Genomic DNA, 461,373 nt, shown 5'->3' with positions numbered 1-461,373 from the left:
AGGCGTGTGGTAAATCTTCAGCAGTTGCACTGGAACGCACTGCATAAGCATGTTCATCGCCAAACTGGGAGAGATAGTGAGCAACAGCCTTCACTACATCGGAAGGAATCTCTACTTCCATAATGATTTTCCGAATCTTCCTGCTGATTTCACCAATTTGATCTCGATCCTCTACTTTTAGCAGTGTTAGTTGATCCAACAATGCGTAGAATGCTTCATTTTGTTCGAGGGCTTTTTGATAAGCTTCTGTCGTAACACAAAATCCTTCTGGCACTTGTATTCCATGAATCTTCGATAGTTCCCCTAAATTAGACCCTTTTCCTCCGGCGAGCAAAAGTTGCGTTTTATCGATCTCCCGAAACTCTAGTACATATGGTTTCATTTCTTTCCCTCCCATTTATCTCTCAATACCAAGACGAATCATATTACAAAAATTGTTCATCTGATCAACCAATTACGCTGTCCACTCGTTCCTACTCCTGGCGAAGTTCCATGTTCCCTTAAAAAAATAAAAATAGTGGTTGACTGAAAAGGATTTTATGATGTATAATTAAAATAGGGATACTTTATACAAAAATATACAATTGATGTATCTACATAAATTTACCACAGTTCCTCATTTTTATCAATGTATTTACACGACATAATTGTTGCAAATTCAAAGGAAGAAAAACCCCATTTTACAAGACAAATGACTCACAAATAATTTTGAATTTAGGTCGTGATTTTCATTTGATAACTACGACTTTTTTTTGTTTTCCTGTGTTGCAAATATACAATACACGCAAACCTCCAAGAAATTCACCAATTACTTTTATGACTGTAGCTTTGAAACAAAGTTGATCAAATTAATAGAAGAAACCTAAATGAATAAATAGAAAGGGCATGTTTTGAAAAAAGATTAATCAAAACATGCCCTTATACTATTTAATTGGATCAATCTTTTATAAAAAAGATTGATCATTTTTGAGATCCTTAATGAACTAACGCACCTGTTAGTTCATTAAGAAAAGTGATTCTTATTAAAGAATCGCGCCCTTTAATTGAATAACTAAAATCTGACTTCACTTATAAAATCACTTAATTCTTACTACAGATTCGTACCTGCTAATAATACGATATTAAACTGTAAGGCTCTAAAAACAAAAGCACTGACTACACACTGCTTTTGTTTACGTATGATATATCTTGTTCTTATGAGTATTTCTTGAAAGATTCTATTATTAGTAATTCGCATAAATCTTCATAACTTATTTGATTAGCATGGGCTTCTTTAGGTAATAAACTAGTTTGCGTCATACCAGGTAGAGAATTTGCTTCAATACAATAAATTACATTATCCTGATCAACAATAAAGTCAATTCTAGAATAGACTTTTAATCCTAATAAATTATGTACTTTTAACGCCGTGTTTTGTAATTCTTCAGCTAGACTATTTGGAATATTTGCAGGAGATATTTCTTCACTTGCACCTTCTTGATACTTACTTTGGTAATCGAAGAAACCTTTCTTAGGAATAATTTCTATAACAGGTATAGCATCATTTCCAATTATGCCCACAGAAAACTCTCTACCATCTATTTTTTCTTCAATTAGAATAGTATTTGAAATATCCTTTATTTCTTCTAATGCTTTATGAAGTTCATCAGAATTATTAAGAATTATCACTCCAATACTAGAACCGTTGTCATTTGGCTTGAAAACTACTGGATAATTAATTTCTGGTAATTCTTTATCGAAATCATAAATATCCCATTTTGGCGTTTTTATCCCATTAAAAGCCATTAATTCTTTTGAAATTATTTTATTCATCGCTAATAGACTGCCCTCATAGGGACTACCAGTATATTGAATACCGTATATATCGAATAAGGCCTGTAATTGTCCATTTTCACCAATTCCACCATGAAGAGCAAGGAAGCAAATATCGGCATCTTGACAAATTTCTAACACATTAGGACCAATTAAAGACTTTTGATTATTTTGCTGTTTTCGTAATACTTCCAAATTAGGTTTTTCTTTAGGCACATTATAAGTATATGTTTCTTTTCTATATTTTTTATAAGCTGATTCAAAATCAGAAACATCTTGTAAACCTTTATAAATATCTAGTAATAATACATCATGATTTTTTGAAACTAAAGCATTAGAAATTTGAGCACCAGAAGCAAGAGAAACATCCCTTTCATCACTTAATCCGCCAGCTAATACAACTATTCTCATTTTTTACCTCCTATGACGATTATTTACTATTAATTAAATAGTTTCACCTCATTCATTATATATTAAGAATGGAAATGGAAAAAGTTTCATAAACACTTATGTCTTATTTCGGATAAACTTTGCACCAGTCCTTCACTAAACTGCTAGTTACTTTAAGTACAATTCTTCACAACCCCTATATACTTTAACATAATTATCCATTTATTTTAAAAGTGAGTTACTCAACTAAATGGCCCTTTAATGGAATAACATGAATGACGTTTTTAAACAACTTTATTGTAAATTAAACAACTTTAATGTCACTTAACAGTATTCCTTATGGAATTATCCTGCCCCGTTAGTTGCATAAAAAAAGAGCTGTATAAACAAACAGCTCAAAGATTTTCTACTAAAGCACCCGGTAGTTGAAGAACGATTTTTTAGAAATCAATAGAATTAGCTATTTGAACTAGTATTTCGGGTGTTACCTTATCAGAAACTTCTTTATCAATACCGAACATATATACCCAATCATCTCTTTCAAACACTAACAGATTAAAACCCTTAAATGGTTTTTCCATATACTTTGCAACACTTCCGTTATCTAGCTTGAAGGTTTTTGAAACATACTTGTCACTAAATCTTATTTGATGCATAATTGGTCGAACATCAATTTTCATTTGTTCCAAAAAATAAAATACCTATATAGTTCCTTATGTTGCCGAATTTGTTTGAGATAACATGATTGTTTAGGTGACTGTCATCCTTTTTACTCTTCTTCCACCTTAAATTTAAAATCCTGGTCTACTAGCTGATCGAGAAGAGCTTGGAAAATACAGCGCCTATCTCCGTCTTGAAAACGTTCTTTTCGTTTGACTTGGTAGCCGCGCTATTGACAAGGCCATCAAAGTGGAAGTCATTTGAGTTTTATTATGAAAAAATGATGGAGTAAATGAAAAAACTAATCCCGGATTTCAGGACTAGTCTTTGGAGTAATTTATTTATTCTTCATTTGTTGCGATTACACGTGGTTCCGTCGTACTATTTGATGCATCAGTATCAATAACTGCATTTCGTTCTTTGCCTTTATTTGTTGTGATTACATGTGGTTCCGTCGTACTATTTGATGCATCAGTATCAATAACTGGATTTCGCTCTTTGCCTTTATTTGTTGTGATTACATGTGGTTCTGTCATACTATTTGATGCATCAGTATCAATAACTGGATTTCGCTCTTTGCCTTTATTTGTTGCGATTACATGTGGTTCTGTCGTACTATTTGATGCATCAGTAACAATAACTGCATTTCGTTCTTTGCCTTCTTTCAGTGTTGGTGGCTCTTGGCCAGTTGCCGCAAAGACGGTCATCCCTCCAATGACTAATGTACATGCAAATACTGTTCCTAAAACCGACTTTTTCTTTAAGGTCATAATGGACACTATCCTTTCTTCAATCCCGTTTTTACTAAAATGGTTACAAAGCGGCGTAACCGTATAGGTTTCATCTGCCATATTGATGAGAGATAGTGCATATGCTGACTTTGCCTTATCTCCAAACTGTCTAATAACCCTTTCGTCGCAAGACAATTCAATGTCTCTGTTTACTAAAAAATACATAAGCCAAACTAATGGATTAAACCAATGCAAAGCTACCATAATCGTTAAAATTACTTTCCACAAAACGTCAAAGCGTTTAATATGAATTAATTCATGCGTGAGAATAAACTGAATATTTGCAGCGTCTTCCCAATTTGTTGATTTCGGCAATAAGATGACTGGTTTAAAGATTCCATATGTTAACGGGGTTGTAATTCTATCTGATACTGCAATTTGAATCGTTCTTTTTAACTTATGATCGTTTAGCCATTGATCGAGATACTCATTATTCTTCACTGGAATGGCTGTTTGAAATTCTTTATATAATCTAACATAGGCCACTATAAAGAATAGCAAAACCCCGATACCCCCACATGCCCAAAGGTACTGAACGAAATCGCTTGTCATCACAAGCAAAAGCTGATCATAGAACGTGCTTGATGTTTGTGCAATTTCGATTGTATTATGCATACTTTCCGAATCATTTGAGTGAGTGAGCGTAACAAATAAGTTTTTCAGCATAGGCTGTATGCTCAACTTTGAATAAAAAGAGTAGGGGATGAGTAGTTTAAATGCAACGATTCCCCAAAGAATTAAAAATGTTTGCTTTGGCACTTTATTTCTTACTAACATCCTCATCAATAGCACAATGATGAGGAGGAGAGATGCGTCTACACCCATGTTGAGAATACTCATATCATAATTCCTCACTCAAAATCTTTAACAATTTGCTTTAATTTATCGATCTCACTCGCGGACATTTTTTTCTTGTCTAGTAAGGATGCGAATAGTAAAGATTTAGAACCATTAAATATTTTATCAATCAATTCCGTCGTTTCTTGTTCTTGTATCTGTTCTTTTCTGATGATTGGATGACAGATAAAGTTAGGTTCAATTCTTTCAATGGCCTCTTTTTTTATACATTTTTTTATGACTGTATAGGTGGTATTTTTATTCCAACCTATTCGTTCGTTTAACATTTGTGTGAGCTGTTTAGCTGTCAAATCGCCTTCTTCCCATAAAATATTCATGACTTGTAATTCCGAATCAAACAATTTAACTTGCATACGCGCATGCTCCTTTTCTTAAGTGGACTATTGCAATAGTTTGCCACATACCAATACTACCGCGATAGTCTGTAGTTGTCAAGACTATTGAGATAGTCCGTTGGAGAGAATCCATTTTAAGGGCATAATTATACGGATAAATTAACCTTTGGATACTGTGTCTAAATCCATTTAAAATTCAATAAAAGCTTAGTAAAGTCTTCTTCGATGATGACTCTTTTAATTTGCCTCGGCTTCACTTCACAGGTGACATCAATCTGAATTTTAAGTGCAGGTTCTAAAGCAAATCTGAATTCAATGAGAACCTAACACTCCATGATTCTACACCTTGCTGACCACTAATAATAACCCATTCTAACCCTTCATCAATAAGTGTACGTAGACGGTCTTCAAGCGCTTTTTTCACGATAACGCCAGGATGCTTGTCATTGATAATCCCTAGTTCGTGTGGTTTATAGCCAGTGATAATAATTCGCTGTAGCAACAAAACGCCCCATAAGCTGTATATTATGTAGTACTAATATACAGTTAGGGGCAGGTGAAAACGAATTCCAATAGGTTGTATAGTTGTACCCAAGTAAGGTTAAATGTTAATTAAAATGCAAATAGTGTTAAGACTACAGCTACAGCAGCACATAGGCCTAAAAACCACCATGTATCTGTAAAGTCCTCTTTGGAGTCACTATTCATGTAAAGTACTTCCGTTCTGTTTTATCTTAATCTGTCCGTTCCAAGACCAATTTGTCCAAATTCGAAGTATCGTTTCAAATGGTCCTCGATTCTTTAAATAAGCAAGGCTGAAAATACATTGCAAACTGTAAAGAATTATTAGATAAATCTCATAAACAAGTTGCTTTTAAATTCCAGTCAAGCGACACTACCTCAACATCTTTAAGTGAGCCGATTATAGATAAATCTTCTACTCTCATTTCATATATATACAGCATTTTCGGATTGACTAGTTTCAATATAGTATTGATTTCATTTTGGTTTACTGTGTAAATCCACAGTTTTATCAATTTCGAAAAAGATTTTAGCTTTTCAATATTCTTTGTTTTCCCTTGGATTAACAATTCAGTAGAAGAGTCATCTACGTCGGATAAATCATCTACAAACTGAGGTTGTTCTCCCATACGAAAAATAAAATGGGGGTGTTCTTTTAAAAATAACATTTTATACCTCAGCATAATCGTTTAAAAATATTCTACCATTTCGAATACTATTGAACTAAACTGCCCCGTTAGTTGCATAAAGAAAAAGCTGTTTTAAGACAGCTCCGATCTTCAGCTAACGCACCCGATAGTTTAAGTGTATTGTTTCACAATTTATACTTTCATGTCTGAATATCATTAACCATATCTCACCAGTACATGCCACAATAGCTTTAATTCCTGAAGCATATCTTTAACAGTTCCATAATCAGACCAATTATCAGGATTAAAGTATAAGTCTTTTACGGCAGAGCCAATTATTCTTGCATCAATATAATCGCTTTGTGCAATACGTTTTGCTAAAAAAGGCATTGTTGGTCCTCTAAAATCAGAAGGAATATCCTGCACTTTAAGTTTAAAACCCCTTCGCCAATATAATCTAATTGAATACTTTAGGCATATTTGTTCTAGGGCTTTCCCAATATCAGTTCCTCTAAAAGAACTGTCTGCAACAAGAACTTCAACGTCATCTTTAAGTGATATATCTCCATGAATTTGAGCTTCTATGTAGTGATTAAGATTTCGATTAGGTTTCTTGTTGTTGAGGTATATTTCTGATTTAGGAAGATTAGTTAATAAATGATTGATTAGTTTTGGAGGTCGTAGTTCACTTTCTCCAAGTACATATTCTCTTGAGAATGACTCTTCCAAAAGTATTGCTAAAATTAAATCAAATTCTTTATAGGTCCCCTTTTCCTTTAAATCTTGGTGAGAATCTAAATATGTAAATGTAGAACGACATGAGGCTTCTGGATAAAGTAGGAGATAGCATGAGCCAAAGCGAGGGGCTGGTCCATCTGAATGTAACATCAAATTAAGTGCACCATATTTGGGACGTTCTTTATTTGTTGTACCCTCAAGTTGGTATGTTCCTCCAAACATTCTTTTCTCCCAAAGGTCTCGTTCACCACCTGGAAGAGCAGATACACTTCCATTTGAGATAAGCGTTTCGAATTGATTTTTATAAACCCCTTGCATTAATAATGATTCGGCAACGCTTGTCATATTGGAATCGGGTCTATCTGGATGAAAATGCAAACCAATTCTTGCGTAAACTTTAATTGCATTAACTGCTTTTTCAAATGTATCTGTTGATATGTTTGACATTTCTAACACATGATTAATATTTAATTTAGCTTCATTTTTATGATTTCTTGCATAATTTTCAATATATTCAATAGCTAATCGTTGTGAATTTGATAAATGCATGTTTATTAATTGCTCCTCTCTCCTCTTATAATCACTTTTAAACATATTCTTATGTAACAAAATTTATAAATACTATATCATTTCTTATTGAGCTAAACTGCCCCGATAGTTGCATAAGAAAAAACTGCCTTAAAGACAGCTCTGATCTTCAGCTAACGCCAAAAAAGCGATTCTCAAGAAGAACGTCAACCAAAAGTTCATTTTCAATAGATGGCTTTTCTGTTCCGATATATGGTGTAGTGATAATAAGATAAGAATTGTCTATCTGGTCAGCAATTCTTATTGCTCCATATTTACCATTTGGTAAATTCACAGCAAAAACATCTCCATTTGTTACTATGTTTTTAGCCTTTTCTTTAGCCATTTTGAATCCTCCTATGGAATAGATACAACCTTAATATTTAATTATAATAGACGATTTTCATCTTCAACTAAACTTCCCCTTTAGTGCCATAAGAAAAGGAGTCGCTGATCAGCTCCTGGTAATGAAGTAAAGTACCTGTTAGTTCTATAAAAAAAGCGATTCTTATTAAAGAATCGCACCCTTTTCTTGAATAAATAATTTAGTTTTTTGTAGATTCATAAGGGTAACTTGAAAATTTAATAAATTTCAAGTAAACCATCCTTATGACGACAAAAGAAAGAACCCCTTTTAGTATTGAATAGATTCATAAATTAATCGAAAATTGGAGAACAATCTAACATAATAAAGGGAGACCTTTTCAAGACTCAATACCCATAACTTCTCATGTTCTACATTTTTACCGTCACCTTAAATAGTGAATTTCACGTTTATTAAAGGATAATTATATGTTCCTGTTGCATCCTCCATTTCATCTGTGTTGATCAACAAGAATGGGATTACCATCAGGATCTTCAATTGTAAAGCTTGCAGGCCCTTCGGTTGTTTCATCTGCTTCAGACAGTATTTTAATTCCATTTTCTTTAAGCTGATTTTGAATGTCTCGAATGTCCGTAAACGAATTGAGATTTTCGGCATTTTCATTCCATCCTGGATTAAAAGTTAGAATGTTCTTTTCAAACATTCCTTGGAATAGTCCAATTATGCAACTTTCATTTTTCATAATGAGCCAATTTTGGGTAATATCCCCTCCGAAGACTTGAAATCCTAAATTTTCGTAAAATGATTTTGATTTGTTAATGTCTTTTACACTTAAACTTACAGAGAATGCGCCTAGTTTCATAATTCCTCCATTTAAAAAATTAATAATTCAGAAAGTTCGCTGCGTAAATTAAGTATACATCATTACTTTGAAGAACACATTTCAGTTTGTCCAATTTTTATAAAGTAAAACCAAAGCCCAGTTAATATTCCATTAAATGGACCAATTGTTGAACAAAGGTCAAACAGCACTCTTCAACTAATCTGCCCCTTTAGTGAAATCCACTTTTATTCCCCCTAAAATAAAAATAGTGCCAACTTCTCATTAATAGAAATCGGCACTTCGTTTATTCGCTATACATTATCGTGTCGCTTTAGGCGGTTGGCACACGTCACATTTACGTTGGTTATTATTTTTAAATTTCGTAAATGTTTTTTCAAAGTTGCTACCACATGTACATTTAAATAGTAACTTTTGAGAAAAACCGTGATATTCAGTCGTTAGCAACTTACTTTCCGAATTGTTCTCAACAAAGTCTTTAATTTTACCAATCGTCCATTGTTTATTCATTCTCTTACACCTCCATATTTTATCGCTATGCGGAGGCTTTTCTTGGCATCCGTTCAATTATAGGTAAAAATAGTAATTATCTTAAGTTATCCATTATAACATGAGCTGGCACTCAATTAAACAGATGGAAGATATCTTATTAAACTCCCTCCTAATAAGTCCAAGTAGATTTATAATTTTTTCTTTATGTTTATTACATATAAAAAAACAGATCATCTACTTAGAATTGATCTGTTGGACAAGTTAAGGAGTATCCGAATGAAAATTCATATCGAGGTTCAATTATTTGCAAATTAGGGAAAATAATTATTTAAATAATAAAATACTGCGATAAAAAATGTTACAATCAATTTGTTAATAATAGGAAAAACACATTAGACTGCTCAGGAGGTTTTTTTTGAAATTTTCATTAGGAAAGAATAAGGTTCTAGCCATGCTTCTAGCTTTATCTGTAGTTATTATTGGATGTTCTAATAGTGAGGTTACAGTGACAGAAGATATGGATCAATTCATTACAGATACAATAATAGAAGAAGGTAAAGCTTCTGTCAGTTCGACTGATAAACAATTCGAAGCTCACAATATTTTTGGGACCGAGGAAAAAGATGGTTTAACCAACATTTATCTTCACACTGTTTATGAGGGATATGATAAAGCAACTGGAGGCGAAATTAAAGCAGGGTTTTCTTATCCTGTACTGATTAAATTAGCAAAAGAGAAAAATGTATACGTAGTAAAAGAGTACAGGATTCCAGAAGATGGAGCAGAATATACAAAATCAATTGAAGAGATGTTTCCTAAAAAATATGCAAAAAAAGCAATCAACAACAAACAAGGTACTGTTCATAAATTGGAAAAAGAGATCCAAAAAGAGGTTGATAATTGGCTAAATAGTACAAAGTGACGAAATTAATATTTTTCTCATATAACTCCTCCTAATTTTTAATACAAAGTTAATTATACATACATTAATTTCAAAAAATATATAAAAAAGTTAAATATTGATTAAATGTACAATACTTTGTAAAGCTTTGTTGTAACACAATAGTTTTTGGGCTTTTTCTGATTTCGAATCAAGGTTCGGCAGCTGAAAAACAAAGGGATGATTATACCTTTGGAGAAGTAGAAAATATTATAGTTGAGCATTTGAAAGCAAACGGGTGCTCATTTCCCTCGTTGGAGATAAGGATTATCACCCGCTAAATCTTGCATGCTAGTAAGCCGTAGCCCACCGCTATGGCTTTTTTTTGGTCGTACTTTCTGACTTTCTCATCACCCATTACAAACAAAGTACATGCATAATAAATTCCCGTTTGGTATGCCCGTACTGCCACTCAAACGTAGTCTCCTCTATCCTCGTCGTAGTATCTTTTTATATACTCGATGGAGTCTTTCCTTGTATGTTTAGCTACATAATCCGGCTCCTGAAGGATTTCAGGTCAAAGAGGTATTCATTAGACACGAAATAAAACATATACTGAATGATACTTATGATCAGATTAGAAAGGAGAAATCAGCTTTGACAAAATATCGGATCATGACCTTTGATGGAGGCGGCACCTTAGGGGCTTTAAGTTTACAACTTTTGAACAGACTGGCTCAGCAAAACCCAAAATTAATTAGTCGAACCAATGTTTTTTCGGGAAATTCAATCGGTTCATTCACTGCCCTTGCGTTAGCAAGTGGAAGATCGCCGAAGGAGACACTCCAGTTTTTTAAGGATAAAATCCTGCCGGCATTCAGCGTTTCCCGACCAGGTGGACCTGTTTACAACCAACAATTACCATATTCTGGTTTCATTAAAGCGGTACAAACATTTTTCCCACCAGATCTTCTCCTCAAAGACTTAAAAAGACGAATTGTTGTCCCTGCATTTCATTTATTCTCACCGGAGCTGAATCGTTGGACTCCTGTGTTATTCCACAACTTTCCTGGCTCTCCCTATTTACATGAGAAAGCGAGTGATGTAATACTACGGAGCAGTGGTGCTCCCGCGACGCAACGAGCCTATCAAAACTACGTGGATGGGTATACAGTAGCAACTAACCCCAGTACAGCCAGTATCGCGTTTGCAGTGGGGAAAGCCAAACAGCCGTTGGATCAAATTGCGGTATTATCCATTGGAACAGGTGAAGAGCCGACTCAATTAAGAAGAGATACAAAGGGGTGGGGGATGGTGAGTGCAGATAACATACGCCCCGAAAATATGAAGAACCTTCCCCCAAATTGGGGAGTTCTTTTGGACCGATCGCCCAATGAACCCTTACTGCCATTTCTTCAAATAATCGCTAGTGGATCCGGTTACTATGAATCCATGGTCAGTTCTCAGCTTCTAGGAAATCGTTTTTTTCGGTTAAATCCACGGATCCCTAATTTATCCAAAACGGACCCTTCTGTGGTTCCCACTGTCATTTCAATTGCTAACAAAACAAATTTACAACCTGCAATTCAATTTATAGAGAAAAACTGGAATTAATAAAATTATCCCATAAATTTGATTGAATTTTTTTCATTTTAAGAATTTGGATTTTTTATAAAAAACAGCCAGAACCTGGCTGTTTTTATTTATTTATTTATTTATTCAGTTCTTCTTCAACTAATCTGCCCTGTTAGTGCCATAAGAAAAAGGTCGCCTCAGCAACCTTCCTTAGGTGCCCCCTGTATATCTGATCATTACATTAAAATATATATTTTTCCTTAATATTCTGCATTGAGTTATGAAGTCCTTCTTGAATAAACCTGCCCTTTAGCTCCATAAGAAAAGAGCTGATCGTGAACTGCACCCCAATTGTTAGACAACATCTAACAATTGGGGTGCAGTTTTTTTGACTAAATATACGATAGACGAAAAATTACATGCAGTTTTAGAGTACTTGGAAGGGAAAAAATCCTATAAATCCATCGCACAAGAAAGAAATGTAGGTTTATCCCCTCTGAAGAGATGGGTCGCTCGCTATCTAGAACATGGGATGGAAGGAATTGCTTCATCCTATACAAATTACACTCTGCCCTTTAAACTAGAGGTACTTAATTATATGAACGAATATGGGGCATCGATCAGCGAGACCGCTGTACACTATAATCTTCCTTCCGATTCTACACTTTTGAAATGGTCAAATCAGTTGAAGGAAGGAGGTATAGACGCCCTTAAACCAAAGAAAAAGGGGCGTCTATCCATGAAAAAAGAAACCAAAAAAACATCACCAGCTAAAGGCTCTCAAGAAGCACTTCTTGCCGAATTAGAATACTTACGTGCAGAGAATGCCTATCTAAAAAAGTTGAATGCCTTAGTTCAAGAAAAGGAAGCCCTACAAAGAAAGACAAAGCGAAAGTAGTCCATGAACTAAGGAAACAATTTGATTTAAATCTGCTTCTATCCATTTCTAACATGGCACGGAGTACATACTATTATTGGGTAAACGCCTTCGGGCGTGAGGATAAATACACAGAAATGAAATCCCTTATCGAAGAGATTTTCCATACGCATAAAGGGCGCTATGGGTATCGGCGTATCACCCTAGAATTACGTAACAGAGGTGCTCGCATCAATCATAAAACAGTTCTCCGATTGATGAATGAACTAGGATTGAAGTCTTTAGTTCGCATGAAGAAATACCGTTCGTACAAAGGGAAAATCGGCAAGATTGCACCCAACATTCTAGCACGTGATTTCAAGGCAACAAACTCAAATGAAAAATGGGTGACAGACGTCACAGAATTCCATCTAGCTGGGGAGAAACTATACTTATCGGCCATTCTTGATCTGTTTAATGGAGAAATCATCGCCTATAATGTCGAATCTCGGCCTGTTTATCCCCTCGTTTCCAAAATGCTGGAGAAAGCCTTTGACCGCTTGGAATCGAAAGATTCACCCATTCTTCATTCAGATCAGGGCTGGCATTACCAGATGAAACAATATTCGCATGATTTGAAAAGACATAACATTACACAAAGCATGTCCCGTAAAGGAAATTGTCTCGATAATGCGGTCATAGAAAACTTCTTTGGCCTATTAAAATCAGAGTTACTTTATCTTCAAGAATTTGAAAGCATGGAGCATTTCAAACAAGAATTAGAAGAATATATCCATTACTACAATCATCAACGAATCAAGGTAAAATTAAAAGGCATGAGCCCGGTAGAATTCCGGGTTCATGCCCTCAAGGCTGCCTAATTAAATAAAGTGTCTAACTTTTTGGGTTCACTTCATCGTCACAGCTCTTTAAAGAACAAACGCACCAGTTAGTTTAACAAGAAAAAGTTAGGCACTTCTATTTCACGTAATGTTTTTTGAAATCTAGTTTAAGTATAAACCCTCACAATCTAATAGAGTAATGTAGGACCCCTAGTGTACGAATAACAATGACATCCTTTTAAAGTAGATTACTTTAAATAGGGTGATTTTTTATGCAAATGTGAATAAGGTATGCAATTTTACATGTTTTTGGAACTTAATTGTGGTCTCAAGTACAAATTTCTTCTCATTTGATAAAGGATTTCTTAAGGCTTGTGTCACCACAAAAGAAGGTCGTTTACTAATTATGAGAAAATGGCATATTTTTTGCTTTGTTTTATTTGTAGAAACTAAAACAGAAATAAAGGGGGTTGTTATATGTCAGATTCAAAAGGGATGAAGAGGTCGTTAACGCTTATTCCTGTCGTTCTATTTGGTTTTTCATTTATGGCGTTGGCCACTGTGTTTAGTACATATGGAATCGCGGCTCAATTATCTCATGGTATGGTTCCAGGATCCTACTTACTCGCTTTAGGTGTGATGTTCTTTACGGCATACAGTTATGGACAGATGGCAAAGGTTATACCTTCAGCAGGTTCTGCTTATGCGTACACCCAAAAATCAATCAATTCTTATGCTGGTTTTCTCGTAGGTTGGTCGATTTTAATGGATTATTTATTCATTCCAATGGTCAACTACTTATTATTTAGCATTTTCTTCTCGGCAGCTTTTCCATCTATACCGGCATATGTTTGGGTATTAAGTTTACTGTTGATTGTGACAGTGATTAATGTGATAGGTGTAAAAATAGCGACAAAAGCAAATGCTCTCCTTACAATTTTAGCCATTCTTTTCATCGCTATATTTATCGGATTATCCATCCGTGAAATTACCGGTGGCACAGGAACGGGTACACTTTGGAGTTTTGATTCTTTTTATAATACGAATGAGCACTTTTCTTTCATAGTCGCAGGAGCAGCACTTCTTTGTTTCTCATTTCTTGGGTTTGATTCTGCTACAGCATTTGCTGAAGAGACGATTCAACCTGAAAAAACCATTCCCCGCGCAATCTATATCATCATGTTTACAGGAGGAATTCTATTTATAGCCGTTTCATATTTTGCACATAACGTATGGCCTTTATATGATACGTTCAGTAATGCGGATGCAGCAGCTAATGAAATTATTACATTAGTTGGCGGAAAAACATTTGCTACTCTCTTCTTAGCTGTCTATGGGTTCACCGCCTTTGGATCTGCAATGTCTTCTCAAGCAAGTGCATCACGTGTCCTCTATGCAATGGGGCGTGATGGACAATTACCGAAGCGATTCTTCGGAACTCTTCATAAAAAATATAACACTCCTGTTAATAACATTCTTGTAATTAGTGGGTTTTCACTACTTGCATTAGTTTTAAGTTTGACATTAGTTGCTTCATTTATAAATTTCGGAGCCTTCCTTGCCTTCACTTGTGTTAATCTCTCTGTAATTTTTTATTACTTTATCAAGAACAAACAGCGATCTTTCAAAGGAACCATTCTATATTTAATCATCCCACTTATTGGAGCCGTTCTTGATTTATGGTTACTTGTGAACTTAGATATTCACTCAAAAGTACTTGGAGGGATTTGGTTTGTGCTTGGGTTTGTGTACATGCTGGTATTAACAAAAGGATTTAAAGAGTCACCACCAGAAATAAACCTATCAGGTGAACATACTTAAAAATAAAGGGGAAATTATCATGATAAAAGAAGATACAATAATCAAAAGTAATAGCATTTTTATAGGATTAGGTGAACAGCCAGAGTTAATTTGGCATAGAACTTGCACTTTTTAAATAAAACAAGTGGCATGCGAAAATAAGATTTTACTCTATAAGGAGAGGTTACAATGCCGATCATAGCAGATATTGTTATTAGTGGGAATGCAGTTTTAACTGGGTCAACAGACTCTCCCGTTCCAGCGTCTATATTAATCAAGGAAAATAAAATTATAGATGTTTTAGAATTAGGTTGTTTTGCTGAATATGTAGATAGTCAGACGAAGATTTACCATTTTGGTGATCAACTGATTATGCCGGGTTTCCATGACTTCCATATCCATTTGTTGTTAGGAGGTTTATTGAATGATAGCGTTCGGCTCAATTCAGCGAAATCGGCAAAAGATGCCGCTGAGATGGTTAAAGCATACGCAGACACCAAAATAGATGACCCCTTTGTCATAGGGTGTAGCTGGGAACAAAGCCTTTGGGAGGATGGGCAGCCGCATCGATCCTTCTTGGACGAAGTAATTTCGGACAGACCTGTACTGTTATATCAGGCTGAATTTCATAGTGCATGGGTGAATTCCAAAGCGTTGGAATTGGCAGGAATCGATAAAAATACGAAAAATCCTCCATACGGCGAGATTGTTAGGGATGAAAATGGGGAGCCTACAGGATTATTACTTGAGCACGCTGTAGGTTTTGTCACGAAAGCATTACCTATTAATCTTGAAATGCAAGAGAAGTTACTCAATAATTTTTTACGTGAAGCAGCTAAATACGGAGTTACTTCTGTTCATGATTTATTAAGGATCCCAGAAATGGGTGTGGAAGAAGCTGAATTGTATGGTGAATATGAAAAACAAGGTAAGTTAACTGCAAGAATTCATTTTGTTGCTCCCTTAAACGGAGATTTGGGACTGGCAAAAAGTTTACGTGAGAAATATACATCCAATTTGGTTCAATTCTGTGGCTTCAAGCAGTTTGTCGATGGAGTCACCACCAGTCATACTGCCTATTTGCTAGATGAATATGCAAACAATCCAACGACAAAGGGGAATACAGTTTTTCCTGAGGAGACGATTAAAAATTGGACAGTAGAAGCTGATGAAGAAGGATTTCGGGTTCGCTTCCATTGTATTGGGGATGGAGCGGTTAAATTAGCTTTGGATTCTTTTGAAGCAGCACAGCGGAAAAATGGGGTGAGAGATTCCCGTCATGTAATAGAGCATGTAGAAATGATTCATCCTGATGACATTGAAAGGTTTAACAAACTAGGAGTACTTGCCTCTGTTCAGCCAGAACATATCAACGTTTCACAAAGGGAGGTGTACGAGGACTTAATCGGGCAAGAGCGAATGAAATATACCTTTTTACTAAAAACGATGATAGATAATGGCACAAATGTTGTATTTGGCACCGACTATCCAGTTGTAAAGTTGGAACCGTTGTCAGGGATTTATCGTGCTGTTACAAGGCTAGATGATGAAGGTGTAACATGGGATGAAAAGGAACGAATTTCATTAAAGGATGCGCTACTTGCTTATACTGCGGCTCCGGCATATGGGTCTTTCCGTGAAAAAGAACTAGGAACAATTGAGGCTGGAAAACTTGCAGATATTATTGTCCTTGACCGTAACTTATTTGATGTCCCATATGAGGAAATCAAAAATGCAAATGTTGTTTTTACCATGGTAGACGGTAGGGTTGTCCATGAAATTGTTGGGGAGGTATCCATATGAGCAAAGTGAAGATAGGATTAATTCAATTGACTTGTGATGAACGAATTGAAGTGAATGTAGAAAAAACAAAAGTGAAGGTCAGAGAAGCTGCAGCTCAAGGAGCAAAGGTTATTTGTTTACAGGAACTCTATCATTCTGAATACTTTGCTCAAACAGTTTCTGTAGAGAATTATCAATTAGCAATCCCTTTAGACCACGTAGCTATAAAGGAGATGCAGGAACTTTCCAAAGAGCTAGGAATCGTGTTAATCGTTCCTTTCTATGAATGGGTAGCAAAAGGGATTTATTTTAATAGTGCGGCAGTTTTTGATGAAAATGGACAACATTTAGGCACAACACGGAAAAACCATATCCCAGACGGGCCTCAATACCATGAAAAATATTACTTTACGCAAGGAAATACAGGGTATCCAGTGTACGATACGAAATTTGGGAAGATTGGAATCGGCATCTGCTGGGACGAGTGGTTTCCGGAGGTAGCCCGTATTTTGACATTGAAGGGAGCAGATATACTATTCTATCCCTCCGCAATTGGTTCGGAGCCGGATCATCCAGAGCTATCCACTAGAAGAACCTGGACCAAAGCCATCTCTTCACACGGCATTCACAATGGAGTATTTGTAGCTGCGGTTAACCGAGTCGGCCAAGAAAAAGATATGAGATTCTATGGTGGAAGTTTCATAAGCAATCCAATGGGGGATATTGTCCAATCATTAGATGAAGAGGAAGGAATCCTGGTCCAGGAAATTAATATAAAAGAAATCGAGTTTGCAAGAAATCTCCTACAATTTTTAAGGGATCGACGAACGGATACATACGGGCCGATTTTGGAACAATGTTAGGGGTACCTGTCCTATGTATAAGTACGTACTAATCATTTATAATTTTCTATTAGAAAATGTTGAATCCAATAAAACACTAATTGGTAACTCTTTTGAAGTTAGCTCAAATAAACCGAATAAACGTTATGTAGATACAAGAGCATAATGCAACTCTTGCTATATTTCGTTCGGATTATGTATATGAGGAAACAAATAATAATCACGGATTGGGGTCCTACCAATTTATTGAATTAAAAAAATAACATAATAAACTGAAGGGACTGCCTTATTTTATATAAGACAGTCCCTCTTCCTTTAAGTCAATCTTTCGTCATCCTTGCTTTTGATAATGACTTCATATGGATCGTCCTTCACCTTTTCTCAAATTTCATCTGTCATGATAAACTCTTCAATCATCGTGTTTAGTTTGCCTGCCAATTCAGTGGCTTTTGGTATGGCGCTAGGAAGTTTTATTCACGCCTTCCCAATTAGCTGTATAAGAAAATTACTCTGCATTTCACTTTTTTGTACAATAGACGCACTTTTTCGAAGTAAAGTCCGGACTCACTATTTAGGTTATAATTGCGGGACGATACCTAGCAATTTTTTAGCCTTTAGCCATATCGTCAATGCAGTTGTCCAAAGGATTAGTGCGGAGCCGAAGCCGATTATCGATAACGGTGCAATGATTTGATGCTCAAACAGCGTGACACTCTCAGGCACAACCAGTAATGTAATAATCGCAAGTAAACAGAGGAGTAATCCGGTAACATAGTAGATTCTTAATTGAAAAAGATGCGCCAAAGGTAAAAAATGAATACCCACAATTAAGGCGATAATTGCCGGTATTAGATCAGTAAAATTAGTTGCGTTACAGATGGCAATTGCAATCCCGATTGCCAAACCTTCCGCAATGAAGGTTATGTTAAACCAAAACCTTATACGCTTCCAGCGCCTGGCCTCTTCTTGTGAGACCTGATTAGATAATCGTTTTGATGCTCGTATTAATGAAATCCCACCAATAATCAACGTAATACCTACGAAAACAGCAACTAACTCCACGTAAGGAAATCCCCAACCTTGCAATCCCATTACACCTGTGCCTGCCCAAAGCGTACCGAAAAACGCCATGAATAGTAAACCACTTGCAGATCCGCGAACAGCAGCTCTAGAAATGATTCTTGAAGTTTGTACCATGAATAAAGGTTTCCTTTCATCTTAAGTATTTGATCATTACACCTTTCATTGGCGAAAAAAAACTATATCCCTTTTTCATTATATTCGGGCGTGTAAATTACTGAACTATTCACCCACATTTGCTCTTCAAGAAAAAAGCGACACTTCGTTATTGAAGTATCGCAACAGTTCGTTTAAGAAGAATTAGTTTAGAATAAATTCAGTTATCTTTTCCTGCGAAGCACCTTTATTATAAGTCCAAATAAAACTATACCAGATAAAGAACCCACAGTGTATGACCAAGAGGAGTAATCAAAGATATTATAAAACATGTGTTTCTTGTTTATCAATCCTGCCTTGCATACAAAAAAAGTTGCCTTAGCAACCTCCCTTATTTAGTAAAGCACCCGTTAGTGAAACAAGAAAAAGGCGAAGTAATTTACTCTTCTGATTTTATTTTTACAAAAAAAAGCTTCCCTAGAAACTGACACGGCAGTATTAAGGGTAGCTTTTTAAGGAGCATATCTATATTCTATTCCATCCACTTTTTGTAGAGGTCGTCAAATTTTCCCTGGAGCTTCATTTCATCCATCCACATTTCCAAGTAGCTTGCATAAATGAAATCACCTCGTGGGATCATATAACCTTTTTCACTGTTTGTGAAAGGCTTGTCAGTTAGAGCCGCATACAGTCTGGGATCAGCTTTAGCATACAGCATTGCTTCTACTGTGTCTGTGATCATAACATCATACGTACCTTCTGCAACAAGATGAGGGATATCAAGATTGTTTTCTACAACAGTTACGTTAGCATTGCTTAGATACTGACGAACAAATGCTTCGTTTGTTCCGCCTGGATTTACGCCAATGCGTACAGAAGGCTTGTTGATATCTTCAATGGTAAGATAATTGTCTTTATCTTTCTTGCGAATCAAAGGCACCTTACCGAATGAAAGGTAACCTTGGGATACATAAGCGCTTTTTTGTCTGGCTGTGTTGCGAGTCACACCGCCCACAGCGATATCAAATTTGTCCGCTTGTAGGTCTTTCATCATCGTTGGCCATGTGGTAGCGACAAATTCTACCTCCACACCGAGGTCTTTGCCAAGCTCTTTGGCAGCGTCCACGTCAAAGCCTTCATACTCATTTGTTTCTGGGTTCAAATAGGTAAAAGGTTTGTAGTCCCCGGTCATTCCTACCCGAATGTATCCTCGTTCGATTATTTCATCAAGCTGGGAAGTCTCAACATTTTTCAAATGCCCTGGTGCATTTTCTGATGCGGGTTTAGCCGATACGATTTGCGAGGAGATCAGGTCGTGACCGACGTACCCTGTACCTAGCAAGGATAAGCTGATCACTCCAGCCATTAGTGTTTTTTTCCAATCTTTAAACATGTGATTCCCCCTCCATTTTTTGCTATATTTTTAGAAATAATCTACCAATTATTAAAATACGACAACATCAATGAATCACCTTCAAAACAAATAAAAATGCCACTTTTTTATATTTAGGTTAGATTAGCGTAACAGTTGATATTAAAAGGACTACACATATTAGACATATCTAAAATGTGTAGTCCTAATTTAATTTCTTGTTGAACTAACGCACCCGTTAGTTTAAGTTCAAAGTTTCACAAAAACTTAATAAAGAAAGGTCCTTCAAGATAATTCTCATAGGACTCCTTAAGAACAAACTTTTTAAAAGAATTTTTTCATACTTTCCAACTAATTTTAAAAAGCATCCATGGAATTTCGATAAACCACCCCTGGTTGACAATAGTTCGATGGTTGGAGGAAATAATTCTTCCCCACTGCAACCTCATAGAAAATTAATTGGTCAGATAGAACTCTAAATGTTTTTTTATATAAGTTGGTAACAGCCTCATCACTTAGGTAAGTTTCTATCAATTCTTTTTCGCCATTAATCGCTTCCCCTCTTGCTTTTATAACAGCTTGTGTAATCTCAGTTGCATGGTCGTAAATTGTCTTGTACATAGTAATCACCTCCACAACTATATGGATAAGCAAATCTACTCTTATCTACCTGTTTTTTGGATAGTAGGAAAACCCGGGATATTTCACAACTGGCCATTTCTCCTTGCGTAGAAAATCGAGCAATTCTGATCCAACATTTAAGTTGCTTTGAACTAATTCTTTAGGAGTCAGTGCCATCCATTGATTCAGCGACACATCTTCAAAGCGGTCGCTTTTGAACATCTCTAAAAACCATAATGTTTCTGTACCCGTGTTTTGAATATAGTGTCCAGTAGCAAAGGGTACATATCCGACATCACCAGCTCTATAATCAAATGTACGTGCTGCACCGTTTCCAGTAAATACAGTCATTCGCCCTTGTCCGGTAAGGTAATACTGCCACTCGTCGTTATTGGGATGCCAATGAAGTTCTCTCATTGCACCCGGTTCAATCTCAACGAGTGCTGCTGCGATTGTTTTTGAAATTGGAAAGTTGGAAGAATCCACAATTCGTACACTACCACCAGGCGTTTTGATTGGTGTTTGTTTCAACAGCTCGTGCTTAAAGGTAAAAGGGACTTCACCGTAGGGTGACTGGACTTCTTGACTTTCCAGTGAACCTGGTTCCTCCCCCTGATAGATATATACCTGTTCAGAAGGAATGGAGTTAAACACACTCTCTGGTACTCCAAAATTGGCCGACAAAACATCTTTTGGAGTATGTGCAAACCAGTCGGAGATGGATAAGGTTGAAAGATCGGAAAAGTTTCCGTCATCGAAGACGAGCAGAAATTCGCAATGTTCCAACCCTTGAATCGAATGTGGGATACCTGGGGGAAAGTACCAAAGGTCACCAGGCCCCACGTCGGCAATAAAATTTCGTCCATGTTGGTCAACCGAGGTTATACGTGCCCGTCCCAACAGCATATAAGACCATTCTGCCTGTTTATGCCAATGGAGTTCACGTACTCCGCCGGCCGTTAAGCTCATATTTACTCCAGCAAGAGTAGTCGCTATCGGAAGTTCCCTGGCGGTGATCTCCCGTGACCATCCCCCGTGATTTAATGTCATAGAAGTGTCTGAGAATGAGAATTTCAAGTTAGGAACTAAGCCTGCATCTGTAATAGGTGGGACGAGCATATTCGGATTTTGAATATCTCGCATAATATTACGCGGGCCAGAGTCAATCCCTCCAGCTCCATCACTTCGGATAGGTTGAGGCACGTTCCCACCCAATTGATTAATAGTTCGTTTATCCATCATTACACTCCTCGTTTATGGGATTATTAAGGGAAAATTCTTTTTCATAGTGTATGACTTGGGCTTCAAATGGTTACTGTGCCTATTAATAAAAAATACAGGGGCATCCCTTAATGAAGAAATGCTCCCTTAGTTTAAAATTAATATTAGAAACCACTTCTAAAATTTTTGTTGTTCAACTAAACTGCTAGTTACTTGAATAAGAAAAGGGCTCTACTTCTAATTAAAGTAAAGCACCCGTTCATTTAAGAAGAAAACTAAAAGAACAATTGCCCCAGTAACCCTATAAACAAGATTGATAATATAAAAGTTGGTATTGAAATTAATATCTTATTTCGCAACCTAATATTCTCGAATTGTCTATATATCTTACTTACTACTCGGTAAACGATGATTATGATAGGTAAGCTTATACATATTGCTATTAAATCAACAGAAGTAAATGGTTTACCTATGTATTTATCAAGAGGAATGTTGATAACAGAAAGTGCTGAAAATAAGATGAATTGATAAATACAAAATCTTACATAATTCAAAGTTGATTACCCCTATTCGATGGCTATTAATATATCCTTTAAAGGATACTTTTACATTTAGTATATTTAATCAGGAAATTTTTTTCTCCCCCTTATTCAACTAAACTGCCCCGATATTTGCATAAAGAAAAAGTCGCCTTAAAGACAGCTCCGATCTTAAGCTAACGCACCCGTTAGTTCATTAAGAAAAGCGATCCTTATTAAAGAATCGCGCCCGATTATTGAAGATTGATAGTGATGTAAAGCACCCTTTAGCCGAAGAAACAAAACTATTATTTAACAATTTTTTCAAAAAAATTTAAAAAATAAAATGTATATATTTTTAAAGCATGCTACATTCAAAATGTATCAAACAAATATAAACAAAGAAAGGAAGAAAGAATTTATGAAATTTAAAGTCAAAACACTTCCAAACTATCGTATCGCTTATGTGCAACGAGTTGGTCCATATGGTCCTGAAAATATTGAAGTAATGGAGAAGTTAAAAGTATGGGCTAGGGAGAAAAATCTTCTTAAATCGGCAATCCTACTTGCAATTCCACAAGATAACCCTGAGACAACACTTCCTGAAAACTGTAGGTTTGATGCTTGTATTGTGATTTCAAAGGATTCTCAAATGGATGATTCAATTTGCGAAAGTGAACTTTCTGGTGGAAAATACCTTATTTACGAAATCAAACATACAGCAGAAGATATTCAAAAAGCATATGCTGAAATTTTTCCATCTATACAAAGCTCTGGATATCAAATTGATAACAAACCCATCTTGGAAAGATACACTGGTGATATGATTAATAACCCTTATTGCGAAATATGCGTACCAGTAAAACCTTAATAGTTGATTAGCTTTTTTCTAGTTTGATAACTTTATCAATGGATAATTTCCCAATTAATAAAGGGTAACCCTGCTACTTAATCAAGAACGTCTCTCCTTTTTCATCAAATGCATGCTTAAAATCAAATGCAAAAGGAGTGGGACCATGCTGAATATAATAGTTATATCTCTTGAATGCCTCCTCCCATGAGACATCCGTCTCCTTTTCTGTCCACCAAACTACATAAGAAAGGTGTTTCTCTGGATATGGCTCGATCCATCTGCTTCTATCTCGTAATGCTTGCATATGCTGTCCTGAATAGGTAAAGCGATATAAGGATTGAAGGCTTCTCCATACAGTTAGTGTGAGAATAGGAGAACCCTTTCCCTTTACGGTTTCGTCTGGGAAAGGGACTCCTTCAGGTGAAAACGCCTCTATAAGTCCTGATTTAGTTGCCTGACGATATACTTCATTTCCCACTTGAAAAAATTCACGAGAGGCAGGGTGGTCATAGGGGTGGTTTAGCCTACCAACAGTATAGATTGAAACTAATGCCATAAATAGCCCTCCATCTATAGTCTTTTCCTAGATATATTCAAGTGAAAATGTGAAAATTCCTTCTTCAGCTAACCTACCCCTTTAGTTGCATAAGAAAGAGGTCACCTCAGCAACCTCCCTTATTGTAGTAATGCACCCGTTAGTAGAAGAACAATTGAGCTACACTTATTGGAATAGATGATGAAGCAACCGATCTTTATCTTCAAAAAACTGTTTCATTAATAAATAGTGATTGGACTCCTCTAAAGTTACTTCACTCAATCCACCCTCTTTTATTTCAATAATTTTAGCATCTGGATAGGCCATAATTATCGGAGAATGGGTGGAAATGATAAACTGGGACCCCTGATTAACAAGTTCATTTATTCTGGCTAACATCGATATTTGTCTCAGTGGTGACAAAGCTGCTTCAGGCTCATCGAGGATGTACAGACCATTGCCTTGAAATCGTTCTATAAAGGCTGAAAAAAAAGATTCACCATGAGATTGTTGGTGAAGTGATTTTCCTCCAAAGGAATCTATAATTTTTCGACCACTCGATGGCGCCTTGTCTAATTCCTCTATATTTGTAGCTAAATTATAAAAGGTTTCCGCCCTAAAGAAAAAACTATCCTTCGGCTTATATACCCCCTTTTTTAAACGGAGATATTGCTCTAAATTTGAGTGTGAATCATAACTGGAAAAGTTAAAATTTAGAGTTCCACCTTCTGGGTTAAATCCAAATGCAATAGCAATCCCTTCAAGCAAGGTTGACTTCCCCATTCCATTTTCACCTATAATATAAGTAACATTGGGATGAAAAGTTAATTCTTGCATGTGCTTAATTACAGGTAGATTAAGTGGGAAATTTTCATATGAGGAAATTTGATCTCTTTTAAGGTAGGTACCCCTGATAAACTGTGAATCATGATAAAGCTTCATTATTAATCACCTCGTGTCAAATACAATTCTTTAGCTATAACCATATAAACTTCTAGGAACCTTTACGACAAATAAAGCGAGCTTCATATGTATCATTATAATAAAGTATAGCAGATCTATTTACACTATATTCCCTTAATATAAAGTGTAATCTCCCGTTTCTCAGAATTTTATAGAGGTTTAATTTAGCTAGTTATCTTCTATTCTTTAGAGTTATTCTGCTTACTAAGACATGTGCTTCACCATTCCCAGAAACAGATTCTAAATTAGGTTCTTTGAATTAATTAGTTGTCACCTAGTCATATTTTACATAAATTCACATAGACATGTTTCTCTGTTTAAGAAGTTTCCTAATAGATTCGGCAATTTTTTGTACACCAATACTGATAGAATCATCTTCAATTTGAGAAACACTAAGTCGAATAACATTTTCTTTTTTACATTCTGGCATGTACATTTTTCCAACATCGTCCACATACACACTTTCCATCATTAAATGTTCAATGAGATGTTTAGCTTTTAGAGGATAAGGTAATTCAATGGTTGAATAAAAACCCGATAATGAACCGGAAAAAGAAGCAGAAGAAGGCAGATGATCTCTATAGGCTGTTTGTAATAGCCTTCCTTTGTTTCTATACATCTCCCTCATTTTTTTTATATGTGCATGAAACATTCCATTTTTGAAGTAAATTTCTAGAGCACCCTGTGTAAGAACAGGGGTATGTAAATCTGCAGCAAATTTGGCCTGCAAAAATACTTCTTTCATCGAGTCAGGTATGACTGTCAGGCCCAGCCTCAAACCAGGAAGTAATATCTTAGAAAAGCTTTTTGTATAGATAACCCTTCCTGATGTATCATAGGCAAACATCGGGTCCTGCTTCAAATTGAAATCAAGATCTCCCATATAATCATCTTCAACGATATAGACATCATATTGTTGTGCCAATTCCACAATCTTCTTTTTTTCAGCATTCGAATAACTGTAACCAGTTGGGTTATGAAACCTTGAAGTTATGTAAAAGAACTTGATGCTATTCTTTTTAAATATTTGTTCCAAATCATGCAAATCTATCCCAGTTTTCGTTACCTCTATTCCATAAACAACAGCATTCTGATGTTTTAGAGACTCAATGAATCCAGAATGTGTTGGCTGTTCAATGCAAATATTATTCTTTCCATTGGGAAATGGAAGTGGGACAAAAAGATGAAGGGCTTGTTGAGATCCAGTTACAACAAATATTCTTTCGGGTACGGTAAAAACCTGGAGGTCCTGTAAATGCTTCGCTAGCTCTAAACGAAGCGAACGCAATCCTTGAATCTCTGAATAGGAAAACATTTCTTCTTTATATAAATCAATCGCCTGGTTGATGCAATGTTTAAAGTCAAGATATGGCATTGAATGTTTATCGGGACCTGCAGACAAAAAATCTATTTTCTCATTCTCTATGTGACCCTTTTGGCGAAGAGAGTAGTCCTCGACAACATAATAACCACTCTTGGGAACAGAATAGATTAAATGTCTATTCTCCATTTCCTGGTACGCCTTGATCACACTGTTTTTACTGCAAGAGAGCTCGTCCGATAAAGCCCTGATAGAAGGCAGCTTGCTCCCTGTCCCCAATGAACCTTGAGCTAGGCGATGATTAATGACCTCGATAATCTCCTCGTATATCCTCACCATTTTTCCCTTCCCTTCTAATCTGTATGGGCACAGCATAAGAAAAACATCGTTTAGTTTCTCAACGGAAATAAGTATACTTTAGCTATCAAATCTTGTTAACTATTTTTGATTGCAGTAATGAAGGCCTGCATTGCTGCTGATCCATCAATCCATGACTTTAAGGAGAGTGTGAAATGAAAACCCTAAAGGTATTTCTAATGCTTATTGTACTCCAATTTAGTGGTTCAATGAGCAGCATTCAAGTAAGTGCAAACAACCAGAAGGTGAAAGTACTGCAAGTTGGGGAATCGTTCGATGGGGTACAAGGGACAACCGTAATACAAAACATTAAAACTGATAAGGTATATATCTATAACAAAAAGAGAAGTAAAGTGCGCTTTACTCCAGAATCGACTTTTAAAGTGCCAAATGCATTAATCGGCTTACAGACAAAAGCCGTACATGATGAATATGAAGTGAAGCGCTGGGATGGTGTACTTAGGGAATTTGAGGATTGGAACAGGGATCATACCCTGGCTTCAGGCATGAGACATTCAGTGATCTGGTATTATCAAGAAATGGCCCGAGATATTGGTGCAGAGGATATGCAGAAATACGTGAATCGAATCAATTATGGTAACAGGGATATATCCGGTGGGATTGATCATTTCTGGCTTGACAGCAGCATAAAAATATCTGCCCAAGAACAAGCTCGTTTTATGGAGAACCTCGTAGAAGAAAAACTACCCTTTGATAAACAGCATATGAGAACAGTAAAGAGAATCATGATTAATGAAGAAGCAGACTCATATGTTCTCCACGGAAAAACAGGTACACGCCTTTCCGATCTGGGATTAGGCTGGTATGTAGGTTACATCGAAACAGACAAAGGGAAATGGGTCTTTGCAACGAACATTAACGGAAGCGGAAGCAAAGCAAAGACGATTACAGTAGATGTTCTGAAAGAGTTGAAAATTATTAACGAATAAACCTTCACGTATGCTTCTAATTAGATTTTACAATATGAGGAAAAATTAAAAGGAACCGATTGATTCAGGTTCCTTTTAATTTCCTTTATGTTCTGCCTTCTCTTAGACTGATATTCCAACCAAAACAGAAACCTTTTTCATATTACCTAAGCTACAACAATTTTACATAAGTGTATGTATGGCAATGAATGACACATTAAGCAAAGTGTTGGTCAGCATACTTGCGGTTTTTTGAAGGATTTCGACCCGTGACTCTTCTCCTTCAGTCATAAAAAAAACAAAAACTCCTTTCCACAATAGAAAAAGAGTTCAAAAAGAATTTTTAATCTATTACAACATAAATCTCACAAGTAGATTCCTGAGAAGTTGTTTATTTTTGGGTGAAGTTAATAATTTCTAACCGGTTGGTAATTTCATTTTATCTTTGATTGTTGATAAATATTTTCTTACAGTCCCAATTGTGTTACCTTGCTGATTAGAGGGTTCAATTGTGGTTTGAGCATCGGCCAACAGTCCTAACACTCCCATATCCTGTTCATTATTGTTGGAAGCATGATCTATAAGTTCGGGGGAGTAAATTCGCTTTCCATCCATTATACTGCGAATCGAACAGGCTAACTCGTCGCTTGGGCTGTCCTTCAATAAATATCCTCTTACATTAGCTTTTAACGCACGTTGAAAATAACCATTTTTCCTGAAAGTTGTTAAAATAATTACTTTGAAATCAAATGGCTTTAAAGCTTCTGCTGCCTCAAGTCCACTCTTTTCAGGCATTTCTATATCCATGATACAAACATCCGGCTGTAATTGGTGCACAAGTGTAAGTGCCTCTTCTCCATTACGCGCTTGCCCGACAACTTCAATATCATCTTCAAAATTAAGTAGGGAACTCATTGCCTCTAACAGCATTTCCTGATCCTCTGCAATTACAATTCGAATCATTTAAGTTCTCTCCTTACCGGGCAGTTTTATATTAATCAAAGACTCCCCCTATAATCAAGGGGAGTCTGTCCATAAATGGTGCAGTTAAATCTCAGATTTCACTTTAGCAGAAACACTTTTTTCCGCTACATATCTTAAATCTTTGAAGCCAATAAAATTCTTATTTTCCTCATCCCACAGGCGGAAACGGATTGACCGTAAACTTGTAGCAAGAGTAATCGTTGGTACGTTCTTTAAAGGAAGGGTATTATTATGTGCCTCTTCTAGTTTATAGTTAGGTACCCTTGGACTTAAATGGTGCACATGATGGTATCCGATATTACCAGTAAGGAATTGCATCAGTTTTGGAAGCTTATAAAAAGAACTTCCTTCCACTGCTGCTTTTACATATTCCCATTCCTTATCTTCTTCAAAATAAGAATCCTCAAATGTGTGCTGTACGTAAAACAGCCAAATGCCTACTGAACCTGATATTAAGAATATGGAACCTTGTACTAAAAGAACCGACTGCCAACCAACTGCCAAGCAAAGTAATCCTACTAAAACAACGATTAGTACATTCGTCAAATAGGTATTCATTTTTTCCTTCTTTCGAGCACCTTTTCGGTTAAATCTATTTTTAAGAAGGAAAACATAAATTGGACCTATTCCGAACATTACCAATGGATTGCGATAAAAACGATAGGCTAAACGTAGTTTAAGTGGTGCTGCCAAATATTCATCCACCGTAAGTGTCCAAATATCTCCCGTACCTCGCTTATCTAAATTACCACTTGTAGCGTGATGAACAGAATGCTCATGCCCCCACTGATCAAACGGGAATAACGTTAAAACACCCATAGCTGTCCCCACTATTCTATTGATACGGCGGCTTTTAAAAAATGAATGATGGGTACAATCATGAAAAATAATGAAAATTCGTGTCAAGAAGCCAGCAGCTATCACGGCTGGAACTAATGCTAGCCAATAAGAAACGGAAAGGCTTATATATGTTAAGTACCATAAGATAATAAATGGCCCCAACGTATTGATAATCTGCCATATACTTTCCTTTGTGGTTGATTGTTCAAAAGGAGCAACTTGTTTTCTCAAGTTTTTAGTATTTTGTATGGTCATTATTCAAATGCACTTCCTTTTGTTTTTGTTGTTACTTCATATTATAAAGGAAGGAAAATGACATTGTTAGTACCTGGTGTCATGACTAGCATATGACATTTGTCATGTACAAGTTAAATTTATACTACACTTGCCTATGATATTTCCCTAAATTTCTGAACAAAGGACGTAATATCAGAAACATCCTAGTTTCCTTAGCCTTTAATTCTAGGAGTAGTCAATGCGTTTCTATGGGGTCTTGGTAGAATGCTGCCCCCAAAATAGCTTCTAAATCTAAAAAAAGTTAGCCTTCACTAAAGGCTAACTCAAAAGTTCAAATTAAGAATAAAAAAATCAAGAACTATGCCTTTAACCTTTAGGGCATAATAGGCATAGTTCTTCCAATAAAAATTCTATATATTAAAGTTATTCTCGATCGAAAAGAGAAGCACCTGCAATACCAGGCTTTGTCATCTCATAAGGGTTTAGAATTAAATCTAATTCTTCTTCTGTTAACACATCATACTGTAAGCAAAGTTCGCGAACTGATTTGCCTTTTAAAATCGCTTCACGTGCAATACGTGAAACCACTTCGTAACCAAGGTGCGGGTTGACTGCTGTAATCACTCCAACACTTTGTTCGACATAATCTTTTAAATGTTGCTCATTCGCTTCAATACCTTCTAAACAATAATCTGTAAAGACATTGAATGCATTATTCATAATGCTAATTGATTGCAATAAATTGAATACAAGTACAGGCTCCATTACGTTTAATTCTAATTGTCCTGCTTCTGATGCTAAGCAAATCGTATTATCATTCCCAATTACTTGGAAAGCAACTTGATTAATTAATTCTGGCATTACTGGATTTACTTTTCCTGGCATTATTGATGAACCTGGTTGACGTGCCGGAAGCGAGATTTCACCTAACCCAGCTCTTGGCCCTGATGCCATCAAACGTAAATCATTAGCAATTTTAGACATATTCATCATACATACTTTCAATGCAGCTGACACTTCAGTATAGGCATCCGTATTTTGTGTTGCATCTACTAAATGTTCTGCACCTACAAGTGGCAATTCACTAATTTCAGCTAAATAAGTAACAACATTTTCGATATAACGTGGATCTGCATTTAATCCAGTTCCAACAGCTGTTGCTCCCATATTCACTTCATATAAATGCTGACGTGATTGACTAATTCTTTTTATATCTCGCTCTAGCACGCGACTATATGCTTCAAATTCTTGGCCGAGACGAATTGGCACTGCATCTTGAAGATGTGTACGGCCCATTTTGATAACATGATCAAATTGTTTTGCTTTTGCCTTTAAAACTGACGCCATCTTTGTCATTGTTTTTATTAACTGCTCTAATAGTCGTAGTGTTGATAAATGAATAGCAGTTGGAAATACGTCATTGGTTGACTGCGACATGTTAACGTGGCTGTTTGGACTAACTTTTGCATAGTCACCTTTTTCGTGCCCCATTAATTCTAACGCTCTGTTCGCAACGATTTCATTGATATTCATATTCATCGATGTACCCGCGCCACCTTGAATTGGATCAACGATGAAATATTCATGCCATTTTCCATCAATCACTTCATCTGAAGCTTTAACGATAACGCTTCCAATTCCTTCATACAAACGTTTTGTGTCCATATTTGCTAAAGCGGCTGCTTTTTTTATCATGGCTAGTGCACGAATCATTTCTTCATTGACTTTGTAACCGGTAATCGGAAAATTTTCTACAGCGCGCATAGTTTGTATTCCATAATAAACATCTGCTGGTATTTCCTTTTCACCTAGAAAGTCTTTCTCAATTCGGCATGTTCTCTCGTCTATCATCATTTCCCCTGCTCCCCCATGTTTCAAAATGTAATATCTTCTGCAATTGGTGTTTCCATCATTTCCTTCACCTTTTGTGGATCCTGTGTCTTGCCTAATACCCACATCAATTTAGGAACGATGGCTTCTGTATTCATATTTCTGGAACGAATGATTACATTCTGATTTACTTTACGCCCCACTTCGTATATATCCATATCCTCCCCTTCCTCTAAACATTGAGTAGTAATGACAACAGATATTCCACACTCTGCCAATTCATTCAATTTCTCCAAAATGTTTCTTCCGTGAAATGGAATACCGCCGCTTCCATAACTTTCTATTACAATCCCCTGATATTCGTTTTTCAGAAAATCAAAGAATTCTGGCTTAATTCCAGGATGTAACTTTACCAAAGCAACATCTGTACAAAGGGAAGTATCTAATTTAACTTCCTTATTCTTTGATAAATGAACAGACTTATTATACTCTATTTTATCTTTATATATAGTAGCAACATAAGGGTAATTAATACTTTCAAACGAGTCATAGCTTTTCGTTCTCAATTTAATGGCCCTTGTTCCCTGAATGACTCTACCATCAAAAACTACATATACTCCTCCGATCCCTTCACAAGCAAACCGAATTGCGTCCGAGATATTTCTTTTGGCATCTGTTTTTTTAAAGGCAATTGGGATTTGAGACCCTGTAACCACAATTGGTTTCTCTACATCTTGTAACATATATGAGAGCGCAGCTGAAGTGTAGGCCATTGTATCTGTCCCATGGGTGATTACAAAGCCATCGTAATCATGGTAGTGTTCATGGATGGATTTTGCCATTTCAGACCAATATTCCGGTTGCATATTTGTACTATCAATATTCATCAAAGGCTTACTATCAATCTGACAGAGTAAATCTAAACCCGGTAGATGACCTAAAATTTCATCAGCTTTCATCTCTGGAACCAGTCCATTTTTCCCTTCTAACGAAGCAATTGTACCACCAGTCGTGAGAAGCATCAACCTCTTCATAATTATACCTCCTCTATAACTTACCTATACCGGTATTTACAATTACTATAAGTATAACGACAGAAATAAATGCATTTTTCATTAAAATTCGCGTTCCGCGAATGCTATTTGTATTATAATTTTATAAAAGAGGGAAATCAAGCAAAATATTATTCGCTTCGCGTACATTTTATATTATTATAATGGTATAAGAATAAGAAAAAGAAGGAGTACTGGAAAATGATATTAAACAGAATTATCTCATTAAGAAAGAAAAAAAGATGGTCATTGCAATACACCGCTGATCGACTCGGGATTGCCAAGAGTACATATGCAGGTTACGAGTCCGGATATCGTCGTCCATCATTAGAATCTATTAAGTCAATGGCTGATTTATTTGATACTTCGATTGACTACATTCTAGGTAGAGTTGAACATTCAACTTTTCTGCCTAAAGAGATTTCCACAGAGTCCGTTCAATTCATGGAATTAACGGATCCCTTAAATTTGGAGCTGGCTGTCGATGGAATATCTCTTTCTGAAGAGGAAATGATACAATTTATTGCTTTTATTAGAGCTAAGCGAGAATTGGAAAGAAACTGCTATAAACAATATGTGACAAGAGATTCATTGGGCTAAGGCCGTAATGGATTCTTAATCAACCTCAAATTTTTTCAACAAAATAAATAGATATAACCAAAATACAGAATATTCTAATCATAGAAATTCAACTTTAAGTATGATTATATAATCCCATTAACTGAGATTATTTTGTTTTTGCTATCTGTTTATTTTCGCTCCAGAACCACAAAATAATTATTTCCCTAAAAGTTTATCATCAGGAACAGTAGGTGGTTTATTTGAATATTTCAAGCTGAACCACCGTAAACAGTGGTTTTGCTTGAAGAAGCCCCTTTTTGTTGGTTATATTATCAAAAAGATTAGAAAATCTTTGGAATCAAATAGAAATGGTTGCAATCGATGAGCATGATCCTTAAGATCACTTGGTGAGATGCTGCCTTTTGCAAAGGATTCTTTTTGACAAGTTTCTTCTATTGTATGATGATTTTTTAAAGATTCCTTGTCATATTCCCTAGCCAACTTATAAATAGTCTGATCATTTAATGAATTAAGTTATCCACTCTCTATAACAGAACATTACAATTTCTGAATTTCGATTTTCTCCATTTCTTTCTTCCTCTTCTTTGAAACACGTTCACTGCCTGATATCCAAATCCCCATCAAGATTACTGTCCAAATAAACCTAGAAAAATTGCCCCCTTATCATCAAACAGAAAGAACCCATTTTGAAATAGAGCTAATCAAAATAGGTTCTGTACTTACATATAAGATTGTGATTTTTATCCATCTTCTTTTAGAAGTCCCATGAGTCAAACGCGGAAAAGATACCTGGACTTCATTGGTGAAAAAATTTTAAATAATCGTTCGTGTAAACTTCATAAGCTGGCAATTTTATGGAAACTGAGAATCTATGTTTCTAGGGAGTAGATTTTGCACCAGAACCAAAATACTTTTAATTATCTTGAGATAAACCAATTGGAATACAAAGTGGCGTTTGATCAACAGGGTTCTCAATAATACAACAATCTAGTCCAAAGACATCCTTAATCATATCTTTTGTAAACACTGTTTCAGGATGTCCCTCTTTATAGATTTTTCCCTTAACAATGCTAATTAGATGATCAGCATACTGTGCGGCTTGATTTAGATCATGTAAAACCATGACAATCGTACGCCCATAAGTTACATTTAAATCTCGTAGTAATTCTAATATTTCAATTTGGTGTGCTAAATCTAGATACGTTGTCGGTTCATCTAACAGTAAAAGATCCGTATCTTGTACCAAAGCCATTGAAATCCACGCTCTTTGCCTTTGTCCTCCAGATAGTGCATCCAATGTACGATCAGCAAAATCAGTCATTTTTGTTGCAGATAACGCACGGTCTACAATAGCATGATCTTCTGGAGTTTGTCTGGAAAATAAGCCTTTATGTGGATGCCTCCCATAATAGCATAGCTCTTTAACAGTTATATCTTCAGGAGCTTCCGGAGCTTGGGGTAAAATAGCCAATTTCTTTGCAACTTCCTTGGAAGATTGATGATGAATAGCTTTTCCATCTAAATAGATCGTACCTTGTTGCGGTATTAATAATCTAGCTAGAGACCGTAAAATAGTAGATTTGCCACAACCATTAGAACCAATGATAATACTGATCTTACCTTCAGGAATTTCTAAATCGATATTATCCAGGATTTGAGTTGTTCCATAAGAGAGAGAAAGATTCTCTGCCGATAATGTTGTCATAATCTCCCGCCTTCCTTATGCTTTTTTTCGTTCACGACGTAATAGATATAAAAAATATGGCACCCCAATCACAGCTGTGATTATTCCGGCGGGTATTTCTACTGGAGGAAACAGTCCTCTTCCTAGGCTATCAGCAACGAGTAGAAAGATAGAACCAAAGAGAGCTGAAGCAGGAAGTAAAACCTTAAATTTAGATCCTACTACTCTTCGAGCAATATGAGGGGCAATTAAACCAATAAACCCGATGGAACCAACTGCAGCAACACATACTCCAATTAAAATTACAGAAACACTTAGTAATATAAATCGTAGAATTTTTGATCTTTCACCGAGACCTGTAGCTATATCGTCTCCAAGGCTCAGTACATCCAATTTAGAAGTTAATCCAATTAATACCGGGACAAGAATAAGACATGGAAGCAATATAAATACTTGATCCCATCCTCTTCCCCATAGACTACCTGTCAACCACAAGAGTGTCGTATTCACATCATCTGGGAACTTGACCATAAAATACTCAATGCCCGCTTGACATATTGCCCCTAGAGCAATTCCCACCAAAGCTATTGTATTTGGTTGAGCTCCTTTTTTATAAACAAATATCATCAAAATTGCCGCCATGATAGCCGCTCCGATAAAAGCTGAAAGGGGTAGAATGATAATTGGCGATTTTGGAAATAAAACAATTACTATAACCGCTGCCAATCCTGCCCCTTTTGTTACCCCAATCACATCAGGAGAAGCCAATGGATTTCGAAGAACACCTTGCAGAATAGCTCCAGCTGTTGCCAATCCCGCACCTACTATCACAGCAATCAAAATACGAGGTATTCGGTAGTTGTGCAGAATAAACGTCTGACTTTGAATGCCATCTCCTAATAAATTTTGTATAATTTCTAAAGGTGAAATATAAATGGCCCCTAACCCTAGACTCACCATTGATAAAATTAGCGTCGTTACCATCAGCAGAAGGAGAATTGAATAAGGGTACACATTTGGTTTCAACACAAACCTTTGTTTTAGTTTCATTGTTTAATATTCCTGCCTCTCTTCGCTAAGTAAAGGAAGAATGGCGCACCGATTATAGCTGTTACAATTCCTACCGGCGACTCAAAAGGATAGGCGATAAACCGAGCGAGAATATCTGCATAAACTAAGAGTAAAGCGCCGAATAATGCAGAAAAAGGGATGATTCTTCGATAATCTCCCCCCACTAGTCTCCTAACAATATGAGGAATAATCAATCCAATAAAGCCCACTGGGCCTGCGACTGCCACAGAAGATCCTGCCAAGATAATTACCAATATCCCTGCTAAAATGCGGATTCGATACACCCGTTGCCCAAGTCCTTGCGCCATATTTTCTCCTAATACAAGGATAGAAACAGATCGAGAGAACAATACAGCAACAAATAGCCCGGAAAGAGACCATGGAAGAATCATGTTAACATGCGTCCATGTTTTTCCATTAATAGATCCTACTAACCAATAGAGCACATCTTTCGCTTGTTCATTAAAGATAATCATACCTTGCGTTAAAGAAGATAAAAAAAAGTGAACAGCCATTCCGGCCAATGCCAGCTTTACTTGTGTCATTCCTCCTCCCGAAGCAAAAGAATAGACTGCCATTCCTCCCACTGCTGCACCAATAAATGCAATGCAAACTAGAGAGACAGAAGAGAGGTTAGGAAAAAAAACAAAAGATGTCACAATAAAAAATGAGGCACCGGCATTAACACCAAATACTTGTGGAGAAGCTAATGAATTCCGGGTAATAGCCTGCATAAGAGCACCCGCCACCGCTAAATTAGCACCGACTAATGCTCCAACTAAAGCTCGAGGTAAACGAAGAGTCCTTATAATAGTCTGTTCTTTAGACGAGTCCACCTCAAAAAAGGACTTCAAAACCATTGCTACATCTATATCAGCTGCTCCCACAGAAATACTTGTTATAACTCCTAAAATTAACAAAACTATTCCAGCTATAGCCGTACAATACACTTTCATTTTACTTCTAACTACAGTATCCATTGACTATACAACACACTTCCTAACAAAATTTATAACTAATAGAAAGAGAAGTAAGAATTAGATCTCTTACTTCGCTTTTGTTCCTTTATTTTTCATCTAGCATTTTTAAAGTGTCTTTAGCAATAGCCTCCGCGGATACAACACCACGGTATCTCGTCCATAAATCTCGATCAACACTATAAACTTGTCCGTTTTTTACAGCCTTTAGGTCTTTCCAAAGAGGATTGTCCTTCCACTCATCAGTAAGTAACTTACCCTCATTGTTCGCTAAAAGTAGCACATCTGGATTAATCTCGACAAGCTGCTCTAGATTCATCTCAGCATGTGGTTGTTCTTGCTGAATAGCATTTTTCAATCCCAGACGTTCAAGCAATTCTCCATCATAAGAAGAAGAAGTATGAGCTTGGAATGAAGTATCTCGAACAACTGCAGGTAAAACCGTCATATTTGAATTAACATTAAGCTTTGATTTAAGTTCCTTAATCGTTTTTTCATGCTCACTTAACCTTTTTTCTGCGGCCTCTTCCTGATTTACTGCTTTTGCAATCGTTTTAAAAGAATCCAAGTTTTCTTGATATGTAGATTCCCGACTTTTTAAGATAACGGTAGGAGCAATCTTCTGTAAATCTTTATAAATACCTTTATGTCGCTCAGCATCTGCAATAATTAAATCCGGCTGTAAAGAACTAATAACCTCTAAATTAGGCTGTTCACGTGTTCCTACAGAAGTATAATCTATTTCTTTACCTACAAGTTTTGTAATCATATCTTTTTTGTTGTCATCTGAAATTCCAATAGGGTTTATTCCTAGAGCATTTAAAGAATCAACGAAAGATAACTCAAGTGTAACGATTTTTGTAGGAGTATTTTGAATTTCTGTTTCTCCCATTTCATGCTTAATTGTTCTTATTTCTTGATTTTTTGTTTCGGCAGAATTCTGTTTCTTCTCTGCTTCTGTCGTTTTTTGAGAGGTATTACATCCTGTTAACAACATCATAATAGTAAATAACAGGATTAATATTCCCCCTCCAAATGTTCTTACTTTATTAAATCCTCGCATTTTTTGCACCCCTTGTGTCTTCTATACCTATTTAACTAATTCTCCAACGAGATAATCATAATTGAAAATGATTATCATTACTGTTGTTATGATAAAGTCAGGGATTGATACCGTCAATATTAAAAAAGTTTTGTGATTAAAAATCATTATGACCATTAAGACAACCTGCATGCATTTTATCGTTTACAGTTTTAACCACTGATTCGTGACGTAAACCGGTTAGATTATAAAAGAAAGGATTAGGCAAGGCTTGAAGTAGACCTAGAAATTCCGTAAAAAACCCTAACTAAAAGAGATAGTTAGGGTTTTTAAAGTTTACATAAGTCAGATTGATTGACACATAGAATAGATGAACGTTATGGGTACTTCCTCTACAGCAAGGGGTTCTTTCTTAAGGTAATTGAAACATTTTCTTCAAAAAGCGATACAAGCCATCTTCTCTATAAGAATACTCTGTCACTTCATCGGCTTGTTCTTTGACAAGGTCAGTGGCATTTTTCATGGCCGTACAATGCCCAGCGAGTTTAAATAGAGGGAGGTCATTTTCTCCATCGCCTACTGCCAGGATATTTTCCGGTGCTAGCTGGAAATGCTTCAGTAATATTTGAACGCCTGTTGCTTTTGAGACACCTTCCACAGTCACTTCCACGTTGTGATGCGTAGAAGAAGCAGTCGTAAAAGCATTATACTGCTTGATCTTTTCCAAATCTGCTTTCCATTTCCGAATGACATTCATTTCATTGCTGAAAAAGTAGATTTTGGCGACACTTTTTATATCTAATTGTTCTGACCAGTGGATTTTCCCATCCATTGCATCCTGTCTTGATAGCCATTCATTTTCTTCGACTGTTGCAGGCTTGGGCCCCAAACCCTGTTTAACCATAAAGACTTTATCTTTAAGTAATGCCATCCGTGATCCGTCGTTCGGATGAACTTCGTAATAAATCTCTCCCTCTCCTGCTTTGGCGACCAATTCTTCCACAAGTTCAGGCGACAGAGTGTGTTCGACAATCTGCTTCTTTCCAATAAATGCAGACATTCCATTCGCAGTTACCATTCCATCCACTTTCAAATCAGCCGGCAAAACGTCTCTTACTTCTTTTAACGTTCTTCCCGTTGCAATAAAAATCAACTTTCCACTTTCTCTAAGTTCGATTAAGTAATTTTTCAGTGTCTCATTCACCGTATTCATTTCATTCAGTGTCGTGCCATCCAAATCTAGTACAATTACTTTATAATCCATACCATCACCTCTTGAACTACCCACCACTTATCGACCTTATGGTCTGATTGAAGTGGGGGATTCCTAAGAACATTAGCCTATCGGCCAATTTTTAATTAGGCTACTCCCGTAGTTCCTACGGTTAGAAGCCTTATGGCTTCATTCATTAGATTGAGTCCTGCGTTAATATCTCGATCGTGGTGAGTAGAACAAAAAGGACAATCCCATTCACGAAGATTCAGATGTTTAACGTCTTTATTTTGGTAACCGCAGCTAGAACACAATTGGCTAGAAGCAAACGTTTTAGATACGGTCACGATTTGTTTACCATACCATTTTGCTTTGTATTCCAACATTTTTTTGAATTGGTACCAAGATACTTCACTAATAGCTTTAGCTAGTTTGTGACTTTTCATTATATTCGACACTTGAAAGTTTTCCATTCCAATAACATCGTGGTTTTTGATGATTTCGGTAGAAACTTTATGTAAGTAATCCATTCGGGCATTTGAAATTTTTTCGTGTAGGATAGCCACTTTTCGTTTTTGTTTTTGATAGTTTTTGGCTTCAGTCAATGGTTTATTTTGATTCAAGGCTATTTCTTGTCGCCTTGAAAGAATCCGTTGTGCTTTGGCCAATTTTTTTTCGACCGTCCGGAAGAATTTTGGGTTTTGATAGACCGTACCATCTGAAAGAATAGCAAAGTTCTTCAAACCAACATCTACACCGCACGAACGATTCGTTTTAGGAAGTACTTGTACATTGGTTTCGGCTAAAACGGAAATGAAATATTTACCCGAAGGGTTCCGCCTGATTGTGGCATTGATGATTCGCCCTTCGACTTCGCGGCTTTTAGCAAAACGAACTAGACCGAGTTTTGGCAATTTGATTTTGTTTCCAATTATTCCGATATTTCCATTCGTATGTTTAGTCGTGTAGGACTGGATAGGATTCTTTTTCGATTTGAAGCGTGGTGACCTGTTTTGCTTTTTATAATATCGACTATAGGAATCTGCTAGATTTTCCACCGATTTCTGTAAGGCAATACTGTCTACTTCTTTCAGGAAAGAATACTCTTTCTTTAAAGCTGGAAGTTCTTTGATTGTTGCGTATTTATTCAGAAAAGAACCTTTCCATTCATTAGAGGGTAATTGGCCGTTCTGCTTCATTTCTTCACAGATATACCAGTAGGCATCTTTCTCCTTTTGTTTGCCTAAAAAGAAGTTATAGACAAAACGGGAGCAGCCGATCGTTTTATTGATTAGAACTAATTGTTCTTTAGTTGGATAGATTCGAAATTTATAAGCTTTGTTTACGACCATTGGTTTCACCCCCTTATAGTTATTATTAACCAAGGAACATACGTTTGTCAAAAGATTACTTTGGCTTATGCCAACCGGCCATTCATCTCCCCCTTACCGTTGGGCTCTCGCCCTTCACACGCTTGAAGAGGGAGTCTTCTGGCGGGAAATGATAAATTTCTATTATGTAATAAAAATACCAACAGCCTACTATCTATAAGATCTTAGGCTGTTGGCAGATATATGATTTTTTCCTTATTCAATATCAGATTAAGATAATCCTAATAGTTTCATAATACTTAGAATTAAGAGACCAACCACACCGAAGTCTGAATCACCAAATGTGGTACCTTCAAACCCTACATCTCCTAAGAAGACCAAGAGAACCGCCGGCAGAAAACTAATAATGATTCCGTTGGCAAATGATCCTAGCATCGCTCCACGTCGGCCACCCGTAGCATTTCCAAATACACCGGCAGCTGCCCCGGTAAAGAAATGTGGTACGAGCCCTGGAACGATAACTTTTAATCCTATTGCCGGAAGAAGGAACATGGATAATAGTCCAGCTAAAAAACTGAATAAGAACCCGATGATCACTGCGTTTGGAGCAAATGGAAAGATGGTTGGACAATCTAACGCTGGCTTTGTATCAGGTGCCACTTTATCCGCAATCCCTTTGAAGGCAGGAACGATTTCAGCAATTAACATCCGTACCCCCGCAAGAATGATGTACACACCGGCCGCAAATGTAATGGCCTGGATGAATGAAAATACGATGAAGTTAGAACCACCGGATAGTTTCGTTTCAATATAGTCTTGACCCGCAAACAACGCAACAATCACAAAGAACAATGTCATCGTTAATGATACAGCGACTGAAGTGTCCCTTAAAAATCCTAAAGATTTAGGAACCTTAATCTGCTCCGTCGTCTTTTCCTTATTTCCAAACCATTTTCCAACAGTAGCGGAAACAAAATACCCGATCGTTCCAAAGTGGCCGATGGCAAAATCATCGCTTCCGGTAATCTTCCGTACGTATGGTTGAAGGATAGCAGGGAACAACACCATGCATACCCCTAATATAATAGAACCGACCAGGATAAGCGGAACACCGTTAAGCCCTCCGACCGACAGGGTCACCGCAATTAAACAAGCCATAAATAATGTATGATGGCCAGTTAAAAATATATATTTAAATGGCGTGAAACGAGCTAGTAAAACATTGACAACCATACCAAATACCATAATAAGTGCAGTCGAAGTACCAAAATCACTTTGTGCTGCTGCGACAATGGCCTCGTTATTTGGTATGACGCCTTGAACATTGAACGCATGATCGAACATTTGACTGAATATATCAAGGGCGCCAACAAGTACTGTCGCTCCCGCTCCAATGATAATGAAGCCCATAACTGTTTTTAGCGTTCCGGATACAACATCAGCACTGGACTTTCGCTGTAACAGCAAGCCAATGAGAGCAAACAGCCCTACTAGTATGGAAGGTGTACCTAAGATGTCATTCATGATCAGTTCCAGCATTGCCTCTCCCCCTCTTCATTCTGTTTTAAATTACAGATGTGACGCTAATTTCGATGTAATTTCAGGAATGCTCATCATGTTTTCCAGGGTAACAATCGTACGAGTCCCATCATCAAGCTGACCTACAATATCCGCTGCTCCAAGGAAAATATCCGCCTGTACCGTTTTTGCGGATGTTAGATCTGTATGATCTACCTCCGCCGTTTTTCCCATTTCCGTTAATGCCTTTTTCACATTCATCTCCATAATGAAACTGCTGCCTAATCCGTTCCCGCACACTACCATGATTTTCTTCATATCAATCTCTCCTTTTTTTATCCTAAATGCGACTCTAATTTAGATTTGATTTCAGGAATGCTCATCATATTTTCAAGCGTAACGATTGTTCGGGTTCCATCATCTAGCTGGCCTACAATATCCGCTGCTCCAAGGAAAATATCCGCTTGCACTGTTTTTGCAGATGTAAGGTCTGTATGATCTACCTCCGCTGTTTTTCCCATTTCCGTTAATGCTTTTTTCACATTCATTTCCATTATGAAACTGCTGCCTAATCCGTTTCCGCACACTACCATGATTTTCATTCCGCTTCCTCCTTTGAATATTTATGAACATACTCCATAAGTACAGATTTATCTGCAGTCTGTAAAATCTCCTCAATATTAGCTGGTTCATTCAATAATTGAGTGAGCTGAATTAATGCCCGCAAATGCGAATCGTTATCTACAGCTGCCAAAACAATAATCAGCCGGACCGGTTTATTTGGTGCGAAGTCCACAGGTTCGTCCAATTTCAATAGACTCATGGATAAAGAGCGAACTCCCTGCTCCGGACGCGCATGAGGTATAGCCACTCCAGGCGTGATGACCACATATGGGCCATTCGTTTCGATAGCCTCAATCATGGCTTCCACATATCGCTCTTCGACAGTTCCTAAATCCACGAGAGGCTTGGCCGCGACTTGAATGGCTTCTTTCCAATCTGAAACATGCGACTTTAATTGAATCGTTTGTATGTTGAGTAATTCTTCTAACACAGGCTTCTCTGCCTCCTTTAAAGAAAATTGGGTTACTTTTGGTGTGTGATTATACACATTTGATTGAAGTGCCTTTTCAAGCTGATCCGGTTCATGAATGGTTGCATACTTGGAAATGACTTTTAATAATGCTGCAACATCTACATTGTCCGTCGTATACCCATACAATTCCTGCATGACTTGCTGACGCAGCTTATGTTTGTCCTGCATTTCTAAAATAGGCGGTACAACAAATAAAGTTGCTTTTGTTCTCATATGCACCGTTGAAAAAACAAGATCGTACGACAGTTGATACTCAGCGGCATTTCGAACAGACAAAACATCCAGAAACAAAATATCCGGAAACAATTCTCTCAATGTATAAATGAGAATATTGCTGATTCCTATACCATTCGGGCATACAACAATCGCTCTTTTTCGATCATCCAATGTTGTCCCTTGCTTGCGCAGCCATCCGCCAAAATAAATAGTAAAGTATGCTATTTCTTCTTCAGATACTGAACGGCCAATCTCTTTTTCTAATAACCATAGAGATTTTTTGGTCAGATGATGCAGTTCAGGATAGACCTTCTGCACCCGTTCTGTCATCAGATTCATTTGTGGGAGCCCATATTTTAGACGATGATAAGCCGGTTTAAAATGAACGTACAATTGTTGGCATAGCTGTTCTTTATCATGTAAATGAACAAAAGCCAATCTCTCAAACTCTTCCACAATCTCCTGCAAAAGATGTTGAATGACTTCATCATCCTTAAGAGGGGAAATATCCTTCGTTCTATTCATACTTAGTAAATGTAAGGTTGCGTATAAATTTTCCGTTTCGCTCCATATTGATTGAAAAGCATCGGTTTTGGTCATTTCCTCAACCATTTTATATTCTTCAGTTGTAACAAAAGGCGCCCAGCTCTGATCAGATTGTAATTCTTCTCCTTTTCCAATGAGCTGATCTGTACATAAAAACAAATATGTCAGTTCATAAAGCCGCTCATCCGTAAAGGTAATGCCCAATTTACGCTCGATTCTTTCAAGCTGTAACCGGATTGAGCTTATTTGTTTTTCTTGATTTCCCCATATGCACTCCAAGATCAATTCACTATTTGGGCTGTTCAGTACATCATGTACGAGATGTTCGATGATATATCTCTTTAATCGACTTTCACCCTTCATCACGTAACCATCTTGTTTGGAATACTGGATCTTAAGCGCTATGTTCTTGTTTTTCTCCTTAAGCCGCTTTAAATCTTTCAACACAGTATTTCGAGAAAGCCCTGTGATCGATTGGAAATGATAGACCGATAATTCTTCCTGGCTTAGTAAAATCATGAGGTAAAATACTTTTTCTCTATCTGTCTCTGAAAATATATAATTGCGTTTTGTCAGTTTTACGTTCAATTCTTCATCTCTGATGTTTCCAGAAAAGGAATAGCCTGTTTCACGATTATATTGAATGGGCTGATATCCTTGAAATTGGAGCCAGTCATTCGCTTTATTCAGGCCATATTGTATTTGCCTTCTTGTCAGACCGGTTTGTGCTTCAAGTTCTTTCATTTTTGAAATGGGCGAATGCTGTAATAGTTTTAGTAAATTGGCGCTTCTTTCATCTAAAAACATTCTCTTATCCCTCTCCCTGCTTCTACGATATCTTACTTCTTATTGAAAATGAATCGTTTCTAAGTCCGATTGTTGTCACATGGACTGCACAACAATATACTCTATAAACATTTGTGCACATTACGGCATTCACTTGTTTAAGATTTTTTCGTTCATGTACGTATGTAGGTTTAATAAATAAGACGTATATTTTTTACTTCCCTTCACTAGACTACTATAGGATTATTCTATGGAATTCATTTAGCCTGTTACCATTACTTTTTATAATGATGTTTTTCCAGAAGATATAAACGGGTTCTTTGTTTACCTGGACCTTATAAATAAAAGAATTACATGTAAGCTTGAAGATCATACATTTCTTAATATTAAATTTACCAAGCATACCACGATATGCGTAAATATTTGAATCCAAATTGACAATATGTATACGATTGTATACAATAATAAACATAACGATATGTATACAATCGTATACACAGGAAGGGGTTTTATAATGAAAAATGAAAAATTCAAGGATTTCAAGAGAGAGGGACATCACCGTGGTGAGCATCACAAAGGAAAAGAGCATGGTTCACACCATCGTGGTCCAAAAACGTTTCGCCGCGGAAGGGCAATTGCTTTTTTAGAAATGATGAATCTTAAACGTTCAACCATCAAGGAGCAATTAGATAAACCAGAGTTTCAATCCATAAACCAAATCTTAGTCGGTGAATTGAAAGCCATTGATATGTTAATCAACGAATTTATTCAATTATTTGAAATACAAGAAAGTGAGGCAGCCGATAAGAAAAGTGAAGAAAAGGAAGCTTCCAATAATGATGAGAAAGGAATTGAAATGAATGAAACAAATTAACAGTTATATCGATTCATTGTTTTATACCCAAGATGCTCTTTTGGAAGAAGTCATTACGACCATACAAGAAAATGGAATGCCGTCCATATCGGTATCTCCCTCATCTGGAAAACTTCTTACCATGCTTATATCCATTTCAGGAGCTAAAAATGTTTTGGAAATAGGAGCTCTTGGGGGCTATAGCGGAATTTGCCTTGCCAGGGGATTCGGCAGCGAAGGAAAATTAACCTCCCTTGAATTAAAAGAGTCATACGCAAAGTTAGCTTATGCCAATCTATCCAAAGCTGGCTTTGGCGATCAAGTATCATATATGACCGGAGCAGCTTTGCAAAGCCTTGAAAAACTCGTTGGTGATAACAAGCGATTTGATTTTTTCTTTATAGATGCTGACAAGGACAATTATGAAAATTACCTGCAATATTGCATTAGACTGGCGGAACCGGGTGCTTTAATCGTCATGGATAACGTACTTGTGGGAGGCAGTGTGGCGGATCAGGATGCTGAACCTAAACATTATACTGCATTTATGAAGACATTCAATGAAACTGTGGCCAATCATCCTCAATTAGAATCCCTGCTTATTCCAATCGGTGATGGGCTGACCATTTCAAAAGTAATCGATCAAACTCACGAGTAAAACTGCTAAATTTACGAGTAAATTGCTCAAACTCACGAGTAAAACTGCTATATTCACGAGTAAAGTGCGAATTCACGAGTGAAACAGCCAAACTCACGAGTAAACAGCTCAAACTCACGAGTAAACAGCTCAAACTCACGAGTAAACAGCTCAAACTCACGAGTAAAACTGCTAAACTCACGAGTAAACAGCTCAAACTCACAAGTAAACAGCTCAAACTCACGAGTAAAACTGCTAAATTCACGAGTAAATTGCTCAAACTCACGAGTAAAACTGCTAAATTCACGAGTAAAGTGCGAACTCTGAGCAAAACGGCCAAACTCACAAGTAAACAGCTCAAACTCACGAGTAAAACTGCTAAATTCACGAGTAAATTGCTCAAACTCACGAGTAAAACTGCTAAATTCACGAGTAAAGTGCGAACTCTGAGCAAAACGGCCAAATTCACGAGTAAACAGCTCAAACTCACGAGTAAAACTGCTAAATTCACGAGTAAACAGCTCAAACTCTCGAATTTATCGCCCAAACTCGAGGATATCGCTCAATCTCTCTAATATTTCGATCAATCTCACGAGGTCATGCAGAAAAAATAAAATGAATTTCTATAATCTTGAATGAAAATGATAATTGTTATCAATAATATAAATAAAGAAGGGTAACCAGTATGATGGTTACCCCCGATGATTTAAATTTCTGGATCAAATGTTTTGCAATCAGTTTCTTCGCTATTAGATGCTTGTTTCCCTTTATTACTAACTACATAAATAGCATCAGCACTACATTTGTTTCCAGAATCCCAAAATTTACAATTATTCACTTCACATAGAACATCTTTTGCCATAGTATCACACCTCCTCATTTGTTATCATTAACAAAGTTGGGGTTATTGATACTTTCCTTTTTCAGGCTCAAGTTCCTTTACTTTAAAATAAATGTCATGAATCGGGAAATAAAAGCTTTTTAACCGATATACTGTTTAGATATTTTAGACATTAGGTCGTTTTTTTTCTGTTCACAATATTCTTTTGAAGTTGATTGGATATAAATGAATCTAAAAAACCCGGGCAACTTTCGCCCGGATTCTTTAACATTATGCTGACTTTTCCAAAAGTTCGGCTTGTGGGATCTTCCAAAGCTCCCGCCATTTTTTCAAGGCTGAAATAAGAATGACTAATCCTAGGCATAACATGGTGATAGATAATACACCATTTAAGATACTAAATCCTGCAGATTCTGGATTTAAGTATACGTTTCTTACCATCCAGTACCCCGCTACATTAACCGTTACATATAAGTAGGCAAGAGGTACGAGGCATGTCCATATATACCAACGTTTGTCTGCAATTTTTAAGACGACAGTCGCACCGATGATGAGTCCAATCGAGGCCATAAGCTGATTTGATACACCAAAGAGTGCCCAAATTGAACCAATGTCACCAGAGTAGAGAAGATAGCCCCAAATAAAGCAGGCTAACGCACTGGCGAAGATGTTACCCGGTAACCAGTCGACTTTCTTTAATGGTTTATAAAACTCTCCGAAGAAGTCCTGGATTAAGTAACGGGCAACACGTGTCCCAGAGTCGATTGCGGTTAGTATAAAGACCGCCTCGAACATGATGACGAATTGGAAGAAAAATGAAGCCAACTTGTCAAAGAAGGGAATTTCGGTAAAAATATAGGTCATCCCAACAGCAAGTGTAACTGCCCCACCTGTTCTTCCCTCAAGATTAATGCCAATTTCCTCACTAAGTTCGTTAAGATGTACGGTTTCCATGCCTAATGTTTGAAATACTTCAGGTGAGGAGTTAATGGCAAAATAATCGCCTGGTTGCAGGGAAACTGCAGCAATCAATGCCATAATGGCAACTACACATTCTACAAGCATCGCACCGAAACCAACGGATTTTATATCACTCCAGCGATTTAACATTTTTGGAGTTGTGCCTGATCCAACAAATGCATGGAATCCTGAAATGGCACCACAGGCAATGGTTATTGAAATAAATGGCCAAACCGGACCGGCAACAATCGGACCTCCGCCATTAATGAATTCCGTAACCGCAGGAAATTGTATCTCTGGATTTACCACGAAAACGCCGATTATCAATGCGGCAAACACACCAATTTTCATAAATGTACTCAAGTAATCACGCGGTGCGAGCAGCAGCCAAACCGGTAATGCGGCTGCGAAGAAAGCATAGATTGGTAGAATAATAGCAAGTGTGCTTGCTTCTAGTGTCAATAATTCCCCAAGTGCTGTACCTTGAATGTTAGGCCCAAGTAAAATCCCGGCCATAATGAGCCCGAACCCGACAATGGTGGCACCTTTTAGATTGCCAGTTTTTTTATGGTAAATCCCAACACCCATTGCGATAGGAATTGTAATCCCAACAGCAAAGGTCCCCCATGGGTTATTTTCTAAAGCATGCAGAACGACCATTGAAAGTCCTGCCATCGTAATAGTAATGATAAAAAGCATCGCTAGTCCTGTACAGAAGCCTGCTGCAGGTCCAAGTTCTTCTTTCGCTACTTCCGATAGGGATTTACCGTCTTTACGCATGGACGCAAAAAGCACCACGGCATCATGGACGGCTCCCCCGATTACAGCTCCGATTAAAAGCCATAATAAACTTGGCAAATAGCCGAATTGTGCAGCCAAGATGGGGCCCACAAGTGGACCAGCAGCTGCAATGGCTGCAAAATGGTGGCCAAATGCCACCCATTTATTTGTTGGTACATAATCTTTTCCATCTTCTAATTTATGAGCCGGAGTCGGCTTAGAATCATCGAGCTTTAACACTTTGAGTGCTATGAATGTCCCGTATAAACGGTAGGCAATCATTAAAATACAAATGGAGCCTATGACGATTGGAACCGCATTCATTTTTGAACCCCCTCTATTTCTTACATCGTAAAATGATGATATCACAATGAAAGCGGATTCAAATGGTTTTCAAGTTATAATGCAAATAATGAGGGATGGGTTGCAAAATAAAGAAGTTAAAATGCAGAATTGTTAAAATATTAAAAACCAATAAGCTGCTTTAGCTCTTTCACATATGTGCGACTTACTGGAATGTTTGATCCATCACTCATAATGAGGTTATAAGTCGAGTTGAACCAAGGTTGTATTTCTAATATATGGACAATATTTACAATGAAACTGCGATGCACGCGTAAAAAAGAGCGATTGTCGAGCTTCCTTTCAAGCACAATGAGAGGGTCACCTATTTTATATTCATTATCCTCGGTTTTAATGATTGTCTTTCCTTCTATGAATCCTAAAAATATAATGTTGTCCCTATCAATCAAGACAATCCGATCATCTATTACAACAGCCAATTTACTTGTTTGTTCAACCGCGGTTCGATTATCAGGAGATTTTATCCTAGATTCGTCTTCCCCGATCTTATGGAGTTTCATAATTTTATCCAAAGTTTGACGAATTCTTTTTTCATTAAATGGCTTTAATAGATAATCAAAAGCATATAATTCAAAGGCTTGAAGGGCAAACTCGTCATAAGCCGTCGCAAAAATAATCGAAGGCGCAGGGTCTAGTTCTACTAATTGTTTAGCCAATAGTAAACCATTTCCCTCCGCAAGCTCAATATCCAAAAAGACAAGATCAGGATTCAATCGAGGGATATCCCTCATGGCTTCTTCTATCCCATCAGCCTCGCCCACAACTTCAACCTGTCTGCTTCTCTTCAGAAGATATTTCAATTCATCTCTTGCCAGTGGTTCATCTTCTACGATAAATGCTTTCATCATCGTTGACATATACTCCTTTTTCGTTAAGTGGGATTGATATTTTCACTTGTGTTCCATGACCAGTTTCACTTTCAATAGAGAGGCTGGCATGACCATTATATATACCTTCTAGCCGTTCACTGATATTATAAAGGGCGGTTCCTGTTCCTTTATTAGATTTTACAGCATGTTTACCTAATTCATCTAATTTCTCGCTTGAAATCCCTTTCCCGTTATCTTCTACAACAATACACATCATTTCGTTTTTAAAATATACATGAATGATAATTTCAACATTGCTCTTCACATGTGGAAAGGCATGGTGTATCGCATTTTCAACAAGTGGCTGTAACGTAAATGGAGGCAACAGAACTTCTTTAAGACTTGGCTCAATTCGATACACGATATGATATTTATTTGGAAATCGGGCCTGCTCTAGTGATAAATAAGCGTTGACATGCTCTAATTCTTTTTCAAGCGGAATTAGTATTTGACGAGCACCTTGTAAATTGCTACGAAAAAAGGCACTTAGCTCCAACAATAAATTTCTTGCTTTCTCTACATCAGTCCGGCATAAAACAGATATCGTGTTGATCGCATTAAACAAGAAATGAGGGTGGACTTGGGCCTGTAAAGCCTTGATTTCAGCATCTTTTAATAATTTCGTTTGCATTTCCGCTTCGGCTAGTTCCAATTGTGTGGAAAATAGTTTCGCCAATCCCTCAGCTAACTCTTGTTCTACTTGGCTTAATTTATCGGGATGCTTGAAATACATCTTCAAAGTTCCGACCGTTTTCTGTTGGACTTGCAATGGCAGGACTACGGCAGCTTGCAATGGACAAAGTTCATGGAAACAATAAATATCCTTTCTTGTTTTAGCTATAATAATTTTGCCTTGTTCAAGGGCTTTTCTTGTTAAGCCTGTAGCTATTCCCTCCTTTGGGACATGGTGATCAGAAGCAGCACCCACATGAGCAAGGACACTGTGTTCATTGGTTATGGCCACAGCGTCGGCTTCAGTCAGCCCCAAAATGATTTGTGCTATTTTCTTACAGGAAGTTTGATTTAATCCTTGTCGGAAATAAGGCAATGTCTGATCAGCAATCAAAAACGCAAGGTTCGTTTGTACAGCCCGCGTCCGTGCTTCATCCCTCATAGTGGATTGAATGATGAGCATAAATAGCAAAGTGCCAAACCCGTTGATAATAATCATAGGGAGTCCGATTACTTCTACGAGCTCCCACGCCCTTTCAAATGGTTTAGCGGTTAATAGTATAATGACCATTTGAATCGCTTCTAAGGCCATACAAATAGGAAGAGCAAACCAGGGAGTGATCATCCCATACTTTCGGCGCCTATTACCTAAAAACCCCGATAAGACTCCAGCCAAAATTGCTGCTATCGCACAAGCCCCCGCTGTAAAACCTCCAAGAGAATAACGGTGCAACCCTGCAATCAAACCGACACCTAAACCAACAAATGGTCCCCCTAGCAAACCACCGATTGCTACTCCCATGATCCGCGTATTCGCAATAGCGTTATCGGGAGCTATCTCAGTATGCCAAACACTTTCTGGTATTACATGATTCCCAATTTCGACTCCTGTATAGTTACTTATAATTCCGAATGCCCCAAAAAGTGCTATGAGCATGATTTTCTTTGACATTTGATGTTCATGACCAATCATTTGCCGAAAGGGTTTCATATAAGAAAGCAGGAATGCAGCAATCACGATGATCCCTACTTTTTCAATCAACGACGGTAATAATAGAACCAAATCATTCACCCCTTTTCTGGCTTTTTCATTCATCTTACAACAGCAAAGAAATCATTGTCGAATCTGGTTTTACGTTAGCTACTTAATAGTCATAGGGACTCCCCCATGAACCTGAGACCAGTTATTCCTTGGGCACACGCGTTTCCTAACTTCCTAACTACTTGTATACATAAAACTCCTGCTAGTATTTTTGGAATGGAAAAGACGATTTTACCTAATCCAAGGGGAAAATCGTCTGTTTGCTATTATTTCTTGCATGTTCGGGACAGGCCCAAGTTTCAGCGATCCTTAATCATTCTATGTAAAGAGATATGATTTCATATTGGCTCAGGAATGGTTCCAAGCTTTTGATTAAATCTGTTTAACCGTACATTCATGATGAGCTTCAATTGTTTGTAAGAAGCTTTGCATGGAGTTTGTCAAATAAGCATCTTTACGGTGAATGAAGACAGTCGAAATATTGCCGTACTCTTCTGGAATTGCATGAACATGCACATTTTCATTGGCTGCAAGGTGATTTACCGCTGATTGTGGTACGAGGGTTATGCCAAGGCCGAGTGTTACGCTGGTTAAGATGGTCTCTAATACATTGAACTCCATAATCCTTTTAGGCATCACTTCTTCTTCTTTCAACCATTGTTCTAGTTTAGAGCGATATCCACACCCCTGACTGAATACTAAAATTGGTTCTGTTAAAAATTCTTCAAGGTTTAATGTTTCATTTCTTGTAACTAAAACAAGTTTTTCTGTACACACATCGTATTGCTGAATGAGTGGATGTTTAATCGGTCCTGTAACAAATGCGCCATCTAGCCTATGATCAATAACATCTTTAATTAAATCCTCTGTTAACCCAGCCTTTATGGATAAATCGACATTTGGATACTGTTTATGATAAGAGGCTAGAATCTTAGGAAGACCGCTGACCGTTTCAACTGTACCGATGTTCAATATCCCTGTAGGTGTTTCACTATCCAGGAATACTTGCTTGAGTTCTTCCATATCAAGCAAAATCTTGTTTACATACTCCAGCATTTTTCGTGCCTCTGCAGTTAAAGACATACCACGTTTATGCCTATTGAATAAAGGCGTCCGTAACTCATGCTCCAGATGCTTAATCCTCGCCGTTACATTGGATTGGACGTAATTTAACTCAACAGCTGCCTTACTTATGCTTCCATATTTAGCGACACACTGGAATATTTGCAAATCCCTCATTTCCATATAAGTGACCCCCCTTTCCAAAATATCATTAATAATGATGGTTATATTCATTTTAAGTCATTTTACATGATAATGACTTTATCATAAGGTGTGTATAGGAATTTAATCAATCATTATTTTTTTGAGGGGAAGCTTTTAATGAAGAAAAATCAAGTTTTAATCGGTGCACTTTTATGTTTGACAGCCAGTATTTCTTGGGGAGCCATGTTTCCAGTTGCAGAAAGGGCACTAAGATATATTGATCCTATTTATTTCTCTTTTCTGCGATATTTAGCTGTTAGCATAATTTTAGGGATATTGCTTTTAATTAAAGAGGGAAAGAAGTCTTTTTGCTTGGAAGGTAAAGGAAAGAATTTATTGTTTTTTGGAACGATGGCGTTTACAGTATACAATTTTCTCATTTTCTCAGGTCAAGACTTACTGGGCCATAACGGGGTAATTGTTGCTTCCATCATGGAATCATTAATGCCTATGATTTCAATTATGATAATGTGGGTTTTCAAAAATGCAAGACCCATGAAATATACCATCGCCAGTATGCTCCTTGCCTTAATAGGGGCCATTCTTGTTATTACCAATGGAAACTTATCATTCCTATTTTTATTGAAAGACAGCATCATTCCTATCCTTTTCATTCTTATTGGGGTTATAGGATGGGTTATATATACGATGGGCGGCAACCAGTTTAGTGGATGGTCAACACTCCGCTATTCGACTTTAACGTGCATTTTAGGAACATCTGTATCAGGAATCATAACATTCTTTGCAACTGTACTGGGCCTGTCCGTCCCTACAGCAGAGGTTATTGAATCCATTTATGGTGAGATGATTTTTATGATTATTTTCCCCGGTGCCATAGCACTATTAAGCTGGAATTTAGGTATTAAACTTTTAACTCCCATTAATGGAATTCTATTTATCAATGTAGTTCCGATAACCACGTTAGTCATTGTTTTTATCCAAGGGGGATCACTTACATCATTCGAATTACTGGGAACTTTTTTAGTGATATATGCATTGATTCAAAACAATTATTATCAAAGAAAAAACTTGCCTTCCCAAGTTGAAGAATTGAATCCAAGGAAAGTAAAAAGAATCGCTTAATTATAAAGGTACAAAACATCAATTGGGAGGACAACAATGGATTACTTATCGCTTATGATAATCTTTGGATTAGCTGTACTATGGGAATTGGCAACGATTAATAAGAATGTGAAAAAAATGAATAAGCAAAATGCAGAATTAATTAATCTATATAATGATAGTGTAAAAGAAATCAGTAATAATCAAAAATAGACTTTTGGCAGTGCCTGTAAGCAAAAGTACACGAATAATATGCAAAAAAGCCTATCATTTAGAGGCTTTTTTGCACTTTGGTTTGATATAAAATGGTTTATCTACTGTCTCATGACCGTACTATTCACCAAGTTTCTTCCGTATATCCGCTGCTACATTCTTCAACGCCTTTTTGGATCCTCTTTCAAGGTCCCGCTTCAATTTCCTTTCTTTGTAACTGACAAATAAAGAATTCAGGTCATAGCCTTCAGGATATAAATCGCTGGCTTTTATTTCAAGCTCCATTCTATTAACGTGAACCTCTATGAATGTATCTTCGAAAAGCACAACTACATTATTGTAAGAATCCATTTTTTTATATACAATGCCATAACCATTCAGTTCAGTTAACTTTACCTTGTCTCCAACTTCAAATTCATACAATGCTTCCTTTGGAACTGCCGCTACTTTCGGTTTTTTGATTTTACCTTCTTGGATACGGTTCAAGTCATAGTCTTTATTCTCGATATAAAGCGTTGCCTTTTGCAAAACCTTTTCGCGCACATCCATTTTTTTTGCTATCCAAAGGGCGTTACTTTCCCCGGATTGACCGATCAAAAGCTTATACTTTGGCTCTAGTGTTTCACTATTGAACTGCATGGCAGCATTCATAAAATCACTGTGTATTTCCGAATAGCGTTTAATTTCACCATAATGGGTTGTTGCAACTGTTATGCAGCCCATTTGATAAAATTCCTCGAGTATTGCAATAGCTAGAGCTGCGCCTTCATTCGGTTCCGTCCCGCTCCCTATTTCATCGAATAACAGCAATGAATTATTGGTTAATGCTCCCATGATTTCTGAGATGTTTTTCATATGTGATGAAAAAGTACTGAGTGCATTTTCAATACTTTGATTATCGCCGATATCGACAAATACTTGATCAAAGACTGCAAGTTCCGTCCCCACGTTTCCTGCAACATGAAGCCCTGACATAACAGCCAATGTAAGGATACCGATTGTTTTCAGGACCACTGTTTTACCGCCGGCATTAGGACCTGTAATAATCAAGCTGCGATAGTCCTTACCAATCTCAAAATCCAAAGGTACGCTATTTTGGGGTAAAAGAGGATGTTTACAACCTTTTAACTGAATATAACCATGATTATTTATTTTCGGTTCAATGGCATCCATGCTTTTACTGAACTTTGCTTTTGCGAAAATCATGTCGTATTGACTGATTAGTTCTATATTTATTTTTATTGGTTTCAGTTCCTCGTAAATCGTGCCGGTTAGAGTTGCTAAAAGTTGATACACTTCCATCGATTCTTCAGCTTTTAAACTTGCTAATTCTACATTTAATTTGGTCACAGATGCTGGTTCAATGAACACTGTTGCCCCTTTAGATGATACTTCCACGATTGTTCCAGCCACTTGATTTTTATAAGAAGCTTTAATCGGGATCGTAAAGCGATCATCTTTTTTACTGATAAAAAACTCCTGAATGAACTCTTTGTTCGCCCCACTCTTTAAAAATTTATTTAAGCGTTCCTCTATTTTACTTTCTGTCTTAACTATTTGGTTTCGAATGCGCTTCAAATCCTTACTCGCTTCGGAAACAACCATATTTCCTTTTATAACGAATTGAATATCTTCTTCAATACTCCTGAATTCAGTCATGGAGTGAGCATAGGCATGCAATGTGGGTGCGAAGAATTCTTTATCTTTCATAAATTTCTTAATATTCCTGCAGCCTCTTAAAAAATCTGCTATTGCAACTAACTCTGATGGTTCTAAAATCATTCCTTTTTCTAGCTTTTCAATTTGGTATCCAACATTAGATATGCCTTTTAAGGGAATATGGTTTTCAGCATTCAGTAAATTCCTCGCCTCAGTCGTCTCGTTTAAACGAATTTTAACCACATTCAACTGAGTACTTGGCTGAAGCCGATCCAACAACGCTTTTCCTAAACCACTTATGCAATGTTTTTTTACCATTTCTTTCAGTTCTATATATTGTAATTTTTCATATGTCATCTTATTCATTATGATTGCCTCCTTGAATGAGTGAGAGATTAAAAATCCTTGATTCCAAAAAAATGCCCGCAAAAGTCCTCCTACCTTTACAAATGAACAGGCTGCATTGACAGCCATTCATTTGAGTAGAAAGCTCCTGCGGGCATCGGCCTTATAGATAATAAGGACCTTTATCGATAACAAAATCGGCAGGTCAAATAGACCTACTTACAACGAAAAAGCATGGCAGGACAAATCCCACCATGCTTTTCGTCGTAACACCTTTATGTTACACGATTATGGAAAAGGAAGCAGTCTTAAGGTAGGTATTTACAGTGCATATTTACACTGTAAAAAAAGGCACACTTAATGCACTGATAAACCAGTGATTAAAAAACCTTATTCAACTAAATTAGTTGATACCTACTCCCGACATAAAACACCACACCTTTTCTTAGATTGGAAAAATTATACCATATCAGTAAAAAAGAGTCAATGAAATTCAATAACCATTCAGATAAAATATTTATCAGCTTAAATTGGCAGCTGGATAGGAAAGCCAAATATTCAGGCCAAAAAACTGATGCAGTGCAAAAATTATCAAAAATACAATACTGGATTAAAAAGAGAAAAAACTGAGCCAACCCCACTTTACATGGTTTTTGGTATCAGTTTTTTCCCTGATTTAATGTAGAAAGGATTTATATACTAAACTAATCCTCATCACTTACTATAAGAGGGACAATTTTCCCTTCATTTACGTTGATTAATCCATGGTCAGTTATTTTTAGAGCCGGGCTGACAGGAAGCGATAAAGTGCTCAATGACATAATTACATTGTAATGTTCATATCCTAACGACTTAAGAGCATTAGTTAGATGCTGAACCTGTTCCGATACAATGTCTAATGGCTCTTCCGAAAGAATTCCTCCTACCGGGAGAGGAATCATGGAAAGGACTTTACCATCTTCTACGCAACAGACTCCGCCTTGCTTCCTTATTACTTCGTTTGCGGCAATCAGCATATCCTGCTTATTGCGACCAATCACCAATAGATTATGGTTATCATGGGAATAGGTGGTGGCGACTGCTCCCCGCTTTAAAACATCCCCTGTGATTAACCCATGCGCACGATTACCGTTTTTTCCGTATCGTTCAAATGTTGCGATTAAACCGTAAGAGCTTTCTTCCCAGCATAACTTACCATCTCTTATATCAAGCATATCATGTGTCTCACTTGTAAAAGTTGAACCATTCTGCACGTTTATAATGCGGCATTTGCAGCGGTCATGCTTGTGTGAAAGTGGGACATCAAAATCGTCTTCTGTAAGTGCTTCAAGCTTCACACTTTGATAAAACGCTTCAGGGAATTGTCTCTCCTTTACTACCTGCACATATGGCTGTGAAGATTCATAAACAAGCTCACCTTTTTTGTATACCTGTTCAATGTCAAAGGTTTCCAAGTTTGATACAAGCAGAAAATCAGCCACTTTCCCTGGTGCAATGGTACCCCGGTCATACATTCTCATCCGCTGTGCAGGTGTGTAAGTGCACGCATAAATAGCTTTTTCCGGGGACAAGCCCATTTGTATCGCTTTCTTTAATAGGACATTGAGATGTCCTATTTTTTGAAGAGAGTCAGTCATAACATCATCGGTGACAAAGCAGAAATGTTCATCTACTTGTTTTTCCTTTAAGTAATCGATAACTTCTTTAGTCATTGATTTTTCTTGAATCTCAAGAAACATTCCAGCAGCAATCCTAGCATCCATTCCTTCCACTGTTTGGTGGGTGTGATCTGAATTTACTCCGGCATATGCTATCTTTTGTAAGTCTAAATCGAGCAGTTTTGGAACATGCCCCTCTATTATTAAATCGGGATAACGAGAACGGATATGAGACAAAATCTGATTCGTTTTACAATCCGGGTCGGAAATAATCTCATAGTAGTTCATGATTTCACCCAGACATTTAATGTCTTCTGTTTGGATCAATTCATCTATGTCGCTAATTTCAATAGAACCGCCTGTTGTTTCCATCGACGTCGCAGGAACAGAACTCGGGATTGCATAAAACATATCTGCTACGCAATCTTTACTCGCTTTAATCATTTCCTTAACACCTGAAATTCCGAATATATTGGCCATTTCATGTGGTTCCGGCACGATCGTTGTCACGCCATTCTTGATTAACCCGTAGGAAAACGTGGACGGCGTTACCATCGTACTTTCAATGTGTAAATGGATATCAATCAGACCTGGAACCATATACTTACCATGCCCATCAATAATCTGATCCGGCTGGAAGGTATCTATTTCCCGATCTCCAATATAATAAAACTTCCCGTCTTTGATAGCTGCATTTCCTTTAATAAATCTTTTAAAATAGCTGTTAAAAACGTAGATATCTCTTACCAGCATATCTATTTGCATAACTTACCCTCCTAAGCTAATCAACAAGCACCATCTGGTTTCTCGGAATTTCAAGGACAATTTCCTGACCAGCACGATAAGATTCTGTCATTTCCTTGTTCACAGTGAAATCTCCTATTGGAGTTTCAACAACATATTGAAAGCTTCTTCCCAGATACGTGCTAACTTTAACTCGGCCAGATATACTATTTTCCGAAATAACTTCAGAGATATCTTTTGCCCGAATTAAAAGATCGTCCGGTCTGATAGCCCCTATTTTTCCAGATAAATTGGTCATTTGTGCGTCCTTTTGTATCACAAAGACATAACCCGACTTACTAAGTTCAATTTTATCCTCGTGATCCACGCGCTTATCAAAATCAATGAAGTTTTTAAAACCGATAAAGTCAGCGACAAATTTGGTTTCAGGATATTTGTAGATAGACGCAGGATCGCTGAGCTGCTCAATGACACCTTTATTCATAATCGCTACCTGATCAGAGATGGAGAAACATTCTTCCTGATCATGCGAAACATACACCGTTGTAATCCCCAGCTCTTGTTGGATACGGCGAATCTCAACTCTCATATTCACCCTCAAATTTGCATCAAGATTACTCAAAGGCTCGTCAAATAATAGGATATCAGGTTCAATGACGAGTGCCCTTGCAATCGCAACTCGCTGCTTTTGTCCTCCAGAAAGCTCTTGTGGATATCTCTTTTCAAATCCTTTTAGATTAACAATTTCTAGCACATTCATAACACGCTTTTCAATTTCACTTTTAGAAATCTTTCTAAGCCGAAGACCGAATGCAATATTATCGAAAATGGACAAATGCGGAAATAATGCATAGTTTTGAAACACAAAGCCAAAGTTCCGCTTGTTAACAGGTACTTTCGTATAATCCTTATCTTTAAATAAAAACTTCCCTTCGTTTGCCTGTAAAAATCCAGCAATTAAACGCAAAGTTGTTGTTTTTCCACAGCCGCTAGGGCCAAGAAGAGAAACTAGCTTTCCTTTTTCAATCTCAAGATTGAAGTCTTTTAAAATATTTTGTTTATTATAAGCTACAGAAATATCTTGTAATGTAAATAAAGCCATCCATTATTACCTCCTTATCGTTTTGTGAAATAGGACAAGCCCATTAGCCGTTCAACTATAAACATGAAGAAAGCCGTAATGATCATGAGTAATACCGAAATAGCTGAAATGGTAGGATCAAAGTAGTTCTCTACATATGTCAGCATCTGAATCGGAAACGTGCTTACCCCAGGACCTGTCATATACACTGAAATGTCTACATTATTGAAGGATTCTAAAAAGGCAATCATGACAGCTGCTAAGATTCCTGATTTTATATTCGGGAGGACCACTGTAAAAAAGGTACCCACCTTACTCGCTCCTAGACTCTCAGCCGCTTCTTCAATTGAAAAGTCAAAATTTGATAAGCTTGAAGAAATCACACGTATAATGAAAGGAAGCATTATGACTGTATGTCCAACAAACAGTGCCGCATAAATCGGTAGCTGATACGTCCCCACAATGTATCGTAAAAACGCAAAGCCCAGCACAATTCCCGGAACTAATATAGGAGAAACAAAAAATGCATTTATGATTGTTTTCCCTCTAAAATCAAATCGGCTTAATGCATAGGCAGCTGGCACTCCTAGTAAAAGAGCCAAAAGGTTGCCTGCAAGTGAAACTAGAATGGACGTTTTAAACGAAATTAAAAACATTTCCACATTAAAAATATTTTCATACCATCTTAAAGAAAATTCTTCTGGCGGGAATTTTAAAATATTGCCGCCTTCAAATGACGTAACGGATATGATAAGTAAAGGCCCTAGTAAAAAGAGAAACACCAGGAAGGTAAACAGGGCCAATCCTCGATTTTTTTCCTGCATACACCTCTACCCCTTCGGATTTAATTTTTTAGCCAAACCATTCATTATTGATATGATAAGAACAGTTACTGCGATCATTATCGTAGCGACAATTGATGCCACTTGCCATTCATTCAATGTAATGGCATTTTGATAAAGAAACGTCGAAATAACACGCTGTTTTCCACCAAGTAATGCTGGCGTTGTATACGCAGTAAAGCTCCCTACAAAAACTAGAATACTACCAATGACCAAACCTGGAACTGAAAGCGGAATAATCACTTTTGAAAATACCGCCAATCTTGAAGCACCTAAACTCTCCGCTGCTTTTAATAGATCAGTTTCGATATTTTCCATCACTCCTACCAGTGTTACAATAATCAATGGCAAAAATAAATGGACTAATCCGATAATAATAGCCGTTGGCGTGTACAAGATGTCGAGTGGTTTGTCGATCAAGCCTATACTCAGCAGCAATTTATTTATTACGCCGTTTTTACCGATAATCACCATCCAGCTAAATGATCGAACAACCGGACTTGTTAATAGTGGGAAAATTGTCAACAATAGCATGATAGCCTTTGTTCTTTTTCCTAGCTTAGAAATATAATAAGCTGCTGGAAATCCTAACAGAATACAAATAATAGTCGTGAACAGACTCACTCTAAGTGTCGTGAGCAGAATTTCAATGAAGTATCGATCTTTGAAAAAATCGAGGTACCCTTGGATAGTAAAGCCACTTTCATTAAAAAATGTCGTACCAATCGTTAAGAAGATTGGAACAATCATAAAAATCGTTAAAAAAAGAACACCTGGCAACAGCAACAGGTATAGATAACGTTTTTTCACCTCGTAACCCCCTGTTCATATTATTTATGAATTGATTATGCGAATAAACAGGTTGAAAAACGCCTCCGCATTGACGTCTAGACAAACATTTGCATTTGCTGGCTTCATCAGCCGGTTTTGAAAGTCGCAAACCATCTGCCCGTCACAAATCTCACTTCTTGTTTCTACATCCACATAGTATTCTTCACTAGTGACAAGATCTTTTTGCAAAGCAATACCTACAGCTAATGGATCATGCATAGCACACGCCCAAATATTATTACGTTCAAAATACCTTTTCCGATATTCAGACGTACTGTCTCTTATATAGTCAGCAAGTGTACTGTTTTGAATCAATTGTATATGCTCTTCTGTTAGAAGAACCTTTCTCGTGACATCAAGACCAACTTGTGTAATAGATTCGAACCCCGCTTGTAATACAATTTTGGCTGCCTCAGGGTCGACAAACGTGTTATACTCCGAGGTTGGTGTGACATTGCCAACCCCTTGTACAACTCCTCCCATAAAGATAACTTCTTTCACAAGCTTGGTAATTTGCGGACATTTTTTAACTGCCAGGGCCAAATTTGTAAGAGGTCCCGTCATGACAAGTGTTACTTCATTAGTGAAATTTAAAATGGAATTAATAATAAAGTCAGAAGCAAAGCCATCATCAGGCTGCTTGTTAACTTCAACATTCTTTAAGGCACCTCCAAGACCGTCTTCCCCATGAACTCGATGTTCAAAAAAGGAATTCCTGATAATTGGAGTATCTGCCCCCTTAATGACTGAAATTTCTTGTTCACCCAACAGATCTAGTATTTTGCATGTATTCCGTGTGGCAGTATCAAGTGATACATTCCCGTTTACTGTTGTAATGCCTAATATGTCAAATTGACGGCTTTTAACAGCAAGAATGATCCCGATTGCATCATCTATTCCTGTATCCACATCGAGAATCAATTTTTTTTTCATCGATCAAACCTCTTTTTCTTAGTGTGCAAGTTCACGATTCCAACGATCAATCCATTGTTTAGAGTTTTCATTAACAACCTTCATATCTAGTACAAATAATCTGTTAACAACATCTTCTCCATACGTTAAGCCTTTTGCTTCTGTTTTAGATAGCTTAACTTCTGTGTTAACTGGAGAGTCGATCTTCGCTTTCGCAGATTTTTCCTGAACTTCATTACTTAAGATGTAATTAATAAATTCTTCAGATAATTCTTTTTGATCGCTTCCTTTTACGATATTCATCGTATTCATGACTGCGTATCCGCCTTCTTTAGGGGAAACGAACTTAGCATTAGGAACGGCTTCCTGTAAATCGCCAAAGTACATTTCCATTATTGGACCTGCAGCAATTTCTCCTTGCGAGAACATGTTGACAAACTCAGATGTTTGTCCATATTCTTTAACAACATTTGGCAATACTTTTTTCATTTGACCAAAGGCTTTATCTTCATTAAACTCATTACTTCCACTGACTTTTGAAGCAGCATCTAAAAACATTGGTCCAGTTGTTGAAGTAATTGATGGAATTGTAATTTCACCTAAATCCTTACTCCAAAGATCTTTCCAAGAGGAAATTGGTTTACTCACTTCATCAGGGTTATACGCAATTCCAAATTGCGCAATTGTATAGGCTGGTCCATACTCATCGCCATTTGGAGCTTTTGCTTTGTCATAAATTTTATCAATATTCGAAATCTTGCTATGATCAATTTTTTCAAACAAACCATCATCGATTCCCTGTTGTGCATAGTAGTCGGATAGATAGATAACATCCACATCGGTGTTTTCTTGACGCACTTTGTTCAATCGATCTGCATTGTTTCCTGAATCTATTACAATTTCAACATTGTGCTCCTTTTCAAATGGTTCGTAAACTTCAGGTCGAAAGAAATCCTCAGCAAATCCCCAAGTTGAAATGACTAATTTTGTTGGCTTTTTCCCATCAGAAGTATTTTCATTTGAAGAGCATGCAGCTAAAACTATTGCAAAAACCGATAACATCATAAATGAGCTAATTATTTTTTTCATCAATTAAACCTCCGTTTTTTATATGGTTAAAGTTGCCTTTCTTAATAATATAAATGTAAAAAAAGACAATCTTAAATAGAATATAAATTCTACCCAAGATTGTCTTTTCTTTGTAAACAAAGATAAAACCTATCATTTGGTTCTTTTGTGGCGTTCCCTCCAGATAAATCCGAAGTGGAAATCCATTTATATTATTTATATTATTTTTCTTTCAATACAATATTGGTAAATGCCCGTTGCGTCGCTGAGTCATAATCTCTTAGGACGGCTTCAATATCCCAATCCGTTTGCGTTTCTAACTTTTTTCTTAATTTCTTTTTATAAAGCAGTGACATATGAAAATCAACCTCCTGCTTTAGGCTAGGAACTTCTCCCTCTAAAGCTTCAGAGCGTGGGGCACGTCGATGTTTGGCCTGAAATGTAATCACATTCAGCTCAACAGTAACCTTTAGCAACGTCGTACCAAAGCCGAACAATTCCTTCGATACCTCATTATACATATGAGAAAGCAATTTCTTCGTTTCGTTAGAGTTTATCGGTAAGATGACTATCACCTGCCAAACCTGTTGTTTGAGGTAATTATATATACTTTTTGTGAATTACACAAGATAATATTCGGATTTTCAATAAAAAAAATGTTTTTTCTTCAGAAAAATAACATTTACCCACCAATACCCGAATTATACTAAAAATCATTTGGATATTTTTGTGATTTTATTTACAACTATATATCAGTATAATCACCCAAAATGTGGATTTCAGCCTTAATCATAGCGAATCCCCCTATAACATCCATACAACTACAGCTTTAAAAATTGCAGAAAACAGGGCAATTGTAGTTGTTAGTGATATGTATCATAGGGCTGTAAGTTTTCAGCATGTTTTTGTTAGCTAAACCTGACAGAAGGTCATCGATACTATTCATAATACTGGAGTTGACTCCGTTCCTTCTAAATAAGCAAAAACAGCTTTTAATTTTAAAAAAATGAATACTTTGTCATAAAAAAACTACACCTCCAATTGTTAGACGGTGTCTAACAATTGGGGTGCAGTTCCTTTTAAACTATATCCCTTATTACTGGCATAGAACGTTCTTGGAGGCTATCGGAAAGCAGACTATACGCAATTAATTTCTTCTTGTACTGTTTGACTACATCCACGTGGTCGTTGTAAATGTACACAAATAATCTAACATCCGTTTTGCCTCTTTTAGTATCAATGATTAATGGAGTCCCACCGTTCTCTGGATGCAAAAATAATTGCTCGTTCCCTGGAAATATATGATTTTTTTTCAAAAATATCGCTTTGTTAAAATAATTAATAACTTGAATCTTGTCTTCACCTTCCAAGCGTTTTCCGTCAATGGTTACGATGGCATTCGCGTCACTAAGTTCTGAATGCAGCTTAAATTTGCTGATAATCCAATTCACTGCATCGGTTGGAAGACAAGTAACTAATATTTTTAACAAGGCTAAGAGAATTGTTAAAATCAAAATAGGCAATGTCATATTTCATCATCTCCGCTACGTTATAAATTAATTGTTATATCCAAGGAGCGGACAGTTTTTCTTAGAAATGACCGCTCTATTAACGTTTCACTTTTGGTGAAACGTTGTACTTAAACTAGAGACCAGTAAGTTAAGTTCACAATTTTGTCACATTTGTGAACTAATTCACAAATACTCACAAATAGTTAGTGTCATGTACATCACTCGAACAAACATGCCCTTTATACAATTAAGCCTATATTTTTCTCCCGTCTTTTCATCTCCATTCTGTCAATAATCAGCAACAGTAAGTTGGTTTTAAGTTGATAATTCTATCATAATAAAATTGGATGAAATTAAACCATCCACTTGGGTGGTATTTTGACCATCCACTTTATTTTTTTAGAAAAAATACAAATTAGTTAACCTCTGCTTCATGCTATTAATCCAAATCTTAGCCATAAATGAATTATAAACCTCAAGATTTGATTATTTTTATGATTACTTTAGAAATGCTTTAAACATTTATAAAGATACTTATTTATGGTATACCTTAAACAATAATTCAAGCTAATTTTATTATGAAGTAGAAGATGCCTACAGTTAATACTAGTGCAAGACCAATATAAATATAACTAAGATTCAACAAATTCCCTTTTGTAGCTGAAGAATAATTACTATCACTCTTCCCCATTAATGAAATGGTACTAACTAAGGCAACTAAACTAATGGCTACTACTAATATTACACTAATCATCATCATCATACGCCTCCAATATTATTAGTATTTATATCCTTTAACCATTTAACATTATTCTGATTCTCATTATTGATGTGTAACGTAAATATATCAGGTCTGCTGTAATGACCAACTGGATCAAAGTCAAATTGGCTGTATGCTCTTTGTTTAAGGTTCAAATCACTAATTAGTATTGCTTCTTCACCATACACTGGTTCAGAGACATATTCACCAAAAGGATTAATAATTGCGCTTCCTCCCCGGCACATTTCAATAGGGGAAGTCTCTAATTCATCATAGCAGGCCAAGTCCTTGGGATACATATCCTTTGTTACGTATTGATTACATGACAAAACAAAGCACCTTCCTTCCATAGCAATATGACGAATAGTAGATTGCCAGGAGTCCCTTGAATCGGCTGTTGGAGCAATATAAAGTTGTATGCCCTGTGCATACATGGCGCTCCTTGCTAATGGCATATAATTTTCCCAACAAATAAGCGCCCCAATCTTTCCATATGGAGTATCAAAAACAGGTAAAGTGCTACCATCTCCTTCGCCCCATACAATTCTTTCTGAGGCCGTAGGTTTAAGTTTACGATGTTTTCCTAAAATCAATCCGTCCGGCCCAATAAAAAACACTGTGCAATAGAGAGTTCCACCGCTATTCTCAGAATCCCTTTCTATTACTCCAATAACAAGATAAATATTAGCTTTACGAGCAGCTGAACATAATAAATTCGTTTCTTCCCCTGGTACAAGTATAGAATTATCCCAATAACGATACCAATCCTCTCTTCCTGATTGAGAACGGCTGCCAATTTTTGTTCCGAATGAAAGCCCTCTTGGATACGCAGGGATGAACGCTTCCGGGAAAACGACTATATTGGCTCCTTTACTTGCAGCCTCGTGAATAAGATCAATGGCTTTTTTCACACTTGCCTTTTTATCCATTATGACGGAAGCAGCCTGAACAACAGCTACTCGGACATTCTCTTTGTTCTCCATCCTTGTACCTCCTCTTCTAAAGTGCAACAATACCTTTTTTTATTTTCTTTAAAATTTGAGCCTTTAAAAATAACACAAAACATTCAGTGTATATGAATATGAAATAATTTACATACCAAAATTAAATTGTCTAGGTAGACTACTCTTAGTTTTTACGGTGTAAATGTATTAGAATGAGCCCTACTTCTCTATAATAAAAGAACGACCGATTTTATGACCATCCAATCTTGTAATATTTCCACCCTCCACTTGTTGAACTCTTTTATTAATATACATAAAAAGGGAAAAGAACCTTTGAAGGAACGGCTAAGATACCACGTCTTGTGGCACCTCTAACCTAACTCGCTTCTTTGAAAAGACAAAAAAAAGAATCATGACTTTGTCATGATTCACTCGAGAATATTTGAGCATACAGCTATAAGCTCCTTACAGCATCTGCAAATCTTTTGATCCCTTCTTGAATGGACTCCTCGTTTTCTCTCGCAAAGGTAAATCGAATATATTCCTTGTTTGTTCCCAATGTTGAACCGGGAACGTAAATGACTCCTCTTTTGATAGACTCCTCTAGTAATTGTATTTCGTTTAATTGTACTTTCAACTTACACCACAAATGAATACCACCGTTTGGCGAATAATAATCAACTTTGTTTTTTAGAAATTGTTGGAGGCTCGATACTATTGCATCCCTTCTTTTTTCTAGCTGTTCTCTTAAGTAGGTAATATGAGTTGGGAAATGATCTGAATCAAGAAAATCGTTTGCTATCCATTGAGTGAATGAGCCATGACCGAAGTCAACCTGTTGCTTAGCATCAGACAGTCTCTCTATTACTGGTTTCGGTCCTATTATCCAGCCAATTCTTAAACCAGAAGCAACAATTTTTGACAAAGAGCTTATATATAAAACATTTCCGTTGTTGTCCATCGATTTAAGAGTAGAGATTTCCTCCCCAGAAAAGGAAGTTAAACTATAAGGATCATCTTCTATAACCGGTATTCCATATTCGGATGAAATCTCTAGAATCCTTTTACGACGGTTGATATGAAGTACAGTTCCTGTTGGGTTTTGAAAAACAGGGTTCAAAAAAATCATCCTGATTCGATGTTTTTTGTGGAGTGCTAGTAAATCCTCTGGGTTGATGCCATCCTTATCAACTGGTAATAGAAAAGTTCTTAGTCCTGCGGATTGAAAAATGGGAAGGTTGTAACTGTATGAAGGATTTTCCAATACAACGGCATCTCCTGGCTTTAACAAGCATTGGATAACGAGATATATAGCTTGTTGTGCACCAGAAGTAATTAGTATGGAGGATGGATTCGTGTCAATTCTCCTATACTGTTTAACATGATTGGTAATGGTGTCCCTTAAAACCGCATTGCCCTGAGGATGATCATAACCTAAGCTACCAATAAAAGACCTATTCGAAATGATCTCACGTAAGGATTGGACTGGAAATAAGTCTTCTGATAACTCCCCACTAGCTAAGTTTATAAGGTTATGCCCTTCCGTCTCTTTACGTATTCTTTGGGTTACCGGCAAATTGGGTAAAAATGAACCAGCTTCGATATATCTATTCCAACTAGGCATACGTTTTCTGTTGATTCCCCATATATCCTTGCTGATCATTGTTCCGCTTCCTTTTTTTCGTTCAACTAACCCATTTGCTTCCAATTCATCATAAGCTGCTACAACTGTACTTCTGTTAACCCCAAGTTCATGTGCCAAGAAGCGCTCAGAAGGTAACGGCTTATCTAGTAAAAATGTTCCATCAGCAATACCACTCTCAATATAACCGGCTATTTGTTTATATAAAGGCTCCTTGGATTTTCTATCCGTTCTCCATTCCATAAGCTACACCCTTTAAAATCGTTTAGTTAAAAGCGTACTAAATCCTTATTTATTCCCTTAAGTGGAAAAACCATTTATGTCAGTATAATCCTCTATCAAGATTATTGCACGATTGGGATAGAGGTTCACAACATTTGGTGAGTTTCATCCATTTTTTCAAACTCATTGGAATTCTCTGCTAAAATAAAAACGGCCTCTATTCCTTATAGGGGAATGGAGGCTTTAGCTTATTAAGAATGATACATTCTATTAACTACGCAAACTTCCTTTCAGCCATGGGCGCTGTCGATAGGGACCGATTGGAATTTGGATGAGGCTTGTTTTTCCTAGGTGATTTTCCATCTTGTAAATTTCATCACACACGTTCACATCAAATCCGAGTAGGGGGTGACCATTCATCCCGAGTGCTGAAGCCGCTATAAGTAATCGTTGTACGAGCATACCTGCTTCCATTTGCTGGATTCGATATCCTCTATAGCCTAGTTCCGGTTTGTAGTGATCCTTATTACCCGCTACATGAAGGCAGAGCGGTATTTGCTGCAAATTCACATTATCCAGCGACATTCCGTATTGCAACGGAATCCGATGATCTCCGGGCTGTATCTGACGTAACACATGATCCATGCTGTCATATTGATAAGCTCCATCAGGTATGTCTTCTATATTATATAAACAGCCATACAAGGAAACACGCGGATTTTGCTTTGTATCTGTTTCATCCAAATCATTTCGATAGGAAAAGGAAGCCGTCGCCTCCTGAAGAAGTGTGGCTAGTTGTGTTTGACTTACCTTTCCCAAAACGAAATCCATTTCCGGTGAAAATCGCTTTCGGCTAACCGAAGCCAAATCATACGACAATCGCTTCGTAGAGGACAGAGCGATCTCGATTCCCTCACAATTCCTACCTTTCATTGCTTTCATTGGTCGAAACGACTCTGATGACTCCATCATGGATGCTGCATTCATTTTGGTTAACATCGGATACTCTTTAATCGTCAGTGACCGAACATAGTGATTACACTGAATCGTTGTCAATTCCCTGTATAATTCTTTTGAAGAGACAAGCCCGCCTGTGTTGCCTACATTTGCAAACGAGTGAATCGGTTCCACAGATAAAGGAATCACCGCATACGTGCTCTCTTCTTCTTCGGATAACCCAAGCAAATGATTGATGGCACGATCTAAAAATTGGAAGTATACCATGGATGTAAAGCCAAACCGTTTTGCCACTTCTAGCAACTGTCCAATCAGCACTCCAGCATCCAATCCTTGCAGACGGTATGAAAAATTATTGTATTTATAGAAATTTTTCCAAAACATGGTCGACACAAAAACAGTGCCAAAACAGGATGAGATGTCACACCGATTCCCAAGAGCCTGTTCTAAATATTCATCAAAATTTCCTTCGCGCAACAACACCAATCGATGATGTGCCACATCATAATGGTACACACCTGCAGGCAACTCCTCCATCTTCAAATACACGTATAATTCGTTTGGATACAACGCTCCTCCTGAAGGAGCAAAACGCCGAAAGGATTGCATGAGATCCGCCTGATCTGCAGAACCCAAAGTCTGACTTACTTGTGTAAGTCCGAATACATACCAGAGAAAATGACCGATTCTATCGCAATCAGGGTTCGAAGGCGTTGCCCCTTCTTCAAGCGTCAGCGGCATCTCCATGGATAAAGGAAACACCGGTCTATCACGGTAGAGCTTATACGTAAGCGGTGCATCATTCCAATCCACCACCCAATCTGGTGGACTTGCCTTCTCAACGTCAAAATGTAGATTGTGAAGAAATGTGTCTAGACTCATCCTCCTGCCTCCTAGTCACCGCTTATGGAAACGGGTGCGGATGTGGGTTGAGCTGTTCAAGTTTCAGCGGTTGTTTTGCATATCCGAGTTCCATTGGAACCTTCAATACCCTCTCCAGCCCAGTTGTACGGGTAAGATGATGTCCGAATGTCATCGGCAGCATTCCTGGAATCAGCACCTTTACGCAATGTAATCCGTTTCGTTTGATTTCCGGAGTCGTCTGATCTACCACAATCACCTCAAGTTTCAATCGGCGAAATTCTTGAAGAATATCTTGCAAATCATCAGTCAAATCTGAATGCTTCGCCTTTTGCTTGAATTCCTCATCAAATGTTCTCAATGGACGATTATCATCCAATAAGAACTGCAAGCGTTCTTCAGCTTGTGGCAAGCCATACAGCATGCCATGATCATCCATCTTCTGCACCAGCGAGGAATCATGCAGCATTTTTTCAATCTCCTCTTGGTCCTCCTCCATTTTCTCGTCAAGAGTCAGCATCATGCCAGCCAACTCGAAAACTGCGCTTTTCACCGCCCTTATCGGATCAAGATGAGCTCCGGCCGCACATATGATATTCAAGCCTTTTTGCTTCCTGTTTTTCGCCATCGCCCATACGCTTGGAATGCCGTGTTCCATTGTCGAATTATACAAATAAATATCATATCCCGCCGCAGCCCTTGCCCGGTCAATCATCAACTCCAGTTCTTTGTCATTTGCAGAATAAGGGTCAAGACGCGGGAGAGACAACTGCGCGTACCAAGTCAACAGAAACGAATCACGCTCCACCACTTCCATAATGCCGTAGAAAATGGCCTCCTCCAAACTTCCACCTAAAGCGCAGCCATTGGAGGTTTCATAAACAAATCCTTCCCCGCAGCCTAAGCTGTAATAAGAAAGTAACTCCGGAACAAGGATCGGACGCTCCTGCAGAAATGAATGGCCCCATACCCAATCTATTGAGCGATCAGGATTAAACGGTGGAAACGGAAAATCAGACTTTGCATATTGTTCCTTGGCGTGTACGCCTACCTTGGTAGGATTAAGTGCATGATCTTTCAAATTACGATAGCTGTCATGGATTACTGTCCGTTTGCCACGGGGATCCATTCCACAATACCTTTCCAAGCCCTCCAATATAGCCGTCATCTCACTTACGGCGTATGAGAGAGTCCGCCCTGCAGCTCCCTCATCTCCAATGAACAAAGGCAGATTAACACTTACATCAGCAAATGGAGGCACAAGATCATACATTTTATTATTCAAAAATCCCATGCGGTGGTCCAAATAATCTTTGGCTAATACTTTACTCAAATCCTCCATAGAACGACAGCGGTAACTGTCGGGACTGATTTTCGGACTTGATTGTAATGAAATACGGGCCAGTTCCGGCGAGTCTTCAGGCAATTCGCTGCAAACTGCACACAGCGGATCAGGTAAAAAAGAATGCCATGAACTATTCAGTGTTATCAGGTTGATTAATGCAACCCTTCCTTCCGAATGAGGGTGATCACCTTTCATTACCCTCCCTACCTCGGCGCCTATCAGGTGAGCCATCTGCATAAGTCCTGTACGTGATGCCGCCACATCACGCTGTATTCCTCCTTTTTCTTGTAACTGCTTGCGAATTTCCCACATCTCTTTACGATCACGTCCTGCCATGAGATGCCTTAAATCTGCACACTGAGAACACCCCTGAGTGTCCGGGCGTACCAGCGGACCAATTATTCCTTCTCCAAATGAAACGAAGCCCCGCAGCCAAGGAATGCCCGTTGGCCGTAACATCTCTTCTGCCTTTTGATGGGCAATAGGATTCCAAGCATCTAGTAACACCAGAACCATAGCAGTCGTTTGCGGTATTCCTGCCTCGAAATCGGTTTGGTGAGTGACCTGGTATTGGCCGGACAGGTCTCCATAAACATGGTCAGCCAACACTCCTTCTCCGACAACCAATACGTCAGCTTTCACCCTGATTCCTCCTCTCGCAACAACACTCCAAACACCCCTGCCAGTTCTTCTTTCAGAAACGATTCCAACTCTAGTTCGAAAACACAGATTCGCTTTTTATTCCTTTCCAAAACTTGCATGGCAGACTGAAAAACCTCAGAATGCGCTGTCACCTCGTACGCAGGAATCACAAGCTTTAGCGGCGCTTTGCCTTCCTGAAGCAAGCGTGAACCTTCTACCTCTTCCGTTGTGGGGCAAACTGTTTGATTTTGGGCTTTCGTAACGGCCTGCTGTAACGCATTTCGCAATGCCATTGTTATATTCAAACCGACAGAACCAGACCAGTCATCACCCGAAAAGACCCATACCACAGGGAAACCGGATACTTCCTCTCCTAAGCCAATGATTGGTTCACCTTGCAGCGTTGTCAGTGCCTGCAAGAAATACCGGCAGCGTTCATCTTCTACCGCGTCCAACTGCACCTTGGCAACGATATTCTCTTGATTGAATGGCTGCTTGTTTAACTCATCATCTAAACACCTTTGCAATCCTCGGCACATGCATTCCGCGAACGTTTCCCCTGCACCAATACCGACAAACCCCTGCACTTTCTCAACTCCCTGGAACGGCGATAAAGTCGTTACAAGCTGTTTGACTGTTGGGGACACATACGCTTCAATCCCTACAAGGCCCGCTTCCCTCCTTGCTTCTTCATGCGTCAAATCGGAACAGATTATTTCTGGCTGCAGCTCGCATGGTCCCTCTGACAATGGATCAGCCACCTGAACTTGGCATTGAGCCAGCGGCAGCTGCTTAAGATCTCCCTCATCCCAACGATGGAAAATTCCTGACTGTACCGATGTCAATCTGCTGAAACCCAAAAATAATTTCCCCTGCTCATCGCTTCCCAATTTCTGTTCGAGACGCTGACCGAAATCCTGAACCCATTTTGCTGCCATATTTCCAATCACCAGCGGGTGAGGCATGAACGAATGCCAGCTTCCCTCCAATGTTTCCATATTAAGCAGGTAGAATTGATTATTTTGCCTCGATTCGTTCACTTCTGTCGTTTCTTTAAAAAATTCAAATACCATCACATTGGCCAACATCGCTCCTGCTGTGGATGAAAAGGCGGAGACATGCTGATTTTTACTCAGTACAGACTCGTGTATTCGACGCCATGAAGACTCCCAACACGCAATAGAATCCGGATTCACCAGCGGGCCTGCCAATCCTACTTGATTTAGACTTATTGCAGGGAGAAACATTTTTTTCTCTTGCCTACAAACCGAATGAAGTTCTTGTAATTCCTCTACAGCACCTTCTTGTGACACATACAATATCGAATCAAACGGCTGTATAATCTCTTGCCAAGAAGAACCGCCCTCTCTCTCCTGCTGGACCTCATCTACGGCTACATCGGAGTCTGTCTTCCGTGCATGTGCCACGAGCTCCTTCAACCGCTGTCTATCAGTTGGTACCGAGTCTGTAATGAAAACATGGAATGTGGGTAATCCAGATTCCATTAATGCGGAAACCAACGAAATAAAAAAGGGACCAGAACCAATAGCCAATACTTTTTCTTGGCGAAAGCCTTGAAAACGGTATTTGCCCGAACCCCCAAAACTGTCCAAAAACTCTATTTGAGAATCATACTTTTTAAGAACCTGTTCCGACAGTTCATGCGGTCGATCTTGACTTACATCCCGAACAAACCCGTTTTTATATAAAACCTCTGCAATTTCGAACACTCGATTTCGGTACGGACCTGGCAATCCTTCAGTCAATTCACTCAATGTATGGTCCCCATTGAACATCGGTAATAGCTTTTCAATCCACGGAACAATCGTACTGCCCTCCATACGGAACGAACTTATGTTATTCCTGAAATACACACCTCTGTTTGGTTCAGGGAGAAAAAACGTGTCCCTTTTCACTTTCAGACGCATAGAAGGGGTCATATTTTCCATTCCGGTCCTCCTAACCCGAAGCTTTTCTAGTTCTGCTTCAGCACTTCACTTTAATCCTATGTATGACAATTTGTCTCTTATGTCTAATCTTATAAAGAAAAGTCCCTGCAACATTAATGCAGGGACATCTCCTTCTCTTTAGAAAACCTGAACTCTTAACGACCGCAACGACCGCAACCTCCGCAGCGACCACAACCTCCGCAACGACCAAAACCTCCACAACCTCCACAACGACCGAACCCTCCACAGCCCCCAATAAAGCAACCAAGACATCCAAAACAACCAAAACCGAAACCAATGAGTCGAGAATCATCCGTAGAATACGGTTGCTGGAACTGGTTTTGATCCCAAAGAATTGGCTGGCTTACCTGAAAATCGTCAACATTCAACATTTGAAGTTGATTTTGAAACTCATACATTTATATAACCTCCGTTTATTATATTAATAAGTTAGTGCTTAATAACAGGAAAGAATATCGGACCGAGATAGTCTGGGAATCCACGTCGTGTACTCCCTCCAACAAAATATGTAAGGGGAATGGGGATTGTTACTGATTCAAAAGCCTATTTTTATTGAATCTTTATAAAACGGTTCAAGAGGAAACAGGGATAATCACTTTATTAATATGTGGCTTAGTACAAATGAAAACTTAGAGACAAAGCTAAAAAAACTGGGACTAAGTTAGCAAGCCTAGAGTAGGGACTTAGCTTATCAACTCAAAAACCGCTCTGGTGCAAGTTAGAAACATAGAATCTCAATATCCTTTTCATCTATGAATAATGATGGTACTCAAAACAATTTATGTATGAAAACAATTTCGCTTCGGACCAAAATAAAGCCCTTGCACTAACTTATGCAAGGACTTTATTTAATCATTTTGAATTTTCTTTTGGTAAATCTAATGTTGGAGTACGATCAAAGAAATTCCACGGTTTTAACATGGCGTGTACCCATTCTGTTGGCATCATTGGCCGTTGGGCTCTCGCCCTTCACACGCTTGAAGAGGGAGTCTTCTGGCGGGAAATGATAAAATTGTTAAACCTTAAACTTAAACACAATCAAAAAAAAACCAGAAGGTTCCCCAACACCCTTCTGGTTTTCATGCATATGTAATTCTTTAATTATTTGTCTTACAAGTATTCCAATTAGTTCTGTAGTTGTTCATAACGCTTCCAGTTTACCGATTTTTCTAACACTATCGATATTAATACTCCCATTATGAGCCCATTTGTTAAAAAGGGCTGTAAAAGCATGGGAACGTTCGCAAATGCGTTGGGCAAGATGTTCATCAAACTCACTCCAATCAATACAGGTACTGCAAGCCTAAATATCGTGTCTGAAGTAAAATGCTGACCCTTGACGCTATTAAAAGCCGTTCCAAACAGTTGAAGGTAAGCAACAAACAATACAGCGTTCCCGACGGTTATTGGCATGGTGGCCAGGAAAGAGATAAAAGGAGGAATGAGTCCAATTATGGTCAACAACATGCCTCCAATTAGAAAAGGCCTCCGCTCATAGATTTGAGTACTTTGCAAAAATCCGATGGATGAGGTAAAAGGCGTATACGGAACAAGGCCCAGTACCGGAGCGAAAATGGTAAAACCACCAGTCATAAATAAAGAATTTCTATATTGCTTGTGGCTAGCATCATCTCCCATTAGCTCGGATGCGGCTTGAATGGAAGCAAATGTGTTACACAAATTCAGTAATCCTGCAAAAAAAGAAATCGCTATTATACCGAATTCCAGGTTTGGAACACCTAAAGGGAAAAATGAAAAAGAGACACTTGTTGATCCCATTTCAGAACCAGCATTTGGAAATAGTAACGAGTAAAAAATCCAACCCACGATAATTCCGATCAAAATAGAGAAATTGCTAATATTTCTGGATCCTTTTAACTTTAATATACTTACTAAAATGACAATTCCTAATGATAGGAAACTGACCGGGATGTTAATTTCCCCTTCCTCTGTAATTCCCAGCATCCCTTTAAAAAAGACGAAAATGAGCTGAAATGTCAGAAGGAATAAGTAAACGGTCATGACCATGGGGGTGAAAATCTTCTGGACATAAGAAATCAGGTTAAAGGCAGAAATAATTAGGGTCACGACACCAGCTGCAATTAGTCCTGTAGCTATACCGCCTCCTATTTCGGCATAACCGAGCCCTAGTGATGGTGCAGATAATCCCAAATTCAACATCACTCCCCACAATAGACCAGAGTGCCCTTCCATAATTGGATACTTATGTCCCTTCCAACCCTGTATAACACAAGCAACCCCTGTGAAAATAAGCGAGCTTCTCATGGTCATTTCCGTAACATCAGAGGGAAGATGAAAGGCAGCTCCGATTGAAATGGGCACTACTACGGTATTTGCAAAAATAAAAAACAGCCATTGAAAAGAAGAAAATAGAGTCACAGTTGATCTCAAGCTTTGCATTGTTTCCATCTCCTTTGAACTTTGAACACGATACTTTCTAAGCTTCTTGCGAATATCTGGCTTCCTCCATAACTCTTTTCCCCTTAAAGGCAGTTGAAAGGACAACACCAATGATTATTAATAGCGCACCGAATAGTTGTGATGGTGTGACGCTATTTTTCAGCACGACCAACCCGACCAACATGGCAACAAAGGGCTCTAAGTTAAGAAACATCGATGCTTTAGATGCTCCTACAATCTGAATTTGATTATTCCAGATTAAAGTGCAAATTCCATGCATAATGATAGCGGTTGCTATTAAAAGGACCCAAGGCCACGGCTCCCTGCTCATTTGTTGGGGCGACTCGGATAATAGAGCAATGGGCAACAGACCGCCAAATCCAATTAAGTTGGAATAAAGAGTTATAGTAATGGAATGGTTTCTCTCAGTAAGCTTCCTAATCATGATAATGGATATGGAAAAAGAAAGCATCGTAAGAAATATCCAAATTAGGCCAATTGAAAGATGGAGCGTTCCACCACTTGCAATAACTAAAAAAACACCTGCCAATGCAACGATTGATCCTAATAAAAATCTCTTTGTTAATCTTTCCCTCAGAAAAACTGCAGCCAAAAGGGCTGTAGTAATAGGGGCGAGGGCAAGTATTAATGCCGAAGTTGTCGGATGAGCTGTTTCTAGAGCTGCATAAAAGGACCATTGATTGATAAACGTTCCAATGAATCCTAGTAGAATCATTGTTAACCAGTCCTTTTTTTGAATCGAATTCCATTTCTTCTTCTTTAGTGCGTATAAGGCAATAAAGATAAGGATAAATAATAACCTTGTTGCTGAAAGCAGCATAGGAGGGAAGTCCTTGACTAGTATAGCCCCAAAAACAAAATTACTTCCCCAGCATATTACACAAATAAGCAATAGTAAATAAGACCGGATCATGTTAAGCAGCCTGCTTTCTTTGTCTTTCATTAACCAAAACGAAAAAGGAAATCCGGACGTGTCCAGAGATCCTTTTTTTGGGTTAGCATTACACGTTAATTGATTGATTTTGTAGATATAGTGAACCGGAAACTATATTTCCCTTGTAAAATACCGCTTTACGCTCAGAGCGCCTTGCAACTGCTTCAGCAGAACAGCTGGCATCAATTAACACCAAGCTAGCAGCATCCCCTACTTTTGGCCATACCTGGTTACCATCTTTATCTAACGGGGTTTTGCCGCCAGTTATATACCTGAGTGTTTGGGATAGCGAGACTTCATCAACCCACTTGAAACGTTCTGCTAGCCGTCCAGCTCTTTCTAGAATATCACCATTTCCTAGAGGTGACCATAAATCAAAGATATTATCGTTCCCTACTGATACCTCAACCCCTCTTTCATGTAACAAATCAACCGGAGGCATTTGTCTGTTAATAGGTACACTTGTAACGATGGAAATCCCTGCATCCCTTAAAATATCAGCAAGCTCATAGGCTTCTTCTTTCGAAACATCTCCTATACCGAATGCATGGCTTACAGCTACTCTGCCTTCCCAGCCCGCTTCCTTAGTAAGAGCCGCTAGCCGTTTCATAGTAAACGTTCCCAGGTGACCAGGGTCATGTAAATGCAGATCAACATCAGCATTTGCTTCCACTGCTAAATCTATTAATTGTACTAATGAGGCTTCAATATTGTTATCGATTGTGGCTGGATCGACTGCCCCTACTATTCCTGCTCCATTTCGCAATGCCTCTCTGACAAGCTTTGTAGAACCTGATCGCAACAATCCGTGCTGCGCAAATGCGACTATTTCTGAACTGAGTCTATTAGAATAGGTTTCTAGTGCCTGTTGCACTTGCTCTAGGTTTTGCAATCTTACTTCTGGGTAAATATCAACATGAGTCCGTACATGAGTAGAGCCAGAAGCTAAAAGTATTTCCAGTAAAGATTCAGCACGATTACGTGTGCTGGTTGCAATAGTAGGAAGCACTTTTTTTTCATTTTCAAAGCGTTCAGTGACACTTGAAGAAGGGGTACATGCTCTCCATACATCTCCCATCAGGGTCTTATCAAGATGTACATGCTTTTCAATAAAGGAAGGAAGCACTAGCAATCCTTTTGCATCTTCCACCGGTACATCATTAGAAATGGGCTCCCCATCTTTGACAATCTTCGTGATCCTTCCATCCTCTATTAACAGATGAAATAGCCCAGTTATTGTGCCTGTAACTCTTTCATTCTCTTTTTGGTAACCACATTCTAAACGTGCATTCTTTAACCAAAAGATTGTATTCATGCCATTCATCCCTTCTTGTAATAGACATTCAATTTGCCTTCAAAGCAGATTCACAGTTGAATCCACCGTAAACCAAATTTCCATTGACGATAACCGCAGCACGCCTTGATCTTCTAGCAACTGCCTCGGCAGAGCATGATGCATCTACTAATACCATACTTGCATCATCTCCAACATTCGGCCATAAACGATTTCCTTCATCGTCTAGTGTCTTAACCCCGCCCGTAATGAATTGGAGGGATTGAGTCAATGCATACTCATCCTTCCAGTTGTACCTCTCAGCTAATCTACCTGCCTTTTCAAGCATATCTCCTGTACCGAATGGAGACCATGAGTCATAAAAACCATCACATCCAAGAGCTACGTGTACACCCTTTTCATGAAGTAAATCAATGGGGGGAATTACCCGGTTTATCGGAACAGTAGACATGATGGCTATTCCTAAGTTTGATAAAATACTAGCCAGATCATTTGATTCTTCAATTGGGACATCCCCAATTGCAAATGCATGACTAACAGCCACTCTGTTTTTCCACCCTGCTTCTTCGATTAAAGAAGCCAGTTTCTTGATTGTATAAAATCCAAGATGACCTGGATCATGTATATGGATATCAATATCTGCATCAAACTCAACAGCTAAATCCACCATTTCATATAGTGAAGCTTCTATATTATTATCAACTCCACCAGGATCTAAGCCTCCCACTAAGGACGCTCCTTCTTTCATCGCCTGTCTCATTAATGCAGTTGAATTTGTTCTTAGCAGCCCATGTTGGGGAAAAGCCACTATCTCGTGTGTCATTTTCCCATTAAAACTCTCTAGTGCTTTCTGAATTTCTTCTAAATTCTTCAAACCAATGTATGGGTCAATATTAACATGAGTTCTGACATGTGTGGCGCCACCTTTTAACAGAAGATGAAGCATCTGCTCAGCTCGGTGTTGTCCTGTTTCGGCGAGTTCAGCGAGCTCCACCGCTTCTAAGTTTAAGCGCTCCATTAAATTCGGAACCGGAATGCATGATTTCCATGGCAGTCCTAAATAGGTCTTGTCAAGATGGTTATGCATTTCTTTAAAAGCAGGAAGTGCAAGTAAATTTCTTGCGTCTTGAACTGGTAAATGAGTTTGCAAAGGAACATTAGCCAATTGAATTTCCTTAATGATCCCGTCATTTATAAAGATATTGTATAGGGCAGTCTTTGTTCCATCAATTCTTTCATTCTCAAATACATATCCGCTATCAAGTGTAACGTTAGTAAGCCAGTACGCTTTATACATTAAATCACTCTCTTTAATAGAAGATTAGACACCTGTCTTCTCAAAAGATGAAATAGATCCACTTACAACATTACCTCTAAAGATGACAGCGGCACGTTTTGACCTTCTAGCCACCGCTTCTGCTGAACAGCTGGCTTCAACCAGAACTATATTCGCTTCATCCCCAATATTAGGCCATGTCTTGACTCCTTCTTGGTTTAATGGAGTCTTTCCTCCTGTAATGAATTGTAGGCTACTAGCTAAAGATCTTTCGTCAATCATGCGAAATCTCTCTGCAAGGCGACCGACCTTTTCAAGATTGTCCCCGATACCAAAAGGTGTCCAATGATCAGTAATGCTATCATTACCCAATTCAACTTTTACGCCTTTTTCATGTAACAGAGGGATTGGGATCGTTCTGAAAATAGGCACTGTGGATGTAATGGATATTCCTAATTCCGAAAACCTTTCGGCTATACTCGTTGCCTCTGAAACTGAAAGATCGGCCAAACCGCTGGCGTGGCTCACAGCTACTCTTCCTTGCCATCCTGCGTCTTCCGTTATGGAAGCAAGGCGTTGCATAGTAAAGAGTCCAAGCTGATCTGGATCATGTAAATGAACATCAATATCGGAATTCGATTCAACAGCAATATCCATGATTGTTTCAAGAGACCGTTCTATATTTTCATCAATGGAGGCAGGGTCCACTCCACCTACAAGATTCGCCCCATTCTTCATGGCCTCCCTAATTAGCCCTACGGAGTTGCTGCGTAATAGTCCATGCTGTGGAAATGCGACTATTTCATGAGTTAATTTATCTTTATATCCTTCTAACGCTTGTAATGTAGCCTCTAAATTTTTCAAGCCTATAACGGGGTCTACATTACAATGGGTGCGTATATGAGTAGATCCGAAGTCCAATAATAAATCCAACATTTTTTCTGCTCTTTCTTTGACAGTAGGTAATAATTTAGGAAGTAATACCTGTTCTTCTTCTATCCGGGTTTTCACACCATTAATTGCTGGCATACAAGCCTTCCAAGGACCACCATAGTAAGTTTTATCAATATGAATATGCATTTCTTTAAACGAAGGGACCATCAGAAGGCCACGAACATCATATTGTGGGTTTTGATCTGTTATAGATTCCTTTGCTAAAATAATAGAAGAAATTTTTCCGCTTTCAATCCTAACGTGGTAATTTCCGGTTGCGGTACCAGTAATCGTTTCATTTTCATTATAAGTAAATCCATTTTCCAAACGTACATTCGTTAACCAATACGATTGTGACATTAAACTCACCCTTCCACTCCAGATTGAACATGCATCTATTTCATTATAATTCTAAAGGACATTTTATAAATTCAGGATTTTTACTCATTTTTATGTTATTTTTACTTTTTCATCTCCAACGAAAAAGCTCATCCTGGACTGGATGAACTTTTTCTTCATATATTATTATCACTTTAATGTTATGTCATTAATCTCTAGATAGCCTGAAGGACTGATTGAAAACCCTTTTACTTCTTTCGAGACTGCGGCAACATTTTCAATGACCCTTACAGGAATATATGGGGTATCACTCAGCTCAATCTCTTGTGCCTCTGCGTATAGATCTTTGCGTTTTTCCTCCTCTTTTTCTTTACGGGCAGCATCTATTAAATTATCAACCTTTGGATTGCTGTAAAAGAAGGTATTTCCAGCCGCGCCCTGTGAATCCGTATGAAAAAGATTATATTGATTATAATCAGCATCTCCCGTTGCATTTCTCCAACTGATTATAAACATTTCCGATTGCCCTTTATTTACTTGTTCAACGAACGAACCGTACTCCATGACCTGAACCTTCAAATGAATCCCGATACCTTTTAACTGAGATTGAAGTACTTCTGCCAAATTAACTCTTTCTTTACTATCCATTGTTAGAATAGTTGCATCAAGACCTTTAGAATAACCAGCATCAGCCATCAATTTCTTGGCTTCTTTAAGATTGTAATCATAGGTTTTTAGATCAGTGTCGTACCCGAATACCTTAGATCCCATTAAGGAATTTGCCTTTACACCAACATTATTAAAGACACCCTTAATAATGGAATCCATTTCAATGGCATGGGCTATAGCTTTACGGACACGGACATCATTAAACGGTTCTTTATTGACATTAAATCCTATATATTCGGTACCATACCCTTCATTGCGGTAAACATCCATAGCCGCTGAGGATTCTACCTGGTCCATGACAGCTACAGGAAGAGGTTCTGCAATATGCGCTTCTCCCGTTTCTATCATGGATATTCTTGTAGAGTCTTCTGGGACAACCTTGAAGATAACTTTGTCCACCTTTGGCTTGTCTCCCCAATAATTTTTGTTTTTCGTCAATGTAATTTCTTGGCCTGGTGACCATGAATCAAAAACAAAAGGACCGGTCCCATTCGGTTCTTGGATAATTTTCTTTCCATACTTTTCAATAGTTTTTGGACTTATAATCCCTCCTTCATGATTCGCTAAGATAGAAAGCAGTGGGGAAAAAGGTTCCTTTAGAATGAATTGCACGGTATATTCATCAACTGGTTTCACTTCTTTTACCATATCGAATACTACGGCTCTAGGAGAAGCAACATTCGGATCTAATAGTCTGTCAAACGTCTTTTTTACTGCATCCGCATTAAATGGTGTGCCATCATGAAACTTCACATCATGTCTAAGCTTAAATTCCCAGGTTGTGTCATTTATCTGGTTCCATTTTTCTGCTAGCATAGGCTGTATCTCACTATTTTTATCTCGTTGCACAAGCCCTTCATAGATTTTATGGTGAGTAACACTAGCGGCATTAATCGTGGACATAAATTGCTGATCCAAATTCTCAGCATCTGATAAACGAGCAATAACTAAGGTTCCCCCTTCCTTTGATGCTTTGTTCGGATCACTTGCTTTTGTGCTTACGTCATGATTAGAAGAACAGCCAGTAATTACGATAGCCACAATTATGACTAGAAAAAAATTCCTTATACCTCGTTTTAACCCCATGGACTTCGACCTCCTGCTTTTATTTTGTTTCCGTGACCATTTATCTAATTATAGGAAATATTCAGAAAATTTATTTTGAAAATCTTTACTATATTTTTCATTTTCTTTACTTGTTTTTAATAAAATAATGTTCATGCTTCTGTATGATCTATCGATTCTACAACCTTAAACGACGGCTGAAACAATTCCTTCTCTGAAAGCTGCTGATAATCTCTTTCCATATATCCTCTTCTCATCTTGTTAAAATATTTTTGTCCCTTGTCTTTGATTACTTCCATATCAAGATTAGGTATATTTTGATTTTCCATGACTATCCTGCCATTAATGATAGATAATTTAACGTCTCTTCCAGATCCACTAACGAACATGGTTCGAATGGGATCATCTATTACACCCATATGAAAACTGTCTAAGTCAATCGCAATAATATCTGCTTTTGCACCTACAGCAATACGGCCGAGATCGTTCCTCCCAAGGAAAGCAGCCGCACCAAGAGTGGCTGACCGAAAGAGATCGGCATACGTAGAGCCTTCAACCTCTTTTTCCACCAGCCGTGAGAGCATACTCCCTGTCCTAACATTCTGAAACATATCTGGAGGGAAGGTATCCGTTCCAAGCGCTATATTTATTCCTGACCTTTTATATTTTGCAAAGGATTCTAAAGCTGAACCATGCCTCCCGATAATTAGAGGGCAATGAATCACTGTTGTATTTGTTTCTTTTAGAAGCGCTAAGTCATCACCCTTGCCGTATCTCGCTTCACTATATCCTGACACAAAATGGGCATGCGGTATCCCTGTTCTTGGACCCAGAAAACCAAGATCGTACAAATACCTAATAGGTGTTACACCATGTTCTTCCAATATGGTGTTGAACTCAAAACTTCCTTGTGCAGCATGAAGCTTTATGGGAACCCCTAATTTTTCACTGTAATACTTTGTCTGAAGCAAATTATCTTCAGTTTGAGACTCGATACGTTCTGGGGCAAGCATCCCTCTAACCAATCCTTCAAAGGCTCCATCAAGTTTTTCTACAAACTCTACAGCTCTCTGTAATCCAGCTTCCCCCGCTTTTTCATCCCAGTGTAGTTTTATATTTCCATCAGGCTGGACGACTCTAATCCCAGATTGATAACTGGGTCCTAGGTAAATTCTTAACCCTAAGCTAGCCGCATGTTTCGCTGCAGATGCTAATTCTTCATAGGTTTCAGCCCAGCCTTTATAAAAAACAGAAGTTATAGGCATGGCTGTTGTTACCCCATGAAGAATGAGCTGTGAATAAGCATATAAAGATTTAAAGGACTCTTCTTCCTCGGTCATTAATTCATGATGTCCCCTTTCTATATATTGCTCTGACCAGAGAAGGTTTTTCTGTCTATTAGAACCAGCTTCTAAATGTAAAATATCATGGTCAATGTCCCCTAATGCATTTAAATCTATAAACCCAGGACTAATGATAGCATTACCAGCGTCTATCACCTCATCTACTTCTTCAGTATAATTTTTTCCAACATACACAATCGTGTCTTTTTCATAAACAATCTCCGCATTTTCCAAAATGACATGGTCGCACCCATCATAACCAATTACGTATCTTCCTTTAAGTTTGATTTTCATCTTATTCTCCTTTCCACATAGCAGCAGTGTTTTCTCATTCGTCATATCTCTTTTCATCTACATATGCACGGGCATTTCCCCAGAAATATTTCGTCGGCTGCATATATTTTTCGAGTCCAGCACGCTTTATCGTTGAAAACGCCTCTTCATTTGCCTCATTTAGTACTGTACTTTCATGAACTGTTCGTACATTTCGCCCTTCCATAATTAATTTGCCGTCGACAATGACATGCTCCACATCATTCGCCACTGCTTGAAATACAAGTCTATGAACATGCATGAATTCTGGAGTCAGATGCGGCTGATGCAGATTGACTGTGATGACATCCGCTTTTTTCCCAATCTCGAGGGAGCCTATTTCATCATCCCAGCCAATGCATTTCGCTGCATCTATCGTAATCATTTCTAATAGCTTGCCAGGGGGTAAATAATAATAGTCTCTAAGTGCTGCTTGGTGAACAAACTGTGTTTTCCTCATTGCCTGAAACATATCAAAACTTGTAGAAGGGGAAGTCCCATCTGTAGAGATTGCTACAGTTGCACCCATTTCTAATAATTCAGTTATAGGGGTACGTGCATGAACCTGCCCAAATCCAGGAGATGCACTAACATTAGTACCTGTTTCTGCAAGTATCCTTGCCTCATCAAAGGAAATACCGCGACAATGCTGTAAATGGACATCGGGACCCAACAAGGCATTTTCCTTATCCTGTATCGCTAAATGAATCATCCCACCAAAGGCATCAGAGTGTATCCTTGTGTCATATTTCCTGGCAATTTCTCTAATTTTTTTCGCTTGATAAAGATCATGATTATTTAACCCATAAAGCCTGTCAGGAGATGTGGGATTGGAGGGATCAACGGACGTAACAATGACAAATGGTGTAATAAACGCTCTCGTGCGGTCTTCATTTGCATGATTCAGCGCTTCAATTACAGCTTCTGCCCCCATTAATACTTCTTCATAGGAAACTTCCTTTACAATTCTTTTTCCGTCAATCCATCGGCTGAATGAATGAGGCCATGGAGGGTTGCAAGGACCCGTGCAGACAACCTCTCTAACACCTACTTCAGCGTACGCTTTCGCATGATTTATTGCGAAAATTGGATCATCGGATCGTGGCATGGAGCCTAAAACACTTACACCTGTTGTCACGCCAGCCTTTAATCTCTCTAGAGAGGAGAGTTTTCCTTCGTAGTACCAAAAGTCATCTGTTACAAAATGTTTATACGTGTTTGTCATAATAGGCATCCAAAAATCAATATTCTCCATAGCAATTGTTTTAAACATAGAATGTCCTCCATGACCATGAACATCTATTAATCCAGGCAATATACATTGATGGCTACAATCAATAACTTTTTTTGCCTCATACTTCGATTTCAGTTTTTCTGTTAAATCAACGTCTAAAATTCTTCCTTGGTTTATGGCGATGGCACCATCTTGAAGAATTCGTCTATTTTGATCCATAGTTATCACAGTCCCATGAATGAGCAGCAAATCAATCATATTTTCCCTCCTAATTGAGAAGACAGCATAACGGCCGTATGCTGTCTGCCCTTTTTGATAAATTCTCTACTGCACAGTTATGTCATCAAGCATTAAATAATTTGCTGGATTCAGCCAAAGTCCTTTAACAGTTTCTCCATAAACGGCTAGATGTTCATAGTTACGGATTGGAACATATGGTACTTCTTCTCTTTCAATTTCTTGTGCTTTCGAATATAGTTCCTTACGTTTATCTCCATCTGATTCTTTACGTGCTGTTTCAATCAATTTATCCACTTCAGGATTACTGTAGAATGAACTATTTCCAGCAGCACCTTGGGATTTGCTATCAAAAAGATTGAATTGATTATAATCTCCATCTCCCGTAGCATTGCCCCAACCACCTATTGAAACCTGATGTTCACCTTTAGCAGTCGCGTCAATATAAGCCCCATATTCAAGAACTTGAATTTTGACCTTAATTCCAATTCCTTTTAACTGGGATTGAATTACCTCTGCCATATTTATTCTTTCCTTACGATCACTCGTTGTTAATGTAATCTCCAAGCCATCCTTAATTCCGGCTTCCTTCAACAGCTTTTTCGATTCATTTATATCATAGTCGTATCCTTTTATATCTGGATCATAGCCAAAAACCTTCGGGCTCATTGTGGAATTTGCCTTCGTACCAACATCGTTATAAACGCCTTTAATAATAGAGTCAACCTCAATCGCATGCGCGACCGCTTTACGAACACGTACATCATCGAATGGCTTATTCTTAACATTAAAGCTTAGGTATTCAACAGCAAGTCCATCTGTGCGATATAAATCCATTGTGTCTGATGCTTCAATCCTATCAATCTCAGTCACGGGTACTTGATCAGTCACATGTGCTTCACCTGTTTCAACCATCGCAATTCTCGTAGCATCTTCAGGAACAACCTTGAATACTACCCCATCAATCTTAGGTTTATCTCCCCAATAGTCCTTATTTTTTGATAGTGCAATCTCTTCTCCTGACTTCCAAGATTTAAAAACAAATGGTCCTGTTCCAACAGGATTTTGGCCTAGCTTGTCACTATTTTCTGTAATGGCTTTGGGACTTAAAATGCTCCCTTCATTACTTACTAATATGGATAATAGTGGAGCATAAGGGTATTTCAGTTTAAATTGTACAGTCGTTTCATCAACTACTTTGATTTCTTTGATCATTTCCAATTTACCCGCTTGAGGAGAAGATGTTTTTGGATCTAGTAATCTGTCAAAGTTAGTTTTTACCGCTTCAGCATTGAATGGTGCTCCATCATGGAATTTCACTCCCTCACGCAGTTTAAACTCCCACGTTACATCATCGAGCTGTTTCCATTCTTTTGCGAGCAGAGGTTGTGGTTCCATGTTTTTGTCGGGAACAACCAATGTTTCATAAACCTTTTCATATACAACATTTGCTGAAGGAATGTCTGTAATGAAATGAGGGTCTAGGGTAGTCGCGTCAGATAGCCGGGCGACGACTAGTGTTCCCCCTTCTTTCGCTTCTCTTTCTGGTTCCTTGCTGCTGGTTTGATCTGATGTACATCCAGATAAAACCGATGAAATACCTAATAACGATGCAAATAGTAATCCAACCATACCTTTTCTCATTATTTTTCCTCCCTTTCATACTTGCTTTTGTTTTCCAAGCAACTTTTTTCTATTAGTACATTGGGCATATTCAAATTATAAAAAAAAACAAAATTTTATATTTTCAGAATCTTTACTCATTTTTTTATTATCTTTACTGCTTTTCCGCATCATATTTACTTCAATACCTATTTTGAATAAATTTAATGAAAGAAAAGGAGGAGTTGCCATGAAGCCAGAGGTCGTTATAAATAATACCGAATTAAATCTAAACAACAAAAAATCTTCAAAACTAAAACACTGGAAAGCCTTTTATAAAAAGTTTAAGAGAAATAAATTGGCATTGATAGGCGGGTACATCGTACTTTTTTATATTTTATTAGCCATTTTTGCACCTTTAATTTCACCACAGGATCCCTATGAAATTGATTTAGTCAACAAACTCCAGACACCCTCAGCAGATCATTGGATGGGAACAGATGATAAGGGAAGAGATATTTTAAGCAGATTATTATATGGAACCCGTCTTTCATTATCTGTTGGATTTGTCTCTGTGTTCTTCGGGGCGTTTATTGGCATACTCTTAGGATTAACAGCAGGCTATTATGGAAAATGGATTGATACCGTCATTATGAGGATTGTTGATGTTCTACTTGCTTTCCCAGGAATATTGCTTGCCCTTGCAATTATAAGTGCTCTAGGGCCAAGTTTAATTAACGTAATGGTAGCAGTTGGTGTCTTTTCAATTCCTATGTTTGCACGTATTGTACGGGGTTCCACACTTTCAGTCAGGAAGCTTGAATATATTGATGCCATTCGTGCATTAGGTGCCACTGACTTCACGATTATTTTCAAACACATTTTCCCTAATATTCTTTCACCTGTCATCGTTCAAGCTACATTACGTCTAGCTACAGCCATTCTATCGGCAGCCGGCTTGTCATTCCTAGGACTAGGAGCTCAGCCTCCTTCACCAGAATGGGGAGCCATGTTAAGCAGCGGACGAGATTATTTGTTCAGTGCCCCTCACATCGCTTTGTTTCCAGGAATCGCCATATCAACACTTGTACTCGGATTCAACGTCTTCGGTGATGGACTAAGAGATGCCCTAGACCCAAGAATGAAAAAATAAGGAGGAGAGAAAATGTTTGTATTTATTGTCCGGCGAATTTTGCAAACCATACCGGTATTACTAGGAGTAAGTCTTGTGGTTTTTCTCATCATGCAGATGGTTCCCGGAGACCCGGCAACCCTGCTTGCAGGTGAAGGAGCAACTAAAGAAACGATAGAAATGATTCGACATCAGCTTGGCTTGGATCGTCCAATCCTCTATCAGTACTTTGACTATGTAATCCATGCTGTACAAGGTGATTTTGGAGAATCACTTCGTAGTAGCCGCCCTGTTTTGGACGAGATTTTGGTCCGCTTGCCAATCACCCTAGAACTTGCCCTTGCAAGTATTTTTATAACCGTTGTCCTTGGAATGGTGGCGGGAATTATCTCAGCCACTAAGCAATACTCAGCAGCTGACATTTCTATCATGATCGTTGCTTTATTAGGAATCTCTTTACCTAGTTTTTGGTTAGGTCTGATGCTTATCTACTTTTTTTCCGTTAATCTTCAGTGGTTTCCTGTTTCAGGTTGGGGAACTATTAATCACATGATTCTCCCAGCTATTACCCTTGGGGCGGGAGGAGCTGCAATTGTAGCTAGAATGACAAGGTCAAGTATGCTCGAAGTTGTTCGTCAAGACTATATTCGTACAGCAAAAGCCAAGGGATTAAAAGAGCATGTCATTATATATAAGCACGGTCTAAAAAATGCGCTTATCCCTGTTATTACAGTCGTTGGTCTTCAGTTCGGTGCGCTCCTTGGCGGTACCGTATTAACAGAGTCCGTATTTGCCATCAATGGACTTGGTAGGTTAATAGTTGATGCCATTAGAACGAGAGATTTACCAATGGTACAAGGCGGGGTCCTTATTGCATCTGTTATCTTTGTATTTATGAATCTAGCTGTAGATGTCCTCTATCGATACTTTAACAAGCGAATAGACTTAAATTAGGGAGGTACTAAGATGAAACAGTTTGAAGAAAAAATACTGGAAGTTAAAAATCTGCAGACCTACTTTTTTACTGATGAAGGAACGAGTAAAGCAGTTAATGGAATTAGTTTCACCCTAAACAAAGGGGAAACTCTTGGAATTGTAGGGGAATCTGGGAGTGGTAAAAGTATTACTTCCTTATCACTATTAAGGTTAATCCAATCCCCTCCCGGAAAAATTACCGGGGGCAGCATCCTTTTTAAAGGTGAGGATCTACTTACAAAGACTGAAAAACAGATGCGATCCATACGTGGTAATGAGATTTCTATGATTTTTCAGGAACCAATGACATCATTAAATCCCGTTTATTCAGCGGGTGAACAAATTGCAGAAGCTATAAGACTTCATCAAAAGCTAGGAAAAAAAGAAGCTTGGAACAAAGCAGTTGACATGCTTCGGCTTGTCGGAATCCCCTCTCCTGAAAAAAGGGCAAAACAGGAGCCGCATGAACTAAGCGGCGGAATGAGACAAAGGGTCATGATTGCAATGGCACTTGCATGCCACCCTGAGGTATTAATAGCGGATGAACCTACAACAGCCCTTGATGTGACGATTCAAGCCCAAATTTTAGAGCTAATAAAAACCCTGCAAAAGGATTTCGGTACGGCTGTCATTTTGATTACTCATGATTTAGGGGTCGTATATGAAACATGCGACCGAGTAGCTGTCATGTACGCAGGAAAAATTGTTGAATACACACTGGCAAAAGAGATATTCACAAATCCTAAACATCCATACACGATTGGTTTATTGAACTCCCTACCACGTCTCGACATGGACCAGGAAGAATTGACTACCATACCTGGGACTGTTCCAAGTCCATACAATATGCCCAAAGGCTGCAGCTTTGCACCCCGTTGTACACATGCAAAGAAAATTTGTGAACAGGCCGTACCAGATCTTCAAACAACCGGCCCAAGTACCCAGGTCAGCTGTTGGATGTTTACCCCCCAATGGGAGAAAGAATATGACGCTCAAGAGAAAGTAGGGGTTTAATAATGGTATTACCAGTTGTAGAGAAAAAGGTTCTGCTAAAAGTAAATCAATTGAAACAATATTTCCCAATTAAGGGTGGGTTTTTCGGGAGAACTATTAATCATGTAAAAGCTGTTGACGACATTAGCTTTAATATCTATCAGGGAGAAACCTTGAGTATAGTTGGTGAATCTGGCTGTGGTAAATCGACAACTGGACGGGCCATTCTTCGATTAGATGAACCTACAAGTGGGAGTATACACTTTCAGGATAAGGATTTACTAAGTTTAGGAAAAAAAGAAATGAGGAGTACAAGGAAGGATTTGCAAGTTATTTTTCAGGATCCATTTGCCTCCCTTAATCCTAGACAGACTGTAGGACAAATTCTCGGAGAAGCCTTATCCATACAAAATGTAGTGCCTAAAGAAAACCGAAAGAGCAGAATTGAAGAATTATTAGGCCATGTCGGCTTGAGACCAGAATCTATGGAAAGATACCCACACGAATTTAGCGGGGGCCAACGGCAGAGAATCGGTATTGCACGGGCACTTGCAGTAGATCCAAAATTGATCATTTGTGACGAAGCTGTATCTGCACTTGATGTCTCTATTCAAGCGCAAGTACTAAATTTATTAAAATCATTACAACGACAATTCGATCTTACCTTTCTTTTTATTTCACATGATTTAGGTGTGGTTAGACATATCTCGGATCGTGTAATGGTCATGTACCTAGGAAAGATAGTCGAAATTGCTGACAAAAAGTCCATTTTTGAACAGCCGCAGCACCCATATACACGGGCATTACTATCTGCTATCCCAGTTCCAAATCCAGTGCAAGAAAGAGAACGAATTCTATTAACGGGTGATGTCCCCTCACCTATTGATCCTCCAAGCGGCTGCCGCTTTCATACACGGTGTCCTTTTGCTATAGATATCTGCAAATCACAGCTACCTGAATTAAAGATTTCTGCCCAAAATCATCAAGTCGCTTGTCACATCGTGTCATAAATTGTAATAGATTTCCGAAGGAGTCTTTAGTAAGATACTAATAAGCAGAATTATTAAAGTTATATAAAAATATTATCATTAGAGGTTCATAATGCTTAGTTACGAGGGATTTACATTATTAATCATGCTTTTTATTTTAGCTCCTATCATGGGAGCTATTGCTCTTTTATTTCTGTTTGTATTTGAGAAGAGAATTGATCTTCTTGAAAATAAAAACAAAGAGATACGGCTGGAACAAGCACTCCAAGAAGCCCAATATAATAAATTAAACCAGCAAATTCAGCCTCACTTTTTGTTTAATACACTAAATGTCATATTAAGCTTGGCACGTTTAAACAGAACGACAGAATTGATACGTGCCCTAGAGGCATTTTCGCAATTCTTAAAATTCAAGTATAAAGCATCTGAACCATTAATTCCCCTAGCTCAAGAAATTCAGTATACTCAGCATTATCTAGATATTCAAAGTCTTCGCTTTGGTGATCGGCTTAAGATAGATATGGAGTGCCCCGACCAATTATTAATTGCACTAGTTCCACCCTTCATTCTGCAGACTTTAGTTGAGAATTCGTTTAAACACGGTTTAGAAAAAAAAGTGGGAGAAGCACTTCTTAGTATCCGATTCTATCAGGATTCCCAGACGATATATTTAGAAGTAATAGATAATGGTTTAATGGTAAAAGCCACTTCCTTTACAGAGAAAGGCGGTCATGGCTTAGACAATATCCAAAAACGTTTAGATTTGTACTTTAGTAACCGTGCACAAATAATTATTTCTTCTAATGAGTCAGGAACAAGGGTAAAGGTAGTTTGGCCACTGGTTTATGATAAGAGAGTTGAGGAGGGAGCTTCGGAATGAATGTTTTATTAGTTGATGACGAACCATTAGAACTTGAACAAATGGAATATATGATTCAGTCTATATACCCTTTTTGGAAGTTTCACAAAGCCGCTGATGCCTGTCAAGCACTTACCATCAACCAAAATTTCAAAATAAACCTCGCTTTTTTAGATATTAATCTACCTGGGCGATCCGGTCTTGAATTTGGTGAAGACCTGAGGGCGGTAAACAAAGAAGTAGAAATAATAATGGTTACAGCACATCAAAGTTTCGATTATGCCCAACAATCCATAAGAATAGGAGTGGTTGATTATTTAACGAAACCTGTAATTGAAAGTGATTTGCATAAAGTTCTATCTAAGTATAAAAAACAAGACTCATCTCATGATTATTCAAGCCTAATTCATCATTCGCTTTCATTTATTCATGACAATTTTGCTGAAAAAATCTCTCTTTCCGACATTGCTCGTGAAGTACATACAAACCCGACCTATTTGAGTAGGAAATTTCACGAAGAAGTCGGCGCTTCTTTTACAGAATATTTAATACATTATAGAATACAAGCCGCTAAACGATTTTTAACCAATAACACGAGTTGGAACATATCAGACGTTGCTGAAAACTCAGGTTTTAATAGTCAACATTATTTCAGCACTATATTCCGTAAGACAGAAGGAATAACGCCAAAAGAGTTCCGTGAGAAAGGAAAATAAACATTGCGTCCTCGTTCATTTCAAGAATACGTACAAGGCCCTATTCAAATTGGGATGGGCTTAGGAATTATCTCCCTCCTGGCACGTTGGGTGACAGGAACCACGATATTATCCTCTCCTGAGTCCATGGTAAAGTATGGAGTTTTCGGAGGAATTGGCTATGCTCTAATGGGAGCTATTGCTCTATTTATGTTCAGTTTTATAGGGCGGAGAGTTCGACAGGATTTCCCTGTGGGATTGACTATGGGAGACTATTTAAAAACCAGACTTCATCCCCTTGGATATTGGATATTGATAGTGATTCTGGTATTAACTAGTTTACACACTTTATTCATTCAGGGAATGGCAGCGTCTACCCTTTGTCAATTTCTTTTTGATACGCCACTTTATGTAGGGTTGTTCTTCTTTTTCTGTTTTTGTGTTCTTTTTGCTGGATTCGGCGGGTTAAAATTTATTCACGGAATCGCATCTTTTCAAGTCATTTCTATGTTTGCCGCCGCTATCTTAATTCCATTATACTTTTTCGTCAAGGAAGGGATTCAACCTGTTTATGATGGGATCCGTCTATATCACCCATATATGCTAGTAATCAATAAGTATGATTTATGGAATTTTATTTTTGCAGGGCTTCTAGTAGGGTTCGGTCAGTTTTTCTTTGACCTCACATCATGGCATCGTCTATTTATGATAGAAATAAAAAAAGTCCCCTTAACATTTTCCTTATCTGGTCTTATATGGATTACATTCCCATTATCCTTTTCATCTCTTTTTATCATGGTTATCTTTACAGGTGGGTTCACTGATATACATTCTATTTTAGTTGGATTAGCTAACAAGATTACGACACCTTTCATTTTTATTCTTTTCATATTATGTGCATTTAGTGCAATCACCTCCACATTTGGTGCCTGTCTACATTCATTAATAAGCTTAATTGTGGCCAATATTTTAGAACCTTTCCAAACTAAAAAAAGTGACCAGCAAAAAATAAGAATGGCCTATCTTCTATCAATCTTGATTGGAGGAATGGTTTTTGTTGCTACACTCTTCAATTCTCCAACCTTATTAGAGCTTTTATTTTATTCTGGAAATATATATTCAGCATTGCTAGCACCATTTCTGGCAATAGTATTTAGTAAAGGGCAAGTTGCGAATTTCATTCCAATAAGCGCAGTATTAGCTATAGTTATCTCATACATTATTCAACCTTACATAAGTGATTTTCAAAGCATTTGGTTTAGTGGGTTAGCTTCATTTACCATTATAGTGATTTGTACGATTCTTTCGTTCATTAAGACTAAATGGAGATTTTTTAAAACTAAACTGAACTAATTACGGAGTAAGATTTATCGGATTTAGTGCAATATTTAAAGAACGTCTAAATACTACCAACCCCATTCATGTACATTACGCTGTTCCGTACATGAATGGGGTTTCTCTATTAATCTCGTAAAAAGTAACGAAAACGATTATCTTAGCTTTCCAACTTTTTGAAATACCGATATACCTTATCTAGTTTTTTTGTTTGTTTTCCATTTGAACTTTCCATATTACCAAATTCAAAAAACTTAGCTTTTTTGATACCCACAAAATTAAATAAGGCTTTTTTCATCAATATTTTATGCGCATTATTCAACCAGAGAAGTGGATATTTTGTGGGTCCCTTCATAGTGGAAACACATACAACTGACTTTCCTTTTAAAAGTCCTTCTGGTAGAAGTCCCTTCTTATCCCTGTAGGCAAAATTTGCAGCAAATAATTGATCAATATATCCCATAAGCATTGCGGGAGGTCTCCCCCACCAGATTGGATAGACAAAGACAATCTGGTCAGCCCAAGTAATTTGATTTCTATATTTTTCAAGGTGAGGATCACGGTGCATATCACGCCTTCGTTTATGCTCATTGAACACTAGGAGTGGATTAAAGCCCTCTTCATATAAATCTAAGACCTGCAACTCCTTTATGTTAGGGTTCTCATTACTACCTTTGATGATTTTCTGTAAAAACGCATAACTTAAACTTTTGTGATTAGGATATGTGTAAATGACTAGCATGTTCATGACGCACCCCCTATTTACTTATCATTTGATAATAAAATTATAACACTCACAGATTTTTATTGTCAAATGATAATTGTATTATGATAATATTTTTGTTATCTTCTCAGTAAGAGGTGAAAGTTATGGACAAAAAAGCTCTTTTTGATAAATGGGTGTCATTTACAACTTCTGCTCATCAGGTGACACACGAATTAACACAAAATGCTAAATCTGATTCCATCACGCCAGTTCAATATAACATTCTTGAATATATAACTGTAAGTCAGCCTGTCACTCCAAGTGAAATCAGTGACTGTCAGCATATATCAATGCCAAACACGAGTCGTGAGCTGAAAAAATTAAGCGAAAAGAATTTAATCGAAAAATTAAGTGATTCCGAAGATCGACGAAAACAATATATTCGTCTCTCGAAAGAGGGGGAAACCATGATGAACGAAGCCTTTGCAATCGTAGAATCTCGTTTCCAAAGTCGATTGCAAAATGCTTCGAAAGAAGATTTAGAGGATATTGAGCGTGCCATGGATATTCTTCAAACAAAACTATTTTACTAATGGTCATGTAGTACAGAAAAATGGCTCCCTCGATTGAAAGATAATCGTTTACAACTGATCATCTTTCAATCGAGAGAGCTCCTTTATGATCTCCAAACACTAGGCGGTTTTTATTCCAAAATCCATTTCATCCTCATTCACGCTTAATGAGGAGAATGTTCTAGGATCCTTCTTTTGTCTTTCAGCCTCACAAATTGACTTCTCTAATCCTTATAAATCAGGTACCGCAAAAGGTCCGGTAAGGTGTTGTCGACTCAGGCAGTGTGGAGTATTCAGCCTGTTCGGCGGAGTGCGCGTAAGGGTTTGAAAGAACATCTAAAAGCCGCTCCATCACGCTGTAGTCTCCTTTTTCCACTGCTGCTTCCAGTGCCTCTTCTACCCGGTGGTTTCGAGGGATAACCGCAGGATTGCTGTTTTGCATCAACTGATTCGAGGATGCTTTCGATTCCTTCTGCCTGCCTAGTCTCGCCTGCCAGAGCTCATGCCACTGAGCGAATTCAGGCGTCCCAAATAGGACAGTATCCTTCGGTGTATCAAAAGTTAATGTGCGGAAGGTATTGGTATAGTCTGCACCATGCTTCTTCATCATATTGAGGAGGTCATCAATAAGCGCTTCATCCTGTGACTCTTCGTTAAATAGCCCCAGTTTTGCTCTCATTCCCGCTAGCCAATTAGATTGATACAACTCATTAAAAACTGAAATCTTATCCTGGGCCAGTTTAACAGCCTGCTCCTGATCATCATGCAACAGCGGCAATAATGCTTCAGCAAATCGTGCAAGATTCCACCCGGCAATATAGGGCTGATTGCCATAAGCATAGCGGCCTTGGGTATCAATGGAACTGAAAACCGTTGCCGGATCATAGGCATCCATGAAGGCGCAAGGACCATAGTCGATGGTTTCTCCGCTAATCGTCATGTTGTCAGTATTCATTACCCCATGAATGAAGCCGACCAGCTGCCATTGTGCAATAAGCTCAGCCTGTCGCTTGATCACTTCCTGAAATAGCGAAAGATAGCGGTTCTCATCTGCTTCAACGTCTGGATAATGACGCTTTATTGTATAGTCGGCAAGGGCCCGTAGTTCCTCAACCGTTCCCCATTTTGCAGCGAATTGAAAGGTTCCTACACGCAGATGACTTGCAGCCACACGGGTCATAATTGCACCAGGCAGCCCGGTTTCGCGGATTACTGATTCACCGGTTGTCACCACCGCCAGACTTCGGGTGGTAGGAATGCCGAGTCCATGCATCGCTTCGCTGATGATGTATTCGCGCAGCATCGGTCCAAGTGCAGCCCGGCCATCACCCCCGCGGGAGTATGGCGTTCTTCCAGGACCCTTCAGCTGGATATCGACTCTCCCGCCTTGAGGCAAGATCTGCTCGCCAAGAAGCACCGCCCGTCCGTCCCCTAACATGTTAAAATGCCCGAATTGATGCCCCGCGTATGCTTGAGCAAGAGGCGAAGCACCTTCTGGAATCCGATTTCCAGCAAACACCGCTACGCCATCTTCGCTTTGCAAGGCCTGAACGTCCAAACCAAGGGATGCTGCCAACTGTTCATTGAGAATGATCAACTCCGGTGAACTTACAGGAGTCGGGTTGGTACTGGTGAAAAATTTTTCCGGAAGACGGGAATAACTATTGTCTAAATTCCATCCTGTTTCATTACTTTTTGTCATAGTTTCTCCTTTTCTTCTTTTGTCTTTTTGTATAATGGTTCCTTCTCTCATAATTCAGTTATATACACGCCATTAAAATCAAATGCAGTCCATTTTAATGTCTACTTCTGCCCATTTATTATACCGTTTCCACATAAAAATGGCTCTCTTTAAATATAGTTGATTGCCTGCCGCTGCTTGGGATTTTACGAAAACATCGGCATACTCTCACCATTATCTCTTCACACTGCTCCTAGAATTGAATTGAAGCAGGTACCCTTAATGGGTTCCTGCTTCTTCTCTTAAGAATATCTTAGTTGATTATAATTTCTACTTTTTTGTTTACCATCACATGTGATACGGTTCTCCGTATTGTGTCTAAATGAGGTTTTGGAAGCACTCATAATTAATTTACTTTAACTAAACATACTTTACTCTTGTTTCCAGATTTATCCTTTGCGAATACTGTTAAAGTAGCACCTTTCTTTTGCTTCGCAATTGTGATGCGAATATTGCCCTTTGTATCAACAGTACCTTTTTTCACATACTTGTTGCCATTATAAATATAGACTGTTGCGCCTTTTTCTGCTTTACCTGTCAGTATTTTTGTATTCGCTGTAACTTTATTTATCTTTGGCGTCGTTGGTGCAGTTTTATCGATGACTGTAACAGTCTTTGTTTTACTTATATTGTTTAATGGATCTTTTGCGTATACCGCAATTTTTATACCCGCTTTTTGTTTTGAAATTTTGATACTGTAGTTTCCTTTAATAGAAGCCTTCGCCGAGTTGATGATTGTTTGGCCCTTTTTCACATAAACTGTCGTATTCGGTGTCGCTTTTCCTTTAATTACTGTATGCGAATCCCAAATGGTACTCACTGTTGGTGTCGCTGGTTTGCCTTTAAAAATATTATTGATAGTAATTGATTTTGTTGCCAAATTACCAGCTGTATCTTCTACTGTGAATTTATATTCACCTGATTTACTCACGACAAAGATGGTACTTGCGCCATTTAAAATCGTGCCGTCAGGTAATTGGATGTTTTTGATGCGCATGTTATCTGCTGTTTTCGCTACAATCGTTACATCTTTTTTCGTAGGTTCAGTTGTATTCGTGGATAATGTGATTGTTGGTTTGACTTTATCGATATTGCTAATTTTGATTGACTTTTTAATAACATTACCTAACACGTCTTCAATCTCGAATGTATAGGTTCCGTTGCCACTAACCGTATACACCGCTTTGTCTTTATAGACAATATCGTTATGTGGCAGTGTAATTGAGCGAATACCTAAATTATCATTCGCGTGAATTGTAATATCAATATTCCCATTCGTTAGTGATTTCGTGCTGGGTATTAATGTCGCAGTTGGTAGCTCTTCATCTACTACCGTTACTTCCATGCTATATTCTTTATCTGCTACCGCAGTGGATTCTTTACTTTTCGCAAGTACTTTCATCGTATATGTTCCTTGATGGCTTGGGCGCCATATAAGATTTGACGATGAACTAAATTTTTGAAGCACCCGTCCTTGCTTTGAGTTTCCTTCATACACTTCGAATTGATACAATGGCTCACGACCGCCAAATGCATTTGCTGTGAACGTATACGCTAATGGTGTTTTATTGCTATTCATTGCCATCGATAACTCCGCTACTGGTGCTACAGCTGTTGTAAATTGAATCGTATGATTTGTCGTAAGTGATTTCCCTGAATAATCAGCCAATGCATCTTTACCAATCGTTAACGTATATGTTGTATGATCTAGTAAATATTCTGGAGTAATCGTTAATTGATCCTTATTTAGCGCCACCCTCACATTGACATCCCCATTAGGGCTTTGTAGCGTAATTTTTTCTTTATCTTTTAGTATCATATTATGATTAAACAAAAGCTTAAACTCGCTATATGTCGGTATGTTTTTTGATTGATTTGTTAAATCTTTCAATATTAATTTTTCGCCTTTATCATATGTAGTAAAAGATTGCTGATCAACAGTAAACTGACCAGCGCCATAATCTTTAATAAACTCTAAGAAATGATTCCCTTGAACATCTGTATAAATAGCTATTAAACCATTTTTAAACAATAGCTTATCCGCAATAATATTACGCTTCAACGTATATACATATTCATTCGTATCATATGTATACACATGAATACCGCCATTGCGACTTGCCGCAAATGTGACATTGTCTTTCAGGCTAAACTCAAAATCGTTATATACTTCATCAAATGTAAATTTATTAAATAAATCTTGTGTTTTCTCTTTCGCTAAACTAAACACCGATGAAGCACTATATATTCTTTCGTCATCAGGAGAAATTTTCGCCTCCTTATTTAGTCGGAAATCTCCATGATAAGGTGAGTCATATATACTCGATATCACACCTTGATTGACATCGTGCGCTTCAATGTCTCTTGGAGATGAAGCCGAAGTAATCGTATATATTTTTGAAAGCGTGGGATTATAAGTAATTGTGGAACTTTGATAGCTGCTCGCACGAGAATTATTCTCTACTTCTTTTTTGTCCGCTAAAGAATAGACCTTAATATAAGAATGTTGACCCGAGCCAGATGTAACATACAAATAGCCATCCTTATCAACAATCACATCATAGGGATCTATCGTCACAGGCAACATCTCTTGAAATGAAAAATCATTTGCATCGACAATTGCCACACTACCATTATACGGACCGAAATTTGTCATACTATGCTTAAACTTCAGCTGTGTAACATAAAGTTTGTCATTATATACAGTTAATCTTTCTGCTATGTAAGGCAATTGCAACGTCTTTATTACACCAGTTTCATAGTTAACTGCATAAATCAATCTACTACCATTCTGCGTCATGTACACGACAGGTTCATTCGGATCTAACACTGTATCTAAAGGTTCAAATCCAAGATTGATTGCATCACTTGCTGCGTTTGCATGGTCTCTAAAATTTACAGTAATTAAAATGCAAAAAACTACAAAATAAAATAAAATTATACGTATACTAGTCTTCAAAAAAACCCTCCTCATGCTGTATCTCAAATATTATATCATTTTCCAATATTAATAATCATTTCCTCATCAATTATATTTGCGTTCATATTATGTAAATGAAAAAACTGCACCTATTTATGGTACAGTTCTCCGTAACTATCTAAAATGCAATTTTCTCTATTCATTTTCCCCATATCGATTTTGCTTTCCCATCCAATCATTTGCTTCTCTCCACTTTAGCTTTTTTGCTGCAATCCAACTCACACCATTTTCAATTCCTTTTTCAGGCTGAAAATTATAGTCATCTGCCCAATAAAAATTGTCGTCACTTTTTAAAATAATGGCATCTCGGATAATTGAGTCATAATTTTCTGGCGTCGGGATAATATGAATACCCGTTACACTTTCAAAAAGCAATTCAATTACAGATGGATTGCTATACTGACGTTGAAATAACATTTTTATATTCGTATCTAATTCTCCAGGAACAGTCATGGAAAAATCTTCATTTACATAAGTTCCTGTCCACATATGATTTCCCTCAAGCATCCATCATGAAAATAACCTAATCGCTCTAGCAAATCCTTGATATCCGATTCCTCTTTCAATTCAATCCAATTCATCTCTGTTGTCCTCCAATAAATTTTATCTTCTTATAATAATTCGTCATTAAAAGAAACCTCTCCTTTTTATACAACAATTAAAAACCACCTGAAACGCTTTACTTCAAACGTTTTAGGTGGTTCTTTTATAAACCTCACTTACTTATGGTACGGTTCACTACGTTTCATTCTAAACAAAAAAACCTACCTATGATTCGGCAGGCCATGAATGGATTTTTACATTCTATTATCTTCCCAAACAAGTGAACAAAAACTTGGAACTCGAGTGGAGGCTTCATGATTTCAGATATGCCGCCTTCACCTTTTTATAGTCCTCTCTTTTTCCTACTTTGGCTCCCACGTCCCCTCTCCACTCCAGGCTATACTCAATTCAGTATAGTCAGGCTGATAAAGGCAATGCCAAATATGCAGTACAGGCCGAGGGTAAGAGGCTGAGGAATAATAATGTATACCATCATGCTTACAATCACTAGCAGGATGCTAAAAGCATTTATTCTATCTCTCCACATACTCACCTTTGGTCAACTCCTTTTCTATTGCTTTTCAGTAGCAAGATAATCATTCAGAAACTCTTTTTTGTATAATCATATTCTTCCAGTTTCTCTTCAGAAATAAGGTGTAGCATCTCATCATAGTTCTGCTCGGAGAATCGTTTTACATATTCATCGAATACTTCTTAAGTGTTGTCTGATCGTTTTTAAGGAAATGCCACAAAAACACTCCTCCTAAGGTCAAAGCGGATATCAGCAAGAATAGTAGTCCTTTCTTCATCCTTCATGCCTCACTTAAAATGCTTGTGTACCTAATTTGTATTTTTTTCATTTTTCGTTAGTATGTCAGCGTCTGATAATTTATAATTATATGATTGAACTCACTAAACAGCCATGTAATGAAAATGATAAACCTATGAAAACAATCTAAATATTTAGACTTTTAAGGAGATAAGAAGTGAATGAGCATCAAAACTTTTAAGGTTGTATTGAGAACCATGCACAAAGGCCAACCTGAGGAATTCGCCTATGTCTTTGAAGGAAAAAGCCTCCTGATTGGCCGTGCCAGCCAACACTCCAAAGCTGATTTCAAGCTTTACAATGATTTCGTTTCCAGGGAACATTGCCAGATTTATATGAAGGAAGGAAAGCTTCTTATTGAGGATTTATCGAGCAAACATGGCACCTCAGTGAACCAGATGCCACTTGTGCCGGGGCAGCCTTACCTAATTGAACCGGGGGATACCATTACTTTGATTAATGGAATGATTGAATTCATGATTTCCATCGACAACGATTTAACACAGGATTTCACTCCGTTGAACATCACTTTTCAACAAAACGTGGTTATTAAAGAGCATCTTCAGACTGTGATCATCAATGAAAAAGCTCCCATTAAAATGCCTTTAAAAGAATTTACTTGCTTTAAGTTGCTTTATGAGAATTTGGAGAACCTTATTTCAAAGGAAGAGATTGTCCGACATGTATGGCCCGAGAGAATTGGGGACCCCCAGCAAATTGTGTCGGCAGAAGAAATCGCTTCACTTCTGTACCGGGTACGAAAACGGGTAAATGGCCATTTCGCAATAAAAGCTGTAGTTCAAAAGGGATATTATATGGAATCCACCCTTTCAATCAACCTATCGGACCTGTAATGAACAATCATTCGAAACTCTAATAACAGGCATGAAAAAAAGCATTGCGAATAACAATGCTTTTTTTTCATGCTTTTATTTCTTTGGTAAGTCTAAATTAGTGAATTGATCGACTGGAACAACCTCTTCGTCCATATCCATCACTTTCAGCACAACCCGGTCTCCTACATTCGTCAATACAATATCAGAGAGTGCACTGACTCCAGGATCCACTGAGAATCTTTTGGCATTGCCTTCTACAATTAAATAGAACACGTAGCCATTTGAGAGATTGGCATCGTTGATCCTTGTTACTTTCCCTTTGATTTCTTTCAGTTCAAATCCTTTTTGAGGTGTAACACCGCTGACTTTTCCTAATGAAGCTATTAGCTTTTTATAGTTCCGGAATGCTTCATCTTTTGTTTTCCCAAAAACCACTTGGGGATTATCGCTATTGGCATACACGATTGCTACCCCTTGAAACTTACTGCCCTTTGTAACGGGAATTACATAAGTGGGTGCACCGTATATCGTATAGAAAATTCCATTAGTGGCTTTCCACCCTGGATATTTAGACAAGAACTCGCTCGCATTGGCGTTGGATTTTGCTTCTTTTCCAGTTAGAACGGACGTAACGCCTTTATAGTATGTCATCTCACCGGTTTTAGCATTGAATACTCCGTAACCTACTAGAGTTTTGGAGTTTCCTTTTGATTTTGCTCTTGTAAAATCAACTACATATATTAATTCGCCTTTTTCGTTAAAAGTAACTTGCATATTATCCTCATTAGGAATCAAAACATCTTTCTTCGCTCCAATTAAGGACTGATTTCTCCACCCGTGAACATATTTCCCCCAGTATGTCCAATATTCCAGGGCTGTTTCTAAGGTAAATGTTCTATCAACCCATTTAGGTTCTTTTCCTAAAGGATAGTATTTTGTGTCGCCCGTTTCCGGATTCACTAATACCACTCCGTCCACAACAGACCCACTGCGGTATTTCAAATAATGTCCTACTGAAGCTACAAAGAAGGGCTTTCCATCTTCGTTTGGTTCTAGGTATGAATCATGTATGATTTTTTTCGGATATTCCTTACGAATCGTTCTTTCTAAATCATAATCAAGATACTGTGATGGAGCATACAACATTTTTCCTTTTACAGTACTTGCGCCTTTATCTGTCGAAATGGCGGAAATTAGATTATAACCTGGCGTGTATTCGGCTTTCCCAGCTTTAAAAAATCCGTCCATTTCAATGGGTGAAGTATATGTTAATTCACCATTTATATTGGTTAGACGGTACTCGCCTTCAGTGAAATACGATGCGTTTGATATTTTATTAATAGCTGCATCGCCTTTTGCGTCTGCCATTTTTACTGTTACAAGCGGCATGGTTTTAATGTCTTGAACTTCTTCTAGCTTATTTTTCTTATCAACTTTTGCTAAATCATGAAGTTTCTCGGCAAATGTTAGGGGATAAAACAACATGATAACCCAAGCTGCGATCAAAGCGATTCCCAGCAAACTGTTGAAATGTACATTCCAAGGTGTTCTTGTTGAATGTTTCGCCCCCTCATTATTCCGATTGCGGCGGGGTATTGAGGACTCTTTTGCACTGTACATGTACATTCTTGAATCAAAAATAAGAATAAGTCCAAAAATAACGGCAAAATTTGAAAAGAATGCAGTCGCAGTAAGATCTAGTAAAATAATATCAATAACAAAAAATAATACGATAGCAGAAAGTAAAAGTCTCAGCACTTGCTCAATGGAAAAGAGTATATCCTTTTCCTTGATTGCGTTAGTCCATCTTTGTGGAATTAGGGAAAGTCCCAATACTGCAAATGGTATTTTCGTTAAAACCCCTTTTAAGATAAAAGCTATTAGTGAAAGTATCATGGTTTTAAAAATCTCCCCTTATAGTATATGTTTCTATTTATTTACTATTTTATCACTTTTTGACCAACTAATTTACTATCTTCTTCATCTCGTCTAAATATATCGATATAGCATTTTCTCCTAAAATATAAGATTCCTAAATTTTTTTTTCTACGATGCTACTTTCTCATATCTAAAGTTTATATAGACAGTGAAGATTGTTCCTTTCGATACATCTATCCCAGACACTCGGAAAGTTCAATCCAGAACTTTTAGGAGGAATAGAAATGGAATTGGAAACGTTATTAGATCAGAATTATAGCTTAGGGTTCAACCCTTATTTAGCAGAAACAATCGGCATACCAAAGGCGCTGATGCTGGCATTTCTTCACTCAACAATAGAAGCGTATGGAATGGAAAGAGACGGAAGGGACTGGATTTACTCTACATATGATCAATTGCACACGCAGCTGCCGTTTTGGTCAAAAGGGACCATCAAGCGGATAATCCTTAGTCTCGAAAAGGAAGGGTTTATGGTCTCCTGCAACTATAACAATTCGAAAATGGACAAAACGAAATGGTACAGCATCTGTTATGAAAAGTACATCGACATGTGTGAAGACCCAGACGGATTTTTGCTGGATTACTAAGAATAAAATGCCCCCTGCCTCATAGAAAAAGGCGGATAATAAAGGAGACGAAACCGTATGATTTATGAAGAAACCTACCACTATTTATTAAGAAATGTATCTTCTACTGAATTTGATACGTGTTTGTACTCCTTGCTTCATAGTGATTGGGATGGGGTTATTCAGAGCCCGCTTCATATGATGGCGAGCGGCGTGGGTACGACAGAAAAATACTTAAAGCAGATCATCAAGAAATTCACGTCACCTCAAGGATGTCTCCAAAAAGTTTTCGTACCTGTTGGTCAAGGCGGAGATGTTTTATATAAGTTCAATCTTGGACCTACTAGTAATCTTGGCTTTAACAGTAAGACCGACCGTTATTGCAAGAAATACCGTTTCTTTTACAGTGAGGCTTTCAAAAACTTAACCATACATGCAAAGCGGCTGTTGCTGATGGGTGCTTTTCGAATGTCGGTTACGAAGTCCGAAGAAGTATTATTTGATTATAGTGAAATCGTTCCCGATTCCAGCTCACTTTTCACGAGGCAGCGTTTATTAGATGCAATAGATACAGTCCATAAGACTTTAGGTAATTTAGTGACAATTTCTTTCGCAAGCAAGGCTTTTTCAAAAAAAGAGGCTGTTGTGTTTACCTTCAATGAAGGAATGCTGGAGCAGTATATGGAAAATCGAGCAGAACGAGCATTTTTACGCAGAACGATTTTCAACACGGGCTTTCTTGGACATATCAGTGATTCCGTATGTATGGAATTGGAACGAGTCGGCAGATACATTTTTCGTTCGTTTCTTCAAGATGCGAAAAAATCAGGCATTTCTATGGATATACAACATGAACTGCTGAAGCTAGCACGGTTCGTCTATACCTATTCTCTTAAAAAACTCGGTCTTGCTCTTCCTGCCAATAAACACCTTCTTGCGGCTCCTAAACAGGCATCCGCTTATTTAAGTACAATTATTTACAATGAAACGTTAGAGCAGATGGCAAAGTATTCTCACCGAGCAGAATCGATCAAAAGCCTTCTTGACCGTGACCACTTTCATAAAAGCATCTCCGAGAAGGCTCTAGGCCGGGAAGTGAATTATCTGGAAGTAGATCAACATATCGAACCCATTCGCGTCAAGCTCAAGCAAGCCGATTTCATCCACAATGTGCTGAACAACTGGTGCGAGGAGTGGCTCATTTCCCGCGTGAAGACAGTGACAGAAGAAAGCGAAGCAGAAGGAATAAGGAAAAAGACCAGTGATAATAAACGTACCGCATCCGAATTTATTACGGACCTTAGAAACGATACATATGATAAGTTGGACATGCTGATGACACTAATCCGCAAGTTCGGCAATCATGCGGTTCCTCCATCCAGTCAAAATTCTTCCCTCACAAAGAAAAAGGCAACCATTCAATCCTACTTTGCTATTCAAAAGGAGCGTCTCTACATGCTCTCTGTATCACCTTCCTAACATTCACACTGAATGTATTCGTTCAGTGTGTTTTCCCCTGCCCTTTTTTATTAATGGTTCTATCACTTTTATAAAATCACCATGAGAGCTGACCAGTTCTCTTTTTTTTGCCCTCATCGGGTTCTGTGGATAATAAATGCAGTCTGTGAATTGCAGATTTCCATTTGTAGATTGTGAATAACTTACTGTGGGTTTTACCTTTCAGTATGTAGGTTGCAAGTTCGCCTTGTTAATAGCGGTTATAGTCGGCAGTTTGTTTTTAAAGTAGGGGACCAGCCCTGTGATAGCAAGGGTTCCCATAAATAAGTTATCTAAGGGTCTAAAGAAATGGTCTGTAAAAAGGAACTGAAAAAGATTCTGAATATCATTATAAATAAGGAGATGAATCGCCGAGCCCTTTACGAATTAATAAAGAATGAATGGAAGCAACCTAAAAAGAAGTATTCGAGGACTACCTATAAATAAGATAGCCCTCGAATACTTTATGGTATTAATAATATTTTCCCAGTACTTTTACGGCTTTCTAGAAGTCTATGTGCGTCTGCCCCGTCCTCTAAGGAAAAGAGAGTTGGTTCTTCGATTAGGATCTTCTTAGACATGATCCATTCAAACAACTCTGCTGCTCTTTTTTTCCGTTCATCATGAGAAGTTAATACATTCCAAAGATCTCCTCCTATTAATGCTTTTGAAGTATCCATTAACATTCTAGGATCGATTTTCTCTGGATCCCCACCTGCCATTCCAAAGAATACGACAGTCCCTCTAATCTTAGTTGCTTCGAAACTGTCTAGCAAAGTTTTCCCAACTGATTCATAAACAAGATCAACACCTTGTCCATTCGTTACATCCTTAATGGATTTCACCCATTCTGATTCATAAAGAAAAACATGATCCGCACCAGCTTGTTTTGCTACAGTTGCTTTGTCATTTGATGAGGTTAAGCCAATAACTTGACCACCCTTCATCTTGATTATTTGTGTTAGTAATTGCCCGACTCCACCTGCAGCAGCATGAACAAGGACGGTCTCTCCTTCTTTAACTGAATAACTGTCTTGAGTTAAATATTGGGCAGTTAATCCTTGAAGTAAAACTGAAGCGGCAGTTTCAAAAGAAATGCCATCAGGAAGCGGTAACAGCTTATCAGCAGAAACAGAAACTAGTTCAGCGTTGGCATGGGGAACATCAGCAAACCCGACACGATCGCCAACTTTCACACAATGAACATCTTCTCCAACATATTCAATGACTCCTGCACCTTCATAACCTAGAATAAATGGCGGATTACCAACTAAGTGATAATTCCCTTTTCTTCTATATACATCAGCAAAATTCAAGCCGATTGCTTTCATTCGAACAATTACTTCTGATTTTGAATGTTTAGGTTCCTCAATTTCTCTTATAGATAGGACTTCTGGTCCACCAAAATTATCAAAGACAAGTGCCTTCATTTTCATTTCTCCCTTCAAACGTTGTTCCTTCTTTACGATATCGAATGAAGCCTCTGATAGCAAGAAAGTCACTACCTTGAAAGAGAACTTTCAATTAGTTCTTTTACTAGACTAACCACATGGTACCTTTTTAATCATTACAAAAAATACCGCTATGCCCTAAAGGCATAACGGTTGTAGGAAAATGTAAGAAAGGATAGAGAGAAACTCTCCTCTATCATTCAGTATTGGAACCAGGACCATTTTTTCGTTTTTTCGGAGAAAATTCTTCACCGTGTGCTTCTTGTTCGGCTATAATGGCTTCTTCAGGAATATGATTATTTTTTTTCGGTGCATTGACGCGGTTACGGTTTTTTTTACCCATCATTAATCTCCCCTTTATTATTTGGGTTGAACTTCTGCGACTTATATTTAACCTATTGTGGAAAGGCTAATGATAGCTTGTCCGAAAGCCCGCAAAAATACCTGCAAAATGAACATTTCAAAAAAAAGGAAATACCTTCGCTTTGAACGATCTAATAGAACATTAATATTTGTTATCTAATCTACTCCACATTTTTCTAATGTTCTTCCATATTAAAAATTATTTCTTCATTATTATTTTGCTCGTATTCTTTTCTTGCTAATTTACTTATTTCTTCTTCATTATTTAAATCAATATCATGTAAATTATCTTGCTTATTGTCCATTATTAATATCATTTCATCCGTAATTACCTTCACTGTTGGATTCACTTGAATAAAATCTTCTATAGGCTTTGTTTCATTTTTATAGGGCTTTATGAATAAAAAATATCCGACAAATAGTATAAATATTGAAGTTAAAATACCTAATTTTTTTTTCATTTATTCATCCCTTTCTATTTTCCCAAAACTCTAATTATACTTATTTTATCACAAAAGGATATTTTTACCTTAAAAAAACTTTCATTCCTAGTTAATGGAACACAATAAAAAAAGGTCACTGCAACAGCCCTCATTATTTAAGAAAAACATCCTTTAGTTTAAGAAAACCATACCTTTTATTGTGTTAAATTAGGTTATAATAATTATATAACCTATTAATTAGTTTTTTTATGGTTAGAATAAAAGGTGAAATGAGAGATAAACGTAATGACTAAAACAAATAAATTTCCACTTATATCAGGAAATCTTTCTCTTGATTTAGTGAACACAGAACTAGTAAAACGTGGACAGCGGCACGATTTATTGCTCTTGGAAAGAGATGTGCTGGAGTGGCTTCATGTAATAAAAGCGGAAAACGCATTTTGGGATGATCGGTTATTCTTAAAGATAGAAGAAAGAATCGGACAAGTATTTTTATGTATTCTAGAAATGCGTGCTGTTTTAAGAGAGCGATTTGAATTAATAGCAGATGGACAATCAATTCCAGATGAATTTATCTCTTTTTTAGAAAATAAGATTGAAAAAGCGCCATTCATCTATAAATTAATAAATCAAAAACTGATACCCTCACCTATTGGAGAGATAGAGGATGTCCTTTTGTCTCTAATTGCCTTTGACGCTTTAACGTTAATTGAAACAAACAAACTTTCCTCCCTCAAGAGATGCTCTAATCCGGACTGCGTACTTTTATTTATTGATGAAAGTGGAAGACGTAAATGGTGTTCAATGAAAATATGTGGCAACAGAAAAAAGGTAGCCCGCTTTCAACACCGGAAGTCTGATGATGAATGAAGAACCAACTTATTTCAGAGTTGGTTCTTTTTTTTAGGCACTCTAACTAACCATTAAAAATACTTTGACGGGTTAGTTAATTTCATGTAAAGTGAAATATGAATAAAAGGAGGGTGAATGTTGGACAGTACAAAAATAGCAAGCCGAGAAGAAAAACACCTATTTAATGTACGATATTTATCTAAAATGAAAGGAAAAGGGAGAAGTCCATTACAGGTTAATGCAAAGGACTCAGTAACAGGCTTGATTGGTGGATTTTTAACCATTTTCGTTCTAGTTTATTTAACAAATATGACATCTGCCGCGTGGTTAATGGCTCCATTTGGTGCAAGCTGTGTCCTGGCATTTAGTGTTTGGAACGCGCCATTATCACAGCCACGAAATATTATTGGTGGCCATTTTGTTTCAACATTTGTGGGCTTAGCTATATATCATCTTTTTGGTGATGAACCTTGGGCAATTGGCTTAGCTGTAGGCTTAGCAATTGCGGTGATGATGCTAACAAAAACGACGCATCCACCAGCAGGAGCAGACCCTCTCGTTGTTATGCTGGGCGCATACAGTTGGAGTTATTTAATTACGCCTGTTTTAATTGGCTCTATCCTGATCGTTTTCTTTGCACTAATCATCAATAATTTGCGTAGCAACCGAGAATATCCAACGTTTTGGATTTGACTTTTATTATTGGGGAGGAAAAAGTATGAAAAACTACATCTTCAAACAATTAAAGTTTGTTCGGGAAAACACTATTAGGTACGTGGCAAATATGAATGAAGAGAAATCACTTTTCATTCCAGTAGGATTCAATAATAATATCAAATGGAACCTAGGACATATATATGTTGTACAAGAAAGGTTCTCCTTTGATATTATTGGAGAAAAAATGACAATGCCGAATCACTTTACGGAATTATTCTCTACTGGTACTAAACCAAGTGAATGGGGAGAACAAAAATCACCCGCGATCTATGACTTAATCCAATTGCTCGATAATCAAGTCAACCGGGTTGAGCAAGCATTGGAATTTCGGTTGAACACAACGTTAGAACAACCATACACAACATCTACAGGTCTTACTTTATCATCAGTAGAAGAATTACTACCCTTTTGCTTATACCATGAGGGAATGCATTTTGGTGCGATTAAATCGATCTCACGAATGTTTCAAGATGGAGAGAGAAAATGAAGTATTTTACTAAGAACTGAAATATTTTAGTTCTGCCTTTTTATACAATAAGTTTTATAGTATTTTCAAATCTGTTTTTTAAAACCATTCAGCCACATATCAAACGAAATATGGTTAGCAGCTTTAAATAAAGTCTCCAGAATAACTAAGAAAAATAAAATTCATTTACAAACGTTCAAATTTTATTTTAATTGATCAGTCTATTAAATAATGAACATGCAACCAATTGGATGGTCATCGCAAAAAGGGCTCTGAAGCAAAAATTACAATGAATGCAATCTTTGCTCCAGAACCCGTATATTATTAAACCTTAGTATTTATTCCAAGTTATTAAAGTATCAAGTGGTAAACGTACTTTTTCAAATCCTGCTTTCATTCCTTTTCCAATGGAGATTAACATGACAGGTTTGAAGTTTTCCGGTACATTGAATGCATCCACAAATTTGTTTTCATCGAACCCTCCCATAGGGACTGTATCGTATCCTTTTGCTTTTGCAGCTAACATGATCTGCATGGAAACTAAGCCACCGTCAATCATTGCTACACTTAAAGCTTTTTCAGCAGAAAAGTTACCATAATTATGCATAATTGAAGCTACATATGGCTCTTTGATTTCATTCTTCATAATTCCTTTATTAACTAATTCACCATAAATTCGTTCAGCATTTTTGTAACCTTCAATATCAGCTAAAACTGCAATGACAGCAGAGGCATCAACAATTTGTTGTTGGTTATGTGCGATGGGTAGCAATTCTTGTTGGATTTGCTTATCTTGTATTACAAGGAATCTCCATGGTTGTAAATTAGAAGAAGACGGTGCTTGAATCGCAATATCCAGGATTTCATGAATTTCTTCTTCAGTCATCACGTATTCTGCATCATATTGGCGAACTGATCTTCGTTCTTTCGCTATCGTAATAAAGTCTGTATCAGTAAGTACCTTTGGTTTTTCAAGTGATGTATTTATTTCATTTGATTTAGTTAGGTACTCTTCTTTACTCATTGTATTTTTTGTCATTTATAATGACCTCCATTTAACTGTGTTTATTACAGGAACAGTATATATCAGATACTGTTCTTATGTCAAATACAGTTTATAAAAGACGAAACCCTATTAGTTTCGTTTTTCACATTATGATTTTGATAGTAAGTCAGCAATCGTCTTTTGTTCAAGACCTTGTATAATCCAACTCTCCATCTCATTTTTCAAACCGCATAAAGCATCACGAGAAGATGGTTGAAAGCATTTTTTATCATTCACATCAAGGAAGCCTTTTGAAAAAGGTTCAGATTTTATTGCAGAGTAAATATCGGCAAGTATGATTTGATCAGGATCTTTGGCAAGTGAATATCCACCATCCCTACCTTCCTTAGCTTGAATCAGCCCTGCTTTTACTAAATTACTTAATATTTTTCTAAGAAAACCAGACTCCGAGTTAAGCTTTGTTGCCAACTTACTGCTGTTACATAATCCCTCATGATCTGCAAGAACAAGTAGAGCTTGTAATGCAAGACTGAACCACATTATACTTGAAACCTTTTCGGTCATTTCTTTCACCTCTCCTCTACTTTAAACTATTTTAATGCATATACAACGAGGTATCAAAGAATTCTGCCGGAAAAAAAGCCACTCTTTTTCAGATCTATCTGGATACGAATTTCTAACCATATTGCATTGTATATAACCACCGCAGTACTAGTCTATCAACAATGAGGTTATTTTATTATCCTCGTTGAAAGAACCATTACCCTATTAGAGGGAATATGTGTTTATTTATCATTCCATTTTTCTTTGTATTCTTCGTAAGCTGCTGTCCAGTGATACGGTTGTACTTCTGATAATGTTTTAAAAGTTAGGTCTCGTCCGGGTAAAGTAACAGCTACTTTAACTGTTGGCCCCCAATAAAATAGTCTTTCTTGGCAAATTCCACAGGGAGAAAGCACTTTAAACTCTGACTTCTCATCATCACGAACTACACATATCGAATGCGTAATTTTTTTATTCAATTTATGCGCCTCTAAAATAGCTCCTGTTTCTATACACAGATTTGTCGAATCGTTTATTATATCAGGAGCGACACTTGTGAGTATTGAACCGTCTTCTAAAGCCATTGCTGCTGCTCCGCCCCAACCTTCGGGGTATCTTTTTTCTATTAAGTTAGTAACTGCATCAAATAATTTTTGCTCGGTATTCAAGTCATTACCTCCTTTGTCATTAGTTAAATTCTAACAACCAATCTATTCTAGGTATAGTTTTTTAAAAGCGAAACTGCCCCTTTAGTTGCATTTGAAAAGAGGCTGCCTCAGCAACCTCCTTTACCGAAATAAAGCAACCGTTTGTTCATTTTGATCAGTTTAAGTTCGTTAAAATCTTACTTCCCTTCCAATATGGTATCAGATATCCGGTAAATAAAACTTTTAATAAACTGAACATCATGGTAATTACAGGTTTTTTTTATTTTATCGTGAAAGGGTACCCTGCAATCGATTCACTTCGGCAATTACTTTTTCTTCATCAATCGTTAAGCTGCAGCCGTCTTTTACAACCATCTTACCATCAATGTATACATCACATACATCATTTCCGCGTGCCGCATAAAGCAAATGCGAATATGCTTCACTAAGCGGTTGTAGATGCTCTTTATTATAAGGATAAATAGAAATGAAATCTGCTTTTTTATCTACTTCCAAAGAACCCGTATGGCCCATGCCAATCGCTTCGGCTCCCATTCTTGTTGCCATGGCCAGTGCCGTTTGAGCAGGGAATTTGGTGGCATCTTTATAAATGCCTTTTTGAAGCAATGCAGCCGTTCTCATTTCCTCGAACATATCGAAGTTGTTATTGGAAGCTACGCCATCTGTTGCAACCCCCACTTTAATCCCGGCATCCAAAAGACTGACAATATCTGCAATCCCAGATCCCAGCTTCAAATTACTAATTGGATTATGGGCAACCCTTACATCATGCTGTTTTAATATCGCTCGCTCTTCATCGTTGAGAACCACTCCATGGGCCATCACGGTTGGTTGATCGAAGAGACCTAAACGGCGAAGGTGCTCGACAGGACGAAATCCGTATCGCTTTTCAATGTCCAGAATCTCAAAATCCGTTTCCGAAACGTGAATGTGCACCATCAAATCATTCTCTTTAGCAATCCGTGCACTCTCAACAATCGCCTCAGGCGTACAAGCATACGGGCTATGTGGCGCGACCATGGTAGTCAGGCGGCCATCGGCAAACGTTTTATAGTTTTTAGAAAACTGCTCAGCCCCCGCGAGATTCGCCTTTTGTTCTTTTTCCGTACCTAAGCTAAAAATCGTGTAGGAAAAGGCTCCGCGCATTCCTGTTTCGCCTATCGTCTCCATAACAGCACCCGCATCTATTCCATTAGGATTAAACATATCCGAAAATGTAGTTGTTCCTGATTTTAACATTTCCAAAATGCCAAGCTGAGTACTTACAGAGGCGATTTCTGTTGTAAACTGGCTCTCAATCGGCCATATTTTCGTTTCCAACCAGGGCTTCAGCAACATGTCGTCTCCGATCCCTCGTAAAAGGGTCATCACAATATGCGAATGAGCATTCACAAGGCCTGGCATAATCCATTTTCCGCCAAGGTTGACCACTTGATCTGCATCTGCCAATTGCTCTTCAGAATGCGGTCCGATGTAGGATATGAGTTGATCTTGCACAATCATCATGCCGTTTTCAAAGATTTGATTTTCCTTGTCCATAGTAAAAAAGGTACCGTTAATAAAAATCGTCTTCATTTGTATTTCCTCCAAAATTATTACGTATCATTAGAAAAACTTGTTTCTATTCAGCTTTATTAAAAAGCTACTTTGATAATCCTCTGTATGCCTTCCAAGCTATGATTTGCCAAGTCTATTGCAGATAACATTAGCAAATGTTCTTTTCTACCACACTTATTATTCTCTCCATATAATTAGTAAACGACAGATAACTGTCTATACGAATATCCTCACCCATATAGTTATAATTACTACTTATTCTACAATTAAATATTTTCTAGGCTGTGACCTTTCCACAATTGATATCTGCCACATCATCCGGATCCATCAGATTCTTCGTCTGTTCTAGAGTAAAAATTCTGTTCCAAAATTCGCTAAGATGTACTTTTACGAACGGTTTAGAAACTCACTTGAAACTTCCAAATCCACATGGAACTTTCAAAAAAAACACTTCAAACAACAAAAAAAGCTATCACAATGACAGCTCCGATTTTAAAGTAAAGCATCCGTTAGTTCAAGAACAATATGTTTTTTCCATAAATACCCTTCAAATAAAAACTTTCTTCAAGTTGCCGTAGGCTGCGATAACTTCATTTGCGACCTCTATTAAATTGATTTTAACAAAGAGTAAACGTTCGTACCTTCTTTATTGAAAAATTGTCCCATTAGTTGAATTAAAGCTTCATTTTTAGACCCTCATGAGTCGCTTTAAATCCTAAACGTTCATAAAAATGCAGCGCTTCTTCTCGCTTTTTATCAGTTGTTAGCTGAATAATATGACAGCCACGCTCTTTTGCACGCTCGATTGCCCATAGGATTAATTGGGTTCCTATCCCTTTTCCCCGTTCTGTAGATGCCGTTCGAACCCCTTCAATAGTAGCTCTCCAACCACCTTGATGTGTAATATATGGAGTAAAAGTAATCTGTTGAACACCAACAATTTCTTCACCAAGGCACGCAACAATCAATTCATTATTCAGGTCTGAATCAATTGATTCAAATGCTTTTAGATAGCTTTCAGGAAGAGGATTTTCGTAACGTTCTCTCGTCCTCCCCAATTCATCATCCGCAAGCATTTGTACAATTTCATTTAGGTCTTTTGCTGTGGCCATTCTAAATTTAACCATACTACCCCTCCAAGATTTAAGATAAGGTACTTTAGTACCAATCATCATACCTAACGATTAGATAATGATGAAATTTTAATAAATTATTTACATTGATGACTTTTCCTTAATCAACTATACATACTTTACATACTGCCAATGCTAGAACCAAAACTTCATTCCCAATAAGAAAGTACCGAAATTAGAGTACTTGTACCTTATTGGGAATGTGTGCTTAACCGTAAGAAGCATACTAAGCACAGCTGTAGAAGTGAGGATAGGTCGATTGGAAATTAGAACTTTGAGTTGGTGTTTATACTAAGATTAATCATCAAGTATATATAATTACATGATTTTTTTATAAATGAAAAGGTTAATTAAACTAATTTTACGATTTGATTAACCTTTTATAGTACTATCATTTCTGTGAAGTTTTACTCAATAGTAAATAGAATAAATATTGCAGGTATAACCTTAATAAGAAGAATATCCAGTACACCAAAAATGGTATAAAAAAGTGATATTGCTACTTTACTTTCATCTTATAAAACCCCTTTCTATTAAAGGAAGTTTCCAATTTAGACTTTTAAAATTAGTTTCGGCATTCGATGTTATACACTGTTCCTATCTTGCTTTGTCCATTTTCGTATATAGTTTAAATATTATACTTAAAGTCGCAAATAGCATGAGAGTATTTAGTACAAGTAAACCTAATTTAATCTGTGTGTGTTTAAAAATCTTATACTGAAATATTTGTAGAATATTTGTGACCTCTCCATCACCTTTATAGATTATCCAATTCAAAGGTATCCCGTATCCATTGCCGATTTGTGGTAACACGAATGCTGCAACAATAGTCACAGCCAAACTAATTAAGAACAATTTCTTGTAAAACATTTTTTACCACCTATTGTATTTAATTACATATTTTGTTTATTTTTCGAAATTATGTTAATATTATTATAGTTTCATACTATCATATTTTATTAGTGGGTAATAAAAGTTTTCAAGCATCATATGTGTTTTTACTTTATTTATGCTCGGGATAGCTAATCCTATTCAAACTTTCGCAGAATCATCATCTACTCAACAGGACATTAATGCTGAAATCAACCAATTAGAAAAAACTTATGGTTTCGAAACAGTTGACTTGAATGATTCAACAGAAACTATTAATCCAACAGAATTAGAGTTTGATACAACAGAAGAATTTGAAGAATTCGTAAAAGGTCTTCAAGAAGAAGATGAAGTTGAAGTTAATGAAGAAATTTTAATTTCTGAAGATGAAGAATACACCGGTAGAATGCAAACTTTTGCTACTACAAAGAATGGCTCAAAACTTCTCAGTTGGTGGGCACCAATTCAAAACGGGAAAATTATACTAGGTTCATACAAGAATATTCGAATTAAATATAAATATAAATATAAATTGGTTAATAAAAAACCTCAGTTTGTATCAGTTTCTGAATACGATTCTTACTTGACTGGTATTAATTTAGAAGTTGACTGGTTACATAAAGATGGGAAGAAATCCTTCAGTAAAAAGAACAGTACAAAAGATACTGCTAACATAACTGTTGAAGACATATATGTGCTAGGTGTTATAGTTGCCGGACACCCTATTGGATTTAAATGGAATGGTTCATGGAAACGCTCTTTAACATTAAAGAAATAAAAGTGATTAGATGTTCAATAATATGAATGTAGAGGTTTATCAGTCTGTATCACTGATAAACCCTTTTTAATTAGCATCATAAACTTCGCAATCTTCGCCACTACCAAGCCTTATTATTAATCTTTATCCATTTACCAGCCCTGTAGCTCTCAATAAGAAAAAGGCTGCCGCAGCAACCTTCATTATTGAAGTAAAGCACCAGTTAGCGAAATAAGGGAGCAATCGTTATCATTAACATTGAAAAGCAAATTAAGAAAATACTTATTTTATTTGAGAGTTTTTCTTTTCCTTTACCTTTATAAAACCCTGAAAATTGAAGACGATTTCTATAGAATACAAAAAGTATAATTAAGATTGCTACACCAACAAACCATCCACCAGTAGTATTATCTACGTTTATTTCCATACCCGCATAGATTAAGTTAACTAAAGCTCCCATTAAACTTCCAAGAATAAAAATGATAGCTACGATGCGAAGTAATTCTAAGATTACCCTAAACATAATTCATCTCCTTATTCAAAAGTTATACCTGCTTTTGCAACTCACTATAATGACTGTGTGGTGACTATCTTCAATTGCACTCTAATCATACAGTGTCTGCCCTACTCTTCTACATAACCTTGTTTTCGGATTCTGTAAGGGTTTTAGGAGCCTTAAGTACATAAAACAATCCGCTGAAAATTAATAAAATTCCAAGGCATTGAAGCAAATCTGGATGAAATCCAGTAATCAAGATATCTAAAAGTATAGCAACAAACGGGTCTACAAAAATCATAAAAGAGACTATGTTTGTAGGCAGGTGACGAATACTATTAAAAAACAAAAGGTACACAACTCCTGTATGAACGATACCAGTGAAAATGGCATAAAACCACTCCGCTGAATGTAGGACTGTGTAGGTTGAAAAATCAATAAACGGAACTAGTAATAGAATACCTATAAACATTTGAAGAGAAGTGGTGGCATACACACTTGTCTTTGTAATGCTCTTTCCTAAAATCATTGTTGCTGCATAGAAAAGGGCCGCAAGCACTCCATATATAATTCCTTCCCATTCAGGAGATGATGACCGGAACCCATCTGTTCCCATAATAAATAATGTTCCAATGAAACATAGAAAGATTGCTACGATAGAGAACAATGTCAATTTCTCTCTAAAGATGAAGCTCCCTATAATAAGAACAATCATAGGAGCTAAATGATAAAGTGAAATAGCAATCGTCACGGATATCAATTCAAACGATTTAAAGAGGAATATCCAGTTTAATAAGTTGGTTCCCCCACAGAGAATGATCAAAGGTGTCTCTTTGAAATTCCATATCTCTTTCTTATAATTCCCTGTCATTACCCAAGCAGTACATAAGAATACTGCAGCACAAATGCAACGAACAAAAACCAGTTCCATTGCCGGAAGGCCTGTGAGTTCAGAGAAAAAACCGACAGTTCCAAATATGGTCATAGCCAAAGAGAGTTGGAATAGTGCATTTCTATTCATTTTTAATTTTCCTTTCTTCATTTCAATAGTAAGCTGGTCATACTATCTTTCTCAGGCATGCCATCGCGCGTGACAATATTGGCCCACATTTGTTCTAGAATTACTAATCTATCCAGGTTATTGCGAGGCAAGACTGTCACAATATCATCTTCCATACCTTTCATTAATTATTTAGCCTAGGCGGGTTCTATCAATAATTTCCTACAAAGTGCCGAGGCTTTTTGTTCTAAATCCAGTCATTCGGTTATGTATATTATATCTGGGGCTTAATTCTAAAATAGAATTAAGTGTTGGCCCATTTTTATTGTATTTAACAATTCTCATTATATACTCTTGAAGTAGGTTAACGGATGTAGTTTCTCCTTTATCAACTAAAGCTGCCAACTGAACAATGGTTAATTTTCACAGCTTGGATTTGCTCAGTACCCAAACTGTTCCCTTCCTTGCAGTACACAGTGCAATACATTATGTGTTATACCTCCTTCCTATTTATATCTAATTACTTCAGTTCGACAAAAGCAATAAAGAACCTCCCTTTATATTCCATATTACCTACAAAAAAAAGTCACCACTACATGGCGACCTTTAACTGTTACGATTTAACTCACAACCATATAATCCCTTAAGGCCTGCTGTAGCGTCCCCTTTATCTCTGCTTTATTATCGAAACAAAGCCCTGCACGAATCATTTTTGTAACAATTTCTGGGCGTAATCCAGTAATCACAGCTTTACACCCCATCATCGAGGTCCCATCGAGAATCTTCATTAATTGATTAATGATCTCAACCTCCATTTCAAGAATACCAGATAAATCCAGGATCAAGATTTGAATCTTCAGTTTACCTATTTCCATCAATACCTTTTCCTCGATTATACGCATACGCGATTCATCGATCGATCCAATTAACGGAAGAACGCAGGTAGAGGGAGTGATTGGAATGATAGGAACAGATAGATTTTCTACCAAGTTTTGCTGAGCTAGAATCAATTTGTCTTTATAATCAGAATAACTGATAAAAAAAGATTTAAGGAAAACATCAACCTTTTCGTTCACTTTTTTCTCTAAATCGAAAAAGACTTTCGAATCGTTAAACACATCTTTTAATTTCTCAAATTCATAAAGAAAATTCCACAGCGTTCTTCGGATAGCTTGGATCCATTCCAATTTGAACGAGAGAGTTAAGGAATAAGTTGCCCAGACTACTCCTTCTTTTTCGGCAAAGGCAATCATATCATCCTCATTCTGCTCCACGATATAACGGATCAGCCTATGTGCATTATTCAAAAGGTCTACATTTCCAATCAACAAGATTTCTTCAATTTTCTCTCTGACATTAACTGCTTCCGACAAAAGCTGTTCCTCAACTTCACTTTTGTTTTGCACAAGGAATTCCATTATTTTATCTTCCTCATTTAAAGAAAAACTCACTATTCTCCACTCCCTTTTTGGCACATTTCCCCTGTGATTTTTGTTACTAATACATTCTCTATTGGCGAAGTTTTATCCTTCTTAAATAGAAAGTTCCCCTTAAAGCTAAAAAAAGGTTCCGAATCTAATCGGAACCTCTCATTTACAAGTCATAATAATTTTTCTTAGCTTGGTAGTGTCAGCTTATTTCCAATAAGCTAGTGTACGGGTTTTCATAGATTCACGGAATTGTTTTGTTGATTCTGGCAGTACTTTATTAGTTGCATAATCTATGATGACTCCATGTTGACGAATGACATCCAGGTTATCCAGCTCACCATTCGCGAATTTCTCTTCAACAACTTGAACGTTCTCTTCAAGCCATTGTTTACGATTGTTTCTTATATATGATCTAGCTAGATCTGTTGCTTCATAATCTATTTCAAACAAATCCAGATCTTTATCGATTTCATTAATAACCACACCGTAATCTTTTTTGGCTCTCTCGATTGAAACATACTCATCAATAACATCTTCCATAACATCTTCTGGACTTCTTTCAAGCGGGTCCCCTAAACCACCGCCCCCTGCTGATGGGCGTACAAAGGAATCCCCTTGTTGCACTTTTACATTTGAAAAAATCGCCCCTAAATATTGTTCGTTCTCCTTGCCCGGATTAAGCCATGCTCCATGTGGAGAAGAAGGCAGTCCTCCAAAAATACCCCATGTTATCGAACGAGAACGGTCACAGCAATAGGACATTACCGTGTTTTTGACATTTGTGAGAGTTCCGCCTTTTTCTACACCGCACCCGCCGCGGTATTTCCCAGGACCAGCTGAATCTGTAATAATTTCATGTTTCATCGTAACAACAGGTGACAATCTTTCTTGACCTTCACAAGGCTGAACGCTGAGTCCCAAACCGAATGTTGGTGAAGTGGCGTTCACACCGTCTCGATCGGAACGGCCTCCATGCCCGCCAGCCATCCAGTCATACCACATAAAATATTTATCTTGTTCCTGACGTTGGTCCCACCCGCCGATCAGTAAATACTCGAGGTTAAACGAGCAAGCAATGGCTCTCTCTGGCATAATGTTAGACCAAAGTTCAAAACAAGCACTCATGATTTTTTCATATGCCCCTGAACAAAATCCTGTTACAGCCACCGGTGCAGGAGCATTGACGACTGAGTTTTCAGGCAGTTCAACCTTTACCACTCTATAAAAACCAGAATTCAAAGGAATCTCAGGGAAAAATGTCTTGGTACCTGAATACGTAGCCGATAATGAAGCCCCGAAACCTGCATTTAAAAAGCAGCCAATATAAGAGTGGGAACCAGAAAGATCATAAAGAATTTCATCATCTGTGATGGTCATCTTCACCTTAATCGGGATTAATCCATCTCCTACTTCAGGATCCATATCAATATAATCAACGGTCTCCCATGTACCGTTTGGCAAAGCCGCAACCTTGGCTCTTGCTAACCGTTCTACATAATTCTGCACTTCGGCAAAAGCGGACAAAGTTGTATCGATTCCATACTTTTCGATGATAGCAAACAGCTGACGCTCGCCTACTTTCGCGGCTTCCACTTGAGCTCGCAGGTCCCCTACCCGTTCTTCTGGAACGCGCATGTTCGAAACGAGAACATTAACCACATCTTTTAAAAACGTTCCTTTACTATAAATTCTAAGAGGTGGAATTCTTACACCCTCACCGAAATGTTCTTTGGCGTTAATATCAAAGGATCCTGGTGTTGATCCTCCCATGTCTGCCCAGTGACCATTTGTTTGCATGAACGCAATAAGCTTTTCACCATGAAAGACAGGCAATAGCACCCGAGTGTCATTGAAATGAGTACCACCACGATACGGATCATTGACTAAGAAAACGTCTCCAGGGTGGATATCACCTTCGAAGTCTTCCAGTACCGCTTTTGCAGTAAGATGCAGTGTTCCAACATGGACGGAAATATCCTGTGTTCCTTGCATAACTGTATTTCCTTCTGCATCACAAAGAGCACAGCTGAAGTCTCGGTTATAAATAACAAAGGAGTAGCATGTCCGAAGAATCTGCTCAGCCATCTGATCTACAAGGTTAACGAAGCCATTTTTTATCACTTCAAATGTCACGGGATCTAACCCGGTTCCAACTCCAGATTGGTCAATTAACTGTTTATTCGACAATAGAATCCACCTCTTTTTATTTATTTAGTGAAAGAATTAAGTTCCTATATTTATCAACTTTGGCCGTGAAGTTTGGAGGAATAACAGTCGTTGTATCGAGCTGATCTACTATGGCTGGCCCTTGAATTTCAGAGAAAGCCGGAATTAGTTCTCGGTTATACACGTTTGTATTTACATAACCTTCTTCTTCAAAATAAACATCACGCGTTTCTTTCCAAGCATCCTCAAGCGTGCCACCAGGTTCATAGGTAGGAAATTCAGGTTTTGGCACAGTTCCAATAGCCGTAACGAGCAGCCCGTATATTTCCACAGTTTGTTCTTTATCAGAGAAAGAAAATTCCCGTTCATGTTCTTGATGGAAACGGTTCAGAGTCTCTTCTAATGAAGAGATTGGACAGTCAACTTCTATTGCCAATGAACGCCATTGCCCCATATACCTCATGTCAATATATCGCATCAAGGTAGAAGCATCTTTAGAAACTCCTTCTTCTTGCAATAATTCCTCGGCCTCTTTTTCCATTCCAACAAACTCTTTCTCTAAATCCTCTAACGACACATCCTTAACATTCTTAACATATGTTTTGGAGATATCATGACGAACGTCAACAAGCAGGCATCCCATTGCCGCGGCAACACCTGGGTGTGGAGGAATGATAACAGTTGGGATTTCCATTTCCTTTGCTAGGTATGCTCCATGTAAAGGACCAGCCCCACCAAAAGCTACAAGTGCAAAATCACGTGGATCATATCCGCGTCTTACTGAAATTAACCGTAGCGCATCACACATATTGGCATTGGCCACCCGTGTAATGGCATTCGCCGCCTCTTCAATTGTATAATTGAACTTCTTAGCGATTTTATCCACAACTTCCATCGCTTTTTCTTTATCCAATTCCATTTGTCCGTCTAATAGTTTTGTGCCAAGGCGTCCTAATACTATATTTGCATCTGAATTAGTCGGTTCTACTCCGCCTCTGCTATAGCAAGCAGGTCCAGGAACAGCCCCTGCACTTTGAGGTCCGTTTCGTAAAGAACCACCTTCATCTACCCAGGCTAAGCTGCCGCCGCCTGCACCTATCGTCAGAATTTCGATGCTTGGAAATCCAATCGGATATCCATACTCTATGTACCAATCTTTTGTAATCCGTAAATCACCTTCATGCATCAAGGAAATATCGGTACTCGTTCCTCCCATATCCAGCCCAATCGCATTATTAAACCCGCATAGTTGAGCAATATGTTTACTAGCGATGGCACCTGCAGCAATACCGGAGCTAGCCAATCTTGCAGCATAACGTGGAACAGTTTGTGACGTCATTACTCCGCCACCAGAATGAAGAACTAAAATATCATCTTTATATCCTCTTTTATTCATTTCTCCTTCTAGCGTTTTGATATAGTTACTTACAGTCGGTCCTAAAACCGCGTTGACAATCGTCGTACTCATGCGCTCATGTTCAAAAATTTCAGGGAGGACTTCACTCGAAATGCATATGTAGACATCCGACAGTTCCTCTTGAATGATTTGTTTCACTTTAGCTTCGTTGCTTCCATTCACATACGAGTTAATGAAGCAAACTGCGATGGACTCAGTACCGCGTTTCTTTAATTTCCTAGCCAGTAACCGTACTTCCTCTTCATTGATTTCTGTCAGAACGTTCCCTGAATAGTCGGTGCGTTCTTCCACTTCAAAACGGTCTCTTCTTTGAATATACGGTTTGGCTACATCATCATATGTATCCCATAACTCGAGTTTGGTTCCACGGCGAATTTCTGAAACATCTCGGAACCCTTTAGAGGTGATCAATGCTGTCTTTGGCAATTTTCTTTCAATCAAGGCATTGGTACCCACTGTCGTACCATGGGAAAACACTTTAATATTTTCACAATCTATTTCCGCTTTTGCGATTCCATCTAATATACCAATCTCAGGATTTAATGGAGTAGACGATGTTTTGGTTATTGAAATTTCCTTCGTACTTTCATCAAAAACAAAAACATCCGTAAATGTTCCACCTACATCTATTGCGAGTCTAGTTTGCTTCGTACCTATCATATAATTCCCACCCCTGCTTCAAGATTTAAAATACTTTATACCATTTGAACATTGCTTTCTGCTTATCTCCTCCGGTGGATCTTTACATGTTTTAATGGAACTGTTTAAAAAATAGATATCGAATGGAGGTCAATCAGCAGTTGAATTTTATCGACTTAGGAAGAAACAGTAAAAAAGTGAATGATAAAATAAAAAAAACCAGTTATATCAATAAGAAATAATTGATATAACTGGTTTTGATCTAAGGTTAGCTTCGTTGCTAAACGAAGTCTATTAGATTTGACAGTTATTTTTCATATTCATCTTTTCATCTAAGTCAATTTTGAGACATTGAATACAATGTAGATCAGATAACTTCGGCAATCTACCTGTATACACTATTACTATATACATTATATCACTTCAATTCCTAATAAAGTCAAGTTAATTTTTAGAATATTGAAATAACTATCCATTCTGGATTTCGGAGGATTCCATACAAAGAAGAACAAAATTAAGTAAGCATAACTATATAGCTATGCTTACTTACAATCATTATTTATTAGGTGTTTCTTTTTCATCATCATCATCCATATTAGTGAGATATGCTTCTTGAATTCCATTCATCCCGTTCATAAGTTGTTCTGTTGTATATTCAAGACTTCCGACTTTACTACTCTGCTTATTTTTATTATTCTGTTCGACCTTTTTAGAATCTGAATTATCCAAGTTTTTCACCTCCAATGTTTAGGATGTCTAAACATGGAAGAAGTATGTATGATGGCTGGCCCTCAATGAAGGGGCTAGCCTTCACTCTACTCTACATTACTATGCTTGGAATAAGTTAATTCATGGCTTATAGACTGGCTTAATGAATAATTTAGGCATACTGCATCACACAAAACATGTACACACTGATCAAACAATGAACTTAAAGGCTGGACACTTTTCGTTTCATGGTTTAAACGATTTTTCGTTGCAGCCGGAATCACCAGAACCTCATTAGAAACATTCGCTAAATCCGATTGATTATTCGTAGTAATGGAAATCACCTTGCATCCGATGTCTCTACCTTTTGCAGCAACGGAAATCACACTATTCGTAGAACCACTCCCGCTAATGGCTATGATTAGATCTCCTTTCGCAAGAGAAGGTGTAATCGTTTCCCCGACTACAAAAACGTTTAAGCCAAGATGCATCAATCGCATCGCAAAGGCTTTAGCCATAAACCCCGATCGTCCTTCACCTACAATAAAAACTCTAGTAGCAGGCTGTAGCTGCTGCAGGAGCAATTCCGTTGCTCCTACATCCATTTTGTTAAAAACACCGTTCACTTCTTCTAAAATAATCGAGATTTCCTTTTTCAAGCTTCATTCACACCTTTCACCATATTTATCGTTTCCTTAAACAGACGAGCAGCTTCTGCTGGATCTTTTGCTTTTGTAATCGCCGAGCCAATAATAATAACATCTGGACCCTGCCTGATCATTTCTGGCAAGGTTGCAAGTGTAATCCCCCCTGCTACTGCTCTTATTAATCCAGCCTGCTTTCTCATTTTGGCAACGGCATGATCAGCGATCTCCTGGCTATCCTTACTTACATGCTCACAAAACACTGCCTGATTGTATATCTGTAATTGTTCAAACCGGGAATCAGGTACATTCAATAAATCTATCATGATCTGACCTTTGTATTCACGCGCTTTTTCCAGGCATTTTTGTATGGTTACATCGGGTGCAGCTCCCATCACCGTAGCAACATCTGCACCCTCCTCAAAACATAAATCCATTTCGTAAGCCGCATTGTCCATCGTCTTCATGTCTGCAACGATTTTTTTATCCGGAAATTGATTTTTCATTTTTTTAATACTAGTCGTTCCAAACTCTTTAATAAGAGAAGTTCCTACTTCTATCCAATCAATAGAGGATTCCACGGTTCGAGCCATTTCAATGGCTTCCTTCATGTTCATGCGGTCCAGTGCTAGCTGAATGATCATGACGAAACTACCTCACTTTGCTCGACTGATGCAACTACTGGCTTTTTAACCGTCAATGTGAGCAGAGCTGAAATTAATAAGGAACCGGCCATAAAAATATAGGATGCTCCTGGCCCTCCAGTTAAGCCGTTCAAATATCCAACAAAATAGGCACCTACAAATGAACCAAGCGCCCCCATACTATTAATTAGGGCCATTGCTCCTCCAGCCACATTCCGCGGAAGAATTTCAGGAATGATGGCAAAGAAAGGGCCATAAGGGGCATACATAGCACCGCCAGCAATGACCAACAGAGCATATGAAAGCCAGAAATTCGATGTACCGATCATGAAGGATCCGAAAAATGCGACCGCCCCTACAAGCAGCGATGTCCAAACAAACGTTTTTCGATTTAATGTTTTATCTGAAAAATAGGATAATGTCAGCATCGAAATAACAGCTAACAAGTAAGGCCCGGATGATAACCAGCCCGTTGCTACAATATCCATATGGGATGCCTTTTTAATAATAGATGGCAGCCACATAACAAACCCATATACTCCAATGCTCCACGTAAAGTATTGGATGCTGAGTACGATGACCTGCTTTGATTTAAAAGCTTCACGATAATCTTTTACAGGCTTTAATGCAGCCTGTTCTTCTTGAAGGACAGACTCCATATTTTTCTTTTCTTGATCCGTAAGCCATTTAGCATCTTTTGGACGGTCATTAACAAGCTTATACCAGATAAACGCCCACAGGACAGCCGGAAGTCCTTCAATTATGAACAGCCATCTCCAGTCAAATGCCTTCAATAAATAACCGGAAAGTATCGACATCCATAATACAGTAACTGGATTTCCTAAAATCAAAAAGGTATTGGCACGAGAGCGTTCTTCTTTTAAAAACCAGTGGCTTAAGAAAACGAGCATCGCAGGCATAACAGCGCTTTCAACTACTCCCAGCATGAAGCGAATGGGATATAACCACTCCACACTTGTCGCCATTCCCGTTAATGTGGCTAGTCCTCCCCAGAGAATCAAACTCCAGAAAATAAGTTTCTTTGCACTTTTCTTTTCCGCGTAATGTGCGCCAGGAACTTGGAAAAAGAAATAACCAAGGAAAAATAAGGCGGCCAGAAAGGAAGATACTCCTGCTGTAATATTGAGGTCTTCCCCCATCCCTCCTGCTACACCAAATCCATAGTTGGCACGGTCGAGATAGGCGAGACTGTATGTGATGAACACCAAAGGGATTAATCTCATCCACCTTTTCCTCGAAGCTACCTGTAATTGAGCAGATTTCATGATTGAAGCACTCCTTTTTTCATAAAGTGTTCTAGCTCTACCATATTAGGAAACCCCTCATGATCTCCAGAAGACATCACGGCTTTTGCTCCTATCGCATTTCCTCGTACAACAGCTTCTTCATATGACAACCCTTCCAATAATGCGCTGATTACCCCGACAGCAAACCCGTCTCCCGCCCCAACTGTATCAACCACTTTCGTGACAGTAAAACCGGGCACCTGTTTCCTTTCATTTTCTGTAGCAAGATAGGCTCCTTCTTCCCCCAGTTTAATCACCACAAGCTTAACCCCTCGTTCTAGATAATAACTGGCGATATCCTCTTTATTGCCATATCCTGTTAGAATTTCTCCCTCCTGAATTCCGGGAAGCAGCCAATCCGCCTTTTCTGCAAACTGATTGACGACGTTAATCATCTCCCTCTCATTCGACCAGAGGGTAGGACGAAGATTTGGATCGAATGATATGGTTACATCCTTTTGTTTCAGATGATTCAACACTTGCCACGACAAATCTCTGAAACTACCTGAAATGGCAGGCGGTATCCCTGTTAAATGCAGGTGCTGAGTTAAAGGGAGCTGTTCTAATGGAAAATCCTCTAGGGAAATCTTACTGGCGCTTGAATTCTTCCTAAAGTATTCAACGACCGGATCTCCTTTTTCGACTTTCGATTTCAGCTGGAACCCTGTTGGATTTAGCTCATCCACTAAAATATTCGAGACATCTACTCCTTCAGTTGTGAGCGTTTTCATAATCATTCGCCCGAATGAATCATTTCCGACCTTGCTCATCCATGCAGTCCTGATTCCTAACCTTGACAAGCCAATGGCTACATTGGTTTCCGCCCCCGCCACAGATCGTTTATAACTTAAGCAGTCTTCAAGGCTCCCCGGCTCATCCGCTATGAACATCGCCATTGCCTCTCCCATCGTTAATACTTTAAGCTCGCTCATGGTTAACCCCCTGTTCCATTTTCATATGTGAAATATAGGTTGCTACATTTTCCAAGGTTACTGGGAATTCTATCGCTCTCGGATAGGTACCACTTAACCTTACTAATAACTCATTCACATCAGACTGCAGTGGCAATGAAATCGGCTCAGTTATCCATTCCTCTTTCTCCCTCTTCACCTGTTTCAAATGAACATAGACAACATATCTCCCTAACTCTTGTGCAGCCTTCATTGGAACCTCATCTGTGTACAGCCAGTTGCCCATATCAAAAGTCAATCGAATCGGAATGTCCAACTTCTCAGAACGGTTCAGAAAATGAGCGATTCGATTTAAATTTCCACCTTCAAGCGTTTGGTCGTTTTCGATGGTAATCTTTAATCCACTGTGGCTTTGCATCTCTTCTACTAAAACCTTATTTACTTGAGTCATATCAGTTTCCGTGAAATGATAGTGTCCTAGAGGCAGCTTTAGCAATTCAGCTCCCAGTTCATCCGCTTCCCTAGCCAGTTGCTTAAAACGTTGCTCATCCATTTGATAGTGAGGGCCGATCAGACATTCAGGAGCAGAATAATAAATGTCTAAGTTAAGCTCTCTGCATAAGGCACCTAATTCTTTCAATGAATCATCTGGGCCCAATAGCTCTCTTCTGATTTCGATTCCATCTGCTCCAGCGGCTGAGATTGATTTTATGATTTCAAGGTGCCCGAGTGTTTGAAGTATTTCTAATGGTATTGAATTCATGCATACAAAGACTTTCATATTATTCCTCCTAATGAATGCGTTTTCATCAAAATGGTATCGGTACCATTTTGTGATGAAATAAGACTTCCTTTCTTAGAAGACTTATTTCTGGATATAAGGCGTTGTTTGTCTTATGTTCAGTTTCGCTTGATACGCCATTGTTTGGGCTGGAGACTCGTGCCCGTCAATACGACGCAATATCATTTCCATAGCAGCCACCCCGATTTGATACGTAGGCTGTTCAATTGTTGTAATTCCTGAATAAACAATCGTACTCCACTCTGGATTATCAAAGCCAATTATTGCTAAATCTTTTGGAACCGACAGTTTCTTTTCTTGTAAAAGCAAAATTAATTTTAATAGCACCACACTATTTGCGGTTAATATAACTCGTGCCTTGCCTTCTGAGTCATCTAAAAAGTGCTGAAGCTTGGAATCTACATCATTTAAATCGTCGACATTTACCTCATAAACATCTTTTGAACTCGGATGACCGTGGCTCAATAACGTTTGCTGAAAGGATAGCCGCCGTTCATACCGGGTACTTACTTTGCTTGCTGGTTCGCTGAAAAACGCTATTCGTTCATAGTTTTGGTTGACCAAATAATTGACCGCTTGCGAAGTGGCCTGAAAATTATCCAAGCCTACAGTATCAATTTCAAGATCAGGTACTTTCCGATCCAGCAAGATAATCGGCGTCTTCTGGTCTTGCATCTGTTTTAACATGTCGTGATTTCCGCCGGTTGTATGAATAATAAGCCCATCAATACGATGGGATAGAAGCATTTCAAAATATCCTCTTTCCTTAACCGGATTATTATCCGAGTTGCAAATCATCAGATTATAACCGTTCTGGCTGCATATATCTTCAGCCCCACGAAGGATAGCCGTCGTGTATGGATTGTTAATGTCTGCAACTATAATTCCAATCAAATAACTCTTATTGCTTTTAAGCCCCCTGGCCATGGTACTGGGGCGGTACTCCATTTTGTTGATTGCCAGCTCGATTTTCTTGCGGGTTTTGTCAGAGAGCTCATCATATCTCCCCCCTAAATAGCGGGAAACCGAGGTTTTTGAGACACCAGCTTCTCTAGCGACGTCGTAAATTGTAACTTTTGAATTTTCTCGTTTAACCATTTCATTCATCCATTCGCGAATTTCGGTACCGGTTCCATTTTTATAAATATTAACACATTACCAATGAATGTCAATCTATTTTCAATCTAAAAAGAACATTACATTAAATCACTTGTATTCTTTAGTTTTCCTTTTTAAAAAGTTTATTTTCAGGTAGTTGCACAAACAAAAAAAGCGGCCAGAGGGCAGCCGGATCTTCAATGAAAGCAAGTTTTCAACCTAAAAAAGCCGATTAGTGTACGTTAAAGTATCGACTTCCTTAATTTGTTTAGTTAAACTAACACCACCATTAGCTTAAAAATAAGTTATCCGCAGATTAATAGTTAAATATGATAAGAAGCATTCATGTGGCGGACTTTCCAAAAAAATTGTAAATATTAAAATCTGTCATAGGAGCATCGGTTAAACCAATATTGCGTCCAATAGTTATAATTTGCCCTCGATGATAGGTACTGTGATTCATTACATGGAGAATATATTCAAATCTTGGACGGGTTTCATTAAACCATGGAGTTTCCACATGGCAATCTTTTGTTATTGAACTTTCGGTAAGTGAATTCACATATAGGGCCAGTTCTTTGGAATTGTCCACAATCATTTTAAACACCTCTTCGACAGTCTTATATGATCGATCACTGAAAACCCCTATATCCGGTGTTGACTCCTGCTTTAACACTTCCAACCAAAATTTCTCACCATCAGAAACATGCTTGAGTGTCCATTTGATACTCGGAAAACTCGAAGGTATTTTCTGTTCTATTATTTCAGATGGCTTTGTTTTCAGCCAATCTATCAATTGGGCATTTGCCCAGAGGTTGTAGTTCGCATAGTCTTTCATGAGCGATGTTAAATTCATTTCTTTTGTTTCTGGTTGTTTTTCTTTCATGTTTAACTCTCCTTTGTTTTAAGATTTTTTTCTACCCTTTTCTTACGTTGTTACCTTAAATAATATTCTTCCATATCCCCCTTTGATACCATGTTGAAAGAGTGTAAAACTAAACGGCCACGTTAGCACAATAAGAAAAGAGTTGCCGCAGCAACCCCTACTTTAAACTTAAGCCCCCGTTCATTAAATAAGAGGTCATATTCAAGTCTATCGTTTAATAGTCATCTATCTCATCACTTTGAAGAACTGGACATTTGAAAAAAACCTTAATAGGGTCCTAGTGAACCCCCTGGTATTTTAGGAACCATCCATATCTAATCTTAGTTCTATGTTTTCTTAACTTGGAAGCATTTCAATTACAACATGTATATTTTAGAAATTTGGAACAAATATTATTACAGTTGCAAATCCAAAGGAGGTGGCTAAAATGAACGCACAACGAGCAGAAGAAATTGCTTCTTCGCCAATTATGGCTAATGTGACCTATAATGGGGAAAGTATCTACATTGAGCATGTGGATGAACAGAATGGAATAGCTACAATCCATTCCCTTGATGAACCAAATAATAAACAAAGTGTTTCTGTAACCATCTTAGAAGAACAGTAATTTGTCGTGTATTTCCTCGATACAATAAGAAACCTTCACCTTCGGGTGGTGGTTTCATTTTAGATTAAGTTCAGTTGCCATCTTCTTCTTTAACAATCCATCTCCTTAATTAGAGCCTTTTCAATAAACTGCCACGTTACTTGAAGTAAAACTACCCCTTCCGTTATATCATTATTAAATAAAGAACTTATATACTTTATTAACTTAAGAAAAGTCCCTTTATTTATAAATATGTAGTCATCCTCTTGAACTCCGATACCAAGATAAGGCTTTTCGTTCAATTTCCAATAATAACTTTTCTTTTCCTTTGATGTACGAATCCATATCGTAAGGAAATATATATGACAATTCCTCTTTAAGATCACCATATTTTTCTGTAGCAGAAGGATTTTCTCGTAAGTAATTTCGAAAAGCAAGATGACGTTCAATTCCGGGATTGCCTAATTGATAAATATGAACGTGATGAGTTCGGTTATCTCCTCCTTTTTGAAAGAACCTACGTCCATATAATCCGTTTTCTCCTTTCGGCTCATAACCAATCCCTAACATATTCTTGTTAAACTCATCTATTAGATGGATTTTTCTTACCACAGGCATTATGTCAATAACAGGCTTTGCCTTTAGTCCGTAAACAGAAGTACTTCCTATATGATGAATTTCAATTATTTCAGGCCCAAAAATCTTATGTATTACATTAGCCTCTTCCTTATACATAGAAGTCCATTGGTTATTATATTCAGTTACTTCAACTTTTCTTATTTTTAATCCCTCCTCATATATTTCCCATTTTTTATTTTACAATATATTAGCTTGGCTGATCTTATCTATCTTCATACAGATACCGTCTATATTGAAGACCAACAAAGATCTAAAGGGTTTTGGGCAGAAAAAGTGGATTTTGAAGTGCGCAGACCATCCAATGGGTCCAAAAGAGAAAGCTTATGTAGTTCCGATTTTTCAATAAGCTTAGCTTCGAGCATTAACATAAAAAAACCTCCTATCATTTTCTTAATAGGAGGTTTTATAAGGTAAGTCTATAATACTCATTAATCTAGACTTTTTTGCTATAAGAGTATACCTTCAGGATCCTTCGTTCTTCTTAACGAATAGTGTTCTTGAAATAGGATTATTTAATGCCATAGACATAAATAAAAAAATGAGAGCAAAATATATTATCTTTTATCAATATGAACCACACCTATTCATTTACTATTATTCAGAACACTTCTTACAACAGGTTTTATTATCTTGTCACAACACAGCGTAAATTTTCCAACTAATCTTACCACTTAGTTCAATAAAAACCCCTGTATAGAAACAAAGAAAGCATATAAAGAAACAATAATGCTCATATACCCCCAAAATCTTTTTCTATCTTTTTGAAGCTCGGCTAATCCTGTCACTAACATTAACGCTCCTAAGAAAAAAATCATATATGAAGATAGCTTGAAATTTCCAGTGATTAAACCATATCCTGATAAAGTAAGAACTATTATAGAAAAAACGATTCTTAATATTTTTAACAAGGTACCCCACCGACCTTCCATATTAACCCGTTATACTAGAATAAAAAAGCTATCCTATATAATAAAAGGGCCTAAGCTACTACCATAACTAATTAGAAAATTTTACCGAACTAATCCCCATTATACTTCCCCCACCAATTCCAATCACTATGCCAAAAAGTGTCCATTGGGATATATAAATTCCTAATAGAAACAACGATAACCCTACTGCCTCATTAACAAACCAATTTTTTTATACCTAGGAGCCCCTTTCATAATCTTCTAATAGAAATTTACGGATATAATTGGATAAAATTCAAATTATATTAATTTCTAATTAACCTTTTAGCTTAATAAAGAACTATTATTCAACTAACGTCGCCCAGTTAGAATAGAAAAAGGCTTTACTTCTCATTGAAATAAAGCACCCATTATAAAATAAGACTGCTAATAAATTTTAAGGTGTAAATACATTCCAGTTATGTTACGATACACTGAATGGGTAATTTTAACATTTTATAAACCCATAAAATGAAAACATTAAAGGAAGTGAAATATTATGAGAAAAAGAAAGGGAATTATTTTTATGACTATGCTTTCAGCAGTCCTTTTTTGTGTTTTATTGATTACAATCTCACTATCCCCGCTTGCAGATTTAGGACCGAATGCTAATCAATTCGGGTCTTCAGGAATGTGGATATCAATAGGAATGATACTTGTTTTTTATCTATTGCCCTTAATAATATATTGGATAGGTATAGATATAATGAGATTCGTTTTAGCCTTGTTTTGTTGCGGCGGTCTACTGATAAATTCCACAATAATTGTAGCAGTTCTAGTAATAGCAAAATTTAAAGACATTAGCGCTATATATATTGCTAGTATCATAGGTCTTTGTCTTACTGCAATAATTGTAAATATTTTATGGTTCTTCATAGCTTTTCGTTCACCTTCAGCTAAGAATAATCCAAATCAAACCGTATTACCTTAAAAGCAAAAAGCCTACAATAAATGCTCTTCATAATGGAGAGCTTTTTATATGCTTATATTTATTCTTAATTATCCTGCTCCGTTAACTGCATAAGAAAAGGCGATCCTTATTAATGAAGAATCGCACCTGTTAGATTAATAACTATTTAGAGATTTTCTGTGTGGAATGGGAAATCGATTATTCAAGATGTCTTCAGCGGGTATTAATTTAATTTTTTTCCCTTGTTGCTATAAATATTGATCTCATATTGATCGTTTTTAATTATATTCTTTACTTTCTCTGAGTTAAGATAATCTTGAACTGTTTCTTCAATGGCTTCAACATTCTTTTCTGATTCTGAATCAGAAGATGACAAAGTTGTCTCTATAGAAATCGGTAAATAATCAAATTTATCCTGGCCTATCAGCTCAACAAGAAAAAGTTACCCCGAAAATTGAAATGATAAAATAATGTATATAACCGCAAATCCGTAATTTAATAGATAGACCCGCTTATCTTCTTTTTGAAAATAACTTTCAATCCCATCTATTACTGAATTGACCCCTAATAAGGTAAAGAACATAACAAAATAGAAATCAAAATTATTGATAAAGCCCATTACCAACACGAACAATATTGCTAGGCTCATTAAGATTTTTATTATAATAAATGATTTTGTACTTTTCTTTGCCCTTTTTTCAAAAAATAACCCCAATCTAAAACACCATCCTCATTCATTACATTCCTTTTTCTTCAAGCATAATATAAAACGAAATGAATTTGGTATAAATTCTCAATGTTCTTGTTTTATTAACGCCCTTTGTCTTAATAAGAAAAACCGAAATCAAAGATCGATTTCGGTTCATTCTATTTATAAATGGAAAAATCTTAGTTTGAAATATCCTTCTTTTGAAAGAAGAAAAAGGTTAATGCTAAGAAGATAAGGTAATAGATTGCTAGTACACTTATAGAAAATCCAAGAGTTGCTCCCTCAAACATTGAGAACGATTCAGAAATGTAACCTCTTAAATTGAGATGAGGGAATAAGACGAACTTTAACCACTCATTTTTTTCAATAAGTGACTGTATAACTAAATTTAAAGGAGTTGAAGCAAATAAAATAGATATTGAAACGCCTACTGCAAGTGCTTGGCTTTTAAATAATGTGCTTAACATAAAAGCAATGGTTGTGATAACTAAAAATCCTGGTATCCAATAAACCATCATATCAACAAAATAATCGCCTACTATTACAGGACTAAAACCAAAAGATGCAGGATCTAGAATTTTATCTGAATACGACCCATTTCCAAAGAATAAAATTCCTACTATATAACTGAATATAAATAGACTCACAAGTAATAACGCTGCAAATAGTAGTGATGTTATATATTTAGAAAGGAGAATTTTCCAACGTTTATAAGGCCTGATTAACAATTGCTTAATGGTGCCATCTGAAAATTCAGATGAAACTAAGGAGCTGCAAACAATCACAACAAATAGAGTAACAAATGATGTTAATGATGTAGTCCAGTTTGCCATATACGTCCAGTTCGTACGCAAGTCAGGGTTTATATTAGCGTCTAAAAGTTGTTTATTTAAATCGATTTCTTCCATTATCGCGGACTTTTCATCTTCACTAATTTTAGAAGTTTTTAAATCATTCTGCTGTTCTTGTATTTCTGCTTGTAACTCTTGCTTCCAATCTTTACTTGATTCGACTGGATTTAGTTTATAATCAATCAACGCTGTTCCTACAGCTGCCAATAAAAGAAAAACGATAAACAAATATGTAGATCCTTTTGAAAAGATTTTCATCCATTCATTTCTTATCAAGGACATCATACAGACTCCCTCATTTCCTGCTCAGTTATTTCAAAGAATTTATCTTCTAGTGATTTTCTAGTAATGCCTATTTCATAAACATCTAATTGATTACCATTAAAACTTCTGTTTATACTAGCCGTTTGTTCACGTGTGGCTGATACAGAAATTGAATTCGCCTCATATTTAAGAATAGGTATATTACCAAACTGTTCTTGAAGGATTTTTTTAGCTAGCCCTCCATCACTGACAGTAAAAAGAACTTCACTAATTGTTTCAGTTTTTTCATCTACAATATGTTCTTTCGTATGTATGAGTTTTCCCTTTTCAATAACGGCAAAGCTATCACACATTAATTGCATTTCTGATAGTAAATGCGATGAAATTAAAATACCCACGCCCTCACTTGCCAGTACCTTCAAATAATCACGAAACTCGCGAATCCCTTGTGGATCTAAGCCATTAGTTGGTTCATCAAAAATCAGTAAAGACGGTTTATGCAAAATTGCTTGTGCTACACCAAGGCGCTGACGCATTCCTAATGAATATGTTTTAACCTTTTTATCTATGGCATGATCTAATTTAACAAGCTTTATTACTTCTTCAATTCGCTCATTAGATATTTTATTAGGTGACATACGAGCATAGTGAAGGATATTTTTTCTGCCTGTCATGTATTTATAGAATTCTGGATTTTCAACAATGGCACCTAATTGATTCATGGCACCTTCAAAATCTTTATCGAGGTCATATCCATTAATCATGACTGTACCGCCCGTACGATTAATAAGACCTGTAATCATACGAATAATAGTGGTTTTACCAGCTCCATTGGGACCGAGCAAACCAAATATTTCCTTGCTTTTTATTTCAAAGCTAACATTATCTACAATGGTGGCTTTTCCAATTTTTTTAGTTAAGGATTGGACCTTAAGAACTGTTTCATTCATATAATACCTTCCTTTTTGTATATTTACCAAAATCACACAAATGTAATATTACCATATTATGCATATTATTGCTATGCTGATATTTTTCCATATTGTCTATAACATAGTCTCTTAGGTGAATGAACATAGAAAAAATAGATGTAGTGAAGATAATCTATTATAAAAGTATTATCTTATTCAAATGTTTCTATTTATTTGCCATAGAGGTACATGGGATATAATATTCAAAACTCGAATTGTTGCTTAATATGGAAATTATTAAGCAACATCCAGATATTCCAGATGAATTGATTGAAATAATGAAACAAGGATAGAATTAAAAATGCAGGAGCAGCAATGGTTTGAACATCAATTTTTAATAGCAAGAAAAGAATAATTCATAAAAAAAACCTGCATTTACCTGACGCTGCCCCAGATAGTAGTTATAAAGAAAGGGATATTTATTTGCTCGTTTTACTTAACCAATTTTCAACCTTTTTCTGTAGTTGTTCACCTAAATCAGCACCATCTTCTGTATCTTTCAATACCTGTTTTGAATATTTACTAGGAAACATATCTTCAAGTGAGTCTATGAATTCTTCTCCCTCTTCTGTTTCTTTATATTCTTTTACTACATATCCCTTTTCATCTTTCGCTAACCTAATACGTACAGGATATGAATGTCCAGATTGAACTTCTGTCCCAGTCGATTTGTTGTACCCTTCATATAAGGCGTATAAATAGATGCTAATCACGCCATCCTTTTCATCTGCACCATATATTTTATGTGCCTCAAATTGCTTTTCTGTTGAGGATAATGCATCTTTATTCTGTTCCATTATGGTATCTGAAACGATTTGATCCATTTCTTTAGTAATCGTTACTTCACCACTACTGGAATTAGAACATCCTATAAGAAGTATAGAGAAAGTTAAAAAAACGCTCAAAATCAAATACCTATTAAATAAAAATATCAATTGAAAACCTCCTGATACCCTAATAATTAACAAATTGATTATAACATTTTTTTACATATATTATGATAATATGAAGTTTTTATTTTTTTAGAATAGGTTTATTGGTTTTACGTAACCAATTGATTGTGTGGAGGTTCTTCCAAATACGAAAGGATGTATGTTGTCTCTAAAGAAAAATTAAGAGGAAGAACCCTATGTAAATTCTTCCTCTCAAAACTAAATTATCATTCCAATGGTATTTCAATTATTTGATTACTAAATGAAGTTATTGTATATCCTTCAATTTCTATACCAACTGGGACAAAATGCTCCTTTTTATCATCCCTTGACAATTCAATATGATGCTCAGTAGAGAAGAACCTAGGCTGTTCAAGGTCATTTAAACGGTAAAAATTTTCGAATCCTTTGTACTTCTTACCGTCTTTATCAATGTAATATCCATCCACACTGTCACTTGATGATCCTTGACCGTCTTTGTCATAAAAATGATAATCAAGCATTTCGTAGGTCCTCTTTGGATTCAGCTCTTCAGTCATCACAATTTTTGTCGGTTCACCGATTCCAATTTGATCAATAGAAATTTCATTTCCTAAATACTTAAATGTCTGCGGCAGCTCTTTGGAGGCATCGATTGCAAAAGGCGCTTGATCCTTAATTGAAAATGTGGCAGAACCCATGTGAAGACGTACATTCTTAGGCTTTTCAAAATATAGTGATTCAAATGTTGCTTCCGACGAATTCCAGCCCCCTTCACTCCACCCGCTGCCATTATAACCACCAAATATTTGATTGTCATAAATACGCTTCCCCTTACTTTCGAGACTGTCAAAATTAATGTATTCCATATTTTTGTCCGAATTTTCATTCGTATAGCGATAAGATACTATCGTTATCGTCGGTGCAATCGTCACTTTATCAAAAATAACAGGATTACCTTCAATTTTAGTCTCAACTTTTATATCATGTACGATTGATGGGTATTTCTTTACAGGAATGTCAAAACGCCAATCTCCCTCAATAAATTCATCATTTCCACTAGGTACACTGCTTTGGGAACCTTCTGTATCTACAGGGGTACTTTTCAATTTTTCAAGTTTACTAAGTTTCAATTTAATGGTTCCCTCTTCAATGGACATTGGCGAAACACCGAGTCTGCCTTTAAAAATATAGTCACTTTCGGAATAAAGGCTAAGAGAATTCGTGACAGGCGAGTACGAAGAATCATCCTCACTAATCCAATTTTGATCTTGATTTGCGATTTTCAGACCATCACTGATATTGATCATATATTTATTTTCCTTCTTTTGATCCTCAATTTCATAATATATCAGAGTCTGTATGTCATCTGCGACTACATTCGTGATGGTCACCTTCACTCCATTACTTTCTGCTTCTAAGTTCAGCCGCTCACCTATGCCATGATCGATATAACCTTGCATCTCCTCGTTTTGCTTGTTGCTTAAATCTTTCCACCAATCCTTTACACTTGCAAAACTGTTAGTTGCAACAGCCGTACCCACAAATAATGTTAGGAAAAGCGTGGCAACCAATCCCATCGTAACTCGATGTTTATTAACCTTCCGTCTGCTTTCTTGAGTTTTAGAAACTTTACGACTAACCTTGTTCATAAAACCATCCGGAACCTGAATCAAATCACTTTCTGACTCAATCCCAGCAACTATCTGCTGAAGCTCCTTCATTTCTTCTTTGCAACTTTCACATTCTATTACGTGATTTTCAATCTCTTTTCTTTTTGTCTCGCCCATATCCCCTTCCAAATAATCAATAAAATATTCTTGAATATCATTACACTTCAATGTCCTCACCACCTTCTATTATTTTTCTAAGCGTTAAAAGTCCCCTATACAATCGGGATTTCACAGTCCCTACTGGCAATTTAAGAATGATAGCAATTTCCTTTTGGGAATAACCTTGAAGATACTTTAAAATAATAATTTCCTTATATATCTGATCAAGTTGATCCAAGTCTTCAAGTATTTCTAATTTGTTTTGAAATTGGCTAATATCCAGAGAATCTTCCGGATTTTCCATTTCCTTCAGTTTCCTTTTTCTGTATATAGACCTACACTCATTGATAAATATTGAGGTCACCCACGATTCGAAATAACTGTCTTCCTTTAACTGACCAATTTTGTCATGCACCTTAATAATTGTATTGTGAAAAACATCCTCTACATCTTGATGGCTTTTCAGATAGGCCCAACCGATTTTATAATACTTTGATTGTCTTGTGTTAAACCAATCCATCACAGCACTCATATCTTGTTTTTTTATTTTTTTCAATATCTTATAATCTGAAATCGATGTAATCACAAATGCCAGTCTCTCCTTTCCAAGTCTTCTTTTACAATTAGAGTTTCTAAATATATTAAAAGTTCCCTTACAATTAAATTTTTTTTCCTATGCCCAATTTGCTCTTCAACATCTGGAACATTTCCATTTCTTTTTTGACCCCAATTAGAAAAAAACAATAAGAAAAACCGAAATCAAAAATAAATTTCGGTCCATCATTTTATAAACGGTAAAACCTTTTCATAATCCCATTCAATCAGTAGAGTCTAGTAGTATCTTCGATTTTCATTTGAATTTCCCCGTTCTTATTAATAGATTCTAAAGTGATTTTTCCCCCACCTGAATATCCTTTTTCAAAATATCCGATTACATATTCTGTATGCTGTTTTCCTTTACTATCTTTATATTGTAGTTTCATCGAATTCTCTCCAAAATCTTCAGTTGGCGTTACATTTAACTTAGTTTCTTCGCCTGGCTGGATTGAGGGAATTTTAATATCAGAGTTTATATGATTATAGGTCAAATATAAACCTGTAATTTCTTTATTCGTTTGATTTTTTACCGTGAATTCAAATCCTTCTTGCTTTAATAATAGAAAATAACTTCCCAATCCAATAATTCCTAATACCAATATTACGCCTATAACTTTTTTCATCTAGCCAACCACAGCTCCTAAAATCTTGTCGCATTTGATACGTCTCTGAATGTTAATTCGTCCTTCAGGAAGATAATTCGTCCGTTGTGCAAAATAATTCGACCTTCAAGAAGATAATTCGTCCGTGTGTCAAACTAATCCGTCCTTCAGGAAGATAATCCGTCTTAAAATTAGAATTATCGAAAATATCTTAACCCCCATTATATGCCACCCATTTAATTTAATATTTCAACAAAGAATCTTTGAACACTGTAAGTTTAAAGATTTCCCGAAAACTCATATCTAGAATTTAGTTGATTCAAGCTTCAAAATATATTCTTCAACCTCTTCGCCTCGTGCATTTGAATATCCTTTGTCCTCATCGGTAATTGCAAACCCGCATTTTTTCAATACTCGAATAGATGCGATATTATCCTTAGCCGCTCGGGCATAAAGAGGTCGAACATTTATTTCATGGAGGAATTTACTCAGTGCATCAGTGGCAATCCCCTTGCCCCAATATTGCTTTCCAATCCAGTAACTGACTTCTTGATTGCCAAACTGTTCAAAGTTTAGAATGCTGCCCACCACACACCCGTTATAAAGTATGGTCTTTTTCAAGATATTCTGGTTCGCTAAAATATTCATCCAGTGTTTCAAAAAAGCCTCTCTGTCAGCAGGATCTTTAGATGTGAAAGCAGCCATATTGTTTGCAGTAGAATCTAATTGATGCTCGAAAAAGATGGATAGATCACTCTCTCTGACATCTTGCAGTTGGACTTCTTCGTCATTTTTAAGGAATCCCATAAAATTCACACTCACTCCCTGACAGATTTAGTGTCTATCTTTTACATTAGCATTAGGAAAAGATTTCTCAGCAATCAACCTCATTGAAATAAATCAGACCCCATAGTTCAATTAGAACTATTTCTTTTCGGTAATTGCTTAGTCAATAAGGTTCGTACTTCATCTACTCCCCTATTTCAGTAAAGAGTATACGTTCGTATCAAATGGAACATCATTTTGATACATATAATTCTTTAAAACCCCTTCCTTCTCAAAGCCCAATTTTATTAATAACTCATTAGATGCTTTGTTTTCTACAAACACAATAGCTCCAATACGCTTTAGATTAAGTTCTTTAAAACCATATGATATGACTTCTAAAACAGCCTCAGTGGCAAGACCTTTGCCCCAATTCTCTGGAAAAAGTGCATAACCTATTTCAGCCCTCTTATGTTCAGAAGACCAATCGTGAAATCCAATTGTTCCGATAATGCCTTCCTTTTCTTTACTTTCAATTCCCCATTTAATGCCGCGTTTTTCATTGTAGTTATTAGCAAAATTCACAACAATATTTTTCACCTGATCTAAACTGGTTAACGGTTTTTGTCCATAATAACGTAATACATCAGGATTTGAAAAACAGTTTAATATATCCTGGGCATCATCTACAGTAAGTTCTCTCAAGATAAGCCGTTCTGTTTCTAATTTAGGAAACATTCTCCCACCCCTTTTTTCATAGTCTTTCACGTTAATCAAACAACAAGCTAGGTAGACCTAATTTTCCAACTGGTTATTTACTATTTTTTCTAAAAGGGCCTTAATTTCTTCATTCTGCTTTGTATGTTTGTGTAAGTCCTTTGCGATTAAAGGTAAGTAGTAAAGGAGAAAAACAGTAATTGCAATAAAAAAGATTATGGATAAAAATTGCATGAGTTCACTCCTAATGGTCATTTACAACAATGAAAAAATAACATTAATACAATCAAACTGCCTCGTTGAATAAAAAAGAACTGTCATATAGACAGCCCTGATCCACTACTTGACTAGCAGTTAGACAAGTTTGTCGTTATCTTTTTTTCCTAATATAAATGTAAAGTAAGTTAGTATAAGTGTTAGTATTCCAGTGCCAAATAAGACACTTCCAATTATTATAAAATTATTTTTATGAGTCTCAACCACCATATTGTATTGGTCAGTATCATAGATTCCATCTTCCTGATTATCAAGCCAAGAATCCCCTAGTGAAATGCCAAAATTAATACTTAAAAACATCAGTGCTAGCCCTGTTATTGCTAGTAAAGATGAAATAATCAATAAGTTATTACTATGTTTAGTTAACATGTAGTTTTCCTCATCTCTAAATCTATTTCCACAATAAATAAATATTACCATATTTTTCTTCAAAATTGAGAGTTAATACATGACAGCACCTTAATAAATCAAAGGGTTTGTTTTACAATGAATTGATGGATTCCACCATTAATACTTATCGGTTGTAGCACCAAGGATAGAGGCGCGGATAAAATCAAGGTTTTGGAAACGTTTGAGTTCCTTCGGCGCACCTGTCACGACTGCTCCATTTAATCAACCTCAATCAAATTATTTTTATCCAAACCAGCACTTGATGTCCTTCTGCATGGATGGGCCACTGGTAAAATCGATTTCTTCTACTTTTTTTGATTCATTGATTATACGGAGAGCTAGAATTGAAAGGGATGAAGAGTTTATTATATTTAGTATTATTTTCCTAAGTGGTTGTGTAAATTAAGAAAAAATCTTTCTTTTAAGTACGAATGTCCGATAACTGCGTATATGCCACCTCTTCTTCTTCTTCTTCAAAAATGAAATACGCTATTACAACTAAGGATATTGGCATCATATATCCTCCCTATTCGTTTCTCTGTTTGTTACATGTATTAACAATTCTTTAGTGCCTTCGAGGTGTTTTTCCTTAACTGCGCCTGAAAAAGTGATAGTTTAGCGAATTGTTTAAGGCAAGAAACAACGAGGAGGACAAACATGAAAAAAATATTATTTACGATCATAACGGCTTCTATATTCATTATTGGAATTTGTATGCCAACTAGAGGTGAAGCTGCCGTTGGAGATCGCACACTTTCGTATGGAACGAGTCATAGTGATGTAAAGGAGCTACAGGAATTATTAATGACAAAAGGGGTCTTCCCCTATCATGAAGCAACAGGCTACTTCGGTCCGATTACAAAAGAGTCTGTAAAGAAGTTTCAGGAAAAATCAAGACTAAAAGTTGATGGAATAGCAGGTTCACAAACGAACCAGAAAATAAAAGTCCTTCGCAGTGGGGATATTGGCAAGCCTGTAGCTGAACTACAAAGGCTATTGAAGGTATGGGGTGTTTACACTTCAACGGTCGATGGCATATATGGCACTGGTACAAAGCAGGCCGTTTCAAATTTTCAAAAGCAAAAGAGTTTATCGGTTGATGGAATTGCAGGGGCAAGGACTTTAGGCAAATTAGAGGAGAAAGCCAATTTAGTAAGCCAAAATGTTAAGGAGCTGACCGTTGCAAGCACAGCTTATACGGCAAGCTGTTCTGGATGCTCCGGCACGACGAGAATGGGTGTTGATTTAAAAAAGTATGATGATGCAAAAGTGATAGCAGTCGACCCGAATGTGATTCCTTTAGGTTCTAACGTAGAGGTTGAGGGTTATGGACAAGCCATCGCGGTAGATACGGGTGGAGCGATCAAAGGTAATAGAATTGATGTTTTCATTCCAAAAGAAGCGGATGCTTTAACGTGGGGAAGAAAAGAAGTGAAAGTAAAAATAATAGAGTGATTGAATACGGCTCCAGCGTTTCAATCTGAATCTGCTAAATAAATAGAGAGAAAGAGCATGTATTGAAAACTTAAAATACATAAACAATTATTAGAAATATCAAATTAAAAAGAGCATCAAGTGTTGATGCTCTTTAATTTCTTATACTACATATAATATCTCTAGGAAACTTCAGATTAACCTATTTCTAATTCCATTTAAATATTCGTTAATCCTTCAAGAATGTACCTTGCCGATACTCTAGGTAAGCTTGATCAATTTCCTCTTCTGTATTCATGACAAATGGTCCACGGGCAACAACTGGTTCCATCAAAGGTTCTCCCGCATATAAAACAATTCGCAATGGTTCAATTGCTGTTATATCCACTTCACTTTCCTCTGATTCTTTCCCTGCACCCAGCCACAACACTTGACCCTTTGAAGCTTTCATTTCGTTTTTACCGAATACTCCACTTCCTTCAATTAGATAGATCATTCCGTTGTAGCTACCCGGCAAATTCTGTGTGACCGAAGCTCCAGGCTCTAGAAGCATTTCCACCATCGTAACAGAAACATGGTTTTTCGTCGCAGAGATAACATCCTTTGATGAACCAGAAAAGACGCGGATGATAGCTCCTTCTTCTTTTCTCACTGGCATATCTTTTCCCATTAAATTTTGATATCGCGGTGTTGTCATTTTTTTATCGCGGGGAAGATTGACCCAGAGTTGAAGCGAATGGGCGGTAACACCTTCAGAAGGCACCTCATTATGCACAACGCCGCTTCCGGCTGTCATCCATTGGACATCACCCGGTCCGATTATTCCACCATCCCCGGTATGACTGTCATAGTGCTCAATCGTTCCATCAATAACAAATGTGACTGTTTCAATCCCTCTATGTGGGTGAATATCAAATGAACCTTTTTGAAATTTATCCTCCATCATTAAAAGAAAGGGATCACTCTTCTCCCAATTTCCTGGTTCAATGACTGGTCCCGCAGTATGAATCGGACTATATTTTTGAAGTTTCACATCTCTTACTTCAGCAATATCACGTTTGAAGATATTTTTACTTTCCATTCCTCTATTCATCCTCCTTGAAGTTACTAGTAACCTGATAAAGTGCCATTACTATATTTCTTCCTTTTTAGCTACTCAATAACTTTCCTAATGCTTTGAAAACAAGTTTCGCTCCAATCACATACCTGATTTAGGATTCCTCCTGTATGGGATTAGGCACTTCCATTTGAAAACTATATCTATGAACCTTTATCATCATCTCATGCAGGTTCTTCTTTTCTGTGTCATCCAATACATCAAATAATGAAGCTTGAAAATCTGATTGAATTGGCATTACTTTTTCCATTAAATCTTTCCCTTTTTCAGTTAATGAAATATATTTAACTTTCCATTGTTGATCCCGAACAATCAGATTATCCTTTTCTAACCTTGTTAACATATGTGATACGCCTCCACGACTGATCGTAAGGTGCTCCGCCAATTCCAGTTGTGAAACAGGTTGATGAATAAGCACTTGTGCCAACATATCAAATTGCGCAACAGTGACGCCAAAATGTTGTAAATGATCATTCGAAAGCTGGTTACTTCTTTGATAAAAACGAACCATTCGCAACCAAATCAACAAACTCAATTTATTATCATCGGTAAACCCTCGTCTATCCATGTTTGACCATCACCTCTCCTCTTGGTTCACCATCAGTTTACTAGTAATTTGATAAGTAGTCAAATGGCATTAGTCTATCATACAAATTCCCTCATATAGTATAGCCATCCTGTTTCTAATATAAGAGATATTCTCTCATTCCTTAATGATTATTCATCGTAATCCAATGGCGGTATTCGCCAGTACAAGTCGACTCTATTATAGAATGGAAGAATATTGATTTACTTGTAAATATAAATACACCTATAATATATTCAATCTTTGCCATTCCTTGTTAGTCAGGTACGTTCACCCTTTTTATTTTATTGGATATCCCTGACTTATTAGGCGATATTCTGAGATGCTCTCATTCTCTATTCTAGATAATCAAAGAGTTAAGTTTCCTTCGAATATTGTCACTGCATTTCCAGAAAGTTTAACTATATCTTCTACTACTTCAACCTTTATTACGCCCCCTCTTTCTGACGCTTGATAAGCTTGAAATATATTTTTGTTCAGCTTACTTTTCCAATATGGCCCTAAACAACAATGTGCAGATCCTGTTACATAATCTTCGTTAAGGCCTTGGGCAGGAGAAAAGAAACGAGAAACAAAATCATATTCACTCGAATCTGATTGACTCGTTACAATGATGCCGCGAATCGGTAACTGAGCAATTAAGTCTATATCGGGATTTAAGTTTCTTACGATTTCTTCTGATTGAACTTCAATTAGGTAATCCCATTTGTTTTGACCAACATAAGTAGGATCAACGCCTAAAGCCTTAATTAGTAAGTCAGGAGCAATAGCCTCCTTCTCCATTAATGACGGAAATTCCAACTGTACCATTCCATCTACCAATTTTGATTTAAGAACTCCACTTTTCGTTTGATAGACAATCGGTTTATTCTTTTGTATGTATCCTTTTCCCCATAAAAAGAAAGAACTTGCTAGTGTTCCGTGACCGCAAATAGGTATTTCAATAGAAGGAGTAAACCATCGTAAATTACATTCATTTTTATGAAGATTAATAATAAATGCAGTAACAGGTAAATTAGTCTCTTTAGCTACCTTTTGCATCCACTCCGGATCCTTTTCCTCGCTAAGCAAACAAACAGCAGCTGGGTTCCCTCTAAACGGTTGGTCTGTAAAGGTATTGATAATAGTTAATTCCATCAAGTAAGCCTCCGGTAAAAAGTATTGTTAGCTACATATTTCTACTCCAAAGATCACAATCCCTTTGTAAACCTTACTCAAAATTTTGGTTAGTTGTACTAGGATGCTTAAACACCTTCTCCAACTTCGTTAACACATTACCACTTTCATCTTTTCACAAAAAATCCTTCTACCAGTGGTATAAGCATAAGCTGCTCGTTATTGACTACTTTATTAAAATAATAGAAACACTTATTAGGCAATTCAGCTTCAAAAGGCAAAAACAAAAAAATAACATTTTTTTCAAACCGTTTTGAGGTTTGTCTCGTTACCTATAGTACAAAGAATTTTCCCTGAAAGGAGAGAAGAAAGACGTGAAGAAAATTTTTTTTGTTGTTGGTTTGATATCAATAATGATTGTCGTGTTAGGATTTTCAACCGAAACGGATTCTAAACAGGGTCTAGCTGTCAACGATGTTGTAAAAGCATACGGCCCAGGTGGACCTCTTGGACCAATCAAGGAATTGGCGGATCAGTTTACTAACGAAACGGGAATAAAAGTTGAAGTAACTGCAGGACCCGAAGCAAAATGGATTGATCAAGCCAAACAGGATGCCGACATTATTTACGGAGGGTCCGAGTATATGCTGACTGATTTTATGCTTAATCATCCGGGTATCATTAATGAAAAAACCCGTACAGAATTGTATGCACGTGCAGCCGGAATTTTGGTTAGAAAGGGAAACCCCAAGAATATACAGTCTTTAGAGGATTTAACGAAGAGAGGCGTAAAGATTATAGATGTTAATGGAGCTGGACAACTGGGACTATGGGAGGATTTAGCAGGAAGAAAAGGGCTTATTCCTGGAATTAGTAGCAATATTGTTATTTCAGTAAAATCTAGCGCAGAAGCAATCGATTTATGGAAGGCAAATTCTAAATACGACGCCTGGATTACGTATGAATCCTGGCATTACCGTCTGTCAGACGTGACAGAACTGGTTCAGCTTCCTGAAGAAGATAAGCTCTATAGAGGAACTCCAGTAAGTATAACAAGCAAGACCAACAACAAAAAAGAAGCAAAACAATTTATTAATTATCTAAAATCTGATACATCCCATAAAGTGTTTCAAAAGTGGGGATGGAAATAAATAAGTGAGGAGTGGGATTATATGAAAAAATGGATGTTTATTTTAATGACTTTTACAATGGTGTTGGTTTTAGGAGCATGTGGAAATGACGCTAAAGATTCTATTAAGAAGGATCAAGTGGTGAATAGCACAGCTGATGATACCGCCGATAGCCTGAAATCATTGGAGAGTGGAACTACGAGCGGGTACCTGGCTGATTCCAAAGGAATGACACTGTATTATTTCAAAAAGGATGAATCCGGAAAAAGCAATTGTGCTGGTGAATGTTTAGAAAATTGGCCGCCGTTCATGGCAAAGGATTTCAATGTGCCAAAGGGCTTTGACAAAAAAGATTTTGGAATAATTAAAAGAGAAGACACTGGGACAGAGCAAGTAACTTACAAAGGATTTCCGCTTTACTATTTTGTAAAGGATAAACAAGTGGGAGATGTCAATGGTGAAGGTGTGAAAGATGTTTGGTATATTGTAAATAATGAAACAGTTTTTCCAAAATAAGAAAATATAGGGAACGATCAAATAAAAGTGATCGTTCCTGTTGTTTGTTTTCCAAATTTACTTGGTGAGGAGTTGCAGGTGCGATTGGAAGAAAAACTTGATAAAGAATTAATGGCATTAGTAAAGAATAAGTATCGTCCTGCTCTGGAAGAACTTTATGACCGGTATATTAAATTAATCTATGGCTTTATTTTTAAATTCACAAATGGAAATGAAGAAAAAACAAAAGAGATTGTGCAGTTAGTTTTTTTAAAGCTTTGGACGACAAAAAGCAGTTATAACCCCGAAAAGGGAAACTTTGTGAATTGGCTTTTGACTGTTACACGGAATGTATGCGTGGATTATGTTCGTAAAGACAGTATTCATATTCGGAATAACAAACAAATGGATTTGAGCAAGCCCATTGATATAGAAGATCCGAATAATGATATAGAAAATGGACTTATAAACAGTGAAATTGCCAAAGCAAAAAATAAGTTAAGCAAGCCGCAAAAAAGACTAATAGATTTACTATATTGGAAAGGCTATTCGCTAACGGAAATTGCCAAAATTGAAAATGAACCGATTGGGACCATCAAGAGCAGACTACATCAGTCTCTCAAGCAGTTGAAAAAGTATTTGGAAGTAGGTGATTTGTAAATGAGTATAGAATGCGATAACCTGCTTTCATTTTTATCAGATGAGCTGGAAGAAAAAGAAAAAAAGGCATTCGCGGAACACTTAATCCACTGCCCCGAATGCACCAGGGAGTATGATCAAATGACGGAAGCCTGGAATTCATTGAAGTGGGATTTCGAGGAATTTGCCCCCCCTTCTTCCCTAAAATCGGAAGTTATGAATTTTGTATTTGAGAGTAATCCTGAAATTCCTGTGCGAAAGGTGAAGAAATGGAGCAGTTTTTTCCGGAAACAGTTTACGCCTATTACTTCAGGGCTCTTGCTGGCCACTCTAGTTTTGGTGATCGTTCTGTTAAATTCCAATGTGCAACTAAAAAAAGAACTCTCAGCTATCAATCTGCCTGTAGAGGTTGAAACGACACTTTCTTTACAGCCTGCTGATAAGACGGCTGTAAATATGAATACTGACGGAGTTGCATATGTTTTGCAACAAGGTGAAGAAAGAAGATTAGTCGTACAGATTCAGAATTTGCCTACTCTTAAAGAGTCAGAGGTTTATCAAGTATGGCTGCTGAATAAAGGCAAACGGGCTAATGCAGGAACTTTCAAGCCTGATGAAGCTGGCACAGGATTGTTGACATACAAGCTTATATTAAATGATCAATTCAATCAAATCGGCATCACAAAAGAACCAGACCCAAATGGTACACAGCCGAGAGGTAAAAAGATAGTTGGATCTTCATGACAATGAGAGACTTGCCTACATGGGGAGTCTCTTTTTTGGGATATTTTTCAGACCATACCTAAAGGAGTTTAATCATCCAATTGGCAGTTTCGATATTGTTCGATAAAATCGCAAATGCTAAAGAAAGTACATATCAGATATGTACTTTCTTTTTTTATACTATTGAACTAAGCTGACGAACACCATAGAAGAATGGCTATTCATCTACTACGTTGTTCCTTTCATACAAAGAAACAGCTGCTTAAAGGTCCTTCATCCTTTTTAAAGTATAAACTAAATACTCCCAGTTATTTATTGCTGAAGGGATACTTAGGTGTTCATCAGGTGTATGTACGGCAAACATATCCGGCCCGATTGAAACAGCATCTAATCCTGGTATCTTATCTATGAAAACCCCACACTCGATCCCTGCATGCACAGCAATGATTTCAATCTCGTTATTATACTTTTCATTATATGTTTGTTCAAATAATTTCTTGAGCTTCGATTCAGGATTATATGGCCATTCCGGATAATCCGCATCTATTAATAGTTCACATCCAAGCATTTCCGCTAACACTTTTGCCTGAGTAACCATATTGTATTTCATGCTTTTGACCGAACTTCTGATTTCACTTTCGAATTTCATTTCTGTATCCGTTGTTGTTACGACCCCTAAATTCGTCGAGCTCTCAACCAATCCTTCTATTCCCATATTCATCCCCTGAACACCATGTGGGATTAACAGTAAGGATGTAATGGCTTTACGCACCGTTTCTTTGGACAAAACTTTTGTAGAGGCGCTATCGCTTTTTTCAAATCCAATCCATACTTCTGGGTCGGAAGATTGTAGTTCATTTTTAAACGTTTCATCCCACTGCTGGATTTTCTCAGCAATCTTCTGAACATCGTCTAAATGAATCAGAACACTTGCCTCTGCTTCGCGAGGAATCGCATTTCCTTTTAGACCTCCACTAATTTGCTGTACAGAGCAAGGGAATTCTGTTGTTAAATCCTGTAACAATCTACCCAATAGTTTATTGGAATTCCCTCTTTCCTTATTGATTGATATACCAGAGTGACCGCCTTTTAACCCTCTAATACTGATACAGTATGTTACTTCAGTATTTGACGCAGGTTCCCATATAATAGGAAGGATTTGCCTAACGCGTATTCCTCCTGCACTGCTAACTAGCAGCTTCCCATCTTCTTCTGAATCAATATTAATCAAAATTTTACCCTCAAAGTGAGATGCATCAACATCAAGAGCGCCATTCATTGTCGTTTCTTCTTCAGTAGTGATAACTACTTCAAGAGAAGGATGCGGAATATCATTTGAATCTAATAAAGCTAAAGCATAAGCAACTGCAATTCCGTTATCCGCCCCTAATGTTGTACCCGTAGCATACAACATGTCCCCTATAATCCTTAATTGAAGAGGATCTTTCTCAAAATCATGAATAGTATCCTTATTCTTTTCGCAAACCATATCCATATGCCCCTGGATAATTACGGTGGGAGCACTATTATAACCAGCTGTAGCGGGCTTTTTTATTATGACATTTAATGTTTTATCCTGTACTACCTCCAGGTTTCGATCTCTTGCAAAGCGAACCAGATAGTCACTAATCTCTTTCTCATTACCTGACCCTCTTGGGATATTGGATATCTCCTCAAAGTAATGAAACACTGGATGACTTGTTAACTCTGCTAAATTGCTATACATAGGATACACCCTCTCATTTAACTTATTTGTTATGCCCAAATTCAATATCTCCATCAACTTTTTAATCATATGTATCTTTTTCTTCACAAAATCATATTATCCTTTTCATTTTTCCAGAATGGAACGCAACCACTTTTGTAAACAATGGATACAGGATGTAACCCAGGTAAAAGCCAATCATATTCAATATAAGGTCATCAACATCCAAACTTCCTCGTCGAAAAACATACTGACAGATTTCAATGCTCAAGATCGAGAAAAATGGATAAAGAAATTTCCGAAAAGAGGACAACTCTTTCCCCTCCCTGGACATCAAGTACAGCCCAAATGGAATAAACAATCCTACATTGGCGCTAAGGTTATAAAAAGACACAAGCCAGTTAGTTTCGTTCGACAAATAAGAAAGAATCGTAGAAAAAGGGATAAAATTATACGAATAATCCTGCCCATTCGGTCGAAAGAACAGCAAAACCAATAATGAAAAACTGTATCCAATCATACCTGCCTGCCACCAAAACCGAGGAAGCATGACCGTTTCACCTCGAAACAAAAGAACCAGCATCGAGACAACAACCAAGATACAAACCCACACAACCACGATAACCAAAGGATTCAAATATAAAAGGAGCTGAAGAAAAACAGACAGCCCACACAAAAACAAAGCTTGCGATAACAAAAGGGAAAGAATAAAGGATTTTAGTGACATGTATTTTTCTCTCCCTTCTATTTCCTTCCAAAAGTAACTCATATCTTTTTATCCTAGGACATCTTGTACAAGGCGTCAACAAACTATATGAAAAAGAGACAGAACATAAAATTCTCTCTCTTTTTCCGTTTATATAGAATACTCTTAGTATACTAAGAGTCGCTAATATGAATGTATGATAGTAAACAACCAATTAAATAAAAGGAAGCAGCTTCACAACAGAAGTTAAAAATGCGGAGAACATATGATGGCTATTATCTGACATGAAAAATCCTCCTCTATTCGCAAAATTACTAGGGTCTATTGAACTCCTGTCTACTTGTCTGGGTCACATTAAGGGTAAGTTATTATCTGTTCAACTTTATCAAGAGTAAGCGCATTACTTGGTATAAATTGAGCAGTTAATTGATAGTCACCTTTTGAAAGTAACTTCGAATTAACCTTTATTGTATACTCCCAAGTATCTCCTTTATTAAATTCTTTTTTGTGTTTTTCGGTCGGTTGAGATTCAATAGTAATAATATTGCCCTCTTTAATTGGACTATCAGTTAATGTGTGGAATCCTACGTCAATTTCATTACCTGTGCCAAATAGCAGATTAAAATTTTCATTTGTATTATTGGTAATTTTATAAGTAAAACTCTCGTAGTCTTTGGTTTTTAATTGATGTTCAATGGATTGTTTGACGTTAAGATCCATTCTGTTGTTCTTTTTGTCACTTTGAGCTATATAGTCAAAATATAAAAAGACGATAAGAAGAATAGCAACAATACATAAAACTAACTTTTTCATATATAACCCTCCGCAAAGTTTCATAATGTTCATGTAGAAATTCCGTTCTTTTAATTTTGAGCTTGTACATCCCCACTAAATCATCTTCCTGAATAACGTATATGTGGCTCTTCCCTCATCCTACTTCTACCATTATTTTCGTTAGGTAATTTTCGTAACCCTTTACTGAGACTTCATCTAACATATACTCTTCGTATGAAAACGTTTTGAGGTTCAAGTTTTGACTTTGCATAAAGTTTACTATTTTTTCATATGTTTCGGAAATACTCTTATAACTCCCTTTATGATAGGCAACAATATATTGTCCCTTGGGCTTTACATATGTAAAAGAGCTCGCATGATTGTCCATAACTTTCGTGTACAAATATGAATAGTTATCATGGTCTCCTTGAACTATCTTTTCTTTGTTTATCATGGCCCCAATAGGGAAACCCGTATAAAACTTATTTCTATTACAGTAATCGATAAATTTAGATGTTGATCTTAAAAAATCAGCATCAGAAGAATTCAAGATGGAATCACTAAGGAAGAGTTGTTCTTCCTCCTGAAATTCTAATGTGATTTGAGAATAATCAATACGTATCGCCTTTTCCGTGAGGGATATTTTCGTTTCAATAATCTTCTGTATTCGATAAAGATTATCTATTTTTTTTTCTAATTCTATGGATTTTTCTTTAAAAAGGTTAATTAATTCTATAGGAGATCTGTTAGTAAGAAACCATTTAATCTCTTTCAAGGGCATCTTAACTTCTTTTAAAAGTGTGATGACAGAAAAAACTTCAAATTGTTGATAGGAGTAATACCGATAGCCTTTTTCATTTTTTATATCAGGAGAAAAAAGCCCAATCTCATCATAGTGAATTAGCGTTTGTTTTTTTACATTACATAGTTTGGCGAATTCTCCAGTAGTAAAATATTTGCCTAAATTTCCATCGACCAATACAATCTCTCCCTTGACTATATGGTAACCATATACCTTAGGCTATTAGTATATCATGTTAACAAAACGGCTAAACATGAGGGAAAATGAGGAAGGATTAATATTATGACCATCACTATTAATGAAGTCACGAACGAAAATGTAAATGATATTTTAAAATTGGAAATAAACACAAAGCAAAAATCGTTTATTGAAACGACAGAACAATGTTTAGAAGAAGCCATGGAGTGTAAATATTATAAGCCAGTGGGACTTTATTCAGACAATAGCTTGGTCGGTTTTGCTATGTATGGATTTTTTCCCGAAGAAGGGAAAAATGGAAGAGTGTGGTTAGATCGTTTTTTAATTGATGCTAGATATCAAGGTCTTGGGCTTGGAAGTATTATGTTAAAAGCTTTAATACAACGATTAACTAAAGAATATAATTGTAATGAAATCTATTTAAGTGTAGTTGAAGATAATCAAGTCTGCACTTCACTTGTATAAGAAATTTAACTTTACATTCAATGGTGAATTAGATATTAACAAAGAAAAGATCATGGTTAAAAAAGTATAATACATCAGAATGGTATAAATAGATATACATGTAACATGCCACCTAATTGGTGGCATTCTATCTTGATAAACAACTTGTTTTATTGATCAAGAATTTCATGCAAATAATCACCATGTCCTCTAACCAATTCTACTTCGCCCAACATAGATACCCAAAAGAATCGGAACGTTAAACCAGACTCTGCCCCACCACCTGTGGGATTATATGTCCATCCTTCTCGCGTCTCATGAACGGTTATTTTATAAAAATAACGCTCATGTATTGCCCCATCATCGCATTTCCATCGATCCTGTATAATTAATTGCTCTACATTAAAATTCATTAAACCTGTTTCTTCCCTAATTTCACGAATAACTGCATAATAAGGATCTTCTTCTGCTTCTACTGTACCTTTTGGTATCTGTATCCCAGCCTCTTTAATAGGATGTTGAAATACTAATACTTGTGGTTTTCCCTCTTTGATTCGTGTTATATATCCATAAGCCTTTTTTATAGCGGCCATTACACACCACCTTTTAAATTGAAGAATTAGATAAACTTCAATTAGATTTTTTGTTTTTTCTTGGTTTCCATTGCAGACCAAAAGCTTATAAATCTTTTGCCTCCACACTTTTAACGGAATAATATCTGCTCTTAGAAGGCTTCATACTGAGTATAAATAACAAAATTGTAAGAGCAAACATGCTTATTGACCCGGTAATGACTACGAACTGAATCGAAATGAACTGGGCTGAAACTCCCACAATTGTTGTCGTAATAATAATCAAACATGCTTCTAACAAGCCAAATACACTTCCGACTCTTCCCATAATCTCAACTGGTATATTGTTTTGATAAAATGTTTGGTAGCCTGTATTGGCAAAAGCCAGCGAAAAGGCAATGATAAAAAATCCTAACGCGGCAATCGAAAAGGAACTTGAAAAGGAATAGATTATATAACCTACCGAAACAAATAAAGAGCCTAAGCCAATTAGAAAGGATATTTGTATTTTACTCACAATCATTGTATTTACTAGAGCCCCTGCAATTATACCTGCCCCGGCTATACTTACAAGGAATCCGTAATCTGTGTCAGTTAAAAAAAGCACGGCTTTTGCAAAGGCTGCCTCTTGTGAATCTATAGCTGTTGCCATTACCATCATGCAGCTAAATAAAAAGTATATAAACATAATATAAGAGTATTGTCGACTGAAATTAAGGACAATCGCCCAATCCTGTTTTATTATTTTCCAAGAAAGGTAACTATCGGATTGCTCAAGGGAACGATCCTTTTCAAGATTAGGCATAAATAAAGTTATGATTCCTGATAAAAATAATGCTACTGCGTTAATATAGATGGCTAAAATGGGTGTACCGATTAAAAAAAGGATGCCCGCTATCGCTGGACCAATTAAGAAAGCCCCAGAATCTATTAAGCTTCTAAGTGAGTTAAATCGTTTTCTCTGTTCAATGGGTATTAATTTTGTTATATAAGACCTTGATGTTGTTCCAAACATAGCCCCTGCCATATTAATCACAAAGACAACCGAATATATTACCCAAATAGAAGAAGTCAATGGCAGCAAAGCTATGAATACCGCTCGAAATAGGTCAAGTGCCACCATTAGATTCCGCTGATTTATTCGGTCAATAACGCTGCCAGCCCATACATTCGTGAATAACGCAGCTATCGGTTTAACAATATAAAGTCCAGCTACGGCAAGCGCTGAGTTAGTCAAATCCAATACGATTAAATTAAGTGCAATAAAATAAACCCAAGCACCAAAGTTTGAAATTCCTATTCCAAGTAATAATATCGAAGGGTATTTCCAAGATAATAATAGATTTTTGAATTTCATCTTTTCTCCTTATAGTTGTATTGAATTTTATTAAAAAATAGAAAAATCTCGTCTCCAAGACATACATCTTGAGGACGAGATTAAAAGTCGTAGTTCCACATCTGTTTATTTATATGTCACCATATTAACCTTATTAGGTACGGCATTTAATAAAAAACGCGAATACCTTAGCTCTATAACGGAAGCTCCCGTCATACTTTCCCCCAAAACATAAGGTTCTAAAGTGAGGGTCAAAGGCTTGCTTCAATAAAAAACTCTTACTCCTTTTTAGCTAACAGAGCTCTCTAAAGAGTTAATCTTATCTTCATTGCACCCTAGTCTGATTTAACTAAATATTAACATTTTTAGACTAATATTGTAAATAAAATGCTGAAATCCTCCCAAATACTTTTCGGAATATTCTCTTTACACCATTAAGTGATTAAAGAAAGAATTCATACTTATCTCAGCAAGTATGCTTGGCACTAACTAAGTTATGAGGTATTTTAGAATTGAAGTCTCCACATATTCACCCCTGTACTTTATCTTCAGTAGCAAACTTATAATGATAACAAGTATGATATAACTCTTCTAATTCTTGTTTAGTTGGGACCCTTGGGTTATTAGCAGGGCTCCCGCTATCTATGGCGTCTCTTGCCATTTTACTGACTGAGAGATTAAATTTCTCCTCTTCTATTCCCCATCCTTCGAGATTAGGAATGTTCAGCTTTTGGCAAAGTGCCTTAACAGATTCTACCGCAACCAAAGCTGCCCTTTCTATAGAAAGGTTTTTATATTCAGTTTTAAAAATTCTCCCCAAATCCGCTAACCGTTCCATACAGGCTTCCTTGCTGAATTCTAATACCGCTGGCAATAGCATGGCATTCGAGTATCCATGAGGTACATGGAACAAAGCTCCAATTGGTCTCGACATTCCATGAACTAAACAAACGGATGAATTCGAGAATGCTATCCCTGCTTGAAGGGCTCCTAATGACATCTTTTCACGGGCATCTATGTTATCCCCATCATCGTAAGCGTTTTCAATATTCTCCACAATCAATCTCATCGCGGACAGAGCCATTGTGTCTGTCATTGGGTGAGACCGTTTTGATAAATAGGCCTCAACCGCATGACTTAATGCATCCACACCCGTCGCAGCCGTTATATGTGGTGGAGAAGAAACTGTCAGCAACGGATCAACAATGGCGACTAAAGGCATAAAATTCGGCTGTTTAATCATCATCTTCACATCATCATCGGTGTTGGTAATAACAGTAGCATCCGTCGCTTCTGAACCAGTTCCAGCAGTTGTTGGAATAGCAATGTGCGGTATTGCCGCTTTGTCTGCTATTTTTCTTCCGCCCATATATTCTCCAATATATCCACCATTCGTGGCCAGGACAGCAATTGCTTTCCCAGTATCAATACAGCTTCCTCCACCAAGGGAAATGATTAGATCACATGACTCCTTTTCAAAAAGTTCTAATGATTCTTCCACATATTGGTCTGTTGGTTCTGAATCAACTCCAAGATAAACTGCACTTGCTACTCCGTTGTCATGAAGATACTGACAACATTGATTGACACAACCGAGTCGGCTCATTACCTTATCACTTATAATGAGTGCTTTCTTCCCACATAATGCCGCTTCCGCTCCCACTTTCTCAAAAGATTTCCTCCCATATATAATAGTCTGTGGCATTCTGAAAAATTCAAATCCCTTCACTTGATAATCCCCCTTTTGTTTTCATACAAATAAATAAAGCAAAAACCAATACCGCACATCCTTATTGAAAAGCACTGAAGAGAGTTCCAGTATTATTGTAGAAAACGTACAGAGTCTTGCATCCGAAATGCTTGACCCTGGAAGATATCGTTCTCCATTACCTTAAAGTAAAAGAAAATGAAAAGGCAGCTGACATAACAAATTTAGTAAATTACCAATGTACTAATTGATTCTGTTTCTTGTTTTATATTTAAGATAATACCAAGTTTTTTATCTATCATCTGATTAACTCTTGAATACATATGCATCTCTGCTAGTGAATACAATGTAATAAATCTTTTTCACTAGGGGCGAAGAGATGTCTAATAATCAGTTAACGACTCAACAAATGATTAGCATTATTAAAAATGGTCTTAAAAAGTCGCAAGTTCCCAAGAATATTACTATTGTGGGCGCAGGACTAGCAGGACTGGTTGCATCTTCTCTTTTGAAGAATGCAGGGCACAGCGTCACCATCCTTGAAGCAAATAACAGGGTGGGCGGACGCGCCTATACAATACACTCTCCCTTTAGCAATGGGCTTTATTTAAACCTAGGTCCAATGCGTATTCCTGAAGGTCATTTTTTGACATTAGAGTATATTAAAAAATTCGGACTAACCGTAAACCAGTTTATTAACCGAACTCCAATGGATATTCTTTATCTCAATGGTATCAAAACACGTCTTAACATTTTTGAACGGTCTCCTGGTATTCTCAACTTTCCCGTTGCCCCGAATGAAAAAGATAAAAGCGCAGAGATGCTGATGAATTTAGCTACACAGCCCATTCTCGATTTTATTAAACAAGATCCAAAGAGAAATTGGAATCTCGTAGAAAAAGAATTTAAAAACTACTCACTAGGAACTTTCTTAAACACTTACCATTATCAATATGGAACGACTTTTTCAGATGGCGCGGTCGATATGATCGGTTTACTCCTTGACTACGAAGCATATATGGGGATGTCATTTGTTGAAGTTTTGCGAGAAGCGGCGTCCTTTGGAGCAAATCGTTACTATGAGATAACCGGTGGTATGGATCTGCTTCCAAGGGCATTTCTTCCACAATTAAAAGATGTCATTATGTTCTATCAAAGGATGACGAAAATTGTCCAACATAACAACCGTGTAACCATCCATTCCACCCACCCGCACACCCTAGAGGATTCCACCATAACTGGTGATCTTGCCATCATAACTATTCCCTTTTCAGTGTTACAATTTGTGAAAGTTGAACCATACCATTCTTTTTCCTATTATAAACGGAGAGCAATTCGTGAACTGAACTATATGAGCGCAACAAAAATCGGAATCCAGTTTAAAAGCAGGTTTTGGGAAAGGCACCATCAATATGGTGGTAAATCCATAACTGACCTTCCGATTCGATTCACTTATTACCCAAGTCAGGGGATTGGTACAAAAGGTCCTGCTGTGGTTTTGGCAAGCTATACATGGGCGGATGAGGCTTTAATATGGAACGGTCTATCAAACGAAGAGCGCATTCAATATGCTTTAAAGAACTTAGCTGAAATTTATGGAGACCAAGTCTATTCTGAGTTTGTATCAGGAACTTCCTTTAGTTGGGTCGATAATGAGTATTCTTCTGGAGGTTTCGCTGCTTTTGAACCGGGTCAGGAAACCGAGTTGTATCCCTATATCCCTATACCTGAAGGAAGAGTGCACTTTGCCGGTGAACATACTACTCTTACTCACGCTTGGATGCAAGGGGCGATTGAATCTGGAATACGGGTTGCATACGAAGTGAATGACTTGCCAAAATAAAACAGAAAAAAAGGTAAATCAGATGTTTACATAGGGACTTCACATGTTTCCTAAAAAATTTCATAGAGTCCTAAGTTTATTACCATTTAGGTCATTGGATAAAGATGTATTTAAGACTATTATTGGAGTAAACGAGCAAAAAGTCAATAACTTCCAAGCGACAAACTATCTAAAAAATGTATATTAAGTAAAAGTATTGTCGCCCTAGTGATTACCACATGTCTTAGAGAATAATCCAGGGCGAGGTTTCCCCCGCCTCGACTGGATCTGATTTCCAATTTTCTTACGACTCATTGTTCGCTAATGCATAATTTGCCAATGACACACTACCTTTAACTTCTTGTTTATTAGCAGAGTAATCGAAAATGCTTTTATCTTTGTAAATTCTTTCCCCGTTAGTCACTAGTGGATAATGTTTCCCACGTTGCATATTTACATAAGCCAATGAATCTATAAATCCTTTTTATTACTTCTCTTCTTTAAAATTTGTAAATGGCTTGTGAGAATATACACTACCATATGACATATACTCTAACTTCCTCATAATATCGAAAACTGATGAGGAAAAAGTTATGCCTTATATCTTATGGATCAAGGTAATCTTCCATGATTTTTTACTCATTTCCTTTAGAGCCATTTTCGATATCACATTCTCTATTACATCCAAATCTTTTAAGCTTTTTTGAATATTTCCATCGCAATATTTAATATACACAAAAAAACTCATTCAATATAAATGAGTTTGAAAATATAACGTAATATGGATGTTAAGCTTCAGATTGCCTGATTAACGCAGGAATTTAAATAGTTGAAATACTGAAAAAGGACATAATGAGTGAATTATTATTCAATATGCTTGACCCTCTACTAACTTTTAATGTTCAATTATTTTCATGATCCAGTTAATAAGGACCTATGAATTCAGATGATATTACCTTTGAAAAAAAATTTATCAATGGATTCTTTTTCTTATCTGTTATCCTTAACTCATTCATTATTATTTGATCCTCATGATCGGCTATCCATTTCCTTAGTGCATCTTTATCCTGGCATTGAGTTAAATACGTCTGTCCACCTTTACCTGTAGCGTTAACAACATATCTATTAAACGTCTTCTCCATACTTGCCCGCCTTTTTTATATAATGTATTAAAATTTCAAAATACGAATTCAATAAACTTTGAGATTTTCTGTATCTAATTCCAAAAGGAAATACCATATATTTATTTATTAGAAACATAAAATTACTGGATGTTATTTTTCAAATTTATCGAACCTATCATAATGTCCCAACTAATTTTTGTCAATAAGTTTTTAATATGTAAAAAAAACGTAAATTTTCTGTTTTGTTCTAGCAAATTTTTTTTACAATTTAGGGGTTTACAACTAGTAAATGATGGGAGTAGAATACGTTTATCAATTTAATGCATTTCGGCCTAAACTCAAGTAAATTGAGTACGGAGGAACCAATCATTTGGGGTTAATTCTGCCTTGCAGAAAGGATGAGATCAGCTCTTTCGCCATCCTACCCGTCAGCTAACTTCGTCGGCTAAAGCGAAGGAGGTCATAAGACCGCCTATTTCAGGGGCTTTTTTGTTTGCTTTTCTGTAACAAAATAGCAGCCAGATGTTATGTAGGTCTTTTTATTATGCTTTAAAAAAGGATTTTCCAAAGAGCATTACCTAAGCTTGATTAAGGATAATGAATACCTTTTTTCACAAATAAAAGGGCTTGTGCAGAATGGACGCATGTATAGCAAAAGGAACTTGGTCTATTGATTGTTTATCTAGATGGATGACGAATGGAATGCAGTACGAGCGAAATACTAACCCTATCACTCGATAATGGTTAGTTATCTGTGGATATATTACGTTTGTTAGTAGGTTGCTAATTCATTAACAGGGTAAGGATGATCAATTTGATAAAAGCAAAAGATTTGTTAGATCCACCAAAAATTCTTGTACTTGGCTTTGCCTTCCTGATACTTGTTGGAGCCTATTTATTAACCCTGCCGATTTCCACTGAAAATGGGAATGGTCTTTCTTTTCTAAATGCTTTATTTACCTCAACCTCTGCTACATGTGTAACAGGGCTTGTCGTAGTAGATACGGGAACCACTTTTACAACATTTGGAGAGTTGGTCATTTTATCACTCATTCAAATAGGCGGCTTGGGGTTTATGTCATTTGCGACGCTTTTCTTTTTCTTATTAGGCAAAAGAATTTCTTTAAAAGGCCGGTTAGTCTTGCAGGAGTCTTTAAATAATTTATCTATGGCAGGTGTAGTTAAGTTAGTAAAAAGGATTTTAATTTACACTGCCATTATTGAAATTTCAGGTGCCGTTATACTATCGATTCGCTTTTCTTTTGACATGCCAATAGGCAGAGCAATCTATTACGGCCTTTTTCATTCGATTTCCAATTTCAATAATGCGGGCTTTGACTTAATGGGAGGGTTTAGGAGCTTGACTACTTATGCATCAGATCCTTTCGTAACCCTTACAGTCGCTTCCCTGATCACATTAGGCGGTATAGGATTTATCGTGATGAATGAAATTTACGAATACCGTGATACCCATCGTTTGTCTGTACATACGAAGGTTGTACTGATGGCTAGCTTAATCCTTACAATTGGCGGGGCCATCTTAATCTTTATATTTGAATTTGGAAATGCCAAAACATTGCAGCCTTTATCTTTCATGGGGAAAACGTTGGCTTCTTTGTTTCAATCCGTTACTCCGAGAACAGCAGGTTCTAATACATTGAATATCCCTGATTTAACACAACCCACATTGCTGCTGATCATTTTCTTGATGTTTGTTGGGGCTTCACCGGGATCGACTGGCGGTGGGATTAAAACCACCACATTAGCGACGCTGATTGGAACGGTTTGGTCACAGATTAAAGGAAAAGAAGATGTGGTATTGTTTCGGTACCGCATTGTGAATGAAACGATATTTAAAGCATTATCCGTTACCTCCATCGGGGTATTTATCGTTTCAACCATCACCATTCTGCTGACTATTACAGAAACCGGAAGTGATTTCTTGACGGTTTTATTTGAAGCCACTTCAGCATTTGCTACCGTGGGTCTCTCAATGGGATTAACCCCTGAATTATCCCCCATTGGTCGGATGCTCATTATTTTCACAATGTTTGCGGGCCGGGTTGGACCTTTGACTTTTGCTTTTGCTATCGCAATGAGACGTAAACCAGATCCATTCCGCCGTCCAAAAGGCAAAATCATGATTGGTTAATCATTAATGAGGGAGTGTTAAAGATGGGAAAACGACAATATGCCGTTATCGGTTTAGGAAGATTCGGAACGAGTGTAGCTCATAGATTATATACAGCCGGACAAGAAGTCTTGGGTATTGATGTAAGCGAGGAAAGAGTCGAGAATGCAGAATTAAGTGTAACTCATGCAGTTATGGCTGATACTACCGAAGAAGAGGCACTAAAATCCATTGGAATCCGTAATTTTGATTGTGTCATCGTAGCCATCGGAAATGATATGCAGTCAAGCATTTTAACTACATTGCTTTTAAAGGAACTAGGAGTGAAAAAGGTAATAGCAAAAGCTCTAAATAAACATCACGGTCAAGTGCTCGCTAAAGTTGGTGCTGACTGGGTTATCTACCCTGAAAGAGATATGGGTGAACGGGTCGCTAATCAACTCCTATCACCCAACATGCTGAACTATATAGAACTCTCAAAAGAATACAATATCGAGGAAATCATTATACCCATAAGCATGACAGGAAAAAGTCTCAGAGAGCTTGATTTACGTGCGAAATATAATATCAGTGTTATTGCCATCGTGAGTAATGGAGAAATTATCATAGCTCCATCACCTGATCAGAATATCCTTGAAAAAGATATGCTTTTAGTGGTTGGTAATAAAGAAGATCTAGCCGTGTTTGCAAATATTGAATAACCTAGGTCCCTAACCAAGGAGCAGGCTACCCTTTCATTGGTTCCGGCTTTCGCTGTACGAGATGACCTAAAAAAGATTGGGCTTATCCGCCAATTAAGAATGTCTCATCGTATGAATCTGTGTCATAAATATCAATCCCTATAAAATCTAAACAGTCAGCATCCGAAAAGTGAAACACTATTTTCGCAGTATCTGGATGAGTAACTGATTGTTTTACTGATTTATCATGCAATCTGAAAGAGTAAAAAATCTCATTATCAGCAGTAGTTGCCTTTTTGAATATATGTACTGTATCAACAAGATGTTTAATTTTTATCGCAGTAGCTCCCGCTAATTCAATTCCGATGATCGGAACGTCGTTACAAAAATCTAACATTATGTCATTATTTTGTGGGAGCTCTTCAGTATATGAAATTTTGTATTTGTATGGTTCAACCAAGTAAATATAGCCCATTTCTGCTTCATTATCATATGTTACTTGTTTATCCAATGGTCCACCGTCCTCAATCTATTTTTCTCTTCTACTTGAAAACCAAATCTCTTTAATACTTCCTTACCATTTAAGTAAGAATTCCCCCAGTTAAACCATTTTTAGCTTTATGGCCTTGTGTCCCAGCCCGTAGATAGTTTATTCATTTGTATTAATCGCTTGGGCCAAAGTGGATTTTATCGTTACTTTATCAAAAGGCAGTTGAAGTTGCACAGCAGTAATAGCTATGTCTGGACGAAGTCCCGAAAGAGTTGTATCAACCCCAATTAGATGTAAGGATTCAATCAATTTTGACAGTTGTTGAGCAGATACACTGTCGATTGCATGAACACCTGATAAGTCTATAAAAAGCCTAGTAACATTTTTTTCTGCACATATTTGTAACGTGTTTTCAAGCAAGAACATCCCTCTCATTGTGTCAATATCGCCAATAAGGGGAAGTAACGCGGTGTTATCGTTTAGTGATATGACAGGAGAGCCTAATTCATTAATCGTATCCTGTTGAGCTTTCATTATTTCATTAGAATATCTATTGTTAGCTTCAGTAAACCTCTCTAGAACTTCACTGAACACTTTGATAACAATTCGATACCATGAATTTATTTCCTTTTGCGAGTATTGACCTTCATTTAATGATACAAATTGCTCAATAAAATCTAGATATTGCTCCTGCGTTCGAAAAAATTCTCTTAATATAAAATAGATGGGTGTTTCTAAATGCTGCCCATCCTGTGCGATTTCTTCAATCCACTCATCAAAATGCCTAAAGAATTCTGATTCCTCTTCTATAAACACCTGAAAAAAATGTAAGTGAAAATCGTTATTTTGTAGCTTTAGTTTTTTAATTACTTCGGGATTAGCTGAGCTATAAACGCCTATCACATCATTTTTATTTAATGTTTCGTACCATTCCTCTGTCAATTGTGCTTGCTTTGTCTAATAGAAATGAATGTAATTTTTGGTTTCTATGCATAAATTTCTCCACCTATTTAATTTTTTATAAAAATAGCAGTCTAGTACTCGCTTCTATTTACCTCGTATACTTCAATAGAAGTAGGTCCTCACTATATTCCCAACAATATCCACAACCTCATTGTTATTATAGTTTAACATTTATGTTTTTTACCGACAATTTTTTCGCAATCCAATATATTCAAGGTATCTTAAGGAACCTCTATCAAAATTGAATTTTTCACAAAGAAAAAAGGATCTACACTCAGATCCTTAAAGTTCAATTTACTATTTTCATCATAAAGTTCATCCACACTATCTACAAAATCTCATCAGAGATCTTCATTATTATCTGAATGCCATCGCCCTATGCTTCCTCGAATTGCAGGGTCAAGTTCACAAAAATTACTTTTTCCTAAATAAAGCAGTCCATAAACCAGAGACCCCAAAGACTTCATTAGACCGCTTAAATTCCTTCATTTTACGTATTTCTATCTCTTCAAAATCCTTAAAAATCGTTCTTAGTTTTTCCTCAGTAAAACCTAACCCGCCTCTAAGACTTCCTAATCTATATACTTCCCAATCTGAAATATCTGCACCACCTAATATTCCTCCTTGAACAAAACAAGTAATCGCATAGAAACCCTTAGGCTTTAACGCCTTTTTCACCATTTCTATATAATTCATTCTTCTATGTGGAGCAATATGATGAAAGCAACCTGAATCATAGACGGTGTCATATTTTCCTTCTTCAATATCTAAGTCAAAAATGTTTTTTTGAATAAAATTTATGTTCACTTTCTTTTCTGTTGCCCACTCTTTTCCCCATTCAAGAGCTTCTTTTGAAACGTCAACAGCATCAACTGAGCAGCCCTTTTGAGCAAAATAAATGGCATTCCTTCCAGGACCACATCCAAGTTCAAGAACCTCCCCTGAACCAAGTAACTCTCTGTCAAAATAATTAACTAAATTCTCGTCTGGTAGGTTTTCAAAAAAAGGGAATCTCCTTTTCACGATCTTCATAAAAATCATTCCAGAATTTAGTTGGTTCACGCAATAACGAGTCCAGCATTTCTAATAAATCTTCATAGTTATAAATCGTTTCAGACAAAATATCCCCTCTTTCCAATTAAATCCTTCCAACTAATTGTACTGAATTTCAAAAAATTTATTCACCTGAAGTTCTTGCTTCATAAAGACCCTTAATCATTGTTTCCTACTCCTTAGAAAGGCACGTCATCTTCATTTGCAAATTATTATCTTTCTATACATTCCATTCATCATAATCGATTGATCTTCTACGATTTTTAGATTTTTATCATGTCTATGATACAAGTCTTCAAACCGCAAGCCAATATCTGTACCTAAAACCCTAATAAAAGGTCTAAGAAGCTTCTTTGGTAAAGATAGCTGTTTATTTTTAGAGATAAACTTATCGAATATAATTATTTTCCCATCTTGTTTTAAAACCCTAATCATTTCTTGAAAACATTTATTTGCATCAGGCACTACTGAAAGGACCAAACTTCCAACTATATAATCAAACGATTCATTGTTGAATTCCATATTTTGTGCATCCATCTCTAAAAATGTGATAGAGGTATTTCTATATCTCTCCATTGCTTTTTTAAGCATATCCTTTGAAAGGTCTATTGCTGTTATCTCTAAGTCAAAGTGCTTGATTAACTCTATGTCAGCACCCGTTCCTACGCCCACAAACAGAACTTTATCTCTGCTATTAAACGATATCTCATCAAATACTCTTCTTCTGGCATTAAAAAAAAGATTTGAATTGAAAACTTTGTCATAAATTGGAGACCAAATCTTATATATCACTTTATTCCAAGAATTATTCAACATTCACCACTCCCAGATATCTCTTAACACTACTTCTACAAATACTAATAAATTCCTTCCAAGTATGATTGCATAAAGGACAATTAAGAAAAAAGGCCACACCTAAAGAGTAATATTACCTTGACTGTCATAGTAATATGTTATAAGTTATACCAAAGGAGGTGAGGATTTGGTTCAACGAAAACTATCCTCTGACCTACTACGCGGACATGTTGATACGATGATTTTAAAACTCCTGCAAAGTGGCGATAAATATGGTTATGAAATTAGTAAATTGATATATGTGAGTTCAAATGAGCAGTACGAAATAAAGGAAGCAACAATGTATTCCAGCTTAAAACGTCTTGAAAAAGACGAATGCATCATCTCCTATTGGGGAGATGCTACACAAGGCGGCAGAAGAAAATATTATAAAATCACCGCAATCGGAGAAGACACATATACGCAAAACAAAAATAACTGGGAGCAGGCCAAGCAAATACTTGAACGCCTCTTGTAGAAAGGAAGATAAAATGTGATTGAAAAACTAAATGCACATGTTCACAGCATTTTTGCTCCGTATCAAAATGCCAAAACAGCAAAGGAACTGGAAGAAGAACTGCTGCAAAACTTAATAGAGAAATATAATGACTATAAACAAAAAGGTTCTAGTGAGCAGGAGGCTTATAGATTAACGGTGGATTCAATTGGAGAAGTGTCAGAGCTCCTAGAAGCATTTAATCTCCAATACAGTGAGCTTGAGCAGGCGATAAACATGGACTATTCCAGGCAACGCTTATTGGATTCCGACTTCCGCTCGGTTTCGGTGCATGATGGAAAATTTAATTCCTGCGATTTAACCCGTTCTGATTTCAGCCATTCTGACCTGACGAACAGCACATTTAAAAGCAGTAACTTAAATAATTGTATCTTTGAAAACGTCAATTTAACGAGTACCCTATTTAAAAGTTCAAACTTAAAGGGAGTCATTTTTAAAAATAGTAGCTATAATAAAACCCACTTTAAAGGCTGTAATTTAGCTGGTCTTATCTTTGATGGGGAAACATTTAACCAAACCATTTTTGAGGGCTCAACATTGAAGAAAGCATCATTTCGCGACGCAACACTCAAGAATGTTCAATTTCGAACGTCTGATTTAAAGAAAATCGACTTTGAGGGTGCGTCAATGGATAAACTTACTTACAACTTTTTAATTGGAGCTAAGGTTAATCTTAGCAACGTAACAATACTTTAAAGGAGGGATTTTTATGAGTTTACCAATCGCCATTGTAGTATCTACCTCAATCATATGTGTGACTGTGTTCATAACTGCTGTGACATTAAAAGGGATGAGCATGGGAGACTAATTCAACAGCAACATTTTATCAAATTCCCCTTGCTAAGACTGAAAAAGTGTAAGTAGCCTTTCTTTTTTCCTTAAGTAGAGTGGCTTTACACAAGATTTCATCTAAATGGTAATGTCTTAGCTTGGGTTTTTATGTTTATTTAACATTTCCCCTCTAATTTAAGAAACAGAACGTTCCCCTTTATTCGAGTTATCAATGAACTTAAAGAAAGGAAGTAATATTCCTAATAAAGATACAGTGCAGATAATGCTTCCTATTAAAAAGTACAATGGACGTATCCCCCAGATATCACTCAAAAATGTACCTGTTATTACCCCTAATAGCATCGTACTTCTAATAATAAATAATCGAACCGAGGATATTTTCCCCATTAGATGATTAGGTACGCTTTGTTGAAAAATAGTTTTATTATGAATACTAAAAATAGCCATAGCTATTCCAGCAAGAATTTCAGTCAAGAATGCAACAACTATACTATTGCTAATACCTAAGGAGATATATGTTAGACCTCCGATAATTAATGCTCCTAACATCAAAACCCTGCGACTCTTATGTTTTATTTTACTTACAAGCATGGAACCAATTACATACCCTAAAGGGAAACTAGCCATAAAATATCCGTACTCTGCATAACTACCAGATAACTCACCAGTGATATAGGGAAGAGTGATAACCATCGTAACTCCCACTCCAAATTGAACAAACGCCAAAAAGACTCCTAACCAAACTATGAGGGGTTGTCTAAAAAAATAGGATAGACCCTCAATGAATTGGTTTAACCATGATTTGCGTATAGATAATGAGACTCTTGATTCTTGGATGAACAGCAGTATAAAGCCACTTGTAATAAGCAATAAGCAAACAAGCGGTAATGTGGTTTTAACACCTAAGTACTCTACAACGACTCCCCCTGCAATTGGTGCCAAGAACGTCATTAATCGAATCGTTCCATCTAAATAAGCATTTGCAGCGCTTAGCTGGTTCTCAGGAACAATTGTAGGCAAAATTGATTGATTAGCGGGTGAATATAAGGGCGTAATTAAACCTACTATGATTTGGACTGTGAAAATGTGCCATGCTTCAAGATTCCCCGTTAATAATGAAATAAGTGGGATAAGAAAAATTACACCTCTACTCCACTGTGAAAGTATCATCGTCCACTTACGGCTCCATCTATCAATAAAAGGGCCAATAAATAATTGCAAAAGCAGGGATGGTACAAAATATAATATCCACATACTTCCCAAAGCCATAGTGGAACCTGTAAGTTGATAGATAAGAATTGAATTACAAAAGGTTCCAAAGGCAGCGCCTAATTCAGAGATCACATTACCGATCCATATGAAGAGAAATGAACGGTTCTTTAATATATGCTGATTCATTTAACCTCTCACCTTTCTCTTCATCTGTTAGTCCATCTTATTCTAAGATGACACCTGCTGAACTTCCTTTATTTGATTTATTACTAAATGCATCACACTTGAAATTTTTCCCAATTTTAAGTATGACGTCTCCTAGTAAATGAATGATAATCCTTTTAGTTAGTACTTCTATATTCTTATTAAAATCCCTTTTACGACCAGTTAATCTATATTAAGAGAAAGACTGAAATGATAGGGGTTTAATTTATTTTTGAAATGAAAACGTTTATCTAAACAGATTAATGATCGAGGAAATGGAAAATTCGAGGCGAAAGGTAGAAGCCTCACTCCACTAACCGTGCAAGATAGTGACACCTGAAAAATAAAAAAAGAACGACTTTTAAACAGAGTCGTTCTCTCAAATAAAACAATCGAATTTTTAATCTTTACTCCAGTATAGTGAACTAGTAAGAGCTTGCTGCCCTATTGGGTGTGTATTCTCTTAATTCATTTGAGATTTATGCCATTTCCATGCACTTTCAATAATCTCGTCTAAATCTATTGCTGCTTTCCACCCAAGATCTTCATATATCTTATTGGCTGAAGCAACCAGTCGAGCTGGATCTCCCTGCCGACGATCTGCATATTCTATATTCGGTTTTACCCCGGTGACTTTTTCACATGTGTCTATTACATCTTTAACCGAAAATCCTTTTCCATTCCCAAGGTTGTAGATTGCCGTATTCTTCTTCCCAGACAATAGGGCTTGAAGAGCTAATATATGTGCTTTAGCTAAATCCGTTACATGAATATAATCACGAATACAAGTACCATCTTGTGTGTCATAGTCTGTACCAAACACGGAAATCTTCTCCCGTTGACCTAATAAATGCTGTAAAATAATAGGAATCAAGTGTGTTTCTGGGTCATGGCTTTCTCCGATTTCTGCCGACTCATATGCTCCAGCCGCATTAAAGTATCGCAAAACAACATAATGAAGTCCATATGCATGTGCAAAGTCACCTAAGATTTGCTCTACCATCAATTTCGAGCGACCATATGGATTAATCGGATTAGTTGGCTGTTCTTCATCAATTATATCTACATTTGGTATCCCGTAAGTAGCTGCCGTAGATGAAAAAATGAAGTTCTTAACATCATGCTTGAGCATAGTATTTAATAAAGTAATAGTTGAAGCAACATTATTTTCATAGTATTTATAAGGGTCTTGAACAGACTCACCAACTAAACTATTAGCAGCAAAATGCATAACAGCCTTAATTGGATATTTAAGAAATATATCATTTAAAACCGCTTCATCCCCTAAATCCCCTTCTATCAAGATGGCCTTCGAATCAACCAGCGAACAAAAACCGGTAGAGAGATTATCTAGAATAACCACCTCTTCTGTATTTACTAACTCTTTTACAAGATGACTTCCAATATAACCTGCACCGCCAACGACCAAAATCAAATTATATTTCTCCTTTCGAAACTACCTTCACTTGCCCTTACACTGGGAGAGGCTTTTTTCTTACTAAATTAGCGAAATGAGCCTCCAATTATTTATAGGCATTTCTTGAAGGTTTCCATGGCTAATGCATTATATTGATGGTAATCAAATTTTTCTAGTTTAGTGTTAGCATTACTAGCCATCGTAGATAACCCTTTTTCAAGCCCATTTATGCTATTTTCAACAAGTAAACCATATTTACCGTTTTCCAAAACGGTCCGGTTCGCAACAATATCAGTAGCCATGATTTTCATTCCTAACGTCATTGCCTCTAATAAAACCATAGGCTGCCCTTCATAATGTGATGACAGTACAAAGCAATCACATTTCTCCATAAACGAAAATGGATTTTCAAGCTGACCCAAAAGATGTATGGAATGATTTAAATCCAGCTCTTCAATGATGGCTTGTAAATCTTCCTTTAAAGGACCTTGGCCTAAGATATACAGCTTGCTATTTTTGTGTTTCTCATGGAAGCTTGCGAATGCACGAATCAAATTATCTTGACCTTTTTCAGGAGATAATCTTCCCATATTGACAAAATTAAAATCATTTTTATTAGGATATGGGACGAATTGATTATTTACTTCCAACCCATGCACTTCTTGTACGATTAACGCCTGTTTATCCAACCAACCTAGGGATATCCCGTCCTTTAATATATGAGTATACGTACCAAGTTGAGTAACTGCTTCTTTATCGAATTCAACAATCCACCCATTAAAGGTTGGCCCATCTTCCACGATCATGGCATCTTGTAACCCATACGGTTTATCCCAAATATTATAATTTCCTAACTGGATTTCTGCAGTGCCGCGCACTTCCCGTTCTTTTAACACTATTGGCTCGTCTATCATTTCAAAGGCCCCCGTATTTAGCCAGCCAATTTTCTTATTGTCTATTACGAAAAGGTAATAGCCGCCTTTTCTGGTTCTGTTGTATTTTATGATTTTGACGGTTTGCCCTTCAAAATCGATTGCCTTAGTTACTCTTTTAGCCTTGTAATTCGGATAAGCCTTTGACCAAATTGTATGGTCTTCCGGTTTAGTTATTTTTCCATACTTCTGTTCACTGGTGTTTACTTCCTTCAACGTTCTATTATCAATCTTATCAATGAATTTTTTATTACTTTTATAGTTTCTGGATATCATATACTTTCTTTTAAAAATGATTTGCAGCTTGTCCTTAAAGCTCGTGTTTTCATTGATTGTACACTGTTCAAGCATGGATAAAGCTGAATTATCCACCCAGCCGATTACCGTACGATTTACGGATATTCTACTATAAATCGAATGTTGGGTTTTTACTTCCTTATCGACCTTCACGATTATGCCTTTAAAATCTTGACTGCCAGAAACTTTGTATGAACCTTCAATCTTATATGGCATCGACCAAATGAAGTTTCCTCTTGGTCTTACTAGCCTTGCGATTTTATCAAGTTCCTTTTCGTAAATAATACTGTCTGGCAAGAACTCTACAGCCTCTTCGTTAATCCAGCCGATTATTTGATTGTTGAAGCTGAATTTGTAAAATGTATTATGATTAACATTGGCTTTTCTAGAAATCATAATTTCAGCATTTTCAAATCGTTCTTCTAGAGGGAATTGAATGGCATCCACATTCCCGGGAAGGGTATTCCAAGCATGATTATTTCTAACATCCCTTAATATCGCTCTTGCTTTGAAATTCTCTGTAGTAGTCAATGAACTTTCGTTATTTTCTACGAATTCAGATTTCTCTGAATCTATTTGAAGGATTTTATCCGGGTTGATAGAATTCATTACATAGTCGAATTTATCATAGTCTGCATACTGCATTAGATTCTTTCGGTTTAATTCCATTGTTCCCTTAGAAACACTTACAAGTTTATCAAATCGATTATATACGGAAAAAAGTCCCCTTAGATTTATCCGATGAGGCCTCCTTCCATTAATCACTCGCTCACTATCAGATAGCAAATCATTATGCATATAACAAACTTTCTTTTTTGTGTCTGCAGCTAGGAGGAATTTAGCCCAATAATGGCTATACCCACTAAAATCAATAACAAAATCAAATTTAGTTTTACCGAATAAACGTGCATGTTCTCTAATATAGGCACTTTCCGGGTAAAACTTTTTCCCTAAGAAGCCTGTTTCCCCTCTGTTATGGATGAATTTATCCTTATACACATCCAAAAATTTATACACAGGCAATCCAGGTTTAAAAAGAAAACGCACATTCTTATTTACCTTGTCCATATTTTTTAAGACCTCATACGAGTGAGGAGTAGCAGTAAAACAGCTTACATCATATTTGTCATAATCAATGTTATTCATTAAGTTAAGAAAAGAGGATGTAATTCCGTTATCCCTCAATCCGCCAGGATAAATCAATATTTTTTCCTTTGAGGAATCTAGACCAGTAATTGTGTTTAGTTCTTTCGTAGACTTATTAAATAGATTAAGGACAATTCTCTCTGTTACATTCCCATCCTCGTAGTTTGTGAACTTTTGCTGCATGTTTTTATATTTATCAGAATAAAACAGTTTTACATTTTTAATATCTTTAATTGCATGAGCTAATTCTTTTGAGTTAAAAAGCATTGGGCCTGGAAGTTCATCGTTTTGAAGATATTGCCCTCTTTCCTCTGTATAAACATCCGTATCCCAAGTGTAAAATAGAATTGGCTTATTAGTAACAAGGAAATCAAAGAAGATACTAGAATAATCAGTAATAAGCAAATCAACAGTAGCAAGCAATTCATTTGTATCCACATAATCAGGGATTAACCTATTTTTAATTTCTGTATGCTTATTAGCTTCTTTATATAGAAAAGGGTGCACCTTAATCAATAAATTATATTGTTCACCGATTTGACTTTCTAAATAATTTATATCTGCAATGATTTGAAGAATATCATTATCCACTTTGGCAAGATTTGTTCCCTTCCAAGTTGGAGCGTATAAAATATTCTCTTTGCCATCGTTGATTTTCAAACCTAGAGTTCTTAGATAGTCCTTAAACTCCTTCGGATTCGTATTAAGAGTTAAATCGATCCTAGGATATCCTTCTTCTACAATTTTCCCTTTATACAATCCGTTTAACTTATAGCTTCGTGTAAATATGTCTGTAGTATGGGCATTAGGGCTCAAAATATAATCTGCACTTAAAAAGTTCCTTACAACGTTTTGAGAGACCGAGGGGTTGCCTGGTATGTCAAAGCCCATACTCTTAAGTGGTGTCCCATGCCATGTATTAATGTAAATTTGGTCGATTTTAGGTATGAAGAAAGATTGGAATGTTGAGTTATTGATTAAATACTCACTTGTTGCTAAATACTTTAAATAATCCTTTGAATTACGTTGCACAAATTTAACATTAGGCATATCTTTATACTTCGATATGACACCTGAAAGAGCACTAAAATTTTGAATAGACCATATATGCATAAAATCTTTAAAGTCTTGATTTTCTATCATATATTTAAACATCGCGTAGGGACTGTCAGTTATACTGTTTCCATCACGACTCTCATATAGAATTGTGTTTTTTTGCACGTTTAATTTCTCATAATACTTTGCATATCTATTTACACGTTGATGTTTTTCCTTTAATAAGAAATTAGCAATCGGCTGTTTAAGGAAACTAACTTTTCTTTTTATTACCTTCTTATTCACCAAATAGGCATCCCCTTTTATGAATTAATATTCACCATTCAAAATTACAATTACCTTTCATTAACAAAAATAACAACTATGAATGATCAATAGTTGGAGATTTTTTGATATTAAATTAAAACGAAACAATATGATAATTAGTAGCAAATAAACGAACCCCTTACTTACTGCTTCTTCGTTTATGACTTTCAATACTCTTTGTTGTGTAGAAAGATACTTCCTTTATCCTTGGCAAGTAAATTATTTCACAAGGCCTAAAATGAGAAATTGAAGTGTCCCATAGCTATAAGCTCTCACATTTTTCACCATAATTTTCTTCAAACGGTTTTATCCAGAAAGATAATTGAAACATCCGTCATGTTTATGGGAAGCAATCAACGGATAATTTATTAAATTAATCCGTTGAAATGACAGCGATAAACAACCAATATCTTTGATAACTTACATAAATGGCTGAAAAGGTATTCATCCAATATTATCTAGAGAGTGAAAGTAAATAATCTATTTGCTTACTGCCTTATGCTTTTTGAGTATACTTTCCAATTCTCTTAAAATGTCGTCTCTCAATTCAGGACGTTGTAGGGCAAATTCAATGGTAGTTTTTACAAAGCCATCTACAACTCCGACATCATGTCTTTTCCCTTCAAAATCATAGGCAAATACTGATTGAATTTCGTTTAGTTTTTGAATGGCATCAGTTAACTGAATTTCACCTCCAGCACCAGTTTCATGCTTAGCTAAAAAGTGAAATATTTCTGGGGTTAAAATATATCTCCCCATAATGGCTAAATTAGATGGAGCTGTTCCTTGTTCTGGTTTTTCAACAAAGTTATTAACTTCGTACCTTCTACCATCTTGAGTAAGCGGGTCAATGATACCATACCTATGCGTTTCGCTTTCATTAACGGATTGTACGCCAATAATAGACGAACCTGTCGCATCATATTCATTTATTAATTGACGCAATGAAGGTACCTCGCTTTGAACGATATCATCACCTAAAAGTACGGCAAATGGTTCTTCGCCAATAAAATTACGGGCACACCAGATAGCATGTCCAAGGCCTCTCGGCTCTTTCTGCCTAATGTAATGGATATTGGCTAAATTAGATGGATATTGTACTTTCTCCAATAAATCAAATTTTCCATGATCCCTCAAATTATTCTCTAGCTCATAGGCATTATCGAAGTGATCTTCTATCGCACGTTTATTCTTTCCTGTGACAATAATAATATCTTCAATGCCTGATTTCACAGCTTCTTCTATAATATATTGAATAGTTGGTTTATCCACTATTGGTAGCATTTCTTTTGGCATTGCCTTTGTAGCAGGTAAAAACCTTGTTCCCAATCCCGCTGCAGGTATAATTGCCTTTTGGATTTTTTTCATTGATTTGAAGCTCCTTCATATGACCTTTTAAAAAACTACTAATTTTTCCATCTAATATTTATAGTAACATAGACTTGGTTTTTGTAAACAATTTATCCTAAAAAATCCATTTAAATTGTAGTTGGATACATAATTGTAATTTAAAGCTAATTAACACATCCCAATTACTTAGGTACTTAAAGACCCATACTTAAGAGAAACCTTTTAATTGAGGGTGACTGCCTGTCTAACATTATTTCCAACTATATCACTTGGTTCAAACCCCTAATGAAACTACTTCTTCGACAAAGTTGGAACTGCACTCCCTCTCTTACCTCTTTGACAAGAGAAAACATCACATATTCCGTTCAGTTTTTTGTCTCTAAACCAAATACAAAAACGGAGAGACTGAAAATCCCTCCGTTTTTTGACTATATTTTAATTAAGCCATTAATTTTTTCTATTTAAACATTATAAAGTTTAAGTTTACACTCATAAATCGTTACGAATTATTCAGCTTCCGAAACAACAGTAAAGCGTTCATTTATGTGCTGAGGGCTTTCAATTTCATCTAATACTGCAATAGCAAAGTCAGCATAACTTATATAACTTTCACCTTTTGAGTTTACAAGGATGTTATCTTTCCCTAATTTATACCCACCTGTTCTTTTGCCTTGTGGATCAAAGAATGCAGAAGGACTGATAAACGTCCATTGAATTCCACTAGCATTTTGTAAATCCTCAAGGTTTTTAGATTGATTAGATGCTGTTGCAAAGTATTCTTTAGGAAAATCCGGTGTATCTAGTACGCGAGTTGTTTTCGCTTCGTCGACAAACAGACTTCCTGCACCACCAACAACAAGCAATTTAGTATTAGGTGCATCTTTCATAGCTTCAATTAAGACTTTACCAGCTTCAACATGTAGATGTTCATGCCCTGGAGCAGCCCCAAACGCATTTACGACCACATCAAATTCTTTAACATCATCTGCCTTCAAAGCAAATACGTCTTTTTCTAAAACTTCAGCTCCTTGATTTTGTACTTTCGCTGCATCTCTGACAATAGCCGTAACCTCGTGGCCTCTAGCTATAGCTTCTTTATAAATCAGACTTCCAGCTTTTCCACTTGCACCAATAATAGCTATTTTCATTTTAAAACTCCTCCTATAGTCGTCTTTATATTTAGGTTGTAACTAATTTGTTTACATGTAATAATATAAGTTACAGGATGACGTTTTGTCAATTTATTTTATCCAAACTTTAGTTTACTAATAACTTTTGTGAGCAATACTAACTTGTAACTACTCGAATTACATGTTAAGTAATTTATACTTAAATATAGAGATTTTAAAGGAGAGAAAAAAATGTCTATCAGTACCCGCTTTTCAGTAGGAATCCATATACTATCTCTTTTAGAAGTAAATAAAGAGGGAGTTAATACATCTGAATTTATCGCAAAAAGTGTTAACACCAATCCTGCTTTAATAAGAAAAATCACTGGCATGCTAAGAAATGCAGGTTTGGTAAATGTTCGGCCAGGTATTGCTGGAGCTACTTTGGCTAGGGAATTATCCGATATTACATTACTCGATGTTTATCAGGCTGTTAACGTCGTGCAGGATAAAGAATTATTTGGGATTCATGAACAGCCAAATCCAGCATGTACCGTTGGAAGAAACATACAAGATACAATTGGACCCATTTTTTCCGTTGCAGAATTAGCCCTAGAAAAGGCATTAGGAGTAGTAACTATTGAAGATGTTGTAAAAGATATTTTAGAAAAAGAAAAATTTAATAATCAGTAATGTATATAGAGGATTTTGGGGAAGTACATCAACTTTACGAAATGGTGCAAATTAAATAAAGGCACCATTCATTGTAGAGGTAAAATGAAACCATTTCCACAACGAAAGATGCCTTTATCAAAGGGTGTATTAATTTAAAGATTACTTACTCAATCATTATTGTTCTTACTCATAAGTATTCCCATACATACAGTAATAAATGAAAAAGCAGTAAAAGCTAACAACGGAATGGTGATAAATCCAAGCCAGTTAATATATTCTCCTGAACAAGGAACACCACTTTGACACATTTCGAACTGTTGAAGAGCAGGGATTTTTTGCAAGCTATAGTGATATCCTGAAACCAACATACCTAAAATCGACAAAGGGAGAATATAACGATAAATTTTTAGTTCCTGGTCATAAAAAGCACGGCCTAATAAAAAAACCAATGGATACATCAGGATTCTTTGATACCAACAAAACGTACATGGTACATAATGAAGAACCTCACTAAAATAAAGACTTCCAGATGTCGCAATGATAGATATTATCCAGGAAAATAACAGTGGCTTATTCATGAATTATTTCTCCTTCGCAGCTTCATCTACCATTTTCACTAAATCCTCAAGTGTATTTCCTTCAAACTTCTTACCATTAACAAATAAGGAAGGTGTTCCAGATACTCCTAATTCGGCCGCAGTCTCCATATCTTTGTTCCATGAATCCTCGGAAGAATCTGCTTTAAAAGATGTAACAACCTTTTTGACATCACTATCATTTACGATTTCTTTCAAGGTTTCTTCTAAAAACTTGTCCGTAAACACATCTTCTTTTTCATATTTCTGATCATCTGGCTGTTTACTGTATAACAGCTCATGAAATTCCCAGAAGGTATCATTTCCTAATTCCTTATAAACAGTCTCCGCGAATTTAGCGGATCGTATTGAATCTACGTTAATAAACGAATAATTCATGAAGTAAAATTGTGCTTTTCCGGTGTCAATCAATTCACTTTGAATAGAGGGAAAGAAATTCTCCTCAAATGATTTACAGATTGGACATTTATAATCACCAAATTCAACAATTTGAACAGGAGCCTTTTTATCTCCTAAATAGGGTTGTCCTTTATAATCAATTTCAAAGGCTACATCTTTTTCTTTTCCATTTGCTAAAAATATAAAGCCGATAATAATAACAGCAATTAACCCTATGATCCAAAATGTGAATGTAGACGATTGTTGTTGTTTATTATTTTTTTTGTTTTTATTGTTTTTATTGTTTTTAGTCATCTTATACCTCCATACTTATGTATTTGGGCAGAAACACTTCGTGGAGGTTCGGTTTTCAAACTCCTTTTGCTTCTACATTTATTGATACTTACTACATGTCACGAAATAATCAGCTTCCGAAACAAAAAATTCTTTCATGGATATACTAAGGTTTTTCTATTTCATCTAATGCGGTACTACCAAAATTAGCACCTAAAATGCCAATTTCCCCCCTTCTACTTTTCCGCCCTGTAACTAATTCATTTACATGTAATAATATAAGTTTCAGGAGAGTGTTTTGTCAATTACACGTAACTTTTATTTTGGCTCTTAACACACCTTCCATTTTCTAACACTTTTCAAACTAAAAACTGGGTTATCTCTCTAATTTTTTTAACTTGTAACTACTTGTATTACATGTTAAATAATTTATACTATTTAAGTATAGAGATTTTAAAGGAGAGAAAAAGATGTCTATCAGTACCCGTTTTTCAGTTGGAATCCATATATTATCTCTTTTAGAAATAAATAAAGAGGGAGTTAATACATCTGAATTTATCGCAAAAAGTGTTAACACCAATCCTGCTTTAATAAGAAAAATCACTGGCATGTTAAGAAATGCAGGTTTGGTAAATGTTCGGCCAGGTATCGCTGGAGCTACTTTGGCTAAGGAATTATCCGATATTACATTACTCGATGTTTATCAGGCTGTTAACGTCGTGCAAGATAAAGAGTTATTTGGAATCCACGATAACCCAAATCCAGCATGTCCCGTTGGAAGAAACATTCAAGATGCAATTGAACCTATCTTTTCAATTGCAGAACTAGCTTTAGAAAAGGCATTAGGCGTAGTAACTATTGAAGATATTGTAAAGGATATTATAGAAAAAGAAGAATTAGGTAAACGGACATTCTAAGGAAGATCAGCTTATCTATTAGTGATATATGTTTATTTTTGTAGAAAAATCGATATAGAGATAATTTCGAAGATAAGATGCCTGTTTCATAGATATATCCTCTCATAAGGAACAAAGTAGTCTGCGAATAATAGCTTAAAGTAAAAACACATGAGATATTCTCATGTGTTTTTACTTTTTTATTTATATTTAGGAATTTCAATCGTCAATTTATATGAATCTAATAAACTATACAAATTATAAATCTGTTTCACTTGTTTTGTTGCCCAACCAATATCAGTTGCGTACTGGTGTGAAGCATATCCATATTTCTCTGAGGCTGTGGGATTCCATCTCATTTTGTATAGCGTATCCTGTCCAGCAGAGATATATCCTTTGGCGATGAATTCAGCACCGCCAATGATTGCCGCTTCTGGAGTGAACCATCCTGCATTATAAGCATATTGTGCACCACTGCTTACCGCTGATCCATCATATGCTCCTACTCCATACATATTATAGACCGTTCTTCCATTCACCTTGACACCTGTCGCTAACGGTGAAGTCCCGTTCCCCGTCTCCAACAAAGCGTGTGAAATAAGATAAATCTCATTTACCCCATATTTTTCTCCTGCCGAAGTGAAGGTTGCAGCATGGCCTTGTAAGATACCTTTACCCGAAAGGATTCTATCATTCACTTCAGAAACATTCATGTTGGTCAATTGAGAGAGCTTAACGAATTGGAACGAATGGACTGGATCATTCACAAAATTATCAGGGTTGATATTATATTTTATATCTTCTGGACTAGCATTTACCCATGTCTTGTTATAATTCACTTCATACCAATAGTATCCGTCAGAGCCCTTTACTTTTGATTTAATATCCAATGATTGATTATTGCTGACAGCCCCCACTACCCAATAATTAGATCCGGCTCCGCCCCTTACACGCCAACTGGTTCCTTTTACCGTGCCTTTTGTTGAATTGATTAAAGTTAACCCATCCTCACGTATGTAGGTTTTATACTTTTTATCCGTTTGACCATTTACAGCCATTTGAATTTCAACCATCTTGTCCATCGTAAGATTATACTCTTTATCAACCCTGATGATCGTTCCATTCGAATTCCCTGGACTTTCTGGTGCTTTGGCTGATAAATATTGCGAACTTACATATCCTGTCTTTCCATTCGCCGTGATTCTTGACCACCCATTAGACTCCGAATAAACTGTTACTGCCGTATTGTTTACAAGTTTAGCTATAATCGAAGCTGAAGTTGATGCTGAAGAGCGCATATTTAAATTAGAGCCATCAACCACTTTTACATATTTAACTACCGTGGTTTCTTCATCGTCTGGATCCGGATCCGGGCTTTCCGGGATAGAACCAGGCTTCGTTGTTGATAGATATTGCGTACTAACGTACCCTTCTCCACCATACGCTTTAATTTTTGACCATCCATTCGATTCCGATATGACTTCTACCTCTACACCTTTTGCCAATTTCACAATGATGGAAGCGTCTTCTGACGGTTTATTCCGCATATTGAGCGTCCCCGAACTTACATTTACATATTTCGTCGTCGTTTTTTCAGGTATAGATGGTGTGGATTCCGTTTCTGGCTTTGTTGTCGATAAATATTTGGTACTGACATACCCGTCTTTTCCATCAGCCTTGATTTTTGCCCAACCGTTGGATTCTGAATACACCGTTACCTGCGTGCCTCTCGATAGCTTCGCGACTATGCTGGCACTTTCCGTCCCACTTTTCCGCATATTGAGCGTCCCTGAACTTACATTTACATATTTCGTCGTCGTTTTTTCAGGGGTGGATGGTGTGGATTCCGTTCCTGGCTTCGTTGTCGATAAATATTTGGTGCTGACATACCCGTCTTTTCCATCGGCCTTGATTTTTGCCCAACCGTTGGATTCTGAATACACCGTTACCTGCGTGCCTCTCGATAGCTTCGCGACTATGCTGGCACTTTCCGTCCCACTTTTCCGCATATTGAGCGTCCCTGAACTTACATTTACATATTTCGTCGTCGTTTTTTCAGGGGTGGATGGTGTGGATTCCGTTCCTGGTTTCGTTATCGATAAATATTTGGTACTGACATGTCCTTCTTTTCCATTAGCTTTGATTTTCGCCCAACCTTTAGATTCCGAAAACACCGTTACCTGCGTACCTTTCGATAGCTTCGCTACTATGCTAGCAGTTTCCGTTCCACTTTTTCGCATATTGAGCGTCCCTGAACTTACATTTACATATTTCGTCGTCGTTTTTTCAGGGGTGGATGGTGTGGATCCCGTTACAGGCTTTGTTGTCGATAAATATTTGGTACTGACATGCCCGTCTTTTCCATTAGCTTTGATTTTCGCCCAACCTTTAGATTCCGAATACACCGTTACCTGAGTGCCTTTTGAAAGCTTCGCGACTATGCTCGCAGTTTCCGTCCCACTTTTTCGCATATTGAGCGTCCCAGAACTTACATTTACATATTTCGTCGTCGTTTTAACAGGGGCGGATGGTGTGGATCCCGTTACAGGCTTCGTTGTCGATAGATATTTAGTACTGACATATCCTTCTTTTCCATTGGCTTTGATCTTCGCCCAACCTTTGGATTCCGAATATACCGTTACCTGCGTGCCTTTCGAAAGCTTCGCGACTATGCTGGCAGTTTCCGTCCCACTTTTTCGCATATTGAGCGTCCCAGAACTTACATTTACATATTTCGTCGTCGTTTTAACAAGTACTTCAGCTTTATTTACCGTTCCTGGCTTCGTTGTCGATAGATATTTAGTACTGACATATCCTTCTTTTCCATTGGCCTTGATCTTCGCCCAACCTCTGGATTCCGAATACACCGTTACCTGCGTACCTCTTGTCAGCTTCGCTACTATGCTTGCACTATCCGTTCCACTTTTTCGCATATTGAGTGTTCCGGAACTTACGTTTACATATTTCATCGTCGTTTTAACTGCGGTAGTAGCTGTGGTTACCGTTACAGTCTTCGTTGTCGATAGATATTTGGTACTGACATATCCTTCTTTTCCATCAGCTTTGACCTTCGCCCAACCGTTAGATTCCGAATACACCGTTACCTGCGTACCTTTCATCAACTTCGCTACTACGCCGGCGTTTTCAGATGCACTTTTCCGCATATTGAGCGAACCTGAACTTACATTTACATACATGTTACTAGTTTCTATAGTACTTATTTGTTCTGCAGGTAGTGGAGCTGCAGATATTTTTTCTTCGAAAGCAACTGTAGACAATACTGCAAAACAGAAAGTCGGTATAATTAATTTCTTCATTCCATTCTCCCTACTAAAGAATTATATTTTTACCATTTATTTAAATATCGGTTAAAATCATAGTTGTTTTATAGGTATTTATCCTTATTCGTTTAAAAATATATCATATTTCCTAGTGTCTTCAGATCTATAGAATCGATTTTAACAAAATAGTAATCTAACAGACATTTAAGTAATCAAATAGATATAATTGTAATATAGTCCACGTCCCAAAGTTAAAACGGAAAAAATACGCTATTGGATGACAAATAAAACCGAGCAGAATTAATGATGAATGCAAAAAAAGCCCCTCTTCCAGAGGAGTTATTTAGAAAAAATATGAAGATTTAGTTTTGAATTTATTACTCACTTCAGAACAGCCTAACTCCAATTGAAATAATAATTAACGTTCGACTAAATAAAAGCACATTTTTAAAAAAAGTCCGGAATATATATGTAGAGTAAGACATCCAATCCTTTTGTTTGACGCTTTGTCATAATAAACTATATAATTACTTATATATACTTATAGGAATCCTTCTGTTAAGGGGAGTAGCTATACAATAAAGTCGTCAATACAGGATTTTATCCTCGGCTTTATTGGCAACTAATTTTCAGTTGTTTGCAAGACCTTGCCGATTATTTGGTGAGGTCTTTTAATTTTTAAAGACGGTATAACCAACAATCGGTTATACCGTCTTTTTTATTGAAAAGAATTTGAAGCGATAATACTACTAATAGAGGTGAAAAGTATGCAGCAATATAGTGAATTAGCTCAAAGTGTCAAGATTTCTCATGATAAAAATAATACATTACTAGATGCCGATCATTCTTTATCACTTATTGGAAAAGGCCGAAGTGCTTATGTATTTAGAATACATTCTACCAATAAAGCAATGAAAGTGTTTTTTCCGAACCATACTCACACGGCTAAAGTAGAAGCTGAGATATACCAAACTGTTCAATCTATCGAATACTATCCAACTCTTTATGACGCGGGTGAGAATTATTTAGTTATAGATCACATCGAAGGCAACACTCTTTTTGAATGTTTAACATTAGGAATTCCGATAACGGAAGAAAACATAAAAGAGATTGACCATGCATTACAATTAGCAAGGAAAGAGGGATTAAATCCTTCAGATATCCATTTAAGAAACATCTTTATCACTTCTGAAAAGAAGGTGAAGATCATTGATGTTGCAAGGTTTAAGCAAGTGAAATCCTGCAATCAGTGGCACGACTTGAAAAGTGCTTTTCATCTCTTCTATTCGAAGTCATTTTTCCCGAAGAAAATCCCTAGCTTTATACTGAATTCCATAGCAGCGATTTATAAAAAAAGATTCTTACCCATCTAATCATCACTATAAAATCACATTGGAGGAACATATGAAAAAAATTATAACCATTGCTTTTATGTCCATCCTTACATTAAGCGGGTGCTCGCTTTTGGGAGAAGTCAATTCATCATTGGAATATGCAGATAATGCGACAGGGTATGTAAGTACAGTTAAGGAATTTGCCAATGAAGTGCCCGCATTGTCCCAAGATGCCGTCACTGATACCGAAGCAAGAGAAAACCTTGAAAAAGAACTACAATTGATGAAAACGGAGATTGAAGAATTTAATGCAACTGAACCACCCCAAATAGCAGAAAGCATCCATGAAAAAATCGTCAGTTCTAACCAACAGCTGTCAGATGGAATTGATTTATACCTAAATAATATTGAAAATGGTCAATTCGACCCCGAGGCACTAGAAAATTCAGAGATAATGAAATCCATCGAGAATATAACAAGTCTGGCAAACCAAATTGAAGAATTGGGTAATTAAGCAGACGGGCTGGATTGTTTTAAGCGCAGTATTTCTCTAAAATCATGAATAAAAATAAATGCATGGAGACAAGTTATCATTGACATGAAACCAAAAGGTTTTATATAATCAACAAAAGCGAAACCAAATGGTTTTATATTTATGATAAAAAAGGAGAATTATTATGGAATCAAATCAGAATACACTACAAGATGTAAAGAAGACGGTTATTCTTGAAGCACCCATCCAAAAAGTTTGGGATACAGTTTCGAATGCCGAGGGTATAGCTTCATGGTTTATGCCAAATGATTTTCAGCCGAAAGTGGGACAGGAGTTCCATGTACAATCACCTTTTGGCCCATCTCCTTGTAAAGTATTAGAGATAGATGCTCCACATCGGCTCTCGTTCTCCTGGGATACGGATGGTTGGATCGTTTCGTTCATTTTAAAAGAACTGGATGGCAAAACGGAGTTTACCCTTATTCATGGCGGTTGGAAAGAGCCAGACACGATTCTTCCGAAACCGAACGAAAAAAGCTCGATCATTCGCGATAGAATGGATCATGGCTGGGAACAGATCGTTAATCAAAAACTTAAAAAGGCTGTTGAGGGCTAAGTGTCTGCAGCAGAAAAGCATGATGTATTTCAGGCAATTGCAGACCCAACCCGCAGAAAGGTCCTGCAATTGCTTGCTGAAGGGGATTTGCCCATTTCAGAAATCACTTCTCACTTTTCCATGAGCCGTACAGCGATTGCCAAGCATCTTCATATCCTTTCTGAAGCTGAATTGGTCAGTGGCCGGAAGGTCGGAAGAGAAAAACGCTTTCGGCTTCAGCCAGAACCTTTAGCGGAATTGAAACAGTGGCTTTCTTTTTATGATCAATTTTGGGATAACAAACTATCCATCCTTAAACATGTGATTGAAAATTCAGGGGAAAATGGATTGAAAGTCATCGAAAAAGAAAAGGACACGGATGAACCATCATAATGAAGAAAACCCCCGGCGCATTGCACCGGGGGTTTTCTTTATAAATTTATGCATTCAGCTCAACATTGTGTTCTTTGCGCTTCCTGATGACCATTGTTAGCAATAAGAGTAGGTTAAATACAATTATGCATCCAGTCAGGAACACTATACTGGCTGTCAATGCACCCGCTCCAAGGCTCGTACTCATCGCTTGACGGAAGCCCATGACAGAGTATGTCATTGGTATGAACGGGTGAACCGAACTGAAGAAGTTATTGGTCAGCTCCACAGGGAACATTCCTCCGCTTGCACCTAGCTGTAATACAAGGAATATCATCGCCAATAAACGACCTGGATTTCCAAATCCTACAGTCAAGAAGGTAACGATGAACATGAAGGTAAGTGAAGTCAGTATGGAAACCCCAATGAATTGCCCCATATTTTCGACCTGTAAATCCATTCCCCAAATCATGATCGCATCCAACACTAATGCTGAAAGCGTTGCTTGGATAAATAGGACCGTAAATTTACTGAACCACCATGCCACTCCTGATGTAGGTCTTGTAGAAGGCAACCCTGTCGGGAATCCCATATTGAAGGCAATAGCTCCTACAAATAACCCAAGAGATAATACATAAGGAGCCAGAGCATGACCATAATTAGGAACGTCACTGCTTTTTTGTTCTTTAACCTGTGTCGGTTCAGCAATCATGCTGTAATTATCATCGGTTGTTTTATTTTCACTTATTTCTTCTGCACCATCACTTAATTTTTCCGTAAGTTCAACCGTTCCATCTTTTAGTGAGGAGATTCCATCACCCAATTTACCGGAACCTTCAGCAAGTGCTGATGAACCTTCATTGATCTTACCTGCGCCTTCAGCAAGCTGGATGACTCCATTGCTTAAAGTAGGCAGATTGCTTGCCAATTGTTCAGTGCCATTAACAAGTGCTGCTGAGCCCTCGTTCAAGGCTGCTGAGTTGGCATTCAGTTGATTGGCCCCATTAGCAAGTTTGTTTGCCCCTTCGCCAACTTGGCTAACACCAAATGCATACTTCTCAAGACCATCCCCAAAGGAGGATGACCCTGCTTGAAGTTGTGAAACTCCATCAACCAACTGACCAGAACCCTCAGTTAGTTTTGACAGGCCATTATTTAACGAGGAACCGCCTTGCGCTAACTGGTTGATCCCCTTCACTAGTTCTGGTGTCTTTTCATTTAAACTTTGTGTTGCCGCCGTTAATTGATTGCTGCCTTCAACAGCTTCATTCAAGCCGCTATTTAATTGGGTTGCACCAGGAATCAATTGTTCTTCCAGCGCGTTCCTTATTGCCGTATATCCGTTTAACGCTGAAACGGCGTTTGGATTGACTTTATTCACCGCATTATTTAAATTGGCCACTTGTTCTGGAAGCTGGCCTAATCCATTCAATACTGGCATTACTTTATCCGTTAATTGCGTTGATAAGTCGGATACACTTGCAGCAAGAGTCGATGCAATTTGTTTTTGTGCTTCCGCCTGGTTTTGAAGTTCATTTTGTATGGCTCCGATTAATTCGGATTGTTGTTCACTGGTCATGCTTTTGAATGCTTCCGTGTTTTGAACGGCATTGATTGTTCTTTGTCCATTATTCGCAATCGTTGATTGAAGTTCCGTTAAAGCTGCTTGGCTATTCTGGAGATCTTCAGTAATGCCAGATACAGTACCGGACGTGCCGCTTCCTGCTGGAACCGCTTCTTGCAATTGATTTACACCGCTTTGAATGCTTGTCAGTCCTTGCTTAAGCTGACTCAGCTGTTCTTCTCCAGGCAATTGGCCATCCATTTTTTTCAGGCCGTCATTTAACGCCTGGCTTCCTGCTGCCAGTTTATTGATTCCCTCATTTAAACTCTGCTGACCTGCTGCCATTTTTGGGATTCCTGTCGATTGGTCCGTCAGCTGGCTTGCATTTTGTGATAATTGATTCAACCCATCATTCAAATTCGCACTGCCTGTTTGCGCTTGTGCCAATCCAGTATTTAAAGTTTGGGCTCCTGGAACCACTTTAGCCAGTCCAGTGGAAAGTTGGGATGAACCTTGTATAAGTGCTTCACTATTATTAGTTAATTCCCCTGTGCCTGATGCGAGTTCGTCCGCACCCTTTTGCAACTGACCGACACCGGAAGTGTATTGTGAAATTCCTTTATTTAATTCCGACGCTCCACTTTCAAGTTTATTGGCACCTTCTAAAAACTCGCCAACGCCAATTTGAAGCTTATTCGCTCCATCTTTAAAAGTTAATGTACTGGAAGCTAATTTATTCAGATTTTCTGTCACTTCTTTGTTTCCATCATGCAGTTTTTCAGCACCCTCATCCAGTTTTGATGCCCCGTCTGCTGCATCGCCGAATCCATCTCCAATTTCATCCAGCTGTGAGAAGATCGCTTCAGCATATTCTTTTGTGACACTTTCAGCAATTTCCGTTTTCAAATTATTGGTTGCCTGTTTTCCGACCGTTTCAGAAACGAAACTGCGACCAGGATTCACGTCATACGTTAAATTCATTTTTTGGGGCTTATCATCCATGACGGTTGAAGCATTTTTCGAAAAGTCCTCTGGAATGGTGACGACCATATAATATGTACCATCATCAAACCCTTTTTTCGCCGCTTTTTCCGTTACGAAATGCCATTCTAAATCATCATTGTCCTTTAATTGCTCGACTAGCTCATTACCGACAGTTAAGGTTTTACCCTCATACTCCGCCTTCACGTCCTTATTCACGACTGCAACAGGCAATTTACCTGTATTTCCGTATGGATTCCAAGCAGAACTAAGGAATAACCCTCCATAAATAATCGGGACGAACAGTAAAACGATTGCGACACCGAGTAGTTTTCGATTTGTAAGGAAAAGCTTCCATTCTTGTTTAAGCATGTTCACTCTTTTTCACCTTTCTTTTTCCGCAGTACTTCACTCAATGACGCCGAATTCCAATTAAGAGTCGGTATTTCCGTGGTGCCAAAGCTCTCTTTAAGCAAATCTGCTACTGTTTGTCTGGAAAAGAACTCCATTAAAAGTTCATCCGCCTGAGAAAACATCCGTCGAAGGACGTCCATCCCCTTCTCTGCATACTCTCCATCTTTAAACGCTTTTTCTATAAGTCCCGTATCCGGAAACATCGAAATGGGTCCTTCCATCGCTTCAATAATTTCAAGGTTTTTAATCTTATCTACACTTTTGGCAAGAGAAAGGCCGCCATTATTACCAGGGACGGAAGTGATTATCTGCTTAACGACCAATTTCCTAATGATTTTTTTCAAATAAGAAGGAGACACCTCTAATCTCCTGCTGATCTCATTAGACGAAAGCGGTACATTTTTATCCTGGGTAGAGAGTATAACAATGATGCATATAGCTTGCTCGACCCCTTTTGTTAATTGCAAATCAGTTCACCTCTTCAAGTATGTATGTGGATGTTTGATATCCATAATGGATATTCGGTATCTATAATTAAAACTCGTTTCACTATAAAAATCAAGTTATTTCTAGAAAAAATTTCTAAAAAAGTTGAACCCCGCATGACAGCATCATGCGGGGTTCACTTTACCTAAAGTGTTTTTATAGGTTATTTAAAAATTCATTCACTGCCTCTGGAGTTTTAGCGTTTGCACTGTGTAAATGAGCAATCTTTTCACCATCTTTAAATACTAATAAAGATGGAATTCCCATAACCGTTTGCTCTTCAGAAATCTCAGGGAACTCATCACGATCGATTGTAAACCACTGTTTATCTTGATGTTCTTGAGTGATTTCATCGATGAACATGTCTAAACGTTTGCAGTCTGGACACCATGTAGTCGTAAAAATCCCAACTGTTAGTCCCTCTTGTTTGATTTGTTCACGGTATTCTTGTTCTGCACTAATATTTTTCATGATTTTCTCCTCCGAGCTTTTCTTATCATCATACTTTAATCCATGAATTAATGTACTCAAGGATTAATATATAATTAATTCCTTCACAGTACAAACGGTTTATCCTGGACCTATCTAACTAATGCTCGGTTTAAGTTGATTGTCTAATGCCTGCTTATTGAACCTTCATATTTACTAACCTCAGTGTTCACAATTTTTTGCAGTCCAAATCTTTTATTTATGAATGAGGAAATTCTCAAGATGAATTCGCTATTTTGATCAATGAACAGGTAGTGATAGCTTTTTTCAAATATCTAATGATATTGGTTAACGGTAATAATGGTAAAAACATGGACGAGAAAGTCTTTCTATGTCGAATCGCAGTTTCAACTCTCTCTTGCTCACACTTCATAATCCTCCTTTCTGCCGTCGAAAGTTATGTGATATTACTTTTAATCTAGCAATCCGCATGCCAGTGTTTAAATATTCTGTAAATAATTTTTAAAATGAAGGTAAGAAGGGAGAGTTCACTAGTAATGTTCGATGGGCAAACTTAATATCGAGGACTTATTAGTTGTATTGAGAAGGGAGAATTCTTCTTTATTAGTAAAATTTTTTTTCATCCCTTAAGGCTTCGGAATTTTATACTTCTCCGAATGTCCATGGAGTATGTACAAAGTGCTAAGGAATGGAAAAACCTATAAACCAGATGATTCCATGAAAAAAAGCCACTAATTTAGTGACCTTTTCTACATCAATCATTATTTATATTGGAAGAGTAAGTTGCCAAGAAACACCGAACTTATCAGCTACCCAGCCGAATTTCTTACTAAAGGAATAATCAGCTAATGGCATTAGTACTCCTCCACCATCTGTTAAACTCTCATAAATCCTGTCAATTTCTTCTTCAGTATCACATGTAATAAACAATGAAAAAGAAGGTGTAAATGTAAATTCATGCTTGATATTACTGTCGATGCACATAAACTCCTGACCCTTTAACGTAAAGGTAGCTTTCATGACGCTTCCCTCAGCACCTGCTTCATTTGCTCCATACCGAGTAATGCTGGTTATTTCCGAATCTTCGATTAAAGATGTGTAATAATTCATGGCTTCTTCTGCATTTCCTTGGAACATTAAGAATGGTGTAACCTTTGTCATTTATCGTCAAACTCCTTTTTATAGCTTCTGTTATTTTAAACAATGGATTTTCCAATAAGAAAAACGGATCATAATTTAGGGTCCTCTTTGAAGCTTCTTCTTAAACTAATGTCCCAAGCATCCTAGTTGAAAGAGGATATAAAATGTTAATGTATATATCGAACTTCTTGTACATTTTATGTGTTGGATTCTGGAGCCCACCAGTTACCAGAAACCACAATCATTGTCTGTAATTTAATCGTATTAGCAAAATAGTCATCATCGTCATCGTCGTGTTCCTGAATCGTTCTGCTCCATAATTTGTTGATCCATAGCTGATTAGAGGAATCAACCATGGCGCTCACCATGAATGGAGCAACAAAGCTTGTACTATTTCCTTCCTCAACCGCTTTTCCATTTAGCGTATAGCCAGATTGAATATTTTCTGGATTGCCATGTGTTTCCTCTTTAATCCAATTGTTCATCCTTTGTATTTGCCCCAACGCTCTAGTGTCACCGGTTAGTAAGTAATCAATCGTATAGCGCCAAGGGATTCTACTGCTGTTCCAGCTATAATTACCGTCATTTGGCCCCTCTAGAAAATCAGCTTGAGCCGGCTGATAAACTCCCTTAGATTGTACAATGAAATCAGGCATAAGACCGGTATTGCCACTTTTTGTTGTATAAATAGAATGAATAATCGCATAAGCCTTATCCGTTACATCTTTCCATTTATGATTCCCTGTTGCGGTCTCAAATATCTTCAAATGATTTAGAAGAAGGTCTGATGAACGAGTTGATTGCCCGTAAACATGATCTTTATCCTCTGCCCAGTCTCCTAGTTTTATAAGAGACTGAGACTGATTTATTTCATTCAACATGATGGCCTCAATAATGTCTTTGGCTCTAGCAAGATAGTCGATATCCCCTTTACTTCCCCACTGCTGATCAGCCAATAATAACGCATAAGCGATGTCCATATCACCATCAGTTGCTGAATCAACATCCCCTGGCGTATTAATAATTTCTCCCTTTTTATTCTTTACCTGTTGCCAAGCCATTAAAGATGGATTATTTTTGCTGCTATGCGCCTTGTAAAATCTATAAAGACCATCAAAGTTTTGCTTGGCCTTATGATCCTTTCCCGCCATGATTGCGGTTATCATCATCCCATAACCATGCGCTTCGGAAACGGTAACAGCGTTTTTTGGCTCTGCATACCCCTTATCATTGTAAAAAATATAATACTCATCTTTTTTATCAACAGGCTGCTTAAGATATTTTTTTTCCCAGGTTTTATAAAAATCAGCTACTGCATCATCCATCTCCTCTTGTGACACATTGTCTGGTTTTATTGTTCCAGATTGATAGACTGTATGTTGAGGAAACGGCCTTTTACTGGCAACCTCTTTTTTTGTATTTTGATACACTAATGCTATCGAGGCAATGATACCGACTACTATCACGCCTATTAATAAGCTAACTCTTTTTTTCATGTCTGGCTCCTTAGATTATGGTGTTATATTTACTTTAGAATATTGTGCGAGCCATAAACATTTGTATGTAACTGACAATTTCCCATGTATTCAAAGAGCTGTTAGAATTTCCAATCCCCTCAAACACCGATTAAGTAATATACCATTTATTTACGATTATTTATTAAACTAATCTGCTCCGTTATATCAGTAAAAAAAGGGTGTCTCAGCAACCACTCTATACAGTGCACCCGTTAGTTTAGCTAGACAAATCTATTATTTCTTCTTACCTACTTTAGTTTCCGTACCCTTCAATATTCTCTTAATATTTTCTCTGTGAAGAATAATGACGAATAAGCTAATAAATAATGAGAGTGCTATAATTAGCTTTTCTTCAAATATAAAACTGTAAATAACAATTGAAATACTAGCTAAAATTGAACTAAGAGACACATATTTAGAAGTTAACAAACTAATAAGAAACACAATAAATGCAGTACATGTACCTAATGGAGATAAAAATATAAACACTCCTGCTGATGTAGCCACTGCCTTACCACCTTTAAAGCCCGCGAAGATAGGAAACGCGTGTCCACATATGACGAGTATGCCACACAATATAGGAGAAACAGTTGAATTAAAGATTTGTGGGAGTAGGCAAGCAACAGTACCTTTTAATATATCCGCAATAGCTACTGTAGTTCCTGCTCTTTTTCCCAAAACCCGAAACGTATTAGTGGCTCCAAGGTTCCCACTCCCATATCCTCGAATATCGGTTTTATAAAACAATTTACCGATAACCAAAGCAAATGAGATTGAACCAATTAAATAACTTGAAACGAGAGTCATTATATTCAGCATAAGTTACCTTCTTACTTGAAATTTATTATTTCAATTATATATTAATATTCGTTTTATTATGCTTATTTCCCTGCTATTTTTCTTAACTATTCAACACCCCAGTGTTGAACCGAACACCCTTCACACTAACGTCTTTATCATTATCTATTATCTTTCCATCGCGTATTATTACCATAACAACTTCTTGACGGATATATTTGAAAAATATAAAAGGGTCATGCATCCATCAGAATGATAGGCATGACCCTAAATAATAAATTGATACATTAGGTGTGTATAATATTGCGAATGGTTTATTGAAAGAAAAAACATTTAATGCTGTAATCCCTCATTTCTTGACGTTATTCCTTTAATAAAATAATGAAGTAGCCGATTTCTTGATGTCATATTTTGCTTAGCGTATGTTTTTCGCTTTTGGCTAATGAATGTTTGCTCAAATTAATATTATTAATCTTGGTAAACGAACAAAAAGAAAGAAGCTGTTTTGAAAAAAAGGTTGAATGACTAATAAGATGTTTCATTACAAATAAAGTTGATTAAAACGTTAGTCAAGTTATTCAATTAAAGGGGGCCATTGTTGAAAAGATATAAAAGGATCATACATATTAGTCAGGCTAATATATATGATCCTTTATTTGTTATCCACGCAAAATAAATATCAAAATGACATTTTGATTGATTAAGGGTTATTCAAAAAGGCTTCGACACAAAAAAAAGCTGCTTATGAATAGCAGCTTTTTCGTCCAATAATGCTCAGTTAACTACAAAAGGCATAAAGTACATTTATACTCCAGTCTTATGTCTTTCTGGCATTTGATAATAATATAAGGCAGCAATTAGTACGGATATAATTCCACTTGTTAGAAAAAAAGTATTAAAGAAACTTCCCCCTGCAGACGGGGAATTAGATACCAATCTGCTTAAAAGTAGTAAAAGTACTCCCAAACCAGAAAGAAATAAAGCTATTTTTTTGGCACTTCTTTTAAATAGCATCGATCCCAAAAGAATGATTATATAAAGTGCTGTAATTATCATAAGGCTAGGAAACAATGGTTTGAATTTAGCTGCATATACGAAATAATCTAAAACTGAAATATCATTTGCATCCACAACTTGATCATTCAGCATCTGTGAAAAGTGAGTTGAATATTTCCATTCCCATGGGTTATCTAAAATTTCGCTTCCTTCGTACCATGTACACAATGTAAAAAACAAAAGAAACAACATAGCAATTACTAATTGAAAAATGTATTTCACTTACAATTTCACCACCTCTAGACAATTGCCTACATTATACCAATAATTTGAAAGTTAAAATATAACTAACTTTCCTCATCTTCTTAATAATTAGAAACGATTCGATTCATTTCAAACGATGGGCTACCTCTCATTCCTAAACCCTGGCTTTGAAGGTTTATGTAAACATACACTGGTTTATGAATAATATAAAATAACCTCTTTTAAGGAGCGTTTGGGAATATGACATTTCGTGGAGAAGACCTCATTCTTTCAGGAGCATGGATACTATTTATTGGTTCACTTATTGATACAACCGGGCAGACCCAGCAAACTTTCACCCACAGCGATCAGGGGAAAGATTTAATCGTAAAAGGAAATGGGATTGAAGCATTCGGAAATTCGTTGCAAGCCATCGGGAGAACTAAGCTGTTAAAACCTGAGAGGGAGCTAGCACAAATATATACCATCTTCGGTGCTTGGCTTGAGGCTGCTGGTAATAGTACAAATGCAGTTGGAGTAAGTATTGAACTAAATGGTGCTGAGGAAGAGGGAGTAAAAATAGATACCCTTGGCAGTGGAGTCCAAGGTCTTGGCGCAGCTTTTGAAGCAGTAGGTGCATTTCTTGAAGAGGATTCATCCTATAGGGAACTTGCGATTATAGGAAATAGCTTCATTTCTTTAGGCTCTTTTTTAGCAGCGATCGGTAATATTTACGTTTTAAACGAAAAAAGTGTAATTGGGGAACAGATTCTATTGGTCGGTAGCTGGATTCAAGTTATTGGTGCATTTATATTACTTCATGCAATTACCCTTGAGGTTGAACACATTAAACACGAGGAACACGAGAAAAATCCGAAAAATGGAAACGGCAATTCTTATCCCTATTCTTATAATAATTATTCCTACACCTGATAAAGGGCTACCTACAGCTAAAGATGGATGTCGTTAGCTCCTTATCATATAGTGCGGTTGCTTAGCAATTCTCCTTCATCTTATCAAACTAACCCCCCTATAATGGAAAATACTTAAGGTGCCACCAATTCAACTTTCATTCTATCTGGGTCTTCAAAGTAAACAGCATAATGCTCCTTTCCACCAGCGAATGGGTGAGTGTCAGTATAGAGAATGCTTACTCCTTTGTCCCTTAATTTTTGAGTCATATCATCAACCTGATGACGTGAAGTCGCGTGAAATGCTAAATGGTTAAGACCTACTCTCCGCCTATGATAGGGAACATCAAGAAATCGTTCCTCTGCTTGGACAAAGACTATATACATTTCACCTATGCTCCAACTCTTCCCGCTTTCCCACTCCTGAAAAGGTTCATACCCTAATTCCTCTAAAAACCAGCCCCAAAAATCAACAGTCCTTTTTAAATCAGAAACATATAGCTCAATATGATGAATAAGTCCTTTTGACAACTGTCATCCTCCTAGATATCCCCTTATATTTCTATATTGAAAACCGTATACACGATTCAGTGTGCGAAAGAATGGATTAAAGGTTTTTTCATAAAAATAACTCTTATAACTTAAAAATCTATGTATAGTTGCAAATTCAAATAATTCTTTAAGAAGTGAAGGCTATATGCAGTATTAAACTAAAGAGTATGGCACAAATTTTAATCCAAAAGTAACTCATTTTTGTTAAAACATTCTGGGATCTTTCAATATAACTGATCATAACTATAAGCCCTACGACACCTATATAGGGTTTTAAATCATATAAATTATCATAATTCCAATTTATATCCGTGAAACTAAAAAAGAACAACATGAGAAATGTATATGTTCCAAATACAAATAAAAACTCCTTGAATTTTGCACCTTTCATATCACACCCACTTTTTCTCTATGTATTTATCTAAAGTTGGTTTTATTCTATTTGCTTTTACTCATGAAAATCCGAAATAAGTCATTTAGTAACAGGTTTTGGATGTGGTTTACTTGCTTTAAGATTTAGGAATATGATCCTTCCTATTATATATCATTCTTTTAGTAACTTACTTGTAAGTTTTTTTGAGTGGGTATAAAAGGTTATTTTTCATATAGATAGTATGCACTCGAGATTTTATTATTTAGGGGTGATACTTTGAGGAGTAAATATAGTTTGTTTTCACTTGTTTTAAGTATCATAGGAGCATAACTGATTATTTTACTTTTTAGAGATGTTGGTGAATCCCGAAGTCAGATAGTATGGGCTTATGTATCCTTCATCTTAGGTCCTATCCTTTTGATAACTAGTATTATATTTGGGATTTTAGGTTTCAAATCCAAAGAAAAAGGACGGTTGAAGTATGCCGGAATTATAACCACAATACTCGTTATAATAGGACTCGCCATAGTGATTGCACTTTTTACTATCGGGTTTTAATTAGTTTTCTTCTATTACAAATGACAAAAAGGGCTGTCATTACAGCCCTTTTTTCTGTGATGTCAAACAGCTTAGTGTAGTGACTTTTTATTTAATGACCTCATTAAAAATCTCTCCGCCACCGTTTATTTTTACGATTTTAAGGCGATTGGTATTTTTAACGAAAATGGTTTTATATTGTTTTTCACCCTTTAGGTCAATAAGAAAAACGCGTTTATTGTCATTATCCGTTTCCTTATTAAAATTATAATCTTCGTTGCCGATTTGCTCGATTATCTTTCCATATTCAGGTAAAGATGACCACTTCTCATGATCTGCAATTGGAGTTGTTTCGTTTTGTGCGGATTCATTTTGTGTTACTTGTTCATCTGCTGTTTGCACGGGCTGTTCACTTTTTTCTGTAACCTCTTTAGTGTTTTCATCTGTTTCATTACTGTTACAAGCAGTTAGCATTGTTGCGGCTGCAACTAATGCAATCATTGATTTGTACATGCTTCACATCATCTCCTCTAGGTGTATTCCCCCTTAACTCTGGCAAAAAACCTAGCCGATTTCATGAAGTGGCTTCTATACCTGATTAAAGAACTACCTATGATGTCTGATCCTTAAAAGCGACTGGACATATTGCTATAATTTCTGTTATTATAGTTACTCAGGGTAACAATTACTCTCAGTAACTATATATTATAAGGAGTGTTTCTGATAAAGACTTACCAAAAATTCTTTCAAGAACTATTGCTACTGTACCGGCCTTTTGAAAATAATCTAAATATACAGCTAAACAAGCATAATTTGCACAGAGCGCAATGGTCAATTTTGCATTACTTATCCAATTATGGTTCTGCAACGCTTGTAGAGCTTGCAAATTATCAGAGTGTGGAAAAACCCACAATTACCAGGACCATTACCCGCTTAGAAGAATTAGGATATGTAGAGCATGTTCCCAGCAAAGATAGACGCGAAAAAAGAATGCAGCTTACAGAGCTTGGAACCAAGATATATAGTGATGTCCGTGTGACCATTGACCAATACGAACAGGACATTTTAAAAGGAATCTCTGAAGAAGAACAGCTCGCAGCCATCCGCATTATGAGCGAAGTAAGAAATAATATTATAGAGTAAGGGGATAATAAAATGGATCAATCCAAACCAAAATTGTGGACGAAAGATTTTGTTATTGTTTCCTCCATCAATTTTTTCATAACATTAATTTTTTATTTATTAATGGTGACATTGGCTATCTATGCAGTAAATGAATTAAATGCTTCTACAAGCCAAGCCGGCCTTATATCTGGGATATTTATTATTGGAACTTTAATTGGGCGACTATTCATCGGCCGCTTTATTGATTCGATTGGCCGTAAGAAAACATTGTATATTGGTCTAATCTTTTTTACTTTGACAACACTATTATATTTTGTTGATTTCGGTATTACCTTTCTGCTTGCTAACCGTCTAATACATGGTATAGCAATGGGTATGGCCAGCACAGCGACAGGAACGATTGTAGCTCAGATTATCCCGGCAACACGAAAAGGGGAAGGAATCGGCTACTACAGCATGAGTGCAACACTGGCCACAGCAATCGGTCCTTTCATCGGACTTTATATGACACAACATGCAAGCTTTCAAACGATTTTTAGTTTCTGCCTTGCTTTAGGGGTAATCAGTTTGATTACAGCATTCTTCCTTTATGTACCTGCATTAAAAGGAACGATCAAAGTATCTGAAAGTAAGGGATTCAAGCTATCCAACTTTATTGAGCCAAAGGCACTGCCCATCTCATTTATTACTCTATTATTAGCTTTCTGTTACTCTAGCGTTCTTTCTTTTATCAGTTTCTATGCAATGGAAATCAACCTAGTTGATACAGCAAGCTTCTTCTTTGTAGTCTATGCAGTAGCAGTATTGTTATCACGCCCTTTCTCAGGACCGTTAATGGACCGTAAAGGATCTAACTATATTATGTATCCGGCCTTTATTATCTTTGGAGCCGGACTGCTCCTTCTAAGTCAAACAAGTAATAGTTTCACTTTATTGGCAGCCGGATTCCTTATTGGACTTGGATTCGGTAATATGCAATCAAGCTCGCAAGCGATCGCCGTTAAAATGACTCCGCCTCACCGTATGGGAATGGCAACGTCAACCTTCTTTATCATGCTTGATGCTGGACTTGGATTCGGTCCTTATATACTAGGTTTAATCATTCCATTAACAGGCTACAGTACACTTTATGTCATCCTAGGTGTTGTGGTCATAGCAACTTCTCTTCTTTACTACTTCTTGCACGGCAAGAATGAAAGTGCAGCAAGAGCAAAAATCGCTTCAATTTGATCGAAATTAGAAAGGGATATCCTGTAACGGGATATCCCTTTTTTTAATGCTTTTATGCTATGAGTTCGATCTAAAGAATAAGGCTGAGATAAGCAAATAGTTTTATTGCACAACGGGAATTCGTCCTTTGTTGGGGATAATTCGTCCGTTGTTGGTATTAATTCGACCTTCAGAGAGATAATTCGTCCTTCATTGGTATTAATTCGTCCTTTGCTGGATAATTCGTCCTCAATAATTCGACCTTCACTAAAAAAAGAAGCAGTCTCAATAGTTTTTGAGACTGCTTCTAGTGATAGGGGTCCTTATTTGACTTCTATATTTTCTATATAAAAACCATGATTTTTGGTTTTCTTTTGATCTGCTGATTGAATGACTGTTTCACCTTTATATAAAGTCTTTCCGGTCTTTAAATCGGCAATCAGCAATCGAGGCGGTTTAGTTTTATAATCCATTTCCTCTGGATATCTGTCATTACCTAGAAGGATATACACCTTTCCATTCTTAACGGTGGCGAAGTATTCTTCATTCTTATGAACAGCTAGATCTAGCTCTAGATCCTTCGTTATCTTTTGACTGCTTAGATCAAACGTCTTAATGTGATATTTATCGGATTTGGTATCAACTGCGTATAGGTTTTCCCCATCAACATATCCTGATTTTGCCATGTCCAGGCTAAGAGATTCTTTTTCGGACCCATTAACCGTTTCTAATTTTTCCGTTTCATAATGATAAGATAGCAGTTTGCTTTCTTTTGGCTTTTCCTCATATGGACCATCCTCATGATTTACCCCTTTGATCACAGAAAATAAAATCATGTTGTTTGACTGGGTGGGAGCAACATCAATTGGCATCCCAACTTCGACTTGGTCATTGCCATTATAAGTTTCGGATAAAAGAGTTTTATCGCCTATTACTTTCTTATTAGCTAAATCGATCGTATACAGATGAACCTCTTTCGTTTGTTTGTCATCGTTGGAATTCACATCATTAGTCGTTAATACCTGTAGTTTTGAATGGACCAATTGCACATCCACGACATTCGTATTCATTTTTCTCTCTTGATCAGGAAGTTCCAAACTGAAAGAACTTTCATCGTTGCTTTTCTTCTCCAATAAAGCGATATCAAACTTCGCTTCCATGTTTCCGCTCTTTGTGAAATCTTCATTTACCGAGGCGTAAGCCAGGAAATCACTGTCTTCATAAAAAGAATCGATAAAACCCTTACCACGCATAAATGAACGATGTTCTTTCATTAATCTTCCCATTTGAGCATCTTGTCTTCCAGTTAAGCTTTCAAAGTAAGACTTTTCGCTGTCATATGTTGTTTGATTGGATTCAATCGTTAATAATTCAAAATAGGGATTGGCTTCAAGTGAAGAACCATTTATGATTACCGGATCAAGCTCTTTGCTACTACCTTCTAGCGTCTTGAACGTATACTTTGGAAGGCCGGAAGCGGAGGAAGCTACTTTGACATAATAGGTTCCGATGCTTAAGATGACAACCATTCCAATAATGATGCTGCATATATAACGTTTCACCTTGTTCACTCTCCTTTAATAGTTGTTATACGGTAACGCGATTTTTCAATAACCAGGAACCAAGCCAAATCGATAGTCCTGTCACAATGATTCCTAAAGCGATCAGTATACCCACGAGTTCACCAGGGTAAAAATAGAAAACATCACTTGCCATTACGAAAACAGGAGTTAAAAACAACGCTGCAGCTATTCCGCAATACACCAAGCCCAAAATGATGCCTTTTATACGGAAACTTCTTTCAAACATGATCGCTGTAAATAATATCGACATGACCATTAGACCGATCCCATAGGAAAGCAGGAATTGTGTGAAGGTGCTTGGGATAACCAAATTCAAGACACTATTAAATTTCGCAATGGAGTAAATTGACATTTCCTTGTTCAAGAACGATTCAGGTACGTATGAATTAAATAGGGCATTTTCCATGGGTAAAATGATAATCTGCAAAGCAATCAACCCTAACACCATCAAGAAGATCGCCGTAGCTTTAGAAAGGTAGATTGACAATCTCGATGTCGGTAACATCAATAGGCGATAAATGAAGGTATTCTTTCCAAACCAATCACGATACCAAATCAGAAAAATGTAAAAAACAAGAGCAACTGCACTCAACGCGATCGGTCCTTGGAACCAGAGAGAATTAGCAATTTGGGTAAAATCAATACCACCATAATTAGTAAAATAGGCGGCTTCTGATATTTTTTCTTCCGACATGATATCATGGGCTCGATTAAGAAAACTCTTTGTTCCAATGATCACTCCAACTAACTGCGACACCAATGTTATCAACAATAAAGAAATATATATTTTACTAAATCGATTGATTTCAAAATTCACTAGCTTTAAATAACGCATCATGATTGGTACACCTCTCTCATTACATCGACTACTGATTTCCCTTCCTCTTCACGCATTTCTTCTGTATTGAACTCTTTGAGGACTTTACCGTTATCCAATAAAATGACCTTATCGATTAAATGTTCAATATCACCGATTTCATGGGTCGTGATGATGACTCCTCTGTCTTCGATAAGGTGGCTCGCAAAGACATCGGCAATTTGCTCCCGGCTAAACATATCAATGCCCGAAAATGGTTCGTCCATCAGTACATAATCCACATCAAGGGACAGACCCAGCATTAGGTTAAGCTTAGCTGTGTTGCCTTTTGACAATTCCGAAATGGGGATCTCTTCGTTCAGTTTAAAAAATCCCAATAATTGATTAGCTCTTTCCGAGTTCCATGACGTGTAGAAATCTTCCATGAAAACCATTGCCTGTTTAACCGTCATTGATGGAAGCATGGTCGGTGCGTCCGGAATAAACGTGATTTTTTCATAACTGTTCTTAGTCATTTTTTCATTATCAATTAAGATTTCACCTTTATAAGGCGTCAATCCCATAATGGCTTTGAGTGTAGTCGTTTTCCCGACACCATTTATCCCGATCAGACAAGTGACTTCACCTTTATTAGCAGTAAACGAAACACCATCTAAGATTGTCTTCCGGCCGTATTTCTTAGAGATTTGTTTTACTTCTATCATTTTTCTTCCCCCTCCCTTATTTCTTCCGAATATTTTTCTTTAACCACTCGAAGCAGCTCTTCAACTGGCACATTAATAGGCCGAATAGCATCGACAAAAGAATCAACCGCTGCCAGAATAAGCTCCTGTCTAACAGCCTGTAAAATCGTTTCATTTGTTGTGATTTGACTAGGAAAATTTCTTTCTGTATGAATCAAACCCTGTTCCTCCATTTCTTTATACGCTTTTTGAGCTGTATTAGGATTAATGTTCAGTGAAGCCGCCAGTTCTCTTCGGGATGGAATTTCCTGTCCCGCTACGAATTTCCCAATGGCAATTTGTTCTTTAAAATGCCTCACAACTTGCAAATATACCGGTTCTCGGGTATTAACGTTCATAAAACTACCCCCTATTTATTTAGGAAAAAACTTCGATTTGAAATTTAATAACGAGTGTATGTATTAAGTAGTTCATACACCTTATAGATGTACTATACTCGTAATACACCTTCACTGTCAATATAGAATTTCCACATATTAAAAAAACCGATTGCGTAATGAAATCGAGGTTTTAGTAGCTTATTGGTGATCATCGTAAAGTCGGCGATAATTTTTTTTGCTCATTTTTCTGTTAAGTCCCTTATAGAGTAAAATCTGTAAATTAATCAAATAATAATATAGCATGTAAATTTCTATAAAGGGGATGGTTTTTATCAAAAACCGGTTTTTAAAGTTAATGATCTTGTTTATGTCTTTTGCTTTGATCTTTTCTCCTCTAACTACTGAGGCAAAAGGAAAAGGGGCTCAACAAAGACAATGTATTAGTAAATCATCGGAACAGCTAAAACATACTTTACAGAAACTTTGGATCGACCATACTATATGGACAAGAAGCTATATGGTAAGTGCCTTATCAGATTTGGATGACAAAGAAAAGGTACTGACTAGGTTATTAAAAAATCAGGATGATATAGGAAATGCAATCAAACCTTATTATGGCGATGCAGCCGGCAACAAACTAGCTGAACTGTTAAGGGAGCACATCGTTCTTGCAGGAAAAGTGGTGGATGCAGCAAAAAGCGGAAACCAGGAAAATCTGAAAATATTTAATGCTGAATGGTATAAAAATGCTGATGATATTGCTCTTTTTCTTAGTAAAGCCAATCCAAATTGGAGCAATGATGAATTAAAGGAATTGCTATATACACATTTAAAATTGCTTACAGACCAAGTTGTATCAAGAATTAAAAAGGATACAGATGCGGAAATTTCTGCTTTTGATAAAGGTGAAGATCATATTATTAAATTGGCAGACACCCTAACAGAAGGGATTATCAAGCAATTCCCAAAAAAGTTTTAAAACATCTAATAAAAACAAATCCCGATTCTATCTCTTTCTTTCAAAGATAAAGTCGGGTTTAATATGCTGGGGGATCCTAAAGGGGTAGATTCGCAGATACTTGAGCTAAACCCCGTTTATCTGTTTCATCTCGTAAACTTCGTAAAGCTTGTTGAACAATAGCCATTGTTTATGGGCAACTTAGATTCAACCTGAACCTACTTTGGATTTAAGGAAACATCCCGATCATTCAAAAAACGATCCATTTTGGATTAACTTTTAATAAACTTCCTGTAATCCTTATTGCAGGGTCCTTGACTCCAGAACTCTGAATTAAGGCAGGCATTTTATTGTCCACATACCATTGATGTGAACAATCCTTGTCCCATAATGAAGCGACCAGATATCTTCCATTTTTCTTTTCAGCAAATACTCCAGCAAGCATTCCTGGTGAAGCCATCATCCCTTTGTTCCATACTTCTTTTTGCATGTGCTCAAACTCAAGTTGTTTATTTGTTTCTACAAAACAATCTGCCACTCGAAGAAGACTTCCCTTACTTAAAAAATCTGTCATGTCTGTTGTGCTTGTATTAAACATTTTCTCGAAAATTTGAACAGAGATATTGGAATAAGTATTTCTTTGGTTACTCTTCTCGAAAATTCCATCATGCTGTTGCTCCATGAATGCTTGGTAAGAACGATCATCTCTCCAGAAAGAAATAATGCCTGCTTCAAACGGATTGTTTTTATCCCATCCCCCGATTTGGCCTATAAATCCATCTAACTGTTTCAAATCTCCCCAACCCTCTTGTGCGTTAGAAAATGAACTCTTGTTTTCCTCATTCACTTGGCATTTTATCCACTTTATTAACATATTTGATCCACCTACTTATTTATAGATTTCACCCAACTTTTGCTTTTTTATCTATCTCTTTTATTAAATCATTTTTTACCGTTTATATAATCATCGATGGAAATTCTGCATCCAAACTTTGATTTAGCTGACTATGCTTCTGTGCATCCAAAAGCGCTAAGGGTGTTTCTTAAATCCAGTGTATAACAAAATAGATCCCTGTTCATGTTAAAGAATGGCGTTGGAATCATTATGCTCCTTTGTTATGATGAAGGTATCCATTTTCAAGAAATAATATCCTTTAGGAGAACGCCATGAATAAAAAAAAGAAAACTACTATATCAGATGTTGCTGAGAAGGCTGGTGTTTCCAAAAGTACGGTTTCTCAATATATCAACCAACGTTTTCGTTATATGAGTGCTGAAACCAAAGACAGAATCGAGCAAGTCATCCAAGAACTTGACTTTCGTCCCAATGATAATGCTAGAAATTTAAAAGTAAAAAAAACAAAAGTCATAGGCATTCTCGTAGCTAATATTTTACATACTTTGTCCACCGAAATTATTCGTACCGTGGAGGAACAGTTTCGGCAGCACGGCATGAAGGTATTCATTTGTGACTCTGCTGATGATCCAGAGAAAGAAAAAGAATACCTTGATTTGCTGGTTTCTACGCAAGTAGATGGAATCATTATTTTTCCAGTAGGAAATGATTTTAAAGTCTATAATTATCTAATCGATCATTCGATTCCTATGGTATTCGTTGATCGGTTAGTTGATGGCGTGACATCTGATTCCGTCCTTTTAGACAATCACGCTGCAATCTTTTTAGCTGTATCCATGCTAGCTGAAAAAGGACACGAAAATATCGCGTTTTTAACCTTACCTATTGATATCCCTATCACGCCAAGGTTGGAAAGAATCGAAGGATTTAAAAAAGCAATGGCATCTTATGATTTTGAAGTCAGAGAAGATGATATCTATTCTTTACCCAAAAACCAAATTCAAGAAAAATTGGCCCAAATATTCGATACAGAAAAGCCTCCAACAGCCATAGTAGCAGGAAATGATTTAGTGCTCCGTGAAATCCTTAGCTATTTGAAAAAGCAAAAAGTCTCGATTCCTAATGAAGTAGCCATTATCAGTATTGATGATGTCGCCTATTCGGAATTTTATGAACCTTCTATCACAACAATTGGACAACCTATCCAACAAATGGGAATCAAAGTAGCAGAATTATTATTGGACCGGATAACTAATCCTGTTCAGGCTCCGTTCATTACATATCGGTTTGCCCCGGAACTTATTGTTCGAAATTCATGCTAAAAGGCTATTACCATAAGATTTCACACACAAAAACGGCAGTTTATATCCACTGCCGTTACATCTGCCATGGAATAATAGAGAACATGTAATAACCGAAAAGCGAACGACTCTTAGATTTGATTTTTCTTTCAGTACTCTTCAGCTTTTACTTCATAGACTTTGACAGTTCAAGTTTTATACTGATCTTGTTAAGTGAATATAACCTCTAAAAAAACAATCTACGACCACCCCTCCAATTAATTGGTCCCATCGTAAGGAGAAGTGAGCCTAAAATGGTCGCTAAAAAGATTGAAATGATATACTCCTTTTAATCACATACTATTTATCTTTTTTTTGCTTCTTCTATGACATATCGGATAAATGGGGCTTTTGCTTGAGTATATCCCACTCTATCTAAATGATGCTTTTGAGATAAGTTTTGTTTTAATTGCTGGTATTGTTTACGAATATCAGGATGAGTGCTTAAATAATCCCTAAATAATAGATGATTATTCCACTCTTCACTTCCGAATTTGTAGATATGTAAATGGTGTGTACCCGCTCTCCATTGGCCTTTTCTAAAAAAACGCCTTTCAGGAAACTCCTTATGTGCGACAAACTCATAGCCAATTGTTTTTAATGGATCAATAAACTTGTCCACTTCATCTAAATGTTGAACGCCTGCCATTATATCCAAAATTGGTTTTGCGCATAAGTCTTTTACAGAGGTACTCCCAATGTGCTCAACACAAATAGGTTTGTCCTTTAGGACTTCCTTAATCTTCGCTTTTTCATGTTCGAACTCAGTAACCCAATTTGGGTTGTAATTCTCAATCGTAACTGGTTTTTCCATTTTTCCTCTGACTTTCATGTTAATCATGTTCATTAATTAAAAATATCCCCCTAGAATGGGGGGCTTGGTTTAGACTATCGTTTTTATCTATAGTAAAAATGGGATAAGCGTAGTAATAAGAGTTGTCATCTAATCACATACCTTTTTTACTTTTTGTCACGTGACCACTCGATGATAGGATCCTGAGCACTCGGTTCATAGTACGTTCCGGCATACTCCTTTTCTTTTCCAGTTATTTTATTAGTCCGAATAACTGTGTAAGTTCCTTTATCGTAATTTTTGGTAAGATAATATTTCCGGTAGGTAAATCCTTTTTCGGGGCCAGTTAAGGTGACTTCGTGTTTGTACTCTTCTGGCTTGTTTAGGTTTTCTTTCACTACACCTTGAATATTCAGTGGTGTTTCTTCAAGCTGAACATCTGTGCGGATATTAACATCTTGGGTCTTTACTTTACCCAGAGGTACAGATGCCATTTCGATTGTTTCTTCGGTTTGTTCCAAGAATGACTTTGTAACGCTGTAGGAGTATAGGATTTTCATAGAGCTTATATCGTTTTTTACTTTGCCTGCCAACTCTGGCATGGCAAAGCTTAAGACAAAGGTAATGGATATTCCGATGATTAATAGTGTTAGCGGAATTTTTTTCATATTTCCTCTTTCTTAATAACGTATTTGTATAACAAGAATATTGAACATCCTCTGACATCATCAATTCTGTAAATCCCTCTGTTTTGAATCATTAGGAATAATTCCAAATTTCGCGATCAATAGTAAGGCAAAAAAAATAAAACAACTGAAACTGGTGTTATCACTTGTAAAAAATACACTAGGTATAATACGTGATGCAAGAAGTACATTTAAGATATAGGCAATAAGAAAACCCGCATATGAAATGCAACTCAGATAGTTTCCAACTACTGTTCTTTTGTAATGAACATAATCTGATTTATTTCCTTTTCTGATACTAACTATTTGCCGTATTTGTCTTATGAGACCGTATGTGAACGCAATGATCAACATTACAATAATAAGAAAACTAATTATTGCTTCATTCACTTTTTTTATCCCCCCTGTAAATAGGTCTAACACTAATAGATAAAAGCTTTAGAACGGTTAATTACTATCCTTTTTTATGTAATAAATCTGCTTTTTTATCAGGATTATCTGCCCATAGTCAACTAAGCAATCCTCCAAGTACATATTCCTCTATTGCGAAACATCCACTGAAAGAGTCATAACGGCAAACTCATCGTAAGTGTTCTGATGTTAAAGCCCATTTTTTCGTAGAGCTTAATAGCTTTGTTCTGGGCAAAAGCACTTAGACGGACTTCAGAATGCCCATCTTGTTTTAGAAAATCAATTGCTGACTCCATTAATCTCTTAGAAATACCTTTCCCTCTGTATTCTTCTATTACAAACAGTTCATAAATAAATCCATTCATCTTATCCGTAAACTGATCTTTACTTGCTCCTAATAGAATCCACCCCATTAGTTGATCTTCTTCTATCGCAATGACATAATAACTCCCTTTTGCAAGCAGTGGTTCAACAAGTTGTTTGATTTTTTGATTAGTTGGCTTCACTTCACCTAATGTGCCGTCAAAAACAGCTTGTGGCGAAAGTGATAAAACCTTTTGAAATTCATAATCAGTTGGTTTCCTTATTTCCATGAATGAAAGCATCCTTTCTAAGGGCTAGTACATGTTAGTTAAGTAGTTCCATTGCCATTTGAATATTTGTCCTATTAAAAAATATTACTAATACATTTTCTATACTATTTATAAGTATTCTATTGCTTCTATATTCCTTCCCTTAATCAAATTTATAAATAAAGGAATCTTAATGTTATGAGGAAACCAAACAACGACCGTTAACCCCATCCATTCCAAATGGTGTTTTCTTAAATGTGGCCTTGTTGATTTTTCACTTTCACTACTATCGTTCACATTATATACGGATTACGGATGATAAAGTTTCAAAATAAAGGAAGAAATACCAATCTATTTCCCCATAAATTAATTAAAAAGACCACCAAATTGGTGGTCTTTTTAATTAATTCATATTATAAAACCCAACTGCTTCCATCGAATGTCCCCTTGGAAGGCTATTACCGTCAATATCGATGATTCGTTGTGAAGTTTTTCACGTTTATCGGTTCGGTTTCTGTTGTTATAAAGGCTTTTGTAAGTATCCTATTATGTTCCATAACAACCCTTCCTTAAATCCATAAACTTCATAAGGCTTTGTTTTTCTTTTTTTTCATGTACCCGCGAATGAACATTCCTGCAATAATAAGAACCGCAACTATTGCGATTGGCTGGATATAGGGCTTGGCCATCTCATTAATCTGTCCCCAATTGCTTCCTAACTTCATCCCGAGAAATACAAAAAGCACAGACCATGGAAGTACGGCTAGTAGCGTATAATTCGTGAATTTTATTAAAGACATTTTAGAAATCCCTGCTGGTATCGAAATAGCATGTCTGACAACCGGAATGAACCGAGCCGTAAAAATGACACTTGGTCCATAGTTAGTAAACCATGATTCCGATAGCTCAATATGTTTCTTGTGTATGAAAATATACTTTCCGTATCGTTCTAAAAATGGTCTTCCACCATAATATCCGATTAAATAAACAAAGATCTGAGCGATGGTTCCACCAATTGTTCCGGCAATAACCGCCCCTACAAAACTGATGTTTCCTTGGGATACTAAAAAGCCTCCATAAGATAATACAATTTCACTTGGAATGATTTCAATCATAAGACCGAGGGTAATTCCAAGGTACCCATAATCCATAAGTGTAAGTAGAATAGATTGGATAAAGTCGTTCATAACTCAGCTTCCCTCTTTCATTTTCAGCTTTTCTCTTAAAAAAATCTCGACCGTTGTTGATAATTCCCCTTGTAGATCACCCAATGGCGCCCACTACAATTTGCTGCTGGATTAAACGAATCTTCCAGCCGATTCATCAAATACAGAACAGATATTTTAACACCATGTACTTTAACTGAATTATCCCTAGCTATAAATAACTTTTGACTGATTGGTTAGGTATGACGGCTTACTTGCTTGTCTAAGATTAAGGATCAATTTCATTACTTCCACCATTCCCTCAGGTTTTTCCAACTCTATTTCCCTTTGATAAGATTCGATGGATATATCCCACTGATCCATTTTTTTATGGTCCTTTAATATACTGAGTATTTGTTTTTCAAATGATAAATTGTGATTGAGTTCAAATACAAGTTTATGGTCTTTTAAATACTGTAGATTAATTTCCTCCTGTCCTGGAAGCATTGAATGAACAAAAATCGGTAGCCTTTTTCGAAGTGCTTCACTAATGGTGACACCGCCGGGTTTCGTAATGATTGCGTCCACTTCTTCATAAAGTTTGTTCATTTCTGACCTTGATGAGATATAAGGTAATGGGTTAATATGAGCTAAATTCCACGTATCGATTGCATCATATAGCTTTTTGTTGTTACCACAAAGTACAAAATAATCACAGTCGGTTGATTTCTTTAACTCATCTTCTAAATTCAATATCCCACCCAGACCACTGTTTCCTCCTGAAATTAAAATTTTGGGGCGATCTGCGTTTTTTAATCCACGGGCTCTTTTAGTGATTTCCTCATGCACAGGAATACCAGTTACCATCATACTATGTTTCGGTATTTGATTCTTGATTATTAGCTTTTCTTTCAATTCCTGGGTAGGAAGAAAATGAAAATCAATCCCCTTGCTTCCCCACACATTATTAATAAAGAAATCCGTATACACATTGATAATTGGGATATTGCATTTCCCTTTTATTTTCAACTGGCTTAAGAGATAGGAAGGGAACCCGTGTGTACACACAATTAAATCTGGCTTTTCCTCCGCTATCAATTGTTCCATTTTCTTCAAGAATATATGTTGATACCATTTAAAGGAACGTTCCTTCGGCAAGGAAACGTAAAAAAGGTTTTTATAGGCTAGATTATAGGTTTCAGGTGCATAACGGATCCATTTCAAATAACCAGTTGTTATCATTTTTTCTAAAGAGTTACTTGTATAACTTAACAGATCCACTTTTTTCAAAGTAACTCCGCTTGTATGTTTTTTTAACATATCCATTAAGGCCTCTGCAACTTGATGATGTCCTGACTGCATGCGAAAGAGAGGTAAAAACAAAATCTTCTTCATATATGTCATCTCCTATAGAAATCATTCTTTTAATACGATGATTACATACTAAGAAAAAAGACTATTTGCATGTTCAAGAGCTTTTTTCCTCTTACAATATATCACTGATTTTGTTAAAAACTTTCTTTTTAATCAATTTTTAATGATACGTTCAAGGTATCTTAAGTCCCCATCTCTAAACTTAATAGCCCGATTAGAAAACCAATTGTAGAAACTGGTTATTCCAATCGGGACGGGAATCATCCTTAAGAAGTAGGCCTATTTTTGGGCATTCTTTTTTTTCTTTTTCATATAATTGATAGAAACGTATATCAATAAAAAAACTATGAATACGACACCTAAAAGTGGAACATATTCCGGATTTATATGAAAGGCATTGCCCAAATAATACCCTGCCACTATAAAAGGGACAGTCCAGAGAACCGTGCCTAGCAGGGAAAAGAGGAGAAATTTACAGAAGGGGATATGATTGATTCCTGCAAAATACGGACTAATTTGTCTTATTCCTGGTAGATAAAATCCAAACACAATTGTTTTTTGGACATTTTTCATATACTTTCCCTGTACTTTCTCCCAGCGATCATTTGTAATGCCCACGTATTTTCCAAATTTATTTATAAAATGATACCCAACGTATTTCCCACATACATAAGCGATAAGCATCCCCATAAAGGCTCCAAGAAATGCACTCAGCGTAGCTAAACCAAAAGAGAGCTTATTTTGTCCAATCAAGACTCCGATTAGAAACAGAAGAGATTCTTCTGGGGCGGGAATTCCCACAATGCCCATGAATAAAAAAAGAAAAATGATAAGATAGCCATATAAGTCAATAAAATGTAAGATACTATCTATATTCATAAAATCCCCTCGAATCAGTTTATAAGTCTTTTAATGTAATAAATTGTGTTCCCTTTTTTATTGTTTCTTGTAGGTAAACTTCCAAGGCTTCAATCATATATCGAGGTGCTTCTTTATCCGCTCCCAAGGTTTCCCCACAGTCATGGAGCAGGAGAATGGAACCTTCTGTTGACGTTTTTCGCAATTGATCAAGTAGGTCATTTTTGCATGTTTCCACTTTCCAATCTCCGAAAATGTCTGACCACATGATCACTTGATATTTCTTACTGGCTATTTGCGTAAAAATATTAAAATGGCCCCATGGAGGTCTGTAAAAAGTGACTTTTTCATGGGTACATTCCATTATGGCCTTTTCAGTCATATCTAACTGTTTCCTTAAATGAAATGGCGAAAGGACCCAGCTTGAAATATGATCAAAATGATGGATTCCAATTGTATGTCCTTCTTCATGCATTCGTTTAATGATATCAGGGTTGTTTTTCACTTTACTGCCCACAACAAAAAACGAACCCTTTATCTTATACCTTTTTAAAAGGTCAAGTAATTGTGTCGTATATTCAGGGTTAGGTCCATCATCAAAAGTTAAGGCTATCCTATTATTCCTCTTGATATTTTTGGTTATGCCCAGTCCGCATACACGAATAAATACCGTAGGAACAATCGTATAAACGAGAAATAGCAATAATAAGATACTCAAGCTAATCATCCCTATATGTGTCACTCACAGAACACCTCATTCTTGTATTTAGCGGCAAATTATCTTGCACCTTCTTCATCCATTCAAGTCTGAATTTAGCAAGAAGCAGATTATCTTTTGGGTAAGGACAATACCACCTCTGTTCCTTTTCCATCGGTACTAACCACTTTAATTTCCCCATTATGTTGATTCATTATATTTTTGGCTATCGACAAACCTAGCCCTGTTCCACCTGTCTCCCGGCTTCTAGCCTTATCCACCCGGTAAAAACGTTCGAAGATATTTTCTATTTCATTCTCAGGTATTCCAATCCCATAATCTTTTACTCTAATGACCGTAGAGTATAGCTGATCCTTTACATACACATCAATTTTGTCTGTACTATATTTGATTGCGTTATCTAAAAGGATAATGATCACCTGTTTTATCTTCAATTCATCTGCTATAACCATAATGGAATCTTCTTGATAATGAAAGTCTATTTCCCGATCATAGACTTCTTTGAATTGATTAAACACGTTCTGACATAAAGTTATTACATTCAATGATTTATAATCTAAAGTATTTTCCAATTCTGTATCGGCTAATTCTAGCAGCCTTTCCGTCATTTTCTGTATACGAGTTGCCTCTGAATGAATTACATCTATAACATCAAGTGCTTTCTCTTCGTTTTGTATACGACGTCTTCGCAGTAGATCAGCATAACTTTTTATAATCGTAAGCGGGGTCTTTATTTCATGAGAAGCATCCGAAATAAACTGCTTCTGTTTATCCAAATTCGCATCCAATCTGCCCATCATCCGATTGAATGTAACAGCCATTTTTTGCAGTTCATCCTTTGTTTCATGTTGGATGATGATTTTTTTTGGTATACCGCTTTGTTCAATATCCTCCATCGTATTAATCATATTGGAAATAGGTCTCATAATTACATTCGATAACCACCTGCCGCCTAGCAACGATAACCCCGCCCCTAATAGCGTACAAAATGTCAGAATGGAAAGTAATACATCCTTCCCTAATTCCAGTCCTAGTAATCTATCTCCAATTTCTAACGTTTCAACAACTTTACCTTTAGATAGGATAGGAACCCTAACAATTAATATTTGCTCTTCTTTATGCGCTTGTCTAATTGTACTTCTTTGCGATTCTTGTTCGCTTGAAAATTCTCCTTTAAATTTAGTAAGCAAATAATGGTCACTGGATACTTCACTACTAATTTGAGAATCAGGTTGAATGATCCGTATAAATGAATGATTCGTTAAATATGTGGTTAATTTTTTTTCTATCTCTTGAGGAGAATCATCCTTTTGAATTTCAGCAATAATATTTTGCGCTTTGTGAAGTAATATATCCTCTTCCATGTTTACAGTAATTTTCATAAAAGAAATAAATACAACAGCATTAACGGCAACCAACACACAGAGTATCCAAGCAGTCGTAATCAGGTTAATTTTTGTAGTAATTTTCATTACTTAATTCTCCCTTACTGTATAGCCAATTCCTCTTACCGTCTGAATAATCGTTGGATCAGAAAAACCTTCTTCTGTTTTCTTTCTTAAATGACGGATATACACATCGATTACATTGGTCTCCCCTTCATACTCATAACCCCATACATTAATCAGGATATTTTCTCGTGTCACTATTTTATTTTTATTGGATAGTAAATAAACGAGTAAATCAAATTCCTTCGGGGTTAACGCTATAGAAAAATCGCACCTGTTAACCTCCCTAGTATCGAGATTAATGAATAGATCCTTAATTGATAAGATCGATTCCTGTTCTTTTGAAGCTTTGGCAGCTATTGAATTCTGACGAATACAAGAACGTATTCTTGCCAATAACTCCTCGATTTCAAAAGGCTTCGTTATATAGTCATTGGCTCCCTGATCTAGTCCCGTCACCTTATCCATCGTAATATTACGAGCTGTTAATAGGATGATCGGCAGTAAGGTGTTCTCATTTCGTATTCTTCTTAAAACTTCAATACCATTCATCTCAGGTAACATAACATCTAAAAGTATTAAATCTAATTCCCCCTGTAATGCAGCTTCCAACCCCGCCTTACCAGTATGGGCCACAAGCACTTCATACCCTTCGTACTCGAGTTCTATCTTTAATATCGTTGCTATCTGGACTTCATCTTCTACAACCAAAATACGCTGTTTCATTTAAAATCCTCCTACTTGAGTGCAATATGGAAAGGAAGCCACATCCACATGTATTTATCGAATTTAGCTAGGAATATTAGTTCCATCCTAAATACAGAAAATTGTCGTCCGCTAATAATTCAATACCCTTCTATATTTGCTCCAAAGTCCTGAATTTTACTCGCTTCCATTAATTATTGAAATGCTCTTTCTACAATTTAGCATTATTTTGCTTTTAATTTCGCTTTTTAATTGATTTTTAATCCTTTTTTCAAGTTGCGTTAAGGTTGACTCGATATAGTGAATCTAGGGAACAATAGAAAAAGCAAATAAGGTTTTATCGAAAACGAAATAACCCAAGAGAAGATAAGGAGGGATCATAAATGAATGATACAAAAAGTCCGTCCATCGGGCGGCAGATGTTGAACAAGGTTCCGGAAGTCACCATTTACTTCTGGATCATCAAAATAATGGCAACAACTGTGGGTGAGACGGCTGCAGACTTCCTGATTGGAAATCTGAAATTGGGATTGACCAACACGACCTTAATCATGGCTGTCCTTTTGATCATAACGCTTTTCTTCCAATTCAAAGCGAGTAAGTATGTGCCAAGTATTTACTGGTTCACGGTAGTGATGATTAGCGTTGTAGGCACGCTGATTACCGACAACCTCGTGGACAATCTCGGAGTCAGTCTGGTGACGACAACTATCATCTTCACAGTTGCGATGCTTGCGACGTTTGCGGCTTGGTACTCGAGTGAGAAGACACTGTCCATTCACTCTATCTACACGACCAAACGAGAAGCGTTCTACTGGTTGGCCATCCTGTTCACCTTTGCCTTGGGTACTGCAGCTGGTGACCTCATAGCAGAAGGTCTCAACATAGGCTATTGGAAGTCAGCACTTATGTTCGCGGCGTTGATTGGGGTGGTGACCATCGCCCACTACGGTTTCAAACTAAATGCAGTGCTTTCCTTCTGGATCGCCTACATTTTGACTCGCCCTCTCGGCGCCTCTCTTGGCGACTATCTGTCACAGCCTCGTAATAAGGGTGGCCTTGGTCTAGGTACGACGGGAACCAGTTTGGTCTTCCTCGTTATAATCTTGGGCTTGGTCGTCTATTTGACCAAAACCAAAAGAGATGAGAGCAAAGTTGTAGAGTAGAGGTAGTCAATTTCTGATCAGCTGTCTGTCCATCACTGAACAGGTTACAGACCTCGTGGAGTACAATCATTTACTTGATACACCCTTCATGGTTCTGTTCTCCACCCTATAGATTGCACCCATGCCGGGTGCACAAAAGAAAAGGCCACCAAATTGGTGGCCTTTGTTATAGAATGAAATTTATCTTTATTTTACAAAACTGCGGCATTAATTCAAATCTTCAAATCCATATTTTTCAAAAACCTTGATAGAATCTTCGCTTTGAAGATAGTCGTAAAATAGCTGCGCTTCTTTTGGATGAGAACTATCCTTAATCATGCCTACAGGGTAAATAATCGGGTCGTGTAAATCTTCCTTAGCTGTTGCGACGATATCAACTTTTTCTGAGTTTAAGGCATCTGTTTTATAAACTAGTCCTGCGTCTACATTTCCTGTTTCTACGTATGTAAGCACTTGGCTAACGTCCTTGGCATATACCAATTTACCTTCAATCTCTTTCCAAAGATTTAGGTTTTCTAATGTTTGTTTCGCATATTGCCCTGCAGGTACTGACTCAGGGGTACCGATGGAAATTTTGGTAGCCTTTGTGATGTCATCTATTCTCTTGATTTCTTTATCCGATTCCTTTGGAACCACCAGCACAAGTTCATTTCCTACTAAGTCGATTCCATTTTTCTCTTCAATTAGGTCTTCAGCTACTAATTTATCAAATTTATCTTCTGCAGCAGAGAAAAACAGATCCACAGGTGCTCCTTGTGAAATTTGTTGTTGAAGAGCTCCAGAAGCTCCTAAGTTATAGTTTACTGTCACATTTGGATTTTCTTTTTCAAAAGCAGTTTTAATGTCATTTAAGGCAGCTTGTAAACTCACGGCTGCTGACATCGTCAATTCTACTTTCTCGTCAGCTTGTTGCGTCTGCTTTTCTGTGCCTTTTTCTTTATCACTTGAACACCCTGTGCCAACTATCACAAGTAGCATAATCGAGAAAATCATAAGATATATTTTTTTCAAAGTCTCTCTCCCTTTCTGACTAGTTATAACTAGTTATATCTAATTATAACTAGTATAAAACAGATAAAAGGTTTTAATCAATGCCTTTTTTTACTGTGAATTTACTTTTCAAAGGACTCTAAGCTACAATAAAGAATGGAGGGATGCACATGTCAAAAGAGCTTTCCTATACGATCGAGGAAGTGTCACAGCTTTTAAAGGTATCTAAATTGACAATTTATGATCTTGTTAAAAAAGGGGAACTGCCTGTATTCCGTGTGGGAAGGCAGATGAGAATGGATGCAAAAGACTTGGAGATGTATATTAATAACAATAAGTCCAGTACATCCCCAGTTCCTGTTGCCGAACCCCATAGAAACGATGTGAAGGATTCTCTTAACCTTGTCATTAGCGGGCAAGATATGGTGTTAGATATACTAGGGCAGCACATTGAGAAGGACTCCAGCTATAAAACATTACGCTCTAACAAAGGAAGTCTAAGCGGGCTTATATCCATGTACAATGGGGATTCCGACATCGTTAGTTTACATATGTTTGATGGAGATACTGGGGAATATAATCTTCCTTATATAAAAAAGATTTTGGTAGGCTATCCTTATATTTTACTTAATCTGGTTTCAAGGAAAGCAGGTTTATATGTTAAAAAAGGAAATCCTTTAGAACTCACAAATTGGACTGATTTAAAACAAAAAGACTTGTCCATCATCAATCGAGAAAGAGGATCAGGAGCTCGAATTCTTCTTGATGAGCAGCTAAGGATTCACAAAATCCCTTCAAAAAACCTTAAGGGATATGATAACGAAGAGACCAATCACTTAAGTGTGGCATCAGCTGTTTCTGCTGGGATAGCGGATGTAGGTGTGGGAATTGAAAAAGCTGCAAAAATCGTTGGAATCGACTTTGTTCCATTAATTACAGAGCGTTATGACCTTGTTATTTTAAAATCTCCGAAAAACGAACAGCTTATAAACATTGTTAAGCGAATTTTATCATCAAATTCATTTCAAGCTGAAATCAAGGCTTTAGGTGATTATGATATTTCCCAGACAGGCTCTATCATTTACGAGACATATTAAACAGGAAGGCTACTGATTCAGCAGCCTTCCTGTTTAATATGCAGTTTTTTTACTATGTTAAAGAGCGCATTCTTCAATTTCAAAACCAAGGTCTTCGATAATGCCCCAATCCGCCGTAGGTTCTTGTCCAGCTGTTGTTAGATAATCGCCGACGAAGATAGAATTGGCTGCATAAAGTGCCATGGGTTGCATGGAACGGAGGTTCACCTCGCGACCTCCAGCTAGACGGATTTCCTTACTTGGATTAACAAATCTCATCATCGAAATTAATTTCAAACATTTAGTTGGAGTCAACTCGGAAGTTCCCTCAAGTGGTGTACCGTCAATCGCATTGAGGAAATTACAAGGAATAGAATCCGCGTCAAGACTGCGTAGGGATAGGGCAATCTCTACTGCTTCTTCATTAGACTCATTCATACCAAAAATGGCACCCGAGCATGGAGACATTCCGGCCTCTTTTACAGCTTCGACTGTATCTACACGGTCCTCATAGGTATGTGTGGATGTAATATTCTTATAATTATCTTGAGATGTATTCAAGTTGTGATTGTAGCGATGAACCCCAGCTTCGGCTAACTTACTGGCATGCGTTTCATTTAAGAAACCTAGACAGCAGCAGATTTTAAGATCCGTTGTCTCGCGAATTTCTTTCACGGCTTCAATGACATGATCAATTTCCCTATTGGTCGGACGACGGCCAGAAGCAACGATACAATACGTGCCAGCTTTGCGACGAATTGATTCTTGAGCACCTTCAACAATCTTCTCTTTGGTCAGCCAAGCATATTTATCGATAGGAGCTTCCGACACGATTGACTGCGAACAATAGCCACAATCTTCAGGACATAGACCTGACTTCGTATTAATGATCATATTCAACTTAACCTTTTTTCCATAATAGTGCTGACGAATAAGGAAAGCTGCATTCAAAATCTCTAAAACCTCGTTGTCAGGTGCTTGTACAATAGCAAGTGCTTCTTCTGCTGTTACTTTATATCCTTTGATTACGTTCTCCGCTAGCATCTTCCAGTCCTTTTTCACCAATGTTTCCAAACCTAATCCCTCTTTTCTTATATGTTGTACATCCCATTCATCCTATGAATCTAGCTTATGACTTTATTTAACGCCCTCGCCGCGATAAACTTCCTTGAAAATCAAACAACCTATTTGTATCTATTGGTACGGATTGTTCTGAACACGTCGATAACATGATTCATTTGTTCTTCTTGATGTGTCGCCATTAACGTAAATCGAATGCGCGAAGTTCCAGATGGTACCGTTGGCGGACGGATAGCTGGTGCATAAATTCCGTGCTTATGTAATTCTTTCGAAAGGAACATGGCCTGTTCCGGTTCTCCGCAAATAATGGCAAGAATCGGAGTTTCTCCCCCCGACACTGTGTAGCCAAGGGAGGTTAATTCATTATAAAGACGCTGGCTCATGGCTCGAATGCGTACTCTGCGTTCAGGTTCTGATTGAATGATATCGACTGCTGTAAGTGCACTTGCTACTACTCCTGCTGATAAGGCGGTAGAGAAGACAAACGGTCTGGCTCGATTTAAGACATAGTCAACTAAAGACCTGCTTCCAGCGATATACCCTCCTTCTGTACCAACAGCTTTGGAGAGTGTCCCCATCTCGATATCTATCTTCCCCTTCAGTCCAAAATGTTCAGAAGTTCCCCTTCCGTCTTTGCCTAAAACCCCCGTCGCATGTGCGTCATCCACCATAACAAGTGCATCATAACGCTTGGCAAGTTCGACAATGCCTGGCAATGGCGCAATATCACCATCCATCGAAAAGACGCCATCCGTTACAATTATTCTTTTCCTGTAGCGGGTATTAATCTGGAGTTTCATTTCCAAGTCAAGTAAATCAGCATGACGATAAATCATAGTTTCCGCACGTGATAAACGGCAGCCATCAATAATACTGGCATGATTCATCTCATCGGATAAAATGAGATCGTCCTTACCAACAAGGGTCGTTAACGCTGCTATGTTAGCCATATACCCTGTGTTTAACACAATCGCTGAATCCGTTTGCTTAAACTCAGCTAGTCTTTTTTCTAGTTTTTCATGGACAATTGTATTGCCAGTTGTTAATCGTGAACCAGTAGAACCCGTACCAAATCTTTGGGTCGCTTGAACAGAAGCCTCGATTAAGCGCTGATCATTGGCAAGCCCTAAGTAATTATTGGAGGCAAACATCATCATTTTGTGCCCGTTCACCATGGCATATCCTTGATCGCTCATTGCTTCAACGGTTTGTAGTTGTCTGTAAAGTCCTCCTTCTTTAATCTTTTCTAGTTCCTTCTCCCAAATCATCTTTCCTTAACCTCATAAACCGATTGATATACAAGATTCCAATATTCGTTACCTATGAGTGGAGCTTCTTGCCATTCTCGCTGATGACTGGATTTTCTTCGAAGAATTGTTTCATCAGAAAAAAAGGGCGCCATAAATACCGCTGTTTCTCTGGAAAGTTCATGCTGTATTAACATTTCTCCTGTCATATTTGTTCCCTCCAAGCTTTTATATGTTAACTATATTTTAAAAATGGTTAACATATAAAATGAATAATAACACACAAACAAAATATTGTTCAATTACTAATTTTCAATATTTTTCTAAGTCTGTCATTTTTAATAGCGTTTTATATGTTAACTAAAATAATAAATGGTTGACATATAAAATATAAATCATGCACACTAATAGTGGGCATTTTACCTACCAATTTCAAAAAAGGAGGTTGAAAACTTGAAAGCTAAAACGATTTCTTACGTGGCCCTATTTACTGCGTTAACTGCCATTGGCGCCTTTATAAAGATCCCTATTCCCTACATACCTTTCACGCTGCAAATTCTAGCAGTCTATTTGGCAGGGGCGCTGCTAGGACCACGTCTCGGGTTACTTAGTCAATTATGCTACGTCTTAATCGGTCTTATAGGAGTGCCAGTGTTTGCCGAGGGCGGAGGTTTTGGCTATATATTTAAGCCCACTTTCGGCTATTTGCTTGGTTATATACTCGGGGCCTATGTGAATGGATGGTTGATTAACAGGCTTAATCTCTCCACGATTCGTTCCATTTTCTTCGCTAACCTAGCATCATTGCTGACTGTTTATTTATTTGGCTGTATATGGCTTTATGGAGCGATGAAGTGGGTTGTAGAAACGCCTCTTTCAATCTACCAGACAATTTTTTACGGCTTCTTACTACCTGCACCCGGTGATTTGTTGCTGTGTGTTCTATGTGCCATCATCATTCAGCAAGTAAGGCCGCGTATTGCACGATTTACAAAAATGAAGGAGCTGAAACACCCATGGGCCAAGCCTACTTTATAACCGGAACTGGCACGGATATCGGAAAAACCGTCGCCACGAGTTTACTCTATATGTCTCTTCAAACAATGGGAAAAAGCGTCACAATATTTAAGCCATTTCAAACAGGATTGATTCACGAAACGAATACATACCCCGACATCTCTTGGTTTGAGCAGGAAATTGGTGTAAAGGCACCTGGGTTTTACATGCTTGAACCAGAAACATCTCCACACTTAGCTATAAAGTTAACAGGGCAACAAATCGACGAGCAAAAGGTCGTGGAACGAGTTCACGAACTCGAACAAATGTATGACGTCGTGTTAGTCGAGGGCGCTGGGGGATTGGCCGTACCACTCATTGAACGAGCGGACAGTTTCTATATGACAACCGATTTAATTAGAGATTGCAACATGCCAGTCATTTTCGTTTCTACAAGCGGTTTAGGATCGATTCATAATGTTATAACTACGCATTCGTATGCCAAATTGCATGATATTAGCGTTAAAACTATTTTATATAACCATTATCGGCCCGACGATGAAATTCATCGTGACAATATCCTAACCGTTGAAAAACTCACAGGACTCGCTGACCTCGCCTGCATACCAACATTTGTCGACGTAAGAAAAGATCTGAGAGTCTACATACTTGATTTACTTAGTAATCATGAATTTACCCAACAACTAAAAGAGGTGTTCAAGAATGAATAGTCATGACTTAGAAAAATGGGATAAGGAATATGTATGGCATCCGTTTACACAAATGAAAACGTATCGAGAAAGTAAACCGCTAATCATTGAACGCGGGGAAGGGAGCTACCTTTTTGACGTAGAAGGCAATCGGTACTTGGACGGTTATGCTTCATTATGGGTCAACGTACATGGCCATAATGAACCAGAGCTAAACAACGCTCTCATTGAACAAGTTGAAAAAGTCGCACACTCTACACTACTAGGATCTGCAAATGTACCATCCATATTACTGGCTAAGAAATTAGCAGAGATTACTCCTGGTCATTTATCGAAAGTCTTTTACTCGGACACAGGATCAGCTGCTGTAGAAATCTCCCTTAAAGTCGCTTATCAATATTGGAAAAATATCGATCCTGTAAAGTATCAACATAAAAATAAATTTGTCTCCCTGAACGAGGCGTACCACGGTGATACAGTTGGAGCAGTGAGTGTCGGCGGAATGGATTTATTCCATAGAATCTTTAAACCACTACTATTTGAACGGATTCCAACTCCTTCTCCTTATACATATCGCATGACTGAATACGGGGATCAAGAAGCAGTGAAAAACTATTGTATTGATGAGCTGGAAAAGTTGCTTCAAGACCAAGCAGAGGAAATTGCAGGATTGATTATCGAACCGCTTGTTCAAGGAGCAGCAGGTATCATTACCCACCCTCCTGGCTTTTTAAAAGCAGTCGAACAATTGTGCAAGAAGTACAATATATTATTGATTTGTGACGAAGTAGCGGTAGGATTTGGTCGCACCGGTACATTATTTGCCTGTGAACAAGAAGATGTCGTCCCTGATATTATGTGTATCGGTAAAGGAATTACTGGCGGTTATATGCCTCTGGCGGCCACTATCATGACCGAACAAATCTTTAATTCTTTTTTAGGAGAGCCCGAAGAACATAAAACCTTCTATCACGGCCACACCTATACAGGGAATCAACTAGCCTGTGCCCTGGCACTGAAGAATATCGAACTAATAGAAAGACGAGATCTCGTCAAAGACATCCAGAAAAAAGCCAAGCAGCTATCTGAAAAACTGCAAACACTATATGAACTTCCGATTGTCGGTGATGTCCGCCAGCGCGGTCTCATGATTGGAATAGAAATCGTTAAAGATCGCCAAACAAAAGAACCGTTCACAATCCAAGAAAATATCGTTTCAAGCATCATTCAAAACGCTCGGGAGAATGGTCTGATTATACGGGAACTTGGCCCCGTCATCACGATGATGCCCATTCTTTCCATGTCAGAAACAGAACTGAATATTATGGTCGAAACTGTCTACCGTGCCATTCAGGAAGTCTCCATTCATAAAGGATTGACTCAAGCAGCAAACTGATATAAATTTTTCAAAAAGAACCGGAATAAGACCATATCTCATTCCGGTTCCTTCTCGATTCAATTTTCAGTTCTTCGCAGGGGACTTCGTGAAATACGCTGCCATTAAAAGAAAGATCACAGATAATGTCCACAGTGCGATTCCCTTCCATGGGAAATCAACTGTTAAACCAATTATCTGCACGGCTGCACTTAATAAAATGAAGAATATGATTGGCCGGATTTTCATCCTGTACCTCCTCTGGCAAATTCCATACATACTTCACGTTTTTGCAAAATGATTTTTTCACCTGATACGCTAAGCACATTTCGACACGAAAAAGCCAAGTTTCCTAAGCTAAGGAAGGATTGGCTTTTATTTGTATTGGATAAGGGGGCCTGCGACTCCAAAACTTTTTAACGGAGATTTAATCCCGATCAAAAAAAGAATTATAATATGAATAGGATAGAAGAAATAAAAGAAATATTTTAATCCAGTACCTTTTTTCCCATTGTAGAGTAATAATAGTGGCAGTGCAGAAATCATCATCCATTGGTAATCACTAAACGGAAATAAATGATTTATAATACCGTCCTTGACAACTCCCCATTTAGCGTAAGCTGTAAAGATAATCAAGTGAAAAATGATATATACAATAGTAATTCCTACTTTACTTCTACTTAAATAAAGTAGAATACCCAGTAATACAAAGAAAATACCACCCTCAACAAAGAATATATTTCCTAATATTGCTCCATAAAATAAATGGTCTGCCTGAAAATTAATTACTATAATCTCTGAAAAAAGTACACATAAGATAGTACTAATCAGTTGCCATAAAATAAAGTACGCATATAGTTTTACCTGTCTTTTATCCAATAAATAAATTACTAGAACAATTACAAATAAAGTTGCAAAGAAATTGTTTGTGATAATGACCCCTGTTTGGCTATAGGCAATGTTAATTCCTAAATTAATAAAGGCCATAGCAACTCCTGAAAAATACAAACGTAACATGTATTTCTTTCTGTTAGGTGTATGTTTGTATCCTAAAACAACACAATATATGAAAATTGGGATAGCCAACCTGCCAATCCATCTAAAATATTCTGGAGTATCAGGGATGAATTGCCCGGTATGATCAATAAACATAGAAACTAATGCAATTAGTTTAAGTAGTGTAGAAGTCATTTGAATATTCCCCATTTTGTTTCATGTAAAAAGACTAAAAGCATCAACAAAAGACACTTCTAGTCTTTCAGGTTTTATAATATGTATTTATTCTACATATCCGCTAAAATTACTTGGAGCTGCAAATTTAATGTAGTATAGTCCATTTTTATCTAAACCAGATGGAAATGCAGTTAATGTATGTCCTGAATCTAAAGTTTCAGAATATACAGAAAGAATACTTGTGCTTTTATATATTTTTAAGGTTAATTTCGTAGAATGGTTATTCTTTACATAAACCTTAACTTGAGATTTCCCTTTAAAATACTTATTTGTGAATAAATTTGACCCTTGAGCAGAACCAGAAAATGTCATTCTTCCGCTACTTACTAAATTATGAGAGGTAGTTGGAGTACCAGTTCCAAAAACAGTAATTCCCCCGCTTTCAGTAACAGGTGATTCAGTTGTTACACCAATACTTTCTCCTTCTTCCGCAAACGCAACAGTACTACTAAACATTAAAACTACTAACATAATTGATAAGAAACCTAGTTTTGAAATTTTCTTCATTTTTAAAACCTAATTTCTTTATTTTGACAACGAAACCTATATTAATCTATTTTACTAGTTATTTAAAATTTTTTTAATATATTACAATTTATTTTCATTTTTTAATTTTACTTTTCATATGGGCAATTCAAACACTTCTATCCGTAATGGAAGAGATTTAGGGTAATAGTTTTTGACATTGGGTTGGAAAATCTAACAAATTTGTTGAAGGAAAAAGGGAAATCGTGAGAAGTTTTACTAAAACATATTTCGTCATTAAGATGGGAACATATCAATTTTCTTGGTGAATACACCTTTGATATGAAGAATATAGGATAATCGCCGCGTCCGCTTATCCAATACAAATAAAAGCTAATCCTTCCTTAGCGTATATTTTCCGCGTTTTGTTAGCAGGACCTCTCAAAACGCTGAACAACTGGCGTATGGTAATGGCCCGTTGACTCCATAAAAGAATTAGCCTGATGTGAAAACATTCTAGACTAACTTCCGGATTCTGCAAAGGGTTACATTGGATGCCCTTTTTTTCGACAATTGTTGAATGATGTCACTCTACTCAAACATAGGGATTTCCGGCGGATGCACAAAACATGATAATCATTGTAATAAAAAAGATGACCCCTTTAATTCAGAGGTCATCTTCATTTTATAGTCTATTCCTTTTTTCCTTACTGCTGGCTAAGTGTTAGCGAATGCCTTTCATGTAACCTTGAATCTTTGGTGATAAGGCCATCAGAGCCAGTCCAAGGATCATTGAAGCAACGCCGATCACTCCAAAATAAGCCATTTCGGTTTGAGGAGTGTAGAATCTAACGATTTGCGCGTTTAGTGCTTGTGCTGCTGCACTTGCCAGGAACCACAGGCTCATCGTTTGTGCCGAGAATGCAGCCGGAGCCAATTTTGTAGTTGCTGAAAGTCCAACAGGGGATAAACAAAGTTCTCCAAGCACTACAAGGAAATAACTAAGTACAAGCCATAGTGGATTTACTAATGAGTCTGATCCACCGAAATAAACAGGAAGCAGGATCACCAAGAATGATAAACCGGCGAATAGCAAACCTAATGAGAATTTTTGAGGTACGGTCGGCTGACGCTTTCCTAGTTTAATCCATAGCCATGCGAATACTGGTGCAAGGGTAATGATGAACAAAGGGTTCAATGATTGGAACCATGCCGGGTTTATTTCTATTCCAGCAAAATTCAACTGTGTCCGTTTGTCTGCATAATTTGCTAATATAGTTGCACCTTGCTCTTGAATTGCCCAGAACATAACAGCTGCTATAAACAAAGGAATATAGGCTATCAATCGTGAACGTTCAACAGAAGTTGTTTTAGGGCTGCGATACATGAAAATGAAATAAAGGGTCGGGATAAGGATCCCTAGGATACCTACAAGATTAATAAAGGTTTTAATCGTTAAGATACCTTTAGTGGCAGTGATGCCGATGATGGCAGCTACAATCAATGCAGCTATTCCCAATTTAGTGAATACGGTTTTCTTTTCATTTTGCGATAATGGGTTAGCAGGAAGAGTTCCAGCTAGGCCCAGGTTCTTTTTCTTTGTTGCAACAAAGACGATAAGCCCAAGTAACATACCAATTGCCGCCAGCCCAAAACCAAGGTGGAAGCTGTAATTCATTCCGACTGTACCGACAAGAAACGGGGAAAGGAATGCACCCATGTTGATACCCATATAGAATATACTGAAACCGGAATCCCGGCGATCGTCATTTTCCGCGTATATTTCCCCGACAATGCTGGAAACATTCGGTTTTAACAGACCAGTACCCAGAACAATGAGTACCATTGAAACAAAGAACATGGAGAGACTGCCTGGTACAGCAAGGACAATATGCCCGAGCATGATCAAGATACCACCGTAAAATACGGATTTTGAAGTCCCGAAAATCCTATCGGCAAGCCATCCGCCAATTATACCGGACATATATACTAAAGATCCGTAGATGGATACAAGGGCAAGGGCTGTGTGTTCATCAAGACCTAGTCCCCCTTTAGAAACTTCATAATACATATAGTAAACAAGAATGGCCTTCATGCCATAATAGGAGAAACGCTCCCAGAACTCAGTAAAGAAAAGGGTGAATAGTCCTTTGGGGTTTCCAAAAAACCTTTTTGAGGTACACTATCCACAATTTTCTGTTTATTTATCGTTGCCATACCTAGCCCTCCTTTTATTATTGTATAATAACTTTTATTTGCTCTATTGTAAATAAATATTTAGTATATTTAAATAATTGTTTTCAAAATAAAATAGTGCTTCTCACCTTGAAAACCGATCTTACAATCTCCAAAAGGGCAAACCACTATTCAATTTTGCCTATAAAGATGAATCACCAATGATATAATACCTAACTTTCCCGACCGCATCGCAACAGATACACTGTGCAAAAAAAAGAGGGTTCGAAAAATATAAGAGCAAATAAAAAGAGTGTATTGTAAAAAAAATCCAACCAAAACCATTCAATACACCGTATAATATATATAGAAAAAATACTTTTTAAAAACAAGGAGGCACAAATATGATAGGTCTAGTAACAGTAATAATGATATTTTCCATTCCCATTATTGGAATCATAACGAGCCATTTCGAAAAACAAGCAAAAACTAAACACAATATGATTAAAGACGAATTAGAACTCGAAAAACTTAAACACGCAAATTTTCTTATTGAAACGGAAAAAATGAGGCTTGAACTGGATCAGATGAAATTTGGGGAATCAAAAGACGAACCAAAGTTACTGTAATCGCGTAACTTTGGTTCGTCTTTAATTAACGAGTATTTTGAGTTCTCTGTTTTAAAAACAAATCGCTCTTCATACATATAAGTTTAAATAAGTAAGTTCTTAATGAATATATTGATCCCCAACTAGAAGATCTGATATAACCTTGGTCGGGATCGTAAATTCAACTGCACCCATATATCCTGGTGCTGCTTCATAGCTGTTAAAAGCGATCACAAGCTTGCCATCTTTGTTGATATAAAAGTTTTGGGTTGCATCGATACCTTTAAATTCAACAAATTCATCGTCTTCCACCCAATATATTTTATTTGGGTCCTCAGCCATTTGCTGTTTCATCTGTTCCATAATATTCTTGTTTATTACCTGAAGATAGCGGTCATCTTTAAACAAGCTATTTAACGTTAATAGCACTTCGTTTTTCTTGTCAACTGTATCAAATTGGCTCTCTGTAGAACTGGAAGCTTGAATCTTGTCTGTATAACGCTGGACGGATAATATCGTGTCATTATCGGTTAATATCTTATATCCACTTTCCACCGAGATATTTCCATTTTCTCCTTCCTTCAGAGTAGACATGGAGTCCGTGAATTCCTTATAGAGCTGTTTGCTCTCCGCTAAGTATTTATCATTTAAGCTATTTTCCAGCTGTTTATTTTCCAGTCCTGTAATAGCTGGTGTTTTGATTACTGCTGAGGAATTATTTTCTTCTTCATTCCATTCAACGAATGTAATCACTTCGATGACTTTTTCAACTATCGGAATGTCGCTCATTGCTTTTGCCACTGCTGGGCTCATGTTTACTGAGGCTGTCACAATCAGCATGGCCGCTGCTGCTGTAATCCATATGGTTCTGGCAACCCTCGGCTTTTTCCTGGTTTTTTCATTCAAGGCCGCTTGAACGACATCGTTTAATTCCTTTGGGATTGGTGTTTGAAGATACTCTTCTCGCAGATCCTTTAATTTTTTTTCCATTTTTTCGTTTCCTCCTGTTCAGTCATGTTGATCCGCAATAGTTGCAGTGCTTTATATAATCTCGTTTTAATTGTGCTTACGTTCTCTTCCAGCACTTCCGCTATTTCTTCCAACTTCAAGTCCTCAAAGAAACGAAGAATGACTACCGTTTTATACTTGATCGAAAGTCCCTCCATGGCCCTTTGCAAATCCAGGTCCCGATAGTGATCTTCCTCTCCACTACGTAAGTATTCTATTGTTTCGTCATCCGCAATTGTCAGTTTCTTATTCTTTCGTAAAACATCAAGTGCCGTTCTGACTATGATCTTATATAACCAGCTGTCTATAGAAGCAGCATCTTTAATTTTGCTGCTCGAGGCTAGCGCTTTTCTAATTGATTCCTGCACGATATCAAGCGCATCCTCTTTATTTTTCACATAGTAAAAAGCAAGTCTGTACAAATTTTCTTGCCGTTCGGTTATCCGGGCCGCTATTAATTGATTTATATCTAGATTTTTCATTCCCTTAAAGAGCTCCTTACATTTAAATTACGTATCCTAGGTACAAAGAATAGACGCTCGACGGGCTTTAAAAGTTTGAAAATGGCTAAAGAAAGATTTTCATATAAAAAAATGAAATTTCTTACAAACTTTTAAGGCTTTTGGCGCGTCTATATAGTAGAATGATTATCGAGGTGGAATGCATCATGAGGAAATTAAATTATAAAAAGGTCTTTATTTTTCTATTTTGTCTAACAGCTGCAGTGGGAGCAATGGGTTTAGCTATAAAAAGCCTAGCTTTTGATAAGAAGAAAACTGTTTCGGCTTATTCAAATGATCAAAATTACCCAGAAGCTGATATTCAAACGTTTGTAAAAGATGATACGAAAGGCGGGTATTCAGTAAGCAGGCCCGTTCTTCATATAGAAAATATCGACATGCAACTAGAAGCTTACATAAAAAAAGAAATAAAAGATTACGAAAAGAAATGGAAAGCCATTGGCGGTAAAGCGTCTTCTGAGCTTAACCTCACTTATACGATACTCCATTTCAGCAAGCAAACCATTACCATTTCCTTCGATAAATATGAACAAGTAGGAGGAAAGAAGCAGTCCGGATCCCGGATCTTCACTTATGATATTCCATCTCAGAAAAAACTCTCTATAGAAGACATTTTTGCCCCGGATACTGATTATTTATCCGTTTTATCTGACATTGTTTTTGAAGAGTTAACCGAGAGTAAAGAAGAAGGCATTTCGAAAAGTCTTATTAAGAAGAAAACCCAACTAAAAGCAGCCAACTTTGATTCTTTTTCAGTGCTGAAAAATACGCTTGTATTCTATGTAAAGACTGATGAGGATGGAGACTCATCTAAGACTCATACCATCGCTATTAATAAAGAACTTTTCAAAAATAGTTTGCTAGATTCATATCAAAGTAAAGATTTAAATCAGGATCGTGTAAAGGAATGGCAACCGAAACATGTCGTCGCCAAGCTCCCAGTGAAAAATGAATGGATTGACCCTTCACAAAAGGTAATCGCCTTAACGTTCGATGACGGGCCACATCCAAGTCATACTATGTCTATCCTGGAAGCCCTAAACAAGTATGATGCACATGCTACCTTTTTTGTGCTTGGAAGCCGCGTGCAACACTATCCAGAGGTGCTGCAAAAGATGACTGAACAAGGAAATGAAATCGGCAACCATTCCTGGGATCATCCGCAATTGACACGTCTAAGCAAGAAAAAAATCAAAAGTCAAATTGAGCAGACTCAAGACGCTATTGAAAAAGCTACCGGAACTGAGCCAGACCTTATTCGTCCCCCATATGGAGCGATTAACGATAATGTCCGGGAATATATGGAAGATATGAAGGTCACACTTTGGGATGTTGACCCTGAAGACTGGAAAAATCGCAGTAAAAAGAAGATTGTAGGCAAAGTAATGAGCAAAGCCAAAGACGGTAAAGTCATTCTTATGCATGATATTTACCAAACTAGCGCCCAGGCTGCAGTGGAAATCATCAAACAATTGCATGACAAAGGATATCAACTAGTTACCATTTCCGAACTAGAGCAGGTAAAAAAAGACCGCGAACTTTACGGTATCGACTTACAAGAATAATAGATTGTTAGCAGATTAAACGAAAAAGAGAAGGATAGATAAAAGCCAAATTAATTCGCTTTTATCTATCCTTCTCTCCTTTTATTTTCAACCCTGTTATGCACCTTCATTAAAGCCTTTAATATCTTCTTTAGTAGGAGCTGAGGTTCAAAATGGAACTGCCAATGATTTTTCAGTCATAAAAGAAACGTCCGTCATTTACATACCAGGCTCTCAGTGCCCCATGAATACAAAATAAGCAGGCCTTTGATTACATAGCAAAGGTCTGCTCAACTTTTTTATTCCCCAAGATCCACATTGTGATAGACCTGTTGAACATCTTCTAAATCTTCTAATGCATCGATCATTTTTTCGAATTGTACTTGTGCATCTTCCGGAAGGGTTAGGTCATTTTGTGCAAGCATCGTTAGCTCTGCTACTGTAAATTCCGTAATGCCCGCATCTTTGAATGCTTTTTGTACAGCATGGAATTGTTCAGGTTCAGCATAAACGATAACCGATTCTTCTTCTTCAATAATGTCACGTACGTCAACATCCGCTTCCATTAATAGTTCAAGCACATCGTCTCCAGTTTTACCTTCAATACCGATAACTGCCGTTGCATCAAACATATAGGCTACAGATCCACTGACTCCCATGTTTCCTCCGTTTTTACCAAATGCAGCACGCACATCTGATGCCGTCCGGTTCACGTTGTTTGTCAGCGCATCTACGATAACCATTGATCCATTTGGTCCGAAGCCTTCATAACGAAGTTCGTCATAGCTTTCTTCAGAACCGCCTTTTGCTTTTTCAATCGCACGGTCAATAATCGCTCTCGGCACATTGTATGTTTTCGCACGTTCAAGTACAACTCTCAAAGCCTGATTGGATTCTGGATCTGGTTCACCTTGTTTGGCCACTACATAAATTTCACGTCCAAACTTAGCATAAATACGACTTGTATTTGCATCTTTTGAAGCTTTTTTTTCTTTGATATTGTTCCACTTACGACCCATTATATTCCACTCTCTTTCATCATTGAATATACACAAATTGATTACTATAATTCTTGTCTCTACAGCATTTTTTCATATAACTACAAGGAAATCCATAAATAAATTCCACGGAAGATATGCTATACGATTACTAGATTATATTATACATCAATTGTATAAATTTGAAAAAGTCCTGCACATCATCTCTAGGGACAAATTGATCCCAACTTGGCACTTTGTTTTTTTTAATACTATGGAAAACGCCAAGAGTAGTATAGTATAAAATGATTACAAAGGAGAGATGCTACATGACGGATACTCAAATTATTATCGGGATACCTGGAAAGTGGAAAAACCGAACAGAATTGATTCAAGCTGTGGCTTCTCAAAGTGAAGGGTACCTGCTAGCCGGTCATATTTTGCATAGCAAGGATAAAAACATAACTTTCCAAGTGGAAGTCTATGATTATGAACCGAGTTTAAAAGAGACCTTTTCCTATGCCAGTAAAGGGGCCTTTTCGGAGCGTTTATTAGAGGAAATCAATAATCATACTTTTACGGTATATATAATTGCTGATGTATCTGACTTTGGAAATATTACAGATTTGATTGATGCTGGGGCAGCAATCCTGAAGGCTGGTGGAACGGCTGTAAAAATAGAAACCACAGGCATTGCACATTCAAAAGAGGATTGGCAACAACTTCATCATACCCCGGATATTCTCTCGGTTTATGCCCATTTTGTTACGATTATTGGCGAGGAAGATTATTATTGTTCATTTGGAATGAAAGCATTTGGTCTACCAGATGCCGTGACACTTAACACGATGAGACCAAAAGAGGCAGCTGATTTACTTAACACATTTAATTATTATCATGCAGGAGAAAGACCCATCTTTACAAATGGTGAAACCTTTTGTGTACAACCAGATGCACCCACCTATATATTGACGGGTCTTCAAGACTTTAGATACGAAGAAGACCATCCTTTCTACAACCCATTTGGATTATGGAATTTAGGGACAAGTAAATAGAGGAGCTATAAGCTCCTCTATTTTTGTTATTCAAGTTGATCCCGTACTCTTTTCTTCCTCATTTTCTTTCTTCACGAGTGACATACCGCTTGCTTGGTATTTAAGGATTTTTTGAATGACCGTGCCGAGATGTGCTCCCGCTTCGACCGGTGGAATGCCGCCTTTATGAATGTTAGAGATAACCATCCGCTCTGCTTCAATAGTACCCAAACAAGGTTCGTAGCAAAAATAGGCGCTCAGTGATTCAGCACTGACAAGTCCCGGTCGTTCGCCGATCAACAAGACAATGACCTTTGGTCTAAGAATTTCACCTACATCATCCATCACAGCAACTCTGCCTTTTTCAATATAAAAGGGAGTACCGACATCCAAGTTTGCCCTTAGCAAAGATTGTTTAAAAGATAGATAAACGTCTTCCACATTTTCTTCCACTGCCTTGGAGCTCAAGCCATCTGAAATGATGATTTGAACCATAGGGCCCTTTATGCACTTGGCTTCAATCATTTGCTTTGCTTCGTCCGAAAGCTTTCGGCCATAATCCGGACGACGCAAATAGACTTCCTTATCACTCGCCCTCGTTTTCACTTTGAACAGATCCAACCGTTTCAATAAAACCTCACTAACGTCACCATATACTGCATCAACCGCCGCAGCGTGGTCAAACCTAAACTTCAGCCATGAATCTGTCCTCGGACGTGTCCCTGCTCTGCCTATCCCTATTCTAGCAGGAGTTTTCGTTATCAAGGCTTCCAATTCTTCCTTATTAAATGGTTCGTTTATTCCCATATCATCCACTCCTAACGGTTAAAAATAGTCGGATCACCCGCGCGTTTCGTCAACTTGCCGTTTTCCATGATACCCATCTTCTCTAGCCAAGATTCGAATAAAGGTGCAGGTCGCTTGTTCATCGTTTGCCTCAATGTTGCAATATCGTGGAAACTCAAAGACTGATAGTTCAACATACAGTCATCCCCCATTGGAGTAGCAATGATAAAATTCACACCAGCCGCGGATAAAAGAACACCCAGGTCCTCAATATCATTTTGATCCGCTTTCATATGATTCGTATAGCAAATATCCACTCCCATCGGCAGGCCATGCATTTTCCCCATAAAATGATCCTCTAATCCGGCGCGAATGACCTGCTTGCTGTTATAAAGATATTCTGGACCGATGAATCCGACGACCGTATTGACGATGTACGGATCAAAATAGCGTGCAAAGCCATAGTTCCTGGCCTCAAGCGTCACTTGATCAATTCCAAAGTGGGCTTCCGCTGATAATTCTGAACCTTGCCCCGTTTCAAAATAAAGATGTTGTGGACCTGTGCCGGTTCCATAAGACTTTGCTACCTCATTGGCTTCTTCAAGCAATTCAACGCTAATTCCAAAAGAACGATTGGCCGCTTCCGTTCCGGCTATACTTTGAAAAATCATATCAGCGGGTGCTCCCTGCTGTACGGCTTTAATTTGAGTGGTCACATGAGCAAGTACGCAATTTTGGGTTGGGATATTCCATTTTTGAATTACGTCCTGAGTGGCATTTAACAACCTTTTGATACTTTCCACTGAATCATCGACAGGGTTGATTCCAATGAGTGCATCCCCAATTCCATAGGAAAGCCCCTCCTTTAATGAAGCTAGCATCCCTTCCACATTGTCAGTCGGATGGTTAGGCTGAAGACGGGAGGCAAGTGTTCCTTTGTATCCGATCGTACTATTGTTTTTGGTAAGCACTTCGATTTTATTGGCTGCATGGATGAGATCGAGATTCGACATGAGCTTTGTTGCAGCAGCAATCATTTCACTATTTAGTCCTCTACTTATCCTCATTAACTCTTCGCCAGTCGTCTCATCACTTAAAATATATTCCCGCAGCTCGGCAACCGTCCAATTTTTCACAGATTGATAGATGCTACGATTGATGAGTCCATCAATTATTCGGGACACCTCATCCTCATCCGGAGAGAGTAATGGATAGTTTCGAATGTCTGCTAAAGTCACTTCGCTTAGTACCGATTTCGCAGCTATCCGTTCCTGGACCGATTCAGCTGCAATCCCTGCAAGTCTATCCCCTGATTTCTCTTCGTTTGCCTTGGCCAAGACGTCTTTTAGTGAAGTAAATTGATAGGTTTTCCCAAAGTATTGTGTAGATAATTTCATCATATCCTCCTCCATTTCTTAGTTGTGGAAAGTTAGTGTTTTAACAACAACCGGCACAACCCCTGACCGCAATAGCCTTCCTATATCTAAATAATCACCATGCTCCACCTGTGTTTGATCGATACAGATAACCGGCTGTTCCGGCTGATTCGCTAGTAAGGTCTGACCAAGCACCTTTCCATAATCACTATCCATGACGATTATCAGCGGCTGCTGCTGATTCGGTTTTTGCTTCAGTGCCTCAGTAAAAGCCAACGTAAGCAGCTGAATGTCCCGGAATGATAGATATGGTAGGTTCGTTAAATAAAAGGCAAAATTCTGTCCTTCCCGCTGGGGGTCATATATCGTAATCGCGTCCTGAACCGCTTTTGTCATTCCCTCGATACCTTGCTCTAGAACGCCTTGAAAATCGATCCGATAGACTGGGATATTTCGTACCGGTAGGTGGGAATCATTCACTTCAATTGTTGCCCCGCTGATCTCGGTTGTATGGGTGCCGGCTCCAAGAACAGTCGCACGAATCGTTTCAACTGGCTTTTCCCACTCCCAATAAGCCAATTCTTTATTTTCTTTTATAGAAGTGGCAAGAGTCATGCCAATATCCTGAAAGCTGGTGCACATCAGTTCTTCATGATACATGCAGTCACTGACTCCACCCGAGAACATTAATCCATCAATGCGACCTGTCCAAGTTGGCACCTTTCCTACTAAAAGCTGTTCGTCTTCTTTCGTATATGAATTGTCCAAAAACCTCGCCAGCACCTTAGCCATCTCATCTGTAATTATTCCCCTATTCTCTTTCGAAGGAGAATACCCCTTTGTTTTCAGCCATTGTTCAATCGAAGGAGCGACTTTCATCTCCGCCCCCTCCCATTCCATCAAACGGCCTCCGATGTGTAAGGTGCATGTACCGCAAAGCGTACCCGAACGGTATACGGCAATATTTGCTGTTCCCCCGCCAATGTCAATGTTTGCTATAGTTTTTCTTGTCTCTATTGAATGTTGATAAGCACCGGAACCCTTTGCGGCAATGATTCCCTCTAAATCCGGTCCTGCTGCTGCGACGAGGAATTCCCCTGCCGCTTTAGACAACTGGTGTACCATTTCTTCTGCATTTTGTTTTGTTGCCGTCTCTCCTGTGATGATGACTGCGCCTGTTTGAATCTTTTCCATCGTGATACCTGCATGATGATATTCACTTTCTACTATTCTTTGAACCGCCGGGATATCAATCACTGTATCCGATAAAAGCGGGGTCCTGAAAATCGGGCTTCGATACAGAACTTTCTTATCGGTAATTTCAATTTTCGGGACCTGTCCCCCGCCCGCCACATTCATAAGTGAAAACTCGCTGATAACAAGCTTCGTCGTGCTTGTGCCAATATCAATTCCTGCACTGATAATTCGCTCCAACTGTTTATTTAGCAAAACCTCACCTCAGTTTTAAACCACTTGAATTTTATTGTCCTCTTCTTCTTGGTTTTTTTCTTTATATTCATTCAAACCGATAACACCTAATTCACGATCTTTTTTCTCTAATTCCAAAGCCTTCGGAACTGACAGCCAGTAAGCCAGACCGATTCCGATAACACCAGCAGATAGCTTCCCTACGATGATAGGTAAAATTAAGGAAGGTTGAAAGTTTGCCGTGAAGGATAAGTGATCCCCTAATAAGAAGGCAGCACATACTGAGAAGGAAATGTTAATCACCTTATCCTTTGGGGGCATATCTTTAATAAGTTTGAACATCGCTAATATATTGGCAACCGTGGCTAGAATTCCTGCACTCCCCTCCTTGCTCAATCCAACTTTTCTACCCATTGCTTCAAGGGGCTTGCCAGCATATTTCTGAATCAGATAAATCATTGGAAAAGCACCTGCAAGCATTATTCCGATATATCCTGCCGTCTCCAGGGCACGAAACTGATCCGCCTTATCGGCCATGATTGGATGAAATCCCCAAGCACCAAATACCTTAGAAAACAGCCCGGTGAAAATTTCTACAATCGAGAACACTAATACGAGTTTAATCCCCGCATCCATTATTCTCCCAAACCACATAAACCCTTTAATCATCATATCTGGCAAGAAATAAAGACCTAATGCAAGCAATACAACAAAAATAAGAAGCGGTGAAAGATTCAAGACGATTTTCAAATAGCTCAATGTGAATTCATATGTAGAATCCGCATTAGTAGAAATCACTTCGCGTACCTTTGAATTCGTTGCAACGACTAGTATGCTTGAGATAAAGGCACCTATTGGAATCGTCAAAATTCCAGACATGACGCCAAGTGCCATATATTTATGATCACGTTTCTCTAGCATTGCCAGCCCCATCGGGATCGAAAAGACAATCGTTGCCCCAGACATGAAACCTACAATCATCGCCATGATCCAGCCTTCATATGTCTCCTGTAGTTGAGCTGCTAATTGGTAACCACCCATGTCAGTTGCCAAAATCGCTGTGGCAGCGAGGGCAGGGTCTGCGCCTATCGCGGCAAAAATCGGGCCGCACACTTTATCAATGAACCATGATAAATAAGGAATCGACGCCATAATTCCAGCTGCTGGAATGAATATATGCCCAACGGTATGCAAGCCTTCCATGAACTGCTTGCCCAAGCCTTGCTCACTGTCTTTAATCGACGCAAAAGCACCTAGCACAGCACAAGTCATAATGATATAAATAACGAAATTCCCAACCATCTCCATACGTATTCCCCCTTGAATTATGATTTGGTTTTGCACATTTCAACTAGAAAAAAGAATATAAAAAAAGACGCATCGTATAGCCCAAACTAAGGTTTTTCCGTAGAAGTTTCTACGATACAACCGTTTGGTCTATCAAAGCGTCATTGCTTCATCTATTCACTTGTTTTTGATCATTTATAATTATTAGTTGTGCAACTTTTTCAATCGATAGTTGCTTATTCATACTCAACCTTCGTAGCTTGTTATAGGCGATTTCTTCGGTTACATTCTTTCTCTTCATGATAATTCCTTTTGCTTTTTCAATGGCTTTACGATTGTGGAGGGTTTCATCCAATTGAGCCATTTGTTCCTGATACTTTTTTGTATTCTCAGCTTGCAGTAAGGCAATCTCTACCGCTGGGATTAGACTAGCTTCGGTAATTGGCTTTACAAGATATCCTACGATATTGGCTCGTTTCGCCTGGTCGATATATTCACGCTGGCTAAATGCCGTTAACAAAAGGACCGGAATCTGAAAAGTATTAGAAATCACTTCACTCGCCTTGAGCCCATTCAGTTTAGGCATTTTTATATCCATTAAAACGAGATCGGGTTGCAAAGTATGTGCCAGCTCAATCGCCTTTTCACCATCACGTGCCTGTCCAACCACATCGAAACCCGCATCCTTGAGCATATAAGTAATATCAAGCAGAACAATCGATTCATCTTCCACGACCAAAATCCTCTTGCCCATGTCTCACCTACCTATTGTATGGAAATCTTATGGTAGCCAACGTACCTTCCATGATTCGACAAACCGAAAATTCTCCACCCAAATCATTCTCGACCGTCATGCGGATAATATCTAATCCTAATGAAGGCTTAGCTGCCGGAGAATACCCAATGCCATTATCCAAAACTTGAATCTCTAATTCAGAACCATCCTTTTGTAAAGACACGGTAATCTTTCCAACCGTTCTTCCACTGAAAGCATGCCTCACACAATTATAAATGAGTTCATTCGCCACCAACGCAACTGATACAGCTATATCGGAGTCAATGGAATGAAGCTCACCAATATATTCAATACTTAGGTTTTTACTTTCTTGATTCTCACTATACACAATCATATCACCGATTTTTTTAATGAGCTCCAGTAAATCTACATGATCAACATGGCTACTAGCCAAAATGATTTCATAAACCGACGATATGCTTAATACTCGGTTTAAACTGACCAATAAATGAGGTTTACTTTCTTCAGGAACCTCCATCCTCATCTGTAGCCGAAGCAAACTGGCAACCGTCTGCAGATTATTTTTCACTCTATGATGAATTTCACGAATCGCAACTGACTTACTAATCAGTTCTCTTTCTTTTTCCCGCAGTTCAGTCATATCCCGGAAGATGATAAATGCTTCCTTAGATTTCTTGCCGCGTATATGAAATTTCTTTACTTGAAAAATTTTCTTCCCAATGTGCAGCTCCTTCATTAATACTTCTTCTGTTGATGCGAGTACATCAGCAAAGCTAGGAAAATAGTCGAAAATGCTGGTACCTAGCACACATTCGGTCAAACAAATATCCGTTACTAGATTAATAGCCGCCGGATTAGTATAGACAATCTGATTATGATTATTAATCAGGAATATAGACTCTTCAATAAATTCAGGTACTAAAGAATTTTGTTCATCTTGTCTTTCGAAAAAATTTGAAGTTTCGGGTTCTTCTTGAATCACCTTCTCCATAATCAATACGGCAATGACACGATTGCATTCCCCTCTAACCGGAACAACACTTTGTTGGACCATGACTCCCTCTTGAGTCAATGCTCGATTCACAAACATATCCTTTCCGGTACGTAATACATAAAAGACTGCCGGCTCGAAGGCTTCATAGGCGATCTTACCAACAACCGAATAATTATAAACCGACTTTACAGAATGTGCGCTTTGCTCTGCCACAACAATGGCATGCTTTCCTTCTCGTACTGGACAGTCAATAAAGACATTGGCTTGATTCAAATTAGCAATCAATGTTAGATTATTCGACAGATTTTCAAGTATGCATATATCCTTGTCTATTAAGTTAGTATGCATTTCACATAATTCTCGGACTGAAGATGTCTTCTCCATTGGCAAAACTCCAATAAAAGTTTAATCATGGGTATTATTATTAATCATTATAGATACCGCTTTCATTTTTGTCAATATTCCAAATATTCTAATGTTATATATCCTAACATCAGAAATAATATTTTCATAGGAGCATAATACTAAAGCAAATATCATACTAACGTTGCTTTAGTATTAATTTCAAGCAATTAAATAAACCCTCCATTGACTCTGATCGTTTGTCCCGTAACCCACTGTGCTTGTTCACTCACTAAAAACGTGATCACATTAGCAATGTCATCCGTTTCACCTAAACGTCCGAATGCACTCATTTTTTTCATCCCTTCGATTTGTTGCTCGGATTTTCCTATATTAAACAATTCTGTGTTAACGGGACCTGGAGCAATTGCGTTAATAGTGATTTGTTTAGAACCAAACTCTTTAGCCAGTTGTCTTGTAAATTGTTCAACTGCCCCTTTTGTACCTGCATACATACTATACGTAGGGAACATTTGGCCTAATACGGAGGTAGAAATATTAACGATCCTACCATTGAGCTCCATATATTTTAATGCTTGTTGACAAGCAAAGTACGTCCCCTTAACGTTTACGCCAAATTGTTTATCAAAGTCTTCTTCCGTTGCCTCTGCTAGTGGTTTATTAATCATCAGTCCAGCATTGTTCACTAAAATATCAATTCTCCCATACGCTTTGACCGTTTCTTCGAAGAGATTGACAATGTGAGTAACTTGGCTAATATCTGCTTGGATAGCAATTGCTTCTCCATCATTTTTCTTTATGCCTTCCACTACTTCATACGCCTTTTGTGAACTGCCTGAATAGTTGATTACTACTTTTGCACCTAAATCCGCGAGCTGTTCTACTATAGCTCGGCCAATTCCTCTTGATGAACCTGTGACCAACGCAACCTTTCCATCTAAACGATTATTCATTAAGTTCACTTCTTTCTTTTCATATAGTTATTCAATTTCACACCAAAACTTATTAGTCCATATTTTACCACCATTTCCTGGTTTCTTTTCGTTCAATAAAAAAAGTTCCTCTGATTATATTTTCAATAAAAGAAAATTTAAAAGTGCTTGTCCCCATCAATGCTCATGAATTGCTCCTCTTCTGGTTATAGTAAAGAAGAAAATAACTGAGGAGGTTTTATCCATGAAAAGTTCAGAAGAGTTTGTAGAGAATATTCAAGAACAGCAAAAAAAAGATGCAGCCAATAAGCGTCGTCAAGGTAACGGCAATCCTGCCCAGAAATTACCGAATAAAAAACATTAATACAGCAACATTGTATTAGGTACGCATCTTCATATTCATTCTCCGCTCCTATTTAGGGCGGGGAATGTTTCATGAGGCATTCTCTTTCTTGTTCATCGCTTCGATTTCTTTTGAAAAGGTCTCTTCTATTTCGTTTTTATTTCCATACAGAAAGAGATTATCACCAAGTTTAATTTTATGTTCATTTAACTCTTTCCTAATTTTTGCTTCTCCGCTTTCGATATACAAGATATTGATGTCTACTCCTCGCGATACGATATCAAAAGTAATAACGTCAATGAACTCAGAGTCCTCATTAATATCAATCTGCATAACAACGTCTTCATTTTCTAAAAATAAAACCTCTTCTATCGGGTGTTCCCACAATTCATAATGATTGTGCATTTCACTTTGCATTTTATTCGATAATCTATTATTTATGAATGGTGTTTTAACGGTAATAGTCAAGATCGTCAATATCCCAATAATAATGCTTAACTCCATTAAGCGTAAATCATCTGTAAGCAGTGTACTAATTGATGAAATAATAACAGCAAGAGAAAAGGCTCCAAATAAAATTAAAAACATGCTTATTTTTCTTCGAACAGGATGATCAATAATAGACTTTGATTCGTCAGTAGTGAATCCAGTACCAGTTAGCATGGAGATAACTTGAAATCTAGCTACAGTGTTCTTTAACCCAGTCAGTTTTAATAAGGTAACCGATATTTCAATAACAAGACCAATGATTAAAAAATAAAGCACCATAAACACTACATTCATCATTATGATTATTACCTCCATCCATCTTTCGTCATTTATGGTTTACCCTAATTATTCTAAAAAGAATCCTCATCATTTATTCTAATAGTTTACATCTGATTTAGAGTATTGGATTCATGCGAATAACTAGCGTGAAATACAAAAAAACACAGTAGAATTCATTGCTGAATCCTACTGTGTTTTACGTACCTCTTATGATCCTGTTAATCAAATTGGGATGTATTTTTCCGTTCAATATTTATTCAACCTACTTTAATGTTGCTGAATTCCCCCGCCTTGTATCGGAAATTCAACATATTAGCTCTAAAATCCTTGCATCGGGAATCCTCCGGGCTGACCTTGACCTCCGGGCATCGGGAATCCTCCAGGTTGACCTTGAAATCCTTGCATCGGGAATCCTCCCGGCTGGCCTTGAAATCCTTGCATCGGGAATCCTCCAGGCTGGCCTTGAAATCCTTGCATCGGGAATCCTCCCGGCTGGCCTTGAAATCCTTGCATCGGGAATCCTCCAGGCTGGCCTTGAAATCCTTGCATCGGGAATCCTCCAGGCTGGCCTTGAAATCCTTGCATCGGGAATCCTCCCGGCTGGCCTTGAAATCCTTGCATCGGGAATCCTCCCGGTTGACCTTGAAATCCTTGCATCGGGAATCCTCCAGGTTGGCCTTGAAATCCTTGCATCGGGAATCCTCCAGGTTGACCTTGAAATCCTTGCATCGGGAATCCTCCAGGTTGACCTTGAAATCCTTGCATCGGGAATCCTCCAGGTTGGCCTTGAAATCCTTGCATCGGGAATCCTCCAGGTTGGCCTTGACCTCCGGGCATTGGAGATCCTCCCGGCTGGCCTTGACCTCCGGGCATTGCAAATCCTCCCGGCTGGCCTTGACCTCCGGGCATTGCAAATCCTCCCGGCTGGCCTTGACCTCCGGGCATTGCAAATCCTCCCGGCTGGCCTTGACCTCCGGGCATTGGAAATCCTCCCGGCTGGCCTTGACCTCCGGGCATTGGAAATCCTCCCGGCTGGCCTTGACCTCCGGGCATTGGAAATCCTCCAGGTTGACCTTGACCTCCGGGCATTGCAAATCCTCCGGGTCGATCAAATTCACCAAACCCTTCCGTCATAGGGGCCCCATCAAAACTTCCATATTCACCATAGTTTTGCATTGTATCTTCCATTTTTCTTTCACTCCCCATCTAGGTTACAGTCTAGAATATGAATGTTGAGCGAAAGAGTGCAGGTACATGGCTTTCTCAAATGGTCTTCAGTAACAGCTTCTTTAATAGCGGGGTAAAATGCTCTGGCAATTCAGCTACACTCGGAATCATCAGCCGTTCTTTGCCGTAGATGTTTTTCATCGTCAGTTCTTCACTTTCATCCACGCTTCCATCCGCTAAAAACATGCCAATGATTTCGATTCCTTTTTTCCGGGCTTCGGATACGGCAAGATGCGTGTCGACGATTCCATTTTGGTCATAATCGGCCGCGGCAGGTTCACCATCGGAAAATACGAGCAAGAAGCGATTCTTTTCTCTCCTTTTTTCCAATTCTTTTGTTGCAACCCTGATACTGTATCCGTCTCGGTTGTCTTCCTCCGGTTCAAGCTGCATGATTTTTGCTCCTGAGTTTTGATAAAACGAATCAGAATGGGATTGGATCACGTGGAAGTAATTTGGCTGATAGCCTTCTTTCACCTCATTTGCATCCTCCCAAAAACCGACAATCGAGTGAGGAATTCTTAATTTTTTTAGCACTTCATGAAACAGGACGATCCCTCGTTTCGTTTCATCCATCTTGTTATGCATAGAGGCCGAGCAATCGATCAATAGCGTGAACACGGCATCTATTTCATTGGAATCCCTATTCTTTTTGTAAAAGACCCTTGGATTTTCGTCGAGTACAAGCGGCAGTAATTTCTTTGATAAGCGGCCATAGACCAAGTCTTTTCTTGGTGCATTCTTTTTATTTTCGAGTGTTTTCTCAATCGTACTTGAGAGTTTTCTCTTGAACGGTTCAATATCTGCAACAAACTCGCGATAGCGTTTTTCCTCAATAGGCGAAGGCATTTTTGCTTCTTTAATTATCTGAACGACGTCTTTATTTTCTTCGCCAAATGGATGTTCACCACTTTTTCCGATATTCGTTTGCTTCTTTTCGAGCGTTTCCTGTTGCTTGTATTCCTTTTGTTCACTTTCTCCTGACGAGCCTTGAATCGAGGCCAGCGCCTGGTCAGCATCTTCCGCTTCCCGAGCTCCTCCGCCCATCAAGCTTGTTTTCGTTCCCTGCTCCAATTCAAACTGAAGGAAGGTCGAATTGTTCTCGCCATTTTTATTCTCGCGATGCCATGTCGAGAATTTTTCATCAATAAACTCACTATTCTCTTCACTTACATCTTCTGCGTCATCGTTCACCAGTTCATCATTTCTTGTTAGTTCATCAAATAACGTATTCGCCGTATACTTCTCCACATTAGCAACAGGAAATATGAAATATTCATTCATCGTATCCTGATACTCTTCGTTCAACCTAAAAACGATTTGTTCACAAATTCTAGTGATATCACTCGTTTTTGTTGCTTCAAAGACCGAATGAATAAGTGGTTTAATTTTTTCCAGTTCCTCTAGTTGGCGTTCATTAGCTCTCGGAAAAACAGGATCGGGCCTATCTGAATGAATCAGTAAATAAACGAGGCAATACAGTTCGTCTAGCGCAAAGCTTCTTGTGACATTTGTCGCTAATTGGCTTTCGAAATATTGTTTAAGGTACGTTCCCCGTACAGAGAACCACTTTTTCGTGCCAGGACGTTCTTTTTTCACCAATTCCTCCAAACGCAGATCTTCGAATATGGTGAACAACTGAGCAGCAAACTTTGGAAGAGAGCATTCTTCTATGATGTCCTGGTACTCTTTCATGCTTCGGATTGTAGAATGATGCAGCGTCCCAATTGTTCTAAGCAGCACATCTGTTTTCAATCCCGCTTCCTTTACCTCCTGATTCCCATTTTCCCAAAAATGGCTGGCTGTGACCTTAGTCTGAATCAGATCAATAAAGGAACCATAATTATATTCAAATTCCAGGTCAGGAATACCTGATAAGACAGTCGATAGATCCTGTAGCTGTAAAAAAAGGGCCGTATCAATTATTGAATCATTGAATCGAATATACTTCATGCGGCATTCTCCTAGTTAGAATAATGTATCTGCCAAATTCTTCACAAACTCCCGCTCTCGTTCCTCGTCCAACTTATCCACGATGGAGCGAAGAATCGCACGTTTCGGGGGAATCAATACACTGAGGTCACAGGCATCAAGCAAAGCCCGAATTGATGCTGCATCTTCAGCCACTTTTCCTTGATTAACGGCGTTTATCAAGTCACCTGAGAGCTTAACGAACAATTCGATACTTCTTGAATCCTTCAACTGTGTATTCGATTGAATCAATTGCTTTAACTGCTCTCCTTCGATATAAGGAACCTCGATCACGACAAACCGGTTTTTCAGCGCCTCATTCAGCGGTACTGTACCGACATAGCCTTCGTTTATTGCAGCAATTACGTTAAAACCATCTTTCGCAGTGATGACTTCGTTCGTGAACGGGTTCGTTATCGTTCTCCTGTAATCGAGCACCCCATTGATTAACGGCAGTGTTTCCGGCTTCGCCATATTGATTTCATCTATGTATAAGAAATGTCCATGATTCATCGAATTGATAACAGGACCTGGAACGAATTCAATCACCTGTTTTTCCTCTTTGTAAGCAAGCGTCTTGAAGCCCAATAAGCTTTCAGCATCCAAATCGACTGAGCAGTTGACACTGAACATCGGTTGGTTGAATAAATTCGATAACGTCTCGGCAAATTTCGTCTTCCCTGCCCCTGTCGGTCCTTTCAAGAGGATGTTCTTCCCCATACTTAAGGCTGTAATGGCATCCACCATCAACTCCATCTCAGGAGGCAGATATCCACCTTTCCTTATCAGTTCCTCAAATTGAGAAGAATTTTTTTTATTTGTATGTAAAATATTAGCTATTTCTTTTGGTAAACGATTAATCATTGTCTCCATACACCCCTTTTTCATCATTTTAATGCTCTTTACCGGTAAAAACAAACACTAAGAAAAAGAGCCGTCATAAAGACAGCTCTAAGAGTAATCATTTACATTCAACGTTCTGATGCCTATTTTCTATAACTAGGCTTAATACACTTCTTCGGGACTCCTTTTCATTAGGCTTATCGTAAAGCCTAATACACCACCAAAGATGGCTGGAAGCACCCATCCTATTCCTACACTATATAATGGAAGGAAATCGGTGAAAAAATCGGAAATAGCATAAATTTTAACACCGGAAGCCATTAATCCATCCAAAATACTGATGATGGCTGTTAATAATAAACTCCCCAAGTATACCTCGGATTTTCCTTTGAAAAAGGAATGCAAGAATGTTAACACAATTAAAACGATGGCCAATGGATAAATCGCGGTTAACACAGGCACTGTAATCGAAATTAGTTTAGTCAGACCTACATTGGCAACAGCTGCGCTAAAAACTGAAAAAATAACAACAAATGACTTATACGATACAGCAGGAATTACTTTATTGAAATAGGAAGAACAAGCTGTTATCAAGCCTATACTAGTAGTTAAACAAGCTGCGATTACTATTAACCCTAACAGTACTGCACCTGCAGGACCAAAAAAATAATTCGAAGCTTGCGCTAGAACGTCTCCACCATTCCCTAAATAACCAAGTTTCTCCACACTAGTTGCTCCGACATAAGTTAAAGCAGTATAAACAATTACTAATAGAGAAGCTGCTATAAGGCCAGCTTTCATACAGAAACCTAAAACTTCTCTTCTTGAAGTAATTCCTTTATCTTTGATTGCATTAATGATAATAATACCAAATGCAAATGCAGCAAGCGTATCCATAGTTAAATATCCTTCTTTGAAGCCTTTGAAGAACGAATTATCTGAATAATCCGCAATAGGAGATTGGATTTCCCCCATTGGATTTGCAATTGCCACTACAATTAGTATCCCGATAAAAATCAATAATAGTGGAGTTAGAATTTTCCCGACAATATCCAACATTTTCGATGGGTTAATAGATAATAAACAGGCAAGTCCAAAGTATATGACCGTAAATACTAGCAAAGGTAAAAAGCCGACTCCATCTGGAAGAAAAGGTTTAATCCCTATTTCATAAGACACACTTCCCGTTCTTGGAAGAGCGAATAACGGCCCGAGCGATAAATATAGAACGGCTGTGAAAATAAAACCGAACATCGGGTGCGCTCTGCTTGCAAGCGACTGCACATCACTTTTACCTGAAAAACCAAATGCCAATATTGTGACAAATGGCAATCCAACACCTGTTATGATAAATCCTAAACTAGCAGACCATAAATTTGTCCCGGCCGATTGACCGAGCATAGCAGGGAATATTAAGTTTCCTGCACCAAAAAATAAAGCAAAAAGCATTAATCCTGTAACAATTACAAAAGAAAGTGGTGCTTTCTTTGACATTTTGAAGCCTCCAATATTTTGATTCTCTTAACGAAAGAAAAGAGATGTTGTCCATCTAATTTCGATTTAAAAGTGAAATAAACTACTGAATTGACTTATTCCGTAGTCATGTATCCACCTGAAACTTAAACACAACACCCCTTACTATAAAATGCACTGGAACGTTTGTCAAAAGTTATTACATTTATTATTCAGAAAAATCTTTCTTTTCCTGTTACCTTTATTAAAATGAGAGATAACAAAACAAATTAGAAAGAAGGTTGAAGTATTGAAGACAGAAAAAGAAAAAATGGTGAACGGAGAACTATATATTGCGGCGGACCCAGAATTAGTAAAAGATAGAGAGAATGCACGAAGATTAACCCGACTATACAATCAGACAACGGAAACCGATGAGTGTAAAAGAATTGAACTTCTGAGGGAGCTTTTTGGTTTCAGTGGGAAAAAGATATACATTGAGCCCACTTTTCGTTGTGACTATGGGTATAACATTACTGTAGGGGAAAACTTTTATGCGAATTTTAATTGTGTCATACTGGATACTTGCGAAGTCCGTATAGGAAGGGATTGTATGTTGGCTCCTGGGGTACATATCTATACAGCCACACATCCACTAGACCCATTCGAACGCAGTTCAGGTGTAGAATACGGAAAGCCCGTAACGATTGGAGACAATGTTTGGATTGGCGGCAGAGCCATCATCAATCCCGGAATTACAATAGGGAACACTGCTGTTGTTGCTTCGGGAGCTGTTGTAACAAAAGATGTCCCAGATTGTGCGGTTGTAGGTGGAAACCCTGCTAAGATCATCAAATATATAGAAGGAATAAAATAGCAGAGCACATTCACTTCTGAATGGCTCTGCCTCTATTTTTCTTATTAAATTGTTTTTAACGCTTGAGGAATCGGTGTATCCCCTGTTATTAAGTCAAAGGAACGGTTATACGTATTTTCTTCGATTAATGAGGAAAGAATTGTTTGAGCCACATCCTCCCGCGCAATCGTCCCTCTTTCCAGTTCCTCAGCAGCGGCTACATGGCCTGTGCCAGGTTCGTTCACAAGTCCACCCGGCCGGATGATGGTATACGTTAAACTGCTTTGTAACAATGCTCTATCCGCATAGTGTTTGGCCACATAATATGGTTTGATGGCTTCATTCCAGTTTTCCCTATTATTCGCCTGAAAGGCACTGACCATGATGAATCGGTTGATTCCTAGGTTTTCAGCTGCTTCAATCGTTTTAACAGCACCGTCTAAATCAATCAAAAGCGTCTGATCCGCGCCTGTGCTGCCTCCCGATCCTGCCGTAAACACGATTGCATCGCACCCATTTGCCGCTTTCGCAATCTCATCCACTGATCCCGTTAAACTTACGATTACAGATTCGACTCCGATTTTCTCAAAGTGCTTCCTCTGTTCTTCTTTGCGAATCATTGCTCGTACACTATGTTCCTGGCTATCTTTTAGCAAATCAACCAGGTGTTTACCGATCTGCCCATTTGCCCCAACTACGAATACTTTCATAAAAGTCAGCTCCCATAATGGTTAGTTTACTTTCTATATTCAATTATTTCATGTACAAAGTTCATTATCAAACAATCAGCCCATCCTTCTATCCATTTGGGTCCGTTCATTTTGCATCGTCATATACTGGAAATAGTTTGCAATCACATTTATATATTTTATAATAATTAAAATAAGTGTTATTTATAACACAAAGGGGAGGTGTAAAGATGGCAATAAGACTTTTAATGCCACCTTCTGCAGCGTCTCATGCAAAGCCTAGTATTGGAGGCGATACTTTGCATGGGGTAAAATTAATCTAAACTAACATCGCCCAGCTTATCATTTCTATATATTTGGCTTTGCACCTTATTTTGTTCTAAAAAAAAGAATAAGGGGCTGGCAGAAATGAAATATGTAAAAGCAACGACTGTTTTACCTGAAAAGCTGATTGTGGAAATTCAAAAGTATATACAAGGTGAAACGATATATATCCCTAAACTAGAAACGACTTATCAAAAGTGGGGAGCTAGTTCGGGATCAAGGAAATACATTGATGACAGAAATGCTTCTATTAAATATGCATTTAAAAAGGGGCATACAATTCATCAATTAGCCGAGGAACATTTTCTCTCCATAGAAACCATCAAAAAAATCGTTTATTCTAAATAGGTAAAAAAATTGTAGCGCTGACAATATTATCAGCGCTACTCATATGTCGAGTATGTTTCTTAGTCGTTCTCTACCTTTCAATGTTGATGCAAATTCTGTAAAGTAATTAGAAACGGTACCAAGTTTAAATGGTATCGTAGCAACATGAACAGGGGTGGAAAAATGGAACCTTTTATCAGAAGTGAGCAATATAACTTTATTAAGTCTCAAACTCAGATTCTCATAAATGGACACGCGACTGCGAATGATAGGGATGTTATTCATACCCTGAAAACAGTCGCGAAAGAAAGAGTGTTAAGCTTATTCAATGAATTGAGTGAGGAGCAAAGGCAAGTATTAGACCCAATTGATACCATCAAAGAGCCTGCACAAGCTGAAGTGTTTCTATTGAAGGTAAAGCCATTTGTGATTCCTTTTAAAGAAGTGACTGAAAAAACGATCAAAAAGCTATTTCCTAAAGCGAAGAAGTTAAAGAACCCTATGTTAGAGAACTTAGACTTGAGAGAGATTTCATATTTGGGATGGGATGATATCGGCTCCGGAAAAAAATTCATCATAGCACCTCATCACAATAAGCTATTGGGGTTGCATGGGACAATTAAACCTTCTAACAAAAAAGGTATCTGTGCCATATGCAGTCGCTTTGAAGAATTAGGAATGTTTATGTCCGAAACAAAAGGAACAGTACAAGGTACATTCATTAAAAAAGGTAATTATATTTGCTTGGATAGCTTAAAATGCAATCAAAACATCACCACATTGGATAAATTAAATGATTTTATCGCGCGAATAAAGTAGATATGGTACCCGAATAAAAAAGCAATCCTTCATTATGGAAGAATTGCTTTTTGTGTTTTAATTTTAGTTATAGTATAGGATCAAACTTAGAAAAAGTGGAATCGTATTTTATGAATTTCTAGTATACTTCAGTGGCAGTAATTCAATAATTTTTGTTTTAACTGTTACTCCATTTACATCTAATATGACAAAACAGTCTTCCGCATAGTCTGAGATTAATTCACGACACATTCCACAAGGACTGACAACTTTTAAAGCTCTATCCACTTCATCAGCATATGGATGCTTTACTGCCACAATTGTATCAAATTCTTTTTCTCCGTCCGATATTGCCTTTCCAATTGCAATAGCTTCTGCACATACTGTTACACGGCCAATATATGCTTCAATATGTACGGCAGCAACTATTTTCCCTGTCTTTGTTTTCAATGCAGCACCCACATGATGCTTATTTTCTTCGTAAAGTTCTGTAATTTTAGCACTTGCAGCAGCAATTAAATGATAATCGGATTCATTTAATGGATAGGTTTTCATGATGATATGCCCCCCTTCTCTTTTACTTCAAATATTTCATTTAGTTGACTTGTTGTATACGATTTTTTTTCTACTTTCATTGGATGCATAAGGTAACGAATTTGATGACCTTCTTATTTAGCTTGTTTCTTCGCTTGTTTAACAAATTGTGTTCGATTTACTATCAACTCTTTACTTTTTTCAACGCTTCTAAAGCCAATAAGCGAAAATAGGAAGCGGCTGGGAAAAGTGCCGTTTCATCTACTATAAACTTCGGATGATGCAGGTCATATGGACCGCCTGAACCTAACATTACGAAAGCACCTGGTATTTTTTCTTGGTAAAAAGCGAAATCTTCACCTATTGAGCTAGCTTCTAGCGTTTTTGTCGTGTAGCCTGCTGAGTCTCCAACCTGAAGCATCAAATCTGCCCATTCTGGCGTATTATCAACTGATGGGGGACCTGGATGCCAAGATAATTCAACTTTCGCATTGAATGTTTCACTTATACCATGTAAGACTTGTTTCATACGTTTATGTATAAACTCTCGTTGGATTTTACTGAAGGTGCGTACGGTCCCTTCTAAATATGCACTATCAGGGATAACATTCCACGTTGATCCACTATGAATTTGAGTGATGCTCAAAACGGCGGTCTCTTTTGGTGCCACATTTCGGCTGATGATGGTTTGCAGCGTTGAGATAATTTGTCCTGCTATGATAATCGGATCATTCCCCTCTTCCGGTTTGGCCGCATGTGAGCCAGTTGCTTTAACATGCACTTCAAAGCGATCGACTCCCGCTGTCAATGCACCATGTTTTGTTCCTAACTCCCCAACTTTCAACGTCGGATCATTATGAAGACCAAAAATCACATCCACATCATCCAACACACCGGTCTCCATTAAAGCACTTGCACCGTGTCCCGTTTCCTCTGCAGGCTGAAATATCAAACGAATCGTTCCGGCCATATCTCTTTCTTCTTTTTTTAATAAAAAAGCAGTACCCAAAATGACAGAGGTGTGAAAATCGTGACCACATGCATGCATCACGCCGACGTGCTTTGAAGGGAAGCTCACCTCAGATTGCTCCAAAATCGGTAAAGCATCAATATCGGAGCGAAGTGCTATCGTAGGTCCAGGCTTGCTTCCTTTTATCTCAGCTACCACACCCGTTTCCAATGGAAAATTAAGTATCTTAATATCCTGAGATTGAAGTGCTTCTTTAATTTTCCTAGTCGTTTCAAATTCTTCGTTTGATAACTCAGGTGTCATATGAAGATCACGCCTGAATTTCAATAGATAATTCTCTAATTCTATATTGCTAATAGTCAACGGTTATCCATCTCCTCAAAAATACGATTAAAAGTTTTCCACATTCATTCTCATGAAAAAATTAAAGAACGAAACTAATTCCAAGGAATATCAATTGAAGCAGCTATCGCTTGTTGATAAACGTGTAAAGTATGAGTTCTAATTTATGTAGCATGGTAAGCATCTGATGGAATGAAGTCAATCATATCCCAGAAATGAAAAGTGTTTATTTTGAATATTTTCCATTGACAATTTATTATACAAAATGCTACCATTTGAAGTAATTTACTATATTAACGTATCAATACAAAAAAGTATTTAATTTCAATAGTAGTAAAAAAGTAAAGACATTACATACACTTTGGGCGGAAGAAACCCTCTTCTAATTGGAAGCGGGTTTTATTTTAGCAATAATTCAGAGTAAACCAGTAAGGATATTTATATTATAAATCCCCTGCGTTTAAAAGTGAAGACACAAAGGAGTAATTGACACATGAAAAAGAAAAAAGTAAAACTAGGTGTATTTTTGGCTGGAACAGGACATCACGTTGCTTCTTGGAGACATCCAAACGCCAATCCGAAAGCTAATATGAACATCGATTATTTTAAGGGGTTAGCGCAGACTGCAGAAAAAGGATTATTTGATTTATTATTTTTGGCAGATAGTTTGTCAGTTGCAAAGGACTCGCACCCTAATATTCTGACACGATTTGAGCCATTGACCCTGTTATCTTATCTAGCCTCGGCGACTTCCAATATTGGTTTGGTTTCAACAGCCTCCACCACCTACGAAGAACCCTTTAATGTTGCTAGAAGATTCGCTTCTTTAGACCATATTACCTCGGGCCGTGCTGGCTGGAACGTAGTCACAACGTCCCTTGCCTCTACAGCAGCAAATTTTAATAAATCAGAACATCTAGAACATAGTCTACGTTATAAAAGAGCTACTGAATTTGTTGAAGTTACCAAGAAATTGTGGGACTCATGGGAAGACGATACGTTGATTATTGATAAAGAAACAGGTCAATTTATTGATGAAAGCAAGTTTCATGAAATCAATCATCAAGGTGAGTTCTTCACTGTAAAAGGACCATTAAATGTTTCTCGCTCTCCTCAAGGGCATCCGGTTATCGTACAAGCAGGCTCTTCTGGCGATGGGCAATTGCTTGCAGCAAAGCACGCAGAGATTGTCTTTACTGCGCAGGAGAACAAGGAAGACGCGATTTCATTTTACAATGAGTTAAAAAGTCATTTGGCCGCTTTTAATCGGGAGAAAAGCAGCTTGAGTATTATGCCAGGATTGTTCCCGATTGTGGGACAGACTGAGAAGGAAGCCAAAGAGAAGTATGAGGCATTACAGGAGTTAATTATTCCCGAAATAGGGTTGGCTATTATGGGAAGGTATTTTGGAAATGTGGATTTTTCGAGTATCCCTTTGGATACACCGTTTGCTGATATTTCATTGCCTGATAATGTAGATAGTATCCAAAGTAAATATGATTTGATCGTTAAACGAGCGACCAATGAAAATTTAACATTACGTCAGACATATCAATGGGTTGCAGGTTCACGTGGACATCATATCGCAATTGGAACACCAACGCAGATTGCGGATAAGATTGAAGATTGGGTGAATGAAAATGCAGCTGACGGCTTTAATATTATGCCAGCCCTATTACCTGATTCTTTAACAGATTTTGTTGAACTTGTTGTCCCTGAACTGCAATCAAAAGGAATTTTCCGTACGAAATATGAAAGTAACACATTACGAGGGAATCTTGGCCTGGATAAACCGGTCAATCAATATTCTCATAACTTTTAAACTTCTTACACCTGGATGATGGTTCGCAAAGACAGAGCCACCCCACCGAAGAAGAAATTACTAGAGTATAGGAGGTACGAGATGAGTCAAATATTTCGTGAAGTACAAGTAGAAGATGTGGATAAATTTCTTCGTTTAACATTAGATGCTTATGCGAGTATTCGAGAATTGGATATTCACTTCTCTGCGTCAACAGCCACAAGAGAGGAAGCGATTAAACACATAACCGAAAATAAGGTATATGTTCTGGAGGAAAATGGGACATTCATTTCCACCGTATCGATTCGGTTACCATGGGGCCCAAATCCTGGCCCGCTCGTATTGCCACACATAGGCTGGTTCGCTACAAACCCTGCATATAAGCGTCAAGGCATAGGGAAAAAAGTTCTGTCATGGCTCGAAGAAGAAATTTTGAAGAAGCAACTGAGAGCCCCCGCGGTTACACTCGGAACCGCGGATAATCATCCATGGCTAAAAGAAATGTACGAAAAAAGTGGATTTGAAGAGATAGGTCAAAAAGATTTAGGCAAAGGTCATCTCACGATATATTTGAGGAAAATATTGCAACCGGAACAATATCAAGCTTGGACTGCAAAACATAATCAAACTATTTAATAATTAGGAGGAAAACAACGATGAAAAAAATCCTTTCCCTTGGACTCTCTTTACTTTTCATAGTAGTACTTGCAGCATGTGGCAATTCAAAACAAGAGGATACGGCAAAAGATTCCTTGCAAAAAACAATCAAAGTGGGGTCAACTGGCCAAAGCTATCCAAATGGTTATCAAGAGGATGGTAAATTAATTGGTTTTGACGTAGAAGTTACAGAACGCATCGCTAAGGATTTAGGATACAAGGTAGAGTGGGTCACTTCTGATTTCAGTGGGATAATGGGGCAATTGGGATCAGGTAAATTAGACACCGTTGCGAATGCGGTTGCTATAACACCAGAACGCCAAGAGCAATTTAATTTTACAGAGCCATATAGTTATTATGGTGCACAAATTGTATCAAGCACAAAAAACAATGATATTAAAAGTTTGGCTGATCTTAAAGGCAAAACCGTTTCCGGTGTGTTGGGGTCTAATAACGTTGCGAACCTAGAAAAATATGATAAAAACGGCGATATCAAAATACGAACCTATGAAACTCGGGATGGCGCAATGCAAGATGCCATTAACAACCGTGTTGATGGATATATCAATTCCCGCCCAATCCTAGTTGCAGAAATAAAGAAAAATGATCTTCCGTTAAAACTAGTCGGTGATCCAGTTGCCTATGAAAATGTAGGATATCCATTTCCCAAGACAGAAAAGGGAAAAAAATTAAATGAAGAATTCACGACAGAAATAAAAAAACTTAAAGAAGATGGTACATTAGCGAAGCTATCCAATAAATATTTTGGTGAAGATATCACCACGAATTCCGGCGAATAACATAGCGGAGGTTTTAAAGCATTATGAATTTTGATTTACAATATATGTTGGAAATTTCCCTACAAATCGCAAAATTTATTCCGATCACTCTGGTTTTAGCCATCATTTCGATGGTTTTAGCCATTATTATCGGACTTGTAGTAGCCTTAATAAGAAATAGTACTATTTTTGGAATCACCCATTTGGCAGGCTTATATATCTCTTTATTTCGAGGGATGCCAACATTGGTACTTTTATTCATCATTTACTACGGTTTACCACAGTTATTCCCGTCGTTGTCAACGATGGAAGCAATCACGGCGGCGATCATTGGATTTAGTTTGAAAGAATCCTCCTATTTAGCAGAAATTTTCCGAGCTGGATTGAATTCCGTGGACAAAGGGCAGATGGAAGCGGGCCTTGCAACTGGCATGAAACGAGTGCAGATTTACTCGCGAATCATTTTACCACAGGCTGCTTTAAATGCATTGCCAGCAACAGGAAATACATTTATATCTTTGATTAAAGAAACGTCCCTTGCCTTTACATTAGGAATCACGGAACTATTTGCAGAGGGAAAAATGATTGCATCCGCTAACATGCGCTTTTTCGAGACGTATTTGGTGGTTGGCTTGATTTACTGGCTATTGGTTATTCTTTATTCTTGGATACAAAAATATCTGGAGATTTGGCTCAGCAAACCACTTAGAAGGTGATCATATGATAAAAGTAAGAAACTTAACCAAACATTTTGATGATAAACAAGTATTGAACGATATTAACTTGGATATAAAAACCGGGGAAGTTGTCGCCATTATTGGTCCTTCTGGTTCTGGAAAATCAACGTTATTACGCTGTCTGAACTTGTTGGAAAAGCCCAACAGCGGCACCATAGAAATCAAGGATGTAAAATTGGATACCCAAAAATATAAAGAGAGAGACGCGTATCAATTAAGACAGCAAACAGCGATGGTATTCCAACACTATAACCTATTTAAAAATAAAACGGCCTTAAAAAACGTGATTGAAGCGTTGCTTGTCAGCAAAAAGATGAAAAAAGAGGAAGCCATTCAAATCGGCGAGGATTTATTGAAACGGGTTGGCTTAGAAAAACAGGCAAAACAATACCCCGCTACCTTATCTGGTGGACAACAGCAGCGTGTTAGCATCGCTAGAGCTTTAGCTGTAAAGCCACATGCCATTTTATTTGATGAACCTACCTCCGCTCTTGACCCTGAATTGGTTAATGAGGTTTTGCAAGTAATACGGGAGTTGGCAAAAGAAGATACCACTATGGTGATTGTGACGCACGAAATGCAATTTGCGAAGGAAGTCGCGGACCATGTCATTTTCATGGCTGATGGACATATTATCGAACAAGGCACCCCAGAACAAGTAATTGACCATTCTCTTAATCCGAGAACGCAGCGTTTTTTACGGCAAATGGGAGATGAATCAGACGGAGCAGCCAGGTAAAAAAGGAAGTGGTGTGGATGAACACGGAAATGTTAGAAGAAGCGATCTATTATTCTAATCCTTTGGAAAATGAGTTGGTAAAAAATGCTGCCATCGAAGGAATGCTTGATTATCTAGCTGTTTCCTATCAAACAAAATCTGAGAAAGAGATTACGATTTTAAAACAAATCATTTTGGATGAAGGCGGAAATGGAAAGAGTTACTTGATTGGAAGTGACATTCAAGCAACAAGGGCCCAAGCAGCACTCTTCAATGGCTTTCAAGCTCATTTACTAGATTATGATGATGTACATTCAGATGTAAGAGGCCATCCAAGCGCAGTCATTTTGTCTGCTTTGTTAGCGGTGGGAGAACCAGAAATGCCCGGGAATCGTTTTTTAGCTGCCTATGTGATTGGTGTGGAGATTATGGCTCGGTTTGGCGAAGCTATGAACCCCTATCATTATACAAAAGGTTGGCATAATACAGCTACACTAGGCGTGATAGCTGCTGCTGGGGCGATTGCATACTTACGGGAATATCCTCCACGTTTAATAGCTGAAACGATGAGTCTGGCCGCTACGCAATCGGCGGGTCTTCGGCTTCAGTTTGGTACTGTGGTAAAGCCACTCCATGTAGGAATTGCTGCTAAAAACGCTGTGGATTCAGCGGATTGGATTCGTGCGGGATTACATAGCAACCCAGACTTCTTAAATGGAAAGAACGGTTTCTTTGAGGTATATGCGGATAATGGAGTTCCCGATTTGACAGTAAATTGGGGAAAGACATGGCGTATCGTTACACCAGGGTTATGGTTTAAACAGTACCCTTTTTGTTCTGCTGCTGCACATGGCGTGGAAGCAGCTGTTTTTTTACAAAAGAAGTACGATTTGTCGGATGAAGATATTCAATCGGTGAGTGTTTGCTTTCCTCCAAATGGTGATTCCGCTTTGATACATCGTAACCCCGCGACTGGTGAAGAAGGAAGATTTTCGATCGAGTATATAGTATGGCTCGCGCTCTCAGGCAAACCGCTGACCTTTTCATCTTTTGAATCGACACCTATTCCATCTTCATGGAGAAAATCTTTTCAGAAAGTAACTAGAGAGATAGATGTAACGACCAAGCCTTCAAAGACAGCACTCCCAGTGGGACGATTTACAATTGTGAACGTGACCACAACAAGTGGGGATGTGCTTTCGAAACGAATCGATACACCTAAAGGAAGTCCTGGGAATCCTTTAACTAAATCCCAACTAAAAGAGAAATTGCTTCAAGCCGTAGGAGATGACGTAAAGACAGAAAAAATAATTGCATCTGTCCATGCACTAACTCACACAGAACTTGGTGTTTTTCAAGAAGCAACTACAGAAGCTGAATGATAGTATTTTAGGCGGACAGTGTTTATATACTGTTCGCCTATTTTGTATACCTAGCAATATTGGCTGCTCATTAATCCTAAGTGAATTTACTCGTGAGTTTTACTGATTTACTCGTGAGTTTTGTTCCTTTACTCGTGAATTTTACTGATTTACTCGTGAGTTTTGTTCCTTTACTCGTGAATTTTACTGATTTACTCGTGAGTTTTGTTCCTTTACTCGTGAATTTTACTGATTTACTCGTGAGTTTCACTAATTTACTCGTGAATTCACCAGCCAACAAAAAAAGGAGCGCCATAATCGTTTTTATGGCACTTCTTTTTTCTGTTTAAGGTAATACCGACGAACCCATCAAGTAGCGGTCTACTTCCCTTGCTACTTCACGGCCTTCATTGATGGCCCAAACAATTAGGCTTTGCCCTCTTCTTGCGTCTCCAGCAGCAAAAACACCTTCGACATTCGTTCTGTATTCGCCATAGACTGCATCAATTTTTTGATTGACGGTTTCTACACCAAATTGAGTTAAAAGCGGCTGTTCTGTTCCTTCAAATCCGATTGCGATGAATACAAATTGTGCAGGCCATACTTTTTCCGTTCCCGGGATTTCTTTAAAAATGTATACTCCATCTTCCCCTTTAATTTTTTCCATTGAAATCGTATGCAGTTCTTTTACGTTGCCATTTTCATCCGCGACGATTTTTTTAGTTTGGATTGAATATTGGCGCGGATCTGCACCAAATTTCGCTTCCGCTTCTTCATACGCATATTCAAGTGAAAATACATTCGGGTAGGCTGGCCACATATTATCGGAAGTCCGAGCTGTCGGCAGGATAGGATGCTTCCCGAACTGTACGACACTCTTACATTCTTGGCGAAGAGCAGTAGCAACACAGTCAGCGCCTGTGTCTCCTCCACCAATTACAATGACATCTTTACCTTTTGTATTTAAAAATTGACCATCTTCAAAGTTGGAATCCAACAAGCTTTTAGTCGATGTCGTTAGGTAATCCATCGCTAGGTGAATGCCTTTTGCTTCGCGCCCTTCAATTACTAAGTCACGTTGCTTTTGAGCACCTGTACATAGGATAACTGCATCATATTGATTTTGCAGTTCTTCAGATGAAATGTCTTTTCCAATTTCCGTATTCGTGACGAAATCGATACCTTCCTGGTTTAATAATTTGATTCGACGCGCAACGACATCTTTTTCAAGCTTCATGTTCGGAATGCCGTATGTTAATAGCCCGCCTGCACGGTCTGAACGCTCATAAACCGTGACCGAATGACCTGCTTGATTTAACTGATCAGCACTTGCTAATCCAGCAGGTCCTGAACCGATGATAGCAATTTTCTTTCCGGTCCTATATTCGGGGATTCGAGGTGTGATCCAGCCATTTTCAAACCCTTTATCGATTATAGTACGTTCGATGTTTTTGATGGCAACCGCAGGATCATTAATCGCAACCGTACAAGACCCTTCACAAGGGGCCGGACAAACGCGGCCCGTGAACTCAGGGAAATTATTCGTTTTCGTTAAACGGTCTAATGCTTCTTTCCATCTGCCGCGGTAAACCAAATCATTCCACTCTGGAATCAGATTATGAATCGGGCAGCCCGTTGTGACTCGGTTCAATTCCATGCCCATATGGCAGAAAGGGGTGGCGCAGTCCATACACCGCGCTCCCTGTGTACTTAACTTTTCATCAGAGAAAGGAGCTGTATACTCTCTCCAGTCGCTTAAACGAGTGAGAGGATTCCGGTCTTTTGGCTTTTCTCGCGGATAATCCATAAATCCTGTTGCTTTTCCCATCTTTCTCTCCCCTTCCTTACTGCATCACAGCTTGTTTTGTGGTTTTTTTATCTTGAACGGCATTTGCTTGAAATGCACTCATAATCGCTTCTTCGTCCGTCAGACCTGCATGCTTTTGCTCTTCGATACTTTTCATCATCCGTTTGTAATCTTTTGGAATGACTTTTACAAATTTCTTAACGAAATCGTCCCAATTCTCCAGTACATAAGAAGCTTTGGCGCTCTCTGTATAATGTAGATGGCTATGGAGCATTTCTTTTACTTCGTTCACATCATTTATATCCTCAAGTGTCTCGAATTCTATCATTTCTACATTGCATAATGCCTTAAATTCTTCTGCATTATCTGCAAGTACATAAGCGATACCGCCTGACATACCTGCAGCAAAGTTTTTGCCGACATCCCCTAGAATTACCACTCGCCCGCCTGTCATATACTCACAGCCGTGGTCGCCGATTCCTTCAACAACGACATTGACACCGCTGTTCCTAACCGCAAAGCGTTCTCCAGCACGGCCATTAATGTATGCTTCGCCGCTTGTTGCGCCGTATAAGGCGATATTTCCGGCAATGACATTATCTCCTGCCTCAATCTGATTACCAGTTGGTGCCGTGACAATGATTTTACCGCCGGATAAACCTTTCCCAACATAGTCATTGACATCGCCTGTCAAATACATCGACATGCCTTTGGGAATGAATGCACCAAAACTTTGGCCTGCTGATCCTGTGAAACGGAGTGTAATCGTATCTTCAGGCAACCCTTCTTCTCCATAACGTTTGGATACTTCACTACCGACAATCGTTCCGACTACACGGTTCACGTTCGTAATCGGGAAGCTAACATCCACTTGGGATTGATCATCTAAAGCAGGTTGCACAGCCGGTAAGATCTCCCGAATATCTAAGGATTCTTCAATTTTATGATTTTGAGGACGTTGGAAAGTACGAATGCCCTCTGGTTGGAAAAGAAGTGTCGTTAAGTTCAGATGTTTAGCTTTCCAATGCTTTTGAGTGCGTTCACTCACTTGTAAAACATCGGTGCGGCCAACCATTTCCTCCAATGTTCTAAAACCAAGCTCAGCCATTGTTTCACGAACTTCCTCAGCGATGAAGCGCATGAAATTTACAACATGATCCGGATCTCCTGCAAATTTACTGCGGAGCTCAGGATTTTGCGTGGCAACTCCGACCGGACATGTATCCAAATGGCAAGCACGCATCATTACACATCCAAGGACAACAAGTGGTGCAGTTGCAAAACCAAACTCTTCCGCCCCAAGGATCGCTGCCATAACTACATCGCGTCCCGTCATTAACTTTCCATCTGTCTCAAGGATTACACGACTACGCAGGCCGTTCAGCATCAACGTTTGGTGTGCTTCTGCAAGGCCTAGCTCCCAAGGAAGACCTGTATGTTTAATACTCGTTTTAGGCGAAGCACCTGTACCGCCGTCATATCCACTGATAACAATAACATCTGCAGCACCCTTGGCCACACCTGCTGCGATCGTGCCAACACCTGCTTTAGAAACAAGCTTGACGCTGATCCGTGCATCGCGATTTGCATTTTTCAAATCATGAATTAACTGTGCCAAATCTTCAATCGAGTAGATATCATGATGTGGTGGTGGTGAAATCAGACCAACACCCGGTGTAGAGCCACGAACTTCAGCAACCCACGGATAGACTTTGTTCCCCGGCAGCTGACCACCTTCACCTGGCTTCGCACCTTGCGCCATTTTAATTTGAAGCTCATCTGCATTGACAAGGTAATGACTTTTCACACCAAAACGCCCAGATGCAATTTGCTTAATCCCACTGCGGCGGTTATCACCGTTTTCATCCAATTGATATCGGCTTGGATGTTCTCCGCCTTCACCGCTATTGCTTTTTCCGCCTAAACGGTTCATCGCAATCGCTAATGTTTCATGTGCTTCCTGACTCAAAGAGCCAAATGACATCGCCCCTGTTTTAAATCGGCTGACGATGGATTCTACGGATTCCACTTCATCTATAGAGATACTTTGGCGCTTCTGATCGAATGAGAATAAATTACGTAAAAACCCGAGTCTCTCTTCATTCGCCAAGTTTGAATATTGTTTAAATAAACTGTAGTCACCTTTTCGGCAAGCCCATTGAAGTGTATGAATCGTTTTGGGGTTGAAAGCATGATGTTCCCCTGTTTTTCTCCACTGAAAGTCACTTCCGCTTTCAAGCGTCTGATCATAAGAATCTGCTGCAGCATTTTGGTGACGAATTAACGCTTCTTCTGCGATAGTTTCTAGCTCAATCCCGCTAAGCTGTGAAGCCGTACCACTGAAATAACGTTCAATCACATCTGCACTGATTCCTACCGCTTCGAAAATTTGAGCTCCGCGATAACTTTGAATCGTTGAAATACCCATTTTCGACATCACTTTTACGATGCCTTCTGTTAAGGAGCGAACGTATTTGTTTACCGTTTCTTCGTAGCTGATGGATAAACTGCCTTCTGATACAGCCTGCTTGTATGTTTCAAAGGCAAGATACGGATAAATGGCATCTACCCCATACCCGATAAGTGCCGCAAAGTGATGCACTTCCCTTGTTTCTCCTGTTTCAACGATAATGCTCACTTTCGTACGATTTCCATGACGAATAAGCTCTTGATGAAGGGCGCTCGCAGCCAACAAGGAAGGTATAGCAGCCTTTTCTTTGCTCATATTTTTGTCAGACAAAATTAAGAGACTAACACCTTCAGCAATCGCTTGTTCTGCTTCACGGCAGATTCGATCCAGTTCGCTCTCTAAATCTTCTGAAAATAGAGTTTGAATGACCTTGCTTTTGAATTCCGGATATACATTTTCTTTTAGCTGCTTCATCTGACCTGGCGTCAAAACAGGTGAATCCAATTGAATCCGGCGGCTATTTGTTTCATTTGGCTTCAGAAGATCTCCTTCCGCACCTAAGAAAGTCATCGTTGACGTGACAATTTGCTCACGAAGCGAATCGATTGGCGGATTGGTTACCTGTGCAAAGGATTGCTTGAAATAGTTGAATAACGATTGCGGACGGTCAGATAAGACCGCAAGCGGGATGTCATTCCCCATGGAACCTAATGGATCTTTACCTTCCTTAATAACCGGCAGTAGATATTTTTGAACATCTTCATACGTATAGCCAAACGCTTTTTGTCGGAAAAGCAAATCAGACAACAGTTCCTCTTCAACCACATGTTCTTCGTTATTTAATTGAACAAGCTGCTCATCCAGCCATTGCTGGTAGGGATATTCCTGTGCCATTTCGGATTTGATTTCTTCATCTGAAATAATGCGGCCTTCCTCTAAATCTAGTAAAAGCATTCTACCTGGGCTTAAACGATCTTTATATAATACATTCTCCGGCTCCACATCGATCACGCCGACTTCAGAGGAGAAAATGATGTAATCATCTTTGGTCACATAATATCGTGCTGGTCTTAAACCATTACGATCTAAAATGGCTCCAATTTGTTTCCCGTTCGTAAAGGAAATCGCCGTTGGACCATCCCACGGTTCCATCAGCATGCTATGATATTCGTAAAAAGCCTTCTTTTCCTTCGTCATATGTGGGTTTTCCGTCCATGGTTCAGGAATAAGCATCATGGCTGCATGCGCCGGTTTACGACCTGCAAGTACGAAGAACTCAAGTGCATTATCAAGAATCGAAGAATCACTTCCATCTATATCTAATATAGGAAGGACCTTTTGCAAATCATCTCCAAATGCTTCTGAAACAAACTGCTGTTCACGCGCTTTCATCCAGTTTACATTTCCTCTAAGTGTATTGATTTCACCATTATGAATCAGGTAACGGTTTGGATGTGCCCGTTCCCAACTTGGAAATGTATTTGTACTGAAGCGGGAATGCACTAAAGCAAAAGCCGACACAAAATCCTCTTGTTGAAGATCAAGATAAAAAGCATCTACCTGCTCTGGTGTCAACAATCCTTTGTACACAATCGTTGTACTTGAAAGACTAGCAAAATAAAAACGATTACCACGTTCACGAGCCCAGTTTTCGGCTTGTTTTCTAATAATGAATAGTTTACGTTCAAAAGCTAAATCGTCGGATATCTCCTCACTAGCCCCAATGAATACTTGGCGGATCGTCGGACATGTCTCCTTGCCGACCTCTCCGATTTTTGCTACATCGACGGGAACCGTTCTCCAGCCTAAAAGCGTTTGTCCCTCTTGTTCTATAAATGCATTTAGACGTGCTTCAATCTCATTCCGTTCCAAATCATTGTTTGAGAAAAAGAGCATCCCCACACCATAGCGCCCTTTAGCTGGCAAATTCATTTCCGGGCATGCCAGTCTGAAGTATTTATCAGGAATTTGCACCATTAATCCTGCGCCATCTCCTGTAAGGGGATCGCTTCCTTGTCCTCCACGATGATCTAATTGACACAGCATCTTTAGTCCTTGTTTGACGATGTCATGTGTAGCAAGCCCTTTTAAATGAGCGTATAAACCGATCCCACATGCATCATGTTCAAATTCAGGATGGTAGAGACCTTGTGCCTTTGGTATTTGATTGTATGTCATATTAATCGCCCCCATCGTATTCTTATACCGTTATTTCACTTACATTTAATTCTAGGTTTTCAAATCAATATAAACAATATATAATTCTATTAAAATCCATCTCATATTGAGATGGATAAATGGAGGATGAATAAATGGAACTACGTCAATTACGTTATTTTGTTGAAGTCGCTGAAAGAGAACATGTCTCTGAAGCCGCAGCGCACCTGCATATCGCACAATCAGCAATCAGCCGGCAGATCGCCAGACTAGAAGATGAACTTGGGGTCCTTTTATTTGAAAAAGCAGGCCGTAATATTCAGTTAACTCCTATTGGTAAAATATTCTTAATCCATGCAAAAACGGCAATAAAGGCGATAGAATATGCAAAAGATCAAATAGAAGAATTTTTAGACCCTGAACATGGAACAATTAAGATCGGCTTTCCTACAAGTCTCTCCACCCAATTATTACCTACCGTTATTTCCGCATTTAAAGATGAGCAGCCGAATATCGGGTTCCACTTAAGACAGGGTTCGTATTCCGCATTAAAGGAAGCTGTCAAAAACCGCGAAATCGGATTAGCCTTTCTTGGCCCAGTTCCAACACAAGATCCAGATATCGAAGGCCATATTTTATTCACAGAAAACATTTCTGCTTTACTTCCCATCTCTCATCCATTAGCTGATAAGAAGAGTTTGCGACTTAGCGACTTACGAGACGTTCCATTCGTATTGTTTCCAAAAGGATATATTCTCCATAGCATAGCAATCGATGCATGCAAGCAAGCAGGATTCACACCGATCATTGCCTCAGAAGGTGAAGATATGGATTCCATAAAAGGACTCGTATCAGCGGGAATCGGAGTCAGCCTTCTACCTGACAGTACCTTTTATGAAGTAATTCCCAGACTAACTGTAAAAATCCCGATTGATATACCTGACGTCAAGCGGACAGTTGGTATCATCACACCTAAAAACAGGGATTTGGCTCCTTCCGAAAAGGTATTTTATCAGTTTGTCAAAAAGTTTTTCTCGATTCTAGAGCAGTACCAATAATTATTTCAGAATAATATAAATGAATGATACTTACTCAATGCATAGCTCTTGCATAGCCTATTTCCACTTCAATATTGAGAGTATATTGAAAATGGATTAAATATGTGATTGAAATGATGGAACTTTTGAAAAATCACCCTTCTTCCAAAACTGGCAATTTAGTCAATTGGATTAATGATCAGTAGATCAGTGTGATTGAAGATAGGAAATTTGAGGTAAAAAGACAGTTAACCGATGCACGCAGGATTTCAATCCTGAGTTGCCGAGACCACTGTCTTTTTCTTGTTCTGCCTTTATTTCGGAGTTTGATCAAGCTTGCCGTTGAAAAAACGGAAAGCGTTTCTCGATAAGTAATCTAAGCTAAAATGCTGGACGATTTTACTCATCTTTTTTCAAAAGACAACTTACCAAGAGCCCACTTTACGAATAACGTATCAAGATTATTTGTTCAGGAGGAGTTTATATGAAACCCACTCATTCACACCTTGCTTGGCACGAAACACTTGAACTTCATGAATTGGTCGCCGCCCAGTCCAATGCACTTATGAAATTGAAAAAAGCTTATCCAAAAGTAAAAGATCCCATTTTAAAAACGATTTACAAGCAAATGATTGATACACTAACTCAAAATATTATGGAGTTGCTAAAATTTTATCCGTTGGCACCTAAAACAGAGAGGGATGATGAGGAGGAGGAACAAAGAGACAATATATCAGCCACGGCTGCCGGAGATTTGCTAGGCTTGGCCAAATCATCTATCAACAATTATGCTACTGCCTTAACTGAAACGGCCACTCCTTCCCTTCGAAAAGTATTTAAAAAGCATTTAAATGGAGCTATTGATAACCATGCCAAAATTTTCAACTATCTATACGAAAGAAACCTATATCCTGCTTATGACTTTAATCAACTGCTTCAAAATGACGTGAATGTAGCTAATAAGGCTCTTTCCCAACAATTCTAAACACAAAAAAGGTAAGTGCACCGAATGGGTGTCCGCTTGCCTTTTTCTCACTTTCCGTTAAATTGCTGGGTCCAGTAGTTTCAATTGCAAACTATGGGACAGATGAGCTCCATTAATATGTTATAATATTAAATAATTGTTTATTATTGGATTACGAATTAAATTTTGGGGGAGAAAATAATAAAAAAAGTATTTCTATCAATCATGATATCCCTGCTCTCATTTTCTTTAGTTGCCTGTAAGAATGCTGAACCGAAATCTGAGACTTCTCTTTCTGTTTCTAAGTTGACCGAAAGAGAAAAGTCCATCCTTACGAATACAAGTGAACACTCCTTTCTTATCGATTTTGATGTTGATGATACATATAAGAAGATGTCCGTTTGGGTCGAAAAATATGAAGCTGGCAAACTTGTTGAAGATGAAATGGGCCTCATGACAACTGGGATTAAAGATAATGGTACGATCATCTTTACAACATCTAAAACGCCCGAAAAACAAAATCTATCGATGTTTAATATCAGTATTCAAAGTGATGATGGTGTGTCTACAGCTACTTATTTAGAAAAGATTGAAGAGAAAGATTCCATCGTAACCGGCAGTATTGAAACGATAAATATGTTGAAAACAAACAAGCTCGTATTAGCGAGTATTTGCTATTCAAGCGGACATGAAGGCATGCATTCTCTTTCTACGGATTTTTATAATGATATGGATAGTCACATAAACGAATTAAAAGATTACGATGTTGTCTATCTTCTGAGAAGTGAATTTACTAAATAAGCTTTTTAGATCTGAATCTAGGGGTATCTAAGATGTTCATTAGCCATGTTCTTTCATTCGTTCTCCCCTAAAGGTTAGGTTATTAACTTTAAGAGTTTTCGTAAAGGTTATTTCTATTTCTATTGATTAAATTTACTTCTACCATACAGTTCGAGATTCTAACCTCCCTTATACAGAAAAAAAGACAGCATCCTCGGCTGTCTTTTTTTAATATCTAATAATTGTTATTCTTCAACTTCTATCGTAAATCTATAGGCAGTTTCAGCCATGAAAAAATTATTTTCATTTTTATTCTTAGTTGGGTCAGGTATTATAAAACTTGTAAATTCATATAGTCCTGGTTTATTTGGTGCTATGATGTGAAACGTTCCATATCCTAGTTTTGTTGGTTCATTTTTTAATAACAAATATGTTTTTTCATCCATATTAATTTGATTCCAGTCTAACATCGATAAAATCAAATAGTCTTCTACGTCTTGATATCCTCCTGCTCTATATGCAAGTTTTACTTTTTCCCCTTTTTTAACTTTCAATGAATATGGAGGAAACATCGCCTGATTATCACTTTTAAAATCATTATTTATCATTATTCCTTGAAATTGCACATCCATAATTTTCATTGGATTAGAAGGTTTTTGAATTAATGAAATTTTCCCTTCACCTTCATTGAAAACAAGCTCGTAATCTATTGTTACTCCAAATGTATTGGTCATAGCTTTTATAGTTTTAGCATTTTTTTCAGGAGAAGCATACACTCCTACTGTGATTTTATGTGATTTATTATCCTTTTTTATATCTTTTGTAAGATTCAAGGGGATATTAATGGATTTTAAACTTTCTAGTTGAAATGTATATGACGGATTGTACTCTTCTTCATCTCCAGCTTTAAACTTAATTTCCTCATAATCATAAAATACTTTTAAGATATATTGTCCAGTATTCCCTCTGTTATTGAATTCTATCTCCAATTTATCTTGTGGTGTTTCCATTGAAATTTGACCGTTGAGTTGGCTATCTTCTTCACTATTGGATTTTTTTAATTGTAATCCATAGCCCGCACTTTATTGTTAGCTATAATAGCAATCATTTTTATATTCTTGAAAGAAGACAAGAAAGATTTGGCTACTAAATCTATAAAAAATTGCTAAGTATTTTAGAATTTTATATTTGTAGTTCTAACCTGCCATGCCGATGTCTTAGTCTTCTTGATTTGATGACTGCCATGGAATTGTGCTTTTTCTGTTGACGCAACAAGTTTCGATGTACTTACTTTACTTGTATTACTTTGTTGTGCCCATCCAGTTGTAGAAGTGCTAGTTCCATTATTGTTAACGTCTACTTTAGCTCTAAGAGATGAAGCGGTGCCACTCTTTGCTGAAGTAGAAGCTACAGCACGGGGTTTTAGACCAATTGGGTTTGAACCTGAAAGTTTAGCATTTCCTACTGATGCACCTATTTCACCAGATGCTGAGTAAGTTGAGGATTCATCTAAGATAGGTTTGTGACAATTTTTCAACATCTTTAAAAAGTCTATTGAAGAAAAAGATTTCTAAGTGTAATCTTTTAAAATAAAAAAATAGAAAGAAGATTTTTAAATTGAAGAAGCTCATCCTTTTCTTTGCGACAGTAGTCATTGCAAGCTCTCTCGGACACCAAATAAAAGGCGGATTTAATGACCCCCGTAAATCCCGCCCTAGATATCATATAAAATAATGAATCTTGCTATAATCAGTTTGATTCCTAATGCCTTTTGATAAAATGCACAAAAAAAACGCCCTGAACTATATCCCGAATTTTTGACACTTGGGTTATTTCAAAGGTCATGTCAATAACCCACTTGGTATGCGCTTGATGCAGAAAACTAAATGTAGTGAAAGAGAATGTCAAAAAACAATATGTCTAAATTTTTGCTTTCTCAATAGTTTTTTGTATTTCAAATCGAATTAACTAGTATGACATTGATATTTTTGTTTTTATATCATTTGTAATAGAAGGGTATAAACAGTAACGCCGCCCAAACAAAAAACAGCCGTTTAACATAAATGTTAAACGGCTTTACTTTTTATTTTTTATACTTCTTAACCGTTACTTTTGCTGCTTTACTTGTATTGCCAGCTTTATCTTTTGCTGAGACATATAATACAGAACCTGCTTTTTTCTTGCTGATTTTAACAGAGAATTTTCCATTTTTATCAGCTTTAGCTGTGCCGATATTTTTATCTTGATACTTCACCGTAACAGTTGAACCGATTTCCGCTTTACCAGTTACGTTGGTGGATTTATCGTTTACTTCATTCACTTTCGGTGCACTTGGAGCTGTTTTATCTTTAACCGTTACTTTTGCTGCTTTCCCTGTATTGCCAGCTTTATCTTTAGCTGAGACGTATAATACAGAACTTGCTTTTTTCTTGCTAATTTTAATAGAGAATTTTCCATTTTTATCAGCTTTAGCTGTGCCGATATTTTTGTTTTGGTACTTCACCGTAACAGTCGAACCGATTTCCGCTTTACCAGTTACGTTGGTGGATTTGTCGTTTACTTCGTTCACTTTCGGTGCACCTGGAGCTGTTTTATCAATTACAGTCACGGTTGCTGCTTTACTTTCACGCTTTGCCAAGTCTGTAGCTGTGATTGAAAGCTTAGTCCCCGCTTTTTGTTTGCTGATTTTTACTTTAAAATTCCCCTTGCTATCCGTGTTGCCTGAACCAATTACTTTTTTTGCATTATTTTTGATCGTGATTTTCATGTCGGCTTGCGATTGACCAGTTACATACGTATCTTTGTCACTGACAGCCTTAACAGTTGGCTTATTAGGTGTTTCACCCTTCTTCACAAACACTTTGATTGAAGAGACTGCTAGTTTGGAAGAATCAGATATATTCACAGTAAGAAGTTGACTTGCTTTTTGGACTGGAATCTTAATACTGAACGTTCCATTGGCTGCAGTTGTCGTTTTACCAAGCGTTTGCTTTCCATTTTTCACTTCGATTGTCGAACCTTTTTTTGCTGATCCTGCAATTTTTGTTTGCGTATCAATTAATGGATTAACTTTAGCTTGTAAATCCACTGTACTAAGTGCACTATAAGCATTCAGTCTTCCAAATCCCGATACGATATCTTTTCCAATAGGTAATTCTTCTACTGGATATTGGATTCCACCTTCCTCAGGTTGGTAGTCCTCATACGGATCTACATTATCTTCTTCTTCAAAAGCAACATATTCGGATGTCTCGTGAAGAATTTCTCTTACATCATTTAATTTCAAACCAGGATTCCCGGATAATAACAAGGCAGTAGTTGCAGCAACATGAGGAGCTGCCATTGATGTACCATCCATGTAGGTAACATTCCCATTCGGTACAAGGCTTGGAATGCCTGTCCCTGGAGCAACCATGTCTAATTTCGCGCCATAATTAGAATAATCCGATACTAAATCAAGGGCATTGGTTGCACCGACGGAAATGACATATTTAGAAGATGCAGGGTAAGAAAGACCTTCCATCCCATCATTACCGCTTGCTACGACAACCATTACATTTTTGGCAGCAGCATCTTTCAAAGCATGTTCAATTGTTCTGCTGTATTCTCCACCTAAGCTAAGATTTATCACCTTGGCGCCATGGTCCACAGCATATTTAATGCCTAATGCAATTTTCTCCATGTCTCCATATCCTGAAGAATCGAGAACCTTCACAGGCATGATTTTAGCTACTGGATTAATTCCTTGCATGGAATACCCATTATCAGCTTTGGCAGCGATAATCCCAGAAACATGGGTACCGTGACCATTGTCATCAACGGCATTTCCTTTTTTATCAATGAAGTTCTTTCCTAAATCCATGCGAACTGTATCTTTCAAATCCGCCAGGGAATCATCAACACCTGTGTCAACAACTGCTACTAATGTATCCTTTAAATTACGTTTCTTAATAAGGTTTTGCAGTTTTTCGTTATCGATGTCTGCTCCCTTATAGCCCTCTTCTCCACCGGGGTTATTTAAAGACCATTGATACGGTGACTGAATATCGGCTGAAAGTGCTTTGTACGTTTTAACCGCTTCGATATATTCCACTTCTGGAAGTTTCTCAATATTCGATAGAGCTGCTGTGCTCATTTTAGCTTGATTCTTTAACTCAACAACGTACATATCATCATACAGAACCTCTTGTTTCTTAGGTGTCGATAATGTTCCATATCCTTTTCCTTGTACCTTGGATTGGACTGAACTTAAAGACTTCCCAGGTTTAAGTTTGACAATATATTTGTTCTTTGTATTCTTCGAAGTTGGAAGTTCAATTCCTGCTTTGCTTGCGATATCGACGATTCTCTCACCTGCAAGCTTATCAAGGTTGATTTTCTTTGCAATGCTGTTCATTTCTTTTTTCAATCCAGCTGGAGCGACGTCTGCTGTCTTATTAAATAATGCTTTAATCGCTTCTTGCTGTTTGTTGCTAATGACTGCCGTACTGCTTACTCCATTTTCATTAAGATCCTCAATTAGAGGCTTAAGGACGACTAAATGATTATAGACAGCTTCTCTAGATGTTTTATTACTAGCCAAATGAAGAGCTAGGAATGGAGAGGCTTTATAGTATAAAGATGAAAGGCTACGTCCCTCAGATGACTTCGTGAGAACTTCGTCTCTAAACACGCGAAGTGTTTTCAACATAGATTCTCCCGTTTTCTTATCGGTTACGCTTACTTCAACTGGGCATGATTCGAGATCCATCTCTTCGTCCCCAGCGGATGGCGGTAGCGTTACAGAATGAGCATTGATAGAGTACTCAGCTTCATTTTTAGCTTCTGGTATAGGATTTCCCTCTTCATCCGTTTCACCAAAATATTCAACTTTAACATAATACGTGCCTTCCCAAGCATATGGGAAATCTACAACAGCCTTTTCATCAGGATAAGCAGAGGCCATGTAATTACTCTCATCTTGTTCTGCTTTTTCTTTATCTTGATAAACGGAAATATTCAAGATTTGCTCCGAATTGACTTCGAACTCAATATGGGAGAATTTTTGTATTTCTTCTGCTGTCGGTTTAATTTGGTACCATTGAACATCCGGTTTTTCAAACTTCCCGACTAAAGTATCTCCATTTTTAATCGGTTTTACGTTCTCAATGGGTGATACAGGATTTGGTGCAGCTTGAGATTGTTGTGGAACCATCAAGCTGAAAATCAGTGCAAAAATAAGTACAAACGCTGTAAATCGACTTACACTCTTAAATTTCACAGTTTCGCCTCCAATAAATAGTAAAAAATTACATCACTATACCAAACTATCATACTGTAAAATTTTATCAACCAATTTTTTCCCTTTTTCATAAAAAATGCTTGATATTACTGAACATTTTGCTGAAAAATGGTTCACATGTACCAATTAAGCAATCTCTAAATGTCCAAAAACAGTATTTTCCTCAAAAATATTAAATGAAATTCACTTAGGCTTCCAATAACTAGTTGATGATTTCAAAATCTGATATTTAATACCGGAAATCGACTTTTATCATAGAAATCACAAAATATGTCGAATTTCAGTTTTATTTCTGCTCATGAAAAAAAAGCTGACCCTGCACAAGACATGCGGGCCAGCTCTCAACTATTTAGTTTGCGACAATGTTGACTAGTTTTCCTGGTACAGCAATGACTTTACGGATGGTTTTGCCATCAATTTGTTCTTTGATGGAGTCATCGCCCATCGCAATTTCTTCTAGTTTTTCTTTCGTTGTGTCAGTTGGAACCATTAATTTGGCTTTGACTTTTCCGTTGATTTGGATGACGATTTCAACTTCGTTGTCGACTAGCTTAGCTTCGTCAAACGCTGGCCATGTTCCGTATGTGATGCTTTCAGAATGGCCAAGTTTAGACCAAAGTTCTTCGGCGATATGCGGTGCAACTGGCGCAAGCAATTTCACGAAGCCTTCGATATATTCTTTAGGAAGCGCATCTGCTTTGTAGGCATCATTGATAAATACCATCAGCTGTGAAATCGCCGTATTGAATTTCAATTCTTCATAGTTCTCGGTCACTTTTTTTACCGTTTGATGATACACTTTTTCAAGCTTTCCGCTGTCATCAGTATCAGCCATTTTATCTGTAATCGTGCCGTCTTCGCTAATTAGTAAACGCCAGATACGATCAAGGAATCGGCGCGAACCGTCCAATCCGTTTGTCGACCAAGCAATGGAAGCGTCCAATGGTCCCATGAACATTTCGTACATACGAAGTGTATCGGCACCATGGCTTTCAACGATGTCATCTGGGTTTACGACATTGCCCTTTGATTTACTCATTTTTTCATTATTCTCTCCAAGGATCATTCCTTGGTTGAATAAGTTTTGGAAAGGTTCACTCGTTGGTACGATACCGATATCGTACAAGAATTTATGCCAGAAGCGAGCGTACAATAAGTGAAGAACTGCATGCTCAGCACCGCCAATATAAATGTCGACTGGCATCCATTCTTTTAATTTTTCCGGATCTGCAAGTGCTTCAGTGTTGTCCGGATCAATATAACGAAGGAAGTACCAGCTGCTACCTGCCCATTGTGGCATTGTATTCGTCTCACGGCGGCCTTTACGTCCGTTTTCATCCGTTACATTCACCCATTCTGCAATGTTCGCAAGCGGTGATTCACCAGTGCCTGAAGGCTTGATGTCTGTTGCTTTCGGTAAAATCAATGGTAGTTCTTCTTCTTTCACTGCGGACATCGTGCCATCTTCCCAATGGATGATTGGAATCGGTTCACCCCAGTAACGTTGGCGGCTGAATAACCAGTCGCGAAGACGGTACGTGATTTTTTTCGTGCCGATTTCTTTTTCTTCCAGCCATTTGATCATGGTTGAAATGCCTTCTTCTTTATTCAATCCATCTAGGAATTCAGAATTCACATGAAGACCGTCGCCTGTGTATGCTTCTTTTGTCACATCTCCACCAGCTACAACTTCTTTAATTGGCAATTCGAATTTAACAGCAAATTCATAATCACGTTCATCATGCGCAGGAACGGCCATGATAGCACCCGTTCCGTAGCTGATTAACACGTAATCAGCAATCCAGATCGGCATTTTCTCGCCATTGACTGGATTTATTGCATAAGCCCCTGTGAACACGCCTGATTTATCTTTTGCCAAGTCTGTTCTTTCCAAGTCGCTTTTATGTTTCACTTCATCTAAATATGCGTCAACTGCAGATCTTTGTTCCGTAGTCGTAATTTTATCAACAAATGAATGCTCTGGAGCCAATACAGCATACGTTGCACCGAATAAAGTATCCGGACGAGTCGTAAACACCGTGAATGTTTCATCGTGGCCATCGATATTGAACGTCACTTCCGCTCCCTCAGAACGGCCAATCCAGTTACGTTGCATATCCTTAATGTTCTCCGGCCAATCCACATCATTCAAATCGTCGATCAAACGGTCTGCATAAGCTGTGATTCGAAGCATCCACTGCTTCATCGGACGGCGCTCAACCGGATGGCCTCCACGCTCACTTTTTCCATCGATGACTTCTTCGTTAGCCAAAACCGTGCCAAGTGCCGGACACCAGTTCACAGCTACTTCATCAATATAAGCAAGACCCTTTTCATATAATTTCAAGAAGATCCATTGCGTCCATTTATAATATTCAGGGTCGGTCGTGTTGATTTCGCGGTCCCAGTCATAAGAGAAACCAAGCGCCTTGATTTGACGGCGGAATGTGTTGATGTTGTGTTCCGTAAATTCCGCTGGGTCATTCCCCGTATCAATCGCATACTGCTCTGCCGGAAGTCCAAAAGCATCCCAGCCGATTGGATGTAACACATTATACCCCTGCGCCCGTTTCATTCTTGCTAAAATATCACTTGCCGTATAACCTTCAGGATGCCCAACATGAAGACCCGCTCCTGATGGGTATGGGAACATATCAAGCGCGTAGAATTTACGTTTTCCGCTCTCTTCCCCCGTTTTAAATGTCTTATTGCCCTCCCAATACTGTTGCCATTTTGTTTCTATACTTCTATGGTCAAAACTCATTTGATTTCCTCCTAATTTCCGTATAAAAAAACAATAAAAAAACCCCTCATCCCAAATAGGGACGAGAGGATTATGTATATCTTCCCGCGGTACCACCCACATTGGCGATACTTAAAAAACCGCCCAGCTCAAACATCCGTAACATGGATTAAACGCCAGGCATTACTATTACCTTCACACCTGTAACTCCAAGGCGAGTTCACAATCATTCCAGGTTGACTTGCACCATCCGTCAACTCTCTATACTGGTTCTAATCGCTACTGCTCCTCATCATAGTCTTTATGAGAATATTTGATTATATTACATTCTAGTCAATTTTACCGATAATTGCAATAGCCGTTCACCAACATTATCAACAGGTTTCTCATTATATATGCATATTTGAGAAAAATCGTTCGAAAATAAATAGGAGGCTATGCATCCATAGCCCCCATTCTTACTTTAATGACGCAGTAAAATCATCTCATTTTTCAGTTCATTCAACTGCTGTTGCATCCGAGCAAGCATATCTCGTTGTTGGGCATTCGAACTGGCATACAATCGTTCCATATCCGTCAAAGCCTCTTCGATATATCTTTGCGAATTTTGAAATTGTTCATCATCATAATGCTCCTGCCGTGAGGCCTCGTTAAATTCAAACTCTGCAAAATGGAGAGCCCCTTCACATTGCTCTAAAAAATGATCGATGGATTGTCTGGTGGCCATTTCAAACCCTCTCCTTCGCGTCTCATTTGGATGATTCGGAATCATCTCGATTAGTTTGAGCAAATAACGAGTGGATTATCAGTTTTTTTGAGGAATCATTATTTATCCCAAAATTTCTCTCCTTGATGGGAAATAAACTGATCAATCCATTCGGCAAAGCCCATATGAAGTTTCTCGCCTTCTTCAAAATCGTCTATATGTCCTTTTACCATTAAATAATTCTTATCGCCTTTCGCAACGGCTTCCCCATCAATCACGATATTATCTTGATAGATGCAGGCAATCTTATAACATCCTTCGTAGGAGTCTTCATATGTGTAATTAATAATATCATCCAGGCTGTATAAATCATTTTCTCCCCCGGATTCGAGGTTATCGAACAGACGGCATCCATTCGTTATTTTCAAAAATTCTTTATAATCATCGGGCAGCAGCAATCCAGTTTTCTGTTCAAAGGAATGAATTTGTTCGTCCGAGGCAGGTGAATTGAAGGTACAAGTGGCTTTATATATAAACCCATCTTCATTTACTTCGATCACCTGATTATTTTCGGCTAATTTCTTTTTCATTTGATTAATTGCTTCTTCAACTTGACCAGTCATGTCCATCAGCTCCCGATTGGATTTATCATTCACTAGATATACTGGCATTAGTAGCCAATGTTTAACCTTCAAGTATACATTATACGCTTATTTTTAGAAAAAAGACCTAGCTGCCAGAATGTTGTATAATATATGTTGCGCTTTATTATTCTTAGGAGGTTGCTGACTTGAATCAAGCAAACCCGTTTATATATGCATCGGATAACAAACGATATCATACTTGGAATTATCACTTACGCAATCACTTTGGACATAAAGTTTTTAAGGTTGCTCTAGACGGCGGTTTTGACTGTCCGAACCGTGATGGCACCGTCGCACATGGAGGCTGTAGCTTCTGCAGTGTCTCTGGATCGGGAGACTTTGCAGGTAACCGCGTTGAGCCGCTCGACGTCCAGTTTAAGAAAGTCAGTGAACGAATGCATCATAAATGGAAAGACGGAAAGTATATGGCCTATTTCCAAGCGTTCACGAATACGCATGCACCCGTGGCAGAGCTTCGTGAAAAATACGAAAGCGTACTGACTCAAGAGGGTGTCGTCGGCCTCTCCATTGCAACACGGCCGGACTGTCTGCCAGATGATGTAGTCGAATATTTAGCGGAACTGAACGAGCGCACTTACCTCTGGGTGGAGCTTGGCCTGCAGACCGTTCATGAAAAAACCGCCACGATGATCAACCGTGCTCATGATTTTGATTGCTACAAAGAAGGCGTTGATAAACTGCGCAAACATGGCATTCGAGTTTGCTCCCACATCATTAATGGCCTTCCTCAAGAAGACTACGAAATGATGATGGAAACAGCTCGTGAAGTCGCGAAACTAGATGTGCAGGGCATTAAGATTCACTTACTTCATCTATTAAAAGGGACGCCCATGGTCAAGCAATATGAAAAGGGCCAGCTTGAATTTCTTGACCGAGACGATTATGTCAATCTTGTTTGTGATCAGTTGGAAATAATCCCTCCTGAAATGATCGTTCACCGCATAACTGGAGACGGTCCGATTGATTTGATGATTGGCCCGATGTGGAGCGTCAATAAATGGGATGTATTGAATGCTATTGATGCCGAATTGAAACGCCGCAACAGCTGGCAGGGGAAAAATTATCATATGGAGGTACCATCACGATGAAGCTGGATCGCATTTTGCCATTCGCAAAACTTCTGCTTGAAAAAGCAGTTCAACCCGGGGACATTACCGTTGACGGCACTATGGGCAACGGCTTTGACACTGTCTTTCTTGCAGGACTAACTGGTGAAAAAGGGCATGTCTATAGTTTTGACATCCAAGAAGATGCCATTCAAATCACAGCAGCTAAACTGAAGGCTGAAAGTATGCATGAACGCTGCACTCTTGTTCATGACGGACACGAGCAGATGAACAAATACATCAGCAAAGAACATTTTGGGAATATTACTGGAGCTATTTTTAACCTGGGCTACCTTCCTGGTGGAGACAAATCAATCGTCACCCAAGCTAATACAACGATATCTGCAATTGAACAGCTTTTCGAAATGATGGCTCCCGAAGGTATCATCATCCTCGTCATCTATCACGGTCATCCAGAAGGTGCTACGGAACGGGACGCATTATTACACTATGTTCAGGATCTCCCTCAGCAAAAAGCCCATGTCCTGAAATATGACTTCATTAATCAAACCAATAATCCGCCATTCATAGTGGCAATTGAAAAGAGATAACCACAATTAACACCGTTCATTAAAACGGTGTTTTTCATATTCATCGAAAATCATTCCCATGTGTTATGAGTAAGCAATAGTACACATGTTACAGGGCAAGCCAGTGACTATTACCAAAAAATATGATTTTTTTCCTCTTTGTTAAAGCAAACTTCCTGATAAGAATGAACAAAAAAAGCAGTCATTACTAAATTCGCTCTAGATTACATTTACTTTGAACACCTTTCCCCTTAGATAAGTTGAGATATATTCATCCCCTTGTTAAAGGGATACTATTCTTATTGCAAACAAATTATCTTAAAATATTACCAAACAGAACTTTTTGAATTTTTAGTCTATAACTATTATAATGATTAAAAACAGATAAGTAGGTGCAGAAAAATGGAACATTTGTCGACTGCAATACTGACAGATATATTGACTGAAAAAATCAAACGAGACACAAGTGAGGAATATGGAGAATTTGTCAGCTCCCTTAACTCATTAACAGAGAAACAAACAACGGTAGAAGACCTGAAACAGTTTGAAAATCATTTTGATAAATTCCTGCCTCAACTCGATTTAGTGATTTCCACTCAAGGACATGAAGAGATCATGAATATGAAGGCGACCCTCTTAGACCTATTCGCGAATGACTTAAGCTTCAAATCAATTTACCTTTTGTCTGCTGCCTTATCCAATAAAAAAGAGCTTACACACTTGAACCAATTTATGTATCCGGTTACTTATTGGGCACCCGTCATTAAGTCGAACGAATTACTTACAAACGCTGGATAAAACAAAAAAGCTGCTGATAATCGCTTCAGCAGCTTTTTATATTTATCCAGCAGTATGTACCTTCAAACAACATACCCTAATATTTTTAAACGATTTTCAACAAAACTCAATGCGTATTGGAATACGTCATCCCGCTCTGGTTCGTTGAAGATTTCGTGATACAGTTTTGGCCATTCTTTGTATTGTTTTTCACTAGCCAAGTTATAATTAAACCACTCACGAACCGCCTTTTTATTCACGATTCGGTCATCTCCGCCTTGCATCAACAAAAGAGGCACATCCTGAAATTCAGGAATCTCTTCAAATGCATCCTTCATAGCCTGTGCAAGCTCACGATACCAGCGAATCGAAACCTTTGTAATGTATAATGTATCATTTTTATCTGATTCACGGACTTCAGAACTTCTCGTAGCCATTTCAGGAGTTAAGCCGGAATCGACTCTGAACTTAGGCATCACGAGGTTCAAACCATGCGAAATGGCTGTTAAGAACTTGCGGGGCTTCGTCACGAGGCCCAGACATGGTGAAGATAAAATCACCCCTGCAATATCCCACTCTTCTTCCTGAAGTAAGCGTATCGAAATCAAACCACCCATGCTGTGTCCAAGCAAAAAGACTGGCAGCGAATATTCGTAGGCATCTTCTATCCAGCTTTTTACTTCGTCTAAATATTCGTCAAAGGAATCGATATGTCCCCGGTAGGCACGAGTTGTCATCCCCTGCCCAGGAAGGTCGCCCATGACAACATGATATCCGGCTGAAAGCCACATTTGTGTTACCCACTTATATCGGCCGTGATGCTCCATTGCCCCATGAATGATGACAATGACGCCTTTTGCGTCTCCTTCTGTCTCCCATTTCCACATTCGAAATCCCCCTTTCACTTTTCTCTTGTTGTATACGATCAATGATAGCTGAAAAATAATATATATAAATTATAACCATATTCATGATTTTCGACAAAAAGGAAGTCTAACAAGTTCTACATTTTTATTATAAATAGCCAAGTCTATTTACATACGGTATATTAAAATAATACATAAAAACATCTACTTCGGAAAGGAAATGATTAAAAATGATTATTTATCCATTTAAAGGTAAAGAACCTGAAATCTCTGAAAGCGCTTATATTGCTGAAAATGCAGTCGTGACAGGTGATGTGAAAATCGGCGACGAAACGTCAATCTGGTTTAATACCGTTATACGTGGCGACGTAGCCCCTACAATAATCGGTAATAAAGTAAGTGTACAAGATAACAGCGTTCTTCACCAAAGTCCAAATAATCCATTAATTATTGAGGACGAAGTAACCATCGGCCATCAGGTTATTTTACATAGCTGCAAAGTTCGTAAAGGAGCTCTAATCGGCATGGGGTCGATTGTACTTGATGCAGCAGAGATCGGGGAAGGAGCTTTTATCGGTGCTGGAAGTCTTGTTCCCCAAGGCAAAGTCATACCACCAAACACATTGGCATTCGGCCGTCCAGCTAAAGTCGTACGCGAAATTAACGATGAAGATCGCAAGGATATGGAACGTATCGTCCGAGAATATGCTGAAAAAGGACAATACTATAAACATGCAGAACGCATTAAATAATTCATGTAAACTCACGAGTAAACTTGCATAACTCACGAGTAAAAACTAAAACTCACGAGTAAAACTAAAATTCACGAGTAAAAAACTACATAATTCACGAGTAAAAAAACTAAATGGCTGGTTTAAATAGGATTTCTTGAATTATTCCCTTAGTCGACAAATTTAATCCATTTCACAATTGAAAAAGGTGCCTCGCTAGTTGCGAGGCACCTTTTACTTTTATTTGATTACGCTTGTGCTTTTAAAATTTCAGCTTTATCTGTGCGTTCCCAAGGAAGATCAACATCTGTACGGCCAAAGTGTCCGTAAGCAGCTGTTTGTTTGTAGATTGGGCGACGAAGATCAAGCATTTTGATGATACCAGCTGGACGCAGGTCGAAGTTAGCGCGTACTAGATCAACTAGTACTTCTTCGCTTACTGTTCCTGTTCCGAATGTATCAATCGAGATTGATACAGGCTCTGCCACACCAATTGCGTATGCCAATTGTACTTCCGCTTTGTCAGCAAGGCCAGCAGCTACGATGTTTTTCGCAACGTAACGAGCAGCGTATGCCGCAGAACGGTCAACTTTTGTAGCATCTTTACCGGAGAATGCACCGCCACCGTGACGAGCGTATCCGCCGTACGTATCAACGATGATTTTACGTCCAGTAAGACCAGCATCCCCTTGAGGTCCGCCAATTACAAAACGGCCAGTTGGGTTAATGAAGTACTTAGTCCCAGCATCGATTAATTCAGCTGGTACAACTGCTTTAATCACATGTTCTTTTAAGTCAGCTTGAATTTGCTCAAGAGTTACTTCTGGATCATGTTGTGTTGAAATAACAATTGTGTCAACTCTTACAGGTTGATTATTTTCATCATACTCCACGGTTACCTGTGTTTTACCATCAGGACGTAAGTAAGCAAGCGTTTCATCTTTACGAACTTGAGACAAGCGGAATGAAAGTTTATGAGCTAATGAAATCGGAAGTGGCATAAGCTCTTCTGTTTCATTGCAAGCAAAACCGAACATAAGCCCTTGGTCCCCTGCACCGATTGCATCGATTTCTTCATCTGACATATTTCCTTCACGAGCTTCCAACGCTTTGTCTACGCCAGCTGCGATATCAGCAGATTGCTCATCAATAGAACTCAATACGGCACAAGTTTCAGCATCGAAACCGTATTTCGCACGTGTGTAACCAATTCCTGCAATCGTATCACGAACGATACGTGGAATATCCACATAAGCGGACGTTGTAATTTCACCAGCAACAAGTACAAGACCTGTTGTTACACTTGTTTCACACGCAACACGTGCATTTGCATCCTTAGCAAGGATAGCATCTAAAATGGAATCTGAAATCTGATCACAAATCTTGTCCGGATGGCCCTCTGTAACAGATTCAGAAGTAAATAGACGTTTCTTTGACATCATATTTCCTCCTTGGAAGTTAGTATGTTGTAGGCAAAAGCCTGATTTTTTTACGGAACTCGTTTTCCCTTATTAGCTTCAACTATAGACACAGAATTACTAAAAAACACAAAAACCTTCCCTGGCAAATGAGGAAAGGTTTAAAATTCTGTCATCTATCCTTTCACTCTTATCGTTCAAGGGTTTTTTACCTTGCTCAGGTTAGCACCATCACCACTATTCCTTGAAGAACTATCGCTTTATTTTCGGCGATTGATCTTGGAGTCAAGTTCAATATGGCAGGTTGCTGGGTTTCAAAGGGCCTGTCCCTCCACCAACTCGGGATAAGAGAATCCGTACAATTTAAGATATTATCGTATTTGGTCGGATTCTGTCAATGCTTTTCGAAAAAGAACATTTTTACCCATCACAGCTTTCACGATAAAAAATGTGCTAATCCTCTGTCATTATTGGATTTTCGATGTAGAAAACAAACGAAAATGTAGAAAATTACCATAGATAAAAGAACTTGAAAAATCTGACTTCGAACCGCATAATAACTTTTTAGGATTTTGCTTTTTGATGTAATAGCAAGTTGTTCTTTTCTTAATTTCTTCCTATTGAATAAAAGAATAAAACCTTTTTTATATTCCTGAAACGAGACCCATTCGATCAAGATTCTAATCTTGATAATGGGCTTTCTTCCTAATTACACCACCCAGTTCAGATTCCTCCATTCAAGTATATGCAGGAACCCGAACTCGGTTCATAACGCATTTTAAAAAATGATTAAGGAAACCATATAAAAAATATCACAAAAAAAATAAATAGTATAGACTATTTAAGTGAATGTGTTATACTAATTGTAATATAAAAACTTAAAACAAAGGAAGGTACCTCATATATGAATTCTGTAGATGTTTCTAATGAGTTACACCAATTATTGGCAGGAAATAATGTGCAAACTCAACTTTCAGTTCCCCAATTGGTTGAAAAAGTATTAAGCAGAAACGAAGGCGTTCTGACATCAACTGGCGCAGTAAAAGCTGAAACAGGCAAATATACTGGCCGTTCACCTAAAGATAAATATATCGTAGACGAAGCTTCTGTGAAAGACAAAGTAGATTGGGGTTCCGTAAACCAACCAATCTCTGAAGAAGTATTCAATAAACTATATAATAAAGTAGTTGACTACCTAAAAGCAAAAGAAGAGATCTTTGTTTTCAAAGGTTTTGCTGGCGCGGACGAAACATCACGTCTTCCTATCCAAGTTGTAAATGAATATGCTTGGCATAATCTTTTCGCTCACACTTTGTTCATCCGTCCAAATGAAGAAGAACTAAGAGGTCACGAATCAGAATTCACGATTCTTTCTGCACCTAATTTCAAAGCAGATCCAGAAGTGGACGGAACTCAATCCGAAACATTCATCATCGTTTCATTTGAACGCCGTACTATCTTAATCGGTGGAACGGAATATGCAGGTGAAATGAAAAAATCGATCTTCTCAATCATGAACTACCTACTTCCAGAGGCTGGAATCCTTCCAATGCATTGCTCTGCTAACGTAGGACGTGAAGGAGATGTCGCTTTATTCTTCGGACTGTCTGGTACTGGTAAAACAACTTTATCTGCAGACACTAATCGCAAACTGATTGGTGATGACGAGCACGGCTGGTCTTCTAACGGTGTATTCAACATCGAAGGCGGCTGCTATGCAAAAACAATTAACCTTTCACGTGAAAAAGAACCGCAAATTTTCGATGCCATCCGTTTCGGTGCCGTATTGGAAAACGTAGTTGTTGATCCGGAAACACGTGAAGCAAACTACGATGATAGTTCATTAACAGAAAACACTCGTGCTGCATACCAAATGCAAGCGATTGATAACATCGTGAACCCAAGTATCGCAGGACACCCAAATACAATCATTTTCTTAACTGCTGATGCTTCAGGCGTACTGCCTCCAATCAGCAAACTTTCTAAAGAACAAGCAATGTTCCATTTCCTAAGTGGGTACACAAGTAAATTGGCTGGTACTGAAAGAGGAGTAACTTCACCAGAAGCTACATTCTCAACATGCTTCGGTTCACCATTTTTACCTCTTCCTGCTACACGCTATGCTGAAATGCTTGGAGATAAAATTGACGAGCATAGCGCAAAAGTATACCTTGTCAACACTGGATGGACTGGCGGTGCATACGGAACTGGTAGCCGTATGAAACTTGCTTACACTCGTGCAATGGTACAAGCAGCACTTGAAGGCGAATTAGCAAACATCGAGACTATCAAAGACGATATCTTCGGTTTGGATATTCCACTTCATGTTCCTGGTGTTCCTGACGAAGTGCTTCAACCAATCAAGACTTGGGCAGATCCTGCTGCATATAAACAAACAGCAACAGCTCTTGCTGCTCAATTCCGTGCAAACTTTAAAAAATTCGGAAACGTTCCAAGTGAAATTGAAGAACTTGGCGGTCCGACTGCTTAATCTTAATAAATAGAAAACAAAAGGACCAAGCGAAACTTGCTTGGTCCTTTCTTTATAAACTGACTAATCTAAACGATAAATCGGCCATCACGATCTTACTCCTGTAAAAGCCACATTAACCTGAAGCGCCAGTATTTTTGAATTAAAAACAGCCAAGAGGCTGTCTCCTATGTTCCAGCTGGTGTCTTATCCCCTTTGTTTCACAAAAGCCCAGACAAAGGTCTCCTGAGCCAAATCCTCTACAGCCTTGTTTGCCAATATAATAAACTAGAAAGTTCATCATACTTTTTTCATACGTATGATTCCACTCCCTCTTGGTCCGCCACCTATAAATAGGGAGAAGGTGGCGCCAAGCCAACCAATTCTGCTCTTCCCATGTCCCATAGGAAGTCATATTTACAGAACATATAATAATTATCCGATCCCTATTATTATTTCAAATGATTTTTTTAACATGTTGCACAACTATAAAGGGTGCTGACTGAGTCAACACCCTTTATATCCCTATCATATCCGGCCTTGCAGAATCAGTTGTTTATTAGATAATCATTTTTTTCCTTACTTCTTTCAAATGTTCTGTTTTATATTCGAATACATTGCCTAAGTTGGCAATTTGGATGTTATGTTTATTAGCATCAATGCAATTCCGAGTATCCAAAATCATTTTATGAGCCATCTTGTTCGATAGTTTATCATAATCCATTTCTTTAAATTCATTATGATCGGTTAAGACAAGAATCAGGTCGGCATCTTTTACAGCGTCTTCGACAGAAACGACTGGCATTTTCCCAGATTGGACATGTGGGTCATGCAAGGATACTTCCACATGATCCATGCTCATTAGTATATTTACAACATCAATGGCCGGGCTTTCACGGATATCATCTACATTTCCTTTGTAGGCAAGTCCAAAAACCGCTACCTTTGGTTTACGGATCCCCTCAAGTAACATCCTGACACAATTGACGATATAATACGGCATCGAAACGTTCGTGTCGCGGGCTAATTTGATGATTCTAGCTGTCTCAGGAGCTTTAGCGACAATGAAATAAGGATCGACCGCGAGACAATGTCCACCTACCCCTGGTCCTGGTTGATGAATATTTACACGTGGATGCTTATTTGCCATTGATATGACATCTAATACATTGATATCCAATTCGAAGCAAACTTTAGCCAACTCATTCGCAAGAGCAATATTAACATCACGGAAGGTATTTTCCATCAGCTTGGACATTTCAGCCGTTTTCGCATCCGTACGAATGATTTCCCCTTTAACAAAAGTTTCATAGACAAGACTTCCTTTATAGGAGCAGGCTTCTGTGATGCCGCCGACTATTCGGTTATTATGAACCAATTCTTCTAGAATTCTCCCTGGCAAGACACGTTCCGGACAATGTACGAGAAAGATGTCTTTCCCGATCGTTAGCCCTGTCATCTCAATCAATGGCTTGATATGATCATCCATGCTCCTTGGTGCAATCGTCGACTCGATAATGATGACATTTCCCTTCTGAACAAAAGGAAGAATCCTTGAAGTTGCTTGCATAACATAGGTAAGATCACAGGATTGGTGTTGATCTTCATTGTTTGGAGTTGGGACCGCAATGATGAAAACATCCGCAGACTCCGGATTCAAGGTAGCACGAAATCGTTTAGCATCTAGCACTTCATCTAACACTTCTTCTAGTCCAGGTTCTTCAATATGGAGCTTTCCATTATTCAATTTAGTAATAACATCAGGATGGATATCCACGCCAACAACATCTACACCGTGTTTTGCGAACATTAAAGATGTTGGAAGTCCTATATAACCTAGTCCCATTGTACATAATTTCATAATAACCACTCCTCATCATATTTTCTTCTAGTATTCTAGTTTTTGTTAAGCTGATTGATAGATTTGGATGAAGATTTCTTTCTCTTGTTTCCAATTGTATTTAAGGCGGGCATTCAGACAGTTGCTGCTCATTTCCGCTCTTTTTTCTGGATGTTTTAATAAATAATTGACTCCGTCCGCAATAGAACGGGGATCATGGGAGTCGACACACACACCAATTTTCTCAGTCTCGACTACCTTTTGAATTTCTGGAAAGCTACAGGCGATGACGGGTACTCCGCTCATCATATATTCAAATAACTTATTGGAAGAAGCAGAATAATGATTAAAGCAGACATTATTCAATACCTGAAAACCTAAATATGCATTTTTCGTATAATGAAGCAAATCGTCAACCGGCACCTTCGGGATAAATTTCACCCGATGTTCGAGACCCATTGCCTCTACCTTTTTTATTAACTCAGGCTTGATCTTTCCATCTCCAATAAAAACTAGCGTTCCTGCTTCCATCATCGGCACAGCCTCAACCACTTTCTCTAACCCCCTGCCCGTTTGAATGCCGCCTTGATATAACAATATCGGCTCGTCCTCTGGCAGCATGAGCAACTCGTGTAAATCCACGACTGTACTTTCCTCAGGCAATGTAGGGATTGGGTAGTTATGGACCACTTTCGGATACAGACCGTATAAGTCTTCATTATATTTAGCACGAGTATGATTTTCGGCGATCATTTCGTCGACAAATTTTAATAGAAACTTCTCTTGTATCCCGTAAATCCGGCTATTATAACCGGTTCTGCTTGTTTGAACTTCATGAGAGTCATATATGAGCTTTTTACGTCTTAGAAATTTACTGCTGATTGCTCCCTGCATTAACGTATTCAAATCATTCGAATGGTAAAAGTCATACCTCTTTTTCCGGCCGTAATGAACCATTTGAAAAAAAATATAGCTTCTTGTCAAAAGAATCGGTAGTTTCGTTTTCGTAACAATTGTGGCGATTATTGCAAGAAGCGCCATAACACCGACTAATACGACAGTACTGATCCAGCCCGTTATCAGGTTCATGTTCAACAAGGTATTCCAAACCAATAAGGTGAGAACAGTCAATTCAAACATCTTATTTTTTGTTTTTTTTACGATATTAAGTACTCTATTAAGTCTTTCCCAGCGATTATTCACTCGAATGACATTAAATCCATTTTTATGTTTCTCTTTTTTGGGTAATTCTTCATTTTTCCAGTTATGAATCGCAATTAAGTCGACTTCATAACCTGCTTCGGTAAGAGCAGTGCATTCCCTTAGAACCCGTGCATCGTTGGTAAAATGATTCCACACAAACATACATACCGTCTTCGCCATTTTTACCTCCACTTTTCCAGATATCCGTCAGCTAGATGCTTCCATCACGTTAATGAGCCCTTGAATATTTTTTGACCATAGAAAATTTTGTTCCGCATATCGATGGCCATTTTCACCAAGCTCTTCGCGTAAAGCTTTCTCAGAAGCCATTGTTAGAATATGTTGACTGATTTCATCAACCTTTCTACTATCTGCCACCATCCCGCATTGCGCTTCTGAAATCATTTGTCTGGCACGCCCGGCGACATCACCGACAATCGGTTTTCCGACGCACATATAGTCGATTATTTTTCCAGGCAGCACCTTGTTAAAGACATCCTTCTCAACTAAGCTTACATACGCAATATGGGAAGAGGATACTTCATTAAGAGTCACCCTCCTATTCATCGCTTTGATGACCTTTATATTGGTCAAGCCTTTAGAGGAAATCTCGTCTTGGACTTCGGACATTCGATATCCATATCCAATAATCGTAAACTCAATTTGTTTATGTTCTTTCAGTTTTTCAGCCACTTCTATTAACTTTTTAATATCTTGGGCAAGTCCGATATTACCCGTATAAACGACTTTAATTCTATTTTCCGAAATGGGTGGAAGTCTTTTTTTCAAGTTCAGCTCGTCTGCAGTGAGCGAGTTTGGAATGAATTGGATATCATCATTCTTGACTCCTTTTGAAAGGATATAATCCCTAAATCCAGGACTATTGATGATAATTTGATTAGAGTGCTGATATATTTTTCTTTCAAGGAAAAAAGCCATTTTCAAGATCCACTTATTCGTGAATACGCCTACTCCCTGCAATGATTCGGGCCATAAGTCTCTTACATCGGTTATTAGCTTTGCCTTCATCTTTTTCTTGGCAATCAATGCCGCAAATATCGGGAAAATAGGTGGTGTCGTGACAAACACATAGTCATATTTTTTTTCCAGTCGAATGATTGTGTAAATGAAAAGCCACATCGCTTCCAAATAATGAAGCAAGCGTCTCCCCATATTGCTTGTATACCTCTTCACTTTATCTGGTTGAATCCTGATGATATCTTTCTCCTCAATATCGACTTCATCCCAAAAATGGGCATCTTGATATAAACTTTGGTGAGGATAACTCGGCTTCAAAGTGATGACTGTTACCTCATAGCCGCTTCGCTTCAAATTGAGATATACATTTTTCATCCTGTTTCCTGCACTCCCAATTTCAGGATAAAAGTTTTGTACAATCATCAGGACACTTTTCATATGAGCCTATCACCTCTATTCTTAAAATGTTCATCGTCCTGCTTTTTATTGTAAATGGACGATATTAAGTGGGGATTAAAGAAATATAAAGGTCTTATTAACTTTGTAAATATTCTGTTAATTGTTGTGTCAAAAAATTTTTTCTTAAGAACAACTCGTTATAATAGGGAGGAAATAAAGAAAGCGAGGAAATCATAATGCCTAAAAATCGTTTAAAGGTCATGACTGTGTTTGGGACAAGACCAGAGGCCATTAAAATGGCACCTGTCGTATTGGAGTTGAAAAAGCATCAAGAATCGATTGAAAGCATTGTAGTGGTCACCGCCCAGCATCGGGATATGCTTGATCAAGTCCTGCAATGTTTCCAAATAAGACCAGACTACGATTTGAATATGATGAAAGAAAGACAAACATTAGAAGAGATCACAACTCGCGGGATTGGGAAACTGAGCGCTCTTATGAAAGAACTACAACCCGATATCGTGCTAGTTCATGGAGATACAACGACGACTTTCATCGCCAGCTTAGCCGCTTTTTATAATAAAATTCAAATTGGTCATGTTGAGGCTGGTCTTCGGACTGGTAATAAGTATTCTCCGTATCCTGAAGAAATGAATAGACAGCTGACAGGCGTCTTAGCTGATTTGCATTTTGCCCCGACAAATCAAGCAGCAGAAAATCTCATTTTGGAAAACAAAAAGAGTGATTCTATCTATATTACCGGCAATACAGCCATCGATGCTTTGAAAACAACAGTACGGAAAGACTATGAGCATCCAATTCTATCAGGTTTGAATGGAGATCGTATGCTATTGATGACAGCGCACAGACGAGAAAATATCGGAAAACCAATGGAAGAAATATTTTGTTCCGTCAAACGACTGCTTGAAGATCACATGGATATCCAAGTCGTTTTCCCACTTCATAAAAACCCAGTAGTCCGCGAAATTGCTTATCGGATTTTTGGTGAAACGGAAAGACTTCACTTAATAGAGCCGCTTGAGGTGCTTGATTTTCATAATTTTGCGGCGCATGCCCATTTAATACTGACAGATTCCGGAGGGGTGCAAGAAGAAGCTCCTTCACTTGGCGTTCCTGTCCTTGTGTTACGCGATACGACAGAACGGCCAGAAGGAATTGAGGCTGGTACCCTTTTATTGGCAGGAATTGAGGAAGAACGAATTTATCAATTAGCCACAGACTTACTTACAAATGAAGAAACCTATAAAAAAATGGCGACAGCTTCTAACCCATATGGAGATGGATTTGCCTCGAAGCGAATAGTCGAAATACTTTTAGAGAAATTGAGTGCTGATAACAATAAGATGATAAATCGGCCAACCCTCTCATCCTAATTTTTATCATTTATTAACGTTAGAAAGAACGATAAATCAAAAGAAGAAGCCTAACACTCTTTAAGAGGTTGCTAGGCTTTTTCTAATTCTTCTTATATATTAGATTTTAAAATGATTCACTTCCATTTTAAGACTCTCGGCCAGGGTTGCTAGTGATTGAGCGCCTTCAGAAATCTGTTCAGTCGCTGCATGCTGTTCTTCAGTTGCAGCACTTGTATCATTTGCCCTTTCTGCTGAAGTAACCGCTATTTCTTTTATTGCATTCGCACCAGCGGCTACATCCTTGGTCATCGCTTGAATTTCTTCTATAGCAGAGGATACGGATTCAATTTGCTCACTCACTCCTCCAACTGCGGATTTAATATGATTGAACACCTGGAGTGAGTTTGCTGAAGCAGAAAGTCCATCTTCTGCTTTCTTACTTCCAATATTAATTGATTCGACGCCTTTTTCGGTAGCTTCTTCGATCAATTTGACCATTTTTTCAATTTCTGAGGCTGATATTTTTGATTGTTCAGCAAGTTTTCTAACTTCATCAGCCACTACTGCAAAACCCTTTCCATTTTCTCCGGCACGGGCCGCTTCAATTGCAGCATTTAATGCCAGTAAGTTTGTTTGCTCAGAAATGTCCGTAATTAATGTCGTAACTCTTTGAATTTCACTTGAATGCTTCGACATTACTTCCATTATGCTCGCTGACTCGTGAATCGTAGTGTTTATATTATTCATTTGGGTAGTTACATCATCTATAATGTTAGATCCTTGTTGAACAAGTGAATTCACAGATTCTGCGGAGGTAAGCATTTCGACATTACTTTCGGTGATCTGCTCGATAGCTGCAGCCATCTCATTCATAGAGTTTACTGAGTTCTCTACTATAGTGACCTGCCGAGCTGTCCCTCTCATATTTTCTTCAGCAGTTGTTGCGACCATCTCCGAAGAAGCCAGGCTTTCTTCAGAGCTTGCCGACATTTGTTCTGCTTGAACAGCAAGTTGTGACGAAGAATCCCTCATATTTAAGACAATCGCTTTAAGTTCCGCAACCATTTTATTAAAAGCACCGGCCATTTCACCAATTTCGTCTTTGTTTCGAATCCTAATTTCTTCTATCTGTAAATTACCGCCTGCAACTTGACCAATTGCTTCTGTAAGTTTGCGAACCGGGCGAGAAATACTGCGACTCAGGACGATTGGTAAAATAATACTAAGGATGAATCCAAAGATTATTAGCAATACAATAATTCTTTCCATATCCTTTACTTTCTCGTTCAAATCTTCCCGAGTCTCTTGTAAATAAGCATTTTGATTGTCACTTAGTTTTTCAGCTTTTTCCAAGATTGTTTTTTCCAAGACACTTGCTTTATCCGTTTTCTCAGTTATATCTAGATCCTTCGCACTATCGCCTTGCTGCATGCTGATAATTATCTCTTCAGCCAATTCCATATATTCAAGTTTTGCGTTATGTATCTCTTCCAACAATTCTATATCGTCTTGTGATGTAAATGTTTTTCCAAGATTTTCGTAAGCCTCCTCAAACATTTCGTTTTTAACTACTCTATTTTCCAAATATGTAGAATCCTTATAGATAATATAACCACGAACATCATTTGAAACAGCTTGCTGTTTGTTAATCATTTCATCTACCAGATTGATCTTTTTCACTCGATCATCCAATAAAAAAGTATATTGTTTATTCAAATCGGCGATGATCCAGAGATAAAAGAAACCTATAGTCATAAGGAATATAAGTATAGACAAAAAACCTGCCCATAATTTTTTTGATACAGATAATTTCACGTTAAATACCCTCCAATTAATCAATAATTTTTAATTTTCAAACTCTATCAATAATATCGGTTGCATAGTGCCTTTTTTCTAGTCAGTTCACTAAAACACAATAAAATAAACTTATATCAAAAAACTAAGCGGTTTGGGGTAAAGTAAAAAAGAAGATATGATAATAAAGCCGGAAGTGTTGATCAGCATCGTCCATTTGAGGCTTCGTAAAACAGCATGAAACATCCTTTTCTGCTTGCAAATTAGCGTCAAACCTAGTACTCAATTGCATCTTTTGATTACTTCACCTTTAGTAACTGTACGATTTAAAACTAAGCAAAAAAGACCACCAAATTGGTGATCTTTAGGAATTTCTAATTTTCATCTTATCCTTTGATTAACCGGACATTTTTTCCAAAGTTTGAACCTACGCTTTTTAAATAAAGTAAGACGGTTAAGAATATGACTACCTCTGATAATGGAATGGCCAGCCATGCTGCATTTATTCCAAATATAAGCGGCAATGTTAGCAGGAATAAAAGCATGAAAATAAATTCGCGTCCAATCGTAATCCAAGCGGCCATCTTTACTTGCCCAATTGATTGGAAATAGGTCATCATAACGAAGTTGACTCCCATTAGGATATATCCGCTAAAGAAGATTCTAATTCCAATTGTAGCAAGCTCTTTTACATCTTGAGAAAAGTCTCCGAATAAATCTACAATATAAGGTGCCGCCACTTGTCCCACCAGGGTAATGGATATTCCTGCACCAATTGCTGTGAAAATGGCAATGCGAACCGTTTCGCGCTTCCGCTTTTCATCTTTTGCACCATGATAATAACTTACTAGTGGCTGTATTGCCGACCCGATGCCAAGAAACATCAACAGCATAACACTATGTGCATAATTGACAATAGAAAATGCAGCTAATCCGTCGGTACCAGCAAGGCGCGAGAACGCATTATTATGAGCAATAGTAAAGACTGATACACCTATTTCAGCTAAGAAACTAGGAAAGCCAATCATCATTGTCATAATGAAAAGTGACTTTTCAAAACGAAACTTAACGAGGCGAAGCGTGTTCTTCTTCGTGAAAAAGTGCGTGCTGAGAACCAGTATGCCCAAGGCAGCTGCAATGATTGTTCCGTATGCAATCTCGCGCACCCCTAAATCTAGTACATACAGGATAATGAAGTTCAAAACGAAATTGGAAATGGCCGTGACGATAAGAGATGCCATGGCCAGATTCGGATTACCATTGTTCCTGACGAATATACTTAAGGTGTTTTCTAGGGTGAAAACAAAACCCAGCATTAAGAATACGTTCATGTAGTCCGTTGCAAAGGGAGCGGTTGCTTCATTGGCCCCTAGTGCATAAACAAGCTGATGGTGAAAAGCGTAGGCAATCAGACCAATGATTACGGTGAATATTGTGATTAGAATGATGGAATGGGTGAAAATAAAGCGTGCCCGATTATAATCCTTTGCCCCCATGCTTTGTGAATAAAGCGTTGCGCCGCCTACCCCGATCCAAATCGACATCGCTACAAAGATTGTATAAATGGGCCCTGCAATATTAACTCCTGCAAGGGCAACCGATCCAAGCTTATTGCCGACCATCACGCCATCGACAACAAAGTTCAATGCCATCAATACCATTCCGATCATAGAAGGAATCAGATAGCGCAGAAAGACCTTTCCTGTCGATTCTATCTCCAATAGATTTTGTTGTTGTTTTTCTCTTAATGACATTTATACCATCTCCTGCTATTGACCTTACTTTGAAATTCCTCTCCAAAAAATAGTCCATGACGCCGCAAGTTTTTCCGCAATTCGGTCTGGATTATCGGCATAAACAAGTTCGACCATAATGGCCACGATGATGCCTGAATACGCCAGTGTCAGGGTTCGCGCATCTCCTGAGTTTAAAACCCCAGCGGATATCCATGTTCTGAATATCTTTTCCATTAAGGCTTCCTGTTGAACCTGAAGATCATCAGTCTCTTTCTGAATTTCACTGTATAGATGTGTTGGTGGAAAGAACCCCATACGAAGCCAGAACTTTAAACTCTCAACCTCCTGGAACATCTTTATCATTTCTTCCAAAAATCCGTATAGCGTCTTTTCCGGATCACTTTTTTTCATGATATTGAAATACTCAACATAAAACGAAAGTTCCATTTCCTTGGCGTCTTTAAGTACAGATAAAAACAGATCGTCTTTCCCTTTAAAATGAGAATATATTGATTGTTTTTTTATCCCAACATCTTCGGCAATTTGAGAAAGTGAAGTACCCTCATAACCATGAATCGTAAAATATTTGAGTGCTGCTTTTTTTATTTCATCGCTTTTCATAATGTTCACCTTTCATTGCTGAATATTATTTTCTGTATTTCTGATAAACCTATCATAACCTAACGAACGTTCGTCAGGCAAGTTCTTTCATTTTGGAAATTTAAGGTTTACCTCCTATTGAAATAAAGATTGGTCCGATTGAAACCATTCTATAAAGGAGGGTTCATGCTGCTACATTATTCCCTAGTATTAAAAGGATTATAATGTCTACCTGTCGAAATGATAGTCATAATAAAAAGGAGGGTTCAAATGAAACATCAGATTACCCCATACTTAACATTTGATGGACAAGCTAGAGATGCATTAGCATTTTATGAGGAAGTATTTCAAGCAGAGGTTTTTGATATACAATCATACGGGGAAGCTGATTTCCCAACACCTGAAGAAGCAAATGATAGGATCTTGCATGCTAAGATTAAAAAAGGTGAGTTATTGGTTATGGTATCTTGATACGTTTCCTGGAAATCCCCTTGAGGTCGGGACCAATATTTCTCTCGTGCTGGAGTGTGAAAGCGAATCAGAGATCCAGCATTTATACGAGACATTGCGTGAAAATGGAACAACCTTAATGGAACTTCAAGATACCTTTTGGGGTGCACGATTTGCTAAAGTCAAGGATTGCTTTGGCGTTCATTGGGACTTGAATTACACAAAATGAATCAAAAAAATGGCCGAAAAATACCAATAGTATTTCCGGCCATGTATTATTATTTAAAGTCTTTATTTTTGGTGAAAAAGTCTAAATGAACATATCAAAATAATATCATATATTACTCTTTTGAATGCCTCTTATTAAATCACGTGAAGATAATTCAAGACATTTTTGCCGATCAGTAAAATGGTGACGCAAATAAATAATATACGTACATAGGCAGCACCTTTTTTTATCGCAAAGTTCGATCCTACTAATGCTCCGACAACCATTGCGAGGCCCATCGGAATTCCATAGACAAAATTGACTGACCCCATTGATAAGAAAATAATAAGTGCGGCAATATTGCTACCAAAATTAAGTACTTTTGCATTTCCAGCAGCCTGAACAAAATCAAATCCAATAATCAAAAATGAAAACAATAAAAAAGAGCCTGTACCAGGACCAAGAAAACCATCGTAAAAACCAATAGCAAATATTGCGATGATCAACATAATCATTTTCTTTCGTTTTAACCCTTTATATTTTGCGTCTTTACCCCAATCCTTTTTTAAAATCGTATAAATTGCGACGATAACTAATAAGATTAATATGAGCGGCTTTAGGATTTCAGGGGAAACAAAATGAACCACATATGCCCCTAGAATCGCACCAATCACAGTAAGCGGAAAAAGCTTCATGACAAATTTGAAATTCACTTTTCCAGCTCGAATAAATGAGATTGTACTCGTTAAAGAGCCCATCGAGCTTGCCAATTTATTAGTAGCAAGGGCTGCTGAAGGTGATATCCCTGTAAATAATAAAGCAGGAATGGAAATTAACCCTCCTCCGCCTACAACAGAGTCAATGAACGCAGCAATAAAACCAGCAAGTATTAAAAACAGCAAAGTATAGAGATTAATTTCCTCCATATATTCTCCTCCCTTCAAAAACAATAACTCTATTATACTCCCACTTTCTGTATCTGTATTTCTGGAATTTTAATGAAAATGAATTCTACCGATTACTCTTTTTCATTTAGAAATTCAAACAGTTTTCCCTCTGAAGTTACCGTAAAACCGTGTCGTTTTAGCAACGCAGCCGTAACTCCATTCCCAACCTTTTTCTTCCCCTTAAATCCACCATTATAAATCGTCGAACTCCCACAGGATGGACTGTCTTCTTTTAAAACTACAAGTGTGGCACCTGCTTCTTGAGCCTTATTTAATGTTAAATTTGCCCCCTTTATGTACAAATCCGTTACATCCCTACCAGACTTTTCGATTATTTTTGCTTTCCCATTAAGGACATCTTCACCATCACCGCCTATTATCTCAGCAGGTTCTCTGGGAGTTGAAAAGCCACCAAGCAACTCAGGACATACAGTGATTGCCTTTTTTTCTTCTAACAATCTCAGAATTCTATTATCTAAGCTATGTGTACCATTGTATCTTACCTCTAAACCTGCTAGACAAGAACTTACTAAAATCATTAAAATCACCTCATCATATTAGCTTAACAATATTTTACCATTCTTCTTAAATAATATTATTTGAACGATTAAAATCTGCTGAAGATTGTTATGCTCGATTTATTAGCTACGGGGGTCGATTTATTAGCGTGTAGGTCGATTTATTAGCGCGTTGGTCGATTTATTGGCGTGTAGGACGAATTATTGGCGCCAAGGACGATTTATTGGCGTGTAGGTCGATTTATTAGCGCGTAGGTCGAATTATTGGCGCCAAGGTCGAATTATGAGCGCCAAGGACGATTTATTGGCGTTATAGGTCGATTTATTAGCGCGTAGGACGAATTATTGGCGCCAAGGTCGATTTATTTAGCGCGTAGGACGAATTATTGGCGCCAAGGACGGATTATTGGCGTGTAGGTCGATTTATTAGCGCGTAGGTCGAATTATTGGCGCCAAGGTCGAATTATGAGCGCCAAGGACGATTTATTAGCGCGTAGGACGAATTATTGGCGCCAAGGTCGATTTATTTAGCGCGTAGGACGAATTATTGGCGCCAAGGACGGATTATTGGCGTGTAGGTCGATTTATTAGCGCGTAGGACGAATTATTGGCGCCAAGGACGATTTATTGGCGCGTAGGTCGATTTATTAGCGTGTAGGTCGATTTATCAGTGCAAATGTCGATTTATTAGCGTGTAGGTCGATTTATGAGTGTGTAGGTCGAATTATTAGCACCAAGGACGAATTATCCGCAAAAAAGGTCAAATTCCACCAACCAAATCAAAAAAAAAGCGCTTGCAGAGATACTATTTCTCGGCAAGCACTTCATTTATTCAGTTGGTTGAGTTTAATGATAACAATTGGTACGTAATGGTGGTTTTTTCGTTGGTCCATTCAACTTTTTGAATAACTGCTGTTCCGCTTGAGTCAGATTGAATAGTTTTACGGACGTCAATTGGAATGTCGATTGGATATAACCGATAGCCTGCTTTTGTTAGGCTGAAAATATTTTCTTGTTCTCGAATTTCGTTTCCTTTTGTAACGATCATGGTGTTGAGTTCCATAGGCATGCCCATGTATATCTCCTCCTCTGGCCAATGTATACTTCATTCTAACATTATTCCGTTTTATTTTTCATCCAAGTTGTTAAATCTTCGACTACTTTTCTGTTGACGGCTGGCGGGAAGTAATGTGTGAATTGAGGAAAATACCAGCTTTCTACCTCTTTATCATGGGTTTTCAACCGTTTTTCCAGCCGGTACGCATGTTCAACCGAGACATTGTCATCCAGTTCACCATGAATAATCAGAACAGGAACATTCAATTCTTCAATCGCAAACAACGGAGTCCGGAATTCATATTGGTCTGGGTATTTTTTAGGCGTGCCTCCAATGACTCGCTTCATCATGCGGCGCATATCGACCCGTTCTACATAAGTTAAAAACATATCTGACACACCGCCCCACGTTACAATTGACGCCGCATTCTTACAATAGATTCCAGTCCAAAGCGCCATGATGCCGCCACGGGAAAATCCGAGAATATGAATATGTTCCTTATTCACTCGGGGATGTTGCTCAAGCAGCTTGAATCCAGATATCGCATCGAACCGATCTTCGCCGGCAAAATCCTCATCGCCCTCGCCACCTTGATTCCCCCGGTAAAAAGGGGCAAATACGATAAATCCTTCTGCAGCATACTGGATAATTCTTGCAGGCCTCACCTTGCCTACATTTTTAATTCCACCTCGTAAATATAAGAAGGCATCGTGCATCTCACCATCCACCGGTTCAGCTAGCAATCCCTTAACCTTCAAGCCCTGTGATATGTATGTAATTAAATAAAGATGGATTTCTGGATGCGGTGATGGAAACCGCTGTTTTGAAATAATCGATCCGTTCTCCAATTTCCACGCCCCTTTCTCTTTCCTTTATTGTAAAACATCCAACAGTTTTTATCCCCTGATAGGCATTCACATATTTTTTCTCCCGTTCATACGATAAGGTAGGCAAAATACCTATTTATGAGGAGGAAAGAATTTTGAAAAAATGGTGTAAAGCAGGTGTCATGTTTTTGCTCATGTGTTTGCTTCTGATTCCGCTTGGAGCATGCGGCAGCAAGGAAAAAGAAACAACGAAGGTCAGGGTTGCCGAAGTGACCCGCTCCCTTTTCTATACACCGCAATATGTCGCGATTGAAAAGGGATTTTTTAAAGATGAGGGCTTATCTATTGATTTAAAAACGACAGCAGGCGGCGACAAGACGATGACCGCTCTCATTACGAATGGAGCGGACATTGCTCTCGTGGGCTCTGAAACATCGATTTATGTGGCGCAGGGATCAGACGACCCGGTCATAAACTTTGCTCAATTAACGCAAACAGATGGAACGTTTCTTGTTTCACGTGAAAAAATTGACAATTTCAATTGGGATATGCTGAAAGACTCCACATTTCTTGGTCAGCGTAAGGGCGGAATGCCGCAGATGGCCGGCGAGTTTGTGTTGAAAAAACATAACATTGACCCGCAAAAGGATTTGAATCTCATCCAGAATATTGATTTCGCTAATATCTCAACTGCATTCGCTTCCGGTACAGGTGATTTTGTACAGCTATTTGAACCAACTGCCAGTGTGTTTGAAAAAGAAGGAAAAGGCTATATCGTCGCTTCTTTCGGCACCGAGTCTGGTCATCTTCCTTATACGGTTTATATGGCTAAACAAAGCTATTTAAAGGAAGACAAAGAGACCGTTCAGAAATTCACGCGAGCTTTGAAAAAAGCACAGGACTGGGTTCAGGAAAGTGATGCATCAGAAATTGCTAAAGTCATTCAGCCCTATTTTGAAGATACCAATCTAGACACGATGGAAACAGTCATCAACCGCTACAAAGAACAAGGCTCCTTTGCCACTGATCCCATTCTTGATGAAGAAGAGTGGAACAATCTGCAAGACATCATGGACGAAGCCGATGAGCTCCCTTCAAGAATTAGCCATGATGAACTGGTAAACACCGATTTTGCTGAAAAAGTGTCAAAGTAGCTAGAGGTAAGGAGGATGTCCGATGAGCTTTTTAAAAATCCAAGACATTCACCATACTTATTTTTCAAATAAGACGGCAGCGACCGCACTCGCGGACATTTCCCTCGACATTGAAAAAGGTGAATTTGTCTCTTTTCTTGGTCCGAGCGGCTGCGGAAAGACGACCCTGCTTTCCATCATCGCCGGACTATTCCCGCCCACTTCGGGAAAGATCCTGCTCGAAAACAACCCGCTGAAGGCCGACAGTGACTTATCAATCGGCTATATGCTGCAACAGGATTATCTTTTCCCATGGAAAACGATTGAAGAAAATGTTTTATTAGGATTAAAGCTGATTAATAAGAATGAAGGCCTGGAGAGAATAAAGACGTTGAAACTGTTGAGTGATGTTGGATTGGGAGGCACCGGAAAATTATATCCGCGTGAACTTTCCGGAGGGATGAGGCAACGAGCTGCTCTGGCACGAACACTCGCAGTGGACCCAAAAATCCTCTTGCTTGATGAACCGTTTTCGGCCCTAGATTACCAAACGAAGTTGAAGCTTGAAGACCTTGTTTTTGAAACTCTGAAATCTTTTGGAAAGACGGCAGTGCTTGTCACCCATGATATTGGTGAAGCCATCGCAATGAGCGACCGGATTTATCTATTTTCCGCGAAGCCAGGCAGAATTTACAAAACTTTTGAAGTACCTGATGAACTACGCGAACTAACACCTTTTCATGCCCGTAATCACCCACACTATTCGGTATTATTCCAAACGATCTGGAAGGAGCTTGAGAGCCTTGAATATTGAACAGCTTCATAGCCAGTATAAAACCTCTTTGAAAAAGGAAAACAGGCTAATTCGCTTTTATCAGATCCTGATTTTCATTGTCTTTTTCAGCAGTTGGGAACTTTTTTCTCGGATGAAGTGGATTGACCCGCTCATCTTCAGTTCGCCCTCTAAAGTGTGGCATCTATTTATAAAGAAATTAGGTGACGGAACACTTCTTTCCCATTCAGGCGTGACCCTATTCGAAACCGTGCTCGGCTTCATCATCGGGACACTGCTTGGAACGATACTTGCTTCCTTGCTCTGGTGGTCGCCGAGGTTGTCGAAAACGCTCGACCCGTATCTCGTCATTTTAAATGCAATGCCAAAAGTCGCCCTCGGACCTATTATCATCGTAGCATTCGGACCAGGTTTCCCGTCAATCATCTCGATGGGAGCGATCATTTCCATTATCATCACCACTATCGTCGTCTACACAGCATTTCGCGAAGTCGATCCCAACTACCTAAAGGTACTGCAAACATTCGGTGCCACAAGGGCTCAGTCCTTCCGGGAAGCCATATTACCGGCATCCTTCCCGACTATTATCTCGACATTGAAGGTGAATGTAGGCCTCTCCTGGGTCGGCGTCATCGTCGGTGAATTTCTCGTCTCAGCAAAAGGACTCGGCTACTTAATTATTTATGGATTTCAAGTCTTCAATTTTACCCTCGTTATGCTCTCCTTGATGATTATTGCCTTCTTTGCGACAATCATGTACCAACTTGTCGAACTACTCGAGCGAAAATTAATCAAGGATTAACCTAACTGCCGATACTCGTCGGCAGTTTTCATATTTACCGGGTTTACTCGTGAATTAGATGGTTTTACTCGTGAGTTTTCGGGTTTTACTCGTGAATTAGATGGATTTACTCGTGAATCTATGCAATTTACTCGTACAAACCATCCAACCTCGCTAAACTCAACGGCACGATTTCATCTTTCATGATAAAACTAAACTCCTCACCTAGCACATCCGGCAACACATCCAATAGAATCGGTCCATCCGTTTCTAGATAATTTTCTTTCCACTCTATCTCACTCAACTTAGCAAAGTAAATCGATTTTACAAATGGCTTCACTGGATTATGAACTTTATACTGTCCCAAAAATTGCAGGTGTTCCACCACTCCTCCGGTTTCTTCATACACTTCCCGCTTGGCCGCTGCTTCAATTGATTCCCCAGTCTCCCTCTTTCCGCCAGGAAATTCCAATCCCCGCTTACGGTGTTTCGTCAATACCCACTTTCCTTTAATTCTGCAGAGCACGAAAACATGCCAAGCTTCCCCAAAAACAGGATCCACGGAGAATTCCACCTTATATCCGTTCATATCACAAAACTGTTTCATATTTCCCCTCTCTCTATTTAAGAAAAACTATTTCATTTTATTGGAGTCACCATTCATTATATGGAATAAAAATCCCGCTATCCAGCGAGAATTCTCTTCACATTGAAAAAAACGATGGCCTCTCAATATTCGAGGCCATCATCTGTTCGTTTTGCCTGTAAAATTCCCATACTCTCTATATGCCGCTTTCCTTCTTCAGTTCCAAGTTTATGAATCATTTCGTATATCTTTTGAAGCGTGATATCCTGTTTATCATTTTCCCGGTCAAAATGATATTGAAGATACGGGACGTGGGCGCGATAAAAGTTTTCTTCGCCAACTGAATAATTGTAATCAAATAACTCACGCAACTGCAGGATTTCGTTGTCGGTTGCTTCGATTTCAAAATTCCACTCAGAACCTTCCCTATCTTGTGAGATTTGCCCAGTTGGGAGCCAAATGTAATACGTTTTCCTATTTTCAGACACATCCATCCACCCTTTCAATAAATCCTACGCTTATTTTTTCACGTAACTCTCCACTTCATACAATGGAAAATTTTGTTTACAGAAGACCAAAGATGTTAAATAATAGATTAAAGTATCTTTCATAGGGTAAAACATATAATATAGGCAAGCATCCCTACAAATTTTTATATGCACCCAGAGGTTTTTTTGATAACCTACATATAAAGAGATAACGGATTTCTAAAAAATGTGAGGTGAAAGTTTTGAAGTTAATTGAAGAATTATACAATATGTACCGTAATAAGTTGACCGGTGATGAAGAAGACATTGATATGCTTACTTTTGCGGTTCTGGAACAACTGGACAGGAAGGAAATTTTCGAATTGCTTCAAGAGATGGATGATCAAGAACTAACCAATCTAATGGGCCTTTACATTATTGAAACGTTAAAAGGGAAGTTCGCTCAAAACAGCATGAACGATACGAAACCTACACATTTTCCACCTCGGAATATTCATTAATACATACCATTCAGGTATCCCTCTTTATGGGATGCCTTTTTTCTTTCCGCTTTATGAAAGTTATTGGTGAAATAGACACAGAACCTCTTTCTATCGTACAAATATATTAAAAAAAGCCCTACCGAAGTAGAGCTTTTCAAAAGAAACCTTAATGTCCTAAATACGCACGCAGCATCCATGCATGTTTGTTTAAGCTTTTCTTCATGCCTGTCAGCATATCAGCTGTAACCGGATCTTCTTCTTCAGCAACTGCGATAATTTCTAGGAACTCTTCGGAAAGCTTCTCGAAATCGCTGATGACACTTTGCACCATATCTTCTGTATTTTCGGTCCCTGTTGCTTCTTCAATAGTAGTCAATTCCAAATATTCTTTAAGCGTAGCAACTGGTTTTTCACCAATGGCTAAAAGTCGTTCAGCCAGCTCGTCATAATTAGCTGTCACTTCTTTATATAATTCTTCCAATTTTTGGTGAAGTTCAAAGAAGTGCGGTCCATTCACGAACCAGTGGTAATTGTGAATTTTCGTATAAAGAACACTGAAGTTTGCAATTTCCTTATTCACTAAAGTTCCTAATTTTTTCTGAGCCATAAATATCTACCTCCGTAAGTTGGTTATACCTTTATATTTCCCTCTATTCGAAAATTGAAACATTATCTGACTCGGTTCTTATGCTAAAATGAATCTAAATTGTGAACGTTAGGAGCTGTAAAGTATGATTACGGTTTTAGTTATCTCCATTATTGTGATTCTGATTGTATTGGCCTTATCGGTCCTAACAATCGGAAAAGGTTACAGCTACAAGCATACAGTGGATCCGGTCGATCCTTTGCCTGAGGATGAGGGAAAAAAAGAAGAACCCGAAAAATAAAAAAAGTTCCTGTCACAAATGGACAGGAACTTTTTTATTAACCGAAAACTTTATGAAGATCTTCTTTATCTTGTGACAGCCAGAAATTCATTAATTTCTTAGCTCCTTCAAGATCATGCAACTTCGCTTGGCCGCATTGTTTTTCGTTTGCAGCAGGAATTTCTGTAATTGTAACAGCATCCTTGAATGTATCTTCAAGAACATCGATGATTTCCGTCACTGTCGGCTCGCCGCTGACCACAAGGTAATATCCTGTTTGACATCCCATAGGTGATATATCGATAATATCAAAATGATCGAACCGCTCAGAATGCTTACGGATATTGAAAGCTAGCAAATGTTCTAATGTGTGGATTGTATCCGGCTTCATCGCTTGTTTATTCGGCTGACAAAAACGGATATCAAATTTATTAACAACACCATCTGTTCCAACCTTATGGACACCGCAATGTCTAACATATGGGGCTTTAACAGCGTTATGATCTAATTCAAAGCTTTCAACTGAAGGCATTTAATTCACTCCTTAATTGTATGTCATTTCTATTTTACCTTGAATTACAATATATTTCACCCTTTTAAATTAATTCCCATTATTTCAATCGGATTTATCCTTGCGCTTGTTCCTTTATTAACCTTATTGGAAACAAAAAAAATATGCTATAATTAACGGTATTGAATTTTACTCGAAAAGAGATGAAAACGTCTTGCTGAAAAAAGTATTAATGGGAATTATCCGTATTTACCAAGTTGTGATTTCACCATTAAAACCGCCTACCTGCCGTTTTTACCCAACTTGTTCCCATTACGGTTTGGAAGCGATAAGTCGATTCGGACCGATAAAAGGAAGCTGGTTAGCCATCGTCAGGATTCTTAAATGCCATCCTTTTCATCCAGGCGGTATTGACCTCGTTCCCGAAAAAAAGAAAAAGGGTGAAGATCACTAGAAAAAAACCTTGCTTTCTTGTGTAATCTTTTGTATTATACAGAAGTCAAATCGTAATCATTTCGTTTTTAAATTATAGATCTCAAATCGTAATCAATACGAATTATCTAAAAAGGAGAGTTTTATATGAAAAAAAGTGTACTTCTCTCCCTTTTTCTGGTTACAGCGCTATTTCTTTCAGGCTGTGGCAATTCAAAGGGAGAAACTACTGATACTAATAAAGACATTTTAAACGTGTACACTACCGTTTATCCTTTGCAATACTTCACAGAAGCAATTGGTGGAGAGTACGTAAACGTCGAAACTGTTTATCCACCTGGTACTGATGAACATTCATTTGATCCCTCTCAAAAAGATATTGTAAAAATGGCTGAATCAGACCTATTTTTCTATATTGGTTATAATCTTGAAGGCTTTGTCACAAAAGCAGAACCGATTTTAAGCAAAGAAGGCGTCACTACAGTCGCTATAGGTGAAACGGTTCATTTAGATGAAGATGAGCATGCACACGAAAACGAGCATGCGCATGAAGAAGACGGCCATGATCATGGTGGCGTTAATCCCCATTTGTGGCTAGATCCCATCTATTCCATTGAAATGGCAAAAAGCATTAAGGACGAATTAACGAAGCAAATGCCTGAACAAAAAGACTACTTCGACAACAAATTCAACGAACTTACTGTAAAACTTAAAGCTCTTGATGAAAAATTCGCTACGACAATTAAATCGGGTCGTACCAATAAGATTATCGTTTCTCATTCCGCATATGGTTATTGGGAAGAACGATACGGACTTGAACAAATTGGCGTCACCGGCCTTACGTCTTCAAACGAGCCTTCTCAAAAAGAACTAGGGAAAATCGTAACAATGGCCGACAAAGAAAATCTTCACTACGTCATCTTTGAGCAAAATATCAGTTCTAAACTGACTGAGATTATTCAAAAGGAAATGGGTGCGAAATCACTTGAGCTTCATAACCTTTCCGTCTTGACAGATAAAGATATCGAAGCCGGTGAAGATTACTTTAGTTTAATGAAAAAAAATATCAAGACGCTACAAACTGCGTTGCAATAGACAAAGAAGAGGCAGACTCAAATGGGTCCGCCTCTTCTTTGCTATTGCCATTTTTATAGTTTAAAGTTTCTTTCTTTGTCTCGAGCTATATTAGTACCACCATCAAACTGTAAAATATAAGGAGGGACATGGCTCAAGATGTAAAGTGTTCCGTTGACACCTGTTCCTTCTGAAAACATGGCAATCGCTGTGCTGCCTATCCGGTTCTTCTATTTCTCTAAGTGTTTTTCACGGATTCTTTCCATTTTTTCCATCAGTTTCGTCCCAATTGTAGACTCGAATTCCGGATAGATGACCGTCATTTTATCCATCCACTCTTTTTTTTCTTCATCAGATAATGTGTATATGTCGATATTGGATTTTTTCTCAATTTCTCGAAGCTGAGCTTGATTCATTTCATTGGACTTGATCCATAGCCAATTCGTTGTATCGTCCATTGCCCGCTGAATTTGTTGCTGAATGTCCACCGGAAGCTTGTCCCAAAACGGCTTATTCATCATGACAACATAGCCTAAATACCCGTGATTACTGATAGTTAAATATTTTTGAACTTCGTATAGTTTCTTGGAATAGATATTCGAAATCGTATTTTCCTGGCTGTCCGTTTTATTGATTTCCAGGCTTTTGAACGTATCATTAAATTCCAGCTTAGATGTTGTGGCCCCAAAATGCTGAAATTGGCTTTCAATCACCGTACTTGGCATAATCCGGAAGTTCTTCCCTACAAAATCTTCTGGATGGCGAATTGGCTTATTGCTTGTAATTTGCTTGAAGTTATTCGACCAGAATGCTAGCCCTTCTATATCTATCGTATTTAACTGATCTAGTAGCTCATCTCCCACTTCTCCATTCAATGCTTCCTGTAAGGCGGCATCCGTTGGAAAGACATAGGGCAGGTCCAAAAGCATCCACTTTTTCGATATGCTTGTAATTTTAGAAGTGGTCGGGGCAATCATCTGCACCTTATTTTCGTGTAAAGCATTGATTTCTTCATGATCACTATATAAAGATTGATTAGGGTAGACTTCAATTTTGACACGGTGATCGGTATATTCATCAACAAGATCTGCAAATCGGTTCGCTGCTAGCCCTTTAGGCGTATTTTCAGCGACTACATGGCTGAACTTAATTACAATTTGATCTTCCATTCCTACCTGCTCTTCATCCTTAGGCAGATCAAAATTGGAGCTAGAAAAGAACGATTGAAATGAAATATATACCGCAATCAGCAACCCTATTCCAATTAAAACAAAGTACCCCCAAAAAGCACGCATATTGACATCTCCTTACCGCTCGCTTCACAGTATATCTATTCTATCACAGCCTTTTTCCTGTCGTAATACAATGCGCAAAAAATAGCGAAAAGTGTTAGAAATTCTGTTACTATTAAGTATAGAAGTAATGGAGGAAAAATAATGGATAAATCCTTTCATATGCCGATTCAATTGAAGATTACCCTGCTATCATTCGTAATCGTAGCTTTTTCGATTCTAATAGGCGGGATTTTTATATTTGGAAACATCGTTTCAATCAGGGAGGATGAAATTGGCAAACGCTCCATGATTACAGCCCATACCATTGCCGAACTACCTGAAGTACAAAAATTAGTCCGTGAATCAGAAGGTTGGACAAAACTAAACCCTATGATTGAAAACTTAAGAAAAATTCATCAAGCTGATTATATAGTTGTGCTGAACAATCAACATATTCGCTATTCCCACCCGGTTTTCAGCCAATTGGGAACACAATCAAAAAGCAACGACGAAAGCGCTGCTTTTGCTGAACATGAATATCTATCAAAGGCTTCTGGCGAACTTGGAATTTCAGTCCGTGCATTTGTCCCGATCCTTGATAAGGAAAATGAACAAATCGGTGTCGTTCTCGTCGGAAACATATTACCGACAATTCCCGAATTAATCATGGACTTGAAAGGCCAAATCGCGATTATTCTATTACTTACACTGCTGTTCGGCGTATGCGGCTCCTGGCTCATGGCCAGACGGATAAAAAAAGAAACCTTTCAACTTGAGCCTCATGAAATTTCAAGAATGTTAGTCGAAAGGACCGCTGCCTTTAATGCGATGCATGAAGGTGTCATTGCAATAGATAATAATCAAACCATCACAATTTTTAATGAAAAGGCAAAGCAAATGCTAAATATCAGTGGCGCGGTGATTGGCAAGAATATCAATGACATTATTAGTGATACCCGCCTGCCAGAAGTGCTAGACCGGACATCTCCTATCTTCAATCAGGAAATTTCGGTTCAAAACAGAAACCTTCTAAGCAACCGGGTACCTATTAAAATAGCCGATAAAACCATCGGAGCTGTGGCAATCTTTCAGGATCGTACCGATGTAGCGAAGCTTGCTGAAGAATTGACGAGTGTCAAAGCATTCGTTGAAGCCCTACGTGTTCAAAACCATGAACATATGAATAAACTTCATACGATAGCAGGATTGATTCAACTTGGGAATTTAGATGATGCACTACAGTACATTTTTCAAATTACAGAAGAGCAAGAGGAATTGACCAGGTTTTTAACGAAGCACATTCACGATGATAATTTAGTGGGGCTACTATTAAGTAAAATCTCCTTAGGGCGTGAACTTGGAATCGAACTCATCATGGATAAACATACGAAACTGGACCGCTTTCCAAATGATATGGATCATCATGATTTCGTATTGATTATCGGGAACTTGATAGAAAATTCCTTTGCAGCCCTCAAACATTTATCAGAAGAACCAAAGCAAGTCTACCTATCCATCTATCAGGATGAACAGCATTGCCAAATTGTACTTGAAGATAATGGGTCCGGTATCCCCGAGGAGATTCACAAAGATATATTTGAGTATGGTTTTACAACAAAAGGTGCGGAAGGATCAGGAATTGGTCTCTATCTTATAGACCAAATTGTAAAAAAAGCGAATGGCGAAATGAGTTTTACAACACGTCCTAATGAAGGAACAAGCTTTTTTCTTTCTTTTCCCATGCATGATATAGAGGAGAACCAAAATGACTAACCAAATTCGCGTACTTTTAATTGAAGACGACCCAATGGTCCAAGAGGTAAACAAGCAGTTCATTGAGCGGCTACAAGCATTTAAAGTCTTTGATACAGCTTCCAATGGACTTGAAGGTCTTGAAAAAATCAGGCAATCTAAACCGGATCTTGTCATTTTGGACATCTTCATGCCTTCTTTAAACGGGGTAGATACACTCTATCAAATAAGAAAAGAACAAATTGATGTGGATGTCATCATCATTTCGGCAGCTAATGACCAGAAAACCATCCGAAAAATGATACAAAACGGGGCTTTTGACTATTTAATTAAACCATTTAAATTCGAGAGACTAAAACATACACTTGAGCAATATTATGCTTTTCGTATGGAAGTTGAACCCGACCATCAGATTTCTCAAAATCAACTCGACCGAATTCTCTTTCAAAATAAAACATCTCCTGAAACGAGTCCGAAATACGATGTTCCTAAAGGGTTAAATGGTGCGACCCTTGAGCAGGTCACAAAATTCATAAAAACTCAGCCTGGATCTTTATCTGCGGAGGAAGTGGCCGATGGAATTGGAATTGCCAGAGTAACAGCCCGTCGCTATCTAGAATACTTACACGGCGAGGACGTTCTGCAGCTTGATGTCCAGTACGGCAGCATTGGCCGTCCAGTTAATCGATACCGTCTAAAAAAATCTTAGAACATATGGGGACCTACTAGAACCATAGCGGTTCCCTTTTAGCTTTTTAACCTACGCTCCCGTTGTTCTGTTATATATGCCCCACTTTCTCTTCAAGAGAAACAATTCACACTCAGCCAATGCTGTAACTTCTTTAATGACAAAATCCGGAACGCCTCTTCTTAATAGAATTTCTGCAATAAGGTATGGCTTTTTCATATACTCTCCCCTCCCTATTCCTTAGTTGTTTCACTTTTCTCTATTATACAAAATAATCCATAAAAGGAAAAATAGACAAAGCCCCATTTTTCGAAAAAAATATGACTTTTGGAGAATTAGGAATTACTTATTTTTAAACACCGTATCTGTTTTATGAGTCGTTTTATTTAGAGGAATAAGATGAATAGGGTAAAAATCCATTTGTATCATACTATTAAAAAAGTTTATTAAGGGGTGGATTTTAATCCAAGATTGTTTTATTTGTTACTAACACACAGGAATCATTCAGACGGATGGAGGTACAATTTTCGGGGAAAATGATGATTATGTTGGACATATTAATCATTACGAACAATCAAATTATTCAGGTTATATTATAGTTGGCTTCACAAGATACAACCCTATCTTTTGCGTTATGAATATAGAAGAAAAAGCATTTGGGTTCACTAAGACAAGTGATAGAAATGCATTATTAGACAGTAGAAAGCGGAACATATTTATTCACGTGCCTCCCTTCATTCTATTTCCTATCTTCATATGCATCTAGCTCCTCGCTTGTTATCCAAACAGCCTAAGGAATATTAAAGACGATGGCCTTACGAATTAAAAGTACATTCAAAAGAGGAGGTGCGAATTGCACCTCTTTGTCGTTTTACCGGTACAGCTTACTATAGGTCGTCAATTCATTTAGTCGCTTTTCATTTATGGCAAAACCGATTCCTGCTTTTTCCGGAACCTGAATGACGCCACTTTCGACGATGACTTCCGGTTCAATAATATCCTCTTCCCAATAGCGGGACGATGATGATATGTCCCCCGGAATTGTAAAGCCTTTTAATGTGGCTAGCGCGATATTATGAGCTCGGGATATGCCAAATTCAATCATGCCTCCGCACCAAACGGGCACGTTTTTTTCCACGCATAGATCATGGATTTTGACCGCTTCCGACCAGCCACCTACTTTGGCCATCTTAATTGTAATTACCCCGCAGCTCTCGAGTAAGAGTGCATTTTTCGCATCATGATAGGAATTGATGCTTTCATCAAGACAAATTGGCGTCTGCAGCTGCTTTTGCAAAACAGAATGTTCGACTATGTCGTCATGCCCTAGTGGTTGCTCAATCATCATCAACTTGAACGCATCAAGCTTTTGCAGGTGCGAAGTGTCTTCAAGCTTGTACGCCGAATTGGCATCCGCCATTAACGGGATATCAGGATAGGTGCGTCGAATTTCTGATAGAAACTCCAAGTCATTTTTAGGATTGATTTTTATTTTATACCGCTGATACCCGAATGCGGAAAAATCGTCAATCTGACGCATCGCATCACCGATATTATCCGATGCAACGACAACACCAGCCGTAACTTCGCTCCGTTCCCCTCCAAACAACTGTCCGAGGTAGAATCCCTTCTGCTTCGCATATAAATCCCAAATCGCCTGATCTAGAGCTGACTTCGCCATCGCATTCCTTCTTATTCCGCTCCATAAGCTTGGCAGTTCATTAGGGTGCTTAAACTGACCAGCCAATGTCAAAGGAATTAAGAAATCCTCCAACATATGAAAGCAGGTTTTAACCGTTTCCTCGGTATACCAAGGACTTGTAAATGGCACCGCTTCACCGTATCCGATTAGCCCATCTTGATCTTTGGCTTCGACAACAATCACTTCGCGTTCGCTTACCATCTCGAGGTGGGTCTTAAACGGTTGCTTTAAAGGGGCCGTAATGAGCCGTAATGAGATGGAGGATAACTTCATCGTTGTTTCCCCACTCTCTTCTTCAATTCCCTTCGCAGCAGCTTACTCGCACCATTCCTGGGAAGCTCCTCACAAAAAATAACATTCCGGGGAATTTTATAAGCAGCCAAGGAGTCCCCGCAATAATTCAAAAGCTCGGTCTCTTTCAACTCTGCACCTTGATGTAAGACGACAAACGCGAGTGGTACCTGTCCCCATTTTTCATCGTCTGTTCCCGTAACTCCCGCCTCGAAAACAGCCGGGTGCTTACTTAGAACATTTTCAATTTCAGCCGGATAGACATTTTCGCCACCGGAGATGATTAAATCGGAGCGTCGGTCAAGCACATACAAAAAGCCTTCTTCATCAAGATAACCAAGATCCCCAGTATAAAGCCATCCCTCCGTAATCGCTTGCTGTGTCGCATCCAATCGTTTGAAATAACCTTTCGTCACATTCGGACCTGAAACAACAATTTCACCCGCTACACCAGGTTCACAGGTCCTACCGTCCTTAACTATCCGTAACTGCGAAGGAAACAAAGGTTTCCCCGCCGACCCGATTTTTGTCATGCTATATTCCGGTGCAAGTGTTACAATCTGCGAAGATGTTTCAGTCATCCCATACGTCTGATAGACAGGAATCCCTTTTCCCTTACATACTTCAAGCAAATGAACCGGTGCCGGGCCGCCGCCTAACAGCATACAGCGGAAGGTTTCTGGATAGCTTGTCTTTCCTAAATCATGCAACATCCGGTTCAGCATCGTCGTCACGACCGAAATAATCGTCACGCCATTTTCCTGAATGCTCCGGTTCGCTTCTCGTTCATCAAACTTCTCTACCAGCACGACCTTCATACCATAAATTACATTTTTCATCAAAATAGACAGGCCGCTAATATGAAAAATCGGGACCGCACAATACCATGTATCTTCTTCCCTCAATCCAAGATTCAACATAGAACCAACCGCACTCCACCAGTGGTTGCCGAATGTTTGTATTACACCCTTTGGATTACCCGTTGTACCCGATGTATACATAATCGTAGCTGTATCTTCAAGATTAAACTCATGGAGAAATTCTGTCGTGCCTTCTTCGGGTAATTCTTCCTTTAAAAGAATCTGGAAACCCGTGAGAATGTCACGAATATCGGAGAGTTTTTCAGAGAAGGAATCCTCCGATATCAGACGTACTGCCTCACTATCCTCGATCTGCCAGGAAAGTTCTTTTGCCGTTAACTTATTATTCAGCATCACGATCTTCACACCCAGATAAAAGAGCGCATGAATCACGACGACACTATCTATATGATTCCGGAGCAAAACCGCGCATGATTCGCCAGCCTTCACACCTTTGTTCGCTAGCTTACCGGCCATTTTCCCTGTTAGAGTATGTAGTTCTAGAAAGGTATACGTACGCCCTTCAAATTCAATCGCCGGACGATCCGGTGATAGATGTGCCCGATTTTTCAGCCAGTTCGGCAACTTTTCTTCTGCCATCATTGCTTACCCTCCCATACATTTAGATATAGAAAACAGCCCGGCGATTATCCGCCAAGCTGTCTGTCTTATCGATTCACGCGTCTCATTAAGGGAAACGAGGGAATTGTCCGAAGTCCGGATCGCGTTTTTCTTTGAACGCATCGCGGCCTTCTTTTGCTTCTTCTGTTGTATAGTATAAAAGTGTAGCATCGCCAGCCAATTGTTGAAGACCTGCAAGACCATCTGTATCCGCATTCATCGCTGCTTTTAAGAAACGAAGTGCAGTTGGGCTCTTCTCAAGCATTTCTTCACACCATTTAACTGTTTCTGCTTCTAATTGGTCTAAAGGAACAACCGTGTTAACTAGTCCCATATCCAATGCTTCTTGAGCATTGTATTGACGACATAGGTACCAAATTTCACGTGCTTTCTTATGACCAACGATACGTGCTAAATAACCTGAACCATAACCAGCATCAAAGCTTCCTACGTTCGGCCCGGTTTGTCCAAAGACTGCATTGTCAGCGGCAATTGTTAAGTCACATACCACATTCAATACATTACCGCCACCAATCGCATAACCAGCAACCATAGCTACAACTGGTTTCGGAATCACACGGATCAAACGTTGCAAATCAAGTACGTTTAGACGCGGAATATTATCTTCGCCGACATATCCACCGTTTCCCCGTACTTTTTGGTCCCCGCCTGAACAGAATGCTTTGCCGCCTACACCCGTTAAAATAATAACTCCAATGCTAGAATCATCACGCGCTCTTGCGAATGCATCAATCATCTCAGCAGTCGTTTTTGGCGTGAATGCATTATGTACATGCGGACGGTTGATAGACACTTTCGCAATCCCATTATATTTTTCATATAAAATTTCATCATACTCACGTATTGTTTCCCATTGTATTGTCATCTAAAATCCTCCTTTAATTTCGCATTAAAAACTCACTTATTATTTTACCAAACTTTTCTCCATCTTCCACATGAATCGCATGTCCGGCATCATTAATTATTTTCCATTCAGCCTGTTTCAGCATTTTTTGCATCGATTCCGCAATCAGACAAAACTTGGGATCGAGTTCACCAGTAACAAGAAGCACTGGAAAATCAAGAAATTCTAGTTCTTCCCAATAGGAAGCCTGACTGCCGGTTCCCATTCCTAAAAGGCTACTGGAAAGGCCCGAAGGATTATTTTCCAAACGCTGCTGTCGAATCGCCGCCTGGGTTTTAGATGATAACCTTTTCTGACTTTCAAACAGCGGGATGTTTTCCCACTGATCGACAAACGCCTCGATGCCGTTTTCAAGAATCTTTCCGGCAAGCTTCTTATCATTACTTCTGCGGATTTCCCGCTCCTCTTCTGTTAAAAGGCCAGGTGAAGCGCTTTCTAACATCAATGTCTTTACGTACTCAGGATACAAACAGGCAAAGCCCAAAGCAAGCCTCCCTCCCATTGAATATCCAAGGATATGGGTTTTTGGGAAATTTAACTCATCCAAAATATGCTTAAGGTCCTCAGTCACTTGCTTCATCTTATACCGACGATAATCGGCTGGAGATGCAGTCCCTCCATGTCCGATAATATCGACCATGATCAAGGTATATCTTTCACGCAAAAGCGGGATGAGAAATTTCCATGTATCTCGATTTCCCGTAAATCCATGCAAAAGTACAAGAGGTTCTCCATTTCCCACTATTTCAACAGAATAAGTGACATCTCTGCAGACAATTTTCATGATATTCCCCTATCTAATACCACTTTTATTTCCTGGGAAACAAAATTCCACAAATTTCGATGCTTTTGCAAATTGGACTCCCTTTCGGTAGGTACTTCGATTATTTTCAAGCCTTGGATTTCAAACGACTCTGTAAATACCTGCTTCAGTTCATCCCAATTTTGCACCTTGCTGTATTTCCCGCCGTAAAGCTGTGCAGTATGGGAAAAATCAAGCCCGTGGGGAGTGCCGAATAACGTTTCGAAGTGTTCCCTATCATTTGCCTGTGGAAGGAAAGAGAATATACCGCCGCCGTCATTATTAATCAGCAAAATCGTGATATTTTGCTTTTGCAGCTTAGCCGCAAGCAATCCGTTCATATCATGGAAAAAGCTTAAATCTCCGATTGCGAGTACTGTATTTTCTGAAACGGTGCTTACGCCAAGCGCAGTAGAAACTACACCATCAATTCCGTTCGCTCCCCGATTTGCAAAGGTTTTGATTCCTTTTTCATTATTCAAAAAGAATGTATCCAGATCCCGTATTGGCATACTATTTCCGACGAATAACGTCGATTCTATTGGCATCATGTCCTGTATCAGCGAGAACAGCTTTCCTTCACTTAACTCCGCTTCATCACGGATGGAAGATAAGGCATTCTTCGTTGCTCCATTGACAGTTTGCCACAAACCAAGCCAGTTTTTCTCAGTAGCATTCGGAATTTTTTCACATACACGTTGGCAAAAATCTTTTTCTTCGCAGTAAATCATGTTGGTTGCCAGTCCTGCTGGTTCGCGCCATCCTGCTCCGCCATCAATGACCAAAGTAATTGCCTGTTTTTGTTTTTTCATGAATAACAATAAAGGTTTAGATACCGGCATAGAACCGAAACGCAACACTACATCCGGCCGGAAAGCTTCCTTGGCCGCTTCATCACGTAGAAATGTATCGTAGGTATCAATAATACCTTCTTTATCGTGTTTGCCACTTCTTAGCTGAGAAAGAGGGTCAGCTAGTATCGGGAAAGCAAGCTTCTCAGCTAAAGCTACAATTGCTTCCTTCATCTTTGGATGCCGTAATTCTCCACACACGATCATTCCTTGTTTCGCTTGTGATAACGTAGCTGCTAGCGCATCTATATGTGAATCAGACAGTGATAGTGCACCATTTTCAATCATCACAGCCGGTGTCATTTTATTTTGCCTATATTCTTTAGCTTGTTCCAAATTTGGAATAAGTGGTTCACGAAGCGGGAAGTTCAAATGTACGGGTCCAGCTGGCTCAGTTGCCGCTGTCGAAACTGACCTTGCACCGATTGTTCTCGCATATCGCATCATTTCATCGGTACTTTCCGGAAGCGCCATTTCGACAAACCACTTCACTTGCCTTCCGTACAGATGAATTTGATCAATGGCCTGTGGAGCCCCTACATCACGCAACTCATGCGGACGATCAGCCGTCAGCACGATCAGTGGCACCCTTGAATAGTAAGCCTCAATGACAGCTGGGTAAAAGTTAGCAGCAGCTGTACCAGACGTACAAAGAAGTCCGACAGGTTTTTTTAATGCCTTAGCCAAACCAAGGGCAAAAAAAGCAGCCGAACGCTCATCCACATTAATATGAACTTCGATATCAGGATGTTCTACCAGCAGCAAAGCGAGCGGTGTGGATCGTGAACCTGGACTTACCACCACATGCTTCATCTTATTTTGTGCAAGCTCATCGACAAATGAAGCAGCATACGCTGTCAATGCATCTCGGTCATTCATTAAGATTTCCTCCTAAAGCACTTAGCATTGGATTAAATTTAATCCCCGTTTCCTGGAATTCACTTTCAGGTGTCGAATCTTCCACTACGCCGCACCCTGCAAAAAGCGATGCCTCATTATCCTGTAGTAGGGCGGAACGAATCCCAACTGCAAATTCCCCGTTCCCATAGGTATCGACCCAGCCCAATGGTCCCGCATAAAAGCCGCGTTCAAGACCTTCTATTTCTCGAATACGGGCGACAGCTTCTTCTTTCGGAAGCCCGCCCATAGCAGGTGTTGGATGCAGATTTTCTACAAACTCAAAAATCGTGACACCCTCATTGCAAATTCCACGGACCGGTGTATACAGATGCTGAATATGACGGTTTTTCATTAATTTCGGTTCGGTCGGAACGATTACCTTTTCACATACCGCCTCAAACGCATTTGATATCATCGAAACGACGTATTGATGCTCTTGTAAATTCTTTTGGTCATGAAGCAGTTCATCACCAAGACAAGCATCCTCTTCTACAGTTTTCCCCCGTCCCATCGATCCTGCAAGACAGGTAGAAAAGACTTCATTACCCTGCTTCTTTATCAAACGCTCAGGAGTTGCACCCACGAAACAGTCACCGCCCGCTTCCAAACTAAAAATATAGCTTAATGGCTGCTCAGCAATCAATTGCTCGAGTACTTTCTCTGAATCAATGGAGCGCTCAAACACAAGGCGCAGCTCTCTTGCCAAAACAATTTTGTCGAGATCTGTTGTCTTGATTTCCTCAACAGCCTCTGCAACCGTCTGCTTCCATTCCTTAGGTTTGACTTCCTTCTGCTTAACAAGAGTATTGGCACGCAGTTCGGTGCCATTCAAGCTTTCGATAAGGAAAGATTCCCGTTCATTTATCATATCTATGAAGAGTTTTTCTGAATCATCCGGTGAACAAAGTAGGTTTGTCGTTAAGTAAGCTTGCTCCCCCACTAGCGATAGCATGAAGGCAGGTATATAAAACAGATTGTCCCCGAATTGGTTCCAAAGGAGCGTACTGTTAGTTTCATAATCAAAAGAAAAGCCACCAAAGAGTAAAGGACCAGTTGCTTCTACATCGGTCACTCCTGTTTTGACAGCAGTATTCTGCAGTTTGATCCAGCTCATTTCGACTTCTCTATAACGGTCGGCATTTGATGCCGCTTGGAGTTTCTTAACGTTGCCTAAACCAGTAATGGTTATTTCTTTTGCAGGGTCCTCCCAGAAAAAGCGTTCACCCGCATACCGTTCTCTTCCAGCTTGATAAAATGAAAGGGGGTTGTTGCAATTTATTTTCTTAATATGACTGAATAGAACTTGACCATTCAAGTCCTTTGCCTTTTGTATAGCTGAAGCCAGTCCCTGAAACTGTTGAGTTTCTTCTGAGATAGCCAAAAAAATCCCCCCAAATGTACATTTTAAAAGCTTTTTAACCTATTTAAAGATACACCTCTCTTCAACCCAATGTCAATAAAACGCCCCTTTATCGAACGATTCATGACTGCTTTTTTCCTTATTATATGATTCTTAGTGAATGAAGTAGAATACCCTTGATATTGGAAGTGATCGTCTATGAAATTCAATTGACACTTCCCACCACTTTTCCTACACTAAATAGGATAACCTTTTGTGAACAATTTCAATATTTGATATAATTCAAGGGAACTAATAATGATTTTGAGGAGAGAAATAATGCAAACAGAATACGACGACCTTCCCCTTAAACGAACCTGGAAAATTTGGTGGGAGTTAATTCGTCCACATACACTTACCGCAGCTTTTGTTCCAGTCCTACTTGGAACTATGATTGCACTTTTAGAAGATGGCGTAAATTGGCTACTATTTGCAGCCATGATGATTGCAAGTATCCTGATTCAAGCTGCAACGAACTTATTCAATGAATACTATGATTTCAAGAGAGGCTTGGATACAGAAGAATCTGTTGGCATAGGTGGTGGCATTGTCCGTCATGGCATGACTCCAAAACTCATCATGACCTTAGCCCTTAGTATGTATGGCATCGCACTGATACTTGGAATCTATATCTGTGCTGTATCATCTTGGTGGCTTGCTGGGGTAGGACTGGTCTGTATGCTTGTCGGCTACCTTTACACTGGCGGTCCACTGCCTATTTCATACACACCATTTGGAGAACTTTTTTCTGGATTGTTTATGGGCTTTCTGATAATCTTGATTGCCTTTTTCATTCAAACTGGTTTTGTTTCTACCACAGCTATCTTAATTGCAATACCAAGCGGAATTTTAGTTGGGTTAATCAATTTATCCAATAACCTCCGTGACCATGACGGAGATAAGGCACACGGTCGAAAAACGATGCCTGTAGTAATGGGCAGAAAAAATGCCTTAACATTTATGGCGATTATGTTTGCCTTCTCTTACCTATGGCTAGTAGGATTAGTCCTAGCTGGAAGCGTTACAGCATGGATTTTGCTTGCCTTCCTAAGCATTCCGAAAGCCTTGGCAGCTATCAAAGGCTTCGTAGGTAAAACTTCACCTATTACGATGGTCCCTGCGATGAAAGCCACGGCCCAAACGAACACCTTCTTCGGCCTGCTTATGGCCATTGGATTATTCATCAGCTATCTTATTTAATCTCTAAGGACTGAGTCGATTTGACTCAGTCCTTTTTTGCTTCCTATCCAATTTGTTTCCCTCCCCTCCGATTCGGGTAATGAATAAGACACCCATCCAACCATTATTCAAATGAGATATAGACTTTCGAAGGAGTGAAATAAACATGGCAACCAAACAACAAACGCAACATTTAAAAAAAGAACTACTTATAGAAAAAGAAGAACTGAATAATAGGCTAAAAAATGATGAACAATCACTTCTAAATAAAAGTCAGACAGAATCTGTAGGGGAACTATCCTCCTATGACAATCATCCCGCTGACCTTGGAACCGAATTATTCGAAATGGAAAGAAACCAGGCACTAGATGAGCATGCACAATCTGAAATGGAAAAAGTCAAGAATGCATTGAATGCGATAGATGCAGGCTTCTATGGCCATTGTAAAACCTGTGATACTGAAATCCCTTTTGAACGGCTTGAAGCCATCCCTACCACTCTCTACTGTGTCGAGCACGCCCCAGAACGACCGACTATACAAGATCGACCAGTTGAAGAAGACGTACTGATTCCATCAAAGGGAAATAATTTTGAAAACCGTCATGGAAGTGAAATAGTAGATAAAGAAGATAGCTTTGGCGAAGTAGCCAAATTTGGTACATCTGAAACACCTGCGGATTACACGGGCGATCATGACAGCTATAATAATCTTTATAAAACAGAAGATGAAACCGATGGATTTCCTGAAGACTATGAAGGATTTGTAGCAAATGATATCGAAGGAAAAAAAATAAGGGGTATCCCGAATAAAAAGCAAAAGAACTATGAAGATACATTAGATGAAGAAAACGTTGAATCTCAGCTTGGAGACATTCCTTATAAACAAAAAGATAGTTATATCAATGAAGAGAAATAAATAAAAAAAAGAAGCATACAGAATGTATGCTTCTTTTTTATGACCCGTACGGGATTCGAACCCGTGTTACCGCCGTGAAAGGGCGGTGTCTTAACCGCTTGACCAACGGGCCAAATGGCGGAGAAGGAGGGATTTGAACCCTCGCGCCGCTCACGCGACCTACACCCTTAGCAGGGGCGCCTCTTCAGCCTCTTGAGTACTTCCCCATGGCTCCGCAGGTAGGACTCGAACCTACGACCGTTCGGTTAACAGCCGAATGCTCTACCACTGAGCTACTGCGGAACAATATGAATATGGTGGGCCTAAATGGACTCGAACCATCGACCTCACGCTTATCAGGCGTGCGCTCTAACCAGCTGAGCTATAGGCCCATAAATTGGAGCGGGTGAAGGGAATCGAACCCTCATCATCAGCTTGGAAGGCTGAGGTTTTACCACTAAACTACACCCGCGAAATGGGGCGACTGATGGGAATCGAACCCACGAATGCCTGAACCACAATCAGGTGCGTTAACCACTTCGCCACAATCGCCGTAATTTTTGAAATAATGGTGGCTCAGGACGGAATCGAACCGCCGACACAAGGATTTTCAGTCCTTTGCTCTACCGACTGAGCTACTGAGCCACATTTGTATTAAATTTTATAATGGCGGTCCCGACGGGAATCGAACCCGCGATCTCCTGCGTGACAGGCAGGCATGTTAACCGCTACACCACGGGACCTAATAATTGCGGGGACAGGATTTGAACCTGCGACCTTCGGGTTATGAGCCCGACGAGCTACCGGACTGCTCCACCCCGCGACGGTAATAATGAAACGATCTCGCATCAAGTTTTCGTGTAAATTGTTTCTTCCGCTTCCTCTATGTAAAGGTTGTTTCAAAACAACTTGCTGCTTTTAAAGAAATGGAGGAGGTAGAGGGATTCGAACCCCCGCGGGATTTGACTCCCCTGTCGGTTTTCAAGACCGATCCCTTCAGCCGAACTTGGGTATACCTCCGTGGCTAAAAAAATTACATGGTGGACCTTGTAGGACTCGAACCTACGACCGGACGGTTATGAGCCGTCTGCTCTAACCAGCTGAGCTAAAGGTCCTTATATTTATTGGTAGCGGCGGAGGGGATCGAACCCCCGACCTCACGGGTATGAACCGTACGCTCTAGCCAGCTGAGCTACACCGCCAATATAATATAAGTTTTGATGAAAAATGGTGGAGCCTAGCGGGATCGAACCGCTGACCTCCTGCGTGCAAGGCAGGCGCTCTCCCAGCTGAGCTAAGGCCCCATTCATTAGAAATCACGTGGTCGGGAAGACAGGATTCGAACCTGCGACCCCTTGGTCCCAAACCAAGTGCTCTACCAAGCTGAGCTACTTCCCGCAAAAAACATGGTGCGCCCGGCGGGAGTCGAACCTACAACCTTCTGATTCGTAGTCAGATGCTCTATCCAATTGAGCTACGGGCGCATATTAAGATGGTGCCGAGGACCGGAATCGAACCGGTACGGTAGTCACCTACCGCAGGATTTTAAGTCCTGTGCGTCTGCCAGTTCCGCCACCCCGGCACATACGAAAAGTGGAGCGGAAGACGGGATTCGAACCCGCGACCCCAACCTTGGCAAGGTTGTATTCTACCACTGAACTACTTCCGCATGAAAGATGCGGGTGAAGGGACTTGAACCCCCACGCCTTGCGGCGCCAGATCCTAAGTCTGGTGCGTCTGCCAATTCCGCCACACCCGCATAATATAATGGTGAGCCATGAAGGATTCGAACCTTCGACCCTCTGATTAAAAGTCAGATGCTCTACCAACTGAGCTAATGGCTCGTACGTTTAATAATAAAAGATGGTGCCGGCAAGAGGACTTGAACCCCCAACCTACTGATTACAAGTCAGTTGCTCTACCAGTTGAGCTACACCGGCAGGTGTAAAAATGGTGGAGGATGACGGGATCGAACCGCCGACCCTCTGCTTGTAAGGCAGATGCTCTCCCAGCTGAGCTAATCCTCCATATGTGTAACTGCTTGGCGGCGTCCTACTCTCACAGGGGGAAACCCCCAACTACCATCGGCGCTGAAGAGCTTAACTGCCGTGTTCGGAATGGGAACGGGTGTGACCTCTTCGCTATCGCCACCAAACAATGTTAACATTTTTTTAAGACATTTATTATTATAACGTCTTTTTGAAAAAATGCAAGAAGAAATTTTCATTCCTTCAAAACTAGATAATAAGAAGGTATTTCATTTTTTAAAGCGTGGTTAAGTCCTCGATCTATTAGTATCAGTCAGCTCCACATGTCGCCACGCTTCCACCTCTGACCTATCAACCTGATCATCTTTCAGGGATCTTACTAGCTTGCGCTATGGGAAATCTCATCTCGAGGGGGGCTTCATGCTTAGATGCTTTCAGCACTTATCCCGTCCGCACGTAGCTACCCAGCTATGCCTTTGGCAAGACAACTGGTACACCAGCGGTGCGTCCATCCCGGTCCTCTCGTACTAAGGACAGCTCCTCTCAAATTTCCTGCGCCCGCGACGGATAGGGACCGAACTGTCTCACGACGTTCTGAACCCAGCTCGCGTACCGCTTTAATGGGCGAACAGCCCAACCCTTGGGACCGACTACAGCCCCAGGATGCGATGAGCCGACATCGAGGTGCCAAACCTCCCCGTCGATGTGGACTCTTGGGGGAGATAAGCCTGTTATCCCCGGGGTAGCTTTTATCCGTTGAGCGATGGCCCTTCCATGCGGAACCACCGGATCACTAAGCCCGACTTTCGTCCCTGCTCGACTTGTAGGTCTCGCAGTCAAGCTCCCTTGTGCCTTTACACTCTACGAATGATTTCCAACCATTCTGAGGGAACCTTTGGGCGCCTCCGTTACTCTTTAGGAGGCGACCGCCCCAGTCAAACTGCCCACCTGACACTGTCTCCCACCCCGATAAGGGGCGCGGGTTAGAATTTCAATACAGCCAGGGTAGTATCCCACCAACGCCTCCACCGAAGCTAGCGCTCCGGCTTCTCAGGCTCCTACCTATCCTGTACAAGCTGTACCAAAATTCAATATCAGGCTGCAGTAAAGCTCCACGGGGTCTTTCCGTCCTGTCGCGGGTAACCTGCATCTTCACAGGTACTATAATTTCACCGAGTCTCTCGTTGAGACAGTGCCCAGATCGTTACACCTTTCGTGCGGGTCGGAACTTACCCGACAAGGAATTTCGCTACCTTAGGACCGTTATAGTTACGGCCGCCGTTTACTGGGGCTTCGGTTCAAAGCTTCGCTTGCGCTAACCTCTCCCCTTAACCTTCCAGCACCGGGCAGGTGTCAGCCCCTATACTTCGCCTTGCGGCTTCGCAGAGACCTGTGTTTTTGCTAAACAGTCGCCTGGGCCTATTCACTGCGGCTTTTCCGGGCTATTCACCCTAAAAAGCACCCCTTCTCCCGAAGTTACGGGGTCATTTTGCCGAGTTCCTTAACGAGAGTTCTCTCGCACACCTTAGGATTCTCTCCTCGCCTACCTGTGTCGGTTTGCGGTACGGGCACCTTACATCTCACTAGAGGCTTTTCTTGGCGGCTGTGGAATCAGGAACTTCGGTACTATATTTCCCTCGCCATCACAGCTCCGCCTTAATGGAAACGGGATTTGCCTCGTTTCCGGCCTAACTGCTTGGACGCGCATATCCAACAGCGCGCTTACCCTATCCTTCTGCGTCCCCCCATCGTTCAAACGATGTATAGGTGGTACAGGAATATCAACCTGTTGTCCATCGCCTACGCCTTTCGGCCTCGGCTTAGGTCCCGACTAACCCTGAGCGGACGAGCCTTCCTCAGGAAACCTTAGGCATTCGGTGGAAGGGATTCTCACCCTTCTTTCGCTACTCATACCGGCATTCTCACTTCTAAGCGCTCCACCAGTCCTTCCGGTCTGACTTCAACGCCCTTAGAACGCTCTCCTACCATCGACACCATACGGTGTCAATCCACAGCTTCGGTGATACGTTTAGCCCCGGTACATTTTCGGCGCGGAGTCACTCGACCAGTGAGCTATTACGCACTCTTTAAATGATGGCTGCTTCTGAGCCAACATCCTGGTTGTCTAAGCAACTCCACATCCTTTTCCACTTAACGTATACTTTGGGACCTTAGCTGGTGGTCTGGGCTGTTTCCCTTTCGACTACGGATCTTATCACTCGCAGTCTGACTCCCAAGAATAAGTATTTGGCATTCGGAGTTTGACTGAATTCGGTAACCCGTTGGGGGCCCCTAGTCCAATCAGTGCTCTACCTCCAATACTCTCATCTTGAGGCTAGCCCTAAAGCTATTTCGGAGAGAACCAGCTATCTCCAGGTTCGATTGGAATTTCTCCGCTACCCACACCTCATCCCCGCACTTTTCAACGTGCGTGGGTTCGGGCCTCCATTCAGTGTTACCTGAACTTCACCCTGGACATGGGTAGATCACCTGGTTTCGGGTCTACGACCTCATACTCATTCGCCCTATTCAGACTCGCTTTCAGCTGCGGCTCCGTCTTATCAACTTAACCTCGCATGAAATCGTAACTCGCCGGTTCATTCTACAAAAGGCACGCCATTACCCATTAACGGGCTTTGACTACTTGTAGGCACACGGTTTCAGGATCTATTTCACTCCCCTTCCGGGGTGCTTTTCACCTTTCCCTCACGGTACTGGTTCACTATCGGTCACTAGGTAGTATTTAGCCTTGGGAGATGGTCCTCCCTGCTTCCGACGGGATTTCTCGTGTCCCGCCGTACTCAGGATCCACTCAGGAGGGAACGAAGTTTCAACTACAGGGTTTTTACCTTCTTTGACGGACCTTTCCAGATCACTTCATTTACCCCGTTCCTTTGTAACTCCATGTTGAGTGTCCTACAACCCCAAGAGGCAAGCCTCTTGGTTTGGGCTAATTCCGTTTCGCTCGCCGCTACTCAGGAAATCGCATTTGCTTTCTCTTCCTCCGGGTACTTAGATGTTTCAGTTCCCCGGGTCTGCCTTCAGTACCCTATGTATTCAGGTAAAGATACTGTTCCATTACGAACAGTGGGTTTCCCCATTCGGAAATCTCCGGATCAAAGCTTACTTACAGCTCCCCGAAGCATATCGGTGTTAGTCCCGTCCTTCATCGGCTCCTAGTGCCAAGGCATCCACCGTGCGCCCTTTCTAACTTAACCGTTAAAAAAGATCTTACTGATGCTTTGAAAAAATTAATTGCCTTCTATCTATTATCTAGTTTTCAAGGAACAAAGTAGAAAGAATCCCATCACAACGTGATGATGTCTTTCGTATCTGAATGAATTACTCATTCAAAACTGAACAAAACAAAAGCGCTCTCGTATTTATCCTTAGAAAGGAGGTGATCCAGCCGCACCTTCCGATACGGCTACCTTGTTACGACTTCACCCCAATCATCTGTCCCACCTTAGGCGGCTGGCTCCATAAAGGTTACCTCACCGACTTCGGGTGTTACAAACTCTCGTGGTGTGACGGGCGGTGTGTACAAGGCCCGGGAACGTATTCACCGCGGCATGCTGATCCGCGATTACTAGCGATTCCGGCTTCATGTAGGCGAGTTGCAGCCTACAATCCGAACTGAGAATGGCTTTATGGGATTCGCTTACCTTCGCAGGTTTGCGACCCTTTGTACCATCCATTGTAGCACGTGTGTAGCCCAGGTCATAAGGGGCATGATGATTTGACGTCATCCCCACCTTCCTCCGGTTTGTCACCGGCAGTCACCTTAGAGTGCCCAACTGAATGCTGGCAACTAAGATCAAGGGTTGCGCTCGTTGCGGGACTTAACCCAACATCTCACGACACGAGCTGACGACAACCATGCACCACCTGTCACTCTGTCCCCCGAAGGGGAACGCCCTATCTCTAGGGTTGTCAGAGGATGTCAAGACCTGGTAAGGTTCTTCGCGTTGCTTCGAATTAAACCACATGCTCCACCGCTTGTGCGGGCCCCCGTCAATTCCTTTGAGTTTCAGCCTTGCGGCCGTACTCCCCAGGCGGAGTGCTTAATGCGTTAGGCTGCGAGCACTAAAGGGCGGAAACCCTCTAACACTTAGCACTCATCGTTTACGGCGTGGACTACCAGGGTATCTAATCCTGTTTGCTCCCCACGCTTTCGCGCCTCAGTGTCAGTTACAGACCAGAAAGTCGCCTTCGCCACTGGTGTTCCTCCAAATCTCTACGCATTTCACCGCTACACTTGGAATTCCACTTTCCTCTTCTGCACTCAAGTTCCCCAGTTTCCAATGACCCTCCACGGTTGAGCCGTGGGCTTTCACATCAGACTTAAGGAACCACCTGCGCGCGCTTTACGCCCAATAATTCCGGACAACGCTTGCCACCTACGTATTACCGCGGCTGCTGGCACGTAGTTAGCCGTGGCTTTCTGGTTAGGTACCGTCAAGGTACCAGCAGTTACTCTGGTACTTGTTCTTCCCTAACAACAGAACTTTACGACCCGAAGGCCTTCTTCGTTCACGCGGCGTTGCTCCGTCAGACTTTCGTCCATTGCGGAAGATTCCCTACTGCTGCCTCCCGTAGGAGTCTGGGCCGTGTCTCAGTCCCAGTGTGGCCGATCACCCTCTCAGGTCGGCTACGCATCGTCGCCTTGGTGAGCCATTACCTCACCAACTAGCTAATGCGCCGCGGGCCCATCTATAAGTGACAGCAAAACCGTCTTTCCATCTTCTCTCATGCGAGAAAAGAACGTATCCGGTATTAGCTCCGGTTTCCCGAAGTTATCCCAGTCTTATAGGCAGGTTGCCCACGTGTTACTCACCCGTCCGCCGCTAATCTCAGGGAGCAAGCTCCCATCGATCCGCTCGACTTGCATGTATTAGGCACGCCACCAGCGTTCGTCCTGAGCCAGGATCAAACTCTCCGAAGAAATGTTTGACTTGCTCATTTTGCTTTTTTTGATAGTGTGTGCTCACTTAAAAATTAACATTGGCGCTTTGTTTTGTTCAGTTTTCAAAGAGCAATTTGTTGTCGTTTCTCTCAGAAGCGACTCCTATAATGTAACACATTGTGTCACGTTTCGTCAACAACTTTTTTTAAAAAGTTTTAACAGTTTGTTGAGCTGTTTAAGTTGTTGTCTTAGCGACAAGAAATAATATACCATGTACAAATAATGTTTGCAATATGTTTTTCAAAACTTTTTTTCAAAAAAGTGTTTTTTCATTCTCCTTCTATATATTCCTTTCTAGAATAACTCTTTTTCGAATGCATCAAGCCCCCCTACCTCTTAAACACAGTCCGCCGCTTCAGCTGAATTAACTCGCATATTTCTCCTTAAACCCAAATAGACATATAAAGATATCTTCTTTCTTTGAGGTGAAGCAATGAATCTATCATTAATCGCACTACTCATTTCTTACAGCATGGCTCTTTACTTATTTAGCACTGCTTATTATGAAGCCATAAAGTTCAGTAGGGAAAAAGGGAAAGTGAATGGTACAACGTTTTTGTTTAGCTTTACATTTGCCTTGATCTTCACTCGGATTACCTATTTGTTTTATCCCTATTAAATAAAAGCAGTAAGTCGGGTTCGACTTACTGCTTTTATATGGAGACTGCTTCTTTTTTCTGCACCTTACTTTTCTTTTCATCCTTTAGGAATATCATCAAGCCGGCCAATATGATGGTACCTCCTAGGATTTGCGTCCAGAGTATGGGTTCACCAAGAATGAAGTAAGCTAGAATTGTCGCTCCAATCGGTTCCAGTAAGATTCCCATAGAGATTGTTGAAGTACTTAACCACTTCAATGACCAGTTGAATAATGAATGCCCTAATAGAGTCGGGAAAATAGCAAGCAAAACGAAATAAATCCAGTCGACAGTAGGATATGGTCCCATTGGCTCTCCCTTAAGGACAACGTAGAAAAACAATGTAAATGCACTAATTGCATACACGACGAATGTGTATGTTATAGAAGAGATACGCTTTCTAACATTTTGACCAAATAGTAAATAACCAGTTACTAACGCACAAGCAACAAGGGAAAGAATGTCTCCCCAAAGCGCCATACCGCTGATTCTAAAATCTCCCCAGCTGATGACAAGACTGCCCGCTATCGCGATGATCCCGCTTAATATTGCCTTCATTGAAAATCGTTCTTTAAAAAACAAGTAAGCCCCTGCAAACGCAAATAACGGCTGAAGGGTGACAAGCACAGTTGAACTCGCAACCGACGTGTAATTGAGCGATTCAAACCATAATATAAAATGAAAAGCTAGGAACACACCTGCCGCAATCGAACACAACCAGTCCTTTTTCTCAATGAATTTAAGTTCATGGCGGTATTTTATTATGAAAACCGGCAACATAAGCAGAACAGTAAATAATAAACGATAAAAGGCTATAACACCTGATGGAGCAGATGCTAATTTAACAAGTATGGCCGAAAATGAAACGGATGCCACACCTATCGCCAATGCAAAATAGGGATTTATTTTAGGTATTTGCATTCTTGTTCCTCTTTTCATGTTGAATTACCTATCATTGTACTCTATTTTACTATGGTAAAATTATTAGAGTGAGTTATTTGAAAAAACGGGTATATTGCACCAAATCATATAATTCTCGATACTCTTTCGGAAGTGGTGAACATTATGGAATGGACATTCGATCCTCAATCAGAACTGCAAATACTTATTAAGCTGGGGATCTCAGCTCTCCTTGGATTAATTATCGGGCTAGAGCGAGAAATGAAACGAAAACCCGTTGGATTAAAAACAAGCTTGGTTATTTCCATCGTCAGCTGTTTATTAACGATTGTTTCCATGGAGTCAGCTTATAAATTCCCCGGAAGTGACGATGTAAATATCACAATGGATCCCTTACGTCTTGCCGCACAGATTGTTTCTGGCGTCGGCTTTATCGGGGCCGGCGTTATTCTCCGCCGTGACAATAACAGCATCTCCGGTTTAACCACCGCTGCCATAATTTGGGGAGCAGCCGGAATTGGGATTGCTGTCGGAGCTGGATTCTTTCTCGAAGCAATTGCCGGAGTCATTCTATTAATCATCAGTGTCGAATTGGTACCCGTAGTCGTCACCTGGCTTGGCCCGATGAAATTACGGCAAAAAGAAATCTTTCTACAACTAGTGGTAAAAGATAAAGATGACATCGCTTTAGTTCTCAAAAAAATCAAAGACGAAAAGATTTTTATCAAAAACCTAAGAATCAAAGATGTTGCAGAAGACCATCACCTCTTAACACTTAAAGTTTTGGTCGATCATAAAGTTAGAACTTCAGAAGTTTATTACACCGTCTCCAACCTTAAAGAAATTGCACGGGTAGAAATCGAGAATGCTTAAGCGAAAAAAACCGTTTGATACCCTCAAACGGTTTTTTCTTACTATTTTGCAAATTTCTCAATTTTATTATTGACTTTTCCTGAAATTTCGATAAAATAATTATTGTACCCTAACCCGGGGCATTAGCTCAGCTGGGAGAGCGCTACGCTGGCAGCGTAGAGGTCAGCGGTTCGATCCCGCTATGCTCCATACTTGAAAACCCTTGTGTATCAAGGGTTTTTTTCTTTTTCCACTTATAGAAACCTGCCGATTCATTTCAAGATTGCACAATGCGTGCACCTTTATCCCACTAAAGTTTTGATCCGTTAAATGCGGAAAGAAGGATTGCTCTAGCCGGAGGGCTGCTTCATCTTGGATAACGGATGATGCAATTCCTTAACCGATTTAGGTGACGGTCCTTCATCCAGTTTGTCATTTATAGAACTCATCCAACATCTGAGTAGTGATTTTATCCATTGAATATTGCCGAAATAAGACAAAATATGCTTTTTAACCGAATACCATCTTGCTTCTGCTCTAGTTTCAGCTACACTCCTACGATAGGAAGTATTAAACCATTTTACCATCGTTACGGTATTTCTTCTGCGCCCTGACGTTAAAAACCATATAATAACTACTCCACCACAGCTACCGTCATATCTCCACTTAAAGCTATCTCAACACCTGGCGAACCATAATCCTCCGTTAACTTATTGATGCAACCATTTCTCAGCTTGCTCCTAATATAAATATCAGTTTATATCCCTCGTATTTCGTGAGGGTTTCCCCCTCGTGATCCCCTTTCCGTTTTCATCTGCTCCTCTTCTTCAAAACACTTTCATCCTTTATCACTTCGCTTACGACTTGGCAAAAACTACTCTAGTAAGGCTACTAGGGTAGTTAACTGTTATTAGCACTTACCGTTTTTCCGTGATACCAATTATTTGCGAAACTATGCGTATATTTTTGTGAAAGATGGACGAGACTGCTAGTACAATAAATACTAGGAGGTACGCGAAATGTTTAGATTCGGGAAGGGAAAGCGTCGGAGTAAGGTCGGCAAATTAATAGATAAGCACGGGTATACACAAGAGGAGTTTGTAAGCGCGTCTGGAATCTCACGCAATACGATTAGCAGAGTTTGCAGCGATCCTAAGTATGTGCCTTCTGCCGGAGTATTAAAGAAAATCATGAAGGCGATTCGGAGTATAGATGCCGGCGCAAAGTCAGACGATTATTTTGATATTTAAGGTTGCGCTGAATATTCGATGTTTAAACGCAAAAAAAGCCCCGACCCAAACAAACGGTTCCACTTAAGGTCGTGGCTTTGCTACGTTACATGAAAACAGATATTTCTTTGAATTGTTTTTTGGTATACCCTATATGCAAGGAGACCTCTTCGTTGGTCTTCGAATTAATTAGGTAGACGTAAGCTTTCGAGTTATCACGGAGACGCCCTCCTACAACAGCTCCGGCAATTGTGCCGATTGGTCCTATGAGAGCCGTTCCGAGGATTGAGCTGACTGCCGGTTAGCCTCCGCTACGACGAGCTCTCTTCCCACTCGATACCATCAATCCTTACTTATCCTTTGATAAGTAAGGAATATGAATGACTACCTCGCCATCGCTTGTCTGGCTCCATCATTACGGCTGAGCAAATCCCCGCCGGTATTTCTTTACCCGTTAAGTTCAAATCGTTCCCGCCCCCAAGTATATCGAGGCTAATTTTCCGTTTCATTGTGTTCTTCCAAAATCCCATATCAACAGCTTCATTTAGCTGCCTCAAAATTGAGTAGAATAAACCCTGCAGGTCAAATTATGTTGATCTTCAGGTTATAACAGCAGTAGCAGGGGATTGCGAGTCCGTGCTTGACAGTTGGCTTTAAACCCTCAAAAAAAGATTGTTGGAAGTAAAATACCCCTTAAGTCGGCACGAAACCGGCATATGGGGTATTTTACTTTTTGCGAATTTATTAGAATACTAGTACTATCACCTTTATGGTTTTGAAGAAAGCAAAATGTGCTTTTACCGGTAAGCAGCATAAAGGGCATTCGTATTCTAATATGATTTTCTTAATTTGAAAGAATTGTTCTTGTTCCTAAGAATGACGAATTCATTTACTGAATTTTAAATGCAGAATGACCTTCCAGCCCTACAGCGCCATGCCTTCGAACAAAATAATCAGCATTATTCGGTGGAGACAAATGCGTGAGTTGACATATTAGTTCTTCAGAACCATTATCTCTACTACATCATGATTACTTATTAATCTAATATGTAAAATCCCCCACTTCTATATTAGAAGTGGGGGATTTTTTTGCTAAAGTTATCTATTGATTACATATGCGAAAGGAAAAGAGTCATTTCAACCTTATTCATCGCCGCATCTAATGCTTTGACACTTCATATATAGCGACTTCTTTTTGAGTTTATTAACATACTTCCTACTATTATAGGCATACACGGTTGCACCTTCTTCAAGCGGGGCTCGATGGGACAAGGGGTATGTAATCCGCCACATCTATTTTCGACTAACCATTTTCTTTATCCTTCTAACAACAGGTGACACAATGACTTTATGTGCTTTTGTGAAGGCTAGTCCAATAAACCCTGTTATTACCAGAGCCATTATCAAGCCGATTATCAATCCAGATGTTTCTCTAAGTTCTTCAAATACCGCACCCATTCCTTATCCTCCCCGCCTTACCGATGTCACTTATTTTTCCGGCCCACGCCATTAACTTCCGATCATGTAACAGAAGATGTACTCGGTTGGACCTATAGTCAGATTCATTATATCGCATTGGATTATTATGGTCGAGCTACCACTTTTAAACGCATTAGCAAAGGTTTCATCTTTCACAGGGCTATTTTCTCCTAAGCACCTTTCTTCTAGCTTTTCTTTATAAGATAAATTATAAACCTTTCGTTCTATCCATTAAGATAGGAGAAAATTGAGTACCTCCCCTTCATTGTCTCTAACCGACAAACAAAAGACAGAATTATTGTATTTTTAGAACATTGCGCAAATTGTCGAAAAACCATAAAATTATCTTGTGATTACAACTTCTTAGGGGTGTGTTTTTTAAATGGAAGCGATTACAAGGGACTTTTTCTTATTTTTATCTAAAAATAACTTACTTAATAATATTGCAAAGAAAAGCGGCGGTAGTTTTGCAGCTGGAAAAATTATAGGGGGAACTGATTTCCAAAGTTCCATTAAATTCATTAAACAGCTTAATAATAGTGGCTTGTCGGTTACAGTCGACCATCTTGGGGAATTCGTTGATTCTAAGGAAGTGACCCAGGAAAGGACAGCAGAATGCATCGAAACCATTGAAATGATCAGCAGAGAAAAACTGGATTCACAGGTATCTCTCAAAATGACTTCTCTGGGTCTTGATATCGATCATAATCTGGTCATCGAGAACATGACAAGAATTCTTGATACAGCAGAAAAACACAATGTCATGGTCACGATTGACATGGAAGATGAAGTTCGCTGTCAAGCAACAATCGATATATTTAGGCAGTTCAAAGAAAAATACAACTGCATAAGTACTGTTTTACAAGCTTATTTATACCGCACAGAGAAAGATTTGGAAGACCTTGCCCAGTATAAACCATTCCTGCGTCTCGTAAAGGGTGCCTACAAGGAATCTGCCGAGGTGGCTTTTCCCGAAAAGAATGATGTAGATGAAAACTATAAAAAGTTGATTAAGCAAAGTCTTCTTAACGGTAATTATACTGCCATTGCCTCACATGATGACCAAATCATCGAATATACAAAAGAGCTGGCTAAAAAGCATAACATTCCAAATACACAATTCGAATTTCAAATGCTTTATGGCATGAGAAACAAAACACAATACGAGTTGGTCAAGCAAGGTTACAAGATGCGCGTCTATGTACCATATGGTCTCGATTGGTATGGATACTTCATGAGAAGGCTTGCGGAAAGGCCATCCAATATTGCCTTTGCCTTCAAAGGGATGGTCAGAAGCTAAATATACATTCAACATTCTAATTGCTACAAAAATTCTATAAAAAGGTGTGATTATCAATGATTTCATATAAACATGAACCATTTGTTGATTTTAAAAACGAGGAAAACAAAAAAGCTTATCAGGAAGCTCTTCAAACTGTTGAAGGCTACTTAGGACAAGACTACCCTCTTTATATCGGGGCAGAGAAAGTGACGACTGATGAGAAAATCGTTTCATATAACCCTGCTGATAAACAAGAGGTCATCGGCCGAGTATCGAAAGCGAACAGGGCTCTTGCTGAAAAAGCTATGCAGGAAGCTGTTACCGCTTTTGAAAGCTGGAAAAAAGTGAAGCCGGAAATCCGTGCTGACGTTTTGTTCAAAGCTGCTGCCATCATTCGCAGACGCAAGCATGAATTCTCTGCGTTATTGACAAAAGAAGCGGGAAAACCTTGGAATGAGGCTGATGCGGATACAGCGGAAGCGATCGATTTCCTTGAATTCTATGCCCGTCAAATGCTGACGCTTAAAGATGGTGTGCCTGTTCAAAGCCGTCCGGGAGAATTTAACCGCTATGATTACATTCCATTAGGAGTAGGCATCATCATTTCTCCTTGGAACTTCCCATTTGCAATCATGGCAGGTACAGCTGTTGCCGCTATCGTCACTGGTAACACAATCCTGTTGAAACCAGCTTCGACTACTCCTATTGTTGCTGCGAAATTCGTTGAAGTGATGCATGAAGCCGGCCTTCCAGCAGGTGTGTTGAATTTCGTTCCAGGAAGCGGAGCCGAAGTGGGCGACTACCTGGTTGATCATCCTAAAACACGTTTCATTTCCTTCACAGGTTCACGCGATGTAGGTCTGCGCATTTACAAACGTGCATCAGAAGTGAACGAAGGCCAAATTTGGCTGAAGCGTGTCATCGCTGAAATGGGCGGAAAAGATACGATCGTCGTTGACAAAGAGGCAGATCTTGAATTGGCCGCTCAATCGATCGTGAAATCTGCATTTGGCTTCTCTGGACAAAAATGTTCTGCTTGCTCCCGTGCTGTCATCGTAGAAGATGTATACGATCAAGTTTTAGATCGCGCTGTTGAATTAGCAAAACAACTTACTGTTGGTAATCCTGTAGAAAATCATTTCATGGGACCAGTTATCGATCAAGCGGCATTCGATAAAATCATGAGCTATATTGAAATCGGCAAAGAAGAAGGACGCATTCTGACTGGTGGAGAAGGAGATAGTTCAAAAGGATACTTCGTTCAGCCGACAATCGTCGCTGATGTCGATCCGCAAGCCCGTTTGATGCAAGAAGAAATCTTCGGACCAGTCGTTGCATTTTCAAAAGCGAAAGACTTTAACGAAGCTCTTGAAATTGCCAATAACACAGAATACGGTTTGACTGGGGCTGTCATTACGACAAATCGCCTGAACATGGAAAAAGCACGTCAAGAATTCCATGTAGGGAACTTGTATTTCAACCGCGGCTGTACTGGTGCAATCGTAGGTTATCAGCCTTTCGGCGGGTTCAACATGTCAGGAACTGATTCCAAGGCAGGCGGACCGGACTACTTGCAGCTTCATATGCAAGCCAAAACAACATCCGAAACATTCTGATAATGTTCCATTAAGCAATTTGAAGATGATTTGTATACCCTCTTTGGATATGTATCTTCGATTCTGTGATATGAATCCAAAAAGAGGTTAAATGGAGGAAGTGACAAATAGGTTGCTTCCTCTTTTAAAACAAAAAATTATATATTTCATCCTGAAGGGAGTCTTCATATGATAGATTACTCATTAATAATTTCCATTAGCATTTATATGGCGGGCATGCTGTTAATCGGATATTTCGCCTACAAAAAAACCTCTAACCTAAATGATTACATGCTGGGCGACCGGGGTCTTGGCCCTGCTGTAACGGCATTAAGCGCCGGTGCTGCAGATATGAGCGGTTGGCTTTTAATGGGGATGCCAGGTGCCATGTTTGCAACAGGACTCAGTTCCATCTGGATTGTAATCGGCCTGACACTAGGTGCCTATGCGAACTGGCTGTATGTTGCACCAAGATTGAGAACGTATACAGAAGTAGCCAATAACTCCATTACGATCCCTGCTTTCCTGGAAAATCGTTTTGGTGAGGGCTCACGGATCTTAAGGCTCATTTCCGCTTTGGTTATCCTGATATTCTTTACCTTTTACGTTTCCTCCGGAATGGTATCTGGCGGAGTCTTATTCCAAAGTACATTTGGCCTAGATTACCATACAGGTCTATGGATCTTAACAGGTGTTGTCGTGGCCTATACTTTATTCGGCGGATTCCTGGCAGTAAGCTGGACAGACTTTGTTCAGGGAATCATCATGGTCGTTGCCTTGGTTCTTGTACCGATCGTTACCCTTTTCCATGTTGGCGGTTTCGGTCCTTCCATAGATACGGCACGTTCCATTGATCCAGCCTTATTGAATATTTTCACAGGGACGAGCTTTTTAGGAATCATCTCATTATTTGCATGGGGACTGGGTTACTTCGGACAGCCGCATATCATTGTCCGCTTTATGGCGATCAGTTCTGTTAAGGAAATCAAGAAAGCCCGTAATATCGGGATGAGCTGGATGATTTTCTCCAGTGTCGGTGCCATGCTGACTGGATTCATCGGTATCACGTATTTTTCTCAGAACGGTCTCAAGTTAGATGATCCTGAAACGATTTTTATAGAGTTAGGGGAAATACTTTTCCACCCACTTATCACTGGTTTCTTGATTTCCGCAATACTGGCAGCCGTCATGAGCACGATTTCTTCGCAGTTGTTGGTTACAGCTAGCTCTTTAACCGAGGATATATACAAAACCTTCTTCCGTCGTTCCGCTTCAGATAAAGAGCTTGTCTTCCTAGGCAGACTTTCCGTACTAATCATATCAATCATCGCGCTTATTCTCTCTTGGGAGAAAAATGACACGATTCTTGGACTTGTAGGGTATGCTTGGGCTGGATTCGGTTCTTCATTCGGTCCATTGGTCTTACTAAGCCTATGCTGGAAACGCATGACAAGATGGGGCGCATTAGCAGGGATGGTCGTTGGTGCCGGGACTGTGATTTTCTGGTCGATGGCAGGATTATCCGATACGCTTTATGAAATGATCCCTGGTTTTGGCGCAAGCTTGATTGCCATTATCGTGGTAAGTCTTCTTACAGCCAAGCCATCAAAAGAAGTAGAAGAGCAATTCGAGGAATTCGAAAGAACATTAAAATAATAATAAATCACCTAAAAGGAACGGTCTATGAAATTTTTTTCATAGACCGTTCCTTCTTTGTGCCCCTATACACATCATCCGTTTAAAAGTATTATTAAACTTAGTTGTCATATACTTCAAAAAATAACAGGGGGCCATATATGTCATTAGAAAAAATCCTGACTCTCACAAACATCAACGATATAACGGATATGGTCAGCACTTATTTAAAAAAACCAGTTGTCATCGAAAATGACCAATTTTTATTGCTGGCATATAGTTCATATTATATCGAGCACTTCGACCAAGCCAATCAGCAAACCATCTTCACTAAGCATTGGCCGATTCCAATCTTGGAGAAATTCATGGATGAGGGCATTGTCGAACAGCTTAAAACGGTGGAGCATCCATTTAGAGTGAAACAAATCGAGGAAATCGGTTTAAATCAAAGAGTTGTTGTAAGCGCTGTCCACAAAGGGCAGGTCTTCGGATTCATTTGGGTCCAAGAGACGGAAGTGATGCCTGATTCCGATTTGGAATTTTTACATGAGGTTTCCCATCATATCGGCAAGCTCCTCTATCAGAAAAAACAGATAAACATGAAAAAAGATGAAGAAAAAAATGAGTTTTACCAAAAGGTCATCGACGAAGTCTATCAAACGGAAAACCAAATAAAATGGGAAGCAGCCAATATGAGTCTTCTTATTCCGGAAACTTTCCTTGTAAATGTCTTTACCATCGCTCAATCCGATGCGGAACATTTCGATGAATTAACGGATACAGTCAGTCTATTCGCAAATGCATTGAATCATTTTTCCCATGTATTCACAAACCAATTGAAGATCATCGTCTTAATTGGTAGCAACGGAAAAGGGAAAGACCTGCTTTCTGATAGCGCCACTGATTTAACGAACACGGTTCTTTCCCAATTCAATGGCCAAAAGGTGTTCTCAGGAATCGGAAATGAGTATTCTTCGATTCTTCAATTAAGAAAATCCTATCTAGAAGCCCTGGAAGTGATCAATGCAGCCAAGTTCATCGGTAAACCTGAACAGCTTCCTTTCCAATATAGCAAACTTGGGATTTTCCGTTACCTCGAAATGATCTCCAATCATCATGGTAAAACGAATTATATCAATATGGATTTACAGATTCTGCAAAAGAAGGATAAGGAAAGCCAAACAAAGCTCCTTCAAACAATGGAAATATTTCTGTTGAATAATTGCCGGATAAAACCGACAGCTGAACAGCTATACATTCATACCAACACGTTAAAATACAGAATGAACCAAATAGCCGATCTCACTTCAATCGATTTTGATGACTTTCATTCACGGATACAGCTATACGTCGACGTACAACTATTAAAGCAGAAAAAATAGGAAATGCTTCTTTGGCTGGCCAGACTTTCAAGCTATCCTTTAAATCAGCTAAGAAATAAGAAACACGGCAAAGGTTCGATCCCGCTATTATTCATACTTTAAAGCCCTTGTGTAGCAAGGGTTTTTTCTTTTTATCCATCACTCCATTTTGATGTCCTGCTGGTCAGGTTTAAACTACACCTTATTGGTCCAAAAGCATCATGAAAATTCTATTTACTATCACGGTAAATCCATAGAGCCAAGCTAATTTAACGTTTTTAAGGGACAAAAGTAATCCTGCTGGAACCAAGAAAATCAATGCTTCCAGTAGCAAATGAAGTTGTGCTGATAGTTGTATGCTGGCCTTAGGGGAACCAAATGCCCCCCCAAAGGATCACTATACCAATTGGGATAACAATGCTAAAAAACTTTCATGATGCTGGTATTTCCTACTTTGAAACCCCAATAACCGTATACAGCAAGTGCAAAAATTTCTAATAAAAACCGAACGGATAAGTTTACCATTTGCAAGACAGCCAAAAAACCCATTTTAACCTTCCACCAGATCATATTTATCTTTATTTATTACTATAGAATGGATTCCCTCAATATAAGTATTTAGCAGTATAGAAAAACTCTTATCGATATCAATCGGCATCCCAAACCCACCCATTTTTTCAATTGAAGTAAATCCATGTAAAATGCTCCTTAATCCTCTCACCAAGTGAATCGCCATTTCTTCCTTCAAATTATAGGCTTGTAGGACTTGGACAACAAGCTCTACAACTGATTGCTGTGCTTGTTGTAACTCCTTGTCTTCAGAATTTGGAAAACGGGTGGTAGCATCATAAAGTCCTGGATGAATTCTAGCAAATTCAACATATGCCTCACTAAGTGCCTTGATTGCATCATCACCGGAGCGTCCCACTGCTGCTTGAAGCATGTATTCATAAAGTTTTTTAACTCCATTTACTGCTAGTTTCTGTTTTAATCCATTTAGGCCGTCTAAATGGTTATATAACGAAGGGGGGCGTATTTGTAATTCTTCAGCCAACTTGCCTAACGAAAGATGATCAAGGCCGTTTTCATCAACTAGTCCTGTAGCTTTTTGTAAAATGATAGACAAATCTAACCTTATACGTTGAGACATCAATTTTCACCTCCTATTTTCATGATTGAAGTTTTAATTCTGCTTCAACTATTGCTCTGTCAATAGAATTCCCAGGGTGTTCTAGCATCTTCCCATGACCAACAGCAAGTAAACTCGGTTTATAACTTCTTAATTTCTTTGCACTTTCAACAGCGATAAGTTTATTCCATGTGGCAAAGGCCGGGAACGGAAATAAAGGTTTAATCATTCCAGACACCGCAGTTCCACCTCTAGTTTGTAAGGCATCCCCCACAATTAAACTATGATTCCGGGTGTCAAGAAGAGATATAGAACCAGGGGTATGTCCTGGTGAAAAAATAACTTCCAATGAACCAATACGGTCGCCCTCTTTGAGTAATAAGTCTGGTTGAGTTTGAATATTTTTAGGGACTCCTCCGCGGATTGGAGAGTTTGTTTCATTTTGTAGGAGGGTAGAATCACCAGCCAGTAATAACGCATCCCTAAAAGAAATACTCACTTGTAAATCAGGGATTAACGCTTTAATCCCGTCTAGTGCACCAACATGATCATCATGTGCGTGGGTAACTATTAATCTTGTTATCGGTTTTCCAATAATCCGAGCCGCATTTATTATACTTGCTGTACTGTAGGGTAAGGCTGCATCTATTAGTGTAAGACTATTCTCTTCTTCTACAAAATAACAGTTCACAGGAAATACACTTGGCATAAAAGATAGTTGATATACTGTACCAACCTTAGTCATTCTCATCTTTAATCAAACTCCCCCCAAAACTAATATAATTAATATTATAACTAATATGATTAGTTTTTCAATAATATTCCATGTTTAAAGATTTAAAAGTTAATCGCCAAGTCAATTTCTGCACGTAAGTAGTTCTTTATAAGTTTGTTGAATCTATGAAGGCGTGATTGTTCTATTTGCAAGCATTCTATCATTGAATATGTAAAAGATGAGCCGCATTGCCACTCATCTTTTACTCACACATCTTTAATTCAAATAAAATCATGGAAAATAAGATAAACGCCAGCAAAGCCGCTGGCGTCTAATCGTTTCAGGTATAAGTTAAGATACTTTAATAGCACCATGTATTTCTTGTTCCAATTGGTTTGTTCTTTCCGTTTTTGTTGATTCCGTCCAGCCAAAATATTCAGCCATATATTTAATTACTGCACTTTTATGTGTTTGGACTAAATCGATATCAAATAATAGGGTGCCGGTTCTGCGGAAGAAGAAATCAACCGGAGTTGCGGCCATTTCATGATCTAATGCGTATTGCAACTGTACGAACAACTTCTGTGGGAGGCCAGTGCGAGTTTCCACGTCCCCTTCACTTTTTGCGATATTGAACAAAACAGCCGCGTTTGATCCGTACATAGCCAATAATTCTTTGGAATCCTTAGCAGTGAGTCCTGAGTCAACCCCTATTTGAATATGTGTCTGGATATAATCAGAGAAATTGATTGATCCTCCGACATCCCCTCCAGAAATCGGCATTTTTTTGGTACTGCTATTAGGGTAAGATCTATTTGTTTGCTGAGAAAGCTTCCCGGCTACGAGGTCGACTGTAGTTTTTGCCATTTTGCGATATCCCGTTAATTTTCCTCCGGCAATTGTGATAAGACCAGAATCGGACTCCCATATTTCATCTTTTCTTGAAATTTCAGAAGGGTCTTTGCCTTCTTCAAGAATTAACGGTCTAACTCCAGCCCAGCTTGATTCGATATCCTCATCCGAAACTTTCACTTCTGGAAACATATAACCAATCGCCTTTAATAAATAGGCACGATCTTCCGATGTAACGGTAGGGACAGCAGGATCGCCATTATAAAAGGTGTCTGTAGTTCCGACGTAGGCCTTACCAGCTCGCGGTATGGCAAAAATCATCCGGCCATCGGGCGTATCAAAGTAAATCGCCTGCTTCAAAGGAAATTTCGATTGGTCAATTACGACATGAACACCCTTTGATAACTTCAGCGTTTTCCCTTTTTTCGATTGGTCTTTTTCACGGATCGAATCAACCCATGGACCTGCGGCATTGATAACTTTGTCTGCATATATTTCATACTGATTGCCTGATAGTATATCATTGACCTGGACGCCTATTACCTTGCCATTTTCATACAACAGTTTTTCTACTTTTGTATAATTTATCGGTGTCGCGCCTTTATCCACAGCCGCCTTCATCACTTCAATCGTCAGGCGTGCATCATCTGTACGGTATTCAACATAATGGCCTCCGCCTTTAAGTCCTTCTTTCTTTACAAGGGGCTCCATTTTCAGTGTTTCACTAACCGATAGCATTTTCCTTCGTTCACTTTTTTTGACGCCTGCTAGAAAATCATAGACTCGGAGTCCGATGGATGTACTGAATTTTCCAAATGTGCCACCTTTATGCATTGGGAGCAGCATTCTTTCCGGTGTAGTCACATGTGGCCCATTTTCATAAACGATCTCTCTCTCTTTTCCAACCTCAGCAACCATTTTTATTTCAAATTGCTTTAGGTACCGCAAACCACCATGGACAAGCTTTGTTGAACGGCTTGATGTTCCTGCAGCAAAGTCCTGCATTTCCACCAATGCCACTTTCATTCCTCGAGTCGTTGCATCCAGGGAAATCCCTGCACCTGTAATTCCTCCGCCAATGACTAACACATCAAATTTTTCTTTTTTCAGAAGCTCAATTGTTTCTTCTCGATATATATTTGAAAACCTCATGCCTAACTCCTCCTTTGAGTGATACCTGCTTTTGTCGAGTAGTTGTTGGTTCTTGTATTTAAATAAGTTAATTTGTTCTCATAGTTTTCCATTCATATAGATATTAATTACCCTAATCTGCCAATAAAAACAAAAAAAGAGACCATAAATGCACATTATCGAATTCTCGATAACGCATTCATGGTCTCTCCTGTTCTCCGGCCGATTTATTAACTTGATTTTAGTATATCATACTCTAACTCATATTAGAAAGACTTCGCTTTGTTTTTATTTAACAGTTCAACCAAAGGGGCAGATTAGCTGAAGTAAAAACAAGGAAAGATGATTCCTATCTTATGCCGTATAAGACATATTATGTGCAACAATAAGAGTGAATTATTATCAAATTCACTCTTGAAAAATTATTTATCTTTTTATCGGACGTTCTAGAGTTAATATTTCATCTTCAAGTGAAGAAAATTGCTGTTCCACTACATGTTTAACATCTAAGACAGCAGCGTTATAGAAATGAGGAGCAAGTGACTCCCTAACGAAATCTAATACTCTTTCTGCAGCAAATTCAGTTATTTCTTCATCTCTTTCTTGTGAAAAAAGTATTGAATGTCAGAAATCATTAATTGCTGTTGGTCTTTTGTAAGTTTTATAAACAAGTAAAACACTCCCTAATAAAATATATTACAGCTAACTATACATGTGAAATTCAGTAAATCACAGGCTATATTTTCATAAAATATTATGTACAAGTAAGAGTGGTAAAAACCCTTTATTATGGGTAGTTGAAACTAGATTTAATGCAGATGAGCATACCTCGACATTGTTTGGTTTAGGTTTTCTCGAATTAATTCTTTTATCATACCCGTATATCTTTATTGGATTATCAGTTTTACAGGAACAAAAGAAGAGCGAATTTAAACGTGATTCTAGTTAATAAAAACAAAATTTAAGGGGCGGTAGTTAGTTGAAGAAGATGAATACTTATAATAAAGTCATTTAATTTTATAGCCATCAATCAAGAAAACCGATACTACTGATGTAGAATCGGTTTTCTAAGTTCGTTAATTTAGTTGGAAAGTGGGTACTACAGAGTAAAAACTTTAACTATAAAGTTGTTTAATCATTCTTTCACTAACGCCCCAAACTGTTAAATAATCCTATAAATTACTGAAATTTAATACAAACGTCATATACTGTACATGTAATAAATCACCTAAATTAAAAATCATGCACGGTTACACAAAGTTGGATAATTACTCCAAACGGATCTCGTACAATGGCATATCCTGGACTAAACGCATTGGGTTCATATGGTACTAAAATGGCCACCTGTTCATGTTGAATAAGCGAGTCATAGAGATGTTTAATTACAATCTTATCTTGAGACTGAATACATAAAGATGAACTATTACCTAATTGCCAAGGTTGTGTATTGTCCATTTCTTTCTCTGCAAGCATAAGCTTATTCGCACCGATTTGCAAAACAGAATGTGTAATATACTCATCTTGACCTTCTCCATAAATAAAATTAGGATTCATTTCCTTCATCTCTTTATAATTTTTCTTAAAAAGAACGGTCGCCCCTAAATATTCCTTATAAAACTCAATAGCAGCTGCACCTTTACCATTCATCGATAGAAAGGGAATTACTTCAAAATTCATTTTATTGCCTCCTCAACAATTATTTATTACACTTACAAGTATATAAAATAAAGGTGACAAAAAACGGCACCATTAAGGGGTCATTTTATGAAAAAATCAGAACGCTTAAATCAAATGCTGCGTTTTATCAATCAAAAACAACAGTTTACGCTCCAAGATTTAATGCAAGAATTTCATATTTCTAAAAGAACTGCATTACGAGACATTTCTTCACTAGAGGAAATTGGCGCACCAATTTATGCAGAATATGGTCGGTATGGAGGTTATCATTTACTTAATCAAATGACACTACCCCCCATTTCTTTTAACAGTCAAGAAATTTATGCGCTTTATTTTGCAATGCAGGCACTACGCAGCTTTTCAAATCTACCTTTTCAAGTATCGCTTCATTCTATTCATGAGAAATTTATAAACGCGTTAGCAGAAAAACAACGTCAGCATATAGAGAGAATTCAAGATCGGGTAACCTTTCGACACACGGAGCAAATCAAAGAAAGCGCACATTTAGAAACTTTATTACTTGCAGCCATTAAAAATGAAGTATTAAAAATCAGTTATCAAACAATGCATCAAAAAAGCACTCGTAGCATTCAGCCAATCGCTATTTATGCAATGAAAGGCTATTGGTACTGCCAGGCTTATGATGTAACTAAAAAAGCTTATCGAGTATTCCGGTGTGATCGTATTACAACAGTGGAAATAACGAACATCGAACCATTAATTGACTTAAAGGAGATTAATGTTCACAATGCACATTCACTCTGGAAACCATCTGAAAAGGCAATTCAATTCAAGTGTCTAATAAATCAAGAAGGGGTTGAGCATTTTCAACAGCAACATTTCCCATCTATGAAGTTAATCACCGAGAGTGAAAGTACCTATATTGTTGGTTCGTATGAGCCAAATGAGCTTGAGTTTATAGTTAACTATATTGCTAGCTTTGGTAAGTCCATAAAAATAGTAGAACCTAATATATTAAGAGAACTTTTAAGAAAGTATTATATAGATTTACTAGATAATTTATAGAAGGCTAGTTTGTAAATTATTTCGTCTTATTTAAAGACTTTATTATGGTAATCTGCCCACATATTTAAAGCATTTTATTACTTTATTGTAAATTTAACAACAAAAAGACCACTATATAAGTGGCCTTCTTTATTTGTTAAATTTAGTGTTTATCAGAACCTTTATTTAAAAGCCATTGCTGCTTGAACAGCTTTTTTCCATCCGTCATATAATTTTTCACTTTCTTGCTCATCCATGGATGGTTTAAAGGTTTTGTCTATTGCCCACTGCTGAGCGATTTCCTCTTGGTCCTTCCAATAGCCAACAGCTAGTCCAGCCAAATACGCTGCACCAAGTGCTGTCGTTTCGTTTATAGTCGGCCTTTCAACAGGGACACGTAGTAGATCGCTTTGGAATTGCATTAAGAAGTCGTTCTTAACTGCACCGCCATCCACTCTCAATGTCTTCAGCTCAATACCTGAATCTGCCTCCATTGCATCGAGTACATCCTTCGTTTGATATGCAAGCGATTCAAGGGTAGCACGGACAAAATGCTCTTTAGATGTTCCACGAGTTAAGCCAAAAACCGCACCTCGGACATCGCTGTCCCAATACGGAGTCCCAAGCCCCACAAATGCAGGAACAACATAAACTCCATCAGTACTTTCTACACGTTTTGCATAGGCTTCACTGTCCTCGGCATTTTTTAGCATCCGTAAGCCATCACGCAGCCATTGAATCGCTGATCCTGCTACAAATATGCTGCCTTCTAATGCATATTCAACCTTGCCATTCAATCCCCAAGCAAGAGTTGTCAATAACCCGTGCTCGGAACTGACAGCCTTTTCACCCGTATTCATAAGCATGAAACAACCTGTTCCATACGTATTTTTAGCCATTCCTTCATTAAAACAAGCTTGGCCAAATAATGCTGCCTGTTGGTCACCTGCTGCTCCTGCAATTGGAATCGACTGGCCGAAGAAGTGATATTCGATCGTTTGGGCATACACTTCGGAAGAAGGTCTAACCTCTGGTAGCATTGATTTTGGAACAGTCAATATCTCCAGAAGCTCCTCGTCCCATTTCAGCTCATGAATATTATACATTAATGTCCGAGAAGCATTAGAATAGTCTGTTACATGGGCCTTGCCTCCTGATAGCTTCCAAATCAGCCAGGTATCAATGGTTCCGAATAACAACTTGCCTTCATCTGCTTTTTGGCGAGCTCCTTCCACATTATCGAGGATCCACTTCACTTTTGTACCGGAAAAATAGGCGTCTATTAACAATCCTGTTTTTTCTCGGAACAGATCATTAAGACCTCTTCCTTTCAATTCATCACAAATTTCGCTAGTTTGTCTGGACTGCCATACTATCGCATTATACACAGGGGTTCCTGTTTCTTTATCCCAAACGACTGTCGTTTCACGCTGATTAGTGATTCCAATACCAGCAATTTGCTCAGGCTTTACACTAGATTCCGATAGTACACCAGCAATCACTGCTAAAATTGATCCCCAAATCTCATTGGCGTTATGCTCTACCCAGCCTGGCTTAGGGAAATGCTGTGTGAATTCCTTTTGGGCCGAGTGGACGATCTCGCCCTTTTCGTTAAACAAAATCGCCCGTGAACTAGTTGTTCCTTGATCCAATGATAAGATATATTTTTCCATAATGTGTTTCCCCCCTTTTTAATTTAACTAGCAATGTTGCTAGTTTCTAACTCACGCGACTGCTTTTTTCCAAAAGTATATGCTAATACCAATATTATTAGGCTTGCTCCTAAAACAGTCCAAAAGACTGTCGTCAATTCACCTAAAAAGACTGCTTTATAGAAGACAGCTCCAAGTGCTCCACCGACAATCGGGCCAACAACCGGAATCCAAGCATAGCCCCAATTCGAATTTCCCTTACCTGGTATTGGCAGCAGGAAGTGAGCAATACGAGGTCCAAGATCACGTGCAGGGTTTATGGCATAGCCTGTTGTTCCTCCGAGCGACATCCCGATAACAACAATCAATAAACCGACAGCAAATGGGTTCAGACCTTCTGTAAACTTGCCGGCACCAATAAATAATAAGCCAAGAACAAGGATGAATGTACCAATCATTTCACTTAATAGATTTGAAAAAGTATGTGGGATAGCTGGTGAGGTTGCAAACACTCCAAGCTTTGTACCTGGATCCTCCGTAGCTTTCCAGTGAGGCAAATAATGCAGGAATACAAGTGTCGCACCTATAATTGCCCCTATCATTTGTGCCACGATGTACCCTGGCACATCAGCCCAAGGAAAATCTCCATTGATAGCTAATGCTACTGTAACAGCCGGGTTTAAATGTGCTCCGCTTATGGAACCCACTGCAAAGACACCCATTGTAACAGCCAGTCCCCATGCAATCGTGATGACAATCCAGCCTGCATCTTTGGCATAAGATCCCTTTAAGGAAGATCCTGCCCCAATACCTGCACCAAATAAAATTAAAATCATCGTGCCTACTACTTCTCCCCAAAATGGAGTCATACATAACCCCTCCTCTTATAGAATGATGCCTTACCAACAAATAAAAGGAGATTCACAGCAGAACTTTCCTCAAAAAATGAGTATGTCTGGTGTGAATCTCCTAATCTCCGTCACATGTATTAACTTGTAATGTAAATATACTAGGTAGTGAAAACGCTGTCAATTAATTTATATAAAAACAAATGATTTTTTCTGTATTTTTTTTCCTCTATCACACTTCAACTCCTATCTGAATTAAAACATCTCCCATAATTCAGTTTTTGAAGTCGTGATTGACGAAGCTCCTGCCTCAAGGGCATTCAGGACTTCATCTGAAGAACGTATGAGCCCTCCAGCAAAGATAGGAGTTTGTAAGCGTTCCTTTACCTCTTTAATCATCCAAGGCATTGCGCCAGGCAAAACTTCGATATAATCAGGCTTTGTTTTCTGTACCAGCTTATAACTTTTCTCTAACGCATGTGAGTCAATTAAAAAGATTCGTTGAATGGCAATAACACCCTTTTGCTTCGCTTTCAAAATCACGCTGGATTTTGTTGAAATCAGGCCATATGGGCAATACTCCTGACAAATAAATTCTGTAGCGTATTCATCACTTTTAATACCATGAATTAAATCGACATGATAAATCATTTTCTTATTATGCTGCTTTGCCATTAAGCTTACATTTTTCAATTGTGATATATGCAAATCAAGAAACACACCTATTTCATAGGAACTTTCTAGAAATCTTTCGAAATCCTTCATGCTTGCCGAAGCAGGCAAAATTTTCTGGTCCATTCATTTTCCCCCTTATCTACCGGAAAAACTCAAAACTTTTAGTTATTTAGTATATTTTAAAGAACTTGATTTATCAAACACAATATTTCTTATTGAAGAATCGTCCTTTACCATATCCTTACACTAACATACCTGGTATCCCCTTTAAAATAGTACAGGTAAGAATGCTATCATTTCCTTAATTGCTTACCCTTTCTTCAATTCATCATAATGAAAGTTTAATTTTTAATGCACCTTCCACCAACTCATACGATTTAATAGTGCCCACGGGTATTCTTTTCACGATGTTCCAAGCATTAAAATTCATTTTGATCATTCTATTTTCAAATTCAAAAAATGGCGGTCTGTTAAATATCTTTTGGTTAATAAAATTCCTATCAATAGGCTTCATTTCTACTAATTCAAATGAAATCGTTCTTTTTTCCACGTGAATCGGTTTTAATGTAATACGGAAAGGCACGTTTTTCTTAAACATCATTTTTTTCACTTCCGTCGTTCCGAAAAGCACTATATGTACTGGCGTAATCTCGACTTTAACATCCTGCTCACCTGATTTCATCTTTATAATTCGCTCTAGCATAGACGCAGTTAACGTTATCGGTAAACCATTCCCGGAAATATTAGATGGATTGAACGTATTCATCGTGGTTTTCCCCCTCCAACTTAACTTACAGGTAACTTCATTCCATATGGAACGTCAGTTATAGCATATGCTGTCTTCACGAATGTAGTTAACCCTTCATAACATGCAAGGTCCTGGTGAATAATCGGCATATTCTAAATTTTACACCTTTCACCCTTGACCTTTATTAAAACTATCTGTATAGTCATACTTAATTTAATAGACAACTCTTATCAAGAGAGGTGGAGGGACTGGCCCTTTGATACCTCAGCAACAGACTTTAATGTACTGTGCTAATTCCAGAAGTGTAAAAACTTGAAGATAAGAAGAGTAAATTGCTTAGTAGCCAACACCTCTTCTTTTTTTAAAAGAAGAGGTTTTTTATTTTATAAAAAGAAAGAAGGAATGAAACATGTCAATCACTATAACAAAGGCACCATTTAGAGCAGATCACGTCGGGAGTTTATTAAGACCGGATAATTTACATGATGCTAGAAAGCAATTTAAAGACGGCACAATTACTGCAGAGCAACTTCACGAAGTTGAAACGGAAGAAATCAAGCGGATTGTTGATAAGCAAATTGAAGTTGGATTAGAGGTAGTAACGGACGGTGAGTTTAGACGCACATGGTGGCACTTTGACTTCCTAGAGCATTTAAATGGAATCGATGGGTATGTAACTGAAAAAGGTCTCACATTCGATGGCGTGGAAACAGAGAGATACAATATTCGCAATACTGGGAAGGTTTCATTCAATCCTGAACATCCCTTCATTCATGACTTTATTGAATTGAACAAAATCGTTGCCGGACGTGCTGTTACGAAACAAACCATTCCTAGTCCCAATCAATTATTTGCTGTGGGTGTTTATAATGAAGACATCTACCCTGATATCGAAGACTATGCAAATGACATCATTAAAGCGTATCAATATGCTTTAAAGGCCTTTTATGAAGCTGGTGTACGTTACTTACAATTGGATGATGTTTATATTGCTAGACTTTCCTCTCCAGAATTTCAGTTCAAAGATGGAAAATACTCTAGAGAACAATTAATTGATTTAGCATTGCGCGTAATTAATGGAGCTTTGGAGGGAAAACCAGAGGATTTGGTCGTCACGACACACTTATGTCGCGGGAACTATCAATCAACGTGGGCGTTTGAAGGAAGCTATGCACGTATCGCACCAACATTATTGGCAAAAGAAAAAGTAAATGGATTCTTCCTGGAATATGACGATAACCGTTCAGGAGATTTCAAACCGTTAGAATACATTCCAAATGGCGGAGCACGAGTTGTTCTAGGAGTCGTCACTTCAAAAAATGGAGAAATCGAAGACAAAGAAGCAGTTATAGCTCGTATTAAAGAAGCTTCACAATTCGTGCCACTCGAACAATTATGCTTAAGTCCACAATGCGGATTCGCTTCCACCCATCATGGCAATAAGCTAACGGAAGAACAACAATGGGAAAAGTTGAAATTTATTGTTGATGTAGCGAAAGAAGTTTGGGGATAAAGAAATATTATAGAAAGAGCAACGCATTCAAATAAAGCGTTGCTCTTTCTATATTGTCTATATATCAGCATCCTCTATTTCATGAGGAAGTTTGAGTTATTAATCAAAATGCAATTTATAATCCTCTGCTTTAATCAGTTTTAATTTTTTTGAGAATATATAGATAAGACCTAGGTTCAATGCAATCGGAAGAATGAAGAAAGTGCTTAGCATGATTGCTACATTCTCAACGACCCATCCACCTTCAGCCAGTTTCATATAATTTAATGGACCAACTAGACCTGATAAACCGAACCCAGCACTATAGGGTGTGCCTTGAATATTTAACAGACCGGCCAAAGCACCAAGAATCGCAGCTGTGATCAACATCGGAAAAGCGATCTTCGGTTTCATGAAGAAGTTTCTCATTTGAATTTTTGGTGAGCCTAATACATGTGCTAATGCCGTTCCAAGGGAGTTTGCTTTATAACTTGCAATGGCCAGACCAACGCCTGCTGCAACAATGCCTAGATTAGCCGCACCAGAGCCGATACCTGAAAGCATGATCACAGTGGCTACCCCTACTGTTGAAATAGGCGACAAAATTATGAGACAGAACACAACAGAAATAATAGCTCCCATTATAATTGGTTGTAATGATGTCACATTTGAAATAGCGACTCCCAGTAAACCAGTGGAAGATTTCACAAATGGTAGAATTAAATACCCAATCATCCCTGGCACTAATATGCTTAAAGTCGGCATCAATAAAATGGAATATGCTTTTAATCGGTCACCAATTAATTGAACAAATAACACAGTCAGTGCGGCTGTAATTCCTGTATTAATAACGATTCCAATACCATTTAGGGCAAATAAACCATCAGCCGTTTTTTGAATAGCACCACTACCGACCATTGCCGCGATCCCAACACTTGCTGTTTGTATAGATGTTAGCTTAAATGTAATCCCTACCATCACACCAATCATAACAGGTAACAAACTCATCACAAAAACTGTAATATCGAATATATGTTGTAATACTGGAAAATGAGGAATCAATAACTTAAGTACTTCCCCTAACAAAGCATTTGGAATTAAGGAAACAACAATCCCTATACTCATTCCAGTTAGTAATTTACTGAAAAAATCTTTCATCCTACTAATCTCCTATCCCGTCTCTATAATGTAGAATATTATAAGGAATATTCTGATAATAGTCAAAGGATTTTTTTAGCACTTTACCGCGAAAGCGCGAAAAAGTTTATGAGGTTCTCCTACGTCTTTACCCTATTCTATTTCATCCAAGCACAAAAAAAGAACGAGCATCAAGAACGTCCCTTTTTACTTGCAACTATCATCATCATCCATTTTCTTCACCAATATATCATCAGTCACCCTATCTTCCAACTTGTTCCTCAAGGCCAATTCTGCAGCCTTCCCATCACTAGGCGACCCGTCCGAGAAATACATTGGAAACAAGGAGAAAAACATAATATAGAAGGAAAAATATATGAATTGGTACCATATTACTGAGCTTTCCAAGATATTCTGATACACTAAGCTATATATGATTAGCATACTGACTAAATTAAAGATAGAGCCCCCTAAATAAATCAGCATATTCGTCAATCGATTATCATGTTTCAATCCCCTAAACTCGCATGTCCCATTCCTAAAATAATATTTCCTCACCTCTATGTTACAAAAGGAGAAAAGTTTATTCCCACATCCGATCAAGATTCTCTTTTCTGATCCTCCGAAGATCGTAACAAAGAAGATATGCCCGCTCAAATGTATCAGTGTAACGATTGGCATAATCAGAAAAAAAGAAAATAGAAATTTAATGATATCATAGAGACCAAAGATTATTATCATCCTCCTATCTAGAGCTTTTTCTTATAAATCCTTTGTTGAAGGATGATACTCTGATACCCGGTAAACGCTAGTTGTAACTGGTAATTTTTAGCACACACGTCTTGTTGCTTTCATTGATAAAAGATTAATTTGGCCTTTCTCCGATTAATTCGACCTTCCTCCACTTATTTCGTCCTTTCTTCATTTAGTTCGACCTTTCTCCTACTTATTTCGTCCTTCCTCCACTTAATTCGTCCTTCATCCACTTAATTCGACCTTTCTCCTACTTATTTCGACCTTCCTCCGATTAATTCGTCCTTCATCCACTTATTTCGACCTTTCTCCTACTTATTTCGTCCTTCCTCCGCTTTATTCGTCCTTCATCCACTTAATTCGGCCTTCCTCCTACTTATTTCGTCCTTCCTCCGATTTATTCGTCCTTCCTCCGCTTTATTCGTCCTTCCTCCCACTTAATTCGGCCTTTCTCCTACTTAATTCGACCTTCCTCCGCTTTATTCGTCCTTCATCCACTTAATTTGACCTTCCTCCCACTTAATTCGTCCTTCATCCACTTTATTCGTCCTTCATCCACTTATTTCGTCCTTCCTCCATTTAGCTCGGCCTCATAAATGTTGCAGCACTATGAGTACAGGAGTATTTACGTCGTTGCAGCGAAGATTGAATTCAAAAAAATTAGGCTATCTCTCTCCAAAAAGATTTTGGAAAAGTGACAGCCTTTAAATATATATATCATTTTAGCTAGGTCCGTTTCTTTATTTAGCGATTAAAGGTGTGGAGAACTTCTTCATTGCTTTGTCCTGGCTTCAGCCCTGTATGTTTATAATCAGGGGTAAAAACCGATGTTTTGATTGGACAGGCAATTTGCTTCTGGATGCTTCCTTTTCCGTCAGGTATTTCAACAATCATGCCCCGTTCCTTAAGTTGGGGATGATTGGTCGCTTCGGTAAAAGTCAGTACTGGTTCTACACAGGCCTCAGAATCAGCAAATATTTCTTTCCATTCATCAAAGTTCTTTTCAAGAAAAGCACGTTGGACAGCTGTTTTAAATCTACTTCCACTCTCAGCATCTCTACTCAAGCTTAGTTCATACAATTCGGGCTTGAGGATTGCTTCACATAGAGCTTTACGGAATGGAGGCTCCAGGCTTCCTACCGAAAAATAACGCCCATCTTTCGTTTCGTAAAAGTCATAAAATGACCCTCCGTTTAACATCAATTTCTCTGGCTCAAGCTCCATGCCCCCTTGTAAATTCAGAGGTGCGGATATGGCATTTAAAGCGAAACTGCAGTCGGTCATGCTGATGTCGATGTATTGGCCTTCCCCCGTTCTGTCTCTATAAATGACTGCGGACAAAATACCGATAATAGCATGCAATGACCCTCCTGCAAGATCAGCTATTTGCGTTCCGTTCTTTGCTGGGCCGTCTTTTTGCGTACCGGAATAGCCTGATAATCCTGCAATCGAAATATAATTGATGTCATGACCCGGGCGGTCTTTGTATGGACCGGTTTGGCCAAATCCTGTGATTGAACAATAAATTAACTTCGGATTGATTTGTTTTAAAACCTCGTACCCCAGCCCTAAGCGCTCCATGACACCTGGCCGGAATTGTTCAAGGACGATATCGTATTCTTTCACTAAATTTTTTACGGCTTCGATGGACTCCGACTGTTTTAAATCAAGGGTAATCGATTGCTTTGATCTGTTAAGATATTGATTCACACCCCATGAATCCCCTGCTGCCGGCCTTTCTACCTTCAAAACATCTGCTCCTAAATCAGCTAGCATCAAAGTGGCAAATGGTCCGGGCAGTAGCGTTGAAAAGTCCAATACTTTCAAATTAGTCAATAGAGTCATAAGCGCGCACCTTCCTTTTCTAGGATTAGATACTTCAAACGGTTAAAGTCTGGCTTTCTCTTCTCGAAGATGGCAGTTCCCCCGTCGTACTAGCATGCATTCCTTTGCTTTTTTTAAAAAATTTGAAAGAGATTAGAATGATACATAGAGTCTCCTTTAGCTAATTTTATAGAAAAACACACATAGAGATTACGTTTATCATATAACATCCCTCTTTGAATTTGTATTAATTTCCATTTATCACAAAATAAAAAAGGCCAGGAATCCCGCTCCCGGCTTTAAATAAAAATTTTGAATGGCGAAGATAAATAAACCTACATGCACATAGCTGTTTTACATATAGACAAATAAAAACCGGACAACTTAAAACAACGTTGTCCGGCTGATTTTACTTAAAGCATTATCATTCGTATTTTTTGTCAAAGTCAAACTCCACTTCCTCAAGTTTAACGAATTTAGTTTTCCTTACCAGTTTATATCCAAACCATAGACCAAGGAAAAGTGGGATTCCTAGGTATGCAGCTATTACACTGCCCCAATCAATGTGGTCTGAAAAAAACGCTTGAAAATTTTGAGATAGAATAACGATTAAGCCAATCACAATAGCAAAAATCGGTCCAATCGGAAACCATAATGCCTTATATGGCAGCTTCTCCAATGAATGGCCTTGAGCTATATAAGCTTTACGGAAACGATAATGACTGATAGAAATACCTAGCCAGAAGATAAATCCTGTAATACCAATAGCATTCATTAACCATATATACACTTTACCATCACCAAAAATAGAAGCTAAAAATGCAAGCATACCGATGGCACATGTCAAAATCATACCCGCAACCGGCACTCCGCGTTTGTTAAGTTTTGCAAAAATGCGTGGTGCTTGCCCATCTTTAGCCATTGAATATAACATACGCGTCGAAGCATATAAACTAGAGTTACCTGCTGACAATACCGCTGTTAAAATGACTGCATTCATGAGCGAAGCTGCAAAAGCAACTCCAGCCTTTTCAAATATAAGCGTGAATGGGCTGACCATAACATTATCCCCTTGTAAACTTTGGCTTGTATAAGGGATAAGTAACCCTATCACAAAGATTGCCAATACGTAAAAGAGTAGGATTCTCCAAAAAACGCTTTTAATAGCCTTTGGTATATTTTTGGCTGGGTCTTCACTTTCACCTGCAGCCACACCGACGATTTCTGTACCTTGAAAAGAAAAGCCAGCTGCAATAAACACAATGAAGACACCCATAAAACCACCCGGGAAAGGCGCGTCATCGATTGTAAAGTTCTTAAAACCTACTGCTTCGCCACCCATGATGCCAACAATCATTAGTATGCCAACGATTATAAAAATAACGATGGCCGTTACTTTTATGAAGGAAAACCAGTATTCCCCTTCACCATATCCTTTAACGGATAAATAGTTTAATAGGAAAATGAGCACCAAGAATGATGAACTCCACAACAATGATGGACTATTCGGAAACCAAAATTTCATAATCATTGTTGAGGCTGCCAACTCCGCCGCTATGGTCATCGACCAATTGAACCAGTACGTCCATCCCAAGGCAAACCCAAATGCCGGATCGACGAATTTCGTTCCATAGGTACTGAATGAACCGCTTGTCGGCATAAAGGCTGCCAGTTCCCCTAAGCTGGTCATCACGAAGTACACCATTGCCCCAACTAAGGCATAAGCAAGTAATGCGCCGCCTGGCCCAGCTGTATGAATGGCTGCCCCGCTGCTAAGAAACAGCCCGGTGCCAATAGCCCCTCCAATAGAAATCATCGTTAAATGACGGGATTTCAAACCGCGCTTTAATTCTTGTTCTTCTTGCTTTGGAGGATGCTGAAAGATGTCATTTTCTTGTTTTGGTATCATAACTTTTCATCCCTTTCTATATAAGCGCTTACATGTATGGGGAAATCCATTTAATAAATTTTCCTATTTCATAGACTTTCAAATAGACCTAATTTACAATTCGAATATTCCTTTTCTGAATATATGCAATTTTCATGCCAAATTTTCAAACCGCAATATTCAACAAATTATTTTAAAAAACGCTTTCAATAGACAAAATATTTTGCACTTTATGCCATGTTTTTTTGCACTTTATGCCATGTTTTTTTGCAGCATAAAAAAAGCGGGACTTATAAAATACTAAGCTCATTTCATACACCCTTAAATATATTCCAAATATTACTAGAAGAATATTTGGAAAGAACATTTCTATTAAGAACCATTTTTCTCCATTTTATTCCTTTAAATGTCATATTTTTTGCGTGTTTTCTCCATTTGATAATAATATGAAACGATGTAAAAATGAGGTATTCTCATGAAGGAGTTGAAAGGTTATGAAAGGTAAGGTATTTTTAGGAACTGCACTATCTATCGGTCTATTATTTTCTGCTATTCCCCAACAAGAAGCTTTAGCGGCAAAAAACGTGTTAAGCGTTGAAAAGTATAATAAGCATAGAGATTCGCTAGAATTCAAGTCTGGGAAACTCACAGAACCTTCAAAGCAGACGGCAGAGGATATCATTCTTACCTTTTTTGATAAAAACACAAAGTCTTACAAGTTAGAGAAGCAAAAGGCGAAAGACTCCTTCATTATCCAAAAAGAAAGTAAGGATGAACTTGGAAATACCGCTCTAAGATTGCAACAAACCTATAAGGGCGTACCTGTATGGAATTCTACACAGGCAGTATTAATTGACGCTCAAGGTGTTTTAACAGTCGTGTCCGGAACAGTTGAAGCCAATTTAAACACTAAATTAGGGAAAAAGGCTAAAAAAGGCATCAGTAAATCAGAAGCAATCCAAATAGCCGAAACAGATATTGGATTCACTCCTTCCTACGAACAATCTCCTGAATCAGAGCTATATGTATACGCCAATGAAGGAAAGGCTGACTATGTATATAAGGTCAATTTAAATTTCTTAGATCCGGAACCAGGAAACTATAATTATTTCATTTCAGTCAAAACAGGTGAAATATTGAATAAATATAACACCCTTGATGAAGTGACGGGGACCAATTCCGTCGGTACGGGCGTCGGAGTCCTAAACAATACCGTATCGGTAAACACTACCTTATCGAGCGGTAAATATTATCTACAAGACAATACACGTGGCAAAGGTATTTTCACCTATAATGCTAATAACCGGTCAAAATTGCCTGGTACACTCTTATCCAATACAACCAACGCTTTTACTTCTTCTACCGATAAAGCTGCAGTGGATGCTCATTTTTATGCTGGTAAAACCTATGATTATTACAAATCCACGTTTGGACGGAACTCTTACGATGGAAATGGAGCCATCCTAAAGTCAACCGTTCATTATGGTTCGAAATACAATAATGCTTTTTGGGATGGTACACAAATGGTTTACGGTGATGGGGACGGCACGACGTTCATCCCATTGTCAGGCGGCTTAGACGTTGTTTCACATGAATTGACACATGCTGTAACTTCTACGGAATCGAATTTGACCTATCAGAATGAATCCGGTGCTTTGAATGAAGCGATTTCTGATATTTTTGGCACCGCTGTTGAATTTAAGAATCAAAGTGCAAAAGCGGACTATCTGATAGGAGAAGATATTTATACACCTAATATTTCCGGTGATGCCCTCCGTTCAATGGCCAACCCAACATTGAATGGCGACCCTGACCATTATACGAACCGTTATACAGGATCGGGCGACAATGGCGGCGTCCATACGAACAGCGGAATCATTAATAAGGCAGCTTATCTTATCTCCGCGGGCGGCACTCACCATGGTGTGACCGTAACTGGAATTGGCATTGATAAACTAGGAACCATCTTTTACCGGGCCAACACGACTTATTTAACTTCCTCGTCCACTTTTTCACAAGCCAGAGCAGCAGTCGTCCAATCTGCCGCTGATTTATATGGTTCAAGCAGTGCAGAAGCCACTGCAGTCAAAAACGCTTTTACAGCTGTCGGTGTGAATTAAGAGATCTACCCTATGAATTTTTATATGTCTAGGCTTATCTAATAAGTAGGACAACCTTAACACCTCCCTAAATGTACAGAAAAAAGTACATGTTAGCTGAGGTGTTTTTTTATAAGTATAAATGTAAGCAACAACCCGCACCCAAACCTGAGTACATAGGATTTAGAATAGTATAGAAGAAGACAAAAGCATTAAAAAACAGTCACTTTTGGAAAGAGACTGTATTTCATTAAATACACTGGTGGCTTTTAAACGATTGTGCCCCACAGTATGAATGTATGCCGTGCCACTTACAATTTACGGACAGGAAAGGAGTACAGCTCCTACTGTGTATGACGCATGAGTTACCATTTCCGCACAGGGAAACGCGTCCTACTATAAATCCATCATTTATCATTTCAGGACGCCCTTACTAAAAATAATAAGCACAATATTAAAAAGTCGCGCACCTTATAGGAAGTTCGTTCCGGACGTTCGTAAAAGGACGCGAGAGTAAAGGACATTCGTATAGTATTTTCGTGCTTTAACGAACGTGAATAACGGCTGTTTTGAGAAGAAACTCCACCGTTCGAGAAGTCGGACTCTTCTACGTTATAGAACTAAAGCACTCGTTTGTTTAAGTGATTTTATTCACAATATTTCAGTGTAAAAATGAAATTCTTATATATTACTACCTTACAAAAAATGCAATAATCCCTAGGATTATGCACAAAATCCCACCCAAAAATTGTCCTAATCCTGATGCTTCTCCCATTATTAATAAATTAAATATATTCTTACTTTTTTGATTTTTTCCGAATAAACCATCGTCAGTTTTCATACGATAAATACTCCAAACTATTAAAACTGCCCCAAAAATAAATAATATAATCTGCATTTAAAATCCTCCGTTGTTTGTTTAATATGTGCATCTTTTTAAAATGGATTATTTGTCATCCTCATCAAAAATAAAAGTTTCTTCAATTGATAAATTAAAAACTGAAGCTATTTTATACGCAAGTAGCACAGATGGATTATACTGTTGTTTTTCTAATGAGATGATTGTTCTAGAAGATACACTTACTTTATCAGCTAATTCTTGTTGTGTTATTTCATGTTCTATTCGTAATTCTTTTACTCTATTTTTCATAAATCCCCCTAATTAAAGGACATGATTATAATATTTTCTAGCCCAAAATTCACTAATTATTAATGATAATAAGACAACAAACAATACAGTTTTTGTTGCGATTACCACAAAATTAGTTAAAAACATAAGAATAAAGATTTCGTATATCAGAATTTGCAAAGAAAAGCGAGCAACTTTTCCATCAATTAAAGCGTCTCTTTCATCATATTCCTTTGCTAATTCCTTTTCTAGAGATTTATTCTTTCGGGATTTAATATAAGAAATTGTTGAGGAAACCAAGATTATTCCCCCTAAGAATAATATGAAATACCCAAAATTAAATCCTACTGATTTATCGAGAGTTATTTGAATGATTCCCAATACAATTATCAAGATTGATACAAAAAAGCGCTGTATGAATAGGTTTTTCAAACATACCTCTCCTAACCAATTTAAATTCTCCTGAAGTGAAGTTTGTTTCACGTGAAGTTTTCTTCACATGAAGTTAACTTCACGTTACTCATTCTCAAAGCAAAAGTCAATAAGTAAATGTTGATTATTAAAATCATTTTAGTTTTCATTGTGTTGAACTAACCTGCCCCCATAGTTCATTAATCAAAAAGGCCACCACGTGGTAGCCCTGGATCTCAACTAACGCATCTATAGTCAGACTCGATCATTTCCAAGATTTCTTCAGCCGTATATTTTTTCTCAAAACCTCCTTCAATTATTTTTGACTGATGAATTTTTCAAGTTCTTCTACTTTCTTCCCATCAGCATGGTATGTGTATCCAGTCAGTTCTTTTCCTTTTATACCATTTGCGACAATATCAAGGTCGTTAAACACGTACTTCTTGTATGTTATAGCTTGTTGCTGTCTGTCTGTCGGTGGATTCCAATACTTATGAGCTTCCCATTTATCTGTCCCTTTCGGTAGGGTAACTCCATCTAAAACTTTGCCTTGTTCTTCTTGAATTATGTAGGATAGTTCTAAGAGGTTGTTGAAGTCTTGTACTAAAACTTTTGGTATATCGTTAGCATCTTCTTCACTCGTAAATGATTGAGCTTCTGCTAAGTAGTAGTATTCAATTGGGTTGCGATATTGCTATCGGATTCATCAACTAAAATTCTTCTTCTAACATCTCATGATCTCGTTAATTATTTTCAAATTTGGCTTGTACATCTTCAATGGTTTCTTTAGGTGCTTAAGGAGCAAGTTTCATATCCTCAAATGTCATCTCGGTTCGAGCGATTTTCTTATCATATGTTAGATGTTTTACCCTTATTTTGAGAGCCGTTTTTTGCTTTGCTTTTTCTAGATTGATGTTGGACGACATAGGACGACCACCGGACATTTGATAAACAATTCTGATACTTGGAATAATAAAAATAAAAAGCCCTTCTCACACTGAACTGTGCCCCATTTTACGGACAGTATAAAAAAGTGCCTAAGCGGCTAATAAGTGGTCCCGGTATTGTACCGGGGCCATTTTCTTTAGCCCCCATTGATAACGATGTTCATTATATTCTTCAATAACTCGATCAATTTCTTCCTTCACATCCGTTAAATTAGTACATGTTTTATATTCTGCCAAATCCTTAAAGTGGCCAAAGAAACTTTCCATTGGCGCATTATCCCAACAGTTTCCCTTGCGGGACATGGATTGGGTTATCCCAAGTTCTTTCACTTTACGTTGAAATAGCGGATGGGTGAAATGGAACCCCTGGTCAGAATGAAGGATTGCACACGGATGGAACTCGTGACACACAGCCTGCTTTAGCTTATTTAAAGTCTCGTAAACGATATCCATTTCTAATGAAGTAGATAAATGGTACGTAACGATTTCTTTTGTTGCGGCATCTTTTACGCAGGATAAATACGCTTTTTGGCCTTTCCCATAATAAAGATAGGTAATGTCAGTAAGCAGGACCTTCCCTGGCACCTCCTGATTGAATTCACGATTAAGGAGGTTTGGACAAGTAAGGTGCTCCTTGGTTGCCTTGGCCATCTTCCGATACGGGTTGGCCCTTCTGATTTTCGCTAGGAGATTATATTTTGTCATCAACCGTCTGATTTTCTTATGATTCATTACGGCCGAGTAGTCATTCTCCATAATCATTTTGATTTGGAGGGCGCCTACTTTTTCCTTTTTACTGATGAAAATATTTCTGATTAATTCTATGTCCAATTCATCCTGTTCTTCACGAAGCTCACGGTAAGGAGCTGCCTTTAACCAATCATAGTAGCCACTTCGACTTACACCAGCCAATTTGCATAGATAAGAAACAGCCTTCTTTAATTGGTGTATTCTGATCGTCCTTTCAATCAGATAGAACTTCTCAGCAGCAGTTAGAATCATTTCTTTTTCAGAGCCTGCCTTTCTAGCTCTTCCAGCTTTTTTAGGAAGTCATTTTCTGCTTCAAGGAATTTGATTCTCGCCTCGGCCTTCCTAAGTTGATCCTCTACAGACTGTGGCTTGGAAGTGGGGCGTCCTGTACTTCCTTTTCCACGGCGTTCCGTAAGGAAGCCTTCCTCACCAAACCTTTCAAAGGTATCACGCCAGCGCTGTAGACAACGCTTAGGTTTTTCCTTACCAATTATTTCGAGATTAAATCCATGTTCTATGAAAATTTGAGAGGGAGATTTCCCCTTTTTATATTCCTTAACAGCTTTTGTTTTAAATTCAGGATTATAGGAAATAGAACGCTCTGAAGCACTTATGATATTTGGATTCTTTTCAAGTTCTTTAATCTGAAATTCAGTATATATATTCTTACTCATAGAAACCCTCCGTCCATACTCATTACACCTATTGAAACATAAAAAACCCCGGATAAGGGACACTTTTTTATGTGTGTCCGTTATCCGGGGTATAGTTCACACGAGAGGGGCTTTTTTGTTATTAATATTCACTTACAGAATAACTTTTATATGTTAACTTGTTGTTTTCAAAAGCCATATCAACATATATGTCAGTAGTGTCACTGTAACGGCTCCAGACATAATCTTTTTCGGTAATACCGCCATAGGTATATGTTGATTCTAATTTCATATATTCACCTGTGATAGATACCATTTGATTATAAGTCATTCCTTTTTTTACATTCGTATATTCATTGAAAGTTATACCATTTTTAATGGGAGTAAAGAAATATCCTTTGGCTGTTTTTGTATACTTGACCCACTTTGTTCCTACTTTATCATAATCTACAAATGTTACTGTAGCATATGAAAAGTTTTTATTTGTTGCATATGGAGTTAACGTTACAGCTTTAGTAGTTTTTGCATTAATTGTATTACCTTTATAATCTTGAACCTTATAGGTAGTACCTACTAAGGCGCTCTTATAGAAAGTTGAACCGATCGGCTTTGTTACTGTTGCAGCTTCTCCTTTATTTGCTCCAACTCCTGCCAGTAATCCTAGAGCTAATACTCCTACAGTTAATGCCTTTGCTAGTTTTTTCATCTTAATTTCTCCCCCAACCCGTTAGGTCTTATGAATTTATATGTACATTTGTAGAATACCAAATCTTTTTCAATGGGTCTATGACTTTTCGTAGAGAACGGGTATTTACAATATCCATCTTAGGCAATGCGGCTTTTGACTTCAGCAAACTTCAACACAAACCAATGCTCCATATTCATGAGTTCTTAGAAAAAGACGCAATTGCACCTCAATATATAATTAACATTCCAAACATGTTAAAGCGGATTGAAGAATTTAATCCAGAAGCACATAAAAAATACCATTGCTTAGATGTAATAGAAGATACTTGTTGGACAATCAGCTTAGGGTGATAATTTCTTGAGCCAATAATAGTTCTGTTTTTGACACCAAGCAGCTTTTGATAATCCACTTTCTTTAAAATCTTGAATGTGAGCTTCCCATCCTTTCTTTATAAGGCGCCTTTTCATAAAAAAACCTCCACATGTAGGATGTAAGGAGATTATCTCATGAGCTATTTACAAGTAGTAGGTGGGGAATATTTGACGCTTACTTTTATCTACTGCTTTTTCTTCTTGCATACATGCACCAAGCAATCCAATTGAGATAACACTTGCTGCTAAAATAAAATAATTCCTTATAAAATTTTTCCCCATTTTCTCTCATATAGTAAAGATTAACTAATCCACCTTAATCTAATTGAACTAGAAAAGCACTATGATTATTCAGAGTACCTAAACAAAAAACTTTGATAAATAAATAGAAAAGGCATGTTTAGAAAAAAGATTATCAAGACATGCCCTTATACTACTATTAAATTGGATTATTCTTTTATAAAAACGCTGGTCTTTTGTCTTCCTTAATCAACTAACGCACCCTTTAGTTGAAGAAGAAGTCATCATTTTAATAACTCAGTCTTATACCTATATCGTACATTTTCAAGAATTTGGTTAAAAATATGCAAAGGGATTCCTACTTAATCTTTAATTTCTATTTCTTTTCCCGAATCAAGGTATGTAAGGAATCCCCAATAAGAAATGAAAAAGTTATAAGTTGGTTCGTAAATAAACTCCATCCAACCCCCTGCAATATGTTTATCTTTTTCATTGAATATATTAATTCCTGAGAAGTTTTCCACTACCCCATCTAAATAAATAGCATCATCTCCTTCTATACAACTAATCTGCCCCTTTAGTTCAATAAGAAAAGAGCTACCGAAGAAAACGTATAATTTTGAATTGACTGAATTTTCACTTTGTAATATACTTGGTATACCACATACCAATAGGAGGAAAAATGAAAAAAATAGAGACAGTTATGCCGTTAAGAGATATAGCTTTTGAGGCAATTAAGAAATCAATTTTGAATTATGAACTTCTACCGGGTCAAGCAATTTATGAAAGAGACCTAAGTGAAAAGTTAGGTGTAAGTAGAACTCCTGTAAGAGAATCTCTGTCGTTGTTAGAAAGAGAAAAATGGATAATTTCAAAACCACGGGTTGGTACGTTTATTAATGAAATAACAGAAGAAAATGTAATTGAAGTAATGGAAATTCGAATGATTTTTGACCGATTCTCACTAGAAAAAATCTGTGGAAATATTACTCCAGAACAAATAAAAGTATTAGAAGGTTACATAGAGGAGCAAGAAAAAAATAAAACAGATCACCAAAGATTTATTGAATTAGATAAAGAGTTCCATTCTGAAATTGTATTATTAACTAAAAATCAGCGATTAGAAAAATGGTTTGAAGAAATTGGTGATCAGATTAGATGGTTTGGGTTAAAAGCCATAACTGAGAAGTCGCGTATTGAGGAAACAATATCTGAACATAAAGCAATTGTACAAGGTATAAAATCACAAGATATTAATCAACTTCTGGTAGCATCAAATAACCATGTGGAAAATACCAAAAATGAAATTATTAATCAATTGAGGAGGAATTCAAATGAGAAAAGTAATTAATTTACATCTTTCTAATGGAGAGGTTAAAAAACATGAAATTGATATTAATAGAGTAATTGTTGTTGGATATGGGGGACGAAATATAGAAAAAATTCAAGAACACATAGATGAATTAAAAGAATTAGGTATTGCACCTCCACCTCATGTACCAATGATATATCCACAAAAAATAGAACAACTGAATTTTTCTAATGAATGTAATGGAAGCAAATTTTCCTCAGGGGAAACAGAATATGTGTTATTCCATGATGGAAAAGAATGGTTGGTTACCCTTGGCAGCGATCATACTGATCGAGAAGTAGAAAAAGAAGATATTTTAAAGTCCAAATCAATATGTGATAAACCTCTTGCAACTGATTTTTGGAGATTAGCAGATTTAATAGAAGACTGGGATAATATTATCTTACGTTCTTATGTTACTTCAAATGGGGAAAAATATTTATATCAAGAAGACACTTTAGACGCACTCTTAGAGGTTGATGTTTTATTGGAAAAGCTGGACAAGTTCGGGGAAAAGGATCTAGAACATACTGTTATTTTTTCAGGTACTGTTCCTACAAAAAATGGATTTATTTTTGGTGATAAATTTGAATATGAAATTGAACACCCCAAGTTAAACAGAAAAATTAAACATCATTATTCCATTATTTATTAAGGGGTGATTGTTTTGAAAAAGGAACCTACAAAAGTTAGATGGGGACTAGCATTCTTTTTCTTTATAATAGGTGTAATCGCTTACATGGACAGATCAAATATTTCAATAATAGCAAAACCAATGATGGATGATTTAGGCTTAGATAAAGTTCAGTTTGGTATGCTTGCATCATTATTCTCATTAGGTTACGCGTTAGTTCAAATTCCAGCAGGACTTATGGCAGAAAAGTTTGGTCCAAGAAAAATGATCACTTTTGCTCTAGTATGGTGGTCAGTATTTACGGGTTTGACGGGTTTAGTTAAATCTCACGGTCTATTGTTTATGGTGAGATTCTTATTTGGGATAGGTGAAGGACCGATGTTTCCTGCTAACGCCGTATTTAATACAAACTGGTTTAGAAGAGATGAAAAGGCCAGAGCATCTAGTGCTTTATTGGCCGGTTCATATTTTGGACCAGTTATAGCCCCTATCGTTACGGTTTATATCTATCAATATTTTGGCTGGCAAGCTGTATTTTATATTTTCGGATTAATAGGAATAATCATTGCGGGTGTCTGGTACGTTATAGCCCGAGACTATCCTGAAATTCATAAACTTGTGAATGAACAAGAAAAAGAATATATACTTGAAGACAGAGAAATTGTTGATACCGCTAAAGTTAGAGCCCCATGGAATTCTTTTCTGAAAAGCTATAGATTTTGGGCGTTAGGATTACAATATTTTGTTGTTTTATATATTATTACTTTCTTTTTAGTTTGGTTACCTACCTATTTACTGGAAGATAGAGGATTCTCATTAAGTAAAATGGGATTTGCTTCGCAAGCCTACCTTGGTTAGCAATACTGATAACTGTAATGACTGGTGGTATTCTTTCTGACTACTTAGTACGTAAAGGTTTTTCAAAGCAAATATCAAGATCCTCTTTAGCTATATCAGGTTTAATAGTATTTATTATTTCAATGTACCTTGCTGTTATGACAGTATCGCCTTATATGAATGTTTTATGGTTATCATTATGCTTGGGTTCACTAGGATTCACAGTAGTGTGTTCATGGGCTTCTGCTACAGACTTAGGAAGAAACTTTTCTGGTTCCGTTTCAGGTTGGATGAACTTGTGGGGAAATCTAGGAGCATTTGTATCACCGTTATTATGTGGTTGGTTAGCAGAAAACTTTGGGTGGAATATCACATTAGGAGTAACTATAATCCCTGTGTTTATTGCAGCTATATTATGGTTGTTTGTGAAACCAGATACTTCATTACTAAACTAAATACAATTAAGAGGAGTGACCAATGTGAATTATCTAGTATTTCAAATGGATTTAGTAGTTGGAAATCCTGAAGAGAATAGGAAAATCATTGAACGCTGGTTAGAAGCTAACTATAGTGATGATGTGGATGTTGTAGTACTTCCTGAAATGTGGTCTACGGGCTATGTGTTGGAGCAACTGGAAGAAATCTGCAATGTGGATGGTAAGCGTTCCATTGAATTTTTACAATCACTGGCTAAGAAGTTTAATGTAAACTTGGTGGGTGGCTCGATTGCCGTATTAGAAGGTAAAGATATCTTTAATCGTGCGGTTATAGTTAATCGAATGGGTGAGATTGTTCACACATATGACAAGATGCACCTTGTTCCGATGTTAGATGAACCAAAGTTTTTAACGGGCGGTCATAATCAAGTGGAAGTATTTGAACTTGAAGGTGTGAAGATGGGGGTTATTATTTGTTACGATTTACGATTCCCTGAAATTATTCGTGACTTAGCATTACAAGGTATTCAAGTGTTACATATCGTCGCAGAATGGCCACTTGCAAGGGAAACACATTGGAATACGTTACTTCGTGCGCGCGCAATTGAGAACCAAATGTATGTTGTTGCTTCAAATGTGGCGGGGACAAAGTTAGGAGTGGAATTCGCAGGTTGCTCACAAATTGTAGATCCATGGGGAGACATTGTTCAAAAATTAGATCAAGAAGTTGGTGAATTAAAAGCAACTTTAAATTTAGAGACAGTCCCGCAAGTCAGGAAAGATGTGCCGATCTTTAGTAGTCGTGTACCATCACTTTATAGGTCCAACCTAAGATTCTTCTTAGACGGAGTGGAGAAAATATCGAGACCTGAAATTGAATTCACAGACTATAAGAATTTTAAACTTGAACCAATTGATGGGTTGGTAGAAGGGCTGTCACAAAGGGTCATTTCAGAGAATTCGTCAACACAGGAAATGGTTCGTATTTTGGAGTTCGCACCCGGTACAGACACGACGCCTAATGGAGTTCAAGTCCATCATTATTGGGAAGAGCTATATGTCGTTAAAGGGTCTGTCATAGATTTAACTTTAAATAAGATATTCACTGCGGGAATGGTTGCTTCACGTCCCCCCGGAATGCAACATGGTCCATGGAAGTCAACGGATGGTTGCGTAATGTTTGAAGTGCGATACAGTCGATAATAAAGTGCTGATAATTTGATAATGAGTGGAGTTTTTAATAATGGGGTACCACCTATTTCGATGACAAAAAGACGACAATCCAAATGAAAGTTGTCATTTCCCCCGATTATTTGCTCTTATTTTAAGTGTTATTTTGCACATCCAACTTTAAAACCCAGCTACCTTCACATGAGAAGATTAGCTGGGTTTCTTAATTATTTACGTCCAATCACTAAGCTATTTCGTGCAGCTTCTACGGCTTCTGTTGTAATGGATGTCAGGTGATTGATTTCGAGAATACGTTCAATTTGAGTAAATAACCGGTGAATGAGTCTAAAATTACAGTTTGTGACTTTCAAGATGTTAGTGAGTGCCTCATAGTCGGAAAAGTCCTCCCGTTTGATGGAGATGCCGAGTTCATCCCCTGTGTTGAGATGGAAGTCTATTTTTAAATTCGCTAAGCCAATTTTTAAAATCATCTTCTTTTAATGGTCTTATTACTAATCTTTCCGTTTCTGAAATGCTGGCAAATTTGTTCAAATAAAACTTACTTTCTAATTACGTCTTTTCTTAATTCTTAAAATCTCTCCCTTTCAAAATAAATCCAATTATTAACTATTCGCATTAACAGTAATAATCCCTTTTTGCAACGTATTCAATCTTCAACTAAACTGCCCCGTTAGTTGAAGAAGAAAAATCAAAAGCATTGTTTAACAGATTCTATTTTAAAGAAGTAACAATCAAAAAAAAGTTCGTAAAAGTGTAATTAAACGAACGGATAGCTAATAAACAGATTAAGGTTTATTTGTGCACATGGGTCTGTACATACCTATTCACGCTTACAGCCATAAGGATTCTATGTATGGTAAAATGTTGGTTAGGAGATTATATTATTGCCGGCCCTGATTCTTCTACGAGGCCTAGGGAAGCAGCAATAGTTTTTACATCCCACTTTCATTCTTTCAATTTAAATGGAAGTGGTTATTATACATATAACAATCCCTTCTTTTTCATTTGAAAAAGATTAATTCCCTAAAATAGTTGCTTTTCTTCTTATTAACTGTCAAGCTTAGATGATCTAGACTATAAAGAATAGAACAAGTAGGTGACGAACATGATTGAAGTTAAAACTTCCACACTCAGTGATGGTGAGTTCAATAGAGGCGTATTCGCTACGCAAGACATTAAAAAAGGTGAGCTTTTACATGAAGCACCTGTTATTGCTTATCCAAACGAAGAGCATGTTTTCATAGAGAAAACATTGCTTGCAGATTACGCGTTTGAGTATGGAATTAACCATACTGCCATGCTTTTAGGATATGGCATGCTGTTTAATCACTCTTATACTCCCAATGCTACTTATGACATAAACTTTAAGAACCACACGTTTGATTTCTTCGCTTACACCGACATAAAAGCAGGAGAAGAAATTCTTATTAATTATAATGGTGAAGTCGATAATGAAGATCCATTATGGTTCAATAAAGAAGATAATGGTGAAGATGACGCTGAGTAACAACACCATTACTTTTGAATGACCTGAAGGTAATAATTTATTAATGAGAGCCATTTACACAGACAGCAAGGTTTAATAAAAAATCCCCTTTAAAAGGATTGTGGCAATTACACAATCACTTAAGGGGATTTTTTTTACTTAATGAGCGGAAGGCTTATTCGATTTTGATTTTGTTAAGGATTGGAGTTGGCTCTTAACCTTATCAATGTTTTCTGGAGTGGCTAGGGATTTTATTTGACTCATGGTTTTTTCACGAGTTTTTTTATTGCGCATTAAGTATGCTGCTGCTCCTATCACGACAGTTCCAATCATTTTATTTGATGGCATATGAGTTTCCTCCTTGAAGTTGGTTAATTATAGTATTCCCTCTATCGATTGATTTAAACAACAGGCCGCAGCTTCAGCCTGCATTGAATAGACTGGTAAAAACGCTTAAACTTGACCCGCGAAACCCAGCCTTCGCTGTTTTATTTGAGCGAGGGCTAAGCTTTGATAGTTGATTTTCCTTTTATTTCTCCAAGTTCAGACTGTTAATATACTCTAAGCTTTCTGGACTTTTCACCACTTTTGCAGCTTGACCTGGATCTACCTTTGTTTGTTTCATATTGTAGAGTTTATAGGTTAGAACTCTTTTCGTTGACTCGTTAATTCGCTCCATAGGAACTTCTCCTGCTTTCACCGCTTCAAGTAAACCGTTATATACCTCAAGCTCATGCGAATATTCATGACAGACCAATAATAAATCCGCTCCTGCAAGGATTGCTTCTTTCCCCATATCTTTATAGGGAAAATACTTATTCACTGCGCCCATTTCCAAATCATCCGTGACGACAAGCCCTTCAAATCCAAGTTTCCCCCGAAGCAAGTCTTCAATGATAACCTTGGACAGGCTTGCCGGTTTTTCTTTATCATAAGCTGGATATTTAATGTGGGTCACCATAACGAAAAACTTTTGGTTATCCATTTCACTAATAATTTTCTTGAAAGGATAGATATCTGAGTTTTCCAGATCGAGCTGGTTTGCTTCCACAGAAGATGTTTCGACATGCGGGTCAATCTCGCTGCGTCCGTTTCCTGGAAAATGCTTCAAAGCTCCTGTAACGGAAGCATCGTTCAAGCCTTGAATCGCTTTCGTTCCGTATTGATAAACCTTTTCTGGATCTTTTCCCAGTGAACGGTTGTCCGTCTTTGATAAATCCAGAACAGGAGCAAAATTTATATTAATCCCCATAGAGTTCAGTTCTGTCCCGTTCAATTTTGCCACCCTGTACATGTCTTCGACAGAAGCATTTTCCCCAAGTTCCTGTTGCGAAGGGATTGGCGATACTCGTTCCCTCATTCGGATTATGTCTCCGCCTTCCTGATCGACGGCTACCATAAGCGGAAGCGAATGCGAACTACGATCAGCCGATTGCTGAAGCGAATTGGATAACTTCGCCACTTGTTTTGGCGATTTCATATTGCGGTCAAAATAAATGACGCCCCCTATATGTTTTTGTTCGATAAGCTCCGTAATTTCACTGCTCTTCTCAGTTCCCTTGAAACCGACCATCATTAGCTGTCCAATTTTTTCTTCAAGCGTCATGTTTTCAAGCAATTCTTCTATTTTTTTATCAGTACCTGTGATGACATTGATGTCGGTTTCTTCCTTACCGCCTTGCTCTTTCTCTTTATCTGCTGTGTTTTCTACCTTCTCGGTTTCTTTGGATTTCGTATCCATATTTATTTGAACGAGCACCACCGTTAATAACGAAATGATAGCAATGAAGAGCAGTACGATATACTTATTTTTTTTCTTCATTGTACTTTTTTATCCTTTCGTTCCATATCAGAATCCGCAAGCTTCCTTCCGGAGCTTCCCTTCATTAGATACCCATTGCTTCCCCATATATGGACTAACGTTAAGCCCTCCTTACAGTCCTCGTTGAAAATATCAATAGAGACAGTCTCTTTACTATTCATTAAGTCTACTTTTGCTAATGACACTTCATTACTCATATTGTCCGTCATTCCTTTTCTGCTAAATTTATTTTTCCTTTTACGGCTGTACTGCTTAAATTGTATTTTCTATTTGTTCTCTCTTAATAATGTTCATAAATGACCTATTCTATTTCTTCCTTAGGAATTTATTGCATAAAGCATAAGCCACGTACCCCATACTATACATACCCCAATACAAAGGAGATACAAACCCTTATGGACGGAATCTTAAAGAATCTTGCCGATACTATTAGTCATGCAGTTGATTATGCAAAAGAAAAAGTAACAGACATCACAAGATCAACATCTGTTACGATTTTGCAGTTGAGTGAGCATATTATGAATCAGCCTGAAACCAAGCAAATAGAAAAAGACCTTTTAGGTATAGTTTATTCTTTTTATCATTTACAAAAAGAAGATGTTTCGTATTATTTGGAAATGAAAAGCTCACATATTCTACAGTTGGACGTGTATTCTCACGACCACACGATTGTTTCTTACCGGTCTTATCGCGATCATTCTAGCTTACCCACTCCAATAAAATTCCCAAAAAACCTTTTATCCAAATTAATATCCTGAATCGTTTAAATATAAGTATATCCACAAATCAACAACACAGAATCAGAAGCTAAGGTAGATAATAAAAAAAGCTGATATCCCACCGCATTGGGGATATCAGCTTTTTTGAACTTTATTTGAATTGTGCACTAGAAACAAAGGTAAAACAGGATCTAACTAGAGTAAGAAAAACTGATCTCTTTCTCTCGATATCCAATTCTCAGCATCTTCATTATCCTTTTTAACTAGTCGGTTAACGAGGATATCATGCCAAATGTAGTTTTCTAGAAAATTGATATGAACCGGATCATCTGTGTAAAACGCTGTTTCTCTTTCTTCAGAAGAGGGGCCGTAAATTGTCTCCTTGCCATCAATGGATAAGATAAACCATTTGTTCTCTCCAATATTGTCTACATAACTGGTTTTACGATGAATATCTATCCCTGGTAATGGGTTGTCAACTTGAAAAACAATACCTTTGAGATTACAATACGCTGCTGTATCTTTTAACTCTTGTTCAAGTTTCTCATACATCTTATCCCATATGGAAACAATCACTCTTTTCTCAGCTTTTTGTAATAAAGTACGACAAAAGGATAGAATATGACGTTCTCCTTTAAGAGTCATTACACGGTTATCGGAAATGGGCTCTGTTTTTTCAAATTGCTTTAATGTATCACTTATGGATTGATAGGTATTGTTCCATTTTGTTTGAACAGATTCTAAAAATACATCGACAGGTAAAGGTGAATATTGAACCGAATCATTAATTTCTTCTTTTAACACGATTCCCTCTTCTTGAAGCCCATTTAATATTTCATAGATACGCGCTCTAGGTATTCCTGATTCCTTGCTCACTTGATAGGCACTTGTTGGTCCTTGACGTACCAAAGAAACATAAGCCTTTGCTTCATATTGACTAAATCCTAGAGACTGAATTTTTTGAATGATATCTTGCATAGTACCTCCTAGTGCAATTAGTAAGTTATATCTATCATACCAAATCTCTATTTGAAAAGTTAAGAAGTTATAAAATCGTAAAAGTCTTATTTACATGGGTAAATTTTTTAGTTACTATTTAAGTAGTAACTAAAAAAATGTCTTACTCTAATTTTTTTAGTAAAGTAGATAACTTTGGATTAAGGAGCCCCCATCAGCGAGTGATTCGTCCTTAATTCTATTGATACGGAGGTTTCTTAGATGGAAGATATTAATATTTCTACACTTTTGTTGTTAGTATGTTTCGGATTTCTAGCAGCATTTATTGATTCTGTAGTCGGAGGCGGAGGTCTCATTTCTATACCTGCTTTATTATTTTCAGGTCTCTCCCCTACAGCGGCAATTGCTACGAATAAATTGGCCAGTTCAATGGGATCTTTAACAAGTACCATTGCCTTTATCCGTTCAGGAAAAGTCGATTTTCAATTAGTAGCAAAGTTGTTTCCTCTTATTTTCACAGGGTCCTTACTAGGTGCCTGGGTAGTCAATTTTGTCTCACCCGAATTATTAAAGCCATTGGTATTAGTTCTCTTAATAGCCGTTGCTATTTATACGATTCTAAAGAAAAACTGGGGACATGAATCGACTTACCAAAAACTCTCTTTGCAAAAAGCCCTACTATTTTCATTTACTATATTTGCAATTGGTTTTTATGATGGATTTTTAGGTGCTGGAACAGGATCCTTTATATTATTTGCCTTTTTGATTATTGGTTTCGATTTTTTACACTCAGCGGGAAACGCAAAATTTCTAAACTTCGGAAGTAATATTGCGGCGCTCATCATGTTCATTTTTCTTGATGCGGTCAACTTTTCCTATGGGATACCGATGGGGATATCTATGATAGTAGGAGCTTTAGTAGGTTCTAAATTCGCCATTAAGAAAGGAGTAGCATATGTAAGAGTGTTATTTATCTTTGTTACTGTTTTCTTAATCATAAAAAATATTATTGATTACATAAAAATTTTGTAATCGTTTAAAAGCCCTTACCCTTTAGTTAAATTAGACTTAACATGTTTTTCGATTTGATTACACTCTTTCACACCTCTAAATGTGACATATAGGAATTATTTAGGTATATGATAGATAGATATAGAATGTGTGGAAAGGTGTGGTTGGTGATGAGTGAAAAGTGGAATGGTGAAGAAATGGTAGATATAACTGGGAAAACGATTGTGATTACCGGAGCTAATAGCGGTATTGGCTTTGAAACAGCCTTTGTGCTCGCTAGTAAAGGGGCAGAGATAATTCTTGCGGTTCGGAATGCTTCAAAGGGCGAAAAGGCTGTCGAAAGAATTACCTCCGTCTACCCTAAGGCGGACGTACGAGTGATGCAGCTCGATTTAAGTGATTTAAGCAGCATTCGTCATTTTGCTGATTCCTATTTGGAAAACTATGACTCACTTTCTGTTCTTATCAATAATGCAGGTGTCATGATCCCGCCTTACAGTAAGACGAAGGACGGTTTCGAGCTACAATTAGGAAGCAATCATCTCGGTCATTTTGCTTTGACAGGTCTGCTTCTTCCGTGTATTCTCTCTACACCAAAATCGAGGGTTGTCACATTAAGCAGCTTAGCCGCCATCAATGGATTTATTGACTTCGATAACTTAAATGGTGAAACTAATTATAAACCCATGAAATACTATGGGCAAAGTAAGCTCGCCAATCTTCTCTTCGCCCGCGAATTACAGAACAAGTTCAATCAGCACCAAGCCGACTCGATTAGTGTTGCCTGTCACCCTGGCCTTGCTCATACGAATCTTATGTCACGCGGATCAGGAAGACCGGTAAATAAGTTCGTCCACTTTCTTTCCAAAACTATCACCCAGCCTGCAAGCATGGGGGCGCTTCCGACTCTGTACGCCGCGACGGAACCTACCTTAACAGGCGGAGAATACATCGGACCCGATGGAAAGAAAGGCAGAAAAGGCTTTCCTAAAAAAGACGATATTATTAATACTTTATATAATGAGGAAACCTCGAAGAAATTGTGGGATATTTCGGAAACTATGACAGGTGTCAAATATAGTTTCACCGCAGACATATACAATAAATAATCATCGAGTCAATCACTTATAAAACATTCATTAAAAGAGCAATTTTCAATGCTCTTTTTTATTTTTCCCTTTTCAATAGAATGGGTGAGCCTATAAAAGAAAGAAACTAAAAACATTAAAGAGGTGCGTAAATGCTTAATAATGAAAAAATCACTTTATATCCACTATTCTCAATGAAAGCAAAAGAGACCGAATGAATAAAAGGCAGGCAAGTTTTTATCTCAAATAGGTTAGCTGTTGCCTCCCCCCTCTCATCTTCTTTCCGGATATGCTATGCGGTCCACACTAACATGGATTTTAAGACCAAAAAAAGAGGAAGCATAATGCTTCCTCTTTCTACATCCATTATTCAGCGTCAAAAACTTCGACTTTCTCCATTTTGTCGCCATTTTTCATAGCTTTAGCTGTTTCAAGTCCAGATGTTACTTTACCGAATACCGTGTGGACACCGTTAAGATGTGGTTGCGGTGCGTGAACGATAAAGAATTGGCTTGAGCCAGTGTCTTTTCCAGCATGTGCCATAGATAGGCTGCCTGCTTCATGTTTATGAGGATTTCCTACAGTTTCACACTTGATCTGTGTGCCGCTTCCGCCTGCACCTGTACCTGTTGGATCTCCACCTTGGCTTACGAAACCTGGGATGACACGGTGAAATACTACGCCGTTATAAAATCCTGTGTTCGCTAAGTTTTCGAAGTTAGCTACTGTGTTTGGTGCTTCGTTCGGGAAAAGATCGAATTCGATTTTTTCTCCATTTTCCATAAGTATGTATCCTTTTTTAGCCATGTAAAACATCTCCTTTAATATAAACTGAATCAAACCTTATAGTAACATTTTTAGAAGAAGAAAGAAAAGATAGAGCCATTTATTTCGAATTCAATCATTATACAGCTTACCGTCTTTTCTTATATAATTAGAATGATTTAAATCAAAGGGGGAACTAATTATGGTACAACGATTTGATGCATTAGTCGTGGACAAGCAAGAGGACCAATTTTCCGTTAGCATACAGGGACTAACACTTGATGACTTACCTCAAGGCGAAGTGCTCATCCGCGTTCATTATTCAGGTGTGAATTATAAAGATAGCCTAGCTAGCATTCCGAATGGAAACATAGTCACAAACTATCCAATTGTTCCGGGAATTGATTTAGCTGGTGTCGTCGTTTCATCAGAGAATCCCCATTTTAAAGAGGGAGACGAAGTCATTGCGACTTCCTATGGAATCGGCGTTTCCCAATCCGGGGGCTATAGTGAATTTGCCCGCGTTCCTGCAGAGTGGATTGTTCCACTTCCTGAGGGCCTTACATTGAAAGAAGCGATGGTTATCGGGACGGCTGGTTTTACTGCGGCCTTATCGGTTCTCCGTCTAGAAGAAAATAACCTCACTCCTGATCAAGGAAGTGTTCTCGTAACTGGTGCAACAGGTGGGGTCGGCAGCTTTGCAGTCTCGATACTTTCCAAACTTGGCTATTCGGTTGAGGCGAGTACAGGAAAAGAATCAGAACACGGGTACCTTAAGGAAATTGGTGCCTCAACAATTGTATCACGTGAAGATGTCTACAATGGCAAGCTTCGGGCACTAGGCAAACAAAAGTGGAGTGGTGCGGTTGACCCAGTTGGCGGAGAACCACTTGCTTCTGTCCTTAGTCAAATTCAATACGGAGGTTCTGTTGCGGTAAGTGGATTAACAGCAGGTACCAATCTACCAGCTACTGTCTTTCCATTCATCCTAAGAGGTGTTAATTTACTCGGAATTGATTCCGTGAATTGCCCAATGGATACGAGATTGAAGGTTTGGCAGCGACTCGCTACCGATTTTAAGCTGGCACATTTAGAACAGCTCATACAACGGGAAATTACCCTTAAAGATTTACCGGATGTCCTTCCTACCCTTTTAAAAGGGGAAGCAAGAGGCAGAACAATCGTTAAACTATAAACCAAAAAGTGACGAGAGCATTGACTTCTCGTCACTTTTCATTGTGAATTTTTATCGATAGGGAGAATGATATCAACGATGGTTCCTTTTCCTACTTCACTACTAAATTGGATTTCACCCTTATGCTCATGAATGATTTTAGTACTGACCATGAGTCCTAATCCTGTTCCTTTTTCCGTTGTACTATAAAAAGGCTGTCCTAAATGCTTTATACGCTCTTCTGAGATTCCACTACCCTGATCAATAAAGGAGATAACTATGGATTCCCCTTCATATTTTAACTGAATATGCAGTTTCCCTCCTTTAGGCATTGCTTCTATCGCATTATTAACGACATTAGTAAACACCTGTTTTAACTGAGTAGGCTCACCAAGGACCCATGCAAAATTCTTTTTATATTCTTTGATAATTTCAACGTCATTTATTATCGCCTGAAACTCGGCTAACATAATTACACTGTCTAATATATCGGTAAGCTGAATCGATTCCCAAACCTTCGCTTCAGGCTCTGCTAAGCTCAAAAATTCATTGGCTAAAATTTCAATTTTCTCAACTTCACTTACAGTCATTTCAAGATAGTCCTTTTTATCAGGGCTTTCTCTCAATAGTTGTAAAAATCCTTTAACCGTTGTTAACGGATTCCTTATTTCATGTGCAATACCCGCAGCCATCTGCCCCACCGCAGATAGCATGTTAGATTTACAAAGTATTTCTTCTGTTTTCTTACGCTCGGTAATATCTCTGCAAAACACCTGTATGGCTGGACGGTCCTTATAAATAATCGGAAGTCCAAGTGTTTCTCCATAAAATTCTTGTCCATCAAGTCTAATGAACTTTTGCTCCAATAAATCAACTGCTTTATAATCGTCTCTCATTATCTTGATTCGTTTTTTTACAGTTTCTAGAGAATCAGGGTGAACGAACTGAAAAACGGACATGCCAATAATATCATCTACACTATCCATACCTAGCATTTTTGCCCCCATAGGATTCATATACTCAATGACCCCATTACGATGCACAAAAATCGCTTCAGGTGATACTTCCACTAAACTGCGATACCTTTCTTCACTTTCCTTCAAGGCAGCTTCAGCAAGCTTTTGATCCGTGATATCCCGATAAACGAAGGACAATGCACTCGGCTCATTTTTATTGTCTCGGATAGTAAAAAGGGAGATGCTCACATTGATTAACTGGCCATCTTTTCTTTGTCTAACCGTTTCAAAGCCTTTCTTTTGTTCCCCTTCCCTAACCTGGCTATGCAATTCATTTACTGACTCCTTCAAGAATTCAGGAATAATCGGAAACGGCTTACCTATTATTTCATCATTTTTCCAACCAAAAAAATCTTCAAAAGCAGAATTAACTTGAAGGGTTTTTCCTTCCAGATCAACGATAGAAATGGCGTCCGCATTATTCTCCATGAAAGACTTAAGTTGCTCTGCGATTTCCTCCGACTGTTCTCCCATTTGCCTTTGCCCATAATTAACAAGCCTTTTACTCATCAATTTTTTTATTCCTTTCTTATCCGGAAATTTACTGTCTCAATTTTACAGTATCAGTAAATCATTTGCTAGTTTTAGCATATGATATTTTGATTACATAATTGACACACAAAGAGGCCAAACCTCCATATAAGGTTCAGCCTCTTTTCTAAAATGTATTATAAATATTTTCACATTCTGTACCTGTGGGTTCATAAAAACAATGAAGCTTAAAACGCCCTACTAAAGGCTGGTTATACCAGGTTGCCGGACAATCTCCCGGTGGCCTGAAGTACCATAGGCTAAATTTTGAAGGCCATATCCTTTCACCATTTACACTACGACGCGCAAGTCTTTTTTCTCTCTCTCTTGCTCGTTGATAAAAATAACCTTTTTGAACAGCTTCGAAGGCATGTTCCTGATAAACCATATCCGGAATCGTTCTTAATCCTAAAAAATCGGAACAGTTCGACCTTATTCGGTTGACTCCAACATTCCCAATCATCAGCATGCCTTGATCACCTTCGCTCTCACCTTCAGCTCTAAGCAACCTTGCCAACAATGCAATATCAGAATCCGTATGTTTTACGACGGCCATTCTATCACCTCCACTTTTTTTATCCTATGCCTAGTGGGTAGAAAAATGACTTCTTGATTTAACAAAACCTTCATACACACTACATGCCCTTTCAACAATGCGGCACTATACTTAAGTAAGGCTGGATAGCACGCGTGGCTATCAAGGTATTTGGCGAAGGCGGGGCCAGTACTAGTACTTTTTATACATATAAAAAAGACGACACCCAATGTGCCGTCTTTTCCAGTTTCCCATCAATCCTGCGGATCAAAAGCTGCTTCGAACGCTAGGGATACCTTTTCGAACTCCTCGTCCGTTTCGATATCGATTAGCTCTCCTTCACCCTCGACTCTGAAAAAGAAAATATCAATATCATCCTCTGTATCTTCTTCAATATCTTCAAGCAAGCCCACTGCTACATATTCCGTTCCTTCTACATCTAATGATCCTAGAACTTCAACTTCATGGCCCTCGTCATTGTCATCAGTAAGGGTGAAAACTTCACCTTCTCGAATTTTTCCCATAATATCTCTCCTCTCATATCCATTAATAATGGCGTTGTTCCCATAGTATATCTACTATTTCATATAGAAACAAATTTTTGCTTACAAAAAGATAAATTCTTTTCTTTCTTTGAAATATGTCACTATAGCCTCAATATATTTTTCGTATTCCCCTGTCCTTAACAAATGACTTCTCCACTATACATGTGTAGACAATACTTTTTCTTCATTAAATATTGTCTATTGATTTATCGATCACTTTTCACGATTTACCAGTCCATTCTTCCTTCATTAATCATTTTTTTAATAATCAGACAAACACTACCTCAAATTGTAATTTTATTACGAATAATGTTATATATACTAGTATTAGCATATTGCACCTAAACAGAAGGAGGAAGTTCCTTGGCTATAAAAAGAGTCGATCATATTGGAGTTGTTGTTAGAGATCTTGAAAAATCCATAACCTTTTATCAGGATGTTTTAGATTTAAAATTGAAATCGCGGGTGCCACATACAGATGGGGTAATCCAACTAGCATTCCTTGGATACAATGATTCAAACGAAACAGAAATTGAATTAATTCAAGGTTATAGCGACACGCTGCCATCCGAAGCAACAATTCATCATTTTGCCATCAGTGTCGATGATATAGAAGAAGAATATGCTCGGATTCAAGGCTTTGAAAACGTCGAGCTAATTGATCAGGAAATTGTTACCCTGCCCAATGGTTATCGCTATTTCTACATATATGGACCAGAAAAAGAATGGATTGAATTTTTCCAAAGATAATTATTAATAAAAAAGCAGAGTTGCTAAAACTTCTGCTTTCTTTGCGTTGCATCATAAAACACCTCTCTTTTACAGCAATGCTGAAATATATGGCTATATCATACCTACTAAAGGAATCCCCCTTCTCTTTAACCAAAATAAAAAGAACCTTACAGGTTCTTTCAGTTTGTAGACAAAAGGGGTTCGGAATGTTTTAATTCCGGACCCCTTTTGAAATTCCCTTTGAATTTTGCTCATGATTAAGAGATTGGGCCTCTACGAGCCCACTTTATTAAGCCATTCTTGGACCTTGCCATGTCCAATTGGCTATCTTCTTTAAATTCATGGCAGCGAAAGTAAGCATCGCCTGCATCGACAATTTTTTAAGTCCCCTTAAAGTAGTCCAACGCATACCATGCTTTTCTTTTGCATCTGCGAATACACGCTCTATTGTTTCTTTACGTTTCGCATATATAGGTTTTACATCCTTGTGATGACGCAGATGATCTGCTTCTTCCATATAATTTTGCCAGATATGGCGTGTCACCACTTTTTGATGGTCTTTGCTTACTGTACACTGTGATAAAAATGAGCATGTCGCACAAGTGTGTTTGGGTGATTTGTACTCGCGATAGCCCTCTTTATTTGTTGTTGAGTACTTTAAAATCTCGCCCGATGGGCAGAGATAACAATCAAAATGTTCATCGTAAACATAGTCATGCTTGCGAAAGAACCCTTCTTTTGTTCGTGGACGTGTATAGGGTAAAGCTGGTGTGATTTCTTTCCCAAAAAGGTAGCTTGTAATGGCTGGTGTTTTGTAAGCTGCATCTGCGGCAACAGCTTCAGGTTTTCCAACTTTCTCAATCACTTGTTCAACAAGAGGCTCTAAGATATGACTATCATGCGTATTTCCCGGTGTTACAATCGTCCCCAGCACAAAACCGTTGCGGTCCGCAGCCGCATGAAATGAATAGGCAAACTGTTTTGTTCGTTCATCTTTTACATAGTAGCCACTCTCAGGGTCAGTTGTACTTTCTTTAATTTCTTTGGTTTCTTCTTTATCAAATTTATCCGGTGGAAAAGGCTTCTTTCCATTGTTTTCACGATCTTGATTTATTTCTTCTTGAAGGCGTCCTTGATATGCTCGTGTTTCCTTACGAACGATTTTCTTTTCGAATTTTCGCTTATTCGCACTGGCTTTCACATGTGTTGAATCAACGAATACGTGCTCTGCACTTATTAACTTTCTTTCTGAAGCTGTCATTAAGATACGATAAAAAATCCGTTCAAACAGGTCTGTATCTTTAAAGCGACGCTCATAATTTTTCCCGAACGTTGAGAAGTGAGGTACTTTATCATGGAAACCGTAACCTAAAAACCAACGGTAAGCCATATTCGTTTCAACTTCTTCAATCGTTTTACGCATCGAACGAATACCGAAGGTATATTGAATGAATGTCAATTTAACTAAAATAACTGGATCAATACTTGGGCGCCCTATCTCTGAATACATATCTTTCACCAAGTCATAAATGAAAGTGAAGTCAATGGCTCCCTCAATTTTACGAACCAAATGGTTCGCTGGCACCAGTTGATCCAAAGTAATCATTTCAAGTTGATCTCGCTGAATAGAATTATGTTTCGAAAGCATCGTCATCACCTCAAGTTTTAATACTTCTATATTAAAACAAAAAGGACTGTAGGCAAAAGTGGTTATATCTAATTGTTAAAACAAAGTTGATTGGAACGGAAGGTGCGAGACTCCTGCGGGAAATGCGTGTCCAAGGGAGACCCCACAGGCGCAAAGGCGCCGAGGAGGCTCCCTGACCGCCCGCGGAAAGCGAGTGCCTGGAGTGGAAATCAACGTCGAATTTTTACAACCCCTCAAAAAAACTGTAGACAAACTCGATTTTCATCGAGTTTGTCTACAGTCTGAAAGAACCTTACAGGTTCTTTTTTGGTTTAGTTGTTAGAATGCATATTTGAATAACCCATAATATAACGGTCCAAGACAGACGACTAATGTGATTGCAGTCAATAATTTACTAATAGAATCAGGTAATTCTTCTGCTTTCTTATCACTATTGTAGTTTTTGCTCATAAAGCTGAAAATAATATCCCATAGCAAAGAACCAACAAATACGCATTTCCATACCAGAGGTGTAAGGATAGAGGTTTTCGTTATGTACCCAAATAACCCTACCCAAGTGATAATCGAAATGACAAAATCCATTTTTGCAAGAGAGGTTTTATAAGCACCTTTAATGAGAAAACCAATCGCGGCCGTTCCTAATATTCCTAAATAAATCATCCAAAATATATGTCCCATTTCTCATTCCTTCTTCCCTATGATTCTTCAATTATATGAAGAACCAAAGGAAAAGGAAATCTCTTAATAATTGAAGCCATTGTCCAAACGATGTAAGCAGAAGTTTTGCGTACAAGAACCACTACATCCACGAACATTCGATACAGGATTCAATGAAATAAAAAAGGAAGTGGTGTGAGGACTATTACGAATAAAGATGATTCAAGGGACCCTACCCCTGAATCACCTTTGCTTTTATCCCCGTTATTACCAGCTTGCCTTTTTGACACCAGGTAAATGTCCTTTATGAGCGAGGTCTCGAAAAACAATACGTGACATGTTAAATTTGCGCATATACCCACGCGGTCTTCCTGTTACTCCACAACGATTGTGAACACGTGTTGGTGAAGAGTCTCGTGGGAGTTTGGCCAATGCATCAAAGTCCCCTTTCTCTTTCAGTTCCCTACGGATCTCTGCATATTTTTCTACCATCGCCAACTGTTTTTGTGCTTTTACTACTTTAGATTTTTTGGCCATTTGAATCTCTCCTTTATTAAAATATAGAGAATGTTATTTAGGTTATATAATTCTATAAACTGTTCACGATTCGTTCCGCTACCTATCTTTCTTCATAAAACATAATCATTACGATTTAAAATTCAAAATTACTTCGTTTCACGGTGAAGCGTGTGTTTCTTTAAACGCGGGCAGTACTTTTTCAATTCAATTCGATCCGGGTTATTCCGCTTGTTTTTCGTTGTGATATAATTTCGGTCCCCTGTTTCTGTGCATGCTAAAGTGATGTTTACTCTCATCTTTGTTTCCTCCTATTTAGTTTTTTAATGAACTATTTCCGTAAAAGCAGGTAATGGATCTTCATACTGAGACCAATCCTGCTGCAACTCTATTTCCGTCAACAAGCATTGATCTAATTCATTTTCGATTTCCTGTTGATTCATTTGAATGCCAATCATCACTAGTTCCGTCATCCGGTCTCCGTAAAGATCATCCCAGCTTTTCAACAATTCAGGTTCATCCTGCAATATCTGCTGTTGTTCATCTTTAGGATAAGCTGCAATCCATTTACCTGCTCCCTGGATCATTAATGACGGTCCAGCCTGTGATAGCAGGCCTGCTGTATCATTTCTCGATGCCAACCAAAGGAAGCCCTTTGCCCTCACCACTTCCACCGGCCAACTTTCTAACCACGTCATCAGCCGCGATGGATGAAATGGCTTTTTCCTTCTGTAAACGAAGGAGGCTATCCCATATTCTTCGGTTTCTGGAATATGCTCTTCATTTAATTCCTTTATCCAGCCTGCTCCTTGGCTCGCCTTTTCAAAATCGAACAGATGGGTGTTCATGACTTCTTTTAGCGGCACCTGGGAATGACTCGTTTCAATGATCCGCGCATCAGGATTTATTTTTTGAAGAACCGCGTTCAATTCCGCAACTTCTTCTGCTTTCATTAAATCGATTTTATTTAAAAGAATCACATTAGCGAACTCTATTTGGTCAATCAATAGATCAACCACTTCCCTCTGATCGGCCTCATCGGTTGCCTGCATTCGATCAATAAGAGTTTCCCCTGAAGCGTAATCCTGCCAAAAGTTCTTCGCATCAACAACGGTAACCATCGTATCGAGCCGACAAAATTTTGATAAATCAATTCCCACGTTTTCATCAACATACGTGAAGGTTTGAGCGACTGGAACGGGTTCACTGATACCAGTCGATTCAATCACAATATAGTCGATATTACCTTTTGTGGACAGCTTTTCAACCTCAATCATTAAATCCTCACGAAGTGTACAGCATATGCAACCGTTCTGCATTTCCACCAACTTTTCATCTGTCCGAGTAAACCCTCCCTGTTTGACAAGGGACGCATCAATATTGACCTCACTCATATCATTGACGATGACCGCAACCTTCAGATTCTCTCGATTTTCAAGGATATGATTCAGCAGCGTCGTCTTTCCCGCACCAAGGTATCCACTTAAAACCGTAACGGGGATTTTCTTATTTCTCATTCACAAACACTCCTTAAACATATCTGCATTTTAAATCCATTCACAAATCAAAATCATTACGATTTATACCATAGGATTACTTTCTGTTTAAATCCACCCCCTTATAATAAAACGTAATCATTACTATTTGCAAGTTTTTTTAAAAATTTTATTGATTTCAATTTTCCTTCCATTACACCTTTTTTAATAGTATAAGAATCATAAAAATAAAAATAAATGGAGGCCCAATCACACATAACAGCATGTGTAAAGAACCTCCAGTGTTATTGTCATATTCACATTAAGCTACATCACCAATTTTAACCTTATTCCACCATTTCCAACTCTGAAGATTTTACTGTCTCTTGTTCAAAAGATTCAATCTCTCGTTGTTTCGCCAGTTTAGAAGCTTGTGACACGGACCACGTTAAATTCCCAAAGGCAATCACTGTCCCTACCGAGATAACTAACACCTTTTTACAAAGTATTTTCTTCAATAGCAACCTCCTGAAAATGTATTGGAATACTTCAAATATAAACCAACAATGTTAACCTAACATCAAGAAACTGTAAATGTACGGACTTATTTTTGTACTTTAGATGTAACAAAAAAAGCTGATTGCATAGGCAGTCAGCTTTTCATAGTTGATTCTTATTATTTATAAAACACTTTGTCGATATTGTATTTTGCATGAAGTTTGTTGATCATGTACGTTTCATAGATTTCACGTTCCATTGCGTCTTCTACAACAAGAATGTCAATTTTTTTGACTTCATTACGGTGTAACTTAATCGGAGAAACATTATCCTCGAAATGTTTTTTGACTCTTTGTCTTAATTTACGTGCTTTTCCGACAAAAATCAGCTCATCATTTTCGTTATAAAACATGATGATGCCGCCTTTATCACGGGGAATTAAATGAAAATCAATGAACCCGTAAATTTCTGGGATGATCGCTTCGTCTCCCTCTATTACTTGTTTCCTTTGTTTAATGCTTATATCCGCTGCAGGGATCTCAATATTTATCATTAAAAATCACGTCCTCTATTTGTGTAAGGTAAAACTTCCAACATTGGGCCTGTTTACCCTTTGATGGTTAATATGCACAAAACCAAAATTGCTGCGCCCTGTGTCAACGCCTGGCAACTTACGCCCGGCTCTGCTTTATTCCTAAAGGTAAATGTTATCATAATTATGAAGGAAAAGCCATGCATGCCTTATTTGAGCGTTTATAAGCGATATAGATTGCAATCATGGAAATCAGTGAAAGAACACATATATTAAAAACCTATATCACGGTCCTATGTATACTTTACCCCAACATATAAAGAAGAAGACCCGTTAAGAGTCTCCTTCTTTATCAGAAATATCCGTTACCACTTGTGAGCCTTTGCATTACTTTTTAGTTTAATGTTTGTTTGCGATTCTTGCGTATGGCCATTTACTTGAGACTTGGAACGCTTAGGTCTTGTCCAGTTATGGTGAAACTTTTGAGAATGTGGATCTAATTGATCTTTATAACTCATTCTGTATCACCTCATCAATAGGATTTGGATATTCTGTACACGTGATAGGTCATCCCTATCACATGTCCTAGTATTTGATTTTTGCAAGGCATTCATACACCACTATTATTAAAAAGTAAATTCCATGGACTTACCTTTTGAAAGGACCTTCCCTTGACTATCAATCGCATCACTTGTCATAAAGGAAATTCCCTTCACATCTTTAGCACTTAGAATGAAACCAATGTTCCCCTGCTTTGAGCCATTTCCTTCTATTTCCCCGTTCAGCTCTTCTAAGTAGATGTCATCTTCCCATGTCATATGTTTCCCACTGTCAGTTTCCAGAAAAGCAACCGGGGAGAACATAACGTTTTTCTCTGAAGTATTTTTGATTTCAACATTCACTTTTACGATATCGAATTCGTCATCATGTGTGTATCCATGAAAGAAATCAATCATACTGTAATCCGGGAAGGCATGCATCACCTTTATATCTTTGATTACTACCTCAATCGGACCGACCTTCAGAGACTCATTTGCCTTATTATAGGCCTTTAATGTTAGGTCACCTTTTGCATCGGAAACCGTTTGGCCGATTTGTTTCAGGTTAATATCATCAGGAAGTTGTGGATTCGGAACATAGACATCCTTTTTCACCAATGGTTGTGCAACTTCCTCCGTTTTTTCTTTCCCTTTCTGTTCGTCAAAAGCTGGTTGAGTGTTTAGAGCACCAAATGTGGTTAATAAAAGGGCACCAATAATTAGTTTGTTCACGGAATCCCTCCCAGAATTCATTACCTTTTCTTTAATAGATCAAAGATGATCTTAGCCTGGTCCGTATTATCAACCTGGCCGGCAAAGCGCTCTTTATATGGACCGTATGCATAGACCGGTACATCTTCACCTGTATGACCGCCGGTTGTCCACGCGGTATTAGTCCGATTATCAAATATTGCTTCTATAGCATTATCGATGTTCGTCACATTTTTTGTTTTAGCTGCATCTGAAACCGTTTTGATTTCATCTTTAGTCAGCTTGACTTTATTTTGATCAATATATTGTTTTAAAGTCTTTTCTACATCCGCGCCTTTTACGATCGCATCAGCCATAAAGTCAGGTGTACGTTTTGCAGCCTTAATCGGTTCACCGAACCAGTTATAAATACCCTTTGCTCCAATTGAGAATCCTCCAGTAGAATGGTCAGCAGTCGCCACTACCAAGGTATGCTTGTCTTTCTTTGCAAATTCAATGGCCGCTTTGTATGCTTTTTCAAAGTCCTCCATTTCACTCATCGCACCTACAATGTCATTATCATGTCCAGCCCAATCGACTTGGCTTCCTTCAACCATCAAGAAGAACCCATCTTTATCTTTGTTCAAACGCTGAATGGCTGAATTTGTCATGTCTTTCAAAGAAGGAGTTTCGTTTGGACGATCAATCATTTTCGGTAGTCCTTCTGAAGCAAACAAACCAAGAACCTGTTTATTTTTATCCTTTAACATTTGATTTTTATCGGTTACATAACTATAGCCATCTTTTTTGAAGGCTTTCGTCAAATCAATATCCGGTCGGACAAAATTGGATTTCCCACCACCTAGCAGGACGTCAATCTTATGTTTGCCATTAATTAATTCCTTATAATAATCATCCGCAATAGCATTCATGTTTTTCCGGCTTTCATCATGTGCACCAAAGGAGGCTGGTGTAGCATGAGTGATTTCCGAAGTCGCAACAAGTCCAGTCGCTTTTCCTCTTTCCTTTGCGGCTTCCAACACCGTTTTGACATTGGATTTATCATTATCAACAGCGATTGCAGCGTTATAGGTTTTCACACCTGCAGACATCGCCGTTGCCGCTGAAGCTGAATCCGTTATGTTTTGTGCAGAATCCTCTGGGTATGTCATCTGCTGACCAACCAAGTATTTATCAAACTCTGTCCTTTCTGCCACTGAAGTAGCAGGATTATCTTTTAAATACCGGTAAGCGGAGGTATAGGAAACACCCATGCCGTCACCTATCAAGAAAATGACGTTTCTAATTTCTGGTGATTTTTGTGATTTTTCCTTTGCCAACGCATCTTCATTAGTTGTGGACCATGTTAAACTTCCAATTGCTAAGGCAGAAACGAGGGTAATAGGCAAAAATCTTTTACTCAATTTACTCTTCAAAAAAATGACCTCCCATAAATTAGTTCATATATTTAATTAAACTATAAGGGAAGAAGATGAACCTAGTGTCAAGGAAATGTAAAAATGCAGCGGTTTAATTATTAAGACAGAGTAAATACAAATTAGGAAAAGACGGAGTCATCGTAATATAGTTCGAGGTGGACTGCTTCAACAAACGGATGCCAGTTCTGCTACTTCAGATGAGGTTTTCCAGATGATAATAGAAAGTACTCCACTCCAAAAAGTGACTGCCCCTGAAGAGGCAGCCGATGCTGTGTTATTCTTCACATCCCCCTGGAGCAGGGCTGTAACTAGTCGAACTTAGTTGTGGATTTTATGGATTAACCATGGAGATGGACAATCATGTCTAAAGTAAAAAAAAGCGCTCTATTCCAGAGCGCTTCAGTTTGTAGACAAAAGGGGTCCAGAATGTTTTAATTCTGGACCCCTTTTGAAATTCCCTTTGAATTTTGATCAAGATTAAGAGATTGGGCCTCTACGAGCCCACTTTATTAAGCCATTATTGGACCTTGCCATGTCCAATTGGCAATCTTCTTTAAATTCATGGCAGCGAATGTAAGCATCGCCTGCATCGACAATTTTTTAAGTCCCCTTAAAGTAGTCCAACGCATACCATGCTTTTCTTTTGCATCTGCGAATACACGCTCTATTGTTTCTTTGCGTTTCGCATATATAGGTTTTACATCCTTGTGGTGACGCAGATGATCTGCTTCTTCCATATAATTTTGCCAGATATGGCGTGTCACCACTTTTTGATGGTCTTTGCTTACTGTACACTGTGATAAAAATGAGCATGTCGCACAAGTGTGTTTGGGTGATTTGTACTCGCGATAGCCCTCTTTATTTGTTGTTGAGTACTTTAAAATCTCGCCCGATGGGCAGAGATAACAATTAAAATGTTCATCGTAAACATAGTCATGCTTGCGAAAGAACCCTTCTTTTGTTCGTGGACGTGTATAGGGTAAAGCTGGTGTGATTTCTTTCCCAAAAAGGTAGCTTGTAATGGCTGGTGTTTTGTAAGCTGCATCTGCGGCAACAGCTTCAGGTTTTCCAACTTTCTCAATCACTTGTTCAACAAGAGGCTCTAAGATATGACTATCATGCGTATTTCCTGGTGTTACAATCGTCCCCAGCACAAAACCGTTGCGGTCTGCGACTCGCATGAAATGAATAGGCAAACTGTTTTGTTCGTTCATCTTTTACATAGTAGCCACTCTCAGGGTCAGTTGAACTTTCTTTAATTTCTTTGGTTTCTTCTTTATCAAATTTATCCGGTGGAAAAGGCTTCTTTCCATTGTTTTCACGATCTTGATTTATTTCTTCTTGAAGGCGTCCTTGATATGCTCGTGTTTCCTTACGAACGATTTTCTTTTCGAATTTCCGCTTATTCGCACTGGCTTTCACATGTGTTGAATCAACGAATACGTGCTCTGCACTAATTAACTTTCTTTCTGAGGCTGTCATTAAGATACGATAAAAAATCTGTTCAAACAGGTCTGTATCTTTAAAGCGACGCTCATAATTTTTCCCGAACGTTGAGAAGTGAGGTACTTTATCATGGAAACCGTAACCTAAAAACCAACGGTAAGCCATATTCGTTTCAACTTCTTCAATCGTTTTACGCATCGAACGAATACCGAAGGTATATTGAATGAATGTCAATTTAACTAAAATAACTGGATCAATACTTGGGCGGCCTATCTCTGAATACATCTCTTTCACCAAGTCATAAATGAAAGTGAAGTCAATGGCCCCCTCAATTTTACGAACCAAATGGTTCGCTGGCACCAGTTGATCCAAAGTAATCATTTCAAGTTGATCTCGCTGAATAGAATTATGTTTCGAAAGCATCGTCATCACCTCAAGTTTTAATACTCCTATATTAAAACAAAAAAGACTGTAGGAAAAAGTGTTTATTTCTAATTGTTAAAACAAAGTTGATTGGAACGGAAGGTGCGAGACTCCTGCGGGAAAAGCGTGTCCAAGGGAGACCCCACAGGCGCAAAGGCGCCGAGGAGGCTCCCTGACCGCCCGCGGAAAGCGAGTGCCTGGAGTGGAAATCAACGTTCGAATTTTTACACCCCCTCAAAAAAACTGTAGACAAACTCGATTTTCATCGAGTTTGTCTACAGTCTGAAGCGCTCTATTCCAGAGCGCTTCAGTTTGTAGACAAAAGGGGTTCGGAATGTTTTAATTCCGGACCCCTTTTGAAATTCCCTTTGAATTTTGCTCATGATTAAGAGATTGGGCCTCTACGAGCCCACTTTATTAAGCCATTCTTGGACCTTGCCATGTCCAATTGGCTATCTTCTTTAAATTCATGGCAGCGAAAGTAAGCATCGCCTGCATCGACAATTTTTTAAGTCCCCTTAAAGTAGTCCAACGCATACCATGCTTTTCTTTTGCATCTGCGAATACACGCTCTATTGTTTCTTTACGTTTCGCATATATAGGTTTTACATCCTTGTGATGACGCAGATGATCTGCTTCTTCCATATAATTTTGCCAGATATGGCGTGTCACCACTTTTTGATGGTCTTTGCTTACTGTACACTGTGATAAAAATGAGCATGTCGCACAAGTGTGTTTGGGTGATTTGTACTCGCGATAGCCCTCTTTATTTGTTGTTGAGTACTTTAAAATCTCGCCCGATGGGCAGAGATAACAATCAAAATGTTCATCGTAAACATAGTCATGCTTGCGAAAGAACCCTTCTTTTGTTCGTGGACGTGTATAGGGTAAAGCTGGTGTGATTTCTTTCCCAAAAAGGTAGCTTGTAATGGCTGGTGTTTTGTAAGCTGCATCTGCGGCAACAGCTTCAGGTTTTCCAACTTTCTCAATCACTTGTTCAACAAGAGGCTCTAAGATATGACTATCATGCGTATTTCCCGGTGTTACAATCGTCCCCAGCACAAAACCGTTGCGGTCCGCAGCCGCATGAAATGAATAGGCAAACTGTTTTGTTCGTTCATCTTTTACATAGTAGCCACTCTCAGGGTCAGTTGTACTTTCTTTAATTTCTTTGGTTTCTTCTTTATCAAATTTATCCGGTGGAAAAGGCTTCTTTCCATTGTTTTCACGATCTTGATTTATTTCTTCTTGAAGGCGTCCTTGATATGCTCGTGTTTCCTTACGAACGATTTTCTTTTCGAATTTTCGCTTATTCGCACTGGCTTTCACATGTGTTGAATCAACGAATACGTGCTCTGCACTTATTAACTTTCTTTCTGAAGCTGTCATTAAGATACGATAAAAAATCCGTTCAAACAGGTCTGTATCTTTAAAGCGACGCTCATAATTTTTCCCGAACGTTGAGAAGTGAGGTACTTTATCATGGAAACCGTAACCTAAAAACCAACGGTAAGCCATATTCGTTTCAACTTCTTCAATCGTTTTACGCATCGAACGAATACCGAAGGTATATTGAATGAATGTCAATTTAACTAAAATAACTGGATCAATACTTGGGCGCCCTATCTCTGAATACATATCTTTCACCAAGTCATAAATGAAAGTGAAGTCAATGGCTCCCTCAATTTTACGAACCAAATGGTTCGCTGGCACCAGTTGATCCAAAGTGATCATTTCAAGTTGATCTCGCTGAATAGAATTATGTTTCGAAAGCATCGTCATCACCTCAAGTTTTAATACTTCTATATTAAAACAAAAAGGACTGTAGGCAAAAGTGGTTATATCTAATTGTTAAAACAAAGTTGATTGGAACGGAAGGTGCGAGACTCCTGCGGGAAATGCGTGTCCAAGGGAGACCCCACAGGCGCAAAGGCGCCGAGGAGGCTCCCTGACCGCCCGCGGAAAGCGAGTGCCTGGAGTGGAAATCAACGTCGAATTTTTACACCCCCTCAAAAAAACTGTAGACAAACTCGATTTTCATCAAGTTTGTCTACAGTCTGAAGCGCTCTATTCCAGAGCGCTTTTTAATATTACTTCTCTACCTTCAAACATTCCAAAGCACGGGCTGCATTCACTCGCGCAATTTCGACTGAATCGGCGGAAGATAAAGCAACAGCTACCCTTCTACCAACCTTCGTGACCGGTTTTCCAAAGACGCGCACTTGTGTATTCGGCAAAGCCAAGGCTTGTTCAACACCAACTATAGAATATTCCGATAACTCAACTGGCGCTTTTAACGGACGGCTGGCTCCTGGAGTAATCAGCGTGATTTCTGGAATTGGAAACCCTAGAATTGCTCTTACATGCAGGGCAAACTCCGATAAATTTTGGGTAGCTAATGTCACTAGCCCTGTATCATGCGGGCGTGGAGAAACTTCACTGAAATAGACTTTATCTCCAGATAGGAAAAGTTCTACCCCAAATAATCCGTATCCTCCAAGTTCATCTGTAATGGCTTGGGCAATTCTTTTCGCCTCTACGATTTGTGCTTCTGTCATATTATGAGGTTGCCAAGATTCAATATAGTCCCCACCCTGCTGAATATGACCGATTGGAGCACAAAACATCGTTCCATTTACTGCACGAACAGTAAGGAGCGTGATTTCAGAATCAAAACGAATAAATTCTTCAATTATCACTCGTCCATTTTGAACCCGGCCGCCTTCCATCGCAATTTGCCAACATTCTTCAAGATCATCTTCCGTACGGCAGACACTTTGCCCTTTCCCTGAAGAACTCATTAGCGGTTTTACGACATTAGGAAACCCAATCTCTTTGGCAGCTAGGACAAATTCTTCATATGTATCAGCAAATTTGTAAGCAGCAGTTGGAAGCTCTAGTGTTTCAGAAGCCAACCTTCTAATTCCTTCACGATCCATTGTTAACTTAGCCGCTCTTGCTGTTGGAATGACATGAAAGCCCTCATCCTCTAATTTGATTAATTCAGATGTGGCAATAGCCTCAATTTCCGGCACAATTAAATCGGGTTGTTCTTTTTCAACAATTTCCCTAAGCTGATTCGCATCCAGCATATCGATGACATAACTTCGATGAGCAACTTGCATTGCAGGTGCCTGTTCATAGCGGTCTACGGCAACGGTCTCTACACCAAGACGCTGTGCTTCAAGAATGACCTCTTTACCTAATTCACCCGAACCTAATAATAAAATCTTTTTCGATTTATACATCCAGTCTCTCCCCCTCCATGTCTTCAAAACCATTATATACGAACTATAAATGAATAAACACAAAATTTTATTCGTCTTTTCATTTATTTTTCTCTATTAATAGCAAGTGAACGTAATAAATACAGGTTTTTTAACAAATAAAACGCTTAACACAAAAACCAATATTTAATTCACACTTGACAACTAAGATTAATATGTTTTATGCTGGTTTTATATAATAAAATATATCGGCTGACTAGTTCACTAGAGGCTCTCTATTCAACAACATGAATAGGGGGCCTTTTCGTTATTATCAAATGAGGGAGGAATTTACTTTGCAAAAAGAATTACTAAGGCCTATGTTCCCTATTATGAAGGAGAAAAAAAATACCCGCTTAGAAGAGATGGAGTACCTACATCTGCCTGATAGAAAATTTTTTCAATGGTGCCAGCAGCAATATTCGCTGAATAAAGGAGTTTACAATACGATTGATAATTGGTTTTATGAATATGGTATCATCCATATCCTTAACCGTCGGATCAACCTTTTAGCCTTCTTGGAATTTGCTACTTCTCCAGAACAGGCAGCTGGAAAGACAAAGTTCATTAAATTTGGCAATGGCGGCCTAACAAAAAAACTTCAGGAATTCATCGCTCGTTAACATGGTTAACACTAAAGAATCCCACCTCAGTGAGAAGTCAAATTCCCTTCACTAAGGTGGGTATACAGAAGTAGATGTCGAAATTTGTTCTACGATTTTTTTTGTAAATGTAAGCGCTTTCTATTATAATAAACTTAGGTTGGATGGCATGCGTGGCCGTCAATGTATCTGGCGTAGGTGGGGCCGATACTAGCGCTAAAGGAGTCAAGCTTCTTTACCGTAAAACTATTAGTATACCTTTTAGGTAAGGGCTGCAATTTAAGTAATACGAATGCTGGAGAAAAATCGTTACTTTTAGGCTTAAAAACGAGTTAATCATGCAATCAATAAGGAAATTCAAACTTTACCTTATTATTGAAGCAGCCCTCATCGTTTCCGGTCTAATAGTTTATAAGACTAAAAGCTCTTCCCCTAAAGACCCGGAGTTGAGCTTTTTCACATGGACAAATTCACATATACAAACCAGCTAAAAAAATCCCCAGCGTTTTCTGATAAATCTCATCAAATTGTGTTAAAGGAAGCGGGTTTTTTCCTTTGCCGAGTTCAACGGTAAACCCTGGCCTCCGCCAATCCTGAATAAACCAATCCTTATATCCTGCATAACTATTAGCGGATTTGACGGGCTCATAACCGCTGACCCTCGCAAATTCATTGACGATCGTTTTAGACTCGGGTGGTTCCAAATCTTCAAACCCCCAATAAATGACCTCCCCTTGGGTATGAAAAGCAAGCACTCTGTCAAAATCACGTTTTCTTGTCAAATCAGCCATCGCAATTGCCTCTGGCTGCGTTAGCGGACCTTTTCCAGAATAATTTGCTGGTCCTGGCTTCGTTACCATATTGCGAGCTTGTTCTAGCTCCCATTTGGCGGGAAACTGATCATTCAGATCGACTCCATTGATATTAGCTTTCCAGCCGGAAAAATCCTCGCTATTATTATTCCATTCCACGAGCTGTGATTTCAATGAGGCATCAGCAGGTGGTCCTTTTAGAACCAGCTCCACTCCATCAGGATTCACCATCGGAACGAGAGATAGCATCGTCTGCTGATAATAAGGGAACAGAGATAGACTGCGGATCCCAGTTTGATTCGTGATTGCCATTAAATAATCATTTAAAAAAGTCATAATCACAGGGGTCGTAATCCACTCATTTGCATGAAATGAACCATCATAGTGCACTCGTTTGTCACCATTCCCAATCAGCACTTCAGGGATCTCCCTCCCGAGAACCGAATCTCCAATCGAGGATGTTTTAATAAAAGGATAAATGCTTTTCAGTCGTTTTACATCATTCATCATCATTTGATAATCATATTCCTGATTTCCTTGAACAAGCCTCCAAGTAATCCTTAATGGTACAGAAATCGTCTGGCCAATTTTCAAGGCATTCGCATTGAGACTAGGATTAACCAAAAATAGTGCATCCAATGGAAGATTGCGTGATTTGGCAATCGCCCATAAGGAATCCCCTTTCTTAATATGATGACCAGTCGTCGTAAAGCCCGGAATTTTGATCTTCTGTCCTATCTTAAGGGCAAGAGGATCAATCCCGCTATTGGAATCAATTATCAGTTGATAATTCACATTGAATAATTGGCTATAATGCCACAAGGAATCATTCTGCCGCACAAAAACGTCCATACTGCACCTCCACTTATCCAAATGTATGCTGGTTTGACCAAATTATTGCCAATTTTCATCCCAATAATGGGCTGTGCCAATACACAAATACAAACCGCTTTGGTTGGCCTCACTGTCACATTGGTCAAATAACCCAGCTCAATTTTCTCCACATCAAGCCGTTTAACCTTCAAATAAATACAGGCATCCATTTATAAATGGATGCCTGTTTGCTTTTAGTTAAGATTAAGAATTCATTATTTTATGCTTCTTGCTTCTTCTGGTACTACTAAGCCTAGACCTTCAGCAATGCGTGTTCCGTATTCTGGATCAGCTTTGTAGAAATGGCCAATTTGGCGAAGTTTGATTTCTTCTAATTCGACTGGTTTCATTGCTCCCACAATAGTCTCTACAAGTCTAGTTTTTTCTTCTTCACTCAATAGGCGGTATAAGTCACCTGCTTGAGTGTAGTGGTCATCACTGTTATGTCCTACTTGTGCAACTTGCCCAGTCACTTCAAATGGAGTGGTTTTATTTTCAGCTGTTTCAGCAGGGCCATCAAAACTATTAGGTTCATAATAAACTGAACCCTTGCCATTGTCATCCGCACGCATGAAGCCATCACGTTGATAGTTGCTTGCTTCCACTTTCGGACGGTTAACCGGAAGTTGGTTGTGGTTAGAACCAACACGGTAACGGTGTGCATCACCATATGCAAATAGACGTCCTTGAAGCATTTTGTCTGGAGAAGCTTCAATTCCTGGTACGAATGTTCCTGGTGAGAACGTAGCTTGCTCTACTTCTGCAAAATAGTTTTCAGGATTCCTATTCAATTCCATCCGGCCAAGTTCGATTAACGGGTAATCTTTTTGAGACCATACTTTTGTTACATCAAATGGATCGAAACGGTAGGTATCTGCATCTTCCAAAGGCATGATTTGTACGTATAATTTCCATGCAGGGAAGTCGCCTTTTTCAATTGCATTGAAAAGATCTTCCGTATGGTAATCAGGGTTTTCACCCGCAAGTTTTGCAGCAAGATTCACATCAAGATTTTTGATGCCTTGTTCTGTCTTAAAGTGATATTTCACCCAAACGCCTTGTCCTTCATCATTCACCCATTTAAATGTATGGCTTCCAAAACCATGTGTATGACGAAGTGTAGCCGGAATGCCTCGGTCAGACATTAGAATCGTTACTTGGTGTAAAGATTCTGGAGAATGTGACCAAAAATCCCAGACCGCAGTCGGGTTTTTCAAATGTGTTCTTGGATCTCTCTTTTGTGTATGGATGAAATCGGGGAATTTGATCGCATCGCGGATAAAGAATACAGGCGTATTGTTACCAACGATATCGTAGTTTCCTTCTTCCGTGTAGAATTTAACAGCAAATCCGCGTGGATCACGAACTGTATCAGCTGAGCCTAATTCGCCAGCTACTGTAGAAAAACGGATAAATAAATCTGTCTTCTTGCCAACACCATTGAAAAGCTTAGCTTTCGTATACTTAGAAAGGTCGTTCGTTACTTCGAAAGTACCGAATGCACCGGCACCTTTTGCATGAACTACCCGTTCAGGCACACGCTCACGGTTAAAGTGCGCTAATTTTTCTAATAAGTGTACATCTTGAATGAGTACAGGGCCACGTTGTCCCGCAGTGATTGAATTTTGGTTATCTCCAACTGGTGCACCCCAGCTAGTTGTAAGGTTTTTCTTATTAGTCATAATTGAACCACCTTTTCATTATTATTTATGTATATAATGATAAGCCTTATCAGAAAAAAATCAATACTTATTTATAATAATTTTAATATAATAATTAATTCATTAAGGTTATAATTGTTTATACTTTTATTTTAAATCCAGTAAAAGGAAATATCAAATTTTACAAATCGCTTTACTACAAGTTTCTTCGATTTTTTCATCCCTTTTACTGGTATTTCACTTCAATGTCACTTTTCCTTCATACTGCATGATTTTATCATTTCTATATCTAATAAGTTATTAATCGAGAATGAAGAAAAGTCTAAATATTTTCCATTATTTTCTTAAAAATTGGATAAATCTAGATCACTCTCTCATTTTATAACAAAGCATAAGATTCGCATGTGACAATGTTCACTTCTATTTTCTTTTTTAAAATCACAAGCAAAAGAGCTGCCATCCTTATATAAGGAATGGCAGCTCTTTTTTATGAACTAATGCTTTTATTGTTTTTGAGTGATTCCGGTATCTGATCAAACACACTTTATGAAGGACCTAAAAAAACGCCACACCTAATCGATGGTAGCGCCACATTCGCTAAAGCTTAGTTTAGGAAAGCTATGAATCCACCTGATATAAAGGTCGCTATCCACCCTATACAGCCGCCGTTTTATTGATGTTGAACCCTATTACTTTTTCTTCTATTAAACTTATCGTTCATTTTTCCTGACACCACTCCCTTCCTGGAATTAAGCAATAAAACAATTGTGAAAATACTGGTTTGTGTTCGTATAGAAAATAAGATACTATTACGTTAAAATGACCGTCCAATAAGAGTAAGGGTGATTTATATGAATGAACGGAAACAACTTGTAGTTAAGTATGCACACCAGTTATTTATTGAAAAGGGTTATCAAGCAACATCTATTCAGGATATTTTGGACTATAGCGGTATTTCAAAAGGGACATTTTATAACTACTTTTCTTCTAAAAGTGAACTGCTTAAAGCTGTCTTTATCTCGACCCAAGAAAAATTCGAACATGAAAGTAATGAACTATTAATCGGTCAAAATGTTGCGGATATTGAAATATTCATCAAACAATCTGAATTACAAATACACTCCAATAGAAGTAATAAACTATTTTCCTTATTTGAAGAAATAATGATTTCAAATGATACCGAACTTAAAAACTTTATTACACATGCAAAATTCAAACATATACATTGGCTATCAAAACGGTTTCTAGAAATATTCGGCGAAGAGAAAAAACCTTATATATTAGATTGTGCCATACTTTATTCAGGGATGATGCACCAAACCATTCATTTTAATGCGTTAGCTAAAGAGCCTGATTTCAACCCTACTGAAATAATTCGTTATTGTGTTGATAGGCTTAAAACTCTTTTCGATGATGTGAGCCAATCAGGAGTACAGCTTCTCGATCCTGATTATATAAAGCAATGGTTGCCAGAATGTTTCGATACGAAACAGGATTTTCACACTGCTCTCCTTCACTCTACAGCCGAACTTAAAAAAGTCATCTTAAAACTTTTCCAAGATGAAGCAGAACGGGTAAAACACTTAAAATTAGTTCACTTTATCCAAGAAGAATTTCTGCAAAAAGGTGAGCCGCGCCACTTTCTCATCGAAAGTGCTCTACTATCTTTAAACACAAATTTAAAGCTTAAAAACTCAAAAGAATTGAGTGATTTCGAAAAGATTATCGCTAGTAACTAAACTGGTTAAAGCCCCAATTATGGGGCTTTCAGTTTGTAGACAAAAGGGGTCCAGAATGTTTTAATTCTGGACCCCTTTTGAAATTCCCTTTGAATTTTGATCAAGATTAAGAGATTGGGCCTCTACGAGCCCACTTTATTAAGCCATTATTGGACCTTGCCATGTCCAATTGGCAATCTTCTTTAAATTCATGACAGCGAATGTAAGCATCGCCTGCATCGACAATTTTTTAAGTCCCCTTAAAGTAGTCCAACGCATACCATGCTTTTCTTTTGCATCTGCGAATACACGCTCTATTGTTTCTTTGCGTTTCGCATATATAGGTTTTACATCCTTGTGGTGACGCAGATGATCTGCTTCTTCCATATAATTTTGCCAGATATGGCGTGTCACCACTTTTTGATGGTCTTTGCTTACTGTACACTGTGATAAAAATGAGCATGTCGCACAAGTGTGTTTGGGTGATTTGTACTCGCGATAGCCCTCTTTATTTGTTGTTGAGTACTTTAAAATCTCGCCCGATGGGCAGAGATAACAATTAAAATGTTCATCGTAAACATAGTCATGCTTGCGAAAGAACCCTTCTTTTGTTCGTGGACGTGTATAGGGTAAAGCTGGTGTGATTTCTTTCCCAAAAAGGTAGCTTGTAATGGCTGGTGTTTTGTAAGCTGCATCTGCGGCAACAGCTTCAGGTTTTCCAACTTTCTCAATCACTTGTTCAACAAGAGGCTCTAAGGTATGACTATCATGCGTATTTCCTGGTGTTACAATCGTCCCCAGCACAAAACCGTTGCGGTCTGCAGCCGCATGAAATGAATAGGCAAACTGTTTTGTTCGTTCATCTTTTACATAGTAGCCACTCTCAGGGTCAGTTGAACTTTCTTTAATTTCTTTGGTTTCTTCTTTATCAAATTTATCCGGTGGAAAAGGCTTCTTTCCATTGTTTTCACGATCTTGATTTATTTCTTCTTGAAGGCGTCCTTGATATGCTCGTGTTTCCTTACGAACGATTTTCTTTTCGAATTTCCGCTTATTCGCACTGGCTTTCACATGTGTTGAATCAACGAATACGTGCTCTGCACTAATTAACTTTCTTTCTGAGGCTGTCATTAAGATACGATAAAAAATCTGTTCAAACAGGTCTGTATCTTTAAAGCGACGCTCATAATTTTTCCCGAACGTTGAGAAGTGAGGTACTTTATCATGGAAACCGTAACCTAAAAACCAACGGTAAGCCATATTCGTTTCAACTTCTTCAATCGTTTTACGCATCGAACGAATACCGAAGGTATATTGAATGAATGTCAATTTAACTAAAATAACTGGATCAATACTTAGGCGGCCTATCTCTGAATACATCTCTTTCACCAAGTCATAAATGAAAGTGAAGTCAATGGCCCCCTCAATTTTACGAACCAAATGGTTCGCTGGCACCAGTTGATCCAAAGTAATCATTTCAAGTTGATCTCGCTGAATAGAATTATGTTTCGAAAGCATCGTCATCACCTCAAGTTTTAATACTCCTATATTAAAACAAAAAAGACTGTAGGAAAAAGTGTTTATTTCTAATTGTTAAAACAAAGTTGATTGGAACGGAAGGTGCGAGACTCCTGCGGGAAAAGCGTGTCCAAGGGAGACCCCACAGGCGCAAAGGCGCCGAGGAGGCTCCCTGACCGCCCGCGGAAAGCGAGTTCCTGGAGTGGAAATCAACGTTCGAATTTTTACAACCCCTAAAAAAGACTGTAGACAAACTCGATTTTCATCGAGTTTGTCTACAGTCTGAAAGCCCCAATTATGGGGCTTTTTATTATCTGCAAGAAAACGTATCGAATCGTTATTTTTTTGTGACAATTCAGCAAACATATAACTGAAATTCATAAAATTTTAGTATAATGATTAGTGTAGAAAAGTGTCTTCAGGAGGAGTTTTTCATGAATATAATAATGCGATTTCTTATCAACGGGTTGATTTTACTCGTTATTGACTGGCTTCTCGACTCCATCACGATAAAATCTTATGGTACAGCTCTACTGGCGGTTTTTATATTATCAATCATGAACATGCTAGTTAAACCAATTCTTCAACTTATCGCTTTGCCGATCACTATCCTAACCTTCGGCTTGTTTTCGTTCATTATCAATGCCTTCACGTTCCAAATTACATCCTATGTTGTCAGTGGCTTTGAAATAGAATCTTTTTGGGGAGCCCTAATCGGTTCATTGTTATTAAGTTTCATCCAAAGTCTTATTATAAAAAAAGAGTAGAAAAACCGTCAGTAGAATGCTGACGGTTTTTCGTTTCCATGACTATTTCCATAACACCCTTCGATATTTCCCGGGCTATTCCCCTAAATTCCCCTATTATGTAATATCTTTATTCGCTCATTTTTGACACCGGTTATGGTGACTTATTTTGCTTTTTATAATATCGACTATAGGAATCTGCTAAATTTCCCACCGATTTCTGTAAGGTAATACTGTCTACTTCTTTCAGGAAAGAATACTCTTTCTTTAAGCTGGAAGTTCTTTGATTGTTGCGTATTTATCCAGAAAAGAACCTTTCCATTCATTAGAGGGTAATTGGCCGTTCTGCTTCATTTCTTCACAGATATACCAGTAGGCATCTTTCTCATTTTGTTTGCCTAAAAAGAAGTTATAGACAAAACGGGAGCAGCCGATCGTTTTATTGATTAGAACTAGTTGTTCTTTAGTTGGATAGATTCGAAATTTATAAGCTTTGTTTACGACCATTGGTTTCACCCCCTTATAGTTATTATTAACTATCGAACGTATGTTTGTCAAAAAACTTTGGCTTATACCAACCGCCATTCATCTCGCCCTTCACACGCTTGAAGAGGGAGTCTTCTGGCGGGAAATGATAAATAGATTCACTCCCATTTCCATCGAAATCGGTATGTACGGTTATACTTATGGGTAAAAGGCTCTTCTTCCTTGTTACTGAGTGAATATTTCACCCATCCCGGCTTAAAGGATGTATCTGCCATGGATTCAGTGGGTGACAGAACCGGGGTTGGCTCCTACCATGACTATGAAAATCAGGGTCTTCGCTAAACACCCTGCACGAAATCATCGATGACCCTACAGAAATATCGAAAGGACTACTACAGTACGACCTTCGATAAGAGCTTAATTCACTATGTAGATTCACTTTTTTCGTGTTACTTTTTCCGCATCTTCAAATTACTTATCGATGAAAACGGTAAATTTTACATTTACAAATCTATAAAAATAGATATAATGATTTATATGGAACCTACATTAATTTATAAAGCTTTATCAAACGATACACGTCGTCAAATTTTGCAATGGCTAAAAAATCCAGAGAAGTGCTTTAATGAAAAGCCTTATTTTCAACAAGGTTTAAATTTTAAAGTTGGTGTATGTGTGGGAGATATTCAGGTTAAATCAGGGCTTGCACAATCTGTCATCTCTAGTTATTTGTTAACAATGCAAAAAGCTGGGCTGTTGGAATCTGAGCGAATCGGAAAGTGGACCTATTATCGTCGGAATGAAAAAACAATACATGAATTTTCCGAGTACATTCAAAAAGAACTATAAAATAAACGTAAAGGAGGTCATTCTTTTTTTGTTTTTACATATCTAGATATACAGATATTTAATTTTATAAATGATTTATATCTTTATATAAATTAAGAAATATACAATAGGAATGGAGATTTGTATTAATGAAAAAAGTTAACCCTTTGCTTATTATTATGTTGGCTCTAGGCGTATTCGGCATTATTACAACTGAAATGGGTATTGTGGGAGTTCTACCCCAGATAACTCAAAAATTTAATATAACAACTTCACAAGCCGGATTACTTGTAAGTATATTTGCTTTAATCGTTGCCATTTCAGGTCCATTCTTGACATTACTCACTTCTGGAATTAATCGTAAAATAATTCTATTAACCTCAGTGTTTATGTTCACGATTTCAAATATTATTTATGCATGTACAACGAAATTTGATATCATGCTAGTTTTCCGTATTCTACCCGCTATTTTTCATCCTCTCTTTTTTTCAATAGCTCTTGTGACTGCTGCCAAACTTGTTCCTCCGGAAAAAAGTAACCAAGCAGTTACAAAGGTTTTTGCCGGAATTACTTTCGGATTTGCATTTGGCGTACCTTTAACTTCTTATTTCGCGGAACAGTTTTCGTTAGAAACTGCTTTCCTATTTGGGGCTGTTGTAAATGCGATTGCTTTTGTAGGAATATTAATGTGGCTTCCTTCCATGCCTAATGAGGAAAAAATGTCTTATGGAAAGCAGCTTGGAATATTACGTAAACCGGGATTATGGTTAAACATCGCAGCCGTTATGTTTATCTTTGCAGCGATGTTTTCTGTGTACAGCTACTTTGCCGAATATTTGGGACAATTAACACATATGAATGGTTCTTTGATTAGTGTAATGTTGATGGCGTTTGGTCTAATCATGATTTTTGGGAACTTTTTGTTTGGTGGATTCTTGCAAAAAAGCATAACTAAGACCGTAATAATGTTTCCCCTTCTATATATAGTAATCTATTTATTCGCTTATTATTTGGGCTCTTATTTAATTCCGATGATTCTAATGGTTTTCATTTGGGGAATAGTGCATTCTGGTGGTCTAATTGTCAGCCAAACATGGTTGACAACTGAAGCGAAGGAAGCACCTGAATTCGGCAACAGCTTGTTTGTCTCATTTTCCAATCTTGGAATTACTTTGGGGGCATCTATTGGTGGTTGGTTTATTTCTCACTTGGGAATACATCAACTCATCTGGAGCGGAATTGTGTTTTCATTGCTAGCTTTCTTATTGATTATGATAAAAATTAATATTTTCCGTTCAAACGTAGAAGGAGTTAACGTAGCGTAGGTTCGTGAATTGAATGAACAGCGAAATTGCCCGAATACTGTTTTATATGGCCGTTCATTACGGTGATAGTGGTGAAATTAATTTAGATCTAAATAATCAAGTGAACAACCGCACCAATCCTTATCATAGAAAGTTGGAGGTCCTGCCGGAATGGAACGAACTGTCCCCAGTAGATACCTTTGAACGGAATCGAAATGCAACCATTTATAATAAATATCAGTATAATCGCAGCCCATTCATTGATCATCAGGAGTGGGCCTCATCCATCTGGCAGTAAGAGGAAAGAGCTGTCCTGTTTTTTAGGGCAGCTCTTTCCTCTTACAAAGTCTAAATTTTTAGAAAAATCACATAATTATACTTTCTTCGAATAGCAATCTATTTAAATATTATAAAAATTTCAACTTTTTTTATATAGCTAATACCTTTTATAGTAAGCGTTTTCATTTTTTTACTTTACAAATTTTCTATTAAAATATATTATTTAGTTGTAATATTATGTGAAAAATCAATAAATAATATTGATTAGCCTCTACTAGTGATAAAATGCTAGAAAGACTAGAAAGAGAAAATTACACTCCAACAAAGAAAAGGGGAAAATTATGCAAAACTCCAAAGATTCTCAACTGCACAGAGGATTGGAAGAAAGACACATCGCATTAATGTCTCTTGGCGCAGCCATTGGAGTCGGTTTATTTCTCGGCTCGGCATCTGCGATTAAATTAGCCGGCCCAGCTATTATTATTTCGTATGCAATTGGCGGGCTTATGATCTATCTTATCATGCGGGCACTAGGGGAAATGGCGATAAAAAATCCAGTCGCAGGCTCTTTTAGTCGCTATGCAAGCGAATATGTCGGCCCTCTTGCCGGATATATAACCGGTTGGAATTACTGGTTCGTTTGGATTGCCACCTGTATGGCTGAAATTACAGCAGTCGGAATTTATATGCAGTTTTGGTTTCCAGGGACCCCACAATGGGCTTGGGCATTAGCGGCTCTTGCCATTATGACGACGATTAACTTTCTTGCTGTAAAGGCTTATGGTGAATTGGAGTTTTGGTTTGCCTTAATTAAAATTGTTACGATAATTCTAATGATTGTTCTTGGGTTTGGAATGATTCTCTTTGGACTCGGAAACGGTGGAATCGCAGTAGGATTCGGCAACCTTGTAGAAAATGGCGGTTTTTTCCCTAATGGAATTTCCGGTGTCATCCTCTCTTTCCAAATGGTCATGTTCGCTTATTTGGGAATTGAAATGCTCGGAGTAACCGCAGGTGAAGTCAAAAATCCTGAAAAATCTTTAAAAAGAGCAATCGATACAGTCTTTTATCGAATTTTACTTTTTTACGTTTTAGCTCTAACTGTTATTTTATCGATTACTCCATGGGATCAAATGAATGGAAAAGACAGCCCATTCGTTATGATGTTTGATAAAATCGGTATACCAGGTGCAGCAGGAATCATTCAGTTTGTCGTACTGACAGCCGCCCTTTCATCTTGTAACAGCGGAATCTTTAGTACAGGCAGAATGTTGTTTAACCTAGCACAGCAAGGGGAATCACCTAAAAGCTTCCAACGTACAACAAAGACAGGCGTTCCAGGTGTTGCCATTATTGTTTCGGCTGTCGTGCTTCTTTTCGGCGTCTACCTTAACTATATGGAAGCGGATAAGGTCTTCGGTTACGTAACAAGTGTTGCTACATTCGGTGCCCTCTGGACATGGGGAACCATTCTTGTCACACAGATTATCTCAAGAAAGAAAATGAGTCCGGGAGAAAAACAAGGCTTAACGTATAAGATGCCGTTATTCCCACTCACTTCTTATTTCGCTCTTGCTTTTCTAGTATTTGTAATGGTCATACTCGGCTTTTCAGCAGATACCAGAATCGCCTTGATCGTCGGTCCGATTTGGATCATATTGCTTGTAGTCTTGTATTATGCATCCGGTTTGCATAAGAGAAAATAAATAAAAAAGGGTGTCCAATCAAATTTGGGCACCCTTTTATGATCTATATTTAACCTTTTCTCCTTCTTTTTAGCGTCCAATAAATTACAGCACCCACTCCGCCTAAAATAATGAGGATCGGCAAGTTTCCTATAATAAAAACAATCAGTCCTGAAACTGCTTTAAGTAAAAAATTCGCACTCGTTGCGAATTGCTTCTTCGTTCTCTCCCATGTATTCAATTTTTTATTATCAATACCTGGCACAATAATATGGTCTTGCGATAAAGTTATTGTTACCGTTGAAAACGAGGTTTGGTTTTCAAGATACTTTATTTGCCCAACTAGCTGCTCTATCTCCTCTTGGACAGTGGCAAGATCGGATGATATTTTCAGCAAATCTTCCGTTTTCTTAGCATCCTTCATGAATGCAAGTAACCTCTCTTCCACAGCCCGCTTTGATTTCAGTCTTGCCTTTAAATCTACATACTGCTCTGTTACATCCTGGCCTGTCACATTTCTTTCGACCACTTCTGAAGCCTGCTCCTCGGTATCAACAAGAAAATCCTGAAAACGAGCTTCCGGAATCCGTACTGTAATCGAACCTTCTACCATCTCTTCATTTTCCCTGTATACATTCGACTCTACAACATAGCCGCCGTATTCGTTCGCCTTTCTTTCAATCTTCATTTGTGTTTTTTCAAGATTTTTCACTTTCAACTGAAGCTGTGCTTGATGGATGACCATTCTTTCATTTGTTGCCGCTTCTTTTTCCGCCTGCTTATCAGAAGCCTGTTCTCCAGATAAGGAGGCGTCCATTTTACTTTCCACTTTTCCTTCCTGTGACTTCGACAAGGATTCTTCTTTATCATTACTACTGCATGCCCCCAATAAAAGAAACAAGCTGAAAATAAGTATCACTTTTTTTCGATTCATCGGTATTCCTCCTTCTCTTAACATTACCGACGAATAATTTGGAAGAAAGTTACACTTCAATGATGAAAGGTACTGGTATACAAACATCCAAATTATGTATAAAGATGGTGGTTAGTATATTGACTATAGAAAATTAGCTAAAAGTGTATTAGTTGCGATTTTCAGAGGCTCATTTGTGGACGTATTAGCCACAAGAAATACTAAAGAAATTTGAAAGCGGGGATATATCAACCTTTCTATAAAGGAAGAGTTTATTCTAACAATACAAAGGAAACAATAGGAATTATAATCAGCAATGGGAAGTCGGGATATAGTGGAAAATTTCAAAATTAGCGCTCGACAATTTACAATATTAGTTATTTTATTTTCTATAGGTACGACCATCTTGGTGATTCCTGGAATTATGGCTCAAGAGGTAAAACAAGATGCTTGGATTGCAGCTGTAATTGGTACAGGCATAGGTTTATTGCTGGTGGCTTTATATATCGCCGTAGGCAGGATGTTCCCCACTAAGACACTGGTTGAAATCATTGAAACACTTTTTGGCAAATGGTTAGGTAAGGCAGTCTCCATTACATTTGTTTTTTTTTCACTTTACTCCACGGCAGAACTATTGCTTTATGTTGGGAATTTCTTAACTACACAGATTATGCCTGATACACCAATTGAAGCGATCCATATCCTTTTCGCATGCATCTTAATAATGGGAGTTCGACTTGGTCTTGAACCGTTGGCTCGTTCTGCAGAATTGTTATTTCCTATCTTTGTTTTTTTATTCGTAATTCTAGTGGTTTCAATATTATTACCTCCTGCTGAATATAAGTTTGATAATATACAGCCCGTATTTGAAACAGGAATAAAACCGATGATTCATGCTGTTTTTCTTTTTACAAGTATTTTTTCTTTGCCATTGTTTGTTTTATTAATGATTTTTCCTGTTTCAGTGAATCAACCAAAAGCAGCTGAAAAAAGCTTTTTTATCGGAGTACTAATCGGCGGAATCTGTTTACTCATCATTATCGCTTTAACTATTATAGTTTTAGGTGTAGATAATACTGCCAGAAACACGTATCCTAGTTATGCTTTGGCCAGAAAAATAAACGTTGGCGATTTTCTTCAAAGGATTGAAGCAATAATGGCTATCATGTGGATTATCACGATTTATTATAAAATGTCTTTTTACTTTTACGCTTCTGTCATAGGTCTTGCACAAACATTGAATATGAAGGATTATCGGCCACTTACGCTACCCTTAGGGATGATCATAGTTTCGCTTTCCTTATTTATACATCCCAATGTGGTACATTCATCCACATTTGATAAAGAAATTTGGCCCCTATACGTTTCAACGTACGGACTTGTACTTCCTATTCTCTTATTAATAGTCAATGCATTCCGAAAAAAAATACATCAAAAATAAAAAACGTTTCATTGAATACTCCAGATTTTCAGAGTATAGATAATTTACATAAAATCTACTCTAAGAAAATTTATGTAAATGTCTTTCTGTTTTTTTATAGGATTTTGAATAGGAAGGGTTTAGGGACTAAAAGCATTCATTTTAGCCATCAATTTCGAACAATATGTCCCCCTAATGGTCGTTTATGGAACACCCTGAACAAATTGCCAACGATTGGTAAACTGTATCGCTATGACCCATTTTTAAACGTATCTCGGCTGAACCCCTATAAATAAATAGAGTGAAAGGAGTCTCGTCTATGAAACGGAGCTACACCATGTTTATCATACTAATCGTATTCCTGTTATTCACTACGGGTTGCTGGAACCGTCGTGAATTAAATGAACTGGCTATTACGCTGGCCATAGGACTAGATCGTACAAAAGATGGTCAATATCTTGTAACAGCCCAAGTAGTAAATCCTGGAGAATTAGCTACGGGAAAAGGAGGCGGTGGAGGTTCCGACGGGTCACCGACAATCATCTATCAGGCGAAAGGGGAAACTATATTTGAGGCTTTCCGACAAATGACAAAGGAATCCCCTAGAAAAATATATCCCTCACATCTTCGAACCCTCGTGATTGGTGAGTCATTAGCAAAAAAAGGAATTGGGAAACCGTTAGATATTCTCTCAAGAGACTGGGAACTCCGATCCGATTTTTATATCGTCGTAGCTAAGGGAATGAAAGCAGCAGAGATCCTGAAGGTGCCCACGTCTTTAGAAAAAATACCTGCAAATGAAATATTTGATACCCTGGAAGTCTCTGCAGCTGCATGGTCAGCGACAAGTTCCGTTAACTTAGACGATTTGATTTCAGATATAGTAAATGAAGGAAAACAACCTGTGTTAACAGGAATCCAAGCAGATATAAAAGGTGATAAAAAAACTTCTTTAAGCAAACAGAATGTAGAAATGATTGATCCCCCTGCTCGTTTGAAGTTTCAAGGATTAGCAGTATTTAATGAGGATAAATTAGTTGGCTGGCTAAATGAGAAACAAAGCAAAACGTATACCGTCATTACAAATAAGGAGAAAAGTACAGCTGTGAATTTATCATGTCCTAAGGGCGGAAAAGCTGTGTATGAAGTGAAAAGGTCAAACACGGAAATGAAGGGTAAGATAAAGAATGGAAAACCTGAGATAGATCTAAATATTCATGTGGAAGGCAATTTAGGCGAAGTAGAATGTCAAATCGATTTGACAAAACCAGAAACGATTGAAAAATTAGAGAAAATTTATGAAAAAGAAGCGAAGAGATTTTTCATGAATTCAATAAAACAGGTACAGAAAAATGAGAAAGTAGACATTTTTGGATTTGGTGAGGCGATTCATCGAGCTGATCCTAAAGCCTGGAAAAAACTAAAAAAAGATTGGGATAAAAATTTTGAGCACGTGCCTGTAAATATAAAGGTGCAAGGAGAGATCCGAAACATAGGTACGGTTGGTAATTCCGTTTTAGAAAAAATAAAGTAATTGGCTTGGTTTATTATGAAATGAGGTTATGTTGTGTTTCATGAATCCCTTTTTTTGAATGGAATCTATTTGAACATGGCCCCTCATTTCACAAATGGTTGCTGTACCCCTATTTGCGATACTCACACAAAAGCATAAACCAAGTTATCTAAAGTGTACTTTTGAAAATTAATCGGATTTTTCAAGCATCTAGCAGATTTATTTCAAAAAGAAAAGGAACTGCCTCCAGCTCCTGATGTGAATGATGGCCTCATTGCTCCGACACACACTGATTAAGTTCTTTAGCCATTTGTTATTAAATTGACCACTCTTTTAATTTAAGTCTGAACATTATCATCATCATGAGAATCATTTTCCGCCAATGAGTGCGCTTCTTCAAATTTTACTGCAATATAGACAACTAAACCGCCTAAACTATCCGCGATAAGTCTGCTTTCAAAAACTTTCCCTTTTTGATCACGTTCGTCTAAATACTCGATATGAAGTGGACACACTTCCTTATTTTTCAACTATCAACCATATGTAAAAAATGCCCGTTTTAAGCATCCCTTCATATTCCATTTTCACTTTAATACTTTCTCAATCATGTCGGAAAGCGGTTTATAAATAGCTGTAATCCAGTCTAGTGGATTGGGAATCTTGATATTCAGTGCTTGGGCAACGCTTAACGCAGTTCCGAATAGTAGAAGAATGGAAAATATCCATAATTCCTTTTTTAATTTTTTCCTCAACAGACTAGGAGCCTCAATAGCGATAATCACAGCGACAATGACAAGGATTCCTGCAACAGCCAACAATTTCTACTACTCCTTTCTCTATTTGCTTTATAACAGAATGGGATACTGTACCGTCAAATCTTTGTATCTACCCAGACAAGTCAAAGTTGTTTATTCCAATCCTTCTTATACCTTTTTGGTATCTTAGAATCGCCATGATAAATGGCTTTATCCAACTAAATAGAAGCGTTTTTTGTGTATTTTGATACCATTTTGATAACTTTGTTGTCAATCTCACACTTTATCCCGCGGCGGTTTCGGTGCCGAGGTCTGCTCGCGTTTATTGTTTTGCTGGCTGATTAAACGGGGGCGGGCAAACATCCCCCATCTCGGTACCCGAATAAGCGTATCCTTCATGTCTTTACCGATAAAAGGAGCAAAAGGACTCATATAGGGAACCCCATAGGAACGCAAGCTGCACAAGTGAAGAACAAGTGCAATGACCCCAACGATTATCCCGAATAAGCCAAAAGTAGCGGCAAGCACCATCATCGGGAAACGGAGTATTCTAATCGACATGGATATGGTAAATGATGGAAGAACGAAGCTTGAAATAGCCGTGATTGCAACAACGATTACCATGGCGGCCGATACGATTCCAGCCTCTACTGCCGCTGTTCCAATCACCAGTGTCCCTACAATAGATATAGCCTGTCCTATAGCTTTTGGCATTCGTAAACTAGCCTCCCGCAAGATTTCAAACGCAACTTCCATCATAAGAGCTTCAATGAATGCAGGAAAGGGAACCCCTTCTCGTTGAGCGGCTAGACCGATCAATAGTTTAGTTGGTAACATTTCCTGATGATACGTGGTGATAGCGATATATAGGGATGGTCCTAGTAGAGCAATAAAAATAGTAAAAAAACGAAGCAAACGAATAAGGGTGGCAATGTCTGCACGCTGATAATAATCTTCCGCGGATTGTACAAAGGAGACGAACAGTGCCGGGACGACTAGAACAATCGGCGTTCCGTCCACTAGTATGGCGACTTTCCCTTCCAACAGCTCGGCGGCAATCACATCAGGGCGTTCAGAATAATAGATAGTCGGAAAAGGGGTGTGCGTCTCATCTTGAATCAATTCCTCAATATAACCACTTTCTAGGATTCCATCGATATCGATTCGATCCAGACGCGTGTGCACTTCTTCGACAACTTTGTCATTCACAATTCCGTCGATGTACATGATTGCTACATCGGTTTTGGTCAAGTTTCCAATTTTTTTCGATTCCAACCAAAGTTGAGGAGTCTTTATTTTTCGTCGAATTAGCGCCGTATTGGTACGCAAGCTCTCCGTAAAACCTTCCTTTGGTCCCCTAACGACGGTTTCCGTGGTGGATTCCATTACACCACGGTCTTTTCCACCACGCATACCGATTGTAAACCCTTGTGCATATCCATCCAATAAAAGAATAACATCCCCTGATAACAGGGAAGTAAATAAGGAACTGAATTCCGTAACATCCTGTATGTCTCCTACCGCAAGGATGCGGCCTTTCAATAATTGTAAAACATTTTGTTGAGACGATATCATTTGCTCTTGATCAGGATGGATATCTAACATGAGTGATTCCAGGATAAAGTTCTGAATGGAATTAGTGTCCACCAATCCATCCGTATAAAAAATACATGCTTTAACGTTTGGCTCTTTGCCAATTTGTATTTCTCTAATCACGATATCGCTGCTATTTCCAAGCTGCTGCTTTACATGTTGAATGTTTCCTTGGAGGCTTGTTTTTAACAAGTCTTTGTTCGTTTCCTTATTTTGATCGTCTTGTTTGAATGAGGAGAGGTTAATGCTGTTTTTTCTTTGTTTTTTAAATAAACTCATACATTTTATCCCCCTCTCAGTCTTTTTCTTTTTCAGAAGGTAGAGTTATTAGATTTCTTCCAAAATTCTTGAGAAAAGATTTGATAAGTTAACTTGGTTTTTAAAGCACTTGTAATTTCATATTTTATTCTCTACTATGTATTTGCTAATTCATTATGGTCAATTGCTTGTGAAGGTTGTATATATATAATTGGCCTAGTGACTGAGAATCCCCGATTTCAATGTTATTAATGCCACTCATAGGTCTTTCTAAAATAAAACTGCAAATGAGGTCTTTATTAGCTAACCCATTTATCTAAATAATCTGGACTGTTTTCAAATACAGGGTTTTCTCCCTTTTTTTTATTATCCGGTTGCATGAATTGGTCACTTTCTTTTAACACTCCAAGTTTATAGTGTTACCTAATGAAGTGCTAGATGTCTTCACTATTATCATGCCTATTTTCCAATTTTTAATACTTTTAGATAATAAATACTTTTCATGATACCCTGCACGGAACAACCTTACTGACACTCATTAATTCAACTGCTTTCGAGATGCGACCGTATAGCAGGAATAGTAATGTTCCCGAACTTTTGTATGTTCAGAAAAATTAATAGAAAAGAGAGCGTCCCTTTGTATTACGGAACGCTCTCTTTTTAATATTTTTGCGAGTAAATCCTGCAAATTCACGAGTAAATACATAAAACTTACGAGTAAACACACCAAATTCACGAGTAAACTTTAATTTGACTGGTAATCTTCAATTAATTATTGATATTCGTAATTCTGCCTTCTATACCTGCCGTGATCTTTCCACCTTTAAAGGTATCTTTCACATAGTTAACGAAAGCCTCTAGATCAGCATGTCCAAACACACGCTCTTTTCCTATTAAAACGGTATAATTATCGCCACCGCTTGCCATGAAGTCATTGACGGTCACGGTGTAAGTTTCTGTATCCTCAATTGGCGTTCCATCCGCTTTCTTCAATAAAGTGACACGTTCCGTGACAGGTTTACTGAAATCGGCCGTATAGCTCAATCCTGAGATTTGTAACGTTTTCGGAGAGCCTTCAACAATCCATTGCTGTTGAAGCAATGTTTTCACTTCAGCCCCAGTTAGTTCAAGTCGGACCAACACATTTCCGAACGGCTGGATTTTCGCTAAATCAGAAAAGGTAACTTCTCCTTTTGGAATATCTGCGCGAATTCCACCTGGATTCATGAAGGCAAAATCAGATTTCAAATCGGCCTTCATGGAGTCCGCAATTAAATTCCCAAGACCAGTTTCTTGTGTATAGGCATTGGCTCTTAAAAATTTCTCATCCGTTGTCCCTAGTGGGGTTTTCAATTCAGGGAACATGTCTAGATAACCGTTAATAAATTTAGTCGTCCCAGCATCTGGCGTGATGCCATCTTGTGTAACTGTAACAATTTCGGCTGACTTTTTAACAATATCCTTTGTGTTTGGATCGATTTCCAAATCAACATCTTCAAAAGCTGTTCCATAAGAATAAGCTTGTACAATCAATTTATTATCTACATAGTTATTGACCCTTGCATGATTATCTCCAGCTAAAATTACATCGACTTCATCATCTACCGCTTTGGCAAGATCCGCTACTTCACCAGTAATGACACCGTCTTTTTCAGTACCTGGGTCATGCGAGATGACGACAATTGATTTTACACCTTTTTTCTTCAACTCATTAACCGCCTTATTTACGGCAGGTGCTTGTTCTATAAATTCCACATTCTTAATGCCATCCGGACTGACTTTTTGAGGTGTGGCATTCGTGACTACACCTATGAAACCAATATCAACCCCGCCGACCTTTTTTATGACGTAAGGGTCCAAAATAGGTTTTTTCGTGTCTTTATATACGACATTGGCAACCACATACGGAAAGTTCAATTTATCAAATACTACATCCGATGTAGGTGACTTTCCGCCATTGATTTGAGCCATCAGGGTTTCTACCCCTTTATCGAACTCATGGTTCCCGAGAGTTCCTACATCAAATTTCATATTATTTAAAAACTGAAGCGTCGGTTTGTCCTGGACCAAAGAGGAAACAGGAGCACTTGCCCCTACTGCATCCCCAGCTGATAGTAAAAGTGTATTTTCAGGGTTTTCAGCTTTACGCTGCTTTAAGTGCGCCGCTAAATAATCAGCACGTCCTTGTTTGACCCCACTAAATTCAGAAGTAGTGTCCAACTGGCCATGAAGATCATTGATTCCAAGCAATTGCACTTTAATGTTTTCTTTCCCCAGATTGAATTTGTAAATACCAAAGCCTTTATCATCTTTTTTACCTGTATAAGAAATCGGGCTATCTTCATTTAAATATTCCGCACCCTTTGGTGATGAGGTGAACGTAACATTCACCTTGCCTGAAATTGGGGCAATCGACCAGTTATTATCAGCGGTTGGATTGATCTCCTTCTCTTGTGTAATGTAATCCATCAAGATCTGGCGATTTTCATCCGCAGAGTCAACTACGTATTCGCTTCCCTTGACTCCCGGGAAGTTTCCACCACCCGAAGCACGGTAATTATTCGTCACGACGATGAAATCCTGATTAGGATTGACTGCTTCACCATTATATTCTAAATTGGTAATCCTACTTGAATCTGACACTTTTATTCCTTTTTCATCATAACGCGGAGCCTTAGTGACATCGATTTGATACGTAACACCGTCAATCACATCAAAATTATAGACGGCAAACTTTCCATTAAGCAATTCCTGTTCCTCAGTCTTAGCCGGATCAATTGTATTATATTTCCCCGCAGACATTTCAAGCCATTCTTTTACTACGGAACCTTTGATTTTGATCGCTTTCAAGGTATTATCGTATAAATATAAGTCGCCGGCGCTGCGAATTGTCAAACCACCTTTTTTTATTTCGGTGAATTCTTCGACTCCATTTCGTCCTGCTTTGAAAGGAGCTCCTACAGAGAGAATAGGCAAGTCTTTGTATTCAGGTCGGTTGCTTTGGATGTATTTTTCTACATACCATTTCTGTGCGCTTGTCACGACTTGTACAGAAGGATCATCTTGCACAAGGGCGAAGTAACTATGAATTGGAGCTGTAGTCGTTCCAATTGGTGTGTTAACATACTTGATCGTTCCTTCGTGCTCCTTTTTAACGGCTTTGACGACAGATGCATCTTCAGCTGCTTTTTTCCCTGTTATTTTGTCGTTGATTGCTCGTGTTGATGAATCTGAGTTAACGACTTTCCATTTCCCCTTGATATTCTGGATATCAAGATCGATAATCCCTAGATTACTACCGCCATATCCTGCTTGAACGGCCGGTACACCATTGATTGTACCCTTTTTATTATCCACACCTTTAAGAACTTTTCCTTGGCTATCTTTAAATAAGCTGTCTAAAGAAGCTTCATCTTGTGCCGGAAAGACTTTATGTGTATGGGAGAACGTGATAGCATCGATATCAGACACTTTACTTAATGAATAGATGACATCCTCGGTGTTCTTTGTGTCGCCATTAAAACCAGAATGTGTAAGCGCCACGATGACATCTGCGCCCTTTTTCTTCATTTCAGGTACATATTTTTTTGCTGTTGTGACGATTTCTTTTGTAACGACCTTACCATCAAGGTTCGTTTTATCCCAATCCATGATTTGTGGTGGAGCAAATCCGATGTAGCCTACTTTTACGGATTTTTCAGCTCCATTAATATCTTTTACTTTCTTGGTGACAATTTTATAAGGGGTATATTTATTTTTGTCGTTTTTTGGATTTTTATCTTTATTCTTTTTATAAATATTTGCATTTACATAAGAGAAGTTCGCATCGTTGATGGCTTCATCTAAATAGGACAACCCATAGTTGAATTCGTGATTGCCAAATGTAGCTACATCATAATTAAGCAAATTCATTGCTTTATAGACAGGGTGGACTTCACCTTTCTTCAGTGGAACTACCTTCGCTTTGTATGTACCAAGCGGTGTACCTTGAATAAGGTCCCCATTATCTACTAAAACACTATTTTTCACTTCTTTTCTCGCCTGCTTGATTAAAGTTGCTGTGCGTGAAAAGCCGACTGAATCTGATACAGCATCTTTATAATAATCATAGCTTACTAGATTTGTGTGTATATCTGTCGTTTCCATAATCCTTAGTTCAAACGGGGCATCGGAAACGGAGGTTGCTAGGCTGGTGCCAAAATTGCTCGTATTGCCGTTATACTTGGAGACTACGGATATCTTAATCCAATAACCTGATTTGTACGAGTTGAAGTATGCGGAAAATTTCTGGGCTGATTTAATATCCGTCTCAACAGCTGACTGTGAAACAACCTTCTTTCCATTCATTAGCTGGAAGACAACAGTTTCCTTCCCCGTATTTCCTTTTTTCGGTGTGACCGTTACTGTAGCTTTTGCCCCATTTGTATAATTAACAGTAGGAGATGAGATGACAAACGGTTTAGTCGTGACAGGTCTCTTGGCAGCCTCTTTGGCGGATGCCTCCATCGGTACGGTAAATGGAGTCGTAATTAAACTCACAGCAAGAACCGGGGCTAGTATTTTTTTTACATTGGACTTAAACGACATACTTCACAACCCTTCTATATTTTTTGTAAAATTCTAGAATAATATAACATGATTTTGTCGAAAAAGTGTCACAATTTACCTCAATTTTAAGAAACTATAATAAAAAGTACTATTTTAGCTAATTCATTTTAAAACCTGTGACGCTATTGACTTTCAGATATATGTAATTATTAATAAATTTTACCGAATCATAGTAGGTAATCTCCCTTTAATACATGCAAAGAGGCATATGAGCCAGCCTACTAATTATAGATTAACTTGTAGTTTCTTCTTTCTCTGCAGCTCTTTTTCTAATTGGAACGGTTTTATGTGACAGTGTGTAATCCTTTTGAAGCGTCTTATAGAATGAAAGCATGATCAACAGATGCAGACTGCAATCCGGATAATCCGCTTACTAAAAGCAGGACTGATGTGTTTAAGAAAAATAAGTTTATTCCCTACTTTTCAATCCTTAATCCTCCATTATGAAAAAACGATAGGAATTAAATATCTAAAAAGCCGGTAAAGCAGGTTCCTTTACCGGTTTCTTTCATGCTTAAATAAGAACTTACAAAACTCGATCAATCACACTGGCAGATACCGGTTTGATTCCGATTTCCCTCGACCAGATAGACAGCTGGCCAATATGATGAATTTCATGGGCAATCAGATGGCGTAATATCCTGCCTATTTCATATGTCCCCTCCATCCAAGAAGGCTCAACTATCTCATTCTCCCAATCAGGTGAATACGAGTACAAAAAAACTTTCACTTCAGAATGATAACGTTCCGATAAGCCTTTTACCTTCTCGATTGTATTGTAAGAACCCATATCAATCTCTCTATCTGGCTTCCCTTGAATCGTCCGAATCCAACTGTATTCAACATCAATAATATGAACGAGTGTTTTTAAGATAGTGCCCATCCCACCACTCCGCTGCCGTAAAAGTTCAGCACTCGATACAGTCTGGCACCACTCAAACCACTCTCTTCTCACCTGCCAGTTATAGGTGAATAACGTTAGCATCCTATTCCCCCCTTATGTACCTTCACCCAAGCATCATCTTGCGAATTCCTCAATGCTTTTTGTTTCTATTTATTTACTCAGTCAGATATCTCACTTAGTTTTAACTGACATACCGTTTTTAAGTTGGACCATTGAATCCATTCATACAATTATGTCATTCAGCCTTCTAACTTTTTATACTGATAATAATCCTGGCGTTGAACGGTTTTGAATCCGCAAGATTCATAAAGTCTTAAAGCATGATCATTGGTTGCTTCTACTTCAAGAAAAATATCATACCCAAGTTGCCGTTGTTCGGCTACAATCCTTTTCAGCACCTTTCTGCCAAGCCCTTTTCCCTGGTATTCCGGAAAAATTGCAAATCCATAAATCCATGCTTCTCCGCCCGAATGATCAACACGGATTTTACCGACCGCTCGACCATCTTTTTCAATCATCATTGTTTTCAAAGTATCCTCGATTTGAACACGTTGATAATAATCTCGCGCTTCTTTTTCCGAAAACTTAAAACAATGAACATCCAGCTGAATTTCCGTTTCCGCATCATCTCTGTTTGAAGGACGAACGACCACATCCTCATAATTATCCAGCTCCATGTTTGACCATTTCATTTGATACTCAGAAAAGGAAAACTCACATGGCAGTTGCTTCATAAACCCCTGCCCTGAATGAGATTGGGCAGGGGTATTCAGGATAATTAGCTTATAGTCCCGCTGCAAAGCAGTCCTTAAAGCTTCGTCCATTAAATCTGTAAAAATCCCTTGCCTCCGGAAGTCTGGATGAACCATCCCACACATCTCTACTTTATTCCCGAAATCATAAAGACCAAGAAAACCGACAAGTTTGACTCCCACGTAATGAAAGAAATCATTCTTCATTACACCATTTCGGCTGCGAAGCGTCTCCCAATTTAGCTTTAAAGTAAAATCTTCCTGTTCACATCTCTGTTGCAGACTTTCGATATCATCGAGCTGTTTTTTGTTCAAAATTGTCACCCCTTTTCCATAATATCAGTTTATTACCAAAAAAATAAGAAAAGCAGCACCCTTTATTGGGATGCTGCAAGCTTTCTATAAGTTTATTTATTAAAGTTGTTTTTTTAAAAGTATTTTCACTTTAACCTATAAAACTAAAATCGTATGAGAGGAGGATTTCCTACCTAATTCTATTGTCGGATGAATTATAGTAGTAAAATGATTCAATTTGACGATTATTTATCACCCATTTTATGGTATATTCCAAATAATGGAGTATCATTATCCCTATCCGACTCAAAAGGAGGAATTTAATGGACTCACTTTCCATCGTCCCGAATTCTTTATACCCGAATTTCGGATCCTCTTTTGTATAGAATCCGAAATTCGGTTTTCACTACCTAGCGACGTAACGTCCTGAGGTTATCGTTTCGTTTTATGAGCGGACTTTTTTAAGTTCTCGACGTCCGTTGTCAGTTCTTTTAATTTTTTACCGAAGCGGAAGAGCAAAAACATAGAAACGACGAATGGATAGCCAAAATCGCTAACTAATGACACCCACATAGTAGCATCCTCAATCATCATCCTCTTCACCCCTTTTCTTGTATCTGATATCTAAAGTGAAACTTGTTTCAGAAAATCAATCTAGCACTATTGATTTATGGTAAAAAGAACGAATGTTCTTATATAATTGATTTATTCCCCTTGTCTATCACTTTAATAATTAAAGGAGGGATAGCAATGAACAAGTTAACTTCTCATTTCTTTTCTCATTCATTAGAATTTTTACAACAGCATTATTCGTCATTCTTCGAACAGCCAATCATTCAATTATTTTTACAGAATCCAGAGCATTTAAAAATTTTCACTGATACTTTAGATTCCCCTTCTACACACAACATTGGTCATCTCAACGAGACCTTTAAAATTTTCTATTATCGGGCAAGAGTATACAAATACATGTGCTCTTTAATTTACTTCTTCTCAGTTGATTTTGATAAAAGAGCACGAAAACAACGGGAACGCTATCGAATGGTACTTGATGCGACACCAAAGGATACCGGAAGAATGATTGACCGAATTGGCAACTTGGATGGACGACTTGAAAAGATGGGGGAAACCGATGAACTATCCTCCCACATAAGTGATGAAAAATTGATAGAAGCCTTAAAAAATTTAACAACCAAGCAAAACCTGGTACTAACCATGGCCTTTACCTATGGACTATCCAACAAAGAAATTGCGGCTTATTTTCATGAGTCACCTCAGAATATTTCAAGCATACGTAAACAAGCTCTCAAAAAACTGCAAAAGTACTATATGAATGATGTTTATGATAGGAAGGAGAAAAGGTATTGTGGATAAAAAACTCTCAAAAGAAGAATTAATTGACCTAATTGATTCTTTGAATCCTAAAATAAAAAAATCATTAAAAAACACACATTATCAAGACAGAAATGACCTAGAGCAAGATATCAAACTCAAAATCATTGAATCATACGAAAAAATAGCCGCTATCGAAGCACCAAATTTCGAAGAGTTCCTTGCAGAATTCTTAACTAAACAAAAACGTTAAAAGAGTACCAAGTTCAGCTCATGCTGGACTTGGTACTCTTTTTTACCGCTGCCATGTATTGTGTCAATTAAGCACTTAATCGCATCACTCCAGTATCATAAAAAGCCTTACTTCTATCAAAGCAAGTAAGGTTACGCTAATTCTTATGGGTTTAATATCAGTTTATCGCCTTTTGGATGATCTAATACGGTTTTATGATAGGTTCCGTCAGTCCAATCATCAAGCTGATCGTGGTACCATTTGCTTTTAACGTTACCTGATTGACCCGGACCAACGAGATGGTAGCCTTGATTCATATCAGATAGATCGATGACAAAGCGCCATGAGCCTCCATGATTGACGGTTCCATCATCTAGAAATGCTGCTGCCTGTACGGTGACACTGCTGCCGCCGACTGGAATTCCACCTTCGTTGTTAAACAAATAATTCAACGGAGCAACACTCGATAGAGGATGGTTAAAGCGGACTTGGTGATAATCCCCCCACTCCCAATCAGCTATGTCGTTACCCTGTGATTTCTCCAGATCCTTCAATGTCTGTTGTAATGACTTTGCGAGTACTTGCTCAAGTCCGCCAGCTTCTTCTATCCAAGGACCTGGCTTCCCGTCCAGTGCCCGCCGCAGCAGTTCATCAATGGCGGATCGCCTTCCATTAAAGAGGTTGAGAGTTTCCTCAGGTATTTCATCCATTAGCAGAACTTCCCCTATCTTTTTCATCCAGACATTAAAAATCATCGGCGCTGCTGCATCTATAGAATCAATGTTATTCCATTTCTTCAGAATTCTTAAAGCTTGGTCTTCCTGTTTACCAGATGAGCCTTTCAACACCTCTAAAAATTGAGGGACAAACTCCTTAGCCTGTAGGTTTAACTGATCCATCTGCAGACTTTGCATATCCTCTGTGGTGAGCTTTTTATTAGCATGTAAAAACTCCTGGATCCTCATCTGACGGTATGGCTGCGCCCAGTTATTGCTGATATGGTAAGGATAATCATCGGATATAACCTTATTATTTGCTGTCGAAATAAATCCTGATTCTGGATTGATCGTTTTTGGGAGTTCATCGAACGGGATATAGCCTTTCCATTCATATTCATCGGTCCAACCAGGGACAGGTAACATACTATCCCCTTTTTTCCGAATTGGGATTTTCCCGTTCGCCTTATAAGCAATAGTCCCATCGACCGAAGCAAAGACAAAATTCTGTGCCGGCGTTTCAAATTTCAAGAGGGCTTTTTCGAATTCTTTCCAGTCTTTCGCTTTATTCATATTCAATACCGCTTCCAGCTCGGCAGATGGATCAAGTGCTGTCCACCTTAACGCAAGGACAGTATCTTTTCCACTTTTACCAGCAAACTCAGAGACAACCGGCCCATGGCGGGTAACCGTCACTTTATAATCGAGCGTCTTACCGTCCTTCACCTTGATCGGTTCGTCCAAGATATCAGCTTTTTCCCAATCATCTTTGTAAGCAAACTCATTCTCGTTTGCTGGATTTCTCTTTTCGATATACAGGTCCTGAACATCCGGCCCCGTATTGGTCACACCCCAGGCAACCTTTTCATTATGACCGAGAATGATTCCCGGAATCCCGGCAAAAATAACACCGCTCACATTGACAGTCGGAGCCTCCAGGTGCATTTGATACCAAACAGACGGGGTGGCTAAGCCTAGATGGGGATCATCCGCCAAAAGCGGCTGACCTGAATCTGTTTTCTTCCCCGAAACGACCCAATTATTGCTGCCGTTGAATTCATAAGGAATAACTGCCCCAGCAAAGCTTTTTTCAATATCAAGTTCGTCCTTGCTGATAATATAAGGAGCATCCTCTGGATAATTCGGGAATAAATCATACGCTTTTTCCTTTGAAAAAGTTTGCAGCAAATACTGTCTAAACGCTTGGTCTTCCCAATTCCCGCCCAAATCAAAGGCCATATATTTTCCTATAGTGAGAGAATCAACAGGTGTCCAGGGTTCTGGCTCATAGCCAAGTAAAGTGAACTCTACCGGCCAATTTCCGTTCTCCTTCAATTCATCGATATAGAGATTTACCCCTTCGGCAAACACATCCAAGGCTTCTTTCCCTTCACTTGTATACTCTGCATAGGAGGATTCAGCAGCCCGCCTCAACCCCAGCGTTCGAAAATATTTATCATTTTTAACTGTCTTCTCACCAATCACTTCACTTAATCTACCTGAAGCCTGGCGCCTGCTTAAATCCATTTGAAATAAACGATCTTGGGCCTGAATATACCCTTGCGCTAAATATAAATCATGATTATTTTCTGCCTTGATATGCGGTACCCCACTGGAATCCCTCACTACTGTAACCGGTTGCAAAAGACCGGATAGTAATATTTCACCCTTGGTTTCCGGCAGTGAGCGCGATAGAAATACGTTTGCTACAATCAAGATAGACAGCAAAAGTAAAATCAGAATTCCTAAACTCCATAGGACGCGTTTTCTCCACTTCCGTTTTGGTTTTTGCTGAGGTACGACAGCTTCCATTGCTACATCTCCCTTTCCCTTTAAAGCTCTCTTTCTTTCTACTTTAGTTATTCGCGTTTCTATCCATCTTTCCTACTACCTTCCTGATTTTCTCTATTTTTCCTGTTATCTATCAAATATGAAAAGGAATCAAGCATCATGTCAATTGGTATCACGATTTTTTAATGAGGAAAAGGAAATTCTTTTTCACAGTGTCGAAAAAGTCGCCCTGGGAATAAACAATAAAAAAACACACCGAAACAGAGTATCGGCGTGTTCAACATTATTTTGTAAGATATTCAATCGCATTGTCTACATCATCCGTATAATAAAGGGCCTTGTCAAAGTCGTGGGCCGCCTTTGTCTCTGCAACCATGTATTCAATCGGGGATATAAGACCAAAAAGCCTCTTCCATTTATGGGTTTTCTCCAGAAGCTTCCTTTCTCTTTTTATATCCACTGATTTGAATTCATTAATAATAAAACAAGGATCAGAAAATGTCGGGTATCGAAATCGTTCGTTCAAGGTTTGCAGTTTTTCTTCATCCCACTCTACCCTGACCAAATCCGATATGATTACAACATTTTCGACCGAATCGTGAATGCGTTTTATTAAAGCATCATATTCTTCATCTTGTAGCCCATGATCCGTCATGATTCCTATACTGTACCATTTTTTATTTGGATCCAGTTCATCCCTTTTCTTAAAAAGCACTATTTATCCACCGTCCCTTTATTTTACAGGCAGCTCTTGTTTTTGCGCTTTACTATATCCAATTTTTATTTTAACGCTTGCGCCCTGCTGCACTTCCAGTAGTACCCAACTCTCTTTGAATGTCCAATTATTAGGAAGAGAAGCAAGCATATGTAATCCGGCCATTTCATCTGGTCGATAAACTTCTATCCCCTTTGATCATTTACTAAATTTGTTTCATTTTTTACTATAACATGTTGAAATATTGCCATGATGATATAAAAATTCATTTTCACTTCAATCTACACAGGTAAAGTAAACCTAATTAATGATGCAGCATACAGGAACGGTAAGCAAAGCCAGTCAGTTCTATACCTCTGTTTATGGAATTTTTTTAAGCAGTACCATAAAAAAAGATACCCTCATTTTAAAAGGATACCTTCATTTCACCGGTTGAAGAGCCAGCCCTCTTTGCTTAAAGATATAATCCAGAGCCTGTCCGAATGATAGGAAGGATTTTACCCGATTAGCAAAATCAAGTTGGACAATTTGCCGAACCACATCCGGAGTAAAACCGACAAACATCGTTTCCGTTCCCATCAGCGACAGTGCTCCTACCAATTGATCAAGCAGCAAGAACATATTATTTTCCTTCGTAAAGGTAATGCCAGAGAAATCCAAGATCAAAACTTCTGCATGTAAATCTGCACATTTTTGGAGAACCGTCGATTGCATGGACTCCATTCTCCAATCATCCATACGGCCGATTAACGGTACGAGAAGAACGTCTTTGAAAATGGTCTGGACAATTGGTGTTGCCAATTCTTCCATAACTTCTTGATTTTCTTTAATTTTCTGCAATGATTCATTCGCCGCTGTGGCTATTTCTTTATAATAATTCACATAACTTATACTCACGCAATGAATGAACTGATCCAAGATTGCATCAATTATAGAACTTCCCTTTAATAAAATTTCAATGGAATAGTAGCGATTGCTTACTTCTTCTTCAATAAAACTCCAGAAAAGATTACGAACCAGCTGTATTTCCTCAATATGTTTATCCAAAGGAATACCCATATCCACGATTTGCTTTCCAATCTCCATACCCGTTTTTTTCATACTTTCCATTGCTTGAGATTTTCCATGAATTAACGCATCTGCATGAATTTGAATAAGCTGAGCCCGTACCTCTTTACTGATTTCCAAATTATAAAGAGATTCCTCTTCTTCAAACAACTCAATATGTTCCGCTAAAATATATTTGAATTTTTCTATTTTCTCACCAATCAATTTTAGTTCTTCCATGTAGGCCTCCCACACAGGGCTTTTTTCACATTTTATCAAATTATAATTAAAAAAAGAAATAAGATCCTAAAATTACCAATATGATAAAAGACGTTTACCTGAGTCTTCAAAAGGGTATTACGATATATGACATGGAGGGAATCCGATGAAAAAAAATCAACAAGACTATGAATCTGAGAACATGAGTGATTTAGTCGAACTCATAAATAGTAAAAACAACAAGCGTAGAATCTTAGATATACTTCAGCGCAATAAAAAGGACAAAAGTAAAAGTAAGAAAAAAAAATAAAAAACCCAGTCCATTATGGTCTGGGTTTTTAAATGGATTGGATAAAAAGCCAAACTTTAAACGTATGAATGATTGCATCTCATCCATTTCACCTTCTAATGTGCGTGGATGTTCAGCAAAAGCACTAATCTCTTCAATGGCCGCCGATTGTTCCCTTGTAGCAGTAAAAGCGTTTCACATCGCTGCTTCTTCCACAATTTTTTCGAAATTGGTTCGAAATTCATCAAAGTAAAAAAAAGCTGATTTTATTATTTAAACAAAATCAGCTTTACCGTTATTTTATGTATTCTGTGTGATTGACGAGCACTACCTTTTTCTTCGAATTTCCTTTACTTGTTTCCCATCAGAAGTAATATAGACTGTTTCATCAATTTTGTATGTTAAATAACGGTCACAATCAATTTCCAACGTTTTCCCATTGTTGAATTTCATTGCGCAATTGGATCCCTCTTCGGTTTCCGACACATCAATGACTTCGTTCGTCTTAAAACCGACCGCCTTGCCATCGGAAAAATGTGGGTAGTATTTTTCTACAATCTCTACCTTTTCCAAACGACTTGGACTTGTTAAGTATACAACGAATAATATAATTAAAACGGCTACTAAGCCAATGAGAATTACAGCTTTTTGTTTCACTCTATCCACTACCCTCTTCTCTTATCAATCTATTATTCTTTATCCGTTTTCACTAGATTATATTCAGAAATTCGGCAAATATGATAGAAAAGATACTTTTATTGAGCGATTTTCACCTTTTCAACCATCATGGCACACACGGCAGCGAGAATGATTAGGATGGATACTGCTGAAATGACCCCGCTCCAGCCGAACTTCATCAGAAATAGTCCACCCGATGCCCCTACGACACTAGACCCTGCATAGTAAAACAAAAGGTATAAAGAGGAGGCTTGTGCCTTCTCACTTTTTTTAGCTAACCTTCCGACCCAACTGCTCGCAATTGAATGAGCTCCAAAAAAACCAAATGTAAAAAGTGCCAGACCCATTATTTTTAATAAAAGTGGGCCTAATAAGGTTAAAAGGGCACCCATTAGCATGATGGCTATTCCGGAAAGAAGAACGATCCTCCGACTAAATTGGTCCGCCAACTTTCCCATCCACGTTGAACTAAATGTCCCAACGAGATAGATAATAAAAATGAAACCAATCAATGTCTGTGATAAATGATACGGCGGTCCCATTAATGGTATACCTACAAAGTTATAAACAGTCACAAACGAGCCCATTAATAAGAATGCCATGCCGAATAAGAGTACTAGTCTAGTATTCCTTAAGTTGTTAATAAGTGAATTTTTAATTCTCGACAACGATATTTTATTGCGAACAGCATGCTGTGAAGGAGGAAGCATCCACCAAAAGGCTAGACTAATAATCAAACTCAAAGCCCCAAGACTACCTATCGCTATATTCCATGAGAAATGATCAGTCAGCACTCCTACAATGAGCCTGCCCGCCAGTCCGCCGATACTCGAACCGCTCACGTATATTCCCATCACATAGCCCAGACTTTTCGGATGAAATTCTTCACTGATATAGGCCATTGCTATCGCGGGGAAACCTGCAAGCACCGCTCCTTGAACCGCTCTGATTGCGATCAAGATGTATAGGTCGTCTTGAATAAAGCTGACACATATAGATAACAATGCAGACAACGTGAGCGCTGTACCCATTATCCTTTTCCTATCGATATTTTCAGAGAAAAAGGAAACTAGCAATAAACAAATGGCAAGTGTCCCTGTAGCGAAAGATAGTGTCAGGCTTGCCACCGCTGGGGAGACTCCGAATTGTTTTGCGAATACCGGAATGACTGGTTGAGTACTATATAAATCAGCAAATGTTACAAAGCTTCCAAGAAATAAAGCCAAGATTGTCTTTCTGAATGATTTACCAGCAGGCTCAATATAATTCACTGTTGTTCAAACCTTTCAATATTAAACTTTCTCTTATGTTAATACTATCTGCCTGAGTTGTCTATTTCGCCATAAGTTGTTGAACGGAAAAATTTTAGATTCAATTTAAAAAAACCTTCACCGCACAAGTGAAGGGTTTCTTAAATCATTAATTTGATTGCTTCTCATTCCGCTCACTTTTTGTAAGCAACCAGTATACCGGCATACCAACGATCACAATAATTACCGAGTAAAGAGCATCTAACGGTGTATCAATTAATGTGCTCACAACAATATAAACTGCACCAGCAATTGCAATAATAGGAACTAACGGATAAAAAGGCACTTTATACGTTTTTGCATCCGGGTCTTTTTTGCGTAAGATGAAGACTGCAAAGAAGGCTAGCCCATAAAAACTAAAGACAGAGAATATTGCCATATTGGTAAGTTTGTCGGGATTTGTTACAACCATCAAGATAATCGCTATGACCACTTGTAAAATGGTTGCATTAATAGGTGTTTTAAACTTAGGAGATATTTTACTGATTTGTTTATGACCAGGCATCATTTTATTATCCGCCATTGCTAGTGTTATACGCGGAAAGGTTAGAAGTTTCCCGTTCAAACAACCAAAAATTGAAACCAATATTCCGATCGCTATTAATTTCCCACCCAATTCTCCAAAAAGAAGTGTGGCCGCAACGTTTGCTGCATTTGTTCCATTAGCTATAATACCCTCTGCACCCAATACATGTAGCATAGCAAGGTTTACAGCTAAGTAAGCAACCATGACCACAAGAATTCCCGTAATAATCGCTCGTGGCAAATTTTTCTGTGGATTTTTCATTTCGCCTGCCATGAAGCCGACATTCATCCAGCCGTCATATGCCCAAAGTGTAGCCAAAATGGCACCGGCCATACTGATTTTCATTGAACTTTCACTATCTATATTGAATACAGGCATCTCACCTTGTGCAATTCCGAATACTGCAATGAAAATAATCGGAATCAATTTACCAACCGTCGATAATGCTTGTATCATACCGCCGTATTTCGTCCCTAGCAGATTCATACCGGCTAAAAATACAATCGTTAGAATTCCTATAAACAATGTATAATCCGTAGAGATATTAAATAGCCCTACCACTAACAACCCAAAATATAAACTGAGTGCGCCCATAACTGCAGGACCATATACTAATGTTTGAACCCAGCCGCACAGAAATCCCCATACTTTTCCGTACACTTCCTCTAAATAGACATATAAACCACCCGTTTTAGGAATGCGTGTACTTACTTCAGCAATTGTCAATCCGCTAGCTAGTGTAATTAAACCACCAATCAACCAAGCTAATAAAGCCATTGTTGAATTACCACTTAACTCAAGCACGTCACCAGGCTTCATGAAAATACCAGAGCCGATAACTGTACCAACTACAATAGATGTTCCAACCCAAAAGCCAATCGTTTTCTTCAATTGGTCATTCCCCATGATGTCCTCCCGACGTGTACACATGTACTTATTTTATACTAAAATTATATCATAAAAATTATTCGGGAATAGTTTATGCAATAGTTGGAATATTACATCATCGTCTGAAACTGTTGGTGTTCCTGCACTGAGAGCGTTTTATAAAAATTTATTTATTTTTTTCTAATTCTGAATTAGATACCTTAAAACCGAATATTTTTTTTACATTTAGGAATTAAACGATTATTTACCGACTAATTGCGAATTAAAAATTTTTTTATTATAAAATCGTTCGCTATATTTAAGGGGAACTTTCGCATTATTTTAAAAAAATACAAAAAAACCACCCCTGATAAAAGGGATGGATGTGATATTCCTTAAGGATTAAGTTCGTATTACCAAAAAATAAACATAAGCACAACTGCCACGACAATCCGATAGATGGCAAAAGGAGTCAATTTAACTTTATTGATTAAAACCAAGAAAAAGCGGATACAGAATAACGCAAAAATAAATGCGCTGATAAAGCCTGCGATAAAAAATGGCAGAACTTCAGGTGTGAAAATATCCCAATATTTTATAATTTTCAACAAACTGGCACCAGCCATGATTGGAACTGCCATGATAAAAGTGAAATCAGAAGCCGCCCGGTAGCTCATACCTAATAGCACACCGCCTGATATCGTTGAACCTGAGCGGGAAAATCCCGGCCATAGGGACAAACATTGAATTAACCCGACCCCAAGGGCTTGTTTATAAGTAATTTGATCAACCGTTTCAGCAGTCATCTTTGGACGGAATTTATCAGCAGCAATCATCAATAATGCGCCCAAGATTAATCCAACGATAACCGTCTTCATCTTAAATAAGTTTTCATCAATATAATCTTCAAACAATAAACCTAATACGCCAGCCGGTAACAATCCGACGAGTATCTGCAATAGGTTGAGCTTTTGTCCCCCTGGAGCAGATGGGTTTTTCATTTTCCTTAAACCAAGCAAGTCCATGAATCGACCCCAGAAGAGAACGACTACAGCAAGAATCGATCCAAGCTGGATTACAACTTTAAATGCATTGGCCACTTCACTTCCAAAAAGCTCGTTCGATTTCAGCCATATGTCATCAACAATAATCATATGCCCTGTAGATGATACAGGAGCAAATTCAGTTAATCCTTCTACTAGTCCAAGGATAACCGCTACAAAGATTTCCCACATATTCATTATTTTCACCTCATAATTCGCACACCTATTTATGGAAATACCATTAGTATTGTACTAGTTGTTTAATATATTGTCTATTAAACATTGCTGAAAGAAATTTGGGGTACATGTATGATAGGTATAAAGATAAATTCTAAAAGGAGTGATGAACTTGAAAAACATCCAAATTTTCGCCCATAGAGGGTCCAAAGGAACACATCCTGAAAATACTATGGCCGCTTTTAAAGAGGCAGCACGAATCGGGGCTGAGGGAATTGAGTTTGACGTCCATCTTAGTTCAGATGGAGAAATGATCGTTATCCATGACGAAACACTTGACCGAACTACTTCCCTTTTAGGTTATGTAAAAGATTGTTCAGCACAAAAATTGAAAACAGCAGATGCTGGGAGCAAATTTTCTGAGGAATTCCAAGGAGAGCCGATTCCTTTTTTAAAAGAAATTTTCGACTGGGCTATAGATAATACAATGTTGATGAATATCGAAATCAAAACGGATAAGCTCCCATATGAAGGAATTGAACAGAAAATTGTTGATTTAATTCGTCAGTACCGATTGGAAAATCGTGTGATTCTGTCCTCCTTCAATCATCAATCAATTGAGAAAGTGAAGAAGCTGGCTCCTGAAATCGAGCGGGCCTTATTGTTTGAGGGACTGCCTGAGAACATCGAAGAAATCTTAAGCGCAAAAAAAGAAGCTGGGTTCCACCCTGATAGAAACAGCCTGACTGAAACTATTAATCACTATGCGAAAAAACTTGGATACAAAGTCCGGCCATGGGTCGCCAATAATAAAGCTGACATTATCAGGCTCGCTGAAATGGATGTCGATGTGATTATGACGGACTTTCCTGAAAAGGCAATCAAGACCTTAAAAGCTTGGCAAACGAGCGACTAAAATAATGCGAAAGAGAAGGAGGACGATGCTCCTTCTCTTCCTAATCCATTTTTATTCAGTTAATTAACGAGAATATCCGCCTAATTGTTGTTCAGCCATTTGCACTAAACGTTTTGTAATTTCTCCACCAACAGATCCGTTAGCACGAGCAGTAGTGTCGGCACCTAAGTTTACGCCAAATTCACTAGCGATTTCATTCTTCATTTGTTGTAGAGCTTGCTCTGCACCAGCTACTACTAGTTGATTGCTGCTATTGTTGTTTGCCATGTGTTTTTCACCTCCTACTAATATTAATTAGCATTTTTAGCTTAAATTATTATTGCCAATTTATTGAATTATTTTATCTTTACGTTCCCTTCAATCCAAAGCTCTTTATCATGAATTTCTTTTTAGGCTCATAAACTGTTAGGAAACTTTCAGTAGGAGGGAAAAGAATTGCAAATTCATGTGGTTAGGCCTGGCCAGACGTTATTTGGCATCGCCCAGACGTATAGCGTAAGCGTTGACCGGCTCGTGGAAACAAATAAGATCCCTAACCCAAATAATCTTGTTACGGGGCAGGCCCTTGTCATTCCAATTGTCGGCAGTTATTATTTCGTGCAATCCGGCGATAGTTTATCTTCGATATCTAAAAAAGTTGGTGTCCCTGTTCAAGAATTGGCAAATATAAATGGTATTTCCGAAAATCAATCTTTATCCGTTGGATACCGTCTCTACATTCCTGCACAAAAGAAAAGGACAGCTGAATTTAATGGCTATGTCGAGCCGCGGGGCACGACCGTCGCACCTGCCCTTGAGACAGCTGCAAGGGAAGCTGCGCCCTATTTAACCTATTTAGCTCCTTTCAGCTTTCAGGCGCTTCGTGACGGCTCCTTAAAGGAGCCATTGCTCAACAACTTTCCTACCATTGCCAAAGAAAATAAAAATGTATTAATGATGGTAATCACGAATCAGGAAAATGACCAATTCAGCGATGAGCTCGGGCAAATCATCTTAACGAATACTTCCGTTCAGAATAAGTTCCTGAACAACATCGTTGCAACTGCGAAGAAATATGGTTTCCGGGATATCCACTTTGACTTTGAGTTTTTACGGCCGTCTGATAAAGAAGCCTATAATCAATTTCTCCGAAAAGCCAAGGAACGTTTCAAAAAAGAAGGATGGTTCATATCAACTGCACTAGCCCCGAAAACAAGTGCAGAGCAAAAAGGACGCTGGTATGAAGCGCATGACTATAAAGCGCATGGTGAAATTGTCGACTTTGTTATCATCATGACATATGAATGGGGATATAGCGGCGGGCCCGCAATGGCTGTATCACCAATAGGCCCTGTCCGCGATGTTCTCGAATATGCCATCACGGATATTCCAGCCAACAAAATCCTGATGGGGCAAAATCTATATGGCTATGATTGGACATTGCCCTTTGTGCAGGGTTCCATTGCCAAGGCCATCAGTCCACAGCAGGCCATCCAGATTGCAGCAACCAATAACGTATCAATCGAGTATGATGAAAAAGCGCAGGCTCCTCATTTTAGATATACAGACGTTGAGGATAAACAGCATGAGGTCTGGTTTGAAGATGCCCGATCTATTCAGGCAAAGTTTGATTTAATCAAAGAATTGAATCTAAGAGGTATGAGTTATTGGAAGCTCGGTCTAGCCTTCCCTCAAAACTGGCTTCTTATAAGCGATAACTTTAACGTACGAAGAAGGGTTTGAATCACCAATCGTAAAACTTTCAGGAATATCGCGGAAAGTGCTTGCATATAATCTAACATCGAGCATAAAGTCCAGTTCCAGGATACGTGACTCATCTATAAAAGCCTTCCGTCGTTTAACGGAAGGCTTTTATCATTTTTCCTCCTTAATCGCCTACTGAAGCTTAGGTTTTTAATCTTTTTGATATCAGTCTCGACAAAATCAAGGAATCCATCAAGAAATTTTTCAGTTTGCATTATGAACCCTTGATCTAGAAGGTACTTTGGATCCAATGTCGTCATAATACCCAGGTTTTCACCCTCAGATTCTTCTATACTCCTTGTTACTATAATGAAAAATTTTTTTCATTAGAGGGACTCATTCAAAATTTGTCCAGCCAATCCTTATGAGCTATTCCTTTTTTGTCCATACTAAAAAGGTACATCTAGGGGGTGTGAAAAACATGATTCGAATCAAACCATTCAATACCGTCTTTCCAAGAATTCCGCGATTTATTAGATTGCTTTCTATCATCGCGCTATTTTTACTCTCATTTGGTATACTGATTCATCTAGTTGAGCCACGGAATTTCCCTACCCTACTTGATGGTATCTATTGGGCAATCGTAACTATGTCAACGGTAGGGTATGGAGATTACACTCCAATGACGGATATTGGAAAGATCATTGGAATATTCCTCATTTTGTCAGGTGCCGGCCTGGTCACTTCTTATTTTGCTCAAATTGCTAAAATGTCTATCTCCAATGAAAGGCAATATCTAACAGGAAAAAAGGAGTTCTCTAGTGGAGGACATATTATCATCGTTGGCTGGAATGGTCGTTCTAAAAGAATCATCAGTGACATTCATGATAGTAAGCACCATCAAGCTATTGTCCTGATAGATGATACGTTACAAAAGCACCCGCTTCCCAGAACAAATATCCACTTTATACAAGGAAAAGCAACCTTAGATTCCGTTTTGAAACAAGCTAATATAAAACAAGCCATACGAGTTCTTATCACTGCTGATCTAAAGCAAAATGAACTTCAAACCGACATGTTCTCGATTTTAACGTTACTAGCGGTCAAAGGACTAAATCCGAATGTGTATTGTCTAGTAGAAATTTTAACGCAGGAACAAAAGGAAAATGCTTTACGAGCTGGGGCAGACGGTATCGTAGAAACAAATAAGTTTGCAAGTGAATATATGCAGGATTGTTTATGGAAAGGGATGGCAGGAGAGTTTGAAGAGAAAATAGAAAAGTGGAGTTTGAACATTAAACAGCTGCCCACTCATATCGAATGGACAGGTTTGTCGTTCAAAGAATTGAGCGTTAAGTTATTTGATAAAAACATTTTATTAGTCGGTATCATTTCAGGAGGCGAGACAATTATCAAACCCCCTGCAGATATAATCATTCATCATAATGACACCCTACTAATCATTGAAGATTAATGTATTAAAAGCTTTTCCAAATCATGGACTAGTGATTTTCCGTATGAGATATAGTTCTCCGGGAACTCCGCATCTGGATTTTCCGGTTCAGCAAACTGATTGAAGGAGGCTGCAATGTTACCTATATTTCCTTCATCGTCAGTACCATCCTCGTACTTATGAGATAACAAAAACGGTTGTAAAAGTTCTACCATCACCCCATCCGTATCAAGAGACCCATCAACAGCCTTGAAAGGAATTCTTAAAAATTGATAACCATCACTGTCATCCATTTTATAATCAAAAGATCCATGGTCATAGTCCCAGCCTCCGCCTATCACATAGCCTTCTGGTTTTAACTTCGTCTCCAGATCAAATAAACCGAATGTTTTCCCTTCCAACTCAGAAGATATTTTAATCATTGTAAAAACCTCTTTCGCTAATTTTTTATTAGCATAACCAAAAAGGCTTTAAAAAAACCTGAGGATTACTACTATTCCTCCCTCGTTTGAGCATAGAGGAGATTAGCTTTGTCACTGATTTCCAAGCTATCCCCACTCTTTTTCGTAGTCTCTTCACCTTTATTGCTTCTTTTGTCTCGTCCATTTGCAATAGATGTATTTGTCTCAATTTGCTGCTTTTCTTGTTGCAGCTGCTGGACCTTCTGCTGCATTGCTTCAGCCATTTCATCCGATAGGTAAGCTTCCTGAATATCACCCTAGAGCTCACTCCTCTGTTTCTCAAGCACTTTGATGGCACTGAGAAGCTACCCATTGCAGAACTTGTAGAACCTAATATGTCGTCGATGATACTTGCATCATAATCCCTCACTTCTATATTAATATTGTGATTACCATTATCAGGGATGTATTTTAACTTCCCCTTGATTTACATTTACTAAAATTAGATAAAAACAAAAAAGGTATCAAGCTTGGACAGTGTAATCCAGCTTGATACCTTTTTTAATAAATGCTTATAGGCGCTGTTCGAGCTCCTCTTTTTTCTTTTCATAACCTGGTTTACCTAGAAGGGCAAACATGTTCACCTTATACGCTTCCACTCCAGGCTGATCAAATGGATTGACCCCTAGTAGGTAACCGCTCATCGCACAAGCTTTCTCGAAGAAATATACGAGATAGCCAAATGTATACGCATCCAGCTGCGGCACCGATAAAATCAGATTTGGAACACCACCGTCTGTATGAGCTAACAGCGTACCTTCGAAAGCTTTATTATTGACAAATTGCACCGTTTCTCCCGCCAAATAATTCAAACCATCCAAGTCATTGTCCGCTTCCTCAATTAAAATTTCATGACGAGCTTTTTCCACTTTGATGACCGTTTCAAAAAGATCGCGGCGTCCTTCCTGAACATACTGTCCTAATGAATGCAGGTCAGTTGAAAAGTTGGCGGATGCAGGGAAAATTCCTTTTTGGTCTTTCCCTTCACTCTCTCCGAATAACTGCTTCCACCACTCGGAAAAGTACTGAAGTCCAGGCTCATAGTTTATCAGCATTTCAATAGTCTTACCTTTATTGTATAGAACGTTGCGGACCACTGCATACTGGTATGCCTGATTATCAGCTAGCTCAGAAGAACTGAAGTCCACTCTTGCATGTTCGGCACCCTCCATGATTTGGTCGATATCTGCACCGCTCACTGCAATTGGAAGCAACCCTACTGCTGTTAATACTGAATAACGGCCACCAACATCATCTGGAATAACGAAGGTTTGGAAGCCCTCTTCAGTTGCTACCGTTTTTAAAGCGCCCTTTTCTTTATCAGTGGTCGCATAAATCCGGCCTTTCGCTTCTTCGACACCATATTTTTGTTCGAGCAGTTTCCGGAAAATTCGGAACGCAAGAGCAGGTTCAGTTGTCGTGCCCGATTTTGAAATTACATTGATGGAGAAATCCTTATCCGCCAATAAATCCATAACATCTTGCATATATGTAGAGCTGATATTGTTACCGACAAATATAATTTGTGGTGTATTTCTTTTGTCCGAATGCAAAAGATTATAAAAACTATGTTGAAGCATCTCAATGGCAGCACGTGCCCCTAAGTAGGATCCGCCAATTCCGATAACCAATAACACATCTGAATCATCTTTTATTTTAGCGGCTGCTTTTTTAATCCTTGAGAATTCTTCCTTATCATAATTAGCAGGTAAATCAATCCAGCCAAGATACTCATTGCCTGCCCCTGTCTGTTCATGCAGAGAATGGTGTGCCACTTTTACAGCATCCTGTAAATAAGTCATTTCATGCTTTCCAAAAAACGGTAGAGCCTTTGAATAATCGAAATGTAAATGGGCCAAGCCAATTCCTCCTCTAATTTTAAGATTCTCTTTCACTTTATCTGATGTATTAATCATAATCAAGGAATCGATAAAGTAAACATCAGATTATACCCTTCGTTTAAGAATTTCTCCCACCATTTGTGATGGGAGAACTCAGCTTTATAACTCGAATTATAACGAAGCCCGTAAAATGGCAAGAACATCTTCGCGATTCAACACTTTAAATTGGCCAAAATCTCCTCTGCTCATGGCTTTATCGGCCATGATCTCTAACTGCGAGTCGTCGATACCATAATCCGCAAGACGTGTCGGCGCCCCTAAGCTGCTCCAAAATGTACGAAGTCGTTCAATGCCCTCAAGCGCAGCTTCCTCATCCGTTTTACCATTCGGATCTACATTAAATACGCGGACTGCAACCTGCTTGAAACGGTTGACATTTTCATGGAGCACATGTTTCATCCAATTTGGAAATAGGATAGCCAATCCTCCAGCATGGGGGATATCATATACCGCCGAAACTGCATGTTCAATATTATGTGTAGCCCAATCGCCGTTGTAACCAACCCCTAGAGATCCGTTTAAGGCAAGTGTTCCCGCATATAATACCGTAGACCGGTGCTCATAATTCTCCAGGTCTTCCAATAGCTTTGGAGCCGTTTCGATGACCGTCAACAAGAGAGATTCACAAAAGCGGTCCTGAAGAGGTGCATGGGTTTCTGGATGAAAATATGATTCAAACACATGTGACATCATATCAACCATTCCGTAGACCGTTTGATTTTTTGGAACCGAAAAAGTATTTACGGGATCTAAAATGGAGAATTGCGGATAAACTAAAGGACTTCCCCATCCGTATTTCTCTTTCGTTTCCCAATTTGTTATGACAGAACCTGGATTTGCTTCAGAACCAGTTGCGGCTATAGTCAGCACTGTGCCAAACGGAAGGGCTTCATTCACTGGTGCCTTTTTAATTACGAGATCCCATGGGTCTCCCTTATATTTCGCACCTGCAACAATGGCCTTTGTAGCGTCAATAACGCTTCCTCCGCCAACTGCAAGTACAAAGTCGATTTGATGCTCCTTACAAAGCTCCACACCTTTACGGACTGTAGAAATGCGTGGATTCGGTTCAACTCCGGCAAGTTCATGTACTTCCGCATTAATCTCCCTTAATGCTGTGATTACCTTATCATACAGACCATTTTTCTTTATACTTCCACCGCCGTATACAAGTAACACTTTATCACCAAAGGGTGGAATTTCTGTTTTTAGACTTTCAAGCTGATTTTTCCCAAAAATTAATTTAGTAGGATTTTTATAAGTAAAATTCTCCAATACATTCTCTCCTTTTATGACACATTGTCCTCTTTTTCAGGCCACAATATCCACCTCTTGGGCAATGGTGAGTTTTTGCTTTTCTTCATTATGCCGAAAGTTCCATATAAATACAAAGTATCCGTTCGGAAGTTTTGTCCGGATGTATATTTGCATGGTGAAAAAGCATGATAAATAAAGAACTACTTATTAAAAAAGGAGGCTGTACAATGAGTGGAATACAAAGAACTGCACTTGTTTTTACAATTATCGGTGCCGTGAATTGGGGATTAATCGGGTTTTTCCAATTCGATTTAGTTGCTTCTATCTTCGGCGGACAAGATGCTGCATTGGCTCGTATCGTTTATGGAATAGTAGGAATTGCCGGTCTTATTAACCTTGGTCTTCTCTTCAAACCAAGTCCTGAAGTTTCAAGAGAGCCTGAAGCTAAGCCAACTCGTTGAAAGTCTTAGGTCTATAGATAATTTGTTTGTCCTATAAATAAAGCCGGTCCATGATAACCTCATGCCCCGGCTTTATTTTAATTAATACTTTTTTTCAATGCGTTCAAAGTCCTAATCAATTTCTGGCTTATCAATTACATCGGAGTACAAATCGAATGATGTTTTCGCATTTTCTTACAGCTTTACAGAGTTTATATATCCGACTTCAATTCTTCTTCAATCACAAGCAAACATTTTCCACCTGACTTAATTTATCAGTAATAAAAACAAGTGGAATTCATCTCTATATTTCGTATTGGAGAGCGGCATGGCTGTCGTCGTCCGACCATGAAAGTTCCCGATAGAAGCAATTATTTTCACCGTTCAAACAGAGATAACCCGCACTTTGGCGAGTTGATGATTTGAATATGAAGGGTCGAAATGCTATATGAAAATGCTAATAAGCACAAAAAAACCGACTGATCAAAGGATCTGTCGGTTAAAAAAATTATTTTTTGATTAGGTCTTCGCGTTGAGATTGCTCAATCCAAGCTTGAAGTTTGTCTTTCAAAGAGTTGAAGCCTTCAGTAGATTCGATGTGAGATGTTGCTTTAACAGATGCTTGGCGTTTTTTCGGAGCTTTTTTCGGAGCTTCAGTACGCTCAGGAGCTTCTTCTGTTGCGCGGATCGATAAGCCAATTTTTCCAGCAGCTGAATCGATAGAAAGCACTTTAACTTTTACTTCATCGCCCACTTTTAAATGTTCGTTAATATCTTTTACGAATCCGTGAGTAATTTCAGAAATATGAACTAAACCTTGAGTTGAATCATCTAGAGCAACAAATGCACCGTATGGTTGAATACCAGTTACTTTGCCAGTAACTACCGCACCAATTTCGAATTTTTCAGACATGGTAACACTCCTATTTTATATATATTTTTTCGTCTTTTCACGCAATAAAAAATTATATCACATAATTGGAAAATAATCAAAGTTAAGTATATCATACTTTTTAGGTTTTTACTCAATAAAAATGTTTGTTTTTTGGAAATACTTATTATTATAAGATTGTTATTTATAACTTAACCTAAAAATATGCAATTAAACATGATTTCCTTTAACATATTCACTTATTTTTCTAAAGATTGTAATTTTAAAACACTACCTAATGTTGAAGAGTTTGGTTTTTCTTGATTCGCTACATCGTACCAATCATGAATATCCCCGTGTTTCTCAAGTCGATAAATCTAATGTAACATCCCAAATACGCCGCTTCGATATTTTCTCGATGTGGCGTTTTTTCACAAAACATACATATTCATTCACTTTACTTATACTATAATATGGTAAAATAATCATATAAAGAATATTTCCTGATAAAGGAGTGCTTGACAATGTCAAATATCGCGAAGAACATCCGTCAGTACCGAGAAGATCATAACCTCACTCAGCAGGAACTGGCTTTAAAATTACGTATTGGCACCAAGAAAATTGAAATGTATGAATCAGGTGAGTCAGTCCCTGATACACAAACCATTTTGCGGCTTTCTACCGTTCTTGATATTCCAGCTTCAGAATTTTTAAAAGTTAGTCCAACAGTGAATGCCGCTGGTGTTGACGAGGAAATCGAAAAGCTAATTGAGGAGATTGGAACCGAAAAGGCAATACTTATCCTAAGAACAGCTAAAGATTTTAGTGAAGAGCAAATTCTGAATGTTATGAATAAATTATATAACACACAAACTTAATTAAAAAAATGCTGGTTGCACATGTATTTTTTTCCAAATTATCGGATATACTATGATTAACACTTTCTATGTTAATCCATTAGATTAACTCTTTTTTCTAATTCCCCCTATGGAAAAGGGATCCGTCGTAAGTAACGACAGGATCCCTATTTTTTTGCTTTTATTCAACAATGATTCTTCATGAAACGTTCCATTCTTTTCAGTGCTTCTTGAAGATGCTCCATGGAAGAAGCGTAAGAACAGCGGATATGCCCTTCACCGCTTTCTCCAAATACATCTCCCGGCACAACAGCAACTAGTTCTTCCTTCAGAAGTCTTTCTGCAAATTCCATCGAAGTCATCCCTGTTTTTTCGATAGATGGAAAAGCATAAAAGGCCCCTCCTGGTTTATGACAGTCCAGACCGATGTCATTGAACGATTTCACTATATAATTCCTTCTTCTTCGATAACTCCTTCGCATCTCTTCCACATCTTGCATCCCGTGCTTTAATGCTTCCAATGCTGCATGCTGCGCCATAGTTGGGGCACACATCATCGCATATTGGTGAAGCTTCAGCATTGCTTCAGAAATTTCTTTAGGCGCACATACAAATCCTAGACGCCATCCAGTCATCGCAAAACCTTTAGAAAATCCATTGATTACGATTGTACGTTCCATCATGCCATCAATAGCTGCAAAAGAAGTGAATACCTCATCATAAGCAAGCTCCGCATAGATTTCATCGGAAATAACTAGTAAATCATGTTTTTTAACGATATCAGCAAGCATCACTAATTCTGCCTGCTCAAGTTGAGTACCTGTAGGGTTATTCGGCGAACAGATTAAAACGGCCTTCGTTTTAGGAGTAATCGCCGCTTCAAGTTGTTCGGGTGTTAACTTAAAGTCATCATCCTTAGAGGTTTGAACCGTGACTGGAATCCCCCCTGCCATGGTCACTAGGGGTGCATAGGCGACAAAACAAGGTTCGACGACGATAACTTCTTCACCTGGATTCAAAATAGTTCTCAGCGTAATATCGAGCGCCTGGCTTGCTCCAACCGTTACAATAATTTGATCCTCAGGTCTATACGAAACATGGAACTGCTTCTCCATATATTTGCTGATCTCTGACCTTAATTCAAATAATCCGGCATTAGCTGTATATGAGGTATATCCTTCCTCCAATGAGTTGATAGCTGCTTCCCTTACTGCCCATGATGTAACGAAATCTGGTTCACCTACACCAAGTGAGACGACACCCTCCAAATTGGCAGCCAAGTCGAAGAAGCGGCGAATTCCTGATGGTTTTAGCTCTGCAATCGTCCTTGAAACATAACTCGTTTTAATCATGGTGACACCACTATCCGCTTATCTTCTTCAGTTTGATCAAATATAGTGCCGTCATGCTTGTATTTTTTCATAATAAAGTGAGTCGTAGTAGATATAACAGAATCAAGTGTCGAAAGTTTTTCTGATACAAAGCTTGCCACTTCATTCATCGAACGTCCCTCGACGATGACGGAAAGATCATAGGCTCCAGACATTAAATAGACGGACTCTACTTCTTTAAACCGGTAAATTCGTTTTGCGACCTCATCGAAACCAACACCGCGTTTTGGTGTAACTTTTACATCAATCATCGCAGTGACACCATGGTATTCATCCACTTTTGCCCAGTTAATAACTGTTAAATAACGGACAATCACACGCATGTCTTCTAATTTTTTTAATGTTACTTCAATGTCCGCTTCTGATAACTCGGTCATTTTCGCCAAATCCTTCAGATCAATCCGGCTGTTATTTTCAATGATTCTCAAGACTTCCAATTCCTCTTCATTCAAGTGCATTGGAAAACCCCCCTTTTGGAATTCACTAATTTAGACGTGATGTTTGGCTGGCAGATAGTCTGATGAATTACCTTATTAGACTTTTATAGAATCAAGTACGACAATATAAATTAATAAGTCCTATTCTGTCAGGATAAACTTACACTATTATATCAAAATTGATTGAAAACCTGTTATAGTAATTGTCTTTTTTCATGGTTATTATTACAATTACTGTTATGCAACAGCGTTAAAGGACAGAATTTTTGGATTTTCAGGGAAAATCTGTGATTGAGACAATATCTCTTTTTATTTAGATGAGAAATAATAATAGAGAAGGAGCTTTATATGGAAGGTCACACAATTAAAGGCATCGAACAGGTGGGAAATATTGATATCTATTTTGAATATGATCAAATTAATGATTCCTTTCCGACCCTTGTATTACTGCATGGGTTTTTATCATCCAGCTTCAGCTTCCGTAAATTAGTACCTTATTTAATCCAAGATTTCAATGTAATCTCGATAGATCTTCCTCCATTCGGTCAAAGCGGGAAAGCTTATCGATATACATATTCTTTCCAGAATATCGCCAAATCCGTTGTCCAGTTTTTAGAAGGCAAAAACATCAGGAAATTTAGTATCATCGGGCACTCTATGGGTGGCCAGGTTTCCTTGCAACTCATTAAATCACATCCGGACCTGGTCGAACATGCCATTCTCCTTGCCGGTTCAGGCTATCAGCCTAGCTATTCAGAAAAAATGAAGATGATTAGCTATCTGCCTTTCTTTTCGTTCGGAATAAAACGGTATCTACAAAAGTCGGGGATAGAAAAGAACTTGAAAAACGTTGTTCATAATCAAGCCATGATTGATGATGAAATGCGGCAAGGCTATCTAGAACCATTCATTAAGAAGCATGATATATTTCGTGCGCTAGGAAGGATGCTACGCGATAAGGAAGTCGATTTATTAGAGGAGGACCTTTATTCGATTCAAACGCCTTGTCTGCTTGTTTGGGGTCGGCATGATAAAGTAGTACCCCTGAAGATTGGTGAAAGGTTACATAAAGACCTTCCTAATTCAAAACTTGCCGTCTTAGAAAATTCAGGACATCTGCTTCCAGAGGAGAATCCCGAAGAAGTGTATCACTTAATTAAGGAATTTTTAAGGACACCGACTATCCAAACATAAAAGAGGATGACCCTTATTTCGGGTCATCCTTCACAGTCTTTAGATCGAGCAGCTGGCATCATTCTTTATGATTAGCAGCTTCTTTGCAACATCCAGACATTTTTCCATCATAACGGGCGCATCAAATGCGAACTCATAGATAGATTTTATTTTTATCGCCAGTTCCTGTGGGTTATCTATATCTCGGATTGCAACAACTGTATCCGCAATTTCGGGCTCATATAGTTCCCCGCCAATCTGAAAAGGGTCCCATTCTTGCAAAACAGCAACCAACGCTAAATTCATTTGCTGTGTATCCATATAATCATCACCTGCTCAATATATTCAGAGAACATGATATCATAGTATCATAACAACACGCTTTTCGCGAAGACGACAAATTTTTAAATCGGTGGTGGATATTTTGAAAGAGTCAATTTTTGAAGAACACATTAACAGGGAAAATACAGGATCAGTAAAATGGGATAAAAACTCGCTTAAATCATTGTATGGAAGAGAAGATGTACTGCCAATGTGGGTTGCCGATATGGATTTCCCTTCTCCTGAGGGCATTCAAAAAGCGTTAATTGAACGCCTGAATCATCCGATTTTCGGTTATACCGTCCCTTCCGAAACGGTTTTCACCGAAATTCAAAGCTGGCTTAGAGACCAGCACTCCTGGCCCATCACAAAGGAATGGATCTCATTTAGCTCTGGCGTCGTTTCAGCCATCGGTACAACGATCCAAGCATTCACGAACCCGGGTGATAAAATATTGGTACAATCACCGGTCTATACACCATTTTTTGATATGGTCAAAAATAATGACCGGGAAGTGGTCAACAGTCCGCTTATCATAGAAGACGATCGCTTTAAGATTGATTTTACGGATTTTGAAGACAAGCTGAAAAGTGGAGTGAAACTATTCCTGTTTTGCAGTCCACATAATCCCGGCGGACGCGTTTGGACAAAAGACGAACTCCTGCGGATTGGCGAGCTCTGTGTAAAATATGATGTAATCATAGTCAGTGATGAGATTCACGCTGACTTATTCCATTCAACATCCAGACATTATCCCATCGCCTCACTTTCAGAACAATTATCGGATATAACAGTTACGTTAATGGCACCAAGTAAAACATTCAATATAGCCGGCATTCAGGCTTCATTCCTGATCACCAGTAATGAAAAACTGCAGAAGCAATTGCAAAAGGCTCAAACGAAACTGGCCTTTCATGGACTGAACATCCTAGCTTTAACAGCTATGGAAGCCGCGTATCGAGAGGGCTTACCCTGGCTGAAAGACATGATTGCTTACATCGAGGAGAATATAAAAGTGGCAGAGGAATTCATTGCTGCTGAAATTCCTGCACTGCACGTCATGCATCCGGATGCCTCTTACCTTTTATGGATTGACTGCCGTGATCTAGGATTGAACGACAAGGAAATTAAGGAACGACTGATCCATCAAGGGAAGCTCGCATTAGAGCCTGGTTCAAAATATGGCCCAGGCGGAGAAGGTTTCGTCCGGATGAATATTGGTTGTTCACGCAGTGTGCTGTTGGATGGGCTTAATCGATTAAAAGTGGCTTTTTCATAAGAAATAACAAAGAACCAGGTTTGAAGCCTGGTTCTTTGCTTTTTTCTATTAGCCCTTCTCTTCTTCTACATATGGATCATGCTCATAACGAGGCAGATCCCCAATCGATGTTTGTATATTTTCTTCAATAAGTGTTTCCTTCAATTCTTGATACTGGGAGTTAGGATAGACCGTTATCTCCTTACCGTATATATCCACGCCAACAAAATTTTCATAATCTTCAACATACCCAATATTTTCTTCAGACTCGACATACATATCTTCATAATCGTTAGGAGGATAAGCAAAATCAGAAGGCGTTTCAGATGTTCCATAGCTAGCAACTTCCTGCCATGAATCCTCCGCATCGAATGCAACCGATTCGTCCCGCCCATCATAATCAAACCTTCCAAATGGAGGTCCCAACACTTCCTCTTCTACCGGCCGATTGTCAGAAGTTTCTTGAGATGGCGAATGTTCAACACAAAAGGTAGTCGTCGGGATAATGCTCAAACGGTCAAGAGGAATTTCTTTTGAACAAACTTCACATTTCCCATACTCTCCTGCATCAATTGCTTGAAGGGCTCGATTAATATCCCTAATTTCATCTCGGACATGCTCACCCAGCGCCAAATCTTTTTCACGCTCATATAATTCTGTTCCTTGATCACCAGGATGATTATCATAGCTCGATAACTCACCAGTCGAATCATCTTGACTTCTTCTTAAACCAAAGTCACCCGAGTCATTTAATTGCTTTTCCAACTCCTGCTTTGTGTGCTGCAATTGCTGTTGAAGGCTTTTTATTTGCTGATTAGATAGCATGTGCAACATCCTTTCATAATCGTTTCTTCTCTCTAGTATTTCTATCTTTACTTCATTCCATAAAGGTACTTTTTACCTCAAGAATAAATCGGAAGAGAGAACAAAAACTAATAAAATTCAAAAAGATGGGCTTTTCGTGTGTTTTTCCAAAGAGGATTAATTAACATAATCGTTCCAGACAATTCGGTAAGATGCAGATGATGATGCAATATTCGTATCAAAGCGTTTCGTGTAAGTCTAAACAATAGGGGATCGCGGGGGATTATTAGATGCGACTTAAATAAAATAAGGCGGACACATCATTCTGTGTTCGCCTCTTTTTTAATTATTGATATATTTTTCAAAAACATAACCGAAATCTTTAATATGATACTTTTTCCGGCTGTCCATCAACCATTCAAAAGCAGCGGAATTAATATCCTTAAAACTCGCGGCCATTTGACTTCCTTCAGTCCGAACCTGGTTCAAAGTGGAAGAAGCAAGGTTTACACTTTGCTGGGCATATTGAAGGGCATACTCATTTTCATGACAAATTTCCGATATTTTAACAAGTGATTTGAACAAGTCCTTTAATTCTTCGATGAATTTTTTATGAACATCAATGGAAAAAGTTTTTGCCCCAATCGAAAATTTAATTTCTGCATCCAAATCCACGGTGCCTGCCGTTTCAAGGGTCACGTTGGAAATATTATGCTGGCTATAGCTATACCTTGTAAGTGTACGCTTTTTACTAATGGCACTTGTACCATCCAAATGGATAAACGCCTGATTCGTAAAACAGTATTCATCGGTTTTCGATTTAATCAGGAAATAAATTTTTTCCTCATCTTCGTGCATGATGTAATCATCTGCATCCACCTTGTCATAGTCGGCAGGCTTAATCACACTTCCAATATCACTGAGACCAAGTGCATCAGCCGCAATTTTCTTAAACAAATTCCATTCCTCCTCTATTCATACTCAGTTAAATTCTACCATATTATAAATATTTCTCTAGTATTATCTCATCTCGTACCGGAATTCCATCAAAGCTGTAAAATGGGATTTCAGGCTTGATTTTTCTTGATTCTTCGACTGCATTTTTCACAATTTCTGAAATGACATAGCCACGCTTTTGGAAAAACTTCAATGCCTGTAAATTATCATTGGTTGTAATCGCTTTAATAGTATGGCAATTTTTTTCCTTTGCAATATTTTCTATCACATAAAGCAACGATGAGCCCACACCTTGCTTCTCATGCTCACTATTCAAAGAAATGATCTGACATACCTGATTGGCCATCTTGTATGTCCCTAATCCAGTGATTTTTTCATTCTCATCCATCACCCCAAATCCCTCAAGTTCTGCATAATGAAACAAGCCTCTAGAAAAAACGACTTGAGTCGTTTCCCAATGCTGCATGAAAAAACTCTTAACCGTATCTGCCGCAATCATTCTTTTAGCTACGATTTGCATAACAATTTACGCCCCCAAAAATTCTATCTATATCCTTATAGTATAAAATGCTTATGCTGATAAAGGAACAGTTTATTATGTATACAGGGACTTTACGACCTATTATCAAAATCGAATCCCATTCATAACAGGATAATTAATGTTCAAATTACCAATAGAATATAATAAAAAACTGCAATCTCTCATGAATGAGCTCGCAGCTTTTTTAGTTTAAGAAAGAGAATCATCCTTTATACGTTGATTTCTTTTAGTGACTTCATCTTCAAATTGTTTTGTTTTCATTTCTTCTTTTTTTGAATATTTTATGATGGCTCGCATCGTAAAAACAGCTGCAATTAAAAAGATGAAACATGTTATACCTGCCGAGATATATTCAGTCTTGTCTTCTGGAAAGTAAAGAAACAAACCTAATAAAGTATGATTAAGAAAGTCCATCCGATACATCCTTCCTGATAGAAAATAACTTCTTTATCTCATTATAACAATTACCAGAACAATCCACTAGTGGGCCAAATCCACTAAAACTTTATAAAACGAGAGGTATCAAACCCCTCGCTTACCTTTGACGATTATTAAAGGGTAATACCCTTGATGAATACGTCTACAGCTGGTGTATCTCCAGCCACTGTCTCAACGTTAGCGATCATGTCGACAAAATCCATTAAGTAAGGTGAAATAGAAGGATATTTTGACGTGGTTTGAGGAAGGGTAGAAGGAAAAAGTTTACTAATATTTGTGTATAAATCGTGAAAACCATTACTGTTAGAGAGTTAAAAATGCCTTGACTTATAAAATGTTATTTTGATATATTTAAAAATAGACCGGTTGGTATGGAGGGTGTTTATTATGGATACGAAATCGCGGATAATCGACATCGCGACAAGTCTTTTCCAGCAAAAAGGATATTTGGGAGTAGGATTAAACGAAATTTTAAAAGCATGTAACATTTCAAAAGGTTCGCTTTATCATCACTTTCCAAACGGAAAAGAAGAATTACTCATCGCTTGTCTTCATTCATTAAATGAAGCAATTACAACGCATATGGAAGAAATTTTTCAAAATTATCCATCTACTCAAGCAGCTACACAAGCGATGATTGAGGAATTGATCGTTCAATATGATCGAGATGGGATGATTACTGGTTATACATTTAGCAGCATCGTTAGCGAAATGGGATTACTAAGTGAATCAGTCAGGAATGCCTGTGATCAATCTTTCACAAATATTCAAGAGATTTATTCGAACAAGTTAGTAGCAGATGGTTTTTCGAAAGAAACAACTGATTCAATTTCTCTAATGATGACAGCTTCTATTGAAGGTGCTATTATGCTTTGTTTAACAAAAAAAACAAGTGATCCACTAAAAATGATTTCACAGGTATTACCAAATTTATTAAATTCGTATTAATAAGTGAATAAACAAAACTAAACAGGGTCTATTATGGCTCTCTTTTAGTAACTGACTTGTTGGACTTTTTAGTGAATCCGTATTAAATATTGCCTTAGCATTTGTGATGCAAATGCTTTTAAAGCACTAAATCATGTATTGATACTATCTGAAATACTTTTTTTGAAAGGAAGAAAAACATGAAACTAGAAACAAGATTACCTAGAAACGGTAAAGAAGGAGCGTTATATGGCGGTATCATTTGTACGCTGACTGTTTTGTTGATGACGACGCTAAGTATCATTCTAATTTCAGAAAAATTAGATGGGAATGTTGTATTACTGATACTTAAAACGTTACCGATTATGTGGATTATTGCGATGATTATGGAACCGGTAATCATAGGTCCTATTGCAGAAAAATTAGTTGGGAAATTTACAGAACCAGCAGATAGCTTTAATGCAAAGATTTTATTTAGGATCTTATTCACTGTATTGGGAATGTCAGCGTGTATGACGCTTATTGGGGATATCGTAGGAAACGGTATTAGTTCAGAAATATTTAGTAGATTTTTAACGAATTGGCCAAGAAATTTCTTGATCGTACTTATAGCTGAGAGTTTAGTGATTCAACCAATTGCAAGATTTGCGATGGTAAAATTACATGCTTATCAAGATAAAAAAAATTATGCATCGATGATGACAAAATAACATTGTTTAACGAAAGAAATTAATTTAATGAGCTATCATAGGAATGGATTTGTATTCAGGTAGAAACAATTATTTCGACCGCATCAGCTATCTTTGGAGTGAAAATAGGATTTGCAGCAGCTTTTTTAGCTCCAGCCATTGAAATTATTTTTATAATTATGCGGGTGTGGCCAACGCTAAGATTGGAACGCTAGTAAAAACGAGAGGCATCAAGCCCCTCGTTTCATTTTGACGATTATAAAATGGTAATACCCTTAATGACTACGTCAACAGCTGGTTTGTCTCCGGCAACTGTCTCTACGTTAGCAATCGTATCAACAACATCCATGCCTTCGATAACTTGTCCAAAGACAGAGTGTTTATGGTCAAGCCATGGTGTGCCGCCTTGTTCCATATAAGCGTTAATGATTTCTTCCGGATAACCGGCTTGCTTCATTTGTTCACCCATTCTGCTGTCTACGTGCTGTGCTTGAACAACGAAGAATTGGCTGCCATTTGTTCCTGGTCCTGCATTCGCCATGGAAAGAGCTCCTCGCAGATTGAATAATTGCATAGAGAACTCGTCTTCAAATGGAGCGCCCCAAATACTTTCACCACCCATTCCAGTTCCTGTAGGATCTCCGCCTTGAAGCATGAAATCTTTGATGACACGATGGAATATAATCCCTTCATAGTAACCGTTTTCAGCATGTGTTAAGAAGTTTTCTACTGTTTTTGGAGCCAGTTCGGGAAACAGTTTAATTTTAATATCGCCTTGCGTTGTTTGCATAATGACCGCTTTTTCATTTTCCAATACTTCGTTTGTTAATTGTGGAAAGTTTGTCACAGTTCATAACCTCTTTCTTTTTTAAATAAAATGGCTTACATCTCCATTTTCAACCTTCATTTGTACACTTTACACGATTTTTGTAAAAAAAGCATCTTTGCGAAAATTAAACAAATTCGCTGTGAAAAATCGTTGTTCTTATGTATCATGAAGGAAGCTAAAAGAAAGGTGGATGAAAAATGTCCGAACAGGAATTTAACATTGGCGACAAGGTTACTGCCATATATAAAACAGGGAAATACATCGGCGAAATCAATGATATCAGGCCTACTTCATATCTTGTAAAAGTGTTGGCAGTTGTGAAGCATCCTATGCAGGGAGATCTTCATAACCCGAAGCAAACAGAAGTTTCCATGTTTCATCAACGTCGTGCACTTGCATTCCGCGAGAGAACCAATGTACCGAAGAATATGGTCAGGGTCTTTGAAGAGGAAATTCCTGAGTATAAGGAATCATTAAGAGAAGCTGTTGAGAATATGGCACGAACTTTAAGCGAAGTCCACACAGAATGGAATAATAAAAGCTTACAGTTGCTTGAAGAGTTAGCAGCGGATTATTTCAAATAAAGCATGATAAAAGCCAAATCAGTAGTAATTGATTTGGCTTTTATAACGCTAAATGATTCAATACCTTCGATAAATCAATGCGATCGCCAATTGTCGTCGGTTCATGATTTTGCATATAACTCTTATCTTTCTCGACTAACTTAAAGATGTTATAGGTCGTAATCGCATCATCAAGGGCTCTGTGGTGCTTGCCTGTCCCTTCTTTACCATAGGCCTGTACAGCCTTCCATAATCCGGTTTGATTTTGATCTCCGAAAAAGCGTTTGTATTCCAAACAAAGATCCACTTGTTTACCAGAAAAAGGAAACTTTAATCCTGATTTCTGACAGTTCTGCCGTAGTACCTTCATGTCCATATTTCCCCAAGTCACAATTGTCGATGGAGCTTGCTCATCTATTTTCTTCAATAAAGAAACCAACTCTTCAAATGAAATCCCCCGGTCCACCTGATTTTGGGTGATATTCAAGAATTTCTTACATCTTCCCGTTAAGACTGGAAATTTCAACGGGTTAACAAAGGAAGAGAACTGTTCTTGGATTGTCTCATTTATAACTGAGACTAAACCGACCTCAATAATTTCCGGATAAAACCCTACTGGATTCGCTTTTCCTTCAGGCATCGTAAATTCAAAATCAATGAATATATATTGCTGTTGTTCCTCCATTTTTATGACCCCCTTCTTATTCCTGACATCTTCATATCAACCAAAATTTGGTTTTCAATATTCTCATGAGAATATTATAACAGAAGATTTAGAAAAATTTTTATTGGATTTTACTACCCTAGATATTCAGTGTCATTGCGACTGACGATTCCCAATTTCTTTTAAAACTCTTTATTGTCTTCCTTAATTGGATTGTGATGGATTCATAAATCGAAAGTACCATTCTTTATTCCCTATACTTTTCCAGAAATATACTAAAAATATATTAGTTAGGAAGTTGAACTATGCGCACGTATCTTGCTTATATCACGATTTTCTTCTTGTTTCCTGTTTTATCCATTCTTATTTTTCTTTCCTATAAAGAGTGGTCTAAAACCCAATCTCCCAATCATGTTCTCGACGAGAGAATTCCCATTGAAACTATCGAACTGGCTCGGACAAGTTATATGACGGCCGCAAATGGAAAAGTAATAAGTGAAATTTCCAATGGTGAAAAACGAACTTACCTGAAACTTGAAGATATACCTTTGTTCCTAGAAGACTTGTTCATTGTTACAGAAGATCAAAATTTTTATGAATATGCAGGTGTTGATATAACCGGTATCAGCAGGGTGCTTTTAGTCAATTCACAAAACAATGATTTAGAAGCTTAGTGAACTCTTTTATGCCTATCAGTTAGAACGAAAAATATTGAAATCAGAAATCATTGAGTTATATATGAACGCTATTTATTTCCATAATGAAGATTACGGAATTGAAGCTGCTTCCCAGTTTTATTTCAGTAAACCAAATGCGGAGTTATCAAAAGTAGAATTGTCATTCCTAGCAGCGATTCCTAATAATCCCGAAATCTATAACCCTCTTAAACATTTTGATAAAACGAAAAAGCGTCAGGAACGGATTCTAAAGCAAATGGTCGCAGAAGGTAAATTAAAACAGAACGAGTATGAAAAGCTTGTCAAAGAAACAATTAAATTAGACTTGTCCACCACGATCGACTTATATCCCGATTATGTGACATATGTTCATCAAGAGTTGAAAAACCTGGAAGCATCCTCTGAAGGTCTCACAAAGTCTTTGCAAAGTTCTAATGAAGCTACACGTCAGCAGGCGGAAGTCGAGCTGAATAAAAGGGTCGAAAAGCTTTTGAATTCCGGTGTAACCATCCATACCGCACTAGATACTAAGCTGCAAACCCAGTCTAAGACTGCTGTGCAATCAAAATCGGCGTCAATGATATCGAGGGAGCTACAGTGGTTATACAGCATCATACGCACGAGCTTGTCTCTTTGATTGGGGGAAAAGATTATAAAAAAAATTCTTTCAATCGAGCTTACCAAAGCTATAGGCAGCCAGGATCAGCCATTAAACCACTTCTTGATTATGCACCCTATATCGAAGAAACAAATGCGGATATTACTCAACTTGTAAGCGGGGCGAGCTATTGCAGCAATAGCTATTGTCCGAAAAATTACAGCGGTGACAACTACGGGATTATGCAAGATATTATTCAATTCGACAATGGATGGCATTTATTATTCCATTAAAATCACTTATAAATAAATTTTTTAGGTCGATTTTCTCTCCTTTTCTACCTATATATAAATCTTTATTTCGGCATGCCACCCCTGCTCCTAAAGCCATGCAAACCCTGAAAAATTACGTTATACTTTTAAGCAAGACAAACATTTATTAATAAAAAACACATTCAACGAAGATATCCTAACGTCTAGGATTGCTGAAAAAATGCATAATAAGACGAGTAACTTCGTTTAAAAGGGGGGGGAGTTTATGTCTTTGCTTCATTGGGCGGTACTATCACCGTTTTTATTAGCAATTATAGTACCGTTCTTATACAAACTATTTCGACAAATACATACAGGATGGTTTGTATTAATTTTACCTGTTCTACTTTTCACCTATTTTTCACGATTCATTTCATTGACCAAACAAGGAGAAGTAATTACGGAAAGAGCTACATGGATTCCTTCTCTCGGAATTCATGTTGATTTCTATCTAGATGGACTTGGACTTTTATTTGCACTGCTCATTACAGGAATTGGTTCACTCGTAATTTTGTATTCGATTTTTTATTTATCAAAAGTGAAAGAAAAGCTGAATCAGTTTTACGTCTTCCTCTTGCTTTTCATGGGTGCGATGCTTGGTGTTGTACTTTCTGATAACTTAATCGTCCTTTATTCCTTTTGGGAATTTACGAGTTTATCATCCTTTTTATTGATTGGATATTGGAACGAAAGGGAGCGCTCACGTTATGGAGCACAAAAATCCCTGCTTATCACCGTGTTCGGGGGCTTAAGCCTGCTTGGAGGAATCATCCTCCTTTCCATTATGGGGAACACATTCAGCATACGTGAATTGATTTCACAAAGCGGAGAGTTGATGGACCACCCGCTCTTCACTCCCGCACTTTTGCTCGTGTTACTTGGTGCCTTCACTAAATCCGCACAGTTTCCATTCCATATCTGGCTTCCTGATGCGATGGAAGCTCCGACACCGGTCAGCGCTTACCTTCATTCCGCCACAATGGTCAAAGCGGGAATTTATCTGGTTGCCCGTTTAAGCCCAGTTTTCGCAGAATCTGGCGTTTGGTTCTGGTGCGTTTCGATTGCCGGCTTGATTACCCTATTCTGGGGTTCGTTCTCTGCAGTCAAGCAAACCGATTTAAAGGGGATTCTGGCATTCTCCACCATCAGTCAGCTCGGCTTGATCATGTCTCTATTGGGACTTGGAGCAGCAGCACTCCACTATGACACATTGGGTGAAAATATATACTTGGCAGCCACGGTGGCAGCTGTTTTCCACTTAATCAATCATGCGACTTTTAAAGGCAGTCTATTCATGGTTGCTGGTATTATTGATCACGAAACTGGCACCCGGGATATCCGGAAGCTCGGCGGATTGATGCAGCTGATGCCAATCACCTTTACCGTGGCCGTCATCGGTGCTTTTTCAATGGCAGGCCTTCCACCCTTCAATGGTTTCTTAAGTAAAGAAATGTTCTTGGCCAGTATGGTGAATGTATTAGAACTAGATATTTTTAATATGGAGACATGGGGAGTATTGTTCCCCGTTCTTGCTTGGGTTGCTAGCGTGTTCACATTTATTTACAGCATGATTGTCGTGCTCAAGCCCTTTACTGGCAAGCTTCAGCTCCATCTATTAGAAAAGAGGCCGCACGAGGCACCAATCGGCATGTTAATTTCTCCGATTATCCTTGCTACCTTGGTCATTGTTTTTGGAATTTTTCCAAATCTGCTGTCTTCGTCAATTATAAAACCGGCGGTAGCCAGCATACAGCCAAACTTAGTAGATTCGAATTTCCAAGTTCATATCGCTTTCTGGCATGGATTCTCACCAGAATTATGGATGACGATTGGCATCATTGTAATAGGGTTAATTTTATATAAAACGTTTCCGAAATGGGAAAGGATTTATCAGTGGTTGCCTGAACGTTTTTCTTTGAACACTCTGTATGATAATGGGCTAAAAGTGCTCGAACGCTCCGCTTCCTCTGTCATGAAATTTCTGATGACAGGCTCTATTCGGACCTATTTATTATCGATTTTCCTTTTCTTTATTCTATCATTGGGCTTTGCCCTCTATTGGAAGGATGCATTTAAATTAGATACAGGGAATTTTGCCCCGATTGGTTTATATGAATTGGTTTTAGCGGCGATTATCGTGATTGGCTCAATTTCCATTCTGTTTGCAAAATCCCGTTTAACATCCATTATCCTATTAGGAGCTGTTGGTTATACGGTTTCTCTATTTTTCGTCTTATTCCGGGCACCGGATTTAGCGTTAACTCAACTAGTCATCGAAACGATTTCAGTCGCTCTGTTTTTGCTCTGTTTCTTCCACTTACCGTTACTGGCAAGCAGAAAAGAAGAGCGGATGACCTTCAGATTGAATAACGCATTGATTTCTATTGGTGTAGGTACCATCGTCACATTGATTGCCTTATCAGCTCACAGCAACAAACTATTTGATTCTATATCAAGTTATTATCTTGAAAATGCTTACAAGGAAGCAGGCGGGAAAAACGTAGTAAATGTCATTCTAGTTGACTTCCGCGGACTTGATACGATGTTCGAAATTAGTGTTCTTTCTATCGCTGCGCTCGGAATCTTCGCGATGATTAAATTGCGGCTGACAGGGAGGAAAGATAAATCATGAAACAAAATGACCTGATTCTTCAAACGGTGACGAAGGTAGCCGCCTTTGTTATTTTACTTTTTTCGGTAGCAATCTTTTTAGGCGGCCATTATTCGCCAGGGGGCGGGTTTGTCGGCGGCTTGATGACTTCAGCAGCAATTGTCCTGCTTCTGCTCGCTTATGACATTAAAACCGTCACCAAGATCTTGCCGATTGACTATAAATTAATGATTGGTTCAGGCTTGTTCATCTCAAGCCTGACTGTTGCTGGTGGGTTAGTGTTCGGGGTTCCGCTCATGACCCATGTGTACCGATATATCGACCTACCTATTCTTGGGCACATCTCGCTTCATACGGCAGTACTTTTTGATTTAGGTGTTTATCTTGTGGTTGTTGGTGTAACGATGACCATTATTCAAACGATTGGGGAGAGTGAATAATGGAACTTTTAATGGCCATTGTCATTGGAATTTTATTTATGAGTGCGACCTATTTAATGCTTTCAAAAAGTATTTTACGAATCATAATAGGAACTGGTTTGCTCAGTCACGGTGCCCATCTTTTAATTTTGACGATGGGCGGTTTAAAAGGCGGCTCGGTTCCATTGCTTAGCGATAAAGTGGCATCCTATGTTGACCCGCTTCCGCAAGCACTTATCTTAACTGCGATTGTCATCAGTTTCGGTGTCACCTCATTTTTACTGGTGCTTGCTTACCGAACCTATCAGGAGCTTGGAACTGATGATATGGAAGAAATGAGAGGTACGGAAGCAAATGAATAATCTAACTTTTATGCCTGTTTTATGGCCGCTTTTTACAGGCATTATCCTCATCTTCTTTGCAAAAAAAATCAAGCTCCAACGAGGGATTTCTCTATTTTCCTCCCTTATTGGAATCGTAATATCCCTTTATTTAGTGCTTTCCGTTAATAATCAAGGGATTTTGACACTCGGTGTCGGTAGCTGGGATGCTCCATTTGGGATTGTGATTGTCGCTGACATGCTTTCCTCGCTGCTAGTTCTAACCACGAATATCATTGGATTAGCTATATTGATTTACTCGTTTTACTCTATTGGTAAAGAACGTGAAACACACTATTATTATCCTGTATTTCAATTTTTACTGATTGGTGTTAACGGAGCATTCCTCACGGGAGACCTCTTTAATTTATTCGTCTTCTTTGAAGTCATGCTGATGGCTTCTTACGTGCTTCTCGTACTTGGAGGAACGAAAATCCAGCTGAGAGAATCATTGAAGTATATTATCGTCAATGTACTATCATCTGCCTTTTTCGTCATCATGGTCGCATACCTGTATTCAGTTCTCGGCACCTTGAACATGGCACACCTCAGCCAGCGGATATCAGAGGTTAACCAGCCTGGGATCATCTCGGTGATTGCCATTGGTTTCTTAATCGTATTCGGTTTGAAGGGAGCTATTTTCCCGTTATTCCAATGGCTCCCTGGGTCCTATTATGCCCCACCTATCCCAGTGATGGCTCTATTTGGAGCGTTGCTGACCAAGGTCGGGATTTACGCTATTTTCAGGACCTATACACTGATGTTTTATCATGACCAAAATTTCACCCATACTTTTTTAGCGATACTTGGTATCTTAACCATCATCATCGGTGTCATTGGTGCGATCGCCTATTGGGATGTTAAAAAAATTATCATTTACAATATCATCATTGCAGTTGGGGTTATCATTTTCGGAATCTCCTTGATGAATGAGCAGGCCTTATCTGGTTCCATTCTTTACATCATTCATGACATGCTGATTAAGGCAGCACTCTTTCTGTTGGTTGGTATCATGATTAAAATTAGTGGATCAGATAATTTACGGAATATGGGAGGACTGATCAAGCAATACCCTGCCCTTGCCTGGACCTTTTTTATTGCAGCTATATCATTGGCAGGGATTCCTCCCTTCAGCGGATTCGCTGGCAAGCTGCTGATTCTTCAGGGAGCTGCAGAAAAAGAGGCCTACTTTGGAATGGCTGCAGTCTTATTATCAAGCTTAATGGTTTTATACTCAGTGATGAAGATTTTCATAAATGGCTTCTGGGGTACTCCAAAAGCAGATTATACCCTAGCTGAAAATACGGTTAATAAGATGCTTGTTCCTGCTGTTCTCCTTGTTGTCCTTTCCGTTTTATACGGAGTTGGAACAGAATCAATTTATCCTTTTATTTCACAAGCTGTTGACACATTAATGAATCCCGATATTTATATCGATGCGGTTTTAAAGGAGTAGTGCCTGATGTCCTTTCAAATTTTACTGAATGTGTTCCTGGCGGTTATCTGGATGTTTTTAAAAAATGAATTTAACGGGAGCACCTTTATCATCGGCTATGTATTAGGGCTCGGTATCATGTTTGTCTTCCGTCATTTTTTCACTGAGCGTTTTTACCTGAATCGGGTGAAAGCTGTCATTCAATTAACCCTGATTTTCGCCAGGGAGCTCATATTATCAAACGTTAGCGTCCTTAAGGTCGTGCTTAAGCCCAAACTGGATATGAGGCCTGGCATATTTGCATTCGAGACCGTGCTTACAAAAGATTGGGAAATTACGATACTATCAAATTTAATTACACTGACCCCCGGAACACTTGTCGTTGAAGTTTCAGAAGATAATCGAATTCTTTATATTCATGCGATGGATATCGCCGACAAAGAAGAAGCCGTAGACAGCATTAAAAATACATTTGAAAAAGCGATTATGGAGGTGAGCAAATAATGTTTGATCTTTTACTTAAAATCGCGTTGCTCGGTGTCTCCCTTTCCATGATTGGTTTTTTATATCGTTTAATTAAAGGACCATCCGTGCCGGACCGGGTCGTTGCACTTGATGCGATGGGTATAAACCTTATTGCAATCGTAGCGCTTGCCTCCATCGTTATGGATACAAGCGCTTATCTTGAAGCCATTCTGCTGCTCGGAATCCTATCATTTATCGGAACGGTCGCTTTCGCTAAATTCCTTGAGAAAGGGGAGATTATCGAAAATGATCGAAATCGTTGAAATCCTATCAGCTGGATTCATTTTAATTGGGGTATTTCTCTTTCTAGTCTCAGCTTTCGGTGTCATTCGACTGCCTGATGTCTATACAAGAAATCATGCTGCATCCAAAAGTTCAACACTCGGAATCATGTTCATCCTAATCGGCACATTGTTATATTTTTATTATAAGCATAGCCACTTCGATTTCCGTGTCGTGCTTGCAATTTTCTTTATCTTCATGACAAGCCCCGTAGCCGGACATTTAATCAACCGCTCCGCTTACCATTCCGGTGTTAAAATGTGGGATAAAAGTGTCCAGGATGATTTGAAGAAGAACCGATGATTCGTTATATCCAAACCAAAAGAGCTGCCCTGTTGAAAGGGGCAGCTCTTTTGTATGTCTTAATCCTTTAAAAATACTTGATCTCCCAAACTGATTTCACCAGTTCGAATTACCGAGGCATACACGCCAAAATGATTTTTTCTTTCTTTGACTACTGTTTTTAAAAGAGATGGATCTCTTTTTGAATCGGTTGGATCGACTGTTATAATCATACAGCGCTCACAATGCCTTTTAATTTCCAATTCAACACGATCTCCGATTTGAAGTCTCTTTCCGAACCACTTCTCTTCTAGAAAGGGTTTTTTGTTCATTAGTGACAGCACCAAATTGTGCCTAAATCTCCTGCCATCTACTTCTTTTAAAGCTCTGTCAATTTGGCAATCGAGGCGTCGCTCACAAGTAAGATGCTCTCTTCTTCAATTGCTCCCAATGGAATATGTGCCGGTGAATACTCAACGAATGATGCCTCCTGTTTTAACAGCTGATCCATTTCTTCTTGAAAGGCTGTATCTCCCCAGGTTAACACGTTTCCTGAAGGAGTCTTCACTTGAATTTCCGGATAATGGTCCAGAGCTTCCTCTCCAGAAAAAACGGCTTGATAACGGACCATTTCAGGAACTTGAGTAATCGTTAAAAACTTTCCATTCTTATCTTTAAAGGCATGGCTGCGATCTCCATATAATCCATATCCCATAACCTTAGTTTTTTGTACCTGTTCCCCTGTAAACGATTTTACCGGGTGACGGGTTATCTCTTGTACATGACCAACCAGCATAAGAGAAAACTCCTTTCTAAACAATAAAGGTCTACAACATTACTATACTTAACCCAAGAAATGTAGAATCAAGAAAAGGAACTAAATTACAAAAACACTGCGTTATTTCTAAAATCAACTTCATTCATTTTACTCACTTTTTGGTAAATCAATTATAGCTAATGTACAGCGTGAGATGCAGATAAGTTGATCTTTGTTATCCCTGATTTTCACATCCCATACCATTGTTGACTTCCCTCGATGGATTATGTTCCCTTCTGCGATAACATGACCAGAACGCACGCCTCTTACATGATTGGCATTGATTTCAAGACCAACTACCGCTTGTTTCGTACTATCAACAAGCTGTATTCCACCAACGCTTGCGACTGTTTCCGCAAGGGCTACAGATGCTCCTCCATGCAATAAACCAAGCGGCTGCCTTGTTCGTTCATCAACTGGCATCGTCGCAACGACTTTCCCATCACTTATTTCTTTCATTTCAATTCCAAGCGTACCGATCAGTGACTTTTCGATATTAATCTCCATCTCTATACCCCCACATTTTGTTTTTTTACTATCTAGATAATTTTACCTTTTCATTAAGTAATACAACAGGAAATTATTATATATAAAAAGGATGACTCAGTTTAATCAAGTCATCCTTCATCCTATACTGATAGTGCGTTACTTTGAAAGAATCTCTTTCAGTTCCAACCAACTTGTCAATCTTGGAATATCCATTTCTCTGTTATAGGAGTTGTCCATAGCATATACTTTCGTTGGAATATCCAATAATGTTTCCAAAACTGCCGGTTTATCATCAAAGTAATAATCCAATTCCAATTCGCGAATCGTTTCAATTTTTTCATGATCCTTCATACCGCAGTAAAAATGTTCGTCCTTAACTGGAAAGCCGTTTTCGATCAACCATTTTTTCGTCCGTTCACCATGCTCCGATTTTCTGGCGGTAATGTAGTATATTTCATGTCCTTCGCTTTCAAGCTCCTGTAACGTCTCTACTGCGCCCTCAAAGGCTGGACAGGATGAATAATAGACTTCTTCCGCAAGGCTGTTCCACATCTTTCCTCCTGCCTCTTTATCCAACCCGAAAGCTTCATGGATCTCTAGCGTTTTTAATGCCCTGAATTCCGTTAACTCTACATTCTTATTAAGCTTTTTATTATAGAGATGGAACGCAAACTCCCTCAAATTAATAAGAGTATCGTCTATATCAAAACCAAATTTCATATCCTTCACTCCTCATTCAAACATAAACGGCAAACTGTGATGCGAAGGAAATTTCCTTGTCCACCTGAACGGCCTGTAATTTTTCAATCTCAGCTTTTCTTTTCGGCTCAGCCATTTTCAGACCAAAAAAGCTGGTATCCTGCTGCATGATGCATTCTTGAATAAGATCAGCTAATATATCTGCATCCTTCATTGCACAATTAAGGCCAAATGCGCCTGTAGGTGTCATCGTATGGGCCGCATCGCCCAATAAAGCAACCCCATCTTTTGTCCACGTTTCACAATAGCTACTGTGAACATCCAATAAAATAAAATCCTGCCAGGAATGAATATTTTCTCGCACCACACTCTTTAACTCTGGGAAGGCTAATATCAATT

At 38.2% G+C, this 461,373-nt stretch carries 425 protein-coding genes, 22 tRNA genes, 3 rRNA genes, 11 pseudogenes, 3 riboswitches and 1 other annotated feature (2 of these 465 only partly in view); of the genes and pseudogenes, 148 read left to right on the top strand and 313 right to left on the bottom strand.

Annotation, left to right across the window (positions count from 1 at the left end; all coding sequences use genetic code 11):
* From ppsA to JFU24_RS21130, 11 genes and pseudogenes are all read right to left on the bottom strand, one after another.
* Positions 1-382, bottom strand: the 5' end (the start) of a protein-coding gene (ppsA, locus tag JFU24_RS21180) for a phosphoenolpyruvate synthase (RefSeq protein ID WP_201250410.1). Its footprint begins 2,234 nt before the window's first position; 382 of the gene's 2,616 nt are visible here — the first part of the coding sequence; the start codon lies at positions 380-382; its stop codon lies beyond the left edge, outside the window.
* Between the two features lie 812 nt (positions 383-1,194).
* Entirely contained in the window at positions 1,195-2,223 is a 1,029-nt protein-coding gene (locus JFU24_RS21175; RefSeq protein ID WP_201223077.1) for a D-alanine--D-alanine ligase family protein, read from the bottom strand.
* 419 nt (positions 2,224-2,642) lie between these two features.
* Complete coding sequence (locus JFU24_RS21170; RefSeq protein WP_201250409.1) at positions 2,643-2,891, bottom strand: hypothetical protein; 249 nt, start codon at positions 2,889-2,891, stop codon at positions 2,643-2,645.
* 312 nt (positions 2,892-3,203) lie between these two features.
* A complete protein-coding gene (locus JFU24_RS21165; RefSeq protein WP_201223073.1) occupies positions 3,204-4,493 on the bottom strand; it encodes a M56 family metallopeptidase in 1,290 nt (429 codons plus the stop codon).
* A gap of 11 nt (positions 4,494-4,504) precedes the next feature.
* A complete protein-coding gene (locus JFU24_RS21160) occupies positions 4,505-4,864 on the bottom strand; it encodes a BlaI/MecI/CopY family transcriptional regulator (RefSeq protein WP_201186646.1) in 360 nt (119 codons plus the stop codon).
* 295 nt (positions 4,865-5,159) lie between these two features.
* Positions 5,160-5,348 (bottom strand): annotated as a pseudogene (locus JFU24_RS21155) (SLOG family protein); the annotation flags it as partial.
* Positions 5,349-5,703: 355 nt separating this feature from the next.
* Positions 5,704-6,036: a hypothetical protein gene (locus tag JFU24_RS21150; RefSeq protein ID WP_201250408.1), complete on the bottom strand. Its 333-nt coding sequence runs from the start codon at positions 6,034-6,036 to the stop codon at positions 5,704-5,706.
* Positions 6,037-6,213: 177 nt separating this feature from the next.
* Positions 6,214-7,284, bottom strand: a complete 1,071-nt coding sequence (locus JFU24_RS21145; RefSeq protein WP_201250407.1) for a DUF3626 domain-containing protein — start codon at positions 7,282-7,284, stop codon at positions 6,214-6,216.
* Positions 7,285-7,432: 148 nt separating this feature from the next.
* Positions 7,433-7,648, bottom strand: coding sequence for a hypothetical protein (locus JFU24_RS21140; protein WP_201223070.1), 216 nt, complete (start codon positions 7,646-7,648; stop codon positions 7,433-7,435).
* Positions 7,649-8,117: 469 nt separating this feature from the next.
* Positions 8,118-8,489 carry a VOC family protein gene (locus JFU24_RS21135; protein WP_056529927.1) on the bottom strand — a complete coding sequence of 124 codons (372 nt, stop codon included), beginning with the start codon at positions 8,487-8,489 and terminating at the stop codon, positions 8,118-8,120.
* Positions 8,490-8,768: 279 nt separating this feature from the next.
* Positions 8,769-8,978: a hypothetical protein gene (locus tag JFU24_RS21130; protein ID WP_201186653.1), complete on the bottom strand. Its 210-nt coding sequence runs from the start codon at positions 8,976-8,978 to the stop codon at positions 8,769-8,771.
* A gap of 397 nt (positions 8,979-9,375) precedes the next feature.
* Between JFU24_RS21130 and JFU24_RS21125 the strand changes: the two genes are divergently transcribed.
* The 7 genes from JFU24_RS21125 (at position 9,376) to JFU24_RS30830 (ending at position 17,703) form a co-directional block, all read left to right on the top strand.
* A complete protein-coding gene (locus JFU24_RS21125; RefSeq protein ID WP_201250406.1) occupies positions 9,376-9,882 on the top strand; it encodes a hypothetical protein in 507 nt (168 codons plus the stop codon).
* Positions 9,883-10,497: 615 nt separating this feature from the next.
* Entirely contained in the window at positions 10,498-11,454 is a 957-nt protein-coding gene (locus JFU24_RS21120; protein ID WP_201223068.1) for a patatin-like phospholipase family protein, read from the top strand.
* 349 nt (positions 11,455-11,803) lie between these two features.
* A protein-coding gene (locus tag JFU24_RS21115; RefSeq protein ID WP_201182105.1) for an IS3 family transposase occupies positions 11,804-13,152 on the top strand; the annotation gives its coding sequence in 2 pieces (ribosomal slippage) (positions 11,804-12,248 and positions 12,248-13,152; 1,350 coding nt in all).
* Between the two features lie 438 nt (positions 13,153-13,590).
* Positions 13,591-14,934, top strand: coding sequence for an APC family permease (locus tag JFU24_RS21110; protein WP_201186663.1), 1,344 nt, complete (start codon positions 13,591-13,593; stop codon positions 14,932-14,934).
* A 168-nt stretch (positions 14,935-15,102) separates the two neighbouring features.
* Positions 15,103-16,716, top strand: a complete 1,614-nt coding sequence (locus tag JFU24_RS21105) for an amidohydrolase (RefSeq protein ID WP_201250405.1) — start codon at positions 15,103-15,105, stop codon at positions 16,714-16,716.
* Positions 16,713-17,558: a carbon-nitrogen hydrolase gene (locus JFU24_RS21100; protein WP_056529917.1), complete on the top strand. Its 846-nt coding sequence runs from the start codon at positions 16,713-16,715 to the stop codon at positions 17,556-17,558. Before JFU24_RS21105 ends, JFU24_RS21100 begins: the two co-directional genes overlap by 4 nt.
* 13 nt (positions 17,559-17,571) lie before the next feature.
* Positions 17,572-17,703, top strand: coding sequence for a hypothetical protein (locus JFU24_RS30830; protein WP_274608143.1), 132 nt, complete (start codon positions 17,572-17,574; stop codon positions 17,701-17,703).
* A 410-nt stretch (positions 17,704-18,113) separates the two neighbouring features.
* On the opposite strand, the gene JFU24_RS21095 is transcribed toward JFU24_RS30830, so the two are convergent.
* The 4 genes from JFU24_RS21095 to JFU24_RS21080 all read right to left on the bottom strand — a co-directional run bounded on the left by JFU24_RS21095 (position 18,114) and on the right by JFU24_RS21080 (position 21,945).
* Positions 18,114-18,734 carry a hypothetical protein gene (locus tag JFU24_RS21095; RefSeq protein WP_201186666.1) on the bottom strand — a complete coding sequence of 207 codons (621 nt, stop codon included), beginning with the start codon at positions 18,732-18,734 and terminating at the stop codon, positions 18,114-18,116.
* A 511-nt stretch (positions 18,735-19,245) separates the two neighbouring features.
* Positions 19,246-20,106, bottom strand: a complete 861-nt coding sequence (locus JFU24_RS21090; protein WP_201186667.1) for a transporter substrate-binding domain-containing protein — start codon at positions 20,104-20,106, stop codon at positions 19,246-19,248.
* 336 nt (positions 20,107-20,442) lie between these two features.
* Positions 20,443-20,706, bottom strand: coding sequence for a hypothetical protein (locus JFU24_RS21085; protein WP_201186668.1), 264 nt, complete (start codon positions 20,704-20,706; stop codon positions 20,443-20,445).
* 45 nt (positions 20,707-20,751) lie between these two features.
* A complete protein-coding gene (locus tag JFU24_RS21080; protein WP_201250404.1) occupies positions 20,752-21,945 on the bottom strand; it encodes an oxalate decarboxylase family bicupin in 1,194 nt (397 codons plus the stop codon).
* A 921-nt stretch (positions 21,946-22,866) separates the two neighbouring features.
* On the opposite strand from JFU24_RS21080, the gene JFU24_RS21075 reads away from it, so the two are divergent.
* Entirely contained in the window at positions 22,867-23,316 is a 450-nt protein-coding gene (locus tag JFU24_RS21075) for an AraC family transcriptional regulator (RefSeq protein ID WP_201250403.1), read from the top strand.
* Between the two features lie 73 nt (positions 23,317-23,389).
* On the opposite strand, the gene JFU24_RS21070 is transcribed toward JFU24_RS21075, so the two are convergent.
* The 3 genes from JFU24_RS21070 to JFU24_RS21060 all read right to left on the bottom strand — a co-directional run bounded on the left by JFU24_RS21070 (position 23,390) and on the right by JFU24_RS21060 (position 26,456).
* Positions 23,390-23,854: a DUF3291 domain-containing protein gene (locus tag JFU24_RS21070; protein ID WP_201223059.1), complete on the bottom strand. Its 465-nt coding sequence runs from the start codon at positions 23,852-23,854 to the stop codon at positions 23,390-23,392.
* A gap of 165 nt (positions 23,855-24,019) precedes the next feature.
* Positions 24,020-24,775, bottom strand: coding sequence for an AAA family ATPase (locus tag JFU24_RS21065; RefSeq protein WP_201250402.1), 756 nt, complete (start codon positions 24,773-24,775; stop codon positions 24,020-24,022).
* A gap of 316 nt (positions 24,776-25,091) precedes the next feature.
* The gene (locus tag JFU24_RS21060) at positions 25,092-26,456 is read right to left on the bottom strand and encodes an aminotransferase-like domain-containing protein (RefSeq protein ID WP_201186672.1); all 1,365 of its coding nucleotides are present in this window, start codon (positions 26,454-26,456) and stop codon (positions 25,092-25,094) included.
* 173 nt (positions 26,457-26,629) lie between these two features.
* Between JFU24_RS21060 and blaOXA the strand changes: the two genes are divergently transcribed.
* Positions 26,630-27,424: a class D beta-lactamase gene (gene blaOXA / locus JFU24_RS21055; RefSeq protein ID WP_201186673.1), complete on the top strand. Its 795-nt coding sequence runs from the start codon at positions 26,630-26,632 to the stop codon at positions 27,422-27,424.
* 370 nt (positions 27,425-27,794) lie between these two features.
* On the opposite strand, the pseudogene JFU24_RS21050 reads toward blaOXA, so the two are convergent.
* From JFU24_RS21050 to JFU24_RS21035, 4 genes and pseudogenes are all read right to left on the bottom strand, one after another.
* A pseudogene (locus tag JFU24_RS21050) lies at positions 27,795-28,366 on the bottom strand (response regulator).
* 84 nt (positions 28,367-28,450) lie between these two features.
* Complete coding sequence (locus JFU24_RS21045; RefSeq protein WP_053347681.1) at positions 28,451-29,482, bottom strand: fatty acid desaturase; 1,032 nt, start codon at positions 29,480-29,482, stop codon at positions 28,451-28,453.
* Between the two features lie 405 nt (positions 29,483-29,887).
* On the bottom strand, positions 29,888-31,318 hold the full coding sequence (aspA, locus tag JFU24_RS21040) for an aspartate ammonia-lyase (RefSeq protein ID WP_053348174.1): 1,431 nt from the start codon (positions 31,316-31,318) through the stop codon (positions 29,888-29,890).
* Positions 31,319-31,338: 20 nt separating this feature from the next.
* Positions 31,339-32,328: an asparaginase gene (locus JFU24_RS21035; RefSeq protein ID WP_053347682.1), complete on the bottom strand. Its 990-nt coding sequence runs from the start codon at positions 32,326-32,328 to the stop codon at positions 31,339-31,341.
* A gap of 219 nt (positions 32,329-32,547) precedes the next feature.
* On the opposite strand from JFU24_RS21035, the gene JFU24_RS21030 reads away from it, so the two are divergent.
* Positions 32,548-32,946, top strand: a complete 399-nt coding sequence (locus JFU24_RS21030; protein WP_201186675.1) for a helix-turn-helix domain-containing protein — start codon at positions 32,548-32,550, stop codon at positions 32,944-32,946.
* An 895-nt stretch (positions 32,947-33,841) separates the two neighbouring features.
* Here the strand turns inward: JFU24_RS21030 and JFU24_RS21025 are convergent.
* The 10 genes from JFU24_RS21025 to JFU24_RS20980 form a co-directional block, all read right to left on the bottom strand.
* Complete coding sequence (locus JFU24_RS21025; RefSeq protein ID WP_057214114.1) at positions 33,842-34,633, bottom strand: ABC transporter ATP-binding protein; 792 nt, start codon at positions 34,631-34,633, stop codon at positions 33,842-33,844.
* 15 nt (positions 34,634-34,648) lie between these two features.
* Positions 34,649-35,662, bottom strand: coding sequence for a FecCD family ABC transporter permease (locus JFU24_RS21020; RefSeq protein ID WP_201223053.1), 1,014 nt, complete (start codon positions 35,660-35,662; stop codon positions 34,649-34,651).
* Positions 35,659-36,663, bottom strand: coding sequence for a FecCD family ABC transporter permease (locus JFU24_RS21015; protein ID WP_201186677.1), 1,005 nt, complete (start codon positions 36,661-36,663; stop codon positions 35,659-35,661). Before JFU24_RS21015 ends, JFU24_RS21020 begins: the two co-directional genes overlap by 4 nt.
* An 85-nt stretch (positions 36,664-36,748) precedes the next feature.
* The gene (locus JFU24_RS21010) at positions 36,749-37,723 is read right to left on the bottom strand and encodes an ABC transporter substrate-binding protein (protein ID WP_201250401.1); all 975 of its coding nucleotides are present in this window, start codon (positions 37,721-37,723) and stop codon (positions 36,749-36,751) included.
* A 391-nt stretch (positions 37,724-38,114) separates the two neighbouring features.
* Positions 38,115-38,966, bottom strand: coding sequence for an HAD family hydrolase (locus JFU24_RS21005; protein ID WP_201186681.1), 852 nt, complete (start codon positions 38,964-38,966; stop codon positions 38,115-38,117).
* Positions 38,967-39,061: 95 nt separating this feature from the next.
* Complete coding sequence (tnpB, locus tag JFU24_RS21000) at positions 39,062-40,267, bottom strand: IS200/IS605 family element RNA-guided endonuclease TnpB (RefSeq protein WP_201250400.1); 1,206 nt, start codon at positions 40,265-40,267, stop codon at positions 39,062-39,064.
* A 249-nt stretch (positions 40,268-40,516) separates the two neighbouring features.
* Positions 40,517-41,785 carry a PTS ascorbate transporter subunit IIC gene (locus JFU24_RS20995; RefSeq protein WP_053347685.1) on the bottom strand — a complete coding sequence of 423 codons (1,269 nt, stop codon included), beginning with the start codon at positions 41,783-41,785 and terminating at the stop codon, positions 40,517-40,519.
* A gap of 30 nt (positions 41,786-41,815) precedes the next feature.
* Positions 41,816-42,082: a PTS sugar transporter subunit IIB gene (locus JFU24_RS20990; protein ID WP_053347686.1), complete on the bottom strand. Its 267-nt coding sequence runs from the start codon at positions 42,080-42,082 to the stop codon at positions 41,816-41,818.
* Between the two features lie 17 nt (positions 42,083-42,099).
* Complete coding sequence (locus JFU24_RS20985; protein WP_056520029.1) at positions 42,100-42,366, bottom strand: PTS sugar transporter subunit IIB; 267 nt, start codon at positions 42,364-42,366, stop codon at positions 42,100-42,102.
* Complete coding sequence (locus JFU24_RS20980) at positions 42,363-44,429, bottom strand: BglG family transcription antiterminator (protein WP_201250399.1); 2,067 nt, start codon at positions 44,427-44,429, stop codon at positions 42,363-42,365. The genes JFU24_RS20985 and JFU24_RS20980 overlap by 4 nt, the downstream gene beginning before the upstream one ends.
* 493 nt (positions 44,430-44,922) lie before the next feature.
* Between JFU24_RS20980 and JFU24_RS20975 the strand changes: the two genes are divergently transcribed.
* Together JFU24_RS20975 and JFU24_RS20970 are read left to right on the top strand one after the other, a co-directional pair.
* Positions 44,923-45,282, top strand: coding sequence for a hypothetical protein (locus JFU24_RS20975; RefSeq protein ID WP_201186685.1), 360 nt, complete (start codon positions 44,923-44,925; stop codon positions 45,280-45,282).
* The gene (locus tag JFU24_RS20970; protein WP_056520039.1) at positions 45,269-45,919 is read left to right on the top strand and encodes an O-methyltransferase; all 651 of its coding nucleotides are present in this window, start codon (positions 45,269-45,271) and stop codon (positions 45,917-45,919) included. Before JFU24_RS20975 ends, JFU24_RS20970 begins: the two co-directional genes overlap by 14 nt.
* Before the next feature lie 685 nt (positions 45,920-46,604).
* On the opposite strand, the gene JFU24_RS20965 is transcribed toward JFU24_RS20970, so the two are convergent.
* The 5 genes from JFU24_RS20965 to JFU24_RS20945 all read right to left on the bottom strand — a co-directional run bounded on the left by JFU24_RS20965 (position 46,605) and on the right by JFU24_RS20945 (position 52,670).
* Positions 46,605-46,760 carry a DUF1540 domain-containing protein gene (locus tag JFU24_RS20965; RefSeq protein ID WP_082527361.1) on the bottom strand — a complete coding sequence of 52 codons (156 nt, stop codon included), beginning with the start codon at positions 46,758-46,760 and terminating at the stop codon, positions 46,605-46,607.
* A 249-nt stretch (positions 46,761-47,009) separates the two neighbouring features.
* The gene (cstA, locus tag JFU24_RS20960; protein WP_201250398.1) at positions 47,010-48,803 is read right to left on the bottom strand and encodes a carbon starvation CstA family protein; all 1,794 of its coding nucleotides are present in this window, start codon (positions 48,801-48,803) and stop codon (positions 47,010-47,012) included.
* Between the two features lie 140 nt (positions 48,804-48,943).
* Positions 48,944-49,690: a LytR/AlgR family response regulator transcription factor gene (locus JFU24_RS20955; protein ID WP_056520044.1), complete on the bottom strand. Its 747-nt coding sequence runs from the start codon at positions 49,688-49,690 to the stop codon at positions 48,944-48,946.
* The gene (locus JFU24_RS20950) at positions 49,662-51,446 is read right to left on the bottom strand and encodes a sensor histidine kinase (RefSeq protein WP_201250397.1); all 1,785 of its coding nucleotides are present in this window, start codon (positions 51,444-51,446) and stop codon (positions 49,662-49,664) included. The genes JFU24_RS20955 and JFU24_RS20950 overlap by 29 nt, the downstream gene beginning before the upstream one ends.
* Before the next feature lie 351 nt (positions 51,447-51,797).
* Complete coding sequence (locus JFU24_RS20945; RefSeq protein WP_056520050.1) at positions 51,798-52,670, bottom strand: LysR family transcriptional regulator; 873 nt, start codon at positions 52,668-52,670, stop codon at positions 51,798-51,800.
* A gap of 138 nt (positions 52,671-52,808) precedes the next feature.
* Here JFU24_RS20945 and JFU24_RS20940 point away from each other — a divergent pair, with 138 nt between their 5' ends.
* Together JFU24_RS20940 and JFU24_RS20935 are read left to right on the top strand one after the other, a co-directional pair.
* Complete coding sequence (locus tag JFU24_RS20940; protein WP_201186693.1) at positions 52,809-53,774, top strand: DMT family transporter; 966 nt, start codon at positions 52,809-52,811, stop codon at positions 53,772-53,774.
* 36 nt (positions 53,775-53,810) lie between these two features.
* Positions 53,811-53,966: a YrzO family protein gene (locus tag JFU24_RS20935; RefSeq protein WP_201250396.1), complete on the top strand. Its 156-nt coding sequence runs from the start codon at positions 53,811-53,813 to the stop codon at positions 53,964-53,966.
* A gap of 120 nt (positions 53,967-54,086) precedes the next feature.
* On the opposite strand, the gene JFU24_RS20930 is transcribed toward JFU24_RS20935, so the two are convergent.
* The 25 genes from JFU24_RS20930 to JFU24_RS20805 form a co-directional block, all read right to left on the bottom strand.
* On the bottom strand, positions 54,087-55,991 hold the full coding sequence (locus tag JFU24_RS20930; protein ID WP_201250395.1) for an endonuclease MutS2: 1,905 nt from the start codon (positions 55,989-55,991) through the stop codon (positions 54,087-54,089).
* A gap of 683 nt (positions 55,992-56,674) precedes the next feature.
* Positions 56,675-58,393 carry an adenine deaminase C-terminal domain-containing protein gene (locus JFU24_RS20925; RefSeq protein ID WP_201250394.1) on the bottom strand — a complete coding sequence of 573 codons (1,719 nt, stop codon included), beginning with the start codon at positions 58,391-58,393 and terminating at the stop codon, positions 56,675-56,677.
* Positions 58,394-58,409: 16 nt separating this feature from the next.
* The gene (locus JFU24_RS20920) at positions 58,410-59,474 is read right to left on the bottom strand and encodes an ABC transporter ATP-binding protein (protein ID WP_201250393.1); all 1,065 of its coding nucleotides are present in this window, start codon (positions 59,472-59,474) and stop codon (positions 58,410-58,412) included.
* A gap of 14 nt (positions 59,475-59,488) precedes the next feature.
* Positions 59,489-60,277, bottom strand: a complete 789-nt coding sequence (locus JFU24_RS20915; protein ID WP_201186702.1) for an ABC transporter permease — start codon at positions 60,275-60,277, stop codon at positions 59,489-59,491.
* A gap of 6 nt (positions 60,278-60,283) precedes the next feature.
* Positions 60,284-61,105, bottom strand: a complete 822-nt coding sequence (locus JFU24_RS20910; protein WP_056520065.1) for an ABC transporter permease — start codon at positions 61,103-61,105, stop codon at positions 60,284-60,286.
* A gap of 24 nt (positions 61,106-61,129) precedes the next feature.
* Complete coding sequence (locus JFU24_RS20905) at positions 61,130-62,059, bottom strand: nucleoside hydrolase (RefSeq protein ID WP_201186704.1); 930 nt, start codon at positions 62,057-62,059, stop codon at positions 61,130-61,132.
* An 18-nt stretch (positions 62,060-62,077) separates the two neighbouring features.
* On the bottom strand, positions 62,078-63,127 hold the full coding sequence (locus JFU24_RS20900) for an ABC transporter substrate-binding protein (protein WP_201250392.1): 1,050 nt from the start codon (positions 63,125-63,127) through the stop codon (positions 62,078-62,080).
* 200 nt (positions 63,128-63,327) lie between these two features.
* Positions 63,328-63,627, bottom strand: a complete 300-nt coding sequence (locus JFU24_RS20895; RefSeq protein ID WP_207203262.1) for a DUF2294 domain-containing protein — start codon at positions 63,625-63,627, stop codon at positions 63,328-63,330.
* Positions 63,628-64,185: 558 nt separating this feature from the next.
* Positions 64,186-64,635 carry a YfmQ family protein gene (locus JFU24_RS20890; protein WP_201223027.1) on the bottom strand — a complete coding sequence of 150 codons (450 nt, stop codon included), beginning with the start codon at positions 64,633-64,635 and terminating at the stop codon, positions 64,186-64,188.
* A gap of 544 nt (positions 64,636-65,179) precedes the next feature.
* Positions 65,180-65,374, bottom strand: coding sequence for a hypothetical protein (locus tag JFU24_RS20885; protein ID WP_201223025.1), 195 nt, complete (start codon positions 65,372-65,374; stop codon positions 65,180-65,182).
* Positions 65,375-65,376: 2 nt separating this feature from the next.
* Entirely contained in the window at positions 65,377-66,360 is a 984-nt protein-coding gene (locus JFU24_RS20880; RefSeq protein WP_201250391.1) for a carbon-nitrogen hydrolase family protein, read from the bottom strand.
* A 415-nt stretch (positions 66,361-66,775) separates the two neighbouring features.
* Positions 66,776-68,206: a MocR-like pyridoxine biosynthesis transcription factor PdxR gene (gene pdxR, locus JFU24_RS20875; RefSeq protein WP_201223023.1), complete on the bottom strand. Its 1,431-nt coding sequence runs from the start codon at positions 68,204-68,206 to the stop codon at positions 66,776-66,778.
* 249 nt (positions 68,207-68,455) lie between these two features.
* Complete coding sequence (locus JFU24_RS20870) at positions 68,456-70,024, bottom strand: SagB family peptide dehydrogenase (protein ID WP_201250390.1); 1,569 nt, start codon at positions 70,022-70,024, stop codon at positions 68,456-68,458.
* 22 nt (positions 70,025-70,046) lie between these two features.
* Complete coding sequence (locus JFU24_RS20865) at positions 70,047-71,990, bottom strand: TOMM precursor leader peptide-binding protein (RefSeq protein WP_201250389.1); 1,944 nt, start codon at positions 71,988-71,990, stop codon at positions 70,047-70,049.
* Positions 71,987-73,939 carry a putative thiazole-containing bacteriocin maturation protein gene (locus JFU24_RS20860; protein ID WP_201250388.1) on the bottom strand — a complete coding sequence of 651 codons (1,953 nt, stop codon included), beginning with the start codon at positions 73,937-73,939 and terminating at the stop codon, positions 71,987-71,989. The genes JFU24_RS20865 and JFU24_RS20860 overlap by 4 nt, the downstream gene beginning before the upstream one ends.
* 155 nt (positions 73,940-74,094) lie before the next feature.
* Positions 74,095-74,358 carry a heterocycloanthracin/sonorensin family bacteriocin gene (locus JFU24_RS20855; protein ID WP_201186717.1) on the bottom strand — a complete coding sequence of 88 codons (264 nt, stop codon included), beginning with the start codon at positions 74,356-74,358 and terminating at the stop codon, positions 74,095-74,097.
* A gap of 727 nt (positions 74,359-75,085) precedes the next feature.
* Positions 75,086-76,381, bottom strand: coding sequence for a uracil/xanthine transporter (locus JFU24_RS20845; RefSeq protein WP_201250387.1), 1,296 nt, complete (start codon positions 76,379-76,381; stop codon positions 75,086-75,088).
* 37 nt (positions 76,382-76,418) lie between these two features.
* Entirely contained in the window at positions 76,419-77,315 is an 897-nt protein-coding gene (locus JFU24_RS20840; protein WP_201250386.1) for a DMT family transporter, read from the bottom strand.
* A gap of 88 nt (positions 77,316-77,403) precedes the next feature.
* Positions 77,404-78,651, bottom strand: a complete 1,248-nt coding sequence (locus tag JFU24_RS20835) for an amidohydrolase (RefSeq protein WP_201186723.1) — start codon at positions 78,649-78,651, stop codon at positions 77,404-77,406.
* 28 nt (positions 78,652-78,679) lie between these two features.
* Complete coding sequence (locus JFU24_RS20830; RefSeq protein WP_201250385.1) at positions 78,680-79,927, bottom strand: amidohydrolase; 1,248 nt, start codon at positions 79,925-79,927, stop codon at positions 78,680-78,682.
* Positions 79,928-79,951: 24 nt separating this feature from the next.
* Positions 79,952-81,199 carry an amidohydrolase family protein gene (locus JFU24_RS20825; protein ID WP_201250384.1) on the bottom strand — a complete coding sequence of 416 codons (1,248 nt, stop codon included), beginning with the start codon at positions 81,197-81,199 and terminating at the stop codon, positions 79,952-79,954.
* Between the two features lie 168 nt (positions 81,200-81,367).
* Positions 81,368-82,933 (bottom strand): glutathione ABC transporter substrate-binding protein, encoded by a 1,566-nt coding sequence (locus JFU24_RS20820; RefSeq protein WP_201250383.1) that lies wholly within the window; start codon positions 82,931-82,933, stop codon positions 81,368-81,370.
* A 131-nt stretch (positions 82,934-83,064) separates the two neighbouring features.
* Positions 83,065-84,549 (bottom strand): amidohydrolase family protein, encoded by a 1,485-nt coding sequence (locus JFU24_RS20815; protein WP_201188053.1) that lies wholly within the window; start codon positions 84,547-84,549, stop codon positions 83,065-83,067.
* 34 nt (positions 84,550-84,583) lie between these two features.
* Positions 84,584-86,059, bottom strand: coding sequence for an amidohydrolase family protein (locus JFU24_RS20810; protein WP_201223004.1), 1,476 nt, complete (start codon positions 86,057-86,059; stop codon positions 84,584-84,586).
* Between the two features lie 66 nt (positions 86,060-86,125).
* Positions 86,126-87,682, bottom strand: coding sequence for a glutathione ABC transporter substrate-binding protein (locus tag JFU24_RS20805; protein WP_201223002.1), 1,557 nt, complete (start codon positions 87,680-87,682; stop codon positions 86,126-86,128).
* A 208-nt stretch (positions 87,683-87,890) separates the two neighbouring features.
* Here JFU24_RS20805 and nikC point away from each other — a divergent pair, with 208 nt between their 5' ends.
* From nikC to JFU24_RS20770, 7 genes are all read left to right on the top strand, one after another.
* On the top strand, positions 87,891-88,793 hold the full coding sequence (nikC, locus tag JFU24_RS20800; protein WP_201186728.1) for a nickel transporter permease: 903 nt from the start codon (positions 87,891-87,893) through the stop codon (positions 88,791-88,793).
* A 12-nt stretch (positions 88,794-88,805) separates the two neighbouring features.
* Complete coding sequence (gene nikB / locus JFU24_RS20795; protein WP_053347726.1) at positions 88,806-89,726, top strand: nickel ABC transporter permease; 921 nt, start codon at positions 88,806-88,808, stop codon at positions 89,724-89,726.
* A gap of 12 nt (positions 89,727-89,738) precedes the next feature.
* Entirely contained in the window at positions 89,739-90,761 is a 1,023-nt protein-coding gene (locus JFU24_RS20790) for an ABC transporter ATP-binding protein (RefSeq protein WP_201250382.1), read from the top strand.
* A gap of 2 nt (positions 90,762-90,763) precedes the next feature.
* Positions 90,764-91,750, top strand: coding sequence for an ABC transporter ATP-binding protein (locus tag JFU24_RS20785; protein WP_201250381.1), 987 nt, complete (start codon positions 90,764-90,766; stop codon positions 91,748-91,750).
* A gap of 124 nt (positions 91,751-91,874) precedes the next feature.
* Positions 91,875-92,609, top strand: coding sequence for a sensor histidine kinase (locus JFU24_RS20780; protein WP_242485376.1), 735 nt, complete (start codon positions 91,875-91,877; stop codon positions 92,607-92,609).
* Positions 92,606-93,304 carry a response regulator transcription factor gene (locus tag JFU24_RS20775; RefSeq protein WP_053347730.1) on the top strand — a complete coding sequence of 233 codons (699 nt, stop codon included), beginning with the start codon at positions 92,606-92,608 and terminating at the stop codon, positions 93,302-93,304. The genes JFU24_RS20780 and JFU24_RS20775 overlap by 4 nt, the downstream gene beginning before the upstream one ends.
* Positions 93,305-93,307: 3 nt before the next feature.
* Positions 93,308-94,636: a transporter gene (locus JFU24_RS20770; protein WP_201250380.1), complete on the top strand. Its 1,329-nt coding sequence runs from the start codon at positions 93,308-93,310 to the stop codon at positions 94,634-94,636.
* 142 nt (positions 94,637-94,778) lie between these two features.
* Here the strand turns inward: JFU24_RS20770 and JFU24_RS20765 are convergent, their stop codons facing one another.
* Complete coding sequence (locus tag JFU24_RS20765; protein ID WP_201223000.1) at positions 94,779-95,366, bottom strand: NAD(P)H-dependent oxidoreductase; 588 nt, start codon at positions 95,364-95,366, stop codon at positions 94,779-94,781.
* Between the two features lie 122 nt (positions 95,367-95,488).
* Between JFU24_RS20765 and JFU24_RS20760 the strand changes: the two genes are divergently transcribed.
* Positions 95,489-95,917, top strand: a complete 429-nt coding sequence (locus JFU24_RS20760; RefSeq protein WP_201186736.1) for a MarR family winged helix-turn-helix transcriptional regulator — start codon at positions 95,489-95,491, stop codon at positions 95,915-95,917.
* 217 nt (positions 95,918-96,134) lie between these two features.
* On the opposite strand, the gene JFU24_RS20755 is transcribed toward JFU24_RS20760, so the two are convergent.
* From JFU24_RS20755 to JFU24_RS20745, 3 genes are all read right to left on the bottom strand, one after another.
* Positions 96,135-97,598, bottom strand: a complete 1,464-nt coding sequence (locus JFU24_RS20755) for a protein adenylyltransferase SelO (protein WP_201250379.1) — start codon at positions 97,596-97,598, stop codon at positions 96,135-96,137.
* A gap of 385 nt (positions 97,599-97,983) precedes the next feature.
* Positions 97,984-100,596 carry an Ig-like domain-containing protein gene (locus JFU24_RS20750; protein WP_201250378.1) on the bottom strand — a complete coding sequence of 871 codons (2,613 nt, stop codon included), beginning with the start codon at positions 100,594-100,596 and terminating at the stop codon, positions 97,984-97,986.
* 156 nt (positions 100,597-100,752) lie between these two features.
* Complete coding sequence (locus JFU24_RS20745; protein ID WP_242485375.1) at positions 100,753-101,106, bottom strand: hypothetical protein; 354 nt, start codon at positions 101,104-101,106, stop codon at positions 100,753-100,755.
* A 1,044-nt stretch (positions 101,107-102,150) separates the two neighbouring features.
* On the opposite strand from JFU24_RS20745, the gene JFU24_RS20740 reads away from it, so the two are divergent.
* A complete protein-coding gene (locus JFU24_RS20740) occupies positions 102,151-102,843 on the top strand; it encodes an FHA domain-containing protein (RefSeq protein WP_201250377.1) in 693 nt (230 codons plus the stop codon).
* A gap of 75 nt (positions 102,844-102,918) precedes the next feature.
* On the opposite strand, the gene JFU24_RS20735 is transcribed toward JFU24_RS20740, so the two are convergent.
* Positions 102,919-104,721 carry a hypothetical protein gene (locus JFU24_RS20735; RefSeq protein ID WP_201186740.1) on the bottom strand — a complete coding sequence of 601 codons (1,803 nt, stop codon included), beginning with the start codon at positions 104,719-104,721 and terminating at the stop codon, positions 102,919-102,921.
* Between the two features lie 266 nt (positions 104,722-104,987).
* Here JFU24_RS20735 and JFU24_RS20730 point away from each other — a divergent pair, with 266 nt between their 5' ends.
* The gene (locus tag JFU24_RS20730) at positions 104,988-105,350 is read left to right on the top strand and encodes a hypothetical protein (RefSeq protein WP_201186741.1); all 363 of its coding nucleotides are present in this window, start codon (positions 104,988-104,990) and stop codon (positions 105,348-105,350) included.
* A 57-nt stretch (positions 105,351-105,407) separates the two neighbouring features.
* A complete protein-coding gene (locus JFU24_RS20725) occupies positions 105,408-106,808 on the top strand; it encodes a hypothetical protein (RefSeq protein WP_201222997.1) in 1,401 nt (466 codons plus the stop codon).
* A gap of 482 nt (positions 106,809-107,290) precedes the next feature.
* Here JFU24_RS20725 and JFU24_RS20720 read toward each other — a convergent pair whose 3' ends face one another.
* From JFU24_RS20720 to JFU24_RS20710, 3 genes are all read right to left on the bottom strand, one after another.
* Positions 107,291-108,256 carry a quinone oxidoreductase family protein gene (locus JFU24_RS20720; RefSeq protein ID WP_053348176.1) on the bottom strand — a complete coding sequence of 322 codons (966 nt, stop codon included), beginning with the start codon at positions 108,254-108,256 and terminating at the stop codon, positions 107,291-107,293.
* 217 nt (positions 108,257-108,473) lie between these two features.
* On the bottom strand, positions 108,474-108,620 hold the full coding sequence (locus JFU24_RS20715; RefSeq protein WP_162878680.1) for a hypothetical protein: 147 nt from the start codon (positions 108,618-108,620) through the stop codon (positions 108,474-108,476).
* A gap of 196 nt (positions 108,621-108,816) precedes the next feature.
* Positions 108,817-109,101, bottom strand: coding sequence for a hypothetical protein (locus JFU24_RS20710; RefSeq protein WP_201222996.1), 285 nt, complete (start codon positions 109,099-109,101; stop codon positions 108,817-108,819).
* 267 nt (positions 109,102-109,368) lie between these two features.
* Here JFU24_RS20710 and JFU24_RS20705 point away from each other — a divergent pair, with 267 nt between their 5' ends.
* The 3 genes from JFU24_RS20705 (at position 109,369) to JFU24_RS20695 (ending at position 111,139) form a co-directional block, all read left to right on the top strand.
* The gene (locus JFU24_RS20705; protein WP_201222994.1) at positions 109,369-109,953 is read left to right on the top strand and encodes a CGNR zinc finger domain-containing protein; all 585 of its coding nucleotides are present in this window, start codon (positions 109,369-109,371) and stop codon (positions 109,951-109,953) included.
* A 120-nt stretch (positions 109,954-110,073) separates the two neighbouring features.
* The gene (locus JFU24_RS20700; protein ID WP_446728140.1) at positions 110,074-110,628 is read left to right on the top strand and encodes an HPP family protein; all 555 of its coding nucleotides are present in this window, start codon (positions 110,074-110,076) and stop codon (positions 110,626-110,628) included.
* Between the two features lie 25 nt (positions 110,629-110,653).
* Positions 110,654-111,139 (top strand): DinB family protein, encoded by a 486-nt coding sequence (locus tag JFU24_RS20695; protein ID WP_201222990.1) that lies wholly within the window; start codon positions 110,654-110,656, stop codon positions 111,137-111,139.
* A gap of 310 nt (positions 111,140-111,449) precedes the next feature.
* Here JFU24_RS20695 and JFU24_RS20690 read toward each other — a convergent pair whose 3' ends face one another.
* The 6 genes from JFU24_RS20690 to JFU24_RS20665 form a co-directional block, all read right to left on the bottom strand.
* Entirely contained in the window at positions 111,450-112,157 is a 708-nt protein-coding gene (locus JFU24_RS20690; protein ID WP_201222988.1) for a nitroreductase family protein, read from the bottom strand.
* Positions 112,158-112,271: 114 nt separating this feature from the next.
* Positions 112,272-112,688: an RrF2 family transcriptional regulator gene (locus JFU24_RS20685; protein WP_098176049.1), complete on the bottom strand. Its 417-nt coding sequence runs from the start codon at positions 112,686-112,688 to the stop codon at positions 112,272-112,274.
* 221 nt (positions 112,689-112,909) lie between these two features.
* Complete coding sequence (locus JFU24_RS20680; RefSeq protein ID WP_201186751.1) at positions 112,910-113,335, bottom strand: cytidine deaminase; 426 nt, start codon at positions 113,333-113,335, stop codon at positions 112,910-112,912.
* Between the two features lie 264 nt (positions 113,336-113,599).
* The gene (locus JFU24_RS20675; RefSeq protein ID WP_201188056.1) at positions 113,600-114,928 is read right to left on the bottom strand and encodes an amidohydrolase family protein; all 1,329 of its coding nucleotides are present in this window, start codon (positions 114,926-114,928) and stop codon (positions 113,600-113,602) included.
* Between the two features lie 638 nt (positions 114,929-115,566).
* Positions 115,567-116,019: a GNAT family N-acetyltransferase gene (locus tag JFU24_RS20670; RefSeq protein ID WP_201186753.1), complete on the bottom strand. Its 453-nt coding sequence runs from the start codon at positions 116,017-116,019 to the stop codon at positions 115,567-115,569.
* 603 nt (positions 116,020-116,622) lie between these two features.
* A complete protein-coding gene (locus JFU24_RS20665; protein ID WP_201250376.1) occupies positions 116,623-116,895 on the bottom strand; it encodes a hypothetical protein in 273 nt (90 codons plus the stop codon).
* A gap of 139 nt (positions 116,896-117,034) precedes the next feature.
* Here JFU24_RS20665 and JFU24_RS20660 point away from each other — a divergent pair, with 139 nt between their 5' ends.
* Positions 117,035-117,673: a hypothetical protein gene (locus tag JFU24_RS20660; RefSeq protein ID WP_201250375.1), complete on the top strand. Its 639-nt coding sequence runs from the start codon at positions 117,035-117,037 to the stop codon at positions 117,671-117,673.
* Between the two features lie 202 nt (positions 117,674-117,875).
* Here the strand turns inward: JFU24_RS20660 and JFU24_RS20655 are convergent, their stop codons facing one another.
* From JFU24_RS20655 to JFU24_RS20595, 13 genes are all read right to left on the bottom strand, one after another.
* Entirely contained in the window at positions 117,876-118,175 is a 300-nt protein-coding gene (locus JFU24_RS20655; RefSeq protein WP_207196189.1) for a hypothetical protein, read from the bottom strand.
* A 109-nt stretch (positions 118,176-118,284) separates the two neighbouring features.
* Positions 118,285-119,169 carry a DMT family transporter gene (locus tag JFU24_RS20650; protein ID WP_201250374.1) on the bottom strand — a complete coding sequence of 295 codons (885 nt, stop codon included), beginning with the start codon at positions 119,167-119,169 and terminating at the stop codon, positions 118,285-118,287.
* Between the two features lie 599 nt (positions 119,170-119,768).
* The gene (locus JFU24_RS20645; protein ID WP_201186759.1) at positions 119,769-120,599 is read right to left on the bottom strand and encodes an STAS domain-containing protein; all 831 of its coding nucleotides are present in this window, start codon (positions 120,597-120,599) and stop codon (positions 119,769-119,771) included.
* 183 nt (positions 120,600-120,782) lie between these two features.
* Complete coding sequence (locus tag JFU24_RS20640; RefSeq protein ID WP_207196191.1) at positions 120,783-122,765, bottom strand: hydantoinase B/oxoprolinase family protein; 1,983 nt, start codon at positions 122,763-122,765, stop codon at positions 120,783-120,785.
* Positions 122,766-122,781: 16 nt separating this feature from the next.
* Complete coding sequence (locus JFU24_RS20635; RefSeq protein WP_201250373.1) at positions 122,782-124,821, bottom strand: hydantoinase/oxoprolinase family protein; 2,040 nt, start codon at positions 124,819-124,821, stop codon at positions 122,782-122,784.
* A 534-nt stretch (positions 124,822-125,355) separates the two neighbouring features.
* Entirely contained in the window at positions 125,356-125,529 is a 174-nt protein-coding gene (locus JFU24_RS20630) for a hypothetical protein (RefSeq protein ID WP_157444338.1), read from the bottom strand.
* A gap of 86 nt (positions 125,530-125,615) precedes the next feature.
* Positions 125,616-126,167, bottom strand: a complete 552-nt coding sequence (gene hxlB, locus JFU24_RS20625) for a 6-phospho-3-hexuloisomerase (RefSeq protein WP_201186765.1) — start codon at positions 126,165-126,167, stop codon at positions 125,616-125,618.
* Positions 126,164-126,796: a 3-hexulose-6-phosphate synthase gene (gene hxlA / locus JFU24_RS20620; RefSeq protein WP_201186768.1), complete on the bottom strand. Its 633-nt coding sequence runs from the start codon at positions 126,794-126,796 to the stop codon at positions 126,164-126,166. The genes hxlB and hxlA overlap by 4 nt, the downstream gene beginning before the upstream one ends.
* Positions 126,793-128,082, bottom strand: a complete 1,290-nt coding sequence (locus tag JFU24_RS20615) for an MFS transporter (protein WP_201186770.1) — start codon at positions 128,080-128,082, stop codon at positions 126,793-126,795. The genes hxlA and JFU24_RS20615 overlap by 4 nt, the downstream gene beginning before the upstream one ends.
* Complete coding sequence (locus JFU24_RS20610) at positions 128,079-129,035, bottom strand: sugar kinase (protein WP_201222969.1); 957 nt, start codon at positions 129,033-129,035, stop codon at positions 128,079-128,081. The genes JFU24_RS20615 and JFU24_RS20610 overlap by 4 nt, the downstream gene beginning before the upstream one ends.
* Complete coding sequence (locus JFU24_RS20605; protein ID WP_201250372.1) at positions 129,022-129,795, bottom strand: sugar phosphate isomerase/epimerase family protein; 774 nt, start codon at positions 129,793-129,795, stop codon at positions 129,022-129,024. The genes JFU24_RS20610 and JFU24_RS20605 overlap by 14 nt, the downstream gene beginning before the upstream one ends.
* A gap of 84 nt (positions 129,796-129,879) precedes the next feature.
* Positions 129,880-130,914 carry a LacI family DNA-binding transcriptional regulator gene (locus JFU24_RS20600; protein ID WP_201250371.1) on the bottom strand — a complete coding sequence of 345 codons (1,035 nt, stop codon included), beginning with the start codon at positions 130,912-130,914 and terminating at the stop codon, positions 129,880-129,882.
* 343 nt (positions 130,915-131,257) lie between these two features.
* Positions 131,258-131,800: a DinB family protein gene (locus JFU24_RS20595; protein WP_201222967.1), complete on the bottom strand. Its 543-nt coding sequence runs from the start codon at positions 131,798-131,800 to the stop codon at positions 131,258-131,260.
* A gap of 427 nt (positions 131,801-132,227) precedes the next feature.
* Here JFU24_RS20595 and JFU24_RS20590 point away from each other — a divergent pair, with 427 nt between their 5' ends.
* Positions 132,228-132,407, top strand: a complete 180-nt coding sequence (locus JFU24_RS20590) for a small acid-soluble spore protein H (RefSeq protein ID WP_053347758.1) — start codon at positions 132,228-132,230, stop codon at positions 132,405-132,407.
* 237 nt (positions 132,408-132,644) lie between these two features.
* Here the strand turns inward: JFU24_RS20590 and JFU24_RS20585 are convergent, their stop codons facing one another.
* The 3 genes from JFU24_RS20585 to JFU24_RS20575 form a co-directional block, all read right to left on the bottom strand.
* Complete coding sequence (locus JFU24_RS20585) at positions 132,645-133,166, bottom strand: GrpB family protein (RefSeq protein WP_201250949.1); 522 nt, start codon at positions 133,164-133,166, stop codon at positions 132,645-132,647.
* An 86-nt stretch (positions 133,167-133,252) separates the two neighbouring features.
* Complete coding sequence (locus tag JFU24_RS20580) at positions 133,253-133,393, bottom strand: hypothetical protein (RefSeq protein ID WP_201186776.1); 141 nt, start codon at positions 133,391-133,393, stop codon at positions 133,253-133,255.
* A gap of 303 nt (positions 133,394-133,696) precedes the next feature.
* Positions 133,697-133,933, bottom strand: a complete 237-nt coding sequence (locus JFU24_RS20575) for a DUF3953 domain-containing protein (RefSeq protein WP_201250370.1) — start codon at positions 133,931-133,933, stop codon at positions 133,697-133,699.
* A gap of 538 nt (positions 133,934-134,471) precedes the next feature.
* Here JFU24_RS20575 and JFU24_RS20570 point away from each other — a divergent pair.
* Entirely contained in the window at positions 134,472-134,903 is a 432-nt protein-coding gene (locus JFU24_RS20570) for a DUF5391 family protein (protein ID WP_201250369.1), read from the top strand.
* Positions 134,904-135,105: 202 nt separating this feature from the next.
* On the opposite strand, the gene JFU24_RS31395 is transcribed toward JFU24_RS20570, so the two are convergent.
* The 10 genes from JFU24_RS31395 to JFU24_RS20520 all read right to left on the bottom strand — a co-directional run bounded on the left by JFU24_RS31395 (position 135,106) and on the right by JFU24_RS20520 (position 143,686).
* The gene (locus tag JFU24_RS31395; RefSeq protein WP_446728304.1) at positions 135,106-135,306 is read right to left on the bottom strand and encodes a DUF4030 domain-containing protein; all 201 of its coding nucleotides are present in this window, start codon (positions 135,304-135,306) and stop codon (positions 135,106-135,108) included.
* A 464-nt stretch (positions 135,307-135,770) separates the two neighbouring features.
* The gene (locus JFU24_RS20560) at positions 135,771-136,724 is read right to left on the bottom strand and encodes an ABC transporter permease (RefSeq protein WP_201222963.1); all 954 of its coding nucleotides are present in this window, start codon (positions 136,722-136,724) and stop codon (positions 135,771-135,773) included.
* On the bottom strand, positions 136,724-137,656 hold the full coding sequence (locus tag JFU24_RS20555) for an ABC transporter ATP-binding protein (RefSeq protein WP_201186791.1): 933 nt from the start codon (positions 137,654-137,656) through the stop codon (positions 136,724-136,726). The genes JFU24_RS20560 and JFU24_RS20555 overlap by 1 nt, the downstream gene beginning before the upstream one ends.
* 440 nt (positions 137,657-138,096) lie before the next feature.
* Positions 138,097-138,612 carry a hypothetical protein gene (locus tag JFU24_RS20550; RefSeq protein ID WP_201250367.1) on the bottom strand — a complete coding sequence of 172 codons (516 nt, stop codon included), beginning with the start codon at positions 138,610-138,612 and terminating at the stop codon, positions 138,097-138,099.
* Between the two features lie 224 nt (positions 138,613-138,836).
* A complete protein-coding gene (locus JFU24_RS20545) occupies positions 138,837-140,429 on the bottom strand; it encodes a DUF4179 domain-containing protein (protein ID WP_201250366.1) in 1,593 nt (530 codons plus the stop codon).
* Positions 140,419-140,946, bottom strand: a complete 528-nt coding sequence (locus tag JFU24_RS20540; RefSeq protein WP_201250365.1) for a sigma-70 family RNA polymerase sigma factor — start codon at positions 140,944-140,946, stop codon at positions 140,419-140,421. The genes JFU24_RS20545 and JFU24_RS20540 overlap by 11 nt, the downstream gene beginning before the upstream one ends.
* Before the next feature lie 235 nt (positions 140,947-141,181).
* Positions 141,182-141,580 carry a hypothetical protein gene (locus tag JFU24_RS20535; protein ID WP_201225217.1) on the bottom strand — a complete coding sequence of 133 codons (399 nt, stop codon included), beginning with the start codon at positions 141,578-141,580 and terminating at the stop codon, positions 141,182-141,184.
* 282 nt (positions 141,581-141,862) lie between these two features.
* Positions 141,863-142,366: a GNAT family N-acetyltransferase gene (locus JFU24_RS20530; RefSeq protein WP_201250948.1), complete on the bottom strand. Its 504-nt coding sequence runs from the start codon at positions 142,364-142,366 to the stop codon at positions 141,863-141,865.
* Positions 142,367-142,537: 171 nt separating this feature from the next.
* Positions 142,538-143,062: a GNAT family N-acetyltransferase gene (locus JFU24_RS20525; protein WP_056520188.1), complete on the bottom strand. Its 525-nt coding sequence runs from the start codon at positions 143,060-143,062 to the stop codon at positions 142,538-142,540.
* 333 nt (positions 143,063-143,395) lie between these two features.
* Positions 143,396-143,686, bottom strand: coding sequence for a hypothetical protein (locus JFU24_RS20520; protein WP_201250364.1), 291 nt, complete (start codon positions 143,684-143,686; stop codon positions 143,396-143,398).
* A gap of 678 nt (positions 143,687-144,364) precedes the next feature.
* On the opposite strand from JFU24_RS20520, the gene JFU24_RS20515 reads away from it, so the two are divergent.
* Entirely contained in the window at positions 144,365-145,162 is a 798-nt protein-coding gene (locus tag JFU24_RS20515; RefSeq protein ID WP_201186799.1) for a peptidoglycan-binding protein, read from the top strand.
* Between the two features lie 208 nt (positions 145,163-145,370).
* On the opposite strand, the gene JFU24_RS20510 is transcribed toward JFU24_RS20515, so the two are convergent.
* The 3 genes from JFU24_RS20510 to JFU24_RS20500 form a co-directional block, all read right to left on the bottom strand.
* Complete coding sequence (locus JFU24_RS20510; RefSeq protein WP_201186800.1) at positions 145,371-146,222, bottom strand: pirin family protein; 852 nt, start codon at positions 146,220-146,222, stop codon at positions 145,371-145,373.
* Positions 146,223-146,352: 130 nt separating this feature from the next.
* Positions 146,353-146,826, bottom strand: a complete 474-nt coding sequence (locus JFU24_RS20505) for a MarR family winged helix-turn-helix transcriptional regulator (RefSeq protein ID WP_201250363.1) — start codon at positions 146,824-146,826, stop codon at positions 146,353-146,355.
* A gap of 366 nt (positions 146,827-147,192) precedes the next feature.
* On the bottom strand, positions 147,193-147,981 hold the full coding sequence (locus tag JFU24_RS20500; RefSeq protein WP_201250362.1) for a PhzF family phenazine biosynthesis protein: 789 nt from the start codon (positions 147,979-147,981) through the stop codon (positions 147,193-147,195).
* Positions 147,982-148,334: 353 nt separating this feature from the next.
* Between JFU24_RS20500 and JFU24_RS20495 the strand changes: the two genes are divergently transcribed.
* From JFU24_RS20495 to JFU24_RS20480, 4 genes are all read left to right on the top strand, one after another.
* Complete coding sequence (locus tag JFU24_RS20495; RefSeq protein ID WP_201250361.1) at positions 148,335-149,111, top strand: extracellular solute-binding protein; 777 nt, start codon at positions 148,335-148,337, stop codon at positions 149,109-149,111.
* A 21-nt stretch (positions 149,112-149,132) separates the two neighbouring features.
* Entirely contained in the window at positions 149,133-149,606 is a 474-nt protein-coding gene (locus JFU24_RS20490) for a COG4315 family predicted lipoprotein (RefSeq protein WP_201250360.1), read from the top strand.
* Positions 149,607-149,690: 84 nt separating this feature from the next.
* A complete protein-coding gene (locus JFU24_RS20485) occupies positions 149,691-150,245 on the top strand; it encodes an RNA polymerase sigma factor (RefSeq protein WP_190270797.1) in 555 nt (184 codons plus the stop codon).
* On the top strand, positions 150,246-150,968 hold the full coding sequence (locus tag JFU24_RS20480; protein ID WP_201250359.1) for an anti-sigma factor: 723 nt from the start codon (positions 150,246-150,248) through the stop codon (positions 150,966-150,968).
* Between the two features lie 241 nt (positions 150,969-151,209).
* Here JFU24_RS20480 and JFU24_RS20475 read toward each other — a convergent pair whose 3' ends face one another.
* The 4 genes from JFU24_RS20475 to JFU24_RS20460 form a co-directional block, all read right to left on the bottom strand.
* Positions 151,210-152,673, bottom strand: coding sequence for an aminoacyl-histidine dipeptidase (locus tag JFU24_RS20475; RefSeq protein ID WP_201250358.1), 1,464 nt, complete (start codon positions 152,671-152,673; stop codon positions 151,210-151,212).
* Between the two features lie 91 nt (positions 152,674-152,764).
* Entirely contained in the window at positions 152,765-153,421 is a 657-nt protein-coding gene (locus JFU24_RS20470; protein WP_201250357.1) for a VanZ family protein, read from the bottom strand.
* Between the two features lie 291 nt (positions 153,422-153,712).
* Positions 153,713-154,171 (bottom strand): hypothetical protein, encoded by a 459-nt coding sequence (locus JFU24_RS20465; RefSeq protein WP_201250356.1) that lies wholly within the window; start codon positions 154,169-154,171, stop codon positions 153,713-153,715.
* Between the two features lie 115 nt (positions 154,172-154,286).
* The gene (locus JFU24_RS20460; protein WP_053347784.1) at positions 154,287-155,111 is read right to left on the bottom strand and encodes a MerR family transcriptional regulator; all 825 of its coding nucleotides are present in this window, start codon (positions 155,109-155,111) and stop codon (positions 154,287-154,289) included.
* 105 nt (positions 155,112-155,216) lie between these two features.
* Here JFU24_RS20460 and JFU24_RS20455 point away from each other — a divergent pair.
* Positions 155,217-155,667, top strand: a pseudogene (locus JFU24_RS20455) (GNAT family N-acetyltransferase).
* 79 nt (positions 155,668-155,746) lie between these two features.
* Here the strand turns inward: JFU24_RS20455 and JFU24_RS20450 are convergent.
* The 3 genes from JFU24_RS20450 to JFU24_RS20440 all read right to left on the bottom strand — a co-directional run bounded on the left by JFU24_RS20450 (position 155,747) and on the right by JFU24_RS20440 (position 159,189).
* Complete coding sequence (locus JFU24_RS20450; protein WP_201222935.1) at positions 155,747-156,169, bottom strand: NUDIX hydrolase; 423 nt, start codon at positions 156,167-156,169, stop codon at positions 155,747-155,749.
* A gap of 85 nt (positions 156,170-156,254) precedes the next feature.
* Positions 156,255-157,505 carry an MFS transporter gene (locus tag JFU24_RS20445; RefSeq protein ID WP_201250355.1) on the bottom strand — a complete coding sequence of 417 codons (1,251 nt, stop codon included), beginning with the start codon at positions 157,503-157,505 and terminating at the stop codon, positions 156,255-156,257.
* Positions 157,506-158,013: 508 nt separating this feature from the next.
* The gene (locus tag JFU24_RS20440; protein WP_201250947.1) at positions 158,014-159,189 is read right to left on the bottom strand and encodes an iron-containing alcohol dehydrogenase; all 1,176 of its coding nucleotides are present in this window, start codon (positions 159,187-159,189) and stop codon (positions 158,014-158,016) included.
* 382 nt (positions 159,190-159,571) lie between these two features.
* Here JFU24_RS20440 and JFU24_RS20435 point away from each other — a divergent pair, with 382 nt between their 5' ends.
* The gene (locus JFU24_RS20435) at positions 159,572-161,035 is read left to right on the top strand and encodes a flavin monoamine oxidase family protein (protein WP_242485374.1); all 1,464 of its coding nucleotides are present in this window, start codon (positions 159,572-159,574) and stop codon (positions 161,033-161,035) included.
* Between the two features lie 902 nt (positions 161,036-161,937).
* On the opposite strand, the gene JFU24_RS20430 is transcribed toward JFU24_RS20435, so the two are convergent.
* Complete coding sequence (locus tag JFU24_RS20430; RefSeq protein WP_201250354.1) at positions 161,938-162,156, bottom strand: hypothetical protein; 219 nt, start codon at positions 162,154-162,156, stop codon at positions 161,938-161,940.
* Between the two features lie 301 nt (positions 162,157-162,457).
* Positions 162,458-162,600: riboswitch (cyclic di-AMP (ydaO/yuaA leader) on the top strand.
* A gap of 343 nt (positions 162,601-162,943) precedes the next feature.
* Here JFU24_RS20430 and JFU24_RS20425 point away from each other — a divergent pair.
* Both JFU24_RS20425 and JFU24_RS20420 read left to right on the top strand, forming a co-directional pair.
* Positions 162,944-164,290 (top strand): TrkH family potassium uptake protein, encoded by a 1,347-nt coding sequence (locus JFU24_RS20425; protein ID WP_201186836.1) that lies wholly within the window; start codon positions 162,944-162,946, stop codon positions 164,288-164,290.
* 23 nt (positions 164,291-164,313) lie between these two features.
* On the top strand, positions 164,314-164,970 hold the full coding sequence (locus JFU24_RS20420) for a potassium channel family protein (protein ID WP_053347790.1): 657 nt from the start codon (positions 164,314-164,316) through the stop codon (positions 164,968-164,970).
* 82 nt (positions 164,971-165,052) lie between these two features.
* On the opposite strand, the gene JFU24_RS20415 is transcribed toward JFU24_RS20420, so the two are convergent.
* The 4 genes and pseudogenes from JFU24_RS20415 to JFU24_RS20400 form a co-directional block, all read right to left on the bottom strand.
* Complete coding sequence (locus JFU24_RS20415) at positions 165,053-165,460, bottom strand: DUF2283 domain-containing protein (RefSeq protein WP_201186838.1); 408 nt, start codon at positions 165,458-165,460, stop codon at positions 165,053-165,055.
* 138 nt (positions 165,461-165,598) lie between these two features.
* On the bottom strand, positions 165,599-166,381 hold the full coding sequence (locus JFU24_RS20410) for an STAS domain-containing protein (RefSeq protein WP_207203216.1): 783 nt from the start codon (positions 166,379-166,381) through the stop codon (positions 165,599-165,601).
* 435 nt (positions 166,382-166,816) lie between these two features.
* Positions 166,817-167,522: pseudogene (locus JFU24_RS20405) on the bottom strand (class I SAM-dependent methyltransferase).
* 131 nt (positions 167,523-167,653) lie between these two features.
* A complete protein-coding gene (locus JFU24_RS20400; RefSeq protein ID WP_201186840.1) occupies positions 167,654-168,268 on the bottom strand; it encodes a class I SAM-dependent methyltransferase in 615 nt (204 codons plus the stop codon).
* A 169-nt stretch (positions 168,269-168,437) separates the two neighbouring features.
* On the opposite strand from JFU24_RS20400, the gene JFU24_RS20395 reads away from it, so the two are divergent.
* Both JFU24_RS20395 and JFU24_RS20390 read left to right on the top strand, forming a co-directional pair.
* On the top strand, positions 168,438-168,767 hold the full coding sequence (locus JFU24_RS20395; RefSeq protein ID WP_201186841.1) for a PadR family transcriptional regulator: 330 nt from the start codon (positions 168,438-168,440) through the stop codon (positions 168,765-168,767).
* A 15-nt stretch (positions 168,768-168,782) separates the two neighbouring features.
* Entirely contained in the window at positions 168,783-169,502 is a 720-nt protein-coding gene (locus tag JFU24_RS20390; RefSeq protein ID WP_201186842.1) for a pentapeptide repeat-containing protein, read from the top strand.
* A gap of 270 nt (positions 169,503-169,772) precedes the next feature.
* Here the strand turns inward: JFU24_RS20390 and JFU24_RS20385 are convergent, their stop codons facing one another.
* From JFU24_RS20385 to JFU24_RS20365, 5 genes are all read right to left on the bottom strand, one after another.
* Entirely contained in the window at positions 169,773-170,996 is a 1,224-nt protein-coding gene (locus JFU24_RS20385; protein WP_201222924.1) for an MFS transporter, read from the bottom strand.
* Positions 170,997-171,477: 481 nt separating this feature from the next.
* A complete protein-coding gene (galE, locus tag JFU24_RS20380; protein ID WP_201250353.1) occupies positions 171,478-172,449 on the bottom strand; it encodes a UDP-glucose 4-epimerase GalE in 972 nt (323 codons plus the stop codon).
* A gap of 92 nt (positions 172,450-172,541) precedes the next feature.
* Entirely contained in the window at positions 172,542-176,147 is a 3,606-nt protein-coding gene (locus JFU24_RS20375; RefSeq protein WP_201250945.1) for a CDP-glycerol glycerophosphotransferase family protein, read from the bottom strand.
* A gap of 501 nt (positions 176,148-176,648) precedes the next feature.
* Positions 176,649-177,536, bottom strand: a complete 888-nt coding sequence (gene galU, locus JFU24_RS20370; protein WP_201250352.1) for a UTP--glucose-1-phosphate uridylyltransferase GalU — start codon at positions 177,534-177,536, stop codon at positions 176,649-176,651.
* A gap of 488 nt (positions 177,537-178,024) precedes the next feature.
* Positions 178,025-178,666, bottom strand: coding sequence for an NAD(P)-dependent oxidoreductase (locus JFU24_RS20365; protein ID WP_201186848.1), 642 nt, complete (start codon positions 178,664-178,666; stop codon positions 178,025-178,027).
* Between the two features lie 213 nt (positions 178,667-178,879).
* Here JFU24_RS20365 and JFU24_RS20360 point away from each other — a divergent pair, with 213 nt between their 5' ends.
* On the top strand, positions 178,880-179,320 hold the full coding sequence (locus JFU24_RS20360) for an Rrf2 family transcriptional regulator (RefSeq protein WP_201186850.1): 441 nt from the start codon (positions 178,880-178,882) through the stop codon (positions 179,318-179,320).
* 149 nt (positions 179,321-179,469) lie between these two features.
* Here the strand turns inward: JFU24_RS20360 and JFU24_RS20355 are convergent, their stop codons facing one another.
* The gene (locus JFU24_RS20355; RefSeq protein WP_053347803.1) at positions 179,470-179,880 is read right to left on the bottom strand and encodes a disulfide oxidoreductase; all 411 of its coding nucleotides are present in this window, start codon (positions 179,878-179,880) and stop codon (positions 179,470-179,472) included.
* Positions 179,881-179,883: 3 nt separating this feature from the next.
* Positions 179,884-180,591, bottom strand: a complete 708-nt coding sequence (locus JFU24_RS20350) for a DsbA family protein (RefSeq protein ID WP_201222914.1) — start codon at positions 180,589-180,591, stop codon at positions 179,884-179,886.
* 449 nt (positions 180,592-181,040) lie between these two features.
* Between JFU24_RS20350 and JFU24_RS20345 the strand changes: the two genes are divergently transcribed.
* The gene (locus JFU24_RS20345; protein WP_201186855.1) at positions 181,041-181,487 is read left to right on the top strand and encodes an Rrf2 family transcriptional regulator; all 447 of its coding nucleotides are present in this window, start codon (positions 181,041-181,043) and stop codon (positions 181,485-181,487) included.
* A gap of 179 nt (positions 181,488-181,666) precedes the next feature.
* On the opposite strand, the gene JFU24_RS20340 is transcribed toward JFU24_RS20345, so the two are convergent.
* The gene (locus tag JFU24_RS20340) at positions 181,667-184,783 is read right to left on the bottom strand and encodes an SH3 domain-containing protein (RefSeq protein ID WP_242485372.1); all 3,117 of its coding nucleotides are present in this window, start codon (positions 184,781-184,783) and stop codon (positions 181,667-181,669) included.
* Positions 184,784-185,514: 731 nt separating this feature from the next.
* Between JFU24_RS20340 and JFU24_RS20320 the strand changes: the two genes are divergently transcribed.
* The 4 genes from JFU24_RS20320 (at position 185,515) to JFU24_RS20305 (ending at position 187,562) form a co-directional block, all read left to right on the top strand.
* Entirely contained in the window at positions 185,515-186,120 is a 606-nt protein-coding gene (locus JFU24_RS20320) for a protein kinase family protein (protein WP_056520214.1), read from the top strand.
* Between the two features lie 31 nt (positions 186,121-186,151).
* On the top strand, positions 186,152-186,595 hold the full coding sequence (locus JFU24_RS20315; protein ID WP_201186857.1) for a DUF6376 family protein: 444 nt from the start codon (positions 186,152-186,154) through the stop codon (positions 186,593-186,595).
* A gap of 163 nt (positions 186,596-186,758) precedes the next feature.
* Positions 186,759-187,190: an SRPBCC family protein gene (locus JFU24_RS20310; protein WP_201186859.1), complete on the top strand. Its 432-nt coding sequence runs from the start codon at positions 186,759-186,761 to the stop codon at positions 187,188-187,190.
* Positions 187,191-187,562 (top strand): ArsR/SmtB family transcription factor, encoded by a 372-nt coding sequence (locus JFU24_RS20305; protein ID WP_053347811.1) that lies wholly within the window; start codon positions 187,191-187,193, stop codon positions 187,560-187,562. It abuts the gene before it with no gap.
* A 46-nt stretch (positions 187,563-187,608) separates the two neighbouring features.
* Here JFU24_RS20305 and JFU24_RS20300 read toward each other — a convergent pair whose 3' ends face one another.
* The 7 genes from JFU24_RS20300 to JFU24_RS20270 form a co-directional block, all read right to left on the bottom strand.
* Positions 187,609-190,458 carry a YhgE/Pip domain-containing protein gene (locus JFU24_RS20300; RefSeq protein WP_207203258.1) on the bottom strand — a complete coding sequence of 950 codons (2,850 nt, stop codon included), beginning with the start codon at positions 190,456-190,458 and terminating at the stop codon, positions 187,609-187,611.
* Between the two features lie 2 nt (positions 190,459-190,460).
* Entirely contained in the window at positions 190,461-190,967 is a 507-nt protein-coding gene (locus tag JFU24_RS20295) for an RrF2 family transcriptional regulator (protein ID WP_201222908.1), read from the bottom strand.
* A 175-nt stretch (positions 190,968-191,142) separates the two neighbouring features.
* Complete coding sequence (locus JFU24_RS20290) at positions 191,143-191,505, bottom strand: thioredoxin family protein (protein WP_342214753.1); 363 nt, start codon at positions 191,503-191,505, stop codon at positions 191,143-191,145.
* 696 nt (positions 191,506-192,201) lie between these two features.
* The gene (locus JFU24_RS20285; protein WP_201186870.1) at positions 192,202-192,597 is read right to left on the bottom strand and encodes a VOC family protein; all 396 of its coding nucleotides are present in this window, start codon (positions 192,595-192,597) and stop codon (positions 192,202-192,204) included.
* Between the two features lie 176 nt (positions 192,598-192,773).
* A complete protein-coding gene (locus JFU24_RS20280; RefSeq protein WP_201250350.1) occupies positions 192,774-194,072 on the bottom strand; it encodes a glycosyl hydrolase family 8 in 1,299 nt (432 codons plus the stop codon).
* A 255-nt stretch (positions 194,073-194,327) separates the two neighbouring features.
* Entirely contained in the window at positions 194,328-194,909 is a 582-nt protein-coding gene (gene plsY, locus JFU24_RS20275) for a glycerol-3-phosphate 1-O-acyltransferase PlsY (protein ID WP_397327810.1), read from the bottom strand.
* A gap of 786 nt (positions 194,910-195,695) precedes the next feature.
* Positions 195,696-196,169, bottom strand: coding sequence for a YjdJ family protein (locus JFU24_RS20270; RefSeq protein WP_313888866.1), 474 nt, complete (start codon positions 196,167-196,169; stop codon positions 195,696-195,698).
* A gap of 222 nt (positions 196,170-196,391) precedes the next feature.
* Here JFU24_RS20270 and JFU24_RS20265 point away from each other — a divergent pair, with 222 nt between their 5' ends.
* Complete coding sequence (locus JFU24_RS20265) at positions 196,392-197,063, top strand: DUF6944 family repetitive protein (RefSeq protein WP_201222902.1); 672 nt, start codon at positions 196,392-196,394, stop codon at positions 197,061-197,063.
* 113 nt (positions 197,064-197,176) lie between these two features.
* On the opposite strand, the gene JFU24_RS20260 is transcribed toward JFU24_RS20265, so the two are convergent.
* Both JFU24_RS20260 and JFU24_RS20255 read right to left on the bottom strand, forming a co-directional pair.
* Positions 197,177-197,572, bottom strand: a complete 396-nt coding sequence (locus JFU24_RS20260) for a VOC family protein (RefSeq protein WP_201250349.1) — start codon at positions 197,570-197,572, stop codon at positions 197,177-197,179.
* Positions 197,573-198,611: 1,039 nt separating this feature from the next.
* Positions 198,612-199,016, bottom strand: coding sequence for a hypothetical protein (locus JFU24_RS20255; protein ID WP_201250348.1), 405 nt, complete (start codon positions 199,014-199,016; stop codon positions 198,612-198,614).
* A 201-nt stretch (positions 199,017-199,217) separates the two neighbouring features.
* Between JFU24_RS20255 and JFU24_RS20250 the strand changes: the two genes are divergently transcribed.
* Positions 199,218-199,646: a MarR family winged helix-turn-helix transcriptional regulator gene (locus JFU24_RS20250; protein ID WP_446728293.1), complete on the top strand. Its 429-nt coding sequence runs from the start codon at positions 199,218-199,220 to the stop codon at positions 199,644-199,646.
* Between the two features lie 12 nt (positions 199,647-199,658).
* Complete coding sequence (locus JFU24_RS20245; protein WP_201250347.1) at positions 199,659-200,858, top strand: MFS transporter; 1,200 nt, start codon at positions 199,659-199,661, stop codon at positions 200,856-200,858.
* A 302-nt stretch (positions 200,859-201,160) separates the two neighbouring features.
* Here the strand turns inward: JFU24_RS20245 and JFU24_RS20240 are convergent, their stop codons facing one another.
* The 4 genes from JFU24_RS20240 to JFU24_RS20225 are packed head-to-tail and all read right to left on the bottom strand — an operon-like array spanning position 201,161 to position 204,318.
* Positions 201,161-202,399, bottom strand: a complete 1,239-nt coding sequence (locus tag JFU24_RS20240; RefSeq protein ID WP_201222894.1) for a hypothetical protein — start codon at positions 202,397-202,399, stop codon at positions 201,161-201,163.
* A gap of 25 nt (positions 202,400-202,424) precedes the next feature.
* Positions 202,425-203,258, bottom strand: a complete 834-nt coding sequence (locus JFU24_RS20235; RefSeq protein WP_201250346.1) for a hypothetical protein — start codon at positions 203,256-203,258, stop codon at positions 202,425-202,427.
* The gene (locus JFU24_RS20230) at positions 203,255-203,941 is read right to left on the bottom strand and encodes an ABC transporter ATP-binding protein (protein WP_201186892.1); all 687 of its coding nucleotides are present in this window, start codon (positions 203,939-203,941) and stop codon (positions 203,255-203,257) included. The genes JFU24_RS20235 and JFU24_RS20230 overlap by 4 nt, the downstream gene beginning before the upstream one ends.
* Positions 203,938-204,318, bottom strand: coding sequence for a GntR family transcriptional regulator (locus JFU24_RS20225; RefSeq protein ID WP_056521067.1), 381 nt, complete (start codon positions 204,316-204,318; stop codon positions 203,938-203,940). Before JFU24_RS20225 ends, JFU24_RS20230 begins: the two co-directional genes overlap by 4 nt.
* A gap of 313 nt (positions 204,319-204,631) precedes the next feature.
* Here JFU24_RS20225 and JFU24_RS20220 point away from each other — a divergent pair, with 313 nt between their 5' ends.
* Positions 204,632-205,279: a glycosyltransferase gene (locus tag JFU24_RS20220; RefSeq protein ID WP_201188077.1), complete on the top strand. Its 648-nt coding sequence runs from the start codon at positions 204,632-204,634 to the stop codon at positions 205,277-205,279.
* 229 nt (positions 205,280-205,508) lie between these two features.
* Here the strand turns inward: JFU24_RS20220 and JFU24_RS20215 are convergent, their stop codons facing one another.
* Positions 205,509-206,132 (bottom strand): YdbC family protein, encoded by a 624-nt coding sequence (locus tag JFU24_RS20215; RefSeq protein WP_201186894.1) that lies wholly within the window; start codon positions 206,130-206,132, stop codon positions 205,509-205,511.
* A gap of 293 nt (positions 206,133-206,425) precedes the next feature.
* On the opposite strand from JFU24_RS20215, the gene JFU24_RS20210 reads away from it, so the two are divergent.
* The gene (locus tag JFU24_RS20210; RefSeq protein ID WP_201250345.1) at positions 206,426-207,436 is read left to right on the top strand and encodes a LacI family DNA-binding transcriptional regulator; all 1,011 of its coding nucleotides are present in this window, start codon (positions 206,426-206,428) and stop codon (positions 207,434-207,436) included.
* A 322-nt stretch (positions 207,437-207,758) separates the two neighbouring features.
* Here the strand turns inward: JFU24_RS20210 and JFU24_RS20205 are convergent, their stop codons facing one another.
* The 9 genes from JFU24_RS20205 to JFU24_RS20165 all read right to left on the bottom strand — a co-directional run bounded on the left by JFU24_RS20205 (position 207,759) and on the right by JFU24_RS20165 (position 216,185).
* The gene (locus JFU24_RS20205; RefSeq protein WP_056521258.1) at positions 207,759-208,268 is read right to left on the bottom strand and encodes a GrpB family protein; all 510 of its coding nucleotides are present in this window, start codon (positions 208,266-208,268) and stop codon (positions 207,759-207,761) included.
* 146 nt (positions 208,269-208,414) lie between these two features.
* Positions 208,415-208,915: a hypothetical protein gene (locus JFU24_RS20200; RefSeq protein WP_201222891.1), complete on the bottom strand. Its 501-nt coding sequence runs from the start codon at positions 208,913-208,915 to the stop codon at positions 208,415-208,417.
* Positions 208,916-209,499: 584 nt separating this feature from the next.
* Positions 209,500-209,937 carry a GNAT family N-acetyltransferase gene (locus tag JFU24_RS20195; protein ID WP_201250344.1) on the bottom strand — a complete coding sequence of 146 codons (438 nt, stop codon included), beginning with the start codon at positions 209,935-209,937 and terminating at the stop codon, positions 209,500-209,502.
* Positions 209,938-210,500: 563 nt separating this feature from the next.
* Positions 210,501-211,103 carry a DedA family protein gene (locus tag JFU24_RS20190; protein ID WP_098372998.1) on the bottom strand — a complete coding sequence of 201 codons (603 nt, stop codon included), beginning with the start codon at positions 211,101-211,103 and terminating at the stop codon, positions 210,501-210,503.
* Between the two features lie 186 nt (positions 211,104-211,289).
* Positions 211,290-212,456, bottom strand: coding sequence for an MGDG synthase family glycosyltransferase (locus JFU24_RS20185; protein WP_201222889.1), 1,167 nt, complete (start codon positions 212,454-212,456; stop codon positions 211,290-211,292).
* A 258-nt stretch (positions 212,457-212,714) separates the two neighbouring features.
* Entirely contained in the window at positions 212,715-213,314 is a 600-nt protein-coding gene (locus JFU24_RS20180; RefSeq protein ID WP_201250343.1) for a DedA family protein, read from the bottom strand.
* A 19-nt stretch (positions 213,315-213,333) separates the two neighbouring features.
* Complete coding sequence (locus tag JFU24_RS20175) at positions 213,334-214,020, bottom strand: polysaccharide deacetylase family protein (RefSeq protein ID WP_201188079.1); 687 nt, start codon at positions 214,018-214,020, stop codon at positions 213,334-213,336.
* A gap of 101 nt (positions 214,021-214,121) precedes the next feature.
* Positions 214,122-215,483: a sensor histidine kinase gene (locus JFU24_RS20170; protein WP_201186907.1), complete on the bottom strand. Its 1,362-nt coding sequence runs from the start codon at positions 215,481-215,483 to the stop codon at positions 214,122-214,124.
* Positions 215,484-215,486: 3 nt separating this feature from the next.
* Positions 215,487-216,185, bottom strand: coding sequence for a response regulator transcription factor (locus JFU24_RS20165; RefSeq protein WP_201250342.1), 699 nt, complete (start codon positions 216,183-216,185; stop codon positions 215,487-215,489).
* Positions 216,186-216,547: 362 nt separating this feature from the next.
* On the opposite strand from JFU24_RS20165, the gene JFU24_RS20160 reads away from it, so the two are divergent.
* Positions 216,548-217,330, top strand: coding sequence for a COG4705 family protein (locus JFU24_RS20160; RefSeq protein ID WP_057219208.1), 783 nt, complete (start codon positions 216,548-216,550; stop codon positions 217,328-217,330).
* Between the two features lie 207 nt (positions 217,331-217,537).
* On the opposite strand, the gene modA is transcribed toward JFU24_RS20160, so the two are convergent.
* Positions 217,538-218,341, bottom strand: coding sequence for a molybdate ABC transporter substrate-binding protein (gene modA, locus JFU24_RS20155; protein ID WP_201186913.1), 804 nt, complete (start codon positions 218,339-218,341; stop codon positions 217,538-217,540).
* 149 nt (positions 218,342-218,490) lie between these two features.
* Between modA and JFU24_RS20150 the strand changes: the two genes are divergently transcribed.
* Complete coding sequence (locus JFU24_RS20150) at positions 218,491-219,417, top strand: helix-turn-helix transcriptional regulator (RefSeq protein ID WP_201250341.1); 927 nt, start codon at positions 218,491-218,493, stop codon at positions 219,415-219,417.
* A 57-nt stretch (positions 219,418-219,474) separates the two neighbouring features.
* Here the strand turns inward: JFU24_RS20150 and bioB are convergent, their stop codons facing one another.
* From bioB to JFU24_RS20135, 3 genes are all read right to left on the bottom strand, one after another.
* Positions 219,475-220,440, bottom strand: coding sequence for a biotin synthase BioB (gene bioB, locus JFU24_RS20145; RefSeq protein ID WP_218973287.1), 966 nt, complete (start codon positions 220,438-220,440; stop codon positions 219,475-219,477).
* A gap of 140 nt (positions 220,441-220,580) precedes the next feature.
* Positions 220,581-221,744: an 8-amino-7-oxononanoate synthase gene (gene bioF / locus JFU24_RS20140; RefSeq protein WP_201186917.1), complete on the bottom strand. Its 1,164-nt coding sequence runs from the start codon at positions 221,742-221,744 to the stop codon at positions 220,581-220,583.
* Positions 221,741-221,932 carry a hypothetical protein gene (locus JFU24_RS20135; protein ID WP_201222885.1) on the bottom strand — a complete coding sequence of 64 codons (192 nt, stop codon included), beginning with the start codon at positions 221,930-221,932 and terminating at the stop codon, positions 221,741-221,743. The genes bioF and JFU24_RS20135 overlap by 4 nt, the downstream gene beginning before the upstream one ends.
* Positions 221,933-222,176: 244 nt before the next feature.
* On the opposite strand from JFU24_RS20135, the gene JFU24_RS20130 reads away from it, so the two are divergent.
* Genes JFU24_RS20130 through bioA form a run of 3 tightly spaced genes read left to right on the top strand, consistent with a single transcriptional unit; the run spans position 222,177 to position 224,825 of the window.
* Positions 222,177-222,761 carry a biotin transporter BioY gene (locus JFU24_RS20130; protein WP_201222884.1) on the top strand — a complete coding sequence of 195 codons (585 nt, stop codon included), beginning with the start codon at positions 222,177-222,179 and terminating at the stop codon, positions 222,759-222,761.
* Positions 222,740-223,450 (top strand): dethiobiotin synthase, encoded by a 711-nt coding sequence (bioD, locus tag JFU24_RS20125; protein WP_201250340.1) that lies wholly within the window; start codon positions 222,740-222,742, stop codon positions 223,448-223,450. The genes JFU24_RS20130 and bioD overlap by 22 nt, the downstream gene beginning before the upstream one ends.
* Entirely contained in the window at positions 223,443-224,825 is a 1,383-nt protein-coding gene (bioA, locus tag JFU24_RS20120; RefSeq protein WP_201186921.1) for an adenosylmethionine--8-amino-7-oxononanoate transaminase, read from the top strand. Before bioD ends, bioA begins: the two co-directional genes overlap by 8 nt.
* 66 nt (positions 224,826-224,891) lie before the next feature.
* Here the strand turns inward: bioA and JFU24_RS20115 are convergent, their stop codons facing one another.
* The 4 genes and pseudogenes from JFU24_RS20115 to JFU24_RS20100 all read right to left on the bottom strand — a co-directional run bounded on the left by JFU24_RS20115 (position 224,892) and on the right by JFU24_RS20100 (position 228,719).
* The gene (locus tag JFU24_RS20115) at positions 224,892-225,053 is read right to left on the bottom strand and encodes a hypothetical protein (RefSeq protein WP_201186923.1); all 162 of its coding nucleotides are present in this window, start codon (positions 225,051-225,053) and stop codon (positions 224,892-224,894) included.
* A 126-nt stretch (positions 225,054-225,179) separates the two neighbouring features.
* The gene (locus tag JFU24_RS20110) at positions 225,180-225,995 is read right to left on the bottom strand and encodes a TraX family protein (protein WP_201250339.1); all 816 of its coding nucleotides are present in this window, start codon (positions 225,993-225,995) and stop codon (positions 225,180-225,182) included.
* 87 nt (positions 225,996-226,082) lie between these two features.
* Positions 226,083-226,544 carry a hypothetical protein gene (locus tag JFU24_RS20105; RefSeq protein ID WP_201186925.1) on the bottom strand — a complete coding sequence of 154 codons (462 nt, stop codon included), beginning with the start codon at positions 226,542-226,544 and terminating at the stop codon, positions 226,083-226,085.
* A 682-nt stretch (positions 226,545-227,226) separates the two neighbouring features.
* Positions 227,227-228,719 (bottom strand): annotated as a pseudogene (locus JFU24_RS20100) (peptide MFS transporter).
* Between the two features lie 362 nt (positions 228,720-229,081).
* Here JFU24_RS20100 and JFU24_RS20095 point away from each other — a divergent pair.
* Entirely contained in the window at positions 229,082-229,306 is a 225-nt protein-coding gene (locus JFU24_RS20095; RefSeq protein ID WP_201186929.1) for a hypothetical protein, read from the top strand.
* Positions 229,307-229,405: 99 nt separating this feature from the next.
* Here JFU24_RS20095 and JFU24_RS20090 read toward each other — a convergent pair whose 3' ends face one another.
* On the bottom strand, positions 229,406-230,275 hold the full coding sequence (locus JFU24_RS20090) for a DUF3298 and DUF4163 domain-containing protein (RefSeq protein WP_201250338.1): 870 nt from the start codon (positions 230,273-230,275) through the stop codon (positions 229,406-229,408).
* Positions 230,260-230,775 (bottom strand): RNA polymerase sigma factor, encoded by a 516-nt coding sequence (locus tag JFU24_RS20085; protein WP_057215326.1) that lies wholly within the window; start codon positions 230,773-230,775, stop codon positions 230,260-230,262. The genes JFU24_RS20090 and JFU24_RS20085 overlap by 16 nt, the downstream gene beginning before the upstream one ends.
* Positions 230,776-230,960: 185 nt before the next feature.
* On the opposite strand from JFU24_RS20085, the gene JFU24_RS20080 reads away from it, so the two are divergent.
* A complete protein-coding gene (locus tag JFU24_RS20080) occupies positions 230,961-232,379 on the top strand; it encodes a polysaccharide deacetylase family protein (protein ID WP_201186932.1) in 1,419 nt (472 codons plus the stop codon).
* 278 nt (positions 232,380-232,657) lie between these two features.
* On the opposite strand, the gene JFU24_RS20075 is transcribed toward JFU24_RS20080, so the two are convergent.
* A complete protein-coding gene (locus JFU24_RS20075) occupies positions 232,658-233,377 on the bottom strand; it encodes a YebC/PmpR family DNA-binding transcriptional regulator (RefSeq protein WP_201186933.1) in 720 nt (239 codons plus the stop codon).
* Positions 233,378-233,664: 287 nt separating this feature from the next.
* Between JFU24_RS20075 and JFU24_RS20070 the strand changes: the two genes are divergently transcribed.
* Entirely contained in the window at positions 233,665-234,390 is a 726-nt protein-coding gene (locus JFU24_RS20070) for a DUF4261 domain-containing protein (protein ID WP_201250337.1), read from the top strand.
* A 30-nt stretch (positions 234,391-234,420) separates the two neighbouring features.
* On the opposite strand, the pseudogene eutC reads toward JFU24_RS20070, so the two are convergent.
* The 7 genes and pseudogenes from eutC to JFU24_RS20035 all read right to left on the bottom strand — a co-directional run.
* Positions 234,421-235,173 (bottom strand): annotated as a pseudogene (gene eutC / locus JFU24_RS20065) (ethanolamine ammonia-lyase subunit EutC); the annotation flags it as partial.
* Positions 235,174-235,187: 14 nt separating this feature from the next.
* The gene (locus JFU24_RS20060) at positions 235,188-236,552 is read right to left on the bottom strand and encodes an ethanolamine ammonia-lyase subunit EutB (RefSeq protein ID WP_201250335.1); all 1,365 of its coding nucleotides are present in this window, start codon (positions 236,550-236,552) and stop codon (positions 235,188-235,190) included.
* An 18-nt stretch (positions 236,553-236,570) separates the two neighbouring features.
* Positions 236,571-237,980, bottom strand: coding sequence for an ethanolamine ammonia-lyase reactivating factor EutA (locus JFU24_RS20055; protein ID WP_201250334.1), 1,410 nt, complete (start codon positions 237,978-237,980; stop codon positions 236,571-236,573).
* A gap of 15 nt (positions 237,981-237,995) precedes the next feature.
* Positions 237,996-239,267, bottom strand: a complete 1,272-nt coding sequence (eutH, locus tag JFU24_RS20050) for an ethanolamine utilization protein EutH (protein WP_201186938.1) — start codon at positions 239,265-239,267, stop codon at positions 237,996-237,998.
* A 148-nt stretch (positions 239,268-239,415) separates the two neighbouring features.
* The gene (locus JFU24_RS20045; protein ID WP_201186940.1) at positions 239,416-240,000 is read right to left on the bottom strand and encodes an ANTAR domain-containing response regulator; all 585 of its coding nucleotides are present in this window, start codon (positions 239,998-240,000) and stop codon (positions 239,416-239,418) included.
* Between the two features lie 7 nt (positions 240,001-240,007).
* On the bottom strand, positions 240,008-241,381 hold the full coding sequence (locus tag JFU24_RS20040) for a sensor histidine kinase (protein WP_201250333.1): 1,374 nt from the start codon (positions 241,379-241,381) through the stop codon (positions 240,008-240,010).
* A gap of 188 nt (positions 241,382-241,569) precedes the next feature.
* A complete protein-coding gene (locus tag JFU24_RS20035; RefSeq protein WP_201250332.1) occupies positions 241,570-242,313 on the bottom strand; it encodes an SDR family oxidoreductase in 744 nt (247 codons plus the stop codon).
* Between the two features lie 223 nt (positions 242,314-242,536).
* Between JFU24_RS20035 and JFU24_RS20030 the strand changes: the two genes are divergently transcribed.
* Positions 242,537-242,656, top strand: coding sequence for a DUF4023 domain-containing protein (locus tag JFU24_RS20030; protein ID WP_053347866.1), 120 nt, complete (start codon positions 242,537-242,539; stop codon positions 242,654-242,656).
* 69 nt (positions 242,657-242,725) lie between these two features.
* Here JFU24_RS20030 and JFU24_RS20025 read toward each other — a convergent pair whose 3' ends face one another.
* From JFU24_RS20025 to brnQ, 5 genes are all read right to left on the bottom strand, one after another.
* Positions 242,726-243,421 (bottom strand): hypothetical protein, encoded by a 696-nt coding sequence (locus JFU24_RS20025; RefSeq protein WP_242485371.1) that lies wholly within the window; start codon positions 243,419-243,421, stop codon positions 242,726-242,728.
* Between the two features lie 300 nt (positions 243,422-243,721).
* Positions 243,722-244,591, bottom strand: a complete 870-nt coding sequence (locus tag JFU24_RS20020; protein ID WP_201250331.1) for a hypothetical protein — start codon at positions 244,589-244,591, stop codon at positions 243,722-243,724.
* A 75-nt stretch (positions 244,592-244,666) separates the two neighbouring features.
* Positions 244,667-246,583: a vWA domain-containing protein gene (locus JFU24_RS20015; RefSeq protein WP_201186946.1), complete on the bottom strand. Its 1,917-nt coding sequence runs from the start codon at positions 246,581-246,583 to the stop codon at positions 244,667-244,669.
* Positions 246,584-246,598: 15 nt separating this feature from the next.
* Positions 246,599-247,465, bottom strand: a complete 867-nt coding sequence (locus JFU24_RS20010; protein WP_082527419.1) for an ATP-binding protein — start codon at positions 247,463-247,465, stop codon at positions 246,599-246,601.
* A 141-nt stretch (positions 247,466-247,606) separates the two neighbouring features.
* Entirely contained in the window at positions 247,607-248,938 is a 1,332-nt protein-coding gene (brnQ, locus tag JFU24_RS20005; protein WP_201186947.1) for a branched-chain amino acid transport system II carrier protein, read from the bottom strand.
* Between the two features lie 268 nt (positions 248,939-249,206).
* Between brnQ and JFU24_RS20000 the strand changes: the two genes are divergently transcribed.
* Positions 249,207-249,773, top strand: a complete 567-nt coding sequence (locus JFU24_RS20000) for a maltose acetyltransferase domain-containing protein (RefSeq protein ID WP_201186948.1) — start codon at positions 249,207-249,209, stop codon at positions 249,771-249,773.
* 44 nt (positions 249,774-249,817) lie between these two features.
* Here JFU24_RS20000 and JFU24_RS19995 read toward each other — a convergent pair whose 3' ends face one another.
* Positions 249,818-250,462: an SDR family oxidoreductase gene (locus tag JFU24_RS19995; RefSeq protein ID WP_201186949.1), complete on the bottom strand. Its 645-nt coding sequence runs from the start codon at positions 250,460-250,462 to the stop codon at positions 249,818-249,820.
* Positions 250,463-250,849: 387 nt separating this feature from the next.
* Here JFU24_RS19995 and JFU24_RS19990 point away from each other — a divergent pair, with 387 nt between their 5' ends.
* Both JFU24_RS19990 and JFU24_RS19985 read left to right on the top strand, forming a co-directional pair.
* Positions 250,850-251,113, top strand: coding sequence for a CD3324 family protein (locus JFU24_RS19990; protein ID WP_053347873.1), 264 nt, complete (start codon positions 250,850-250,852; stop codon positions 251,111-251,113).
* Positions 251,114-251,275: 162 nt separating this feature from the next.
* Positions 251,276-251,911, top strand: coding sequence for a FusB/FusC family EF-G-binding protein (locus JFU24_RS19985; RefSeq protein ID WP_201186951.1), 636 nt, complete (start codon positions 251,276-251,278; stop codon positions 251,909-251,911).
* 108 nt (positions 251,912-252,019) lie between these two features.
* Here JFU24_RS19985 and JFU24_RS19980 read toward each other — a convergent pair whose 3' ends face one another.
* Together JFU24_RS19980 and JFU24_RS19975 are read right to left on the bottom strand one after the other, a co-directional pair.
* Complete coding sequence (locus JFU24_RS19980; protein WP_397329221.1) at positions 252,020-252,448, bottom strand: cytidine deaminase; 429 nt, start codon at positions 252,446-252,448, stop codon at positions 252,020-252,022.
* 160 nt (positions 252,449-252,608) lie between these two features.
* Entirely contained in the window at positions 252,609-253,757 is a 1,149-nt protein-coding gene (locus JFU24_RS19975; RefSeq protein WP_274608142.1) for an amidohydrolase, read from the bottom strand.
* 472 nt (positions 253,758-254,229) lie between these two features.
* Between JFU24_RS19975 and JFU24_RS19970 the strand changes: the two genes are divergently transcribed.
* The 6 genes from JFU24_RS19970 (at position 254,230) to JFU24_RS19945 (ending at position 259,810) form a co-directional block, all read left to right on the top strand.
* Positions 254,230-255,558, top strand: a complete 1,329-nt coding sequence (locus tag JFU24_RS19970) for an LLM class flavin-dependent oxidoreductase (RefSeq protein ID WP_201222870.1) — start codon at positions 254,230-254,232, stop codon at positions 255,556-255,558.
* 81 nt (positions 255,559-255,639) lie between these two features.
* Positions 255,640-256,173, top strand: a complete 534-nt coding sequence (locus JFU24_RS19965; RefSeq protein WP_201222868.1) for a GNAT family N-acetyltransferase — start codon at positions 255,640-255,642, stop codon at positions 256,171-256,173.
* A gap of 20 nt (positions 256,174-256,193) precedes the next feature.
* The gene (locus tag JFU24_RS19960; RefSeq protein WP_201186960.1) at positions 256,194-256,994 is read left to right on the top strand and encodes an amino acid ABC transporter substrate-binding protein; all 801 of its coding nucleotides are present in this window, start codon (positions 256,194-256,196) and stop codon (positions 256,992-256,994) included.
* Between the two features lie 23 nt (positions 256,995-257,017).
* Positions 257,018-257,689, top strand: a complete 672-nt coding sequence (locus tag JFU24_RS19955; protein ID WP_201186962.1) for an amino acid ABC transporter permease — start codon at positions 257,018-257,020, stop codon at positions 257,687-257,689.
* Between the two features lie 4 nt (positions 257,690-257,693).
* Entirely contained in the window at positions 257,694-258,449 is a 756-nt protein-coding gene (locus JFU24_RS19950) for an amino acid ABC transporter ATP-binding protein (protein WP_201186964.1), read from the top strand.
* Positions 258,450-258,466: 17 nt separating this feature from the next.
* Positions 258,467-259,810 carry an MmgE/PrpD family protein gene (locus tag JFU24_RS19945; protein ID WP_201222867.1) on the top strand — a complete coding sequence of 448 codons (1,344 nt, stop codon included), beginning with the start codon at positions 258,467-258,469 and terminating at the stop codon, positions 259,808-259,810.
* Between the two features lie 325 nt (positions 259,811-260,135).
* Here JFU24_RS19945 and gltD read toward each other — a convergent pair whose 3' ends face one another.
* Positions 260,136-261,617: a glutamate synthase small subunit gene (gltD, locus tag JFU24_RS19940; RefSeq protein WP_201222866.1), complete on the bottom strand. Its 1,482-nt coding sequence runs from the start codon at positions 261,615-261,617 to the stop codon at positions 260,136-260,138.
* Between the two features lie 16 nt (positions 261,618-261,633).
* On the bottom strand, positions 261,634-266,184 hold the full coding sequence (gene gltB / locus JFU24_RS19935; RefSeq protein ID WP_201250330.1) for a glutamate synthase large subunit: 4,551 nt from the start codon (positions 266,182-266,184) through the stop codon (positions 261,634-261,636).
* 134 nt (positions 266,185-266,318) lie between these two features.
* On the opposite strand from gltB, the gene JFU24_RS19930 reads away from it, so the two are divergent.
* From JFU24_RS19930 to JFU24_RS19920, 3 genes are all read left to right on the top strand, one after another.
* On the top strand, positions 266,319-267,221 hold the full coding sequence (locus JFU24_RS19930; RefSeq protein ID WP_201250329.1) for a LysR family transcriptional regulator: 903 nt from the start codon (positions 266,319-266,321) through the stop codon (positions 267,219-267,221).
* Between the two features lie 463 nt (positions 267,222-267,684).
* Complete coding sequence (locus JFU24_RS19925) at positions 267,685-268,185, top strand: spore coat protein (protein ID WP_201222863.1); 501 nt, start codon at positions 267,685-267,687, stop codon at positions 268,183-268,185.
* Between the two features lie 165 nt (positions 268,186-268,350).
* The gene (locus JFU24_RS19920; RefSeq protein ID WP_201250328.1) at positions 268,351-268,965 is read left to right on the top strand and encodes a hypothetical protein; all 615 of its coding nucleotides are present in this window, start codon (positions 268,351-268,353) and stop codon (positions 268,963-268,965) included.
* Positions 268,966-269,189: 224 nt separating this feature from the next.
* Here the strand turns inward: JFU24_RS19920 and JFU24_RS19915 are convergent, their stop codons facing one another.
* The 6 genes from JFU24_RS19915 to JFU24_RS19890 all read right to left on the bottom strand — a co-directional run bounded on the left by JFU24_RS19915 (position 269,190) and on the right by JFU24_RS19890 (position 278,297).
* On the bottom strand, positions 269,190-269,954 hold the full coding sequence (locus JFU24_RS19915) for a hypothetical protein (protein WP_201250327.1): 765 nt from the start codon (positions 269,952-269,954) through the stop codon (positions 269,190-269,192).
* A gap of 164 nt (positions 269,955-270,118) precedes the next feature.
* Positions 270,119-270,481 (bottom strand): hypothetical protein, encoded by a 363-nt coding sequence (locus JFU24_RS19910; RefSeq protein WP_201250326.1) that lies wholly within the window; start codon positions 270,479-270,481, stop codon positions 270,119-270,121.
* Positions 270,482-271,027: 546 nt separating this feature from the next.
* Positions 271,028-274,204 carry an Ig-like domain-containing protein gene (locus JFU24_RS19905; protein ID WP_201250325.1) on the bottom strand — a complete coding sequence of 1,059 codons (3,177 nt, stop codon included), beginning with the start codon at positions 274,202-274,204 and terminating at the stop codon, positions 271,028-271,030.
* Positions 274,205-274,574: 370 nt separating this feature from the next.
* On the bottom strand, positions 274,575-276,989 hold the full coding sequence (gene leuS / locus JFU24_RS19900; RefSeq protein WP_201186976.1) for a leucine--tRNA ligase: 2,415 nt from the start codon (positions 276,987-276,989) through the stop codon (positions 274,575-274,577).
* A 54-nt stretch (positions 276,990-277,043) separates the two neighbouring features.
* Positions 277,044-277,273: a binding site (T-box leader), on the bottom strand.
* A gap of 158 nt (positions 277,274-277,431) precedes the next feature.
* Entirely contained in the window at positions 277,432-277,695 is a 264-nt protein-coding gene (locus JFU24_RS19895; protein WP_201186978.1) for a DUF2524 family protein, read from the bottom strand.
* Positions 277,696-277,793: 98 nt separating this feature from the next.
* Positions 277,794-278,297: an SMI1/KNR4 family protein gene (locus tag JFU24_RS19890; RefSeq protein ID WP_201250324.1), complete on the bottom strand. Its 504-nt coding sequence runs from the start codon at positions 278,295-278,297 to the stop codon at positions 277,794-277,796.
* Between the two features lie 167 nt (positions 278,298-278,464).
* On the opposite strand from JFU24_RS19890, the gene JFU24_RS19885 reads away from it, so the two are divergent.
* The 3 genes from JFU24_RS19885 (at position 278,465) to JFU24_RS19875 (ending at position 280,773) form a co-directional block, all read left to right on the top strand.
* Complete coding sequence (locus tag JFU24_RS19885) at positions 278,465-279,427, top strand: TIGR01212 family radical SAM protein (RefSeq protein WP_201222854.1); 963 nt, start codon at positions 278,465-278,467, stop codon at positions 279,425-279,427.
* On the top strand, positions 279,424-279,996 hold the full coding sequence (locus tag JFU24_RS19880; protein ID WP_057215376.1) for a tRNA (mnm(5)s(2)U34)-methyltransferase: 573 nt from the start codon (positions 279,424-279,426) through the stop codon (positions 279,994-279,996). Before JFU24_RS19885 ends, JFU24_RS19880 begins: the two co-directional genes overlap by 4 nt.
* A 381-nt stretch (positions 279,997-280,377) precedes the next feature.
* Positions 280,378-280,773, top strand: a complete 396-nt coding sequence (locus JFU24_RS19875) for a hypothetical protein (protein WP_056521175.1) — start codon at positions 280,378-280,380, stop codon at positions 280,771-280,773.
* 62 nt (positions 280,774-280,835) lie between these two features.
* Here the strand turns inward: JFU24_RS19875 and JFU24_RS19870 are convergent, their stop codons facing one another.
* Positions 280,836-281,639: an alpha/beta hydrolase gene (locus JFU24_RS19870; protein WP_201186983.1), complete on the bottom strand. Its 804-nt coding sequence runs from the start codon at positions 281,637-281,639 to the stop codon at positions 280,836-280,838.
* A 212-nt stretch (positions 281,640-281,851) separates the two neighbouring features.
* Between JFU24_RS19870 and JFU24_RS19865 the strand changes: the two genes are divergently transcribed.
* Positions 281,852-282,370, top strand: coding sequence for a gamma carbonic anhydrase (locus JFU24_RS19865; protein WP_056521272.1), 519 nt, complete (start codon positions 281,852-281,854; stop codon positions 282,368-282,370).
* Between the two features lie 227 nt (positions 282,371-282,597).
* Here the strand turns inward: JFU24_RS19865 and metK are convergent, their stop codons facing one another.
* On the bottom strand, positions 282,598-283,791 hold the full coding sequence (gene metK, locus JFU24_RS19860; protein ID WP_201186985.1) for a methionine adenosyltransferase: 1,194 nt from the start codon (positions 283,789-283,791) through the stop codon (positions 282,598-282,600).
* 163 nt (positions 283,792-283,954) lie between these two features.
* A riboswitch (SAM riboswitch) is annotated at positions 283,955-284,118 on the bottom strand.
* Positions 284,119-284,671: 553 nt separating this feature from the next.
* Between metK and pckA the strand changes: the two genes are divergently transcribed.
* Positions 284,672-286,258: a phosphoenolpyruvate carboxykinase (ATP) gene (gene pckA, locus JFU24_RS19855; RefSeq protein WP_201186987.1), complete on the top strand. Its 1,587-nt coding sequence runs from the start codon at positions 284,672-284,674 to the stop codon at positions 286,256-286,258.
* Between the two features lie 538 nt (positions 286,259-286,796).
* Here pckA and JFU24_RS19850 read toward each other — a convergent pair.
* The 3 genes from JFU24_RS19850 to JFU24_RS19840 are packed head-to-tail and all read right to left on the bottom strand — an operon-like array spanning position 286,797 to position 290,696.
* Entirely contained in the window at positions 286,797-288,098 is a 1,302-nt protein-coding gene (locus JFU24_RS19850; RefSeq protein ID WP_201222852.1) for a nucleotide sugar dehydrogenase, read from the bottom strand.
* A 45-nt stretch (positions 288,099-288,143) separates the two neighbouring features.
* Positions 288,144-289,460 (bottom strand): glycosyltransferase, encoded by a 1,317-nt coding sequence (locus tag JFU24_RS19845; protein WP_242485370.1) that lies wholly within the window; start codon positions 289,458-289,460, stop codon positions 288,144-288,146.
* A gap of 27 nt (positions 289,461-289,487) precedes the next feature.
* A complete protein-coding gene (locus tag JFU24_RS19840) occupies positions 289,488-290,696 on the bottom strand; it encodes a glycosyltransferase family 4 protein (protein ID WP_201186994.1) in 1,209 nt (402 codons plus the stop codon).
* Positions 290,697-290,893: 197 nt separating this feature from the next.
* Here JFU24_RS19840 and wecB point away from each other — a divergent pair, with 197 nt between their 5' ends.
* Positions 290,894-292,051 carry a non-hydrolyzing UDP-N-acetylglucosamine 2-epimerase gene (gene wecB / locus JFU24_RS19835; RefSeq protein ID WP_201250323.1) on the top strand — a complete coding sequence of 386 codons (1,158 nt, stop codon included), beginning with the start codon at positions 290,894-290,896 and terminating at the stop codon, positions 292,049-292,051.
* Positions 292,052-292,150: 99 nt separating this feature from the next.
* Here wecB and JFU24_RS19830 read toward each other — a convergent pair whose 3' ends face one another.
* The 3 genes from JFU24_RS19830 to JFU24_RS19820 all read right to left on the bottom strand — a co-directional run bounded on the left by JFU24_RS19830 (position 292,151) and on the right by JFU24_RS19820 (position 296,184).
* The gene (locus tag JFU24_RS19830) at positions 292,151-293,848 is read right to left on the bottom strand and encodes a methyl-accepting chemotaxis protein (protein ID WP_201222848.1); all 1,698 of its coding nucleotides are present in this window, start codon (positions 293,846-293,848) and stop codon (positions 292,151-292,153) included.
* Positions 293,849-294,213: 365 nt separating this feature from the next.
* A complete protein-coding gene (locus JFU24_RS19825) occupies positions 294,214-295,581 on the bottom strand; it encodes an MATE family efflux transporter (RefSeq protein WP_098175257.1) in 1,368 nt (455 codons plus the stop codon).
* Positions 295,582-295,605: 24 nt separating this feature from the next.
* The gene (locus JFU24_RS19820; RefSeq protein WP_201187000.1) at positions 295,606-296,184 is read right to left on the bottom strand and encodes a TetR/AcrR family transcriptional regulator; all 579 of its coding nucleotides are present in this window, start codon (positions 296,182-296,184) and stop codon (positions 295,606-295,608) included.
* Positions 296,185-296,433: 249 nt separating this feature from the next.
* Here JFU24_RS19820 and JFU24_RS31060 point away from each other — a divergent pair, with 249 nt between their 5' ends.
* Together JFU24_RS31060 and JFU24_RS31055 are read left to right on the top strand one after the other, a co-directional pair.
* The gene (locus JFU24_RS31060) at positions 296,434-296,634 is read left to right on the top strand and encodes a hypothetical protein (protein ID WP_342214692.1); all 201 of its coding nucleotides are present in this window, start codon (positions 296,434-296,436) and stop codon (positions 296,632-296,634) included.
* Positions 296,609-296,842 (top strand): VOC family protein, encoded by a 234-nt coding sequence (locus JFU24_RS31055; RefSeq protein WP_342214691.1) that lies wholly within the window; start codon positions 296,609-296,611, stop codon positions 296,840-296,842. Before JFU24_RS31060 ends, JFU24_RS31055 begins: the two co-directional genes overlap by 26 nt.
* Positions 296,843-296,976: 134 nt before the next feature.
* On the opposite strand, the gene JFU24_RS19810 is transcribed toward JFU24_RS31055, so the two are convergent.
* From JFU24_RS19810 to JFU24_RS19795, 4 genes are all read right to left on the bottom strand, one after another.
* A complete protein-coding gene (locus tag JFU24_RS19810; protein WP_201187002.1) occupies positions 296,977-297,747 on the bottom strand; it encodes a TSUP family transporter in 771 nt (256 codons plus the stop codon).
* A 92-nt stretch (positions 297,748-297,839) separates the two neighbouring features.
* Positions 297,840-298,307: a DUF523 domain-containing protein gene (locus tag JFU24_RS19805; protein WP_201222844.1), complete on the bottom strand. Its 468-nt coding sequence runs from the start codon at positions 298,305-298,307 to the stop codon at positions 297,840-297,842.
* A gap of 811 nt (positions 298,308-299,118) precedes the next feature.
* Positions 299,119-299,361, bottom strand: a complete 243-nt coding sequence (locus JFU24_RS19800; RefSeq protein ID WP_053347907.1) for a DUF2584 domain-containing protein — start codon at positions 299,359-299,361, stop codon at positions 299,119-299,121.
* Positions 299,362-299,402: 41 nt separating this feature from the next.
* Positions 299,403-300,191: an alpha/beta hydrolase family protein gene (locus JFU24_RS19795; protein ID WP_201187006.1), complete on the bottom strand. Its 789-nt coding sequence runs from the start codon at positions 300,189-300,191 to the stop codon at positions 299,403-299,405.
* A gap of 161 nt (positions 300,192-300,352) precedes the next feature.
* On the opposite strand from JFU24_RS19795, the gene JFU24_RS19790 reads away from it, so the two are divergent.
* From JFU24_RS19790 to JFU24_RS19780, 3 genes are read left to right on the top strand one after another with little or no spacing between them, the layout of a single operon-like run.
* Positions 300,353-301,324, top strand: a complete 972-nt coding sequence (locus JFU24_RS19790) for an ABC transporter substrate-binding protein (RefSeq protein WP_201188091.1) — start codon at positions 300,353-300,355, stop codon at positions 301,322-301,324.
* A gap of 22 nt (positions 301,325-301,346) precedes the next feature.
* Positions 301,347-302,117 carry an ABC transporter ATP-binding protein gene (locus tag JFU24_RS19785; protein WP_201222843.1) on the top strand — a complete coding sequence of 257 codons (771 nt, stop codon included), beginning with the start codon at positions 301,347-301,349 and terminating at the stop codon, positions 302,115-302,117.
* Positions 302,098-302,898: an ABC transporter permease gene (locus JFU24_RS19780; protein WP_242485369.1), complete on the top strand. Its 801-nt coding sequence runs from the start codon at positions 302,098-302,100 to the stop codon at positions 302,896-302,898. The genes JFU24_RS19785 and JFU24_RS19780 overlap by 20 nt, the downstream gene beginning before the upstream one ends.
* A gap of 127 nt (positions 302,899-303,025) precedes the next feature.
* Here JFU24_RS19780 and ytkD read toward each other — a convergent pair whose 3' ends face one another.
* Together ytkD and JFU24_RS19770 are read right to left on the bottom strand one after the other, a co-directional pair.
* Positions 303,026-303,484, bottom strand: coding sequence for an RNA deprotection pyrophosphohydrolase (gene ytkD, locus JFU24_RS19775; RefSeq protein ID WP_201187012.1), 459 nt, complete (start codon positions 303,482-303,484; stop codon positions 303,026-303,028).
* 122 nt (positions 303,485-303,606) lie between these two features.
* Positions 303,607-303,957: a hydrolase gene (locus JFU24_RS19770; protein WP_201187014.1), complete on the bottom strand. Its 351-nt coding sequence runs from the start codon at positions 303,955-303,957 to the stop codon at positions 303,607-303,609.
* Positions 303,958-304,184: 227 nt separating this feature from the next.
* Between JFU24_RS19770 and JFU24_RS19765 the strand changes: the two genes are divergently transcribed.
* On the top strand, positions 304,185-304,451 hold the full coding sequence (locus tag JFU24_RS19765) for a DUF6154 family protein (protein WP_376103862.1): 267 nt from the start codon (positions 304,185-304,187) through the stop codon (positions 304,449-304,451).
* A 148-nt stretch (positions 304,452-304,599) separates the two neighbouring features.
* On the opposite strand, the gene JFU24_RS19760 is transcribed toward JFU24_RS19765, so the two are convergent.
* On the bottom strand, positions 304,600-305,040 hold the full coding sequence (locus tag JFU24_RS19760) for a Dps family protein (RefSeq protein WP_201187016.1): 441 nt from the start codon (positions 305,038-305,040) through the stop codon (positions 304,600-304,602).
* A 124-nt stretch (positions 305,041-305,164) separates the two neighbouring features.
* On the opposite strand from JFU24_RS19760, the gene ytzI reads away from it, so the two are divergent.
* Positions 305,165-305,320 carry a YtzI protein gene (ytzI, locus tag JFU24_RS19755; protein ID WP_081113018.1) on the top strand — a complete coding sequence of 52 codons (156 nt, stop codon included), beginning with the start codon at positions 305,165-305,167 and terminating at the stop codon, positions 305,318-305,320.
* Positions 305,321-305,357: 37 nt separating this feature from the next.
* Here the strand turns inward: ytzI and JFU24_RS19750 are convergent, their stop codons facing one another.
* On the bottom strand, positions 305,358-305,831 hold the full coding sequence (locus JFU24_RS19750) for an S-ribosylhomocysteine lyase (RefSeq protein WP_201187018.1): 474 nt from the start codon (positions 305,829-305,831) through the stop codon (positions 305,358-305,360).
* 211 nt (positions 305,832-306,042) lie between these two features.
* Between JFU24_RS19750 and yidD the strand changes: the two genes are divergently transcribed.
* Positions 306,043-306,264 (top strand): membrane protein insertion efficiency factor YidD, encoded by a 222-nt coding sequence (yidD, locus tag JFU24_RS19745; protein ID WP_376103936.1) that lies wholly within the window; start codon positions 306,043-306,045, stop codon positions 306,262-306,264.
* 125 nt (positions 306,265-306,389) lie between these two features.
* Positions 306,390-307,337, top strand: coding sequence for a metal ABC transporter solute-binding protein, Zn/Mn family (locus tag JFU24_RS19740; RefSeq protein ID WP_201250322.1), 948 nt, complete (start codon positions 306,390-306,392; stop codon positions 307,335-307,337).
* A gap of 209 nt (positions 307,338-307,546) precedes the next feature.
* Here the strand turns inward: JFU24_RS19740 and JFU24_RS19735 are convergent, their stop codons facing one another.
* On the bottom strand, positions 307,547-308,611 hold the full coding sequence (locus tag JFU24_RS19735) for a DctP family TRAP transporter solute-binding subunit (RefSeq protein ID WP_201187025.1): 1,065 nt from the start codon (positions 308,609-308,611) through the stop codon (positions 307,547-307,549).
* A 141-nt stretch (positions 308,612-308,752) separates the two neighbouring features.
* Between JFU24_RS19735 and JFU24_RS19730 the strand changes: the two genes are divergently transcribed.
* Positions 308,753-310,363, top strand: coding sequence for an ATP-binding protein (locus tag JFU24_RS19730; protein ID WP_201187027.1), 1,611 nt, complete (start codon positions 308,753-308,755; stop codon positions 310,361-310,363).
* Positions 310,356-311,051, top strand: a complete 696-nt coding sequence (locus tag JFU24_RS19725) for a response regulator (protein WP_053347921.1) — start codon at positions 310,356-310,358, stop codon at positions 311,049-311,051. The genes JFU24_RS19730 and JFU24_RS19725 overlap by 8 nt, the downstream gene beginning before the upstream one ends.
* A gap of 51 nt (positions 311,052-311,102) precedes the next feature.
* Here the strand turns inward: JFU24_RS19725 and JFU24_RS19720 are convergent, their stop codons facing one another.
* From JFU24_RS19720 to JFU24_RS19690, 7 genes are all read right to left on the bottom strand, one after another.
* Positions 311,103-311,249, bottom strand: a complete 147-nt coding sequence (locus JFU24_RS19720) for a hypothetical protein (protein WP_157443825.1) — start codon at positions 311,247-311,249, stop codon at positions 311,103-311,105.
* Positions 311,250-311,901: 652 nt separating this feature from the next.
* Positions 311,902-313,005: an o-succinylbenzoate synthase gene (menC, locus tag JFU24_RS19715; RefSeq protein WP_201222839.1), complete on the bottom strand. Its 1,104-nt coding sequence runs from the start codon at positions 313,003-313,005 to the stop codon at positions 311,902-311,904.
* On the bottom strand, positions 313,002-314,483 hold the full coding sequence (locus JFU24_RS19710) for an o-succinylbenzoate--CoA ligase (RefSeq protein ID WP_201225074.1): 1,482 nt from the start codon (positions 314,481-314,483) through the stop codon (positions 313,002-313,004). The genes menC and JFU24_RS19710 overlap by 4 nt, the downstream gene beginning before the upstream one ends.
* An 88-nt stretch (positions 314,484-314,571) precedes the next feature.
* The gene (gene menB, locus JFU24_RS19705; RefSeq protein ID WP_056521242.1) at positions 314,572-315,390 is read right to left on the bottom strand and encodes a 1,4-dihydroxy-2-naphthoyl-CoA synthase; all 819 of its coding nucleotides are present in this window, start codon (positions 315,388-315,390) and stop codon (positions 314,572-314,574) included.
* A 13-nt stretch (positions 315,391-315,403) separates the two neighbouring features.
* The gene (gene menH, locus JFU24_RS19700; RefSeq protein ID WP_201187032.1) at positions 315,404-316,213 is read right to left on the bottom strand and encodes a 2-succinyl-6-hydroxy-2,4-cyclohexadiene-1-carboxylate synthase; all 810 of its coding nucleotides are present in this window, start codon (positions 316,211-316,213) and stop codon (positions 315,404-315,406) included.
* Positions 316,210-317,961 carry a 2-succinyl-5-enolpyruvyl-6-hydroxy-3-cyclohexene-1-carboxylic-acid synthase gene (gene menD / locus JFU24_RS19695; protein ID WP_201250321.1) on the bottom strand — a complete coding sequence of 584 codons (1,752 nt, stop codon included), beginning with the start codon at positions 317,959-317,961 and terminating at the stop codon, positions 316,210-316,212. Before menD ends, menH begins: the two co-directional genes overlap by 4 nt.
* On the bottom strand, positions 317,954-319,363 hold the full coding sequence (locus tag JFU24_RS19690) for an isochorismate synthase (protein WP_201222835.1): 1,410 nt from the start codon (positions 319,361-319,363) through the stop codon (positions 317,954-317,956). Before JFU24_RS19690 ends, menD begins: the two co-directional genes overlap by 8 nt.
* A gap of 297 nt (positions 319,364-319,660) precedes the next feature.
* Between JFU24_RS19690 and JFU24_RS19685 the strand changes: the two genes are divergently transcribed.
* Together JFU24_RS19685 and JFU24_RS19680 are read left to right on the top strand one after the other, a co-directional pair.
* Complete coding sequence (locus tag JFU24_RS19685) at positions 319,661-320,581, top strand: 1,4-dihydroxy-2-naphthoate polyprenyltransferase (RefSeq protein WP_201187035.1); 921 nt, start codon at positions 319,661-319,663, stop codon at positions 320,579-320,581.
* A gap of 145 nt (positions 320,582-320,726) precedes the next feature.
* Complete coding sequence (locus JFU24_RS19680) at positions 320,727-321,476, top strand: TraR/DksA C4-type zinc finger protein (RefSeq protein ID WP_201250320.1); 750 nt, start codon at positions 320,727-320,729, stop codon at positions 321,474-321,476.
* Between the two features lie 40 nt (positions 321,477-321,516).
* Here the strand turns inward: JFU24_RS19680 and JFU24_RS19675 are convergent.
* The 24 genes from JFU24_RS19675 to JFU24_RS19560 form a co-directional block, all read right to left on the bottom strand.
* Positions 321,517-321,588, bottom strand: a tRNA-Glu gene (locus tag JFU24_RS19675).
* A 3-nt stretch (positions 321,589-321,591) separates the two neighbouring features.
* Positions 321,592-321,682, bottom strand: a tRNA-Ser gene (locus JFU24_RS19670).
* Between the two features lies 1 nt (position 321,683).
* Positions 321,684-321,758 (bottom strand) — tRNA-Asn (locus JFU24_RS19665).
* Between the two features lie 12 nt (positions 321,759-321,770).
* Positions 321,771-321,847: transfer RNA gene (locus JFU24_RS19660), tRNA-Ile, on the bottom strand.
* A 6-nt stretch (positions 321,848-321,853) separates the two neighbouring features.
* A tRNA-Gly gene (locus JFU24_RS19655) sits at positions 321,854-321,927 on the bottom strand.
* A 4-nt stretch (positions 321,928-321,931) separates the two neighbouring features.
* Positions 321,932-322,007: transfer RNA gene (locus JFU24_RS19650), tRNA-His, on the bottom strand.
* Between the two features lie 17 nt (positions 322,008-322,024).
* Positions 322,025-322,100 (bottom strand) — tRNA-Phe (locus tag JFU24_RS19645).
* A 22-nt stretch (positions 322,101-322,122) separates the two neighbouring features.
* Positions 322,123-322,198 (bottom strand) — tRNA-Asp (locus JFU24_RS19640).
* A gap of 6 nt (positions 322,199-322,204) precedes the next feature.
* Positions 322,205-322,278 (bottom strand) — tRNA-Met (locus JFU24_RS19635).
* 104 nt (positions 322,279-322,382) lie between these two features.
* Positions 322,383-322,475: transfer RNA gene (locus tag JFU24_RS19630), tRNA-Ser, on the bottom strand.
* Positions 322,476-322,493: 18 nt separating this feature from the next.
* Positions 322,494-322,570: transfer RNA gene (locus JFU24_RS19625), tRNA-Ile, on the bottom strand.
* Positions 322,571-322,580: 10 nt separating this feature from the next.
* A tRNA-Met gene (locus tag JFU24_RS19620) sits at positions 322,581-322,657 on the bottom strand.
* A 26-nt stretch (positions 322,658-322,683) separates the two neighbouring features.
* Positions 322,684-322,759, bottom strand: a tRNA-Ala gene (locus JFU24_RS19615).
* A gap of 17 nt (positions 322,760-322,776) precedes the next feature.
* Positions 322,777-322,853 (bottom strand) — tRNA-Pro (locus tag JFU24_RS19610).
* Between the two features lie 9 nt (positions 322,854-322,862).
* Positions 322,863-322,939: transfer RNA gene (locus tag JFU24_RS19605), tRNA-Arg, on the bottom strand.
* A gap of 9 nt (positions 322,940-322,948) precedes the next feature.
* A tRNA-Leu gene (locus tag JFU24_RS19600) sits at positions 322,949-323,037 on the bottom strand.
* A 12-nt stretch (positions 323,038-323,049) separates the two neighbouring features.
* A tRNA-Gly gene (locus JFU24_RS19595) sits at positions 323,050-323,124 on the bottom strand.
* Between the two features lie 8 nt (positions 323,125-323,132).
* Positions 323,133-323,214: transfer RNA gene (locus tag JFU24_RS19590), tRNA-Leu, on the bottom strand.
* Positions 323,215-323,223: 9 nt separating this feature from the next.
* Positions 323,224-323,299: transfer RNA gene (locus JFU24_RS19585), tRNA-Lys, on the bottom strand.
* Positions 323,300-323,319: 20 nt separating this feature from the next.
* Positions 323,320-323,395: transfer RNA gene (locus JFU24_RS19580), tRNA-Thr, on the bottom strand.
* Between the two features lie 11 nt (positions 323,396-323,406).
* Positions 323,407-323,482, bottom strand: a tRNA-Val gene (locus JFU24_RS19575).
* A 12-nt stretch (positions 323,483-323,494) separates the two neighbouring features.
* Positions 323,495-323,610: ribosomal RNA gene (gene rrf, locus JFU24_RS19570) — 5S ribosomal RNA — on the bottom strand.
* A 116-nt stretch (positions 323,611-323,726) separates the two neighbouring features.
* Positions 323,727-326,661: ribosomal RNA gene (locus JFU24_RS19565) — 23S ribosomal RNA — on the bottom strand.
* 175 nt (positions 326,662-326,836) lie between these two features.
* A 16S ribosomal RNA gene (locus JFU24_RS19560) occupies positions 326,837-328,388 on the bottom strand.
* Together the 16S, 23S and 5S rRNA genes with 21 tRNA genes alongside form the textbook arrangement of a ribosomal RNA operon.
* A 454-nt stretch (positions 328,389-328,842) precedes the next feature.
* Here JFU24_RS19560 and JFU24_RS19555 point away from each other — a divergent pair.
* On the top strand, positions 328,843-329,028 hold the full coding sequence (locus tag JFU24_RS19555) for a hypothetical protein (RefSeq protein ID WP_141521436.1): 186 nt from the start codon (positions 328,843-328,845) through the stop codon (positions 329,026-329,028).
* A 34-nt stretch (positions 329,029-329,062) separates the two neighbouring features.
* On the opposite strand, the gene JFU24_RS19550 is transcribed toward JFU24_RS19555, so the two are convergent.
* Positions 329,063-329,968, bottom strand: coding sequence for a DMT family transporter (locus JFU24_RS19550; RefSeq protein ID WP_201222833.1), 906 nt, complete (start codon positions 329,966-329,968; stop codon positions 329,063-329,065).
* Positions 329,969-330,112: 144 nt separating this feature from the next.
* On the opposite strand from JFU24_RS19550, the gene JFU24_RS19545 reads away from it, so the two are divergent.
* The 3 genes from JFU24_RS19545 (at position 330,113) to JFU24_RS19535 (ending at position 332,049) form a co-directional block, all read left to right on the top strand.
* Positions 330,113-330,820: an MgtC/SapB family protein gene (locus JFU24_RS19545; protein WP_053348841.1), complete on the top strand. Its 708-nt coding sequence runs from the start codon at positions 330,113-330,115 to the stop codon at positions 330,818-330,820.
* 116 nt (positions 330,821-330,936) lie between these two features.
* Positions 330,937-331,009: transfer RNA gene (locus JFU24_RS19540), tRNA-Ala, on the top strand.
* 809 nt (positions 331,010-331,818) lie between these two features.
* Positions 331,819-332,049 (top strand): helix-turn-helix domain-containing protein, encoded by a 231-nt coding sequence (locus JFU24_RS19535; RefSeq protein WP_098178080.1) that lies wholly within the window; start codon positions 331,819-331,821, stop codon positions 332,047-332,049.
* A gap of 332 nt (positions 332,050-332,381) precedes the next feature.
* Here JFU24_RS19535 and JFU24_RS19530 read toward each other — a convergent pair whose 3' ends face one another.
* Both JFU24_RS19530 and JFU24_RS19525 read right to left on the bottom strand, forming a co-directional pair.
* A complete protein-coding gene (locus JFU24_RS19530) occupies positions 332,382-332,537 on the bottom strand; it encodes a hypothetical protein (RefSeq protein ID WP_201222831.1) in 156 nt (51 codons plus the stop codon).
* Positions 332,538-333,321: 784 nt separating this feature from the next.
* Positions 333,322-333,486, bottom strand: a complete 165-nt coding sequence (locus JFU24_RS19525; RefSeq protein ID WP_161804983.1) for a hypothetical protein — start codon at positions 333,484-333,486, stop codon at positions 333,322-333,324.
* 403 nt (positions 333,487-333,889) lie between these two features.
* Here JFU24_RS19525 and JFU24_RS19520 point away from each other — a divergent pair, with 403 nt between their 5' ends.
* The 4 genes from JFU24_RS19520 to JFU24_RS19505 all read left to right on the top strand — a co-directional run bounded on the left by JFU24_RS19520 (position 333,890) and on the right by JFU24_RS19505 (position 339,401).
* Positions 333,890-334,807: a proline dehydrogenase family protein gene (locus JFU24_RS19520; protein ID WP_201187043.1), complete on the top strand. Its 918-nt coding sequence runs from the start codon at positions 333,890-333,892 to the stop codon at positions 334,805-334,807.
* Between the two features lie 56 nt (positions 334,808-334,863).
* Positions 334,864-336,405: an L-glutamate gamma-semialdehyde dehydrogenase gene (pruA, locus tag JFU24_RS19515; protein WP_201222829.1), complete on the top strand. Its 1,542-nt coding sequence runs from the start codon at positions 334,864-334,866 to the stop codon at positions 336,403-336,405.
* 168 nt (positions 336,406-336,573) lie between these two features.
* Entirely contained in the window at positions 336,574-338,040 is a 1,467-nt protein-coding gene (gene putP, locus JFU24_RS19510; RefSeq protein WP_207203213.1) for a sodium/proline symporter PutP, read from the top strand.
* A 140-nt stretch (positions 338,041-338,180) separates the two neighbouring features.
* A complete protein-coding gene (locus JFU24_RS19505; RefSeq protein WP_201250319.1) occupies positions 338,181-339,401 on the top strand; it encodes a PucR family transcriptional regulator in 1,221 nt (406 codons plus the stop codon).
* Positions 339,402-339,800: 399 nt separating this feature from the next.
* Here JFU24_RS19505 and JFU24_RS31390 read toward each other — a convergent pair whose 3' ends face one another.
* The 6 genes and pseudogenes from JFU24_RS31390 to JFU24_RS19470 form a co-directional block, all read right to left on the bottom strand.
* Positions 339,801-339,905: a DUF2568 domain-containing protein gene (locus tag JFU24_RS31390; RefSeq protein ID WP_446728303.1), complete on the bottom strand. Its 105-nt coding sequence runs from the start codon at positions 339,903-339,905 to the stop codon at positions 339,801-339,803.
* 25 nt (positions 339,906-339,930) lie between these two features.
* Positions 339,931-340,530 (bottom strand): TetR/AcrR family transcriptional regulator, encoded by a 600-nt coding sequence (locus JFU24_RS19490; RefSeq protein ID WP_201250317.1) that lies wholly within the window; start codon positions 340,528-340,530, stop codon positions 339,931-339,933.
* A gap of 19 nt (positions 340,531-340,549) precedes the next feature.
* Positions 340,550-341,260, bottom strand: a complete 711-nt coding sequence (locus tag JFU24_RS19485) for an MBL fold metallo-hydrolase (RefSeq protein WP_201250316.1) — start codon at positions 341,258-341,260, stop codon at positions 340,550-340,552.
* Between the two features lie 315 nt (positions 341,261-341,575).
* Complete coding sequence (locus JFU24_RS19480; protein ID WP_056523138.1) at positions 341,576-343,228, bottom strand: glycerol-3-phosphate dehydrogenase/oxidase; 1,653 nt, start codon at positions 343,226-343,228, stop codon at positions 341,576-341,578.
* A gap of 405 nt (positions 343,229-343,633) precedes the next feature.
* Positions 343,634-343,878 (bottom strand): annotated as a pseudogene (locus JFU24_RS19475) (DUF2164 domain-containing protein).
* Between the two features lie 562 nt (positions 343,879-344,440).
* A complete protein-coding gene (locus JFU24_RS19470; protein ID WP_201187059.1) occupies positions 344,441-344,884 on the bottom strand; it encodes a VOC family protein in 444 nt (147 codons plus the stop codon).
* Between the two features lie 87 nt (positions 344,885-344,971).
* Between JFU24_RS19470 and JFU24_RS19465 the strand changes: the two genes are divergently transcribed.
* On the top strand, positions 344,972-345,910 hold the full coding sequence (locus tag JFU24_RS19465) for a helix-turn-helix transcriptional regulator (protein WP_201222816.1): 939 nt from the start codon (positions 344,972-344,974) through the stop codon (positions 345,908-345,910).
* A 161-nt stretch (positions 345,911-346,071) separates the two neighbouring features.
* Here the strand turns inward: JFU24_RS19465 and glpK are convergent, their stop codons facing one another.
* From glpK to JFU24_RS19445, 4 genes are all read right to left on the bottom strand, one after another.
* Positions 346,072-347,562: a glycerol kinase GlpK gene (glpK, locus tag JFU24_RS19460; protein WP_201222814.1), complete on the bottom strand. Its 1,491-nt coding sequence runs from the start codon at positions 347,560-347,562 to the stop codon at positions 346,072-346,074.
* A 23-nt stretch (positions 347,563-347,585) separates the two neighbouring features.
* Positions 347,586-348,410 (bottom strand): MIP/aquaporin family protein, encoded by an 825-nt coding sequence (locus JFU24_RS19455; RefSeq protein ID WP_053348821.1) that lies wholly within the window; start codon positions 348,408-348,410, stop codon positions 347,586-347,588.
* 234 nt (positions 348,411-348,644) lie between these two features.
* Positions 348,645-349,187 (bottom strand): glycerol-3-phosphate responsive antiterminator, encoded by a 543-nt coding sequence (locus JFU24_RS19450; protein ID WP_053348820.1) that lies wholly within the window; start codon positions 349,185-349,187, stop codon positions 348,645-348,647.
* A 205-nt stretch (positions 349,188-349,392) separates the two neighbouring features.
* Positions 349,393-349,830 (bottom strand): hypothetical protein, encoded by a 438-nt coding sequence (locus JFU24_RS19445; RefSeq protein WP_201187065.1) that lies wholly within the window; start codon positions 349,828-349,830, stop codon positions 349,393-349,395.
* Positions 349,831-350,036: 206 nt separating this feature from the next.
* Positions 350,037-350,137, top strand: a riboswitch (SAM riboswitch).
* A gap of 84 nt (positions 350,138-350,221) precedes the next feature.
* On the opposite strand from JFU24_RS19445, the gene JFU24_RS19440 reads away from it, so the two are divergent.
* Entirely contained in the window at positions 350,222-351,325 is a 1,104-nt protein-coding gene (locus tag JFU24_RS19440; protein WP_201250315.1) for a 5-methyltetrahydropteroyltriglutamate--homocysteine S-methyltransferase, read from the top strand.
* A gap of 99 nt (positions 351,326-351,424) precedes the next feature.
* On the opposite strand, the gene JFU24_RS19435 is transcribed toward JFU24_RS19440, so the two are convergent.
* The 3 genes from JFU24_RS19435 to JFU24_RS19425 form a co-directional block, all read right to left on the bottom strand.
* Positions 351,425-352,462: a PTS transporter subunit IIC gene (locus tag JFU24_RS19435; protein ID WP_201250314.1), complete on the bottom strand. Its 1,038-nt coding sequence runs from the start codon at positions 352,460-352,462 to the stop codon at positions 351,425-351,427.
* Between the two features lie 1,476 nt (positions 352,463-353,938).
* Positions 353,939-355,039 carry a CaiB/BaiF CoA transferase family protein gene (locus tag JFU24_RS19430; protein ID WP_201222809.1) on the bottom strand — a complete coding sequence of 367 codons (1,101 nt, stop codon included), beginning with the start codon at positions 355,037-355,039 and terminating at the stop codon, positions 353,939-353,941.
* Between the two features lie 403 nt (positions 355,040-355,442).
* A complete protein-coding gene (locus JFU24_RS19425; RefSeq protein ID WP_201187069.1) occupies positions 355,443-356,927 on the bottom strand; it encodes an amino acid permease in 1,485 nt (494 codons plus the stop codon).
* A gap of 473 nt (positions 356,928-357,400) precedes the next feature.
* On the opposite strand from JFU24_RS19425, the gene JFU24_RS19420 reads away from it, so the two are divergent.
* Positions 357,401-359,026 carry a M4 family metallopeptidase gene (locus JFU24_RS19420; RefSeq protein WP_201187071.1) on the top strand — a complete coding sequence of 542 codons (1,626 nt, stop codon included), beginning with the start codon at positions 357,401-357,403 and terminating at the stop codon, positions 359,024-359,026.
* A 670-nt stretch (positions 359,027-359,696) separates the two neighbouring features.
* On the opposite strand, the gene JFU24_RS19415 is transcribed toward JFU24_RS19420, so the two are convergent.
* The 6 genes from JFU24_RS19415 to JFU24_RS19395 all read right to left on the bottom strand — a co-directional run bounded on the left by JFU24_RS19415 (position 359,697) and on the right by JFU24_RS19395 (position 363,601).
* Positions 359,697-359,903 carry a hypothetical protein gene (locus tag JFU24_RS19415; RefSeq protein WP_201222807.1) on the bottom strand — a complete coding sequence of 69 codons (207 nt, stop codon included), beginning with the start codon at positions 359,901-359,903 and terminating at the stop codon, positions 359,697-359,699.
* A gap of 48 nt (positions 359,904-359,951) precedes the next feature.
* Positions 359,952-360,155, bottom strand: a complete 204-nt coding sequence (locus JFU24_RS19410) for a helix-turn-helix transcriptional regulator (RefSeq protein WP_034306678.1) — start codon at positions 360,153-360,155, stop codon at positions 359,952-359,954.
* 12 nt (positions 360,156-360,167) lie between these two features.
* Positions 360,168-360,566: a hypothetical protein gene (locus JFU24_RS19405; RefSeq protein ID WP_201250313.1), complete on the bottom strand. Its 399-nt coding sequence runs from the start codon at positions 360,564-360,566 to the stop codon at positions 360,168-360,170.
* A 773-nt stretch (positions 360,567-361,339) separates the two neighbouring features.
* Positions 361,340-361,471 carry a hypothetical protein gene (locus tag JFU24_RS30820; RefSeq protein ID WP_274608140.1) on the bottom strand — a complete coding sequence of 44 codons (132 nt, stop codon included), beginning with the start codon at positions 361,469-361,471 and terminating at the stop codon, positions 361,340-361,342.
* A gap of 111 nt (positions 361,472-361,582) precedes the next feature.
* Positions 361,583-362,916 (bottom strand): IS3 family transposase gene (locus tag JFU24_RS19400; RefSeq protein ID WP_201250312.1). Its coding sequence is split into 2 segments (ribosomal slippage): positions 361,583-362,544 and positions 362,544-362,916, totalling 1,335 coding nucleotides; the frame shifts between segments, so codons are not numbered across the junction.
* Between the two features lie 121 nt (positions 362,917-363,037).
* Positions 363,038-363,601, bottom strand: a complete 564-nt coding sequence (locus JFU24_RS19395) for a hypothetical protein (RefSeq protein ID WP_201222801.1) — start codon at positions 363,599-363,601, stop codon at positions 363,038-363,040.
* 80 nt (positions 363,602-363,681) lie between these two features.
* Here JFU24_RS19395 and JFU24_RS19390 point away from each other — a divergent pair, with 80 nt between their 5' ends.
* Positions 363,682-363,933 carry a hypothetical protein gene (locus JFU24_RS19390; RefSeq protein WP_201250311.1) on the top strand — a complete coding sequence of 84 codons (252 nt, stop codon included), beginning with the start codon at positions 363,682-363,684 and terminating at the stop codon, positions 363,931-363,933.
* Here JFU24_RS19390 and tnpA read toward each other — a convergent pair.
* Positions 363,925-364,050, bottom strand: coding sequence for an IS66 family insertion sequence element accessory protein TnpA (gene tnpA / locus JFU24_RS30815; RefSeq protein ID WP_274608139.1), 126 nt, complete (start codon positions 364,048-364,050; stop codon positions 363,925-363,927). The two genes, JFU24_RS19390 and tnpA, sit on opposite strands and share 9 nt — an antisense overlap.
* A gap of 826 nt (positions 364,051-364,876) precedes the next feature.
* Here tnpA and JFU24_RS19380 point away from each other — a divergent pair.
* The 4 genes and pseudogenes from JFU24_RS19380 (at position 364,877) to JFU24_RS31050 (ending at position 368,656) form a co-directional block, all read left to right on the top strand.
* Positions 364,877-365,545: a GntR family transcriptional regulator gene (locus tag JFU24_RS19380; RefSeq protein WP_053344578.1), complete on the top strand. Its 669-nt coding sequence runs from the start codon at positions 364,877-364,879 to the stop codon at positions 365,543-365,545.
* A complete protein-coding gene (locus tag JFU24_RS19375; protein WP_201222798.1) occupies positions 365,529-366,200 on the top strand; it encodes a DUF2848 family protein in 672 nt (223 codons plus the stop codon). Before JFU24_RS19380 ends, JFU24_RS19375 begins: the two co-directional genes overlap by 17 nt.
* A gap of 12 nt (positions 366,201-366,212) precedes the next feature.
* A pseudogene (locus tag JFU24_RS19370) lies at positions 366,213-367,471 on the top strand (MFS transporter).
* A gap of 24 nt (positions 367,472-367,495) precedes the next feature.
* Positions 367,496-368,656 carry a nitrilase-related carbon-nitrogen hydrolase gene (locus JFU24_RS31050; RefSeq protein WP_201222797.1) on the top strand — a complete coding sequence of 387 codons (1,161 nt, stop codon included), beginning with the start codon at positions 367,496-367,498 and terminating at the stop codon, positions 368,654-368,656.
* Positions 368,657-368,850: 194 nt separating this feature from the next.
* On the opposite strand, the pseudogene JFU24_RS19360 reads toward JFU24_RS31050, so the two are convergent.
* Positions 368,851-369,054 (bottom strand): annotated as a pseudogene (locus tag JFU24_RS19360) (AAA family ATPase); the annotation flags it as partial.
* A gap of 695 nt (positions 369,055-369,749) precedes the next feature.
* Here JFU24_RS19360 and JFU24_RS19355 point away from each other — a divergent pair.
* Complete coding sequence (locus JFU24_RS19355) at positions 369,750-370,151, top strand: SET domain-containing protein (RefSeq protein ID WP_053348811.1); 402 nt, start codon at positions 369,750-369,752, stop codon at positions 370,149-370,151.
* 138 nt (positions 370,152-370,289) lie between these two features.
* Here JFU24_RS19355 and JFU24_RS19350 read toward each other — a convergent pair whose 3' ends face one another.
* From JFU24_RS19350 to JFU24_RS19340, 3 genes are all read right to left on the bottom strand, one after another.
* Positions 370,290-370,478: a hypothetical protein gene (locus JFU24_RS19350; protein WP_053348810.1), complete on the bottom strand. Its 189-nt coding sequence runs from the start codon at positions 370,476-370,478 to the stop codon at positions 370,290-370,292.
* 181 nt (positions 370,479-370,659) lie between these two features.
* Entirely contained in the window at positions 370,660-371,952 is a 1,293-nt protein-coding gene (nagZ, locus tag JFU24_RS19345) for a beta-N-acetylhexosaminidase (RefSeq protein WP_201250310.1), read from the bottom strand.
* Positions 371,949-372,149: a hypothetical protein gene (locus JFU24_RS19340; RefSeq protein ID WP_201187089.1), complete on the bottom strand. Its 201-nt coding sequence runs from the start codon at positions 372,147-372,149 to the stop codon at positions 371,949-371,951. Before JFU24_RS19340 ends, nagZ begins: the two co-directional genes overlap by 4 nt.
* A gap of 198 nt (positions 372,150-372,347) precedes the next feature.
* Here JFU24_RS19340 and JFU24_RS19335 point away from each other — a divergent pair, with 198 nt between their 5' ends.
* A complete protein-coding gene (locus JFU24_RS19335) occupies positions 372,348-372,710 on the top strand; it encodes a hypothetical protein (RefSeq protein WP_201250309.1) in 363 nt (120 codons plus the stop codon).
* Positions 372,711-372,866: 156 nt separating this feature from the next.
* Here the strand turns inward: JFU24_RS19335 and JFU24_RS19330 are convergent, their stop codons facing one another.
* The gene (locus JFU24_RS19330) at positions 372,867-373,649 is read right to left on the bottom strand and encodes a TrmB family transcriptional regulator (RefSeq protein ID WP_201222792.1); all 783 of its coding nucleotides are present in this window, start codon (positions 373,647-373,649) and stop codon (positions 372,867-372,869) included.
* A gap of 240 nt (positions 373,650-373,889) precedes the next feature.
* Here JFU24_RS19330 and JFU24_RS19325 point away from each other — a divergent pair, with 240 nt between their 5' ends.
* Both JFU24_RS19325 and JFU24_RS19320 read left to right on the top strand, forming a co-directional pair.
* On the top strand, positions 373,890-374,660 hold the full coding sequence (locus JFU24_RS19325; protein WP_201187091.1) for a TSUP family transporter: 771 nt from the start codon (positions 373,890-373,892) through the stop codon (positions 374,658-374,660).
* A 149-nt stretch (positions 374,661-374,809) separates the two neighbouring features.
* On the top strand, positions 374,810-375,748 hold the full coding sequence (locus tag JFU24_RS19320) for an oxidoreductase (protein ID WP_201222790.1): 939 nt from the start codon (positions 374,810-374,812) through the stop codon (positions 375,746-375,748).
* A gap of 345 nt (positions 375,749-376,093) precedes the next feature.
* Here JFU24_RS19320 and JFU24_RS19315 read toward each other — a convergent pair whose 3' ends face one another.
* Entirely contained in the window at positions 376,094-376,534 is a 441-nt protein-coding gene (locus JFU24_RS19315) for a peptidylprolyl isomerase (protein ID WP_053348803.1), read from the bottom strand.
* 160 nt (positions 376,535-376,694) lie between these two features.
* Between JFU24_RS19315 and JFU24_RS19310 the strand changes: the two genes are divergently transcribed.
* A complete protein-coding gene (locus JFU24_RS19310) occupies positions 376,695-377,687 on the top strand; it encodes an NADPH:quinone oxidoreductase family protein (protein ID WP_201222788.1) in 993 nt (330 codons plus the stop codon).
* Positions 377,688-377,725: 38 nt separating this feature from the next.
* On the opposite strand, the gene JFU24_RS19305 is transcribed toward JFU24_RS19310, so the two are convergent.
* From JFU24_RS19305 to JFU24_RS19295, 3 genes are all read right to left on the bottom strand, one after another.
* Complete coding sequence (locus tag JFU24_RS19305; protein ID WP_207203212.1) at positions 377,726-379,156, bottom strand: PAS domain-containing sensor histidine kinase; 1,431 nt, start codon at positions 379,154-379,156, stop codon at positions 377,726-377,728.
* Between the two features lie 184 nt (positions 379,157-379,340).
* Positions 379,341-379,769 (bottom strand): cell wall hydrolase, encoded by a 429-nt coding sequence (locus tag JFU24_RS19300; protein WP_201222786.1) that lies wholly within the window; start codon positions 379,767-379,769, stop codon positions 379,341-379,343.
* 233 nt (positions 379,770-380,002) lie between these two features.
* Entirely contained in the window at positions 380,003-380,272 is a 270-nt protein-coding gene (locus JFU24_RS19295) for a DUF1292 domain-containing protein (protein ID WP_053348799.1), read from the bottom strand.
* A gap of 384 nt (positions 380,273-380,656) precedes the next feature.
* Between JFU24_RS19295 and JFU24_RS19290 the strand changes: the two genes are divergently transcribed.
* A complete protein-coding gene (locus JFU24_RS19290; protein WP_056523096.1) occupies positions 380,657-381,043 on the top strand; it encodes a VOC family protein in 387 nt (128 codons plus the stop codon).
* 271 nt (positions 381,044-381,314) lie between these two features.
* Here the strand turns inward: JFU24_RS19290 and JFU24_RS19285 are convergent, their stop codons facing one another.
* The 10 genes from JFU24_RS19285 to JFU24_RS19240 form a co-directional block, all read right to left on the bottom strand.
* Entirely contained in the window at positions 381,315-382,673 is a 1,359-nt protein-coding gene (locus JFU24_RS19285; RefSeq protein ID WP_201180978.1) for an IS1182 family transposase, read from the bottom strand.
* 318 nt (positions 382,674-382,991) lie between these two features.
* Complete coding sequence (locus tag JFU24_RS19280) at positions 382,992-383,351, bottom strand: hypothetical protein (protein ID WP_242485368.1); 360 nt, start codon at positions 383,349-383,351, stop codon at positions 382,992-382,994.
* A 246-nt stretch (positions 383,352-383,597) separates the two neighbouring features.
* Complete coding sequence (gene rpsN, locus JFU24_RS19275) at positions 383,598-383,867, bottom strand: 30S ribosomal protein S14 (protein WP_053348793.1); 270 nt, start codon at positions 383,865-383,867, stop codon at positions 383,598-383,600.
* 128 nt (positions 383,868-383,995) lie between these two features.
* The gene (gene rpmG, locus JFU24_RS19270; protein ID WP_053348792.1) at positions 383,996-384,145 is read right to left on the bottom strand and encodes a 50S ribosomal protein L33; all 150 of its coding nucleotides are present in this window, start codon (positions 384,143-384,145) and stop codon (positions 383,996-383,998) included.
* Between the two features lie 24 nt (positions 384,146-384,169).
* Positions 384,170-385,363 carry a GTP-binding protein gene (locus JFU24_RS19265; RefSeq protein WP_201222785.1) on the bottom strand — a complete coding sequence of 398 codons (1,194 nt, stop codon included), beginning with the start codon at positions 385,361-385,363 and terminating at the stop codon, positions 384,170-384,172.
* Between the two features lie 305 nt (positions 385,364-385,668).
* Complete coding sequence (locus JFU24_RS19260; protein ID WP_201187105.1) at positions 385,669-385,839, bottom strand: hypothetical protein; 171 nt, start codon at positions 385,837-385,839, stop codon at positions 385,669-385,671.
* A gap of 158 nt (positions 385,840-385,997) precedes the next feature.
* Entirely contained in the window at positions 385,998-386,372 is a 375-nt protein-coding gene (locus JFU24_RS19255) for a nucleotide excision repair endonuclease (RefSeq protein WP_053348790.1), read from the bottom strand.
* Positions 386,373-386,716: 344 nt separating this feature from the next.
* Positions 386,717-386,869, bottom strand: a complete 153-nt coding sequence (locus JFU24_RS19250; RefSeq protein ID WP_201187107.1) for a YpzG family protein — start codon at positions 386,867-386,869, stop codon at positions 386,717-386,719.
* A 108-nt stretch (positions 386,870-386,977) separates the two neighbouring features.
* Positions 386,978-387,622, bottom strand: coding sequence for a DUF4352 domain-containing protein (locus JFU24_RS19245; RefSeq protein WP_201222784.1), 645 nt, complete (start codon positions 387,620-387,622; stop codon positions 386,978-386,980).
* 20 nt (positions 387,623-387,642) lie between these two features.
* Positions 387,643-389,016 (bottom strand): alkaline phosphatase, encoded by a 1,374-nt coding sequence (locus JFU24_RS19240; RefSeq protein ID WP_274607084.1) that lies wholly within the window; start codon positions 389,014-389,016, stop codon positions 387,643-387,645.
* Positions 389,017-389,131: 115 nt separating this feature from the next.
* On the opposite strand from JFU24_RS19240, the gene JFU24_RS19235 reads away from it, so the two are divergent.
* The gene (locus JFU24_RS19235) at positions 389,132-389,341 is read left to right on the top strand and encodes an SDR family oxidoreductase (RefSeq protein WP_342214752.1); all 210 of its coding nucleotides are present in this window, start codon (positions 389,132-389,134) and stop codon (positions 389,339-389,341) included.
* A 187-nt stretch (positions 389,342-389,528) separates the two neighbouring features.
* Here the strand turns inward: JFU24_RS19235 and JFU24_RS19230 are convergent.
* The 3 genes and pseudogenes from JFU24_RS19230 to purT all read right to left on the bottom strand — a co-directional run bounded on the left by JFU24_RS19230 (position 389,529) and on the right by purT (position 394,136).
* A pseudogene (locus JFU24_RS19230) lies at positions 389,529-390,888 on the bottom strand (IS1182 family transposase).
* Between the two features lie 417 nt (positions 390,889-391,305).
* A complete protein-coding gene (locus tag JFU24_RS19225) occupies positions 391,306-392,664 on the bottom strand; it encodes an IS1182 family transposase (RefSeq protein WP_201180978.1) in 1,359 nt (452 codons plus the stop codon).
* 314 nt (positions 392,665-392,978) lie between these two features.
* The gene (gene purT / locus JFU24_RS19220; protein WP_201187111.1) at positions 392,979-394,136 is read right to left on the bottom strand and encodes a phosphoribosylglycinamide formyltransferase 2; all 1,158 of its coding nucleotides are present in this window, start codon (positions 394,134-394,136) and stop codon (positions 392,979-392,981) included.
* A gap of 314 nt (positions 394,137-394,450) precedes the next feature.
* On the opposite strand from purT, the gene JFU24_RS19215 reads away from it, so the two are divergent.
* Positions 394,451-394,777 carry a hypothetical protein gene (locus JFU24_RS19215; RefSeq protein ID WP_242485367.1) on the top strand — a complete coding sequence of 109 codons (327 nt, stop codon included), beginning with the start codon at positions 394,451-394,453 and terminating at the stop codon, positions 394,775-394,777.
* A 449-nt stretch (positions 394,778-395,226) separates the two neighbouring features.
* On the opposite strand, the gene JFU24_RS19210 is transcribed toward JFU24_RS19215, so the two are convergent.
* Positions 395,227-396,420, bottom strand: coding sequence for a M14 family metallopeptidase (locus tag JFU24_RS19210; RefSeq protein ID WP_201187113.1), 1,194 nt, complete (start codon positions 396,418-396,420; stop codon positions 395,227-395,229).
* Between the two features lie 236 nt (positions 396,421-396,656).
* Positions 396,657-398,123: a catalase KatA gene (katA, locus tag JFU24_RS19205; RefSeq protein ID WP_201250308.1), complete on the bottom strand. Its 1,467-nt coding sequence runs from the start codon at positions 398,121-398,123 to the stop codon at positions 396,657-396,659.
* An 830-nt stretch (positions 398,124-398,953) separates the two neighbouring features.
* On the opposite strand from katA, the gene JFU24_RS19200 reads away from it, so the two are divergent.
* Positions 398,954-399,841 carry a TetR/AcrR family transcriptional regulator gene (locus JFU24_RS19200; RefSeq protein ID WP_053348784.1) on the top strand — a complete coding sequence of 296 codons (888 nt, stop codon included), beginning with the start codon at positions 398,954-398,956 and terminating at the stop codon, positions 399,839-399,841.
* 138 nt (positions 399,842-399,979) lie between these two features.
* Here JFU24_RS19200 and JFU24_RS19195 read toward each other — a convergent pair whose 3' ends face one another.
* The gene (locus JFU24_RS19195; protein ID WP_201222782.1) at positions 399,980-401,338 is read right to left on the bottom strand and encodes an IS1182 family transposase; all 1,359 of its coding nucleotides are present in this window, start codon (positions 401,336-401,338) and stop codon (positions 399,980-399,982) included.
* A 434-nt stretch (positions 401,339-401,772) separates the two neighbouring features.
* Between JFU24_RS19195 and JFU24_RS19190 the strand changes: the two genes are divergently transcribed.
* Entirely contained in the window at positions 401,773-402,105 is a 333-nt protein-coding gene (locus JFU24_RS19190; protein WP_053348783.1) for a phage holin family protein, read from the top strand.
* 246 nt (positions 402,106-402,351) lie between these two features.
* Here the strand turns inward: JFU24_RS19190 and JFU24_RS19185 are convergent, their stop codons facing one another.
* Positions 402,352-402,591 (bottom strand): helix-turn-helix domain-containing protein, encoded by a 240-nt coding sequence (locus JFU24_RS19185; RefSeq protein ID WP_242485366.1) that lies wholly within the window; start codon positions 402,589-402,591, stop codon positions 402,352-402,354.
* A gap of 516 nt (positions 402,592-403,107) precedes the next feature.
* Between JFU24_RS19185 and JFU24_RS19180 the strand changes: the two genes are divergently transcribed.
* The 4 genes from JFU24_RS19180 to JFU24_RS19165 all read left to right on the top strand — a co-directional run bounded on the left by JFU24_RS19180 (position 403,108) and on the right by JFU24_RS19165 (position 406,687).
* Positions 403,108-403,419 carry an ArsR/SmtB family transcription factor gene (locus JFU24_RS19180; protein ID WP_201187119.1) on the top strand — a complete coding sequence of 104 codons (312 nt, stop codon included), beginning with the start codon at positions 403,108-403,110 and terminating at the stop codon, positions 403,417-403,419.
* A gap of 128 nt (positions 403,420-403,547) precedes the next feature.
* The gene (locus tag JFU24_RS19175; protein WP_201222780.1) at positions 403,548-404,723 is read left to right on the top strand and encodes an MFS transporter; all 1,176 of its coding nucleotides are present in this window, start codon (positions 403,548-403,550) and stop codon (positions 404,721-404,723) included.
* Between the two features lie 13 nt (positions 404,724-404,736).
* On the top strand, positions 404,737-405,000 hold the full coding sequence (locus tag JFU24_RS19170; protein WP_201250307.1) for an endonuclease: 264 nt from the start codon (positions 404,737-404,739) through the stop codon (positions 404,998-405,000).
* 322 nt (positions 405,001-405,322) lie between these two features.
* On the top strand, positions 405,323-406,687 hold the full coding sequence (locus JFU24_RS19165) for an amino acid permease (RefSeq protein ID WP_098178128.1): 1,365 nt from the start codon (positions 405,323-405,325) through the stop codon (positions 406,685-406,687).
* Positions 406,688-406,736: 49 nt separating this feature from the next.
* On the opposite strand, the gene JFU24_RS19160 is transcribed toward JFU24_RS19165, so the two are convergent.
* Complete coding sequence (locus JFU24_RS19160) at positions 406,737-407,600, bottom strand: DUF4349 domain-containing protein (RefSeq protein WP_201250306.1); 864 nt, start codon at positions 407,598-407,600, stop codon at positions 406,737-406,739.
* A 313-nt stretch (positions 407,601-407,913) separates the two neighbouring features.
* Here JFU24_RS19160 and JFU24_RS19155 point away from each other — a divergent pair, with 313 nt between their 5' ends.
* Both JFU24_RS19155 and JFU24_RS19150 read left to right on the top strand, forming a co-directional pair.
* On the top strand, positions 407,914-409,020 hold the full coding sequence (locus JFU24_RS19155) for a GerAB/ArcD/ProY family transporter (RefSeq protein WP_309558242.1): 1,107 nt from the start codon (positions 407,914-407,916) through the stop codon (positions 409,018-409,020).
* A 298-nt stretch (positions 409,021-409,318) separates the two neighbouring features.
* Positions 409,319-410,533, top strand: coding sequence for a Ger(x)C family spore germination protein (locus tag JFU24_RS19150; protein WP_201222772.1), 1,215 nt, complete (start codon positions 409,319-409,321; stop codon positions 410,531-410,533).
* Between the two features lie 317 nt (positions 410,534-410,850).
* Here JFU24_RS19150 and JFU24_RS19145 read toward each other — a convergent pair whose 3' ends face one another.
* From JFU24_RS19145 to JFU24_RS19115, 7 genes are all read right to left on the bottom strand, one after another.
* A complete protein-coding gene (locus JFU24_RS19145; protein WP_242485365.1) occupies positions 410,851-411,042 on the bottom strand; it encodes a hypothetical protein in 192 nt (63 codons plus the stop codon).
* A 54-nt stretch (positions 411,043-411,096) separates the two neighbouring features.
* Positions 411,097-411,330 carry a hypothetical protein gene (locus JFU24_RS19140; RefSeq protein ID WP_201250304.1) on the bottom strand — a complete coding sequence of 78 codons (234 nt, stop codon included), beginning with the start codon at positions 411,328-411,330 and terminating at the stop codon, positions 411,097-411,099.
* 213 nt (positions 411,331-411,543) lie between these two features.
* Positions 411,544-413,139 carry a spore germination protein gene (locus tag JFU24_RS19135; protein WP_201222770.1) on the bottom strand — a complete coding sequence of 532 codons (1,596 nt, stop codon included), beginning with the start codon at positions 413,137-413,139 and terminating at the stop codon, positions 411,544-411,546.
* A gap of 747 nt (positions 413,140-413,886) precedes the next feature.
* Positions 413,887-417,705, bottom strand: a complete 3,819-nt coding sequence (locus JFU24_RS19130; protein ID WP_242485364.1) for a bifunctional 2',3'-cyclic-nucleotide 2'-phosphodiesterase/3'-nucleotidase — start codon at positions 417,703-417,705, stop codon at positions 413,887-413,889.
* A gap of 547 nt (positions 417,706-418,252) precedes the next feature.
* Positions 418,253-418,711 carry a DinB family protein gene (locus JFU24_RS19125; protein ID WP_201250303.1) on the bottom strand — a complete coding sequence of 153 codons (459 nt, stop codon included), beginning with the start codon at positions 418,709-418,711 and terminating at the stop codon, positions 418,253-418,255.
* A gap of 158 nt (positions 418,712-418,869) precedes the next feature.
* Positions 418,870-419,706 carry a GNAT family N-acetyltransferase gene (locus JFU24_RS19120; protein ID WP_309558246.1) on the bottom strand — a complete coding sequence of 279 codons (837 nt, stop codon included), beginning with the start codon at positions 419,704-419,706 and terminating at the stop codon, positions 418,870-418,872.
* A gap of 402 nt (positions 419,707-420,108) precedes the next feature.
* Entirely contained in the window at positions 420,109-420,270 is a 162-nt protein-coding gene (locus JFU24_RS19115) for a YvrJ family protein (protein ID WP_082527571.1), read from the bottom strand.
* 156 nt (positions 420,271-420,426) lie between these two features.
* Between JFU24_RS19115 and JFU24_RS19110 the strand changes: the two genes are divergently transcribed.
* The gene (locus JFU24_RS19110; RefSeq protein ID WP_056525642.1) at positions 420,427-421,050 is read left to right on the top strand and encodes a sigma-70 family RNA polymerase sigma factor; all 624 of its coding nucleotides are present in this window, start codon (positions 420,427-420,429) and stop codon (positions 421,048-421,050) included.
* Positions 421,043-421,261 (top strand): hypothetical protein, encoded by a 219-nt coding sequence (locus tag JFU24_RS19105; protein WP_201222769.1) that lies wholly within the window; start codon positions 421,043-421,045, stop codon positions 421,259-421,261. Before JFU24_RS19110 ends, JFU24_RS19105 begins: the two co-directional genes overlap by 8 nt.
* Before the next feature lie 143 nt (positions 421,262-421,404).
* Here JFU24_RS19105 and JFU24_RS19100 read toward each other — a convergent pair whose 3' ends face one another.
* The 3 genes from JFU24_RS19100 to JFU24_RS19090 all read right to left on the bottom strand — a co-directional run bounded on the left by JFU24_RS19100 (position 421,405) and on the right by JFU24_RS19090 (position 425,749).
* Positions 421,405-423,768, bottom strand: coding sequence for a penicillin acylase family protein (locus JFU24_RS19100; RefSeq protein ID WP_201187135.1), 2,364 nt, complete (start codon positions 423,766-423,768; stop codon positions 421,405-421,407).
* A 262-nt stretch (positions 423,769-424,030) separates the two neighbouring features.
* Positions 424,031-424,462 carry a hypothetical protein gene (locus JFU24_RS19095; RefSeq protein ID WP_201250302.1) on the bottom strand — a complete coding sequence of 144 codons (432 nt, stop codon included), beginning with the start codon at positions 424,460-424,462 and terminating at the stop codon, positions 424,031-424,033.
* 420 nt (positions 424,463-424,882) lie between these two features.
* Positions 424,883-425,749, bottom strand: a complete 867-nt coding sequence (locus JFU24_RS19090; RefSeq protein ID WP_201250301.1) for an STAS domain-containing protein — start codon at positions 425,747-425,749, stop codon at positions 424,883-424,885.
* Positions 425,750-425,894: 145 nt separating this feature from the next.
* Here JFU24_RS19090 and JFU24_RS19085 point away from each other — a divergent pair, with 145 nt between their 5' ends.
* Positions 425,895-426,038, top strand: coding sequence for a hypothetical protein (locus tag JFU24_RS19085; protein ID WP_201187137.1), 144 nt, complete (start codon positions 425,895-425,897; stop codon positions 426,036-426,038).
* A 306-nt stretch (positions 426,039-426,344) separates the two neighbouring features.
* Here JFU24_RS19085 and JFU24_RS19080 read toward each other — a convergent pair whose 3' ends face one another.
* From JFU24_RS19080 to JFU24_RS19065, 4 genes are all read right to left on the bottom strand, one after another.
* Complete coding sequence (locus JFU24_RS19080; RefSeq protein ID WP_201250300.1) at positions 426,345-426,683, bottom strand: hypothetical protein; 339 nt, start codon at positions 426,681-426,683, stop codon at positions 426,345-426,347.
* A gap of 89 nt (positions 426,684-426,772) precedes the next feature.
* Positions 426,773-427,966, bottom strand: coding sequence for an MFS transporter (locus JFU24_RS19075; protein WP_201250299.1), 1,194 nt, complete (start codon positions 427,964-427,966; stop codon positions 426,773-426,775).
* A gap of 148 nt (positions 427,967-428,114) precedes the next feature.
* On the bottom strand, positions 428,115-429,437 hold the full coding sequence (locus JFU24_RS19070; RefSeq protein WP_201250298.1) for an APC family permease: 1,323 nt from the start codon (positions 429,435-429,437) through the stop codon (positions 428,115-428,117).
* A 374-nt stretch (positions 429,438-429,811) separates the two neighbouring features.
* On the bottom strand, positions 429,812-430,639 hold the full coding sequence (locus tag JFU24_RS19065; RefSeq protein ID WP_274608138.1) for an undecaprenyl-diphosphate phosphatase: 828 nt from the start codon (positions 430,637-430,639) through the stop codon (positions 429,812-429,814).
* A 151-nt stretch (positions 430,640-430,790) separates the two neighbouring features.
* On the opposite strand from JFU24_RS19065, the gene JFU24_RS19060 reads away from it, so the two are divergent.
* Positions 430,791-431,534 (top strand): glycerophosphodiester phosphodiesterase, encoded by a 744-nt coding sequence (locus tag JFU24_RS19060; protein WP_201222759.1) that lies wholly within the window; start codon positions 430,791-430,793, stop codon positions 431,532-431,534.
* Positions 431,535-431,597: 63 nt separating this feature from the next.
* Here the strand turns inward: JFU24_RS19060 and JFU24_RS19055 are convergent, their stop codons facing one another.
* Positions 431,598-431,801 carry an alpha/beta-type small acid-soluble spore protein gene (locus JFU24_RS19055; protein WP_053348762.1) on the bottom strand — a complete coding sequence of 68 codons (204 nt, stop codon included), beginning with the start codon at positions 431,799-431,801 and terminating at the stop codon, positions 431,598-431,600.
* 168 nt (positions 431,802-431,969) lie between these two features.
* On the opposite strand from JFU24_RS19055, the gene JFU24_RS19050 reads away from it, so the two are divergent.
* Both JFU24_RS19050 and JFU24_RS19045 read left to right on the top strand, forming a co-directional pair.
* Positions 431,970-433,256, top strand: coding sequence for a glycosyl hydrolase family 18 protein (locus JFU24_RS19050; RefSeq protein WP_201187145.1), 1,287 nt, complete (start codon positions 431,970-431,972; stop codon positions 433,254-433,256).
* Positions 433,257-433,698: 442 nt separating this feature from the next.
* A complete protein-coding gene (locus tag JFU24_RS19045; protein WP_201187147.1) occupies positions 433,699-434,691 on the top strand; it encodes a potassium channel family protein in 993 nt (330 codons plus the stop codon).
* Here the strand turns inward: JFU24_RS19045 and JFU24_RS19040 are convergent.
* The 4 genes from JFU24_RS19040 to JFU24_RS19025 all read right to left on the bottom strand — a co-directional run bounded on the left by JFU24_RS19040 (position 434,688) and on the right by JFU24_RS19025 (position 438,307).
* A complete protein-coding gene (locus JFU24_RS19040; protein WP_056525664.1) occupies positions 434,688-435,092 on the bottom strand; it encodes a YugN-like family protein in 405 nt (134 codons plus the stop codon). The two genes, JFU24_RS19045 and JFU24_RS19040, sit on opposite strands and share 4 nt — an antisense overlap.
* 71 nt (positions 435,093-435,163) lie before the next feature.
* Complete coding sequence (locus JFU24_RS19035; protein WP_201187149.1) at positions 435,164-435,355, bottom strand: hypothetical protein; 192 nt, start codon at positions 435,353-435,355, stop codon at positions 435,164-435,166.
* Positions 435,356-435,643: 288 nt separating this feature from the next.
* Positions 435,644-436,990: a glucose-6-phosphate isomerase gene (locus JFU24_RS19030; RefSeq protein ID WP_201222755.1), complete on the bottom strand. Its 1,347-nt coding sequence runs from the start codon at positions 436,988-436,990 to the stop codon at positions 435,644-435,646.
* A gap of 153 nt (positions 436,991-437,143) precedes the next feature.
* Entirely contained in the window at positions 437,144-438,307 is a 1,164-nt protein-coding gene (locus JFU24_RS19025; protein ID WP_201222753.1) for an iron-containing alcohol dehydrogenase, read from the bottom strand.
* A gap of 209 nt (positions 438,308-438,516) precedes the next feature.
* Here JFU24_RS19025 and JFU24_RS19020 point away from each other — a divergent pair, with 209 nt between their 5' ends.
* Positions 438,517-438,750 (top strand): DUF378 domain-containing protein, encoded by a 234-nt coding sequence (locus JFU24_RS19020; RefSeq protein ID WP_056525676.1) that lies wholly within the window; start codon positions 438,517-438,519, stop codon positions 438,748-438,750.
* A 487-nt stretch (positions 438,751-439,237) separates the two neighbouring features.
* Here JFU24_RS19020 and yugI read toward each other — a convergent pair whose 3' ends face one another.
* A complete protein-coding gene (gene yugI, locus JFU24_RS19015; RefSeq protein ID WP_201187152.1) occupies positions 439,238-439,642 on the bottom strand; it encodes a S1 domain-containing post-transcriptional regulator GSP13 in 405 nt (134 codons plus the stop codon).
* A gap of 482 nt (positions 439,643-440,124) precedes the next feature.
* Here yugI and JFU24_RS19010 point away from each other — a divergent pair, with 482 nt between their 5' ends.
* Entirely contained in the window at positions 440,125-440,478 is a 354-nt protein-coding gene (locus tag JFU24_RS19010) for a helix-turn-helix domain-containing protein (RefSeq protein WP_053348755.1), read from the top strand.
* Between the two features lie 164 nt (positions 440,479-440,642).
* Here JFU24_RS19010 and JFU24_RS19005 read toward each other — a convergent pair whose 3' ends face one another.
* Both JFU24_RS19005 and JFU24_RS19000 read right to left on the bottom strand, forming a co-directional pair.
* Positions 440,643-441,809 (bottom strand): aminotransferase, encoded by a 1,167-nt coding sequence (locus tag JFU24_RS19005; RefSeq protein ID WP_056525678.1) that lies wholly within the window; start codon positions 441,807-441,809, stop codon positions 440,643-440,645.
* Positions 441,806-442,306, bottom strand: coding sequence for an Lrp/AsnC family transcriptional regulator (locus JFU24_RS19000; RefSeq protein ID WP_053348753.1), 501 nt, complete (start codon positions 442,304-442,306; stop codon positions 441,806-441,808). The genes JFU24_RS19005 and JFU24_RS19000 overlap by 4 nt, the downstream gene beginning before the upstream one ends.
* A gap of 327 nt (positions 442,307-442,633) precedes the next feature.
* On the opposite strand from JFU24_RS19000, the gene JFU24_RS18995 reads away from it, so the two are divergent.
* The gene (locus tag JFU24_RS18995) at positions 442,634-443,479 is read left to right on the top strand and encodes an alpha/beta fold hydrolase (protein ID WP_201222751.1); all 846 of its coding nucleotides are present in this window, start codon (positions 442,634-442,636) and stop codon (positions 443,477-443,479) included.
* A 39-nt stretch (positions 443,480-443,518) separates the two neighbouring features.
* Here JFU24_RS18995 and JFU24_RS18990 read toward each other — a convergent pair whose 3' ends face one another.
* Positions 443,519-443,779 carry a DUF1871 family protein gene (locus JFU24_RS18990; protein ID WP_201250297.1) on the bottom strand — a complete coding sequence of 87 codons (261 nt, stop codon included), beginning with the start codon at positions 443,777-443,779 and terminating at the stop codon, positions 443,519-443,521.
* A gap of 103 nt (positions 443,780-443,882) precedes the next feature.
* Here JFU24_RS18990 and JFU24_RS18985 point away from each other — a divergent pair, with 103 nt between their 5' ends.
* Positions 443,883-445,058 carry a MalY/PatB family protein gene (locus JFU24_RS18985; protein WP_201222749.1) on the top strand — a complete coding sequence of 392 codons (1,176 nt, stop codon included), beginning with the start codon at positions 443,883-443,885 and terminating at the stop codon, positions 445,056-445,058.
* A gap of 48 nt (positions 445,059-445,106) precedes the next feature.
* On the opposite strand, the gene JFU24_RS18980 is transcribed toward JFU24_RS18985, so the two are convergent.
* From JFU24_RS18980 to JFU24_RS18965, 4 genes are all read right to left on the bottom strand, one after another.
* Complete coding sequence (locus JFU24_RS18980; protein ID WP_201250296.1) at positions 445,107-445,862, bottom strand: TraR/DksA C4-type zinc finger protein; 756 nt, start codon at positions 445,860-445,862, stop codon at positions 445,107-445,109.
* Between the two features lie 321 nt (positions 445,863-446,183).
* Positions 446,184-446,798 carry a PH domain-containing protein gene (locus JFU24_RS18975; RefSeq protein WP_053348748.1) on the bottom strand — a complete coding sequence of 205 codons (615 nt, stop codon included), beginning with the start codon at positions 446,796-446,798 and terminating at the stop codon, positions 446,184-446,186.
* 43 nt (positions 446,799-446,841) lie between these two features.
* On the bottom strand, positions 446,842-447,318 hold the full coding sequence (locus JFU24_RS18970) for a GNAT family N-acetyltransferase (RefSeq protein ID WP_056525694.1): 477 nt from the start codon (positions 447,316-447,318) through the stop codon (positions 446,842-446,844).
* 210 nt (positions 447,319-447,528) lie between these two features.
* Positions 447,529-447,753 carry a hypothetical protein gene (locus tag JFU24_RS18965; RefSeq protein ID WP_053348746.1) on the bottom strand — a complete coding sequence of 75 codons (225 nt, stop codon included), beginning with the start codon at positions 447,751-447,753 and terminating at the stop codon, positions 447,529-447,531.
* Between the two features lie 411 nt (positions 447,754-448,164).
* Between JFU24_RS18965 and JFU24_RS18960 the strand changes: the two genes are divergently transcribed.
* A complete protein-coding gene (locus tag JFU24_RS18960; RefSeq protein WP_201222748.1) occupies positions 448,165-448,725 on the top strand; it encodes a TetR/AcrR family transcriptional regulator in 561 nt (186 codons plus the stop codon).
* Positions 448,726-448,904: 179 nt separating this feature from the next.
* The gene (locus JFU24_RS18955) at positions 448,905-449,414 is read left to right on the top strand and encodes a DUF2798 domain-containing protein (protein ID WP_201250295.1); all 510 of its coding nucleotides are present in this window, start codon (positions 448,905-448,907) and stop codon (positions 449,412-449,414) included.
* 235 nt (positions 449,415-449,649) lie between these two features.
* Here JFU24_RS18955 and JFU24_RS18950 read toward each other — a convergent pair whose 3' ends face one another.
* Complete coding sequence (locus tag JFU24_RS18950; protein WP_053348878.1) at positions 449,650-450,183, bottom strand: peptidylprolyl isomerase; 534 nt, start codon at positions 450,181-450,183, stop codon at positions 449,650-449,652.
* A 236-nt stretch (positions 450,184-450,419) separates the two neighbouring features.
* Here JFU24_RS18950 and JFU24_RS18945 point away from each other — a divergent pair, with 236 nt between their 5' ends.
* Positions 450,420-450,806: a kinase-associated lipoprotein B gene (locus tag JFU24_RS18945; RefSeq protein ID WP_053348743.1), complete on the top strand. Its 387-nt coding sequence runs from the start codon at positions 450,420-450,422 to the stop codon at positions 450,804-450,806.
* Between the two features lie 40 nt (positions 450,807-450,846).
* On the opposite strand, the gene kapD is transcribed toward JFU24_RS18945, so the two are convergent.
* A complete protein-coding gene (gene kapD / locus JFU24_RS18940) occupies positions 450,847-451,470 on the bottom strand; it encodes a 3'-5' exonuclease KapD (protein ID WP_098176233.1) in 624 nt (207 codons plus the stop codon).
* A 284-nt stretch (positions 451,471-451,754) separates the two neighbouring features.
* Between kapD and JFU24_RS30810 the strand changes: the two genes are divergently transcribed.
* The 10 genes from JFU24_RS30810 to mnhG all read left to right on the top strand — a co-directional run bounded on the left by JFU24_RS30810 (position 451,755) and on the right by mnhG (position 458,990).
* Positions 451,755-452,123: a transglycosylase domain-containing protein gene (locus JFU24_RS30810; protein ID WP_201250294.1), complete on the top strand. Its 369-nt coding sequence runs from the start codon at positions 451,755-451,757 to the stop codon at positions 452,121-452,123.
* Between the two features lie 37 nt (positions 452,124-452,160).
* On the top strand, positions 452,161-452,763 hold the full coding sequence (locus tag JFU24_RS18930; RefSeq protein ID WP_201250293.1) for a transglycosylase domain-containing protein: 603 nt from the start codon (positions 452,161-452,163) through the stop codon (positions 452,761-452,763).
* Entirely contained in the window at positions 452,760-453,017 is a 258-nt protein-coding gene (locus JFU24_RS18925; RefSeq protein WP_242485363.1) for a hypothetical protein, read from the top strand. The genes JFU24_RS18930 and JFU24_RS18925 overlap by 4 nt, the downstream gene beginning before the upstream one ends.
* A gap of 244 nt (positions 453,018-453,261) precedes the next feature.
* Positions 453,262-455,667 (top strand): Na+/H+ antiporter subunit A, encoded by a 2,406-nt coding sequence (locus tag JFU24_RS18920; RefSeq protein ID WP_201250292.1) that lies wholly within the window; start codon positions 453,262-453,264, stop codon positions 455,665-455,667.
* Positions 455,664-456,086: a Na(+)/H(+) antiporter subunit B gene (locus tag JFU24_RS18915; protein ID WP_201222743.1), complete on the top strand. Its 423-nt coding sequence runs from the start codon at positions 455,664-455,666 to the stop codon at positions 456,084-456,086. The genes JFU24_RS18920 and JFU24_RS18915 overlap by 4 nt, the downstream gene beginning before the upstream one ends.
* On the top strand, positions 456,086-456,427 hold the full coding sequence (locus JFU24_RS18910) for a Na(+)/H(+) antiporter subunit C (protein ID WP_056525719.1): 342 nt from the start codon (positions 456,086-456,088) through the stop codon (positions 456,425-456,427). Before JFU24_RS18915 ends, JFU24_RS18910 begins: the two co-directional genes overlap by 1 nt.
* A complete protein-coding gene (locus JFU24_RS18905) occupies positions 456,420-457,901 on the top strand; it encodes a Na+/H+ antiporter subunit D (RefSeq protein WP_201250291.1) in 1,482 nt (493 codons plus the stop codon). Before JFU24_RS18910 ends, JFU24_RS18905 begins: the two co-directional genes overlap by 8 nt.
* A 6-nt stretch (positions 457,902-457,907) precedes the next feature.
* Complete coding sequence (locus tag JFU24_RS18900) at positions 457,908-458,384, top strand: Na+/H+ antiporter subunit E (RefSeq protein WP_053348734.1); 477 nt, start codon at positions 457,908-457,910, stop codon at positions 458,382-458,384.
* Positions 458,385-458,431: 47 nt separating this feature from the next.
* Positions 458,432-458,668, top strand: a complete 237-nt coding sequence (locus tag JFU24_RS18895) for a Na(+)/H(+) antiporter subunit F1 (protein ID WP_376110396.1) — start codon at positions 458,432-458,434, stop codon at positions 458,666-458,668.
* Positions 458,652-458,990 carry a monovalent cation/H(+) antiporter subunit G gene (gene mnhG, locus JFU24_RS18890; RefSeq protein WP_053348732.1) on the top strand — a complete coding sequence of 113 codons (339 nt, stop codon included), beginning with the start codon at positions 458,652-458,654 and terminating at the stop codon, positions 458,988-458,990. Before JFU24_RS18895 ends, mnhG begins: the two co-directional genes overlap by 17 nt.
* A 59-nt stretch (positions 458,991-459,049) precedes the next feature.
* On the opposite strand, the pseudogene JFU24_RS18885 reads toward mnhG, so the two are convergent.
* The 4 genes and pseudogenes from JFU24_RS18885 to JFU24_RS18870 all read right to left on the bottom strand — a co-directional run.
* A pseudogene (locus JFU24_RS18885) lies at positions 459,050-459,765 on the bottom strand (MOSC domain-containing protein).
* 129 nt (positions 459,766-459,894) lie between these two features.
* A complete protein-coding gene (locus JFU24_RS18880) occupies positions 459,895-460,293 on the bottom strand; it encodes a hotdog fold thioesterase (RefSeq protein ID WP_201187179.1) in 399 nt (132 codons plus the stop codon).
* Between the two features lie 138 nt (positions 460,294-460,431).
* On the bottom strand, positions 460,432-460,995 hold the full coding sequence (locus tag JFU24_RS18875) for a 5' nucleotidase, NT5C type (RefSeq protein WP_201187181.1): 564 nt from the start codon (positions 460,993-460,995) through the stop codon (positions 460,432-460,434).
* 16 nt (positions 460,996-461,011) lie between these two features.
* A protein-coding gene (locus JFU24_RS18870; RefSeq protein ID WP_201222739.1) for an FAD-dependent monooxygenase crosses the window boundary here: on the bottom strand, positions 461,012-461,373 show its end. It continues 733 nt past the right edge of the window; 362 of the gene's 1,095 nt are visible here — the last part of the coding sequence; the start codon falls outside the window, past its right edge; it ends in the stop codon at positions 461,012-461,014.

It is taken from the genome of Peribacillus sp. TH27, from assembly GCF_016650915.1.
Taxonomy (GTDB): domain Bacteria; phylum Bacillota; class Bacilli; order Bacillales; family DSM-1321; genus Peribacillus; species Peribacillus butanolivorans.
The sequence above is the reverse complement of the archived record's forward strand: the minus strand, read 5'-3'. Positions and strand labels throughout refer to the sequence as shown.

Excerpts from the sequence above, each read along its gene's own strand:
- JFU24_RS20660 (WP_201250375.1), top strand. The coding sequence starts at position 117,035 with ATGCTCGGGATAGCTAATCCTATTCAAACTTTCGCAGAATCATCATCT.
- JFU24_RS21105 (WP_201250405.1), top strand. The coding sequence starts at position 15,103 with ATGCCGATCATAGCAGATATTGTTATTAGTGGGAATGCAGTTTTAACT.
- JFU24_RS21065 (WP_201250402.1), bottom strand. The coding sequence starts at position 24,775 with ATGAAGCTTTATCATGATTCACAGTTTATCAGGGGTACCTACCTTAAA.
- JFU24_RS20365 (WP_201186848.1), bottom strand. The coding sequence starts at position 178,666 with ATGAAAATAGCTATTATTGGTGCAAGTGGAAAAGCTGGAAGTCTGATT.
- JFU24_RS19295 (WP_053348799.1), bottom strand. The coding sequence starts at position 380,272 with ATGGGAAAAATTCGAGAAGGTGAAGTTTTCACCCTTACTGATGACAAT.
- JFU24_RS20710 (WP_201222996.1), bottom strand. The coding sequence starts at position 109,101 with ATGAAAAAAAAATTAGGTATTTTAACTTCAATATTTATACTATTTGTC.
- JFU24_RS19195 (WP_201222782.1), bottom strand. The coding sequence starts at position 401,338 with ATGCTTTCGAAACATAATTCTATTCAGCGAGATCAACTTGAAATGATT.
- JFU24_RS20705 (WP_201222994.1), top strand. The coding sequence starts at position 109,369 with ATGACTAAAACAAATAAATTTCCACTTATATCAGGAAATCTTTCTCTT.
- JFU24_RS18875 (WP_201187181.1), bottom strand. The coding sequence starts at position 460,995 with ATGAAATTTGGTTTTGATATAGACGATACTCTTATTAATTTGAGGGAG.
- JFU24_RS20790 (WP_201250382.1), top strand. The coding sequence starts at position 89,739 with ATGAAACAGTTTGAAGAAAAAATACTGGAAGTTAAAAATCTGCAGACC.
- JFU24_RS20200 (WP_201222891.1), bottom strand. The coding sequence starts at position 208,915 with ATGAAAAAAATTCCGCTAACACTATTAATCATCGGAATATCCATTACC.
- JFU24_RS20760 (WP_201186736.1), top strand. The coding sequence starts at position 95,489 with ATGGACAAAAAAGCTCTTTTTGATAAATGGGTGTCATTTACAACTTCT.
- JFU24_RS18920 (WP_201250292.1), top strand. The coding sequence starts at position 453,262 with ATGTCTTTGCTTCATTGGGCGGTACTATCACCGTTTTTATTAGCAATT.
- purT (WP_201187111.1), bottom strand. The coding sequence starts at position 394,136 with ATGTATAAATCGAAAAAGATTTTATTATTAGGTTCGGGTGAATTAGGT.
- JFU24_RS20300 (WP_207203258.1), bottom strand. The coding sequence starts at position 190,458 with ATGCTTAAACAAGAATGGAAGCTTTTCCTTACAAATCGAAAACTACTC.
- JFU24_RS31060 (WP_342214692.1), top strand. The coding sequence starts at position 296,434 with ATGAAACATCAGATTACCCCATACTTAACATTTGATGGACAAGCTAGA.
- JFU24_RS21030 (WP_201186675.1), top strand. The coding sequence starts at position 32,548 with ATGATATTAAACAGAATTATCTCATTAAGAAAGAAAAAAAGATGGTCA.
- JFU24_RS19955 (WP_201186962.1), top strand. The coding sequence starts at position 257,018 with ATGAATTTTGATTTACAATATATGTTGGAAATTTCCCTACAAATCGCA.
- JFU24_RS19820 (WP_201187000.1), bottom strand. The coding sequence starts at position 296,184 with ATGAAAAGCGATGAAATAAAAAAAGCAGCACTCAAATATTTTACGATT.
- JFU24_RS20555 (WP_201186791.1), bottom strand. The coding sequence starts at position 137,656 with ATGAATGAAACAGTTCTTAAGGTCCAATCCTTAACTAAAAAAATTGGA.
- JFU24_RS19040 (WP_056525664.1), bottom strand. The coding sequence starts at position 435,092 with ATGATTAAAATATCTTCTGAGTTGGAAGGGAAAACATTCGGTTTATTT.
- brnQ (WP_201186947.1), bottom strand. The coding sequence starts at position 248,938 with ATGTCAAAGAAAGCACCACTTTCTTTTGTAATTGTTACAGGATTAATG.
- JFU24_RS19870 (WP_201186983.1), bottom strand. The coding sequence starts at position 281,639 with ATGTGGAAATGGGAGACAGAAGGAGACGCAAAAGGCGTCATTGTCATC.
- JFU24_RS19355 (WP_053348811.1), top strand. The coding sequence starts at position 369,750 with ATGATTGAAGTTAAAACTTCCACACTCAGTGATGGTGAGTTCAATAGA.
- JFU24_RS31390 (WP_446728303.1), bottom strand. The coding sequence starts at position 339,905 with ATGGTAAACTTATCCGTTCGGTTTTTATTAGAAATTTTTGCACTTGCT.
- JFU24_RS19735 (WP_201187025.1), bottom strand. The coding sequence starts at position 308,611 with ATGCGTGCTTTTTGGGGGTACTTTGTTTTAATTGGAATAGGGTTGCTG.
- JFU24_RS21175 (WP_201223077.1), bottom strand. The coding sequence starts at position 2,223 with ATGAGAATAGTTGTATTAGCTGGCGGATTAAGTGATGAAAGGGATGTT.
- JFU24_RS19085 (WP_201187137.1), top strand. The coding sequence starts at position 425,895 with ATGAAAAAAAATCAACAAGACTATGAATCTGAGAACATGAGTGATTTA.
- JFU24_RS20830 (WP_201250385.1), bottom strand. The coding sequence starts at position 79,927 with ATGTATAAAGCGTACTGGCTTACTAACGTTACACTTGATAGCGGATAT.
- gltB (WP_201250330.1), bottom strand. The coding sequence starts at position 266,184 with ATGACATACAATCAAATACCAAAGGCACAAGGTCTCTACCATCCTGAA.
- JFU24_RS19685 (WP_201187035.1), top strand. The coding sequence starts at position 319,661 with ATGCAAACAGAATACGACGACCTTCCCCTTAAACGAACCTGGAAAATT.
- JFU24_RS19315 (WP_053348803.1), bottom strand. The coding sequence starts at position 376,534 with ATGGCTAAAAAAGGATACATACTTATGGAAAATGGAGAAAAAATCGAA.
- JFU24_RS20530 (WP_201250948.1), bottom strand. The coding sequence starts at position 142,366 with ATGGGATTCCTTAAAAATGACGAAGAAGTCCAACTGCAAGATGTCAGA.
- JFU24_RS19410 (WP_034306678.1), bottom strand. The coding sequence starts at position 360,155 with ATGAAAAATAGAGTAAAAGAATTACGAATAGAACATGAAATAACACAA.
- JFU24_RS19750 (WP_201187018.1), bottom strand. The coding sequence starts at position 305,831 with ATGCCTTCAGTTGAAAGCTTTGAATTAGATCATAACGCTGTTAAAGCC.
- JFU24_RS20210 (WP_201250345.1), top strand. The coding sequence starts at position 206,426 with ATGAATAAAAAAAAGAAAACTACTATATCAGATGTTGCTGAGAAGGCT.
- JFU24_RS19210 (WP_201187113.1), bottom strand. The coding sequence starts at position 396,420 with ATGGACGTTTTTGTGCGGCAGAATGATTCCTTGTGGCATTATAGCCAA.
- nagZ (WP_201250310.1), bottom strand. The coding sequence starts at position 371,952 with ATGAAGAAAAAAAATAAGTATATCGTACTGCTCTTCATTGCTATCATT.
- bioD (WP_201250340.1), top strand. The coding sequence starts at position 222,740 with ATGGGCCAAGCCTACTTTATAACCGGAACTGGCACGGATATCGGAAAA.
- JFU24_RS19185 (WP_242485366.1), bottom strand. The coding sequence starts at position 402,591 with ATGGTCGTAAACAAAGCTTATAAATTTCGAATCTATCCAACTAAAGAA.
- JFU24_RS20505 (WP_201250363.1), bottom strand. The coding sequence starts at position 146,826 with ATGGATAGACGAGGGTTTACCGATGATAATAAATTGAGTTTGTTGATT.
- JFU24_RS21075 (WP_201250403.1), top strand. The coding sequence starts at position 22,867 with ATGAAATTTAAAGTCAAAACACTTCCAAACTATCGTATCGCTTATGTG.
- JFU24_RS19255 (WP_053348790.1), bottom strand. The coding sequence starts at position 386,372 with ATGATAAATATTGAGATCCCTGCAGCGGATATAAGCATTAAACAAAGG.
- JFU24_RS20350 (WP_201222914.1), bottom strand. The coding sequence starts at position 180,591 with ATGACTAAAAACAATAAAAACAATAAAAACAAAAAAAATAATAAACAA.
- JFU24_RS19265 (WP_201222785.1), bottom strand. The coding sequence starts at position 385,363 with ATGAGAAATAAGAAAATCCCCGTTACGGTTTTAAGTGGATACCTTGGT.
- JFU24_RS20105 (WP_201186925.1), bottom strand. The coding sequence starts at position 226,544 with ATGAAGAAAATTTCAAAACTAGGTTTCTTATCAATTATGTTAGTAGTT.
- katA (WP_201250308.1), bottom strand. The coding sequence starts at position 398,123 with ATGACTAATAAGAAAAACCTTACAACTAGCTGGGGTGCACCAGTTGGA.
- JFU24_RS18895 (WP_376110396.1), top strand. The coding sequence starts at position 458,432 with ATGATTGGTTTTTTATATCGTTTAATTAAAGGACCATCCGTGCCGGAC.
- JFU24_RS19150 (WP_201222772.1), top strand. The coding sequence starts at position 409,319 with ATGAAACGGAGCTACACCATGTTTATCATACTAATCGTATTCCTGTTA.
- JFU24_RS20085 (WP_057215326.1), bottom strand. The coding sequence starts at position 230,775 with ATGAAAAATCTAGATATAAATCAATTAATAGCGGCCCGGATAACCGAA.
- JFU24_RS19340 (WP_201187089.1), bottom strand. The coding sequence starts at position 372,149 with ATGAGTAATGAAGTGTCATTAGCAAAAGTAGACTTAATGAATAGTAAA.
- JFU24_RS20885 (WP_201223025.1), bottom strand. The coding sequence starts at position 65,374 with ATGATGATTAGTGTAATATTAGTAGTAGCCATTAGTTTAGTTGCCTTA.
- JFU24_RS19945 (WP_201222867.1), top strand. The coding sequence starts at position 258,467 with ATGAACACGGAAATGTTAGAAGAAGCGATCTATTATTCTAATCCTTTG.
- JFU24_RS21130 (WP_201186653.1), bottom strand. The coding sequence starts at position 8,978 with ATGAATAAACAATGGACGATTGGTAAAATTAAAGACTTTGTTGAGAAC.
- JFU24_RS19330 (WP_201222792.1), bottom strand. The coding sequence starts at position 373,649 with ATGCAAGATATCATTCAAAAAATTCAGTCTCTAGGATTTAGTCAATAT.
- JFU24_RS20920 (WP_201250393.1), bottom strand. The coding sequence starts at position 59,474 with ATGGCTTTATTTACATTACAAGATATTTCTGTAGCTTATAATAAACAA.
- JFU24_RS20020 (WP_201250331.1), bottom strand. The coding sequence starts at position 244,591 with ATGGAAGATACAATGCAAAACTATGGTGAATATGGAAGTTTTGATGGG.
- JFU24_RS19190 (WP_053348783.1), top strand. The coding sequence starts at position 401,773 with ATGAATATAATAATGCGATTTCTTATCAACGGGTTGATTTTACTCGTT.
- JFU24_RS20730 (WP_201186741.1), top strand. The coding sequence starts at position 104,988 with ATGGAATTGGAAACGTTATTAGATCAGAATTATAGCTTAGGGTTCAAC.
- JFU24_RS19300 (WP_201222786.1), bottom strand. The coding sequence starts at position 379,769 with ATGGCCGTCGTAAAACATACGGATTCTGATATTGCATTGTTGGCAAGG.
- JFU24_RS20925 (WP_201250394.1), bottom strand. The coding sequence starts at position 58,393 with ATGCAAATAGATATGCTGGTAAGAGATATCTACGTTTTTAACAGCTAT.
- JFU24_RS20385 (WP_201222924.1), bottom strand. The coding sequence starts at position 170,996 with ATGAATCAGCATATATTAAAGAACCGTTCATTTCTCTTCATATGGATC.
- JFU24_RS19465 (WP_201222816.1), top strand. The coding sequence starts at position 344,972 with ATGAAAAAATCAGAACGCTTAAATCAAATGCTGCGTTTTATCAATCAA.
- JFU24_RS20435 (WP_242485374.1), top strand. The coding sequence starts at position 159,572 with ATGTCTAATAATCAGTTAACGACTCAACAAATGATTAGCATTATTAAA.
- JFU24_RS20990 (WP_053347686.1), bottom strand. The coding sequence starts at position 42,082 with ATGAAGAAAATCATGGTAGTGTGCGGGAACGGATTAGGCAGCAGTTTC.
- JFU24_RS20015 (WP_201186946.1), bottom strand. The coding sequence starts at position 246,583 with ATGAAGTATATTCGATTCAATGATTCAATAATTGATACGGCCCTTTTT.
- JFU24_RS19895 (WP_201186978.1), bottom strand. The coding sequence starts at position 277,695 with ATGGCCACCAGACAATCCATCGATCATTTTTTAGAGCAATGTGAAGGG.
- JFU24_RS20265 (WP_201222902.1), top strand. The coding sequence starts at position 196,392 with ATGACATTTCGTGGAGAAGACCTCATTCTTTCAGGAGCATGGATACTA.
- JFU24_RS19420 (WP_201187071.1), top strand. The coding sequence starts at position 357,401 with ATGAAAGGTAAGGTATTTTTAGGAACTGCACTATCTATCGGTCTATTA.
- JFU24_RS19160 (WP_201250306.1), bottom strand. The coding sequence starts at position 407,600 with ATGAATCGAAAAAAAGTGATACTTATTTTCAGCTTGTTTCTTTTATTG.
- JFU24_RS18905 (WP_201250291.1), top strand. The coding sequence starts at position 456,420 with ATGAATAATCTAACTTTTATGCCTGTTTTATGGCCGCTTTTTACAGGC.
- JFU24_RS19505 (WP_201250319.1), top strand. The coding sequence starts at position 338,181 with ATGTCATTAGAAAAAATCCTGACTCTCACAAACATCAACGATATAACG.
- JFU24_RS20985 (WP_056520029.1), bottom strand. The coding sequence starts at position 42,366 with ATGAAAATCATGGTAGTGTGCGGAAACGGATTAGGCAGCAGTTTCATA.
- JFU24_RS19125 (WP_201250303.1), bottom strand. The coding sequence starts at position 418,711 with ATGCTAACGTTATTCACCTATAACTGGCAGGTGAGAAGAGAGTGGTTT.
- JFU24_RS19115 (WP_082527571.1), bottom strand. The coding sequence starts at position 420,270 with ATGATGATTGAGGATGCTACTATGTGGGTGTCATTAGTTAGCGATTTT.
- JFU24_RS19325 (WP_201187091.1), top strand. The coding sequence starts at position 373,890 with ATGGAAGATATTAATATTTCTACACTTTTGTTGTTAGTATGTTTCGGA.
- kapD (WP_098176233.1), bottom strand. The coding sequence starts at position 451,470 with ATGGAGGAACAACAGCAATATATATTCATTGATTTTGAATTTACGATG.
- JFU24_RS21015 (WP_201186677.1), bottom strand. The coding sequence starts at position 36,663 with ATGGATACTGTAGTTAGAAGTAAAATGAAAGTGTATTGTACGGCTATA.
- JFU24_RS20655 (WP_207196189.1), bottom strand. The coding sequence starts at position 118,175 with ATGTTTAGGGTAATCTTAGAATTACTTCGCATCGTAGCTATCATTTTT.
- JFU24_RS20535 (WP_201225217.1), bottom strand. The coding sequence starts at position 141,580 with ATGAAAAAAGTTATAGGCGTAATATTGGTATTAGGAATTATTGGATTG.
- JFU24_RS19960 (WP_201186960.1), top strand. The coding sequence starts at position 256,194 with ATGAAAAAAATCCTTTCCCTTGGACTCTCTTTACTTTTCATAGTAGTA.
- JFU24_RS19010 (WP_053348755.1), top strand. The coding sequence starts at position 440,125 with ATGTCAAATATCGCGAAGAACATCCGTCAGTACCGAGAAGATCATAAC.
- JFU24_RS20355 (WP_053347803.1), bottom strand. The coding sequence starts at position 179,880 with ATGAATAAGCCACTGTTATTTTCCTGGATAATATCTATCATTGCGACA.
- JFU24_RS19760 (WP_201187016.1), bottom strand. The coding sequence starts at position 305,040 with ATGGCTCAGAAAAAATTAGGAACTTTAGTGAATAAGGAAATTGCAAAC.
- JFU24_RS19285 (WP_201180978.1), bottom strand. The coding sequence starts at position 382,673 with ATGCTTTCGAAACATAATTCTATTCAGCGAGATCAACTTGAAATGATT.
- JFU24_RS20045 (WP_201186940.1), bottom strand. The coding sequence starts at position 240,000 with ATGGGCAAGAGGATTTTGGTCGTGGAAGATGAATCGATTGTTCTGCTT.
- ytkD (WP_201187012.1), bottom strand. The coding sequence starts at position 303,484 with ATGAAACAGTTTTGTGATATGAACGGATATAAGGTGGAATTCTCCGTG.
- JFU24_RS19720 (WP_157443825.1), bottom strand. The coding sequence starts at position 311,249 with ATGAAAAAGCCATACCTTATTGCAGAAATTCTATTAAGAAGAGGCGTT.
- JFU24_RS20515 (WP_201186799.1), top strand. The coding sequence starts at position 144,365 with ATGAAAAAAATATTATTTACGATCATAACGGCTTCTATATTCATTATT.
- galU (WP_201250352.1), bottom strand. The coding sequence starts at position 177,536 with ATGAAAAAAATCCAAAAGGCAATTATACCTGCAGCGGGATTGGGAACA.
- JFU24_RS18945 (WP_053348743.1), top strand. The coding sequence starts at position 450,420 with ATGTCCGAACAGGAATTTAACATTGGCGACAAGGTTACTGCCATATAT.
- putP (WP_207203213.1), top strand. The coding sequence starts at position 336,574 with ATGATAGATTACTCATTAATAATTTCCATTAGCATTTATATGGCGGGC.
- JFU24_RS19800 (WP_053347907.1), bottom strand. The coding sequence starts at position 299,361 with ATGGGCATGCCTATGGAACTCAACACCATGATCGTTACAAAAGGAAAC.
- JFU24_RS19225 (WP_201180978.1), bottom strand. The coding sequence starts at position 392,664 with ATGCTTTCGAAACATAATTCTATTCAGCGAGATCAACTTGAAATGATC.
- JFU24_RS20525 (WP_056520188.1), bottom strand. The coding sequence starts at position 143,062 with ATGTTTCCTAAATTAGAAACAGAACGGCTTATCTTGAGAGAACTTACT.
- JFU24_RS19035 (WP_201187149.1), bottom strand. The coding sequence starts at position 435,355 with ATGGCTGAAGCAATGCAGCAGAAGGTCCAGCAGCTGCAACAAGAAAAG.
- JFU24_RS20880 (WP_201250391.1), bottom strand. The coding sequence starts at position 66,360 with ATGGAGAACAAAGAGAATGTCCGAGTAGCTGTTGTTCAGGCTGCTTCC.
- JFU24_RS19445 (WP_201187065.1), bottom strand. The coding sequence starts at position 349,830 with ATGAATACGTTCAATCCATCTAATATTTCCGGGAATGGTTTACCGATA.
- JFU24_RS20255 (WP_201250348.1), bottom strand. The coding sequence starts at position 199,016 with ATGTACAAATCAATGATTGCATTAGTTGCAGCCGCAACAATGCTAACT.
- JFU24_RS19135 (WP_201222770.1), bottom strand. The coding sequence starts at position 413,139 with ATGAGTTTATTTAAAAAACAAAGAAAAAACAGCATTAACCTCTCCTCA.
- JFU24_RS21010 (WP_201250401.1), bottom strand. The coding sequence starts at position 37,723 with ATGCGAGGATTTAATAAAGTAAGAACATTTGGAGGGGGAATATTAATC.
- JFU24_RS21070 (WP_201223059.1), bottom strand. The coding sequence starts at position 23,854 with ATGGCATTAGTTTCAATCTATACTGTTGGTAGGCTAAACCACCCCTAT.
- JFU24_RS19455 (WP_053348821.1), bottom strand. The coding sequence starts at position 348,410 with ATGACTCCATTTTGGGGAGAAGTAGTAGGCACGATGATTTTAATTTTA.
- JFU24_RS20845 (WP_201250387.1), bottom strand. The coding sequence starts at position 76,381 with ATGCAAAGCTTGAGATCAACTGTGACTCTATTTTCTTCTTTTCAATGG.
- JFU24_RS21080 (WP_201250404.1), bottom strand. The coding sequence starts at position 21,945 with ATGGATAAACGAACTATTAATCAATTGGGTGGGAACGTGCCTCAACCT.
- JFU24_RS20180 (WP_201250343.1), bottom strand. The coding sequence starts at position 213,314 with ATGAATATAGATAGTATCTTACATTTTATTGACTTATATGGCTATCTT.
- JFU24_RS20605 (WP_201250372.1), bottom strand. The coding sequence starts at position 129,795 with ATGAAAGTCTTTGTATGCATGAATTCAATACCATTAGAAATACTTCAA.
- eutH (WP_201186938.1), bottom strand. The coding sequence starts at position 239,267 with ATGGAGATGGTTGGGAATTTCGTTATTTATATCATTATGACTTGTGCT.
- JFU24_RS20900 (WP_201250392.1), bottom strand. The coding sequence starts at position 63,127 with ATGAAAAAAATAATTAGCTCATTTATGATGTTATCGGTTTTTGCAATA.
- JFU24_RS20995 (WP_053347685.1), bottom strand. The coding sequence starts at position 41,785 with ATGCTGGAACTGATCATGAATGACATCTTAGGTACACCTTCCATACTA.
- JFU24_RS20975 (WP_201186685.1), top strand. The coding sequence starts at position 44,923 with ATGAAAAATGAAAAATTCAAGGATTTCAAGAGAGAGGGACATCACCGT.
- JFU24_RS19395 (WP_201222801.1), bottom strand. The coding sequence starts at position 363,601 with ATGAAAAAACTAGCAAAGGCATTAACTGTAGGAGTATTAGCTCTAGGA.
- JFU24_RS19680 (WP_201250320.1), top strand. The coding sequence starts at position 320,727 with ATGGCAACCAAACAACAAACGCAACATTTAAAAAAAGAACTACTTATA.
- JFU24_RS20500 (WP_201250362.1), bottom strand. The coding sequence starts at position 147,981 with ATGGAATTAACTATTATCAATACCTTTACAGACCAACCGTTTAGAGGG.
- JFU24_RS20905 (WP_201186704.1), bottom strand. The coding sequence starts at position 62,059 with ATGAAAAAAAAATTGATTCTCGATGTGGATACAGGAATAGATGATGCA.
- JFU24_RS20735 (WP_201186740.1), bottom strand. The coding sequence starts at position 104,721 with ATGATACTTTCACTAATAGCTTTTATCTTAAAAGGGGTTTTAACGAAA.
- JFU24_RS20980 (WP_201250399.1), bottom strand. The coding sequence starts at position 44,429 with ATGTTTTTAGATGAAAGAAGCGCCAATTTACTAAAACTATTACAGCAT.
- JFU24_RS19165 (WP_098178128.1), top strand. The coding sequence starts at position 405,323 with ATGCAAAACTCCAAAGATTCTCAACTGCACAGAGGATTGGAAGAAAGA.
- JFU24_RS20945 (WP_056520050.1), bottom strand. The coding sequence starts at position 52,670 with ATGGAAATGAGGGATTTGCAAATATTCCAGTGTGTCGCTAAATATGGA.
- JFU24_RS19535 (WP_098178080.1), top strand. The coding sequence starts at position 331,819 with ATGTTTAGATTCGGGAAGGGAAAGCGTCGGAGTAAGGTCGGCAAATTA.
- JFU24_RS18980 (WP_201250296.1), bottom strand. The coding sequence starts at position 445,862 with ATGCTATCTAATCAGCAAATAAAAAGCCTTCAACAGCAATTGCAGCAC.
- JFU24_RS19175 (WP_201222780.1), top strand. The coding sequence starts at position 403,548 with ATGAAAAAAGTTAACCCTTTGCTTATTATTATGTTGGCTCTAGGCGTA.
- JFU24_RS20135 (WP_201222885.1), bottom strand. The coding sequence starts at position 221,932 with ATGACAGGAGAAATGTTAATACAGCATGAACTTTCCAGAGAAACAGCG.
- JFU24_RS19530 (WP_201222831.1), bottom strand. The coding sequence starts at position 332,537 with ATGAAACGGAAAATTAGCCTCGATATACTTGGGGGCGGGAACGATTTG.
- JFU24_RS20070 (WP_201250337.1), top strand. The coding sequence starts at position 233,665 with ATGACGGATACTCAAATTATTATCGGGATACCTGGAAAGTGGAAAAAC.
- JFU24_RS20595 (WP_201222967.1), bottom strand. The coding sequence starts at position 131,800 with ATGAAAGAAAAACAACCAGAAACAAAAGAAATGAATTTAACATCGCTC.
- JFU24_RS20610 (WP_201222969.1), bottom strand. The coding sequence starts at position 129,035 with ATGAGCGAGCTTAAAGTATTAACGATGGGAGAGGCAATGGCGATGTTC.
- JFU24_RS21100 (WP_056529917.1), top strand. The coding sequence starts at position 16,713 with ATGAGCAAAGTGAAGATAGGATTAATTCAATTGACTTGTGATGAACGA.
- JFU24_RS20465 (WP_201250356.1), bottom strand. The coding sequence starts at position 154,171 with ATGAAAAAGTTAGTTTTATGTATTGTTGCTATTCTTCTTATCGTCTTT.
- JFU24_RS20940 (WP_201186693.1), top strand. The coding sequence starts at position 52,809 with ATGAAGAAAAATCAAGTTTTAATCGGTGCACTTTTATGTTTGACAGCC.
- rpsN (WP_053348793.1), bottom strand. The coding sequence starts at position 383,867 with ATGGCCAAAAAATCTAAAGTAGTAAAAGCACAAAAACAGTTGGCGATG.
- nikB (WP_053347726.1), top strand. The coding sequence starts at position 88,806 with ATGTTTGTATTTATTGTCCGGCGAATTTTGCAAACCATACCGGTATTA.
- JFU24_RS20665 (WP_201250376.1), bottom strand. The coding sequence starts at position 116,895 with ATGTTTTACAAGAAATTGTTCTTAATTAGTTTGGCTGTGACTATTGTT.
- leuS (WP_201186976.1), bottom strand. The coding sequence starts at position 276,989 with ATGAGTTTTGACCATAGAAGTATAGAAACAAAATGGCAACAGTATTGG.
- JFU24_RS19055 (WP_053348762.1), bottom strand. The coding sequence starts at position 431,801 with ATGGCAAACAACAATAGCAGCAATCAACTAGTAGTAGCTGGTGCAGAG.
- JFU24_RS20030 (WP_053347866.1), top strand. The coding sequence starts at position 242,537 with ATGAAAAGTTCAGAAGAGTTTGTAGAGAATATTCAAGAACAGCAAAAA.
- JFU24_RS21090 (WP_201186667.1), bottom strand. The coding sequence starts at position 20,106 with ATGTTTAAAGATTGGAAAAAAACACTAATGGCTGGAGTGATCAGCTTA.
- JFU24_RS18990 (WP_201250297.1), bottom strand. The coding sequence starts at position 443,779 with ATGGATACACAGCAAATGAATTTAGCGTTGGTTGCTGTTTTGCAAGAA.
- JFU24_RS30820 (WP_274608140.1), bottom strand. The coding sequence starts at position 361,471 with ATGTCGTCCAACATCAATCTAGAAAAAGCAAAGCAAAAAACGGCTCTC.
- cstA (WP_201250398.1), bottom strand. The coding sequence starts at position 48,803 with ATGAATGCGGTTCCAATCGTCATAGGCTCCATTTGTATTTTAATGATT.
- JFU24_RS20075 (WP_201186933.1), bottom strand. The coding sequence starts at position 233,377 with ATGGGTCGTAAGTGGAACAATATCAAAGAAAAAAAAGCTTCAAAAGAT.
- menC (WP_201222839.1), bottom strand. The coding sequence starts at position 313,005 with ATGAAGTTATCCTCCATCTCATTACGGCTCATTACGGCCCCTTTAAAG.
- blaOXA (WP_201186673.1), top strand. The coding sequence starts at position 26,630 with ATGAAAACCCTAAAGGTATTTCTAATGCTTATTGTACTCCAATTTAGT.
- JFU24_RS18915 (WP_201222743.1), top strand. The coding sequence starts at position 455,664 with ATGAAACAAAATGACCTGATTCTTCAAACGGTGACGAAGGTAGCCGCC.
- JFU24_RS20955 (WP_056520044.1), bottom strand. The coding sequence starts at position 49,690 with ATGATGAAAGCATTTATCGTAGAAGATGAACCACTGGCAAGAGATGAA.
- JFU24_RS20110 (WP_201250339.1), bottom strand. The coding sequence starts at position 225,995 with ATGACTTCTACACTACTTAAACTAATTGCATTAGTTTCTATGTTTATT.
- JFU24_RS19970 (WP_201222870.1), top strand. The coding sequence starts at position 254,230 with ATGAAAAAGAAAAAAGTAAAACTAGGTGTATTTTTGGCTGGAACAGGA.
- JFU24_RS20225 (WP_056521067.1), bottom strand. The coding sequence starts at position 204,318 with ATGAACGTTAATACCCGAGAACCGGTATATTTGCAAGTTGTGAGGCAT.
- JFU24_RS30830 (WP_274608143.1), top strand. The coding sequence starts at position 17,572 with ATGTATAAGTACGTACTAATCATTTATAATTTTCTATTAGAAAATGTT.
- JFU24_RS20175 (WP_201188079.1), bottom strand. The coding sequence starts at position 214,020 with ATGATTAGCTTGAGTATCTTATTATTGCTATTTCTCGTTTATACGATT.
- JFU24_RS20870 (WP_201250390.1), bottom strand. The coding sequence starts at position 70,024 with ATGAGTCTAGACACATTTCTTCACAATCTACATTTTGACGTTGAGAAG.
- JFU24_RS18950 (WP_053348878.1), bottom strand. The coding sequence starts at position 450,183 with ATGCAAACAACGCAAGGCGATATTAAAATTAAACTGTTTCCCGAACTG.
- JFU24_RS20815 (WP_201188053.1), bottom strand. The coding sequence starts at position 84,549 with ATGAAAATCAAACTTAAAGGAAGATACGTAATTGGTTATGATGGGTGC.
- JFU24_RS19045 (WP_201187147.1), top strand. The coding sequence starts at position 433,699 with ATGATTCGAATCAAACCATTCAATACCGTCTTTCCAAGAATTCCGCGA.
- JFU24_RS20765 (WP_201223000.1), bottom strand. The coding sequence starts at position 95,366 with ATGAACATGCTAGTCATTTACACATATCCTAATCACAAAAGTTTAAGT.
- JFU24_RS20840 (WP_201250386.1), bottom strand. The coding sequence starts at position 77,315 with ATGATCCGGTCTTATTTACTATTGCTTATTTGTGTAATATGCTGGGGA.
- JFU24_RS19005 (WP_056525678.1), bottom strand. The coding sequence starts at position 441,809 with ATGATTAAAACGAGTTATGTTTCAAGGACGATTGCAGAGCTAAAACCA.
- mnhG (WP_053348732.1), top strand. The coding sequence starts at position 458,652 with ATGATCGAAATCGTTGAAATCCTATCAGCTGGATTCATTTTAATTGGG.
- JFU24_RS19250 (WP_201187107.1), bottom strand. The coding sequence starts at position 386,869 with ATGAGTTATAAAGATCAATTAGATCCACATTCTCAAAAGTTTCACCAT.
- tnpB (WP_201250400.1), bottom strand. The coding sequence starts at position 40,267 with ATGGTCGTAAACAAAGCTTATAAATTTCGAATCTATCCAACTAAAGAA.
- JFU24_RS18880 (WP_201187179.1), bottom strand. The coding sequence starts at position 460,293 with ATGGAGATTAATATCGAAAAGTCACTGATCGGTACGCTTGGAATTGAA.
- JFU24_RS19555 (WP_141521436.1), top strand. The coding sequence starts at position 328,843 with ATGAATCTATCATTAATCGCACTACTCATTTCTTACAGCATGGCTCTT.
- JFU24_RS21025 (WP_057214114.1), bottom strand. The coding sequence starts at position 34,633 with ATGACAACATTATCGGCAGAGAATCTTTCTCTCTCTTATGGAACAACT.
- JFU24_RS19550 (WP_201222833.1), bottom strand. The coding sequence starts at position 329,968 with ATGCAAATACCTAAAATAAATCCCTATTTTGCATTGGCGATAGGTGTG.
- JFU24_RS20425 (WP_201186836.1), top strand. The coding sequence starts at position 162,944 with ATGATCAATTTGATAAAAGCAAAAGATTTGTTAGATCCACCAAAAATT.
- JFU24_RS21160 (WP_201186646.1), bottom strand. The coding sequence starts at position 4,864 with ATGCAAGTTAAATTGTTTGATTCGGAATTACAAGTCATGAATATTTTA.
- JFU24_RS20745 (WP_242485375.1), bottom strand. The coding sequence starts at position 101,106 with ATGTGGACAGGAACTTATGTAAATGAAGATTTTTCCATGACTGTTCCT.
- JFU24_RS20090 (WP_201250338.1), bottom strand. The coding sequence starts at position 230,275 with ATGGAAAAAAAATTAAAGGATCTGCGAGAAGAGTATCTTCAAACACCA.
- bioA (WP_201186921.1), top strand. The coding sequence starts at position 223,443 with ATGAATAGTCATGACTTAGAAAAATGGGATAAGGAATATGTATGGCAT.
- JFU24_RS18995 (WP_201222751.1), top strand. The coding sequence starts at position 442,634 with ATGGAAGGTCACACAATTAAAGGCATCGAACAGGTGGGAAATATTGAT.
- JFU24_RS19440 (WP_201250315.1), top strand. The coding sequence starts at position 350,222 with ATGTCAATCACTATAACAAAGGCACCATTTAGAGCAGATCACGTCGGG.
- JFU24_RS19950 (WP_201186964.1), top strand. The coding sequence starts at position 257,694 with ATGATAAAAGTAAGAAACTTAACCAAACATTTTGATGATAAACAAGTA.
- JFU24_RS19305 (WP_207203212.1), bottom strand. The coding sequence starts at position 379,156 with ATGGGAGAACAGTCGGAGGAAATCGCAGAGCAACTTAAGTCTTTCATG.
- JFU24_RS20825 (WP_201250384.1), bottom strand. The coding sequence starts at position 81,199 with ATGTCACAATCGTATTGGTTAACGAATGTACGTTTGGAAAATGGATTT.
- JFU24_RS21060 (WP_201186672.1), bottom strand. The coding sequence starts at position 26,456 with ATGGTGAGGATATACGAGGAGATTATCGAGGTCATTAATCATCGCCTA.
- JFU24_RS20310 (WP_201186859.1), top strand. The coding sequence starts at position 186,759 with ATGGAATCAAATCAGAATACACTACAAGATGTAAAGAAGACGGTTATT.
- JFU24_RS20235 (WP_201250346.1), bottom strand. The coding sequence starts at position 203,258 with ATGATGCGTTATTTAAAGCTAGTGAATTTTGAAATCAATCGATTTAGT.
- rpmG (WP_053348792.1), bottom strand. The coding sequence starts at position 384,145 with ATGAGAGTAAACATCACTTTAGCATGCACAGAAACAGGGGACCGAAAT.
- JFU24_RS20440 (WP_201250947.1), bottom strand. The coding sequence starts at position 159,189 with ATGCCACAGACTATTATATATGGGAGGAAATCTTTTGAGAAAGTGGGA.
- JFU24_RS19375 (WP_201222798.1), top strand. The coding sequence starts at position 365,529 with ATGAGAAAAGTAATTAATTTACATCTTTCTAATGGAGAGGTTAAAAAA.
- ytzI (WP_081113018.1), top strand. The coding sequence starts at position 305,165 with ATGATTACGGTTTTAGTTATCTCCATTATTGTGATTCTGATTGTATTG.
- bioB (WP_218973287.1), bottom strand. The coding sequence starts at position 220,440 with ATGCTAGCGGAGAACGTAATCAAAGGATATAAAGTAACAGCAGAAGAA.
- JFU24_RS20695 (WP_201222990.1), top strand. The coding sequence starts at position 110,654 with ATGAAAAACTACATCTTCAAACAATTAAAGTTTGTTCGGGAAAACACT.
- JFU24_RS19880 (WP_057215376.1), top strand. The coding sequence starts at position 279,424 with ATGAAGCTGGATCGCATTTTGCCATTCGCAAAACTTCTGCTTGAAAAA.
- menB (WP_056521242.1), bottom strand. The coding sequence starts at position 315,390 with ATGACAATACAATGGGAAACAATACGTGAGTATGATGAAATTTTATAT.
- JFU24_RS19805 (WP_201222844.1), bottom strand. The coding sequence starts at position 298,307 with ATGATTTTAGTAAGTTCTTGTCTAGCAGGTTTAGAGGTAAGATACAAT.
- JFU24_RS19390 (WP_201250311.1), top strand. The coding sequence starts at position 363,682 with ATGACTTTTCGTAGAGAACGGGTATTTACAATATCCATCTTAGGCAAT.
- JFU24_RS19380 (WP_053344578.1), top strand. The coding sequence starts at position 364,877 with ATGAAAAAAATAGAGACAGTTATGCCGTTAAGAGATATAGCTTTTGAG.
- JFU24_RS20475 (WP_201250358.1), bottom strand. The coding sequence starts at position 152,673 with ATGTATAGCAATTTAGCAGAGTTAACAAGTCATCCAGTGTTTCATTAC.
- JFU24_RS19000 (WP_053348753.1), bottom strand. The coding sequence starts at position 442,306 with ATGCACTTGAATGAAGAGGAATTGGAAGTCTTGAGAATCATTGAAAAT.
- JFU24_RS19415 (WP_201222807.1), bottom strand. The coding sequence starts at position 359,903 with ATGCAGATTATATTATTTATTTTTGGGGCAGTTTTAATAGTTTGGAGT.
- JFU24_RS20570 (WP_201250369.1), top strand. The coding sequence starts at position 134,472 with ATGAGAAAAAGAAAGGGAATTATTTTTATGACTATGCTTTCAGCAGTC.
- JFU24_RS20715 (WP_162878680.1), bottom strand. The coding sequence starts at position 108,620 with ATGGGTAAAAAAAACCGTAACCGCGTCAATGCACCGAAAAAAAATAAT.
- JFU24_RS20755 (WP_201250379.1), bottom strand. The coding sequence starts at position 97,598 with ATGACAAAAAGTAATGAAACAGGATGGAATTTAGACAATAGTTATTCC.
- JFU24_RS19850 (WP_201222852.1), bottom strand. The coding sequence starts at position 288,098 with ATGAAATTATGTACAATGGGACTAGGTTATATAGGACTTCCAACATCT.
- JFU24_RS20040 (WP_201250333.1), bottom strand. The coding sequence starts at position 241,381 with ATGGAGAAGACATCTTCAGTCCGAGAATTATGTGAAATGCATACTAAC.
- JFU24_RS19995 (WP_201186949.1), bottom strand. The coding sequence starts at position 250,462 with ATGAAAGTATTCGTAGTTGGGGCAAATGGGCAGATCGGTAAACACCTG.
- JFU24_RS20025 (WP_242485371.1), bottom strand. The coding sequence starts at position 243,421 with ATGATGAATGTAGTGTTTATGGTGCTTTATTTTTTAATCATTGGTCTT.
- JFU24_RS19520 (WP_201187043.1), top strand. The coding sequence starts at position 333,890 with ATGGAAGCGATTACAAGGGACTTTTTCTTATTTTTATCTAAAAATAAC.
- JFU24_RS19485 (WP_201250316.1), bottom strand. The coding sequence starts at position 341,260 with ATGAGAATGACTAAGGTTGGTACAGTATATCAACTATCTTTTATGCCA.
- JFU24_RS20890 (WP_201223027.1), bottom strand. The coding sequence starts at position 64,635 with ATGACATTGCCTATTTTGATTTTAACAATTCTCTTAGCCTTGTTAAAA.
- JFU24_RS21045 (WP_053347681.1), bottom strand. The coding sequence starts at position 29,482 with ATGACCATACAAAATACTAAAAACTTGAGAAAACAAGTTGCTCCTTTT.
- JFU24_RS19470 (WP_201187059.1), bottom strand. The coding sequence starts at position 344,884 with ATGAATTTTGAAGTAATTCCCTTTCTATCGATGAATGGTAAAGGTGCA.
- JFU24_RS19825 (WP_098175257.1), bottom strand. The coding sequence starts at position 295,581 with ATGTCATTAAGAGAAAAACAACAACAAAATCTATTGGAGATAGAATCG.
- JFU24_RS20855 (WP_201186717.1), bottom strand. The coding sequence starts at position 74,358 with ATGTATGAGTTTCAAAATCAACTTCAAATGTTGAATGTTGACGATTTT.
- JFU24_RS19425 (WP_201187069.1), bottom strand. The coding sequence starts at position 356,927 with ATGATACCAAAACAAGAAAATGACATCTTTCAGCATCCTCCAAAGCAA.
- JFU24_RS19890 (WP_201250324.1), bottom strand. The coding sequence starts at position 278,297 with ATGACTGGTCAAGTTGAAGAAGCAATTAATCAAATGAAAAAGAAATTA.
- JFU24_RS20185 (WP_201222889.1), bottom strand. The coding sequence starts at position 212,456 with ATGAAGAAGATTTTGTTTTTACCTCTCTTTCGCATGCAGTCAGGACAT.
- JFU24_RS20780 (WP_242485376.1), top strand. The coding sequence starts at position 91,875 with ATGCTTTTTATTTTAGCTCCTATCATGGGAGCTATTGCTCTTTTATTT.
- JFU24_RS20035 (WP_201250332.1), bottom strand. The coding sequence starts at position 242,313 with ATGAATAATCGTTTAGATGGAAAGGTTGCGTTGGTCACAGGTTCATCA.
- JFU24_RS21150 (WP_201250408.1), bottom strand. The coding sequence starts at position 6,036 with ATGTTATTTTTAAAAGAACACCCCCATTTTATTTTTCGTATGGGAGAA.
- JFU24_RS21005 (WP_201186681.1), bottom strand. The coding sequence starts at position 38,966 with ATGGATTATAAAGTAATTGTACTAGATTTGGATGGCACGACACTGAAT.
- JFU24_RS20720 (WP_053348176.1), bottom strand. The coding sequence starts at position 108,256 with ATGAAGGCACTTGTCTTTGATAATTTTGGTGGACCAGAAGTCCTATCT.
- JFU24_RS19965 (WP_201222868.1), top strand. The coding sequence starts at position 255,640 with ATGAGTCAAATATTTCGTGAAGTACAAGTAGAAGATGTGGATAAATTT.
- JFU24_RS20430 (WP_201250354.1), bottom strand. The coding sequence starts at position 162,156 with ATGGAGAAGACGTTTAATAGATATGTTGTTAACGCTACAGGTAAAGGT.
- JFU24_RS20690 (WP_201222988.1), bottom strand. The coding sequence starts at position 112,157 with ATGACAAAAAATACAATGAGTAAAGAAGAGTACCTAACTAAATCAAAT.
- JFU24_RS20965 (WP_082527361.1), bottom strand. The coding sequence starts at position 46,760 with ATGGCAAAAGATGTTCTATGTGAAGTGAATAATTGTAAATTTTGGGAT.
- JFU24_RS20820 (WP_201250383.1), bottom strand. The coding sequence starts at position 82,933 with ATGGGGTTAAAACGAGGTATAAGGAATTTTTTTCTAGTCATAATTGTG.
- JFU24_RS20520 (WP_201250364.1), bottom strand. The coding sequence starts at position 143,686 with ATGTTAACTAAACATAGTAATAACTTATTGATTATTTCATCTTTACTA.
- JFU24_RS19740 (WP_201250322.1), top strand. The coding sequence starts at position 306,390 with ATGAAAAAAAGTGTACTTCTCTCCCTTTTTCTGGTTACAGCGCTATTT.
- JFU24_RS20445 (WP_201250355.1), bottom strand. The coding sequence starts at position 157,505 with ATGAAATTCAAAAATCTATTATTATCTTGGAAATACCCTTCGATATTA.
- JFU24_RS19350 (WP_053348810.1), bottom strand. The coding sequence starts at position 370,478 with ATGCCATCAAATAAAATGATTGGAACTGTCGTGATAGGAGCAGCAGCA.
- JFU24_RS20935 (WP_201250396.1), top strand. The coding sequence starts at position 53,811 with ATGGATTACTTATCGCTTATGATAATCTTTGGATTAGCTGTACTATGG.
- JFU24_RS20450 (WP_201222935.1), bottom strand. The coding sequence starts at position 156,169 with ATGGCCGCTATAAAAAAGGCTTATGGATATATAACACGAATCAAAGAG.
- tnpA (WP_274608139.1), bottom strand. The coding sequence starts at position 364,050 with ATGAAAAGGCGCCTTATAAAGAAAGGATGGGAAGCTCACATTCAAGAT.
- JFU24_RS20615 (WP_201186770.1), bottom strand. The coding sequence starts at position 128,082 with ATGAAATCTGCTCAATTACAGGTAGCTTCGAGGAAAAGGTGGATGAGA.
- JFU24_RS20150 (WP_201250341.1), top strand. The coding sequence starts at position 218,491 with ATGTCAAAAGAGCTTTCCTATACGATCGAGGAAGTGTCACAGCTTTTA.
- JFU24_RS19710 (WP_201225074.1), bottom strand. The coding sequence starts at position 314,483 with ATGGCAGAAGAAAAGTTGCCGAACTGGCTGAAAAATCGGGCACATCTA.
- JFU24_RS18955 (WP_201250295.1), top strand. The coding sequence starts at position 448,905 with ATGAAACTAGAAACAAGATTACCTAGAAACGGTAAAGAAGGAGCGTTA.
- JFU24_RS20010 (WP_082527419.1), bottom strand. The coding sequence starts at position 247,465 with ATGATTAATCGTTTACCAAAAGAAATAGCTAATATTTTACATACAAAT.
- menH (WP_201187032.1), bottom strand. The coding sequence starts at position 316,213 with ATGAAAATTGTCTGCAGAGATGTCACTTATTCTGTTGAAATAGTGGGA.
- JFU24_RS20915 (WP_201186702.1), bottom strand. The coding sequence starts at position 60,277 with ATGCAGGAAAAAAATCGAGGATTGGCCCTGTTTACCTTCCTGGTGTTT.
- aspA (WP_053348174.1), bottom strand. The coding sequence starts at position 31,318 with ATGATGATAGACGAGAGAACATGCCGAATTGAGAAAGACTTTCTAGGT.
- JFU24_RS18910 (WP_056525719.1), top strand. The coding sequence starts at position 456,086 with ATGGAACTTTTAATGGCCATTGTCATTGGAATTTTATTTATGAGTGCG.
- JFU24_RS19480 (WP_056523138.1), bottom strand. The coding sequence starts at position 343,228 with ATGAGGTTTTCAAATATATATCGAGAAGAAACAATTGAGCTTCTGAAA.
- JFU24_RS19790 (WP_201188091.1), top strand. The coding sequence starts at position 300,353 with ATGTTTTTGCTCATGTGTTTGCTTCTGATTCCGCTTGGAGCATGCGGC.
- JFU24_RS20165 (WP_201250342.1), bottom strand. The coding sequence starts at position 216,185 with ATGAAACAGCGTATTTTGGTTGTAGAAGATGAAGTCCAGATAGCAACG.
- JFU24_RS20160 (WP_057219208.1), top strand. The coding sequence starts at position 216,548 with ATGAATGATACAAAAAGTCCGTCCATCGGGCGGCAGATGTTGAACAAG.
- JFU24_RS19770 (WP_201187014.1), bottom strand. The coding sequence starts at position 303,957 with ATGGATGTGTCTGAAAATAGGAAAACGTATTACATTTGGCTCCCAACT.
- hxlA (WP_201186768.1), bottom strand. The coding sequence starts at position 126,796 with ATGATCATTCAGCTAGCACTGGACCGCATGAACATGAAGGAAGCCATT.
- JFU24_RS20835 (WP_201186723.1), bottom strand. The coding sequence starts at position 78,651 with ATGAATACAATCTTTTGGTTAAAGAATGCACGTTTAGAATGTGGTTAC.
- pdxR (WP_201223023.1), bottom strand. The coding sequence starts at position 68,206 with ATGGAATGGAGAACGGATAGAAAATCCAAGGAGCCTTTATATAAACAA.
- JFU24_RS20245 (WP_201250347.1), top strand. The coding sequence starts at position 199,659 with ATGGATCAATCCAAACCAAAATTGTGGACGAAAGATTTTGTTATTGTT.
- JFU24_RS19985 (WP_201186951.1), top strand. The coding sequence starts at position 251,276 with ATGGAACCTTTTATCAGAAGTGAGCAATATAACTTTATTAAGTCTCAA.
- JFU24_RS20785 (WP_201250381.1), top strand. The coding sequence starts at position 90,764 with ATGGTATTACCAGTTGTAGAGAAAAAGGTTCTGCTAAAAGTAAATCAA.
- JFU24_RS20740 (WP_201250377.1), top strand. The coding sequence starts at position 102,151 with ATGAGCATCAAAACTTTTAAGGTTGTATTGAGAACCATGCACAAAGGC.
- JFU24_RS20685 (WP_098176049.1), bottom strand. The coding sequence starts at position 112,688 with ATGACCGAAAAGGTTTCAAGTATAATGTGGTTCAGTCTTGCATTACAA.
- JFU24_RS20600 (WP_201250371.1), bottom strand. The coding sequence starts at position 130,914 with ATGGTTAAACGAGAAAATTCAAAAGTTACAATTTACGACGTCGCTAGA.
- JFU24_RS21135 (WP_056529927.1), bottom strand. The coding sequence starts at position 8,489 with ATGAAACTAGGCGCATTCTCTGTAAGTTTAAGTGTAAAAGACATTAAC.
- JFU24_RS20635 (WP_201250373.1), bottom strand. The coding sequence starts at position 124,821 with ATGATAGGTACGAAGCAAACTAGACTCGCAATAGATGTAGGTGGAACA.
- JFU24_RS19020 (WP_056525676.1), top strand. The coding sequence starts at position 438,517 with ATGAGTGGAATACAAAGAACTGCACTTGTTTTTACAATTATCGGTGCC.
- JFU24_RS20170 (WP_201186907.1), bottom strand. The coding sequence starts at position 215,483 with ATGAAAATTACTACAAAAATTAACCTGATTACGACTGCTTGGATACTC.
- JFU24_RS20490 (WP_201250360.1), top strand. The coding sequence starts at position 149,133 with ATGAAAAAATGGATGTTTATTTTAATGACTTTTACAATGGTGTTGGTT.
- JFU24_RS20470 (WP_201250357.1), bottom strand. The coding sequence starts at position 153,421 with ATGAGTTACTTTTGGAAGGAAATAGAAGGGAGAGAAAAATACATGTCA.
- JFU24_RS19320 (WP_201222790.1), top strand. The coding sequence starts at position 374,810 with ATGAGTGAAAAGTGGAATGGTGAAGAAATGGTAGATATAACTGGGAAA.
- JFU24_RS20320 (WP_056520214.1), top strand. The coding sequence starts at position 185,515 with ATGCAGCAATATAGTGAATTAGCTCAAAGTGTCAAGATTTCTCATGAT.
- JFU24_RS20230 (WP_201186892.1), bottom strand. The coding sequence starts at position 203,941 with ATGATAGAAGTAAAACAAATCTCTAAGAAATACGGCCGGAAGACAATC.
- JFU24_RS20060 (WP_201250335.1), bottom strand. The coding sequence starts at position 236,552 with ATGAAATTATCTACACAATACTTTGGGAAAACCTATCAATTTACTTCA.
- JFU24_RS19725 (WP_053347921.1), top strand. The coding sequence starts at position 310,356 with ATGACTAACCAAATTCGCGTACTTTTAATTGAAGACGACCCAATGGTC.
- JFU24_RS18900 (WP_053348734.1), top strand. The coding sequence starts at position 457,908 with ATGTCCTTTCAAATTTTACTGAATGTGTTCCTGGCGGTTATCTGGATG.
- metK (WP_201186985.1), bottom strand. The coding sequence starts at position 283,791 with ATGATGTCAAAGAAACGTCTATTTACTTCTGAATCTGTTACAGAGGGC.
- JFU24_RS19915 (WP_201250327.1), bottom strand. The coding sequence starts at position 269,954 with ATGGAAACACCACAAGATAAATTGGAGATAGAATTCAATAACAGAGGG.
- JFU24_RS19200 (WP_053348784.1), top strand. The coding sequence starts at position 398,954 with ATGAATGAACGGAAACAACTTGTAGTTAAGTATGCACACCAGTTATTT.
- JFU24_RS19810 (WP_201187002.1), bottom strand. The coding sequence starts at position 297,747 with ATGGAGGAAATTAATCTCTATACTTTGCTGTTTTTAATACTTGCTGGT.
- JFU24_RS20560 (WP_201222963.1), bottom strand. The coding sequence starts at position 136,724 with ATGTCCTTGATAAGAAATGAATGGATGAAAATCTTTTCAAAAGGATCT.
- JFU24_RS19310 (WP_201222788.1), top strand. The coding sequence starts at position 376,695 with ATGGTACAACGATTTGATGCATTAGTCGTGGACAAGCAAGAGGACCAA.
- JFU24_RS21110 (WP_201186663.1), top strand. The coding sequence starts at position 13,591 with ATGTCAGATTCAAAAGGGATGAAGAGGTCGTTAACGCTTATTCCTGTC.
- JFU24_RS19875 (WP_056521175.1), top strand. The coding sequence starts at position 280,378 with ATGGAACATTTGTCGACTGCAATACTGACAGATATATTGACTGAAAAA.
- JFU24_RS19450 (WP_053348820.1), bottom strand. The coding sequence starts at position 349,187 with ATGGACCAGAAAATTTTGCCTGCTTCGGCAAGCATGAAGGATTTCGAA.
- JFU24_RS19490 (WP_201250317.1), bottom strand. The coding sequence starts at position 340,530 with ATGTCTCAACGTATAAGGTTAGATTTGTCTATCATTTTACAAAAAGCT.
- JFU24_RS18965 (WP_053348746.1), bottom strand. The coding sequence starts at position 447,753 with ATGGACTTTCTTAATCATACTTTATTAGGTTTGTTTCTTTACTTTCCA.
- wecB (WP_201250323.1), top strand. The coding sequence starts at position 290,894 with ATGCCTAAAAATCGTTTAAAGGTCATGACTGTGTTTGGGACAAGACCA.
- JFU24_RS20195 (WP_201250344.1), bottom strand. The coding sequence starts at position 209,937 with ATGGAAATAAGGAAACCAACTGATTATGAATTTCAAAAGGTTTTATCA.
- JFU24_RS20480 (WP_201250359.1), top strand. The coding sequence starts at position 150,246 with ATGAGTATAGAATGCGATAACCTGCTTTCATTTTTATCAGATGAGCTG.
- JFU24_RS19335 (WP_201250309.1), top strand. The coding sequence starts at position 372,348 with ATGGACGGAATCTTAAAGAATCTTGCCGATACTATTAGTCATGCAGTT.
- JFU24_RS20775 (WP_053347730.1), top strand. The coding sequence starts at position 92,606 with ATGAATGTTTTATTAGTTGATGACGAACCATTAGAACTTGAACAAATG.
- JFU24_RS20115 (WP_201186923.1), bottom strand. The coding sequence starts at position 225,053 with ATGAAAATCCGGCCAATCATATTCTTCATTTTATTAAGTGCAGCCGTG.
- JFU24_RS19065 (WP_274608138.1), bottom strand. The coding sequence starts at position 430,639 with ATGAATATGTGGGAAATCTTTGTAGCGGTTATCCTTGGACTAGTAGAA.
- JFU24_RS19110 (WP_056525642.1), top strand. The coding sequence starts at position 420,427 with ATGAACAAGTTAACTTCTCATTTCTTTTCTCATTCATTAGAATTTTTA.
- JFU24_RS19130 (WP_242485364.1), bottom strand. The coding sequence starts at position 417,705 with ATGTCGTTTAAGTCCAATGTAAAAAAAATACTAGCCCCGGTTCTTGCT.
- JFU24_RS20190 (WP_098372998.1), bottom strand. The coding sequence starts at position 211,103 with ATGAACGACTTTATCCAATCTATTCTACTTACACTTATGGATTATGGG.
- JFU24_RS19070 (WP_201250298.1), bottom strand. The coding sequence starts at position 429,437 with ATGGGGAATGACCAATTGAAGAAAACGATTGGCTTTTGGGTTGGAACA.
- JFU24_RS21020 (WP_201223053.1), bottom strand. The coding sequence starts at position 35,662 with ATGAAACTAAAACAAAGGTTTGTGTTGAAACCAAATGTGTACCCTTAT.
- bioF (WP_201186917.1), bottom strand. The coding sequence starts at position 221,744 with ATGATTTGGGAGAAGGAACTAGAAAAGATTAAAGAAGGAGGACTTTAC.
- JFU24_RS21085 (WP_201186668.1), bottom strand. The coding sequence starts at position 20,706 with ATGTACAAGACAATTTACGACCATGCAACTGAGATTACACAAGCTGTT.
- pruA (WP_201222829.1), top strand. The coding sequence starts at position 334,864 with ATGATTTCATATAAACATGAACCATTTGTTGATTTTAAAAACGAGGAA.
- JFU24_RS19845 (WP_242485370.1), bottom strand. The coding sequence starts at position 289,460 with ATGGCGAAGACGGTATGTATGTTTGTGTGGAATCATTTTACCAACGAT.
- JFU24_RS20205 (WP_056521258.1), bottom strand. The coding sequence starts at position 208,268 with ATGGAAAAACCAGTTACGATTGAGAATTACAACCCAAATTGGGTTACT.
- JFU24_RS18970 (WP_056525694.1), bottom strand. The coding sequence starts at position 447,318 with ATGCAAATCGTAGCTAAAAGAATGATTGCGGCAGATACGGTTAAGAGT.
- JFU24_RS19785 (WP_201222843.1), top strand. The coding sequence starts at position 301,347 with ATGAGCTTTTTAAAAATCCAAGACATTCACCATACTTATTTTTCAAAT.
- JFU24_RS19990 (WP_053347873.1), top strand. The coding sequence starts at position 250,850 with ATGAAATATGTAAAAGCAACGACTGTTTTACCTGAAAAGCTGATTGTG.
- JFU24_RS20860 (WP_201250388.1), bottom strand. The coding sequence starts at position 73,939 with ATGGAAAATATGACCCCTTCTATGCGTCTGAAAGTGAAAAGGGACACG.
- JFU24_RS21165 (WP_201223073.1), bottom strand. The coding sequence starts at position 4,493 with ATGAGTATTCTCAACATGGGTGTAGACGCATCTCTCCTCCTCATCATT.
- JFU24_RS20970 (WP_056520039.1), top strand. The coding sequence starts at position 45,269 with ATGAAACAAATTAACAGTTATATCGATTCATTGTTTTATACCCAAGAT.
- JFU24_RS19545 (WP_053348841.1), top strand. The coding sequence starts at position 330,113 with ATGGAATGGACATTCGATCCTCAATCAGAACTGCAAATACTTATTAAG.
- JFU24_RS19280 (WP_242485368.1), bottom strand. The coding sequence starts at position 383,351 with ATGGGACATATATTTTGGATGATTTATTTAGGAATATTAGGAACGGCC.
- yidD (WP_376103936.1), top strand. The coding sequence starts at position 306,043 with ATGGGAATTATCCGTATTTACCAAGTTGTGATTTCACCATTAAAACCG.
- nikC (WP_201186728.1), top strand. The coding sequence starts at position 87,891 with ATGAAGCCAGAGGTCGTTATAAATAATACCGAATTAAATCTAAACAAC.
- pckA (WP_201186987.1), top strand. The coding sequence starts at position 284,672 with ATGAATTCTGTAGATGTTTCTAATGAGTTACACCAATTATTGGCAGGA.
- JFU24_RS20345 (WP_201186855.1), top strand. The coding sequence starts at position 181,041 with ATGTCTATCAGTACCCGTTTTTCAGTTGGAATCCATATATTATCTCTT.
- JFU24_RS20805 (WP_201223002.1), bottom strand. The coding sequence starts at position 87,682 with ATGAGAAAAGGTATGGTTGGATTACTATTTGCATCGTTATTAGGTATT.
- JFU24_RS20725 (WP_201222997.1), top strand. The coding sequence starts at position 105,408 with ATGATTTATGAAGAAACCTACCACTATTTATTAAGAAATGTATCTTCT.
- JFU24_RS20670 (WP_201186753.1), bottom strand. The coding sequence starts at position 116,019 with ATGGTTAAATTTAGAATGGCCACAGCAAAAGACCTAAATGAAATTGTA.
- JFU24_RS19435 (WP_201250314.1), bottom strand. The coding sequence starts at position 352,462 with ATGAAAGATTTTTTCAGTAAATTACTAACTGGAATGAGTATAGGGATT.
- JFU24_RS19090 (WP_201250301.1), bottom strand. The coding sequence starts at position 425,749 with ATGGAAGAACTAAAATTGATTGGTGAGAAAATAGAAAAATTCAAATAT.
- JFU24_RS19170 (WP_201250307.1), top strand. The coding sequence starts at position 404,737 with ATGAACAGCGAAATTGCCCGAATACTGTTTTATATGGCCGTTCATTAC.
- JFU24_RS20930 (WP_201250395.1), bottom strand. The coding sequence starts at position 55,991 with ATGAATAAGATGACATATGAAAAATTACAATATATAGAACTGAAAGAA.
- JFU24_RS30810 (WP_201250294.1), top strand. The coding sequence starts at position 451,755 with ATGCGCACGTATCTTGCTTATATCACGATTTTCTTCTTGTTTCCTGTT.
- JFU24_RS19930 (WP_201250329.1), top strand. The coding sequence starts at position 266,319 with ATGGAACTACGTCAATTACGTTATTTTGTTGAAGTCGCTGAAAGAGAA.
- menD (WP_201250321.1), bottom strand. The coding sequence starts at position 317,961 with ATGAATGACCGAGATGCATTGACAGCGTATGCTGCTTCATTTGTCGAT.
- JFU24_RS21145 (WP_201250407.1), bottom strand. The coding sequence starts at position 7,284 with ATGCATTTATCAAATTCACAACGATTAGCTATTGAATATATTGAAAAT.
- JFU24_RS19840 (WP_201186994.1), bottom strand. The coding sequence starts at position 290,696 with ATGAAAAGTGTCCTGATGATTGTACAAAACTTTTATCCTGAAATTGGG.
- JFU24_RS20215 (WP_201186894.1), bottom strand. The coding sequence starts at position 206,132 with ATGTTAATAAAGTGGATAAAATGCCAAGTGAATGAGGAAAACAAGAGT.
- JFU24_RS20510 (WP_201186800.1), bottom strand. The coding sequence starts at position 146,222 with ATGGAAAGTAAAAATATCTTCAAACGTGATATTGCTGAAGTAAGAGAT.
- JFU24_RS20810 (WP_201223004.1), bottom strand. The coding sequence starts at position 86,059 with ATGATTGATTTGCTGCTCATTCATGGGACTGTGATAACTATGGATCAA.
- JFU24_RS19925 (WP_201222863.1), top strand. The coding sequence starts at position 267,685 with ATGAAACCCACTCATTCACACCTTGCTTGGCACGAAACACTTGAACTT.
- JFU24_RS20080 (WP_201186932.1), top strand. The coding sequence starts at position 230,961 with ATGAGGAAATTAAATTATAAAAAGGTCTTTATTTTTCTATTTTGTCTA.
- JFU24_RS18960 (WP_201222748.1), top strand. The coding sequence starts at position 448,165 with ATGGATACGAAATCGCGGATAATCGACATCGCGACAAGTCTTTTCCAG.
- JFU24_RS20580 (WP_201186776.1), bottom strand. The coding sequence starts at position 133,393 with ATGTTAATGCTCGAAGCTAAGCTTATTGAAAAATCGGAACTACATAAG.
- JFU24_RS19180 (WP_201187119.1), top strand. The coding sequence starts at position 403,108 with ATGGAACCTACATTAATTTATAAAGCTTTATCAAACGATACACGTCGT.
- JFU24_RS20095 (WP_201186929.1), top strand. The coding sequence starts at position 229,082 with ATGATAGGTCTAGTAACAGTAATAATGATATTTTCCATTCCCATTATT.
- JFU24_RS19100 (WP_201187135.1), bottom strand. The coding sequence starts at position 423,768 with ATGGAAGCTGTCGTACCTCAGCAAAAACCAAAACGGAAGTGGAGAAAA.
- JFU24_RS20590 (WP_053347758.1), top strand. The coding sequence starts at position 132,228 with ATGAACGCACAACGAGCAGAAGAAATTGCTTCTTCGCCAATTATGGCT.
- JFU24_RS21140 (WP_201223070.1), bottom strand. The coding sequence starts at position 7,648 with ATGGCTAAAGAAAAGGCTAAAAACATAGTAACAAATGGAGATGTTTTT.
- gltD (WP_201222866.1), bottom strand. The coding sequence starts at position 261,617 with ATGGGAAAAGCAACAGGATTTATGGATTATCCGCGAGAAAAGCCAAAA.
- JFU24_RS20650 (WP_201250374.1), bottom strand. The coding sequence starts at position 119,169 with ATGAATAGAAATGCACTATTCCAACTCTCTTTGGCTATGACCATATTT.
- JFU24_RS21095 (WP_201186666.1), bottom strand. The coding sequence starts at position 18,734 with ATGGTACAAACTTCAAGAATCATTTCTAGAGCTGCTGTTCGCGGATCT.
- JFU24_RS20280 (WP_201250350.1), bottom strand. The coding sequence starts at position 194,072 with ATGAAAAAAAGAGTTAGCTTATTAATAGGCGTGATAGTAGTCGGTATC.
- yugI (WP_201187152.1), bottom strand. The coding sequence starts at position 439,642 with ATGTCTGAAAAATTCGAAATTGGTGCGGTAGTTACTGGCAAAGTAACT.
- JFU24_RS19430 (WP_201222809.1), bottom strand. The coding sequence starts at position 355,039 with ATGACTCTATTGACTAATTTGAAAGTATTGGACTTTTCAACGCTACTG.
- JFU24_RS19730 (WP_201187027.1), top strand. The coding sequence starts at position 308,753 with ATGGATAAATCCTTTCATATGCCGATTCAATTGAAGATTACCCTGCTA.
- JFU24_RS20420 (WP_053347790.1), top strand. The coding sequence starts at position 164,314 with ATGGGAAAACGACAATATGCCGTTATCGGTTTAGGAAGATTCGGAACG.
- JFU24_RS20360 (WP_201186850.1), top strand. The coding sequence starts at position 178,880 with ATGTCTATCAGTACCCGCTTTTCAGTAGGAATCCATATACTATCTCTT.
- JFU24_RS20285 (WP_201186870.1), bottom strand. The coding sequence starts at position 192,597 with ATGACAAAGGTTACACCATTCTTAATGTTCCAAGGAAATGCAGAAGAA.
- JFU24_RS21035 (WP_053347682.1), bottom strand. The coding sequence starts at position 32,328 with ATGAAGAGGTTGATGCTTCTCACGACTGGTGGTACAATTGCTTCGTTA.
- glpK (WP_201222814.1), bottom strand. The coding sequence starts at position 347,562 with ATGGAAAAATATATCTTATCATTGGATCAAGGAACAACTAGTTCACGG.
- JFU24_RS20895 (WP_207203262.1), bottom strand. The coding sequence starts at position 63,627 with ATGTATAATGAGGTATCGAAGGAATTGTTCGGCTTTGGTACGACGTTG.
- JFU24_RS20315 (WP_201186857.1), top strand. The coding sequence starts at position 186,152 with ATGAAAAAAATTATAACCATTGCTTTTATGTCCATCCTTACATTAAGC.
- JFU24_RS19525 (WP_161804983.1), bottom strand. The coding sequence starts at position 333,486 with ATGGGTGCGGTATTTGAAGAACTTAGAGAAACATCTGGATTGATAATC.
- JFU24_RS20340 (WP_242485372.1), bottom strand. The coding sequence starts at position 184,783 with ATGAAGAAATTAATTATACCGACTTTCTGTTTTGCAGTATTGTCTACA.